At 62.5% G+C, this 461,373-nt stretch carries 385 protein-coding genes, 8 tRNA genes, 1 other RNA gene, 3 pseudogenes and 2 riboswitches (2 of these 399 cut by a window edge); of the genes and pseudogenes, 233 read left to right on the plus strand and 164 right to left on the minus strand.

What is annotated here, in order from left to right; all coding sequences use genetic code 11:
- From uvrA to BLS41_RS07010, 17 genes are all read left to right on the plus strand, one after another.
- On the plus strand, positions 1 to 3,759 hold the 3' portion of the coding sequence (gene uvrA / locus BLS41_RS06930) for an excinuclease ABC subunit UvrA (protein ID WP_074763625.1). 2,181 nt of this gene lie to the left of the window's left edge; only the last 3,759 of its 5,940 coding nucleotides appear in the window; the start codon falls outside the window, past its left edge; the stop codon is at positions 3,757 to 3,759.
- A 973-nt stretch (positions 3,760 to 4,732) separates the two neighbouring features.
- Positions 4,733 to 5,443, plus strand: a complete 711-nt coding sequence (locus BLS41_RS06935) for an energy transducer TonB (protein WP_074763626.1) — start codon at positions 4,733 to 4,735, stop codon at positions 5,441 to 5,443.
- 76 nt (positions 5,444 to 5,519) lie between these two features.
- Positions 5,520 to 6,422: a MotA/TolQ/ExbB proton channel family protein gene (locus BLS41_RS06940; protein WP_074763627.1), complete on the plus strand. Its 903-nt coding sequence runs from the start codon at positions 5,520 to 5,522 to the stop codon at positions 6,420 to 6,422.
- 12 nt (positions 6,423 to 6,434) lie between these two features.
- Positions 6,435 to 6,857, plus strand: a complete 423-nt coding sequence (locus tag BLS41_RS06945) for an ExbD/TolR family protein (RefSeq protein ID WP_074763628.1) — start codon at positions 6,435 to 6,437, stop codon at positions 6,855 to 6,857.
- Positions 6,858 to 6,916: 59 nt separating this feature from the next.
- Positions 6,917 to 7,345 (plus strand): ExbD/TolR family protein, encoded by a 429-nt coding sequence (locus BLS41_RS06950; protein WP_074763629.1) that lies wholly within the window; start codon positions 6,917 to 6,919, stop codon positions 7,343 to 7,345.
- 9 nt (positions 7,346 to 7,354) lie between these two features.
- On the plus strand, positions 7,355 to 8,560 hold the full coding sequence (locus BLS41_RS06955; protein ID WP_074763630.1) for a tetratricopeptide repeat protein: 1,206 nt from the start codon (positions 7,355 to 7,357) through the stop codon (positions 8,558 to 8,560).
- 260 nt (positions 8,561 to 8,820) lie between these two features.
- Entirely contained in the window at positions 8,821 to 9,396 is a 576-nt protein-coding gene (locus BLS41_RS06960; protein WP_074763631.1) for a helix-turn-helix domain-containing protein, read from the plus strand.
- A gap of 334 nt (positions 9,397 to 9,730) precedes the next feature.
- A complete protein-coding gene (locus tag BLS41_RS06965; RefSeq protein ID WP_074763632.1) occupies positions 9,731 to 12,475 on the plus strand; it encodes a TonB-dependent receptor in 2,745 nt (914 codons plus the stop codon).
- Between the two features lie 218 nt (positions 12,476 to 12,693).
- A complete protein-coding gene (locus tag BLS41_RS06970; protein ID WP_074766334.1) occupies positions 12,694 to 14,571 on the plus strand; it encodes an extracellular solute-binding protein in 1,878 nt (625 codons plus the stop codon).
- An 8-nt stretch (positions 14,572 to 14,579) separates the two neighbouring features.
- Complete coding sequence (locus BLS41_RS06975; RefSeq protein ID WP_074763633.1) at positions 14,580 to 15,632, plus strand: microcin C ABC transporter permease YejB; 1,053 nt, start codon at positions 14,580 to 14,582, stop codon at positions 15,630 to 15,632.
- Complete coding sequence (locus tag BLS41_RS06980) at positions 15,586 to 16,701, plus strand: ABC transporter permease (protein WP_074763634.1); 1,116 nt, start codon at positions 15,586 to 15,588, stop codon at positions 16,699 to 16,701. Before BLS41_RS06975 ends, BLS41_RS06980 begins: the two co-directional genes overlap by 47 nt.
- On the plus strand, positions 16,698 to 18,365 hold the full coding sequence (locus BLS41_RS06985) for an ABC transporter ATP-binding protein (protein WP_074763635.1): 1,668 nt from the start codon (positions 16,698 to 16,700) through the stop codon (positions 18,363 to 18,365). The genes BLS41_RS06980 and BLS41_RS06985 overlap by 4 nt, the downstream gene beginning before the upstream one ends.
- Positions 18,358 to 19,794 (plus strand): TldD/PmbA family protein, encoded by a 1,437-nt coding sequence (locus BLS41_RS06990; protein ID WP_074763636.1) that lies wholly within the window; start codon positions 18,358 to 18,360, stop codon positions 19,792 to 19,794. The genes BLS41_RS06985 and BLS41_RS06990 overlap by 8 nt, the downstream gene beginning before the upstream one ends.
- The gene (locus tag BLS41_RS06995; protein WP_074763637.1) at positions 19,794 to 21,155 is read left to right on the plus strand and encodes a TldD/PmbA family protein; all 1,362 of its coding nucleotides are present in this window, start codon (positions 19,794 to 19,796) and stop codon (positions 21,153 to 21,155) included. The genes BLS41_RS06990 and BLS41_RS06995 overlap by 1 nt, the downstream gene beginning before the upstream one ends.
- Before the next feature lie 58 nt (positions 21,156 to 21,213).
- Positions 21,214 to 21,744: a GNAT family N-acetyltransferase gene (locus BLS41_RS07000; RefSeq protein ID WP_074763638.1), complete on the plus strand. Its 531-nt coding sequence runs from the start codon at positions 21,214 to 21,216 to the stop codon at positions 21,742 to 21,744.
- Between the two features lie 3 nt (positions 21,745 to 21,747).
- Positions 21,748 to 22,296, plus strand: coding sequence for a GNAT family N-acetyltransferase (locus BLS41_RS07005; RefSeq protein WP_074763639.1), 549 nt, complete (start codon positions 21,748 to 21,750; stop codon positions 22,294 to 22,296).
- A gap of 13 nt (positions 22,297 to 22,309) precedes the next feature.
- The gene (locus BLS41_RS07010; RefSeq protein WP_074763640.1) at positions 22,310 to 25,516 is read left to right on the plus strand and encodes a multidrug efflux RND transporter permease subunit; all 3,207 of its coding nucleotides are present in this window, start codon (positions 22,310 to 22,312) and stop codon (positions 25,514 to 25,516) included.
- A 96-nt stretch (positions 25,517 to 25,612) separates the two neighbouring features.
- On the opposite strand, the gene BLS41_RS07015 is transcribed toward BLS41_RS07010, so the two are convergent.
- The gene (locus tag BLS41_RS07015; protein ID WP_074763641.1) at positions 25,613 to 25,969 is read right to left on the minus strand and encodes a DUF4148 domain-containing protein; all 357 of its coding nucleotides are present in this window, start codon (positions 25,967 to 25,969) and stop codon (positions 25,613 to 25,615) included.
- 383 nt (positions 25,970 to 26,352) lie between these two features.
- Here BLS41_RS07015 and BLS41_RS07020 point away from each other — a divergent pair, with 383 nt between their 5' ends.
- From BLS41_RS07020 to BLS41_RS38940, 5 genes are all read left to right on the plus strand, one after another.
- The gene (locus BLS41_RS07020; RefSeq protein WP_074766336.1) at positions 26,353 to 27,030 is read left to right on the plus strand and encodes a response regulator transcription factor; all 678 of its coding nucleotides are present in this window, start codon (positions 26,353 to 26,355) and stop codon (positions 27,028 to 27,030) included.
- Positions 27,031 to 27,041: 11 nt separating this feature from the next.
- Complete coding sequence (locus BLS41_RS07025; protein WP_074766338.1) at positions 27,042 to 28,439, plus strand: HAMP domain-containing sensor histidine kinase; 1,398 nt, start codon at positions 27,042 to 27,044, stop codon at positions 28,437 to 28,439.
- 38 nt (positions 28,440 to 28,477) lie between these two features.
- Positions 28,478 to 29,182, plus strand: coding sequence for a response regulator transcription factor (locus tag BLS41_RS07030; protein ID WP_074763642.1), 705 nt, complete (start codon positions 28,478 to 28,480; stop codon positions 29,180 to 29,182).
- 300 nt (positions 29,183 to 29,482) lie between these two features.
- Positions 29,483 to 30,598, plus strand: coding sequence for a porin (locus BLS41_RS07035; RefSeq protein WP_436971975.1), 1,116 nt, complete (start codon positions 29,483 to 29,485; stop codon positions 30,596 to 30,598).
- Positions 30,599 to 30,670: 72 nt separating this feature from the next.
- Positions 30,671 to 30,835 carry a hypothetical protein gene (locus tag BLS41_RS38940; protein ID WP_171910203.1) on the plus strand — a complete coding sequence of 55 codons (165 nt, stop codon included), beginning with the start codon at positions 30,671 to 30,673 and terminating at the stop codon, positions 30,833 to 30,835.
- Between the two features lie 20 nt (positions 30,836 to 30,855).
- Here BLS41_RS38940 and BLS41_RS07040 read toward each other — a convergent pair whose 3' ends face one another.
- The gene (locus tag BLS41_RS07040) at positions 30,856 to 31,134 is read right to left on the minus strand and encodes a DUF4148 domain-containing protein (RefSeq protein ID WP_074763643.1); all 279 of its coding nucleotides are present in this window, start codon (positions 31,132 to 31,134) and stop codon (positions 30,856 to 30,858) included.
- Between the two features lie 330 nt (positions 31,135 to 31,464).
- Between BLS41_RS07040 and BLS41_RS07045 the strand changes: the two genes are divergently transcribed.
- Positions 31,465 to 32,646: a porin gene (locus tag BLS41_RS07045; RefSeq protein ID WP_074763644.1), complete on the plus strand. Its 1,182-nt coding sequence runs from the start codon at positions 31,465 to 31,467 to the stop codon at positions 32,644 to 32,646.
- A gap of 127 nt (positions 32,647 to 32,773) precedes the next feature.
- Here BLS41_RS07045 and BLS41_RS07050 read toward each other — a convergent pair whose 3' ends face one another.
- The 6 genes from BLS41_RS07050 to BLS41_RS07075 form a co-directional block, all read right to left on the minus strand.
- Positions 32,774 to 34,285 (minus strand): efflux transporter outer membrane subunit, encoded by a 1,512-nt coding sequence (locus tag BLS41_RS07050; protein ID WP_074763645.1) that lies wholly within the window; start codon positions 34,283 to 34,285, stop codon positions 32,774 to 32,776.
- Positions 34,278 to 35,501: an efflux RND transporter periplasmic adaptor subunit gene (locus BLS41_RS07055; protein ID WP_074763646.1), complete on the minus strand. Its 1,224-nt coding sequence runs from the start codon at positions 35,499 to 35,501 to the stop codon at positions 34,278 to 34,280. Before BLS41_RS07055 ends, BLS41_RS07050 begins: the two co-directional genes overlap by 8 nt.
- Positions 35,491 to 38,769 carry an efflux RND transporter permease subunit gene (locus BLS41_RS07060; RefSeq protein WP_074763647.1) on the minus strand — a complete coding sequence of 1,093 codons (3,279 nt, stop codon included), beginning with the start codon at positions 38,767 to 38,769 and terminating at the stop codon, positions 35,491 to 35,493. The genes BLS41_RS07055 and BLS41_RS07060 overlap by 11 nt, the downstream gene beginning before the upstream one ends.
- A 264-nt stretch (positions 38,770 to 39,033) precedes the next feature.
- Positions 39,034 to 39,708: a response regulator transcription factor gene (locus BLS41_RS07065; protein ID WP_074763648.1), complete on the minus strand. Its 675-nt coding sequence runs from the start codon at positions 39,706 to 39,708 to the stop codon at positions 39,034 to 39,036.
- A gap of 16 nt (positions 39,709 to 39,724) precedes the next feature.
- Complete coding sequence (locus BLS41_RS07070; RefSeq protein WP_074763649.1) at positions 39,725 to 40,648, minus strand: LysR family transcriptional regulator; 924 nt, start codon at positions 40,646 to 40,648, stop codon at positions 39,725 to 39,727.
- Positions 40,649 to 41,029: 381 nt separating this feature from the next.
- Positions 41,030 to 41,404, minus strand: a complete 375-nt coding sequence (locus tag BLS41_RS07075; RefSeq protein WP_074763650.1) for a hypothetical protein — start codon at positions 41,402 to 41,404, stop codon at positions 41,030 to 41,032.
- A 762-nt stretch (positions 41,405 to 42,166) separates the two neighbouring features.
- On the opposite strand from BLS41_RS07075, the gene BLS41_RS07080 reads away from it, so the two are divergent.
- Positions 42,167 to 43,162, plus strand: coding sequence for a GlxA family transcriptional regulator (locus BLS41_RS07080; RefSeq protein ID WP_074763651.1), 996 nt, complete (start codon positions 42,167 to 42,169; stop codon positions 43,160 to 43,162).
- Positions 43,163 to 43,266: 104 nt separating this feature from the next.
- Entirely contained in the window at positions 43,267 to 43,818 is a 552-nt protein-coding gene (gene rfbC / locus BLS41_RS07085) for a dTDP-4-dehydrorhamnose 3,5-epimerase (protein WP_074763652.1), read from the plus strand.
- 136 nt (positions 43,819 to 43,954) lie between these two features.
- Here the strand turns inward: rfbC and BLS41_RS07090 are convergent, their stop codons facing one another.
- Positions 43,955 to 44,116 (minus strand): DUF1328 domain-containing protein, encoded by a 162-nt coding sequence (locus BLS41_RS07090; protein ID WP_074763653.1) that lies wholly within the window; start codon positions 44,114 to 44,116, stop codon positions 43,955 to 43,957.
- A 264-nt stretch (positions 44,117 to 44,380) separates the two neighbouring features.
- Here BLS41_RS07090 and BLS41_RS07095 point away from each other — a divergent pair, with 264 nt between their 5' ends.
- Positions 44,381 to 44,881 carry a 2-thiouracil desulfurase family protein gene (locus tag BLS41_RS07095; RefSeq protein WP_074763654.1) on the plus strand — a complete coding sequence of 167 codons (501 nt, stop codon included), beginning with the start codon at positions 44,381 to 44,383 and terminating at the stop codon, positions 44,879 to 44,881.
- A 125-nt stretch (positions 44,882 to 45,006) separates the two neighbouring features.
- On the opposite strand, the gene BLS41_RS07100 is transcribed toward BLS41_RS07095, so the two are convergent.
- Positions 45,007 to 45,438 carry a diacylglycerol kinase gene (locus BLS41_RS07100; RefSeq protein WP_074763655.1) on the minus strand — a complete coding sequence of 144 codons (432 nt, stop codon included), beginning with the start codon at positions 45,436 to 45,438 and terminating at the stop codon, positions 45,007 to 45,009.
- Positions 45,439 to 45,852: 414 nt separating this feature from the next.
- On the opposite strand from BLS41_RS07100, the gene BLS41_RS07105 reads away from it, so the two are divergent.
- The gene (locus tag BLS41_RS07105; RefSeq protein ID WP_074763656.1) at positions 45,853 to 46,845 is read left to right on the plus strand and encodes a DUF4434 domain-containing protein; all 993 of its coding nucleotides are present in this window, start codon (positions 45,853 to 45,855) and stop codon (positions 46,843 to 46,845) included.
- 15 nt (positions 46,846 to 46,860) lie between these two features.
- Here the strand turns inward: BLS41_RS07105 and BLS41_RS07110 are convergent, their stop codons facing one another.
- From BLS41_RS07110 to BLS41_RS07165, 12 genes are all read right to left on the minus strand, one after another.
- Positions 46,861 to 47,268 (minus strand): VOC family protein, encoded by a 408-nt coding sequence (locus tag BLS41_RS07110; protein WP_074763657.1) that lies wholly within the window; start codon positions 47,266 to 47,268, stop codon positions 46,861 to 46,863.
- Positions 47,269 to 47,287: 19 nt separating this feature from the next.
- The gene (locus BLS41_RS07115) at positions 47,288 to 48,877 is read right to left on the minus strand and encodes an MBOAT family O-acyltransferase (RefSeq protein ID WP_074763658.1); all 1,590 of its coding nucleotides are present in this window, start codon (positions 48,875 to 48,877) and stop codon (positions 47,288 to 47,290) included.
- 99 nt (positions 48,878 to 48,976) lie between these two features.
- The gene (locus tag BLS41_RS07120) at positions 48,977 to 49,228 is read right to left on the minus strand and encodes an acyl carrier protein (protein ID WP_074763659.1); all 252 of its coding nucleotides are present in this window, start codon (positions 49,226 to 49,228) and stop codon (positions 48,977 to 48,979) included.
- Positions 49,225 to 51,141, minus strand: coding sequence for an HAD-IIIC family phosphatase (locus BLS41_RS07125; RefSeq protein WP_074763660.1), 1,917 nt, complete (start codon positions 51,139 to 51,141; stop codon positions 49,225 to 49,227). The genes BLS41_RS07120 and BLS41_RS07125 overlap by 4 nt, the downstream gene beginning before the upstream one ends.
- Positions 51,142 to 51,178: 37 nt before the next feature.
- Positions 51,179 to 52,339 (minus strand): alginate O-acetyltransferase AlgX-related protein, encoded by a 1,161-nt coding sequence (locus tag BLS41_RS07130; protein ID WP_216350605.1) that lies wholly within the window; start codon positions 52,337 to 52,339, stop codon positions 51,179 to 51,181.
- Between the two features lie 5 nt (positions 52,340 to 52,344).
- Complete coding sequence (locus BLS41_RS07135; RefSeq protein ID WP_074763662.1) at positions 52,345 to 53,304, minus strand: alginate O-acetyltransferase AlgX-related protein; 960 nt, start codon at positions 53,302 to 53,304, stop codon at positions 52,345 to 52,347.
- Positions 53,305 to 53,437: 133 nt separating this feature from the next.
- On the minus strand, positions 53,438 to 54,223 hold the full coding sequence (locus BLS41_RS07140) for an alginate O-acetyltransferase AlgF (RefSeq protein ID WP_171910204.1): 786 nt from the start codon (positions 54,221 to 54,223) through the stop codon (positions 53,438 to 53,440).
- A 53-nt stretch (positions 54,224 to 54,276) separates the two neighbouring features.
- Entirely contained in the window at positions 54,277 to 56,556 is a 2,280-nt protein-coding gene (locus BLS41_RS07145) for an NfrA family protein (protein WP_074763663.1), read from the minus strand.
- A 344-nt stretch (positions 56,557 to 56,900) separates the two neighbouring features.
- Positions 56,901 to 58,601 carry a glycosyl transferase family protein gene (locus BLS41_RS07150; RefSeq protein WP_074763664.1) on the minus strand — a complete coding sequence of 567 codons (1,701 nt, stop codon included), beginning with the start codon at positions 58,599 to 58,601 and terminating at the stop codon, positions 56,901 to 56,903.
- 19 nt (positions 58,602 to 58,620) lie between these two features.
- A complete protein-coding gene (locus BLS41_RS07155; protein ID WP_074763665.1) occupies positions 58,621 to 60,834 on the minus strand; it encodes a hypothetical protein in 2,214 nt (737 codons plus the stop codon).
- A gap of 100 nt (positions 60,835 to 60,934) precedes the next feature.
- On the minus strand, positions 60,935 to 62,149 hold the full coding sequence (wecB, locus tag BLS41_RS07160; protein WP_074763666.1) for a non-hydrolyzing UDP-N-acetylglucosamine 2-epimerase: 1,215 nt from the start codon (positions 62,147 to 62,149) through the stop codon (positions 60,935 to 60,937).
- Between the two features lie 909 nt (positions 62,150 to 63,058).
- Entirely contained in the window at positions 63,059 to 63,700 is a 642-nt protein-coding gene (locus BLS41_RS07165; protein WP_074763667.1) for a LysE/ArgO family amino acid transporter, read from the minus strand.
- A gap of 97 nt (positions 63,701 to 63,797) precedes the next feature.
- Between BLS41_RS07165 and BLS41_RS07170 the strand changes: the two genes are divergently transcribed.
- The gene (locus BLS41_RS07170) at positions 63,798 to 64,691 is read left to right on the plus strand and encodes a LysR family transcriptional regulator ArgP (protein ID WP_074763668.1); all 894 of its coding nucleotides are present in this window, start codon (positions 63,798 to 63,800) and stop codon (positions 64,689 to 64,691) included.
- An 18-nt stretch (positions 64,692 to 64,709) separates the two neighbouring features.
- On the opposite strand, the gene BLS41_RS07175 is transcribed toward BLS41_RS07170, so the two are convergent.
- Positions 64,710 to 65,660 (minus strand): LysR family transcriptional regulator, encoded by a 951-nt coding sequence (locus BLS41_RS07175; protein ID WP_074766345.1) that lies wholly within the window; start codon positions 65,658 to 65,660, stop codon positions 64,710 to 64,712.
- Between the two features lie 119 nt (positions 65,661 to 65,779).
- On the opposite strand from BLS41_RS07175, the gene BLS41_RS07180 reads away from it, so the two are divergent.
- Together BLS41_RS07180 and BLS41_RS07185 are read left to right on the plus strand one after the other, a co-directional pair.
- Complete coding sequence (locus tag BLS41_RS07180; RefSeq protein ID WP_074763669.1) at positions 65,780 to 66,952, plus strand: M20 aminoacylase family protein; 1,173 nt, start codon at positions 65,780 to 65,782, stop codon at positions 66,950 to 66,952.
- 70 nt (positions 66,953 to 67,022) lie between these two features.
- Positions 67,023 to 68,426, plus strand: coding sequence for an MFS transporter (locus BLS41_RS07185; RefSeq protein WP_074763670.1), 1,404 nt, complete (start codon positions 67,023 to 67,025; stop codon positions 68,424 to 68,426).
- A gap of 100 nt (positions 68,427 to 68,526) precedes the next feature.
- Here BLS41_RS07185 and BLS41_RS07190 read toward each other — a convergent pair whose 3' ends face one another.
- Together BLS41_RS07190 and BLS41_RS07195 are read right to left on the minus strand one after the other, a co-directional pair.
- Positions 68,527 to 69,783, minus strand: coding sequence for an MFS transporter (locus BLS41_RS07190; RefSeq protein WP_074763671.1), 1,257 nt, complete (start codon positions 69,781 to 69,783; stop codon positions 68,527 to 68,529).
- Entirely contained in the window at positions 69,780 to 70,745 is a 966-nt protein-coding gene (locus BLS41_RS07195) for a PRC-barrel domain-containing protein (protein WP_074763672.1), read from the minus strand. The genes BLS41_RS07190 and BLS41_RS07195 overlap by 4 nt, the downstream gene beginning before the upstream one ends.
- A 548-nt stretch (positions 70,746 to 71,293) precedes the next feature.
- On the opposite strand from BLS41_RS07195, the gene BLS41_RS07200 reads away from it, so the two are divergent.
- The 4 genes from BLS41_RS07200 (at position 71,294) to BLS41_RS07215 (ending at position 74,537) form a co-directional block, all read left to right on the plus strand.
- Positions 71,294 to 72,676, plus strand: a complete 1,383-nt coding sequence (locus BLS41_RS07200) for an NCS2 family permease (protein ID WP_074763673.1) — start codon at positions 71,294 to 71,296, stop codon at positions 72,674 to 72,676.
- 232 nt (positions 72,677 to 72,908) lie between these two features.
- Entirely contained in the window at positions 72,909 to 73,361 is a 453-nt protein-coding gene (locus BLS41_RS07205) for an ArsR/SmtB family transcription factor (protein ID WP_074763674.1), read from the plus strand.
- Positions 73,358 to 73,696: an SRPBCC family protein gene (locus tag BLS41_RS07210; RefSeq protein WP_171910172.1), complete on the plus strand. Its 339-nt coding sequence runs from the start codon at positions 73,358 to 73,360 to the stop codon at positions 73,694 to 73,696. Before BLS41_RS07205 ends, BLS41_RS07210 begins: the two co-directional genes overlap by 4 nt.
- Before the next feature lie 82 nt (positions 73,697 to 73,778).
- Complete coding sequence (locus BLS41_RS07215) at positions 73,779 to 74,537, plus strand: DUF899 domain-containing protein (RefSeq protein WP_074763676.1); 759 nt, start codon at positions 73,779 to 73,781, stop codon at positions 74,535 to 74,537.
- A gap of 50 nt (positions 74,538 to 74,587) precedes the next feature.
- Here the strand turns inward: BLS41_RS07215 and BLS41_RS07220 are convergent, their stop codons facing one another.
- Positions 74,588 to 74,770: a hypothetical protein gene (locus BLS41_RS07220; RefSeq protein WP_074763677.1), complete on the minus strand. Its 183-nt coding sequence runs from the start codon at positions 74,768 to 74,770 to the stop codon at positions 74,588 to 74,590.
- A gap of 139 nt (positions 74,771 to 74,909) precedes the next feature.
- Positions 74,910 to 75,803, minus strand: a complete 894-nt coding sequence (locus BLS41_RS07225) for an NAD-dependent epimerase/dehydratase family protein (RefSeq protein ID WP_074763678.1) — start codon at positions 75,801 to 75,803, stop codon at positions 74,910 to 74,912.
- Positions 75,804 to 75,919: 116 nt separating this feature from the next.
- Here BLS41_RS07225 and BLS41_RS07230 point away from each other — a divergent pair, with 116 nt between their 5' ends.
- The 8 genes from BLS41_RS07230 (at position 75,920) to hutG (ending at position 85,487) form a co-directional block, all read left to right on the plus strand.
- Entirely contained in the window at positions 75,920 to 76,816 is an 897-nt protein-coding gene (locus BLS41_RS07230; protein ID WP_074763679.1) for a LysR family transcriptional regulator, read from the plus strand.
- A 434-nt stretch (positions 76,817 to 77,250) separates the two neighbouring features.
- Complete coding sequence (gene hutH, locus BLS41_RS07235; protein WP_074763680.1) at positions 77,251 to 78,771, plus strand: histidine ammonia-lyase; 1,521 nt, start codon at positions 77,251 to 77,253, stop codon at positions 78,769 to 78,771.
- 25 nt (positions 78,772 to 78,796) lie between these two features.
- Positions 78,797 to 79,492 (plus strand): histidine utilization repressor, encoded by a 696-nt coding sequence (gene hutC, locus BLS41_RS07240; protein ID WP_074763681.1) that lies wholly within the window; start codon positions 78,797 to 78,799, stop codon positions 79,490 to 79,492.
- Positions 79,493 to 79,559: 67 nt separating this feature from the next.
- A complete protein-coding gene (hutU, locus tag BLS41_RS07245) occupies positions 79,560 to 81,248 on the plus strand; it encodes a urocanate hydratase (RefSeq protein WP_074763682.1) in 1,689 nt (562 codons plus the stop codon).
- 20 nt (positions 81,249 to 81,268) lie between these two features.
- A complete protein-coding gene (locus BLS41_RS07250) occupies positions 81,269 to 81,868 on the plus strand; it encodes a HutD/Ves family protein (protein WP_074766347.1) in 600 nt (199 codons plus the stop codon).
- Between the two features lie 121 nt (positions 81,869 to 81,989).
- Positions 81,990 to 83,204 carry an imidazolonepropionase gene (gene hutI, locus BLS41_RS07255; protein WP_074763683.1) on the plus strand — a complete coding sequence of 405 codons (1,215 nt, stop codon included), beginning with the start codon at positions 81,990 to 81,992 and terminating at the stop codon, positions 83,202 to 83,204.
- Between the two features lie 3 nt (positions 83,205 to 83,207).
- The gene (locus BLS41_RS07260; RefSeq protein ID WP_074763684.1) at positions 83,208 to 84,593 is read left to right on the plus strand and encodes a formimidoylglutamate deiminase; all 1,386 of its coding nucleotides are present in this window, start codon (positions 83,208 to 83,210) and stop codon (positions 84,591 to 84,593) included.
- Between the two features lie 81 nt (positions 84,594 to 84,674).
- Positions 84,675 to 85,487: an N-formylglutamate deformylase gene (gene hutG / locus BLS41_RS07265; RefSeq protein ID WP_074763685.1), complete on the plus strand. Its 813-nt coding sequence runs from the start codon at positions 84,675 to 84,677 to the stop codon at positions 85,485 to 85,487.
- Between the two features lie 279 nt (positions 85,488 to 85,766).
- On the opposite strand, the gene BLS41_RS38945 is transcribed toward hutG, so the two are convergent.
- A complete protein-coding gene (locus BLS41_RS38945; RefSeq protein WP_171910205.1) occupies positions 85,767 to 85,907 on the minus strand; it encodes an invasion associated locus B family protein in 141 nt (46 codons plus the stop codon).
- 365 nt (positions 85,908 to 86,272) lie between these two features.
- On the opposite strand from BLS41_RS38945, the gene BLS41_RS07270 reads away from it, so the two are divergent.
- Entirely contained in the window at positions 86,273 to 86,950 is a 678-nt protein-coding gene (locus tag BLS41_RS07270) for a hypothetical protein (RefSeq protein WP_074763686.1), read from the plus strand.
- A 136-nt stretch (positions 86,951 to 87,086) separates the two neighbouring features.
- Positions 87,087 to 89,006, plus strand: a complete 1,920-nt coding sequence (locus BLS41_RS07275) for a DUF3857 domain-containing transglutaminase family protein (RefSeq protein ID WP_074763687.1) — start codon at positions 87,087 to 87,089, stop codon at positions 89,004 to 89,006.
- 76 nt (positions 89,007 to 89,082) lie between these two features.
- Here BLS41_RS07275 and BLS41_RS07280 read toward each other — a convergent pair whose 3' ends face one another.
- Together BLS41_RS07280 and BLS41_RS07285 are read right to left on the minus strand one after the other, a co-directional pair.
- Positions 89,083 to 90,234, minus strand: coding sequence for a branched-chain amino acid ABC transporter substrate-binding protein (locus tag BLS41_RS07280; protein ID WP_074763688.1), 1,152 nt, complete (start codon positions 90,232 to 90,234; stop codon positions 89,083 to 89,085).
- Positions 90,235 to 90,881: 647 nt separating this feature from the next.
- On the minus strand, positions 90,882 to 91,343 hold the full coding sequence (locus tag BLS41_RS07285) for a hypothetical protein (RefSeq protein ID WP_074763689.1): 462 nt from the start codon (positions 91,341 to 91,343) through the stop codon (positions 90,882 to 90,884).
- Positions 91,344 to 91,617: 274 nt separating this feature from the next.
- Between BLS41_RS07285 and BLS41_RS07290 the strand changes: the two genes are divergently transcribed.
- Positions 91,618 to 91,908, plus strand: a complete 291-nt coding sequence (locus BLS41_RS07290; RefSeq protein WP_074763690.1) for a DUF4148 domain-containing protein — start codon at positions 91,618 to 91,620, stop codon at positions 91,906 to 91,908.
- A gap of 40 nt (positions 91,909 to 91,948) precedes the next feature.
- On the opposite strand, the gene pdxY is transcribed toward BLS41_RS07290, so the two are convergent.
- The 3 genes from pdxY to glgC form a co-directional block, all read right to left on the minus strand.
- The gene (gene pdxY / locus BLS41_RS07295; protein ID WP_074763691.1) at positions 91,949 to 92,815 is read right to left on the minus strand and encodes a pyridoxal kinase PdxY; all 867 of its coding nucleotides are present in this window, start codon (positions 92,813 to 92,815) and stop codon (positions 91,949 to 91,951) included.
- A gap of 388 nt (positions 92,816 to 93,203) precedes the next feature.
- The gene (gene glgA, locus BLS41_RS07300) at positions 93,204 to 94,664 is read right to left on the minus strand and encodes a glycogen synthase GlgA (protein WP_074763692.1); all 1,461 of its coding nucleotides are present in this window, start codon (positions 94,662 to 94,664) and stop codon (positions 93,204 to 93,206) included.
- Between the two features lie 203 nt (positions 94,665 to 94,867).
- Complete coding sequence (gene glgC / locus BLS41_RS07305; RefSeq protein WP_074763693.1) at positions 94,868 to 96,133, minus strand: glucose-1-phosphate adenylyltransferase; 1,266 nt, start codon at positions 96,131 to 96,133, stop codon at positions 94,868 to 94,870.
- A gap of 528 nt (positions 96,134 to 96,661) precedes the next feature.
- On the opposite strand from glgC, the gene BLS41_RS07310 reads away from it, so the two are divergent.
- Together BLS41_RS07310 and BLS41_RS07315 are read left to right on the plus strand one after the other, a co-directional pair.
- Positions 96,662 to 97,795 (plus strand): alpha/beta fold hydrolase, encoded by a 1,134-nt coding sequence (locus BLS41_RS07310; RefSeq protein ID WP_429250385.1) that lies wholly within the window; start codon positions 96,662 to 96,664, stop codon positions 97,793 to 97,795.
- A gap of 428 nt (positions 97,796 to 98,223) precedes the next feature.
- On the plus strand, positions 98,224 to 99,897 hold the full coding sequence (locus BLS41_RS07315; RefSeq protein ID WP_074763695.1) for a hypothetical protein: 1,674 nt from the start codon (positions 98,224 to 98,226) through the stop codon (positions 99,895 to 99,897).
- 108 nt (positions 99,898 to 100,005) lie between these two features.
- On the opposite strand, the gene BLS41_RS07320 is transcribed toward BLS41_RS07315, so the two are convergent.
- Positions 100,006 to 100,833, minus strand: a complete 828-nt coding sequence (locus tag BLS41_RS07320) for an SDR family NAD(P)-dependent oxidoreductase (protein ID WP_074763696.1) — start codon at positions 100,831 to 100,833, stop codon at positions 100,006 to 100,008.
- A gap of 100 nt (positions 100,834 to 100,933) precedes the next feature.
- Here BLS41_RS07320 and BLS41_RS07325 point away from each other — a divergent pair, with 100 nt between their 5' ends.
- Entirely contained in the window at positions 100,934 to 101,311 is a 378-nt protein-coding gene (locus BLS41_RS07325; protein WP_074763697.1) for a heavy metal-responsive transcriptional regulator, read from the plus strand.
- A 207-nt stretch (positions 101,312 to 101,518) separates the two neighbouring features.
- Here the strand turns inward: BLS41_RS07325 and BLS41_RS07330 are convergent, their stop codons facing one another.
- Positions 101,519 to 102,514, minus strand: coding sequence for an LLM class flavin-dependent oxidoreductase (locus tag BLS41_RS07330; protein WP_074766349.1), 996 nt, complete (start codon positions 102,512 to 102,514; stop codon positions 101,519 to 101,521).
- A gap of 162 nt (positions 102,515 to 102,676) precedes the next feature.
- On the opposite strand from BLS41_RS07330, the gene BLS41_RS39940 reads away from it, so the two are divergent.
- From BLS41_RS39940 to BLS41_RS07400, 15 genes are all read left to right on the plus strand, one after another.
- Positions 102,677 to 102,811, plus strand: coding sequence for a hypothetical protein (locus BLS41_RS39940; RefSeq protein ID WP_290439518.1), 135 nt, complete (start codon positions 102,677 to 102,679; stop codon positions 102,809 to 102,811).
- Between the two features lie 160 nt (positions 102,812 to 102,971).
- Positions 102,972 to 104,576: a rhodanese-related sulfurtransferase gene (locus BLS41_RS07335; RefSeq protein ID WP_074763698.1), complete on the plus strand. Its 1,605-nt coding sequence runs from the start codon at positions 102,972 to 102,974 to the stop codon at positions 104,574 to 104,576.
- Positions 104,577 to 105,266: 690 nt separating this feature from the next.
- Positions 105,267 to 105,818 carry a hypothetical protein gene (locus BLS41_RS07340; RefSeq protein WP_074763699.1) on the plus strand — a complete coding sequence of 184 codons (552 nt, stop codon included), beginning with the start codon at positions 105,267 to 105,269 and terminating at the stop codon, positions 105,816 to 105,818.
- A 47-nt stretch (positions 105,819 to 105,865) separates the two neighbouring features.
- Complete coding sequence (locus BLS41_RS07345; RefSeq protein ID WP_074763700.1) at positions 105,866 to 106,819, plus strand: patatin-like phospholipase family protein; 954 nt, start codon at positions 105,866 to 105,868, stop codon at positions 106,817 to 106,819.
- Between the two features lie 339 nt (positions 106,820 to 107,158).
- Entirely contained in the window at positions 107,159 to 107,848 is a 690-nt protein-coding gene (locus tag BLS41_RS07350; RefSeq protein ID WP_074763701.1) for an ABC transporter permease, read from the plus strand.
- A 7-nt stretch (positions 107,849 to 107,855) separates the two neighbouring features.
- Positions 107,856 to 108,569 (plus strand): ABC transporter permease, encoded by a 714-nt coding sequence (locus BLS41_RS07355; RefSeq protein WP_074763702.1) that lies wholly within the window; start codon positions 107,856 to 107,858, stop codon positions 108,567 to 108,569.
- 81 nt (positions 108,570 to 108,650) lie between these two features.
- Positions 108,651 to 109,442, plus strand: coding sequence for an ABC transporter ATP-binding protein (locus BLS41_RS07360; protein ID WP_074763703.1), 792 nt, complete (start codon positions 108,651 to 108,653; stop codon positions 109,440 to 109,442).
- Positions 109,443 to 109,478: 36 nt separating this feature from the next.
- Positions 109,479 to 110,531 carry a GlxA family transcriptional regulator gene (locus BLS41_RS07365; RefSeq protein WP_074763704.1) on the plus strand — a complete coding sequence of 351 codons (1,053 nt, stop codon included), beginning with the start codon at positions 109,479 to 109,481 and terminating at the stop codon, positions 110,529 to 110,531.
- Positions 110,532 to 110,677: 146 nt separating this feature from the next.
- Complete coding sequence (locus tag BLS41_RS07370) at positions 110,678 to 111,913, plus strand: aspartate aminotransferase family protein (RefSeq protein WP_074763705.1); 1,236 nt, start codon at positions 110,678 to 110,680, stop codon at positions 111,911 to 111,913.
- A 55-nt stretch (positions 111,914 to 111,968) separates the two neighbouring features.
- Entirely contained in the window at positions 111,969 to 113,027 is a 1,059-nt protein-coding gene (aruF, locus tag BLS41_RS07375) for an arginine/ornithine succinyltransferase subunit alpha (protein WP_074766352.1), read from the plus strand.
- Entirely contained in the window at positions 113,024 to 114,061 is a 1,038-nt protein-coding gene (gene astA / locus BLS41_RS07380) for an arginine N-succinyltransferase (RefSeq protein ID WP_074763706.1), read from the plus strand. Before aruF ends, astA begins: the two co-directional genes overlap by 4 nt.
- 2 nt (positions 114,062 to 114,063) lie before the next feature.
- Positions 114,064 to 115,527 (plus strand): succinylglutamate-semialdehyde dehydrogenase, encoded by a 1,464-nt coding sequence (gene astD / locus BLS41_RS07385; protein ID WP_074766350.1) that lies wholly within the window; start codon positions 114,064 to 114,066, stop codon positions 115,525 to 115,527.
- A gap of 9 nt (positions 115,528 to 115,536) precedes the next feature.
- The gene (astB, locus tag BLS41_RS07390) at positions 115,537 to 116,877 is read left to right on the plus strand and encodes an N-succinylarginine dihydrolase (protein WP_074763707.1); all 1,341 of its coding nucleotides are present in this window, start codon (positions 115,537 to 115,539) and stop codon (positions 116,875 to 116,877) included.
- Positions 116,861 to 117,928: a succinylglutamate desuccinylase gene (gene astE, locus BLS41_RS07395; protein ID WP_171910206.1), complete on the plus strand. Its 1,068-nt coding sequence runs from the start codon at positions 116,861 to 116,863 to the stop codon at positions 117,926 to 117,928. The genes astB and astE overlap by 17 nt, the downstream gene beginning before the upstream one ends.
- Positions 117,929 to 118,195: 267 nt before the next feature.
- Positions 118,196 to 118,990 (plus strand): ABC transporter substrate-binding protein, encoded by a 795-nt coding sequence (locus BLS41_RS07400; protein ID WP_074763709.1) that lies wholly within the window; start codon positions 118,196 to 118,198, stop codon positions 118,988 to 118,990.
- Positions 118,991 to 119,123: 133 nt separating this feature from the next.
- On the opposite strand, the gene BLS41_RS07405 is transcribed toward BLS41_RS07400, so the two are convergent.
- Entirely contained in the window at positions 119,124 to 119,885 is a 762-nt protein-coding gene (locus BLS41_RS07405; protein ID WP_074763710.1) for an acetoacetate decarboxylase, read from the minus strand.
- A gap of 301 nt (positions 119,886 to 120,186) precedes the next feature.
- On the opposite strand from BLS41_RS07405, the gene BLS41_RS07410 reads away from it, so the two are divergent.
- Positions 120,187 to 121,545, plus strand: coding sequence for an EAL and HDOD domain-containing protein (locus tag BLS41_RS07410; protein ID WP_074763711.1), 1,359 nt, complete (start codon positions 120,187 to 120,189; stop codon positions 121,543 to 121,545).
- 176 nt (positions 121,546 to 121,721) lie between these two features.
- On the opposite strand, the gene BLS41_RS07415 is transcribed toward BLS41_RS07410, so the two are convergent.
- On the minus strand, positions 121,722 to 123,179 hold the full coding sequence (locus BLS41_RS07415) for an HDOD domain-containing protein (RefSeq protein WP_074763712.1): 1,458 nt from the start codon (positions 123,177 to 123,179) through the stop codon (positions 121,722 to 121,724).
- Positions 123,180 to 123,269: 90 nt separating this feature from the next.
- The gene (locus BLS41_RS07420) at positions 123,270 to 125,084 is read right to left on the minus strand and encodes a putative bifunctional diguanylate cyclase/phosphodiesterase (protein ID WP_074763713.1); all 1,815 of its coding nucleotides are present in this window, start codon (positions 125,082 to 125,084) and stop codon (positions 123,270 to 123,272) included.
- A 310-nt stretch (positions 125,085 to 125,394) separates the two neighbouring features.
- Here BLS41_RS07420 and BLS41_RS07425 point away from each other — a divergent pair, with 310 nt between their 5' ends.
- From BLS41_RS07425 to BLS41_RS07435, 3 genes are all read left to right on the plus strand, one after another.
- Complete coding sequence (locus BLS41_RS07425; protein WP_074763714.1) at positions 125,395 to 126,729, plus strand: EAL and HDOD domain-containing protein; 1,335 nt, start codon at positions 125,395 to 125,397, stop codon at positions 126,727 to 126,729.
- A gap of 269 nt (positions 126,730 to 126,998) precedes the next feature.
- Positions 126,999 to 127,559 carry a peroxiredoxin gene (locus tag BLS41_RS07430; protein ID WP_074763715.1) on the plus strand — a complete coding sequence of 187 codons (561 nt, stop codon included), beginning with the start codon at positions 126,999 to 127,001 and terminating at the stop codon, positions 127,557 to 127,559.
- 188 nt (positions 127,560 to 127,747) lie between these two features.
- Positions 127,748 to 128,212, plus strand: a complete 465-nt coding sequence (locus tag BLS41_RS07435; protein WP_074763716.1) for a hypothetical protein — start codon at positions 127,748 to 127,750, stop codon at positions 128,210 to 128,212.
- A 67-nt stretch (positions 128,213 to 128,279) separates the two neighbouring features.
- On the opposite strand, the gene BLS41_RS07440 is transcribed toward BLS41_RS07435, so the two are convergent.
- From BLS41_RS07440 to BLS41_RS07465, 6 genes are all read right to left on the minus strand, one after another.
- A complete protein-coding gene (locus BLS41_RS07440; protein WP_074763717.1) occupies positions 128,280 to 131,597 on the minus strand; it encodes an efflux RND transporter permease subunit in 3,318 nt (1,105 codons plus the stop codon).
- A gap of 3 nt (positions 131,598 to 131,600) precedes the next feature.
- On the minus strand, positions 131,601 to 134,750 hold the full coding sequence (locus BLS41_RS07445) for an MdtB/MuxB family multidrug efflux RND transporter permease subunit (protein WP_074763718.1): 3,150 nt from the start codon (positions 134,748 to 134,750) through the stop codon (positions 131,601 to 131,603).
- A gap of 17 nt (positions 134,751 to 134,767) precedes the next feature.
- Entirely contained in the window at positions 134,768 to 136,210 is a 1,443-nt protein-coding gene (locus BLS41_RS07450) for an MdtA/MuxA family multidrug efflux RND transporter periplasmic adaptor subunit (protein ID WP_074763719.1), read from the minus strand.
- Between the two features lie 405 nt (positions 136,211 to 136,615).
- Positions 136,616 to 137,452 (minus strand): IclR family transcriptional regulator, encoded by an 837-nt coding sequence (locus BLS41_RS07455; protein WP_074763720.1) that lies wholly within the window; start codon positions 137,450 to 137,452, stop codon positions 136,616 to 136,618.
- 503 nt (positions 137,453 to 137,955) lie between these two features.
- Entirely contained in the window at positions 137,956 to 138,336 is a 381-nt protein-coding gene (gene crcB, locus BLS41_RS07460; protein WP_074763721.1) for a fluoride efflux transporter CrcB, read from the minus strand.
- 76 nt (positions 138,337 to 138,412) lie between these two features.
- Positions 138,413 to 138,473, minus strand: a riboswitch (Fluoride riboswitch).
- A gap of 233 nt (positions 138,474 to 138,706) precedes the next feature.
- Entirely contained in the window at positions 138,707 to 139,894 is a 1,188-nt protein-coding gene (locus tag BLS41_RS07465; RefSeq protein WP_074763722.1) for an ammonium transporter, read from the minus strand.
- 431 nt (positions 139,895 to 140,325) lie between these two features.
- Between BLS41_RS07465 and BLS41_RS07470 the strand changes: the two genes are divergently transcribed.
- The gene (locus tag BLS41_RS07470; protein WP_083379941.1) at positions 140,326 to 142,107 is read left to right on the plus strand and encodes a sensor histidine kinase; all 1,782 of its coding nucleotides are present in this window, start codon (positions 140,326 to 140,328) and stop codon (positions 142,105 to 142,107) included.
- 74 nt (positions 142,108 to 142,181) lie between these two features.
- Here BLS41_RS07470 and BLS41_RS07475 read toward each other — a convergent pair.
- Positions 142,182 to 142,507, minus strand: a pseudogene (locus tag BLS41_RS07475) (hypothetical protein).
- A 190-nt stretch (positions 142,508 to 142,697) separates the two neighbouring features.
- Entirely contained in the window at positions 142,698 to 143,279 is a 582-nt protein-coding gene (locus BLS41_RS07480) for a DJ-1/PfpI family protein (RefSeq protein WP_074763723.1), read from the minus strand.
- A 316-nt stretch (positions 143,280 to 143,595) separates the two neighbouring features.
- Between BLS41_RS07480 and BLS41_RS07485 the strand changes: the two genes are divergently transcribed.
- The 4 genes from BLS41_RS07485 to BLS41_RS07500 all read left to right on the plus strand — a co-directional run bounded on the left by BLS41_RS07485 (position 143,596) and on the right by BLS41_RS07500 (position 148,268).
- Positions 143,596 to 144,075 (plus strand): BCAL1086 family glycoprotein, encoded by a 480-nt coding sequence (locus BLS41_RS07485; RefSeq protein ID WP_074763724.1) that lies wholly within the window; start codon positions 143,596 to 143,598, stop codon positions 144,073 to 144,075.
- A 132-nt stretch (positions 144,076 to 144,207) separates the two neighbouring features.
- Positions 144,208 to 144,657 carry an Rrf2 family transcriptional regulator gene (locus tag BLS41_RS07490; protein WP_074763725.1) on the plus strand — a complete coding sequence of 150 codons (450 nt, stop codon included), beginning with the start codon at positions 144,208 to 144,210 and terminating at the stop codon, positions 144,655 to 144,657.
- A 178-nt stretch (positions 144,658 to 144,835) separates the two neighbouring features.
- Positions 144,836 to 145,483, plus strand: a complete 648-nt coding sequence (locus BLS41_RS07495; RefSeq protein WP_074763726.1) for an NAD(P)-dependent oxidoreductase — start codon at positions 144,836 to 144,838, stop codon at positions 145,481 to 145,483.
- Between the two features lie 124 nt (positions 145,484 to 145,607).
- Positions 145,608 to 148,268, plus strand: coding sequence for a mechanosensitive ion channel family protein (locus BLS41_RS07500; RefSeq protein WP_074763727.1), 2,661 nt, complete (start codon positions 145,608 to 145,610; stop codon positions 148,266 to 148,268).
- A 48-nt stretch (positions 148,269 to 148,316) separates the two neighbouring features.
- Here BLS41_RS07500 and BLS41_RS07505 read toward each other — a convergent pair whose 3' ends face one another.
- A complete protein-coding gene (locus BLS41_RS07505) occupies positions 148,317 to 148,826 on the minus strand; it encodes a cysteine dioxygenase family protein (RefSeq protein ID WP_436971996.1) in 510 nt (169 codons plus the stop codon).
- 304 nt (positions 148,827 to 149,130) lie between these two features.
- Here BLS41_RS07505 and BLS41_RS07510 point away from each other — a divergent pair, with 304 nt between their 5' ends.
- Entirely contained in the window at positions 149,131 to 149,604 is a 474-nt protein-coding gene (locus tag BLS41_RS07510; RefSeq protein WP_074766354.1) for an Lrp/AsnC family transcriptional regulator, read from the plus strand.
- Between the two features lie 174 nt (positions 149,605 to 149,778).
- Positions 149,779 to 149,988 (plus strand): hypothetical protein, encoded by a 210-nt coding sequence (locus tag BLS41_RS07515; protein ID WP_074763729.1) that lies wholly within the window; start codon positions 149,779 to 149,781, stop codon positions 149,986 to 149,988.
- A gap of 42 nt (positions 149,989 to 150,030) precedes the next feature.
- Here the strand turns inward: BLS41_RS07515 and BLS41_RS07520 are convergent, their stop codons facing one another.
- Positions 150,031 to 152,574 (minus strand): FUSC family protein, encoded by a 2,544-nt coding sequence (locus BLS41_RS07520; RefSeq protein WP_074763730.1) that lies wholly within the window; start codon positions 152,572 to 152,574, stop codon positions 150,031 to 150,033.
- Between the two features lie 224 nt (positions 152,575 to 152,798).
- On the opposite strand from BLS41_RS07520, the gene recC reads away from it, so the two are divergent.
- From recC to BLS41_RS07535, 3 genes are read left to right on the plus strand one after another with little or no spacing between them, the layout of a single operon-like run.
- Complete coding sequence (gene recC, locus BLS41_RS07525) at positions 152,799 to 156,176, plus strand: exodeoxyribonuclease V subunit gamma (protein WP_074763731.1); 3,378 nt, start codon at positions 152,799 to 152,801, stop codon at positions 156,174 to 156,176.
- Positions 156,173 to 159,865 (plus strand): exodeoxyribonuclease V subunit beta, encoded by a 3,693-nt coding sequence (recB, locus tag BLS41_RS07530; RefSeq protein ID WP_074763732.1) that lies wholly within the window; start codon positions 156,173 to 156,175, stop codon positions 159,863 to 159,865. The genes recC and recB overlap by 4 nt, the downstream gene beginning before the upstream one ends.
- Complete coding sequence (locus BLS41_RS07535) at positions 159,862 to 162,045, plus strand: AAA family ATPase (RefSeq protein WP_074763733.1); 2,184 nt, start codon at positions 159,862 to 159,864, stop codon at positions 162,043 to 162,045. Before recB ends, BLS41_RS07535 begins: the two co-directional genes overlap by 4 nt.
- 286 nt (positions 162,046 to 162,331) lie before the next feature.
- Here the strand turns inward: BLS41_RS07535 and BLS41_RS07540 are convergent, their stop codons facing one another.
- Entirely contained in the window at positions 162,332 to 162,973 is a 642-nt protein-coding gene (locus tag BLS41_RS07540; protein ID WP_074763734.1) for a VC0807 family protein, read from the minus strand.
- Positions 162,974 to 163,170: 197 nt separating this feature from the next.
- On the opposite strand from BLS41_RS07540, the gene arfB reads away from it, so the two are divergent.
- Positions 163,171 to 163,575 carry an alternative ribosome rescue aminoacyl-tRNA hydrolase ArfB gene (gene arfB / locus BLS41_RS07545; protein ID WP_074763735.1) on the plus strand — a complete coding sequence of 135 codons (405 nt, stop codon included), beginning with the start codon at positions 163,171 to 163,173 and terminating at the stop codon, positions 163,573 to 163,575.
- 92 nt (positions 163,576 to 163,667) lie between these two features.
- Here the strand turns inward: arfB and BLS41_RS07550 are convergent, their stop codons facing one another.
- The gene (locus tag BLS41_RS07550) at positions 163,668 to 164,960 is read right to left on the minus strand and encodes an EAL domain-containing protein (RefSeq protein WP_074763736.1); all 1,293 of its coding nucleotides are present in this window, start codon (positions 164,958 to 164,960) and stop codon (positions 163,668 to 163,670) included.
- A 589-nt stretch (positions 164,961 to 165,549) separates the two neighbouring features.
- On the opposite strand from BLS41_RS07550, the gene BLS41_RS07555 reads away from it, so the two are divergent.
- Entirely contained in the window at positions 165,550 to 165,840 is a 291-nt protein-coding gene (locus BLS41_RS07555; RefSeq protein ID WP_074763737.1) for a putative quinol monooxygenase, read from the plus strand.
- 172 nt (positions 165,841 to 166,012) lie between these two features.
- On the opposite strand, the gene BLS41_RS07560 is transcribed toward BLS41_RS07555, so the two are convergent.
- Complete coding sequence (locus tag BLS41_RS07560) at positions 166,013 to 166,270, minus strand: hypothetical protein (protein ID WP_007182306.1); 258 nt, start codon at positions 166,268 to 166,270, stop codon at positions 166,013 to 166,015.
- A gap of 57 nt (positions 166,271 to 166,327) precedes the next feature.
- Between BLS41_RS07560 and BLS41_RS39360 the strand changes: the two genes are divergently transcribed.
- Positions 166,328 to 166,477, plus strand: coding sequence for a hypothetical protein (locus BLS41_RS39360; RefSeq protein WP_216350606.1), 150 nt, complete (start codon positions 166,328 to 166,330; stop codon positions 166,475 to 166,477).
- Positions 166,478 to 166,518: 41 nt separating this feature from the next.
- Here the strand turns inward: BLS41_RS39360 and BLS41_RS07565 are convergent, their stop codons facing one another.
- Entirely contained in the window at positions 166,519 to 166,743 is a 225-nt protein-coding gene (locus BLS41_RS07565; RefSeq protein ID WP_074763738.1) for a hypothetical protein, read from the minus strand.
- Positions 166,744 to 166,996: 253 nt separating this feature from the next.
- The gene (locus BLS41_RS07570; RefSeq protein ID WP_253189632.1) at positions 166,997 to 167,716 is read right to left on the minus strand and encodes a YdcF family protein; all 720 of its coding nucleotides are present in this window, start codon (positions 167,714 to 167,716) and stop codon (positions 166,997 to 166,999) included.
- A gap of 266 nt (positions 167,717 to 167,982) precedes the next feature.
- Between BLS41_RS07570 and BLS41_RS07575 the strand changes: the two genes are divergently transcribed.
- Positions 167,983 to 168,306, plus strand: coding sequence for a hypothetical protein (locus BLS41_RS07575; protein ID WP_074763739.1), 324 nt, complete (start codon positions 167,983 to 167,985; stop codon positions 168,304 to 168,306).
- Between the two features lie 363 nt (positions 168,307 to 168,669).
- On the opposite strand, the gene BLS41_RS39525 is transcribed toward BLS41_RS07575, so the two are convergent.
- Both BLS41_RS39525 and BLS41_RS07585 read right to left on the minus strand, forming a co-directional pair.
- Positions 168,670 to 168,924 (minus strand): hypothetical protein, encoded by a 255-nt coding sequence (locus tag BLS41_RS39525; RefSeq protein ID WP_074763740.1) that lies wholly within the window; start codon positions 168,922 to 168,924, stop codon positions 168,670 to 168,672.
- Positions 168,925 to 169,229: 305 nt separating this feature from the next.
- Positions 169,230 to 169,625 (minus strand): annotated as a pseudogene (locus tag BLS41_RS07585) (transposase); the annotation flags it as partial.
- A 406-nt stretch (positions 169,626 to 170,031) separates the two neighbouring features.
- Between BLS41_RS07585 and BLS41_RS07590 the strand changes: the two are divergent.
- From BLS41_RS07590 to truB, 9 genes are all read left to right on the plus strand, one after another.
- Positions 170,032 to 170,934: a LysR family transcriptional regulator gene (locus BLS41_RS07590; protein ID WP_074763741.1), complete on the plus strand. Its 903-nt coding sequence runs from the start codon at positions 170,032 to 170,034 to the stop codon at positions 170,932 to 170,934.
- Between the two features lie 298 nt (positions 170,935 to 171,232).
- Entirely contained in the window at positions 171,233 to 172,459 is a 1,227-nt protein-coding gene (locus BLS41_RS07595; RefSeq protein WP_074763742.1) for a pyridoxal phosphate-dependent aminotransferase, read from the plus strand.
- A 369-nt stretch (positions 172,460 to 172,828) separates the two neighbouring features.
- Complete coding sequence (gene scpB / locus BLS41_RS07600; protein ID WP_074763743.1) at positions 172,829 to 173,950, plus strand: SMC-Scp complex subunit ScpB; 1,122 nt, start codon at positions 172,829 to 172,831, stop codon at positions 173,948 to 173,950.
- Positions 173,951 to 174,014: 64 nt separating this feature from the next.
- Entirely contained in the window at positions 174,015 to 175,892 is a 1,878-nt protein-coding gene (rluB, locus tag BLS41_RS07605; RefSeq protein ID WP_074763744.1) for a 23S rRNA pseudouridine(2605) synthase RluB, read from the plus strand.
- A gap of 579 nt (positions 175,893 to 176,471) precedes the next feature.
- Complete coding sequence (rimP, locus tag BLS41_RS07610; protein WP_074763745.1) at positions 176,472 to 176,930, plus strand: ribosome maturation factor RimP; 459 nt, start codon at positions 176,472 to 176,474, stop codon at positions 176,928 to 176,930.
- On the plus strand, positions 176,927 to 178,402 hold the full coding sequence (nusA, locus tag BLS41_RS07615) for a transcription termination factor NusA (protein WP_074763746.1): 1,476 nt from the start codon (positions 176,927 to 176,929) through the stop codon (positions 178,400 to 178,402). The genes rimP and nusA overlap by 4 nt, the downstream gene beginning before the upstream one ends.
- A 94-nt stretch (positions 178,403 to 178,496) precedes the next feature.
- Complete coding sequence (infB, locus tag BLS41_RS07620) at positions 178,497 to 181,460, plus strand: translation initiation factor IF-2 (RefSeq protein ID WP_074763747.1); 2,964 nt, start codon at positions 178,497 to 178,499, stop codon at positions 181,458 to 181,460.
- 188 nt (positions 181,461 to 181,648) lie between these two features.
- Entirely contained in the window at positions 181,649 to 182,014 is a 366-nt protein-coding gene (gene rbfA, locus BLS41_RS07625; RefSeq protein WP_074763748.1) for a 30S ribosome-binding factor RbfA, read from the plus strand.
- 117 nt (positions 182,015 to 182,131) lie between these two features.
- Positions 182,132 to 183,067, plus strand: coding sequence for a tRNA pseudouridine(55) synthase TruB (gene truB, locus BLS41_RS07630; protein ID WP_074763749.1), 936 nt, complete (start codon positions 182,132 to 182,134; stop codon positions 183,065 to 183,067).
- A 120-nt stretch (positions 183,068 to 183,187) separates the two neighbouring features.
- Here the strand turns inward: truB and BLS41_RS07635 are convergent.
- From BLS41_RS07635 to BLS41_RS07650, 4 genes and pseudogenes are all read right to left on the minus strand, one after another.
- Positions 183,188 to 184,786 (minus strand): annotated as a pseudogene (locus BLS41_RS07635) (DHA2 family efflux MFS transporter permease subunit); the annotation flags it as partial.
- Positions 184,787 to 186,025: an HlyD/EmrA/EmrK family protein gene (locus BLS41_RS07640; RefSeq protein ID WP_074763751.1), complete on the minus strand. Its 1,239-nt coding sequence runs from the start codon at positions 186,023 to 186,025 to the stop codon at positions 184,787 to 184,789.
- Between the two features lie 73 nt (positions 186,026 to 186,098).
- Complete coding sequence (locus tag BLS41_RS07645) at positions 186,099 to 187,607, minus strand: efflux transporter outer membrane subunit (RefSeq protein WP_074763752.1); 1,509 nt, start codon at positions 187,605 to 187,607, stop codon at positions 186,099 to 186,101.
- 49 nt (positions 187,608 to 187,656) lie between these two features.
- The gene (locus BLS41_RS07650) at positions 187,657 to 188,172 is read right to left on the minus strand and encodes a MarR family winged helix-turn-helix transcriptional regulator (RefSeq protein ID WP_074763753.1); all 516 of its coding nucleotides are present in this window, start codon (positions 188,170 to 188,172) and stop codon (positions 187,657 to 187,659) included.
- A 367-nt stretch (positions 188,173 to 188,539) separates the two neighbouring features.
- Between BLS41_RS07650 and typA the strand changes: the two genes are divergently transcribed.
- The 6 genes from typA to BLS41_RS07680 all read left to right on the plus strand — a co-directional run bounded on the left by typA (position 188,540) and on the right by BLS41_RS07680 (position 198,466).
- A complete protein-coding gene (gene typA / locus BLS41_RS07655) occupies positions 188,540 to 190,366 on the plus strand; it encodes a translational GTPase TypA (RefSeq protein WP_074763754.1) in 1,827 nt (608 codons plus the stop codon).
- A 409-nt stretch (positions 190,367 to 190,775) separates the two neighbouring features.
- Complete coding sequence (locus BLS41_RS07660) at positions 190,776 to 193,637, plus strand: 2-oxoglutarate dehydrogenase E1 component (protein WP_074763755.1); 2,862 nt, start codon at positions 190,776 to 190,778, stop codon at positions 193,635 to 193,637.
- 151 nt (positions 193,638 to 193,788) lie between these two features.
- Positions 193,789 to 195,066 carry a 2-oxoglutarate dehydrogenase complex dihydrolipoyllysine-residue succinyltransferase gene (gene odhB / locus BLS41_RS07665; protein WP_074763756.1) on the plus strand — a complete coding sequence of 426 codons (1,278 nt, stop codon included), beginning with the start codon at positions 193,789 to 193,791 and terminating at the stop codon, positions 195,064 to 195,066.
- A gap of 138 nt (positions 195,067 to 195,204) precedes the next feature.
- Entirely contained in the window at positions 195,205 to 196,635 is a 1,431-nt protein-coding gene (gene lpdA / locus BLS41_RS07670; RefSeq protein WP_074766357.1) for a dihydrolipoyl dehydrogenase, read from the plus strand.
- Between the two features lie 89 nt (positions 196,636 to 196,724).
- A complete protein-coding gene (gene zapE, locus BLS41_RS07675; RefSeq protein WP_074763757.1) occupies positions 196,725 to 197,822 on the plus strand; it encodes a cell division protein ZapE in 1,098 nt (365 codons plus the stop codon).
- Positions 197,823 to 198,016: 194 nt separating this feature from the next.
- The gene (locus BLS41_RS07680) at positions 198,017 to 198,466 is read left to right on the plus strand and encodes a transposase (RefSeq protein WP_074763758.1); all 450 of its coding nucleotides are present in this window, start codon (positions 198,017 to 198,019) and stop codon (positions 198,464 to 198,466) included.
- Between the two features lie 195 nt (positions 198,467 to 198,661).
- Here the strand turns inward: BLS41_RS07680 and BLS41_RS07685 are convergent, their stop codons facing one another.
- Positions 198,662 to 199,144: a DUF2147 domain-containing protein gene (locus BLS41_RS07685; RefSeq protein ID WP_074763759.1), complete on the minus strand. Its 483-nt coding sequence runs from the start codon at positions 199,142 to 199,144 to the stop codon at positions 198,662 to 198,664.
- Between BLS41_RS07685 and BLS41_RS38950 the strand changes: the two genes are divergently transcribed.
- Positions 199,143 to 199,280 carry a hypothetical protein gene (locus BLS41_RS38950; RefSeq protein ID WP_171910207.1) on the plus strand — a complete coding sequence of 46 codons (138 nt, stop codon included), beginning with the start codon at positions 199,143 to 199,145 and terminating at the stop codon, positions 199,278 to 199,280. The genes BLS41_RS07685 and BLS41_RS38950 overlap by 2 nt on opposite strands.
- 135 nt (positions 199,281 to 199,415) lie before the next feature.
- Here BLS41_RS38950 and BLS41_RS07690 read toward each other — a convergent pair whose 3' ends face one another.
- The 3 genes from BLS41_RS07690 to BLS41_RS07700 form a co-directional block, all read right to left on the minus strand.
- Positions 199,416 to 201,125 (minus strand): ShlB/FhaC/HecB family hemolysin secretion/activation protein, encoded by a 1,710-nt coding sequence (locus tag BLS41_RS07690; RefSeq protein ID WP_074763760.1) that lies wholly within the window; start codon positions 201,123 to 201,125, stop codon positions 199,416 to 199,418.
- Positions 201,126 to 201,427: 302 nt separating this feature from the next.
- A complete protein-coding gene (locus tag BLS41_RS07695) occupies positions 201,428 to 202,855 on the minus strand; it encodes a collagen-like triple helix repeat-containing protein (protein ID WP_074763761.1) in 1,428 nt (475 codons plus the stop codon).
- Between the two features lie 188 nt (positions 202,856 to 203,043).
- Entirely contained in the window at positions 203,044 to 204,516 is a 1,473-nt protein-coding gene (locus BLS41_RS07700; protein WP_074763762.1) for a collagen-like triple helix repeat-containing protein, read from the minus strand.
- A gap of 655 nt (positions 204,517 to 205,171) precedes the next feature.
- On the opposite strand from BLS41_RS07700, the gene BLS41_RS07705 reads away from it, so the two are divergent.
- From BLS41_RS07705 to BLS41_RS07770, 14 genes are all read left to right on the plus strand, one after another.
- Positions 205,172 to 205,345 carry a Flp family type IVb pilin gene (locus BLS41_RS07705; protein WP_074763763.1) on the plus strand — a complete coding sequence of 58 codons (174 nt, stop codon included), beginning with the start codon at positions 205,172 to 205,174 and terminating at the stop codon, positions 205,343 to 205,345.
- Positions 205,346 to 205,497: 152 nt separating this feature from the next.
- Positions 205,498 to 206,016: an A24 family peptidase gene (locus BLS41_RS07710; RefSeq protein ID WP_074763764.1), complete on the plus strand. Its 519-nt coding sequence runs from the start codon at positions 205,498 to 205,500 to the stop codon at positions 206,014 to 206,016.
- Positions 206,013 to 206,522, plus strand: coding sequence for a TadE/TadG family type IV pilus assembly protein (locus BLS41_RS07715; RefSeq protein WP_074763765.1), 510 nt, complete (start codon positions 206,013 to 206,015; stop codon positions 206,520 to 206,522). Before BLS41_RS07710 ends, BLS41_RS07715 begins: the two co-directional genes overlap by 4 nt.
- A 127-nt stretch (positions 206,523 to 206,649) precedes the next feature.
- Positions 206,650 to 207,615: a Flp pilus assembly protein CpaB gene (cpaB, locus tag BLS41_RS07720; protein ID WP_074763766.1), complete on the plus strand. Its 966-nt coding sequence runs from the start codon at positions 206,650 to 206,652 to the stop codon at positions 207,613 to 207,615.
- 41 nt (positions 207,616 to 207,656) lie between these two features.
- Positions 207,657 to 209,078, plus strand: a complete 1,422-nt coding sequence (locus tag BLS41_RS07725; RefSeq protein WP_074763767.1) for a type II and III secretion system protein family protein — start codon at positions 207,657 to 207,659, stop codon at positions 209,076 to 209,078.
- Positions 209,079 to 209,210: 132 nt separating this feature from the next.
- Entirely contained in the window at positions 209,211 to 210,455 is a 1,245-nt protein-coding gene (locus BLS41_RS07730) for a fimbrial protein (RefSeq protein ID WP_074766359.1), read from the plus strand.
- 2 nt (positions 210,456 to 210,457) lie between these two features.
- On the plus strand, positions 210,458 to 211,867 hold the full coding sequence (locus BLS41_RS07735; RefSeq protein ID WP_074763768.1) for a TadA family conjugal transfer-associated ATPase: 1,410 nt from the start codon (positions 210,458 to 210,460) through the stop codon (positions 211,865 to 211,867).
- Positions 211,860 to 212,900, plus strand: a complete 1,041-nt coding sequence (locus BLS41_RS07740; protein WP_074763769.1) for a type II secretion system F family protein — start codon at positions 211,860 to 211,862, stop codon at positions 212,898 to 212,900. The genes BLS41_RS07735 and BLS41_RS07740 overlap by 8 nt, the downstream gene beginning before the upstream one ends.
- A 2-nt stretch (positions 212,901 to 212,902) precedes the next feature.
- The gene (locus tag BLS41_RS07745; RefSeq protein WP_074763770.1) at positions 212,903 to 213,916 is read left to right on the plus strand and encodes a type II secretion system F family protein; all 1,014 of its coding nucleotides are present in this window, start codon (positions 212,903 to 212,905) and stop codon (positions 213,914 to 213,916) included.
- Between the two features lie 112 nt (positions 213,917 to 214,028).
- On the plus strand, positions 214,029 to 214,865 hold the full coding sequence (locus BLS41_RS07750) for a tetratricopeptide repeat protein (protein ID WP_074766360.1): 837 nt from the start codon (positions 214,029 to 214,031) through the stop codon (positions 214,863 to 214,865).
- A gap of 73 nt (positions 214,866 to 214,938) precedes the next feature.
- The gene (locus BLS41_RS07755) at positions 214,939 to 215,385 is read left to right on the plus strand and encodes a DUF3613 domain-containing protein (RefSeq protein WP_253189634.1); all 447 of its coding nucleotides are present in this window, start codon (positions 214,939 to 214,941) and stop codon (positions 215,383 to 215,385) included.
- A gap of 1 nt (position 215,386) precedes the next feature.
- The gene (locus tag BLS41_RS07760) at positions 215,387 to 217,189 is read left to right on the plus strand and encodes a pilus assembly protein TadG-related protein (RefSeq protein WP_074763771.1); all 1,803 of its coding nucleotides are present in this window, start codon (positions 215,387 to 215,389) and stop codon (positions 217,187 to 217,189) included.
- 10 nt (positions 217,190 to 217,199) lie between these two features.
- Positions 217,200 to 218,591: a sigma 54-interacting transcriptional regulator gene (locus tag BLS41_RS07765; RefSeq protein ID WP_074763772.1), complete on the plus strand. Its 1,392-nt coding sequence runs from the start codon at positions 217,200 to 217,202 to the stop codon at positions 218,589 to 218,591.
- 46 nt (positions 218,592 to 218,637) lie between these two features.
- Entirely contained in the window at positions 218,638 to 219,357 is a 720-nt protein-coding gene (locus tag BLS41_RS07770; protein WP_074763773.1) for a DUF2968 domain-containing protein, read from the plus strand.
- Between the two features lie 396 nt (positions 219,358 to 219,753).
- Here the strand turns inward: BLS41_RS07770 and BLS41_RS07775 are convergent, their stop codons facing one another.
- Positions 219,754 to 219,942 (minus strand): hypothetical protein, encoded by a 189-nt coding sequence (locus BLS41_RS07775; RefSeq protein WP_074763774.1) that lies wholly within the window; start codon positions 219,940 to 219,942, stop codon positions 219,754 to 219,756.
- A 542-nt stretch (positions 219,943 to 220,484) separates the two neighbouring features.
- Complete coding sequence (gene hfq, locus BLS41_RS07785) at positions 220,485 to 220,982, minus strand: RNA chaperone Hfq (protein ID WP_074763775.1); 498 nt, start codon at positions 220,980 to 220,982, stop codon at positions 220,485 to 220,487.
- Positions 220,983 to 221,253: 271 nt separating this feature from the next.
- Between hfq and BLS41_RS07790 the strand changes: the two genes are divergently transcribed.
- From BLS41_RS07790 to BLS41_RS07810, 5 genes are all read left to right on the plus strand, one after another.
- Positions 221,254 to 221,502: a hypothetical protein gene (locus BLS41_RS07790; RefSeq protein ID WP_074763776.1), complete on the plus strand. Its 249-nt coding sequence runs from the start codon at positions 221,254 to 221,256 to the stop codon at positions 221,500 to 221,502.
- 14 nt (positions 221,503 to 221,516) lie between these two features.
- Positions 221,517 to 222,074, plus strand: coding sequence for an RNA polymerase sigma factor (locus BLS41_RS07795; protein WP_074763777.1), 558 nt, complete (start codon positions 221,517 to 221,519; stop codon positions 222,072 to 222,074).
- The gene (locus BLS41_RS07800) at positions 222,071 to 223,045 is read left to right on the plus strand and encodes an anti-sigma factor family protein (RefSeq protein ID WP_074763778.1); all 975 of its coding nucleotides are present in this window, start codon (positions 222,071 to 222,073) and stop codon (positions 223,043 to 223,045) included. Before BLS41_RS07795 ends, BLS41_RS07800 begins: the two co-directional genes overlap by 4 nt.
- Positions 223,046 to 223,128: 83 nt before the next feature.
- A complete protein-coding gene (locus BLS41_RS07805; protein WP_074763779.1) occupies positions 223,129 to 224,715 on the plus strand; it encodes an FAD-binding oxidoreductase in 1,587 nt (528 codons plus the stop codon).
- Between the two features lie 14 nt (positions 224,716 to 224,729).
- A complete protein-coding gene (locus BLS41_RS07810) occupies positions 224,730 to 225,143 on the plus strand; it encodes a hypothetical protein (protein ID WP_074763780.1) in 414 nt (137 codons plus the stop codon).
- Here BLS41_RS07810 and BLS41_RS07815 read toward each other — a convergent pair.
- The 8 genes from BLS41_RS07815 to BLS41_RS07850 all read right to left on the minus strand — a co-directional run bounded on the left by BLS41_RS07815 (position 225,140) and on the right by BLS41_RS07850 (position 237,746).
- Entirely contained in the window at positions 225,140 to 226,081 is a 942-nt protein-coding gene (locus tag BLS41_RS07815; protein ID WP_074766365.1) for a DUF1571 domain-containing protein, read from the minus strand. The genes BLS41_RS07810 and BLS41_RS07815 overlap by 4 nt on opposite strands.
- A gap of 176 nt (positions 226,082 to 226,257) precedes the next feature.
- Entirely contained in the window at positions 226,258 to 228,063 is a 1,806-nt protein-coding gene (locus BLS41_RS07820) for an AMP-binding protein (RefSeq protein ID WP_074763781.1), read from the minus strand.
- Positions 228,064 to 228,231: 168 nt separating this feature from the next.
- Positions 228,232 to 229,533, minus strand: coding sequence for an acetyl-CoA C-acetyltransferase (locus BLS41_RS07825; protein WP_074763782.1), 1,302 nt, complete (start codon positions 229,531 to 229,533; stop codon positions 228,232 to 228,234).
- Between the two features lie 182 nt (positions 229,534 to 229,715).
- Positions 229,716 to 230,657 (minus strand): MaoC/PaaZ C-terminal domain-containing protein, encoded by a 942-nt coding sequence (locus BLS41_RS07830; RefSeq protein WP_074763783.1) that lies wholly within the window; start codon positions 230,655 to 230,657, stop codon positions 229,716 to 229,718.
- 2 nt (positions 230,658 to 230,659) lie between these two features.
- Positions 230,660 to 232,069 carry a 3-oxoacyl-ACP reductase gene (locus tag BLS41_RS07835; protein ID WP_074763784.1) on the minus strand — a complete coding sequence of 470 codons (1,410 nt, stop codon included), beginning with the start codon at positions 232,067 to 232,069 and terminating at the stop codon, positions 230,660 to 230,662.
- Between the two features lie 165 nt (positions 232,070 to 232,234).
- A complete protein-coding gene (locus tag BLS41_RS07840; protein WP_074763785.1) occupies positions 232,235 to 234,733 on the minus strand; it encodes an acyl-CoA dehydrogenase in 2,499 nt (832 codons plus the stop codon).
- A 546-nt stretch (positions 234,734 to 235,279) separates the two neighbouring features.
- Complete coding sequence (locus BLS41_RS07845) at positions 235,280 to 236,152, minus strand: TetR/AcrR family transcriptional regulator (protein ID WP_074763786.1); 873 nt, start codon at positions 236,150 to 236,152, stop codon at positions 235,280 to 235,282.
- Positions 236,153 to 236,525: 373 nt separating this feature from the next.
- Positions 236,526 to 237,746, minus strand: a complete 1,221-nt coding sequence (locus BLS41_RS07850) for an MFS transporter (protein WP_074763787.1) — start codon at positions 237,744 to 237,746, stop codon at positions 236,526 to 236,528.
- 422 nt (positions 237,747 to 238,168) lie between these two features.
- Here BLS41_RS07850 and BLS41_RS07855 point away from each other — a divergent pair, with 422 nt between their 5' ends.
- Both BLS41_RS07855 and BLS41_RS07860 read left to right on the plus strand, forming a co-directional pair.
- On the plus strand, positions 238,169 to 238,555 hold the full coding sequence (locus BLS41_RS07855; protein WP_074763788.1) for an MAPEG family protein: 387 nt from the start codon (positions 238,169 to 238,171) through the stop codon (positions 238,553 to 238,555).
- A gap of 236 nt (positions 238,556 to 238,791) precedes the next feature.
- Positions 238,792 to 240,123 (plus strand): chloride channel protein, encoded by a 1,332-nt coding sequence (locus BLS41_RS07860; protein ID WP_074763789.1) that lies wholly within the window; start codon positions 238,792 to 238,794, stop codon positions 240,121 to 240,123.
- A gap of 260 nt (positions 240,124 to 240,383) precedes the next feature.
- On the opposite strand, the gene BLS41_RS07865 is transcribed toward BLS41_RS07860, so the two are convergent.
- Positions 240,384 to 240,470 (minus strand) — tRNA-Leu (locus BLS41_RS07865).
- A gap of 230 nt (positions 240,471 to 240,700) precedes the next feature.
- A tRNA-Leu gene (locus BLS41_RS07870) sits at positions 240,701 to 240,787 on the minus strand.
- A gap of 317 nt (positions 240,788 to 241,104) precedes the next feature.
- Here BLS41_RS07870 and rnr point away from each other — a divergent pair.
- The 5 genes from rnr (at position 241,105) to BLS41_RS07900 (ending at position 248,055) form a co-directional block, all read left to right on the plus strand.
- On the plus strand, positions 241,105 to 243,624 hold the full coding sequence (gene rnr, locus BLS41_RS07875; protein ID WP_074763790.1) for a ribonuclease R: 2,520 nt from the start codon (positions 241,105 to 241,107) through the stop codon (positions 243,622 to 243,624).
- Between the two features lie 218 nt (positions 243,625 to 243,842).
- On the plus strand, positions 243,843 to 244,586 hold the full coding sequence (rlmB, locus tag BLS41_RS07880; protein WP_074763791.1) for a 23S rRNA (guanosine(2251)-2'-O)-methyltransferase RlmB: 744 nt from the start codon (positions 243,843 to 243,845) through the stop codon (positions 244,584 to 244,586).
- A 64-nt stretch (positions 244,587 to 244,650) separates the two neighbouring features.
- Positions 244,651 to 245,346, plus strand: a complete 696-nt coding sequence (gene rpiA, locus BLS41_RS07885; RefSeq protein ID WP_074763792.1) for a ribose-5-phosphate isomerase RpiA — start codon at positions 244,651 to 244,653, stop codon at positions 245,344 to 245,346.
- Between the two features lie 543 nt (positions 245,347 to 245,889).
- The gene (locus BLS41_RS07890) at positions 245,890 to 247,107 is read left to right on the plus strand and encodes a glycosyltransferase family 4 protein (protein WP_074763793.1); all 1,218 of its coding nucleotides are present in this window, start codon (positions 245,890 to 245,892) and stop codon (positions 247,105 to 247,107) included.
- Positions 247,108 to 247,632: 525 nt separating this feature from the next.
- Positions 247,633 to 248,055, plus strand: coding sequence for a helix-turn-helix domain-containing protein (locus tag BLS41_RS07900; RefSeq protein WP_074763794.1), 423 nt, complete (start codon positions 247,633 to 247,635; stop codon positions 248,053 to 248,055).
- A 252-nt stretch (positions 248,056 to 248,307) separates the two neighbouring features.
- On the opposite strand, the gene BLS41_RS07905 is transcribed toward BLS41_RS07900, so the two are convergent.
- From BLS41_RS07905 to BLS41_RS07915, 3 genes are read right to left on the minus strand one after another with little or no spacing between them, the layout of a single operon-like run.
- Complete coding sequence (locus BLS41_RS07905; RefSeq protein ID WP_083379942.1) at positions 248,308 to 249,348, minus strand: glycosyltransferase family 2 protein; 1,041 nt, start codon at positions 249,346 to 249,348, stop codon at positions 248,308 to 248,310.
- Positions 249,349 to 249,350: 2 nt separating this feature from the next.
- Positions 249,351 to 250,736 (minus strand): undecaprenyl-phosphate glucose phosphotransferase, encoded by a 1,386-nt coding sequence (locus BLS41_RS07910; protein WP_074763795.1) that lies wholly within the window; start codon positions 250,734 to 250,736, stop codon positions 249,351 to 249,353.
- A gap of 35 nt (positions 250,737 to 250,771) precedes the next feature.
- The gene (locus BLS41_RS07915; RefSeq protein ID WP_074763796.1) at positions 250,772 to 251,506 is read right to left on the minus strand and encodes a Crp/Fnr family transcriptional regulator; all 735 of its coding nucleotides are present in this window, start codon (positions 251,504 to 251,506) and stop codon (positions 250,772 to 250,774) included.
- Between the two features lie 2,085 nt (positions 251,507 to 253,591).
- On the opposite strand from BLS41_RS07915, the gene BLS41_RS07920 reads away from it, so the two are divergent.
- The 5 genes from BLS41_RS07920 to lepB all read left to right on the plus strand — a co-directional run bounded on the left by BLS41_RS07920 (position 253,592) and on the right by lepB (position 259,556).
- Positions 253,592 to 254,125: a GNAT family N-acetyltransferase gene (locus BLS41_RS07920; RefSeq protein ID WP_074763797.1), complete on the plus strand. Its 534-nt coding sequence runs from the start codon at positions 253,592 to 253,594 to the stop codon at positions 254,123 to 254,125.
- Positions 254,126 to 254,739: 614 nt separating this feature from the next.
- Positions 254,740 to 256,338 carry a mannose-1-phosphate guanylyltransferase/mannose-6-phosphate isomerase gene (locus BLS41_RS07925; protein WP_074763798.1) on the plus strand — a complete coding sequence of 533 codons (1,599 nt, stop codon included), beginning with the start codon at positions 254,740 to 254,742 and terminating at the stop codon, positions 256,336 to 256,338.
- Positions 256,339 to 256,825: 487 nt separating this feature from the next.
- Positions 256,826 to 257,545 (plus strand): FadR/GntR family transcriptional regulator, encoded by a 720-nt coding sequence (locus BLS41_RS07930; RefSeq protein ID WP_074763799.1) that lies wholly within the window; start codon positions 256,826 to 256,828, stop codon positions 257,543 to 257,545.
- A 134-nt stretch (positions 257,546 to 257,679) separates the two neighbouring features.
- Entirely contained in the window at positions 257,680 to 258,687 is a 1,008-nt protein-coding gene (locus BLS41_RS07935) for a Gfo/Idh/MocA family protein (RefSeq protein WP_253189668.1), read from the plus strand.
- A 170-nt stretch (positions 258,688 to 258,857) separates the two neighbouring features.
- Positions 258,858 to 259,556, plus strand: a complete 699-nt coding sequence (gene lepB, locus BLS41_RS07940) for a signal peptidase I (RefSeq protein ID WP_074763801.1) — start codon at positions 258,858 to 258,860, stop codon at positions 259,554 to 259,556.
- Positions 259,557 to 259,608: 52 nt separating this feature from the next.
- Here the strand turns inward: lepB and BLS41_RS07945 are convergent, their stop codons facing one another.
- The 7 genes from BLS41_RS07945 to BLS41_RS07975 all read right to left on the minus strand — a co-directional run bounded on the left by BLS41_RS07945 (position 259,609) and on the right by BLS41_RS07975 (position 265,311).
- On the minus strand, positions 259,609 to 260,268 hold the full coding sequence (locus tag BLS41_RS07945) for an amino acid ABC transporter permease (RefSeq protein ID WP_074763802.1): 660 nt from the start codon (positions 260,266 to 260,268) through the stop codon (positions 259,609 to 259,611).
- Between the two features lie 157 nt (positions 260,269 to 260,425).
- Positions 260,426 to 261,220, minus strand: a complete 795-nt coding sequence (locus BLS41_RS07950; protein WP_074763803.1) for a cystine ABC transporter substrate-binding protein — start codon at positions 261,218 to 261,220, stop codon at positions 260,426 to 260,428.
- 141 nt (positions 261,221 to 261,361) lie between these two features.
- On the minus strand, positions 261,362 to 262,384 hold the full coding sequence (locus BLS41_RS07955; RefSeq protein ID WP_074766367.1) for a quinone-dependent dihydroorotate dehydrogenase: 1,023 nt from the start codon (positions 262,382 to 262,384) through the stop codon (positions 261,362 to 261,364).
- A gap of 211 nt (positions 262,385 to 262,595) precedes the next feature.
- Complete coding sequence (locus BLS41_RS07960; protein WP_074763804.1) at positions 262,596 to 263,417, minus strand: arginyltransferase; 822 nt, start codon at positions 263,415 to 263,417, stop codon at positions 262,596 to 262,598.
- Positions 263,418 to 263,533: 116 nt separating this feature from the next.
- Entirely contained in the window at positions 263,534 to 264,271 is a 738-nt protein-coding gene (gene aat / locus BLS41_RS07965) for a leucyl/phenylalanyl-tRNA--protein transferase (RefSeq protein ID WP_074763805.1), read from the minus strand.
- Between the two features lie 9 nt (positions 264,272 to 264,280).
- A complete protein-coding gene (locus BLS41_RS07970; protein WP_074763806.1) occupies positions 264,281 to 264,826 on the minus strand; it encodes an NUDIX hydrolase in 546 nt (181 codons plus the stop codon).
- Between the two features lie 408 nt (positions 264,827 to 265,234).
- A tRNA-Met gene (locus BLS41_RS07975) sits at positions 265,235 to 265,311 on the minus strand.
- A 283-nt stretch (positions 265,312 to 265,594) separates the two neighbouring features.
- On the opposite strand from BLS41_RS07975, the gene BLS41_RS07980 reads away from it, so the two are divergent.
- Positions 265,595 to 266,092, plus strand: coding sequence for a heme-degrading domain-containing protein (locus BLS41_RS07980; RefSeq protein ID WP_074763807.1), 498 nt, complete (start codon positions 265,595 to 265,597; stop codon positions 266,090 to 266,092).
- A 4-nt stretch (positions 266,093 to 266,096) separates the two neighbouring features.
- A complete protein-coding gene (locus BLS41_RS07985; protein WP_074763808.1) occupies positions 266,097 to 266,435 on the plus strand; it encodes a DMT family transporter in 339 nt (112 codons plus the stop codon).
- A 45-nt stretch (positions 266,436 to 266,480) separates the two neighbouring features.
- Here the strand turns inward: BLS41_RS07985 and BLS41_RS07990 are convergent, their stop codons facing one another.
- Complete coding sequence (locus tag BLS41_RS07990; protein WP_074763809.1) at positions 266,481 to 266,867, minus strand: hypothetical protein; 387 nt, start codon at positions 266,865 to 266,867, stop codon at positions 266,481 to 266,483.
- A 63-nt stretch (positions 266,868 to 266,930) separates the two neighbouring features.
- A complete protein-coding gene (locus tag BLS41_RS07995) occupies positions 266,931 to 267,122 on the minus strand; it encodes a hypothetical protein (protein ID WP_074763810.1) in 192 nt (63 codons plus the stop codon).
- Positions 267,123 to 267,445: 323 nt separating this feature from the next.
- Here BLS41_RS07995 and BLS41_RS08000 point away from each other — a divergent pair, with 323 nt between their 5' ends.
- Together BLS41_RS08000 and BLS41_RS39530 are read left to right on the plus strand one after the other, a co-directional pair.
- Positions 267,446 to 267,724 carry a hypothetical protein gene (locus tag BLS41_RS08000; protein ID WP_074763811.1) on the plus strand — a complete coding sequence of 93 codons (279 nt, stop codon included), beginning with the start codon at positions 267,446 to 267,448 and terminating at the stop codon, positions 267,722 to 267,724.
- A gap of 134 nt (positions 267,725 to 267,858) precedes the next feature.
- The gene (locus BLS41_RS39530; RefSeq protein ID WP_366486365.1) at positions 267,859 to 268,305 is read left to right on the plus strand and encodes a DUF1488 family protein; all 447 of its coding nucleotides are present in this window, start codon (positions 267,859 to 267,861) and stop codon (positions 268,303 to 268,305) included.
- Positions 268,306 to 268,437: 132 nt separating this feature from the next.
- On the opposite strand, the gene BLS41_RS08010 is transcribed toward BLS41_RS39530, so the two are convergent.
- The gene (locus BLS41_RS08010; protein ID WP_074763812.1) at positions 268,438 to 269,412 is read right to left on the minus strand and encodes an NAD-dependent epimerase/dehydratase family protein; all 975 of its coding nucleotides are present in this window, start codon (positions 269,410 to 269,412) and stop codon (positions 268,438 to 268,440) included.
- A gap of 132 nt (positions 269,413 to 269,544) precedes the next feature.
- Here BLS41_RS08010 and BLS41_RS08015 point away from each other — a divergent pair, with 132 nt between their 5' ends.
- Positions 269,545 to 270,294 carry a TetR/AcrR family transcriptional regulator gene (locus tag BLS41_RS08015; protein WP_083379943.1) on the plus strand — a complete coding sequence of 250 codons (750 nt, stop codon included), beginning with the start codon at positions 269,545 to 269,547 and terminating at the stop codon, positions 270,292 to 270,294.
- 143 nt (positions 270,295 to 270,437) lie between these two features.
- Entirely contained in the window at positions 270,438 to 271,574 is a 1,137-nt protein-coding gene (locus tag BLS41_RS08020; RefSeq protein WP_074763813.1) for an enoyl-CoA hydratase/isomerase family protein, read from the plus strand.
- Between the two features lie 105 nt (positions 271,575 to 271,679).
- Here the strand turns inward: BLS41_RS08020 and BLS41_RS08025 are convergent, their stop codons facing one another.
- Positions 271,680 to 272,105, minus strand: coding sequence for a hypothetical protein (locus BLS41_RS08025; protein WP_074763814.1), 426 nt, complete (start codon positions 272,103 to 272,105; stop codon positions 271,680 to 271,682).
- 562 nt (positions 272,106 to 272,667) lie between these two features.
- Here BLS41_RS08025 and ssuD point away from each other — a divergent pair.
- The 4 genes from ssuD to BLS41_RS08045 all read left to right on the plus strand — a co-directional run bounded on the left by ssuD (position 272,668) and on the right by BLS41_RS08045 (position 275,971).
- Entirely contained in the window at positions 272,668 to 273,825 is a 1,158-nt protein-coding gene (gene ssuD / locus BLS41_RS08030; protein ID WP_074763815.1) for an FMNH2-dependent alkanesulfonate monooxygenase, read from the plus strand.
- 74 nt (positions 273,826 to 273,899) lie between these two features.
- A complete protein-coding gene (ssuC, locus tag BLS41_RS08035; RefSeq protein ID WP_074763816.1) occupies positions 273,900 to 274,721 on the plus strand; it encodes an aliphatic sulfonate ABC transporter permease SsuC in 822 nt (273 codons plus the stop codon).
- Positions 274,721 to 275,716: an ATP-binding cassette domain-containing protein gene (locus BLS41_RS08040; RefSeq protein WP_074763817.1), complete on the plus strand. Its 996-nt coding sequence runs from the start codon at positions 274,721 to 274,723 to the stop codon at positions 275,714 to 275,716. The genes ssuC and BLS41_RS08040 overlap by 1 nt, the downstream gene beginning before the upstream one ends.
- 39 nt (positions 275,717 to 275,755) lie before the next feature.
- Complete coding sequence (locus BLS41_RS08045; RefSeq protein ID WP_074763818.1) at positions 275,756 to 275,971, plus strand: TOBE domain-containing protein; 216 nt, start codon at positions 275,756 to 275,758, stop codon at positions 275,969 to 275,971.
- 65 nt (positions 275,972 to 276,036) lie between these two features.
- Here BLS41_RS08045 and BLS41_RS08050 read toward each other — a convergent pair whose 3' ends face one another.
- Positions 276,037 to 276,393 carry a hypothetical protein gene (locus tag BLS41_RS08050; RefSeq protein WP_074766372.1) on the minus strand — a complete coding sequence of 119 codons (357 nt, stop codon included), beginning with the start codon at positions 276,391 to 276,393 and terminating at the stop codon, positions 276,037 to 276,039.
- Positions 276,394 to 276,696: 303 nt separating this feature from the next.
- Here BLS41_RS08050 and BLS41_RS08055 point away from each other — a divergent pair, with 303 nt between their 5' ends.
- Genes BLS41_RS08055 through BLS41_RS08065 form a run of 3 tightly spaced genes read left to right on the plus strand, consistent with a single transcriptional unit; the run spans position 276,697 to position 277,602 of the window.
- Positions 276,697 to 276,894 (plus strand): hypothetical protein, encoded by a 198-nt coding sequence (locus BLS41_RS08055; protein WP_074763819.1) that lies wholly within the window; start codon positions 276,697 to 276,699, stop codon positions 276,892 to 276,894.
- A gap of 36 nt (positions 276,895 to 276,930) precedes the next feature.
- Positions 276,931 to 277,173, plus strand: a complete 243-nt coding sequence (locus tag BLS41_RS08060) for a DUF6566 family protein (protein ID WP_074766374.1) — start codon at positions 276,931 to 276,933, stop codon at positions 277,171 to 277,173.
- Between the two features lie 60 nt (positions 277,174 to 277,233).
- Positions 277,234 to 277,602, plus strand: a complete 369-nt coding sequence (locus BLS41_RS08065; RefSeq protein ID WP_074763820.1) for a glyoxalase superfamily protein — start codon at positions 277,234 to 277,236, stop codon at positions 277,600 to 277,602.
- 147 nt (positions 277,603 to 277,749) lie between these two features.
- Here the strand turns inward: BLS41_RS08065 and BLS41_RS08070 are convergent, their stop codons facing one another.
- Positions 277,750 to 278,016 (minus strand): hypothetical protein, encoded by a 267-nt coding sequence (locus BLS41_RS08070; protein ID WP_074763821.1) that lies wholly within the window; start codon positions 278,014 to 278,016, stop codon positions 277,750 to 277,752.
- Positions 278,017 to 278,397: 381 nt separating this feature from the next.
- Positions 278,398 to 278,473, minus strand: a tRNA-His gene (locus BLS41_RS08075).
- An 84-nt stretch (positions 278,474 to 278,557) separates the two neighbouring features.
- On the opposite strand from BLS41_RS08075, the gene dusA reads away from it, so the two are divergent.
- A complete protein-coding gene (gene dusA, locus BLS41_RS08080) occupies positions 278,558 to 279,559 on the plus strand; it encodes a tRNA dihydrouridine(20/20a) synthase DusA (RefSeq protein ID WP_074763822.1) in 1,002 nt (333 codons plus the stop codon).
- Positions 279,560 to 279,661: 102 nt separating this feature from the next.
- Positions 279,662 to 279,737: transfer RNA gene (locus BLS41_RS08085), tRNA-His, on the plus strand.
- A 169-nt stretch (positions 279,738 to 279,906) separates the two neighbouring features.
- On the opposite strand, the gene BLS41_RS08090 is transcribed toward BLS41_RS08085, so the two are convergent.
- Positions 279,907 to 280,245 carry a hypothetical protein gene (locus BLS41_RS08090; protein ID WP_074766376.1) on the minus strand — a complete coding sequence of 113 codons (339 nt, stop codon included), beginning with the start codon at positions 280,243 to 280,245 and terminating at the stop codon, positions 279,907 to 279,909.
- Between the two features lie 408 nt (positions 280,246 to 280,653).
- Between BLS41_RS08090 and BLS41_RS08095 the strand changes: the two genes are divergently transcribed.
- Both BLS41_RS08095 and cysC read left to right on the plus strand, forming a co-directional pair.
- Complete coding sequence (locus BLS41_RS08095; protein WP_074763823.1) at positions 280,654 to 282,252, plus strand: tetratricopeptide repeat-containing sulfotransferase family protein; 1,599 nt, start codon at positions 280,654 to 280,656, stop codon at positions 282,250 to 282,252.
- Positions 282,249 to 282,785 carry an adenylyl-sulfate kinase gene (gene cysC / locus BLS41_RS08100; protein ID WP_074763824.1) on the plus strand — a complete coding sequence of 179 codons (537 nt, stop codon included), beginning with the start codon at positions 282,249 to 282,251 and terminating at the stop codon, positions 282,783 to 282,785. The genes BLS41_RS08095 and cysC overlap by 4 nt, the downstream gene beginning before the upstream one ends.
- A gap of 40 nt (positions 282,786 to 282,825) precedes the next feature.
- Here cysC and BLS41_RS08105 read toward each other — a convergent pair whose 3' ends face one another.
- Both BLS41_RS08105 and BLS41_RS08110 read right to left on the minus strand, forming a co-directional pair.
- Entirely contained in the window at positions 282,826 to 283,071 is a 246-nt protein-coding gene (locus BLS41_RS08105) for a hypothetical protein (RefSeq protein WP_074763825.1), read from the minus strand.
- Between the two features lie 225 nt (positions 283,072 to 283,296).
- Positions 283,297 to 283,509 carry a DUF3820 family protein gene (locus BLS41_RS08110; protein WP_074763826.1) on the minus strand — a complete coding sequence of 71 codons (213 nt, stop codon included), beginning with the start codon at positions 283,507 to 283,509 and terminating at the stop codon, positions 283,297 to 283,299.
- A gap of 201 nt (positions 283,510 to 283,710) precedes the next feature.
- On the opposite strand from BLS41_RS08110, the gene BLS41_RS08115 reads away from it, so the two are divergent.
- Positions 283,711 to 284,763 (plus strand): NADP(H)-dependent aldo-keto reductase, encoded by a 1,053-nt coding sequence (locus tag BLS41_RS08115; protein ID WP_074763827.1) that lies wholly within the window; start codon positions 283,711 to 283,713, stop codon positions 284,761 to 284,763.
- Positions 284,764 to 285,229: 466 nt separating this feature from the next.
- A complete protein-coding gene (locus BLS41_RS08120; protein ID WP_074763828.1) occupies positions 285,230 to 285,652 on the plus strand; it encodes a hypothetical protein in 423 nt (140 codons plus the stop codon).
- Between the two features lie 70 nt (positions 285,653 to 285,722).
- On the opposite strand, the gene BLS41_RS08125 is transcribed toward BLS41_RS08120, so the two are convergent.
- Both BLS41_RS08125 and nodI read right to left on the minus strand, forming a co-directional pair.
- The gene (locus BLS41_RS08125) at positions 285,723 to 286,550 is read right to left on the minus strand and encodes an ABC transporter permease (protein ID WP_074763829.1); all 828 of its coding nucleotides are present in this window, start codon (positions 286,548 to 286,550) and stop codon (positions 285,723 to 285,725) included.
- 79 nt (positions 286,551 to 286,629) lie between these two features.
- Positions 286,630 to 287,544, minus strand: coding sequence for a nodulation factor ABC transporter ATP-binding protein NodI (nodI, locus tag BLS41_RS08130; protein ID WP_074763830.1), 915 nt, complete (start codon positions 287,542 to 287,544; stop codon positions 286,630 to 286,632).
- 275 nt (positions 287,545 to 287,819) lie between these two features.
- Between nodI and BLS41_RS08135 the strand changes: the two genes are divergently transcribed.
- Positions 287,820 to 288,287 (plus strand): universal stress protein, encoded by a 468-nt coding sequence (locus BLS41_RS08135; RefSeq protein ID WP_074763831.1) that lies wholly within the window; start codon positions 287,820 to 287,822, stop codon positions 288,285 to 288,287.
- Between the two features lie 180 nt (positions 288,288 to 288,467).
- Here BLS41_RS08135 and BLS41_RS08140 read toward each other — a convergent pair whose 3' ends face one another.
- The 3 genes from BLS41_RS08140 to lexA form a co-directional block, all read right to left on the minus strand.
- Positions 288,468 to 289,100: a DUF2939 domain-containing protein gene (locus tag BLS41_RS08140; protein ID WP_074763832.1), complete on the minus strand. Its 633-nt coding sequence runs from the start codon at positions 289,098 to 289,100 to the stop codon at positions 288,468 to 288,470.
- A 248-nt stretch (positions 289,101 to 289,348) separates the two neighbouring features.
- Entirely contained in the window at positions 289,349 to 289,699 is a 351-nt protein-coding gene (locus BLS41_RS08145) for a hypothetical protein (protein WP_074763833.1), read from the minus strand.
- Positions 289,700 to 289,796: 97 nt separating this feature from the next.
- The gene (lexA, locus tag BLS41_RS08150) at positions 289,797 to 290,447 is read right to left on the minus strand and encodes a transcriptional repressor LexA (RefSeq protein WP_074763834.1); all 651 of its coding nucleotides are present in this window, start codon (positions 290,445 to 290,447) and stop codon (positions 289,797 to 289,799) included.
- A 313-nt stretch (positions 290,448 to 290,760) separates the two neighbouring features.
- Between lexA and BLS41_RS08155 the strand changes: the two genes are divergently transcribed.
- From BLS41_RS08155 to BLS41_RS08180, 6 genes are all read left to right on the plus strand, one after another.
- Positions 290,761 to 291,798 carry a sulfate ABC transporter substrate-binding protein gene (locus BLS41_RS08155; protein ID WP_074763835.1) on the plus strand — a complete coding sequence of 346 codons (1,038 nt, stop codon included), beginning with the start codon at positions 290,761 to 290,763 and terminating at the stop codon, positions 291,796 to 291,798.
- Positions 291,799 to 291,963: 165 nt separating this feature from the next.
- Positions 291,964 to 292,866 (plus strand): sulfate ABC transporter permease subunit CysT, encoded by a 903-nt coding sequence (gene cysT, locus BLS41_RS08160; protein ID WP_074763836.1) that lies wholly within the window; start codon positions 291,964 to 291,966, stop codon positions 292,864 to 292,866.
- Positions 292,863 to 293,903, plus strand: a complete 1,041-nt coding sequence (cysW, locus tag BLS41_RS08165) for a sulfate ABC transporter permease subunit CysW (protein WP_171910208.1) — start codon at positions 292,863 to 292,865, stop codon at positions 293,901 to 293,903. Before cysT ends, cysW begins: the two co-directional genes overlap by 4 nt.
- A complete protein-coding gene (locus tag BLS41_RS08170) occupies positions 293,903 to 294,961 on the plus strand; it encodes a sulfate/molybdate ABC transporter ATP-binding protein (protein ID WP_074763837.1) in 1,059 nt (352 codons plus the stop codon). Before cysW ends, BLS41_RS08170 begins: the two co-directional genes overlap by 1 nt.
- 107 nt (positions 294,962 to 295,068) lie before the next feature.
- Positions 295,069 to 295,995, plus strand: a complete 927-nt coding sequence (locus tag BLS41_RS08175; RefSeq protein ID WP_074763838.1) for a CysB family HTH-type transcriptional regulator — start codon at positions 295,069 to 295,071, stop codon at positions 295,993 to 295,995.
- A gap of 122 nt (positions 295,996 to 296,117) precedes the next feature.
- The gene (locus BLS41_RS08180; protein WP_074763839.1) at positions 296,118 to 297,140 is read left to right on the plus strand and encodes an asparaginase; all 1,023 of its coding nucleotides are present in this window, start codon (positions 296,118 to 296,120) and stop codon (positions 297,138 to 297,140) included.
- Positions 297,141 to 297,274: 134 nt separating this feature from the next.
- On the opposite strand, the gene lysM is transcribed toward BLS41_RS08180, so the two are convergent.
- The 4 genes from lysM to gcl all read right to left on the minus strand — a co-directional run bounded on the left by lysM (position 297,275) and on the right by gcl (position 302,191).
- On the minus strand, positions 297,275 to 297,769 hold the full coding sequence (gene lysM / locus BLS41_RS08185) for a peptidoglycan-binding protein LysM (RefSeq protein WP_074763840.1): 495 nt from the start codon (positions 297,767 to 297,769) through the stop codon (positions 297,275 to 297,277).
- A gap of 748 nt (positions 297,770 to 298,517) precedes the next feature.
- Positions 298,518 to 299,426 carry a 2-hydroxy-3-oxopropionate reductase gene (locus BLS41_RS08195; RefSeq protein WP_074763842.1) on the minus strand — a complete coding sequence of 303 codons (909 nt, stop codon included), beginning with the start codon at positions 299,424 to 299,426 and terminating at the stop codon, positions 298,518 to 298,520.
- 78 nt (positions 299,427 to 299,504) lie between these two features.
- Positions 299,505 to 300,314 (minus strand): hydroxypyruvate isomerase, encoded by an 810-nt coding sequence (gene hyi / locus BLS41_RS08200; RefSeq protein ID WP_074763843.1) that lies wholly within the window; start codon positions 300,312 to 300,314, stop codon positions 299,505 to 299,507.
- A 101-nt stretch (positions 300,315 to 300,415) separates the two neighbouring features.
- Positions 300,416 to 302,191, minus strand: a complete 1,776-nt coding sequence (gcl, locus tag BLS41_RS08205) for a glyoxylate carboligase (RefSeq protein WP_074763844.1) — start codon at positions 302,189 to 302,191, stop codon at positions 300,416 to 300,418.
- Positions 302,192 to 302,386: 195 nt separating this feature from the next.
- Between gcl and BLS41_RS08210 the strand changes: the two genes are divergently transcribed.
- From BLS41_RS08210 to BLS41_RS08255, 10 genes are all read left to right on the plus strand, one after another.
- Positions 302,387 to 303,301, plus strand: coding sequence for a LysR family transcriptional regulator (locus tag BLS41_RS08210; RefSeq protein ID WP_074763845.1), 915 nt, complete (start codon positions 302,387 to 302,389; stop codon positions 303,299 to 303,301).
- A 166-nt stretch (positions 303,302 to 303,467) separates the two neighbouring features.
- Positions 303,468 to 304,403 carry an RNA polymerase sigma factor gene (locus BLS41_RS08215; protein ID WP_074766380.1) on the plus strand — a complete coding sequence of 312 codons (936 nt, stop codon included), beginning with the start codon at positions 303,468 to 303,470 and terminating at the stop codon, positions 304,401 to 304,403.
- A complete protein-coding gene (locus BLS41_RS08220) occupies positions 304,393 to 305,424 on the plus strand; it encodes an anti-sigma factor family protein (RefSeq protein ID WP_074763846.1) in 1,032 nt (343 codons plus the stop codon). The genes BLS41_RS08215 and BLS41_RS08220 overlap by 11 nt, the downstream gene beginning before the upstream one ends.
- Before the next feature lie 391 nt (positions 305,425 to 305,815).
- Complete coding sequence (rpsF, locus tag BLS41_RS08225; protein WP_074763847.1) at positions 305,816 to 306,190, plus strand: 30S ribosomal protein S6; 375 nt, start codon at positions 305,816 to 305,818, stop codon at positions 306,188 to 306,190.
- A 50-nt stretch (positions 306,191 to 306,240) separates the two neighbouring features.
- Positions 306,241 to 306,540 (plus strand): primosomal replication protein N, encoded by a 300-nt coding sequence (gene priB / locus BLS41_RS08230; RefSeq protein ID WP_074763848.1) that lies wholly within the window; start codon positions 306,241 to 306,243, stop codon positions 306,538 to 306,540.
- 2 nt (positions 306,541 to 306,542) lie between these two features.
- Entirely contained in the window at positions 306,543 to 306,818 is a 276-nt protein-coding gene (gene rpsR / locus BLS41_RS08235; protein WP_007182109.1) for a 30S ribosomal protein S18, read from the plus strand.
- A 27-nt stretch (positions 306,819 to 306,845) separates the two neighbouring features.
- Entirely contained in the window at positions 306,846 to 307,298 is a 453-nt protein-coding gene (gene rplI / locus BLS41_RS08240) for a 50S ribosomal protein L9 (RefSeq protein WP_074763849.1), read from the plus strand.
- Between the two features lie 134 nt (positions 307,299 to 307,432).
- Positions 307,433 to 308,818, plus strand: coding sequence for a replicative DNA helicase (locus BLS41_RS08245; protein WP_074763850.1), 1,386 nt, complete (start codon positions 307,433 to 307,435; stop codon positions 308,816 to 308,818).
- A 127-nt stretch (positions 308,819 to 308,945) separates the two neighbouring features.
- Entirely contained in the window at positions 308,946 to 309,572 is a 627-nt protein-coding gene (locus tag BLS41_RS08250) for a DUF47 domain-containing protein (protein WP_074763851.1), read from the plus strand.
- Entirely contained in the window at positions 309,572 to 310,582 is a 1,011-nt protein-coding gene (locus BLS41_RS08255; protein ID WP_074763852.1) for an inorganic phosphate transporter, read from the plus strand. Before BLS41_RS08250 ends, BLS41_RS08255 begins: the two co-directional genes overlap by 1 nt.
- A 257-nt stretch (positions 310,583 to 310,839) precedes the next feature.
- On the opposite strand, the gene BLS41_RS08260 is transcribed toward BLS41_RS08255, so the two are convergent.
- The 12 genes from BLS41_RS08260 to BLS41_RS08325 form a co-directional block, all read right to left on the minus strand.
- A complete protein-coding gene (locus tag BLS41_RS08260; RefSeq protein WP_074763853.1) occupies positions 310,840 to 311,646 on the minus strand; it encodes an SDR family oxidoreductase in 807 nt (268 codons plus the stop codon).
- A 375-nt stretch (positions 311,647 to 312,021) separates the two neighbouring features.
- The gene (locus BLS41_RS08270) at positions 312,022 to 313,224 is read right to left on the minus strand and encodes a C40 family peptidase (RefSeq protein ID WP_074763855.1); all 1,203 of its coding nucleotides are present in this window, start codon (positions 313,222 to 313,224) and stop codon (positions 312,022 to 312,024) included.
- A 215-nt stretch (positions 313,225 to 313,439) separates the two neighbouring features.
- Positions 313,440 to 315,320, minus strand: coding sequence for a PhoH family protein (locus BLS41_RS08275; RefSeq protein WP_074763856.1), 1,881 nt, complete (start codon positions 315,318 to 315,320; stop codon positions 313,440 to 313,442).
- A 365-nt stretch (positions 315,321 to 315,685) separates the two neighbouring features.
- Positions 315,686 to 316,147: a peroxiredoxin gene (locus BLS41_RS08285; RefSeq protein ID WP_074763857.1), complete on the minus strand. Its 462-nt coding sequence runs from the start codon at positions 316,145 to 316,147 to the stop codon at positions 315,686 to 315,688.
- 143 nt (positions 316,148 to 316,290) lie between these two features.
- Complete coding sequence (locus BLS41_RS08290) at positions 316,291 to 317,184, minus strand: polysaccharide deacetylase family protein (RefSeq protein WP_074763858.1); 894 nt, start codon at positions 317,182 to 317,184, stop codon at positions 316,291 to 316,293.
- 10 nt (positions 317,185 to 317,194) lie between these two features.
- Positions 317,195 to 318,241 carry a bifunctional UDP-4-keto-pentose/UDP-xylose synthase gene (locus BLS41_RS08295; RefSeq protein ID WP_074763859.1) on the minus strand — a complete coding sequence of 349 codons (1,047 nt, stop codon included), beginning with the start codon at positions 318,239 to 318,241 and terminating at the stop codon, positions 317,195 to 317,197.
- Positions 318,238 to 319,185 (minus strand): formyltransferase, encoded by a 948-nt coding sequence (locus BLS41_RS08300; RefSeq protein WP_074763860.1) that lies wholly within the window; start codon positions 319,183 to 319,185, stop codon positions 318,238 to 318,240. Before BLS41_RS08300 ends, BLS41_RS08295 begins: the two co-directional genes overlap by 4 nt.
- Entirely contained in the window at positions 319,182 to 320,225 is a 1,044-nt protein-coding gene (locus BLS41_RS08305) for a glycosyltransferase (RefSeq protein WP_074763861.1), read from the minus strand. Before BLS41_RS08305 ends, BLS41_RS08300 begins: the two co-directional genes overlap by 4 nt.
- Positions 320,226 to 320,232: 7 nt before the next feature.
- Positions 320,233 to 321,393: a DegT/DnrJ/EryC1/StrS family aminotransferase gene (locus tag BLS41_RS08310; protein ID WP_074763862.1), complete on the minus strand. Its 1,161-nt coding sequence runs from the start codon at positions 321,391 to 321,393 to the stop codon at positions 320,233 to 320,235.
- Between the two features lie 303 nt (positions 321,394 to 321,696).
- The gene (locus tag BLS41_RS08315; protein WP_074763863.1) at positions 321,697 to 322,068 is read right to left on the minus strand and encodes an SMR family transporter; all 372 of its coding nucleotides are present in this window, start codon (positions 322,066 to 322,068) and stop codon (positions 321,697 to 321,699) included.
- 25 nt (positions 322,069 to 322,093) lie between these two features.
- Positions 322,094 to 323,857 carry an ArnT family glycosyltransferase gene (locus BLS41_RS08320; protein ID WP_074763864.1) on the minus strand — a complete coding sequence of 588 codons (1,764 nt, stop codon included), beginning with the start codon at positions 323,855 to 323,857 and terminating at the stop codon, positions 322,094 to 322,096.
- 507 nt (positions 323,858 to 324,364) lie between these two features.
- Positions 324,365 to 324,739: an Mth938-like domain-containing protein gene (locus BLS41_RS08325; RefSeq protein ID WP_074763865.1), complete on the minus strand. Its 375-nt coding sequence runs from the start codon at positions 324,737 to 324,739 to the stop codon at positions 324,365 to 324,367.
- A gap of 733 nt (positions 324,740 to 325,472) precedes the next feature.
- Between BLS41_RS08325 and BLS41_RS08330 the strand changes: the two genes are divergently transcribed.
- From BLS41_RS08330 to moaE, 6 genes are all read left to right on the plus strand, one after another.
- Complete coding sequence (locus BLS41_RS08330; RefSeq protein ID WP_074766382.1) at positions 325,473 to 326,720, plus strand: pyridoxal phosphate-dependent aminotransferase; 1,248 nt, start codon at positions 325,473 to 325,475, stop codon at positions 326,718 to 326,720.
- Positions 326,721 to 326,885: 165 nt separating this feature from the next.
- Positions 326,886 to 328,217: a homoserine dehydrogenase gene (locus BLS41_RS08335; protein ID WP_074763866.1), complete on the plus strand. Its 1,332-nt coding sequence runs from the start codon at positions 326,886 to 326,888 to the stop codon at positions 328,215 to 328,217.
- A gap of 8 nt (positions 328,218 to 328,225) precedes the next feature.
- Entirely contained in the window at positions 328,226 to 329,677 is a 1,452-nt protein-coding gene (gene thrC / locus BLS41_RS08340; protein ID WP_074763867.1) for a threonine synthase, read from the plus strand.
- A 245-nt stretch (positions 329,678 to 329,922) separates the two neighbouring features.
- On the plus strand, positions 329,923 to 331,161 hold the full coding sequence (locus tag BLS41_RS08345; RefSeq protein ID WP_074763868.1) for a molybdopterin molybdotransferase MoeA: 1,239 nt from the start codon (positions 329,923 to 329,925) through the stop codon (positions 331,159 to 331,161).
- An 11-nt stretch (positions 331,162 to 331,172) separates the two neighbouring features.
- Positions 331,173 to 331,430 (plus strand): molybdopterin converting factor subunit 1, encoded by a 258-nt coding sequence (gene moaD, locus BLS41_RS08350; protein ID WP_074763869.1) that lies wholly within the window; start codon positions 331,173 to 331,175, stop codon positions 331,428 to 331,430.
- Between the two features lie 59 nt (positions 331,431 to 331,489).
- On the plus strand, positions 331,490 to 331,957 hold the full coding sequence (moaE, locus tag BLS41_RS08355) for a molybdopterin synthase catalytic subunit MoaE (RefSeq protein WP_074763870.1): 468 nt from the start codon (positions 331,490 to 331,492) through the stop codon (positions 331,955 to 331,957).
- Positions 331,958 to 332,047: 90 nt separating this feature from the next.
- On the opposite strand, the gene BLS41_RS08360 is transcribed toward moaE, so the two are convergent.
- Entirely contained in the window at positions 332,048 to 332,590 is a 543-nt protein-coding gene (locus BLS41_RS08360; protein ID WP_074763871.1) for a group III truncated hemoglobin, read from the minus strand.
- Positions 332,591 to 332,955: 365 nt separating this feature from the next.
- On the opposite strand from BLS41_RS08360, the gene BLS41_RS08365 reads away from it, so the two are divergent.
- Both BLS41_RS08365 and clpB read left to right on the plus strand, forming a co-directional pair.
- Complete coding sequence (locus BLS41_RS08365) at positions 332,956 to 333,459, plus strand: Rrf2 family transcriptional regulator (protein WP_074763872.1); 504 nt, start codon at positions 332,956 to 332,958, stop codon at positions 333,457 to 333,459.
- A 120-nt stretch (positions 333,460 to 333,579) separates the two neighbouring features.
- A complete protein-coding gene (gene clpB / locus BLS41_RS08370) occupies positions 333,580 to 336,177 on the plus strand; it encodes an ATP-dependent chaperone ClpB (protein WP_074763873.1) in 2,598 nt (865 codons plus the stop codon).
- A 157-nt stretch (positions 336,178 to 336,334) separates the two neighbouring features.
- Here the strand turns inward: clpB and BLS41_RS08375 are convergent, their stop codons facing one another.
- Both BLS41_RS08375 and BLS41_RS08380 read right to left on the minus strand, forming a co-directional pair.
- Positions 336,335 to 336,766, minus strand: coding sequence for a YidB family protein (locus BLS41_RS08375; protein ID WP_074763874.1), 432 nt, complete (start codon positions 336,764 to 336,766; stop codon positions 336,335 to 336,337).
- A 192-nt stretch (positions 336,767 to 336,958) separates the two neighbouring features.
- Positions 336,959 to 337,537, minus strand: coding sequence for a ComEA family DNA-binding protein (locus BLS41_RS08380; protein WP_074763875.1), 579 nt, complete (start codon positions 337,535 to 337,537; stop codon positions 336,959 to 336,961).
- Between the two features lie 313 nt (positions 337,538 to 337,850).
- Between BLS41_RS08380 and BLS41_RS08385 the strand changes: the two genes are divergently transcribed.
- Positions 337,851 to 338,351, plus strand: a complete 501-nt coding sequence (locus BLS41_RS08385) for a MerR family transcriptional regulator (RefSeq protein WP_074763876.1) — start codon at positions 337,851 to 337,853, stop codon at positions 338,349 to 338,351.
- A complete protein-coding gene (locus BLS41_RS08390; RefSeq protein ID WP_074763877.1) occupies positions 338,303 to 338,731 on the plus strand; it encodes a carboxymuconolactone decarboxylase family protein in 429 nt (142 codons plus the stop codon). The genes BLS41_RS08385 and BLS41_RS08390 overlap by 49 nt, the downstream gene beginning before the upstream one ends.
- A gap of 242 nt (positions 338,732 to 338,973) precedes the next feature.
- Here BLS41_RS08390 and BLS41_RS08395 read toward each other — a convergent pair whose 3' ends face one another.
- The 8 genes from BLS41_RS08395 to trxA form a co-directional block, all read right to left on the minus strand.
- Positions 338,974 to 340,353, minus strand: a complete 1,380-nt coding sequence (locus BLS41_RS08395; protein ID WP_074763878.1) for an MATE family efflux transporter — start codon at positions 340,351 to 340,353, stop codon at positions 338,974 to 338,976.
- Positions 340,354 to 340,355: 2 nt separating this feature from the next.
- Positions 340,356 to 342,113 (minus strand): ArnT family glycosyltransferase, encoded by a 1,758-nt coding sequence (locus BLS41_RS08400; RefSeq protein WP_074763879.1) that lies wholly within the window; start codon positions 342,111 to 342,113, stop codon positions 340,356 to 340,358.
- 357 nt (positions 342,114 to 342,470) lie between these two features.
- Complete coding sequence (locus BLS41_RS08405) at positions 342,471 to 342,737, minus strand: type B 50S ribosomal protein L31 (RefSeq protein ID WP_074763880.1); 267 nt, start codon at positions 342,735 to 342,737, stop codon at positions 342,471 to 342,473.
- Positions 342,738 to 343,001: 264 nt separating this feature from the next.
- A complete protein-coding gene (locus BLS41_RS08410; protein ID WP_074763881.1) occupies positions 343,002 to 343,835 on the minus strand; it encodes a M90 family metallopeptidase in 834 nt (277 codons plus the stop codon).
- 15 nt (positions 343,836 to 343,850) lie between these two features.
- Positions 343,851 to 345,407 (minus strand): MFS transporter, encoded by a 1,557-nt coding sequence (locus BLS41_RS08415; protein ID WP_074763882.1) that lies wholly within the window; start codon positions 345,405 to 345,407, stop codon positions 343,851 to 343,853.
- Entirely contained in the window at positions 345,404 to 346,015 is a 612-nt protein-coding gene (locus BLS41_RS08420; RefSeq protein ID WP_074763883.1) for a MerR family transcriptional regulator, read from the minus strand. Before BLS41_RS08420 ends, BLS41_RS08415 begins: the two co-directional genes overlap by 4 nt.
- Positions 346,016 to 346,223: 208 nt before the next feature.
- Complete coding sequence (gene rho / locus BLS41_RS08425; protein WP_006048863.1) at positions 346,224 to 347,492, minus strand: transcription termination factor Rho; 1,269 nt, start codon at positions 347,490 to 347,492, stop codon at positions 346,224 to 346,226.
- Positions 347,493 to 347,731: 239 nt separating this feature from the next.
- Positions 347,732 to 348,058: a thioredoxin TrxA gene (gene trxA, locus BLS41_RS08430; RefSeq protein ID WP_006048864.1), complete on the minus strand. Its 327-nt coding sequence runs from the start codon at positions 348,056 to 348,058 to the stop codon at positions 347,732 to 347,734.
- A 441-nt stretch (positions 348,059 to 348,499) separates the two neighbouring features.
- Between trxA and ffs the strand changes: the two genes are divergently transcribed.
- The 8 genes from ffs to BLS41_RS08470 all read left to right on the plus strand — a co-directional run bounded on the left by ffs (position 348,500) and on the right by BLS41_RS08470 (position 357,306).
- An RNA gene (gene ffs, locus BLS41_RS08435) (signal recognition particle sRNA small type) lies at positions 348,500 to 348,598 on the plus strand.
- A 243-nt stretch (positions 348,599 to 348,841) separates the two neighbouring features.
- Positions 348,842 to 351,403, plus strand: coding sequence for a DNA polymerase III subunit gamma/tau (locus BLS41_RS08440; RefSeq protein ID WP_074763884.1), 2,562 nt, complete (start codon positions 348,842 to 348,844; stop codon positions 351,401 to 351,403).
- A gap of 70 nt (positions 351,404 to 351,473) precedes the next feature.
- Positions 351,474 to 351,800 (plus strand): YbaB/EbfC family nucleoid-associated protein, encoded by a 327-nt coding sequence (locus tag BLS41_RS08445; RefSeq protein ID WP_074763885.1) that lies wholly within the window; start codon positions 351,474 to 351,476, stop codon positions 351,798 to 351,800.
- Positions 351,801 to 352,222: 422 nt separating this feature from the next.
- A complete protein-coding gene (gene recR / locus BLS41_RS08450; RefSeq protein WP_074763886.1) occupies positions 352,223 to 352,819 on the plus strand; it encodes a recombination mediator RecR in 597 nt (198 codons plus the stop codon).
- 196 nt (positions 352,820 to 353,015) lie between these two features.
- Positions 353,016 to 354,257 (plus strand): CaiB/BaiF CoA transferase family protein, encoded by a 1,242-nt coding sequence (locus BLS41_RS08455; RefSeq protein ID WP_074763887.1) that lies wholly within the window; start codon positions 353,016 to 353,018, stop codon positions 354,255 to 354,257.
- Between the two features lie 183 nt (positions 354,258 to 354,440).
- Entirely contained in the window at positions 354,441 to 355,478 is a 1,038-nt protein-coding gene (locus BLS41_RS08460) for an ABC transporter substrate-binding protein (RefSeq protein ID WP_074763888.1), read from the plus strand.
- 121 nt (positions 355,479 to 355,599) lie between these two features.
- Entirely contained in the window at positions 355,600 to 356,412 is an 813-nt protein-coding gene (locus BLS41_RS08465; protein ID WP_074763889.1) for an ABC transporter ATP-binding protein, read from the plus strand.
- A gap of 69 nt (positions 356,413 to 356,481) precedes the next feature.
- Complete coding sequence (locus tag BLS41_RS08470) at positions 356,482 to 357,306, plus strand: ABC transporter permease (protein ID WP_074763890.1); 825 nt, start codon at positions 356,482 to 356,484, stop codon at positions 357,304 to 357,306.
- Positions 357,307 to 357,416: 110 nt separating this feature from the next.
- Here BLS41_RS08470 and BLS41_RS08475 read toward each other — a convergent pair whose 3' ends face one another.
- Positions 357,417 to 358,391, minus strand: coding sequence for an NADPH:quinone oxidoreductase family protein (locus BLS41_RS08475; protein WP_074763891.1), 975 nt, complete (start codon positions 358,389 to 358,391; stop codon positions 357,417 to 357,419).
- Positions 358,392 to 358,604: 213 nt separating this feature from the next.
- Between BLS41_RS08475 and surE the strand changes: the two genes are divergently transcribed.
- From surE to rlmD, 6 genes are all read left to right on the plus strand, one after another.
- On the plus strand, positions 358,605 to 359,363 hold the full coding sequence (gene surE, locus BLS41_RS08480) for a 5'/3'-nucleotidase SurE (RefSeq protein ID WP_074766384.1): 759 nt from the start codon (positions 358,605 to 358,607) through the stop codon (positions 359,361 to 359,363).
- Complete coding sequence (locus tag BLS41_RS08485) at positions 359,360 to 360,439, plus strand: protein-L-isoaspartate(D-aspartate) O-methyltransferase (RefSeq protein WP_074763892.1); 1,080 nt, start codon at positions 359,360 to 359,362, stop codon at positions 360,437 to 360,439. Before surE ends, BLS41_RS08485 begins: the two co-directional genes overlap by 4 nt.
- 5 nt (positions 360,440 to 360,444) lie before the next feature.
- Positions 360,445 to 361,371 carry a peptidoglycan DD-metalloendopeptidase family protein gene (locus BLS41_RS08490; RefSeq protein ID WP_074763893.1) on the plus strand — a complete coding sequence of 309 codons (927 nt, stop codon included), beginning with the start codon at positions 360,445 to 360,447 and terminating at the stop codon, positions 361,369 to 361,371.
- Between the two features lie 11 nt (positions 361,372 to 361,382).
- On the plus strand, positions 361,383 to 362,453 hold the full coding sequence (gene rpoS / locus BLS41_RS08495; protein WP_074763894.1) for an RNA polymerase sigma factor RpoS: 1,071 nt from the start codon (positions 361,383 to 361,385) through the stop codon (positions 362,451 to 362,453).
- Between the two features lie 4 nt (positions 362,454 to 362,457).
- A complete protein-coding gene (locus BLS41_RS08500) occupies positions 362,458 to 363,234 on the plus strand; it encodes a 3'-5' exonuclease (protein ID WP_074763895.1) in 777 nt (258 codons plus the stop codon).
- Between the two features lie 368 nt (positions 363,235 to 363,602).
- Positions 363,603 to 365,021, plus strand: coding sequence for a 23S rRNA (uracil(1939)-C(5))-methyltransferase RlmD (rlmD, locus tag BLS41_RS08510; protein WP_074763897.1), 1,419 nt, complete (start codon positions 363,603 to 363,605; stop codon positions 365,019 to 365,021).
- A 136-nt stretch (positions 365,022 to 365,157) separates the two neighbouring features.
- Here the strand turns inward: rlmD and BLS41_RS08515 are convergent, their stop codons facing one another.
- Positions 365,158 to 366,018, minus strand: coding sequence for an outer membrane protein assembly factor BamD (locus BLS41_RS08515; protein WP_074763898.1), 861 nt, complete (start codon positions 366,016 to 366,018; stop codon positions 365,158 to 365,160).
- A 38-nt stretch (positions 366,019 to 366,056) separates the two neighbouring features.
- Between BLS41_RS08515 and BLS41_RS08520 the strand changes: the two genes are divergently transcribed.
- The 13 genes from BLS41_RS08520 to BLS41_RS08580 all read left to right on the plus strand — a co-directional run bounded on the left by BLS41_RS08520 (position 366,057) and on the right by BLS41_RS08580 (position 382,198).
- Positions 366,057 to 367,325, plus strand: a complete 1,269-nt coding sequence (locus BLS41_RS08520; protein ID WP_074763899.1) for an RluA family pseudouridine synthase — start codon at positions 366,057 to 366,059, stop codon at positions 367,323 to 367,325.
- The gene (gene pgeF, locus BLS41_RS08525) at positions 367,322 to 368,179 is read left to right on the plus strand and encodes a peptidoglycan editing factor PgeF (protein ID WP_074763900.1); all 858 of its coding nucleotides are present in this window, start codon (positions 367,322 to 367,324) and stop codon (positions 368,177 to 368,179) included. Before BLS41_RS08520 ends, pgeF begins: the two co-directional genes overlap by 4 nt.
- Before the next feature lie 712 nt (positions 368,180 to 368,891).
- Positions 368,892 to 370,727, plus strand: a complete 1,836-nt coding sequence (gene phaC / locus BLS41_RS08530) for a class I poly(R)-hydroxyalkanoic acid synthase (RefSeq protein ID WP_074763901.1) — start codon at positions 368,892 to 368,894, stop codon at positions 370,725 to 370,727.
- A 154-nt stretch (positions 370,728 to 370,881) separates the two neighbouring features.
- On the plus strand, positions 370,882 to 372,063 hold the full coding sequence (locus tag BLS41_RS08535; RefSeq protein WP_074766386.1) for an acetyl-CoA C-acetyltransferase: 1,182 nt from the start codon (positions 370,882 to 370,884) through the stop codon (positions 372,061 to 372,063).
- A 287-nt stretch (positions 372,064 to 372,350) separates the two neighbouring features.
- A complete protein-coding gene (locus BLS41_RS08540; protein ID WP_074763902.1) occupies positions 372,351 to 373,091 on the plus strand; it encodes a 3-ketoacyl-ACP reductase in 741 nt (246 codons plus the stop codon).
- Positions 373,092 to 373,224: 133 nt separating this feature from the next.
- Complete coding sequence (phaR, locus tag BLS41_RS08545; protein WP_074763903.1) at positions 373,225 to 373,842, plus strand: polyhydroxyalkanoate synthesis repressor PhaR; 618 nt, start codon at positions 373,225 to 373,227, stop codon at positions 373,840 to 373,842.
- Between the two features lie 351 nt (positions 373,843 to 374,193).
- Positions 374,194 to 375,216, plus strand: a complete 1,023-nt coding sequence (locus BLS41_RS08550; protein ID WP_074763904.1) for a tRNA dihydrouridine synthase — start codon at positions 374,194 to 374,196, stop codon at positions 375,214 to 375,216.
- A gap of 82 nt (positions 375,217 to 375,298) precedes the next feature.
- Positions 375,299 to 376,693 carry a 30S ribosomal protein S12 methylthiotransferase RimO gene (gene rimO, locus BLS41_RS08555; protein WP_074763905.1) on the plus strand — a complete coding sequence of 465 codons (1,395 nt, stop codon included), beginning with the start codon at positions 375,299 to 375,301 and terminating at the stop codon, positions 376,691 to 376,693.
- A 3-nt stretch (positions 376,694 to 376,696) separates the two neighbouring features.
- The gene (locus tag BLS41_RS08560; protein WP_074763906.1) at positions 376,697 to 377,647 is read left to right on the plus strand and encodes a sugar kinase; all 951 of its coding nucleotides are present in this window, start codon (positions 376,697 to 376,699) and stop codon (positions 377,645 to 377,647) included.
- Between the two features lie 101 nt (positions 377,648 to 377,748).
- Positions 377,749 to 378,933, plus strand: coding sequence for a beta-ketothiolase BktB (gene bktB, locus BLS41_RS08565; protein WP_074763907.1), 1,185 nt, complete (start codon positions 377,749 to 377,751; stop codon positions 378,931 to 378,933).
- 77 nt (positions 378,934 to 379,010) lie between these two features.
- Entirely contained in the window at positions 379,011 to 379,685 is a 675-nt protein-coding gene (locus tag BLS41_RS08570; RefSeq protein ID WP_074763908.1) for a hypothetical protein, read from the plus strand.
- Between the two features lie 182 nt (positions 379,686 to 379,867).
- Positions 379,868 to 381,052 (plus strand): cystathionine beta-lyase, encoded by a 1,185-nt coding sequence (locus BLS41_RS08575; protein ID WP_074763909.1) that lies wholly within the window; start codon positions 379,868 to 379,870, stop codon positions 381,050 to 381,052.
- A 240-nt stretch (positions 381,053 to 381,292) separates the two neighbouring features.
- On the plus strand, positions 381,293 to 382,198 hold the full coding sequence (locus BLS41_RS08580; RefSeq protein ID WP_074763910.1) for a cation diffusion facilitator family transporter: 906 nt from the start codon (positions 381,293 to 381,295) through the stop codon (positions 382,196 to 382,198).
- A 45-nt stretch (positions 382,199 to 382,243) separates the two neighbouring features.
- Here the strand turns inward: BLS41_RS08580 and serB are convergent, their stop codons facing one another.
- Entirely contained in the window at positions 382,244 to 383,083 is an 840-nt protein-coding gene (gene serB / locus BLS41_RS08585) for a phosphoserine phosphatase SerB (protein WP_074763911.1), read from the minus strand.
- Between the two features lie 253 nt (positions 383,084 to 383,336).
- Between serB and BLS41_RS08590 the strand changes: the two genes are divergently transcribed.
- From BLS41_RS08590 to BLS41_RS08605, 4 genes are all read left to right on the plus strand, one after another.
- Positions 383,337 to 384,572, plus strand: a complete 1,236-nt coding sequence (locus BLS41_RS08590; RefSeq protein WP_074763912.1) for a cytochrome P450 — start codon at positions 383,337 to 383,339, stop codon at positions 384,570 to 384,572.
- 176 nt (positions 384,573 to 384,748) lie between these two features.
- Positions 384,749 to 385,783, plus strand: a complete 1,035-nt coding sequence (locus BLS41_RS08595) for a non-homologous end joining protein Ku (RefSeq protein ID WP_074763913.1) — start codon at positions 384,749 to 384,751, stop codon at positions 385,781 to 385,783.
- A gap of 84 nt (positions 385,784 to 385,867) precedes the next feature.
- The gene (gene ligD / locus BLS41_RS08600; protein WP_074763914.1) at positions 385,868 to 389,188 is read left to right on the plus strand and encodes a DNA ligase D; all 3,321 of its coding nucleotides are present in this window, start codon (positions 385,868 to 385,870) and stop codon (positions 389,186 to 389,188) included.
- Between the two features lie 44 nt (positions 389,189 to 389,232).
- Positions 389,233 to 389,574: a hypothetical protein gene (locus BLS41_RS08605; protein WP_074763915.1), complete on the plus strand. Its 342-nt coding sequence runs from the start codon at positions 389,233 to 389,235 to the stop codon at positions 389,572 to 389,574.
- A 110-nt stretch (positions 389,575 to 389,684) separates the two neighbouring features.
- On the opposite strand, the gene BLS41_RS08610 is transcribed toward BLS41_RS08605, so the two are convergent.
- A complete protein-coding gene (locus BLS41_RS08610; protein ID WP_074763916.1) occupies positions 389,685 to 390,656 on the minus strand; it encodes a LysR family transcriptional regulator in 972 nt (323 codons plus the stop codon).
- Between the two features lie 182 nt (positions 390,657 to 390,838).
- Between BLS41_RS08610 and BLS41_RS08615 the strand changes: the two genes are divergently transcribed.
- Both BLS41_RS08615 and BLS41_RS08620 read left to right on the plus strand, forming a co-directional pair.
- Positions 390,839 to 391,855, plus strand: coding sequence for a zinc-binding alcohol dehydrogenase family protein (locus BLS41_RS08615; RefSeq protein WP_074763917.1), 1,017 nt, complete (start codon positions 390,839 to 390,841; stop codon positions 391,853 to 391,855).
- A 416-nt stretch (positions 391,856 to 392,271) separates the two neighbouring features.
- Entirely contained in the window at positions 392,272 to 392,853 is a 582-nt protein-coding gene (locus BLS41_RS08620) for a DUF6013 family protein (protein WP_074763918.1), read from the plus strand.
- Between the two features lie 186 nt (positions 392,854 to 393,039).
- Here BLS41_RS08620 and BLS41_RS08625 read toward each other — a convergent pair whose 3' ends face one another.
- The 9 genes from BLS41_RS08625 to BLS41_RS08665 form a co-directional block, all read right to left on the minus strand.
- Positions 393,040 to 393,849 (minus strand): ABC transporter permease, encoded by an 810-nt coding sequence (locus tag BLS41_RS08625; protein WP_074763919.1) that lies wholly within the window; start codon positions 393,847 to 393,849, stop codon positions 393,040 to 393,042.
- Positions 393,846 to 394,559: an ABC transporter ATP-binding protein gene (locus BLS41_RS08630; protein ID WP_074763920.1), complete on the minus strand. Its 714-nt coding sequence runs from the start codon at positions 394,557 to 394,559 to the stop codon at positions 393,846 to 393,848. Before BLS41_RS08630 ends, BLS41_RS08625 begins: the two co-directional genes overlap by 4 nt.
- Positions 394,560 to 394,666: 107 nt before the next feature.
- Positions 394,667 to 395,236 (minus strand): manganese efflux pump MntP, encoded by a 570-nt coding sequence (gene mntP, locus BLS41_RS08635; protein ID WP_074763921.1) that lies wholly within the window; start codon positions 395,234 to 395,236, stop codon positions 394,667 to 394,669.
- 17 nt (positions 395,237 to 395,253) lie between these two features.
- Positions 395,254 to 395,420: riboswitch (yybP-ykoY riboswitch) on the minus strand.
- Between the two features lie 68 nt (positions 395,421 to 395,488).
- Positions 395,489 to 396,361, minus strand: coding sequence for a cation diffusion facilitator family transporter (locus tag BLS41_RS08640; RefSeq protein WP_083379985.1), 873 nt, complete (start codon positions 396,359 to 396,361; stop codon positions 395,489 to 395,491).
- 185 nt (positions 396,362 to 396,546) lie between these two features.
- Positions 396,547 to 398,346: a chloride channel protein gene (locus BLS41_RS08645; RefSeq protein ID WP_074763923.1), complete on the minus strand. Its 1,800-nt coding sequence runs from the start codon at positions 398,344 to 398,346 to the stop codon at positions 396,547 to 396,549.
- Positions 398,347 to 398,348: 2 nt separating this feature from the next.
- Complete coding sequence (locus BLS41_RS08650; protein ID WP_074763924.1) at positions 398,349 to 398,765, minus strand: MarR family winged helix-turn-helix transcriptional regulator; 417 nt, start codon at positions 398,763 to 398,765, stop codon at positions 398,349 to 398,351.
- Positions 398,766 to 398,856: 91 nt separating this feature from the next.
- Entirely contained in the window at positions 398,857 to 400,026 is a 1,170-nt protein-coding gene (locus tag BLS41_RS08655; protein WP_171910210.1) for an HPP family protein, read from the minus strand.
- A gap of 157 nt (positions 400,027 to 400,183) precedes the next feature.
- Complete coding sequence (locus BLS41_RS08660; RefSeq protein WP_074763925.1) at positions 400,184 to 400,444, minus strand: hypothetical protein; 261 nt, start codon at positions 400,442 to 400,444, stop codon at positions 400,184 to 400,186.
- Between the two features lie 305 nt (positions 400,445 to 400,749).
- Positions 400,750 to 401,031: a GCG_CRPN prefix-to-repeats domain-containing protein gene (locus BLS41_RS08665; protein WP_074763926.1), complete on the minus strand. Its 282-nt coding sequence runs from the start codon at positions 401,029 to 401,031 to the stop codon at positions 400,750 to 400,752.
- 259 nt (positions 401,032 to 401,290) lie between these two features.
- Here BLS41_RS08665 and BLS41_RS08670 point away from each other — a divergent pair, with 259 nt between their 5' ends.
- The gene (locus tag BLS41_RS08670) at positions 401,291 to 403,816 is read left to right on the plus strand and encodes an AsmA family protein (RefSeq protein ID WP_074763927.1); all 2,526 of its coding nucleotides are present in this window, start codon (positions 401,291 to 401,293) and stop codon (positions 403,814 to 403,816) included.
- A 325-nt stretch (positions 403,817 to 404,141) separates the two neighbouring features.
- Here BLS41_RS08670 and BLS41_RS08675 read toward each other — a convergent pair whose 3' ends face one another.
- Positions 404,142 to 404,636, minus strand: coding sequence for a hypothetical protein (locus BLS41_RS08675; RefSeq protein ID WP_074763928.1), 495 nt, complete (start codon positions 404,634 to 404,636; stop codon positions 404,142 to 404,144).
- A 427-nt stretch (positions 404,637 to 405,063) separates the two neighbouring features.
- Here BLS41_RS08675 and BLS41_RS08680 point away from each other — a divergent pair, with 427 nt between their 5' ends.
- The 3 genes from BLS41_RS08680 to BLS41_RS08690 all read left to right on the plus strand — a co-directional run bounded on the left by BLS41_RS08680 (position 405,064) and on the right by BLS41_RS08690 (position 409,370).
- Complete coding sequence (locus tag BLS41_RS08680) at positions 405,064 to 406,674, plus strand: sensor histidine kinase (protein WP_074763929.1); 1,611 nt, start codon at positions 405,064 to 405,066, stop codon at positions 406,672 to 406,674.
- Positions 406,675 to 406,763: 89 nt separating this feature from the next.
- Positions 406,764 to 407,285, plus strand: a complete 522-nt coding sequence (locus BLS41_RS08685) for a response regulator (RefSeq protein WP_074763930.1) — start codon at positions 406,764 to 406,766, stop codon at positions 407,283 to 407,285.
- A gap of 111 nt (positions 407,286 to 407,396) precedes the next feature.
- Positions 407,397 to 409,370, plus strand: coding sequence for a hybrid sensor histidine kinase/response regulator (locus BLS41_RS08690; RefSeq protein WP_074763931.1), 1,974 nt, complete (start codon positions 407,397 to 407,399; stop codon positions 409,368 to 409,370).
- Positions 409,371 to 409,490: 120 nt separating this feature from the next.
- Here the strand turns inward: BLS41_RS08690 and mscL are convergent, their stop codons facing one another.
- From mscL to mfd, 4 genes are all read right to left on the minus strand, one after another.
- On the minus strand, positions 409,491 to 409,937 hold the full coding sequence (gene mscL, locus BLS41_RS08695; RefSeq protein WP_074763932.1) for a large conductance mechanosensitive channel protein MscL: 447 nt from the start codon (positions 409,935 to 409,937) through the stop codon (positions 409,491 to 409,493).
- 89 nt (positions 409,938 to 410,026) lie between these two features.
- Entirely contained in the window at positions 410,027 to 411,061 is a 1,035-nt protein-coding gene (locus BLS41_RS08700; RefSeq protein ID WP_074763933.1) for a threonine/serine dehydratase family protein, read from the minus strand.
- A gap of 54 nt (positions 411,062 to 411,115) precedes the next feature.
- Positions 411,116 to 412,351, minus strand: coding sequence for an acetylornithine deacetylase (gene argE, locus BLS41_RS08705; protein ID WP_074763934.1), 1,236 nt, complete (start codon positions 412,349 to 412,351; stop codon positions 411,116 to 411,118).
- A gap of 169 nt (positions 412,352 to 412,520) precedes the next feature.
- The gene (mfd, locus tag BLS41_RS08710; RefSeq protein ID WP_074763935.1) at positions 412,521 to 416,003 is read right to left on the minus strand and encodes a transcription-repair coupling factor; all 3,483 of its coding nucleotides are present in this window, start codon (positions 416,001 to 416,003) and stop codon (positions 412,521 to 412,523) included.
- Positions 416,004 to 416,198: 195 nt separating this feature from the next.
- On the opposite strand from mfd, the gene ispD reads away from it, so the two are divergent.
- Together ispD and ispF are read left to right on the plus strand one after the other, a co-directional pair.
- The gene (gene ispD, locus BLS41_RS08715; protein WP_074763936.1) at positions 416,199 to 416,912 is read left to right on the plus strand and encodes a 2-C-methyl-D-erythritol 4-phosphate cytidylyltransferase; all 714 of its coding nucleotides are present in this window, start codon (positions 416,199 to 416,201) and stop codon (positions 416,910 to 416,912) included.
- Between the two features lie 42 nt (positions 416,913 to 416,954).
- Positions 416,955 to 417,434, plus strand: coding sequence for a 2-C-methyl-D-erythritol 2,4-cyclodiphosphate synthase (ispF, locus tag BLS41_RS08720; protein ID WP_074763937.1), 480 nt, complete (start codon positions 416,955 to 416,957; stop codon positions 417,432 to 417,434).
- Between the two features lie 50 nt (positions 417,435 to 417,484).
- Here the strand turns inward: ispF and BLS41_RS08725 are convergent, their stop codons facing one another.
- The 4 genes from BLS41_RS08725 to ompR all read right to left on the minus strand — a co-directional run bounded on the left by BLS41_RS08725 (position 417,485) and on the right by ompR (position 421,118).
- Entirely contained in the window at positions 417,485 to 418,009 is a 525-nt protein-coding gene (locus BLS41_RS08725; protein ID WP_074763938.1) for a carboxymuconolactone decarboxylase family protein, read from the minus strand.
- Between the two features lie 83 nt (positions 418,010 to 418,092).
- The gene (locus tag BLS41_RS08730) at positions 418,093 to 418,641 is read right to left on the minus strand and encodes a peroxiredoxin (RefSeq protein ID WP_074763939.1); all 549 of its coding nucleotides are present in this window, start codon (positions 418,639 to 418,641) and stop codon (positions 418,093 to 418,095) included.
- Positions 418,642 to 418,837: 196 nt separating this feature from the next.
- A complete protein-coding gene (locus BLS41_RS08735; protein ID WP_074763940.1) occupies positions 418,838 to 420,187 on the minus strand; it encodes an ATP-binding protein in 1,350 nt (449 codons plus the stop codon).
- A 196-nt stretch (positions 420,188 to 420,383) separates the two neighbouring features.
- Positions 420,384 to 421,118 carry an osmolarity response regulator transcription factor OmpR gene (gene ompR / locus BLS41_RS08740; RefSeq protein ID WP_006048917.1) on the minus strand — a complete coding sequence of 245 codons (735 nt, stop codon included), beginning with the start codon at positions 421,116 to 421,118 and terminating at the stop codon, positions 420,384 to 420,386.
- 229 nt (positions 421,119 to 421,347) lie between these two features.
- Between ompR and BLS41_RS39535 the strand changes: the two genes are divergently transcribed.
- The 3 genes from BLS41_RS39535 (at position 421,348) to BLS41_RS08755 (ending at position 424,761) form a co-directional block, all read left to right on the plus strand.
- Positions 421,348 to 421,677 carry a hypothetical protein gene (locus BLS41_RS39535; RefSeq protein ID WP_074763941.1) on the plus strand — a complete coding sequence of 110 codons (330 nt, stop codon included), beginning with the start codon at positions 421,348 to 421,350 and terminating at the stop codon, positions 421,675 to 421,677.
- A gap of 175 nt (positions 421,678 to 421,852) precedes the next feature.
- Positions 421,853 to 423,511: a DUF1800 domain-containing protein gene (locus tag BLS41_RS08750; RefSeq protein WP_253189638.1), complete on the plus strand. Its 1,659-nt coding sequence runs from the start codon at positions 421,853 to 421,855 to the stop codon at positions 423,509 to 423,511.
- Between the two features lie 32 nt (positions 423,512 to 423,543).
- Complete coding sequence (locus BLS41_RS08755; RefSeq protein WP_074763942.1) at positions 423,544 to 424,761, plus strand: DUF1501 domain-containing protein; 1,218 nt, start codon at positions 423,544 to 423,546, stop codon at positions 424,759 to 424,761.
- A 91-nt stretch (positions 424,762 to 424,852) separates the two neighbouring features.
- Here the strand turns inward: BLS41_RS08755 and BLS41_RS08760 are convergent, their stop codons facing one another.
- Positions 424,853 to 425,677, minus strand: coding sequence for a squalene/phytoene synthase family protein (locus tag BLS41_RS08760; RefSeq protein WP_074763943.1), 825 nt, complete (start codon positions 425,675 to 425,677; stop codon positions 424,853 to 424,855).
- Positions 425,678 to 425,898: 221 nt separating this feature from the next.
- Here BLS41_RS08760 and BLS41_RS08765 point away from each other — a divergent pair.
- Positions 425,899 to 425,985 (plus strand) — tRNA-Leu (locus tag BLS41_RS08765).
- 104 nt (positions 425,986 to 426,089) lie between these two features.
- Here the strand turns inward: BLS41_RS08765 and BLS41_RS08770 are convergent.
- Together BLS41_RS08770 and BLS41_RS38955 are read right to left on the minus strand one after the other, a co-directional pair.
- Positions 426,090 to 426,389 (minus strand): hypothetical protein, encoded by a 300-nt coding sequence (locus BLS41_RS08770; protein ID WP_074763944.1) that lies wholly within the window; start codon positions 426,387 to 426,389, stop codon positions 426,090 to 426,092.
- 133 nt (positions 426,390 to 426,522) lie between these two features.
- Positions 426,523 to 426,663: a hypothetical protein gene (locus BLS41_RS38955; protein WP_171910211.1), complete on the minus strand. Its 141-nt coding sequence runs from the start codon at positions 426,661 to 426,663 to the stop codon at positions 426,523 to 426,525.
- Positions 426,664 to 426,785: 122 nt separating this feature from the next.
- On the opposite strand from BLS41_RS38955, the gene BLS41_RS08775 reads away from it, so the two are divergent.
- Positions 426,786 to 428,264: a DUF3999 domain-containing protein gene (locus tag BLS41_RS08775; RefSeq protein ID WP_074763945.1), complete on the plus strand. Its 1,479-nt coding sequence runs from the start codon at positions 426,786 to 426,788 to the stop codon at positions 428,262 to 428,264.
- Between the two features lie 269 nt (positions 428,265 to 428,533).
- Here the strand turns inward: BLS41_RS08775 and BLS41_RS08780 are convergent, their stop codons facing one another.
- Together BLS41_RS08780 and BLS41_RS08785 are read right to left on the minus strand one after the other, a co-directional pair.
- Positions 428,534 to 428,986, minus strand: a complete 453-nt coding sequence (locus BLS41_RS08780) for a MarR family winged helix-turn-helix transcriptional regulator (protein WP_074766393.1) — start codon at positions 428,984 to 428,986, stop codon at positions 428,534 to 428,536.
- Between the two features lie 63 nt (positions 428,987 to 429,049).
- Positions 429,050 to 430,219 carry a glycerate kinase gene (locus BLS41_RS08785; protein WP_074763946.1) on the minus strand — a complete coding sequence of 390 codons (1,170 nt, stop codon included), beginning with the start codon at positions 430,217 to 430,219 and terminating at the stop codon, positions 429,050 to 429,052.
- Positions 430,220 to 430,839: 620 nt separating this feature from the next.
- On the opposite strand from BLS41_RS08785, the gene tig reads away from it, so the two are divergent.
- The 8 genes from tig to BLS41_RS08825 all read left to right on the plus strand — a co-directional run bounded on the left by tig (position 430,840) and on the right by BLS41_RS08825 (position 440,070).
- Positions 430,840 to 432,186, plus strand: a complete 1,347-nt coding sequence (gene tig / locus BLS41_RS08790) for a trigger factor (RefSeq protein ID WP_074763947.1) — start codon at positions 430,840 to 430,842, stop codon at positions 432,184 to 432,186.
- Between the two features lie 192 nt (positions 432,187 to 432,378).
- Positions 432,379 to 433,032, plus strand: coding sequence for an ATP-dependent Clp endopeptidase proteolytic subunit ClpP (gene clpP / locus BLS41_RS08795; RefSeq protein WP_074763948.1), 654 nt, complete (start codon positions 432,379 to 432,381; stop codon positions 433,030 to 433,032).
- Between the two features lie 180 nt (positions 433,033 to 433,212).
- Positions 433,213 to 434,484 (plus strand): ATP-dependent Clp protease ATP-binding subunit ClpX, encoded by a 1,272-nt coding sequence (gene clpX / locus BLS41_RS08800; protein ID WP_074763949.1) that lies wholly within the window; start codon positions 433,213 to 433,215, stop codon positions 434,482 to 434,484.
- Positions 434,485 to 434,688: 204 nt separating this feature from the next.
- A complete protein-coding gene (lon, locus tag BLS41_RS08805; protein WP_074763950.1) occupies positions 434,689 to 437,112 on the plus strand; it encodes an endopeptidase La in 2,424 nt (807 codons plus the stop codon).
- A gap of 329 nt (positions 437,113 to 437,441) precedes the next feature.
- Positions 437,442 to 437,714: an HU family DNA-binding protein gene (locus BLS41_RS08810; protein WP_007585907.1), complete on the plus strand. Its 273-nt coding sequence runs from the start codon at positions 437,442 to 437,444 to the stop codon at positions 437,712 to 437,714.
- A gap of 130 nt (positions 437,715 to 437,844) precedes the next feature.
- Positions 437,845 to 437,920 (plus strand) — tRNA-Val (locus tag BLS41_RS08815).
- Positions 437,921 to 437,965: 45 nt separating this feature from the next.
- Positions 437,966 to 438,042, plus strand: a tRNA-Asp gene (locus BLS41_RS08820).
- Positions 438,043 to 438,126: 84 nt separating this feature from the next.
- Positions 438,127 to 440,070 carry a SurA N-terminal domain-containing protein gene (locus BLS41_RS08825; RefSeq protein ID WP_074763951.1) on the plus strand — a complete coding sequence of 648 codons (1,944 nt, stop codon included), beginning with the start codon at positions 438,127 to 438,129 and terminating at the stop codon, positions 440,068 to 440,070.
- 147 nt (positions 440,071 to 440,217) lie between these two features.
- Here the strand turns inward: BLS41_RS08825 and BLS41_RS08830 are convergent, their stop codons facing one another.
- Positions 440,218 to 440,559: a hypothetical protein gene (locus tag BLS41_RS08830; RefSeq protein WP_074763952.1), complete on the minus strand. Its 342-nt coding sequence runs from the start codon at positions 440,557 to 440,559 to the stop codon at positions 440,218 to 440,220.
- 119 nt (positions 440,560 to 440,678) lie between these two features.
- Complete coding sequence (locus tag BLS41_RS08835; protein WP_074763953.1) at positions 440,679 to 441,383, minus strand: arylesterase; 705 nt, start codon at positions 441,381 to 441,383, stop codon at positions 440,679 to 440,681.
- On the opposite strand from BLS41_RS08835, the gene BLS41_RS08840 reads away from it, so the two are divergent.
- Positions 441,382 to 442,068 (plus strand): ABC transporter ATP-binding protein, encoded by a 687-nt coding sequence (locus BLS41_RS08840; RefSeq protein WP_074763954.1) that lies wholly within the window; start codon positions 441,382 to 441,384, stop codon positions 442,066 to 442,068. The two genes, BLS41_RS08835 and BLS41_RS08840, sit on opposite strands and share 2 nt — an antisense overlap.
- A 115-nt stretch (positions 442,069 to 442,183) precedes the next feature.
- Here BLS41_RS08840 and pgi read toward each other — a convergent pair whose 3' ends face one another.
- A complete protein-coding gene (gene pgi, locus BLS41_RS08845; protein ID WP_074763955.1) occupies positions 442,184 to 443,806 on the minus strand; it encodes a glucose-6-phosphate isomerase in 1,623 nt (540 codons plus the stop codon).
- Between the two features lie 298 nt (positions 443,807 to 444,104).
- Positions 444,105 to 445,694, minus strand: coding sequence for a bifunctional ADP-dependent NAD(P)H-hydrate dehydratase/NAD(P)H-hydrate epimerase (locus tag BLS41_RS08850; RefSeq protein WP_074763956.1), 1,590 nt, complete (start codon positions 445,692 to 445,694; stop codon positions 444,105 to 444,107).
- Here BLS41_RS08850 and BLS41_RS08855 point away from each other — a divergent pair.
- Positions 445,693 to 446,031 (plus strand): hypothetical protein, encoded by a 339-nt coding sequence (locus tag BLS41_RS08855; RefSeq protein WP_074763957.1) that lies wholly within the window; start codon positions 445,693 to 445,695, stop codon positions 446,029 to 446,031. The genes BLS41_RS08850 and BLS41_RS08855 overlap by 2 nt on opposite strands.
- Here BLS41_RS08855 and BLS41_RS08860 read toward each other — a convergent pair.
- Complete coding sequence (locus BLS41_RS08860; protein WP_074763958.1) at positions 445,966 to 447,264, minus strand: FAD-dependent oxidoreductase; 1,299 nt, start codon at positions 447,262 to 447,264, stop codon at positions 445,966 to 445,968. The genes BLS41_RS08855 and BLS41_RS08860 overlap by 66 nt on opposite strands.
- Positions 447,265 to 447,567: 303 nt before the next feature.
- On the opposite strand from BLS41_RS08860, the gene purL reads away from it, so the two are divergent.
- A complete protein-coding gene (gene purL, locus BLS41_RS08865) occupies positions 447,568 to 451,659 on the plus strand; it encodes a phosphoribosylformylglycinamidine synthase (protein WP_074763959.1) in 4,092 nt (1,363 codons plus the stop codon).
- Positions 451,617 to 451,874: a hypothetical protein gene (locus tag BLS41_RS38295; RefSeq protein WP_143026234.1), complete on the plus strand. Its 258-nt coding sequence runs from the start codon at positions 451,617 to 451,619 to the stop codon at positions 451,872 to 451,874. Before purL ends, BLS41_RS38295 begins: the two co-directional genes overlap by 43 nt.
- Positions 451,875 to 451,882: 8 nt before the next feature.
- On the opposite strand, the gene BLS41_RS08870 is transcribed toward BLS41_RS38295, so the two are convergent.
- The 5 genes from BLS41_RS08870 to BLS41_RS08890 form a co-directional block, all read right to left on the minus strand.
- Positions 451,883 to 452,662: a peptidylprolyl isomerase gene (locus tag BLS41_RS08870; protein WP_074763960.1), complete on the minus strand. Its 780-nt coding sequence runs from the start codon at positions 452,660 to 452,662 to the stop codon at positions 451,883 to 451,885.
- 9 nt (positions 452,663 to 452,671) lie between these two features.
- Entirely contained in the window at positions 452,672 to 452,986 is a 315-nt protein-coding gene (locus tag BLS41_RS08875; protein ID WP_074763961.1) for a BolA family protein, read from the minus strand.
- A 1-nt stretch (position 452,987) separates the two neighbouring features.
- Positions 452,988 to 453,518: a septation protein A gene (locus BLS41_RS08880; protein WP_074763962.1), complete on the minus strand. Its 531-nt coding sequence runs from the start codon at positions 453,516 to 453,518 to the stop codon at positions 452,988 to 452,990.
- Between the two features lie 350 nt (positions 453,519 to 453,868).
- A complete protein-coding gene (gene msrB / locus BLS41_RS08885) occupies positions 453,869 to 454,291 on the minus strand; it encodes a peptide-methionine (R)-S-oxide reductase MsrB (protein WP_074763963.1) in 423 nt (140 codons plus the stop codon).
- A 92-nt stretch (positions 454,292 to 454,383) separates the two neighbouring features.
- The gene (locus tag BLS41_RS08890; RefSeq protein WP_074763964.1) at positions 454,384 to 455,940 is read right to left on the minus strand and encodes a protein adenylyltransferase SelO; all 1,557 of its coding nucleotides are present in this window, start codon (positions 455,938 to 455,940) and stop codon (positions 454,384 to 454,386) included.
- 216 nt (positions 455,941 to 456,156) lie between these two features.
- Here BLS41_RS08890 and BLS41_RS08895 point away from each other — a divergent pair, with 216 nt between their 5' ends.
- The 3 genes from BLS41_RS08895 to BLS41_RS08905 all read left to right on the plus strand — a co-directional run.
- Positions 456,157 to 457,833 carry a 3-(methylthio)propionyl-CoA ligase gene (locus tag BLS41_RS08895; protein WP_074763965.1) on the plus strand — a complete coding sequence of 559 codons (1,677 nt, stop codon included), beginning with the start codon at positions 456,157 to 456,159 and terminating at the stop codon, positions 457,831 to 457,833.
- A gap of 167 nt (positions 457,834 to 458,000) precedes the next feature.
- Entirely contained in the window at positions 458,001 to 460,091 is a 2,091-nt protein-coding gene (locus BLS41_RS08900) for a 3-hydroxyacyl-CoA dehydrogenase NAD-binding domain-containing protein (protein ID WP_074763966.1), read from the plus strand.
- A 262-nt stretch (positions 460,092 to 460,353) separates the two neighbouring features.
- Positions 460,354 to 461,373: the 5' portion of an acetyl-CoA C-acyltransferase gene (locus BLS41_RS08905; protein ID WP_074763967.1), read on the plus strand. The gene runs 159 nt beyond the window's last position; only the first 1,020 of its 1,179 coding nucleotides appear in the window; the start codon lies at positions 460,354 to 460,356; its stop codon lies off the right edge, out of view.

Here is a 461,373-nt window from a genome sequence, read left to right on the forward strand (position 1 = left end):
CAGGTGACCGACGTCGTGTTCGTTGATCAGTCGCCGATCGGCAAAACGGCGCGTTCGAATCCGGCCAGCTATGTCGGCGCATTCGACGAAATTCGCAAGCTGTTTGCCAAGGCGCCGCTCGCGCAGCAACGCGGCTATGGCCCCGGTATGTTCAGCTTCAACTCGGGCGACGGCCGTTGCCCGACCTGCGGCGGCTCGGGTTTCGAGCATATCGAAATGCAGTTCCTGAGCGACGTGTATCTGCGTTGTCCTGATTGCGACGGGCGCCGTTATCGTGCAGAACTGCTCGAAGTGAAGATCGAGCGCAGCCAGCCGGCTCGCGCGCTCAGTATTGCCGACGTGCTCGAATTGACCGTCAGCGAGGCCACTGCGTACTTCGAAAAGGATGCCGAAGTATTGCGCGTGTTGCAGCCTATCGTCGACGTGGGTCTCGAATACGTGAAACTCGGTCAGCCGGTGCCCACGCTGTCGGGCGGCGAAGCGCAGCGGCTCAAACTCGCGGGCTTCCTCGCGGAATCGGCGCAGGCGCGCACCGCTAGAAGCGCGAAACAGGCGGTGCCAAAACGCCTGTTCATGTTCGACGAACCCACCACCGGCCTGCATTTCGACGACATCGCCAAGCTGATGCAGGCGTTCGGCAAATTGCTGGCGAGCGGTCATTCGCTGATCGTGATCGAGCACAATCTCGACGTGATTCGCGCGGCCGACTGGCTGATCGATCTCGGTCCAGAAGGTGGCGACGGCGGTGGTCGCGTGCTGTGCGCGGGCACGCCGGAAGACGTCAAACAGTGTGCCGAATCGCATACCGGCGAAGCGTTGTTGCAATACGACCGCGCGATGGGCGCGGCGGCTGAACCGCTGTCGCAAGGCATTCCGTTGCAGAAAGGGCTGAGCGCTGCGCGTGCCCGACGAGCGATCGAGGGCGAAGACGTGGTGCGCATCGTCAACGCGCGCGAGCACAACCTGAAAGCGCTGGACGTGGATATTCCGCATGGCAAATTCAACGTGATTACCGGCGTGTCGGGGTCGGGCAAATCCACGCTTGCCTTCGACATTCTGTTCCACGAAGGGCAGCGCCGTTACCTCGAGTCGTTGAACGCGTACGCGCGCTCCATCGTGCAACCGGCCGGGCGTCCGGAGGTCGACGCCGTGTACGGCATTCCGCCGACCGTCGCCATTGAACAGCGTCTCTCGCGCGGTGGCCGCAAGAGTACGGTCGCGACCACGTCGGAGGTCTGGCACTTTCTGCGTCTGCTGTATGTGAAGCTCGGTTTGCAGCATTGCATTCACGACGGCACGCCGGTGACATCGCAAAGTGTCGAGTCGATCGCGGCGCAATTGCTGCGCGATCACAAAGGCCAGCATGTCGGTTTCCTCGCACCGCTGGTCGTCAATCGCAAGGGCGTTTATACGGACCTCGCGAAGTGGGCGAAGGCGCGCGGCAATACGCATCTGCGGGTGGACGGCGAGTTTGTGCCGGTGGACCCGTGGCCGAAGCTCGACCGCTTCCGTGAGCACACGATCGAATTGCCGGTGGCGGACCTGGTCGTGTCGGCGGATCACGAAGCCGAATTGCGCGAGGCGCTCGACCAGACCCTCGAAATCGGCAAGGGCGTGATGCATCTGCTTGCGCCGCTCGACGGTCTGCACGACGCCATTAGCGGAGGTCGCGCCACGGCGAAGCTCGGCACTGTGAAGGTGCTGTCCACCAAGCGCGCGTGTCCGATGTGTGGCACGAGCTATCCCGAACTCGATCCGCGCATGTTCTCGTACAACAGCAAGCACGGCTGGTGTACGACCTGTGTCGGTACGGGGCTGTCGCTCACGCGGGAGCAACGCGCGGCTTATGACGACACGATCATCGTCGAAGACAATCGGGGCCGCGAGCAGAGCTTGCCATCGGAAGAACAGGAGCCCGAAGGTCTTGCCGACGAACCGTGTCCGGATTGCTCGGGCACGCGTCTGAATCTGACGGCGCGCGCCGTTACGTTCAACACACAATCGATTACCGATGTCGCGCAATGGACCGTGTCCGACACGCGCGCGTGGATCGACACGTTGGAAATGACCGGCCGCGACGCGGAAATCGCGCGTGACGTGATCAGCGAAATCGGCAGCCGCCTGCAATTTCTGGAAGAAGTTGGGCTCGGTTATCTGAGCCTCGATCGCGCGGCGCCCAGTTTGTCGGGTGGCGAGGCGCAGCGTATCCGGCTCGCCGCGCAACTCGGCAGCAATCTGCAAGGCGTGTGCTACGTGCTCGACGAACCGACAATCGGTTTGCATCCGCGCGACAACCAGATTCTCCTGAACGCGTTGCGCAAGCTGGGCGAAAAGGGCAATACGCTGGTGGTGGTCGAGCACGACGAAGACACGATTCGACGTGCTGATCACATCATCGACATCGGTCCGGGCGCGGGGAAGCGCGGCGGTACGCTGGTCGCGCAGGGCAGTGTGGCGGATCTGTCCGCACAGCCGGATTCGCTGACCGGACAGTTCCTCGCCAATCCTATCGTCCACCCGTTGCAGCCGCGTCGTGAAGTGGTCGCGGCCGGTAAACGCTCGGCCGCTGTGCCGGAAAACTGGCTGACCGTGCATGGCGGAAAGCTGCATAACCTGCGCAATGTCACGGTCGGCATTCCTTTGTCGCGGCTTGTCGCGGTGACAGGCGTCAGCGGTTCAGGCAAGTCGACGCTCGCGCGCGATGTGCTGATGACCAATCTGCTGGATGCGGTCGGGCGCTCGGTATTGTCGTCGCCGGCCACTCGGCGTGCGCGTGCGGCGGCTGAGGAAAAGCCCGCAGCCAACCGGCGGTCCAGCGTGCTCGCGCGATCCGCGCCGCGTGCGCCGCTGAACGTCACGCATGCTTGGCAAGGGTGCGATTCGATCACCGGGTGGGAAAGCATCGACCGCGTGCTTGAAGTCGATCAAACGCCGATCGGCAAAACGCCGCGTTCATGTCCGGCCACTTACATCGGCGTGTGGGATGCCATTCGCAAACTGTTCGCGGGCACGCTCGAAGCGCGTGCGCGTGGCTACACGGCGTCGCGTTTCTCGTTCAATACCGGCGACGGGCGTTGCCCGGCTTGTGAAGGGCAAGGCGTGCGCACTATCGGCATGAGCTTCCTGCCCGACGTGAAGGTGCCGTGCGATGTTTGCCACGGGCAGCGCTTCAATCCGGAGACGCTGGCAGTCACGTGGCGCGGCAAGAATATCGGCGACGTGTTGACGATGGAGATCGACGAGGCGGTCGAGTTCTTCTCGTCGATTACGAACATCGGCCACCCGTTGCAGTTGATGAAAGACGTCGGGCTCGGCTATCTGACGCTCGGCCAGCCGTCGCCTACGTTATCGGGCGGAGAGGCGCAGCGCATCAAGCTCGTCACCGAATTGAGCAAGGTGCGCGACGACATCACGCGGCGCGGTCAGAAGCCGCCGCATACTTTGTATGTGCTGGATGAACCGACAGTCGGCTTGCACATGGCCGACGTGGCGAAGCTGATCCGCGTGCTGCATCGTCTTGCAGATGGCGGCCATAGTGTCGTCGTGATCGAGCACGATCTCGATGTGATTGCCGAAGCCGACTGGGTTATCGACCTCGGTCCCGAAGGCGGCGTAGGCGGCGGGACGATCGTCGCCGCGACGGATCCTGAAGGATTGGCGCGGGTTGCGGCTAGTCATACCGGTGCCGCATTGCGTCCGGTACTCGCACGCGCGCAGAACAGCACGGCACGAGTCGCGGGCGAAGGCACGAACGGTTGAAGCAGGGCGGAGCGGCGCGCCTTGAGTGCGTCGCTCCGGTTAAGCCCAGCGGCTGCGCATGTAGTCGCAGTGTCACCGTCTTGCTAAATACCCGGGTGGCATAACAACACAGAAGACGCCCAGGGCCTTACTCGCCCAATACATCTCCGTATTCGTTGGCTATATGTAATTTATTGGAATTAATTTGTAATTACGCAGAATGGATAATTAAAGCGAGTATTAAAACTGTCGTAAATACGCTAAATAATTTATAAGCGCTATTTTTCTTCTGCTATCCTCCCGACGCCCAAAACCTGCTCCCTTGCTGCGCACAGTGCACTCTGCAAACGGGCTCGATGCGAGCGATGGAATTGCATTGAATGCACCGTAAAACCCCTGTCTGGTAAGGCTTTTCGGCTTCGTTGCCAGAGTTCTGTCTGCTGCTTCGGAGCACGTCACAACAGCGCAAGAGTGTGCTGACGTCTGTCCAGGTGAGTGGCAAGATGCGAGTTATTCTCTGCCCGATATTCGCTTTTTCTTTTAAAGCGATACGACTTCGGCGCCAATTAGAGTTATTCATCTAAACTTAGTATTCTGTCATCAAAAAAAGTTTGACCGTTTATTTTTTGTCCTGCTATTGTTGCCTCCCATGACGCGCATGTGACGTTCACGCCAAAAGTTCCATCGACTTCGGCTCGAGTCCCTTACGTTGTCTTTAGCGGTCATGCAAAGCGGAAATGAACGAGTCGACATTGATCCATTAGTACGCCTATCCGTACGTCTACCTGGTTCGATCATTCGCCGCGCGTGACGCGTTGCCGACGCTCGCCCTTACTTCAGCCACGATCATTCGATTCTGGTTGGGAAGGGGCTCGTCAATTTGGATTCCGAATCAAATAGTTAGTCCTAGCGAATCGGATGAAGTGGACGTTGTTCGCCGTAGGTAAGCGTATTCCAGTTTCAGAAATGAACGATTCACGCCGGAGGAGTCAAGGTGGGTACGAAAGTTGAAGGGCAATTTCCGGCAGCATCAGGCGGGATGGAAAGGCCGGGACGCCCGCGCGAGTTCGGGCGCAAGCAGCAAAACCCGGTTCGCCGCTTCGGCGGTATCGCCATTGTTTTGCTGCTGCACGTCGTGCTGATCTACGCACTTATCAATGGCCTCGCCACCAAAGTCGTGCAGGTGATCCAGCATCCGATCGAAACGAAAATCATCGAACCGGTAAAGCCGCCGCCTCCGCCGCCGTTGCCGACAGTGCAATTGCCGCCGCCGAAATTCGCGCCACCGCCGCCGCCGTTCGTGCCGCCGCCCGAGGTGCCGGTGCAGGCACCGCCGCAACCGACCATCGCACATCAGGCTGCGCCGGTCGTCTCCGCGCCTGCTGTGGCGCCGCCCGCACCGCCGGCCCCGCCCGCACCGACCAAACCGGTCAGCACGGAAGTCGGCGTCGTGTGCCCGAATTCGGATCAGATCCGTTCGTCGATCCGCTATCCGAAAGAGGCGCAGGAAAACAACGTGACGGGCGACGTCGTGATCGAGTTCGTTGTCGATCCGCAGGGCCATATTACGAATGAGCGGGTTGCGAAGTCCGCAGACGATTCGTCACTGGATCGCGCTGCCTTCAACGCAGTCAAGCAGTTCTCGTGCGTTTCCCAAGGCCAGGCTGTCCGTGTGCAAGTTCCGTTCTCGTTCAATTTGAACTGAATTCACCGGCTGTCCGGTTCCGGTAGCGATTTATCAGTCTGGGTTTTGACGTTGTACTAATGAACATGGAGCAGGCATGAAGAAGCGTACTCTCGCCGCACTGGCGGCAAGCATGTTGATCGCCGTCACCACGGTGGACTTTGTCGCGCCGCAAACGGCGCATGCACAGGCTAGCGACGCGACCGCGTCGGCTGCCGCACCGGCTACGGCCGCGCCGCAAACAGCGGGCTCCGCCGCCGACGAAGCCGCGCCGCCGCCGATGCCGGCCACGTCCGAAACCGTCAGTAACCCGTACGGTCTCGGCGCACTCTGGAAGAACGGCGACTTCGTGGCGCGCTTCGTTCTGATCCTGCTCGTGATCATGTCGATGGGTAGCTGGTACATCATGATCACCAAGTTCCTCGAGCAATTCCGCGCCAATCGTCGTGCGAAGAGTGCTGACGAACAGTTGTGGAGCGCGCCGTCGCTGGTCGAGGGTGCGAAGCTGCTCGACGAAGCATCGCCGTTCCGCTTCATCGCCGAGACGGCTATCGAGGCAGGCGAGCATCACGACGAAGCGTTGCTCGAAGCAGTGGACCGTAATACCTGGATCGATACATCGGTCGAGCGCGCCATCACCAACGTTTCCAATCGTCTTCAAGACGGCCTGGCTTTTCTTGGTACGGTCGGTTCGACTGCGCCGTTTGTCGGCCTGTTCGGCACGGTGTGGGGTATTTATCACGCGCTGACGGCAATCGGTATTGCCGGCCAGGCATCGATCGACAAGGTCGCGGGTCCGGTCGGCGAAGCGCTGATCATGACCGCAATCGGCCTCGCGGTGGCGGTGCCCGCCGTGCTCGGCTACAACTTCCTGGTTCGTCGCAACAAGTCGGTGATGGAGCGTGTGCGTGCGTTCGGCGCACAACTGCATACGGTTCTGCTGGCCGGCAGCCGCCGCTCCAAACGTGCCTCGACTCGCGAAGCGTCGCTCGCACAATAAGCGGAGTCCGTCATGGCTATGAGCGTTGGGCAGGACGATAACGACGAGGTCATCTCCAGTATCAACACCACGCCGCTCGTCGATGTGATGCTGGTTCTGCTGATCATCTTTCTGATCACGATTCCGGTGGTCACGCACACGGTACCGGTGCAGTTGCCGAAGGAGACGATCCAGCCGTTGCAGACCACGCCGAAAAGCATCGTCATTGCGGTCAATCGCGACGGCGACTTCTTCTGGGACGAGAAACAGGTCGACGCGCCGACGCTGCTGACACGCCTGAAAAGCGTGTCGGTCATGACGCCGCAACCGGAAGTCCACGTGCGCGGCGATCAAAGCACGCGCTATGAATTTATCGGCCGGGTCATTACCGCGTGCGAGCGCGCCGGTATCGCGAAGGTTTCGTTTATCACCGAGCCGCCCGCACGCGGCGGCTAACTTTGCACGTGACCGGACTCGCGCGTTGAACCGCGAGGTCCGGTCGACAGGAGGCGATCATGGGAATGAACGTATCGTCGGGCGGTGGTTCCGAGCCGGACGTAATGGTCGATATCAACACCACGCCGTTGATCGACGTGATGCTGGTGTTGCTGATCATGCTGATCATCACGATTCCGATCCAGACGCACGCGATCAAGATGAACTTGCCGGTGGGTAATCCGCCGCCGCCGATCACGCAGCCGGAAGTGGTGCAGATCGATATCGATTTCGATGGCACGACGACGTGGAACGGACAGCCTGTGCCGGATCGCGCGGCGCTCGAATCCAGGCTTGCGCAAGTCGCGGCGGAACCCGTGCAAGCCGAGATTCATTTGCGGCCGAACAAGCTGGCGCCATACAAGGACGTGGCTGCGGTCATGGCGTCCGCGCAACGAATCGGCGCGACGAAAATCGGGCTGATCGGCAACGAGCAGTACATGCAATAGGAAAGGGCAATGCAAACGATCCATCGACGATTCCGTCGCGCCGTCATGGCGGCCGCTCTGGGCAGTCTTTCCGCACTCGCCATGCTGCCGTCGCTGTCGCATGCGGCAGACACACTGCGCCCGGACGTGGCGAAGCCGCTGAACGATGCACAGAACCTGTACCGCGCGCACAACTACAAGGGCGCGTTGACGAAGATCGATCAGGCTGCGGCCGTGCCAGGCAAGACGCCGTACGAGAGCACCGTGATCGAGGAGATGCGTGGTGCGGCTGCGGCGGCTGCCGGTGACTCCGCTGTCGCTGCTCAGGCCTACGAAACATTATTGAGTTCGGGGCATCTCGCGGGCGCGGACGAACAGCGCACTGAGGCGGCACTCGCGGGCATCTATTTCCAGCAGAAAAACTACGCGCAAGCCGCTAAAACAGCGCAGCGTTATCTGAAGGCGGGTGGCAACGATCCTGATATGCACACGTTGCTGGTTCAGTCTTACTACTTGTCGAACGATTGCGCGAGTGTGGTGAGCCTGCTCAAACCCGCCGTCGATGCACAAGTTCACGCCGGTCGTGTGCCCGACGAATCGCAACTGCAATTGCTCGGCACTTGCGCACAGCGCGTGAAGGACGACGCGACGTATCGCAGCACACTCGAAAAGCTGGTCGCGTATCACCCGAAGCAGTCTTACTGGGACGATCTATTCTCGGCCATCCGCAACAAGCCGGGCTATGCATCGACACTCGATATCGACACGTATCGTCTGCGTCGCGCCACCGGTTCGCTGACTTCCGCCGACGACTACATGGAGATGACGCAACTCGCTATCGTCGCGGGCATCACGGCTGAAGGCAAACAGGTGATCGATCAGGGCTTTACGTCAGGTGCACTCGGACACGATCCGCAGGCCGAGCGTGAAAAGCGCCTGCAGGCGTTGGCAGCAAAACGCGCACAGGCACCCGCCGATCCGGCGAACCCGGTCGCGCCAGTTGATGTCGCTTTCAACGAAGTTTTTGCGGGACAGGCAAAGCAGGGTCTCGCGGGAATGGAGGCAGCAATTGCAAAGGGCGGTCTCGATCACCCGGACCAGGCGCAACTGCATCTCGGCGAAGCCTATTACCTCGCTGGTGAGAAGGCGCGGGCCGTCCAGGCGTTTCGTGCGGTTAAAGGCACTGACGGTTCGGCCGATCTCGCTCGTTTATGGGTACTGGTGGCATCGAAATAAGAACATTCATAGTCAGGCTCTTTCCTCTCTCCTGGTAAAGCGCGTGTTTAACGCGGTTGTACTCGCTATTGCAATTCGATTGCAAACGCGTCTTTACCCTGAGAGTCGGCGCTTGTCGTTTTTTCAGAATCACATTCATCACGTTATTCATGACGATTGGTCACTGCCTTAACGGTGGTGTCTCAGGGAGGATGTTGGTATTCGACTAAACATAATTAGCTTTTATCAAACTATTTTTGACTACAGGATTCTGTCTTGCTATGGTTTTGCCACTCGATAACAAGGCACACATTGCAGTCGCTATAGGAAGCAAGATTCGCGCGCTTCGCCAACGGCTCAAGCGAACGCTGGATGAAGTGGCAACGACTGCGGGGATTTCCAAACCCTTTCTGTCGCAGGTTGAACGGGGGCACGCAACACCTTCAATTACCTCACTGGTTGGTATTGCTCGCGCTTTAGGCGTTACGGTGCAGTACTTCGTCGACACACCGACCGAAGACAAATCGGTGCGCAGGGCGAGTGAGTTGAAGTACTTCGGATTCGACGGAACCGCTAATCGATTTGGGCGGCTCACGAATCTGTCGGTAGGCAGCAAGCTGGAAGTGATTCTCGTCAGGATGCCGGTGGGGCAGAACCCGTCGGAAGTCACGACGCATGCGGGTGAAGAGTTTCTGTATGTGATGAGCGGCCAGATATCGCTCACCCTGGAAGGTACGACGTTCGTATTGCAGGCAGGTGACACCGCGCATTACGAGTCCACCGTGCCGCACGCCTGGTCCAATACTGCCGGCGAAGAAGCAGTGCTTGTGTGGGTAGGTACTCCACGATTGTTCTAGTGCCGTATTACTGGTTTCGTTCCTTCTCGCAAAGGTAGTCGATCCACATTCATAAGTATGCCTTAAGGGTAAATCGATTTTGAAAACCCGGTATTGCGTACGACACATGCGTGATGCCGATTGAAACAAGAAGATAAGAAAACAGAAAGCGCTGCGCATTTCGTTTGTAAGAAATTAGTAGTCCGAGTTTGAATGATTTGAAGAACTCCGTCTTGATGGACGGAGCGGCTTTAAACGGAACGCGGCGCAAGATCGCCGTATATCGAGTGGAGAGGTCCACAAGATCTCTCATCACATATAGCTGTGGCCTTACTGACGAGCGAGAAGGGGAAAAATGAAACAACGGGCATTGGCGTTGGCCATCAAAAGAATAATCTGGGCTGAACTGGCGTTGTCGGCTGCAATTGCCGTTCCGGCATTTGCACAAAGCCAGCCGGCCGCAACCGGAACGGCGACGGCTTCAACGACGGCGGAAAGCACGCCGGCTGCGGCTGCGGCGGCGGTTCCTGGATCGGGTGCGGCTGCGACATCGTCTGCGGACAGCGGCGCGACGACGACGGGCAAGGGCAACGTTCAGCAACTGAAGAAGTTTGAAGTGACCGGTTCGCTGATCCGTCAATCAGACAAGACGGGCTTCAATTCGGTTCAGACCATCACCGCAAAAGACATTTCAAATAGCGGCTATACCAACGTATCAGACTATCTGCGCGGCACGTCGGCAAACTCGGCCAGTAGCTGGAGCGAGGGACAAAGCAGTAACTTCGCGGCGGGCGGCGCGGGTCTCGCACTGCGAGGCCTGAGCGAAAAATACACGCTGGTGCTGGTCGATGGTCAACGCGTGGCGCCGTATGCGTTCGCATCGAACGGAACGGATACGTTCTTCGATCTGAATACGTTGCCGCTGAACATTATTGATCGCGTGGAAATCGTGAAAACCGGCGCCGTGTCGCAATATGGCTCCGACGCGATTGCCGGCGTGGTCAACATCATTACGAAACACGACTACCAGGGATTGCAGCTCGACGGCAGCTATGGCGGTGCGACGCAGGGCGGCGAGGGCACGACCCAGTTTAGCGTTCTCGGCGGCTTCGGCGACCTGAATTCCGATCGCTTTAACGTGACGGCGGCAGCGAGTTATTACCACTCGAACGGCTTTACGCTGGCAGACCGCGACACCACGCAGAACCAGGACTTCACGAATAAGGCGGGTGGTCTGTCGTTGCTCGCACCTTCGTTCTGGCAAACGGCGAATGGTCCGCAGGCTCTGATCGGTGGTTGCCCAAGCGGCGGCTCGGTGCGCGACGCGTCGACGAACTACTACACGCAAACGGCCGGCACGGTCTGCGGCGCCAATACGGCGGAAAGCACATCGATCTCGCCGCTGGTGGATCGCCTCAGCGCAAAGGTCCACGCTGACTTCAAGATCGACGACCGGACAACGGCGTTCGCAGATCTTTGGGAAAGCAACAACACCACGACCATGAACAATGGCGTGCAGACCGTCGGCAATGCGCCTTCCACGCTGATCTGGAACCCGGCAACCAAGACGCTCAGCGACTTCAATATCAACGTCCCTGCGGGCGCGTTGTACAACCCGTTCGGGGCGGCTACTCCGCTGATCTACAGTTTCCCGTACGCGACGTCGGACACGACTTACTCGAACTTCTGGCGTGCGTCTACCGGCTTGAAGGGTTCGTTCACCGCGCCGAATGGCGACTGGGACTGGGCAGCGTCGTATAGCCATTCCCAAAGCACGGTCGACAACACGTATAACAACGTGCTGAACGCGGCTGCGCTCGCGAACATCTATCAAGGCAACGTTTATAACTTCGCCAATCCGTCGTCGACGCCGAACGGCCTGAACGGTCTGTTCATGCAGGCCACGAACGAAGGTATCTCGAAGCTCGATACGCTTGACGCGACGCTGTCGACCCCGACGCTCTTCAAGATTCCGACTGGCGACGTTGGCCTCGGTCTCGGCGCACAGTTCCTTCACGAGAGCGAGTTCATTGGCCAGGGCGCAGAGTTCACAAGCGGTGAAGTCGCGAACCCGCTGCTTCAATCGGTGAGCGGCGAGCGCAACGTCGCGGCGATCTATTACCAGATCGACATTCCTATTATCCGTAACCTGACGTTCAGTCAGTCGGGCCGCTACGACCACTATAGCGACTTCGGCGGTGCGTTCTCGCCGCGCTACGCGTTGCGCTATCAGCCGGTTTCGGCGTTGACGATGTACGGCTCTTTTAACCGCGGCTTCCGTGCACCGACGTTCGTGGAAAACACGGCGTCGACAAACGTGGGCTTGCAACAGAACGGCAATAACCTCGTCAATACGGTGTCGGAAGGCAACCCGAATCTGCAACCCGAACGTACGAAGAACTACAACCTCGGCTTCGAACTGTCGCCGACGCGTACGACCGATGTGGGCTTCGACTGGTACAAGATTCGCGTGACCAACGTGATCGGACAGGCCAACCTGCCGACTGTGATCGAACAGAATAATCCGTCGCAAGTGGTCCGCAATCCGGACGGCTCGATTGCTTACGTCAATCTGCCGTACGAGAATCTGGGTTACCTCGACACGGACGGTTTCGAAGGCACGCTGCGTCAGTCGTTGAAGACAACGGTGGGTACATTCACGCTGTCTGCGGACTGGGCTTATGTGAACCACTTCAAGATCGGCCTGCCGGGTCAATCGCCGATCAATTCAGCGGGTAATAACCTTGCGATCGAACAGCCTTTCGGCGGCAGCTTCCCGCGCTGGAAGGGCAACACCGAGTTGAGCTGGGCGTACAACAAGTGGACGACGTCATTGACGTGGCAATACACCGGCCCCTACTCGCAGGCGATTGTCGGCGACGGCTCGCAGAGCGTCGCGTCGTACAGCCAGTTCAACCTGTATGCAACTTACACGGGTATCAAGCACTGGACGATTTACGCCGGTATCAACAACATCTTCAACAAGGCGCCTCCGTTTGACGCCGTCTGGCAGAACGGTCTCGATCAGACCGGTTATGACCAGTCGCTGTACAACTACTATGGCCGTTATGCGCAGATCGGTGCAACGTACAAGTTCTGATGTTTAACGGCGGTGTCCGTTTGTTGGCAACAATTGGGTAATGATTTGCCGATGAACGGGCAATGCGCTCCGGTTCTTTTCATCCAGAGCCGGAGCGCATGAATTTTGGTGTTGCATAGTGTGTTTGAGTGGCGCGAGCGTGATCGCGAGCGCCATCCCGTCCACTGGACGAAGCGCTCCATATCTGATCTGGTGCGCGTTTCCAAGCAAAACTGATGATGAGACATGTGAAGTTCCGGTTGTCGCGCGCCGTGCCGTCTGTGGCGATAGCGTTGTGTGCGCTCGGCGCTGTCTCGATGCCCGCGCAGGCGAAGCCGTCGATCTCACAGTACGACCAGCCGAAGTACCCCGCGAATTTCACGCATTTCGATTACGCGAATCCGGATGCCCCCGCGAACGGTGCGCTGACGTTCCAGAACTACAACGACCTGCAAACTTACGATTCGCTGAATCCATTTCTCGTGCGGGGTGCACCTGCCCCGGATATTCTGAATCTGATGTTCGATACGCTCATGCAGCGTAGCTGGGACGAACTGGCCTCTGAATATCCATTGATTGCGAACGATGTAGACGTTGCTGACGATCTGACTTCGGCGACATTTCACATCAATCCTGCCGCGCGCTTTTCGAACGGTGATCCGATTACCGCCGCCGACGTAAAGTACTCATTCGACACGCTGACGAGCGCACAGGCATCGCCGCTATTCAACGCGCAATTCGCGGTGATCAAGAGCGCGACGGTGGTCGATAAAAGCACTATCCGCTTCGATTTCAAACATGCAGAGCGTGACGCGCCTCTCATTGCCGGTGACCTGCCGGTCTTCTCTCCGAAATGGGGCATGCAGGAAAACGGCAAGCGTCTTCCTTTCGATCAGATAGCGACGGCGCCGCCCATCAGCAGCGGCCCGTATCTGATAGAAGATCGCAAGAACGACAAGCAGATTTCTTACCGCCGCAACCCGGACTATTGGGCGGCTAATCTGCCGTCGCGGCGTGGCATGTACCACTTCGAGCGCATTACGTTCAAGCTCTATCGCGACCAGTACACGAAACTCGAAGCGTTCAAGGCTGGCAACGATGACATCGACGTGGAATATAGCGCGACTCAATGGGCACGCAAATATATCGGCAAGAACTTCGATAACGGCTTGTTGAAGAAAGGCGATTTCGCGGATGGTCCCGCGCAGATGCAGGGCTTTCTGATCAACATGCGCAAGCCGATGTTCCAGGACGTGCGCGTGCGTCACGCACTGAGCCTCGCCTTCGATTACGACTGGATGAACCGCATGATGTTCTACGGTCAATATCGGCGCACGCAAAGCTATTTCGACGCGAGTCCGTTCGCAGCGACCGGTATGCCCAGTACCAAAGAGTTGGCATTGCTCAATCCCTGGCGGGGCAGCATCCCGTCCGAAGCTTTCGGCCCGATGCTGAAGCAGCCCACCACGATCGCTCCCGATTCATTGCGCGGCAATTTGCGGGAAGCGCGTGATCTGCTCGCGCAAGCCGGTTGGCACTATCGCGACGGCGCATTGCGCGACGCGAACGGCACGCCGATGACTATCGAGGTGATGGATGACCAGCCTGGCATGGATCGCCTGATTCTGCCGTACATGCAGGCACTCGGCACGCTCGGCATTCAGGCGCATATGCGTGAACTCGACAGCGCGCTTTACCAGAAGCGGCTCGACAACTTCGAATACGACATGACCACCTATATTTACTCGCCCGTCACGATTCCGGGTGCGGAGTTGACACGCCGTTTCGGTAGCGCGGCGGCGTCGCAGGTCGGCTCGGAGAACTATCCTGGCATTCGTTCGAAGGCCGTGGATTCGCTGATTCATTCCGCGCTTGCTGCCGACAACCTCGACGATCTGGAAGCCGCGACCCGCGCGCTGGATCGCGTGATGATCAACTCGTACTATCTCGTTCCCCAATACTACGCACCCGGTGCGCGGATCGGCTACAAGTCGACACTCGCTCATCCGTCCACTGTGCCCGTGTCGTATCAATACGAGGACTGGGTAATCGACTACTGGTACGCGAAGCAGCCGCCCGCGCAAACCGCATCCTCTTCCACGACTACGGCCCACTGAGGCACCGCATGCTCGCCTACATTCTCAGACGATTGCTCCTGATGGTGCCGACACTGCTCGGCGTGGTGACGCTCACCTTTGTCGTTACGCAGTTCGTGCCGGGTGGGCCGGTCGAACAGGTGATGACGCAACTCCGCCACGGCACTGGCCGTGGTGGAGAGGCAGGGGCGGGCGGTGGTGGCTATCACGGCAGCCAGGGTGTCGATCCGCAGCAACTCGAACAGATCAAGAAACAGTTCGGCTTCGATAAACCGCCGCTAGAACGCTATTTTCTGATGCTCCGGCGTTACGCGACATTCGATCTCGGCCAGTCGTACTACCAGCATGACAGCGTATGGGCGGTGATTCGCTCGAAGCTGCCGGTGTCGATCACGTTGGGACTGTGGACGGTATTGCTGACCTATCTGGTGTCGGTGCCTTTAGGTATTGCTAAAGCGGTACGCAATGGCTCACGTTTCGATACGCTCACCAGTGTTCTGGTACTCGCGGGTTATGCGATTCCAGGCTTCGTACTCGGCGTTTTGTTGCTGATGCTGTTCGGCGGCGGCACCTTCTGGCAGGTGTTTCCCATGCGCGGTCTCACGTCGGATAACTTCAGCGACCTCAGTACTTTCGGGAAGCTACTCGACTATCTGTGGCATATCGTCTTGCCGGTGACTGCTTCGGTGGTGGGCAACTTCGCGATCGTCACGATCCTCACCAAGAATACTTTTCTCGAAGAAATCGGCCGGCAGTATGTATTGACAGCGCGCGCGAAAGGTTCGCCGGAGCGTGACGTGTTGTGGAAGCACGTATTGCGCAATGCGGCGATTCCCTTGCTGACCGGTTTGCCCGCGGCCTTCGTCGGCGCGTTTCTGAACGGCAATCTGCTGATCGAAACACTGTTCTCCCTCGACGGCATGGGCCAGCTTTCGTACGACTCGGTGATTCGCCGTGATTATCCCGTTGTGCTCGGCTCGCTGTTTCTGTTCACGCTGATCGCCCTCGTAACCAAACTCATTGCTGACGTCTGCTATGTCCTCGTCGACCCCCGCATCCAATTCAACCGCCTGGACCGCTGATTCGTCCGGCGCGGCGCACGCGGCGTCGCCGTCACCGTGGCGGCGTACGTGGCTTCGCTTTAAACAACAGCGCCTTGGCTACTGGAGTCTGGTGATCTTCGTGTCGCTGTTCGCCATCAGCCTGCTCGGCGAGGTGCTGTCGAACGATCGTCCGCTGATAGTCCGTTACGACGGGCACTATTATTTCCCGATCGTGAAGGATTACCCGGAGACGCTATTCGGCGGAGACTTTCCCGCGCGCGCGAATTATCTCGACCCGTATATCCGCTCGCGTCTCGAATCCAAAGGCAACTTTGCGGTCTATCCGCCGAATCATTTTCATTACGACACGATCGACTACTTCGCCGCACATCCTTATCCCGCTCCACCGACCACGACGAATTGGCTCGGCACGGATCAATTCGGACGCGATGTGCTGGCGAGACTTCTTTATGGCTTCAGACTGTCGGTACTGATGGCGCTTGCGCTCACGGTATCGGGCGTATTGATCGGCGTATTGACGGGGGCCATTCAGGGCTTTTATGGCGGCCGAACCGATCTTGTCGGTCAGCGGCTGATCGAAATATGGAGTTCGATGCCGGACCTCTACCTGCTGATTATCTTTGCGTCGATTTTCGAACCCACGCTGTGGTTGCTCTTCATTCTGCTGTCGATGTTCGGCTGGCTCGTGCTGTCCGACTATGTGCGCGCCGAGTTCCTGCGTAACCGCTCGCTCGACTACGTGAGAGCGGCGCGCACGATGGGTCTGAGCAACTGGCAGATCATGTGGCGCCATGTGTTGCCGAACAGTCTTACGCCCGTGATTACATTCCTGCCGTTTCGAATGAGCGCGGCCATTCTGTCGCTGACGAGTCTCGACTTTCTCGGACTTGGCGTGCCGCCGCCGACACCGAGCCTCGGCGAGTTGCTACAGGAAGGCAAAAACAATCTCGACGCATGGTGGATTTCGATGTCGGCATTTGCTGCACTGGTCATCACGTTGTTGCTATTGACCTTTATGGGCGACGCGCTGCGTAATGCACTCGACACGCGTTCGCGCGGTTCGGCCTTCGGTGGAGGTCCGCGATGACAGCAATGCAGATGCACGAGAACAGACCCTTGCTCGAAATCGACCGCTTTTCCGTGCGTTTCGGTGGGAAGGTGGCAGTGCATGAATTGAGCCTTTCAATTGCACGCGGCGAGCGCGTGGCGCTGGTCGGAGAATCGGGTTCCGGTAAGAGCGTGACGGCGTTATCCATTCTGCGACTCGTAGAACATGCGGAATTGAGTGGCCGGATGTTGCTCGACGGCGAGGACCTGTTGCAGAAAACCGAGCAACAGATGCGCGGCCTGCGTGGTGCAGACGTGGCAATGGTGTTTCAGGAACCGATGACCGCGCTCAATCCGCTCTTCACGATCGGCAAGCAGATTGCGGAAAGTCTGCGACTGCATGAGGGTTTGCGTCCCAACGCAGCGCGCCAGCGCGGCATCGAGTTGCTGCGCCGTACCGGCATTCCCGAGCCCGAACGCAGAATCGACAGCTTTCCGCACCAGTTGTCCGGTGGGCAACGACAGCGCGCAATGATCGCAATGGCACTTGCATGCCGTCCGCGTCTATTGCTCGCCGACGAGCCGACCACCGCGCTCGACGTCACCGTGCGTCAGCAGATTGTCGATCTGCTGATTTCGTTGCAGGAGCAGGAAGCAGCGGAACGCGGGATGGCGGTGCTGCTCATCACGCACGATCTGAATCTGGTGAAGCGTTTTGCGCAGCGTGTCGCAGTGATGGAGAAGGGCGTTCTCGTGGAAACCAACACCACGGAAGCACTATTTGCAAATCCGCAGCATCCATACACGCAGCGTCTGCTGGACAGCGAGCCGCAACGGGCAATCGAACCGGTCGACTCGAAAGCGCGCCGTCTGCTCGAAGTGCAAGGGCTGGCCGTCGATTACCGCACGTCCGCGAAAGGCTGGCGTTCGATGTTCGGCAGCTCCACTTTCCGTGCAGTTCATGACATCGATCTGAGCGTGCGGCGCGGGGAAACGCTCGGTATCGTCGGCGAATCGGGGTCGGGAAAATCGACGCTCGCGGCCGCGGTGCTCGGTCTTCAGCAACCTGCGGCGGGCTATATTCATATCGACGGCATGCCGCTTTCGACGCTGAAAACCGCGAAGTCGCGTCGCGCGTTGTATTCACGCATGCAAGTCGTGTTTCAGGACCCGTTCGGCTCACTATCGCCGCGCATGACCGTCGAACAGATCGTCGGCGAGGGTCTCGTCATGCATCGCCCGGAAATCGACGTCAAAGCGCGTCGCGCGCGTGTGGGCAGTTTGCTCGAAGAAGTCGGCATGCCCGCCGAATCGATGCTGCGCTATCCCCAGGAGTTCTCCGGTGGTCAGCGGCAACGCATTGCGATTGCGCGCGCCCTGGCGGTGCAGCCGGAATTGCTGGTACTCGATGAACCGACCAGCGCACTCGACGTATCGATCCAGAAGCAGGTGTTGAGTTTGCTCACCAATCTGCAAAAGAAATACGCGCTAAGCTATCTGTTCATTACGCACGATCTGGCGGTGATGCGGGCCATGGCGCATCGCGTGATTGTGATGAAATCGGGGCGTGTTGTCGAATCCGGTGACACGCTCGACGTATTGCATGCGCCATCGCATCCTTATACACGGTCGTTGCTGGCTTCGTCGCTTGCCGTGCCCGAGCAGGCCGTCAGCATGATTTCAACGGAAAATGCCAATGATTGACGAACGTTGGGCGCAAGCCGCCCGTGCGCTAAAAAGTGACGCGGCGTTCTGGTCGCTGCGCATTGTCGACGAACGGGTCGACGATCACGAAATCCGCAACGATATCGCGCAGCCGCTGCGCACCGTGCGCGATCGCGGCGCGATGTTGATCGCGTGGGTCGGCGCAGGCGCGGGTTATGCGGCTACCGCGAATCTGTCGGCAGCGGGTTTGCAGGCGGCACTCGATATCGCTACTGCACGCGCTGAAGCAAGCGCGTCGCTTTCGTTGATCGATCATCGCGAGGTTGTGCGGCCTGCTGCGAGCGGTGCCTATATATCGCCGAATGTGCAGAAGCCGTTGCCGGGCCGGGCAGAATGGCTCGACATTCTGGGCATGGAATGCGCCCGCGCGAATCTCGATACGCGCATTGTCGAGCGCGTTGCGGCGGTGCAGATTACGCATGCCGATCAGTTTTATATCACCAGCGAAGGTGTTCGAATCGATCAGCAATTCCAGTTCGTGATGCCGCAATTGAGCGTAGCGGCCCATGCGAATGGCGATACGCAGACACGCACGCTGGGCGGCAATTACGGCACGCTGGGACAAGGCGGAATGGAAGTGCTGGCGCGTTTCGGTTTCGAAGGATCAGGCGTGCGCGTCGCTAATGAAGCACTGCAATTGCTGGCTGCGCCGAATTGCCCGTCGGGTAAGCGTGATTTGCTGCTCATGCCCGATCAGATGATGTTGCAGATTCACGAATCGATTGGTCATCCGCTGGAGCTTGACCGGATTCTCGGTGACGAACGCAATTTTGCGGGCTGGAGTTTCGTCAAGCAGGAGATGTTCGGTTCGTATCGCTACGGCTCGGAATTGCTGAACGTCACGTTCGATCCCGATCTGCGAGAAGAAGCGGCTGCTTATGCATTCGACGACGACGGCACGGAAGCGCGCAAAGAGTATCTGATTCGTGACGGCATACTCGAACGTCCGTTAGGCGGCGCACTGTCACAGCAGCGCGCGGGAATGTCAGGCGTTGCCAACTCGCGCGCATCGAACTGGAACCGGCCGCCAATTGACAGAATGGCGAATCTGAATATCGAACCTGGCGAGAGTTCGCTGGAGCAGATGATCGGCAATATCGAACATGGCATTCTGATGCGCACGAATACGTCGTGGTCGATTGACGATCACCGGAACAAATTCCAGTTCGGCTGCGAATTCGGTCAGCTGATTGAAAACGGCAAACTCACTCAGGTTGTAAAACAGCCGAATTATCGCGGCATATCCGCGAATTTCTGGCGCAGTTTAAGTGCGGTGGGCAATGCGTCCACTCGCGAAGTGTATGGCACGTCGATGTGCGGCAAGGGCGAACCTGCGCAGATTATTCGTGTGGGACATGCGTCGCCCGCATGCGTGTTCAGCAATATCGACGTATTTGGAGGCGCGTGATGAGCCAGTTGATTTCTTCACGCGCGGCGGCGTCGGTGGACTGGCAAAGCTATTTCAATTCATTGGCCGATGCCATCGAGCGTTTGCAACAGAGCGGCGAGACCACACTCAGCTCGTTCGCGGGTGAGCAGTCCGACTTTATCCGCTTCAACGCGGGCAAAGTGAGGCAGACCGGCAGCGTGTCGCAAGGCAAGCTGACGCTGCGTCTGATCGACGGAGCACGTCAGGCGTATTCGACGCTGACGGTTTGCGGCGATCTGCAACAGGATCTCGACGACGTCAGCTCGGCGCTCGCCGCCTTGCGCGAAGGTCTGCGCGATGCCGCCGACGATCCGCATCTGCTGTTCGACACGACGAAATGGTCACGCGTCACGCAGCGTTCCGGCAAGCTACCCGATCCCGGTAATCTGTCCCGCGTGGTGGCGGAGTGTGCAAAGGGGCTCGATTTCGTCGGCTTCTACGCCGGCGGCACGATTGTGCGCGGCTTCGCGTCCACGAGCGGTAGTCGGGGCTGGTATGAGGTGGACAACTTCAATTTCAGCTGGTCGCTCTATGACCCGAGCGGCCGCGCGATCAAGACGACTTACGCTGGCGACGACTGGAGTGACGCTGTATTCGCCAATAAAGTCGAGCAGGCCGCGACTCGACTCACGGTGCTCGCCCGAGCGCCGCGTGCATTGTCGCCGGGGCGTTATCGTTCGTGGATTGCGCCTGCCGCGCTTGCCGAACTGTTGGGCGTTGCTTCGTGGGCCGGGTTTTCCGCACGGGCTCAGGCGAGTTCGCGTAGTGAGTTGTACAAGCTGCATACCGGTGAAGTGACGCTCGATCCGCGTGTGACGATCAGCGAAGATCTGACGCTCGGCATTACCCCGGGTTTCAACGACGACGGCTATTTGCGCGACAGCGTTGCGCTGATCGAAGCGGGCCGGAGTGTCGAGCGACTGACTAACGCCCGGAGCGCACGCGAGTATGGTTTGACACCGAATGGCGCATTGCCGAACGAATCGCCCGTCGCGCTTTCAATGGAAGCGGGTGATCTGCGCGAAGAAGATGTACTCGCAAAACTGGGTACAGGTCTCTACATCGGCAATCTCTGGTACGTGAATTTTTCAGACCGGATGAATTGCCGGCTCACCGGCATGACGCGCTTTGCGACCTTCTGGGTGGAAGACGGTGAAATCGTTGCGCCGCTCGAAGCCATGCGTTTCGACGATAGCCTGTACCGCCTGCTAGGCGGCGAACTCGAACAACTCGGTGCGGAAGCGGAACTGCAATTGAGCGATTCGACCTGGGGCGAGCGCGCCACGGGCGGCATGCAACTACCCGGCATTCTGGTGAGATCATTTGAACTGACGTTATGAGCCTATGGGCCAAAAAAATCTGGAAGAAAAAGTAGAATCTGGGAGATTGCCCGAGGGCATGACGTTGCGTGCATTGCGTGTTGCCGATGCCGGGCAATTCCACGCGATGCTGCAGCTGCCCGCGGTCGTTCATGGCAATCCGCATGTGCCATTCGAGTCGGTGACGGTCACGCGGGAGTACATCGAAAAGCTCGATCCGCGTGAAATAGCTATTGCGGCGATGGTAGGCGATACGTTTGTCGGTGAAGCGGAATTGACGCCATTCAAAGGTCGGCGTGCGCATGCCGGATCGCTCGCGATTGGTGTTCACGACGCGTGGCAGCGGCGCGGCATCGGCAACGTGTTGATGAGCGAATTACTCGATCTCGCCGACAATTGGCTCGGCCTGCGTCGCATCGAGTTGACCGTATTCGCCGACAACCATGCGGCGCTCGCGTTGTATCGCAAATTCGGTTTCGTGATCGAAGCGCGTCAACGCGGTGCTGTCTTGCGTCGTGGCGTGTTGATAGACTGCTATTTGATGGCACGTTTGCGCGAACCCGCGCCATTGATGCCGCCAGTCTCCGGTTCCAACCTCGCCGCGAACTAGACCATGAACGAAACAACGTTGCAGAGCGACGCGTCACTCAGGAATCGCGTAACGGTGAAGCGATGCGAGCCGGCCGATATGGAAGCGCTCGCCGAAATCATGAATCTGCCCGCCGTGCGGCGCGGCACACTGTCAACCGGCTATCGCCGGATCGAACAGATACGGGTATGGAGTGAGAGCAGGCGCGAGGGCAGTGTGATTGTGTGCGCGTGGCTCGACGACACGATAGTGGGCAATGCCAGCCTTGAAACGTATCGCCCCGGCCGTTCACATTGTGCGAGTCTCGGCCTGGCGGTGCACGATGCGTATCAGCGTCGCGGTGTTGGCTCGGCGCTGTTACACGCGCTAACCGATTACGCCGACAACTCGCTGGGGTTACGCCGGGTCGAACTGACCGTGTTTGCCGATAATGTGCCGGCAATCGCGCTATATCTCAGCGCCGGGTTCGTCGAAGAAGGGCGCTCGCGTGCTTATGCGATGCGCGACGGCGTCCTGGCCGACGTTATACATATGGCGCGCATTGTCGACGCGCCTCGTTTCGAGACAATCTGAACAGGGCTCTCGCGTGCCTTTCTTTTTCATCGACCGTCCGGTTTTCGCGTGGATCGTCGCGCTCGCTATTGTCGTGGCGGGTGCGCTCGCGATCCCGCAATTGCCGGTCGCGCAGTACCCACGGCTTGCGCCGCCGCGCGTCGTCATCACCGCCACCTATCCGGGTGCGTCGACAGAAGTCGTGGATGCGAATGTCGGCAGCATCATCGAGGAAAGTCTCGATGGCGCCGACAATATGCTCTATTACGAAACCACCAGCGACAACCTCGGCGATCTGGAAATCGACGCGACGTTCGCCCCTGGCACGAACCCCGATCTCGCGCTGGTCGACATTCAGAACCGGCTCAAGCAGGTCGAGCCGCGTTTGCCGCAGCAGGTCGTACAGCAGGGCATCAGCGTGTTCAAGGCGGCCAACACGTTCCTGATGCTGGTCGCACTGACATCGACCGACGGTACGCGTGATTCGGTGCAACTGAGCGACTATCTGAGCCGCTATGTGCTGCGCGAATTGAAGCGCGCGCCTGGCGTGGGGGCGGCGGAACTGTGGGACGCCGACGAAGCGCTGCGTATCTGGCTCGATCCGATGAAGCTGCGCGAATACGGACTAGGCGCAGCCGATGTCAACGCTGCGATTACCGCGCAGAATGCAGCGGTCACGGCGGGTACGTTGGGTGATGCGCCGTTCGTGCCAGGGCAGCAGATCACCGCGTCGGTGAGCGTGAAAGGGCAACTGGTCTCGCCGGACGAATTCGGACAGATCGTATTGAAGGCGTTGCCGGATGGCTCGGCCGTGCGTCTGCGCGATGTCGCGCGAGTCGAACTGGGGCGGGACAATTACTCGTACTGGTCGCGCCTGAACGGCAAAGCGGCGGCGACGGTCGGTATTCAACTGGGGCCGCGCGGCAATGCGCTCGAAACTTCCAATGCAATTCGTGCGAGGCTCGCGGAATTGTCTAAAGGATTGCCGTCCGGCGTCGCAGTCGAAATTCCTTTCGACAATGCGCATTTCGTGCAGATTGCCATTCGCGAAGTACTCGTCACGCTTGCCGAGGCAGTCGTGCTGGTGTTCTTCGTGATGTGGCTGTTTCTGCGCGATTTACGCTATACGCTGGTGCCCACTGTTGTGATTCCCGTCACGCTGATGGGCGCGTTTCTAGCGATGTACATATGCGATCTGTCGATCAATGTGTTCACGATGTTCGGACTCGTGCTGGCAATCGGCATTCTCGTCGATGACGCGATCGTGGTCGTGGAGAGCGTGCATCGTGTCATGGAAGAAGAGGGCCTGCCCCCGCGCGAAGCGACGCGCAAGGCGATGTCGCAGATCGGTGGTGCGATTGTCGGTGTGACGGCTGTGCTGACGGCCGTGTTCGTGCCGATGGCATTTTTTCCCGGCGGAGTCGGCGGAATTTATCGCCAGTTCGCGGTGTCGATGATCGCGTCGATGCTGGTGTCGTCGTTTCTGGCTTTGTCGTTGACGCCCGCGTTGTGCGCGAATCTGCTCAGGCCGCACACGCGCCCGGTCGGTCAGCGCGATGCGCGTCGCGGGTTGCCCGGTTTCGCCGCGCGCGCCGCAAGCCGTTTTACGGCGGGCTTCGACCGCACCGCACGCGGCTATCGCGAACTGACTGCGCGCACGCTGCGTCGCATCGGCCCTATGTTCGCCGTCTATGCGGTGCTGGTCGTCGTATGCGGGCTGCTCTACTGGCGCATGCCCGGCGGCTTTCTACCGAGCGAGGACGAAGGCCAGTTGCAGGTGATGGTGCAATTGCCCGCTGGCGCGACGCAGGCGCGCACGTTGGCGGTGGTGCAGCGGATGGAAAAGATCCTGCATGACGAGCCCGCCATCGCGAACGTCACGAGTGTGATCGGGTGGAGTTTTGCCGGCAGCGGTCAGAACGTCGCGATGGGCTTTGTCGAACTGAAAGACTGGAGCCAGCGCGATACCGACGCGCTCACGTTGCGCGACCGTCTCAACGACAGCTTCAGCAAAATTCTGGACGGCGACGTCGAGGCGCAATTGCCGCCATCAGTGCCCGGTATCGGGCATTCGGATGGCTTCGTGTTTCGTCTCGAAGATCGCGGCGGTGTCGGACTCGCTGCGCTGAAGGCCGCGCGTGAACAACTGTTTGCGCAAGCGAAGGCGAGTCCGGTATTGACCTCGGTGCATTCCGAAGATCTGCCGGACGCGCCGCGCGTCGAACTCTCGATAGACCGCGCTAAAGCGTACGCATTCGGCGTACCGTTCGACCGTATTGCGGAAATATTGAGCAGCACGTTCGGCTCGACCTATATCGACGATTTTCCGACCGGCGGCCGCATGCGCCGCGTGATGATCGCAGCCGATGCCGACACACGTATGACAGAAAACGACCTGCTGGCGCTCGCCGTGCCCAACGCGAGCGGCGGCATGGTGCCGTTATCGGCGATTGCAGCAAGCCATTGGTCGATCGGTCCGGTCATGCTGACGCGCTACAACGGCTATCCGTCACTCGACGTGAGCGGTCGCGCTGCGCCCGGCCACAGTTCCGGCGCGGCGATGGCGGAGATGGAGCGGCTCGCCGCTTCGTTGCCGGTCGGCGTGAGTTACGACTGGGTGGATGCCGCGCGCGAAGAAACCGCTGCTGCACGGCTTACGCCACTGTTGATCGGCTTGTCGCTGCTGGCCGTATTCATGGCGCTGGCTGCGCTATACGAGAGCTGGACGATCCCGTTTGCGGTGTTGACGGTTGTGCCGCTCGGCGTGATCGGCGCGGTCGTGGCGATGTTGTTGCGAGGCATGCCGAACGACGTGTACTTCAAGGTCGGCATGATTACCGTGATCGGCCTCGCGGCAAAGAACGCGATTCTGATCGTCCAATTCGCGCGCGATCTCTATCGGCGCGGCATGCCTTTATCGCGCGCTGTCACTGAAGCAGCGGGGGCGCGTTTCCGGCCGATCGTGATGACGTCAGCCGCTTTTCTGCTCGGCGTCGTGCCGCTGGTGGTATCCAGCGGAGCGGGCGCGGAAAGCCGTCGTTCGATTGGTACAGGCGTGGTCGGCGGGGTGCTCGCGGCAACGTTGTTCGGACTGGTGTTTGCACCGGCTGCGTTTTACACGGTCGCCTCGTTGACGCACGGCAGGCGACGGCTGGCGGAATTGCGCCGCAAGCGTGCACAACGGCATACGCGTCACAGTGAAACCCAATCCGGTTCGCTCGACAAATCATCACTGACGTAACGCGTTTTCTCGCGTTTATGTGCAATCGGGGCACGCAGGTATCGCGCTGTTCGCAGCGTCGGCGCACCGATAGCGCGCCGACCGTCAACACGAAGTTCAACCGGCCGGCTGAGTGGCGGCGGGAACCGGTGCGACGCCGCCTGAGGTAGGCGCGGCGCTGGCCGACACGTGAGCTTGCGCGGGCAAACAGTCCGCGCGATATTCGACCTGCAATTTCTGCTCAGCCTTTTCCAGATCGTTCGGATAATCGGCGTCATCGCCATTGCTGGGCTGATAGCCAACCGATTCGAGTTCTCCGAGTTCGCGCATCAACTGCTTGTGCGTAACTTCGCCTTTCATCTGTTTGAACGGGTAATCGTTGCATTGTTTTTGCGTGAGACCGGGCGCGGCCATCGCGGAAGCGCTGCCGATCAGAAGAAGAGTAGTGAGCAAGGTTTTCGTTGCGAGCTTCATTTTTTTCCATCCACGAGAAGGTTCGAATCGGACCGCGAATAAAACGGCGGGCTGAACGGAAGGCTAGTGGAGGTGGTCTACCGAACCAGCGTCGGCAGAATGAAATTTGTTTTATCGTTGCGCGAGTTCGTTTCGAAGGCCTTTCTGCTGACTTTCCGCGGCCGTTTTGCGAACTTAAATTATTCTTCATGAAACGGACGTTCATCCGCTACGAGGCCCGGCGTAGCCTGCATTCCAGCACTGTGGCAAAGCGTCGGCATCCGCCGAAACGCACGTCCGTGCACTGAACGCGCTAGCCGAATATGGCATCATGTCCTTCTACTGATAACCGGTCGCGTCCGTCGCTTGCATCGGTAGAGCGGGCCGCGGCGCATGCAATGATCATGTCGCGAGTATTGACGATCGAAGATGATGAAATTACCGCGAATGAAATTGTCGGTGAACTGAAAAGCCGCGGCTTCACCGTGGATTGGGTGGCGAACGGCCGCGACGGCATGGCTCGCGCAATCAGCGAAGACTACGACGTCATTACGCTCGACCGTATGCTGCCCGGCGTCGACGGCCTCACGATTCTAACCACCATGCGCAGCATCGGCATTCAAACGCCTGTGTTGATGCTCAGCGCGCTAGGCGATGTCGACGAACGCGTACGCGGTCTGCGAGCAGGCGGCGACGATTATCTGACCAAGCCGTTCGACCCCGAAGAAATGACCGCGCGGCTCGAAGTTCTGCTGCGCCGCAGCCAGACGCCGGCTGCGCAGCTCGAAACCCATTTGCGGGTCGGGCCTCTCGAACTCGATCTGATTTCGCGCAAGGTTCAGCGTGACGGCGAAGAGATCGTGCTGCTGCCCACCGAGTACCGCGTGCTCGAATTCATGATGCGTCATGCTGGGCAAACCATTACTCGCACCATGCTGTTCGAAGCGGTGTGGGGTTATCACTTCGATCCGGGCACCAATCTGATCGACGTGCATATGGGCCGCTTGCGCAAAAAGATCGACCCTGCCGGTGTGACGCCGATGATCCAGACCGTACGGGGTTCGGGCTATATCCTCGCATGAGCGATATTCTGATGGACACAACTTTGCCCGCTCAATCCGCGCTCGGGCAGCGCTGGCATTCGACCACGTTCCGGCTGCTCGCCATTTACGCGGTCATTTTTTCGCTTTCCGTGATGGTGCTGCTGGGCGTGATCGGCTGGGCCGTGACCGGCGACATGGAACGCGAATTCGATGTGGTGATGGACTGGCAACTGATCTACTTCGACTCGCTGCCCGACGCCGACCTCGCCGATGCGATTCACCGCCGCATCGAACACGAGCGGATGCACTCGAATTACTACGGTTTGTTCGGACCTGACGGCCGTTTGCTCGCAGGCGACGTGCTCGCCTATCCGCCGAAACTGCCGACCAATCGCACGGGCAAGACGCTCGATCTCACGCTGTCGATGGGGCACGACGAAGCGCCGCCACGGGTGCGCGCAATGGCCGAGCAGCGCAAGGACGGCTCGACCCTCGTGATCGCGCGCGACCTCACGCACGTGCTGCGGATTCGCGCGACCATCATCAAGGCGCTGGTGGGCGGCGGCATTCTGTGCCTGCTGGCGGGCGCGGCGGGCGGCCTCGCGCTGAGCGTGCGTCAGATGCGTCGGCTGAAGGCGATCCGGCATGTCACGCAGCGTATTGCGCAGGGCGATCTCGCGCAGCGCCTGCCGATTGGCGGGCGCGACGAAGTGGATATGCTCGCGCATCTGGTGAACCATATGCTGGCCGAAGTCGAACGTCTGATGAACGAAGTAAAGGGCGCATGCGACGGCATCGCGCACGATCTGCGCACGCCGTTGGCCCACGTTCGCACGTTGCTCGCGCACGCGGCGGAGCGCACCGAGTCGCATGACGACGCCGAGTTAGCCGGGCTGGTGGACCGCGCACGCACCGAAACCGACGCACTGCTCGACCGCTTTCGCGCGATGCTGCGCATTTCCGAAATTGGCACTTTGCAACGACGCGGCGGCTTCAGCGAAATGCAATTGCAAACGCTGGTTCAGGAGGTGGGCGAGCTTTACGAGCCGCTCGCGGAGAGCCGTTCTATCCAGCTTTCGGTGCACACTCAGGCGGTGGATGCAATTCATGGCGACCGTGCATTGCTATTCGAAGCACTGAGTAATCTCGTGGACAACGCGATCAAGTTCACGCCTGAAGGTGGAGTCGTACGCATGGAATTGCGTCAAACGCCGGCAGGTCCGCAAGTGGATATTGTCGACAATGGTCCGGGCATTGCCGCCGACGAACGTGATGCGGTATTGCAACGCTTTTATCGCGGCGAAACGACCCGACATCTGGCCGGCTCGGGACTGGGCCTCAGCATTGTTTCTGCAGTGATGCGAGTACACGATTTCACGATGAAGATCGGCAATGCGCAACCGGGCGCGAGAATTTCCATCGAATGCTGGTCGAGGACGCTTGCGTGACCCTTTGCTTATTTTTCCCTGTCATTGGCAGATGCTGAATGCGCGTTTTATTCGTAGGTCCTTCTCACCCGGAGGCCGCTTGGCTTTTCAAGGCGCTTCAGGAGAGCGCACATAGTTTGCAACGGGCCGACGATCTGCGTGACGGCGTTTTTCTCGCCACGCAGGAGGCCTTCGATGCAATCGTGCTGATGGTTCTCGACATTGGCCTTTATCCATCGTTGCTGACGTTTCTCGGCGAGTTTTCGTCGGCAGGTAATGGTGCATCGATCATTGCGGTGCTCGGCACCGCCACCGCCCAGGATCGCACCCGTGTTTTGCGGGCCGGCGCGGATGCCTGCTTCGGTCAGCCTTATTCGTTTATTGAAATGCATGAACGTCTGCAGGCTTTGAGGCGGACGAGCGGCGCTCGCGCGGTCGCGGCGAGTTCGGTTCCTGCATCGATTCCCGCCGCATTCGGCAGTCCCTCTCTCGACGCGGCTACCCGGGAACTGGTTTTTGGCATGCACCGGCTTGCGGTGACGCGGCGTGAATTTCTTTTGCTCGAATGCTTATTCCGGCAGGTGAACGCGCCAGTCGCACGAGATCAACTGATTCGCTATGCGTGGCCGGAAAAGGAAGATGTCGATCCATCCAGCGTCAATCTGGTGGTGTCACGGTTAAGAAGAAAGCTGACCGATGAAGTGCCTCAGGTCAGGATCGAAACAGTAAGCCGGTTTGGCTACCAGGTGTCCATCGATTCCTGAATTCTAGCTTCGCTCTCGCAGTACCCAATCCACCTTTCCTTATTTACTCCACTTGCAACCGTTCCGCGTCGCGAGTGGAGTGAATTCGTCCGTTCATTTCAATCTTCGTTTGCATGATGCAAAGGTGCTCATGCGGGTTGGGTCAATGATCGATTCATGAAAATGCAACGCGTCGATTGAAACTCAGTCTTGCAGATGCAGTGCTTTCTGACCTCGATATATTCGTCGCGTGGTCACATTCAATGAAATGAAAACGACCCTACTGTTATCAGTCATCCTTAATTAAACGAAAGGTATTGCATGAACCGGAAGATGAAATGGACGCACATGGTCGGGGCACTGCTGTGTGTCGGCGTTGCAGGCACGGCGCACGCGCAAAGCAGCGTCACGCTGTACGGGCTTCTCGATACGGGGATCGATTTCGCCAATAACGTGGACGGCGGCCATCTTTATCAAATGGCGAGCGGAGTGAGCGCAGGGAGCCGCTGGGGCGTGAGAGGCAAGGAAGATCTGGGCGGTGGTCTGTCGGCGATATTCGATCTCGAAAGCGGCTTCAATTCGACCAATGGCAGCCTCGGCAGCGGTCTCGCGTTCTCGCGTAACGCGTATGTGGGGCTGGCCAGTCAGACGGCCGGTACGCTGACGCTCGGGCGGCAATGGGACCCGCTTGTCGATCTGATCGAGCCGTTCTCGCTGAACGACAGCTACGGCGGCTGGTACTTCTCGCATCCGAATGACATGGATAACCTCGACAACGGCTTCGCGATCAGCAACGCGGTGAAGTACACGAGTCCGACGATTGGCGGCTTTACAGGCGAGGCGCTCTATTCATTCGGCGGACAGGCGGGGCAATTCTCGAACAACTCGGCTTATAGCGCGGCGGCGTCGTACACCAATGGTCCGTTCTCGATGGGTGCGGGCTATTTGCGCGTCAACGATCCTGAGGAATCGATCCAGAGTTATCAGAACGGCACGGGCTTTACTAATGCGGTATATGGCGACTATCTCGCCAATGCGCGAAGTCAGGGCATCTTCGCGGCGGGGGCGTCGTATTCGATCGGCAAGTTCAAGGTGATGGGCAATTTCACCAACGTGAACTTCCAGCAGGGCAATGACGGTCAGGACGTCAAGTTCCAGAACTACGAAATAGCCGGTACGTTCCAGGCAACCAGCCAGTTGAACCTGGCAGCGGGCTATACCTACACCGATGGCCGCAACCACGCGACAAATCAGGAGCCGAAGTATCAGCAGCTCAATCTGAGCGCGGAGTACGAGTTGTCCAAGCGGACCGCCGTCTATGCGCTAGCGGCATTGCAACGGGCCAGCGGTGGTGCTGTCGCGCAGATTGCGGGTTTCGATCCGTCGACCACGGGTGAGCAGGTGGTTGGCCGGGTCGGTATTCGCCACTCGTTCTAACGCGTCGGTACCAACAAAAAGAGCGCGTTACCCGATGGGTAACGCGCTCTTTTCTATTACGAGCCAAAGTAGGTGTTGCAGAAACTCACCGGGCCGACGCAACTGTTGGCGGCGGTACTGGAGGGTGTTGTCGCACAGCCGGATAACAGGAATCCGGCTGCGACAGCAACAACGGCGAAACGGGCGGATCGTTTGATCGCGGTGCGAAAAGTCATTGATATCGTGGTGAAAAAATAGCGGGCGGCCGCCCAAACACGTTAGTGCGCGTAGACAGTCGAATTCAGATAGGCAAGCTGACCGTCCTTCTCCGCATGCACCAGTTCCCGATAAACCTGGGCGCGCGTCTTTTCAACAACCGGTTGACCGTATGGAGCCACCCACGTTCCGGTAGCGCCGACCGAAGGCGTCGTATTCGCGGCAACCTGCATCGATGGCGCTGCGTTCTGCTGCATGGCGGGTGCCGTGGTCGATTGGGCAAAAGCGGAAGCAGTTGCGGTAACGCCGATAAATGCGATGGCAAGGGTCAGGGATTTCATATACGGATTCCTCACAAATTGGATTGGATGGAGGCCGAGGCGCGAAGCGAAGAATGGCATTCGTGGATCGGTTGATGAGAAGGATAGTCAAACCGCTTTAGCGGATTCGCCGTGTGTGCATGAAAAGAAATTTATCTGTTACAGCGTCGAAGAACCGGTAAGCAGGGCACTTCGCAAGACCATGTCATCAACATAAAAAACGTTTCATGAAACGGGTGGTTTTGATCACGGGTGTGTCATCGCGTCTATCTAAATTGCGGCTACCCGCACGGTTTGCGGGATCGGTCCGTGGATGCGCGGATCGGCGCCTTCTTTTACCCGGAATCAAACATGAAAAAAGCATTGGCAACCACACTCGTCGCGTTGGCTGGCACTGTCGCTGCGACGGCGCATGCACAAAGCAGCGTGACGCTCTACGGCACGCTCGATACCGGTCTCGACTACGTTAGCAATCAGAAGACGGCCTCGGGTGCGGGCAAGAGCAACTGGATGATGGAAAGCGGCAATCTGAGCACCAACCGCTGGGGGCTGCGCGGTAACGAAGATCTGGGCGGCGGTCTGAGCGCGGTGTTCGATCTGGAGAACGGCTTCAATATCGACAACGGCAAGATCTCCAATGGCGGCGATCTGTTCGGCCGTCAGGCGTGGGTCGGCCTCGCCAGCAAGCAATGGGGCACGGTGACGATGGGTCGCCAGTATGATTTCCTCGTCGATTTCGTCGCGCCGCTGTCGGCAACCGGCTCGGGTTTCGGCGGCAACATCGCGGATCATCCGTTCGATAACGACAATCTGAACAACGATCTGCGGATGAACAATTCGCTGAAATTCCGCAGCGCGACCTACGACGGTCTCACGGTCGGCGCCGCGTATGCGTTCAGCAATGCAGCGGGCGGCTTCAGCAACAACAACGCGTATAGCCTCGGCGCGCAATGGGCCGGCGGTCCGTTCAACCTGGCGGTCGCGTACCTGCAGATCAATCAGCCGGGCGGGGTCAACACGCCGACCAACACGAGCGGTGCCGTGAGTAGCAGCGATGGCGATGCCACCTTCACCGGCGCACGCCAGCGCATTCTCGGCGCGGCAGGGCGTTATACGTTCGGCAAGGCGACGGTGGGCCTCGTCTTCACGCGTACGATTCTCAACGACCCGAGCCAGATCACGCAGGGCGGTTCGTATTCGACACTCAATGGCGATCTGCTGACCTTCAACAACTACGAACTCAATGCACGTTATGCGTTGACGCCAGCGTTGTCGCTGGGTGGTTCGTACACGTTCACCGACGGCCATTTCAGCGACGACGGCAAGAGCGTTGCGCCGAAATGGAATCAGTTCATGCTGCAGGCGGACTATGCGTTGTCGCGCCGTACCGATGTGTATCTGGAAGGCGTGTATCAGCATGTGTCGGGCGCGGACGGCGTCTCGGTGTTGGGTAACGCGTCGATCTATTCGCTGGCGGCTTCGTCGAACAATCGGCAGGCGGTGGTGGCGCTGGGCATGCGGCACCGTTTCTGATTTATCTGTATGCGGAAGGGCGCTGGAAAACGCGCCCGAAAAAAAGTCGCCGGGGATAAACCGGCGACTTTTTTTGTCTGACTTTCGAATATCGGCAGGCGACTACTCCGCAAAAGCGGCGTGACGATCAACCCGCGTTCGCAAGGCTCTGCGGCCGTACAACCTGTGCCTGTGCCGCCTGAACATCAGGCGCGGCTTTGGAGCCGTCCGCAGACCAGCCACCACCCAGTGCCTCAATCAACCCCACCGAAGCCAGCAGACGCCTCGTATTGAGGTTTAACGCGGCAATCTGCGTGTCGAGTTCGGTGGTTTGCGCCGTGACCACGTCGAGATAGCTGACCACGCCGTCGCGGTAACGCGACATTGACAGCGTCAGCGTGCGTTGCGCGGCAACGAGCGCTTCATTCTGCCGCTGAGCTTCGTCGCCGAGATGGTGCAGTTGCGCGAGGTTGTCCTCGACCTGCTGGAAGGCGAGCAGTACGGCGGCCTTGTACTTTGCGCCGTTCTCCGCGAGTTTCGCGCGCGCCTGCTGCGTGATTGCGGCACGCCGGCCGCCGTCGAACAGCGTCATCACGAGACTGGGGCCGACCGACCACATTTCGTTAGGCGCCATCAGCCACGGCGACAGTGTCGTGCTTTGATAACCGCCGTCGAGGCCGAGCGAGATGTCCGGGAAAAATGCCGCTTTAGCGACGCCGATCTGCGCATTCGCCTGGACAACCCGCCGCTCGGCCGCGGCAATATCGGGGCGTCGTTGCAGCAACGCAGCGGGCACGCCGGTAGGTAACGATGGCAGATAGGCTTCGCCGGTGACGGCGTCCAGCGAGAAGTTCGATGCGGGCGTGCCGGTCAGACTCGCAATGGCGTGCTCGTAAAGCGCGCGACGTGCGGCGATATCGTCGGCGGAGGCGCGCGCGGTGTCGAGCTGCGTCTGCGCGCGCGACACGTCGAGGTCCGACGCAATGCCGCCCGCGTGACGGCTCAACGTGAGTTTGAGCGCGCGCTGATAGGTGTCGATCGTATCGTTGAGCAGTTGCTGTTGTGCATCGAGTCCGCGCAGATTGAAGTACGCGTGCGCGAGATTCGCCTGCAGGCTCAGGCGCACGGATTCGAGATCGGCGTCGCTCGCCTGCATCGCCGCACGGCCTGCGGACACTTCGTTGCGAACCTTGCCCCACAGGTCGAGGTCGTAGCTGATGCCGACATCGACGGTATTCGCGCCGTACACGGAAGGCTGATCGGTGCCGCGCAACGGCCGGTTATCCGATTGCCGCTGACGAATCACCGATGCATCCGCGCCGATGGTCGGGAACAACCCCGAGCGGGCTTGCGACAGATAGCTCGTTGCTTCGTCGTGACGCGCGATAGCAGCGGCTACGTCGGGGTTCGCCGCTGCCACCTGCACTTCGAGACGATCCAGCACGGGGTCGCGATAGACGGTCCACCATGCGTCGCGTGGCACGCGGTCGGCGGGGCGCGCGAGTTGCCACGCTCCGCCTTCCTTGAACGTGGTGGGAATACTTGTAGGCGGTACGTGATAGGTCGGCGCAAACGAGCAGCCACTCATTAACGCAGCAACCGCTAGTGCGATACCTAAGCGGCGCACGTTGCGCGTTTTGAGCGCGTTGCGTTTAGCCATGAGCGCTCTCCGCAGGGCGGCGTCCCGCTAACGAAGTATTGGATGTCGCGGCGGTGCTGGTTGCATTGCCTTGCAGGCGGACTTCGTCGCCGGAGGAAAGCGAGTCGGGCGGATTGTCGATCACGCGATCCGTTGCGTTCAGGCCCGATGCGATCTCGACATGTGTGCCGAGATCCGTCGCGATCGATACCGGCTTGAGCACCGCGCGATTGTCGTTGCCGACCACCGCGACCTGCAAACCGTCTTGCCGGAAAATCAGCGAACTCGCGGGAATCGACAACGAATGCGAGTTGGTCGGCAACGCGAAATGCACCTCGGTGTATTCGCCCGGAATCAGCAGGCCGTCGTGATTGTCGACGGCGAGTTGAACCAGCAAGGTGCCGGAAGACGGCGTGATCGCATCGTCCGTATCGACGAGTTTGGCGTTGAACTTCATGCCGGGCCGCTCGGGCACGGTGAGGGTCGCGTTCATGCCGGGCTGGATTGCGGCCGCTTCGTCCTGCGGCACGCTGACGTACACGCGCAACTGATGCGCGTCCGACACCGAGAACAACTCTGGCCCGTTACCGCCGCCTGCGTTGATCAGCGCGCCGATATCCGTGGTGCGGGCCGTGACGACGCCATCGAATGGCGCGGTAATACGCTTGAACGATTCGAGCGCTTCAAGGCGCCGCACGTTCGCTTCGGCTGCGTCGACGGTCGCCTGCTTCGCGACCAGATCGCTGGTCTTTTCGTCGGCGTCCTGTTGCGAGACCGAATCCTGCTGCAACATTTTGGTCCAGCGTTGCGCGGTGGACGCCGCGAGTTTTTCATTCGCCTGCGCATTCTGCAAATCGGCGCGAGCCTGTTGCAATTGCTGGTCCAGATCGGGCGTATCGATCACGCCGAGCAACTGCCCGGCTTTGACATGCGCGCCGATATCCGCGTACCACGCATGCAGATAGCCCGACACGCGTGCATAGATCGGCGCATTGACGAACGCGGACAGATGACCCGGCAGCACCAGCGACTGCGCGTCGAGGTCGTGCTTCGGCGTATAGGCGACCACGGTCGGAATGGCCTGTTGCGCGGACCAGGTGGTCAATTCCTGCTTTGCGTGCACGCGGCTGGCAATGCCGCTCGCCACGATACCCGCTGCCGCCAGCAGCGCAATCAGGCCGATGAGCTTCAGATGACGCAGCCGCTTCGGCGAATTGATCTCGATCTCAGTGGACATGTTGGACTCCGGGTTCGGATGATGAAGGTTCGTCAGAAGGGGCGTGCGCGTCGTGTGCGCCGTCGCGTGATGGAGGATGATCCGCTGCGTCGCGCCGGTGCACGATGCTGAACACGACCGGCACGAACAGCAGCGTCGCGAAGGTCGCGCAAATCAGGCCGCCGATCACCGCACGTCCGAGCGGCGCGTTCTGCTCGCCGCCGTCGCCGAGACCGAGCGCCATCGGCGCCATGCCGATGATCATCGCGAGCGCGGTCATCAACACCGGGCGAAAGCGTGTGAAACCCGCTTCCATGGCAGCGACCAGCGCGTTGCCCGTCACGGCGAGTCGTTCACGCGCGAAGCTCACCACGAGAATGCTGTTCGCGGTCGCAACGCCCATGCAGAGAATCGCGCCGGTCAACGCGGGCACCGATAGCGGCGTGTGCGTGGTGAACAGCATCCACACGATGCCCGCCAATGCCGCAGGCAACGCGGTGACGATCACGAACGCGTCGCTCCACGAATGGAAGTTCACGACGATCAGCAGGAAGATCAGCAGAATCGCGCCGACCAGTCCCAGCGAGAGACCGAGGAACGCACTGTTCATCGTCTGTACCTGGCCGCGTAGTGTCACGATCGATCCCTTCGGCAGGTCTTTTGCAGTGTCGTGCACGATGCTCTGGATTTTCGCGGACACCGCGCCGAGGTCCTGGCCCTGAGTCGTTGCGAACACGTCGTAGAGCGGTTCGATGTTGTAGTGCGAGACCACCGCATTGCCCACGCCGCGCTTGATCGTTGCAATGCCGCCGAGAATTTGCGCCTGACCGTTCTTGCCGGTCACGGGCAGATTGCTCAGATTCGATAGCGACGTCATCCGGTATTGCGGCGTTTGCGCGACGATCGGATACGACACGCCGTTCTTCGGATTGAGCCAGTAAGTGGGCGACACCTGGCTCGTGCCGGACAGGCTCGCCACCACCGAGTTGGTCACGTCCTGTTCGGTGATGCCGAGTTGATCGGCGCGCGAGCGGTCCACCGACACCGTGAATTGCGGGTATGTCGCCGCCTGCTGCATGCGCGTGTCGGCAATACCGGGGATCATCCGCATGCGGCGCAGCAGTTCATTCGCGTACCGATGATTCGCCGCCTGGTTCGGCCCTGCCACCTGCAAATCGATTGGCGCAGGCGCGCCGAAGTTCAGAATCTGGCTGACGATATCGGCGGGCAGGAACGCGAACGTCGTGCCCGGAAACTGACGCGGCAGGCTCTCACGCAGCTTGCGCACGAATCCCGCGGTCGGCTGATGATCTTCGTTCAGCGAGATCAGGATATCGCCGTCCTGCGGTCCGATCGTGCCGCTGTTGTTATACGTCAGGTTGATACCGCTATTCGGCAAGCCGATGTTGTCGACGATGCTGCGCAACTCGTCCGGCGGAATCGCGCGGCGCACCGCGTTTTCGATCCGGTCGAACTGGTCGGCGGTGTCTTCGACCCGCGTGCCGATCGGCGCACGGACGTGAATCGCGATTTCGCCGGAATCGATATCCGGGAAGAAATTGCGGCCGAGCCACGGCGCGAGCAGGAACGAAGCAGCGACAACGATGAGAAAGCCCGCAACGAAACGCTTGCGATGCGTCAGCGCGAGGCCGAGCACAATCCGGTAGACGGCGCGCACGCGTTCGAAGCGACGCTCGAATGCGCGCTGAAAGCGGACCAGCGGATTGCGCGAGGGAGCAGCATGCGAATGGCCGCCGTGCGGGTCCATCACTGCAGCCAGTTCGCCGGATGCGTGACCGCCCGATGCATGCGGACGCAGCAGGTATTGCGCCATCATCGGCACAAAAGTACGCGACAGAATGAACGATGCGATCATCGCGAAGATCACCGCTTCGGCCATCGGCACGAACAGGAAGCGCGCGATGCCGTCGAGCAGCAGCATCGGTACGAACACGATACAGATGCACAGCAGCGACACGAACGCGGGCCCGACGATCTGCGCGGCGCCTTCCAGAATCGCGCTCCTGACGTCCTTGCCCTGTTCGAGATGCCAGTTGATGTTCTCGATCGTGACGGTGGCGTCGTCCACCAGAATCCCCACCGCGAGCGCGAGGCCGCCGAGCGTCATCACGTTGAGCGTTTCGCCCATCGCCGCGAGTCCGGCAATCGCGGCGAGCACGGCGAGGGGAATCGACGCGGCGATGATCAGCGTGGAGCGCCAGCTTCCGAGGAACAGCAGAATCATCAGCGAGGTGAGGGCGGCCGCGATAATGCCCTCGCGCGCCACGCCGCTGACGGCGCCTTTCACGAAGGTCGACTGGTCGCCCATCGTGACCAGTTTGAGTCCGGGTGGCAACGTCGCTTCGATACGCGGCAATTGCGCTTTCACGCCCGAGATGATGTCGAGCGTCGACGCCGAGCCGTTCTTCAGAATGCTCATCAGCACCGCACGATGACCGTCCACGCGAACCACGTTGCCTTGTGGCGGATAGCCGTCGCGCACATGCGCGACATCGCGGATATAGATGGTCGCGCCGTCCACTGTTTTGATCGGCAGCGCATTCAGTTCATCGAGTGCGAGCGGACTGTTGTTCAGCTTGATGTTGTATTCGAAGCGGCCGATCTTCTCCGTACCCGCTGGAATGATCTGGTTCTGCTGCGCGAGCGCGGTGGCGACATCGTTCGCCGAGAGCTTTTTCGCCTGCAATGCCTGCGGGTCGAGATCGATCTGCACTTCGCGCGTCTTGCCGCCATACGGTGTCGGAATGGCGACGCCGGGCACGCTAAGCAATTGCGGACGAATGAAGTTGGCCGCGTAGTCGGCGAGCTTCTGTTCGTCGAGCGTGTTGCTGGTGAGGGCGAGTTGCAGCACCGGCACCGTCGACGCGTTGTAGTTCAGGATCTGTGGCGGCGTCGTGCCGGGCGGCATCTGCTTGAGCACGGTCTGCGAAACGGAGGTGACCTGTGCGGTAGCGGTGCGAATGTCGACGGTCGGCTGAAAGAAGATCTTGACGATGCCGTAGCCGCGAAACGATTGCGACTCGATATGCGCGACGTCGTTCACGGTCGTGCCGAGCGTGCGTTCATAGTAAGTGACGATGCGCCCGGACATATCGTCCGGTTGCAGACCCGCGTAATTCCACACCACGCTGATCACGGGGATGCGAATGTCGGGAAAGATATCCGTTGGCGTGCGCAACGCGGCAAGCGGGCCGATCAGCAGGATCAGCATCGCAAGCACGATGAACGTGTAGGGCCGGGTCAAAGCTAACCGGACTATTTTTAACATCGAAGGCTGCTCCGTTCAGAGGCGCGATTGAATCTGCGCGGGCGTGTGGCGATTGGGGCTAACGCGCATTGGCGCGACCCGGTAACGGCATTCTGGGGAGCGGGTCCTAACAGGTGCGGACAAAACAAATGAAACAAGTTTTAGGAACTCGCAATGCGTCGCGCGATTGCATTGAACTGTCTGCTGCGTACGCGAGATGCAGCGGCTATAGCGCTGTATCCAGCGCTATAGCTCGCGTGTCGGGTAGGAGCGTGTGGTGTGCCGTTAGCCGAACAGATAGCCTGAGCCGCGAATCGTGCGAATCAGCGGGCGCTCGCCGGGCATCTCGACTTTCTTGCGCAAACGGCCTACATGTACGTCGATCAGGTTCGTGCCGGGATCGAAGCGGCAACCCCACACGGCTTCGAAAATCATCGTGCGGGTGAGCACCTGGCCGGTGTGCCGCATCATGAATTCGAGTACGCGAAATTCAGTGGGTTGAAGATCGAGTTCGCGCTGCCGGTGTGTGACTTTACGCCGCACGAGGTCGAGTTCGAGCGCGCCGTTGCGCAACGTCGTTTCGGCTTTAGCGTGACGCGGACGGCGCCGCAATAGCACTTCGACGCGGGCGAACATTTCTTCGGAGGAGAACGGCTTCGTCAAGTAGTCGTCCCCACCGGCACGCAGTCCCTGAATGCGCTGATCGACATCGGACATCGCGCTCATCACCAGCACCGGCGTTTCCACGCCGACGCCGCGCATGGTCGCAACAATGGTGAGTCCGTCGAGGTCGGGCAGCATGCGGTCCAGCGTGACGACGTCGTAGTCGCCCGCCATTGCTTTAGCCATCCCTTCACGGCCGGTACGCGCCACATCGACGGAGAAACCGCTCGCGCTGAGCGTGCGCACGATGTCGCGCGCGATCAGCTCGTCATCTTCGATCGTCAATATCTTGGGCATGATGCGCGGGTCCGCGTCAGGCGACCGCGCGCAGCGTAACGGGGCGGTCAGGCGCGCGATACTGGCTGACAGCGAAGTCGATAAACGCGCGCACGCGCATCGACAGATAGTTGCGGCCGGAATACAGAATCGAAATCTGGCGCGGGCCGCCGTTGATCTCGAACTGTTCGAGCACAGGCACGAGTGCGCCGCGCGCGAGATCGTCGGCGATGATCGGCTTCGGCAGCAACGCGATGCCCATATGGTTGAGCGCAGCGACCCGCACCATCGCGCTGCTGGTCGCGGTGAGCGCGCTACCGGTATTCACGCGATAGACGCCGTCTGAATCTGCGAATTCCCACGCGCGCGACGTGCCGTCGGATACGGTCAGCAGGCCATGCCGGTTCAACGCGGCCGGGTCGCGCGGTGCGCCGTGGCGTGCGAGATAAGCGGGGGACGCTACTGTGATTTCGTCGACGCTGGTGAGCGTGCGGCTGACGAGCGACGAATTCGCGAGACGGCGGTCGTCGGAAAAGCACACGTCGAAACCGCCTTCCACGAGATCGATGTGCGTGTCGAATGTCGTCACGTCGAAATCCACCCGGGGATGCAACGTGCGATACGACGCGAGCAGTGCGCCGAGGCCGGACGTCGCGAATGTCATCGGCGTGGCGATGCGCAGCGTGCCTTGCGGATCGCGCGTGGTCTCCAGCAGGTTCGACTCCATTTCGTCGAGCTTTTCGATGATCGCGCGACAGCCGTTCAGATATTCGCGGCCTACGTCTGTCAACGAAAGACTGCGTGTGGTGCGATTCAGCAGGCGCATGTTCAGATGCGCTTCCAGCGTGCCGACGCTGCGCGTGACCGCAGCCGCGGACATACCTAACTGCCTCGCTGCAAGATTGAAGCTGGCGAGGTCGACTACTCGTGTGAAGACACGCATCGCTTGTAGCTGGTTCATGTTGGAACAGTAGAGAAGGGCGATGGATGCATCATCCGCGATCGAAGATAAATCCACGCAGCTACGTGGATTAAGTCTTTTTTAATTTTGTGCAATGTTCATGAACTGCACGCGCACGCTGGCAACGTGCCGGTCGTTGAGATCATCGGGATGGCTAAACGATGGGAAAAAAAAGAGCGCGGACAGAGCCGCGCTTGAGAAAGTCTTGATGAAAGTTGCCGCAGCTATGCGGCAAATGAAGTATAGGCGGATTGCAACGCGCGTTGCGCGTGGAATCTGAAACGCTGTGCTGCGGGAAACGGAACAAGCGGAACAAGCGGAACGAAGCGGTGCGGAAGACGTTGCAACACGCTTCTTGTCAGCGGGCTTTCAACGAGGCTTTCAGTTGAGCATGCCATGCACTTCGAGCGACGACTCCAGTTGCTGCGTCAGCGCATGGTGCAGTTTGGCGAGACTCTCGGTTGGTAAAGCGAAGCCGGCCCAGCCGAGACCGGAGTGGCGCAGGAACAGCACAGCGCCGTCGTGCAGCGGATGCTTTTCGGCGTGCCAGCACGGGTCGACTTCGATCACATATTGATGGGTACGCACGGGCGCCATCGGCAGCTCGGGGCGCATCGTCGCGCGTAGCGCGCCGAGGTGTTCGATCAGTGCGTCCAGATCGGCGACGTCGAGCAGCACCGCGCTGCCTTCAATGTCGATGCGAACGGCGTTCTGTCCATACTCGTTGACTTTCTCGATGCTCATGGGGCGCGACATCTTTCACTCCTTGCGACGATCACGATACGCAAAGTATGGCGCGCGCCAGATGTGCCAATCCTGAAACAGCGCAATCCCAGGATGAAACTTTATTTAAGGAACCGCTGAAGGACAATTGCTGCACTGCTTTTATATTGTCAGATGTTTCAACTCGACTTACGAAAAGCCGGTTTTAAAGTCAGACGATATAAATGGGGATGTTTCATTATCGGAACGTTTTCGGACGGCCCGGGAATCTGTCGCAAATTCATTAATTGGGTTTGCTTCACGCATTATGCGAATAGGCCCAATGCATTAGTCGATAAATTCCCAATTTGCGAATATAAATCCGAATAGACGGTCATTATCCGGGAGTATTGACGTTCAGGTTTGAAACACTTTCGGCTTCAATGACAAGGACAGCGCAGGCGCTCAGAAAGGCGATTCGCCGGTTGCGTAAATTAGCCGGATAAAGGCTTGAAAGCCAGATTCCATGCGGGTTAGCGTTGAACCGGCGGCAACTGTGGCTTGATCGTTGCAATCACGCCGCGCCGCAACGTGCGGGTGTCATATCAAACAGTCAATAATGGATTTCCTCATACATTCGATTTCGTGATTGAGATTTGTTTTTCAAATTTACTATAGCGAGCCATTCCGCTAACATCACGCATAATCCGTTAAACGGCGTGGCCAGCAAATTCTGCCGTAATAAATTCATTCGTTCGCTTACGCGAGCCGACGGGGCATCGGGGTCCACAACGTATGACCGTTTGGGGAAAGATCATGCCGCAAATGCACCTTGATACAGCGAGAATTACATGGCTACACACGCCGACTCTGAACGTGCGTACTGCAGCGCGGCGAATCGGCGTATTGCTATTTGATGGTTTCTGGCTGCTCGGGCCAGGCACGGTAGTCGAAATGTTCCAGACTGCCAACGAACTCTCCGACTCGCGCTCAGGCGAAGAGCCGCCCTATGAAGTGCAATTTCTGTCGATGGACGGCGGTAGCGTCGCCAGTTCGTCGTCGGCGCGAATCTGGACCGACCGCATCGACACACGCTTCGGCGCCGGCTTCGACGTGCTGTTTATCGCGGGCGGCTACGGTGCGCATGCGGCCGCGCGCGACGAACGCCTGCTCGGCTGGCTGCGTTCGGTGCAATCGCGCACGCGCGCAATCGAAACGATAGGCGAGGGCCGCGTCGTACTCGAAGCTGCCGGTCCGACCGACCACGACGGTTTGCAGATGAACCGCTATCTCGGCAACGTGGCGAGCCAGGCCGCGCTGAGCGCCGCCAACGATCGCCACGACTGTGCGCGCGCCGCGTTGATGTTCATCAAACGCGATCTTGGCGCTGAACTCGCGCGCAGTGTCGCCGATCGTGTGATGCCGGGCATGGCCGCGACGTGGGTTCCGTTGCCCGCCGAGGGCGGGACGCTCAGCGTGGCTGAAAAAATCCGCGCGGCTGCGCGCTGGATGGAGGCGAATTGCGATCGTCCGGTGTCGGTGGCCGACGCGGCGCAGGTGGCGGCCATGAGCGAGCGCAATTTCCTGCGCCGCTTCAAGCATGAAATGCACGTCACGCCGTCGGACTATCTGTTGCAGGTGCGCTTGCGCATTGCCTGCAATTTTCTGACTGAAACCGAACTGCCGGTCGACAAGATCGCGCGCCGCAGCGGCACGGGTAACGGTGATCGTCTGGCGAAAATTTTCCGCAAACGCATGGCGCTGTCTCCCACCGAATATCGCGCACGTAGCCGGGCGACCAGTGAGGTGTAGCATTGGGGAAGGCGCTCGTGCCGACGTGCGCCTGATGACCGTTGGACGCGGTCGCGCAGGCGGCCGGGTCTTTGTCGCGCGAGTTTCTTACGAGCACAGCAGCAATGGGCAACAAGGTAATTGCGACGGCATTGCCGGAGGTGAAACTCATCGAGCCCGACGTGTTCTGCGACGAATTCGGTTTCTGCTTTGAGAGCTTCAGCGCGGACGAATTTACAGACGACGTCTCGCAAGATTTCAATTTTGTGCAGGACCGTCACCTGCGCGCAGTGCGCGGCGTATTGCGCGGACTGCACTATCAGGTGCAACGTCCACAAGGGCGACTCGTGCGGGTCGTCAGGGGAGAAGTATTCGACGTTGCAGTAGACGTACGCGTCAATTCACCGAACTTCGGCAAATGGACGGGTACGTACCTGAGCGAAACGAATCAGCGGCAGATCTGGGTGCCCCCAGGTTTCGCACAGGGATTCGTCGTTTTATCAGACGTAGCGGAATGTTTGTGGAAGACCACCGAGTACTGGTTTCCCGAACTCGAGCGCTGCATCTTGTGGAGTGATCCCGACATCGGCATTGAATGGCCGATCGGATTCGAGCCGATTCTCGGCGCGAAAGACGCTGCGGGGCGGCGTCTTTATGAAGCGGAAAACATTGCTTGAAACGGGTCCCGGTGCAAGGCCGCCTGGGCGGCAACTATTGCAATACCGCGCGGCAAGTATTGCAACAGCATGCTGTTTTTTGCACCGGGACCTACTACGAAAACATTTAAAAACGCGTCATCGCACTCATGTGCGGTCAGCGTCGCATCACGCCCATCAGCAGGGTGACGAGAAAGATCACCACGAAGATGAAGAACAGCACTTTCGCGATTTCCGTCGCGCCCGCGGCGATGCCGCCAAAGCCGAACAAAGCGGCGATGATGGCGATCACGAAGAAAATTGCAGCGTATCGAAGCATGGGGCCTCCACCGGTGATTGCTGATTGAGTTGAAAGCGGCGACTCGTTGCGGGCGCTACGCGCCTTGACGGGTTATTTGCCGGCGAGCGGAATACAGCAATAGGTGTGCCCAACCGGTGGCGCGGGTGAAGAGGGTGGTCTGTTTTGTCGACACGGCGGTGGCTGAGGGTGGTCGACGCATGTCGGCCCGGATGGGCTTATTACAGGTGCCCGCTACAATCGCCTGTCCATAGCCGATCGCCCGCCAGGGCTTTTTCTCTCCCCATGTTGAAGATACTGGTCAGCGCCTGTCTCGCCGGTCATCCCGTGCGCTACAACGGCACCGCTAAATCCGCACGCAACGCATGGCTTGCAAGTTGGCGCGACGAGGGCCGTCTGGTGATCGTGTGCCCGGAAGTGGCGGCGGGTTTCCCCACGCCGCGTCCGCCCGCCGAAATCCAGTTGCGTCGCTCGGGCACGGATGTGCTGGATCATCAGGCGTCGATCGACGACAATACCGGCGCTGACGTCACGGCACTTTTCATCGCAGGCGCACGGCATGCGCTCGAACGCGCACAAGCGGAGGGTTGCCGCTTCGCATTGCTCGCCGACGGCAGCCCGTCATGCGGCAGCACTTTTATCTACGATGGCGGCTTCAGCGGCACGCGTCATGCAGCGGCGGGGGTCACCGCGACGTTGCTGCAACAGCACGGCATTCGCGTTTTCGCTGATTCGCAGATCGCCGATCTGGCTGAAGCGGTTGCAGCGCTCGAATCGGAACGATGAACGCGCGCGGGCATGTGCTGCCCATGCACTCAGGCCTCACGAAGCCAGCGCAAGCGCACATGGCAGTTCCCGCTAGAAACTCAACGCCGCCAGCGACGTGATGCGCTGCAACGCGAGCCAACGACTCAAAAAGAAACCGCCGCACGCAGCCAGCGATAAACGATCGGCCCGCAGAAAACGCCCCATGTCACCGCGCAAATCAGCAGCGCCATCGTGACCGCGGCGCTGCCGCAATCCTTCGCGCGTTTCGACAATTCGTGCCGCTCCAGCGAAATCCTGTCGATCGCGGCTTCGATGCTCGAATTGAGCAGTTCGACCATTAGCACCAGCAATACCGACACGATCAGCAGCACGCGCTCGATTGCGCCGACCGGCATCAGCAGCGCGGTGGGCAGCAGGATGACCGCGAGCGCGACCTCCTGACGGAAGGCGCTTTCCTCGCGCAGGGTTGTGACGACGCCATCGCACGAGTGCCGCAAGGCGAACAGCGCGCGCAGCGGCCCGCTGCGTTTTTTTGCGGGTGTGCCGGGTGGAGAGGAGTGGGTGGGATCGGTCATGATCGGGTTCGCTTCGATGAAGGCGGCAGCATGCCTCAAATGCCGTGCGATGTCACAGACGCGTGACCGGTCGGCTCTGGCTGGCAATGTGGGCACGTCTGACATTGGCGAATGGCCATGTTCACGGAACGTCGTGAGGGGCGGTGAAGTACTGAAATGCCATCGCATCGCGCTCTGAGCGGCCGTTTCACATCTGCAACATCGATTGGTGCTCAAGGTTTTTATCAAAACGTCTGTACAAGACGAACCGGGCCGACATGCAACACGAACAACACGTAGCCACTGGTGAGCTTTCCCAACAGGAACGCCGGCAAACAACGATATGCCGTCCCGCACTACAATGAGCGCCGCCCGCGTTCGTCCATCGTGATGCGTCACGCCAGGACTCCCTGCTCGATCACTCCGACCTCGCTCATGCCGACTTTTTTCCCGCGTCTCACGTTTTCGCGTCGCCGGTTCCTGCAGGCCGCAGCGCTGGCCGCCTGCCTGCCGTTGGTCGCGTGCGAATCTACCGTTACGACGGGCGGCACGTTTATCCAGCTATGGCGCGATCATCTCGACTGGACCCGCGAGCAATGGCAACGACGCCTCGCCACCACGCGTTCGCTCGGCTGCAAGACGGTGTTCGTGCAATGGGTGGGAATCGATGGCGAAGACGGACCCGCGTGGACCGCACCGGATGCGCTGCTGCAAGGCCTGCTCGACGATTGCGCGCAACTCGGCATGACGGTGCACCTCGGTTTGCCGTACGACGACCGGTGGTGGAAGGTCATCGGCGGCGCGGACACCGGCGTGCTCGACAGCTATCTGGCGAGCACCGCCACGCGCACCACGGCGTGGATGCGCGAGGCGCCGTGGCCGCGTCATCGCGCGTTCCAGGGCTGGTATCTACCGTATGAAATCGAGCAATACAGTTGGTCCGATCCCGCGCGCGTCGACCGGTTGGTGCGCTGGCTCAACACGCTGGCGGATGTCGCGGACGCCACGAGCGGCCACGCGCCGCGCGTATCGACCTTCCACAGCCGCCTGAAAACCGACGCCACGCTCGACGGCCTATGGAGCGTACTGCTCGACCGGACACAGGTGTATCCGATGATCCAGGACGGAGCGGGCGCGCAGGGCATGGCCGCCTACGAGCCCTTGCAGCCGCTGCACGACCTGTTCGTGTCGCGCGCGGTGCCGTTCGATCTGATCGTGGAACTGTTCGAGAATCTGCCGCCCACGCAGCCGGGGAGTGACGACTTCGCGGCGCGCTCGGCGAGCTATGCAAGAGTGAAGGCCCAATGGAACCTCGCGCGCAACTACGGCGCGACAGACATCGTCGCGTTCGCGGTCGATCCGTGGGTGATCGGCGACAAGCCGGGCGCAGAGGCGCTGCTCGATGCGTGGCGCCGCGCGCTCGGTTGAGCGCGGCGTGAAAGCTCAGGCAGCTTCGATCAGCTCGATGATGTTGCCGTTGAACAGCAGCACGAACACGATACGCTTGCCGCCGAACGCGACCGCAGGAGCGGGTTCGGCTGTGCGTCGCGCGCCCAGCGCCTCGATGGCTTCGAGCGCGCGGTCGAACGCGGGCGTCACGAACGCCTGGTGATAGAGCTTGGTGCGCCGCTTGATCACGCCTTCCACCGGCGAGTTCTCTGCCGTCGGCGCAAGCAGTTCGAGGCGCGGTCCGGCGCCCGTGAGGAAGCGGCCGCGCACCCGCTGAACCGGGTCTTCGAACTCCGGGCCTTCCTGCGTGTAGCCCAGCGCGGTCCAGCCGGCCTGCTCGGCGTCGAGGTCACGGCACGCAATGCCGATGTGATGGAACGTGCAATCGAATTCGGTCAGCATGAGTAGGGCGCAGTGAGCGTCAGAACTGGAAGTAAAGGAAGCGCGCGGTGTGTTGCAGGTTGAGCATCGCGTAGCCGAACAGGAGCACGCACACGCTGGTCCAGACAAGCGTCGGACGCCATTGCAGCCAGCCCGGCGCACCGCTTGCCGGTCCTTCGAGTGCGGGTGAATAGACGTTCGCGATCTGGTTCGAGTTCGGCGCACACCACACGAGCGCGAGCAGCACGATCAGCAGCAAGCCTTCGCCCCAGCGCTCGAACACGAGCCGCATGAAGTCGCCGGCACTCCACGCCACGCCCGAATGACCGGGCGCATGTAGCGGAAACGCGATTGGCGCGAGCGGTTCGAGTCCATGCAGACCGAGCATGCCGGCGCTGACGCGCAGTGCATCCGCTGTGCTGTGCGCGCGGAAAAACAGCAGCGCGAACACCACGCAGAGAAAGGTCAGCAACACGTAACCCGCGCGCGCCAGGCGGCTGGGCGCAGCGCGCTTCGGACCGAACTGGCGCCATGCGTGATTGACGCTCAGATACGCGCCGTGCAGCAGACCGAAGATCAGAAACTGCAGCCCCGCGCCGTGCCAGACACCGGCGAGTCCCATCGTGAACATCGTCGGAAACAGGATCATGCTGCCGAAGCCGCGTGCGGTGGCCGTCGCCTTGCGGCCGACCGGCAGTCCCTTGCGCGCGCGCGAACGCGCAATCGCCATCGCCACCGGGTTGTACAGATACGCGGTCAGATAGCGCGTGAGCGTCATGTGAAAGCGCGTCCAGAACTCGATGATGCCGGTGGACTTGTACGGCGAATTGAAGTTCAGCGGGAAGCGGATGCCGAACATCTTCGCGAGGCCCATCGCCATGTCGGAGTAACCCGAAAAGTCGAAGTAGAGTTGCAGCGCGTACGCGAGCGCCGTGCCCCACGAAGCGAGCAACTGAAGCCCGGCGGGATGGTCGAAACCCGCTTCGGCCCACGGCGCGATGGCGTCGGCGAGCAGCACTTTCTTGGCGAGCCCGATGATGAAAATCAGCGCGCCCACCGACAGGTTTTCCGCCTTGAAACGGTAGCTCGCGCGATCGGCGAACTGCGGCATCATTTCCTTGTGATGCAGGATCGGCCCTGCGATCAGGTGCGGGAAGAACGTCACGAACAGCACATAGCTCACGAAGCCGCGCTCGCGCACGACACCCGCGCGGCAATCGAGCAGGAAGCCCAACTGCGTGAACGTAAAGAACGAAATGCCGAGCGGCAGGATGGTGTCCTTCATGCCGTGCTCGACGACGCCGTGCGCGGCGAGAAAGCCGAGCAGCGTCGCGAGATACTTGTAGTAGAACAGCAGCGCCAGATTCGCGCCGATGCCGCCGGCCAGCAGCCACGCCTGCGCGCGCGGGCGCTCTTCGGTCGCGAGAATTGCGCGGCTCAATGCGTAGTTGAACGCAATCGAGCCGAGCAGCAACGTGACGAACACCGGGTTCCACCAGCTATAGAACACCAGCGAGACGACGCACAGCCATGCCGCTGCCGCCACCGGGCGCAGCGCGCCCGCGAGGTAGTAGCCGCCCAGAGAGATGGGCAGGAACAGCAGCAGGAAAGGTAGCGAATTGAACAGCATGGCGGTGCGATGTGGCCTGACGTGAACGTGCGTGAATGTGCGTGTCTATATGCGTCGAGGAGCGGGCGCGGCGTCGATGACGCGCCGCGCTGCGCTCGCTCAGCGCTTTGCCGCGAGCTGGCGCTGGATCAGCGCGATCAGTTCGCCGACGTTGTGCAGGCCTTCGACTTCCGACGCCTTGAAGCGCACGCCGAAGCGCATTTCCGAGGCGACCATGATGTTCACGTTGGACAGCGAATCCCACGCGTCGTATTCGGCCGCCGTCGAAGCGGGGGTGATCGTGACGCTGTCGTCGTCGAAGACGTCGCGGAAAATATCGGTCAGGGCGTCGAGAATGTCTGCGTCGGTCATTGCATGCTCCGGATTTGCATGGGTACGTGAGAAGGAGTGAAGCCGGCCAGATCGAGCACCCAGTGGGTGGCGTCCGGCGAGCTGGCCAGCGGCGCGAAGCCGAGGCCGGAATAGTGATCCTGAACCATGCCGTTTTTCGGCGTGGGCAAGTATTCGCCGATCAATCGACGCGCGCCCACTTGCCGTGCGGCATCGGCGAGCACCCCGAGCGTCGCGCGTTCGACTTCGCGGCCGAGCACGCGGCAGCTCATCAGCCACGTGTCGATACGCCAGTCGCCTTCGTTCGCGTCCCCACCCGTATCGGGCAGCGCGGCGACGATCGCGATGATGCCGTTGTCGCCGAAACGGTCCTTCAGGCGGAAATGCAGCGTGACGGCGCGCGGATCGCGCATCATCGCCTGCACTTCCGCTTCGCCGTGGCGGCGCGTCGTGAGATTGAACTGGTTGGTCTTGCCGATCAGTTGCACGATGCGCGGCAGGTCGGTCGAATTGAACGTGTTCCATTCGAGCACCATGCCGAGTCCCGCGAGATACGACGCGAGATCGCCACCGCTTTCGCGTTCGGTTTCACGTTGCGCTTCGCGCTGCTGGTTGGCCTGGTATTGGGCCGCGCGCTCGCGGTCCTCGCCGGTCAGCGCGACGCTTTCGAACCAGCCTGATTGCGCGAGCGTGACCGCGTAAAACGCAGGGTCTTCCGGCATTTCCGGCACGCGCACCATCGGCAGATGTTCGCGCACGAGGTTGCGCTCGAACGGGTTGTCGTCGGCGAAAACGAGCGCGTCGAGGCCGATGTTCAGACGTTGCGCGATGGTCCGAAGATTGCTCGCCTTGTCCTGCCAGTTGGCGACGAAACACGCGATGTCGGCACGCTTGAGCACCATCTCGGGATGCTGGTCGAACGGCAGCAACGCATTCGCTTCGTCGTTCTTCGAGCACACCGCGAGGATGATGCCGCGCCGCGTGAGATCGCGCGCGTAACGCTGAAATGCCGCATAAGCTTCGCCTTCGGCGCTGCCCTGGCCGAGCACGATACCCGCGAGACCGTCGTCGCCGATCACGCCACCCCACAACGTGTTGTCCAGATCGAGCACGAGGCACTTCGCGCTCGCGCCGCGCCGTGCGGCGACGAGGCGGGCGACGCGCTCGCCGTACATCGGCGCGGCGGCGGGCGACACGTCCTGCTTCGCGCGCAGCCACAGACGCGCGTCGTGCCACGCGGCGAGACCGTCGCGCGCGCAGGCGTCGTCGAGTGCGAGCAGATCGACGCCTGCTTCGTGCGCGGCTTCGCGCAGCGCCGCATTCACACGACGCAGCAGGTTCAGCGGCGCACCGGGCAGGCGCGCTTCGTTGTCGCCCATCAGCGGCAGCAGCGTGGGCATCAGCGTTTGCTGGATCAACTGCGCATCGGTGCGCTCGCGCACGCGCAGCCACAGCGCCCGCAAGTCACCGACGATGCGTTCGACGCGCGCGTCGGCTTGCGCCGCGCTCAGTCCGGCTGTGTCGTCGCCGATCAGGTAGGGCGCGTCGAACGCGAACAGCACGACGTTTGGCGCAAACGCGTACAGGCCCGAGGCCGGATCGAGCGATTCGCGCATCGCCTGGCCGTAGGCGGGCACGTAAAGCTGCGTCCACATCCGGTGACGCAGCGCACCGACGCGCAGTCCGGGCAGCAACTGATCGACCGTCGACGAACCGAGCACCGCGAGCCGCAGCGGCGGTGTCGCCAGCGCGTCGGGCGGTGTGGCGCCGAATGCCTTGACGAGCCGCTTGTCGAGCTTGCCCGTCTGCAGAAAATCGAGGTTATCGCCGGCAAGTTGCACGAGCGCGGACCAGTCCGGCGCGTGCTCGCGCGGCAGCGCGTCGAGGCGCTGCGTCCAGTCGGGAGTGCGGGGCAGCCAGGTTAGTTCGGGCATCGAAGTATTCCGCGTTGGCACATCGTCGGGTCCGCCATTAGAGGTCCGCATGCACGCCGTCGCGCAAGGCCGCTTTTTCCAGCGCGTTGAGCGGCTGCACGAGCGACATCTCCGACATCTCCCAGATCACGAGCTTGAGCGTGGACGGCCAGTGCGCGCGGTCTTCCATCGACTGCATCAGCGCGTCGGCGAACTTGCCGCCGTCGCGGCTCACGTTCCATACCGGCGCGCCGAGCGACTGGCCGAGCTGCTCGGCGAAGTTACTGCGGCGCGAATTCGAACTGCCCGCGAGCATCACCGTGACGGCCGGGCCGGTGTCGAGCAGGCCGGCCGCCGACGGCTGCGTGAAGGTTTCGGGCAGGTAGCTATCCGGCGCGGGACGCCAGCCTTGCGGTGCGTTCGCGAGACCCGCGAGCGTCAGCAGGTCGCCCACGCGGGGTGTGGCGACGGCGGCGCGCGTGATGTCGTATTGCAGCGTCCCGCGACCGCCGGCCAGCGGCAGTGCCGCCGTGGCGACGGCCTGCGCGGCGGCGGCCGCGCCGCGCTGGTTCAGGTGCACGTCGGTCCGGTAGAACGGCTTGGGCACGTTGTCGAGTACGCTCGACAGATCGACGCGCGCCACGCCCGCTTCGTCGAGCGCGCGTTGCCAGCGGGGCAATTGCGCGATGGTGCTGGCGGGGCGCGTGAGGCCGCACAGCGCATCGCTTTCGCGGCGCGATTTGTCGGGCACCGTGACGGCGAGCACGGCGACGTGCTGTTCGCGCAACTGCGCGACGAGGCGGCGCATCAGTGCGATGCGCGCGGCGACCACCGCGTCGGGATCGGCCACCGGCGCACGCAGGCCGTCGGTATAGAACAGCCAGCCCGGACAGCCCTGGCGAACCTGCGCGCCGAGCTGGCCGAACACGCGATAGCGCCACGCGGCGTCGGCGGTTTCGAGCGTGTCGTGGAACGGCACGCGCAAGGCGTTGTTGAGCTGCGTTCCAGCCGCGCCCCCGAGCCATTGCGACGGCGCGAGCGAGCCGAGACCGGCGTGCGTCGTCTGCTGGATGCCGAACAGCAGCCCGCCCGCCATCAGCAGGCCGAAGCACAGCGCAGTCATGCGATGCGAGCCGCGCGGCGCGTTGGCTTCTCCATCTGACGGAGCCGACGTAGTCCGGTCTGGCGTCGCGGGAATCGTGGAACGAGGCGAGTTCATGGCACTTACTTCGCGATCGCGGCCTGCACGCGGCTGCGCCAGTCGGCTTCCGTCATCAGCGAGGCGGCGTCCCACTGGCCGCTCGTGTTCGGGCCGTACATCATCTGCACTTCATTGAGCTGCCACACCACGACTTGCGGACGGGCCTGCTGGAACGCGGGCGATTCGAGGTATTGCAGGAACACGGCCCACGGACCGAAGTTGCCGTATTTCCAGGTCAGGCCGACGCGCCGGTCGAGCGCATGCGACAGCGCTTCGGGATAGCCCAGATAAGGCTGCACGAAGCTGTTGCCGATCACGTGCACCGGCGCGGCGGCGCTGTCGAGCAGGTCGCCGGATTCCGGTTTGCTCGCGCGTACGACGTAGATTTCCTGGCCGACTTCCTTGCGCTGCTGGGCGGTCATCAGTTCCGCGAAATCGGCGAAACGGCGTTCCTTGATCCAGTTGCCGAGCGGCGTGCCGGTGCCGGCATCGCCGCCGAGTTTCCAGTTCTGACGGATCACGTCGGCGGTCGCGGCGGCGGCGGCTTCGGCGCTCCACGCGGTCCAGTGCGAGTCTTTCTGGAAGAACGCGGTCTGGTCGTCGTGCTCGACGCTCTTCAGCACCGGCATCAGGTCGACGGTCTGGATACCGGCGCTGTGCAGGCTCGCGACGATGTTCGCGTAACGGTCGCGGGCGGCGGCTGAAATGCCCGTGCCGGCCGGCAGCTTGTCTTCGTAGAAACGCGCCTTGAGCGGCGCGACCAGCACGACGAGGCCGATGCCGCGCGCCTGCAACGCGTCTTTCGCGGCGCTCATCAACCGCACGGAGTTGTCGATGCCGGCCTTGCCCGCGTCGTTCACGTTGTCCTGCGCATAGAAAAGCCAGTCGTCCTTGCCGATCAGCACGGCTTGCGCTTGCGCGGCCGTCGCGGCGAGGCAGGTGCCGGTGATCAGCAGTCCGGCGAGAAGATGCTTGAGTTTCATGGAGCGATTAGGGCGATGGAGCGGGTGAAAGGGCGGCGATCCGGCGGTCCGGCTATCCAGCGAGACGATGGTTCACTTGAGCGTCACGTCGGCATTAGTTCGGCATCGATTCGGCGTCGCCTGAAGCGGCAGGTCAGCGCGCGTGCCACGGTTCGGTGCGGTTGAGCATGCCGACCAGCGTGGGCTGCTCCGCCGTGCCGACGAGGAACACGCTGTAGCGGTCGCCGGCCTTCAGCGCGGGCAGCGCCTGCGCTGCGGACACGTGCGCGCCGCACGCGCCGTCGAGCGAGGCCGAGACCGGATTGATCGCTCGCGCTGCGCGCGTGCCGGAAGCGAGGCTGCCGAACACGGTCGGGCCACCGGCGACGCGAATCGCGGCGGCGCACGAGGGCACGAGATTGTACGCGGAGAGTTCGGCCTTCATGCCGTCCGCAGCGGGGCTTTCGTCGACGACTACCTGTACGCTCGCGCCCGCCTTGCCGGCGATCAGCGTGACGAAGCCGCCGTGCGGCAGCGTGCCCGCGACGGTGGCGGGCTTGCCGTCGATCGCGAGCGTCAACGTGCCACCCGGCATCGCGCGATAGTCGGTGCCGATGCGGCCGGCCGCGCCGATCGTTTCGGGTTTCGCGCCCGCGCCGAGTTGCACCTTGACCGCCACCGCCGATGGATTGACCACGCGCACATAGACCGAACCGTCGGGCGGCAGCGCGTAGAGCTGCGCCATGTCGTCGGCGGCTGCGGCGTAGGCTGCGCCGTGGACGCCGCCGAGCAGGGCGACGGCGAGCGCAGCGTGTGCCGGGGCGCGGAACGGAGCGTGCAAGGCGGCCCGGAACGACGCGCGCAACGAAGCGGGAAACGTGACGCGAAACGTGACGCGAAACGTGGCGCGGAATCGCGCAACAAACGTGGCACCGGACAAGCCGCGAGACCGGGCGCAAAGCAACGAGCGGAAAAGCATGATGGGCTCAATCCTCAATACGAAAAATAAAGACCGGCGAACACGCCGTCCGAGCGATCGTCGCCGGCCACGCGCACGCGGTACTGGACGTTCAGTTCGACGAACGAGCGTGGCGCGTGATGAGCGTCCTCGCGGAACCACAGACGCATCGCGACGCCCGGCCCGATGCCCGCGGTCGCGTGGCGATCGAGCAGGCTGTCGTAAGCCGCGTTCAGCGCGAGGTACGGCATCGTCACGAGGTTGTGCGCGGTGGCGAACGCGCGTCCGTAGCGCGCTTCGAACGTGCCGAGCGTCTGCGGATGGTCGATGAAGTAGTCGCCTTCGGCATAGACCTGCCAGTACTGCCAGTTCGAGCGATCGACCCGCAAACTGCCGCCTTCGCCTTCGGACCACGCGCCGCGCAGCAGCCAGTCGGTACGGCTGTCGCTGCCGATCGGCACGAAACGCTCCACGGCGAACACGAAATTCTGCTGCGAGAACGGCTTCCAGCGCGCGCCGAACACGGCCTGATTGGTCGGCAGGCCGGTGGCGCCGCCGGTGCCGTCGTAGAGCGCCTGGTTCATCCGCGCGTAGACCTCGAACACGCTGCCGTTGACGTTGCCGATCACCGGCGGCCGCCAGTACAACTCCTGCGACGACTGCAGCGTGCGCCGCGCGCTCAGCGACGGCGCGAACTGCGAGTTCATCACGCCGACCGTGCCGTAACCGAGCGCGCCGGTGAAGCCCCACGTGCGGTCGAGGTCGGAGACGGCCTGGCGCACGTTCTGGCGCGACTGCGGCGCGAGTTCGATCTGGCCGGCGTCGGCTGCATCGACGGCGCTCGCAAACGCGTTGCGCGCCTGGCGGTTGTAGCCGAGCCGCTGGGCAGTGTAGGCGACGTCGAGCGATTCGTCCGGCGGCACGTCCTTGAGTCGGGTGACCGGTTTGAAGGCCGCGCGTGCCTGCTTGCGCTTGCCCGCGCGTTCGAGCGCGTTCACGAGCAGAAGACGGTAGGCGAGATTGTCCGGGGCGGCCTGCACGGCTTCGTTCGCCGCGCTCACGGCCGCGTTGAAATCGCGATGCGCGAAAGCCGCGTAGGCGCGCGTGGCGGCGTCGTAGCCGGGGCCGGCGCCAGCGAGGCTCGATCCGGCCGGCAGCAGGTTGCACAGCACATCCTGCGGGTCGGAGGTGCAGAAGACCACGGGCGCGGATTGCGCGGGGGAGCGGGCGGCGAGGGTTGTGGATGTGGTTGTGCTCAGGGGCGCTGCGGTCGTGGCGGCGGTTGTTGCCGTGGCGGCCGTTGTGGTGCCCGGGGTTATGGCAGCGGTGGTTGTGCCCGTGCCCGTGGCGGCACCCGCACCCGCACCCGCACCCGCATTCACGCGCAGCGTATCGGCGGCGATGCGTTTGACCGTCGCCATCTGCTGATCGGACAGCCAGTCCTGCTTGAGCGCCTTGTTCAGATCCGCGCGCGCCGCATCGGGTTGGCCGAGTTGCGCGCGCGCGAAGCCGCGCATCGCGAGCGACAGCGCATCGTCGCCGTCCTGAGCGAGGGCGTCGCTGGCGGCGGCGTCGGCTTGGGTGTACTCGCCTTCGCTCAGAAGCGCGCCCGTCAGCAGATAGCGATAGCTCTGCACGTCCGGCGCCTGGCGGATCGCTTCGCGCGCGAGCACGGCGGTCTGCGCGTAGTCGCCCGAACGATAAGCGTCCCAGGCCGCTTTGGCGGGCGTCGGCGCGAGCAGCCGATGCATCCGGTCGCGCAACGCTTGCAGCGCTTCGTCGTTGGGCGACAGGCGCAGGGCCGCGTCGGCTTCGCGCGCGGCCTCGTCGATCCGTTGCTGACGTTCGAGCGAGTAGACGAGCAGGCCTCGCAGCCCCGGGTTGTCGGGTTGCAGGCGCAACGAAGCGCGCGCGTGATCGGTCGCCTCGGCGTAGTGGCCCGCCGCATAGTCCTTGTACGCGGCGTCGCCGAATTTCCATGCGGGCGTTTGCGTGGTCGGCGTGACGGCACCCGAACCTGCGCCATGGCCGCCCGCGAGCGTCGCGCGCAGCGTATCGCGGGCGGCGGTGAGCGCCGGGTCGCGGTGGCCGTGCGCGAGCGCGGTCTGCGCGACATTCAGCGCGTCGGCGGGGCGGTTCTGGTTCTGCAGCGCGTAGACGCGCAGCAGCCACAGCCGCGTGACGTCGGGACGCAGCGCGAGCGCGCGGGCCGCCAGCGAATCGGCGGTGGCGTAGTCCTTGCGGTTATAGGCTTTGAACGCCGCGTCGCCGAACTTCCACGCGTCGCCGGTCAGCGGCGCTTCTTTCGCGGCCACTTTCGGCGCTTGAGTTGCCGCGTGCGTGGTTGTGGCGGGGCCAGCAACTGTCGCGGTTCCGGCGGTTGCAGTTGTTTCAGCAGCCGTAGCAATTCCAGCCGTTCCAACGGTTCCTGCAGCTGTAGCGGCCCCAGCAGTTCCAGCAATCACAGCAGTCCCAGCAGCCGTAGAGGCTCCAGTAGCTCCACTAGTCCCAACAGTCGCACCAGCCAGCACAGGTTCTGCCGCATCCGCACACGCGGTCCAGCCAGCGGCAAGCGCAGCCCAACAGACGGCCTGCGCAATACGCTTCACACGGCGCGCAGCCGGACCGGCGGCTCGCCGACGATAAGACGGAAATGACTTCATGCTGCGGCATCCGCCTGGGCGGCCTCGGGCGATGGCGGAGTGCTGAACGCATCCTGCTGGAAAGTGATGGCTTCGTGCAGCGTGGCTTCGTCGAGCCAGCCGCGTTCGACGAGAATCTGTCCGAGCGGCCGGCCTTCCCGCCGCTGGACGTCGAGCGCGTACGCGAGCTTGGTTTCGTCGATGGCCTGCCACGAGAGCAGCAATTCACCGAGTCGCTGCCGCTGCTGCGTAAGCTGATCGGCGGATGGGAAATCGTGCATCGTCTTGTCCCAGGCGAGCCGCTTGCCGGTAATCAGGTGTCCGATGAACAGACGCCACGCGCGCGCCGCCGCCATCGCGTTGATGAAGTTGCCGATCACCATGCGCGGCACGGCCAGCAGCGCATGCTCCCAGCCATACATGCGGTACACGAAGTAGCTGCGTTGCGACACGCGCAGCGCGAGCGCGAACGAGTTCAGGCTCATCAGCGTCGCGAGCCAGCCGTTGGGCGAGAACAGCGACGGATAGTAGACCGTCCACCAGCCCAGCCGCGCGGCGATCCAGAAGCCGATGAAGTTGAGCAGCAGCAGATACGCGAGGATCGCGACGAACGACGTGGCGAGCCCCTTGCGATCGCGAAACAGCAGGTACTTCACCGCCAGCGATCCTTTCCAGCCCACCTGCGCCCAGCCTTGCAGGCCGATGCCGAGAGTCCAGCGCGCCTTCTGCCGGTACGCGGTGCGAAACGTGTTGGGGAAGTATTCGCGAATCCCGAGCGGCATCGAGATCGTCGAGATTTTTTGGCGGCCGAGGCCGAACAGCGACGTGCGCCGTGTCACGTATTCCACCCGGAACTTGCCGAAAATCTGCCGCATGCCGCTGCGTGAGAGGCGCGCGCCGATGTCGTAGTCTTCGGTCAGCGTGTCGGTGTTAAACGGCTGGTTGTCCGTTTCTGCGGCAAGCACTTCGAGTGCGCGCCGCGAGAAGCAGGTGCCGACGCCCGCCGAAGGCACCATCTTCGACAGACTCTCGCGCACCACGAGATCCTTCGTGTGCCACTCCGCGAATTCGTCCATGTAGGTGCCCGCGACGAGTTCGTACCACTCGCGCTCCAGCGACGTGACCGGCAACTGGATGAAATCCATCCGCGGCAGCAGATAGTTGTAGTACTTGAGTTCGAGCGGGTGAAGCACGTCTTCGCTGTCGTGCAGCGTCACGCCCGCAAACGGTTCGGCCTGCCGTTCGTTCTGCTGGAAGATCGCCTGGACGATCCAGTTCAGACAGTCGGCCTTGCAGGTCGGACCGTCGTGCGGCACTTCCACGCGCACCAGTTGGCGGTAGCGGCGGCGCATCCGCTCGACTTCGTTGCGGGTCTTGTCGTCGTTGCGATAGGTGCCGACGAAGATCATGTAGTTTTTGTATTCGAGCGTGCCGACCATGCTTTCGAGCATCGGCGCGATCACGTCGTACTCGAGCCACGCGGGCACCATGATCGCGATCGGCTGCTCCGGCACGGCGCGCAACTGCGCCGCCTGCAACGGCGTGTGACGTCGCCAGACAGTCAGCGAGCGGTACAGCTGCCGGATCCAGTACCAGCCGTCGATGAACAGGTCATCGATGCTCGACAGCAGAATGATGACGCCTACCACCACGCTCACCAGCTGGAGAGCGTAGTAGTAGTCTGCGGCGAGATAAGGCCAGTAGAGCGAGGAGATCATGGCGCGCGGTGGCTCGACGTTACTTGTCTTCTTTCTTGCGGCGGGTGCGTCTTGCGACGACCAGCAGCGTCAGGAACACGAACAGCGTGATCGCGATCGCCGGCACGCCCCACGACACGTAACGGCGCCATTCGTAGAACGGCGTTTCGCCCGCGCCCGGCGGCATGCTCGCGTCGGGGTTGCCGCTGTCGATCCACGCGAGCGGGCCGTTGTCGCCGATGATCGCGAGATTGCCGCGGTTCAGCACGAACGGCTGCACGGCCTGCGTCCCGCCGATGCCCGGCCGGTCCGCGCCGATCGCGTACCACAGCAGGCCGTCTTCACCCTGGGCACGCACGACTTCAACGGTCGACAGATGTTTGAGGCCGGTCGCGTCGAGCCAGTCGACGGTCTTGCCGCGAATCTGCAGACGCTGGCCATCGGTCACGCGGGCGGACGGATTCGCTCCGTCCACGTTGACTTCCATCGCAAGGAACGGCTTGGCCGGCTTGACGGCGTCGTTGCCGTTGGCGACGGTCAGTTCCGTCTGCGTCGGCGAAAGCCCGCTGGCGAGCGCCATGGCGATCACGCTCGCGAGATGATCCGGCGCGTCGGCCAGATAACGCTGCGGCACGATCAGTTGCGGATGACCCGCCATCAGCGGCAGCAGGCCGATGAAGGTGCCGTCAGGATCGGCGTCGCCCGAAGTGATGAAGCTCGATGCGGGCAGCACATTGACCGGGTACGCCTGCGGCGTCTCGTTACAGTCGGCGGAATACGGCTGACGCTGCACCGACAGACGCAGATTGTTGTTCACGCCGAGCACGTAGCCCGGCACGCGCGCGTGCAGCTGTTCGGGCTGGCCGTCCGCGCGAAGCTGTTTGGCGGCGAGCAGGATGCCGTTCCAGTAGATCGTCGCCACCGGACGCGACGACGAAGGTCCCGGCGCCGCCGCCACATACAGCGTGATCTCGGACGGCATGCGCGAATCGGACGAGACGGCGGCAAGCGGGAAGCTCACGGTCCAGTCGCCGCGCGCGAGCACGTCGAACGCCTGCGCGGAGCCGCCGAGATTCGACAGGCGCATGAATTTGCCGTTGGCGCGCTGGTCGGGCTGGGCGATCGGCGAGACGACGCTGTCGGTCGTCAGCGCGCGGCGCAGCGTGTCGTCGAACAGACCGGCGGCCTGGGCGCCCGCGTCGGGCGAAACGGCTACGACCGTATGTTCGCCGAGCGTGGCCAGGCGGATCTGCTGCGCGCGGGAGTCGGTGTCCGCCAGCGTTGCGTGGCTCGTGCGCCAGGCTTTCAGCGCGGCTTGCGCGTCGGGGTCGCTGGCGAGTTGCGCCGTCAGCGCGTCGAACGCAGCAGCGAGCCGCGTGCGCAGCGCCGCGTCGGCGACGACCACGTCGCCGCTCACGCCTGGCGCGCCGAGCACGATCAGCGCACCGAGTTCGGCATCGCTTGCGAGCTTGTGAGCCGCCGAGTTGTCGCGTAGCGCGGCGAAGGCGGGCAGGCTGGCGAACGCATCGGGCACGTTCAGACCGCGCGTGTCGACGCTCTGGCCGACCGCCGGCAGCGCGTGCACGGAGACGCGCTTGCCGCCGCGTTCGAGCGCCACGCCGAGACGCCATGCGCTGTCGAAGGCGGCGGAGTCGAGGTGGGAACTGGAGACGAGCAGCACGGGTTCGCCCGGCAGCGTGCTCCAGGCGTCGTCGAGGCTCGTGACGGCGCTGGTTTCGACGCGGTAGGTGAGGCGCGTCTGCGGCGAGATCACGAGCGAGTTCGCGGCGGAATCCGGGGTTTCGCAATGACGGATGCCGGTGTTCGACAGCAGGCTGACGCCGAGGCGCACGAAGCCGCTGCCGTGGACGCGCGGGGTCACCGCGAGCGAGCGCTGGATCAGGCCGTCGCCGTCGGCGAGCGCCTGTGATACGACCGGCTGGCCGTCCACCGCGAGCACTGCCGACGCCGTGCCGGTTTGTCCCTTGAGGTAGTGACTGTCGAACGCGATCGATGCGTTGGCGAGCGTCAGGTTTCTCGGCACCGGCAGATAGAAGTCCTGGGTCGCGCCGCCCGTCAGCACCACGGCATCGCTGATGCCCAGGTCGGACAGCGTGACGTTGCGCGTCACCCCGGTGTTGGCCGTGAGCTGGCGCAGGCTGTCGGCAGCCGCGCTCGCGTGGCTGATCGCAGGCAGGGCGATGCCGGCACCGGCAAAGACCAGGGAAGCAAAAATACGTCGGGGCAGCGGCATGAACAGGCTCTGGGAATGTCGTAAAAGCTCGGATTGGCCGGACGGCGTAGTCAGGCGGGCTTGGGTCGAGTCGGGCGGATTCGGTCGGGCGAGGGCGGACTCAGGTGACCTGGGCGGCTTCGGTCGAGTCGGGCAACGCAACGCCGGTTCGCGTATCGCCGCTCCGGTCTGCGTGCTCCCCGGCGAACTCGTCGAACGGACGCCCCGTGAGACTGGCGACGATGCGCGCCGATGCACGTCCATCGCCGTACGGGTTGACGCGCCGTGCGAATTCGCCGTAAGCCTGCGGATCGTGCAGCAGCGCCCGCACTTCGTTCACGATCGACTCGCGCGCCGTGCCGACCAGCCGTACCGTGCCGGCCGCCACGGCTTCGGGCCGCTCGGTCACGTCACGCATCACCAGCACGGGCTTGCCGAGCGCGGGGGCTTCTTCCTGCACGCCGCCCGAATCGGTGAGGATGATCGACGTGCGCTGCATCAGCCAGACGAAGCCCACGTAGTCGAGCGGCTCGATCAGATGCACGTTGCGCACGTTGCCGAGCGTCGCCTGCACGGGGCCGCGCACGTTCGGATTCAGATGCACCGGATAGACGATCTGCAGGTCTTCGCTGTGCGCCAGTTCGGCCAGCGCGGCGCAGATGTTCTCGAAGCCGGGGCCGAAGCTTTCGCGGCGATGGCCCGTCACGAGCAGCAGCGGCCGCTTGCCGTCGACGAAACTCATGCGCGCTTCGAGCGACGCGCGCAACGCCGGATCGGCGTCGAGGCGGGCGGTGGTTTCATGCAGCGCGTCGATCACGGTGTTGCCGGTGACGATCACGCGCCCGGCCAGCGATTCGCGCGCGAGATTGGCCTTCGAACCGGCGGTCGGCGCGAACATCAGGTCGCTCACCACGTCGACGACGCGGCGGTTCATTTCTTCAGGCCAAGGCTGCTGCAGATTGCCGGTGCGCAGACCCGCCTCGATGTGACCGACGGGAATCCGGCGGTGGAACGCGGCGAGCGCGGCCATGCTGGCCGTGGTGGTGTCGCCGTGCACGAGCACGCGGTCCGGCTGGGCGCGTTCGAGCACATCGTCGAGCGACGCAAACAGACGTGACGCCAGGCCGTTGAGGGTCTGGTTCGCCGTCATCAGCGCGAGATCGTAGTGCGGCGTGATGCCAAAGAATTCCAGCACTTGCGTGAGCATCGAGCCGTGCTGGCCGGTCACGCAAACGATTGATTCAACTTCCCGGTCCGCTTCCAGCTGTTTGACGAGCGGCGCCATCTTGATGGCTTCCGGCCTCGTGCCGAACACCGACATGATTCGTACAGGCATTGTTATCGTCTTTATTTCGACTTTCCCACGCTGCACGCACCAGGGCTGGCCACCCCACAAAAACAACGCGGTATGCAGACTCGACCGGTCGGGCGTGATGAAAATCACTCCTGGCGGCTGGGTGTTTTTATTTGAATCCCGATTATCTGGGATGGTCCTCGTTGCCGGCCCCGTCGCCAGCTAATCGGCCCGGATTCTAACCGGCCTTAATCTCCTGAGCCGTGTAAGCAAGAGGAAGATTTCGCTCAATAATAGCGATTTCTAAAAAATACTTCACTTGTCGGCCCCCGTTAATGTTTCGATTCGCTTTCAGCAATCGTTTGGCGCTGCAAGCCGGTGCTGGAATCGCGCTGCCGGAAGTTCTCTGTTATGAGATTGCCGCCGGCCCTGCTTTAGCGCGGCGCGGATTATGGCACCACAGGCGAAGGAGCAGGCAACGTGCATAACTGGCGGCGATTATATCGACGCGGTATCAATTGAAATACCTCAAATGGCGCGATTTAACGATGGCTGAACATAGTTGACAGTTTCACCGCGATAGCAGGATTTCAGGCGCTGAACAACCTGATTAATTGGCGTTAAATCGGGGCATGACGAGGAATATTTCTCCCAAAAGAAATGCTTCAGGGTGGTGAAGTCGCTTTCGAGGAACGGAATGGAGACGGGATAGCAGGTCGTTCGGGGCGCGGCGCCGCGAAGTTGCCAGCGGGAGGGAAGGGGCTGGAGCGGCCGCCAGCGTGGGTTTCGCCTTTGCCGGCCGTGAGAATGAAGCCTTGAGCGGGTTAGGCGAAAGCTATTTGGTGGGCGCCCGAAGCGGATCGCGAGTGCTTCTCAAGTTCATGATTTTGCGAAGAAAACTGTGTTCTTTTTGCAACGCGGCGCGGGTCGGTCCGCGTTGCTTCAACCGGTTCACCGCAGCTGCGTCACCGCGAGCAGCAACACCATGCTGCCGATGGCACCATCGAGCACTCGCCACGCCGTCGCACGCTTGAACAGCGGAGCCAACGCGCGCGCACCGTATCCGAGGCCCACGAACCAGACGCCGCTAACCGCCATCGCGCCGAGCGCAAACGCAACTCTCGCGCCCTCCGGCTCGCGCGCGCCCGCCGTGCCGATCAGCAGGAATGTGTCGAGATAAACGTGCGGATTGAGCCACGTGAACGCGAGCGTCATCAGGACGATCGGCAGTGCGCGTTGGGCTGGCGCAGGGGGCGCACCACTCGCACCGGTTTCATCGTTCGAGCCTGCATCCAGAACCGCATGCCCCGGCCGCACCGCGCGACGCAGCGCGTTGATGCCGAACCACGCGAGGTACGCGAGCCCGACGTACAGCATCGCGTGAACGAACGCCGGGTAGCGCTCGACGAGCACCGACGCGCCGCCGACGCCCGCGCCGATCAGGATGAAGTCCGACAGCGCGCACAGCAGCACGATCTTGCCGACATGCGAGCGCATGATGCCCTGACGGAGGATGAAAGCGTTCTGCGCGCCGATGGTCACGATCAGCGATGCGCACAGCGCGGCTCCGTGGGAAAAAGACAGCCAGTTCATAGTCGATCCAGTAGACGGGGAGTACCAATGGCGCTAGTCTGCGGTTTCGCTTGCCGTAAGAGAAGCTAATTTAGTTAATGCCGATTAAGGAACGCTAATGCTCGACTATGCACTGCTCGATGCGCTGGCCGCCGTGGTCCGTCACGGTTCGTTCGACCGCGCGGCGAGCGTGCTGAATGTCACGCCGTCGGCGGTATCGCAGCGGGTCAAACTGCTGGAGGAGCGCGTCGGCAGCGTGCTGGTGAAGCGCGGCCAGCCGTGTGTCGCGACCACCTCCGGTGCGTTGCTGTGCCGCCATACCGAGCGTGTGCTGTTGCTGGAAGCCGAATTGAGCGGCCGTCTGCCGGCGCTGCCCGGCACGCTGGTCGAACCGTGGCCGGCGCTGCGTGTCGCGGTGAACGACGACAGCGTCGGCACCTGGTTTATCGATGCGGTCGCGCCGTTCTGCGTCGAACGGGAGATGCTGCTCGATCTGGTCGTCGACGATCAGGATCACACCGCGCAACGAATCCGCGACGGCAGCGTGCAGGGCGCGGTCACCACGCAGGCCGAGCCGGTGCAGGGCTGCCGGTCCACGCGGCTCGGCCGCATGCGCTATATGGCGGTTTGCTCGCCTGCATTCTTCGCCCGTCATTTCGCCGACGGCGTCACCCGCGAAAGTTTGAAGCGCACGCCGTGCGTCGATTTCAACCCGAAGGATCAGTTGCAGAAGCGCTTCATCCGGCGCGTGACGCGCGCGGAAATCGATCCGCCTTTGCACTGGATTCCGCACGTCGCCGGTTTTCTGCGCGCGTGCGTGACGGGGCTCGGCTGGGGCATGTGCCCCGAGCGGATGATCGCCGCGCATCTGGCGAACGGCGAGCTGGTAGAGATGGCACCCGGCAAGCATATCGACGTCGATCTGTACTGGCAGAGCTGGCGTCTGTCGATCGGCTGGCTCGACGATTTCAGCGCGGTGCTGCGCAAGCGCGCGGCGGAGTATCTCGACTGAGGACCCGCATCGACGCCACTACAGCAGCAACTCTATCGAGTGAAACAGGCGCCGCTGCTCGGGGTCCTGCGAGCGCGCGCCTTCATCGATCACCTCGCGCAGACACTCGAGAAAGCATGCTGCCGCCGGACTGGTCGGCGCACCCCGGCGCGACGTGATGCTGACGATGGTTTCATCCACCGTTTCGCGCAATGGCAGCGCCCACAGATTTTCTCTGGCCAGCGTCACCTCGACGAGAGGCCACGGAAAAATGCTGAGCATGTCCGTGTGCGCGAGCAGCCCCAATACGATCGCCAGCGAATGCGCGAGATGAATGGTGTGCGGCACGCGCATGCCGCGCTTGCGGAACAGGTTGTCCGAGATCGACTCGCGGCTCGCCGGGTCCCAGTTCAACACCCACTCCGCGTCTTCCAGTTCGAGCAGCGTGCGGCAACCTGCCTTCGGATGATCGCGCCGCGCGACCACCGCCGAATGCGTCGAAAACAGCGGCACGTTGTGAAACTCCGATTGCGGTGATGCAGGCGGCGGCCGGCCAATCGAAAAATCGAGACTGCCGTCGCGCAGTCGCGGTTGCACGACCGCCAGCAGGCCTTCGAAAAACTCCAGCTGGACTTCGGGCATCCGTTGCCGGAAACGCTGCACAGCGGCCGGCAAAAACGTCAGCGCGACCCACGGCGTGACGCCGATCGACAGCTTGCCCGCCGCCGCGCCGCGCAACGCTTCGATCTCCGCCTCGGCGCGCTGCAACTGACCGAGCACCACGCGCGCATGCACGACCAGCGCGCGGCCGAACTCGGTGAAGGCCACGCCGCTCGCGCTGCGCACCAGCAGCGGCGCGTGCAGATCGGCTTCCAGTTCGCGCATCGCCTTGGTCACGGCAGCCGGCGAAATGCCCAGCGAGCGCGACGCGGCCCGGATACTTCCAGTGTCGGCAATCGCCGCCAACGTACTGAGTTGATGGAGTTTCATCGGCATAGCGCTATAGAAGGGTGGCAACTGAAAGTTGCCGGTGTCACGATTCTACGTCTGCCGCCGGAAAATCGGCGCGGCTATGCTGGGTTCACGATTTTTATCGACGGAGACGACTCGTGAACACCATGGCTATCCCGGCGGGCATCGCCGAACTCGAAGAAGAAATGATCGCGCTGCGCCATCGCATCCACGCGAAGCCCGAACTGGCTTACGAGGAATTCGCGACCGGCGATCTGGTCGCCGAGCGTTTGCAGGCGTGGGGCTATACGGTGCATCGCGGGCTGGGTCAGACGGGCGTGGTCGGTCAGTTGAAAGTGGGTAACGGCACCCGCAAGCTCGGCATTCGCGCCGACATGGACGCGCTGCCGATTCACGAAACCACCGGCCTCCCGTACGCGAGCACGGTGCCCGGCAAGATGCACGCGTGCGGCCACGACGGCCATACGGCGATGCTGCTGGCCGCCGCCAAACATCTCGCGCAGGAAAAGGACTTCGACGGCACGTTGAACGTGATTTTTCAACCTGCCGAAGAAGGTCAGGCCGGCGCGCGAAAAATGCTCGAAGACGGCCTGTTCGAGAAATTCCCGTGCGATGCGGTCTTCGCGATGCACAACATGCCGGGCTTTCCTACCGGCAAATTCGGCTTTCTGCCGGGCTCGTTCATGGCGTCGTCGGATACGGTGATCATCACCGTGACCGGGCGCGGCGGTCATGGCGCGGTGCCGCAGAAGGCGGTCGATCCGGTCGTGATCTGCGCGCAGATCGTGCTTGCGTTGCAGTCCATCGTGTCGCGCAACGTCGCGCCGCTCGACATGGCGATCATCACCGTCGGCGCGATTCACGCGGGCGAAGCGCCGAACGTGATTCCCGAAACCGCCGAGATGCGTCTGTCGGTGCGCGCGCTGAAACCCGAGGTCCGCGACTATCTGCAGGAGCGTATTACGGCGGTGGTTTGCGGACAGGCGGCCGTGTTCGGCGGACGCGCCACGGTGGATTATCAGCGGCGCTATCCGGTGCTCGTCAACGATGCGGACATGACCGGGCTGGCGAAGCAGGTCGCGCTTGACTGGCTCGGCGAAGACGGCCTGATCGCCGACATGCAGCCGCTCACCGGCAGCGAGGATTTCGCGTTCCTGCTGGAACAGTGTCCGGGCAGCTATCTGATCATCGGCAATGGCGACGGCGAGGGCGGCTGCATGGTCCACAACCCCGGCTACGACTTCAACGACGATTGCCTCGCCACCGGCGCGGCGTACTGGGTGAAGCTCGCGCAGACGTTTCTGGTCTGACGCGAGCTTGTGTGGGACGGCGGCGGACCGCACCGGTCCGCGCTGGCAGCACATCATGGAGGAGACACCGATGGACTATTCCGCGTCACCGCAAGCAAGCGCCGCTCACGCTGCTGGTCAAGCCGCAGTACAACCCGCTGTGCAGCCCGCTGTGCAGCCCGTCAAGCGCGCGAGCCACGCCAAGGCGATTGCCGCGATCACGCTCGGCAACGGCCTCGAATTCTTCGATTTCACGATCTACAGTTTCTTCGCGACGATCATCGGCAAGCTGTATTTCCCCGTCGAGGGCCAGCTTGCGCAACTGATGCTCGCGGTCGGCACCTTCGGCGTGGGTTTCATCATGCGTCCGGTGGGCGGTGTGGTGCTCGGCGGCTATGCCGATCGCGCGGGCCGCAAGGCCGCCATGAGCCTGACGCTATGGCTGATGACGCTCGGCTCCGCGATCATCGCGTTCGCGCCGACTTATGCGGCCATCGGCGTGGCCGCGCCGTTGCTGGTGATTCTCGCGCGGCTTGTCCAGGGCTTTGCGCTAGGCGGCGAGATCGGTGCATCCACGTCGCTGCTGATGGAATACGGCAGCGACAAAACCCGTGGCTCCTATGGAAGCTGGCAGTTCGTGAGCCAGGGCTTGAACACGGTCTGCGGATCGCTGCTCGGAGTCGCGCTGGCGGCGACGCTGTCGAGCGCCGCGCTCGAAAGCTGGGGCTGGCGCGTGCCGTTCGTGATCGGCATGGCGATGGGGCCGATCGGGATTTATATCCGGCGTCATCTGGATGAGACGCTGCCGGGTGTCGAAGACAGCGCGGCAAGCGCGCAGCAGGCGGCTGAAATGCCGACATTGCAACCCGCTTCACAGCCCGCCTCACAGCCCGTCCGCAAGCTATTCCGCGACCATTCGCGCGTAATAACGATGGGCGTGCTGACCACCATCGGCGGAACGGCGGCGAACTATATCGTGCTGTTCTATCTGTCCACGTACGCGATCCGCATCCTGCATCTGCCGATGTCGTCCGCGCTGTGGGCTGCGTGGACCGCCGCGGTCGTGACCGTGATCTGCTCGCCGTTCGCGGGCGCGTTGTCCGATCGCGTCGGACGTAAACGTGTGCTGTGGGTCTCGCGCGTGCTGCTGATCGTCGCCGTGTATCCCGCGTTCATGATGATCAACGCGGTGCCCACGGTGCTGGTGTTGCTGTCGGTCGTCGCGGGGCTCGCGGTGCTGGTCGCGTTCACCGCCGTGCCGAATATCGTGATGCTGCCGGAACTGTTTCCGCGTGCGATTCGCGCGACCGGGATGTCGATTGTGTACTGCCTCGGCGTATCGATTTTCGGCGGATTCGCGCAGTTTTTCGCGACCTGGCTGATCCAGCTGACCGGCAACAATCTGGCGCCAGCCTGGTATCTGATCGGTTGCGGGCTGGTGTCGTTGCTGCCGTTGCCGTTCATGCGGGAAACGGCGGGCAGGGCGCTCGATTGATCGCTTGCTTGAGCCAGTTGGCCGGGTCGAAAAAAAAGAGGTGCGAATTGATTCGCACCTCTTTTTGCTTAGCCAGCTTGATAGCGGCGCGGTAGCCGTGTCACCTCGCCGCCGTCTTCTCTCCATTGCCGACCGGCGCATCGTCTCCCGCTGCCGACGCGTCGCGCGTCTCGGGCATCGCCGCCCACACCAGCAGCACGGCCAGCGCGCCCGCCGCCGCGAGGCCGAAGAAGCTGACCGCGTTGCCGAAATGATCGGCGACGAAGCCCGCCGCCGTCGTGCTCAGCGTCGCACCGATCCCCGCCGCGAGACCGAACAGGCCGATACACAGGTTGTAGCGTCCCTTGTCACCGGCGACGTCGGCGGCGATCAGCGGCAGCATCACGCCGAACACTGCCGCGCTCAGGCCGTCGAGCATCTGCACCGGCACGAGCAGATACGGGCTGCTGATACCGGCGAACAGCAACGCGCGAATCGGCAGCGCGGAGAAGCCGAGCAGCAGGATCGGCCTGCGTCCCCAGCGTTCAGCGGAGCGTCCGACCCACGGCGACATCATCGCCACGATGGCCTGCGGCACGATGATGCACGCCGCAATCACCAGTTGAACGTTGTCGCCCATGCCGGCGGTCACTTCGCCCGCCGCCAGGTTCAACATCGCCGCGTTCGACAGATGGAACAACACGATGCACGCCGCAAACAGCAGCATCCGCCTGTCGCGCAGCAACGCGCGCAGGCTTTCGCGGCGCTCGATCTGCTGCGGTGTCGGCGCGGCTTTCGGCAGCTCGACGGTATCGGTGCGCTGGATCATCGTCAGCGCGATCAGCGCGGGCACTGCCAGCCCGGCGGTCAGCCAGAACACCGCGCGCGGCGAATAGTATTCGCCAAACACGCCCATCAGCCCGGCCGCGACCGCGCTGCCGATCGACGCCCAGCGCGCGTTACGCCCGAGCCGGTCGCCGAGATTCGCGCGCCCCACCAGCGCGAACGAGATCGCGGCGAGCGCCGGTGTCAGCATGCAACTGGCGAAGCCGTGGAACACCTCGGCGGCGATCACCGGCAACACGGTCGGACTGGTGGCCAGCAGCACCGCGCTCAGGATGATCGCGACGATCGCCCAGGCGGCCGCGCCTTTCTTGTTGCGCAATGCGTCGACGGCGGCGCCGCCAGGCACCTGGCTCACCATTGCGCTGATCGTGCCGACCGACAGCGCCATGCCGATCTCGCCCTGGGTCCACTTGTGCGATGCGAGGTACGACGCGATGAACGGCCCGAAGCCGGTCTGCACATTCGCGACGAAAAAATTCAGCCAGTCGAGCGCCCGCAGACTGCGCGTCGTGACCTGAGTGCGGCCGATCATCGGGCCGCCCGTGCGTTAGACGCCACAGCAGAGGTTGCCGCCGCAGGCGCCGCCGCGGCCGATGCCGGAGCGGGCGGCGGCGCGGGCGACACCGCACGGATCGGTTTATCGCTCGCATACGGCGGGGTGGCGTTGATCTGCGCGTCGCTCAAATCGATTTGCGGATGCAGTTCCTTGTCTTTCGTGACGAAGTGCAGCGCCGACCAGTTCGCGGCAATCGTGCGCCGCTCCGTGCTGACCATTCCGTTGACATCGAGAACGACCGCCTGCGGCTGTGCGTTGGCGTCGACCAGCACGTCGATCACGCGGCCCACTTTCGCGCCGTTCGAGCGTTCGACGGTGGCGTCGATCAGCGGCAACTGCACCGGCGCGGGCTTGGCCGCCGTCGCGGGGACGGCGGTCGCGTTCAGCGTGATCGGCGCAGTTTTCGCGGCGGGCGTGAAGCGGAACGCGCTCCACGGGAAATTCACTTTGCGGTCGCCGACACCGAGAAAACCTTGCAGATTGACGACCATCTCGCGCGGCTTGCCGAGCGCGTCGGCGATCAGATCGACCGCGCGTCCGACGACCTTGCCGTCGGGTTTCTGCACTTCGCTATCGAGCAGCGCGCGCGCTTCGTTGCGCTCGATCGTGCGCAACACGATCAGCGGCGGCGGCGGGGGAGGCGGCGGCGCGGGCGCGGCGACCGGCGGTGGCGGCTCGACCTTGTGCGGCTTGACGACCGGTTTCCTCGGTTTTTTCGGCTGTTCGGGCTCGTTGGCCTCGGTTTCGACCGGCTCGGGCGCGGACGCCGCCACCGGGGCGCTGGCGGGCTCGACGGGCATCACCGTGGCGTCGACGATCGGCGCCTGCTGGTTGCCCCATAAGAGGCTCCCGCAACCGGACAGCGCGGACAGCATCAGCAGCGCGAAGACAGCAAAAATCGGCAAACGCCAGGCAGGACGCGAAAAACCGCCAGTCATCAAGAAAAACTCCAAGGGCCGGGGCGGACAGGCGCGAAAGGCCGCCGCTATTAGGACAGGTACGGGCCAGAGTGTAACCCGCGACGTCGGCCAGGCCCCGTTTTGCCGACGATCCGGCGCTGGGTTCCTAGCAGGCTTCGTGCCGCGCCGCGCGGCTGACGCGCGAGGCGTTGGACTATGCCGTGACCGGTTTCGGGCAACGCTCGGCAGACTGGGTGCGGCGGTAGGGAGTGTCTGGCTCCAGGACCCGATATCGCGAAATCCGCCGCGAAATCTGTCGCGAAAGCCGTCATCTCCCTTTCATCACGTGCTCGCGGACTGTAGGTGTAAACACGCGCCACGACGGCGCGCTTTGCCGTCCCTCAAGCCATATAAGCATCGCGACATGTCCGGCATGCCATTCATGCGATTGGACACATATTTGTGTTGCCCTACATTTCGAGACAGCAAAAAAGGACGAAGTCACCATTAAACCAAAGCAACGAGACGAACCTGATGACGGCCAGTTCGACGGCCGTTTCAGCATGCTGATAAAGGAGGCACTCATCATGATGGAACCCCACGCCCAACCGATTTCCGACGTCGCAACCGAATCATTCGACGGAAAGGGCTTTCTCGACCGCTATTTCGACATTACCGCGCGCGGCAGCACGCAACGCCAGGAGATCGTCGCGGGCATCACGACCTTCCTCGCGATGGTCTATTCCGTATTCGTCGTACCCGGCATGTTCGGCAAGGCGGGCTTCGACACCAGCGCGGTGTTCGTCGCCGTGTGTCTGACCACCGCGTTCGGCTCGCTGCTGATGGGCGTGTGGGCGCGTCTGCCGATCGCGATCGGTTGCGCGATTTCGCTGACGGCGTTCACCGCGTTCGGCCTCGTGCTGGGCAAAGGGCTGGCTCCGAATGTCGCGCTCGGCGCGGTGTTCCTGATGGGCGTCGTGTTCACCGCGATTTCGGTGACCGGCGTGCGCTCGTGGATTCTGCGCAATCTGCCGACCGGTATCGCGCACGGAACCGGCATCGGCATCGGCCTGTTCCTGCTACTGATCGCCGCGAACGACGTCGGTCTCGTCGTGAAGAATCCGGGCGCGGGTTTGCCGGTGTCGCTCGGACACATCACCGCGTTGCCCGCGCTGATGTCGGTGGCGGGTCTCGCGGCGATTTTCGGGCTGGTGCGGCGTCGCGTGCCGGGTTCGATCCTGATCGTGATCGTGGCGATTTCGGCGATTGCGCTCGCGATCGATCCGGCCGTGACGTTCCACGGCGTGTTCGCGGTGCCGTCGCTGAGCGCGCCGGGACACGCGTCGCTGATCGGTGCGATGGACATCAAGGGCGCGCTGTCGATGGCGGTCCTGCCGAGCGTGCTGGCCCTCGTGATGACGGCCGTGTTCGACGCGACCGGCACGATTCGCGCGGTCGCGGGACAAGCGGGGCAACTGGATGAAAACGGCCGCATCATCAACGGCGGCCGCGCACTGACCGCCGACTCGCTCAGCTCGATTTTCTCTGGCCTGCTTGGCGGCGCACCGGCGGCGGCTTATATCGAGTCGACGGTCGGCGTGGCAGCGGGCGCGAAAACGGGGATGACGGCGGCCGTGGTCGGTCTGCTGTTTCTCGTCGTGATGTTCTTCTCGCCGCTCGCGAGCCTCGTGCCTTCGTACGCGACCGCACCGGCGCTGATGTACGTCGGCCTGCTGATGCTGTCGAACGTCAGCAAGCTGCATATGGACGACATGGTCGATTCGATGTCGGGCCTCATGTGCGCCGTGTTTATCGTGCTGACCGCGAACATCGTGACCGGCATCATGCTCGGCTTCGCGACGCTGGTGATCGGCCGCGTGGTGAGCGGCGAATATCGCAAGCTGAACGTGGGGACGGTGGCGATCGCGGTCGTGCTGGTCGGCTTCTATCTCGGCGGATGGGCGATCTGATTTTCCGCCGGTCTTTTCCTTCCGTGCGACGTTACGAAGCGCCACAAGACTTCAGCGGATTTCGCGAGAGTAAGTAGTCGTTGGTCTCCCACCTTGACGCGGTGCATCGCAGAATTTTTCTGCGGCGCACCGCGTTTTTTTCTGCCGTATCACTGCCGCGCGCTTTTTGTGTGTCGACAGAAAACGCGTACCTGTACTTGACTTCCCGAGCTTCGTTTCTATACTTAACCTCATGGTTAAGTTTAATGATGCGTTACTCGATCGCACTTTCGCCGCGCTGTCGGACCCGACGCGGCGTGCGTTACTCGCGCGTCTGTCGGAGCACGATCTGTCGATCAGCGAACTCGCCGCACCGTTCGCGATGTCCTTGCCCGCGGTGATGAAGCACCTCGACGTGCTGTCCGACGCGGGGCTTATCACGCGCAACAAAACCGGCCGCACGGTGGCGTGCCGGTTAGCCGCCGGACCCATGGAAGAAGCGATGGAATGGCTCAACCGCTATCAGCGCTTCTGGTCCGAATCGCTCGACCGTCTTGCCGCTTTCGTCGAAGAGGAGCCCGCCTCATGTCCACCCGATCCGCCCAGCCCGCCCACGCCGTCCAGCCCAGCCTCACCCTCCGGCGGCGTCTCGACGCCACGCCCGCCAGGATCTTCCGCGCGTGGACGGAACCGGCGCAATTCATGACGTGGATGCATCCGGGCGGCTCCGACGTAATTCGCGCGGAATTCGACGTACGGGTCGGCGGACACTACACGATTGTGTTTCGCAAGCAGGACGGCGGCGAGGTTGAGGTGCGTGGCACCTATCTGGAAGTCGTGCCCGAGCACAAGCTGGTTTTCACGTGGACCCCGCGCGGCGGCGCCGAACACGAATCGCAGGTCACGATCCTGCTGGAGCCAGAGGGCGGCGCGACATGGCTCACGCTCACGCACGAACGTTTCGCCGACGAAGCACAGCGCGAAGATCATCGTCATGGCTGGACCGACGGTATCGATTCGCTGGAGCGCTACGTGCTGTGAGCGCGTGGCAAATCCAACGAACGCAATGAGTTCTTTTGAGTGTGCCTGATCGAATCTGCATGACGCAGAGAAGGAGACGCAGATGGAACCGCAACACCGCATTGGCACGAAACAGGAATGGCTGGACGCGAGCCGGGCGCTTCTCGTCGAAGAAAAAGCGCACATGCGCGCAGGCGATGAAATTGCCCGCAAACGCCGCGAATTACCGTGGGTGAAGGTCGACAAGACCTATACGTTCGACACGCCGCAAGGCCGCAAAACGCTTGCCGACCTGTTCGACGGACGCAGCCAGTTGATCGTCTATCACTTCATGCTGGGCAAGGATTGGGAAGAGGGCTGCGTCGGCTGCTCGTTCGTGTCGGATCATATGGCCGGCGCGTTGCCTCATCTGGAGCATCACGACGTGACCTATGTGACGGTGTCGCATGCGCCGCTCGCGAAGATCGAGGCCTTTAAAAAGCGGATGGAATGGACTTTCCCGTGGGTGTCGTCGGAGGGAAGCGACTTCAATTTCGACTATCACGTGTCGTTCACGCCGGAGCAACTGGCCAGCAAGAAGGCGTTCTACAACTTCAAGGAGCAGGATGTCGGCATCGACGAGCAACACGGCCACAGCGTGTTCTACAAGGACCGCAATGGCGACGTGTTTCACACGTATTCATGCTTCGGGCGCGGCGACGAACGTTTTCTGAACACATACGCGCATCTGGATATCACACCGAAAGGACGCAATGAAGAGCGCGGGCTGACCGACTGGGTCAGGCATCACGATAGATATGAAGAAGAGAAGAAGGCGGCTGAAAAGAACGGTGGTTGCGCGGGATGCGGAACCGGTTCGTGAGCGTGAGTGACTGAACCGCGTATGCCGGGGGTTACTTTGGCGCGCTGTATTCAGAGCGCCATATCGAACGCGGGTTTGAGGAAAAACTGCATCGCCATCACGGCGAGGCCCATCGCCGCAGCGGTCAGCGTCAACACGCCGTATTCGTCGTAGCGTGCATCGTAAAGGCACGCTACGACAAAAAGAATCGCCAGCAGGTTGGTCAGCCAGTCGAAATTCAGCGCGAAAGTCATCGATCAAAATCCGTACTCGTGTGCGACCCGGACAGTCGGGGCGCACGGAAGGTGAGCAGGATTTTATCGAGAACAGCTTACGAATTTGCAACGGCTGCGCTTACACGGCTTACAGCGTTCGCACGCGTCACATAGCGCCTCACATATCGCGTTCGATCCACTCGATCACCGACGTGCGCGCCGGCTTCCAGCCGAGCAGTTTGCGCGCGCGCTCGCCACGCACGCGGCTATTCGAACCGAGGCCGTACGAGGCCATTTCGTAGCCCCATTCTTTTTGCGCGTCGGCGAGCGGCCAGTCTTGCGGCTCGCCGAGTTTCATCTTGCGGGCAATCGCGGCGCTCATCTCGCGGAACGACGCTTCGCCGCTTTCGACGAAATAGAACGTGCCCGCAGGGGTTTTCTCCAACGCGAGGCGATACAGCTCGGCGACGTCGTCGATAAACACGTTCGACCAGATGTTGCCGCCGCTGCCCACGTGACGCACCACGCCGCTCTTTTGCGCCTGACGCACGAGACGCGGCAACTGCACGCTCGCGCTGCCGGCCACGGCGCCGTGACCGTAGATCAGCGTATTGCACAGCACCGCCGAGCGGATGTTCATCTGTGCGGCGTTGAGGACCAGCAGGTCGATTGCGACGCGCGCGACTTTGTCGGGCGTCGGCGTGGGCAGCGCGTCTTCGTGATAGATGCGCGCCTCGCCCGCTTCGCCGCCCGACGCATCGCCGACGATGCTCGAGCCGCTGGTATGCAGGAACGGTTTGCCCGAACCGGCGAGCCCGTCGATCAGCGCCTTGACCGCGCCTTCGTGATCGCTGCTCGCCGCGTTGATGACCGCGTCGGCGGCTTGCGCTTCGGCGATCAGCAGGTCGCGGTCGTCGAGCGTGCCGATGACCGGTTCGATGCCGAGCCGTTTCAGTTCGGCCGTGTGGTCGGCATTGCGGATCAGACCGCGTACTTGATGGCCGGCGCGCACCAGATGCGCAGCAATCGAGCCGCCGATAAAACCGCTTGCGCCCGTGATGAAAATCTTCAAGACGTTCTCCTTGAGTGGAAAGACGAAAAAGCCAGGTGACAGGCAAGCAGTATCCGCCGGACTGATTATCGCAAAAAGCGTGTTAGTCTCAAATCAATCTTGATTTGAAATCAACAATGAAAACTTCCACCGATGAACTGCTGGTGTTCGTCACCGTGATCGACAGCGGCTCGATCACGGCGGCAGCAGAAAAGCTGGGGCAGACCGTGTCCGGCGTGAGTCGCGCGCTCACGCGCCTCGAAAAGAAGCTCGACACCGCGCTGGTGCGCCGCACGACGCGCCGTCTTCATCTGACCGACGAGGGCGATGCGTTCCTGCAACGCGCGCGGGCGATTCTCGATGCGATGGAGGAGGCCGAGGAATCCGTCACCCGCGGTCGCGCGCGGCCATCGGGGCGCCTGCGCGTGGATGCCGCGTCGCCGTTCATGCTGCATTGCGTGGCGCCGCATATGAAGGCGTTTTCGGCGCTGTATCCGGAAATCAGGCTGGAGTTGACCAGCAACGAGCGCATCGTCGATCTGCTCGAACAGAAGGTGGATATCGCGATCCGGATTGGCGCGCTGCAGGATTCGACGCTGCACGCGCGCGCGTTGGGCAGCAGCAAACTCAGAGTGCTCGCGAGTCCGGCGTATCTGGCCGAATACGGCGAGCCGAAATCCGTGGATGCGTTGCGCGCGCATCGGCTGATCGGTTTTACGGCGCCGGAGCATCTGAATCGCTGGCCGCTGCGGGAAGGGCGCGCGGACACTTCCGGCTCGCTGAAGATCGAGCCTGCGATTACCGCGTCGAGCGGCGAAACCTTGCGCCAACTGGTGCTGTCAAGCTGGGGCGTCGCGTGTCTGGCCGACTTCATGACCGCCGCCGACGTGCGCGACGGACGCCTCGTGCCGATTCTCGGCAACGTGCTGGTCGACGAGCGGCAGCCAGTGAGCGCGGTGTATTACCAGAGCGCGTCGCTGTCGGGGCGCGTGCAGAGCTTTCTGGATTTCATTGCTGCTCGCGTGAAGCTCTAGTTTTAGCTGCGGCTTTGGCCGCGAGCCTTTCTTTTCCGGCATCGTTGCTTCAACCAGACCCGCTGCTGCTGCGCTAACTAACCGCCAGCACGCGGGCTTTTTTGCGTCGTCCTTGTTATGAGCGGGCGTCGTTCCCGGTGGGGAGCGCGGGCGTCTCCTATAACTATGGCTATGTGTCAGGTTCAGGGGGGCGCGGAATGTTTTTCGTTCGTGTGGCCTGGTGAAATTGGCGCGTGTATATACAAGTTGGGTGCTAACGCCGCTTCAGCCACATGACGCGCACGTCGGCCAGAAGCCCGCACAAGCAAACTCCGTAAGCCTTGTCAGCCAACCTTCTAATGGAAAATCCCTACCATCCGGGATTTAAAAACAAGTTGTATATACAAGAACGTCCCGCTAGACTTCTCTGAACTTGTATAGACAGGACAAACATCATGATTCTGAAGCCCGGTTTTCTGACTCTTCCGCAACTGCGCCAGATCGCGCGCGAACAGGTTTCGCTGCAACTCGACCCCGCCAGCCACGCCGCGATCGACGCGTGCGCGAAAGCCGTCGCCGATATCGCCGCGAAGGGCGAACCGGCCTACGGCATCAACACCGGCTTCGGCCGGCTCGCCAGCACGCATATTCCGCACGACCAGCTCGAACTGCTGCAACGCAATCTGGTGCTGTCGCATGCGGTCGGCGTGGGTCAGCCGATGTCGCCTCCGGTCGTGCGTCTGCTGATCGCGCTGAAGTTGTCGAGCCTGGGCCGTGGTCATTCGGGCATCCGCCGCGAAGTGATGGAAGCGCTGATCACGCTGTTCAACGCCGACGTGCTGCCGGTGATTCCGGTCAAGGGTTCGGTCGGCGCATCGGGTGACCTCGCGCCGCTCGCGCATATGTCGGCCACGCTGCTCGGCGTCGGCGAAGTGTTCGCGAAGGGTGAGCGCATGCCGGCCACCGAAGGTCTCGCGCTCGTCGGCCTCAAGCCGCTCACGCTGCAGGCCAAGGAAGGTCTCGCGCTGCTGAACGGCACGCAAGCCTCGACCGCACTCGCGCTGTACAACATGTTCGCCATCGAAGACCTGTACCGCACCGCGCTGGTGTCGGGCGCGTTGTGCGTGGACGCGGCGATGGGCTCGGTCAAGCCGTTCGACGCACGCATTCACGAACTGCGCGGCCACCAAGGCCAGATCGACGCGGCAGCGGCGTATCGCACATTGCTGGATGGCTCGAACATCAACGTGTCGCACGCCGATTGCGACAAGGTGCAGGACCCGTACAGCCTGCGCTGCCAGCCGCAGGTGATGGGTGCCTGTCTGGACCAGATGCGTCACGCAGCCAACGTGCTGCTGCTCGAAGCCAACGCCGTCTCCGACAATCCGCTGATTTTCCCGGACACCGGCGAAGTACTGTCGGGCGGCAACTTCCACGCTGAGCCCGTCGCGTTCGCAGCGGACAATCTGGCTCTCGCCGTCGCTGAAATCGGCGCGCTGGCCGAACGCCGCATCGCGTTGCTGATCGACGCGACGCTGTCGGGCTTGCCGCCGTTCCTCGTCCGCGATGGCGGCGTGAACTCCGGCTTCATGATTGCCCACGTGACGGCCGCCGCGCTCGCATCGGAAAACAAGACGCTCGCGCATCCGGCATCGGTCGATTCATTGCCGACGTCGGCGAACCAGGAAGACCATGTGTCGATGGCCACGTTCGCCGCGCGCAAGCTCGGCGACATCGCCGAAAACGTCGCCAACATTCTGTCCATCGAACTGCTCGCCGCTGCACAAGGCGTCGATCTGCGCGCACCGCACAAGACCAGCCCGAGCCTGCAAAAAGTGATGGATGTCGTGCGTAAAGACGTCGCCCATTACGAACTCGATCACTACTTCGCACCGGACATCGAAGCCGTCACGCGTCTCGTGCAGAACGGCACGATCGCGAAGCTGAGCCCGTTCGCGTTTGCGTCGGAACAGTGAGCCTGACGGCAAGCGGATCACGCCAATGAACGCACCGGCTTATCAGGGCATCAAGGACTTCATCCTCGCGCGCATCCATGCGGGCGAATGGGCTGAAGGCGACCAGGTGCCTTCCGAAAATGAGCTGGCGCGCGAGTTCAACGTCGCGCGTATGACGGTCAACCGCGCGTTGCGCGAGTTGACCTCGGAGCAGGTGCTGACGCGTGTGCAGGGTTCGGGCACTTTCGTGGCCCGTCCCAAGTACGAGTCGACGCTGGTGGCGATCCGCAGTATCTCCGATGAAATCGTCGCTCGTGGTCATCGTCATCAGGCGAAGGTGCTGCACATCGGCGCGAGTATCGCCGACGAAGCGCTCGCCGAAGAAATGCAGGTGAACGCGGGCAGTCCGGTGTTTCATTCGCGCGTGCTGCATGTCGAAAACGACGAGCCCGTGCAACTCGAAGAACGCTGGGTCAATCCGGCGGTCGCGCCCGACTACGCACTGCAGGACTTCACGAACACCACGCCGAACCAGTACCTCGTGCGTGTTGCACCGTTGCAGCGGGTCGAGTACCGGATCGAGGCACTGGCAGCGGACGCCGATACGCGCGAGCTGCTGACCATGGACGAACTCGAACCTTGCCTCGTGCTGCATCGGCGTACATGGTCGCAAAGCCAGGTGGCGTCGATTGCGAATCTATGGCACCCAGGCAGCCGTTATCGCTTCACCGGTCATTTCTGATTTCGCCGCTTTTACCGAAACTTCGTCGAACCTCTTTCGAACATCTTCAAGCATTCCGAGGGCCATCATGAACAATCCGAAACACATCGATCCGCGACTCGACCCGACCCGCACGATCCGCGCACCGCGCGGCGCGGAGAAGACCTGCAAGACCTGGATCGCGGAAGCCGCGTACCGGATGATCCAGAACAATCTGGACCCGGAAGTGGCCGAGCATCCGCATGCGCTGGTCGTGTACGGCGGGATTGGCCGTGCTGCGCGTAACTGGGATTGCTTCGATCAGATTCTCAAGTCGCTGAAGGACCTGAACGAAGACGAAACGCTGTTGATTCAATCGGGCAAGCCGGTGGGCGTGTTCCGCACGCATGCCGACGCGCCGCGCGTGCTGCTGGCGAACTCGAACCTGGTGCCGCATTGGGCGACGTGGGAGCATTTCCACGAACTCGACCGCAAGGGCCTGATGATGTACGGCCAGATGACGGCGGGTAGCTGGATCTACATCGGCAGCCAGGGGATCGTGCAGGGCACGTACGAGACGTTCTTCTCGGTCGCGAACCAGCATTTCAACGGCGATCCGAAGGGCCGCTGGATTCTGACCGGCGGTCTCGGCGGCATGGGCGGCGCGCAACCGCTCGCGGCCACGATGGCGGGCTTCTCGATGATCGCCGTCGAATGCGACGAAACGCGCATCGACTTCCGTCTGAAAACGCGTTATGTGGACAAGAAAGCGAAGACGCTCGACGAAGCGCTCGCGATGCTGGAAGAAGCAAAGCAGGCGGGCAAGCCGGTGTCGATCGGTTTGCTCGGCAATGCCGCCGACGTGTTCGCCGAGTGCGTGACGCGCGGCATCACGCCGGATTGCGTGACCGATCAGACCAGCGCGCACGATCCGATTCACGGTTATCTGCCGCAAGGCTGGACGGTGGAAGACTGGCGCGAACGTATGAAGACCGCGCCGGACAGCATCGTCAAACCGGCCAAGCAGTCGATGGCCAAACAGGTGCAGGCGATGTTGACGTTGCAGGAGCGCGGCGCGGCCACGCTCGACTACGGCAACAACATCCGTCAGATGGCGCTCGAAATGGGCGTGGAAAACGCATTCGATTTTCCGGGCTTTGTGCCCGCGTATATCCGCCCGCTGTTCTGCGAAGGCAAGGGACCGTTCCGCTGGGTCGCGCTGTCCGGCGATCCCGAAGACATCTACAAGACCGATGCAAAGGTCAAGGAACTGATTCCCGACGATCCGCATCTGCATAACTGGCTCGACATGGCGCGCGAACGCATCGCGTTCCAGGGTCTGCCCGCGCGGATCTGCTGGGTCGGCGTGAAGGATCGCTATCGTCTGGGCCAGGCGTTCAACGAGATGGTGAAGAACGGCGAACTGAAAGCGCCGATCGTGATCGGCCGCGATCACCTGGACACGGGGTCGGTGGCGAGCCCGAATCGCGAAACCGAATCGATGAAGGACGGCTCGGACGCGGTCAGCGACTGGCCGTTGCTCAACGCACTGCTGAACACCGCAGGCGGCGCGTCGTGGGTGTCGCTGCATCATGGCGGCGGAGTCGGCATGGGCTTCAGCCAGCACTCGGGCGTCGTGATCGTCGCCGACGGCACCGATGCCGCGAAGGAACGCCTCGGCCGCGTGCTGTTCAACGACCCGGCCACCGGCGTGATGCGTCACGCGGATGCAGGCTACGAACTCGCGCAGGAAACCGCGCGTGAGGCAGGCCTGAATCTGCCGATGCTGGGCCGCTGATCGTGACGATGGTCGGCAGCATGGCAACTGTCACGCTGATTCGCGGCGCCGGCCTCGTGGCGGCGCCGTGGAAGAACGGCGGCGGCGTGACGCGCGAAGTGGCCGCGTTTCCCGAACAGGCCGGCATGGATTCGTTCGTGTGGCGCGTGAGTATCGCGGACGTCGCGCAGGCCGGGCCGTTCTCGCGTTTCGAGGGTGTCGACCGGACGCTGGTGTTGCTGGCGGGTGCGGGGATGGCGCTCGACGAAACGGTTGGCGCGCAGGTGTTGAAGTCGTATGCGCTGGTTGAGCCGCTCGATATCGCGAGGTTCGACGGCGAGGTGCATATCGACGCGAGGCTGGTCGACGGTGCAACGCGCGACTTCAACCTGATGGTGCGGCGCGATGTGGCGCAGGGCGAACTCGACGTGTGGCGCGGTGATTCGACGTGCACGTTTTCAGCCGATGTCGTGCTGCTGTATTGCGCGAGTGGCGAAGTCACGATTGCCGCCGGTGATGCGCAACCGCAAACGCTTGAAACGGGCGACACGTTGCGCATCGACGCACCCGACGCACTTTCCTGCGCACTCAAAGGCACCGGCGCTGTGCTCGCGATCACGCTCCGCTACACGCAACGATGACCACGATCCGCACGCGTGTTGATTGTCGCCAGGAGCATGAGCACGGAGGCGAACACACAGCGCGCATGCGAAGCCACAAACAACAGACACGCAACCAGCTGCAACGAGCAACAGGCACGCGATGAAGCAAACCGTCTGGCATCACCTGAAACTTTGCCCGCAGGGCGACCCTCACCACACGCTCGCCGATGCCGCGATCGCAGTCGAAGACGGCCGTATCGCATGGCTCGGCGCAGCGCCCGACTTGCCCGCCCAATACGCCGCGTGGCCGCGCGAAGATCTGCTCGGCGCGTGGGTGACGCCGGGCCTCGTCGATTGCCATACGCATCTGGTGTATGGCGGGCAGCGCGCGGACGAATTCGCGCAGCGTCTCGCGGGCGTCAGCTATGAAGAAATCGCGCGACAGGGCGGTGGAATCGTGTCGACGGTGCGCGCCACGCGTGCCGCCGACGAAGCGTCGTTGTTCCGTCAATCGGCCGCGCGGCTCGAACCGTTGCTTGCCGAAGGCGTGACCGCCATCGAAATCAAATCCGGCTACGGCCTCGATCTCGCGAGCGAGCGCAAGATGCTGCGCGTCGCGCGGCAGTTGGGCGAGCGCTATCCGGTGACGGTCTATACGACTTTCCTCGGCGCGCACGCGTTGCCGCCCGAATTTGCCGGTCGTGCCGACGCGTATATCGACGAAGTCTGCAACACGATGCTGCCCGCGCTCGCCGACGAAGGCCTGGTCGATGCCGTCGATGTGTTTTGCGAACGCATCGGTTTTTCGCTGGAGCAAAGCGAGCGCGTGTTCAACGCCGCCGAACGCTACAGGCTGCCCGTGAAGATGCACGCCGAGCAGTTGTCGAACGGCGGCGGTACCGCGTTGGCCGCGCGTCATCGCGCGCTGTCCGCCGATCACCTCGAATTTCTCGACGAAGCGGGCGTCGCCGCGATGAAAGACGCTGGCACGGTCGCTGTCTTGTTGCCGGGCGCGTACTACTTCATCCGCGAGACGCAGTTGCCGCCGCTGGAATTGCTGCGGCGTTACGAGGTGCCGATTGCAATTTCGACGGACAGCAATCCGGGCACATCGCCCGCGACGTCGCTGCTGCTGATGATGAACATGGCGACCACGTTGTTCCGCATGACCGTGCCCGAAGTGCTGCAAGGCGTGACCACGCACGCGGCACGCGCGCTGGGTAAAGCGGACACGCACGGCGCGTTGGAAGTGGGGCGCGCGGCCGACTTCGCGGTATGGTCGGTCGATTCGCTCGCCGAGCTGGCTTACTGGATCGGCCGTCCGTTGTGCGCGCGCGTCGTGCGCGCGGGCGAGACCGTGTTGAGCAGGACCTGAGAGATGACACAAATAAAACCATCGCTGTTCGCCGCGCACGCCTACCTTCCGGACGGCTGGCGTCGCAACGTATTGCTGGAGTGGGACGCGGCTGGCACTTTAACGGGCGTCACGCCGGATGTAAAAGAAGCGCCTGCTGGCGTTGCCAAAGCAGCGGGTCCGATATTGCCAGGGATGCCGAATCTTCATTCGCATGCGTTCCAGCGCGCGATGGCCGGCCTCACCGAATATCGCGCCAACGCCACCGACAACTTCTGGAGCTGGCGCGACCTGATGTACCGCTTCGCCGCGCGCATCACGCCGGAAGGGCTGGCGAGCATCGCGCAATGGCTTTACATCGAGATGCTGAAAGCGGGCTACACGTCCGTGTGCGAATTCCACTACGTGCATCACACGCCCGGCGGAAGCCGGTACGCGAATCACGCGGAACTTGCACAACGTGTCGTGGATGCAGCTTCCGCGAGTGGTATCGGCATGACGATGCTGCCGGTGCTGTATCAGTACAGCGGCTTCGGTTCGCGCGCGCCGCGTGACGATCAGGCGCGCTTCATCAATACGCCTGAGAGTCTGCTCGATCTGCTCGGCACGTTGCGTACGGCGCGGCCTGAAAACGCGTCACTGCGTTATGGCGTGGCGCCACATTCGTTGCGCGCGGTGTCGGCGGATTCGTTGCGTGTGCTGCTCGGCGGCATCGACGAGAAGGCGCCCGTGCATATCCACATTGCCGAGCAGACCGCCGAAGTCGAAGCGTGTATTGAAACCGAAGGCGCGCGTCCGGTGCAATGGCTGCTGGATCGTTTCGACGTGGACAGCCGCTGGTGCCTTGTGCACGCGACGCATGTCGACCCGCACGAAACGCAGGCGCTCGCGAAAAGCGGCGCGGTCGCGGGTTTGTGCCTGACCACCGAGGCGAATCTCGGCGACGGCATTTTTCCGGCGCAGGAATATCTCGACGCGCAAGGGAGAATCGGTGTCGGCTCGGATAGTCACATCGGCGTCGATTGGCGCGCGGAGTTGCGTCTGCTCGAATACGGTCAGCGTTTGACGCGGAGGCAGCGCAACGTGCTTGCATCGGCGCAGGCCACGCACGTAGCGGACCGTCTGTTCGACGCCGCGCTCGATGGCGGCGCGCACGCAACGGGTCGCGCTGTCGGCGCGTTGCAGGCAGGAAGCCGCGCCGACTGGCTCGTACTCGACGCGAATCATTCGAGCATTGCCGAGCATTCGAGCGATGCGTGGCTGTCGGGCGTCGTATTCTGCGAGCATGGCGAGACGCCGATTCGCGATGTGTATGCGGGCGGCGACAAGGTCGTCGACAATCGCAGGCATCGCGACGAAGAGGGCGCTTATGCGCGCTATCGCATCGCGCTCGCAGAACTGCTCGACTGACGCGGCCGATAAAGACGGCGCAAAATGAAGCGCGCAAGACTTGTTGAATAGATCCTTCGATCCAACCGATTCCGGGCTGACATGACTGCTTCGACTACTCCGCCGGTTTTCTCGCTGCATCAGGGAAGCCTGCCTTTGCTGATTTCGATCCCGCACCTGGGCACGCAAATCCCCGCCGACATCGCGGCCACGATGACGCCCGTCGCTCATCGCACTGACGATTGCGACTGGCATCTCGACCGTCTCTATGGGTTCGCGAAGCGGCTGGGCGCATCGATTCTCGCGCCGACTTACGCACGCTATGTGATCGATCTGAACCGTCCGCCCGACGGCGCGAATCTGTATCCGGGCCAGGACACCACGGGTCTGTTGCCCGTCGATACCTTCGACAAGGAAGCGCTGTATCTCGACGGACATCTCCCTGACGAAGCCGAGGTTGCGCGCCGTCGCGATGCTTACTGGACGCCGTATCACCATGCTTTGCAGGGCGAGCTTGCCGCGTTGAAGGCGAAGCACGGCAAGGTGCTGCTGTGGGAAGCGCACTCGATCCGCTCGCACGTGCCGCGCTTTTTCGAAGGACGTCTGCCGGATTTCAACTTCGGCACGTCGAATGGCGCGAGTGCGGTGGCGGGTCTCGGCGAAGAACTGGCTGCGATCGTCGGGCGCGACGGCGGCTATACGGCAGTCGCGAATGGACGCTTCAAGGGCGGCTACATCACGCGGCAATACGGGCAACCGGCGCAGGGCGTACATGCGGTGCAACTCGAGTTGTCGCAGATCACGTATATGGAAGAGCAGATGCCTTATGCGTATGACGAAAAACTCGCGGCGAAAGTCGAGCCTGTATTGCAGGCATTGGTGACGGCCGCGATGGAGCGCATCAACGCGGCTTGATCCATTGAATCGGCGAATACGTGGTCCGATTCATTTTTCTCTTAAGCAGAACGGCGTCACGCAATTCACAAATTGCGTGACGCCGTTTTCGCGTCGGCTAGCACCGCAAAGGTGTAACAGCATGTGTCCGGCATTGCATGCGACCGTTTTCGCGTGGAACGTATAGAGCGTCGAAGATATTTGCCCGCGCCGGGTCAACGCTTTTCGCCATAAAAAAAGCCCCGCTAATTGGCGGGGCTTTGCGATGTGCGGAGCGCCCGGAAGGACACCGCATCACCATTAGTGGCAGCGCTTTTCCCAGTGACCGTGGACCTTCACCTTGTGGCAAACCGGGTGGTGGTGGTGTTCGTCGGCTTGTGCGGGAGCGACCGCGCTCAGGGTGACGATGGCTGCGGCAATGGCGAGAGCAAATTTCTTCATTACAAAACCCTTAAGTCGATGTTGTGGAGCTTCCGATCCAGCACGTCTCGTGCCGGATCGGTCCGAAAGCATGCCACATCGAGCGCGTCGCGCGTAGGAACGTGGCGCGAATACTTGTGTCAATGCAACAGAGTGAGCGCTCCGCCACGTCGAAACGGCCTAATGGCGCGCAGTATCGTGTAATTCCGACAAGCCGGACCGCGCGGGCAGGCGTCGATTGCATCGACATGTACGCCTGAAAACGCGTGTAAGCCGGGATTGCGCGACGTGCGGCGATGCGTTTAACCTTTCAAATCGATGACGCGCATGATGAGGTTTATCGAGCGTATCGTCATGACATCGGGCAAAAGATGGAAGACCCAGCGATGGAAGATTCCGACGAATTGCTGCTCCCGGTATGGCGGGCAAACCTGGTGCTGCTGACCCGCGAGGTCGGCGCCGCGACGCGTCTCGCGCGCATGATGACTTTCTCCGCGAGCTACCTCAAGTTGATGCTGGCTGGCCAGCGCGAATTCAGCGAGGAATTCGTGCGCGGGATCGAAGCGGTTACGGGCCTGCCGAACGGCTGGATGAACGCGCCGCATACCGGGCAGGACATCCCTGCCAACGCGCGCGAAGCAATCGACAACGAGCAGCCGCTCGCGCGTTTTCGCGGCACCGCGCATCCGGTGCGAAAGAAGACGGTGTTGCGGCCACCCGAGCCGATTTTCGGTCAGCCAGGGCCTGCCAAACGCGTCGAAGAAGAAGCGCTCGATGCCGAAACGCATCGACGTCAGGCGTATTTGCGCAAGGTTCGCGATCTGGCGATTCAGGACGTGCGGCGTTTCGAGCGGCATCTGAGTCACGCGCCGGTCGATTTCGCGACGATGCGCTCGAAGGTCGAGGAAGTGATCGCGTCCGCCGAGCTGGACGATCTGCTGCAGGCTGATCTCGCGGGACGTCTGGAACAGATCGAAAAGCATCGTCATTTGCTGCTGCGGCATGTGGAGAGTCTGCAGTCGCTGCTCGCGCAGCTTGGCGAAGCCGATGAGCGTGGCGGGTGACGTATCTGATGACGAAGAGCGTTGATATCGGATTCGATTGCGGTTGCAACGGCGTAGGGAATTTGAATCGCGCGCTCGGCGCGGGATTCGCCGCGAACCGGCGCGCCTCGAGCGCGCGGCGCAGCGCGCGCGGTTTATGACGCGGCGTGGCGGGTTCATCGGAGTGGTGACCGTCGCCTGGGCGCTCGCCGCGTTGTCGGCGCCGCCCGCCGCATTCGCCGCCGACAACACCGCAGCAGCAACTTCTTCCGACGACCTCGCGCCCTCCACGATGGAGCGCGACGTCCACCTCTTCACGATCCAGAAAGACGGCTCGATCGAGGAGCACGACGACACCATTCTGCGCGCCAACACCGCGAGCGGTATCGACGATATCGCGCAGCGCTATGTGTGGTTCAACAAGGACATCGAGCAGGTGCAACTGCTGCGCGCGGAAACGATCGACCCGAACGGCGTCGCGCATCCGGTCGGGCCCGAGGCGATTCGCGACGTGCAGGAGCCGCGTTCGGCTGGTGCGCCGAGTTTCGAGGACGGCGTGCTGCGCACAGTGATTTTCCCAGGTGTGGAGCCGGGCTCGCGTGTGCATCTCGCGTTTCGCAAGACACGCAGCAAGCCGTTGCAGGCGGGCACGTTTGCGTACCTCGTCGAGCCGACACGCGACCCGGTCGAGTTGCAACGCCTGATCTTCGATCTGCCCGCCGATATCCCGCTCTATGCCGACGCGCGTGGCTATGTCGCGGTGCCCCCGGTCACATCCAATGGACGTACCCGTTACGAGTTCGACTACCGCCACGGCCCCTACGCGCCGCTCGAAGCGGGCGCGGTCGGCTACGCGAACTGGGGCGACCGGCTGATGGTGTCGACGGTGCCGGACTTTGCGAGTTTCGCCGCGCGGTATCGCGAGCCCGCGATCGATCCGACCACGACCGATCCCGCGATTGTCCAGCTTGCACAGACACTGACAGCGAATGTCGCCGATCCGCGAGAGAAAGCCCGGTTGCTGTACGACTGGATGCGTCTGAATATCCGCTACGTCGCGCTGTTTCTCGGCGAGACGGCGGCGATTCCGCACCGGGCGGCCGATATCCTGCGCAACCGTTATGGCGATTGTAAGGACCACGTCGCGCTGTACGGCGCGTTGCTCGCGGCGGCCGGCATCCGCAGCGAGGCGGTGCTGCTCAACCTCGGCCCGTACTACAGCCTGCCCGACGTGCCGGGTTATGGGGCGAGCGCGATCAATCACGCAATCGTATGGATTCCAGAGCTTTCGTTATTCGCCGATACGACCGCGGGCGGAACCGCGTTCGGTTATTTGCCGGTGGCGGTGATGGACCGTCCGGTGCTGCTGGTGGACGACGGTGTGCTGTCTCGTACGCCCGCCACGCAATCTCGCGAACGCAGTGCGCGCGTGCAGATCGACGTCGATGAAAACGGCACGGCGGGTTACGCGTATCGCGTGGAAGATGCGGGTTTTACCGCGGAAATCGAGCGCAATACGTTTCGACGTTCGACGCGTCAGCGAGTCCAGCAGATTGCGGCCAACCGTCTATTGCAGACGGGTTTGCACGGCACCGCGCAATTGCGCACGGACGACGTAAGCGCAACGAGCGGTCCGTTCGCGACGTCGATGCAGGGAAGCGTCGCGCATTTCGTGTGGCAGGACGGCACGACGGCGGTGCCCGCGTTGACGAGTTTCTCTGGCGGGATGGCATCGCAGGTGCAGGGCTGGCTGGCGGAGCCCGCGCGGACCCAGCCGTGGGCCTGCATCGGCGGAGAGTTCGACGAGACGCTGGTGATGACGCTGCCGCGCTTTGTCCGCGTGACGGATTTACCGTCGGATACGACGGTGCAGGACCGCTTTCTGACGTTCTCGTCGCGCTATGTGTTCGATCCCGCGACGCGGGTGTTGCAGGTCGACCGGCATCTGAACGCGACGTTCGGCCATCAGATGTGCTCGCCCGATGAGTTCGCGGGGATGAAGGACGACCTTGTGCGGATCGAGCGGGATCTGGATGGGGAGGTGGTGGTGAAGGCGGTTGATTCGACATCGAAATAGAGCGGCCTTAAAAAGACTCTGGTCACGCACACCCGCCGCAACCAGAGCCTCCATCAACCGCAATCTAAACCCTCGCTCAGGTCCCGCTCTTCGTCACGATCGGCACCCACGCACCGTTCTTCACCTGATACAGCGTCGATGCGCCGCTCTTCAGCGCGCCGGTGTTGTCGAACGAAATCTTGCCGGTCACGCCGTCGTAATCGATCGATTTCAACACCGGCCGGTACACCGCCGGCGAACTCGATTTGGCCTGCTCCATCGCCTTGATCGCGACCCACGCGCCGTCATAACCGAACGGCGCGTACGACAGGATATCCACGCCGAAACGCTTCTTGAACTTCGACGAAAAATCCTTGCCGCCGGGCAGTTGCGCGAGCGGGCGGCCATATTCCCAGGCCATCGCGCCTTCTGCCGCGTCGCCCGCGAGCTTGATGAAGTCCGGGTCCATCACGCCGCCGCCGCCGACCAGTTGCGCGTTGAGTCCGAGCTGCTTCATCCGTCGTGCGAAGCCTGCGGCCTGATTGTCCAGTCCGCCGAAGAACACCAGGTCCGCATTGGCGCCCTTGATCTTGGTGATTTGCGTGCTGAAATCGACCGCGTGGTTGTCGGTGTATTCGTGCGCGACGATGGTGCCGCCGTGCGCTTTCACCGCTTTCTCGAACTCGTCGGCTTCGCCCTGGCCGAACGCGGTCCGGTCGTCGATGATCGCGATGCGCTTGGCCTTGGTGACGTCCACCGCATAAGCGCCCGCGTTGCCCGCGTTCTGAGCATCCGTGGAAATCACCATGAAGGTGTTAGCGAAGCCGCGTCCGGTAATGATCGGATTGGTCGCGGCCGGGTCGATCACCGGAATGCCGGACTGTTCGTACACTTGCGACGCGGGAATCGTCGTGCCCGAATTGAAGTGGCCGACCACCACGGCCACGCCCGAATCGACCAGCTTCTGCGCAGCCTGCACGCCGACGCGCGGGTCGGCCTGATCGTCCTGGGAGACGATTTCGAACACCGCGACCTTGTCGCCGATCTTGATCTTCTGCGCGTTGGCTTCTTCGATTGCGAGGCGCACGCCGTTTTCCAGATCTTTGCCGTAGCCGGCGTTCGCGCCTGTCAGCGGCGCGGCGAAACCGATCTTCACGGGCAGGTCGTCGGCGAAACTGGCCAGCGGCGCAACGGCGAAGAGGGCGCCAACGAACAGGGCAAGTGGTTTGAGCGTGTTGCGAAGACTCATGGTCTCTCCTTCCATCGACAGTTTCAGGGTGTGAAAGCGGCAAGGCGGTAACGCCGGGTCGAAGCGCGAATCGGCACGCGGTTGGCGGGCCGTCACGCACATCGGCAGACTACGGATGACCGGTCGCGATTAACAATGCTGGAATACGCGCGCTCGGGCCGGATGATTGAGTGGCGTCGGCGGGCATTCATGCGCGGGTCAATCTGGCGCGAATATAGAAAGCCAATTTGCGGTCGTCTTGGCAGTTCGAGGCGTTTTGAATGAGCATTTCGGCATAGCCCGCGCGGCGCGTGGGCGGGCAGGCCGCGAGCGCCGCGTGGAGAGTGCGGATTGCGGCATATGCTTAAGAGCGAAGGCGAAGGCTTTGAGATCGCCGCCGGGTTGGCGCGCGTGGGCAACCTGCGGTGGCGTAGACGCGTAGACGGTGGGGTGCGGCGGCCTGCGGACCGCTGGCGGGATAAATGACCTTACGCCGCCGATGGCGCGGGGCGACAACGGCGGCAATGCTTCTGGGGATCGCCGGAGCTATGCCGGTCTCAGGCCTAACACCGCCTTCAACGCACCCGCGACTAACAACCCGCGCAAGTGCGCCTCAAAAAGAAACTGCTGCTTCTATCGGCCAGCCCCGAAGCGCCGGCCCTTGCTTCTCAATGCTCGCCTTGCTGGCGCAACAACTCTTCCCGCAGACGCAGCAGCGGCGCTTTGGTTTCTTCGTCGGCCCAGGTGTCGAGGTCGTCGATTGCGCGCTGGCAGCCGTCGAGCACCAGGTCGAGATCGACCGGCACGTTGTTGTTCAGCGCGAATTCGATGGTCTCCGCGAACTGCTGGCACTCGTCCTCGCCGTACGAGATGTCGAGGTTGTCGGCGATCACTTCGGCGATATTGCTGCGCGCCTTGTCGTCAGCCGTCACCATGTCGACGATGCCGCGCGCCACCGCCGGCGAGTAATACAGCGCGATGTCGAGCCATTGCGCCGGGTCGAAATCGGCCTGATCGAACTGGTTCTCGAAATATTCGATCGCTTCCTGTTCGTGCGCTTCGTCGGCGTCGACGCTCATGCACAACTGCTCAAAAAATTCTTCCCGCTCACTGCGGATATAACCGTCCATCGATGCCTCGTCTGCTGAATTCTGCGTAAATGCCTGATGCCTGAAAAAATGCGATGTGGAGAGGCAGGCGCCTGATCCACGTGGCACGCGGCACGCATTATAGGATGCCCGGCTGACAGCGGCGGTTTGCGGCGGCCCCGGCCGGACCAGCGCGATGCTCGCGGATTGCCCGCCCACCAGGTAACAGTGCCTTCCTCGCCGGGGGGATTTTCCGCGCCGCATCGCTCGTTAGACTTCTGTTGACCGTTCGGGTCGAGTCAACAGGAGAATTGAAATGAAGGCAGTTTGGATGCGGTTGTGCGTCAGCGTGGCAGGATTAGTGGCGCTCGGCGCGGGGTTGGGCGTAACCCAGGCTCAGGCGGCAGGATTGACGCGGGCGCAGGTGCTCGCCGAGCTGGCCGACTATCAAAGCGTCGGCTACCAGTTCAGCGACGTGGACTACCCGCAAAATGCCATTGAGGCGACTCGCAAAGTCGTGGCGCTGCGCGCGGAACGCGCGGCGGCTGCGGCAGCGAGCACTGCGAAAGTCGCAGACCGCGACGCCGGGTGGCCGAAGCGCGACTGATCTTTAACGACTGCCGCCGACCATCGGTCACCCGCAACGGCTAGGCCGTCTCCGCAACCCACGCATCGAACCACTCGTGCGGCTGCGCGATCTCGCTCTGCGCGGCCACCAGTTCGAGTTCGTACCGTCCGGCCTGCCAGGTTGTCTTGACCACGGCATTCACCGCCGCCACCGTATGCTCGAACGCCGCGCGAATCGAATCGCCGAGCAGCGTGCGCGCGACAAACACCGCACTGGTCAGATCGCCGACACCGACCGGCTGCCGGGCGAACGGATAAAGCGGACGCTGCGCCATCCACGCTTCGCGCTCGGTGACGACCAGCATGTTGAACCGGTCGGCGGGACTGTTGCGATCCAGCAGATGCTTGACCAGCACGAGCTTCGGCCCTCGTGCGATCACTTCGCGGCAGGCGGTCACCGCTTCTTCCAGCGTCTCGATCTCGCGGCCCACGAGGCGTTGCAATTCGGTATGGTTCGGCGCCATCGCGTCGGCGACTTCGGGCATCGTGCGGACCAGAAATTCCTGAATGCCGGGCTCGACCTTGCAGCCGCTGGCCGCGCCCATCACCGGATCGCAGAAATACCACGCGCGCGGATTGGCCGCCTTCACCGCCTTGACGATCTCCACTACCGACTGCGCCTGCTCGGGCGTGCCCAGATAGCCGGACAGCACCGCGTCGCAGCGCGGCAACATGCCGATCGCGCCGATGCCCTCGACCAGTTCCTCCATCTGCGACGAGTCGATTGCGCTGCCGGTCCAATGGCCGTATTGCGTGTGATTCGAAAACTGCACGGTGTTGAGCGGCCAGACGTTGACGCCGAGCCGGCGCATGGGAAACACGGCCGCGCTATTGCCGGCGTGTCCGAAGACAACGTGAGACTGGATGCTCAGAACGCTTTTTGTCATGGTGTCGCTCGCGCAAACGGGGATGCGCGAATAGAGAGAACGGTAGGGTGCGCCGAGTCGACGAGCCGGGAACGACCGGCCGCCCCAAACGGCAGAGCTGCTTCAGATGATGGTGCAGGAAACGTCTACACGCTGCATCGTCAGGAAACAATACAGGAGTTTCGCGCGCGCGAGTCGATCCGTCCCCTGTGTTGTTGCGTCGAACCATCATACGGAAGGGGGGGCGGGCGGCCTGCTGAAGCTGCCGGGCGGCAAACGGCGGAGGTATCCGACGCGAGGGACAGCCGCATGAGAGCGGTATTTGAACCGTGTCTGATCCAGGCGCGAACCGTGTAGATGCGGCTTGAAACGCCGTCGGACAGGCGGCTCAAACCACCGCCACGCGCGCCTACGTCAGCTCGCGATACAACGCCAGATAGCGCTCCGCCGACGCGCCCCAGCCGAAATCCTGCTGCATCGCGCGCCGTTGCGTCGCTTTCCACTCGGTGCGCCGGTCGTAGAGCGCGAAGGCCCGGCGGATCGCGGCGGCGAGTCCGTGCGGCTCGAATCGTTCGAAGACGAAGCCGGTGGCGAGATCGTCGGCGAGATTTTCGAGCGACGCGTCCACCACGGTGTCAGCGAGACCGCCAACGCAATGCACCAGCGGCAGCGATCCATAAGCGAGCGCGTACAACTGCGTGAGCCCGCATGGCTCGAAACGCGACGGCACGGCGATCACGTCGCTGCCCGCGACGATCGTATGCGCGAGCGTTTCATCGAAACCGAGTTCGACCGCCACCGACTCGGGATGCGACTGCGCGACGCGTTTCAAACCGTTCTCGAGCGCTGGATCGCCGGTGCCGAACACCACCAGTTGACCGCCGCGTTTGACGATCTCGGGCACGCCGCCAAGCAGCAGATCGAGGCCTTTCTGCTCGGTCAGACGGCTCACCACGCCGAACAGCAGCGCGTCGCTTTTCTGCGCGAGGCCGAAGCGCTTTTGCAACGCTTCCTTGCAGGCCGCTTTGCCGGCGAGACGGGTGGCGCTGTAGTGAGTGTCGAGCAGCGCGTCGGTGGAGGGATTCCAGACGGCATAGTCGACGCCGTTCAGGATCCCGCTCAGATCGTGCGAACGATGCCGCAGCAGTCCGTCGAGCCCGCCGCCCTGCGAAAGCGTCTGGATTTCGCGCGCGTAGGTCGGGCTGACGGTCGTGATGCGGTCGCTATAGAAAAGGCCAGCTTTGAGAAACGACAGTTGTCCGTAGAACTCGACGCCGGCGATGTTGAAGAAGTCGTCCGGCAGCGCGAGTTGGCCGAACTGGTGCGCGGGAAACACGCCCTGATAGGCGAGGTTGTGCACGGTGAAGACACTGCGCGCGACCGGCCGGCCGTGCTGGCGCTCGGCCGCTTTCAGATAGGCGGGCGCTAGCCCGGCGTGCCAGTCGTGCGCGTGGACGATCTGCGCGGACCACGTCGGGTCCAGTTGCTGCGCGAGTTGTGCGGCGACCCAGCCGAGCAGCGCAAAACGCTGCGCGTTGTCGCCATAGGGCACGTGTTCGTTGTTCAGATACGGATTGCCCGGCCGGTTATACAGCGACTCGGCGCGGATCACGTAGACGATCAGCCCGTTCGCCCCCAGCGTGCCGCGCTCGAGCGTGATCCCCGGTGTGTCGAAGCGGCGCCCTAGCTGCGCGACCGGATGCAGGTCGGTCAGACCGGCCAGTACGGCTGGGAAGCCGGGCAGCAGCACCCGCACATCGGCGCCGCGCTCGATCAGCGCGGGCGGCAGTGCGCCCGCGACATCGGCGAGACCGCCCGTTTTGAGAAGGGGATACAGCTCGCTTGCGACGTGCAGGGCGCGAATCGTCATAGGCCAGTCTCACTCCGGGTTAGTCGATGTTGCTGGTTCAGGTGCGAGGGGTCCGGTAAGGTTCGTCGATTTCGACGGTCTGATGCAGCAGCGCGGTGACAGAGCCTCAGCACCATGCGTTCGGACACGTGAGGATCGCGCTGGCAGGCGGCGCCACCCCGCACGGGCGGGCAGTGCACCTCGCCCGCCCAACCCCCGCCACCTTACTTCGACTTCGGCCGCAGCGCCTCGGGCGTGACCAGCACGACACCGTCGTCCGTGCGATAAAACCGCTCGGCGTCCGCGACCGGATCCTCGCCGATCACCGTACCGTCCGGTATCGCACAGCCGCGGTCGATCACCACCTTCTGCAACCGGCAACTCGCGCCGACCGTGACCTGCGGCAACAAGACTGCCTCATTGATATTACAGAACGAACTCACCTTGACGTTCGACGACAACACCGAGCGCGAAATCTGCGACCCCGAGATCACACACCCGCCGCAGACGATCAGGTTGTTGCCCGAGCCCTGCAAACCTTTCATATCGCGGACGAACTTGGCGGGCGGCAACTGTTCCACGTAAGTCCAGATCGGCCAGTTGCGGTCGTACAGATCGAGCGTGGGGATCGTCGACGCGAGGTCGAGATTGGCCGCCCAGTAAGCGTCGATCGTGCCGACATCGCGCCAGTACGGCTCCACGCTCGGGTCCGACGATACGCACGACATGCTGAACGGATGCGCGATCGCCGTGCCCTGGGTAACGACGCGCGGCAGGATGTCCTTGCCGAAATCGTGGTCGGTATCGATCGACGAAATGTTCTCTTCGAGCAGCGAGTACAGATAGTCGGCGTTGAACACATAGATGCCCATGCTGGCCAGCGCGATGTCCGGGCGGCCTGGCATCGAGGGCGGGTCGGCGGGCTTTTCGACGAAACCGGTGACGCGGCGGTTTTCGTCCACCGCCATCACACCGAACGCGACCGCGTCCATGCGCGGCACCTCGATGCATCCCACCGTGCAATCCGCGCCGCTCTCCGCGTGGTCGGCGATCATCCGCGTGTAGTCCATCTTGTAGATGTGGTCGCCTGCCAGCACCACCACGTATTTCGGCCGGATCGAGCGGATGATGTCGAGGTTCTGGAACACCGCGTCGGCGGTGCCGCGATACCAGTGAGCGCCTTCCACGCGCTGCTGCGCCGGCCACAGGTCGATGAATTCGCCGAATTCGCCGCGCAGGAAACTCCAGCCGCGCTGCATATGGCGCAACAGCGAGTGCGCCTTGTACTGCGTGACCACGGCGATGCGCCGGATGCCGGAGTTCAGACAGTTGGACAACGCGAAGTCGATGATCCGGTATTTGCCGCCGAAGTGCACCGCGGGCTTCACGCGCTTGTTGGTGAGCGGGCCGAGCCGTGTGCCTCTGCCGCCTGCGAGGACGATGGCGAGGGTTGAGCGTTGCACATCGTTCAGCCGTGACGGAGTGTCCATGTCTGTCTCCATGATTAGTATGCCCCGGATGATCTGGTTGTCAGTTGCTGGTCTCGTGGATCGCCGGCTTCTTCGCTGCTGATTCGCGCTGCTGATTCGTTCTTCCAGGCGGTTCGTCTCCGCGAGCCCGTCAGGTAGTTCTAGCACCGAATGGTCCACAGCCAAAAGCCTGAATTTCGCGGATGCACGCCGAGGTGCCCCACCTGCGCACAATCGGCTGTTGCAGCGCGCGTATCCGTGCGGCACGACACATAGAGGGCAAGGTGGGCTGTCGCAATATGCGTGCCAAAGCGGAACGGCGCGGTTGTGGCCGATACGGACAGGCGGCGGGAGGTCGGAGAGGCCGCGGCTGACAGCGAGAATGGCGCGGTTCATGACGATCGCGCAGGTTGCCGCAGCGTTAAGCCTGCGCGATTGGCGGCACGGTCGGGCGGTGCGTCGTAGAATCGTGCGCTTCTATCGTGGCCGCCCGGTTGGCTGGTCCACGCGATTTCCCGCCTGTTCTTCGCAGTTTCTTTTTTGCAAAAAATCTCGATGAATTTTCGCCGTCATGCCCTGCTTGCCCTGTTGAGTGTCTGCGTGTGCGCGGTTGCGCCCGCCGTGTCTTCTGCTTCGGCCGCCACGCCGGCAAGCGTCGCAGCGGCTGCCGCGTTGAGCCAGGCGAGTCCGGTCGCGGCCAGCGCCGCGTCGGTGAGCGCCGCCGCGGATAACAGCGGCCCCGCTTATGGCCCGGAATTGCAGGGCTTTACCTATCCCGCGCCGGTCGGGCGTTTCGATTTCACGTCGCAAGGCGTCGCGCTGCAAATGGCCTACATGGACGTCAAGCCGGCGCATCCGAACGGCCGCACGGCGGTGCTGCTGCACGGCAAGAACTTCTGCGCGGCGACCTGGGACGCAACGATCCAGAAACTCAGCGATGCCGGATATCGCGTGATCGCGCCGGATCAGATCGGCTTCTGCAAGTCGAGCAAGCCCGAGCACTACCAGTACAGTTTTCAACAATTGGCACGCAATACCCACGCGCTGCTCGAATCGCTCGGCGTGACGGACGCGACGATGATCGGCCATTCGACCGGCGGTATGCTGGCGATCCGCTACGCGTTGATGTATCCGCGTGAGACGCAGCAACTGGTGCTGGTCAATCCGATCGGTCTGGAGGACTGGAAGGCGAAGGGCGTGCCGTCGTTGTCGGTGGATCAATGGTACGAGCGCGAACTGAAGACGACCGCCGACGGCATCCGCCGCTACGAGCAGTCCACTTATTACGCCGGTCAGTGGCGCGCCGACTATGAGCCGTGGGTGCAGATGCTCGCGGGCATGTATCGCGGACCGGGCAAGGACATCGTCGCGTGGAATTCCGCGCTGCTGTACGACATGATTTACACGCAGCCTGTTGTTTACGAGCTTGGTCAACTGAGCATGCCGACACTGCTGCTGATCGGCCAGAAGGACACCACGGCGATCGGCAAGGATGCCGCACCGCCCGAGGTGCGCGCGAAGATCGGCCATTACCCGGAGTTGGGCAAAGCGGCGGCGAAAGCGATTCCGCATGCGACGCTGGTCGAATTCGCCGCCGACGGCCACGCGCCGCAAATGCAGGACCCGCAGGCGTTTCATAAGGCGCTGCTGGATGGGCTGGCGGCGGTGCCGACGAATCGGTGAAAGGAAGAGAGGGCGAGAGGCTTTCGGAGTCTTTACGGTACTCCGAGGCCTCCCAACAGCGGGTGACGGACCCATCGCGTCACGGCCAGAGGCGGTGCGATCTTCCTGATGCTGGCCGGACCCGTGGGCCGGAACACCGGCATCACTCAATGAAACGTCGACACCTTGCGACGTATTCCAGCCCGCAGATTTATCTGCCGCGGCATCGAAAATAAATAAAAGACGATCGACTCTCAACCAGGCGCGGCCCAAAAAACAGCGATATTGGCCGATGTCGCAGAGAGTCGCGTGAGATCGTTGCGAAGACGCACGCCCAATCGGGCAATTCCCGTAGCAGCTTCCCGTTTTATTCCGCCGTCCAGATTCTCGACGCGACGTCCGCACGTCGTTTTCCCGATGTTTTATCCGTCAGCTTACTCAGGCCGCCTATGTCCGAGCACGTTACGCAAAGTATCGAGGAGAGAATTGGAGCCACCGGGTTCCTTTTCGTTGTCGCGTATGCAGTGCTTTCGTTGACGGCGATAGCGCTGGTCGGCCCTTACGGCTGGGACGACAGCGCCATCACCGTGGCCTACGCGCGTACGCTGGGGCAGCACGGGATATTCGCGTTGACACCGGTGTCGGTGCCGGTCGAAGGTACGTCCAGTCTGCTGCTGACGGGGATGCTGGCGATGGGGCAGTGGCTCGCCCATCCGGGTTTTCTGGAGTCGATCAGGACCGCGCAGCTGATTTCCTTTATCTCGCTTTGCGCCACTCTGGTGCTCGTGTGGCGCGCACTGCAACCGAGTCTCCCCAACCCGACGCACCGTCTCATCGTGGTGAGCGTGCTGGGGCTGCTGCCGACCTTCCAGGCCGAGATCATCAACGGCATGGAAATGACGATCTTTGCGCTGCTGCTGGTGGCGTTCGTCCTCTGCTGGCGCGCGCAATCGTCGCTCGTTTATGCACTGATTCCGCTGCTGATGCTGACCCGTTTCGAAGCGGTGGTCTATCTGGGTTTCGCGCTCGGGTGGATCGTCGTGTTTTACCGGGAGGATCGGCCGCGTGCCTTTCGGATGGGCGTCTGGGTCGTGTTCTGCTTTGTGCTGCTGACTATCTGGCGGTATTACGTCTTTGGCGTGCTGATCCCGAACACCATCCTCGCCAAGCTACAGGTGCCTTACACCAAAAAAGGCTGGGACAACGCATTCGAAAAGCTGCGCGGACTCAAGGATTTTCTGTTCATCAATGCCGCGCTGCTGATCGGCATGTGCCTGAGCGGGCGGGGCGGCCAGCAGCGCCGTCTGGATCCGATGCCCATGCTTCTCATCGTTTCGTTCGGCATATTCGCACTCGTGTCGGGCAGAAACTGGGGGTATATCGGGCGGATGTTCGTGGGGGTGCTTCCGCTGCTCGTTCTTTCTCTCGCGGAACGTCTTGCGAATATGCGTCGGCCGCGTGTATTGAGCGGACTGTTGCTGTGCCTGGCCGGAACGTTCCTGTTCAACTTTGCGTTGCTGCGCGAGAACATCGACACGGTGATCCTCGGTGCGTCGATGCATGGCGTGTTGCCGGCTGCAATGAATGTTGCGGAGAGCGGAGCCAGACAACGACGGTGGGGCGATTTCCCCGGCGACTGGCGCGGTATTACGCCAGAGAACTACGCGATGACGGGTACGTCGGTCGATCGTCTGCGCGAGTACCTGGGGCAGCCGACGCTGAAGTTCATGACGCCGGACGTCGGCGGTACGGCATTGTGCTGCGAGCGTCTGGAGATTCTCGATTCGGGGCTGTTGACCAGCCCGTCGCTGGCACGTAGCGGTTTCGCGGGTTTCGCGGATTATCTGCACAGCGAGCGCCCGGAAGTCATCGAAACGCACGGCGACTGGAGCCGCGACAGCGGGATATATTCCGTCGCTCAATTCAGGACGGACTATTTGCCCGCGGTCTATAACGGCACATTGTTCTGGTTGCGTCGCGACGTGCTGCAGGGTCTGGTCGATCGCGGCGTGACAGCCGAGCCTGTTCGCACAGCCGAACTGCTCGACGTTCGTTATATGGGCGACCGGCGGGATACCTGGTATCTGAAGCAGTTTCCTACGGTGACGGTGCTTGGGCGGTGAATCCCGATGTTCTGAACCTGGTGGTGCGGCGCCCGCACGGTCGCTAACGGCACAGCGCGGGCGCCGATGTTTTTTTGCTTTACGTCGCTGGATACGAATAGCCCGCGCCTAGCTGTTTGCGTGCCCTGTCGCCAGCGCGTGCGCTTGCCTCGGCCTGAGCATCCTCTCGACAAGTCGGGCCGCGCCCTGACGGTTCAACAGTCTCGGCAGACAGGAAAGCAGCCGGTTCGCCTTCCCGACAACCCGATGGCTTCTGTTGCGGTCCACCGCAAAAAAAGCATCGTCGATCACGCTTGCCACCGGCATCGGCGTGCCGACGGCGGCTTCCTGCGCGCCGACGACGTCGAAGAAACCGGTTTGCGTCGCGCCCGGACACACGGCGACCACCCGAACTCCCCGATGCCGGTTCTCGGCCCAGACGGCTTCGGAGAATGACAGAAGAAACGCCTTCGTGGCGCCGTAGACGGCCATGTACGGATCGGGCTGAAACGCCGCCGTCGACGCCACGTTGATGACGACGCCAGCGGATTTCGCCAGCATGCCCGGCAGCACGAGATGCGCCAGTTCGACCGCGGCCATGCAGTTCACCAGCACTTCATCGCGCTGACGCGACAGCGGAATGGACTCGAAGCGTCCATACGCCGCAAAGCCCGCATTGTTGACCAGAACATCGACGACTCTTTCCGCTGCCTTCAGGTGAGCGGCGATTGCGTGTACCGCTTCGGACGTGCTCAAGTCGGCAGTCAGGTAATCCGCGTCGCACGCGTAGTCGCGCCGTAGTTCCTCGGCGAGATCGCGCAGCTTGTCGTGCGAGCGCGCTACCAGCAGCAGTCGGGCTCCCCGTTTAGCCAGGGCGAAGGCAAACGCACGTCCGATACCGGACGATGCGCCGGTGACAAGAGCGGTCTTGCCGCGAAAATCGAAGGGGGTGGTCATGTCGTGCAGGGGGAAGTGAAAGACGGAGAGGACTGTAAACCGTTGACTGTAGGCAACGGTCAAGTCCTAATGTCGATTCACGACTCTGGATGGAGGCAGCATGCGCATTGGCGAGCTATGCAGACAGGCGGGCGTTTCCCGCGATACGGTTCGCTATTACGAGAGAATGGGTCTGCTGGATAAGGCCACGCAACCCAACGTATCGAATACCTACAAGTGTTATTCCGCGCTCGCGTTGCAACGGATTCGTCTGATCGTCCACGCGAAGGCGCTAGGTTTCACGCTCGCGGAAATTCGCGACGTCATCGATGTGTGGGATGGTCCGGGTTTTGGAGCGGAGCAAAAAGTGGCCTGTTTGCAGGCAAAGCTCAAGGAACTCGACGAAAAGAGTCATGCATTGAGCGCGTTGCGAGCAGGGCTGCTGAACGCGCTGGATAAGGTTGGCGGCGAGTGTGTCGAGGTTGAAGCGGTTTCGTGAGCGCGGGGGAGCGCGCGCGGCACTCGTTACGACACGGCGAACGTCGAAGATAAACGTCCGCCGCTAGTTGGCAAGTCACGACACGGGGGCGAAACGCCGGCTTTTTCTGTTAAACGGTTGCTGCCAGCGACGATCGCTCAAGCGGTTCGCCTAACGAAATTCGAACGGCAACGAGGCTTGAGTTCCAATCGTCGTGACGACATCAAATCACTTCGCGGCAGCCAACTCTTCCCGCACCTGCGCCCCAATCTCGAACGAGCGCAACCGCGCCTTGTGATCGTAAATCTGCGCGGTCAGCATCAACTCGTTCGCGCCGGTCTGATCGATGATCGACTTCAGTGCATCGCGCACCGTGTCGCGATCTCCCAACGCGGTGCACGCGAGCGAATGCGCAACGTTATTCAACTCCATCTCCGACGCTTCGAGCCGTTCCACCGGCGGCTGCAATTGCCCCGGCGTGCCCCGTCGCAAATTGATGAACTGCTGTTGCAGCGACGTGAACAGATGCTGCGCTTCGTCGTTGGAATCGGCGGCGAACAGATTCACGCCGACCATCGCATACGGCTTGTCGAGCGTCGCGGATGGCCTGAATTGCGAGCGATAAACCTGCAACGCGGTCAGCATGTAATCGGGTGCGAAGTGCGATGCGAACGCGAACGGCAGACCGAGCGCCGCCGCGAGTTGCGCGCTGAACAGCGACGAACCCAGCAGCCACAGCGGCACCTGCAAACCCGCACCCGGCACTGCGCGAATCCGCTGACCCGGCACCGGATCGGCGAAATAGCGCTGCAATTCGACGACGTCGTCGGGGAACGACTCCGCGCTGTTTTGCAGATCGCGCCGCAACGCGCGCGCGGTGCTCTGATCGGTGCCCGGCGCGCGGCCGAGGCCGAGGTCGATCCGGCCGGGATAGAGCGACGCGAGCGTTCCGAACTGCTCCGCGATCACGAGCGGCGCGTGGTTCGGCAGCATCACGCCGCCCGAGCCGACGCGAATGGTCTTCGTGCCGCCGGCCACATAACCGATCACCACCGAGGTCGCCGCGCTCGCGATACCTGTCATGTTGTGATGTTCGGCGAGCCAGAAGCGGCGGTAGTTCCAGCTTTCCGCGTGCTGCGCGAGATCGAGCGAATTCCTGAATGCGTCGGTGGGCGTCGCGCCCGCGTTGACCGGCGCCAGATCGAGGACTGAGAAGGGGATCATTGTCTGTTCACTTGCTGTTTCGGGCGCTTTCACGCGATGGCGCATTGTGGCAAAGGTTTCGCTTTTCTGCTGACGGTGCGCGGATGTCCACGTTTGCGGAAGGGGGTTTGTGGGCGCCCCACATTTTCTGGCCACCATTTCGTATGAAGGACACCGCTTTTCGTGGCGCGGAAATTGCACGTCGACCCCTATCCAGCCGGATCGCTCACGCGCGTCGATCAACTGCTCGACTGCGGGAATTACCGCGAAACGTCTTCTGGCGATCGTACGCAGATCCGCAATCGCGTGTACGGTTAAAGCATTGGTGCTTGCTGGTGCGCATTAGTACTCAGGGTTGCTGTTACACGTCCGCTCGATTCTCGCGGCACAGGCCGCGAGTTTTTCAAGAGCTGCCCGGATGACGTGTCGTTAAAGCATATGGACTGTCTGGAAGAACCTCGAAGGAGTCTGCTATCTCATGACTTTCGTTAAAGAGTTTCGTAACCGATCATTCGAAGATGTACGTGCGTCGTTGCTGGAGCGCGAGGAAATCGCGCTGCTCGACGTGCGGGAAGAGGAGCCGCACGCAGGCGGTCATCCGTTGTTTGCCGCGAATCTGCCGTTATCGCGGCTCGAACTGGACGCACCCGTGCGTTTGCCGCGTCTCGCGGTGCCGATCGTTCTGTTCGATGCCGGCGAAAATTACGCGCAACGCGCCGCCGAACGCCTGACCGAACTGGGCTATACCGATGTCGCGTTGCTCGAAGGCGGCCTGCAAGGCTGGCGCACGGCCGGCGGCGAACTGTTCCGCGACGTCAACGTGCCGGGCAAGGCGTTCGGCGAACTCGTGCAGCAGGTGCGTCATACGCCGACGTTGAGCGCGCAGCAGGTGCAGGATCTGATCGACAGCGAGGCCAACGTCGTCGTGTTCGACGCGCGCCGCTTCGACGAATATCAGACCATGAATATTCCCGGCAGCATCAGCGTGGCGGGCGCGGAATTGCTGCTGGGCGCGCGGCAACTCGCGCCGGACCCGGCCACGCGGATCATCGTCAATTGCGCGGGGCGCACGCGCAGCATCATCGGCGCGCAGTCGCTGATCAATGCGAGTGTGCCGAATCCGGTCGCGGCGCTGCGCAACGGCACGATCGGCTGGACGTTGTCGGGTCAGCCGCTCGCGCACGGCAGCTCACGCCGCTTCGACCCGGCCGCCACCGGCGACGCCGTGCGTCTCGCCGCCGCCGAATCCGCGCGTGCGCTCGCGGATCGCGCGCGGGTAGGCCGCACGTCACGCGACGAGGCTCGCCGCTGGGCCGGAGAAGCGGTGCGTACCGTGTATCGCTTCGACGTGCGGTCGCCGGAAGAATACGAAGCGGGGCACGTGCCCGGCTTTCGTAGCGCACCGGGCGGCCAGTTGGTGCAGGAGGCCGACGTGTTCGCGCCGGTGCGCGGCGCGCGCGTGATTCTCGCGGACAACGACGGCGTGCGCGCGAACATGACGGCGTCGTGGCTCGCGCAGATGAACATCGAGGCGTACGTCGTGGACGGCCTGATGCCCGCCGACTTCGCCGAGAAAGGCCCGGCGCCCGCAGCGCGATTTGCGCCCGCCGCACCCGCCGCCGACGAAATCACGGGAGCCGATCTCGTCACGTTGCTGCAATCGCGCGGCACAGTGGTGCTCGATTTCACGTCGAGCGAGAATTATGTGAAGCGTCATATTCCCGGCGCGTGGTTCGTAATCCGCTCGCAACTCGGCGATGTGCTGCGCCAGTTGCCCGATGCGCAACGCTATGTGCTGACATGCGGCAGCAGTCTGCTCGCGCGCTTTGCGGCGCCGGAAGTTGCTGCGTTGACCGGATGCCCCGTACAGGTGCTCACGGGCGGTACGGCGGCGTGGATCGACGCGGGTCTGCCGGTCGAAAGCGGGGAGACGCGCATGGCGTCGCCGCGTATCGACCGGTATCGCCGTCCTTACGAGGGCACCGATCACCCGCTCGACGCGATGAACGCGTATCTGGAGTGGGAGCAGGGGCTGGTCGCGCAACTGGAGCGGGACGGCACGCACCGCTTCCGGGTGATCTGATCCGCTTATCGCGAGGCGCCGTTTTGCGTGGGCCGCTGGTGGAAATCATCTGCCGATTCGGTGTAAACGCGCTCTCGTCTAAAGCCGCCGATCCGTTTAGATTATCGCCATCAGGAAGGCTTATCGAGGGACCAGGACGGCCAGCCAAGCAGCGGTTTGCCATTCCGTCGATGGCGCGAGGTGAGTCGCCAAGGTGGCTCACCGCTTCGCCGGAACCGGACCGCTGCGTGTCGTCCCCGTTGCTTCGAGCCAGGCGGCTTGCGCAAGCTCTCACCGAATCTGCAGGCCGCTTTCATTTCCGGTTGACCGTATCGACCGATCCGGCGACGCTTTGCACAGCGTCGCCTTTTTGCTTGTGGCGACGGTTTTTTTCAGCGCTCGAAAAGTGCGTTCGCCGCAACGCTCTACACAAGCGCCAAAAAACCGCGTTCGCCGCAACGTTCTGCACACATCATTCGTCACTCGTCCGCAGCAAAACCTGCATTTTTTGCGGGACGTCCTGTAGTTTTTTCCGTCTTCGCATTCTCAACCGGTAAGCCGCCGCGCACGGTGTTGCCTTTGTGCCCGCCTCGCTCGCCGTTTTCGTGATGCGCGGTTATCCTTGGACACGACCCGGCGACGCGCGCCGGGCAAGCGCGCCACAACACCAAACCGCGTGCCCTGGCGGGCACGCCCGAACAGGGACTCGCTGTGGGTTTCAAACTGCTTACTGCCGCCGTGCTGGCCGCGTGCATCGCACTGACCGGCTGTAACGAACAACAGAGCGACCAGGCCGTGCAAAAACTCAAGGAATTCTTCAACGCCGTCAAGCCGGACGCACTACTGCTCAAGGATATGACGCCGGGCGTGACCACCGAAGCGCAGGTCCGCGATCAGATGGGCAAGCCGGAAACCGAGCGCACTTTCACCGACGGCTCGAAACGTTTCGAGTATCCGCGTGGTCCACAAGGTTTGAATACGTACATGGTCGACATCGACCGTGACGGTAAATTGCAAGCTATCACCCAGGTGCTGACAGCCGCCAATTTCGGCAAGATCCGCGTGGGCATGACCGAGGACGAAGTGCGGCGTCTGCTTGGCAAGCCGGGTCAGGTGGCGGTGTATCCGCTCAAACCGGAGACTGTGTGGAGCTGGAAGTGGCGCGAAGGCGGCGTCACCGAAGAGGGCTTTTTCAACGTGCATTTCGACCGTAACGAGAAGGTGTATACGACATCGCGCTCAGACGTGATTCGCGGACGCTAGCAGGTAGTCAGTCAAAAAACGAAGCAGTGAACGAAGCGGGGTAAAAAATGATACGTCGACGTCGGTACAGCCGTATCGGGCTGGTGTTGGGAGGGGGCGCCGCGCGCGGCTGGGCGCATATCGGGGCAATTCGCGCGTTGCACGACGCGGGCATCAAGCCCGACGTGGTGTGCGGCACGTCGATCGGCGCGCTGGTCGGCGCCGTGTACGCGAACGGCGATCTCGACTGGCTCGAAGAGTGGGTATCGCGTCTTAGCTGGCAGACGGTGGTGCGCCTGCTCGACCTGCGCATCTCGGGCGGCCTGCTCGGCGGACGCAAGGTGATCCAGCTATTCGCGGAGAAATTCGCCGGTTGCTCGATCGCGCAACTGAAGATGCCGTTCGCGGCGGTCGCCACCGAACTCGATACCGGCCGCGAAATCTGGCTTCAGGACGGCAGCACGATCGACTCGGTGCGCGCATCGATTGCGATTCCGGGCATTTTCACGCCCGTGTGGCACAACGGCGTGTGGCTGGTGGACGGCGGGCTGAGCAATCCGGTGCCGGTGTCGGTTGCACGCGGTATGCGCGCGGATTGCGTGATCGCCATCGATCTGAATAACGACATTCTGAACGGCCGCGATTTCGGCGGCGCGGTGGTTGAAACACCCGCGCTCGATCCGGCCGCGCCGCCGCCGGTCTCGTTACGCCGCAACGGCAAGCCGTGGCCGCGCTGGCTCGCGCCCGCCGACACACCCGTCACCGACGACGTGCGGGTCGCGCCGCCGCGCAGCGCGCGCGTACCGTCGATGCTGAGTTCGGTCGCGCAAAGCATCGACATCATGCAGGTGCGGATCACGCGCAGCCGGCTCGCGGGAGAGCCGGCAGACATCCTGATCCAGCCGCGGCTCGGCGGCATGGGCATTTTCGATTTTCACCGCGCGGCGCCGGCAATCGAAGAAGGGCGCGCGGCGGTCGAATACATGCTGCCGGCGATCCGCGCGCGCCTGGGAATGGACTAAACGCTGGCGGGATCGCGGATTTCAGCTTCGTTCGGTCTCGTTCACGCCCAAACGATCTATCGAAAAAGCGACCCGAAACTTGCTAAATCGCGGCGGCGCGTGCCGCCCGCGAGGCAGCTTACAAAAACATATCCCCCGTAAAACCAAGCGCTGCGAGCGGCGAGAGCCGCTCAAGCGTCGAATGTTGCGTCGCAACAAACCGCACGCCCCATATTTGAGCATTTGATTTTCGCTTGCGAGACTCCGCGCCATGCCGGATGAGTCGGGGCAGGCGTGCAGCATCGCCGGGCCATGCCGACGCCATCCGTGACATCCTCAAAAACTTGGATGGAGACAAGCGTGTTCCTATACGGCTTTGGCCCAGTATTGCTGGCCGGCACGATCCAGACGATCGAGCTGTCCGTGCTGTCGCTCGCGACGGCCGTCCTGCTCGGACTCGCGGGCGCGGCCGCGAAGCTGTCGTTCAACCGTCCGTTGCGGGCCATCGCGACCGGCTATACGACGCTGATCCGCTCGGTGCCCGACCTCGTGCTGATGCTGCTGCTGTTCTACAGCATCCAGATCGGGGTCAACAATCTGACCGACGCGTTGAATCTGCCGCAGTTCGACATCGATCCGTTCGTGGCCGGTGTGCTGACGCTCGGCTTCATCTACGGTGCGTATTTCACCGAGACCTTTCGCGGCGCGTTCCTCTCCGTGCCGCGCGGCCAACTGGAAGCGGGCAGCGCGTACGGCATGAGCGGCGCGCGCGTGTTCACCCGCATCCTGTTTCCGCAGATGATGCGCTTCGCGCTGCCCGGCATCGGCAACAACTGGCAGGTGCTGGTCAAGGCGACGGCGCTGGTGTCGATCATCGGTCTCGCCGATATCGTCAAGGCCGCGCAGGACGCGGGCAAGAGCACCTTCAACATGTTCTTCTTCATTCTGGTCGCCGCGCTGATTTACCTGGCGATCACCTCGGTATCGAATCTCGTGCTGATCTGGCTGGGCCGGCGCTATTCGATCGGCGTGCGGCACGCGGAGCTTTGACAAGACCATGATCGACATCCTCAATCAATTCTGGCGCGCGTTCCTGTACTGGGACGGTCAGCGCGTATCGGGTCTCGCGGTCACACTGTGGCTGCTGGTGGCGTCGATCGGCATCGGCTTCGTGTGCTCGATTCCGCTGGCCGTGGCGCGCGTGTCGAAGAACCGCTGGCTCTCGACGCCGGTGCGAATCTACACGTACGTGTTTCGCGGTACGCCGCTTTACGTGCAATTGCTGCTGATCTATACCGGCATCTACAGCCTGAATGTCGTGCGCTCGCACAATCTGCTCGACGCGTTTTTTCGCAGCGGTTTTCACTGCGCGATTCTCGCGTTCGCGTTGAACACCTGCGCGTACACCACCGAGATCTTCGCGGGCGCGATCCGCTCGACGTCGCACGGCGAAGTGGAAGCGGCTCGCGCGTACGGCATGAGCTGGTTCACGATGTACCGGCGCATTGTGATACCGTCCGCGCTGCGGCGGGCATTGCCGTTGTACAGTAACGAAGTGATCCTGATGCTGCACGCCACCACGGTCGCTTTCACGGCCACAGTGCCCGACATCCTGAAGGTCGCGCGCGACGCGAATTCCGCCACGTATCAGTCGTTCAACGCGTTCGGGCTCGCGGCGCTGATTTACCTGGTGGTGTCGTTTGCGCTGGTGGCGCTGTTCCGCCGCGCAGAGCGTCACTGGCTGGCTTATCTGGCGGTGCGCACGCACTGACGCGTCGCATCTCCGCATCGCGGCGCCGCAACTGAAGACGCGCCGTCACAGATCGATCCGCATTTTCAAAGGGAGAGCATCTTGCTCCACACGACTCAAACCGAAGCTTGCAAGCTCGCCGTGCAGGACATCCACAAGCGCTATGGCGACAACGAAGTGCTCAAGGGCGTGTCGCTGAACGCGAACAAGGGCGACGTGATCAGCATCATCGGCGCGAGCGGGTCGGGCAAGAGCACATTCTTGCGCTGCATCAATTTTCTCGAACGGCCGAACGCCGGTCAGATCGTCGTCGACGGCGAAGCGGTGAAGACGAAGCCCGATCGCGCGGGCAATCTCGAAGTCGCCGATCACAAGCAGTTGCAGCGCATCCGCACGAAGCTCGCGATGGTGTTCCAGCACTTCAATTTGTGGGCGCACATGAACGTGATCGAGAACATCGTCGAAGCGCCGATTCATGTGCTCGGCGTGCCGCGCCGCGAAGCCGAAGAACGGGCGCGCGAGTATCTGGAGAAAGTCGGTCTCGCGCCGCGTCTGGAAAAGCAGTATCCGTCGCATCTGTCGGGTGGTCAGCAGCAACGTGTGGCGATTGCGCGCGCGCTGGCAATGAACCCCGACGTGATGCTGTTCGACGAACCCACTTCCGCGCTCGATCCCGAACTGGTCGGCGAAGTGCTGAAGGTGATGCAGAAGCTCGCCGAAGAAGGCCGCACGATGATCGTCGTCACGCACGAAATGGGTTTTGCGCGCAACGTGTCGAACCATGTGATGTTCCTGCATCAGGGCCGCACCGAAGAAGAGGGGCTGCCCGCCGAGGTGCTGACGTCGCCGCGCAGCGAGCGGCTCAAGCAGTTCTTGTCCGGCAGCCTGAAGTAACGCGCGGCTCTTCGCCTCCGCGCCTGTTCTTTAACGATGCCTCCTCGCACGTCCAGCCCGGCTCGCACCACGCAGGTCGTTATCGTCGCGTTGCCGCCCGTGTCGATGTCGGGCGTCGGACCGATTGTCGACGCGCTCAATCTCGCCAATGAAATCGACGGGCGCGCGCTGTATCGCGTGCAGGTGTGTTCGTGGGACGGTCGCGCGGTGCCGCTTTCCGGCGGCGCGCAATGGCCCGCCGACGCCGCGTTCGGCGACGCAATTTCATGCGACTGGCTGATTATCGTCAGCGAGCGGTTTCAGCAATTCGCCGACTACCGGCTGTTTCTCGCGAGTCTGTCGCGGGTCGGCCAGCGCACGCCGCTGGTCACCGGCATTCATCACGGCGTGTGGTGGCTCGCGATGGCGGGGCAGTTGTCCGGTTATCGCGTGAGCGTCAACTGGGAAACCTATCAGCAGTTTTCCGAGCAGTTCGAGCGCTCCATCGTTACCCAGCAGATTTTCGAAATCGACCGTGATCGCGCGACCTGCGCGGGCGGTCAGGCCACCGTCGACTTCATGCTCGCGATGATCGGCCGCGAACACGGCCCCGAACTGGCGGACCGTATCGCCGATACGCTCGGCGTCGGCGTATTGCGCGCGGGCGAGGAGCGTCAGCGCATTCCGTTCGTGACCGCGCCGGGCGAGCGGCATCCGCGTCTGAACGACGCGTTGCTGCTGATGGAAGCGAATATCGAAGACCCGCTCACCACCGATGAAATCGCCGGCCTCGTCGGCGTATCGCGTCGTCAGCTGGAGCGGTTGTTCCGTCAGTATCTCGGCTCGATGCCGTCCAAATACTACCTGGGCTTGCGGCTTTCGAAAGCGCGCACGCAATTGCAGCGCACCAGCAAATCGGTCGTGCAGATCAGTCTCGCTTGTGGTTTTTCGTCGGCGGCGCATTTTTCGAATGCGTATCGCGAACGTTTTGGTGTCACACCGCGAGAGGATCGTCGTAACTGGATCGACAAGCAGACCGGCGCGAGCGGCAGCGTGGCGAGCGAGCCTCGGCCGGGCGCGCTGATCGAGCGGCCGGATCAGGTGGATTGACGCGCTGTATGTAGCGAACCGCCGCGCGCACCGCAAGCTGTTCACGCGCGTGGAACCTCATAGAAAGCGTCGCGTATGCGCAAGACGTATCGCGTGCGGTTTCCTACACTACTCGTATTACCTCTCACCCGTAACGAGGATTTGCCATGAACGACCTGACTGTGACACGCCAGACCTTCGACGAAGTCATGGTGCCGGTGTTTTCGCCCGCCGCCTTCGTACCGGATCGCGGTCTCGGTTCGCGCGTCTGGGATACGCAGGGCCGCGACTATATCGACTTCGCCGGCGGCATCGCCGTCACCGCGCTCGGCCACTCGCACCCTGAACTGCTGAAGGTGCTGCACGAGCAGGGCGGCAAGCTATGGCACATCGGTAATGGCTACACCAACGAGCCGGTTTTGCGTCTTGCCAAACGTCTCGAAGACCTCACGTTTGCCGACCGCGCGTTCTTCGCGAACTCCGGCGCGGAAGCGAACGAGGCCGCGCTGAAGCTCGCGCGCCGCGTCGCATTCGACCGTTTCGGCGCAGACAAAGACGAAATCATCTCGTTCACGCAGTCGTTCCACGGGCGTACGTTCTTCACGGTGAGCGTCGGCGGTCAGCCCAAGTATTCGGAAGGCTTCGGCCCGGTGCCGGCCGGCATCAAACATCTGCCGTACAACGATATCGACGCGGCGAAGCAAGCGATCGGCGCGAAAACCTGTGCGGTGATCGTCGAGCCGATTCAGGGCGAAGGCGGCGTGATTCCCGCTGATCCGGCGTTCCTGAAGGCCTTGCGCGAAGCATGCGACGAGCACGGCGCACTGCTGATTTTTGACGAGGTACAAACGGGTGTGGGCCGCAGCGGCTACTTCTACGCGTACGAGGACACGGGCGTGACGCCGGACATCCTGACCACGGCGAAAGCACTCGGCAACGGCTTCCCGATCGGCGCGATGCTGACCACGAACGAACTGGCCGCGCATTTCAAGGTCGGCGTGCACGGCACGACGTATGGCGGCAATCCGCTCGGCACGGCGATCGCCGAGAAGGTTGTGGAACTGGTCAGCGACCCGAAGCTGCTCGAAGGCGTGCGCGCTCGCGGTGAAGCACTGAAGGGCCACCTTGCGAAACTGCACGAGCGCTTCGGTCTGTTCAAAGAAGTGCGCGGCAAGGGGCTGCTGATCGGTGCGGAATTGACCGATGCGTTCAAGGGCCGCGCGAAAGATTTCGTCACGGCTGCGGGTCAGCATGGCGTGATCATGCTGATGGCGGGGCCGGACGTGCTGCGTTTCGTGCCGTCGCTGATCATGCCGCTCGACGACATGAACGAAGGCTTCGAGCGCCTGACGAAGGCGTTCGGCGAAATCGTCGAGGCCAACGTGCAAGCGGCGGCGCGTTGATTCACAGCATGGAGCGGAAGCCGCGAACCATGCGTCACATTCAACAGGAACGATGATGCTCTTCGTACGCCCCAGCCGCCTCGCCGATCTCGATGCGCTCGAACATATGGCGCGCACCGCGCAGCCGGTGCTGCATTCCTTGCCGCACGACCGGCGCGCGCTCGAAGCGCGCATCGCGTTGTCGGAAGACTCGTTTCGCGCGGAGGTCGATTTTCCGGGCGAGGAGTTCTATCTGTTCGTCCTCGAAGATGGCGCGAGCGGCAAGCTGATGGGTACGGCAAGCATCGTTGCCGCAGCCGGTTATTCGGACCCGTTCTACGCGTTCCGCAACGACGCGCTGATTCATGCGTCGCGCGAATTGCACGTGAATCGCAAGATTCACGCGCTGACCATGTCGCATGAACTCACGGGAAAAAGCCGGCTTGCGGGCTACTACATCGACCCGTCGCTGCGTAACGACGCCGCCGCGCACCTGATGTCGCGCGCACGGATGATGTACATCGCCGCCAATCGCAAGCGCTTCACACCCGAGGTGTTCTCGCTGCTGCTAGGCGTCACCGATGAAAACGGCGTGTCGCCATTCTGGGAAGCGGTGGGGCGCAAGTTCTTCGGCCGCGATTTCGCCGACATCGAAATCGAATCGGGTGGACGTAGCCGCACGTTTATCGCCGAAGTGATGCCGACCTATCCCGTGTACGTGCCGTTGCTGCCGGAAGCGGCGCAGCGCGTGCTCGGCGAACCCGACTCGAAAGCGTGGCTCGCGTATGAGATTCACCAGGAAGAGGGCTTCGAGACCGACCGCTTCATCGACATTTTCGATGCGGGTCCGGTGCTGACCGCGCAGGTGGATCGCAGTGCGTGTGTGACGCGTAACGAAACGCGCGTCGTGCATGAGGCGAGAGAAGCGGATGCGATGAATGCATCGACGTATCTGATCGCGCATAACAATGACGATGGCGAATTCCGTTGCGTGCTGGGCGAATTGGCAGCAGGAAAAGACGCAACGCTTGCAGCGGAAACGCGCGCCGCGCTCGGTGTACAGGAAGGCGATGCAGTGCGTTGTGTGCCGTTGCATCGGCAGGATCAGGAAGAACATTCGGGAGAGGCGCAATGATCGTCGTTCGCGTTGTGCAACGAGGCGATGTGGATGCGCTAATGCGGCTCGCGCAGGAAACCGGCCCAGGCCTCACTACCTTCAAGCCGGATCGCGATGCACTCGCGGCGCGCGTGGAACGTGCGCGCCGCACGATGGAAGACAAGGCCGAGCCGCATGAAGCAGGCTATTTCTTCGTGATGGAAGACACGGAGACCGGCGACGTTGCCGGTGTTTGCGGGATCGAAACGGCGGTGGGTCTGCAACAGCCGTTCTACAACTACCGTGTGAGCACGGTGGTGCATGCAAGCCAGGATCTCGGCATCTGGACCCGCATGAGCGCGCTGAACATTTCGCACGATCTGACCGGTTACGCCGAAGTGTGCTCGCTGTTTCTGAGCCCGCGATATCGCACGAGCGGTGTCGGCGGTTTGCTGTCGCGTTCGCGCTTCATGTTTCTCGCGCAGTTTCGCGAGCGCTTTCCGCAACGGCTGTGCGCGGAATTGCGCGGCCATTTCGATGCAGAAGGCACGTCGCCGTTCTGGCGCGCGGTCGGCTCGCATTTCTATCAGATCGATTTCAACGCGGCGGATTATTTGAGTTCGCACGGCCGCAAGTCGTTTCTTGCGGAGCTGATGCCGCGCTATCCGGTGTATGTCGAACTGCTGCCGGACGAAGCGCAGAAGTGCGTTGGCCTCACGCATAACGACACGATTCCCGCGCGCCGCATGCTCGAAGCGGAAGGTTTGCGCTACGAGAATCACGTCGATATTTTCGATGCGGGTCCGGTGCTCGAATGTCATATCGCCGACTTGCGCACGGTTCGTGAAAGCGTGCTGGTGCCGGTCGAAATCGCGGATGTGCCCGCAGGCGCATCGCAGGATGCACCGCGTTCGATGGTGTCGAATACGTCGCTCGGCGATTTTCGCGTGGGCGTCGCGGCGGGCGTGCCGCACGACGGCGTGTTCCAGATGAACGCCGCCGAAGCCACCGCGCTCGACGTCAAGACCGGCGACCTGGTTCGGGTGCTGCCGCTGAAACACAAACAAGGATGATCATGAGCGAGCTTTTCATCGACGGCGAATGGGCCGCCGGCACAGGACCCGCATTCGCATCGCGCAACCCCGGTACGGGCGCGACGGTTTGGGAAGGCAACAGCGCGTCGGCGGACGACGTCGATCGCGCGGTGCGCAGCGCGCGCCGGGCGTTTGCGATGTGGTCGGCGTTGAGCCTCGACGAGCGTTGCGGCGTGGTGCGCCGCTTCGCTGCGCTGGTGACCGAGCGCAAGGAAGTGCTCGCCGAAGCGATTGGCCGCGAGACCGGCAAGCCGCTGTGGGAAGCACGCACCGAAGCGGCGTCGATGGCCGCGAAGGTCGAGATTTCGATTCAGTCCTACAACGAACGCACCGGCGAAAAGCGCTCGGCGATGGCAGACGGCACGGCCGTGTTGCGGCATCGTCCGCATGGCGTGGTGGCGGTGTTCGGGCCGTATAACTTTCCTGGCCATTTGCCGAACGGCCATATCGTGCCGGCGCTGATCGCGGGCAATGCGGTGGTGTTCAAGCCGTCCGAACTGGCACCGGGCGTGGCCGCCGTGACTGTGCAGATCTGGCGCGATGCGGGCTTGCCTGCGGGCGTGCTGAATCTCGTGCAAGGGGAGAAAGATACCGGCATTGCGCTTGCGAATCACCGGCAGATCGACGGTCTGTTCTTCACCGGTAGTTCGGATACCGGAACATTGCTGCACAAACAATTCGGCGGACGTCCGGAGATCGTGCTCGCACTGGAAATGGGCGGCAACAATCCGCTCGTGATCGGCCCGGTCGCGGATATCGATGCGGCCGTGCATCACACGATCCAGTCGGCGTTTCTGTCGGCGGGGCAGCGCTGCACGTGCGCGCGCCGCATCTTCGTGCCGAACGATGCGAACGGCGAGCGCTTCCTCGCGCGTCTGACGGAAGTCACGTCGCGTATCAGCGTCGGCGAATATAACGCCGATCCGCAGCCGTTCATGGGCGCGGTCGTGTCCGCGCGCGCCGCGTCGCGGCTCGTCGCCGCACAGGAGCGTTTGCTCGCCGACGGCGCGACTGCGCTGCTCAAGATGGAACAACGCGATCCGACGCTCGGCTTCGTCACGCCGGCCATTCTCGACGTGACCCATGTGAAGAACCTGCCCGACGAAGAGCACTTCGGCCCGCTCGCGCAGATCATCCGCTACGACAGCTTCGACGAAGCGATCGACCGCGCCAACGACACCGAGTTCGGTCTCTCCGCCGGACTCCTCGCCGACGACGAAGCGTTGTGGACGCATTTCCAGCGCATCATCCGCGCGGGCATCGTCAACTGGAACCGGCCGACCAACGGCGCGTCGTCGGGCGCACCGTTCGGCGGACCGGGCCGCTCGGGCAACCATCGGCCGAGCGCGTATTACGCCGCCGACTACTGCGCATACCCGATGGCTTCTGTCGAAAGCGCGCAACTGCAAATGCCCGCGAGCGTCTCGCCGGGCCTTCAATTCTAAGGATCGACGATGCAAGCCACTGAAGCCAATTTCGACGGCCTGGTCGGCCCGACCCATAACTACGCGGGGCTGTCGTTCGGCAACGTCGCGTCGCAGAACAACGAGAAGTCGGTCGCGAATCCGAAGGCGGCGGCGCGGCAGGGTCTGCGCAAGATGAAGCAGTTGGCCGACCTCGGCTTTCATCAGGGCGTGTTGCCGCCGCAGGAGCGTCCGTCGATGCGTCTGTTGCGCGAACTCGGTTTTTCCGGCGACGACGCGACCGTGATCGCGCGCGTGGCGCGGGACGCGCCCGAGTTGCTGGCCGCCGCGAGTTCGGCGTCGGCGATGTGGACCGCGAACGCGGCGACTGTGAGCCCGTCAGCCGACACCAGCGACGGCCGCGTGCATTTCACGCCCGCGAATCTGTGCAGCAAGCTGCATCGCGCGATCGAGCATCAATCCACGCGCCGCACGTTGAGCGCGATATTCAACGATAGCGATCGCTTCGTCGTCCACGAAGCGCTGCCCGGCACACCCGCGCTCGGCGATGAAGGCGCGGCGAATCACACGCGTTTTTGCGCGGACTACGCGGCGCGCGGCGTCGAATTTTTCGTGTACGGACGCAGCGAATATCGTCGTGGACCGGAGCCGAAACGCTTCCCCGCGCGCCAGACGTTCGAGGCGAGCCGCGCGGTCGCGCATCGTCATGGCTTGCAGGAAGCGGCCACCGTGTACGCGCAGCAGAACCCCGACGTGATCGACGCGGGCGTGTTTCACAACGACGTGATCGCGGTCGGCAATCGCAACACGCTGTTCTGCCATCAACTCGCGTTTGTCGAGCAGAAAGCGGTGTACGACGAATTGCGCTCGAAGCTCGAAGGCCTGAAAGCGGGCTTCAACGTGATCGAAGTGCCCGACGCTCAAGTCAGTGTCGCCGATGCAGTCACCTCGTATCTGTTCAACAGCCAGTTGCTGACGCGTCCGGACGGCAAACAGGTGCTGGTCGTGCCGCAGGAGTGCCGCGAAAATCCGCGCGTTGCCGCGTATCTGGACGAACTCGGTTCGCAAGCAGGTCCGATCGACGACGTGCTGGTGTTCGATCTGCGCGAAAGCATGAAAAACGGCGGCGGTCCGGCGTGTCTGCGGTTGCGTGTGGTGCTGGACGACGAAGAGCGCGCGGCGGTTTCGCCGGGCGTATGGATCGACGACACGCTGTTCGGCCGCCTCGATACGTGGATCGAAAAGCATTATCGCGATCGCCTCGCGCCGACCGATCTGACCGATCCGCAATTGCTGACGGAGTCGCGCACGGCCCTTGATGAACTGACGCAGATTCTCCGCCTGGGCTCGCTCTATGACTTCCAGCGCTGAGCAGGGGGTGCAGGTTTCGATGCTCGCCGATTTTCTCGCTTACACGCTGGCGGGAACGCGGCCGTCAGCTGATGAAGCGCAGGGCGTGTGCGCCGATAACGCAGTGCGCTGGTCGTGGCTGGACGACGGCGTGCTGTTGATGCAACCCGCCGCGCCCGAAGCATCACAGCGTGAAAGTGTTCACAGCGTGCTCGTCTCGGCAGGCGTACATGGCGATGAAACCGCGCCGATTGAACTGCTGTCGTTTCTGGTCCGCGATATTGCGCAGGGTCGCGCTGCATTGACGTGCCGACTGCTGGTGATTCTCGGCAACGTGGACGCGATGCGCAACGCGCATCGTTATCGCGATGACGATCTGAACCGCCTGTTCAGTGGCCGTCATCTGCAGGTGCCCGAGAGCCATGAGGCACCGCGTGCCGCGGCGCTGGAGCGGGCGGCTACGGAGTTCTTCGCGGCGGCGTCGAACGAACCCGGCGCGCGCTGGCATATCGATATGCACACGGCGATCCGCGCGTCCGCTTTCGAACAATTTGCGTTGCTGCCGCACACGGGCCGGCCGTTGTCGCGCGCGATGTTCGAGTGGCTTGGCAGCGCGCGGATCAGCGCGGTGCTGCTGCATACCACCAAGGCCAACACGTATTCGCATTTCACCGCGGAAGCCTGCGGTGCCGAAGCGTGCACGCTCGAATTGGGCAAGGTGCGCCCGTTCGGCGAGAACGATCTGACGCGCTTTGCAGGCGCGGATCAGGCGGTGCGTCATCTGCTGGCCGGAACGCGCGGCGACGCGGACGCGCTTCTGCCGCGTGTGTTCACCGTCATCGATCAGATCACCAAGCAGAGCGATGCGTTCGAACTGCTGCTGGCGAAAGACATCGCCAATTTCACGCCGTTCGCCAAGGACACCTTGCTCGCCCGCGACGGCGACTATCGCTACACCGTGCGTCACGCCGAGGAGCGCATCGTGTTTCCGAACGCGACGGTCAAGCCGGGTCTGCGTGCCGGTTTGCTGGTCATTGAGACCACTGACGACACGCTGGCGCAACTCGTCTGAACGGGCGCTACGCCGTTCCCTGCACGATCTCCTTGCCCCAACGCGACACAAAGTTACAGCTTCGCCACGCATCGGCCGGATGACGCGCTAGAACGGCGCCTCTGGCCGCCCGCCAGGCGTGCCCGGCGAAGCCTGTACAATCTCGCCCTCGCGGCTGTTGCGCTGCACCAAACCAGCCGCATGAGTTTGAATCGCATTTTTGGCGCGGCAATCATGCCTGCGCGGATTCGGCTCCGTTTTATTCAATACCGTATAGGAACACCCGTAATGAAGATGAATTGGCGACACATGGCTGCGCTCGCGCTGTTCGCAACGGCGACGGTGGCGGCTGGCACGGCATCGGCCGCGGATATCAAGGAAGTGCGCTTCGGCGTCGAGGCGTCGTATGCGCCGTTCGAATCGAAGTCGCCGTCCGGCGACCTGCAAGGTTTCGACATCGATGTCGGCAATGCCGTGTGCGCGAAGCTGAAAGCGAAGTGCGTATGGGTCGAGAACTCGTTCGACGGCCTGATTCCGGCGCTCGAAGCACGCAAGTTCAACGCGATCAATTCGGACATGACGATTACCGATCAGCGTCGCCAGGCGGTTGATTTCACCGATCCGATCTACACGATCCCGAATCAGATGATCGCGAAGAAGGGCAGCGGCCTGCTGCCGACGCCGGCCTCGCTGAAGGGCAAGCACGTCGGCGTGCTGCAGGGCACGATCCAGGAAACGTACGCGAAAGCGCGCTGGGCGCCGGCTGGCGTCGACGTCGTGCCGTATCAGACGCAGGACCAGATTTACTCGGACCTCGCGTCGGGTCGTCTGGATGCATCGTTCCAGGACGCGGAAGCGGCATCGAAGGGCTTTCTGAAGAAGCCGCAGGGCGCGGGCTTCGAGTTCGCGGGTCCGGCCGTCACCGACGAGAAGCTGCTCGGCGCGGGCGTCGGTTACGGTATCCGCAAGAACGACAAGGCACTGAAGGACGCGCTGAACGGCGCGCTGAAGGAGCTGAAGGCGGACGGCACGATCGATCGCCTCGCCGCGAAGTACTTCGACGTGAAGGTTGTGTTGCGTTAAGACGTTGCGTGATTGGCGCAATGCATTGCGCTTCAGGACAAACGGCCGCTGATCGCGGCCGTTTGTTTTTAGTGCAGCGTGAAAGCGGGTTCGAGGTTGATGGACACCTCGCCCGGAGCGACGCTCGCTCGAATCAGCGCGCGTTCTTCGCTTCCGGCTGATCGAGGTAATCGAACACGACTTCGCCGAGACCGAGCGTCAGATCGGCGATCAGATGCCGCGCCTCGACCACTTCCAGCACCGGCAATTCCGCCACCGGCGCGAGCGCATGATGCGCGAGTTCGAGCGCGGCCGGACCGGTCCATGCGCCTTTCAGATCGATGTCCTGCAAGTAGTAGCGCACCAGTTCGCAGATGCGCGGCGTGCCGTCCACATGCGGAATCACCTTGAGCAGGAAGTTCGGCGTTTCGAGCCGCTTCTTCTGCTGCGCGAGATCCAGTTGACGATGCTTGTAGCCCATCGTGCCCGTGGCGATGCGCACCGGGCCGTAGTCGAGCGTGCCGACCAGTGTGTCGGTATGCACGGCGAGTACCGGGTTCGCGAGCTTCTTCGGAAAACCCCACAACTCGCGTCCGCCGGCGATCGGCGGATGATCGTCCAGATACATCGCCAGCGTGTAGCCGCCCGCTACTCCGTTATACGACACCGGAATCACCTGGCCGCTTTCCGTGTAGTCGCCGAAACCGGTCGAATCCGGCATGCGGATGAACTCGTAATGCACCAGCGGCTCGCCGATCTGCAGCGGCTCCGGCACCACGGCGCGCAGTTTGTCCGGGTCGGTGCGGTAGGTGATGATCAGAAATTCGCGGTTGATGAAGCGATACGGGCCCATTGGAAATGCCGGACTGGTGATCGGCATCGCGAAGGCATTCGACAGCACGCTTTTGACGTCCATGGTTTTCCTTGGTGGCTAACTGGGTGGTTGCACGGGCAAACGAGGGAAGCAAGGTAAGGCGAGGGTGGAACGCTTTTGCACTGCATCAGAGTATCGTCGATTCCCCGATCGATTTCAGCGAGCCCGTGCGGCAATTATTTCGAGATATTGCGTCGCGGACATGTCGGCCAAGGATGGGCTGCGATAAAATCGCCGGGTTACACCGCAGGCGCGACGGGCCTCACAGCGAGAAACACGCTAACGGTGCAGCAAAATCAAATACAGCGGCACGCGCCAGGCGGCGCCCAAGCGGGGGACTGGAATGACCACCATCGCAATCGAGACTGTGACGCAGACCGGCCCCGCCGACGACGCGCAACTCATTGCCAGTTTTGCACGACAGCCGATTCTCAATCGGGACGGCATGTTGTGCGGTTACGAAATCAAGGTGCGGGCACCGGCATTGCCGGAGGCAGATGCCGAAGCAGAAGCATCGGCAGAAGAACAGGAGGGCTCGCCCCACGCGAAGCCCAGCCCGGCACAACGTGTGGCGAGGGCGGTCGTTCACGGCCTGACTCATGGCGACATGCGCGGTGCACTCACCGGTCATCCGGCGTACTTCGACGTCAGCCGCGAGATGCTGTTCGACGATGCCATTCTGCGATTGCCCGCCGATCGCTTCATGTTCGAATTGCCGCCGTCCATTCAGGTCGACGACGAATTGATCGCGCGCATCGTGCATCTGCACGGCCGCCGTTACCGCTTCGTGCTCGACGATGTCGCGCAGCCCAACGAGACCTTCGCCAAACTGCTGCCTTACGCGGAGGTCGTGAAGATCGATGTCGCGCGTGCGCCCGCGGCGCTGCTGCCGAAGTTGGCAAGCGTGCTGAAGTCGGCGGGCAAACTGCTGCTGGCATCGGGTGTCGATACACAGGATATTTTCGAAGCGGCGCGCGGACTCGGCTTCGACCGCTTCCAGGGCTACTACTTCGCGCGCGCGCAGAACCTGACGACGCGCCGTGTCAGCGCGCCGCGTCACGCGTTACTGAATCTGCTGCAATTGCTGGCCGGCGACCCGACCGTCGCGCAACTCGAAGCCGAACTCAAGCTGAATCCGGTGCTGGTGATGCATCTGATGAAGCTGGCGAACTCGAGCGGCCTGGCGCTCGGCCACCGCGTGACCACGTTGCGCGATGCGATCAATGCGACCGGCACCGCCCGTATTGCGCGCTGGACGCAATTGCTGCTCTACGCGGACGGCCGCAAGGTCGCGCTCGAAGACGACCCGCTGCTGCAACTCGCGGCGACCCGCGCGCGTTTCATGGAACTGGCGATCGAGCGCATGCCCGACGCCGGTCGAGACGAAGCGGACGCGGCGTTTCTGACTGGCGTGTTCTCCTTCGTCGACGCGGTGTTCGGCGGTTCGCTCGAAAGCACGTTGAACGTGCTGACGCTGTCGCGCCCGATCCAGGCCGCTATTCTGCATCGCGAGGGGACGCTGGGTTTGCTGTTGAGCGCGGTCGAAGCACTGGAGCGCGGCGCGTGGGATCAGATCGAAGCGGTATGCGCGCGCCTGCAAACGTTGTCGGTGGAGGAGGTCGCGCAGATGGGCCTGGCGGCAGGGGCGTGGGCCGGTGTCGCGGACCGCAGTGCGGAAGGGTTGGAAAGGATCGAGGACTGAAGGGACTGAGACGTCCGTAGTCCGGCTGGAAAGCGAGCCTTGAGAAACAAGGCTCGCAGAACAGCGCATCAGGCCGAAGGCCGTCGGTACAACTTCAAACCAGCATCAAACTCAGCTTAGGGCAAATGCAAATTCGGTGAGTGTGAAGCGCGGTGATCAACGATCACGCCACGTCTTCACATCATCTCCATTTCCCGCATCTGCCCCAAGCCGAAAAAACGTCCTAACTCCTTGGCCATTTCGTTCAGCACGCTCATTTCTTTCTGAGAGATGCGGCGTGGCTCCTGAGTGTGCGACCAGTCGCCGTATAACAGTGCCACCGTCTGATCGCTTTCATCGACAACCGGCAGTAGCACGAAAGCGCGGGCGTCGTCGAATGAACGGCGGAACCACTCCGGTAATCGCGCGACCATTTTCGGGTCGCGTGCGTTCTCGATGAAGATGCCCACCGAATTCGCTATCGCGAGATGAAACACGTCGGGCTCGAACGCGGTGTTGAAGGTCAGCCTGGGCAGCGCCGCGTCGATCTTCGGACCCAGGCCGAGACGCGCCTTGAACGTTCCGTTGCTATGTTTGACGAACACCACGGTGCGCGCAAAGCCGAGCCCGGCCAGCACGGTTTCCGCGGCCATCGCGAGCGCCGGTGCGAGCGGACTGCCGTCGGGCAGTTCGCGCAGATCCTTGACCCCCACCGCAATGCGCGCTTCGGGACTGAGCGCCTCGCGCGCGATCGCATCCGCATTCGCGCGCAACTCGACGATCTCGGCCATCACCCCGTCGCCGCCTTCTTCGCGGGCCAGCGCCACGCTCATTTCGAGCAGCACCTCGGGGTCGGTGTTCAACACGGCGCTATATTCCTGCGCCAGCGCGGCGATCTGCTGCTCGCGTTCCCATTCGGGCACGTTCTGCTGCGTGAGTACGTTGGCGACCGCCGTCGAGTAATTGGTGATCGCGCGCAGCCATTGCACCTGGCGCGGCTGCTCGGTGTCTTGCGGATCGTATTCGCCCATGCCCGAGCGGATCATGTCGGGCAGCCGCCAGCGTACCGCGGCTTCCGCGCCGATTTCGTCGAAGGTCACGCCGAGCACCAGCACGCACGCGTCGGCTTCGAGTGCGCCGCCTTCGATGTGACGGCGAATCTGGTCCCATTCGGCGTCGAGATAGAACACCACCAGCAGCTTGCCGATCTGCCGCATCAACGTGCAGACCACGGCTTCTTCACCGGCGCGCAGATCGCCGCGCTCGGTCAGCTTGCGGGCGACGCAACCCGACAGCAGCGTACGGTTCAATTCGAGTTTCGCGTCGATGCGGCGCGGCGCGCTGTGATGAAAGTGATCGACGATCTTCAGACCGACGACCAGATGGCCGACCGCGTCCATGCCGAGCACCATCAGCGCGCGCGACACGGTGGTGATGTTGCCGCCGAACGCCATGTACATCGCCGAGTTCGCGAGCCGCAGCACCTTCTGCGTGAGCGCGAAGTCCGACAGCACCACTTGCACGAGGCCGGTGAAGTCGAGGTCGTCGTTGTTCATCGCCGTCATGGTGGTGCGCAGCGACTGCGACAGCATGGGGAAATCGCCGCGCTCGCTCATTCGCGTCCAGAGCCGGTCGAGCACTGCCGCCTTTACCATGTGAGTCCCGCCAAAGCCATACATGTTCCAAAGAGTGCCACCGGCACGAGGCCGGCTTGTTCCGCTGCGAAAAGCGCTTTGCCTGCGTCGCTAGGCGGTATGCAGGTGAAGCGTGCGAGCTTCGAAACGCTGCGCGAGTTCGTCGGAAGGCAATGCCTTGCAGACGAGCCATCCCTGAATATGATCGCAGCCCATCTCAGTGAGAAGCGTGCGTTGTGCTTCTGTTTCAACACCTTCGGCAACCAGTTCGAGATCGAGTGTCTGCGCCAGCCCGACGACCGCGCTAACGATTGCCTGATCGTTTCGCGAGGTTAGCAGATTCTCGACAAAACTCCGGTCGATCTTCAGCTTCGCAAGCGGAAAGCGCTGCAGATAAGCCAGGCTCGAATAGCCGGTGCCGAAGTCGTCGACAGCAAAGCGTATGCCCATTGCCGTCAATTCTTCGAGCAGACCCTTCGCGTGCGCGGGGTCGTGCATCAGCAGGCTCTCGGTGATCTCGAATACGAGGCGGCGCGGGTCGATGCCGGTCAGCTCGATCGCCTCGCGCACCGAATCCTTGAAGCGCGGATCGCGGAACTGCTGCGGCGACACGTTCACGGCTACGTATTGCAGGGCGATACCTTTTGCATCCCATTGAATCAATTGCATGCACGCGACCTTCAACACCCAGTTGCCCAGGAAGTTGATCAGGCCGATCGACTCTGCAAGCGGAATGAACATCGAAGGCGGTACGAGCCCGTGCACCGGATGCGACCAGCGGATCAGCGCCTCGACGCCGACCACGCCATGCGTGCGGCTGCTCGTGATCGGCTGGAAGTGTAGCGAGAACTCGCCGTTACGCACACCGTCGTAGAGGTCCGCCTCGAGTTTTAAGCGTTCTGCATCGGCGGGGTTGTCGTCGGGCACGTAGAACGCGAGCGTGTTGCCGCCAGCCGCCTTGGCCTGCAGCAACGCGTGATCGGCCCAGCGCAGCAGGTGAGTGTCGTGCGCGGCGGTATCGTTTGCGTGACGCACGTCGGGATACAGCGCAATGCCGATACTCGCCGACAGATGCACCTGCTGGCCCTTGAACACATAGGGCTGCTGGATCGCGGTCAACAGGCGGCGCGCGAGCGCTTCGGCGGCGGCCGCCGCGTCGGTGCGGCTGGCGGCGGGCTTGACCAGGATCGCGAACTCGTCGCTGGCCACGCGTGCGATGGTCTCGCTGGGGCTCGTCATGTTCAGCAGACGCCGCGACGTATCGCGCAGCATCTCGTCACCGGCGTCGTAACCGAGCGCGCGGTTCACGCGCTGATAGTCGTCGATGTCGAGGAGCAGCAATGCGACAGGCGTGCCGTGCGCGTCGGCCTGACGCTGGGCGTCGAGCAGCGCGGGAATCAACGCGGACTGATTGGCGAGGTTGGTCAGGCGGTCCAGATGCAGCGCCTGGGTCAGGCGTTCTTCGGTAGCTCGCCAGGCCGACACGTCGAAGCCCGCGATCGCGTAGCCTTCGACGCCGTTGTGGCTGCTGCGCACCACGCGCAGTTCGACGGTGATCGGGTAGGTCAGCGACTTGATCAGCCCGAGCGTGGCCTTCTCGACGTTGCCCGATGTGGCGGCGAGCGTGAGCAGCGCGTCGAGGCGCGCTACGTCGGCAGGCGCGACGAGATCGTGCAGCGTAATCGTTTCGAGATATTCCCGGTGGTAACCCACGAAGCGCAGGCTCGCATCGGAGACATAAATGAAGCGCAATGCGTCGTCCACATGCGCCAGCAGATCGACGGCGCCGACCACCTGTTCAAGTTGCGCAGCGTGGCTTGCGGCCGTCTGCGGTATATCGTCCACACGCCGGCCGAACGCACGAAGCCGGTCCATGACCGTGCGCACGGGGCCCCGGCGAGGGGCGGTGATCCTGTTCGCTTCCATGTTTGTCGCTGGCAACCTGTATTCGTGTGCAGGCAGGCGGCTCGTGTTCCGCCGGTCGGGCGGGCGAGAGGTATCAAACCGCCCCATCAGAACGAGATAACGACCGGCTCCGAAAAATCTTTAGCGGATACTGCAAAAAACTGAAAAAAACAACTGGTAAGAAAGTCGGCTGGCAGCCACGCACCGTCTGTGGATCGATTCGGTTAAAGTGGCAACGCTTCACGTCCGTTAATACGTCAAACACTGTTGTGCAGTGCCGGCTGTCACGTCGCTGCTGCGTAGCTTTTCCGAACACTTGCACCGCTGATCCATGTCCGAACGTCATATTGCCAGGACCGCACCCCGGCGCATCGAGGTGCTTGAGTCTTTTGCTGAAGGCACCGAACCGGACTTCCCCGCGCAGTTCGTCTACCTGGGCCGCCAGCCGATTCTCGATCGCGACGGCGCGCTTAGCGCGTACGAGCTGCTGTTTCGAGCCGGTGCGCACAACTATGCCGAAATCAGTGACGACGCGCAGGCCACCGCGCAGGTCGTCGCGCGCACGATTGGCGGGATCGGCGTGCCGTCCGTACTCGGGCATCATCGCGGCTTCGTCAACATGAACCGGGCGCTGCTGTTCAACGACATCGTCCATCTGATGCCGCCCGATCGTTTCGTGCTCGAAGTGCTGGAGACCGTCAAGTTCGACGCGCACCTGGCCCGCCGGCTCGGCGAGCTGCGTCGCGCAGGGTTTCTGATTGCACTCGACGACGTCAGCGAAATGTCGGACGAACTGATCGGCGCGCTGCCTTACGTCGACATCGTCAAGATCGATTTTCTGCAAGTCGGCCGTGACGAACTGGCGAAGCTGGCGTCCATCGTGCGCAGTCACGGCAAGACGCTGCTCGCCGAGAAGGTCGAAACGCGCGAGGACTTCGCGCTCGCTCGCGATCTCGGCTTCGATCTGTTCCAGGGTTACTTTTTCGCGCGGCCGCAGGTGCTGGCCGCGCCGCGCAACCGCTCGTCGCGGCCCGGTTTGCTGCGCCTGCTGGCGCTGCTTTCACGCGACGCCGGCTTCGTCGAACTCGAAGCGGAACTCAAGCTGAACCCGAGCGTGGTGGTGCAACTGCTGCGGCTGGTCAATTCGAGCGCGTTCGGGCTGGGGCGCAATATCGCGTCGCTGCGCGAGGCGATCATCGCCACCGGTACGCGGCAGATCGCGCGCTGGGCGCAGCTGCTGCTTTACGCGGACAGCGGCGATCTGCCCTGGAGCGCCGATCCGCTGGTGCAACTGGCCGGTACGCGCTCGCGCTTCATGGAACTGACCGCGAACTGGCTGCGCCCTTCCGACGACGATTTCGGCGACGCCGCGTTCATGACCGGGATCTTTTCGCTGGTTCACGTGGTGCTGGGCAGTACGCCCGGCGAGGTGCTCGACAAGCTTGGCCTCGCGCCGCAGATCCGCGATGCGATCGTGCGTCGCGATGGTCCGCTCGGCGCGTTGCTGCGCCTGGCTGAAGCGGCCGAAGAGGGCAATGCGGTCTCGGTCGCACTCGGCGCCGATGCGCCTGCGGGCTTCGAGGCGCTGACTCCCGACGTGTTGTCCGAGCTGAATCTGTCGGCGGCGGCCTGGTTCGGCGCGCATATCGCCGAGGTGGCTGCGTGATAGGCGTGATATGGCTGATAGCCGCCGGCTTTCGTCTCGCTGACAGGTCGAAAGAAAAGCGGCGAGCCAGACGGTAGTCAACACAACGCAAACGGGGGACGCAAACATCGCGTCCCCCGTTTGCGTTGTGCGTTGCTGGCAGGCCGCTTGTACGCGACGCGTTCGTCCGTGTTCCAATAGCGTGCAGAGGTGGCCGGTTGTGTTGCCGAACGCCGCCTCCCGCCATTCATGGGACGACGCGCGAGCACTCGCGTACAGAGGAGCAACAGATGAAACGTAAGTTCAAATCGGCGGCGTTGGCTGCTGTGATGTCGGCCGGATTCGCGATGTTTTCGTTGACGGCCTCGGCCACGCTCAAGCCCGGCGACGCCGCGCCGGCCTTCACCACGCAGGCTTCGCTGGGCGGCAAGACGTACACGTATTCGCTCGCCGACGAGCTGAAGAAAGGGCCGGTGGTGGTGTATTTCTACCCGGCGGCTTTCACGAAGGGCTGCACGATCGAAGCGCATGAATTCGCCGATGCCGTCGACGAATACAAGAAATATGGCGCGACGGTAATTGGCGTGTCGCACGACAACATCGACACGCTGACGAAGTTTTCGGTCAGCGAATGCCGCAGCAAATTCCCGGTTGCCGCGGATGCCGATTCGAAAGTGATCGGCGCGTACGACGCGGGCATGCCGTTGCATAACTCGATGGCTAATCGCGTGTCGTATGTGATCGCGCCGGACGGCAAGATCATCTATGAATACACGAGTCTGTCGCCGGAGAAGCACGTCGAAAACACGTTGAAGGCCGTGAAGGATTGGGCCGAGGCGCACAAGCAGTAACGAGTCGTGACGAGCCGTTACGCTGACATGGGCTTGTGGCGCGGTCTTGACTGCCACGATTAGCGTGGCGCCAACGTCGTGCGCTGCCATTTCCGGCAATGGTTTTTTGCGCCGCGTTTGAGTGGCAGTTGGAAGTCGATCAGGCATCGCTCGTGCTAGGCTGAGTTTTTTTGCCTGGTGAGCTTGCGATGCCGATTATTGTTGCTTTGTTCGCGCTGATCGCGCTGGTGTATGGCGCCGTGCGGGCGTTCGATGCCCTTGAGACGTCTTTCGGTCTGGCCGTCGCGGTTGGCGTTGCGATCGTCGTCGCATTATTGGTGATTGCTGCGCTGGCCTACTGGTGGCGTCGCCGGAAAGAAGTCGCGCCGAACGTGCGCGACGGCGACTGGACTCACGAACTGAAGGGAAGCTGGGGCGCGGTGCGGCTGGCGTCGGGCAAGCGTCTGTGCGAGATCCGGCTCGGCGCGGAGCAGGGCGCTTATATCTTTGCCGATTTGCGTGGCGCCCAGGCCCGAAGCGCGGGCGGCGAATGGAAACTCGCGGTGCAGGTCAAGGATTCGCGCCAGGGCGAATGGCTGGTGCCGATGCAAAGTGAACGGCAGGCGCGGCAATGGCAGCGCATCTTCCTGCTGGCGATGGACCAGAAGCTTTAAGCGGAGGCGCGCTCGCGGGTTGTGCTCACTGAATCGCACAACCCCCGGCGCATCCCGTCACGTCACGTCACGCAGAAGGCGCAATGCCCGATCGGCGTGCTTTTCTCGACTCCCACCGCACGCGAATCCGGTCCATGTACAGATAGACGACCGGGGTCGTGTAAAGCGTGAGCATCTGGCTCACGATCAAACCACCCACGATTGCGATACCGAGCGGAGCACGCAGCTCCGCGCCTTCGCCGCGTCCGAACGCGAGCGGCAGCGCGCCGAGCAGAGCCGCGAAGGTGGTCATCATGATCGGGCGGAAGCGCAGCAGACACGCCTGAAAAATCGCATCGCGCGACGACATTCCCTGCCGCGACGCTTCGATCGCGAAGTCCACCATCATGATCGCGTTCTTCTTCACGATACCGATCAGCAGAATCACGCCGATCAGCGCGATGATGCTGAACTCGGTTCTGAACAGCAGCAACGCGAGCAATGCGCCGACCCCGGCCGATGGCAACGTGGACAGAATGGTCAGCGGGTGGATGTAGCTTTCGTACAGCATGCCCAGCACGATATACACGGCGGCGAGCGCGGCGAGGATCAGGATCGGCTGGTCGGACATCGACTGCTGGAACGCCTGCGCGGTGCCCTGGAAGCTGCCGTGAATCGTGCCCGGCATGCCGATCTGCGCCATCGTGTCGTAGATCGCGGCCGTTGCCGTGGACAACGACACGCCCGGCGGCAGGTTGAACGAGATCGTCGACGCGACGAACTGGCTCTGGTGATTCACCGACAACGGCGTCGTGCCCGGCCCGAAGCTCGCGATGGCCGACAACGGCACCATCGTTTCCTTCGATGTGGACACGGCCGCTCCCGACGACGCGCTCGACTTGCCGCTCGCCGCAATCGAGTTGATCGCCTGATTGCGTGCGGAGTCGGCGGCGATGCTGGCCGCGCTCGTGGCCGTGGTGCCCGCTGCGCCGCCCGCCGACGCGCTGGTCGTGGTCGAGGTGGTCGCCGTGGAGGTCACCGTGCCGGCCGGCGCGTTGGTGGTCTGCGCGCCGCTCGCGGTGCCGCCCGACGTGCTGACGTAAATCTGGTTCAGCATGTCCGGGCTTTGCCAGTACCTCGGCGCGACTTCCATCACGACGTGATACTGATTGAGCGGGTTGTAGATGGTCGACACCTGACGCTGGCCGAAGGCGTCGTACAGCGTGTTGTCGATCTGCGCGGGCTTGATGCCCAGACGCGCTGCGGTGGCGCGGTCGATCGTCACCATCGCTTCGAGGCCGCCTTGCTGCTGGTCGGAGTTGACGTCCGCGAGTTCGGGACGGGCCTGCAGCGCTTCGGTGAGCTTCGGCCCCCACAGGTAGAGATCGGGCGTCGAGTCGGCGAGCAGCGTGAACTGGTATTGCGCGTTCGATTGCCGTCCGCCGACGCGAATGTCCTGCACCGCTTGCAGGAACGTGCGCGCACCGGCCACGTCGCCGAGCGGCGCGCGCAGTTGCTGGATCACCTGATCGGCGGACAGGGTGCGCTCCGATTTCGATTTCAGCGACACGAACATGAAACCCGAGTTGGTCTGCCGCCCGCCGGTAAAGCCGACCACGCTCTCGACCGCCGGGTTCTTGCCGACGATATCCATCATCTGCGAGAACTTGCCTTTCATGGCCTGGAACGACGTGCTCTGGTCGGCCTGAATGCCGCCGACGAGCCGCCCGGTGTCCTGCTGCGGGAAAAAGCCCTTCGGGATGATGATGTACAGCCACACGTTCAGGCCGATGGTCAGCAGCAGAATCGTGACGATCAGCTTCGGATGCACTAGCGCCCAGCCGAGCGAGCGCTCGTAGCCGCGTTGCATCGACATGAAGCCGCGTTCGAGCCAGCGGCCGAAGCGGCCTTCTTCCTTTTTTTCGTGATGTTCGCGCAACAGGCGCGAGCACATCATCGGCGTGAGCGTGAGCGAGACGACCAATGACACCGCGATAGCCAGCGACAGCGTCAGCGCGAACTCGCGGAACAGCCGCCCGACAATGCCACCCATCAGCAGAATGGGCAGGAATACGGCGACCAGCGAAATGCTGATGGACAGCACCGTGAAGCCGACTTCGCGCGCGCCGATGAACGCGGCCTTCATGCGCGGCACGCCGTTCTCCATGTGCCGCGAGATGTTCTCCAGCACCACGATCGCGTCGTCGACCACGAAGCCGGTCGCGATGGTCAGCGCCATCAGCGACAGGTTGTCGATCGAGAAGCCCAGCAGATACATCGCGCCGAACGTGCCGATGATCGAGATCGGTACGGCCACGCTTGGGATCAGCGTGGCGCGCCAGTTGCGCAGGAACAGGAACACCACCATCACCACCAGCGCCACTGCGATGATCAGCGTGTGCTCGGTGTCGCGCAGCGATGCGCGGATCGTCGTGGAGCGGTCGGCGGTGGGGGCGATGTCGACGTCGGCGGGCAGCGACGCATGCAGTTGCGGCAGCATGGCCTTCACGCGGTCGATCGTGTCGATGATGTTCGCGCCCGGCTGGCGGTACAGGATCACCAGCACCGAGCGCTTGCCGTTGAAGAGGCCGAGGTTGCGCAGATCTTCGACCGAATCGACCACTTCGCCCATGTCGGACAGCTTCACCGCCGCGCCGTTGCGATAGGCGATGACCAGGTCCTTGTATTGCGACGCCTTGCTCGCCTGGTCGTTGGTGTAGATCTGCACGCGGTTCGCACCGAATTCGATCGACCCCTTCGGGCTGTTCGCATTCGCCGCGGCCAGCGCCGCGCGCACGTCTTCGAGACCGATGCCGTAGTGCGACAGCGCATTCGGCTCCAGTTCGACGCGCACGGCCGGGTTCGCCGAGCCGCTCACGTCCACTTCGCCGATCCCGTCCACCTGCGACAGCGACTGTTGCAGCACGGTGGCCGCCGAGTCGTACAACTGGCCGGCGGTCAGCGTTTTCGACGTAAGCGCCAGAATCATGATCGGCGCGTCGGCCGGATTGACCTTGTGATAGGTCGGGTTGCTGCGCAGGCTGGTTGGCAGATCGGCGCGCGCGGCGTTGATCGCGGCCTGCACGTCGCGTGCGGCGCCGTCGATATCGCGGTTCAGGCCGAATTGCATCGTGATGCGGGTCGAGCCGACCGAGCTTTGCGACGTCATTTCGGTGACGTCGGCAATCGAGCCGAGATGCCGTTCGAGCGGACTCGCGACACTCGTGGCCACCGTCTCCGGGCTTGCGCCCGGCAACGTGGCCTGAATCGAGATGGTCGGGAAGTCCACTTGCGGCAGCGGCGCGACCGGCAGCTTCGTGAACGCGAATACGCCGGCCAGCGCGATGCCGATCGCCAGCAGCGTGGTGGCGACCGGACGGGAAATAAACGGACGCGACAGGTTCATCGGTCAGTTCCCTGCATCGGTGGCGGGCGGGGTGGCGTCATTGGACGGACCGCCGTGCGACGGGCCGCCGCGATTGAAGCGCTCACGCAAGCGACGGCCGAGCGAGTCGAACGCGAGGTAGATCACCGGCGTGGTGAACAGCGTCAGCAACTGGCTGACGATCAGACCACCCGCAATCGCGATACCGAGCGGACGGCGCAGCTCCGACCCTGCGCCGGTGCCGAGCATCAGCGGCAATGCGCCGAGCAGCGCGGCGAGCGTGGTCATCAGAATCGGCCGGAAACGCAGCAGACACGCCTGGTAGATCGCTTCGCGCGGCGGCTTGCCTTCTTCACGCTCGGCATAGAGCGCGAAGTCGATCATCATGATCGCGTTCTTCTTCACGATACCGATCAGCAGCACGATGCCGATAATGCCGATGATGTCGAGATCGTGCCCGGTGATCAGCAGGGCGAGCAGCGCGCCGACGCCTGCCGATGGCAGTGTCGACAGAATCGTGATCGGATGGATGAAGCTTTCGTACAGCACGCCGAGCACGATGTACATCGTGACGATAGCCGCCAGAATCAGGAACAGTTCGTTCGACAGCGACGCCTGGAACGCCAGCGACGCGCCCTGATAGCGCGTCTGGAACGACGCCGGCAAACCGATGTCCTTCTCCGCCTGCCCGATCGCCTTGACCGCTGCGCCGAGCGACGAGCCGGGCGCGAGGTTGAACGACACGGTGGTGGCCGGGAACTGGCTCAGGTGCGTGACCAGCAGCGGCGCGGGCTTCTCGATGAACTTCGCGATCGACGACAGCGGCACCTGGCCGGTCGTGGAGGTGGAAGAGGGCAGATAGATCGACTTCAGCGATTCGGTGTAATGCTGCATCTCCGGTAATGCTTCCAGAATCACGCGGTACTGGTTCGACTGCGTGAAAATGGTCGAGATGATGCGCTGGCCGAACGCGTCGTACAGCGCGCTGTCGATCGTGGCCGGCGTAATGCCGAAACGCGATGCGGTTGCCCGGTCGATCTCGATGAACACCGACTGGCCGTTGTCCTGCAGGTCGGTGGCGACATCCGCGAGTTCGGGCGACTGTTGCAGCCGCTCGACGAGCTTCGGCACCCACGTCGTGAATTCGCTGATGTTCGGATCGGTCAGCATGAACTGGTACTGCGTCGGGCTGACCGTCGAGTCGATGGTCAGATCCTGCACCGGCTGCATGTACAGCGACGCGCCCGGAATATGCGCGACGTCACGCTGCAGTTGCCGGATCACTTCGCTCGCGGTGTGGCTGCGGTCGTCGCGCGGCTTCAGGTTGATCAGCATACGGCCGCTGTTCAGCGTGATATTGCTGCCGTCCACGCCGATGAACGACGTCAGGCTTTCCACGTCCGGGTTCTTCAGGATCTGCGCGGCGAGCGCCTGCTGCCGCTCGGCCATCGACGCATACGACACCGACTGCGGCGCCTGCGTGATCGCCTGGATCACGCCGGTGTCCTGCACCGGAAAGAAGCCCTTCGGAATGTAGATATAGAGCAGCGCGGTCAGCACCAGCGTGAGCAGGCCGACGAACAGCGTGGAGCGTTGCCGGTTCAGCACCCACGTGAGCGCGACCGCGTAACGCGCGATCACCCAGTCGATGGCGCGGTGCGCCTTCGCTTCGAAACGGTGGCTCTCGTGCGGCGGCGTGTGGCGCAGCAGTTTCGCGCACATCATCGGCACGAGCGTGAGCGACACGACCGCCGAAATCACGATGGTCACCGCCAGCGTAATCGCGAATTCATGGAACAGCCGGCCGACCACGTCGCCCATGAACAGCAGCGGGATCAGCACGGCGATCAGCGAGACGGTCAGCGAAATGATCGTGAAGCCGATCTGCTTCGAGCCCTTCAACGCGGCTTCAAGCGGATCTTCGCCTTCCTCGACGTAACGCGCGATGTTTTCGATCATCACGATCGCGTCGTCGACCACGAAGCCGGTCGCGATGGTCAGCGCCATCAGGGAGAGGTTGTCGAGCGAGAAGCCGCACAGGTACATCACGGCGAGCGTGCCGATCAGCGACAGCGGCACCGACAGACTCGGAATGATGGTCGCGTAGACGTTGGCGAGGAACAGGTACATCACCAGAACGACCAGCACGACCGACATCGCCAGTTCGAACTGCACGTCGCGCACGGACGCGCGGATCGTGGTGGTGCGGTCGGTGACGATGCGCACGTCGAGTGCGGCGGGCAGCGACTGCTGCAATTGCGGCAGCAAGGCCTTGATGCTGTCCACCACCTGGATCACGTTCGCGCCCGGCTGGCGCTGCACGTTCAGGATGATGGCGGGCGTGTTGTCGACCCACGCGCCGAGCTTGGTGTTCTCCGCGCCCTGCACGATATTGGCGACGTCGGTCAGCATCACCGGACGGCCGTTCTTGTACGCGATCACGGCGCTCTTGTACTGATCGGCGTCGGTCAGCTGGTCGTTCGAGTTGATCGTGTAGTTGCGCGTCGGACCGTCGAAGTTACCCTTCGGCGTGTTGACGTTCAGGTTCGAGATCGTGGTGCGCAAGTCGTCCAGATTCAGACCGTACGCGGCAAGCGCGCGCGGGTTCGCCTGAATCCGCACGGCGGGGCGCTGGCCACCCGACAGGCTCACCAGACCCACGCCCGCGACCTGCGAGATCTTCTGCGCGAGACGCGTGTCGGCCATGTCCTGCACCTGGGTCATCGGCAGCGTGGCCGACGTGAGGGCGAGCGTGAGGATCGGCGCGTCGGCCGGATTGACCTTCGCGTAGATCGGCGGCGCGGGCAGGTCGGACGGCAGCAGGTTGCCGGCTGCGTTGATCGCGGCCTGGACTTCCTGCTCGGCGATATCGAGCGGCAGGTCGAGGCTGAATTGCAGCGTGATGATCGACGAGCCGGCCGAGCTTTGCGACGACATCTGGTTGAGCGACGGCATCTGCCCGAACTGCCGTTCGAGCGGCGCGGTGACCGACGACGTCATCACGTCCGGGCTCGCGCCCGGATAGAAGGTCTGCACCTGGATCGTCGGATAGTCGACCTCGGGCAGCGCTGACAGCGGCAGGAAGCGCAGCGCGACGAGGCCGACCAGCATGATCGCCGCCATCAGCAGCGCGGTGCCGACGGGACGCAGAATAAAAGCGCGGGATGGATTCATGCGGTAGGTGCCGTGCCTTATTCCGAAGCTTGCGCGTCGCGTTTATGGCGATGTGCGTGCGCGCCCGAGGCGCCCGATGCACCTGCGGCCCAGGCACCGCTCGCTCCGCTTGCGCCGTGCGCGCCATGCGCACCCGACGCGCCGCGCGGACGATCCGCCGGAATCGTGATCTTCGCGCCTTCGCGCAGACGATCCGAACCGTCGATCACGACGCGCTCGCCCACCTGCAGGCCGGACTGGATGCTGGTGCGCTCGCCGTCCACCGGACCGGGCTTCACCTGACGCACGGTCACCGTGTTGTCCGGCTTCACGACATACACGAACTGGCCCATCGAGCCGTTCAGCACGGCCGTGGTCGGCACGATCACGGCGTTCCTGATGGTGTCGACCAACAGACGCGTGTTCACGAACTGATTCGGGAACAGCTTGCTGTCGGGGTTGTTGAAGATCGCGCGCAGCTTGACCGTGCCCGTGGTGGTGTCGATCTGGTTGTCCATCGTTTTCAGCGAGCCGACTTCGAGCGGCGTGGTGTTCGCGCGGTCGTAGGCGGTGGCCGACAACTGCTCGCCGTTCTGCGTGTGCTGGATGATCTGCTGCAGGTTGTCTTCGGAAGTCGTGAAGATCACGCTGATCGGCTGCAACTGCGTAATCACGACGATGCCGGTGGAGAGGCTCGACGTCACGTAGTTGCCCGGATCGACCTGGCGCAAACCGACGCGTCCCGACACCGGCGCCGTGATGCGTGCGTAGACGAGGTCGAGCTTGAAGCTGTCGATGTTCGCCTGATCGGACTTCACCGTGCCTTCGTACTGGCGCACGAGTGAAGCCTGCGTGTCGACCTGCTGGCTTGCGATCGAGTCCTGCGCGAGCAGCGTCTGATAACGCTTCAGGTCGAGGCGGGCGGTTTGCAGCAGCGCCTGGTCACGCACCAGCGTGCCTTGTGCATTTTCGAGCGAGATCTGATATGGACGCGGGTCGATCTGGGCGAGCACGTCGCCCTTCTTGACCATCTGGCCTTCCTTGAAATACACGTCCTGCAACACGCCGCTCAACTGCGGCAGCACGGTGACGGTGGCAAGCGGCGTGACCGTGCCGAGCGCGGTCAGCACGACCGGCATTTCACCTTGCGTGGCCGTCGCCACGTGAACCGGTTGCGGCATGTTGCCCATGCCGCCAGGACCACCGCGCCCGCCACGGCCGCCGGTGCGCGCACCGCTCGCGCCGCGTGCGTCGGACGCGCCGGTTGCTTCGCCGCCGGCCGCCCCCCACGGATGCCAGCGCCACACCACGACCCCGAGGATGACCAGCGCCGCGACGATCAACGCGACGTTGCGGCCGCGGTGCCGCTTCACAGGACCGCGCGGATCGCCTGGCTTGCCGCCCGGAGCGCCGTTCGGGCGCGATTGGGAAGCCGGGTCGGCGGGGCGTGAAGTTTCCGAATGCTTTTGTTGTTCGTCCATCGGTTCGGTCAGGTGGCAGGCTTTGATGTGAGCCGCTCGCGCGGCCCAGCCGGAACAGAAGTTCGGCGGACCGGCACGCGGGTGGCATGACAGGCAACTATTGATATCAGCGGAAGCAGCACGCGCTTTTTCAGCGCGATGCTACCCGAGGCGCGGGACGGAGATGTTAACGCAATGCGTTGTTCTCGCCGCTATGCCGGCAGTGTTGCTGCGGTTATTCGAGGCAACTCAGGGTAGCGGCAACCCGTCAGACACGCGCCCCGCGCGACGGAAACGCATGATCCTACGTTGCGTGGTCCGTAACAGTCCACCTGTGTATTTTTCTTTTGATTACAAAGGTTACAGGATGTACTGCCACGGACAGGACCACTGTTGGGGCTGCCGACCGGCAAGCCTTTGCGTGGCTCAATTGTCGAGCCGTCGTCCCGGCGTGCCGCCAATTTCGAGAACGATTTTGCTGATGCATTCGAGCAACGCCGGGGCGGCGCGCGAGATCAGCCAGTCACGCGGACACTGGTCGGCCGAGCCGCCGCAATTCACTGCATAGCGCTCGCCGGACGGTCCGACGAAACCCTGCGCGATGGCGTTCAGGCCGTTGTACCACTCGCCGGTGGCGATCGCGAAACCCTGTTCGATGGTTTCCCGCAACGCGCTTTCGAGCCGGCTGCCGACATGGCCCCAGTCATCGCCTTCTGCCGCCTGCAGGCCGATCAGCAATTTGTCGCGTTCGGGCTTGGCGAGCGCTGCGAGATAGGCGCGACCCACCGCTGTGCGGCTCAGGTTCATCCGTGAACCGATTTCCAGGCGCGACACCAGCACCGCCGAACGCGGACGGATTGCGTCGATCACGACCATGTCGAAGCGATCCCGCACGGCGAGGTGAACAGACAGCGACGTGCGTTCGGCAAGTTCGATCAGGAAAGGCCTCGCGCGGGCCCGGATGTCGAAGTTGCGCAGAAAGCCGTTGCTCAATTCCAGCACCGACGACGTCAGCACGAAGCGTTCGCTGTCAGGCAGTCTGAACAGGAAGCCGGCGCCAACCAGAGTCGCGGTGATGCGCGACACGGTCGGTTTGGGGATGCCGGTCAGTTCGGTCAGTTCGCGGTTGCTGAGCGGGGCGTCGGCGGCGGCGATCGAACGCAGCACCGTGAGGCCTCGCGCGAGGGCGGTGACTTCATCGCCCGAGCCGTCTTTTTCCTTGAACGTATCTGCTGGCACTGAGGGACGAGCGGGTGGGTTCATGTGATTTTTTTGGAACTGTATTTCAAATTATTCGTTTGCAATCTGCTGATAGGTAAAGTCAGCAGCCCGCCAGTCACCCCGGTCCAGGGGTGCTGATTCCGTTTTTCATCAGAAGATTCATTGTATCGGAATATTTTTCCGTGCCGTATTCCGCTTTTTAGATTTTGCTTGACTTAGTCAGCATAAGCATAAAAAATGGAATCTCATTTCGAAAGACGCTTTCAAACTCGGTTTTTCTGAAGAGTTTGAATTCACCGTGACTCACTTTGTGTCGATTGTCTCCACAATTTCACGTCACCGTCGGTTGTCAGGGGCGCATTGCGCTATGACTTTTCGAATACCGTCTCTCAGGTTCTAGCACGGCCCTCGGAATGGCTAGAACTTTTTAAGGCGTCACGGCAACGTGACGCCTTTTTTTTCGCCCGGAGTTTCAGCGCGTGCGCCGTCGCTCACCGGTGTTCGTGAGCCAGAGTGAGGGCAGGGGCGCTTCTGAAAGTGGGGCTTTAGCGCGACAGCAAGGACACCGTGGCGATGCCCAGAATCGTCATGACGAGCGATGCGCCGACGTGAATCGCGACTTCGCCCGCGGCCCAGCCGAGCCGGCCGTCCTGCAAGCGTTGCACGACTTCCGCCGAGAAGGTCGAGAAGGTGGACAGGCCACCCATCAGGCCGGTAATGACGAAAAGCCGCCATTCCGGCGAGATTTGCGGCGCGCGCGCGAAGCCCGCCACTGCTACGCCGATGATGTAACCGGCAATGACGTTGGCTGCGAGCGTGCCGAGCGGCAAGCCGCTGAACACGCCGTTCAGGCGGACACCGAGAAACCAGCGAAACAGCGAGCCGAGTGCGCCGCCGATGGCGACTGCGAGAAAGGACCAATACATGAGAAGGGCCTGGCGAAACCGGGTGTCGACGTATCGGACCGGGCGGGCAGCGCGACGCCGCATTCGCGAAGGCCCGGGCGAAGCAGGCATCATCGGCCACAGGGGCGGTTTGGGAAGATGCCATCTCCAGCGCGCGAGTCTAACATCGGCGGAGCTTGGGGGGACAGGTCGGCGCGGAGCCAGGGGAGCTATGCGGCGGGTCTTGGGGCCGCTTTTCAATCGCAGTCTTAACCGCGTTTTTCACCGTATTCGCAGCCGACCGTGCGACGGTCGAGCAGGGCCATGCTAATAAAGTCAGTCGGCTCGACGCGCGCCTGAGACTGCGCGCGTCGAGCCGGTTTCATCGCTCACGCAACCGGCGCGTGCCGGCTCACTCCGAAGTCGCCGAAATCTTGTGGATCGACAGATCCGCGCCGTTGTATTCGTCTTCCTGATCGAGCCGCAGACCGACCGTCAGGCGAATTACACCGTACACCGCCGTGCCGCCGACCGTCGCTATGACGATCCCGCCGAGCGTGCCGATCACCTGCGAGCCGAACGCGACGCCGCCCATCCCGCCGAGCGCGCGTGAGCCGAAAATGCCCGCGGCGATCCCGCCCCACGCGCCGCACAGCCCATGCAGCGGCCACACGCCGAGCACGTCGTCGATGCGCCAGCGGTTTTGCACGCACGTGAACATATAGACGAACAGCACGCCCGCGATGCCGCCCGTCACCAGCGCGCCCAGCGGATGCATCACGTCCGAGCCGGCGCACACGGCGACCAGCCCGGCCAGCGGGCCGTTATAGGTAAAGCCCGGGTCGTTGCGGCCCGCGAGCCAGGCTGTCAACGTGCCGCCGACCATCGCCATCAACGAATTGACGGCGACCAGGCCGCTGATCTTGTCGACCGTTTGCGCGCTCATCACGTTGAAGCCGAACCAGCCGACCGTGAGCACCCACGCGCCCAGCGCCAGGAACGGAATGTTCGACGGCGGGTGCGCGGCGATGCCGCCATCGCGGTGATAACGCCCGTGCCGTGCGCCGAGCAGCAGCACGGCCGGCAGCGCGACCCAGCCGCCGAAAGCATGGACCACCACCGAACCGGCGAAATCGTGGAACTGCGCGCCGAACGTCTGATGCAGCCAGTCCTGAACGCCGAAGCGGCCGTTCCACGCGATCCCTTCGAAGAACGGATAGATGAAACCGACCAGCACGAAGGTCGCGAACAACTGCGGGTTGAATTTCGAGCGCTCTGCAATGCCGCCGGACACGATCGCCGGAATCGCGGCGGCGAAGGTCAGCAGGAAGAAGAAGCGCACCAGCGCGTAGCCGTTGTGCGCGGCCAGCGACTCGGCGCTGCCGAAGAACTGCACGCCGTACGCGATCGTGTAGCCGATGAAGAAGTACGCGATGGTCGACACCGAAAAATCCACGAGGATCTTGACGAGCGCGTTGACCTGATTCTTTTTGCGGACCGTGCCGAGTTCGAGAAACGCGAATCCCGCATGCATGGCCAGCACCATGGCTGCGCCGAGCAGCAGGAAGAGCGTATCGGTGCCGGTTTTAAAGCTTTCCATCGATGTGTCCCGCTATGCCAAAAAAACGGGCAATGAATGCAAGAAGTGGGCCAAACTTGTGCGCGACTCGCGTCGGTGAGGTGCAAAACGGCACCGGGATGGGCTTCTTTATGCGTGCGAGTTAGGTCATGCACATATCTCGCGAATATCGACGCACCTGAATAAAGCATTAGAAAGCACAGTTATAGTGCATTAATTTATCGCCTCATTTTTTATGATCCAGTTAAGGGCGAAATATTCGATTTTAATTACATTTAATTCAAAATCCTGACGTTTTCAAACTTGGTTTCGGCGTTAATAGCCGTCGCACTCGCCAGGCGTAATTGGCCCGGACGGACTGCCACATAGCCCGCTTTGTTTCGTGGTGAAACGCCGACATAATGTGCCGTTCCCGTGCCTGATCCACGGATCATCGACCCTATGCGCATCGCATGAGACTGACCACTAAAGGCCTGCTGCTGATCGCCATTCCGGCGTTCTTCGAACTGGCGTTGCTGTCCGGACTGGTCAAGGCGCAGTCCGACGCGGCGCTGGCGGAGCGCTGGGCAATCCATAGCGAGGATGTGCTGCGTCAGACCGCCGCGATTCTCGATCCTGTGATGGGTGAATCCGTCGCGCTGCGCGGCGCGGTTCTCGCTGGAAACACGCGCTTTACGACGCCCGTGGCGTTATGGATGGACGTCGATCGCCGTATCGACCAACTGGCCGAACTGGTTGCCGACAATCCCGCGCAGGTTGAGCGCGTAGTGCAGATGCGCCAGGAAGTGCAGGCGTATCGCCAATGGTCGGACCGGATTCAGGACATGCTGCATTCGGGGCGCCGGCACGATGTGGTCGAACGCTTCCGCGATCTCGCGGAATCCGACGTGCTCGATCGCTTCCGTTTGCAGGCGGTCGCGTTCCAGACGGAAGAGCGGCGGCTCGACACGTTGCGCTCGAACGCCGCCGACGAGGCGCGCGAACGTCAGCAAACGCTGATCGTCGCGGCCGCGCTTGGCTCGTTGCTGTTCGTCGCGCTGGCTATCTGGCTGTTCACACGCGGCGTGCGGGGCCGGCTCGCGTTGCTGTCCGACAATGCCGGACGCCTCGCGGGCAATGAGCCGCTCGCACCCGTCACGACCGGCCACGACGAACTCGCGCGCCTCGATCAGACCTTGCACGAAACCAGCCGGCGCCTGCTCGAAGCCGAGCGTATCCAGGCGCGTTTTCAGGCGGATCTGGCGCGCCGCGCGGGCGAACTCGTGCGGATCAACGAGACCTTGCGGCAGCAGACTCAGGAAAACGAGATGTTCATTTACAGCGTGTCGCACGATCTGCGCGCGCCGCTCGTGAACCTGCAGGGCTTCTCGAAAGAACTGATCCGCGCGTGCGATGAACTGCGCGCGGCGGTTCGCGAGTCGTCGCTGGCGGCCGCGACGCGGCAACGCATCGAGCGGGTCATCGACGAGGACATCGGCGAGGCGCTGCATTATCTGCAGACCGCCGTGCTGCGGGCGTCGCACATCATCGACGCGTTGTTGCGGCTGTCGCGGGTCGGCCGGGTCGAGTACCGGCGGCAAAGGGTGGAGGTGCACGATATCGTGCAACGCGTGGTCGACGCCATGCAGGGGTCGATCCGGGCAAAGCGGGCTCAGGTGCGCGTCGACGACTTGCCGGCCGTGTGGGGCGATCCCACCGCGCTTGAACAGGTGTTCGCGAACCTGGTGGGCAACGCGGTGAATTATCTGGACCCCGCGCGCGATGGGCGAATCGAAATCGGCACGACACTAGCGCCGCCAGGCGTTCAGTCGCTACGGATTTTCTACGTGCGGGACAACGGCCAGGGCATCCCGGAAGTCGCGTTGCCGCGCCTGTTCAACGCGTTTCAGAGGCTGCACGGCAATTCCACGGCGGGCGAAGGGATTGGGCTTGCGCTGGTGCGCCGCGTGGTCGAACGGCATGGCGGCCGAGTCTGGGCGGAATCGAAAGAGGGCGTGGGCACGACTTTTTATCTGTCGCTGCCCGAAGCCGGCATGCGCAATGTCGATCCGGCTGCGGGGCCGTTCACGGTTGCAACGGCTACGACGGCCGCAACAGCCGACGCGGGCGATACGCGCGAAAAGTCCGATTTATTCGACTGGCGAGCCAATTCCGAGCATCGGGACATGAGCCGCACTACGGGTCATCCGACCGCGCATTCCGCCGATACGTCGCAGCGAATCGGAACACGGTGATCAGCGTATTGGAAGACCCAGCGCAGATTTGCCCGCTCAGGCGAAAAACACCAATCACCAATCCGCCCGCTCGCTCAATGCGTGGTAAATAGCTGCCGTGGTTTAAGCAGCTTGCTGCCGCGAATCGACAGTAGCACGCGCAGGCAATCAGCATCGTGACGAGCGTTAGCGCGTGAAGCGGCGTGGGACGCAACCCGGCCAGACCGTTGATCGTAAACAGGGCGCGCGCGACGATCAGCAGCGCGATCCACATGGCGCAAGCCGCCTGTACCAGCATACGCATGCCCGCGAGACGCCGCGTACGGTTCTCGCGCGACCAGTTGACGGGCTTACGCGCGCAGAAAAAAGCAATTGCCATCAGCATGACGGCGAGGATGACGATCCAGTCCACCAGTTCCATCGCAAGACACTCCCAAGTGAGCTTGCGACTATAGGAATGAGCTTCTGCAGGAACAATCGGACCAGTCTCAATTACGAAGCGATTGCTTCATTCGGGCGAGCGTCCTATGCCGAAATGGCATGGCGCTCGCCGATAAATCAGATGGACTCAGAGCAGATTAAGAACCGGCTCAAGCGCGGTTTAAAAACGCTCAAAGTTCAATGCGCGTGCCGAGCAGCACGAGGAATTGACGCAGCCATTCGGGATGCGCAGGCCACGCGGGAGCGGTCACGAAATTGCCGTCGGTGATAGCGGCGTCGACCGGAATGTCGGCATATTCGCCACCCGCCAGTTTCACTTCGGGCGCGCATGCCGGATAAGCCGAAATGCGTTTGCCGCGGATCACGTCGGCGGCGGCGAGCAGTTGCGCAGCGTGGCAGATCGCGGCGATCGGTTTGCCCGCTTCGGCGAACTGCCGCACGAGTTCAATTACCTTGTGATTGAGCCGCAGGTACTCGGGGGCGCGGCCGCCCGCAATCGCGAGTGCATCGTACTGGCGCGGATCGGCATCGTCGAACGAAGCGTTGAGCGTGAACAGATGGCCCGGCTTCTCGGTGTAGGTCTGGTCGCCCTCGAAATCGTGGATCGCCGTCTTGATGCGGTCGCCCGCGTGCTTGTTCGGACAGACGGCGTCGACGATATGGCCGACTGCCTGTAGTGCCTGGAACGGCACCATCGTTTCGTAATCCTCGGCGAAGTCGCCGGTGAGGAACAGAATCTTCTTTGCCGCCATCGTATGCCTCCAGTTGATCAACGGAACATTGCGAACGTCGCTTCACGTTCATGGACGTTTATGACGCTCAGGCAGTCTACTCCATCGCGTTTGACAGAACCGCGACGACTTGCGCGATCGTTCCAGGCCTTCGTTCCGGGTGCCAAAGTGCCTTTGAACTGGCCGCCGGAAGTGGGCCGGGGCCGTCTTTAACAAGCGCCTTCGGTTCGCATATGACCGTGCCGTGCGCGCTTCCTGACAAGGGCTTCCGTCGCAACGGCGTATCATGAGCGCGTTTTCGCCAAGCTGAAGCCGCCCACGCGGTTCACATCCAACCATGATTTCATCTATTCATTCATCTTTGCTGCGCCGTGTCGCGTGCGTGGTAGTCGTGTTCGGAGGACTGGCCGCGTGCCAGAAGAACGACGCGACCGCAGGGCAGGTTGCCGGCAAGCTCAACGACGTCGCGCAGGCCGCGGGTCAGAAGCTGGATCAGGCCGCCAGCTACGTCGGCCAGACCGTGGACACGACCAAAAACACCGCCGAACAGAACCTGCAGTCCGCCACGTCGGCGCCGTCGATCAACATCGACCCCAGCGCACTCGCTTCGACCGCGCAGGCCAATCTGCAGAACGCGGCCAGCGCGACCCAGGCGCAACTCGGCAAGGCCGCGTCGCTGACCGGGCAGAGCCTCGAAACCGCAGGGCGCAAGCTGCAGGAATGGTCGGCGCAGAATTCGGCGTCGTCGGCAAATGCGTCGGCTTCGTCGTCAGGCTCGGCCGATTCCGCCGACGCGCAAAAGCAGATGGACAAGTGATATGCAGGCCACGGTGTTGCACGATCAACCGGTCGGTTCGGCATTCGATTCGACGGCAGCCTTGAAGTCAGGTTTGACAGTCCCGTTAAATGTAATTACCATGGTTACACATTGTCGCCGGGCGGGTTCGCTGTGAATACGAGTAGCCGGTTTGCATTTGCGGTTCACGTGCTCGCGCTGCTGTCGTTGCAGAAGGGCGTGCCGCTTTCGTCGGACATGATCGCGGGCAGCGTGAATACGAATCCCGCGCTGATCCGGCGGCTGCTGACGATGCTGGCGGAGGCGGGTCTCACCACGTCTCAGCTCGGCGCGGGCGGCGGCGCGTTGCTCGCCAAAACGCCTGAGCAGATCACGTTGCTGGACGTGTATCGCGCGGTGGACGACGCGCAATTGTTCGCGCTGCATCGCGAGGAGCCGAATCCGGCGTGCATGGTGGGGCGCAATATTCAGGGCGTGCTGCGTGGAATCATCGACGACGCGCAGCGGGCCATGGAAGCCTCGCTCGGCGCACGTACGCTCGCCGACGCCACGGCGGACGTGGTGCGCTCGGAGAAGCAACGCGAGCGCAAGCGCCGCGCGTAGGCATTCAGGTAGCAGTGGCGGAGTAGCAAAGCATCATCAAGGACGTGCGTTCAGGGTTCGGAATAACACCTGAAACATGCGTCCGATCGTAGACGGGGGCCCACGCCCCCGTTTTTTGCACGACATATGTAATCAAGTTAGTTACATATAAATCAATCACAGGAACAGGAGTAGTGACATGAGCAAACAACTGAAGATCGCCTTGTTCGGCGCCACCGGTATGGTCGGTTCGCGAATCGCGGCAGAAGCGGCACGTCGCGGGCATCAGGTCACGGCGCTGGCGCGTGATCCGTCGCGCGTGCCGGCCGGTGTGGCGAATCTGACAGCGGCGCAAGCCGACCTGCTCGACGCAGCGAGCGTCGGCGCGGCAGTGCGCGGCCATGACGTGGTGGCAAGCGCTTACGCGCCGCCGCAAGACAATCTGGCGACGTTGACGAACGCGACGAAAGCGTTGGTCGAAGGCGTGCGTGCGGCTGGCCTGAAGCGCCTCGTGGTGGTGGGCGGCGCGGGCTCGCTCGAAGTTGCGCCGGGCAAGCAACTGGTCGATACGGACGGATTTCCCGACGCGTATAAGGCAATTGCGCTCGCGCATCGCGTCGTGCTGGACTACTACCGTACGGTCGCCGATATCGACTGGACGTTCTTCGCGCCGGCCGCGCTGATCGCGCCGGGCGAGCGCACCGGCACGTTCCGCACCGGCGCAAATACGCTGATCGCCGACGCTGAAGGCAATAGCAGCATTTCCGCGGAAGACTACGCCATCGCGTTCGTCGACGAACTCGAGCAGGGCCGTTTCGTGCGGCAGATCGCGACAGTGGCGTATTGAGACGCGGGCCGAATTCCCGGCCCCGCAGATCGCGCAAGCGTCCTAACATTCGGTTACGCATGTACGGTCTCGCCGGGTAAAACTGCGGCTACACTTGGCGTCTCCCGTTTTTCTACGGATTGCCATGCAGTCATGCCCATCGCGGCGTGAGTCCGAGGCTGCGCCGTCCATCGGCGGGCAGCCGGCGACTCGCGCCGTTCTTCATATTTCTTCAGATCGAAGCGCTCCCGGCGCGCGGCAACGCGCGCGCACGCCGTTCTGGGCAAGGCTCGGTGCGGGAACGGCTGCATGGGCCGCCGCAGCCTGCGTCGCGCTGATCCTCTGTTTGGGCTGGTTGCCCGCGGGCGCGCAAGCCGCCACGGCGGGCGCCGGCACCAGCACGCCGGTGATCCCGGCTTTGCAGAGCCTCATCAATAGCGCGACGGTGGCGCCCGCAGCGGCATCGGCGGCTTCGGGCGCGTCCGCCGCCGACGCCGCGTCGGCGCCGTCGCCCGCCAGCCAGGCGGAGCTGGCGCGCTCGCTCGACAGCGTGATCTCCACCCTCGACAACGACCGGCAACGCACCGCGCTCGTCGCCCAGCTCAAAAAATTGCGCGACGTCTCGAAAACGGTCACGCCGCCGCCGCCCGCGCAACCGAGTCCCGGCCTGCTCGGCGCGATTGCGTCGGGCATTGCGTCGTTCGAATCCGATGTGCATCAGGGCCGCACGCCGGTGCGTTATTGGGGCGGCCGCTTCAATGCGGCCGGCAACGAGCTTTACACAATCGTTTCAGGCCAGGGGCAGGAGAGCTTCAGCCGCATTCTGCTGTCGATGCTCGGGATGCTGCTCGGCTGGGGCGCATGCGCCGGCGCGCTGATCTATCTGCAACACCGGATCTACCGGCGCTTTGGCATCGTCATGGGACTGAACCCGAATCCGACCACGCGCGAGTTGCTGATCTTCGCGCTGCGCCGTGTCGGTCCGTGGATCATTGCGTTCGTCGCCGCGCTGCTGTTCGTGCGCGCGATGCCCGATGCGCTCGGCCGCACGCTCGGCATGGTGGTCGCCTACGCGATCGTCGCGGGCGCGGTGTTTTCGGCGATCTGTCTGATCATGTTTTCGCTGTTCGGCTCGGGGCACCGGCGCGTCGCAGTGCGCCTCCTGATCGATCATGCGCGGCGCGTGCTGTTCGTGGTCGGCGTGTGCGGCGCGCTCGGCGACGCGGCGGTCAATTACGACGTCGCGCATCAACTCGGCTCGAATCTCGCCGCACTGATTTCGACTGCCGCCAACATGACGGCCGCCGTGCTGACCGGCTATTTCGCGCTCGCGTTCCGCCGGCCGGTCGCGCATCTGATCCGCAACCGGCCGTACGAGCAGCGCAACGACCACAAGGCCGCCACCGACGCGTTCGACGTGCTTGCCGCGTTGTGGCACGTGCCGGTGCTGGTGCTGGCGACGGCCTCGGTGGTCGCAACATTGGGCGGCTCGGGTTCCAGCGAGAACGTGCTGCAGATTTCGATCGTCACGGCGGCCTTGCTGGTGCTGGCGTTCTTCCTGTCGGCGATCGTGCTGCGGATGACACGTCCGCGCAGTGCCCGCGCCCGTCGTCGTTCGCCTTATCTGACGCGGCTGCTGCGGTTTTCCGGCACGCTGCTGACGCTGTTCATCTGGCTGTTTTTCTTCGAACTGGCCGCCCGCTTGTGGGGCGTCTCGCTGGTGGCGATGGTCGAGGAAAACGTCGCCGCGCGCGGCATCGCGCATGCCGTGGTGGCGATCATCGCGACGGTATTCATCGCGTGGCTGCTGTGGATTCTGGTCGACACTGCGATCACCGAAGCGCTGAATCCCGGCGGTCCGCGCAACAAGGCGCGCGCGCCGAGCATGCGCGCACGTACGATGCTGCCGCTCGTGCGCAACGTGCTGCTGGTGACGATCATGACGATTGCCGGCATCGTGACGGCGGCCAATCTCGGCATCAACGTGACGCCGCTGCTGGCCGGCGCGGGCGTGATCGGTCTGGCGATCGGTTTCGGCGCGCAATCGCTGGTGACCGACCTGATTACGGGCCTGTTCATCATCATCGAAGACACGATTTCGGTGGGCGACTGGATCGACGTGGACGGCGGACACGCGGGCACGGTCGAGCATCTGTCGATCAGGACCGTGCGTTTGCGCGACGGCCAGGGCGCGATTCACGCGATTCCTTTCTCGCAGATCAAGATCGTCAAGAATCTGTCGCGCGATTTCGCGTACGCGGTGTTCGAAGTGCGCATGGCGTTTTCCACCGACGTCGATCAGATCACACAACTGATTCGTGAAGTCGGCGCCGACTTGATGGCCGACTTCCGTTACCGGCGCGAGATGCTGGGGCCGATCGAAGTGTGGGGGCTGGACCGTTTCGATCCGAACTGGATGGTCGTGAAAGGGCAGATCAAGACGCGGCCGCTGCAGCAATGGAGCGTGGCGCGCGCGTTCAATCTGCGGCTCAAGCGCAAGATGGACGAAGCGGGGATTGAGATTCCGGTGCCGCAGATGCGGGTCTACACGTCGTCGAAAGATAGCGAGGGGCAGCCTTTGCAGGACGACGACATGTCGGGGCTGATGGCGCAGCACGCGCATGAGGCCGGACATGGCGAAGTGCATGCCGGAGCGGGGGTGGGGGCAGCGGCGCGGCCTGCGCATGCGGCGCATGTGCCGCTCGCTGTGGCGCGCGACGTGTCGCATGAGCCGAGGCCCGCGCCGCCGCCGACCGGGCAGACCGACCCGGTGCCGCCGCAGATTCCTACGGCGGGGAAGACTTGAGATGCAATGCGGGTACGAGGGGCGGCGTGTGTGTGCTGTATGCCGGCTTCAGACAAGCACCGTCGAGTTAGCTGCTTGAACCACATCGTTCACATGCGTCGCGATTTGAGCACCCGGCACACCGTAAATATGCAGCGAAACAGCAGGCGTATCAGAGCGATTCCCCAACTGATGAATACCACCCCGGCCGCCACGCACGAACGACACCGCTCCGCGTTTGCGCGCCTGCGTGCGCGTCGCGCTGGCGCAATGCTGCGCGCCGTTCCATTCGAATACCGTCTCGCTTAGCGTGCCGTCCAGCACCGCGTACCCGCACCACGTGTGATGTCCGTGAACCGGGCTTGCCTGCTGCGGCTGCCAGACCAGTGCGGCGATCGCATAGCGCCCGTGTGGATCGGCGGCGAGCAGATGACGCCGGTAGTTCTCCACTGAACCTTCACGTTGATGCGGCGTGAGCAATGCCGGATCGGCGGCTGCCTGGGCCAGCGCAATGCGCATGCTGCGCGCGAAGAAGGTCGAGTCCGACGGCTCGGGAAAATGCGCGCAGGCTTCGAACATCGCATCCAGCGCGTCGCACAGGCGGGCCAGCGGCGAGTCGTGATTGATCGGCGGACGCTGTGGGGTGCCTGTGCCAGCGCGCGACGCCGTTTCACCCGCTGCGCCGGACTGCGGACGGTAGACCGGAAGACGGTCGAAAGAGGGGGCGCGGAAGTCTTCGCTCATGATTGTTTTGCAGCGTCGTCGCTGCTTTGTCGGCTATTTCTGGATAGCGATATTTATACCCGTTTGACCGGAGAAAGAGTTTCCATATAATTCCCCTCGGAATCTCAAAAGTAGAATAATTTCCTATAGGGGTGTGAAGATGGGAATGGATATCATCGACCGGAAGCTGCTCGAATTGTTGCAGGAAGACGCGACCATGCCGATCGCCGAATTGGCGCAGCGGGTGAATCTGTCGCAGACACCTTGCTGGAAGCGGCTCCAGCGGCTTAAAGAGGCCGGCGTGATTCGCGCGCAAGTGGCGCTTTGCGATGCGCGCAAACTCGGCGTGGGAACGACGGTATTCGTCGCGGTGCGGACCAATCAGCATACCGAGGACTGGGCCAGGACTTTTACGCTGGCGGTGCAGGCGATTCCCGAGGTGGTGGAGGTGTACCGGATGAGCGGCGAAACGGATTACCTGCTGCGCGTCGTGGTATCCGACATCGACGATTACGACCGCGTGTACAAGCAGTTGATTGCCGCCGTGCCGCTGTATGACGTTAGCTCGAGTTTTGCGATGGAACAGATCAAGTATTCGACGGCGTTGCCGGTGCGGCCATCGGCGGTGACTTAGTGAAGGCGTGAAAGTGCGGGGCGTGTCAGCAGGTGCGCCGTTTGCTGCGTACCTCTATGAGCCTGTATGAGGCGGATGGCAGCGCTGATTGCAAGCCGTGTGCAAGCTTGTCCAGCGTAGAATGCCGCGTTCCCCGCTGCCATCCACGACTGTTTCGCGAACCGAGCCCGCCTCATGAATAAACCGCCGCGCAAGAAGAACCCAACCCTTGGCGTTGCCATCTTCATCGTGGTTGCGATATTGCTGGTGATTGCGACGATTCTCTATAACGCAATCAAGGAAAAGCACGACTTCGACAGCCAGAATGCAGGGGCGCCGTCTATTTCGTCGGAAGCGGCAGCGGCTGCGTCGGTGATGAAGCCGGCGAGCGGCGCGGCTCAGTAAGACTGGGTTGGCTGGTGGCGAGCGTTCTTCGCCATCGCCATTTCACCCCGCCGGCAGGCGGATCACGCTCGCATCCTTGCGAATCAGCGCCGCCGCAGCCAGCATCTGCTTGCACTGATGGGCGAGCAATTTCATGTCATGCACGGCATCGGCCGAATAGTCCGGCGACTTTTCCGTTTCGACCACCATCGCATCGAGTTCGCGGCTTAGCAGCTTGATCTGCTCGGCTTGATCGGCGGGCGCTGCGGTGCCGGCTTCAGCTTCGGTGAGATTGTCGCGGACGGCGCTCAGCGCGCGTTGCAGCGGCTGCAAAGAGACGCTTTCGACCTGCTGTTGCTGCTGTGCGGAGGTGCGCAGCAACGGCGCAGCCGCCGTGATCTGCGATGCGAGTACGTGGCTGCGCACGAGCAGGCCGTTCAATTCCGGCACGAATCGCTGGGCGGACTTCGGCTCGAGCATCATCCGTTGAAACGCCTGGCCAAGATTGGCGAACGCCACGTGAACGTTCTTGCGCGCGAGGCGGTAGCGGTAATCGCGGTCGAGCGCCGTCGCCGCTGCGGCGGCAGCAGCGGATGCACCGGCGACCGGTCGCGCAGTCACATTGCTGACCGTGGTGGTGCCCGCGCTGGACTCGGCGTCTGCGATTGGTTTGAGGTCGGCCAGCGGCTTGACATCGGCGACAGCGGTGGACGTAGCGTCGGCATTCGTGCTCGCACCTGCGTTTGCAACCACGTTTGCACCCCCCGCGCTTGAAACCCCACCGGTATTAACCATTGCCGGCCTTGTGAATTCCGCGACCGGATCGGTCATCGCCGCAGCCGGGGCACGCGCACCGGCTTCGGTCACGGTCGCGACCACCGCGGCGGCCGGCTTGCCGCTCCACCACCAGCTCGCCTCCAGATACTGCCGGGTCGCGCTGATCATCGTGTTGACCAGCTTGCCCATCAGCCGGTACTCCCAATACGGGAACAGATGGCTTGCGGCAATCGCGATTGCGCAGCCCACCACCGTATCGATCGCGCGTTCGCCGATGATGCGCATGCTGCCCGGCGCGAGCAGATGGAACAGCAACAGCACATACGATGACGTGAACACCACGCTCGCCGCGTAGTTGAACAGCAGCAGGCTGTAGCTCATCACCATCGACGCGAACATCACCACCATCACGATGTGCGGATTCTTCACGAGGATGATCAGCGCAATACTCGCCGCGCAGCCGATCAGTGTGCCGACTATCCGCTGCCCATTGCGCTGTTTGGTCAGCGAATAACCGGGCTTCAAGATGATGACGGTCGTCATCACGATCCAGTACGCGTTCGTCAGCGGCAACAGACGGCCGAGCCAGAAACCGACGGCGACCGCGATCGTCACCCGCAACGCATGGCGAAAGCTCGGCGACGCCATCGTGAGATTCGAAAAAATCTGGCCGAAAGGCACGCGCCTGCTAGACACGAAGCGGCTTAGCGCCTTGTCGATACGCAGCTCGGTTTCGGTCGGGCTCGGGTCGCTCGACAGGCTCTTGCGCATCTTGTCGATCAGACGCGTCGCGCTCCAGATGCGTCTGAAATTCGACGACACCGCTGCATAAGCCTCGGGGCTTTTCGCGGGCAGGTCCTGCTTGCGCATCAGTTCGATTTCGAATTCGATCGCGCGCAATTCAGCCTTGACGTTCACGCTTTTACGCGGCGCATGATTCTGCAAAACCGCGAGCCCGATTTCTTCGAGGTCTTCAGCGGCCTTGCGAATCAGGTCGCGGTAGAACACCAGCAGATCGGAGCCGCCGAACGTGTTGCGCACGAGCGGGTAATCGGTGTGCGCACCGACAAACAGTTCGTGCAGATCAACGGTGTTGATGAACAGATTGAACAGCATCGCACGGCGCGGTTCGAGCTTGCCGCGCTTGAGCTTGGGCAGATTGCGCAACACGATGTCGCGCGCGGCGTCCTGGCGCTCCACGGCCGCGATCTGCTTGTCGACCAGGTTGCGATAGCACTCGTCCAGGTCGTTGTCGAGATCGTAGAACGCGGCGCGCGCGAGCAGGTAGTCGGCACACGCGAATACGCTCTCGGCGAGCGCCTGCTGTTCGATACGATGCATCATCCAGCGGCTGACGAAGGTCGACCAGTATGTGTACCAGAGGCCGCCCAGCAGAATCCACGATGCGTTGACGAGCGCCTGGACCGGCGTGAAGTGTTCCTCCAGCGTCATGATCATCATGAACAGCGTGGCGAAGCTGATCTGCGGCCAGCGGTTGCCGTAGACGACGATCAGCGAGAGCACGAACGTGAGCGGCACAACCGTACACCACAGTGCGACCGGATTGACGGTGGCGAGCCCCGTGGCGAGCGCCGACAGGAAACCGATCACGGTGCACGCCAGCATTTCGTTGTGCTTGTACTTGAGCGGCCCCGGCATGTCGACCACGCACGCGCCGAGTGCGCCGGTGGCGATCGTGAAACCGAGTTCGCGGTCATGAAACACGATCAGGCACAAGAGCGCCGGTAACGACACACCAACCGCGATGCGCAGGCCGCCATAAAAGTACTGGCTGTAAAGGAATTTTCTTATTTCAACCGAATAGCGCATCGACTGCCTGGATTCAATTCACTGAGAAAAGGCGGCTGAAGGGTAGACGCGAGTGCAGACCCAAACTGCCGTCGAGTCTAACTTATTTTGTGTCTGATCTGACCTCGCCCATCTGGCCAGGTTATGCCCTGGGAGCGCGTTTGTTATGCTGTCGCTTCAATGTCTGTGGCGGTCTGCACGTTGCGCCAAAGTTACTCCAGCACCGCCCGTCTGATCCGGAATCCATGCTCCAGCTCTTCTATTCAAACCGCTACGAAACCCTTGTCGGCGCGCTTCTCGACGACCTCGGCGAAGCGCCGTCCGATCCCTGGGCCGCGCAGCCCGTGATCGTTCCGAGCGCGGCGGTGCGTCGTCGGCTGGAACTCGATATCGCCACGCGCCAGGGCATTTGCGCGAATGTCAATTTTGGTTATCTCGCGCAATGGCTGTGGGCTCAGATCGGCGGGGTGATAAAAAACGTGCCGGCGCATTCGCCGTTCGCACCGGACCGGCTCGTGTGGCGCTGCTACCGCCTGCTGGGCGACGCGGACGAAACGCTGCCGTGGAACGCTTCGCCGCGTCTGCGAACCTATCTGGATGCAGCCGACGCGTCGATGCGTTACGAACTCGCGCGGCGTGTGGCGACGGTGCTCGACCACTATCTGACTTATCGGCCGGAGTGGTTGCAGCAATGGCAGAAGGGCGGTTCGATCTTCGCAAGCGGCGCGCTGGACGACACCGGCCCGCGTCTCACCGGCGCGAGCGATGCCGCCCGGGAAGACGAGCGCTGGCAAGCGGCGCTGTGGCGCTCGGTCCTCGCCGAAGTCGCGGGCGACGCGCAAACGCCTGCCGCCGCCTTGCCCCCCGCGTATCGCTTCCTGGAGGAAATCGGCACGCTTGATCTGGAGGCGATTTCCAACGCACAGTGGCCTGAGGCAGTTAGCGTATTCGCGCTGCCGACCATGCCGCCGTTGCACGTCGCGTTGCTGCGCGCGTTATCGCGTTGGGTCGACGTGCGGCTCTACGTGATGAACCCGTGCCGCGAGTTCTGGTTCGACGTGGTCAGCGAAGGACGCGTGCAGGCGCTCGATGCCGCCGGGCAACTCGACTACCAGGAAGTCGGGCATCCGCTGCTAGCCGAGTGGGGTCGTCAGACGCAGGCGCAGTTGCACATGCTGCACGAACTGACTGAAAGCGCGGCCTCGGGCGAGACCGGCGACTTCACCGAAAACCCGGAACCTAGCTGGCTTGCCGCCGTGCAGAACGGCATTCTCGAACTGCGCGCGGAAACCGATACGGACGAGTTGCCGATCGAGCGCGGCATCGAGGTTCATGTCTGTCACAGCCTGTCGCGGCAGCTCGAAGTGCTGCACGACCGGCTGCTTGGCTGGTTCGACGAATTCGACGATCTGCAGCCGTCGGACGTGCTGGTCGCCGTATCCGATCTCGCCGCAGCAGGCCCGTTGATCGATGCCGTTTTCGGCACTACGCCGCCTGGCGACACGCGCCGCATTCCGTACCGGATCACTGGTTTGCCGCCGTCGCAGGCGAATCCGGTGGCGCGTTTGCTGCTGGATTGGCTGGCGCTGCCCGACCGCAGTGTGGGCGCGCCCGATCTGATCGAATGGCTGCGCGTCGACGCGATTGCCGTGCGCTACGGCATCGATGCCAGTTCGCTCGAAGCCGCGCAGGAATGGCTCGCGGCAGCCGGTGCGCGGCGCGGTCTCGCGCCTGTCGAACCGACCGGCGAACACGTGCCGATTGCCCGTCACACTTTCGCGGATGCACTCACGCGTCTCTATCTCGGCTACGCGATGCCCGACGGCGGCGAGCCGGTCGACGCGTGGCTGCCGGTCGAAGGCGCCGACGGCTCCGACGCCGAGTTGCTCGGCCGCCTGTCGCGTTTCGTCGACGACATCGACAGCTTCGCAGCCGATTGTGCGGTCGAGCGAACTCCCGCCGCATGGTCGCAACTGCTGCTCGAAACGCTCGGGCAATCGTTCGACGGCGGCGTCGAGTTCGCCGATTCGCTTGCGGCCGTGCGCGACGCGATCAGCAAGATGAGCGATGCGATGCAGGCGGGCGCGCAGGACGTGCTGCTGCCGGCTGCAGTCGTGCGCGGCGCGCTGACCGAAGCGCTCGACGACCCGGCTCGCGGTGGCGTCCCTTGGGGCAGCGTGACTTTTTCATCGTTGACCAGTTTGCGCGGTTTGCCATTCAGGATCGTCTGTCTGCTGGGCATGGACGACGGCGTGCTGCCGAGTCTCGCGCGCGCCGACGAATTCGACCTGATGGCCGCGTTCGGCAAAGCGGGCGACCGGCAGCGCCGCGACGACGAGCGCAATCTGTTCCTCGATCTGCTGCTGGCCGCGCGCGAACGGCTTTTCATCGCGTACACAGGACGCAGCATTCGCGACAACGCGCCGTTGCCGCCAGCCGCGCTGGTCGATGAACTGCTCGATCATCTGGCGCAAGTGTCGGCGGGCGAAGATGCGAGTCCTGCTGAGGTCGACGAGGCGCGGCACGACTTCATCGTCGATCACCCGTTGCAGGCGTTTGCGTCGGACTATTTTTCATCGCAAGGCGAGTTGTTCACCTACAACGCCGATCGCGCAGAACTCGCGACGCTGCTGGCCGCGCCACAGCACGCGGACGTCGCACCATTCTTCGATCAGCCATTGCCCCCGGAAGACGATTCACCGGTTGCGTTCGACGAATTCGTGCGCTTCTGGCGTCATCCGGCGCGCGCGTTGTTGCGGGATCGGCTGGGCATCGTGTTGTCGGACGCGCAAGGCGAATTGCTCGACACGGAGCCGTTCGATCTCGATTACAGCGGTCGCGATGCGTTGGCGGATCGTCTGCTGCCCGTGCTGCTCGATGCCGATACCGAAGACGAGGTCATGTTCGATCGTGTGCGCCGGGTTGCCGCGGCGAGTCCCGAATTGCCCGGCGGCGCGACCGGTGCCGTTTGGCGCGCGAGAGAGTTGGGGGCGTTGCACCGGCTGGCAACGAGCGTGCGCCGTGAAGTGGCGTCAGGCGTCGAGCGATTGCCGTTCGTGCTCGATATCGCGCCGCGCTGGCCCGATGGTACGGATCTCGCAGGCGCGCTGTTTGGTCCGCACGACGCCATGCTTCGTGACGCGGCAAAAGCACCGCTGCAACTGCATGGCACCTTGAATCTGCTGACCGGAACAGGGCAAGTGATTTTCCGTTACGCCAAACCCACCGCGCGCGATTACCTGTCCGCGTGGCTTGCGCATCTGGTTTATTGCGCGGCCCGGCCCGATGGTCCGCGCCGTACCGTGTGGCATGGCAGCGGCGAGAGTTTCGAACTCGCGCCAGTCGCCGCGCCGCTCGACGAACTCGCGCCGCTTGCGGCGTTGTTCAGGGCGGGGCGCAGGTTGCCGCTGCGCTTTTTTCCAAAGAGCGCGTGGACGCGGGTCAGCGAAAGCGAATCGGCGTCGCAAGGTGTGTGGATCAACGACCGCGTGCGCGGCGAGTCGGATGATCCTGCATTGCGCATCGCATTGCGCGGCACGCCGCTCACGCTCGACGAGCCGTTCGGCAGTCTTGCGTCGATCGTGTTCAAGCCGTTGATCCAGCATCTGCGGAGCGCATCATGAGCGGCGCCGCACACAATTACGCGCTGGTCGCCGAAGAACTCGACGTCTTTGCGTGTTCGCTCGACGGCGTCAACCAGATCGAAGCGTCGGCCGGAACCGGCAAGACCTGGAACATTTGCGCGTTGTACGTGCGATTGCTGCTCGAAAAGAATCTGAACGCCGATCAGATCCTCGTCGTCACGTTCACGAAAGCGGCGACTGCCGAGTTGCACGAGCGTATTCGCGGACGCCTCGCGGAACTGCATCGCGCAATCGAGATGGATGACGATGGCGGTGATCCGTTCATTCAGCGCCTCTTTGAAACGACGTTGTCGCCGGAGCGCGGTATTGAACGTGACGACGCGCTGAAAGTGGTGCGCCGCGCGTTGCGTACTTTCGACCAGGCCGCGATTCACACGATTCACGCCTTCTGTCAGCGCGCGTTGCAGGAAGCGCCGTTTGCCGCCGCCATGCCGTTCGCGTTCGAGATGGAAGCCGACGACGCCGCATTGCGTTTCGAAATGGCCGCCGATTTCTGGCGTGAACAGGTCGAACCGGTTGCCTATGCGCACCCTGCGTTCGCCGCGTGGCTGGTGGCCAAACGCGCCGGTCCCGCTTCACTCGACGAGCAACTCGCGCGGCGTCTGAAAAAGCCGTTGGCATTGTTGCGCTGGGGCACGCTCGACGCGAGCGGCAGCGACGCCGATCCGCAAGCCGGTTTCGACGCCGCATGCGCGCTATGGCAAGCCGAACGCGACGCAATTGTGGGCCTGCTCGCGCAGGCGCAGGAGCGCTTGAGCAAGACCACGCACAAGCCCGATCACGTGAGCGCGGCCATCGCCGCATGGACCGACTATTTCGCGCAGGGCGATTGCCATGCGCCGCCGCCGAAGGCCGCGCTGAAATTGACGGTGTCCGCGTTGAAGAAGGCGACCAAGGTCAAGTTCGAACCGCCCGAGCATCCGTTCTTCGAACACGCCGAAGCGCTGGCGGCCGCCGTGGTGTCGGCCGAGGCCGCGCAACGCGCGCGCTGGCTCGAACTGGTGCAAAGCTGGCTTGGCTATGCACCCGCCGAGCTGGTCGCACGCAAGCGCACGCGCCGGGTCGTCTCGTTCGACGATCTGCTGTCCAACCTGTATCGCGCGTTGGCTGCCCATCCGTGGCTCGCCGATGCGTTGCGCGCACGTTATCCGGCCGCGCTGATCGACGAGTTTCAGGATACCGATCCGCTGCAGTTCGCCATTTTCAGCCGCATTTTCGCGCCGGCTGGACCGCTGTTCCTGGTCGGCGATCCGAAGCAGGCCATCTACAGCTTTCGCGCGGCTGATTTGCATACCTATCTGGCTGCGCGTGCGGCGGCTTCGGCGTGCTACACGCTGGCCGTCAATCAGCGCTCTACCGCACCGATCGTCGAAGCCTGCAACCGGTTGTTCGAGGCCAATCCGCAAGCATTCGTGCTCGACGGCCTCGACTACCAGCCAGTGCGCGCAGGAGAGCGGCGCAGGGCGCCGTTTGCCGATCCCGACGCAAGCGGCGGCGATTTCCGTATCTGGACCTTGCCGCAAGGCGACGCCGCGTTGACCAAACGCGAAGCCCAGCGCGAAGCGAGCGAAGCGTGTGCCGCCGAGATCGTGCGGTTGCTGCGCGGTGCCCGCGAAGGCACGGTGACGATCGGCGACAAACCGCTCGCGCCGGGCAACATCGCCGTGCTGGTGCAAACGCATAAGCAGGGCAGTCTGATCAAGCGCGTGCTGGCCGCGTGGGGTGTCGGCAGTGTGGAGCTGGCGCAGGCGTCGGTGTTTGCGACGCTCGACGCCGAGCAGATCGAGCGTGTACTTGCCGCCGTCGATACGCCCGGCGATCTGCGTCGTCTGCGTGCGGCGCTCGCCACCGACTGGCTCGGTCTCGACGCCGCCGCGCTATGGCGTCTGGAGCAGGTCGCCGACGCGCCAACATCGGCCGACGACCCCGCGCACGCGGCGGACGCGATGGGCTGGGTCGAACGTTTCTCACGCTACCGCACGCTGTGGCACGAGCGTGGTTTCGCGGTGATGTGGCGCACGCTGATGCGCGAACTGCGGGTGGCGCAACGGCTCGTTGCGGGCGTGGACGGCGAGCGCCGTCTGACGAACGTGAACCATCTGGCCGAACTCGTGCAAGCGCGTGCCGCCACGCAACCCGGCATCGCGCCGACCCTGCGCTGGCTCGCCGCGCAACGCGACCAGGGCGGCGGTGAAGACGCGCAATTGCGGCTCGAATCGGATCGCAATCTCGTGCAGATCGTCACGGTTCACAAATCGAAGGGGCTCGAGTACGCGGTGGTGTTCTGTCCGTTTCTGAACGACGGCGCGTTGCGCGAGCCGCCGTCGTCCGGCTTGCCCGATGCTCGCGAGTATCACGACGAGTCCGGCGACGCGGTGCTTCACTACGGTTGCGACGACGATGAGGCAGAGCGCGCGTCGCGTTACGCATCGCGTGAACAGGCAGCGGAGCGGGCACGGCTGGTGTACGTCGCGCTCACGCGTGCCGTCTACCGCTGCTATCTGGTGGCAGGAACGTATCTGTCGTCGAAGTCCACGAAAGAATCGCGCCGTAGCGTGTTGAACTGGCTGGTGGGCGGCAGCGGTCATGTTTTCGACGACTGGCTCACCGATCCACCCGACGAAGCCTCGCTGGCCGCTCGCTGGCAGGCGCTGGCAGGCGGTCCGGTGACGTTGCAGGCATTGCCTGCGGTTGCTCGCAGGACGCCGCTGGAGAGCCTCGAGGACCACGGCGCGCACATGCAGGCGCGAGCCAACCGGCGGATGTTGCGCGACCAGTGGCGCATGGCGAGCTTTAGCGGCTTGATCGCGGCTGGCAGCAAGGCTGAAGAGTTGCATGCACCGGCCGAAGACGTGCGGCCCGATCACGATGAAATCGCCGATTCGATTGCCGTCGTGCCCGTGCCTGTTCCGCAAGCGCCGTCCTATGCCGAGGACGACATTCTCGGCTTTCCGCGCGGCGCGGCGGCGGGCGACTGTTTGCATCGGATGTTCGAGCTTGCGCAGTTCAACAATCCGGGCACGTGGCCGAAGGCTATCGAGGGAGCGCTCCGCGAGCGGCCCGCCCCGGCCACGCCCGAACTCGGCGCGCGTTTGCCCGCGATGATGCACAACCTGCTCGCCGATGTCGTCAGCACCGAACTCATGCCCGGCATGACGCTGGCCAGGCTCGATCCGCGGCGGCGAATGAACGAAATGGAGTTTCTGTTCGCGGCGCCGTCGCTTGGGTTCCCCGCGTTACGCGAGTTGCTGATCGAGCACGGCTACCCCGACGTCGCACTGGAGCCGGGCGTGTTGCGCGGCTTCGTCAAAGGGTTTATCGACATGATCGTCGAGCACGATGGCCGCTTCTGGATCGTCGACTGGAAGTCGAATCATCTCGGCGATACCGCTGCCGACTATGCCGCCGCGCCGCTCGAAGCGGCGATGGCAAGTCACGCGTATCACCTGCAGGCGCTGCTCTACACGGTCGCGCTGCATCGGTATCTGAAAACGCGGGTGCGCGATTATTCGTACGACACGCACATCGGCGGCTATCTTTATCTGTTCGTGCGGGGCGTGCGTCCTGATTGGCGTGACGCCGGTGAGGCCGCCGGTGTGCATCGGCGGCGGCCTGCTTTTGAACTTGTGGCGCTGCTCGATGCGGCCATGATCGGGGGTGTCGCATGAGCACGATTGAGCAGAAAGGCTCGATGCCGCCGGAGATCGACGACATCGGCATCACGCTGCCCGCGCCGGCCGATTTCAGCATCGCGCTCGCCGAAGGGTTTGCACGCCGTATCGGTGCGCTGGCGCGTCGCGGGGGCGCCTCGATCGATGCGGTGAAGTGGGCCGCTCGGGGCGCTTTTGCAGCGAGCCGTGCGACGACAGAGGGTCACGTGTGCGTGCCGCTTGGCGTGTTGGCGCGGCGCTTCGACGCGTCGGTCGGCGAGGCGCGCGCGGGCTTGTTTGCAAGCGGCATGGCCAGCGATGGGACGCTGGGCGCGCCGGCTTTACGGCCGTTGGTGATCGACGCGCAGGGGCGTTTATATCTCGCGCGATATTACGATTACGAGCGGCGCCTGGCGCGCTCGCTGGTGGCGCATACGGGTGAAGGCGGCGCGCGGGGTGAGGCTGTTGAGCCACCCCTTGCGGAGTTGGCTGCGAACGCCATGGTGGGCGACACCCAATCCTTGTCCGACCGTCTACTGCGGTTTTTCGGGCCGCCCAAGGACGATGAAGTCGACTGGCAGCGCGTCGCGGCAGTGATGGCGCTATCGGGGCGGCTCACCATCGTCAGCGGTGGCCCTGGCACCGGCAAGACCACCACCGTGGTCGGCGTGCTTGCGTGTCTGCTCGATACCCGAGCCGATCTGCGGATCGCACTCGCTGCGCCGACGGGCAAAGCCGCCCAGCGCATGCAGGAAGCGTTGCTCGCACGTGCCGGCGATCTGCCGCCCGAACTCGCCGTGCGTTTGCCGCAGACTTCGTACACGTTGCATCGTCTGCTTGGCTCGGGGCCGGGCGGACGGTTCCGGGATCATCGAGATAACCCGCTGCCGTACGACGTTGTCGTGATCGACGAGGCGTCGATGATCGACGTCGCGATGGCCGCGCATCTGCTCGACGCTATCGCGCCGCACACCCGTCTCGTGATGCTCGGCGACAAGGATCAGCTCGCCGCCGTCGAAGCCGGTGCGGTGTTCGCCGAACTCAGCGCGCGGCCGGCCTTTACGCAAGGCGGCGTGCAACGGATCGCCGAAGCACTGGGGATAGACCGGAAGCGGTTCGCGCAGGCGTTGCCGGGTGTATCGCGTGACTTCGACGAGCCTCCTGCTGACTATTTCCCATCGGCGGAGTCTGATTCCTTTTCGGACGACAGCTTCGCTCCGCCGTCCGACGACCTGTTCGCGCGGACCGATCCGCGCGATGCATTCGATCCGCCATCCGCCGGCGATCTATTCGGCGACGACATATCGGCGGCAAGCGGGGGCGCGTCGTTCGCATCGCGCGACGACATATCGGCTCCGAGCCCGCAGAGTCCGCTCGCCGATTGTGTCGTGTGGCTCGAGCGGAACTATCGGTTCGGCCTCGATTCGCCGATCGGCCGTCTGTCGCTTGCCATTCGCAGCGGCTCTGCCAGCGAGGCGCTCGAGGTGTTGCGCATCGACCCGGCAGAAACCTGCGCGGCGGCTCTGCACGAAGATACCCACGCGACGCTGACCGAGCGCACCGTCACCCGGCTCGCCGCAGGCTTCACCCCTTACGCCGATGCATTGGCGTCGACGCTGGCCATGGACTCGCCCGATCCGCTGCCGCTTTTCGATGCGCTGAACCAGTTCCGCATTTTGTGCGCGACGCGTTCCGGGCCGCGCGGCGTCGATCAGGTGAACGCGGCGATGGCGGCTCAGGTGCGGCGTGCCGCAGGCGTGACGCTGGCGGTGGGCGCGCAATGGTTTGCGGGGCGCGCGATCATGGTCACGCGCAACGACTATGCGTTAGGTCTGTTCAACGGCGACATCGGCATCGCGCTGCCGGGCGCGGGCGGCGCGTTGCGGGTGTATTTCCGCACCGGCGACGGTGGCCTGCGAGCGGTGTCGCCCGCTGCGCTTCCACCACACGACACGGCCTTCGCGTTGACGGTCCACAAATCGCAAGGCTCGGAGTTCGAGCACGCGGTGTTGATGCTGCCGCCTGTTTTCAGCCGGGTGTTGTCGCGCGAGCTGGTGTACACGGCGATTACCCGCGCGCGCGTTCGAGTGGAAGTGGTGGGCGGGCGCGCGGTATTGGCGCAGGCAATTGCCACGCCGACGCAGCGCGACTCCGGGCTGGCCGCGCGAATTGCGGAGGCCTCGCGGCGAGGGGCTTAGGGTGAAACGGAAGCTGGGCTTGCAGGAGGGGCTGTAGCGGCGTGGAGCGGGGATAGGTTGCAACGCAAGCAGGGTCTTTCGCAGCGAGGTGGGGCGGCGCGAAGCGGGCTGCGAATAGCCAGAGGTGCTGGCGTGATGCCGGCGGTGTCTGGCCAAAGTGTGTCATGCCAACGTGCGCTAACGCGTCAGGGTATGAGGGCTGGGTGGCAGCCAAAAAGCTGAAAGCACGCGAGAACCCGCGTGCTGCGCGAGCGCTCCTCGCCAGCGTCAAACCGTTGCCAAAAGCTCACCCCGCCACCTCACCCGACTGCACTTTTGCAGCAGCCCGGCTACTCAAAGCCTTCCGATACCAAAGCGTCCACAGTGCAAGGCCACCGTAAATGCCGTAACCGATAAACGGCGAGACCACCAGAAACCGCTCGATCGGCCATGTCAGCGCCATCCACGAGCGCAGTGCGGTCTCGGTAGTCAAGCCGACGCCCCATACCAGCGTCATCATTCGCATCGCGGTAGCGAGTGCGGGTCGTTCGCGCCACAGCGCCTCGAAATGCGCAGCGCCGCCTTCCATCTCGCGAGCAACTGTGGCGCGCGCGAGATAAAAGATCAGCGGGCGGCGCATCGGCAGCGAAAGCAGAAACACCACGCCGACCGCGCCGGACACCAGCGACTCGCGCAACAGCAGCACACGTGGACTGCCGCCCATCGCCATGGCGGCGACCGAGAGCACGATCCCGGCGACCACCATCACGCTGAGCGCGTCGACCCGGCGAAAGCGCGCCAGTTCGATCAGACTCCAGACGATCGGCGGCACGGCCGACGCGATCAACGCGCCGGTCTCGCCGAGATGCGGCAGCGTGAAGCGGTAGGCGAGCCAGGGCAGCAGAAAGTTGACGGCCATCTCCACCACAAAACCGGGGCGCAGTTTCATATGACGTTATGCAGTAAGCGGGAAAACGCAGTATCGCGCAGTATCGACGTGCGGATTGTGCCGGTGCAAATGGTTTTTCACATCGGCAGTATCGGTCGATTCGACTTTGAAAATCGTAAGCGCTTAACGCGTGGCCCGCGAGGATCGCCTGGCACGCATCGCCGGTTACACTTACGTTTCCCAGCCAGAACAGCCTCATGACATCCCGTTATCCGATCCCGCTCAACGAAATCGAACTGACCGCAGTGCGCGCACAAGGGGCGGGCGGTCAGAACGTCAATAAAGTGTCGAGTGCCATTCATTTGCGTTTCGACGTGCAGGCCTCGTCGCTGCCGGAGGTGCTGAAAATGCGTCTGCTCGCGCTGTCCGATCATCGGCTCACGCGTGACGGCGTGGTGATCATCAAGGCCCAGGAACATCGCACTCAGGAGATGAATCGCGCGGCGGCGCTCGCACGGCTCGATGAACTGATAGAGAGCGTCAGCGTGACGCGCAAGCCGCGTGTCGCGACCCGGCCGACGCGCGCATCGAACCGGCGGCGTCTCGATAGCAAAGCGAAACACGGTGAGATCAAATCGGGGCGAGGCAGGGTGGTCGACTGACGGGAGAATGCACACACTGGCGAACCCGCGAACCCGCGAACCCGCGAACCCGCGAACCCGCGAACCCGCGAACCCGCGAACCCGCGAACCCGCTACCGCTTCCCTCGTCCCCGGGGACGAGTTTCAGAGTCAGCCGCAGCCGGCACGAAGTCCACGCACAGCACGTGCATCCCATCGCGCTCGAACGCCAGCGCCGCGGTGTAGCAGTCCTCGCCGTCGGCCAGCGAATAATGCGGACCCATCATCGCGACCCGTCCCGGCGCGGCAAGCGCGTGCTTGAAGTACGCACGCCGTGACCAGTTGCTGCGCGTTTCGGTGTAAAGCGGCGCGAGCCGCAGCGGCGGTGGTGGCACCGAAGCGGCCGTCACTGATGGCTGGGTTTGCTCGCCTTGACCGTCGGTGATGAAGACCCGGCGTGCTTCCCGCAGATGCCATACTTTTTGCGCGGCCTGGCGCAGATCGCCGGTTACCTTGTAGGTGTCCGCCGCCGCCAGCACCGCCTCCGCGAAGCCCTCGAAACCGAGCCGCTGATGACCCGCGACCTCGCGTTCGTACGCGGCGAACTTGTTCCAGATCGATTCGACCAGCGTCGGCACGCGGGCGCACGCCGCCTGTATCGAACCCTTCGGCTGACCGAGCCAGAAGCCCTGCACGAAATCGACGTCGGCCTGCATCAGGATCATCAATTCCTCTTCGGTCTCGACGCCTTCGGCCAGCACCAGCGTGCCGGACTGATGGAGCATCGCGATCAGATGATCGATCATCGAATCGTCGCCCTCGCGCTTGCCCGCGCGCGCCACCAGCGAGCGGTCGAGCTTGACGATGTCGGGACGGAAACGCCACACGCGGTCGAAGTTCGAAAAGCCTGTGCCGAAGTCGTCGATCGCGATCAGGAAATCGCGCGGCTGCGATGCGGCGAGCATGCTGGCGACGGCCGATTCATCGTCGGCGGGCTGCTCCAGCACCTCGATCACGATGCGTTCCTGCGGCAACCCGAAATGCGCGGACAACTCGTCGATGAACGCGCGCTGCGGCCAGCCGGTTTCGAATACTTGTGGACGCGTGTTCAGAAACAGCCAACCGGTGGTAATGCCTTGTTCCATGAAATTCGCGACGTGCAGACAGCGCGCGATGCGGTCGAGTTCGCGGGCATCCGCAGCCGACCGCGTGCCGGAAAAAAGGACTTCGGGCGAGACCGGCAAGCCGACCGGATCGAAGGCGCGCAACAAGCCTTCATAACCGACCACGCATTGGTGTGTCACCGAAATCACGGGCTGGAACACGCTATGCAGCGTCAACGCGCGCCACGTCGCGGTCCAGCCGGATTCATCCCGTACCAGATGCGGGAGCAGGCCGCTCAGGGTCAATTCGCTGACGGTTGGCATAGGGGCGGAAATGAGAGCACACAAGAGAGCTTCGCGACCGACGGACGGCGATTCGCGCAACCCGGCGCAGCGGGCAATGGAAGCACGGTCCACGCGAGAGCAGGGCGCAATCGATAAAGCCCGGGAACGCGGAGAACGATGCCAGCCATGCTGGACTCCGGCAGATTAGTCAAAACCAGTCTAGCAGTTTGCAATTCGCATGAATGTGCGGGTAATCACAGACGCGTGACCCCGAAATCTGCCATGCCAGAGAATGACGGAGGGCAGCCCGGACTGGATTTGAAGGCGTGCCGCACTGGTTCCGGCGCACTCATTTCGGACCACCCCGAAGCGCGGATTGCAATTGTTTGCCTGTACGAAATGAGCGTAACAGGGCGGCACGCGGCTACCCGCCAAACTCCAGGCAACGGCGGTGCCCAGACGTGACTCGCTCCATGCTCAGACACTTCTCGTATGTGTCGAGTTTTTTTCGAGTTGAATCCGGTGCCGTCCGCACGAGGCGTGCTGACGGTGTGCGGCGCCCGGCAGCAGATTTGGCGACCGGCAGGTATGCTGCTGTTTCTTAATTTTTCAGGCAAAGGAGCCAGGCATGTCGGAAATCGCGGTGGTCGCAATCTCGGTGGCAAAACCAGGCTATGAAGAGCAGGTGCGCGAGGCGCTCGAAGGTATCGTCGGGCCGACGCGCAAGGAGCAGGGTGCGCTTCAGTACGATCTGCACCGTGATCTGCAGGAGCCGCGCCGGTTTGTGTTCGTCGAGCGTTGGGAAAGCCAGGAAGCGCTGGCGGCGCATGCGAAGTCAGCGCATCTGGAGGCTTATCGTAAAGCCGCCGCAGACTGGCTCGAACACTCGGAAGTTCGCGTCGTGTCGAAGATCGTGTAACTCGGGTTGTTCACGCTGGCGTCGACGGCTGTTCAGCCCGTTGAAGCGTGCCAAAGCCCGCTTGGGCCCGCTTAGACCCGTAAACGCAGCAACGGCGAGCGAACCGCCAGGCCAATCAGCCTGTGCGGCTCGCTCGCCGTCATTTTTTCTGCAGATGCCAGGCGAGCGCGTTTTAGTGCGTCGCTTGCGGCACGTCCAGGATCAGGATGATGGTCCAGTCCGCATCGCCGTCATGGTGATACTGCCGTTCCGCGACGATAAACGGTTGCTGCTTGCCATCAGGGCCAAGAAACAGCACGTCGCCTTCCATCGGCAGGCATTCGACGGGGGGCAGCGCGAGAAACGCTTCCTGACCGCCGCGCGGCATCAGTTTTTCAATTTTGCGGGATGCTGCTTCGGTCCATTCGATATCAAGCTGGATGTTGCTCATGCTGTCCTCCGCACCAGGGTGCGTACGGGTTAGGGGATTCCGGCTGGGTGCCGGTCGGTGCGCGACTTTAGCATACTGAAAGCCGGGCGCGCCGGGCTTCGCGAGGCTACCCAGGCCGATGACGAAGATCCATTAAACAGCAAAAAAGCCGAAGCCGGCATGGCCGGCTTCGGCTTTTCACCTTCGTGGAACGAGGCCACGAAGTGAAGCTGATCGTTGTCCTCTAAAGAGGACGTCCAACCGCACGCTTACTGTGCATCGGGCTTCTTGTGATGATGCGGCTTGTGATGTTTATCCGACATGGCCGGCGCTGCACTCATCGATTGCTGGCGATTTTGCAAATCTTGCGCGCGTTGTTCGATGTCGGCGGCTTTCGCCGGGTCGTTACTCATCGTGATGCCGTTGTCCTGCGCATACGCCGCGCCCGCTACAGCACTGAGAGAAACCAGGATCGCCAGGGACACTTTCTTCATCGCTACCTCCGCAGAGTGGTTGTGGACCCGAGTATTGCCTGTCCTGTCGGAAAGACAATGCATTCTAGTCAGCAATATCCGCTCCCGCAGATGCTTTTGTAACTGCAATCACAATCTGTTACATCTCACAATGCAGCGTTCTTATTAGCTAAATTGATTAATCAATTTGCGCCGCATTCACATGTATGTCACGGCAATACACTTCTCTTCAGAATTCGGAGGGCTAAATAACGGCCCTCCCGTCATTCGAATATCAGAACCAGCCGAGTGCGCGATAGACGTGAAATTGCGCGATTCCAATCAGTTCATGCAACGCGATCTCCGCACTCTTCAGATTCTCATAGCGCGGCAATACGCCCAGTTGGACGCGCCGCGCGCTGGAGATCAACGGTTGCGGCGCAATGCCGAAGCGGTGAAAGTCGAGTAACGCCCGCGGCATGTGATACGCGGAGGTGACGAGGATCACCGTGTCGTAACGTGATTGACCGACAATGGCCGATACGTTGCGCGCGTTTTCATACGTCGTGAGACTGCTGTCTTCAAGCACGATGTCCGCGCGAGGAACCTTCTCACGCAATAGGTAAGGAAGATAAGTCTCGGCTTCGGTGGCGGGGTGCCGCTGCGGATTGCCGCCGCTCACGATCACCTGGCAACTGGCCGCGTTTCGTTTGCATTCCGTGTAATTCTCCGCGCTCACCGAAATGCGGGAGAGTACGTCGTGCGGTGGTACGAGCACGTGGTTGTGGTCGTAAATCGTGCCGCCACCCAGCAGGATGATTGCCGTGCGCGGCGCAAACGTGGTCGGCGTCACATTTTCCCGATGCGGCTGCGCCAGATCGAGTAAGGGCGCTGCCAGCCACCCGGCTGCAAGCAGCCAGAACAGGATGACAGTGACAAGGATGAGGGGGCGGCGGGCGCGCTTCCATCGCACGATTGCTGCAAAAAAAAGCGCTAATAAAGTGAATAGAATCAATTTAAATGGGGTAACGTATGTCTTTCGGGACAAATCTACGGGCTTGCTATCGCGCCGCAGCGGTTGCATCGTCGGCACGTAGGTAGAACGCTAACATGCCGTTCAAACGGGGGTTCCGAAACCGAGACCAGGCAACACCTGGTGGAACTCGGCTGCTTCGATAGGCAGCCAGCTTCCGGCCAAGGCGGGTGCTACGCGCGTCACTGGTGGCGCGGTGACGTGTTGGGCATAGATGTGTCATAGCTGCACTTTAAGAAAGAAGTGAGATGACCACGTATTCCAACGAAGCGGTACTTGAAGCGCTGCGGCGGGCGCAATATCGCCAGGTTCCATGGGCCAGACGGCCGGGCGTTTTCCAATATCTTCGCGCATTAGGCCTCATGGATACCGTTCGGCAGCGCACCGTCGCACCAGCGCCGGGCTTTCACGCACCGGTAGACATCGCTGTGCTTACGGATCGGGGCAGAGCCGAGTTCGCGCGGCTCGCTCATGATGAACGTTTGCTCAGCTGGACCGCGCAGCGAATGAACGACTACGTTCTGGACAAGGCCGAGGTGCGGGTGGCGGCAGTGCTCGAGGCGAGACCGTAAGGCGCTATCGCGCCGTTCGGCAGGCTCGTGCGGATTTTCCAGCCGCTTTTGCGGCTGGCGAAGATTCTTTTCTCCGACGATCAACGAATGGATACACACGCCGATGCCTGACGCATCGGCTGTTTTCGTTTGGGAGAAAAAAAGCCCGTATCACGACGATACGGGCGTACCGGAATTACTACTGCCACGCTGTGCTAATGGCAGTTAATGAGACTGGTGTCACGCCGGGTGGTTCCCTGATTATTCCAATCACCTGGCGAGGCATTTCTTTCGACGTTCTGGCAATAGAAGTGCTGCGGCAGCGTCTGGAATTCAAATAGCGGTTTAGTTTGTGGCATCCATTTGGAACCCAGAAAAGGCACCTCACCTCCGGCGCGTCGAATCTTCCCGCGGGGCTTCCGGACGCGTCCGAACATTACTGGCAATATCGCCGCGCAAATCTCCGCGCGGTGCCGGTGGCGTGAAGTCGCGGCTACGCGTCTGACTTTCCTGCCACGATTCAAGGCTGGCCGTGCGGTCCGGCCGCCAGTTCCAAGCCTGTTGACGCTCCTGTGCGAGCGTCGGTGCGGCCATTGATGAAATCACAATGCCGCACAGAAGCAGTGGCATTGGTTTCATGCTGAGCTCCCGTCAAGCCGATCAACTCAAGGCCTGTTTTGCATACGTATAAACATATGCCGAGTAGCGAAAGCACGCTGTAAGTAATAGTAAATGGATGTTTCATCAGCAATCAGCGCGCTGCTTCAGTTGCCTGAAGCAGCGAAAAAAGCGCTGACGTGACGGTGAGGTGAAAGCGACGACTGCGTTGGGCGCGCCGGTTGGCGGTGCCCACTATGGCTGCGGCGAGTGGTGGATTCGCAACAACACGGCAACTCGAAAGTACGCCGGTCGCCCTGGGCGACCGGCGGCAGTAATTCGTGTCAGGCCATCTTGACCGGCGCGCGCCACGATTCCGGATTGGTCCAGAATGCGCCGCGCAGGCGGTCGCGGCTCGGCGGTGCCGGCGGTTTCGCCGCGGTCGCACCAATCCGGCCGCGCAGCGAAATTTCACGGCCGCTCGTGCCGAGTCGCTTAACTATTTCGGCGAGCGTACCATCGGCTTGCCATTCGTCGAAGCGACGGCGGCAAGTCGGCGGCGACGGATAACGGCCCGGCAGTTTGGACCAGCCTTCGCCCGTCGACAGCACCCAAAGCACAGCGTTGACAACCGCGCGCGCTTCCACGCGAGGCCGGCCACGCCGTTCACTCCGTGCCGGCTCGGCACAGAACAAAGCCTCGACCAGCGCCCACTCGTTGTCTCTCAAATCGTCGAACAGCATCATGTTTCACCTCAGCGAAGCTAACTCCGGTGCGCTGCCCCGCGCCGCGCACTCTCCATGCACTCGATAGGCGAGTGCCAAGGGGATCGGGCTTGCCACGTCTCTCAAAAATCGGAAGTCATGGCGCCGACCCTGTGTGCATGTAAATGCATGAAGTGTGCCAAGTTGATTCCGACTCCCTGAAAGCCCCGTAGCGGCGGGCCAGCGCGGGCGCTAGCTAGGGGCGTATGAGAATCCAAAAAACCCATCCCGCAAATCGGGACAATCACCAATCTTGTGCAATCAGGCCCGACCAGCGTGCGCTTGCGCCTTATTGCTGCATTGCAGCGAAAGCACGAAGATGGCCCCCAGTAAGCTTTTTGACCCTACAATGCGCATCAAACAAAGCTATTAATGAGGTTGACAAATGAATGTGACGTTGCGTCAGCTAAGGGTTTTCATTGAGGTCGCGCGTCTGCAGAGTTTTAGCCGGGCGGGAGATGAGATTGGTCTGACGCAATCGGCGGTAAGTCGCTGCGTGCGCGAACTGGAGAGCGAGATCGGTCTCAAGCTGATCGACCGTACTACGCGCGAGGTGCAACTGACCGATGTTGGCGGCAATCTGGTGTCGAGCGTGTCGCGGCTGTTGACCGATCTGGACGACGCATTGCGCGAAATCCGCGAAATCGGCGAGCAGCGCCGTGGACGCGTGGTAGTGGCCGCCAGCCCCACCGTGGCTTACCGGCTGATGCCACGCGTGGTGGCGTCGTGCATGCAACAGTTTCCGTACATCACCTTGGGACTGCGCGACGACGTGCAGAGCGACGTGGTGCGCAAGGTCAAGTCGGGCGAGGTCGATTTCGGGGTGATCATCGGCCCTTTTTCCGCCGACGATCTCATCAGCGAGTCGCTGATGACCGACTCGTTCTGCGTGGTCTTTCGCGACGATCACCCGCTGGCAGCACAGGAGCAGGTCGCGTGGGCGGATCTGGAAGGTCAGCAGTTGGTGATGCTCGATTACGCGTCGGGTAGCCGGCCGATTATCGACGCCGTGATGCAGGCGCACGGCGTAAGCGCCACGGTGGTGCAGGAGTTAGGGCATTCCGCGACCGTTTTTGGGCTGGTGGAGGCCGGCGTCGGCGTCAGCGTGCTGCCGTGGCTGGCGTTGCCCTTGCCGGCGGGCGCGGCGCTGGTCGCGCGGCCGCTCGTGCCGCGAGCGGAGCGCACGGTCGAATTGGTGCGGCGGCGGGACCGGTCGCTATCACCGGCAGCGGAGGCTGTGTGGGGGTTGATCCGGCAACTGCCGGCGCGGGCGGAGGATTTGAATTAGGCGGGGCAGGGCTTGGTCGCTCATGAAGAAAGCCCAATTGTTGGGAAGCTGGGGCGGGGTGGCTTTACGTCTCATGGACTGAGTTCAGGCGCCACGCCACAACGGACTGTCGCCCGGTTGCTCGCTGCTACCAGGGCCTACGCCATCTGTTCATGTTTGTGATGACGCTTCGGACTTCTACGGCGACCTCCATTCGAACCGGAGATGGGCGACTTCGCCGCTCCGAAAATAGACGCCGCGATAAACTGACAGCTTCCTTAAGCGTCAACCCCTACCTCTAACCCGTCTGGAAGCCTCGATGAGCGTGTCGGACCTGCCTGTGCCCTTCATCCCGAATGCGCGCGACGCCGTGCGCGCGCTGCGTCCTTCGCAAATCCGCGAAGTCGCCAACGCCGGTTTTGGCGTCAGCGACGTGCTGCCGTTCTGGTTCGGCGAGTCCGATCGGGTCACGCCGGCCTTCATCCGCGAAGCCGCCAGCGCTGCTCTTGCAGGCGGCGCGACGTTCTACACGCATAACCTGGGCATTGCGCCATTGCGCGCGGCGCTGGCGGGTTATGTGACCGGACTGCACGGCGCGACGTCGGCGGATCACATCGCGGTGACCAGCGCGGGTGTCAACGCGCTGATGCTTGCTTCGCAACTGGTAGTGGGTGCAGGTGATCGTGTGGTTGCCGTCACCCCGTTGTGGCCGAATCTGGTCGAGATTCCGAAAATTCTTGGTGCCCATGTCGAAACGGTCGCGCTTAACTATGGCGAACATGGCTGGCAGCTTGACATCGAGCGACTGCTCGCGGCGCTGACACCCGACACCCGAATGCTGCTGATCAACTCGCCGAACAATCCGACCGGCTGGGTGATGAGCCGCGACGAGCAGCGCACCGTGCTGGCGCATTGCCGTCTCCACGGCATCTGGATCGTCGCTGACGAAGTCTACGAGCGCCTGTATTACGCCGACGCGGAAGCGGGCGCAGAAGGCTCATCGGCCCGCACAGCACCGTCGTTTCTCGATCTGGCCGGGCGCGACGAGCGTGTGATCTGCGTGAATTCGTTTTCAAAGGCGTGGCTGATGACCGGCTGGCGGCTAGGGTGGATCGTCGCACCTGCTGGTTTGATGGACGACCTGGGCAAGCTGGTCGAGTACAACACTTCGTGCGCGCCGTCTTTCGTGCAGCAGGCGGGGATCGCAGCCGTTCAGCAGGGCGAGCGCTATACGCAGGAACTGGTGCGCGACCTGAAAACCTCGCGAGACCACCTGGTGCGCGCGCTTTCCGAACTGCCGGGAGTTGACGTAAAGGCGCCGCCGGGTGCGATGTATCTGTTTTTCTCGATGCCGGGAGCCGAGCACAGCCTGGATTTGTGTAAAGCCATGGTGCGCGAAGTTGGGCTTGGCATAGCGCCTGGCAGCGCATTTGGTCCGCAGGGCGAAGGTTTTGTGCGCTGGTGTTATGCCTGCGATACGGCGCGACTCGACGCGGGCGTCGAGCGTCTGAAACGCTATCTGGCGCAATACGGAACAGTCTGGTGAATGCTGGCTGAGAGCCGGTTGGCGTGCTGGCTGAAAAGAGCGACTGAAAAGTCTGGTCGGAAAGAGCGGCGTTTCTCCTGGGGGCACCGGCTTTTCGGCTAAAGCACGCCGGCCACCGCCCGGCCAGAAAATGCGTCGGGGATTTCGTCTTTACGCACTGATTGTTTTTGCGTAATATGGCGCTCAGTCACGCGATTCCTTTCAGGAATATCGCTGCTCCGTCCGGCTGGGTTTGGCTCGATAGTCTGTTTCGCCTCCCCCCGGTGCGTGCTCCCATCAATATGACCGATCAGAATCGGGCGAGCGCGTCTTCAGTTCCACATCGTCTGTTTGATCCGGTTCTTTGACCACAGGGTCTGACCTAGCTGCATGAATACCCAAGAGGCGAAGATCGTCCTCGAGACTGCCTTGATCTGCGCGCAGGAGCCGTTAAAGCTCGGCGAGTTACGCAAGCTCTTTGCCGACGGCGTGTCGGCAGACACCGTTCGGACTTTGCTCGAAGACCTCAAGCAGGACTGGTCTGGGCGCGGTGTGGAGTTGGTCGGGCTGGCGTCGGGCTGGCGGTTTCAAAGCAAGCCCGCGATGCGTTCGTATCTGGATCGTTTGCATCCTGAAAAGCCGCCGAAATATTCGCGCGCGGTGCTCGAAACGCTCGCGATCATTGCGTACCGACAGCCGGTCACGCGAGGCGATATCGAAGAAATTCGTGGCGTCACGGTGAATACGCAGGTCGTCAAGCAACTCGAAGACCGTAACTGGATCGAAGTGATCGGTCATCGCGATGTGCCGGGCCGTCCGGCGCTGTACGCGACTACGAGGCAGTTTCTCGACGACCTCGGTCTGCGCGCGCTCGACGAGTTGCCGCCGCTGGCCGATCCGTCGGCTCAGTTGAATGCCGATCTGCTCGGTCAGCATGCGATCGAATTCGCCGATGCCGAGGTTGCGCAGACTCTCGTATCAGGTGAGGAAGGCGACGCCGGCGACTTGGCGGCTGAAGCTGCGGTGCGAGCCGTGAGTTTTGACTCTACGGCCACGGCGCTCGAAGAAGGCGGGAGCGAAGTCGAAGCGAAGGCTGAAGCAGCCAGCGCTACGACGATGGCAGCGGATACGAATATCGACGCAGCGACCACCGCGCCGGAAGCAGGAAGTAGCACCGTCGAAGCCGGGTCGGTCGATAACGTTACTGATCCCGCTGCACCGGCAACGACGCCGCATTTCGATGCCGCAGGCTCACCGGCCACGCCAGAACACGCCGAAAAGGCGCATGCAGAACCGCAGGCCGGCATCGCCGAGCCCGCACAGAATCACGATCCGGTCTCCCAGGCCGATCCGGCAATACCCGCGCACGACTCGGGCGTACTCCGCGATACGGAGCACGCCGCCGAGCCGAATCCGACCACGGCGGCGCACGGCGATCCTGAAGATCGCCGCGATGCCGCACAGGACGCAGGCGTTCTGACCGACGACGAACCCGAGTCGCGCAGCGCCTGACGTAACCGAACTTTTTTTGCCACGCCCGCAACGGGCGTGCGCGACCTGACATTTTGAGGTTGTTTTGACACATACCCACGACACCGATTCGTCCGAATCCGAGCGCGCCGTGCCGTCGGCACGGGCCGACGAAGCTCGCACCACGCAAGCGTCGGCCGGCGAGGGCGAGCGCCCGGCGCAGTCCGCGGAAGCTGACGGCGAAGACCGTCCGCGCCGCGGCTTGCGTCGCGGACCGCGCAGCCTGATCGCGCGCCGCCGCGCCGGAGCGAAGACGAAGGGCGCCGAAGGCGCACCCGCGCAAGGCGCGCCGGTCGTCACCGAAGCGCCGCCGGACGGCGAAGTGGTCGCGCAAGTACGCATGCCACGCAAGGACGCTGGCGCCAAGGGCCAAGGCCCGCGCCGCAATGCGGGCGGCGCGAAGCGCGAGGGTGGTCAGCGCGAGGGCGCTGCCCGTGAAGGCCAGCGCGAGCGTCAGCCGCGTGAGGGTGGTCAGCGTCAGAACAACCGCCGTGGCGGCGAAGCGTCGGCGGCACCCGCACCGGCGGAAGCGGGTCAGGACGACCTCTTTTCCTACGTCACGTCGCCTGCGTTCGACGCGGATAACAGCGCCACCGGCGGCGTGCGCGCGCCGATGCTGCGCCGTGGCAAGCCCGCCGCGCCGAAGCGCGTGCTGGCCGCCGACGACGACGCGCCGAAGCTGCACAAGGTGCTCGCCGAAGCAGGCATGGGCTCGCGTCGCGACATGGAAGAGTTGATCGTTGCCGGACGCGTTTCGGTGAACGGCGAGCCGGCTCACATCGGTCAGCGCATCATGCCGACCGACCAGGTTCGCATCAACGGCAAGCCGGTCAAGCGCAAGCTGGCCAACAAGCCGCCGCGCGTGCTGCTGTATCACAAACCGACTGGCGAAATCGTCAGCCATGCTGACCCGGAAGGCCGTCCGTCGGTGTTCGACAAGCTGCCGCCGATGAAAACGGCCAAGTGGCTCGCAGTCGGCCGTCTCGACTTCAATACCGAAGGTCTGCTGATGCTGACCACGTCGGGCGATCTTGCGAACCGTTTCATGCACCCGCGTTATAGCGTCGAGCGTGAATATGCGGTGCGCGTGGTCGGCGAGCTGGCTGAAGGCATGCGTCAGAAGCTGCTTCACGGTGTCGAACTGGAAGACGGTCCGGCGAACTTCCTGCGTATCCGCGACGGCGGCGGCGAGGGTACCAATCACTGGTATCACGTCGCGTTGGCCGAAGGGCGCAATCGCGAAGTGCGTCGTATGTTCGAAGCCGCCGGCTTGATGGTCAGCCGCCTGATCCGCACGCGTCACGGCGCGATTTCGCTGCCGAAGGGCTTGAAGCGCGGTCGTTACGAAGAGCTTGAGGACAACCAGGTGCGGGCGCTGATGGCGTCGGTGGGCCTGAAGGCGCCCACGGAAGAGCGTGGCAGCCGCAACTCGGCGCCCGAGCGTAAGCAGCCGGATCCGATGCAGACGTCGATGGGCTTTATCGGCCGTGAGCCGGTGTTGATGTCGCACAGCCGCTTTGAGCAACAGCCGCGTGGTCAAGGGCAAGGCCGTCGCGGTGCGGCGGGTGGTGGTTTTGGCGGCGGTACGGGCGGTAGTTTCGGTGGCGGCGCCGGTAGCGGTGGCGGCTATGGCAATCGCGGCACGGGCCGTGGAGCGAGCGGTTTTGGCGGCGGCTCCATGGGTGGCGCAACGGGTCCGCGTGGTGGCCGTGAGGTCGACGGCAATCGTGCGCCGTCGGGCAACGGCAACCGTAGTGGCGGCGGCAAGCGCGCTGCGGGCGGCGCAAATCCGGGCAACGGCGGCGGCAGCCGCGGTCCGGCAGGCAATCGTGGCGGCAACGCGAACCGCGCTGGCGGCAATGCCAACCCGGCTGGTGGCAATCGTAGCGGCGGCGCGCCGCGCGGCCGCTCGCGTGGCCGTTAAACCTCGCTGCGGAATCTGACTCTGTTTGAAGGTTGCCCGGCAGCTAAGCCGGGCGATCGGAGAATAAAGCTGCAATGTAAGACGGTTGGTCGCAAATCGCTTTTATCGATTTTCGCGAACCACCGTCAGATTCAATCGATGATCGCTATAGTTTCATCCAACGCATAAAACCGTGGTGCGGCCAAAAATAGGGGCGGGTCTGATTTGCTCCTGGTTGCACGATAGTGCTTCGGTACTGTCCGGGTCGCCTTGCAAAAGGCTCCGCGCGTCGCCGTATCGTCGAAAGATTCCCATGAAATCAAGCGGAAATGCGCTTTACGCAGCGTTCTGCGGTTTGCGTTTGTCCTGAAAAATGGCTACAATCGCGAAGTCGCTGGGCGTGCGGCTTTTCATGTGCGGCTCAGGTGCGACCACCGGTAATAAGATGATGGGCGTTTAGCCCATTTTTTTTTGCCGCTCAGTTAATCGTGGTTCGGCATCTCGGGTACGCACGAACGTGCGCCGGCTTGGCGCGCGGCCCGCATTGGTTGTTTGCAAAACAAGCGGCAGGCTCGCTGCGCGAACATCTAAGAGGGCAATGTGCAACTGACGGAACTGATTGAAACCACGGTCGTGGGACTCGGCTACGAGCTCGTCGATCTCGAGCGCACCGGGCGCGGCATGATGTGCATTTATATCGACCAGCCGGCCGGCATCGCGATCGAAGACTGCGAGAAAGTCACGCGTCAGCTCCAGCACGTTCTGACGGTCGAAAATATCGATTACGAGCGGCTTGAAGTGTCGTCGCCCGGTCTCGACCGCCCGCTGAAGAAACTGGCGGATTTCGAACGCTTCGCAGGCAGCGAAGCGGTAATCACATTGAAAAAGCCATTGGACGGACGGAAATCGTACCGGGGCATCCTGCATGCTCCGCAAGGCGAGACGATCGGTCTGGAATTTGAAGGGAAGGAAGGCGCCGCGATGCTCGATTTCACGCTCGCGGACATGGACAAAGCGCGCCTCGTTCCGCAAGTTGACTTTAGGAGCCGCAAACAATGAGTCGCGAAGTGTTGATGCTGGTGGATGCGCTGGCACGCGAGAAGAATGTCGACAAAGACGTGGTATTTGCCGCGCTCGAAGCGGCTCTCGCTTCGGCCTCCAAGAAACTCTTCGAAGAAGACGCGGACATCCGCGTCCACATCGACCGTGAAAGCGGCGAGCACGAAACGTTTCGCCGCTGGAAAGTGGTGCCGGATGAAGCCGGTTTGCAGGAGCCGGATCAGGAAATTCTGTTGTTCGAAGCACGTGAACAGCAACCCGAGATTCAACTCGACGAGTTCATCGAAGAACCGGTGCCGTCGATCGAATTCGGCCGTATCGGCGCGCAGGCCGCCAAGCAGGTCATCCTGCAGAAGGTGCGCGACGCCGAGCGCGAGCAGATCCTGAACGACTTCCTCGAGCGCGGCGAGCACATCATGACCGGCTCGGTGAAGCGCCTCGACAAGGGTAACTTCATCGTCGAAACCGGCCGTGTCGAAGCGCTGCTGCGCCGCGATCAGCTGATTCCGAAGGAAAACCTGCGCGTGGGCGACCGCGTGCGCGCCTATATCGCCAAGGTCGATCGCACCGCTCGCGGTCCGCAGATCGAACTGTCGCGTACGGCGCCCGAATTCCTGATGAAGCTGTTCGAAATGGAAGTGCCGGAAATCGAACAGGGCCTGCTGGAAATCAAGGCGGCGGCTCGTGATCCGGGCGTCCGCGCCAAGATCGGCGTGGTCGCTTACGACAAGCGCATCGATCCGATCGGCACCTGCGTCGGTATTCGCGGCTCGCGCGTGCAGGCTGTGCGCAACGAGCTCGGTGGCGAAAACGTCGACATCGTGCTATGGTCGGAAGATCCCGCACAGTTTGTGATCGGCGCGCTCGCGCCGGCAGCCGTCCAGTCGATCGTCGTCGATGAAGAAAAGCATTCGATGGACGTCGTCGTAGACGAAAACGAACTGGCGGTCGCGATCGGCCGCAGCGGCCAGAACGTGCGTCTTGCCAGCGAACTCACCGGCTGGCAGATCAACATCATGACGCCGGACGAATCTGCGCAAAAGCAGAATCAGGAACGCGGTGTACTGCGTGACCTGTTCATGGCGCGTCTCGATGTCGACGAAGAAGTTGCCGACATCCTGATCGACGAAGGCTTCACGAGCCTCGAAGAGATCGCTTATGTGCCGCTCAACGAAATGCTCGAAATCGAAGCATTCGACGAAGACACCGTTCACGAACTGCGTAACCGCTCGCGCGACGCGTTGCTCACGCAAGCTATCGCGAATGAAGAAAAGGTCGAAAATGTAGCACTCGACCTGAAGAGCCTGGACGGCATGGACGCCGACCTGCTCGCAAAGCTGGCTGAACATCAGGTGCAGACGCGCGACGAACTCGCCGAACTGGCCGTGGATGAACTGGTCGAGATGACCGGAATGGAAGAGGATGCCGCTAAGGCGTTGATCATGAAAGCACGTGAACACTGGTTCCAGTGAGAAATGACCATGGCGCACTAAATTGAACGCGGCCGTCAGGCCGCATGACCCGATGCTAACCGCAAGGAATCGGTCCTTGCATTAAGAGGAATGAATGGCGAGTAACAACGTAGCCCAATTTGCCGCGGAACTGAAAATGCCTGCAGGCGTGCTGCTCGAGCAGCTGCAGGCGGCGGGCGTCACAAAAGCGAGCGAAGACGACAGCTTGTCCGAAACGGACAAGGCGCGTCTGCTCGACCACTTGCGCAAGTCTCACGGCTCGACTGATGCGGACAAGCGCAAGATCACGCTGACGAAACGGCATACGTCGGAGATCAAACAATCCGACGCGACGGGCAAAGCTCGCACCATTCAGGTCGAGGTGCGTAAGAAGCGTACTTTCGTCCGCCGCGACGAAGCCTCGGCCGAAGGCGGGGATGCATCGAATCATGTGGCCGAAGCCGAGGTCGACGACCTCGAACTTCAACGTCGTGAAGAGGAAGCTCGTCACGAAGCTGAACTGCTCGAAAAGCAGGCTCAGGAGTTGAAGGCGCGTCAGGAACAACTCGAGCGCGAAGAAGCGGAGCGTCAGGCACGCGAGCTGGCTGCTGAAGCCGAGCGCAAGCGTGCGGAAGAAGACGCGGCGAAGAAGCGCGCGGCGGCTGCGGCCGAGGCGGCAGCTCGCGAGAAGGCGCAGCAGACTGCGCAAGCTGCGCAACCTGTTGCTGCAAAGGTCGAACCGGCAGTGGCAGCCAAGGCTGCGGAGCCGGCAGTCGCGAAAGAAAGCGAGCAGGACGACGAACGGGCAGCGGCCGAACGCGCTGCTCAACGCGAAGCCGCGAAGAAGGCTGAAGACGCTGCGCGTCAGGCAGCCGACAAAGCGCGTGCCGAGCAGGAACAGATCGCCAAGCGCCGTGCAGCGGCTGAAGCCGAAGCACGCGCTATCCGCGAAATGATGAATACGCCGCGCAAGGCACAGGTCAAGGCGCCGGAACCGGCACCGAAGCCCGCCGAGCCGGCCAAGGCCGCGGAAGCCAAGGGTACGCTGCACAAGCCGGCACGTCCGGCGGGTGAAGCAGCGGCGCGTCCGGCTGCGAAGAAGCCGGCTGCTGCGGCTCCGGCAGCCACCACCGCACCGTCCGCTGGCGACAAGAAGAAGCCTGGCGGCGGCAAGGGCGGCTGGCAGGACGACGCAGCGAAGCGTCGCGGCATCAAGACGCGTGGCGACACGAGCGGCGGTGTGGATCGCGGCTGGCGCGGTGGCCCGAAGGGTCGCGGCAAGCATCAGGATCAGAACACCACGTTCCAGGCGCCGACCGAACCGATCGTGCGTGAAGTGCATGTGCCGGAAACCATTACGGTTGCCGACCTGGCGCACAAGATGTCGGTGAAGGCATCGGAAGTCATCAAGTCGATGATGAAGCTCGGCCAGATGGTCACGATCAACCAGATGCTGGACCAGGAAACGGCGATGATCATCGTCGAAGAACTGGGCCACCACGCGGTTGCGGCCAAGCTGGACGATCCGGAAGCGATGCTGGTCGAAGGCGAAGTGTCGGATGCGGAAGCTCTGCCGCGTCCGCCGGTCGTCACGGTCATGGGTCACGTCGACCACGGCAAGACCTCGCTGCTCGACTACATCCGCCGTGCGAAGGTTGCAGCGGGTGAAGCAGGCGGCATTACGCAGCACATTGGCGCTTACCACGTCGAAACGCCGCGTGGCGTGATTACGTTCCTCGACACGCCGGGTCACGAAGCCTTTACGGCAATGCGTGCTCGCGGTGCGAAGGCAACCGACATCGTGATTCTGGTGGTCGCAGCCGACGACGGCGTGATGCCGCAGACGAAGGAAGCGATTGCCCACGCGAAGGCTGGCGGCGTGCCGCTCGTCGTTGCGATCAACAAGATCGACAAGCCGGATGCGAATCTGGAGCGCGTGAAGCAGGAACTCGTCGCGGAAGGCGTCGTGCCGGAAGAATACGGTGGCGAATCGCCGTTCGTTCCGGTGTCGGCAAAAACCGGCGCGGGCATCGACGATCTGCTCGAAAACGTGTTGCTGCAAGCCGAAGTGCTGGAACTGAAGGCACCGGTCGAAGCGCCGGCCAAGGGTCTGGTTATCGAAGCGAAGCTCGACAAGGGTAAGGGTCCGGTTGCAACGATCCTGGTCCAGTCGGGTACGTTGAACCGCGGCGACGTGGTGCTGGCAGGTAGCGCTTACGGTCGTGTGCGAGCCATGCTCGACGAAACCGGCAAGCCGACCAAGTCGGCAGGTCCGTCGATCCCGGTCGAAATTCAGGGTTTGTCGGAAGTCCCGCAGGCTGGCGAAGAAGTCATCGTCATGCCGGACGACCGCAAGGCGCGTGAAGTGGCGCTGTTCCGTCAAGGCAAGTTCCGCGACGTCAAGCTGGCCAAGCAACAGGCCGCGAAGCTCGAGAACATGCTGGAACAGATGGGCGAAGGCGAAGTGGCGTATATGCCGCTCATCGTGAAGGCCGACGTGCAGGGTTCGCAGGAAGCGTTGGTGCAGTCGCTGCTCAAGCTTTCGACCGACGAAGTGCGCGTGCAGATCGTGCACGGCGCGGTGGGCGGTATCAGCGAGTCGGACGTCAACCTGGCAACGGCATCGAAGGCGGTCATCATCGGCTTCAACACCCGTGCGGATGCGCAAGCTCGCAAGCTGGCGGAGTCGAACGGCGTCGATATTCGTTACTACAACATCATCTATGACGCAGTGGATGACGTGAAGGCAGCGATGTCGGGCATGCTGGCACCGGAGAAGCGCGAAATCGTGACGGGTACGGTCGAAGTGCGTCAGGTCTTCAAGGTACCGAAGATTGGTGCAGTGGCCGGTTGTATGGTCACGGACGGTTTCGTCAAGCGCTCGTCGTCGGTGCGCGTGTTGCGCAACAACGTCGTTATCTTCACGGGCGAGCTCGATTCGCTCAAGCGCTTCAAGGACGACGTCAAGGAAGTCCGCCAGGGCTTCGAGTGCGGTATGTCGATCAAGAACTTCAACGATATCGTCGAAGGCGATCAGTTCGAAGTCTTCGAGATCACCGAAGTCGCGCGTACGCTGTAATTCACGCGGCACGGCTCAACGGGCGGAGCGGGCTTTAACGCCCGCTCCGCCCGTTGTTTTTGGGGCCGCCGTTTCGCGCAGGCCGGTTTTGTCCACCGGGCCATTTGTCTATTGGCCGCCCGGTTAGTCGAAAACCATGGTCGCGCGAACAACTTTTTTGCATCCGTCAGATCGGATCACATAACACCATGCCTAAGAAACGTACTTCCCCTAATCGCAATGTGCAGATTGCCGATCAGATCCAGCGCGATCTGTCCGAGCTGCTGCGCGAGGTCAAGGACCCGCGCATCGGCATTGTCACGATTCAGAGCGTCGAACTGACGCCGGACTACGCGCACGCGAAAGTCTTCTTCACGACGTTGACGGGCGACCCGCAACAGACTCTCGAAGCGTTGGTCCACGCGGCCGGTCATCTGCACAATCAGCTGTTCAAACGCCTGCACATCCATACCGTGCCGACGCTGCATTTCCACTACGACAAGACGATCGAGCGTGCCGTCGAAATGTCGCGTCTGATCGACGAAGCCAACGCCTCGCGCGCCAAGGAAGACTGAGCGCGGCGTTAGCCGCAATCGCGGACGTGGCAGTGGTATTGGTTTCTACGCGCAACACGCAATGCGCCACTGTTTAGTGCTGTTTTCCGTATCCATCGAAGTCTCTGCTTTTTTGACATGACCGCACCTCAACGCCCCCGCGTGCCGCGTCGCGCGCTCGACGGCGTGCTGCTGCTCGACAAGCCGCTCGGCCTGTCGAGCAACGACGCGCTGATCCGCGCCAAGCGTCTCTATCTGGCGAAAAAAGCGGGCCACACCGGCACGCTCGATCCTCTCGCGACCGGTTTGCTGCCGCTGTGTTTCGGCGAAGCCACCAAGTTTTCGCAAGACCTGCTCGAAGCCGACAAGACCTACGAGGCCACCATGCGCCTCGGCATTCGTACGACCACCGGCGACGCCGAAGGCGAAGCGATCGATACGCGCGAAGTCACGTGCGACGAGGCGGCGGTGCAGGCGGTGCTTCCGCAATTCCTCGGCGAAATCACCCAGGTTCCGCCGATGTACTCCGCGCTCAAGCGAGACGGCAAGCCGTTGTACGAGTACGCGCGTGCCGGTCAGACTGTGGAGCGCGAAGGGCGTCAGGTCACGATCCTCAAGCTCGAATTGATCGCGTGTGCGTTGCCGGACGTGTCATTTCGCGTGACGTGCAGTAAGGGCACCTACGTGCGCACGCTGGCCGAAGACATTGGCGAAGCGCTGGGGTGCGGCGCGCATCTGGTTGCGCTGCGGCGTACCGGAGTCGGAGCGCTGACGCTCGAGAATTCGGTGACGCTCGATGCGTTGTCGGACGCGACGGAAGCCGAGCGCGACACGTGGCTGCAACCGGTGGACGCGTTGCTGTCGACCTTCCCGCGTATCGAGTTGAACGAGGATGAAACGCGGCGGTTTCTGCACGGCCAGCGTCTGAAACTGTCGGAGTTGACGATTTCCTCCGACGCCGTGAACGCACCGCGCGTGAGGGTGTATGCCGCGCAGGGCCGCTTGTTGGGGGTTGCGAAGCAAGGCGAGGGCGTGCTTGCGCCGGAGCGGCTGGTGGTGACGGCGGCTAGCTAGCGTTATCGCAAGCGATTACTCAGGCGACCTACGCCAGTACGAAAAAAGGCGGGACTGCTCGAAAGCAGTCCCGCCTTTTTCATACCGCCGTCAGATCAGGAAGACGGCGGCCTTTGAATCTCAATGCGCCGCTGCAGCCGCCGCACCCGCATCACCGCCGGCGCGTTCCGGTTTGGTAATCCAGATCAGCGCAATCAGCGCCACAAAAATACCGGCTGACATGAAGAACAGATCGTTCACGCCCAACTGTGCGGCTTGCTGCGTGGCCATCGTGTTGAACAGCCCGTACGCCTGCGACTGACTAAAACCCGCCGCACCCATTTGCCGGATCGACTGATCGAACACCGGGTTGTACACGTTAGCCTGCGCGGCCAGTTGCGCGTGATGCATGATCGTACGGTGATCCCACGCGGTCTGGAAAATCGACGTGCCGATACCGCCGCACATGATCCGCACGAAATTCGACAGACCCGACGCTGCGGGAATCCGGTTGCCCGGCAGACCCGACAGCGTGATCGACACCAGCGGGATAAAGAACCCCGCCATGCCGATGCCCTGAATCAACGTGGGGATCAACAGCGAGTTGGTGTCCACGCCGGTCGTATAACGCGAGCGCATCCAGAAACACAGCGCGAACACCAGAAACGACAGCGTCGCGATATAGCGCGGATCGGTGCGCGGCAAAATCTTGCCCGTAATCGGCGACAGCAGCACCGCGAACAGACCGACCGGCGCCATCACCAGCCCGGCTTCGGTCGCGGTGTAGCCGATGTCGGTTTGCAGCCACAGCGGCAGCAACACGAGATTGCCGAAGTAGAGCCCGTAGCCGATGGATAGCGCGATGGTCCCGCCGGTGAAGTTGCGCCGCGCGAACAGCGACAGGTCGACCACCGGATGCTTCGCCGTCAGTTCCCACACGATAAAGAACGCGAGCGCAATGACCGCGACCAGCGCCAGCACGACGACCGTCGTCGACGAAAACCAGTCGAGGTCCTTGCCCTTGTCGAGCATCACCTGAAGCGAGCCGACCCAGACGATCAGCAGACCGAGACCGACGCCGTCGATCGGCGCTTTGCGTATCACCGAATCGCGGTTGCGGAAGATCATCCACGTCGCGAGAGCCGCAATGATCCCGACCGGAATGTTGACGTAGAAAATCCACGGCCACGAGATGTTGTCGGAAATCCAGCCGCCGAGAATCGGGCCGGCCACCGGCGCGATTAGCGTGGTCATGGCCCACATCGATAACGCCATGGGCGCTTTTGCGCGTGGGTAGCTGGCGAGCAGCAGCGTTTGCGACAGCGGAATCATCGGTCCGGCGACCGCGCCCTGCAGCACGCGCGACGCCAGCAAAAACGGCAGGGTGGGCGCGAGGCCGCACATCCACGACGAGATCACGAACAGGATGATCGACGCCATGAACAGACGCACCTGACCAATACGGTCGGTGAGCCAGCCGGTTAGCGGCACCGAGATTGCGTTGGCGACCGCGAACGACGTAATGACCCACGTGCCCTGGTCGGACGAGACGCCGAGATCGCCCGAAATGGACGGGATCGACACGTTGGCAATCGACGTGTCGAGCACGTTCATAAAAACGGCAAGCGACACCGCGATGGTGCCGATTACCAGTTGCGCTCCCTCGAGCGGCGGGTGAGGGAGCTGCGCCTGAGCCTGAGCCATTAAAGAAGCCTTGTTTGAATCGTCACGCGGCTGGGATCAGCTCTTGGCCGGCTTGGCGGCCGGGACAGCAGCGTCGGCGCCGGTTTGCGCCGACTTCTTCGCGCCGCCATTCGGACCGGCGTTTTCCGCGATGATGCGGGCAACTTCGGCATCGGCTTCGTCGCCGAACTTCGCGAACACGTCGGTCTGGTAGACCGTGTTCGGCGCGTCGCCGAGGTGGCCGCCGTTGTCGTCCTTGATGCTCACGTCGACCTGCATCGACAGGCCGATGCGCAGCGGGTGCTTCTCGAGATCGGCCGGATCGAGCGAGATACGCACCGGCAGACGCTGCACCACCTTGATCCAGTTGCCGGTCGCGTTTTGCGCGGGCAGCAGCGAGAACGCCGAACCCGTGCCGGCCGAGAAGCCGATCACCTTGCCGTGATACACCACCGACGAACCGTACACGTCAGCCGTCATTTCAACCGGCTGGCCGATCCGCATATGACGCAGTTGCACTTCCTTGAAGTTTGCGTCGATCCACAAGCTGTTCAGCGGCACGATCGCCATCAGTGGGGTGCCCGGCGACACGCGCTGGCCGACCTGCACCGAGCGTTTCGCGACATAGCCGGTGACCGGTGCCGGCAGGTTGTTACGCGCGTTGTTCAGGTACGCGTCGCGGACCTTCGCGGCGGCGGCCTGGACGTTCGGATGGCTCGCGATCGTGGTGTTCGCGGTCAATGCGCGGTTCGACGCCAGTTGTTGCTGGGCGGCGTCGACAGAGGCTTGCGCGCTCTTCACGGCGTCGCGGGCGTGCGAGATTTCTTCCTGTGACACCGCGCCGGTTTGCGCGACCGTCAGACGGCGCTTCAGGTCGTCCTGAGCGCGCGACAGATCGGCCTGACGCTGCGCGACTTGCGCGGCGTACTGGTTGTCGTCGACGAAAATGCCGCGCACCTGACGCACGGTCTGCGCCAGTTGCGCTTCGGTCTGCTCGAGCGTGACGCGTGCGTCAGCCGGATCGAGCACGACGACCGGGTCGCCGGCCTTCACGGTTTGCGTGTCGTCTGCATTCACGCTGACCACGGTGCCGGTCACTTGCGGCGTGATCTGAACGACGTTGCCGTTCACGTACGCGTCGTCGGTGCTTTCGGTGAAGCGTGCGACGAGGAAGTAGTAAAGGCCGTACGCGATCGCGGCAATCAGGATCACGATGACGAGCAGCGTCATCATGCGCTTGCGTTTGCCGTTGTTCGCCGGCTGTTGCGGGGCGGCGGGCTGCTGGGGGGTGCTCATTGATGTGCTCCGGGTTCTCTCAAGCGTCGTCGTTTATTCGGATGTTCGTGCGTGTGTTCGGTGCGTTGCGCGCTCAGTTCGCTGCGGCGGTCGCGGCGGTGGCCGATGCCGGGGCATCGGTCGGCACCACGAGGCCGGTCTGCGTCGCGTCGAAACCGCCGCCGAGCGCCTTGATGAGGCCGATCTGCATATCGCGGCGCTTCATCTTCAGGCTCGTCACCGTCTGTTCGGCGGAGAGGCGGTTCTGGTCGGCGGTCAGCACCTGCAACTGCGGCGACAAACCGGCCTTGTAGCGGATCACGGCCAGCTGGTAGGCCTTCGTCGATGCGTCGAGCGCGCGTTGTGCGTCGCCCGATTGCTGGTCGATCGAACGGATCGACGAGACTTGCGTCGCGACGTCCTGCAATGCGCCGATGAGCGTCTGGTTGTAGTTCGCCACGTCGAGGTCGAAGTCGGCAAAGCGGCCCTTCAACTGCGAGCGCAAGGCGCCGGCGTCGAAAATCGGCAGATGGATCGCCGGGCCGAACTGGATCTGACGGCTCGATGCGGTCAGGAAACGGCCCCAGCCGAATGCATCGAAACCGAAACCGGCGGCGAGGTTCACGTCCGGGAAGAACTCGGCTTTCGCTTCCTTCACGTCGTGCATCGCCGCTTCGACCTGCCAGCGTGCGGCCACGATGTCCGCGCGACGGGCGACGAGATCGGCCGGAATGTTGTCGGGCAGCGCCACGACAGCGCCGTTGCCAAGCGTCGGCTTGGCGATTTGCAGGCCACGGTCGGGACCCTTGCCGAGCAGCGCGCCCAGTTGATAGCGCACGGTGGTGATCTGGCCGTCCAGTTCGGTCAAATTCGACTGGCTGGTCGCGATATTGCCGCTCGCCGTCTGCCTCTCGACGTTGGTGTCGAGGCCGGCGGCCACGCGGCCGTTGGTGATGCGGCCAATATCCTGACGATTGGCGATTTCGCGTGCGGCGATATCGCGGAACGCGTAAAGCTGCGCCAACTGGTTATAGGCGCTCGCCACCGATGCCGCGAGCGTCACGCGCGCCTGCTGCATGTCCGCTTCAGCCGCCTTTTCCTGCGACACGGCCTGGCCCAGACGCTGACGGTTCTTGCCCCACAGGTCCAGATCCCACGACGCGCTGGCCAGCACGTTGTTCTCGCTGTACCAGGTGCCGCCGTACGGGGGCGGGTAGAGCGAATTGGCTGAATAGAGTTCGCGGGTCCATGAATAGCTGCCGTTGACCTTCGGGAACAGCGCCGAGCGCGACGTCTCGATATACGAGGAGGCTTTGGCCAGACGGGCCTGCGCTTGCGCGATCGACGGGCTGCCGTCGAGCGCTTCCGAAATCAGCTGGGGCAGTTGCGGATCGCCGAACTGGTTGGCCCAGTCGAGCGACGGCCACTGGCCGCCCTGGCCGGGCAGGCTTTGGGTGGACTCATACTGAGCCGGCGACGACATCTGCTTGTCGCTTTTCATACCGAAGTAGTTCGCGCACCCCGTGAGGGCGAGCGCCGTCACCGCGGCGGCGACAGCGGCCCGGCTCGAAAGCGCGGGCGCGGACAGGGAAAGGGATTTCATCGCTCGACTCTTTGAGTGGAATGTAATGATGGACGCTGCAAGCAATTTCTTACGACTTGCTGTCAAAATTGCTTGCTGCATCACGGGTTAGTCCCGTTTGTTCGCCGGAATTGACGAGCACGCGACGTAGCATGCTCTTCAGAAAACCCACTTCTTCGGGGGTGAAGCCGCCCAGCAGATCGTCCAGCACGCCGTTGAAGATGCCCGGCATTCTGGCTGCGATAGCGTGACCTTCCGGTGTCAGCGCGAGGCGGACGACCCGCCGGTCTTCATTGCTGCGCACCCGGGTCAGCAGGCCGCGTTTCTCCAACCGGTCGACCAGCCGGGTGACGGCGCTGGCGTCGATGCCGTATTCACGGGCCAGTTCGGCGGCCAGCAGGCACTTGCCGCTCGCTACCATAAACAGGATGCTGCCTTGCTGGCTGGTGATGCCCAACTCGGCCATGCTGCGCTGCGTGACCAGGTTCGACATGGTCGACTTCACTCGCGACAGCAGATAGCCGACGCTTTCACCTAGCTGATACTCGCTGAGGTCCGGCGTGGGGGTGGGGGACGGCTCCGTCATGATTCTCGTGCGAATGCAATGGTTGACTAGGCAGGATTATAGTCAGCGGTTGATTGACGCGGCAAGCGTTATTACAGCTTAGGCAAGGATCTTTTTCTTCCAATCGCTTTAATTGGGGGCCAGGAGCGGGAAGCCTGCTGTAGGGCGCAGCCGATACCCTTGTAATCGTTGTTCCTACGCATCGCGACGTCGAAGTTGTCCGGGCTATCAGGGAATACCAGAAAGCTTCATTCTCCCGTGCTACAATATTGGGTTCCCAAAAGTGCGCTTTGGGCTTGTCGTCGTTTCGTGGTTGTTTAGAAGCAAGCAAGTAACCGTAAGCAACCGGCATAAGCAAGCGGCGCACTCAACTGTCTCCAGGTTTCCTATGACCCGCGCCCTACGCAACATCGCCATCATTGCCCACGTCGACCACGGCAAGACCACGCTCGTCGACCAGCTCCTCCGCCAGACCTCCACGTTCCGTGAAAACCAGCAGGTCACGGAACGCGTGATGGACTCGAACGACATCGAAAAAGAACGTGGCATCACGATTCTTTCGAAGAACTGCGCGGTCGAGTACGAAGGCACGCACATCAACATCGTCGACACCCCCGGTCACGCCGACTTCGGCGGTGAAGTGGAGCGTGTGCTGTCGATGGTCGACTCGGTGCTGCTGCTGGTCGACGCAGTCGAAGGTCCGATGCCGCAAACGCGCTTCGTGACCAAGAAGGCGTTGGCGCTCGGTCTGAAGCCGATCGTCGTGATCAATAAGGTGGACCGCCCGGGTGCGCGTATCGACTGGGTGATCAACCAGACGTTCGACCTGTTCGACAAGCTCGGCGCAACCGACGAGCAACTCGACTTCCCGATCGTTTATGCATCGGGTCTGAACGGCTACGCCGGCCTGACCCCTGACGTGCGCGAAGGCGACATGCGCCCGCTGTTCGAAGCCGTGCTGCAACACGTTCCGGTTCGCCCGGCCGATCCGAGCGCGCCGCTGCAACTGCAAATCACGTCGCTGGATTACTCGTCGTACGTCGGTCGTATCGGCGTGGGCCGCATCACGCGCGGCACGATCAAGCCGGGCATGGCGGTTGCCGTGCGTTCCGGTCCCGATGGCGCGATCCTGAACCGCAAGATCAACCAGGTGCTGTCGTTCAAGGGCCTCGAGCGCGTGCAGGTCGACTCCGCTGAAGCGGGCGACATCGTGCTGATCAACGGTATCGAAGAAATCGGCATTGGCGTGACCATCTGCGCACAGGAACAGCCGGAAGCGCTGCCGATGATCACCGTCGACGAGCCGACGCTGACCATGAACTTCCTGGTCAACTCGTCGCCGCTGGCTGGCCGCGAAGGCAAGTTCGTCACGAGCCGTCAGATCCGCGACCGCCTGATGAAAGAGCTGAACCACAACGTTGCGTTGCGCGTGAAGGAAACCGGCGACGAAACCACGTTTGAAGTGGCGGGCCGCGGTGAACTGCACCTGACCATTCTCGTGGAAAACATGCGTCGTGAAGGCTACGAGCTGGCCGTGTCGCGTCCGCGCGTGGTGATGCAGGAAATCGACGGCGTGAAGCACGAGCCGTACGAAAACCTGACCGTCGACATGGAAGACGGCCACCAGGGTGGCGTGATGGAAGAACTGGGTCGCCGTAAGGGCGAAATGCTCGACATGGCGTCGGACGGCCGTGGCCGTACGCGTCTCGAGTATCGTATTTCGGCACGTGGCCTGATCGGCTTCCAGTCGGAATTCCTGACGCTCACGCGCGGCACGGGCTTGATGAGCCACACGTTCGACTCGTATCAGCCGGTCAAGGAAGGCGCGGTGGGCGAGCGTCGTAACGGCGTGCTGATTTCACAGGACGACGGCGCAGCAGTCGCGTACGCACTGTGGAAGCTGCAGGATCGCGGCCGTATGTTCGTGTCGCCGGGCGAGCCGCTGTACGAGGGCATGATCATCGGTATTCACAGCCGTGATAACGACCTGGTCGTGAACCCGATCAAGGGCAAGCAGCTGACCAACGTGCGTTCGTCGGGTACCGACGAAGCAGTTCGCCTCGTGCCGCCGATCCAGATGTCGCTGGAATACGCAGTCGAATTCATCGACGACGACGAACTCGTTGAAGTCACGCCGCAATCGATCCGTCTGCGCAAGCGTTATCTGAAGGAACACGAGCGCCGCAGCGCAAGCCGTAAGGGCGCGGTGGACTAAGTAGTCCTCGTGTTGCCTGACGAGTTTTGCGATGCTTCGTAGCGAGCGCCGCTTAACGGATAAAAGCCACCTTCGGGTGGCTTTTATCGTTTTTGGAGGATGGAAAATGCGCGGGAGCAATTGTGGCTTCCCTGCAACGGTGTACGCGCATTCTTCCGTTTGTCCCCATTTCCCGCAGAAGACTATTGCGAACGGCGCAATCAGCCCGGAAATCCCGCTGCGACAGGCCTCAGCGGCAATCCGCCAGCTATCTGCGGTATTCGTTCTGTGCTATGCTCCCCGGGTGCAAAGTTTTAGGTCCTTCCAAGCAAGACTTGATTCGCGCAATCCGCTAAACGGTCAGGCCGTGTCGCGGAAGGTTCTGTAACCCGCTATTTCTCGAGAAACTCGAAGAAAGGTGAGCGTAAAAATGATGAAGCAATTCCAGTCGAACTCTTATCTGTTCGGCGGCAATGCTCCGTACGTCGAAGAAATGTACGAAGCGTATCTCGATAATCCGGCGTCAGTGCCCGAGAACTGGCGCAGCTATTTCGACGCGTTGCAGAACGTTCCGGCAACGGACGGTACCAATGCCAACGACGTGGCCCACGGCCCGATCGTCGAATCGTTTGCTCAACGGGCCAAGGCCAATGCCTTCATCCCGCGCACGGCAGCTGGTGGCGAAGATCTCGCTACGGCTCGCAAGCAGGTCTATGTGCAATCCCTCATCGGCGCATATCGCTTCCTCGGCTCGCAATGGGCCAATCTCGATCCTCTGAAGCGCCGCGAACGTCCCGCTATTCCCGAACTCGAACCCGCGTTCTACGACTTCACCGAAGCCGATATGGACCAGGAGTTCAGCGCAACGAATCTGTATTTCGGATTCGAAAAAGCGTCGCTGCGCGAGATCGTCAAGGCATTGCGTGACACGTACTGCGGCCAGATCGGCGCCGAGTACATGTATATCAGCGATCCGGAACAGAAGCGCTGGTGGAAGGAACGCCTGGAGTCGATCCGCTCCACGCCGAACTTCAGCAACGACAAGAAGAAGCACATCCTGAATCGCCTGACGGCTGCCGAAGGCCTCGAGCGCTTCCTGCACACCAAGTACGTCGGTCAGAAGCGCTTCTCGCTGGAAGGCGGCGAAAGCTTCATCGCGTCGATGGACGAAGTCGTTCGTCACGGCGGTGCGAAGGGCGTCCAGGAAATCGTTATCGCGATGGCTCACCGTGGCCGTCTGAACGTGCTGGTCAATACGCTCGGCAAGATGCCGGCTGACCTGTTCGCCGAATTCGAAGGCAAGCACGTCGACGATCTGCCGGCTGGCGACGTGAAGTACCACAAGGGCTTCTCGTCCGACGTCGCAACCGACGGCGGCCCGGTCCACCTGTCGCTCGCGTTCAACCCGTCGCACCTCGAAATCGTCAACCCGGTGGTCGAAGGTTCGGCGAAGGCCCGTATGGACCGTCGCGGCGACGACAGCGGCCTGCAAGTGCTGCCGGTGCAGATCCACGGCGACGCGGCTTTCGCAGGCCAGGGCGTCGTGATGGAAACGCTGAACCTCGCGCAAACGCGCGGTTACGGCACGCACGGCACGCTGCACATCGTCATCAACAACCAGATCGGCTTCACGACGTCGGACCCGCGCGACTCGCGCTCCACGTTGTACTGCTCGGACGTCGTCAAGATGATCGAAGCGCCGGTTCTGCACGTGAATGGTGACGATCCTGAAGCAGTCGTTCTGGCTACGCAAATGGCCATCGACTTCCGGATGCAGTTCCACAAGGACGTCGTCGTCGACATCGTCTGCTTCCGCAAGCTGGGTCACAACGAGCAGGACACGCCGGCTGTCACGCAGCCGCTGATGTACAAGACCATCGCGAAGCACCCGGGCACGCGCGCGCTGTACGCTGAAAAGCTGGTGCAGCAAGGCGTCATCACCGCCGAAGAAGGCGACGATTTCGTCAAGGCCTACCGCAAGGCGATGGACGAAGGTCATCACACGGTCGATCCGGTGCTCTCGAACTACAAGAGCAAGTACGCGGTGGACTGGGTTCCGTTCCTGAATCGCAAGTGGACCGACGCAGCCGATACGGCCGTGCCGCTCGCCGAACTGAAGCGCCTCGCTGAGCGCATCACCACGGTGCCGGAAAACTTCAAGGTTCACCCGCTGGTCGAGCGCGTGCTGAACGACCGTCGCGCGATGGGCCGTGGCGAAGCCAAGCTCGATTGGGGCATGGGCGAACACCTGGCATTCGCGTCGCTGGTCGCGTCGGGCTACGCAGTGCGCCTGACCGGTCAGGACTCGGGCCGTGGCACGTTCACGCACCGTCACGCTGTGCTGCACGATCAGAACCGCGAACGCTGGAACGACGGCACGTACGTGCCGCTGCAGAACGTCTCCGAAGGCCAGGCCAAGTTCAACGTGATCGACTCGGTGCTGTCGGAAGAGGCAGTGCTGGGCTTCGAATACGGTTACTCGACCGCTGAACCGAACACGTTCGTCGCGTGGGAAGCGCAGTTCGGCGACTTCGTGAACGGCGCGCAAGTCGTGATCGACCAGTTCATCTCGTCGGGCGAAGTGAAGTGGGGCCGCGTGTCGGGTCTCACGATGCTGCTGCCGCACGGTTACGAAGGTCAGGGTCCGGAGCACTCGTCGGCACGTATCGAACGTTTCCTGCAACTGTGCGCAGACCACAACATGCAGGTCGTTCAGCCGACCACGCCAGCGCAGATTTTCCACCTGTTGCGCCGTCAGATGATCCGCCTGTTCCGCAAGCCGCTGATCGTCGCTACGCCGAAGTCGCTGCTGCGCCACAAGGAAGCTGTGTCGGATCTGTCGGAACTCGCGAAGGGCGCGTTCCAGCCGATCCTCGGCGAAGTGGACGAAGCGATCGACGCGAAGAAGGTCAAGCGTCTCGTGGTCTGCTCGGGTCGCGTGTACTACGACCTGGTGGCGCATCGCCGCGAAACCAAGGCGAACGACGTCGCGATCATCCGTATCGAACAGCTCTATCCGTTCGCGCACAAGCAGTTCGAAGCGGAAATCAAGAAGTACGACAACGCGACGGAAGTGGTCTGGGTGCAGGACGAGCCGCAGAATCAGGGCCCGTGGTTCTACATCGAGCACCACCTGAAGGACGGCATGAAGGAAGGACAGAAGCTGGCATACAGCGGCCGTCCGGCTTCGGCCTCGCCGGCAGTCGGCTACTACGCGAAGCACTACGAGCAGCAGAAGGCGCTGATCGAAGGCGCTTTCGGCCGCCTCAAGAGCGCGTCGATCGCTAAATAAAAGAATCGCGAACCGGGAAGGCGCGTAGCGCTTTCCCGTGCCGCAACGGTGATCCACGAAGGCTCACACGCGGTATACACGGTTTGCAGACGGTTCGCAGGCGGTCGTCGTTCACCGCGCCGTCACCCGATACGTATTCAGGATATTCATAATGGCTATTGTTGAAGTCAAGGTTCCCCAGCTGTCCGAGTCGGTCTCGGAAGCCACGATGCTGCAGTGGAAGAAGAAGCCCGGCGACGCTATCTCTGTCGACGAAATTCTCATCGAAGTCGAGACCGACAAGGTCGTTCTCGAAGTGCCGGCACCCTCCGCCGGCGTGCTCGTGCAAGTGATCGCGAACGACGGCGACATCGTCGTGGCCGATCAGGTCATCGCGAAGATCGACACGGAAGGCACCGCTAGCGCCGCTGCTGTCGAAGCTGAAGTGAAGCCGGCTCCGGTTGCGACGCCCGCACCGGCAGCAGCTCCCGCTCAGGCTGCATCCGCAACGGGTGCGAACACCGCGGCTTCGCCGGCTGCCGGCAAGCTGATGGCTGAAGCGGGCCTGTCGTCCGCCGACGTCGCAGGCACGGGCCGCGACGGCCGCATCACCAAGGGTGACGTGCTGAACGCAGGCCAGGCCGCTCCGGCTGCGAAGGCTGCACCGGCACCGGCTGCCGCACCGAAGGCTGCGAAGCCGTCGCTGCCGGAAGTCAAGGGCCCGGCATCGGCCGACCAGTGGCTGAAGGACCGCCCGGAACAACGCGTGCCGATGTCGCGTCTGCGTGCGCGTATCGCCGAGCGTCTGCTCGAGTCGCAGCAAACCAACGCCATCCTGACCACGTTCAACGAAGTGAACATGGCTCCGGTAATGGACCTGCGCAACAAGTACAAGGACAAGTTCGAGAAGGAACATGGCGTGAAGCTCGGCTTCATGTCGTTCTTCGTGAAGGCGGCTGTTCACGCGCTGAAGAAGTTCCCGCTGGTGAACGCGTCGATCGACGGTAACGACATCGTTTATCACGGCTACTTCGACATCGGTATCGCTGTCGGTTCGCCGCGTGGTCTGGTGGTGCCGATCCTGCGTAACGCCGATCAGCTGAGCCTTGCTGAAATCGAGAAGAAGATTGCCGAGTTCGGCCAGAAGGCCAAGGACGGCAAGCTGTCGATCGAAGATATGACCGGCGGTACGTTCTCGATCTCGAACGGTGGTGTGTTCGGTTCGATGCTGTCGACCCCGATCATCAACCCGCCGCAATCCGCGATTCTCGGCGTGCACGCCACGAAGGAACGCGCTGTGGTCGAAAACGGCCAGATCGTGATCCGCCCGATGAACTATCTGGCGCTGTCGTACGACCACCGCATCATCGACGGCCGCGAAGCGGTTCTGTCGCTGGTCGCGATGAAGGACGCGCTGGAAGATCCGGCTCGTCTGCTGCTCGATCTGTAATTGCCATCAGCCAGGTGCCGGCTTGTCGTTGCACAAACCGGCACCATCTGAGCAGTACGTCTTTCGCATTCCGCAGTACAGGAACGGTGCGCGCCACTAACTGTGGCCGCGCGCCGTTCCGTCATCAAAAGGATTGTCATGTCCAAAGAATTTGACGTCGTCGTGATCGGCGCAGGCCCTGGCGGTTACATCGCCGCCATCCGTGCAGCGCAGCTCGGCAAGACCGTCGCATGTATCGAAAAGTGGAAGAACCCGGCCGGCGCGTTGAAGCTCGGCGGCACGTGTCTGAACGTGGGTTGCATTCCGTCGAAGGCGCTGCTCGCGTCGTCGGAAGAGTTTGAAAACGCATCGCATCACCTCGCCGACCACGGCATCTCCGTGGAAAACGTCAAGGTCGATATCGCGAAGATGCTGGCCCGCAAGGAAAGCATCGTCGAGAAGATGACGAAGGGCATCGAATTCCTGTTCCGCAAGAACAAGATCACGTGGCTCAAGGGCCACGGCAAGTTAACCGGCAAGACGGACGCCGGCGTGCAGATCGAAGTCAGCGGCGAAGGCGAAGCCGAAGTCGTGACGGCGAAGAACGTGATCATCGCCACGGGTTCGAAGGCACGTCATCTGCCGAACATTCCGGTCGACAACAAGATCGTCGCCGACAACGAAGGCGCACTGACGTTCGACTCCGTGCCGAAGAAGCTGGCCGTGATCGGCGCTGGCGTGATCGGTCTGGAACTCGGCTCGGTGTGGCGTCGTCTGGGCGCGGACGTGACCGTGCTCGAAGCGCTGCCGGAATTCCTCGGCGCGGCTGACCAGTCGCTGTCGAAAGAAGCGGCCAAGCAGTTCAAGAAGCAGGGTCTGGACATTCACGTCGGCGTGAAGGTCGGCGAAATCAAGACGACCGACAGCAGCGTGTCGATCGCCTACACGGACAAGGACGGCAACGCGCAGACGCTCGACGCGGACCGCCTGATCGTGTCGATCGGCCGCGTGCCGAACACCGACAACCTCGGCCTCGGAGCGATCGGCCTGAAGGCGAACGAACGCGGCTTCATCGACGTTGACGACCACTGCGCGACGGCTGTGCCGAACGTGTACGCAATCGGCGACGTGGTGCGCGGCCCGATGCTCGCGCACAAGGCGGAAGACGAAGGCGTGCTGGTCGCGGAAGTGATCGACGGCCAGAAGCCGCATATCGACTACAACTGCATTCCGTGGGTGATCTACACCGAACCGGAAATCGCGTGGGTCGGCAAGACGGAGCAGCAACTGAAGGCGGAAGGCCGCGAGATCAAGACGGGTCAGTTCCCGTTCATGGCAAACGGCCGCGCGCTGGGCATCAACAAGGCGGATGGTTTCGTCAAGATGATCGCCGACGCGAAGACCGACGAACTGCTCGGCGTGCACATCATCTCGGCCAACGCATCGGACCTGATCGCGGAAGCCGTGGTGGCGATGGAATTCAAGGCGGCGTCGGAAGACCTCGGCCGCATTTGCCATCCGCACCCGTCGCTGTCGGAAGTCATGCGCGAAGCCGCGCTGGCCGTCGACAAGCGCGCGCTGAACATGTAATCACGCGCACGCCTGACTGAAAGCACTCTGGCATCACCACAAAGGCGGGCGGGTTCACTCCCTCCCGCCTTTCTTTTTGCAGCAACACCATGAACGTCACCGAATACTACGAAAAAGAACTGCAGACTCGCGGCTATCAGTCGGACCCGGCGCAGCGCGCGGCGGTCGACCGTCTGCAGCGGTGCTACGAAGAGTGGACCGAGTACAAGTCGCGTCGTTCGAACGCGTTCAAGAAGTTGCTCATTCACCCGGACCTGCCGCGTGGCGTGTACATGTGGGGCGGCGTAGGGCGCGGCAAGAGCTTCCTGATGGACAGCTTCTACATGCTTGCACCGCTGAATCGCAAGACGCGTCTGCATTTTCACGAGTTCATGCGCGAAGTGCATCGCGAACTGGAAGACCTGAAAGGCCAGGCCGATCCGCTCGACGAACTCGCGCGTCGCATTGCGAAGCGATATCGCCTGATCTGTTTCGACGAATTCCACGTGTCGGATATTGCCGACGCGATGATTCTGTACCGTCTGCTCGACAAGCTGTTCGAGAACGGCGTGCAGTTCGTGATGACGTCCAATTACGATCCGGACACGCTGTACCCGGATGGCCTGCATCGCGACCGTATGTTGCCGGCCATCGAGCTGATCAAGTCGAAGCTCGACGTGCTCAACGTCGACGCGGGGATCGACTACAGGCAGCGTACGCTGGCGCAAGTCGAGGTGTACCACTCACCCCTCAACGCGGCCGCCGACAAGGCGCTGCGCGACGCTTTCGGGCGTCTTGCCGCGGTTCCCGACGAGAGTCCGATCCTGCATATCGAGAAACGTGAACTGAAGGCGCTGCGCAAGGCTGATGGCGTCGTGTGGTTCGATTTCGCCACGTTGTGCGGCGGCCCGCGTTCGCAGAACGACTATCTGGAACTGGCGAGCCGCTTTCACGCGGTGGTCCTCTCCAGCGTGCCGCAGATGTCTGCGCGCATGGCCTCGGAAGCGCGCCGTTTCACGTGGCTGATCGACGTGTTTTACGACCACAAGGTCAAGCTGCTGATGTCCGCCGCCGTGCCGCCCGAGCAACTCTATGTTGACGGCCCGATGGCTAACGAATTCACGCGGACGGTATCGCGCATCGTCGAGATGCAATCGAAGGAATATCTCGACACGCCGCGCCGGATCGTCGACACCTCGTTGACCTGATACGGGATGACGTAACCCGCACACGCGGGTTGCGTGACATTGCCGGGGGTGCTTTTTCCATGCGCCTGGTGTCGTCCAGGCGCTGAACCGGCCACGCCAAACACCTTAATTTCAAGATTCAGATTGGTCTTATTCTCCGTGCGCGGAGGACTGGCTATCTTTTGTCCTTCCTGTTTCTGACAAAGGAGTCAATCATGAATCTGCATCGCGATATCAACGACGAGGAATGGCAACGGGTCGTACCGCTGCTCCCTGAGTTGCGTCCGCGTTCCGAATTGCGTGGACGCCCACTTGCCAATACCCGTTCGGTACTTAACGGCGTGCTGTGGGTCATGTACAGCGGCGCGACCTGGTCGGCCATGCCGCGCAAGTACCCGTCGTATCAAACGTGTCATCGCCGCTTCAAGGCCTGGTATGAATCCGGCGTGCTCAAACGTGTCACCGAGCAACTGGCTGGTTCCGCAAGTGAAGAACTGTGCAATCTGATGGAAGCGCGCATGCGCACGCACGCGGGCACTGAGCAGAAGGGTATTTCGACAGCGAAGACCGCGAGCGTGGCGCCGTCGTTGTACACGCCGGCCAAAGCCAGGCCGCTGCCGCCGTCGCCGTTCACTTACGTGTCGCCGTTCAAGCACGCTGCATGACACGCACAATCCGGACACATCAAATAAAAAACGGCCGGACGATGATGATCGTCGGCCATTTTTTGTGAATCCTGACCGTGTCTACGGTCAGGCGTTAGCTCTGCCAGCATCCCCCGCATCGGGCTGTGAACCACAGTCCACTTTGGCCGGTACTTCGATGGGTAATTCCGGCAGCGGCTTCAGATCATCCGCGCATTACTGCTGACGCACCCAAGTCTGCGAACGGCCCAGCAGCGACACGCCGATATACCCGCGCACCACCAGCTTGTTTCCACCGTCTTCAAGATGCATCTTGCACTTGTAGATCTTGCCGTTTTCCGGGTCGAGAATCTGCCCGTGATCCCAGCCGTCGCCATCCTTTTTCATGTCGTTGATGATGGTCATGCCAAGAATCGGCTGATCCTTGCGTGCGTCGGTACATGCGGTGCAGCGGCGATCAGGTTGATCGTTGGCGCCGAGTCCCTTGATAACCTTGCCGTTGAGCGAACCACTGCCGTCCTGCGTGATCTGCACGAGCGCTTTCGGCTGCCCCGTGCTGTCGTCGATGGTTTGCCACGTGCCCGCGGGCGTATCGGTTTGCGCCATCGCGGTGACGGCGCTGGCGAGCAATACGCCAGCAAGTGCAGCGTGTCGGGCGGTACGAACGGCGAGGGTGCGAGCGCGTTGAGTGAATTGCATGTTGTCTTCCTCCTTGATGAAGAACTGCGCGATCGTGGTCGCGCAGCGTTATCGGCATCTCGGGCGGCTTCAGTTTCAGGTCACCGTGATGCCTGGTACTGCCTCTCAGGTCTGCTTCAGCTACAACGGTTGGTGATGTGCAAGCCGTGACGCGGGCCGGAACCCGCTGACCTTCGTGGTCGCTCGAGCGTAGTCTGCGCAGAATACGGGAAAGTGCGCGCGACGTTTGATAGTGGACCCTCTAATCAGGTCGCGGCACGTTTGCCAGTCGTCAATTCAGTTGGTACGAGAACGTTGCATTGATACGCGGGCTGCGCGACGGGCTTTCGACCGGCGCATCGCCGAGCGCCTTTGCAACCGACAGATCCAGCGTGTAGTACTTCGCGTCCGAAATCCGGAAACCGAACGCGATCGACGAGAGCCGCGACGGCGACGGCGTACCCGCATGCAGGTAAACGCGAGCCATGTCGAACGAGACGTAGGGTACTAGCGTGCGCAGATACGTGAACCCCGGCGTGAACGGACGATTGACTTCGAAAATCGCGCCCCAGCCCGAATCGCCCGATGCCTCGCCCGGTTGATAGCCCTGCGCGAACCGTTGCGCGCCGAACGAGATCTGCTCGGAAGTCGGCAGGGATACCGCGCTGTACTGCCCGGTCAGTGAAACGGAGGTGCCGATCTTCATCGGCCATTCGTTGGTTTGCGAGAAACTGGCGGCGCTCTTCACGAACGTGATCGACGCGGGATTGACCACAGGCGAGCCGGGCACGTTCGAGTCGCCGGATTTCGACGCGCCGAGAATGTCGAATGCCTTCGATACGGCGATGCTCGCGCGCCTCACCTGGCCGGTATCGACGGCGGTGTAGTCGGCTTGCAACTGCATCACGCGCACTTGCGAGCGAAAGCCGAGTTGCGCGCCGGTGACCTGGTTGTTGTAGCGATCTTCGTCGTGCGACGCATAAACCGAGGCCGTGCCGATCACGCTCCGTGAGTTGCTCAACAGCAGCGGATACGCAAGCGAGCCGCCTATCCTGTCGTTGATCACCGTGCGCTGAACGTAGCCGGGCAGGCCGGGATTGTCGACCGGATTGCCGCGATAGTGCGTGGCGTCGATCTTGCCGATCAGCCCGTTGCTGCCGATCGGCACGGCCGCGTGCGCGGCGAGATAGGTGACGTTGTCGCGTCCCTTCGGCAGCAGCGCCGACACGCTCAACTGTTCGCCGAGCGCGGTCAGCCCGTTCTCGGTGGCGGTCAGCAGACCCTGCACGCCCGGCTGGTTGAAGTTGACGCCGGCGCTGAAGTCGAACGGTTTGCGATCCACTTTCAGTTCGAGCGTGGTCGCGCCGTCGGTGTTCTGCGGCGGGGCCACGTTGGCGGCGACCTTGATCCCCGGCAACAGGCCGAGCACGTTGATGTAGCGCTCGAAGGTCGCGCGCCGCAACGGCCGGTCGGCGACGATGTGGTCGGCGATCGCACGAATCTTGTCTTCGACCGCGCCCGGTCTGCCGGTCACCTTGACGGCCGACACGTAGCCTTCGACCACCGTCACGCGTACGACGCCGTCCGCGAACGATTGCGCCGGAACGAACGCGAACGAGAGCGCATAGCCGCGCTCCTGGTACAGCTTGGTGACGCCGTTGGCGACTTCGATCAGCTCGCCGATCGTGATGTCCTTGCCGACGAGCGGGGTGAAGCGTTGCGCGACTTCATCGAACGGAATGGACTTGACGCCCTCGACCTGCACGCGCGTGGGCGTCAGATGGCGGGCGAGCAGTTCCTGAAGTTGTGGAGCTTGTTGCTCGACCTGCACGGTCACGCTTGGACCGCGATCGGGAGCCTTGACTTGCGGCAGCGAATCGAGCGGATTACCGCCGACTGCCGTACCGCCGGGACGGGACTGCGCATGTGCTTCCATTTGCAACGTACTCGCCGCGAGCGCCGCGAGCAAAAGGGTCCATTTGCTGCCGTACCCGAGTTTCATCGGATTTTCCTCGTATGCCGTTCTTGTGTCGCGGGCGCGCCGCCTGGCCGGGCTGGTCGCGATCGCTTATGTGAGGCTCGATGCTTACTGCCATGCTTGCCTGTATTACGTCACGCGCTCCGCGCAGCTTGAGCGTGTGAGGAAAAAAGCGGAATACGTGTTGAATCGAATCGTAAATGCGTGATGCATGTGCGCTGTTTGTGCACTGTCCGGCGAGATTCACTACGGTACATCTCGCCGGACAGTACGGGCATGCGCATCGCATCGTTACGATCGATGCTCAGGCTAACTACTTAGGCAAACTACTTATGACTCAACGGAACCAGGCTGCCGAGGAGGGTCGTCAAACCGTTCGTCGCGCTGCCGGAACCGCTCGCGCTACCTGTTGAACCTGCCGCCGAACTGAGCGTGCCGGTCAACGTGGCGACCAGCGATGTCACCGGTGACAACAGTTGTCCAGCGCCGCTGCCCGAGGCGCTACCCGATGCGCTGCCCGTCAGACCGGTGAGGGTGCTGGTGAGCGTCGTCAGCGGATTGGATGTACCGGTGGCGCCGGTCGTGACGCTCAGCACCGACGTCAGCGAGCTCAGCGGCGTGCCGTTCAGTGCAGACGTCAGCGAACTCAACGGCGTGCCGCTCAGCGCCGAACTCAGGCTGGACAGCGGCGATCCGCCAAGCAGCGACGACAGCGAGCCAAGCGGATTGTTGCCGAGTCCGAGGCTCGCGAGCGAGCTTTGCAGCGGGCTCAGCGGATTGACGCTGGTGGCCGTCCCGGGCGCAACGACCGCGGTCGTGCCGCCGACCAGGCTCACGATCAGACCCGGAATCGGATTCGCGCCGTTCGGCCCGTTCGGATTGACCAGGCCGCCTGCGTTCGTCACCGTGTTGCCGAGCGAGCTGACCAGCGTGCCGACATCGGTGCCGAGCGGGTTGCCGGTCGTCGAGCCGACCTTCGATCCCGCCGAACTCAACGCGCCGCCAACCTGCGCGAGCACGCCGCCGAGCGGAGCGCCGAGGCCGGTCTGCGTGCCGACGGTCTGCGTGACGAGGCCGGCGGTTTGCACGATCGGCGTGATCGCGGTGCTGATCGGCTGCGTGACCTGCTGCACCGGCGCGGACGCCAGCACGTTGCCGAGCGTTGCGCCACCTGCGTTCAGTGCGCCGGCGGTGGTCGACAGTACGCCGGCCAGCGGCGTGGTGACCGGCGACAGCGGCGCGAGATTGCCGGCGCCGAGCCCGCCGACGGCGGTGCTCAATCCCTGCACGACGCCGCTCGTCGAGCTGACCACCGAGCCGAGTCCGGCGACGGTCGTGCCGACCGGGTTCGCGGTGGTGCCGGTCTGGCCGACGCCGTTGCTGACCGCATCGGCGAGGGACGTCAGCGTGCCGCTCGTGCTCGACACCGCATTGCCCAGCCCTTGCGTGACCTGCGGGCTGAGGCCCGGAATGGTCTGCGAGGCGATGGTGCTGCCGAGATCGCTGGTGGTTTGCGCGGCGGCGGTGGCGAGACCGGTGGTGCCCTTGGTCGTGGTGGTGGTCGTGCCGGTGCTGGTCGAACCGCTGCCACTGCCGCTACCGGTGCCTGACGTGGTCGGCGGCGCGCTGACGGTGCTGCCGCCACACGCCGCGAGCAGGGCGGCGACCGCCACGGACACGGCGACCAGCGGTGCGCGCAACGACGACACGGTCGCGCATGCCGCAGGGAGAGTAAAAAAACGTTGAGTGGACATGTGTGCTCCTCTGTGTCTATCAGTTGTTGTGTGCGGGTGTTTTCAGTGCGCCGTTGCCACAGATGTCTGAGCGGCGCGGCCCAGGTCAGGCAGGAGCCCCGGCGGATCCGGGCGCGGCTGGCGGGCCGCGTACCGGAGCCGGGTCTCGGCAGCTTGTTCGCGAGGTCTTAGCGTCGCGACAGGGCCGCTTATTTCTTCGTCAGTCCGCCGAGCAGGCCAGTGACGAGCGAGGTCACCGGAGACAGCGGATTGCTCGCGGTTCCTTTGCCGCTGGTCGCCGACAGCGCGACGCCGGTGCCCGACGTGGTGGCGGAGGCGGTTGCCGACGATGTCGTCGCCGCTGCCGTGGTGGTGACGCCGCCGAGTGCGCCGGTCACGGAAGTGAGCAGGCCGGTGACGGGAGCCAGTGGGCTGCTGGTGCCGCCGGTTGCGCTGCTCAGACCGCTCGTCACAGTGGTGAGCAGGCCGGTGACCGGAGCAAGCGGGCTGCTGCTGGTGCCGGAGCCGCCGGTGACGCCGCCGAGTGCGCCGCTCAGACCGCTCGTCACGGTGGTGAGCAGGCCGGTGACCGGAGCAAGCGGGCCGCTGCCGGTGCTTCCGGTGGCGCCGCTGATGCCGCTAAGGCCGCCGGTCAGGCCGCCCAGCGTCGTGGTCAGTGCGGACAGCGGGTTGGTGCTGGTGCCGCCGGTCAGCAGGCCGCCCACCGAGGCAACGGTCGTGCCGGTTGCGGTGACGGTCTGGCCGAGCGCGGTCGTGACCGGGTTGTTGCCGGTCGAGGCGAGCAGCGTGCCGGCTTTGCCGAGTCCGCCGCCGACCGTGGAGAGCAGCGTGTTGACCGGTGCGCCGAGACCTGTCACGGTGCCGACTGTTTGCGTGGTCGCGGCGACCATCGACGTAATCGGGGTGATCGCGGTGCTGAGGGTTTGCGTGACCTGCTGGACCGGACCCGTCGAGAGGGCGGTCGTGAGCGTGCTGCCGCCGTTGGTGACCGCCGTGCCGAGCGTGCTGACGACTCCGCCGAGCGGCGTGGTCAGCGCGGCCAGCGGCGCGAGCGGGCCGCTGCCGAGGCTCGTCACGAGCGCGCCGGTATCCGTGACCGCGTTGCCGACCTTGCCGACCACACCGCCGACGCCTGCCACCGTCGTGCCGACTGCGTTGTTGCCGGTGCCGAGCTGTCCGAGTCCCTGCGACAGACCGGTGGCGAGCGTCGACACTGCCGAGCCCACGTCCTGCACGACCTGGCCGGTGGCCTGAGTGGTTTGCGTGCTGACGACGGGGAGGGTCTGCGAGCTGATCACCTGGCCGACGCCAGACACCGTCTTGCCGAGGCCGTCGACGATGCCGCTCGCGTCGTTGGTCGTGGTGCCGAGTGCGTTTGCGATCGGTGTCGTGGTGGTGGTGCCGGTACCCGAGGTGCCGCCCGTGTCGGTCGTGGTGGTGGTCGTCGTGGTGCTCGGATTGGAGCCGGAACCGCCCGAACCCGACGAGCCGCTGCCGCTGCCCGTGGTGGACAGCGTGCCGCTGCCGGATCCGCTGCCGTTGCTGCCGGTGCCAGTGCTGAGACTTCCGCCGCCGCCGCAGGCGCCGAGAGAAAGCGTCGCGGCGATGCTTGCCGCAATCAGGGTTGCCCGTACGGTGGTGCTGGTCGTTTGAATGTTCATGTCGCCCTCGGATCGCATGTGTTATTGGGTGTCGCTGCGAACCTATCTCTGCATGAGCCGTGCCATTTCGACAGACCAATCAGCAGGATTTTCTGGCGATAAAGCGCTCGGCCCGATGCGGCGAGGCTTTGCGTGAATTTGATGGAGTGGGCGCTAAACGGAAATCCGTTCTTTAATCGCGTTCTGGCGGCGCGTTATGTGGTCCGCGTAACGTAACGAGCCGCGCTCGCCGTTACGGTGTACGGCGTAACGCAAATGCCGGGGGAGGGTCTGCGTGCTTGAAACGTTCTGTTCAAACGGTTATTTAGGGTAGCGAATCTAACTAATGGTTATTCCTATGTAATGAAATCCGGAAATTGCCGTTAACCCGGGTAAGGATACAAAAAGCATACGGATTGCGGTTTCTGGCATAGGACAATTGCTTAAATAACATTGTTCGGCTATAAAACCCAAAAGCATCACGGATTGATCAGGGAGGTTCGTTATCGAACAGACTGCACCAAAACATCCGTTTTACTTAGCAACGCTGCAGGATGGACTACCGCAACGCAATCAGCAGCACCAGGAATGAGAGACCGGGTGCTGTAGCGTGAGCAGGGGTTCGATGGGTAGAGCAGCACAAAAGACACGAAATAAATCAAGTCCGAGGGTCAAAATGAAAAAGTTCACACAACGTTTCCTGAGAGATAACAAAGGCGTGACGGCCATTGAGTACGGGCTGATCGCGGGTCTGGTCGCGCTGGCTATCGCCGGAGCGGTGTCCACACTGAGCGGGAATCTCACCAATGCGTTCACCGCGATCGCCGCTCTAATCGCGCCGGCTAAATAGCGCAAGGCAACCGTTAAACGTCCGCTGAAACGGCTGAGGCGGTTGCGGTCATTGCAACCGCCTGCTTCTACGGCGTTTTAACGCATCGCTGTATTGATTAATGCGAATTGCATGGCAATTCGCATTGCGTTGCTTCGCCTGTCGAGCGCGAAATGAATAACTCCGCCGGTATTTTTTTATTTATTGCCTGGGCCACGGTTGTCGCAATTAGCGATTGCCGTGCCCGGCGTATTTCTAATTTAATCGTTTGCGCCGGTTTAGCGGCGGCATTCGGCTGCGCGTTATTTCAATGCGGGCCTTTTGGCATTTCTTTACTGCATTCCGGTATCGGTGCGTCGGTCGGACTGATTGCGCTGTTGCCGTTTTTCGCGCTGGGCGTGATGGGTGCCGCCGACGTGAAAGTCTTCGCCGTCCTCGGCGCATGGTGCGGCATGTCCGCATTGCCGGGCTTGTGGATCGCGGCGAGTCTCGCGGCCGGCGCGCACGCAGTGTGGCTCGTGGCGACGAACTGGATGACACGCACAAGCCGCCCGCGATTCGCCGGCGCAGGCCGTCTGACGGGCGCGACGTTCGAACTGGGCGGTAAGGCTTCGACGCCTTATGCCGCGTGTCTCACGCTTGCGTCACTCGTGTGGCTCGTATGGCATGCAACGGGCGGGGTGGCGCGATGACTCTTCGCGAAGCCCACGCAGGTTCAGCACGGCGCCCGCGCCAGCCGTCCAGGCGCGCGCAGTCACGCCGCACGCGCACGCAGCGCGGCGCCACTGCGATCGAATTTGCGATGGTGTTCCCGCTGTTCTTCGCGATCCTGTACGCCATTGTCACGTTCAGCGTGATTCTCGTGGCGCAGCAGAACCTGACGCTCGCAGCGTCGGAGGGTGCGCGGGCCGCGTTGAACTGGCAGGCCAATAGCAGCATGGCAGGCGCGCTCGCCGCGCGAGCTACCGCCGCCTGCGCCGCAGCGCAACTGATGACCACGCAACTGGTAGGCAAGGCGATGCAATGCACGTCCACTTACGCAGCCTGCGGAACCGGCATGCAATGCGTGAACGTGGTGCTGACCTACAACTACAGCGCCCATCCGCTGGTGCCGCCGCTGCCGGGGCTGCACCTGGTCACGCCGAACCAGTTGATCAGCAACGCCACCGTCCAACTCAACCCGGAGAACATTCAGTGATGTACGCGCCGGCTTCCAGCCTTTCTGTCCGTGAGCGCGTGTCCGCACGCGTGTCGTGCGCGGCCTCGGGCACTGTCGTGTCCAGCGTCGCGCTCACGGCCGCCATCAACCGACGCAGCCCATCGTCATGCCGAATCTGACCAAAATTCTGGCCGGCGTGCTGATCGCCGTCGCGCTCGTCCTCGGGCTGTTCGCGTGGACGCTGTCGCGGCGCCCGGCGACCGTGGCCGTCGCGCCCGCCACGCCCACGTCGTATCAGGTCGTGGTGGCGAGCAAGACCTTGCCGCCAGGCAAAGCCATCACCGCCGATCAACTGCGCGTGCAGTCGCTGCCGATCAACCCGAACGGCGCATTCACCGATCCGTCGCAACTCGTCGGCCGCGTACCGGGCGTCGAGATCGGCGCGGATTCGCCGGTGCTGGAGTCGCAGTTGTCGTCGGGTCTGGCCGAGCGCATCGAACCGGGCGAGCGCGCGATCGCCGTGCGGGTGGACGAGAGCAATGCCGTCAGCAACCGCTTGCGTCCCGGCAATTTCATCGACGTGTTTTTCACGCTCAAACGCGATGGCAACACCGGCATGGGCGGTGAAATCGACCGTACCCAGGCGCGTCTGCTGATGTCGAAAGTGCGCGTGCTGGCGTTCGGTAATGCGACCACCACCGGCGACACCGGCGGCGATCCGAGCGGCATGGTGCGCACGGCGGTGCTCGCGGTGCCGGTGGCCGACGTGGACCGTCTGACGCTCGCCGAGAGTGCGGGCCGTCTCGTCTTCGCGTTGCGTAATCCTAAAGATCCCGACGTCATCGACCCGAACGCGCTGCCGGTTCTGCCTGGCGTGCTGAAGACAGCCGCCCACGCGGGCGAGCCCACCGCGCAGCCGGACCTGACGCGCGCCGCAGCCGGCGTGGCGCTCGACTCGCTATCGGGCAGCACCGGCGCGACCGGCCCGGGGGCCGGTGCCGGAGTGGGTACGCGCCTGCCGCCGTTGCCGCAGATGCGGCTGCCGACGACGCGCGTCGCGGCGAACACGACAAGTACAAATGGCGGTATCGAAGTGATACGGGGTGGGCGCGCCGAAACGGTCGCCCGATAAGCAGTCTCAGGGAGCGGGCGGCCAATCGCCTCCATAACTACATGACAGAACGGATTTTTGGTTTCAGAAAGGCGGTGTGGCTTGGGTTGGCTTTGCTGGGCGTATCCGTTGCGACCGACGCAGCGGGCCCGGCGCAGCGTGCGCAGGCGGCCGGATCGGCCCAGAGCGCGCTTGCGACGCCTGCGCAGACCATCGAGATGATGGTCGGTGCGCAGCAGCAGGTGGCGATCGGCCATGCATTGCAGCGGGTGGCGATCGGCGATCCGGCGGTGGCGGATGTGCTGATCATCAAGGGCGACAAGCGCGGCGGCTTGCTGCTGGTCGGCAAGGCCGCGGGCACCACCAGCCTGATGGTCTGGACGCGCGACAGCGACGCGCCGCTGAACTACACGGTCGACGTCGTCACGCCGGCGGCCGCAGCGCTGCTCGGACCCGATACGTCGGCCGTGAAGGTGCTCGGCAAGACGGCGGTGGTCTCCGGTTCGTCGACCACGACCGAAGCTCACCAGCGTGCCGTGGTCGCGGCGGAAGGCGCGGTCGGCAAGGACGGCTCGGTGTTCGACAGCTCGACAGTGGCGAGCCGCGCGGTGGTGCAGGTGGACGTGCGGGTGGTCGAGTTCAGCCGCACGGTGCTCAAGCAGATCGGCTTCAACTTTTTCAGTCAGCGCAACGGCTTTTCATTCGGCTCCATCGGCCCGAACGGAGCGACATCCGTGACGGTGCCGCAGAAAACGTTCCCCTCGGATTCGAGTGCAACGGTGGGGCCGGCGATCGCGTCGCCGATGACCTCGGCCTTCAACCTTGTGTTTGGTTCCGCGACCAAGGGTCTGTTTGCCGACCTCAGTTTGATGGAGAGCAACAACCTCGCGCGCGTGCTGGCCGAGCCGACGCTGGTGGCGCTTTCCGGGCAGAGCGCGAGCTTCCTCGCGGGCGGGCAGATTCCGATTCCGGTGCCGCAGGCGCTCGGTTCGACGTCGATCGAATACAAGTCGTACGGCATCGGGCTCACGCTCACGCCGACGGTGCTGAGCCCGCAGCGCATCGCGCTGAAGGTGGCGCCCGAGGCGAGCCAGCTCGACTACACGAACGCGGTGACGATCAGCGGCGTGTCGGTGCCCGCGTTCACCACGCGCCGCGCCGACACCACCGTCGAACTCGGCGATGGCGAGAGCTTCGTGATCGGCGGGCTGATCGACCGCGAGACAGCGTCGAACGTGTCGAAGGTGCCGATGCTCGGCGATCTGCCGGTGATCGGCGCGTTCTTCAAGCAGTTGAGCTATACGCAGAACGAAAAAGAACTGGTGATCATCGTGACGCCGCATCTGGTGTCGCCGATCGCGAAGGGCGCGACGTTGCCGACGACGCCGGGCGAGCAGTCGGAGCAGCGCAACGCGTCGGTGTGGCGTTCGCTGATCGGCGGCGTGGCGGCGACGCGCGACACCGTACCGGGTTTTTCGAAGTGATGCCGATAGTCGCCCGTCGGGCGCTGCGGATGAATACAGGCTTGAGCCGGCGTGCGCGCGAACCGCGTGCGCGCGCCGGCAGGCAGTACGACGCGGCGGCCTTACGGCTCATGCTGCAAAAGGATGTCCAACATGAACGCGAGAACGCATTCATTGACTGAACGGGCGGTCACCGACCATTTCGTGTTCGCGTCGCTAGCCGACGGGCACCTGCATTGGCTCGCCGATACGCTGATGAGCGCGGGCGCGGTCGAAGCAGCCACGCTCGATCCGGTGATGCTGATGCAGCGCATCGCGACGCTCAACCCGTCGCTGGTGTTCGTCGACTTTTCCGGCGGTCACGCGGCGGCGGCAAGTGCGGCGGTCAGCGCGGTGCGAGCCGGCAATCCGGGCATGCAGATCGTCGCGCTGGGCTCGCTCACCGAGCCGGAAAGCGCGCTGGCCGCGCTGCGCGCCGGGGTACGCGATTTCATCGATCTGTCCGCGCCTGCCGAGGACGCGCTGCGCATCACGCGCCAGGTGCTGGAGAACATCGTCGAGCCGGTGAGCCGTCATGGCCAGGTCACGACGCTGCTCGGCGCGCGCGTCGGCATGGGCGTCAGCACGCTGGCCGCTAACCTCTCCGTGATGCTGCAGCGGCGCGACGTCGCGCAAGGGCGCAAGGCGGCGCTGCTCGATCTCGGCCTGCCAGCCTCCGACGGCTCGCTGCTGCTGAACACGCGCAGCGAATTCAATTTCGTCGAAGCCGTGCGCAATCTGCGCCGTTTCGATCAGACCTTCGTGCATACCGCGCTGTCGCATCATTCGAGCGGCCTCGCGCTGACCACGCTGCCGCCCAATCTCGCCGACATGCGCGAGGTGTCGTACTCGTCGTCGATCGGTCTGCTGAACCGTCTGCGCGCGTTCTTCGACCAGCAGGTGATCGACCTCGGCGGCTTCACGAACAGCGAGTTCATCGCGCACGTGGTGCAGGCGTCCGACGAAACCTGGTTGCTGTGCGACCAGGGCGTCGCGTCGATCGTGTCGGCGGTCAGCGTGCTCGATTCGTTGCGCGAAGAAGGCGTGGACACCGCCAACGTAAAGCTGATCGTCAACAAGTTCGACGCCGATCTCGGCCTCGCTGCCGCGCAGATCGCGCAGCGCCTCGAAATTCCGCTGCTCGCCACCTTGCCGGAGCGGCGCGTCGCGCTCGGCCAGGCGGTCAATCAGGGACATCTGCTGGTCGAAGTCGCCGCACGCGACGCCTATGTGCGCGCGCTGGAACCGCTGATCGAACGGCTCGGCGGCGCGCAGCGCGACAGCGCCCAGGCGCGTGGCGGCAAGTCGGCGTTCGGCGGCCTCAAGCGCTTTATTCCCACTACTCAAAAGCGGTCATAGAGATGGCAAAAGAAATCGAATTTGCCGACAACGCGCCTGCGTTCGCGCACAGCCAGCAGTTCCAGGACATCAAGAACGCTGCGCACGAACATCTGCTGACGCGCATCGAGGAACTCGGTTCGGAGTTCGGCCGCTGGTCGCGTAACGCGATCAACCAGTTCGTCGATCTGGAGATGGACAGCTTCGTGCGGCTGCGCCGGATTCCGATCAACGAGAGCGAAGTGCGCCTGATTGCCGAGGCGCTGACGAAGGAACTGGCGGGCTTCGGCCCGATCGAGGACCTGCTCGCCGATCCGGCCGTCGAAGACATTCTGATCAACGGCTACAACGACGTGTACGTGTCGCGCCACGGCATCCTGACGCGCATCCAGGTGCGTTTCGCCGACAACGCGCACCTGCTGCGGATCGTGCGGCGGATTCTCGCGCCGATCGGCCGGCGCCTGGACGAATCGAATCCGATGGTCGACGCGCGTCTGCCGAACGGCGGGCGGGTCAACGTGGTGATCGAGCCGCTGTCGATCGACGGCCCGATCGTGTCGATCCGCAAATTCCGCAAAGATCCGATGCGGCCCGACGATCTGCTCGCGAACGGTACCTACAGCCCCGAAATCGGCGCGCTGCTGAAGGCGGCGGTGGCGGCGCGCTGCAACGTGCTGGTGTCGGGCGGCACAAGTTCGGGCAAGACCTCGCTGCTGAATGCGCTCGCGTTTCACGTGCCCGACGGCGAGCGCGTGGTGACGATCGAAGACACCGCCGAGCTGTCGCTGAATCACCCGCATGTGGTGCGGCTCGAAACGCGTCCGGGCGGCTTTGACGGCGCGGGTGTGGTGACGATCCGCGACCTGCTGCGCAACACGCTGCGGATGCGGCCGGACCGGATCATCGTCGGCGAAGTGCGGGGCGGTGAAGTGCTCGAAATGCTGCAGGCGATGAACACCGGCCACGACGGCTCGATGGGCACCGTGCACGCGAGTTCGCCGCGCGAATGTCTGTACCGGCTCGAAATGCTGGCGGGTTTCGCGGGCTTTCAGGGCACTGAGTCGAGCCTGCGCCGGCAGATCGCGAACGCGGTCGATTTCATCGTGCAGATTGGCCGGCTCTCCAACGGCCGCCGCCGGATTCTGTCGATCACCGAAGTGACCGGTCTGTCGGACAACATCATTTCGAGTCAGGAGCTGTATCGCTATGAGCCGATTCTGAACGCGGACGGCGACGAACAGGACAACTGGGTATCGCTCGGCATTCATCCGCATTCGCCGAAACTGGCGCGCTTCCGTCAGGCGCTGGGCGGCGCCGAGCCGAACAACGCGTTCGGCAATGCGGGCTTCGGCAGCGGCGGCAGTGGTGGTGGTTTCGGCGGCGGATTCGGCGGCTCGGGCGGCAGCGGTTTCGGCGGAGGCTTCAATGTCTAGCGCGGCCCTGGTCCTGGTGGCGCTCGCGCTGCTGTGCGCGGCATGCGCGGTGCTGCTATGGCAGCGCGGCACGCAACGCAAAGGCCAGGCCATCGTCGAGCGTTATATCGACAGCCGCATGGCGTCGGCCGCACCGGCCGTCGCGGCAGGCGGAATGACGGGTGGCGCCGGTTCCGGAACAACAACTGCGCCGCGTGGCGCCCAGGCGCGCCAGACACCGGCCGGGCTGATCGCGCCGCAAGCGCCGCCCGACGACGCGGACTGGCTCGCACGCTTGCGTTACCTGCAGGCGCGCGCGAGCTTCATGCTGCATCACGTGATAGCGCGCGCGGGCATCGCGAAGCCGAAACGCGTGATCACGATCGTTGTCGTCAGCGTGCTGGCGCTGTGCGGCTGGGCCGGCCTGGTGGGCGGTCTGCTGGGCGCCTGCGTCACGTTGGTCACATGCAGCGCGTTTGTCTATTTTCTGCTGTCGATGCGCGTGAACAAGCGCCGTGAGTTGATCGTGCGGCAACTGCCGTTGTTCCTCGACGGCATCGTGCGGCTGATTACGCTCGGCAACAGCGTGCCCGCCGCGTTTCAGGCGGCCCTGCAAGCCACCGATGCGCCGCTGCGCGAATGTCTGGACTACGTGTCGAGAATGCTGCGCACCGGCGTCGAGATCGACCGCGCACTGTTCCAGGTCGCAACAATCTACGGCGTGCGCGAACTCGAACTGGTGGGCGCGGTGCTGAGGCTGTCGGTGAAATACGGCGGACGCGCCGACGTGATGCTCGACCGCATGTCGTCGTTCATGCGCGATCTCGAACAGGCCGAGCGTGAACTGGTCGCGATGTCGGCGGAAACGCGGCTGTCGTCGTGGGTGCTGGCGTTGCTGCCGGTCGGCATCGGCGGATTTCTGATCCTGTCCAATCCCAAATATTTCGCGTCGATGTGGTTCGATCCCATCGGCCGGGAACTCGTCTACCTGGCGTTTGGTTTGCAGATAACGGGTGCGTATCTGCTCTACCGTCTATCGAGCCTGAAGGACTGATCATGCAAGCGCATCAACTCGTCGCCCTCGCGCTCGCTCTGGCCGCGCTCGCCGTCCTGCTGCTTGCTGGGCTGGTGCTCGCGCGGGTGAATGCGGTGCGGCGCAGCGAACGCACGTTGCGGCACGCGCTCGACGAACGGGCGCAGCAAAGCGCCACGCTCGCAGCGGCCGCAGCGGTCGCACGCAGCGGCGACGCCGCGCAGGCCAACCCGAAAGCCGCGCGAACCGTGCAGCCGCAGGGCTTCAAAGGACTGCTCGAACGTTTCGCGCATACCGGGGTTCGCTGGCTCGACACGCCGTTCGGGCGTCAGGTGGTGGCGGAAGAAGAGCGCCGCCTGCTCGAACAGTGCGGTTTCGTGGACACCCGTACGCGCGGCCTGTTTCTGATCGTTCGGCTGCTTGGCGCGTTAGTGCTGCCGTTGCTGGCCGGCACGCTGGCCAGCGGCCACTTTGGCGGCTCCGGTTACGTCGCAATCGTGGTGATGGCCGCGATGGCCGGCTTCATGCTGCCGAAGATCGTCCTCGCCCGGCGGGCCCGGCGGCGCCGCAATGGCGTGGTCAACGAATTGCCGCTGCTGGTCGATCTATTGCGTTTGCTGCAGGGCGTGGGGTTGTCGCTCGATCAGGCGTTGCAGGTGGTGGTCAGCGATTTTCGCGGGATGTTGCCGGTGCTGTCGAGCGAACTCGAAATCGCGCAACGGCAGTTCGCCACCGGCCGGACCCGCGAGCAGTCGTTCAACCGGTTGTCGCAGAGCTACGACAACGAAGATTTGCGCGCGGTCGTGCGTCTGCTGGTTCAGGTGGACCGGCACGGCGGCGCGGTGCAGGAACCGCTCAGGCAGTTCGGCGACCGTCTGCGCGAAATGCGTCGGGCGATGCTACGTGAACGCATCGGGCGTCTCACCGTGAAGATGACCGGCGTGATGATCGTCACGCTGTTGCCCGCGCTGATGATCGTGACCGCGGGGCCGGGCGTGATGGCGGTCCAGCATTCGTTGAGCATGTCGAAGCATTGAGGACGGCACCATGATTTACCGCTTATTTACTGATGACCGGATGCGCGACGGCCGCCTCGTGACTCAGAGCGCGCGTGACGCGTGTGGTGCGCCTGGTGCTGCTGGTGACCGTATTACGCGCGTCACGCGAGCCGCCTGCTGCGCCGTGACGCTGGCTGCGCTTTCGCTGCTGGGTGCGTGCGGGTCCACGGGACCGTCGGGCTACGGCGTCGGCGCGCAGGCGGAGCGCGCGATGATGGCGCAGCAGTCCACTAAGGACGCCGCGCCGGACACCCCCGGCATGTACCTTGGGCTGATCGACCAGATGCAGTCGCAAGGGCTGTACTTCGCGTCGCTCGCGCATATCGACGCCTACGAAAAGCAATATGGCGCGAGCCCGGACACGATCGTGCTGCGTGCCGACGCGCTGCGTATGACGGATCAGCCGGATGCGGCAGCGCAGGCCTACGGGCAGCTTCTGAAGACGCCGCTGGCCGCACGCGGACATCGCGGGCTCGGTCTGGTCGCCGGTGCGGGCGGCGATTTCGCGCTGGCCGCGCAGGAGCTTCAGCAGGCCGCCCAGCTCGCGCCGACTGACCCGGTCGTTCTGTCGGATCTCGGCTACGCAAAACTGCGTGCAGGCGATGTCGACGGCGCGCGCGTCCCGCTGATGAAGGCCGCCGAACTCGATCAGAAGAGCCCGAAGATCATCAGCAACGTGGTGCTGTATCTGCTGGCCAACGGCGATCAGGCGCAGGCGCAGGCGATCATGAATCAGCAGAACCTTCCGCCCGACGTGCGCTCGGCGATTCGCGCCGATGCGGCGAAAGTGGCGGCAGCAGGCCGCGCGCAGGCACAAGGTGCGCAGACGCAGCAACCGGCGGGCGCGGCGGGCGGCGATGCGCGCACCGTGGCGAGCGCGCAGGGGCTCGAGCCGGCGCCGCGTCTGTTGCAACGCTTTGCGCAGTGAGGGGGAGCCGGTGTGCAGGCGGCGGTGAGGCAGTGAATACGCGGTGAGTCATCAGGCATTCAGGGAGTAAAAAATGACAAAGACAACAATGACACGGGGCTGGAACGTATCGGTGCTGTGCCTGGCGATGGCAGCGGCTGGGGTGCTCGGCGCTCCGGGCTGGGCCGTGGCGCAGACGGCCGCGGACGCCGGGCAGGGAGATACACAACGGGTGGCTCAGGCATCGGCTGAAACACCGGCGCCCGCGTCGGTTCAAATGGCGGCACAGGACCAGCCGCCCGCACCACGCGCCAGCGAAGTGGGGCATTCGGCTCGCGCGTGGCTGGATCTGCAGCGAAGCAATGCGCAAGCTGCGCCCGCACTGCCGACACTCGGTTCGGAAGCCGGATTGGCCTATCGGCGCTACATGGAATCGTTCAAGGGCAAGATTCCCGATCTATACGGCTCGGCGCTCGGCGGCGGTGGTAACGGCAACGGTGGCGGCAGCGGCGGTGGAGCCAGCGCCGGCGGCCTGAACTAGCATGAACGCGCAGCCATCGACTCCGGCGCATCACTCGGGGCACGCTCGTCCGGCGGATCCGCCTGGCTCCGTGCGCAGGCCGCGCTTGCGGCGCGTCGGCGGCGCGCGCCGTCAGCATGGCGCGGTTGCGATCGTCGCGGTGATGTTTCTGGTCGTCGCGTTGGCGGCGCTCGCTGCGATCGATGTCGGGAATGTCTTTTTCGTGCGCAGGCAGTTGCAGCGCACAGCCGATCTGGCGGCTCTGGCGGCGGTGCAGGTGGTCAGCACGCCCAACGGCTGCGCGACCACCGTCTCGACCACCGCGCGGGCGAACGCGACGGCCAACGGCTTTACTGCCGCCGGCACGACGAAAACGCTTCAGGCGGTCTGCGGACGCTGGACGCCGGGCGCTGCCGCCACGGCCTTCAACAAAAGCGGCACGCCGGCCAACGCGGTGAGTGTGAACGTCTCGCAGTACGTGCCGTATCTCTTCCTCGTCGGCAAAGGGCAGACGGTGACGGCGTCGTCTGTCGCGGTTGCGTCGAATGTCGCCGTGTTCTCGCTCGGCACCGGCATCGCGACCCTCAACACGCAGCAATCGGTGTTGCTGAACGCGATTCTGGGCGGCTTGCTGCATTCGAACGTGGCATTGAGTGTCGGTGACACGCAAAGCCTCGCGGCGGCGAATATCAATCTGGCCGGGTTGATGACGGCGCTGAACGCAGGGTCGATGCAAGGTTTGCTGGCGACCTCGGTGAGCTATCAGAAGCTGGTGGTTGCCATGGTCAAGGCGTTGCAGAGCGGCGGCGACACGATCGACGCGGCCATCCTGCAGACGCTGGCCGTCACCGTGCCCGGCGGCCAGAACATCAACCTCGGCTACAACAGCAGTACCTCAACCGGGCTGCTCGCGCTCGGACTCGCCAATCCGGATTCGGCGGCGACCGCGACCATCAACGTGCTCGACACGGTGCTGGCCGCCGCGCAGATCGCGCAGAGCAATTCGAGCGGCACCGCCCCGGTGATCAACGTCGCGGCGGGGCTGACCGGCGTCGCCGGCATGTCGATGCAGATGATCAATCCGCCCGTGCTGGCGGTCGGCGAGGCCGGTCTCACGCCGCCTGTTACCGCGCGCACCTCGGCGATCAAGGTGACGCTCACGCTGGCGGCATTGCCGAGCGTGAACCTCGGCCTGGCGTCGGTCGCGCTGCTCAACACGCCGCTGATGGTGACGCTCTATGTCGCGCCAGGGACGGCGCAGCTGTCCAATGTCGATTGCGAAAACACCAAGGCGGCCACGACGGTGACGTTCAAGGTGACGCCCGGTCTCGCAGGGCTATGCCTGGGCGGTGTGACAAATTGCACGCCGGGCAGCGTCGTGCCGCCTGTCAACGTGGCGTCCGTCACTCTGCTGGGCGCCAACGTGCTGAACGTCTCGCTGGCAGGCCTCGGCCCGGCGCAACTGTCGCCCGGATCGACCGACGTGTCGATCAACGGTTCGTCGGGCAGTTTCAACGTGGTGGCCCAGCCCGTGAACTCCAACGCGCTGGGCAGCGATCTTTCGTCGTTGACCTCGATCCTGCTCGGACAACTGTCGAATCCGAATGCCCTGACGCTTCAGGTGCTCGGCAGCAATCTTCTGGGCGATCTTCTTTCCAGCGTGATTTCGCTTGTCAGCACCACGCTGTCGCCGTTGCTCCAAAGCATTTTCGGCCTGCTCAACGCAGTGGTCGGTCCGGTGCTGACGCTGCTCGGCGTTCAGATCGGCACGGCTACCGTCCATAACATGTCGCTGACGTGCGGCGTCCCGCAACTGGTCCAATAGCGTGTCCAAGATGAGAACCACCACCAAAATCGAGGAACTCGATATCTACGTCTGGGAGGGCAAGGCCGACATCGTCGACCGGGTCGCGCGCTGCATGGCGAGCTTCGACGTCGAAGTGATCCGCGCGGACGATATCGCGATCTCGCCCGAACGGACCGCGCTGCGGCCGTCGCTCGCGATCATCAGCGTCTCGGTGATCGACAGCGGCGCGCTGATCCTGCGCGACTGGCAGGCGGCGCACGGCATTCCGGTGGTGTGGGTCGGCGCCGCGCCGCGCGAGCACGATCCGGCGGCGTATCCGTCCGAGTATTCGCACATTCTGCCGCTCGATTTCACCTGCGCGGAATTGCGCGGCATGGTGATGAAGCTGGTGCTGCAAATGCGGGCGCACAGTGCCAAAACGCATGAATCCGACGCGATGATCGCGAATTCGGAATGCATGCAGGCGTTGCTGCACGAAGTCGACACCTTCGCCGACTGCGACACGAGCGTGCTGGTGCATGGCGAAACCGGCGTCGGCAAGGAGCGCATCGCGCAACTGCTGCACGAAAAACACAGCCGCTACGGGCAGGGTCCGTTCGTCGCGGTGAACTGCGGAGCGATCCCGGACGGCCTGTTCGAATCGCTGTTTTTCGGTCACTCGAAGGGCTCGTTCACGGGCGCGGTGGTCGCGCATAAAGGCTACTTCGAGCAGGCCGACGGCGGCACGCTGTTTCTCGACGAAATCGGCGATCTGCCGCTTTATCAGCAGGTCAAGCTGCTGCGCGTGCTGGAGGACAGCGCGGTTACGCGGATCGGCTCGGCGTCGCCCGTCAAGCTCGATTTCCGGCTGGTGGCGGCGACCAACAAGCATTTGCCGCAACTGGTAAAGGAAGGCACTTTCCGTGCCGATATGTACTACAGGCTCGCGGTGATCGAGTTGAAGATTCCGTCGCTCGAAGAACGCGGCGCCGTCGACAAGATCGCAATCTTCAAGGCGTTCATTGCGCAGGTGGTCGGTCAGGAGAAGCTGTCCGCGTTGCCCGATCTGCCGTACTGGCTCGCGGATGCCGTCGCGGATACCTATTTCCCGGGTAACGTACGCGAATTGCGCAACCTGGCGGAGCGGATCGGCGTGACGGTGCGGCAGATCGGCGCGTGGGATGCGGCGCGTCTGCAACGCCTGCTGGCGCTGGCGCGCAGCAGTCAGCCGGTGCCCGTGGAAAGCGCCGCCGAGGTGTTGGTGGATCGCAGTAAATGGGACATGGCGGAGCGCAACCGCGTGCTTGCCGCGCTCGATGCAAACGGCTGGCGCCGGCAGGATACGGCGCTGTATCTGGGCATCAGCCGCAAGGTTTTGTGGGAGAAAATGCGCAAGTATCAAATTTTTGATGAAGAGCCCGAAACGCGCGAAAGTGAGTAATAATGGGCTGTTTGACTAAAACAAAAACTGTTCGAGCAGGAATTACATGGACCGAAAGTCGAGACTACGACAGATTGCGTTTGCCGCATTCATCTCGTTTGGGGCAGTGCAAGGCGTGAATGCTCAGGCGCTACAAAACAGCCCGGGCGCTGGCGTCGTTTCCCAGCCAGGCACCACTACGGCGTTGCCGGCAACACCCACATCGCAAGCCGCACAGGCCGACACCACGGCGCTTACGCCCGACGAAAACAAGCAGTCTGCCGCGGGCAATGTCGCGGAATTGCAGCAGATGATCCGCGGCTCGGATCTCAGCGAATTGCGCACTACCTATAACGGCAGCTACGGAGCGAGCCTGCTGTTCTACGGCAAGGAAATGACGTTTTACGTCGCGTTGTTCCAGCAGAAAAACTTCTGGCGCGTGATCAAGACGCAGGACGCCACGCGTGCCGATCTGATCTACAAGGACTTTGTGCGCCAGACCGTGCAGCTGTCCGATGTGGAGATTCGCCGCACTCAGCTCGAAGCACAGAAAGCGTTCACGCAGCGCATGATCGCGCTGTCGCAAGATCGCGCGAACCGGCTGCAGGCCGACCTCGACATTGCGCGTCAGCAGCAGAGCATTGTGGCGAGCCAGCAGCAACAAAGCCGTGCCGAAGCTACGGCATTGGCTCAGCAGAAGACGGTCGCGCAAGACCAGTTGCGTGCCGCACAGCGTCAGGTTCGCGAGTTGCAGCGCGAACTGGAAAGCGGCCTGCCTCCGCACTGAGTGCGATGGGCTGAGGCTGGTGAGACGGGCGGGCGACGCGGTGGCGATAGCGAAGTCCGCCTGGTTTTCATTGGCGTGATGATCCGGCTGTCATCCGTTCTTTTGCGATGGCGGTCGTTCTTCCGGAAATGCGCTTTATTTCGTGCCGGTTGCGAGACTGTTTAGCTTGTGCACCGGGCACCGATTCTCGTGGCACCCCAAGTTCATCTTTGTTTTGTTGCGCAGCCCCGTTCGTTTGACGGATGCTTCTGTCTACGCACGCAAATGCATTAACGCGGGCATTGCAAAACCACACCGCAAGCCTCGCACTAACGCAAACAGGCGGTGGCGCAAAAACAGCCCCACGCAAACCTGCGGCAAGAAACTCAGCCCGCAACCCAAACCGCGTCGCAAGTCCTAACGCTTTTTCTTTCCCTCCGAAGACGCTTCCGTTGCAGTCGTTTTACGCGGTTCGGCCGGATCGACGGCAATGGGATCGCTGGCAGGAAAGCTTTCCTCGAGCGCCTCGTCGAGACGGCTGTCCATCGACTCGGCAGGCGACGCACTGCTCGCTGGTTTAGGTTCTGGGTGCTTCTTGCTGGTCATGACGTGCTCCGTTAGAAGAGGGGCGACGAATTCAGCATAGCGCATAGTCAGCGTCGGCGAACATCGGCTGAACGGCATAGGACGCTACGCCGTAAGCGTTGTGTTCAGAGTGGGACGTTCAACGTGCTCGGGGGCACGCATGCAAACTTATCCGTTGCACTGTCGGGTGACAATTCGTTTTCCGTGTCTCCGCCGACGTCGCTCAAAAGCGAAGCATAAAAATACCGGCGAGCTATGAGCCCACCATCGGACGGCAAATCACATGAACCGGAAAAAAGCTACGGACGCGCAGCGCCTGAACGCTTTACACGTTGGCGAGACAAAACTGGAACAACTGGATTGGACGACGAAGTTGGGCGACAAATCAACCGGCGCCGCGCATGCTAAACGTCCTGTACTGGGGACGCCGCGTGCTGGCGGTCAAAGGCGGATTTGAGCTGACGAAGCAGGAGGTGAAACGACTGGAGAGGATTTTTGCAGCGGCTCGGCCATGTGTCGGAGTAACTGACTTGCAGGACATAACCGAGCGCTGTTGAAGCGGCTTATTCGTGGCTGCTGCTGCCGCCGCCATGATTGCCGCCACCATGGTTGCCGCCGTCGCCGCCACCCGTGCCGAACAGGCGTCGGCGACGCGTGACGACCACCGGGCCATCCGACGAACCGCTGCGCTCGGAAGACGAGCGCTCGGACGGCGAGCGGTCTGAAGACGGCGCGCCATACGACTCGCGAGGCTCACGCGGTTCACGATGCTCGCGCGGTTCACGCGAACCGTGCGGCCCGCGCGTGTTGTGCTCGCCGTGCGACGGGCGGCCCGCGCGCGGTGCCGGACGCGTGCCGGTGTCGAGCTGGATCGTCGAGATCGCGCGCTTGTAGATGCCTTGCAGGCCGACAGGCGTGCGCAGCATCACCAGGTACTGATCGAACGACTCGATACACCCGGTCAGGCGAATGCCGTTGACGAGGTAGATTTCGACGCGCTTACGCTCTTTGCGCGCAGCGTTCATGAAGTCGTTTTGCGGATGCGATTCTGCGGAAGCCATGGACAATTCGAGTTAGAAAGACAGTGGTTCGCCGCAATTCTACCCTGTGTGGGGGCAGAGCGCGTCGGTGGGCGAACTGGGTCCACTATACCGGCTTGGGGACACATAAGCATCCGATTACTATTGGCTGTAACGTTGAGTTACGAATCTGCGGACGAATGGCGTGTTCTGCCGACATACCCAGGTCATCGCCGCAAGGCTGGCGGAAAAAGAAGGCGAAAGGGTTTAAGCCTGGTGGAATAAATCACGCGCTGCCCGCGTTAAGTCATGCATGGCGGTGCTGCATGTCGAGCGTGGCCGTGCAGCCGGTGGCCGGGTGTCGGCCGAATGCCGCGCGGCACGCGAAGGCAGCGTCGGGACGTTGTTCATCAGGAGACTCATCATGACGATTTCGCGTATCTTTTCCGCAGTTTTCGTGCTGCTGGCCCTTGCGTTCGGTTCGCTGGCGACCAGCGGCTGCACGTCGACCGACAGCGGTGCGTCGAGTTCCAGTGGAAGCGGCAGCACCGGCGGCTACTGAATGTCCCTACGCGGGTGACTTTTGAAGCCGAAGTGATTGCGTGGCTCCCGCAGTTGCGCCGCTATGCGCGCGCACTGACGGGCGATCGCGCATGGGCCGACGATCTGGTTCAGGATACGGCGGAGCGTGCGCTTGCGCGCTGGTCCGCGTTCCGCCCCAACAGCAATTTGCGGGCATGGCTACTGACCATCCTGCGGCATCTTTACATCGACCAGTTGCGCGGCCGCCGCGAGATTGCCGTCGACGATGAAAGCGCGCCGTGGCGCAACCTTGAAGCGCCGCAGGGCGAAGTCGACGGACTGGTGTTGCGCGATCTGCAGCGGGCGCTGTATTGCCTGCCGGTCGAGCAGCGCGAAGTGCTACTGCTGGTTTGCGTGGAGGAACTGTCGTATCAGGAGGCGTCGAGCGCGCTCGGCGTGCCGATCGGCACGGTGATGTCGCGGCTGTCGCGCGCGCGTGAGCATATGCGCGTGCTGCTGACGGAAGGGCCGGCGCAGGGCGCGGCTCAGGACAGTACGCCGGGGACGGCGCGCAAGCCTCCGCCGTTGAAAGTAGTGAGAAATCCGCGATGAATAACGACGACTACGATCACAGCTTGCCCGAGGGGCTCGATCTGCGGGCGCTGTCGGCGTTCGTCGACGGCGAGTTGCCGGAAGCGCAGCGCGTCGAGGTCGAGGCGAAGCTCGCCCAGCATCCGCAGGCGGCGGCGAAGGTGGCGGCGTGGCGCGCGCAGAAGGCCGCGCTGCGCGCTTTGTGCGGGATTTCGCCGCGCGGTGACCGGGGCGCGCGCGCTTATGGCGTCGTGAACGACGACGACCCGGAGGAGGCGCGTGACCGCAACGACGGCAACGACGGCAGCGACCGCATCAACCGGGACGAAGAACATGCCGATTCCCGGCACGTCTATGCCAACGCGAATCCCGCTCCCCGCATCGACGCGGACGAACCCGCTTTCATCGTCATTCGCAGGCCGGTTCCGTGGTGGCAACGCGTCGGCGTCGCCGCATGCTGGCTGGCGGCGGGCGCGGGACTCGCACTCGCCGTCGGGCCGCTCGCGCCGCGTCTGACGGGCGGCGCATGGCGTGGTCTCGGTGGCCAGCCTCCCGGCTTTGCGCAGCGCGCGGATATCGCGTATGCGGTGTACTCGCCGGAGCGGCGTCATCCGGTGGAAGTCGCGGCGAGCGACGAGGAGCATCTGATCAACTGGCTCTCCAAGCGGCTAAACCGTCCGCTGTCGGTGCCGTCATTGCAGGAGTATGGCTACTCGCTGGTCGGCGGGCGGCTGCTGCCCGGCGAGGCGGGACCCGCAGCGCAGTTCATGTACGAAAACCACGAGGGCGCGCGTCTGACGCTGTATGTGACCGGCATCGCGCGCGACGAAACCGAGTTCCGTCTGTTCCGCGACGGCAACCGGCGCACCTTCTACTGGATCAGCGACGGCATGGGTTATGCGTTATCGGGAGCGATCGCGGAGGGCAAGCTGCGCTCGATGGCCATCGACGTGTGCAGCGCGTTGGGCGGGAAGCCGGAGGCCTGGCAGTAGGGCGGCCGCACAAGCGCGCAGCGACGCCTGCCCGCAGAACCCATCGCCACCTCTTGCGCCCATCGACCGCAAAGGAAACCTCCTTGCCCACACTCCTGCCGCCGACACTATCCGCTGCCCAGTTCGATCAGGCGCTCGCCAGCTGGCGGCAGGTCATTGGCGAGGCGCACGTCGTCACATCCGCTGCCGGTCTTGCCACTTATCTCGATCCATTCGCGCCCGGCGAGCGCGCGGCGTTTTCCGCCAGCGCCGCGCTGCTGCCCGCATCGGTCGATGAGATTCGCGCGGTGCTGCGCATCGCCAATCAATATCGCATTCCGCTCTGGACGGTCTCCACCGGACGCAATTTCGCGTACGGCGGCGCGGCGCCGCGTCTGTCCGGATCGGTCGTGCTCGATCTGCAGCGGATGAACCGCATCATCGAGGTCAACGAAACGCTCGCGTACGCGCTCGTCGAACCCGGCGTGAGCTACTTCGATCTGTACGCGCATCTGCGCGACAAGGGTTATCGGCTATGGGTCGATCCGCCCGCGGCCGGCTGGGGCAGCGTGGTCGGCAACACGCTAGAACGGGGCTTCGGCTACACCGCTTACGGCGATCACGCGGCGAAGCAATGCGGGATGGAAGTGGTGCTCGCCAACGGCGACGTGGTGCGCACAGGCATGGGCGGGATCGAAACCGGCACGGCGTGGCAGCTTTTTCAGCCTGGCTACGGCCCGTCGTTCGACGCCATGTTCATGCAGTCGAACTACGGCATCGTCACCAAACTCGGCGTCTGGCTGATGCCTGCACCGCCTGCGTATCTGCTCGGCGAAATCCAGTTTCGCCACGAGGCCGACCTCGAAACCATCGTCGATATCCTGCGGCCGTTGCGGCTCGACGAGACGATCCGCAACCATGTGGTGATCGAAGGCGGCTTGCGCCGGGCGGCGGGGTTGTCGTCGCGCAGGCAGTGGTACGAGGGCGCTGGCGCGATGCCCGAAAGCGCGGTGGCCGCGATGCTCGACAAGCTGGACGTAGGCCGCTGGAATCTGCATTTCGCGCTCTACGGCACCCCCGAACTGATCGACGCGCGTTACGCGATCGTGCAGCGCGCGTTCGCGCGTGTGCCCGGCGCGAGGCTGTCCGCCGCGCGCTATTCGGGCGCGGCGGATGACAGGCAGCCCACCGGCGGCGGCGACCGCAACCTCGCCGGCATTCCGTCGATGAGCGCCTTCCGCATGCTCGACTGGCGCGGCGGCGCGGGCGCGCACGTGGACTTCGCGCCGCTCTGTCCGGCGACTGGCCGCGACGCGTTGCGTCAGTACACGATGGTCAAGTCACGAGCCGCCGAATATGGCTTCGATTACTACGGCGGCTTTACGGCCGGCGAGCGTCATCTGCATCACATTTTTGCGGCGATTTTCGATCGCGGCGACGCGGACCAGGTCGAGCAGGCCGGTGCGCTATTGCGCTCGCTGATGAGCGATGCGCGCGCGGCGGGCTATGGCGAATATCGCTCGCATCTCGCGTATATGGATTTCGCGGCGGCCCAGTACAGCTTCAACGATGGTGCGTTGCTGCGGCTATCGGAAACGATCAAGGATGCACTGGACCCCAACGGTATTCTCGCGCCGGGCAAGCAGGGGATCTGGCCCGCTGCATGGCGCGACCGGCGGGGTTATACGTGACGTGGAATCGTTCGATGAACCGACGCACTTTCATGCTGACCGGCGCATGGCTATCGACCATCGCGGCCGGCGCGTGGCCTTCTCTTGCCGAGGCGGCGTCGCGCAGCAACACGCTGGCGATCGTCGATCGCTCGTTGACCTGCGGCCCGGCGTTCGCCAGCTATGCCGCGGATCTGAAATTGCCAGTCTTCGAAACCGGTGACGATATCGGCGCACTCTGGTACGCGACACTCGCAGCGCGGATGACGCCGACGTCTTCGCTAATCGGTGTCATCCGCGCATCCGACTACTTCGTTCTTCGCGAACTGGTCACCCGTGCGGGATGGCGAGCCGATGACCTTGTCACGCAGAACGTCCCCTCAGCTGAAGAGCACGTTCACACCGCTTTCACTTTCACGCCACGCGCGCTCCACCGCCACGAAGCCTAAAACTTATAAGCCTTGTTCTTCGGATCGAAAGTCGAATCGTCGAAAGTTTTCGGCGTGATGTTTTCGAACACGATTTTCTCGAACAGCTTGCCGTCGTTGTCGTAAGACTCGACCGTGCGAAAGTACGGATGCCGCAGATCGAGCCCCAGCGTTTCCTTCTTCGCGTAGAACTGCGGCTGACCGGTCGGCGTTTCGAAAGTGAAGGCCACCACGCGCACGCCGTCGACGGTTTTGACTTCCACCTGGGTCGAGCGCGGCAAGCCGGCCTCTGCGTATTTCTTGCCTTCGCTGAGGTACTGGTTCGCAATGTACTCGGTGCCGAGATCGCGCACTTGGTGATTCGATTGCGAGTGGGCGAGGGTGCCGGTCAGCGAAGTCCACAGCGGCATGACGTTCATGATGCCGCCGAGGTGACCGTACATTTCGTCGCTTCGTTTGGACTCGTCGTAAATGATTTCCTGACCCGCGTGCGCACCGTCAGGCAGCCAGTTCGCGTAGATGCGCAAGGGGTCGTGCGCAATGCGCACCAGCATGTGATCGGGTGTGCCGGGCCATTGCCCGTGAATGCGCTCCGAGCGCGACATCGTGAATTCATACGACGGGTAACCGTTCGGCCCTTCCTTGATATAACGCGGCAACGCGAGCGGATCGAGCGACTGGAATAGCGCGACCAGTTGATCGTCGCCGAGCTTTTCCATCGCGCCGCTTTGTTGCGCGGCGCGCAGCCATTTGACCTGCTGATCGAGCGTGAGCTTGCCGACCTGCGAAGGCGGCGTGGCCGGCGGCTTGACGGCCACGGCGGTGTCGAGCGGAGGCGGGGTGTCGTCGTTCTGCGCGAACGCCGAGGGGGAGGCGATTGCCGCGGCGCCGGCAATCAATGCGGCAATCAGCGTCGCGCGCGGGAAGCAGCTACGCGACGCATTTTGTTGCGCGCCCATAGTCGACGCGAAACAGCGCGCAATATTCGGCGCACCACGCGAATCTACCGCACACGCACCCGATACCACGCCACGGCCCGAGCGCATGAAGGCCAACCAGCGGCATGAGCGTGCAGACAGGCGGTGCTTCATGAATCTCTCCGTAAGGTCGAGGGCGACGCAAAGCGTCCTGCCTGTCAGGCAGACTTTTGCTTCGCGAGTTCCTCGTCGCGCAACGCACGGCGCAGAATCTTGCCGACGTTGGTCTGCGGCAGCTCGTCGCGAAACTCGACCAGCTTCGGCACCTTGTAGCCAGTCAGATTCTTGCGGCAATGGGCGATGACCTGCTCGGCGGTCAGCGACGCATTGCGTCGAACGATAAAGACCTTCACACGCTCGCCTTGCGCTGCATCGGGCACGCCGATTGCGGCCACTTCGCGCACGTCCGGATGCGCGGCGATCACGTCTTCGACCTCGTTTGGATAGACGTTGAAACCGGATACGAGAATCATGTCCTTCTTCCGGTCGATCAGGCGGATAAAGCCTCGCGAATCCATGACGCCGATATCGCCGGTAGCGAGCCAGCCGTCGTCGCCGATCACTTTTGCGGTTTCTTCCGGACGATTCCAGTAGCCTTTCATCACCTGCGGTCCCTTCACGCACAACTCACCCGCTTCGCCGATGTTCGCCCAACTGCCATCGTCTTTTCTGAAACGCACATGGGTGGACGGCGCGGGCAAGCCAATCGAGCCTTCGAAGTCGCGCATATTGCTGAGGTCGACGGGATTCATCGAGACGATCGGCGAGCATTCAGTCAGCCCGTAGCCTTCGATGATCGGCTTGCCCGTCACCGCCTTGAAGCGGTCGGCGACCGCTTTCTGCGTCGCCATGCCGCCCGCCATCGCGAGCTTCAGGTTCGAGAAGTCGCGCTTGCAGAATTCCTCGTTGTCGAGAAACGCGTTATAGAGCGTGTTGACGGCCGTCATGCCGGTGAATTTTTCGTGGCGGATGATCATCATCACGCGCTTCACGTCGCGCGGATTCGCAATCAGGATGTTGCGCCCGCCGAGTCCCATGAAGATCAGCGCGTTCACCGTCAGCGAATAGATGTGATAGAGCGGCAGCGGCGTGAGCACGGTTTCGATGTCGCCGTTCAGTTGCCCCTCGGCCCACGCCTTCGCCTGCAATAAATTGGCGATGATGTTCTTGTGCGTGAGCATCGCGCCTTTCGCGACGCCGGTGGTGCCGCCGGTGTATTGCAGGAACGCGATGTCGTCGTGACCACTGCGTACGGCGCTCACCGGCCGCGAATAGCCGATGGAAAGCGCTTCAAGCAACGGCACCGCTTGCGGCAGCTTGTAAGCGGGCACCATCTTCTTCACATGACGCAACACGAAATTCAGTAGACGTCCCTTCAGGTTCAGACCGTCGGCGAGCAGGTCGCCGAGACCCGTCACGATCACGTTTTTGATTTTGGTGCCGGGCAGCGCGTCTTCGACGGTCTTCGCGAAGTTCTCGAACACGATGATGGTTTGCGCGCCGCTGTCTTTCAGTTGATGCGCGAGTTCGCGCACCGTGTACAGCGGATTCACGTTGACCACCACCGCGCCGGCTTTCAGCACGCCGAACAGCGACACCGGATATTGAAACGTATTCGGCAGCATGATCGCGACGCGCTCGCCCGGCTTCACACCGATGCTTTGCAGATACGCCGCGAACGCCGCCGCCTTGCGCCCGAGTTCGCCATACGTCAGATTCGCGCCGACGCTCACATACGCGACCCGTTCGCGAAACTGCGCGACGCATTCGTCGAAAAACTGCGGAATCGATTCGTATTGCGTGACGTCGATATCGTGCGGGACGTCATGCGGATACGACGCGTACCAGATGCTGTCGGTGTTCGGGGCGCGCGCTGGCTTTTGCGCGGGAGCCTGGACGTCGGCTGCCGGGTTGAACGTAGACGGTGCTGCAGGTGAGAGCGGGGCTTGGGTGGGCTGGGTCATCGGTCGTCTCCTGAAGTCAGGACTTCATCTGTTTGTGTGCTGGTCTCGCGGCCAGTCATCGGCGCCATGCAGCGCGTGCGTGGCGGTAGCGTGTGGAACGGAACTGCGGCACAACTGAAGCGGAATGGTCGGCGAGCATTTGGGGCGCTCCCGACGTAGCCACGCAGCTCACCGTTCGAGAATCGCGACCACGCCCTGGCCGCCTGCCGCGCAGATCGAGATCAGGCCTCGTGCGGTGCCCGCTGGTTTGTCGAGTTGCGCGAGCATTTTCGCGAGTCCCGCGACAATGCGCCCGCCGGTTGCGGCAAACGGATGGCCGGTAGCAAGCGAACTCCCGTTCACATTCAGCTTCGTCCTGTCGATCTCGCCGAGCGGGCCGGGCAGGCCGAGTTGTGTGCGGCAATACTCGTCATCCTGCCACGCGGCGAGCGTGCACAACACCTGCGCCGCGAAGGCTTCGTGAATTTCGTACAGATCGAAATCCTGCAACGTGAGACCCGCTCGCGCCAACATGCGTGGCACGGCATAAGCGGGCGCCATCAGCAGACCTTCTTTCCTGTCGAAGAAATCGACGGCGGCGGTTTCCGACCAGCTCAGGTAAGCCAGCACCGGTAGACCATGCTGTGCGGCCCATGCTTCGCTCGCGAGCAGTACGGCGGATGCGCCGTCGGTGAGCGGCGTCGAGTTGCCCGCCGTTAGCGTACCGGCGTCGCGATCGAATACCGGCTTCAGATTCGCGAGCTTTTCCAGCGTCAGATCCGAGCGCAGATTGTTGTCGCGCGAGAGGCCGCGATACGGTGTCATCAGATCGTTGACGAAGCCGCGCGCATACGCGTCCGTGAGCTTGCGATGACTGTCATACGCGAGCACGTCCTGAGCCTCGCGCGAAATGTTCCAGCGCTTGGCCATCAGTTCGCAATGTTCGCCCATCGACAGCCCGGTACGCGGCTCACCGTTGCGCGGCAGCAGCGGCTTGAAAAACATCCCGGGCCGCAGCTTGGTCAACGCGCCGACGCGCTGCCCCGTGCTCTTGCCGCGATTCGCTTCGAGCAGAATCTTGCGCATCCGTTCGTTGACGCCGATCGGTGCATCGGACGTCGTATCGACGCCGCCCGCAATGCCCGCTTCGATCTGTCCCAGTGCGATCTTGTTGGCGACCAGAATCGCGGCTTCGAGTCCGGTGCCGCAGGCCTGCTGTACGTCGTACGCGGGCGTTTCTTTCGCGAGGGTCGTGGAGAGCACCGATTCGCGCGTCAGATTGAAGTCGCGCGAATGTTTGATGACCGCGCCCGCCGCGACTTCGCCGAGACGCTCGCCGTGCAGGTTGTATCGATCGATCAGACCTTGCAGCGTGAAGGTCAGCATGTCCTGATTCGACGCGGTGGCGTAGGCGGTATTCGAGCGGGCAAACGGAATCCGGTTGCCCCCGATAACGGCGACGCGGCGCACAGCGGGTTGCGGATTGGACATGCTCGGCTCCTTCGGGTCGTTCCCCGGTTATTGGAATTGGAATGGGATGATGCGAAAAGTGACGACAGTGCGCGTGATCTCAAAACGGCTCGTGGGTCCATGAGGCAACAACGATTGCTGCGCCACATTCATTCCAACGGACTTCAATGGGTTGCCCGTTGCAATAAAAATGCCCGCAAGTTTCATTGCAGCCTCCATTGAAAACGGCCGCGTAAATGCGGCTTTTCTCCGGCCTTGTCGCGCACCTCGATATCGCGTTCGATCAGCGAAGGCGACGCGCTCCACAGCGTCGCCTCGCCCGGCAGCAGCATCGGCAATTTGAATTCGGCGCTCAGCGTGGCTTCGGCGAGCGGCTTCGGCGGCTGCAATGCGGAGGCGGCGCGCGCTAGCGTCCACATGCCGTGTGCAATCGCGCGCGGAAAGCCGAATGCTTTCGCGGACAACGCGGCGAGGTGAATCGGGTTGTAGTCGCCCGACACACTCGCGTAATCGCGGCCCAACTGCGGCGCGAGTTGCCAGCGCGAAATGCGTTGTAGCGCCAGCGGCCCGAGTTGGAGCGGTTCGAGCGGAGTGCCGCCCAGCGGAGTGCCGCCCGCCTGCACATTGCGCTTCAGATAGACGCTGTCGCCGTCCCACACGGCCTCGCCGCGTCGATACATGCGCGTGTGCAGCACGAACGCCTGACCCTTGTCGTGGCGCAGCAGCGCACCGAATTCGACTTCGACACGCAGCGTGTCCTTGTACGACAGCGGCCGGCGCAGCCGCACATGATTGGCGAGATGCACGAGCCCAAGCGCGGGCCACGGAAACGCCGGGTCGGTCAGCATCAGCAGATGCAGCGGAAAGGCCAGCAAATGAGGATAAGTGAGCGGCACGCCATGCTCGGGGATAAACCCGCAAACGCGCGCGTAACGCCACGCGGGGCCGGGGTCGATGGCGACCGCCGGGCGCACCAGACGCAGCGCAGGCAACTGGATTTCGCGCCCGCGTTTGACGATGCCCGACAACGCGCGCGCATAGAGCCTGGACGGCGTGGGCAAGGTTTCGATGACGACGGTTTTAGGCCGCACTGCGTCGGGTCGCGTCAAACCCGACGCGTGACGATTGCCGAACGGATCACCCATGCTTACGCTCCAATCAGGCTTTGCCCGCACACGCGTACGACCTGGCCGCTCACGCCCGCCGATCCCGGATGCGCGAGCCACGCGATGGTCTGCGCGACGTCGACCGGCTGGCCGCCCTGGCTCATCGAATTCATCCGGCGGCCGGCTTCGCGAATGGTCAGCGGGATTTTCGCGGTCATCTGCGTTTCGATGAAACCGGGCGCCACGGCGTTGATCGTGATGCCGCGCGCGCGCAGATGCGGCGCCATGCTCTGCACCCGGCCGATCACGCCGGCTTTCGACGTCGCGTAATTGGTCTGGCCGAGATTGCCCGCAATCCCGCTGATCGACGACACGCCGACAATGCGTCCGCCGTCGCGGAGAATGCCGGCGGCGAGCAGTGCGTCGTCGATCCGTTCCTGCGCGCTCAGGTTGATGTCGATCACGTTTTGCCAGGCCGCTGCGGTCATCTTCGCGAGGGTTTTGTCCTTCGTGATGCCCGCGTTGTGTACGACGATATCGACACCCTGTTCGTCGAGCGCGGCGGCGATTTGCGCGGGCGCTTCGGGCGCGGCGATATCGAAGGCGAGGGCGGTGCCGTTCAGTTGACGCATCGTCGCGTCGAGCGCGTCGCGTGCCGACGGAATGTCGATGCCGATCACATGCGCGCCTTCGGCCGCGAGCACGCCCGCAATCGATGCGCCGATGCCGCGCGCCGCGCCGGTCACGACTGCGCGGCGTCCAGCGAGCGGTTGCTGCCAGTCGAAGCCGGACGGCAATTGAGCCGCGCCTGCTTCGATCCGCACGACCTGTCCCGACACATACGCGGAACGCGGCGACAAAAAGAATCGCAGCGTCGCTTCAACGCCGCTTTCCGCGCTTTCGCCGACATACACGAGATTCGCCGTGATACCGCGCCGCGCTTCCTTGCCGAGCGATCTCGTCAAACCTTCCAGCGCACGTTGCGCGGTCCACTGGCGCGGCGTCGCACAATTCTCCGGCGGTCGCCCGAGCACGACGATGCGCCCGCACTTGCCGAGCGAGCGCAGCGTGTCGTGGAAGAACGCGTGCAGCGGCTCCAGTTGGGTGCTGTCTTCGATCCCGCTCGCATCGAACAGCAGCGCGGCGAGTTTGCCAGACGAACCTCCCTCAGCCGGTTCGAAACGCCCGGTCATCAGGCCATGCCGATTGGCGAGCGGCACCCACAAGCCGGCGCTCCCGTGCGCGACGCTCGTCACGCCGATACTGGCGACCAGATTCGCCAATGCGTCGAGCAGACGAGGTTCGCGGCCCGCGCCGATGGCGACCAGACCGCCGAATTCGGGTTGGTCCGCGCGATATCGGTGCAGCACCTCGGGCTTCGGCAGACCGAGCGAGCGCGCGAGGCGCGCTCCGAACGGCGAGTTGACGAAGTTCAGATACGAGTCGTTCATAGAGTTGGCTGCTCCGCTGGTCACGCTCTTCGGGAAGTCCTTCGACGGACTTCGGACGTGTGTCAGTGTGCACTGAGTTGGGCGCCCCGGCGCGCCCGCTCAGGAGGTTTTTTTCGTGTGCGCTGCGTGTGATGTCCACGTACTCAGCAGTCACTGAGCGTGAATTCACGCGGCCAGTTCCAACGCCTTTTCGAGCGTCTCCTTGCGCTTCTGCAGGTTCGCGAGCATGTCGAAGTCGGCGGGGAAATCGTCGACCTTCACGACCTGCGCGCCGTAACGCGCGTAGTCGTCGAGCACGCGCCGCTCGTCCGCGTCGATCAGGCCTTTCTTCTGCGCCGAGTCGGTCCATGCGCCGAGTTGCGGCAGGCTCTGCGGCATCGGCTCGAGCAGCCCTTGCCGGACCGCATCGCGTAGCTTCTGATCGATCTGCGTGAAGCGCGGGTTCAGTTCGAACACCAGCTCGCCATAACCGAGCGCATCGACATCGGGATGCGGCACGTACGAATCCGACACCAGGCGATTGCGCGCCGCGCCCGGCGTTTGCATCAACTCGGCGATCTCTGTGCCGAGACGGTCCGACGGCTCGCGATGCGGCAGGCCGAACGGGAACGCGAGCGCCCGCACGAGACCGGCGGCGAAGCGGTTCGGATAGTTCGCGAGCACGCCGTCGAGCGCCTGTTGCGCCTTGTACAGCGAATCTTCGACGCCCCAGCGCACCAGCGGCAAATCTTCTTCCTGACGGCCTTCGTCCTCGAAACGCTTGAGCGTGGCCGAGATCAGGTACAACTGCGACAACACATCGCCCAGACGACCCGAGATGCGCTCACGCCGTTTCAGATCGCCGCCGAGCACGAACATCGACACGTCGGCGAGCAACGCGAATGCGGTCGAAATACGGGTTGCCGCGCGATAGTACTCGTGCAGCGGCGCATACGCCGCACCCGGCTTCGTGATGAAAGCGCCGCCCGTCAAGCCATAAACGAAACTGCGCGCAACATTCGAAAGCGTGAAACTGACGTGGCCGAAGAAGGCGTCGTCGAAGTCGCGCAGTGCCTTCGCGTGATCGGTCTCGCGCGTCGCAGCCATTTCCTTCAGCACATACGGATGACAGCGGATCGCGCCCTGGCCAAAGATGATCAGGCAGCGCGTCAGGATGTTCGCACCTTCGACGGTAATCGCGATCGGCACCTGCTGATACGCACGCGCGAGGAAGTTCGACGGCCCCATGCAGATGCCCTTGCCGGCGGCGATATCCATGCCGTCGTTGATGACCATGCGGGCGCGTTCGGTGATGTGATACTTCGCGATCGCCGAAATGACCGACGGTTTTTCGCCGAGATCCACCGCATGCGCGGACAGGCGGCGCGCGGCGTCCATCACATAGAGGTTGCCGCCCATCCGGCCGAGCGCTTCCTGCACGCCCTCGAACTTGCCGACGGCGGTGCGGAATTGCCGCCGGACCGCGGCATACGCGCCGGTGCCGCGCACGGCGATCTTCGCCATGCCCACATTCGACGACGGTAGCGAAATCGCGCGGCCTGCCGCGAGGCATTCCATCAGCATGCGCCAGCCGTTGCCGACCTGCGCGCGTCCGCCGATCACCCAGTCGAGCGGAATGAACACGTCCTTGCCCGAGTTCGGGCCGTTCTGGAACACCGCGTTCAGCGGCCAGTGACGGCGGCCGATGTTCACGCCGGGGTGGTCGGTCGGAATCAGCGCGCAGGTGATGCCGGGCTCGTCGCCGCCACCGAGCAGACGGTCGGGATCGAGCGCGCGGAAAGCGAGGCCAAGCACGGTCGCGATCGGGCCGAGCGTGATGTAGCGTTTGTCCCAGGTGACGCGAAAGCCGAGCGTCTCGCGGCCTTCAAACATGCCCTTGCAGACGATGCCGACGTCGGGAATCGCCGCCGCGTCGGATCCCGCGTAAGGGCTCGTCAACGCGAAGCAGGGGATTTCATCGCCGCGCGCGAGACGCGGCAGATAGTGGTTTTTCTGTTCCTCGGTGCCGTAGTGCATCAGCAGTTCGGCTGGGCCGAGCGAGTTCGGCACCATCACCGACACGGCCGCCGCCGAGCACCGCGTGGCGAGCTTCATGATGACCTGCGAATGCGCGTACGCGGAGAACTGCTTGCCGCCGTACTGCTTCGGAATGATCATGCCGAGAAAGCCGCTTTCCTTGATGTACTGCCAGGTTTGCGGCGACAGATCCTGCCAGACCATCGTGGTTTCCCAGTCGTTCGCGAGATCGCACAGACGCTCGCATTCGACATCGAGAAAGGACTGCTCTTCACGGGTGAGCGTGGCGGGGCCGTAGCCGAGCAGCTTGTCCCAATGCGGGCGTCCGGAGAACAGTTCGGCGTCCCACCAGACGGTGCCGGCTTCGATTGCATCGCGTTCGGTCGGCGACATCTCCGGCAGGATCTTGCGGAAGATGTCGAGCACCGGTTTCGTGAGCCAGGTGCGGCGCAACGGCTTCAATGCAAGCACGAGAGCAGGGAGGACGAACACGATCGCGAGCACAATGGTCAGCACCGGGCCGGCCGCTCCGCTGAGCTTCGCAGCCGCCACCCAGACGATCATGAAAGCCAGCCACCAGGACGCGCGCGCCTGAACATAGACGAGCGCAAAGGCGGCGATGACGAGCACTAGGATGAACCACGGCATGACGTTTCCTCCTGTTTCGATGGTGCGTGCGGACGCATCCACGGGGGCGCGGACGGCTCGCGTTCTGTCGATTATCTTTCTTCTTTTTTGCTGCTTCTGCTGTTGTTGCTGGCGGGTGAGGTGGTTGCCTGCTTCGCCATGCGCTTGCGAATCGGTATGGCGTCGTTGCCTGCGTCGTTTTTGCGTCGCTCCCGATTCGCGCTTGCTGCGGGTTTGATACGCGTTCCGTGTCGTGCTGATCGTTCGACAACGGAGCGGCGCTCAGGTGCGGAAGTTAGACGTGCCGCTCGGGACTGCGGGTTTCATGGTGTCCGGTTGCGTAACGTTGTTGCGTATGTTTGCGTGGTCGACACTTGATTGGCGGGTACTTGTTGCAGCTTCGATGCTTCGGTGTGCTGCCGGTGAAGCAGGGCGGTTTTATGCGCTGGCCTGCTTGCCGGCTGCGATGGGTTTGCAATGGACCGCCGCGTGTTCGAGTTTGACGCTGGACGGCCCGTCACGGCGCCGTCCGCGTCCGTATCGTGTTCGCAGCAACCCGTGTGGGCGTCAGGCCGAACCGTGATACGCATGCTGATACGAAGCCGCTTCGATCCTGCCGCCATGACGCTCGCCGCCGGACGAAACATCGGCCGCCGATTCCACCGATTCCTTCGTTTCCACCGGCTCGCCGCGCTCCTGTGTTTCCGACGACCTGTCTGCCGAGTCGCTGCCGCCCTCGGCTGCATCGCCCAGCACCGCCGCGAACGCCGCGAGTTGCGAGCTATCCGGCAACGGCGCCTTGAGAGCCGCGACCATCAACGACGCCAGACGCGCGATCAGTTGCAGGTCGTTCATCGACTTGCCCTGCGAAAACTCGGAGATCAGGCTATCGGTATCGGTGCCGGCCAGCACGCCTGACAGCGCGCCGATTGCAAAGTGCAGACGCCAGCCCAGTTCCTCGCGCGGCAGATGCGGCAACGCACGCTGGAACGCATCGAAAAAGCGCACGGCCACCGACGCGTAATGTCCATTCAAAAAGTCGCGGATGAACGACGACGGATCGGTATAAGCGCGCCCCAGCAGCCGCAAAAACGCTTTCCCTCCGACCCGCGGATCGCGCGACAGACGCAGCGCCGGAATGAACATCGCGCCGAGCACGTGCTCGCAGGTCAGGCGCTCGCCGAGCATTGCATCGAAGCGGTCGAGCAGCTTGAGCCGTTCCTGGTTGAGCTGGTCGAGACGACGCGACAGCATCGAATGAATCAGCGATTCCTTGCTGCCGAAGTGATAGTTGACCGCCGCCAGATTCACTTCGGCCCGCGAAGTAATCTGGCGCAACGACATTGCCTCATAACCGCATTCGATAAACAGCGTTTCGGCGGCGTCGAGGATGCGTGATTTTGTATCGCCGGCATGCCGGCCTGTTGTGCGAACTGCCATGTTGCGTCTCCCAGTTGCCGGGCGTCCGGCCCGCAAACAAGCGATTCAAATTGATATTTGAAACAGTTGTTTTTTTCAGGATAAGGAAAGAATGTGCTTACGATCAAGGGGTCGCAGTCGACTAACTCCTCTAGAAGACCTGACGCAGGTCGTCTTCCGTGATGCGCGATGCGTCAATTCGCGCGGAAAATAAAAAAGGCCGTTCCGATGGAAATCGGAACGGCCTCGTATTGCTTGTCTTGCTACCTGTTTGGCCCTGCTTCGTACTGTGGACGCGTGGCGTATGCGTGCTTGGCGTCGCAGCGGTTCTAGCCGCCTTTGCGCCTATTGTGCCTGATATCTCGCAAGCGCAATAGCTGTTTAGTTCGAACGCTTAAAGCTGTGCCGCCACCTCTTTGGCCGACTGCGTCATGTCGATGCCGCGACGCTCGCGGCTGAACGGAATCAGCACGGCAATCACTACCGCGACGATGCCGATCACGACCGCCATCACCAACGCGTAATTGTTGCCCATGCGTTCGGCCAGACCTGCCTGCAACGGTCCGTTCACCGATGCAATCAGATTGCCGAGTTGATACACGAGGCCGGGGAAGGTCGCGCGAATTTCATCGGGCGAGATTTCATTCAGGTGTACTGGAATAACGCCCCATGCACCTTGCACCGAGATCTGCATCAGGAACGCGCCGGCTGCGAGCAGCACCGGCGTGGTTGAGAACGCCCACAGCGGCAGCACCGGCAATGCGATCAGTGCGGCGATGAAGATCGCGCGCTTGCGGCCGATCTTTTCCGACAGCGAGCCGAAGAACAGTCCGCCGATAATCGCGCCGACGTTCAGCGTGATCGTGATCCACGACACGGTGTGTGCGTCGAACTGATGCTGAACGCGCAGGAAAGTCGGATACAGATCCTGCGAGCCGTGCGAGAAGAAGTTGAACGCGGTCATCAGAACGATCGCGTACAGCGACAGCTTGATGTTCTGTTTCAACGTGACGATCAAACCCGGGCGCTGCTTCTTTTCGAGTGTCCTGAAAGCCGGCGATTCCGGTACGTGTGCACGCACATACAGCACGAGCAGGGCAGGCAACACGCCGACAAAGAACATGCCGCGCCAGCCGATGTATTGATAGAACACCCCGAACACGATCGACGCCAGCAGATAGCCGCTCGGATAACCCGCCTGCAGCAGTCCCGACACGATGCCGCGCGATTTGGGCGGCACGGTTTCCATCGTCAATGCGCCGCCCACGCCCCATTCGCCGCCCATCGCAATGCCGAACAGCGCGCGCAGCACCAGCAGTGTCATCAGATTGGGCGAAAGGCCCGATAGCAATTCGAGTAACGAAAAGCACGCAATGTTGACCATCAGCGTGGGGCGGCGGCCGTATTTGTCGGCGAGCCAGCCGAAAATCAGTGCGCCGACCGGACGCATCATCAAGGTCAGCATAATCGCGAAAGCGACTGACGGGATTGTTGTATTGAATTCCGCCGCAATATCTTTCAATACGAATACCATCAGAAAGAAATCGAATGCGTCGAGGGTCCAGCCCAGATAGGCGGCGATCGTGACGTTTCTCTGTTCCCGTGTCCAGCTCATTGATTGTTCTCCTGAGTCCCCAACCACCCGTGTGTGTTTTCACGAGCATCTCTTTAGCCCCGTACGCCTTGTGGCATTGGCTTCGAGCGAGTGTACGCCGACCGTTAAACACCTGCATGGTTGAACGGGCGTTTATCCGTATTTATACCTGGAGCAAAATTCGTGCTGAATCCGTAATGCATGGATAATGTCGGTTAATTGTAATTATTGTATTAACCGTGTCTGTATTTATGTTTGTTTTTTGTAATGTACAAATTACATATTCGCGCGATGCCATGGCCGGCTTCTACTGATTTTTAATTCGCCTGACGGATTGCGCGAATAGAGGTTGCGCTCGTCGAATTAAGGTTGGCGGGCGCCAGAGCGCACGGGTATAAAAGCGGCTCGCGACAAATACGCCGCGCAACAAGGGAGACTAAATAATGACAATTCCGCATCTATGCCTGCTCATCGTTGCACTCTTGCCGTTTCCGTGGACCATGCTGGCGAAAGTGAGCAAGCGTTACGACAATCGCACGCCGCGCGCTTATCTGGCCGGTCTCGACGGATGGCGCGCGCGGGCGCATGCGGCACATCAGAACGCATGGGAGGCGCTGGCGATGTTCACGGCGGCGATTGTCGTAGCAGGGCAGGCGGGCGGTTCGCCGACATGGATCAATGTGCTGGCGATCACGTTTGTCGTCACGCGTGTGCTGCATGGCGTGTTGTATGTGATGAACCTGGCTTCGCTGCGCTCGCTGGTGTGGTTTGTCGGCGTGGCGTGTGTGGTGTCGATGTTCTTTGTGTCGGCGGGTTCGACGAGCGTGTGATTGAAACGCGGTGGGTTCGCTCTGCGCGTGAACCGTTGGCGTGCCCACCGAGGAAAATTGAGCGTGTTTCGCCGGCGGTAGGTTCTCCCGTCGGGCGAGCTTCTACGGATGTAAAAAGCTAGATCTGGCGCATATATGCGCTAATCGCATGAGTCGAACTGAAAAATCAATTTGATTCATGCTGCGTCGCGACATACCATGTTCGCTATCTCGTTATTTGCCTCCGCCGACGCAATATGTCAGTCAAATCAATCACTTCGTATCCGGTCCGCCGCGAGCACAGCCCGTTTCTGGTGGTCGCGCTGGTGACGCTGCTCACAGGTATTGGCGCCGGTTTCGGTGGTATGGGGCTCGCGTTGCTGCTGCACGGTATTCAGCATCTCGCTTACGGTTACAGCGCAACGCATCTGATTAGCGCTGAGAGTTTCCTGCAAGGCGTAAGCGGTGCGTCGCCCGAACGCCGCGTAGTCGTGCTGACGATTTGCGGACTCGTCGCGGGCCTCGGCTGGTGGGCGCTGTATCGCTACGGACGACCGCTCGTGAGTATTCGTCAGGCCGTCAAATCCGACGATCCGCAGATGCCGTTGCTGAGCACGACGATTCACGCGCTGCTGCAGATCGTCACCGTGGCGCTCGGTTCTCCGCTGGGCCGCGAAGTCGCGCCGCGTGAGATCGGCTCGGCGCTCGCCGGATGGCTGTCGAGACGCGCGGGGTTGTCGGTGGCGCAAAGCCGGATCATGGTGGCGTGCGGCGCCGGCGCGGGTCTCGCTGCGGTCTATAACGTGCCGCTCGGCGGCGCGGTGTTCGTGCTAGAAGTGTTGCTGGGCACGTTCGGTGTGCGTGCGTTGGTGCCGGCCATCGTGACCTCGGCGATCGCGGCACTGGTCGCGCAACTCGGACTCGGCGACGAGCATCAATACCTGGTGCCGGTGTTGGCAGTGAATGCGTCGTTGATCGTGTGGTCGCTCGTCTGCGGCCCAATTTTCGGCGTGGCCGCGTGGGGCTTTACCGAGCTGACGAAGCGTTCGCGCGCTGCCGCACCAAAGGACTGGCGCCTGCCCGTGTTGTCGGTGTTGAACTTTGCGATCATCGGCGTACTGGCGATGCATTTTCCGCAATTGCTCGGCAATGGCAAAGGTCCTGCGGGCCTCGCATTCGACGGCGGCTTGACGATCGGTCTTGCTGCGATGTTGCTGGTGCTGAAGGTGGTGATAACAGCCAGCAGTTTGCGAGCGGGCGCGGAGGGCGGCTTGCTGACGCCGGGTCTCGCAAACGGCGCTTTGCTCGCGATCGTACTTGGCGGCGCGTGGAGTCTGGTCTGGCCGGGTGCGTCGTCAGGCGGATTCGCGGTGATCGGCGCAACGGCATTTCTCGCCGCATCGATGCAGATGCCGATCACGGCGGTGGTGCTCATGTTTGAATTTACGCGCGTGGGCCAGGACTTTCTGATTCCTGTGCTGTTTGCGGTGGGCGGCTCGTTGCTCGCGTTTCAGGCTTGCGCGAAATGGGCGCCGAAGCTGCAATCGGCTTTGGGTTTCAACTGGAGTGGGGCGGACAAGGCGCGTTAAATTTGCTTGCGCTTGGTGGCGACATGGTGGCGACATTGCAATCGGCTCGATGTCGATGGCTTTAGCTTGATGCGATGTCGTCGCAGGAGAAGATATCGAGCGGGAGCGAAAGGCGCGACGCAATCGGAAGCGGAGCTGACTCGATATCAATCTGCTAACTGGCAAGTGAATCGAGCCAGCACAAAATCTGTCGATAGAAACAAAAAACCCCGCGAAGCACGAAGGCTCAACGGGGTGTTTCGTTTTTGCTTGAAGAGGCGTGGTGCCCAGGAGAGGACTCGAACCTCCACGGTGTTGCCACCGCTAGGACCTGAACCTAGTGCGTCTACCAATTCCGCCACCTGGGCACGTCTTCAAGCTAGACCGCTATTTTAGCGGGTTGATTCAGCTTGTCAATCCCTACTTCAGACAAACTTCGCTTTATCAACCGCTCGGTGAATTGTGCAACGAAGCGATGCTTCACTACTCAACTACCGTCCTGCTCACTACGCCAACCGATCACACTAAAAGCGTGAACCGGACAACGTAGGTTCTCACAAAAATTAGAGCCGCCCGGAGGCGGCTCTAATTTTGAATCTGGTGCCCAAGAGAGGACTCGAACCTCCACAGTGTTGCCACCGCTAGGACCTGAACCTAGTGCGTCTACCAATTTCGCCACCTGGGCAGGTGATGAACAGCAAAGACCGCCATTATAGCGACAGATTCGGACCTGTCAAGCGTTTCTCCAAACTTGCTTGAACATCCCGCCGACGAGGCCCAATGCCCCTCGCAGCGACTATTGACGGCCCGCTTGGCGCGCAAGACGGGTGTTAGAATGCCTCGCAGTAGTTCGTTGGCACGGTGCACATACGAGCGTCGACTCAGCCTTGAACGAGCCGGACCCGAGCAGTTTTTTTCTGTGCATTTGCAGGTGCATTTCAAGCGCAACTGAAGCACAACGCAAACGCTTCCCAAGCCGAGCCACATCGCCGACCGACGTCCATGCAACGAGAAAAAATCATCGACAAGCCCTTGAGCAAATTTCCTTATCCGATCCCAAGCCGCGAAGAAATCCTGGGCGTGCTGCGCACGAGTGAAGCGCCGCTTGCCGCGAACGACATCGCTGAAGCCTTGTCGATCAAGCGCCAGGAGCGCGAGGGATTTTTCAAGCGCCTCGGCGCCATGGAGCGCGACGGCCAGATCCGGCTCGATCAGCGCAATCTCTATCAACTCACGCATCCGTCGAACTTTGTCGCGGGCCGCGTGCAAGGTCATCGCGACGGCTACGGCTTCCTGATTCGCGACGACGGCCAGGACGATCTGTTCCTGCCCACCGGCGAGATGCAGAAGGTCATGCATAACGACCGCGTGCTCGCGCGCATCGTCGGCTATGACCGCCGTGGGCGTCCGGAAGGGCATATCGTCGAGGTCACGGATCGCGCGAACAAACGCGTGATCGGCCGTCTGCTCAACGAGAACGGCGCACTGATCGTCGCGCCCGAAGACAAGCGCATCGGCCACGACATCCTGATCGCGCAAAACACCAAGAAGGCCAAGGTCGGCCAGGTGGTGGTGGTCGAACTCACCGATTTCCCGAGCCGTCATTCGCAGCCGCTTGGCCGCGTGGTCGAAGTGCTCGGCGATATCGACGACCCCGGCATGGAAATCGAAATCGCGGTGCGCAAGTACGGCGTGCCGCACGAGTTCGGCCAGGCCGCGCTCGACGAAGCCGCGAAGCTGCCCGACGAAGTGCGTCCGGTCGACGCGCGTCATCGTATCGATCTGCGCGACGTGCCGCTTGTCACGATCGACGGCGAAGACGCACGCGACTTCGACGATGCAGTGTATTGCGAGCCGGTCCAGGTCGGTCGCGGCGAAGGCTTCCGCCTGATCGTCGCGATTGCCGACGTATCGCACTACGTGCATCCGAAGAGCGGACTCGACGCCGACGCGATCGAACGCAGCACGTCGGTGTATTTCCCGCGCCGCGTGATTCCGATGCTGCCGGAGAAGCTGTCGAACGGTCTGTGCTCGCTGAACCCGAACGTTGACCGTTGTGTGCTGGTGTGCGACATGATCGTCACCGCGCGTGGCGAAGTGAAGGCGTATCAGTTCTATCCCGGCGTGATGCATTCGGCCGCGCGTCTGACCTATACCGAAGTCGCCGCGGTGTTGAAGAACACCAAGGGACCGGAGGCCACGCGTCGCGCCGCATTGCTGCCGCAATTGCAGAATCTGTATGGCGTGTACAAGTCGCTGTTCGCAGCGCGTCAGAAGCGCGGCGCGATCGACTTCGACACGACCGAGACGTACATCGTCTGCAATGCGCAGGGCAAGATCGAGCAGATCGTGCCGCGCACCCGCAACGACGCGCACAAGCTGATCGAGGAGTGCATGCTGGCCGCGAACGTCTGCGCAGCCGACTTCCTCAAACGCAACAAGCATCCTGGCCTGTTCCGCGTGCACGCGGGGCCGACGGCGGAGAAGCTCGAAAATCTGCGTACGTTCCTGCGCGGCATGGGGCTGACGCTGCAAGGCGGCGACAAGCCGCACGCCAGCGACTACGCCGCGCTGATGGCGCAAATCCGCGAACGGCCCGACGCGCAGATGCTGCAAACCATGCTGCTGCGCTCGATGCAGCAGGCGGTTTACAGCCCGGACAACATCGGTCACTTCGGTCTCGCGTATGAAGCGTACGCGCACTTCACGAGCCCGATCCGCCGTTATCCCGATCTGCTCACGCACCGTGCGATCTACGCGATCCTGCAAGGCCGCAAGTATCAGCCCGAGCCGCCGCAAGGCGTCGAACTGAACACGGCGCTGTCGCCGCGTGCCCGCGCGATGCAGCAGTCCGACGAAGAAAAGCGCGGCCTTCAGCGCGCAAAGAACGTCGCGATCTGGGAAGAACTCGGCTTGCATTGCTCGGCCAACGAACGCCGCGCAGACGAAGCATCGCGTGACGTCGAGGCCTGGCTGAAGTGCTATTTCATGCGCGACAAGCTCGGCGAAGAGTACGGCGGCATGGTGAGCGGCGTCACGTCGTTCGGAATTTTCGTGCAGCTCGACTCGCTGTTTATCGAAGGCCTCGTGCACGTCACGGAACTCGGCTCGGACTACTTCCAGTACGACGAGATCAAGAACGAGTTGCGCGGCGAGCGTACGGGCATTCGTTATCGTCTGTCGGATCGGGTGCGGGTGCAGGTGAGCCGCGTCGATCTGGACGCACGCAAGATCGACTTCCGCCTCGTACGCGATACGCCGATCAAGCCGCCTGCGGCACGTGGCGCATTGGCCGACAAGGGCGCGAGTGACGGCGGCAGTGCGCGCGTGCGCTCGTTGCCTCCGGTAGACGGTGGCGCGGGTGGCGCGGGTGGTTCCGCTGCACCGGGCGCGCGTCGCAAGAAGGCGGCTCCGGCGCAATCGGTCGCGGTCAAGGAAGCACGCGTCGCGCGCGGTGCGGCGAAGAAGCATGGCGCCGTGGCCAAATCGGCAGCGAAACCGCAGGCACGCAAGAAGCGCTGAAGCGGCTTCATCGGTCGAACCGCGCGCATCGGGTACGTTCACGCGTACCGGTTGCGCGCGGTCTGCGTTTTATCGCAGGCATATTGCAGTCAAGGCAGTCTGGTACACGGCGCACGCAGGCAAGTGAGCTTGCAGACACAGCACTCCATTCACGTACTCAAGCTCGTATTCATCACAGCAACGCGCGTTGAGCGCGTTCAATCAAAGGTTGTTCAGTCATGTCACGTCTCAAGGTTTTATACGGTTTCCACGCAGTGACCGCACGTATGCGGCACGATGCATCGACGGTTGAAGAGGTTTATTACGACGCGACACGCAAGGACCGTCGTATGACCGAATTCCTGCATGCCGCGAAAGAAGCCGGCGTGCGTCTGATCGCCGCCGACGAAACGCGTCTGTGGGGCCTCTCGCATACCGAGCGTCACCAGGGCGTGGTGGCGCGTGCGGGCGACATGCCGCTCGCGCAGAATCTGGCCGAGTTGCTCGACGGCATCACCGGCTCGCCGCTGATCCTGGTGCTCGACGGCGTGACCGATCCGCACAATCTCGGCGCCTGCCTGCGCGTGGCCGATGCAGCCGGCGCGCACGCGGTCATCGCGCCGCGCGATCGCGCGGTGGGTCTGAATGCGACGGCGGCGAAGGTCGCGAGCGGCGCGGCGGATACCGTGCCGTACATCACCGTCACGAATCTGGCGCGCGCGCTGCGCGAGTTAAAGGACGCGGGGGTGTGGGTCGTCGGCACGGCCGGCGAGGCGTCCAAGAGCCTGTACGAGACGGAGCTGGACGGTCCGGTGGCGCTGGTGATGGGCGCGGAAGGCGAAGGCATGCGCCGTCTGACGCGCGATACCTGCGACGTGGTGATGCAGATTCCGATGGCGGGTACGGTCGAGAGCCTGAACGTGTCGGTGGCGTCCGGCGTGTGCCTGTTTGAAGCTGTTCGTCAGCGTTCGGTGAAGAAGTAATCCACCGGCACGCGCGCTCGACTCCGGTAAACTAGCCGTTTTTACTGCACGCCAAGCCTTTCCCATGACTCAAGACGAACTCAAGCAACTGGTCGGCCAGGCCGCCGCCGACTACGTGAACGCCAACGTGCCCGAAGGCGCGATCGTAGGCGTCGGCACCGGCTCCACCGCGAACTGTTTTATCGACGCGCTGGCCGCCAACAAGTCGCGCTATCGCGGCGCAGTGTCGAGCTCGCTCGCCACCACCGCGCGCCTGCAATCGCACGGCTTCAAGGTGCTCGATCTGAACGAAATCGACTCGCTGCCGGTGTACGTCGACGGCGCGGACGAAATCGACCACAGCGGCGCGATGATCAAGGGCGGCGGCGGTGCGCTGACGCGCGAGAAGATCGTCGCGTCGGTGTCGGACGTGTTCGTCTGTATCGCCGATGCGAGCAAGCTGGTCGACACGCTGGGCAACTTCCCGTTGCCGATCGAAGTGGTGCCGATGGCGCGTACCGCAATCGGTCGTCGCGTGACGGCGCTCGGTGGCGTACCGGTCGTTCGCGTGACGAAGGAAGGCGTGCCGTTCATTACCGATAACGGCAACGAAATCATCGACGTCAAGGGTCTGCGTATCAGCGACCCGCGCACGCTGGAAATGCATGTCAACGCATGGCCGGGCGTGGTGACGGTCGGGCTGTTCGCCGGCCGCGGCGCGAATCTGTGCCTGCTCGGCACGGATACCGGCGTCGAAACGATCGAGTACAGCAAGGGCTGAGCGGCTCGTTTTCAAGTTTTGCATGAGCCCGCGCACGCGGGTTCATGCAGGCAGCGGATGCACGGTTCGCATTAATCGACTGTGTTATCCGCTGCATACATTCATGCGGTGAAAAGTCTTTCCGCAGACGATCGTCACGCAATGTGACGAGCGCATTGTCCAATCGGGCCGTAATCGTCAGATTTACCGCGCCGCTTCCCGTCCAACTGCAATCGTCAAACCTGTGCTGTCAAACGCGCTGTCAAACGCGTCTTGCCACGTCGCACGGATTCTTTAACCCCGACTTGATCAATCGCCCGATCCCGACCGTTCGAACCCGCGAGTTCAAGTGCGCTCAAGCACAAGAAAAGTGCCTGAAACAGCGCATCTTGTAACGCGTCGTAATGAAGCGAAAGGCTTTGGCGCAGGAACCCCACGAAGGCCGATTATTCGCGCACTGTCGCTTGTCGAATGTGGGCACCCGCACGCACGGCAACTAATGCGGCACATACACTCGTTGCTATGCCAAGGCCCAAAGGCATTCTTCGACAGGCGGGAGAGTTCATGAAAGTGGCGATCGTGCACGACTGGCTCGTGGCGCCAGGAGGAGCAGAGAAAGTGCTCGAGCAGATTATCGAGTGCTTTCCCGACGCCGATCTTTTCAGTCTCGTCGATTTCCTCGAAGACCGCGCGATGCTGGGCGGCAGGGCGGTCACGACATCGTTTATCCAGCAGTTGCCGTTTGCACGAACTCGCCTCGGCGCGTATCTGCCGCTGATGCCGCGCGCGATCAGGCAGTTCGATCTGTCGGAGTACGACCTTGTTATCACGAGTTCTTCTGCGGTCGCGAAGGGTGTCGTGGTCGGCCAGAATCAGATTCATGTGAGTTACGTGCATTCGCCGCTGCGCTGCGCGTGGGATCTGCAACACCAGACTTTGCGTGAAAGGAATCTGACGCGTGGGCCGAAGTCGTGGGCGACGCGTGCATGGCTGCACCATATGCGCGGCTGGGATGCGCGATCCGCGAATAGCGTCGATCGGCTGATTACGAATTCGCATTTTATCGCCCGTCGCGTGATGAAGACGTACCGGCGCGATGCGGCGGTGATTCCGCCGCCCGTCGATTTACACAGGTTCGAAGTGCGCGCGCAGAAGGACGACTTTTATCTGACCGCGTCGCGGATGGTGTCTTACAAGCGTATCGATCTGATCGTGGATGCATTCAACGCGACGCCGCACCGCAAGCTGGTGGTGATCGGCGACGGCCCGCAGAGTGCGGCGCTCCGCGCGCGAGCGGGTCCGAATGTGACGGTGCTCGGTTATCAGCCGTTTGCGGTGCTCAAGGATTATTTGCAGCGCGCGCGAGCCTTCGTGTTCGCCGCCGAAGAAGACTTCGGCATCGTCCCGCTCGAAGCCCAGGCGTGCGGTACGCCGGTGATAGCGTTCGGCAAGGGCGGGGCGCTCGAAACGGTGGTGCCGGTTGGCGAGCCGCGTGCGACTGGCGTCTATTTCGCACGGCAAACCGTCGAGTCGATGCTCGGCGCGATCGAGCGCTTCGAACGGCTGCGCGAGCGCATTACGCCGACGGCCTGCCGGGCGAACGCCGAGCGGTTTTCGGCGGCGGTGTTCCGGCGCGCGTTCATGGCGGAAGTCACGCGCACGATCGCCGCGGCCGGCTGGCCTCAGCAGGTTGCCAGTGTGGAGACGGCTGAACGCGATCGGGCGACTGCGGACGTCGCGTGGCCACGCGAGGCATCGCCGAAGAGCGATTGGGGACGCTGAAGCTGATCGGCAAGCCGGGTTGGCGCGGTGTCGGCCGCCTCGTATCAGGAACGTCGCTTTGCGCGAATAAACGGGTTTTGTCTTACCGCAGTGGGTTGCGTAGTGGGTTGTAAAGCACGGTTGTAAAACAGCCGCCCGGACTCGCTGTCCGGCTGGCTATCGATGTCGATCCGCTTTGTCTGGTCTCTCAGGTAGTCATGCATTGTCGATGCGCGATTACACGCGGGCAAATACGCAGCGGGTTATTTCAAAGAAAGCGTTGCTGGACTTCATAAAGAGACATCCGGGTGCGTGCATTGCGCCATTGACGTCGTATTCACTGGCGCAGGCTTGCCTCGCGTATGGCTATAACGACCTGAAGCAGACGTTCGCTTGCGTGGATTCCTTACCGCCTGCACCGTGTTGGCGTAGGCGGCAACCGGTACCGGATAGTCGCGGCGATTACTACAACAGGCAGTCGTTATTCGTTCGTCACCTGGTGACGCATGCGGAGTACGACCTTTGGACGAGGAAGAATTTAAACTCATGAATGCCGATCGCCTTCCGGGAGACTTTCCCGACATCGCTCAAACCTGGGCCACGCTGCAAGCCGAGCTGCCGATCAAACCGATTCGTTCAGAAGAGGATTATCAGCAGATGGTGCGGGTCGCCAACTCGTTGTCCGATCATCTGAAAGGCAACGCAGAGGATCCGCTCGCCGATCTGTTCGCGATCGTGTCGGATCTGGTCGAAAGTTGGGAAATACAGCACGTGACGATTCCAAAGGGGGAGCCGCGCGAAGTGCTCCGGCACCTGCTGGAAACACACGGGCTCAAGCAGAAGGACCTGATAGGTATCGCATCGCCCACCGTGGTGAGCGACATCCTTGCAGGGCGGCGCGCCATCAGCAAGAAGGTGGCGAAGGCGCTGGCGCAGCGTTTTCATACCGACGTCAGCGCGTTTCTGTAGACAGCGCGCGGTGCGAGGTGTGAGATGTACCGGGCGTGCCTCGCGCTGTGCTGACCGTCATGGCTCACGCATTTCAACGACTCGTTCTATTCGTCCGACGCCGGCGGCTTGTGTTTCAGCTGCCGGCGCCGGCGTTTTTGTCCGTTCGCTGCATTCGTTGAAAGATCGCCGGGGCGATAAAAAAGGGCCGCGCTTTGGCTTGGCGCGGCCCTTGTTACCTAAGCTAAACGCGGTCGATGTCCGGTGCGGACCTTATGGTCGTCTCGATGGAAACGGTTCGCTACCCGCGCCGCGTGCGTCGCGCCATTGTCGACGCACGCGACCAGCCGTGCCGATGCGCGCTGCTTCCTGCTTCGCGGCACGCATCGCGTGCAAACTCAAATGCCATTTGCGCAGCGCAAGCGCGACGCCGCCGGGCGCGAAAACCTGCAGCAACGCGCGCAGCAACCCGGGCTCCGCACGTTCGCCGATCAACGCGCAATAGGCGGCAAAAGCTCGCCGTCCCGCAGGCGTCAGGTATTCGCACATGATGAGCCGCCGATTGAACGACGCGTGATAGAACGCCGTGTCGTCGAATGGCGAAGCGGGGTGTGAATCGTCGCGGCCGGGTCGGGTGCCGAAGTGGTCGACCAGCAGCGACGGGTCGTAGATCAAGGTCCAGCCGCGCCGCTGCACGTCGAGACTGAAGGCCATTTCGCAGTGAGCCTCGGCGCCGGTGCCGCGCAAGCGTCGGTCGAAACGCAGCGCGCCGATCGCTTCGCGCCGGAACGCCATGTTCACGCCGTCGAGCACTTGAACCGCGCGGGCTTCGCCGTCACTGGGATGATGATTGCCGGTCACGCGCCCATACCAGTTGACGAGACCGACCTGCGGCGGCTGTGCAGGCGCGCTACCGTTGCGTCGATGCGCGACGTCGCGGCCGCCGAGACCGCCCAGTTCCGGCACACATTCGAACGCGCGGGCGATTCGTGCAATCCAGTCCGGATGCGCGGCGTTGTCGTCATCGGTAAAGCAGAGCACGTCGCCGCTCGCGCTTTCGATGCCGAGGTTGTACGCGGCCACTACGCCCGGTTGGCGTACGAGCACGACGCAACGGCGCGGATCGGGGCGGTTGGCTTCGCGCGTGCGCAACCAGTCGAGCGTCGCGTAATCGTCATGGCGCGCGACCACGATCACTTCGTCCGCGCGGCGCTGCTGCGCGTCGAGCGCTGCGAGACATTGCGCGAGATCGACGGTGCGCCGCCACGTGGGCACGATCACGGAGACTCTCACGCCCGGCTCCCGTAGCGGCATGGTCAGAACGCGTTGCGTCCAATAAACCCTTTGAAGATCGTAATGAACACAATCTTCATATCGAACCAGAACGACCAGTTGTGAATGTAGAAGAGGTCGAACTTGACGCGCGCTTCCATTTTTTCGACCTTGGTGGTGGCGCCGCGATAGCCGTTCACCTGGGCCCAGCCGGTGATGCCTGGCTTGATCCGGTAGCGGTACATGTAGCCGTACACCTGGTCTTTATAGAGGTCGTCGTGTTCGACTGCATGCGGACGCGGACCGACCACCGACATCTGCCCGAGCAGCACGTTCAGAAACTGCGGCAGTTCGTCGAGACTGGTGCGCCGCATGAAGGCGCCGAGTTTCGTCACGCGCGAATCGTTGCGCGTGGCCTGCGTGATCTGGCCGTGTGCTTCGTGATGCACGCTCATCGAGCGGAATTTGTAGATGCCGAACGGCTGGCCGTCCACGCCTTTGCGTGTCTGCCGGAAAAACACGGGTCCCGGCGACGTGAGTTTGATACCGATAGCCAGCACGATGAACACGGGCGCGAGCGCAAGCAGCGCGAACGCCGCGAACAGGCGGTCGAACATCAGCTTCGGCCACATTTGCGGGGGCGAGAACGGCGTCGCGCTGAGGTTCAGCGTCGGCAAACCGACCACGTCGACCACCGTGTGATTGAACAGCGAGAGGCTGCGAATATCGGGGATAAAGCGCAGATTCACGAAGTCGTGCCGGAAGGTGCGCGTGAAGCGGTAAATCGTATGTTCTTCCGATAGCGGCAGCGCGAGCCACACTTCGTTCACGCGTTCGTTGCGTATCTTGTTCGCGAATGCATCGAGATCGGTCAGCACAGGCAACCGGTTCAGACGCGGACCGTAACTAGCTGCGCCTTCGATACTGGTGTCGAACACGCACACCGGTTTGAAGCCGGCTTGCGGCGCATGTTCGAGATGCGCGAGCAGCGTGCGCGAAAATCCCGGCGCGCCAACAATCGCGACGGTGCGTGAATTCATCCCGCGTCGACGGACGCTGCGCAGCGCCACATGGACGACGCACTTCGCGGCGACGATCAATGCACCGGAGATCAGCGTGGAGTAGCCGAACCACAGCCGCGACACGGCATCCATTCGATGCAGCGTGAACGCCAGCACCAACGCGGTAGCGACCACCACCATCCACGCGGCGGCGACGCGCGCCAGCATCGGGGCGAGCGCTTTGCCGCGCCATGTGTCATAGACGCCGAAGCCCGGAAACAGCAGCAACACGAGCACGCAGTTAAACGCAATCAGAAGTCGCTCGGTATCCGACAACGCGATGGGCGTCGAAAAACGCATCCAGTGAGCGATCAGGCCTCCCGCAATCACGAAGAGTGCGTCGAGGCATCGCGCAGTATTCCTGAACATAGCTGACTTTACCCAGTAGTCGGACGGACCTGTGCTTATTCGACGGTTTCAGCCTGACGCAGACGCGGCAGCAGGCGGTCGAATTCGCGCTTGACGAGGCCATAGCATTCGCATGCGCGCGCTTCGAGGCCCTTGCGGTCGAGTACCTTGATATGGCCGCGGCTATGGTGAATCAGGCCTTCGTCGTGCAGCTTGCCGGCGGCTTCGGTAATGCCTTCGCGGCGCACGCCGAGCATGTCGGCGATCAGTTGCTGGGTCACGGTCAGATCGTTCGATGCGACGCGATCCACTTCGATCAGCAGCCAGCGGCACAGCTGCTTGTTCAGCGCGTGGTGGCGATTGCAGGCAGCCGTTTGTGCGACCTGGGTGAGGAGAGCGTGCATGTACAGCAGCATCAGGCGGCGCAGGAAGTCGGAGCGGCCGAATTGCTGCTTGAGCGCCTGTGCGCTCATCCGGTACGCGAAGCCGGCGCATTGCACCTGGACGCGGTTCGGCATGGTTTCGCCGCCGGTGAGCACGGGTACGCCCGTCATGCCTTCACGGCCGACGGCGGCGATTTCGACCGAGCTGCCGTCTTCCATCGTCGACAGCATCGAGATAATGGCGGTAGTCGGGAAATAGACGTGGTGAATTCGTTGGCCGGAGTCGCACAGCAATTGCTCGGTGCGCAGATGAACCAGTTCGAGATGAGGAGCTAGCGCTTGCCATTCATGAGACGGCAAAGCGCCGAGCAAATGGTTACCGTGCAGATCTGATTGAAGTGTCAACATGATCGGTCCTCGCGTGAAAGTCGCGGTGTGCGTGACTTTCTGATTTTTTGATCCGATGCCTGCATCCGCTGATAACAGCACGCTGCCTGGCGAGCAGCTAAATGATGAACAGGACCGGCCCCGTATTGGCCTTGGTGCGCCGCCGCTTGTTTTGAGGATCCGGCTTGCGGTGACGCTGCGTTGCGCTTGGGTATTAGCGAGGAGTGTGCCAACGGCAGGGAAAACGAGCACTGGTGCGGCGCAGCGAACCAGGACCGGGCTCCGCGAGAAGCGAAATGACGCTTTTTGTTTCATATCTGTACAACGACCGTTTGAACAGTCCGCGTTTCGCGGGCCATTTTTATCCGGCTCAAGTCCTTGACGGGATTGGCTTTGCCGCTGCTGGACGGGGTCTTCGGGGGCTTGCGGGAGCGTTGCATGATGCCTTCAAAGCCCCTTTTCAAGCGATGTCCGGGATGTGCCGGAAATGATTCAGATGTGTTCAACCCCCTCTGTGCGATGCCGAACCGAACCTGTTTTTGCAGAGGAAAGCGTCGCGTCGAATCCAACAGTGATTCTGCAGACCAGACAGTTTGACCGTTGTGATGCGAGTTGAGGCCTGCGTTGACTATGCGGGTAGGTCGAAGCGGACGGCGGCCCCGAATAGTGGCGGATAAGGCAGCGGCGGTCGGTAGTTTATTCGTCATACCGCGTCTGTTTTATTGGCATTTAAATGTTGGAGTCGATGTGCGCGCAACGATTCGTTTGTGAGAAGTTGGGCGTTTGCCGTCAGATCAATCCTCGCAGGCACAGTTGAGCCGTGCTTACCCCGAAATATCAGTTGAGGCCGCTGGTAGTCGAAAACGGCCATACCTATCGAGAGTTGCATAGCGGACCTGGGTTCTCACGCCAATATGCGAGCGCAGCATTGCGAACGTCGCGTCTCGCGGAGATGGGTGCGTATCTCACGCAGCAGAAGGGGCCTGACGTGGGCAGGTATCTCGCTCGCCATTCATGTGCGCTTGCAAGATCGTGACGCGTCTGGTTGCCGGCGTGAACGGATCGGTAACTTGCTCATAGTCGAAATTCGCCATCGGGAAGTGTTGCTTCAGAGTGTGTGCCGAAGAAGGCTCCGCGCAGAAAATGTATCGGACTAGAACACCCTGATGCCGGTCGTGCGAAGTACGCTCGTCGCGGGTCGGGGTAATCGCGTGAGCACGTGATTCAACAGGGTTTCGACGATGATGGATCTCGACATAGCCACGTCATAAACGTGAGGTTCGAACTCACTCGGTGTGCGTGCCGTCATCGATTTCGATGCGGGAAAAGACGGCTGAAAACCCACAGATTGAGACGTCGCGCGTTCGCCATCGAATCGCAATGTCAGAGGATATAAAGTGAGCGCTGTTCTAAGGGTTGGTGAATAGCTTTGATGACGCGCTATTCCTGTTGCGCGTAGTTCGGTGTCCATGCATCGAGCCATTTGACGTACGAATAAACTCGCTGCAATTCAAGGTCCCACCGCGCGTTGCGAACGCATGCCGATACGCAAAATGTAGCGGGAATGAAACGACCGCTTCCGCATTTTCGAAGTGATTAGTGAAGCTCGGTCTACACGGTTATGCGCACGCCAACGATAAGAGCAATCGAAGCGAATAGTCTGCACATTGGCACTCGCAAAATGCACCGCTTGCAGCTACGAAAAATGTATAGCGTTTTATCGCCAATGTTGGCGGCTATGAGCGTCCGTCGAACAAAAGCCGCAACGCAATCTTCAGATGGACCCTCGCCGATAATGGCAGCCATCGAATCGACGTATTCTCTCGGCGAGCAACAGAAGTGTTTTATATAAATCACGAAAAGCCCTTCAAATAGCGGCGTTTTATAACAAACACGCTGCGGTTATCGATCGTGGAAATGAAACTTCCCTCGATAAATCACACGCGCGATTTATCAAACTCCAGCATCAGTGCGAAAGCGCACGGAAATACGCGCGTCACAGGACGTACCGTGTAGCCATCACAACGGCCGGCATGTTGAGCCAGGCCATCGAGGTTGGCGTGGGTCTGTCCGCCGTGCTGAACTAATTGACCGCTGGGGAATGCGATGAACTGGAAAACGCTGGAATTCGATCAGCTTTCGGCGCGCGAGCTGTATCTGATTTTGCGGGCGCGCAGTGCGGTGTTCGTGGTCGAACAATCGCATGTGTGCCTCGACGCGGATGGCCGCGATGAAAACGCGCTGCATGTGTTCGCTGTCGAGGACATGGCGCGTCCCATGCCGATTCTCGCGTACGCACGTGTGCAGCCCGGCGACGCCGAAGATCCCGAAATCACCATCGACAAAGTGTTGACGAGTCCGCTGCGGCGCGGCGACGGCACTGCCGAGTTGCTGGTCGAACGTGTGCTTGAGGCCATCGCTCAGCGTTGGCCCGGACATGCCGCGCGTGTCAGCGCGCCGCTCGGTTTGCGCACGTTCTACGAGCAATTCGGTTTTCGTAAGACGGAAGGGCCGTACCTCGAGCATGGCGTGCCGTTCATCGGACTCACGCGTCAGGTGCGCAGCAGTCAGCCGCGATTTGCCGCGTTGCGACGGGCGCGCGAAGGGGCGTCGCTCGTGAATACGTTCGAACTGCTGTGAGCGTGTGTACAGATTGGCGGTACTGATTGTTTTCAGCCAGGCCGGAGAATCACGTGATTCGCTGTGCCTGTCATCGTTGTAGTTGTTCTGCACGTTCCCTGGGATTGATCCAGATACACCCAGGCAAGCGGGTTGCGTGTTCGATTGCGACCCGCTGATTCGGCCTCGTCTGCGGGCCATTTTTTCCTGACGCCGTCAATGCGGCGCTTCGCAGATTTCGTCAACGGTTTGTGTAGCCGGCAAGCCCCGATCATCGATACATCGTCGCGCCATTTTCATGCGCGGCATCGACCAGGATCGGGACGGCGGCACGTAGCGGGCAACGACGAATCCTCCAACACTACTGCATTGTGTTTGTCCAGCGACGCTGCCAGAACAGCGCGGACAACCTGACACAGGCCGGCTGATGAAGCGGTGTGGCGTCCGGCTGTCACAAAGGCGAGTACATCGCCGCCAGGATGGGAGACAGCGACGCCAGGTGGTTCAATCCATCGCTCACCAATCGTTTGCCGTTTGCCGCCTTGACCGACCTTCGCGGATTGGAGGGTGGCGCACGCGCATCGCTCGCTTCACCCATACGACAAGATCAGACCAGATTGAACAGGGACTCACTCATGAATCGCATCGTGGAACCAGGCAATCCGCTCGCTTCGGGCGCGGGCATCAACGAAACGCCGACGCGTTTATCCGTGCAGCCGGCGATTCTCGCCGGCGGCGCGAGTTCGCGGTTGTGGCCGCTGTCGCGTGAACGCAATCCGAAACAGCTGATCGATCTGATGGGCGATGAAACGCTGCTCCAGGCGACCTTGCGTCGTCTCGATGCCGCGTTCGTGGTGGCGGCGCACAGTGCGGCGGCGCCTGGTGCCGCGCCCGCATCGATCGCGATGAACACGCCGCTGATCGTGTGCTGCGAGGACCTGCGCCTGCAAACGCTCGACTGTCTCGAGAAGTGCGGACGTTCCGCGCGGATGGTGCTCGAACCGGCGGCGCGCAACACCGCGCCCGCGTTGACGATTGCGGCGCTGGCGGCGCGGGCGTCGGCGGCGGAGGGCGACGACCCGCTCATCGTCGCGTTGCCGTCGGATCATCTGATCGTCGATCACGCGGCCTTCGGTGCGGCGCTCGCCGAGGCGCAGGTGCACGCGGCGCGCGGCGCGATCGTCACGCTCGGCGTGCCGCCGCATCGCGCGGCAACGGGGTATGGCTATATCCGCACGGGTACGGCGCTGGGCGCGCACGGTGCGCGAACCATCGAACGGTTCGTCGAGAAGCCCGATGCGGAACTTGCCGAGCGTTATGTCGCGTCCGGCGAGTACTGGTGGAATAGCGGCATGTTCGTGGTGCGCGCGTCCGTGTGGCTGGCGGCGATCGAGTTGTGCCGCCCGGTAATCGCGGCGACATGTGCGCAAGCGTTCGAGCACGCCACGGTGGACGGCGACGGTTCAGTGCATCTCGCGCGCGATCCATTCGCCGCGTGCCCGTCCGATTCGATCGACTATGCAGTGATGGAGCGCATCGGCGCCGACGCGCGCCTCGTCGGTGTCGCGGTGCCGCTCGTCGCCGGATGGTCGGATGTGGGCGCGTGGGACTCCGTATGGGACGCCTCGACCAAGGACGCCGACGGCAACGTCGCGCGAGGCCGCGTGGTGTTCACCGGATCGTCCGGCAGCTTCGCGCATTCGGAGGGACGGCTGGTCGCGTGTGTGGGCGTGAAGGGCGTGGTGGTGGTCGAGACCGCCGATGCAGTGCTGGTCGCTGCCAAGGACCGTGTGCAGGACGTCAAGGCGATCGTCGGCCGTCTGCGGGCGCAGCGCAGTGCCGAAGCACAGGAACAACGCAAGGTCTCGCGGCCGTGGGGTTATTACGATTCGCTCGAACACGGAGAGCGCTTCCAGGTGAAGCGGATCGTCGTCAAGCCGGGCGGACGTCTTTCGTTGCAGATGCATCATCATCGCGCCGAGCACTGGATTGTGGTGCGCGGCACGGCGCTCGTCACGCGCGGTGAAGAGCAGTTCCTGCTGTCGGAGAATCAGTCGGCGTTCATTCCGCTCGGCGTCACGCACCGGCTCGAAAACCCCGGCAAGACGCCGCTGGAATTGATCGAGGTGCAGTCGGGCACCTACCTCGGCGAGGACGACATCGTGCGCTTCGACGATCAGTATGGGCGTGGCGACCAGCCAGGCGGCGACGTGGGCAACAGCGCGTCGCACTGAAGTCGCGGGTTGACGCTGCAAGTCGACACTGTAAGTCGACACACCACCCAGGCCACATCACCCAGGCCCAACGTTTCTTGCGCCCTCAACGGAAATGGACTTCGGTCCGGCAACCTTGAGGGCGCTTCCACAATCGTGAGTCACGATGACTTCGCGCGAATCTTCCTCTTCGTTTTTTCCCCGGCCCACCACGACGAGAGCGACACGGATCAGACAATTCGTGTCGCTACGTGCGTATTCGCACAATGCAAATTTTGGAACGCAGGCACGCTTGAGACGCAAGCTTATGGCCCATCAGGACATGCGGCGTTACACAGAAGAAACAATTCTCCAGAGGGATAACCCTGTCAGGTCGTTTCCCACTGGCGCATCCGTTTTGAAGCTAGCAACGTATCGTAGAAGAACGCATCACGCATAAGAAAACGACACGCAAGGGCCGTTTCATCAACAGGCTACGCGGGGGAAACACCGCTTCGGGGAGAGTGTCATGGAACAGGCAAATAAAGATCGATCGTTGGTGAGCAAGGTGATGGATGGCTTGGTCACCGGGATCGTCGAAGAGAAGTACGGCGCCATACTGCCACCGCAGGATGTGTTGTCGAAGGAGTTCGATGTCAGCCGCACCGTCATGCGCGAGGCGCTGTCGATGCTGCTCGCGCGCGACATGCTCGACGTGCGGCCGAAGATCGGCACGCGCATCCGGCCCATGAGCGACTGGCGCATGATCGACGAGGACGTTGTGAACTGGCGTTTTCGCGCCAAGCCCGATCCGTTGTTCCTGCGCGACGTGATCGAGTTTCGCATCCTGATCGAACCGCGCGCGTCGGCCCAGGCGGCAGCCCGCGGCAGTGCGGCGGATATCGCGGCGATTCGCGACGCGTTCGAGGCGTTCCGCGCGATCCGCCCGGGCGACGCCGGCTATCAGGAAGCCGATGAGCTGTTCCATACGCGCATCGTCGTGGCGAGCGGCAATCAGTTTTTCAAGCAGATGGCGGCAATCATTCGCGGCGCGTTGTCGACCACCAATCCGATCGTCACCGATAAGGACGGCATGTGGGAAACCGCGGTGAATTCGCATCGGCGTGTGGTCGAAGCGATCGAACGGCGCGATCCGAAGGAAGCCGAAATCGCGTCGCTTGCAATGATCGACTACACGGCGGAAGAGGTGGGCGGCACGTTTTCCGCGGAGCCGCCCGCGCACGGTTGAGCGGCGCCTTTACCGCGACGGTGTGCGGTTGGCGAGACCAGGCAGGAAGGACGGCGTGAGCCTATGTCCACGCAGCGGCGTGCGGCATGCGCGACAATAGCGCCTGTTCTGAACTGCATGGACTCGAAGACACGATGACAATCGCACCGCAGGAAAACCCGTCGGATCGCGTGATCCGCTGGGGGATCGTCGGCACGGGCCGGATTGCCCGGCGCTTTGCACAAGGCCTCGCTCATGTGCCGCACGCGCGGATCACCGCGCTGTGGTCGCGTCGCGCGGAACCGGCCAAAGCGTTCGCCGAGGAGTTTGGCGGCGAGGCCTGCGAGGTCTGCGCCGATTTCGACGCGCTGCTCGCCAGCGGCATCGACGCGCTTTATATCGCCACCGTCCAGGACAGTCACGCCGCGTACGCCATCGCCGCGTTGCAGGCCGGTTTGCACGTGCTGTGCGAGAAACCCGCCACCATCAATCAGCCGCAACTCGAGCGTGTGCTCGACGCTGCGCGCGCATCGCAGCGGCTCTTCATGGAAGCGATGAAGCCGCCGTTTTATCCGCTCTACAGAAAGTTGCGCCAGCATCTGACCGACCAGCCGATCGGCGAGGTAGGACTCGTGCGCGCCGGTTGTTCGGTGCCGGGCGTGCCGGACGATCATCCTTCGTTGTCGTTCGAGCATGCGGGCGGCGCGCTGCTCGATATCGGCGTCTACGAAATGTTCCTCGCAGTGGACTGGCTCGGCGCACCGCTCGACGTGCAGACGCTCGGACGGCTCGGCGCGACCGGTGTCGACACGTTCGCGAGTCTGAACAGTCAGCATGAGCGGGGCATCGCGCAGCTTTTCTGCGGACTCGATCTGCACGGCAAGGGCGACGCACTGTTAATGGCGACGGACGGCCACGTGACGATTCACGAGCCGTGGTGGAATCCGTCACGCGCGACGATCCGTTATAAGGACGGACGCACGGTCGAACTCGACGAGCCGTTCGAAGGCGGCGGCCTCAACTACGAAACGGCGCACTTCTGCGAGCTGATTCGCGCGGGTGAGGTGGAAAGCCCGGTCATGCCGCATAGCAAGTCGCTGCAGATGATCGCGATGGCGGATGCGGCGCGTGCGGCGCTCGGACTCAGGTTCGCGGGGGAGTGAGCGGCGCTGCGCTGCCGCGCCTGCGTGCGCTTGTGTGCGTCCCCTGGAGCCCGCCCCGGAGCCGTAGCTAGACGCGCGGTGATACGATTTACGTGGGCATGCGAACGCGAAAACCGCGCAGCATGCCCGCCGCTTTTGAATACTTTTTACTGGAACGGGAGCCGCTTGCCATGCGCATAGCCGGGAAATTGTGGCGCGAGAATAAAAGCCTCGTCGCGTTTATCTTTCTGATGGTGCTGTTTCGCAGCGCCGTGGCCGACTGGAACGTCGTGCCGAGCGGCTCGATGTTGCCGACCATTCGCGAAGGCGACCGGATTCTGGTCGACAAGATGGCCTACGATCTGCGCGTGCCGCTCACGCACATCACGATCGCGCATTTACACGATCCGCAGCGCGGCGACATCGTCACGATCGATTCGTCGGCCGCGCACGAGTTGCTGGTCAAGCGATTGATTGGCTTGCCCGGCGATGTTGTCGCGATGCGCGACAACGTGCTGTACGTGAACGGCCTGCGCGCCGATTATCGACCGCTGAAACTGACGCCGCTGCCGGGCGACGCGGCGTCACCCGGCGAGTATCTGACCGAGCATTTCGGCGACGTTGCGCATACCGTGCGCCTGTCGGTCGTGGCGCCGAGTCCGCGCGATTCGTTCGGCCCGGTCACGGTGCCGCAAGGCGAGTATCTGATGCTCGGCGACAACCGCGATAACAGCGCGGATTCGCGCTATTTCGGCTTCTTTCCGCGGAACGAGTTGATGGGACGCACGCGTCACGTCGCTTTTTCGCTCGACCCGGATCACTACTACGAGCCGCGTTTCGAGCGTTTTGGTGCGTCTCTGGACGGGCAGTCGAAGGTGGCGAGCCGCTAGGTCGAAGCGGCCCGGTGCCGGTGAGTGACGGTGGGTACGCCGAAGAGTCTGCTCAGTGCCGCGACGGCAAAGCAAGCCGTCGCTCATACCAGCGCTGCACCCATTCCAGCACCTGGCACAGCACCCAGTACACGGCGGCGGCCGCCAGATAAAGCGGCAGCGGCTGATACGTCGACGCGATGATTTCCTGCGCGCTGCGCAGCAGTTCGGTCACGGTAATCACCGACACGAGCGAGGTGTCCTTGATCAGGCTGATCAGACTGTTCGACAGACTCGGCACTGCAATGCGCAACGCCTGCGGCGCGATCACATAGCGCAGCGTCTGACGGCGCGACAGGCCGAGGCTATACGCGGCCAGCCACTGGCCGTCGTGAATCCCGAGAATCGCGCCGCGCATGCTCTCCGACAGATACGCCGCGACATTCGCCGACAGCGCGATCACGCCGGCGGGCGTTGGGTCGAGCGAAATACCGAAACTCGGCAAGCCGTAATAAATCACGAAAATCTGCACCAGCAGCGGCGTGCCGCGCATCACGCTCACGTAGATACGCGAAAGCCAGTTCAGCGGACGGCTGTGGCTGACGCCCATCAACGCGAGCACGGCGCCGGCGATCAGGCCGAAGAACATCGACAGAACCGCGAACTTGACCGTCAGGAGAGCGCCCTGCGCGAGCACAGGGAGCGATTGGACGAGCAGGGAGGTGGTGGACATGAGCGGAGATCGAATTGGCGCGCAAAGCGCACATCATAAACTTTGGCGCGGATAAAGCGTGGGTTGGCGGGGTGGGGGCTTACCTGATATTCAAGCTTGCAAAAGCACAAAGGGCGGCATCGTTGACGATGCCGCCCTTTGCTTCATCCCACGAGTCTTACTTGATCGGCTTGCTGACGTCGATACCGAACCACTTGTCCGAGATCTTCGCGAACGTGCCATCGGCTTCCAGTTGGGTCATTGCGTCGTCGATTGCCTTGGCGAACTTCGGATTGCCCTTCTTGAACGGAATGCCCGACGGATTGCCCGGACCGACGTTCGAGCCGGTGCGCAACGGCAATTGCGAGTTCTTCAGCAGGTACGCGAGCATCAGGCGGTCGTTGAGCGCCGCATCCAGACGACCGGCGGCCAGATCGCGCAGATATTCAGGCGCGCCCGGATACGTCTTCACGTCGATGCCCGGCACCGACTTCGCCATATCCATGTAGTTCGTGCCCAGACCGACGCCGAGCTTCTTGCCCTTCAGGTCGTCGAGCGTCTTGAAGTCGCGCGTATCGTCCTTGCGCTGGATCAGTTGCGCGGCCGAATACGTGTAAGCCGGCGAGAAATCGAGCACCTGCTTGCGCGCGTCGGTAATGCCGACCTGGTTGACGATCACGTCGAACTTGCCCGCCTGCAGACCGGCGATGATGCCGCTCCACTCGGTCGTGACGAACTCCGGCTTCACGCCGAGCTTCGCCGCCACGGCCTTGGCGATGTCGACGTCGTAGCCGACCAGTTCGCCCGACGGCGCTTTCGAATTGAACGGCGGGAAGGTGCCTTCCAGGCCGATACGCAGCGTGCCGCGCTGCTTGACCTGATCGAGCAGGTCGTCGGCGTGCGCGGTGACGGCGGTGAACGACGCGCCGATCAGACCGGCGACGAGAATCTTTTTCAGCAGGCCAAATTTCATCGTGTTCCTTTGTTGTTCGTCTGGCGTTTTAACGGACGAGAGCATAACAAACGAGACTATCGAAACGTAAATACCGTTTGTTTATGTCTATATTCCTTGCAAGCCGCATAAGTCTCCCGACCTGGGCGGCTGTACCGCAGCCTAGCGCAGCGCCTGCGCGCATTCGGCGACCAGCGTCGGTCCGCGATAGATAAACCCAGTATAGAGCTGCACCAGCGCGGCGCCGGCCGCGAGCTTCGCGCGCGCGTCTTCGCCCGAAAAGATTCCGCCGACGCCGATGATCGGCACCGTGTCGCCGACTTCCGCGCGCAGCTTGCGGATCACCTCGTTCGACGCATCGAACACTGGCTTGCCCGACAGGCCGCCCGCTTCGTCGCCGTGTTGCATGCCGGTGACGGCCGTGCGCGACAGCGTGGTGTTGGTGGCGATCACGCCTTCGAATTTGTGACGCAGCAACGTGTCGGCAATCGACTTGATCTGCTCGTCGTCGAGATCCGGCGCGATTTTCAGCGCGAGCGGCACCAGCTTGCCGTGCATGTCGGCGAGGCGCTGCTGCTTGTCCTTGAGCGCGGCGAGCAGCGCATCCAGCTCGCCCGCGCCTTGCAACTGGCGCAGATTCTTCGTATTCGGCGACGAAATGTTGACCGTCACGTAGCTCGCGAACGGGTAAACGCGTTCGAGACAGTACAGATAGTCTTCGGCGGCGCGCTCGATCGGCGTGTCGGCGTTCTTGCCGATGTTCAGCCCGAGCGTGCCGCGATAGCGCGCGGCCTGGACGTTCTTCACGAACTGGTCGACGCCCGCGTTGTTAAACCCCATCCGGTTGATGATGCCGCCCGCCTCCGGCAGACGGAACATGCGCGGACGCGGGTTGCCCGGCTGTGCGCGCGGCGTGACGGTGCCGACTTCGATAAAGCCGAAGCCGAGCGCCGCCAGCCCGTCGATGCAGGCGCCGTCCTTATCGAGGCCCGCGGCGAGCCCGACCGGATTGCGGAACGTCAGCCCCATCACGGTACGCGGCGAATCCGGCACGCGCGGCGCGAACGCGCCTGCGAGGCCGGTACGGCCGGCGGCGCCGAGCATACGCAAGGTGAGGTGATGAGCGTCTTCCGCGTCCATGCGAAAGAGTTGGGCGCGTACGAGCGGGTAGAGGGAACTGAACACGGGACGAAGCCGGGCGGCCGAAAAATGGGAACCCGCCATTTTACCGGCTTTGGCGCGGTAATGAGACAGAGTGGATCGGAGGGGGGGATTTGGCGGGGGCGGTGGAGGCGGGCTGGCTGTCCGGAGCGACGAAAAGGGGCAGCTAGAACCTCGAGTAAGACGCTTTCTACCGGCAGCGACCGGAAACCATCGCTGCCCGAACCTACCGCCCCTAAGGCTTAAGCGGCCCCCGCCGTCCATGAATCGCCAGATCGACCGGAGGCAACTCCACTCCAGCCGGGTCCAGCACCTGCCAGTCGCCGTCGATCAAGCCCTCCAGCGGCCGGAAATTCGCCTTATAGGCCATCTTCGGACTCTCGCGAATCCAGTAGCCGAGATAGACGTACGGCAGCTTCAGGCTGCGCGCCTGCTCGATCTGCCAGTAGATGTTGTATGTGCCGAAGCTGGTATGGGCCAATCCAGGCTCGAAGAACGTGTACACCGACGACAAGCCGTCGCCGAGAATATCGATCATGCTGATCATGCGCAGAATGCCCGGCACATCCGGCCGGTCAGGCAGCGGCTCGCGGAATTCGACCAGCCGGGAATTGATCCGGCTTTGCAGCAGGAACTGCTCGTACTGATCGCGGCTGTCGCGGTCCATGCCGCCCCCCGCGTGCCGCGCCGACTGATAGCGCATATACAGCGCGTAATGTTCCTCGTCGTAATGAAGCGGCGCGACCGTGGCGATCATCTCGCCATGCTTTTTCCAGACCCGGCGCTGCGTACGGTTCGGCTCGAACTGGTCGACCGGCACGCGCACCGGCACGCACGCGCGACAGCCGTCGCAATACGGGCGGTACGTGAAGACACCCGAGCGCCGGAAGCCGGCCTTGACGAGATCGGTATAGACGTCGGAGTTGATCAGGTGACTGGGTGTGGCGACCTGCGAGCGCGCGATACGCCCGTCCAGATAACTGCAGGGATAAGGCGCCGTTGCATAAAATTGCAGCGCTGAAAGCGGGGAAAGAGGCAGCTCGTTAGGATGAGTCACGTTGGCAGCTCTCGAAGCGTCTCTGGTAATGCAAACCCGGCGCCTTGCGATCTGAAACTCGCGGCTCGTGACCCGCGGCCCGGTAGACGGCGGATCCGGATTCGGCCTGATTCTTCCTACGCCGCCCGCGTGACGACGTCGAGCAACGCGGTCTTGTCGAAGCGCCAGGGAATGGCCGGTGCGCCGACAGACGCGCGAACATGCGCGACGAACGTCTTGCGCGCTATCTCGCGACCGCCTAGCGATGCCAGATGCGACGTGTTCTGCTGGCAGTCTATCATTTCTATTTTGTGACGTCGCAAGTGTCCGACAAGCGCGGCCAGCGCCATTTTCGACGCATCGGTGACCTCCGCGAACATCGATTCGCCGAAGAACATCCGGCCGAACGACACCCCATATAAACCGCCCACCCGCCTGCCTTCGAACCAGGTTTCGATGCTGTGCGCATCGCCCACCCGATGCAGCGACGAATACGCTTCGATCACGTCGGCGGTGATCCACGTACCGCGCTGGCCACGACGCGGCGCCTGTGCGCACGCGCGCATCACGCCGGCAAAATCGTGGTCGACGCGGATTTCCCATGCGTCGTCGCGCAGCACGCGCTTGAGCGTCTTGCGCAGGGACGGCGACAGTTTGAAGTCGTCGGGGCGCAGGATCATGCGCGGATCGGGGCTCCACCACAACACGGGTTGGCCGTCCGAATACCAGGGGAAAATGCCGCGCCGGTAGGCGTCGATCAGGCGCGACGGCAGCAGGTCGGCGCTGGCCGCGAGCAGGCCGGGTGCGCCGCTGGCCGCGCCAAGTGCGCGTTCGACAGGGGGGAACGGATCGTCAGCGCCGAGCCAGGGAACCATGCGCGCCGCTCAACCTTCGCGCAGCGAGCGGAAGATGTCGCCCGTGTGCAGGCCGAAGCTGCCGGCGGAGCGGTCGGCGAAGAAGAAACGCAGGGTCTGGCCGACCGTTGGGAACGCGATTTCGTCCCACGGAATTTCGTGTTCCTCGAAGAGCTTCACTTCGAGGCTTTCCTCGCCGGCGGCAATGTCGAGATCGAGCAGTCGCGCCATATAAAACAGATGCACCTGATGCACGTGCGGCACGTTCAGCAGCGAAAACAGGCTCTGTACCTCGACGCGCGCGCCGGCTTCCTCCAGCGTTTCGCGCGAGGCTGCCTCTGCGGTCGTTTCACCCATCTCCATGAAGCCTGCGGGGAGCGTCCAGTAGCCATAGCGCGGTTCGATCGCGCGACGGCACAGCAGCACCTTGTCGTCCCACACCGGGACGGTACCGACCACGTTGCGCGGATTCTGGTAATGCACGGTGCCGCAACTGCCGCAGACGAAGCGCTCGCGGTTGTCGCCCGGTGGAATGCTCAGACTGACTCCGTGACCGCAGACAGAACAGAATTTCATAGGAGGGGGACTGGAAAGAGTGTTAGGAGTTTATCACCGGGCTGAGCTTTTTCTGAGCTTGGGTGTAAGATCCTGCGGGACATGCGAATTGGGAGTGCGCGGGCGCGAAAGTGCTTGAGTAGAAGGGTTTTCTATTCGTAGTCCGGATATTTTGCGTGCATGCGGATGACGCGAAAGGACGCGCGAGTTGATTCGAAAGCCCGAGTCCGACGATGCGCGTGGCCGCGCGAAGGAGGTGGTTTTGCGATTGCGGAGGAGGGGGGCGAGAGGCGCGTGAAGAACGGAACTGACTCGCGCATGGCAAATGCATTTAGCCATCATCGACTGACGACGGCGCAAACAAAAAAGGCCTGCCGAATTGGCAAGCCTTGAATGTTTTTTCGACGTCTCGAACCAGTGAGTGTTACTTGGTTGCGGGGGTAGGATTTGAACCTACGACCTTCGGGTTATGAGCCCGACGAGCTGCCAGACTGCTCCACCCCGCGTCCGTCGAAGAAAAGAGTATAGCGTACCGCGTATGCCAACGCAATAGCTATTTAAGAAATGGCTTCAATCGACTCGCCGGCCGACTGCCGCGCAGCGATTGCGTACCGTCACGATGTGACTCCGGAGAAGCCGCCGCTCTTATAGCACGTGTCGAGAGCGCACAGGGCCGTGCCATACGCTGCGCTAGAATCCAGATTCCCTTCGCGGCTCGCCACGCATGCAGGCATTCATGCTCACAGGCATGACGGCGAGCGCCTGAACTCCTACCTTGCTCTGAATTCCATGGATATCGCACACGATCTGCAGGTTATTGCCGCTCAGGAACGCACCCTGGTGTTCCCTCAATTCGACGCCGACCGCGCGTGGCAAATCGGCGCTTATCTGCACGAAGTCGCCAAGGCGCGCGGCGTCGCGGCGGCCATCGACGTGCGTACCTTCGGGCAGCCGCTGTTTTTCAGTTCGCTCGACGGCGCGACGCCCGACAACGTCGACTGGGCTCGCCGTAAAAGCAACACGGTTGCGCATTTCCGCCGCAGTTCGTACGCGATCGGTTTGAAGATGCAGCAAGCTGGCAGCACGCTCGCCGACAAGCATGGCCTGGCCGCTACGGAATACGCATCGCATGGCGGCGCGTTTCCGTTGACGGTTGCAAACGCGGGCGTGATCGGTTCGATCACCGTGTCGGGTCTGCCGCAACGCGCCGATCACGAACTGGTGGTCGAGGCGCTGTGCGCGCATCTCGGCCACGACTACAGCAAGCTCGCGCTCGCGAAGGCCTGACGCGATGCGGGTGCCTCCTTATGCGTTGCTCGGGATCGCCATCGTCGCCGAAGTGATCGCGACATCCGCGATGCGCGCCTCCGACGGGTTTTCGCGGCTGTGGCCGTCGACGGTCGTGGTGATCGGCTACGGCATCGCGTTTTACTGCCTGTCGCTCACACTCCGGAGTATTCCGGTCGGCATCGTGTATGCGGTGTGGTCCGGCGCGGGCATCGTGCTGATCACGCTGGTCGCGTTACTGCTGTACCGGCAGGTGCCGGACTTGCCCGCGATCATCGGGCTCGGACTCATCATTGCGGGCGTCGCCGTGCTGAACATCTTTTCGAAGATGCAGGCCCATTGACGCCTTCGAACAGGCGCAAGCTCACGGCTTGCGCTCGCCTTGCGCTTATTTGCAACGCACGATCATCGAGCGGTTTTTGACGTTGGCCGACACGACGTTGGTGATGCTGCCGCCCGTCACGCCGCTTTCGTCGTCTTTCGACACGATGTCGTAGCCGGTCGCGCCGCACACCTTGCCGGCCTGCACGTAACAGGACGCCCAGCTGGAATTGGCGTCTGCGCCGCTGCAATTCACCGCGAAACCGGTCTGGCCGTTCGGCAGATTGATCAGAGAAGTCGTGTTCGACGACGCACAGCCCGCCAAGCCCGCGCCCATCAGAATGACGGCGGGCAGTGCGGCCGACAGCGATGCACGACGAACGAGAGCAAGCGCGACGCCTGGCTGGATACGACGGAATAGGCCGGTGCGGCGCGGTTGCGTCATGAATTGCATTGTGATGTTCCTTTCAGATTGAAATTCGGGCTTGCCGCTTCTGCTCAGGACGTGAGCCCCGAGTCACGGCGTTTCGATCGTGATGCCCGCTGCGCTGACCAGCCGGCGGCTTTCAGCGCCGTCTTCGGAGGCCGCGTCTTCCCAGATGCTGATGGCTTTCGGAATGTCGATGCCGTGGCTTTCGGCGTACGCAAACCATTTGTTTGCCGCATCGGGCTCGGGCAATTCGCGGTTCTGCAGAAAATATTTTCCCATATTGCGCTCGCTAGTCTCGAAAAGGCGGGTTGCACTCAGCACGGATCGTGCCGCCGACCCTTCGACCGGCGCGGGCGCAACAAGTGCGATTCGATGGCCAGCGCTTGCCGGTTGCACCGAACTTATTGGTCGTCGGCGCGCCTTACTTATCGATATTTGTCGTTACTGGCTCATTGAGAGAAGAGGCGCGCGGGTGTGGCGTGCGCTTTGCAGGTTCGGATGCGGATGCCGTGTTGTCTGAGAGCGTAGGGCGAGAGTCGCACGCACTGCCGGGCGATGACCGACGCGGCATCCGTCCATCAATTGCAACGAGGAGAACGAATATGGCTGAACGGGTGAGTGGTCCCTATCGCGGCTATTACATCAGCGCCGCCGCGCGTCTCGTGCCGGCGGTCGGAACGCCGGCGGCGGGTGACAGCGCGAAAGCCGGCACGTATGTCGGATCGGTGAGCCTTGCCGAACAGGGCCCGGACGATCCGCACCGGATGGAGACGTTGCTCGAGCTGGGCGACGAGCAACGCTTCGGCAGCGAAGAGGAAGCGCTGGTTTTCGTCGAGCAGGCGGCGCGCGATTATGTCGACCGTCTGTTGGGAGGCGCTTGATGGCGGTACGCAATTCAGAGCAGGGTGGTGCTGGAAACGAAATTCACGACGTATTCGACGAAGGATCCGGTAGCGCAGTTCAGGAAACCGATGCCCGCGTGCGGGGGAACGTCCACGATAATTCCCGCGTGAAGATGGCTCTTTCCGTCGAAAAACGTGCTCTTCAAAACGCTGACAAAAGCCCGTCGGCAGGCTGGACCGCCGTCCGGGGCCGCGAGTACCATAGCGGGGTCGGCGGCGGCCGGCGGTTTGTCGCGGGCGCCGCTCTCCTGCCGGAACCTTCTGATGAGGCGACCATGGAAATTCGGTTTCCCGCGGACGCGCCTGCTTACCGCGGCGCCAATCTGACCGTTGTCTTTCCCGCGCTGGTGGACGGCGAACCGGTGCCGTGCGCGATCTCGGTCGAAGCACTCGAAGATCACTTCGGCGCCTATTCCGAAGACCTCGAAGGCTGGATGCGCGCCTTCGACGCCGGCCGTCCCCGCATCGAGGCGGTGGCGCGCGAACATCTTCAGATCAGCAACGGCACTCCGGTTCTGCTCAAGAGCGGCCACTTTCCGCCTGGAAACGTGGCGGATTAGCCCTGCGCACTCTCGCGAATTCTTACGTTGGCGGTGGTTTGCAGCGGTTATCGAACGATTCCTGACAGGCGGCCTGCCAGTGTGCCCTGATCGTTCATCGCACGTCCCGGCACAGCTTAACGAAGCGCTCCGCTACGCCGCGTGGCCCGCCGACGCGGCGGCGCGGGCGGCATCGAACGAACGCCGGATTCCCTCCTCGTACGAAGTCTTCGCGATCGGGCCGATCAGGCTCGTCAACGCCGAATCGTCCAGCACGAGCGGTTCGGTCATCAGATAGTTCATCTCCACCAGTTCACGCATGAGCGGATTGAAGAGGCCGAGCACGCGCAGCATGGTCTTGCCCGCGACCGTCAGCCTGGGTTCGCGGCCCGCCAGCGCGTACGCCTGCCGTGCGACTTCGCGCTGCGTAATCGTGCCCGTGCCCGCCAGATGCCACCAGCGCCCATAAGCCGTGGGCGTGCGCGTGAGCGTTTCGACCACCGGCCCGATATCCGGCAGATAGATGAACTCGTGCGGCATATCCACCGGGCCGAGCACCTGCGCGCGCTTGCCGGTCGCGGCGCCGTCGAACACGCCGTTCAGCAGGCTGCGCTCGATACCTGGGCCGTAAAAATCCGGCAGACGCAACACCAGAGTCGACAGCCCGTTCTGCCCGTGTGCGGCCAGCACCAGGTTCTCCTGCGCGAGCCGCATCTGCCCCTTGAACGTATGCGGTTCCCGTGGATGCCCCTCGCTCACCGGATTGGCGCGGGCCCGGCCATACGGATACACCGTGCCGATCAGAATGAAGCGTTCGACGCCCGCCGCCTTGACGCCGGCCAGCGTTCTCTCCATCAGCGGCGGATGTTTGGCGAACTGGTCGTACGGTACGCCTACGAGATAGATCACAGTCTGCAAACCGGCTGCGGCGGCGCGGATCGAAGCGGGGTCGTCGGGATTCCACGTGACGATCTCCGCGCGCGGGTCGTGGCCGAAGGCCGAATCGAGTGGCTCCCGCGAGCGGCCGACCACGCGGTAGTCGCGTCCCGCCGCACTCAGCGCCGCCGCGATACTTTGTCCCGCCGCGCCCGCTGCGCCGAATAAACCGATCTTTCCCGTGACTTGCATGACAACTCCTCAAGAAGGCGCCGTATCGCGCAGAAGCATTTGACTGTCGATTGAAAAGTTACTGAACACCGTTCAATAAACAGTGTTCAGTTTAATTTGACTTTTCAGTTTGTCAAATCGAAAATGGCTGCCATGGGAATCGCTGAAAGAAAAAACCGCCAGAAACAGGCACTGCGCGAACGCATCCTCGACGCCGCGCGGCGCATCGTCATGCGCGAGGGCTTTGCCGCGCTGTCCATGCGCAAGATTGCCGACGCCATCGAATATTCGCCCGCCACGCTGTATCTGCATTTCGCGAGCCGCGACGAGATCGCCCACGCGTTGTGCGAAGAGGGCTTTGCACAATTGCTGAAGACGTTTGAGCCGCTCGCGGCCATCGTCGATCCGGCGGAGCGGCTCAAGGCGTTCGGGCGGGCTTATGTCGCGTTCGGAGTCGCGCATCCCGAAACGTACCGGCTGATCTTCATGGAGGATCCGAGCTATACGGGCGCGGCGTTTGGTGGCGCGGCGAAGGCGAGGGCGGTTGACGTGTCCGGGAGCGGAGCGGGAGGCGTGCCGTCGGCGCAAACGGCTGACGGTGATTTACAGGATCAGACCGCCGACGCGTCGCACGCAAATAGTGACGATCCCGGCGCTGAAGCGCTTCACATCATGATCGCCGCGCTCGAAGAACTCAAAGCGACCGGGCGGCTGCCGGCGTCGACGGATGCCGCCGTGTGGGCCGAGGCGTTCTGGGCGACCATGCACGGGATCGTCGCGCTCAACCTCACGTGTCCGGTGTTTCCGGGCGCGCCGCTCGAGACGGTGGTGGACGTGGCACTGAACGCCTGGTTGGGAGCCGCACACAAGACGCCGCAGCCTGCGCTTCCTGTCACGGGATGAACCGCGAGAAAAACCAGCAGAAAACCCTCGAAAATTGCGCAGCTCTGCGGAAATAACCCCGGCGCCCGGCCCCAACCGCAAATCCGCCCCCGCGTGATAACGTTCAGTTCCACCTTATTTCGCGCCGTCGCGCCTAGCTCTCCATGTCCATTTCCGCCTCGCCCGCTGTCAGCGACGAAGTCGTGACGCACGTAGCCAACCGTATCGGTTTCATCGAACTGGAGAGGCCCAAGGCGCTCAACGCGCTGTCGACCGGCATGATCCGCGCGATTCACGCGGCGCTCGACGAGTGGCGCGAGAATCCCGACGTGCAGGCGGTCGTGATCCGCAGCCAGCACCCGCGCGCGTTCTGCGCAGGCGGCGATATCCGCTTTCTGTACGAGTCGGCGCAACGTGGCGAACATGACGCGCGCGATACGTTTTTCACCGAGGAATATCGCCTCAATCACGCGATCTTCACGTATCCGAAGCCGTATATCGCGCTGATGAACGGCGTGGTGATGGGCGGCGGCATGGGGATTTCGCAGGGCGCGCATCGAACCGGCGGCCTGCGCGTCGTGACCCAGTCCACGAAAATGGCGATGCCCGAAACGCGTATCGGCCTGTTTCCCGACGTCGGCGCGAGCTGGTTTCTGGCTCGGACGCCTGGCGCGATCGGCCGCTATCTGGCGGTGACCGGCGAGACGATCGGCGCGGCGGATGCGCTCTACGCCGGTCTCGCCGACGTCTATATCGATGAAGACGCGTTGCCTGCGCTAATCGAAACCTTGCGCAGCGAACCGTTCGAGCGGGGCGCGGACGTGGTGGCCTGTGTCGAGCGCGAGGCGCTCGTGTATCAGGTAACGCCGAGTCCCGAAACTTCGCCGCTCGCGAATGCGCGTGCGTTGATCGACCGGCATTTCTCGCTGCCGGATGTCGCGCGAATTCTTGCGTCGCTCGAAAAGGAGCGCGCCCGCGACGGCGATGCCGCCGGATGGGCCGAGCAGACCATCGGCGTGTTGCGCGAACGTTCGCCGCTGTCGATGGCGGTGTCGCTGGAAGTGGTGACGCGTGCCGAAGGCTCGATGGCCGAGGTGCTGCGCGGCGATCTCGATCTGACGCGTTCCAGTTTTCTCGCGGGCGATTCGGTCGAAGGCATTCGCGCGCGGATCATCGACAAGGACAATGCGCCGCGCTGGCGTTTCGCGCGCATCGAAGACGTGAGCGCCACCGATGTCGAGAAGATGTTCGAAAGCCCGTGGCCGGCCGCCGAACATCCGCTGCGCGATCTGCGGGGTTAAAAAAAAGCGGGCGGCAATTCAATTGCCGCCCGCTTTTACCTTGTGATCCGTCAGCCGCAGAACCGCCCGCCGCAACGCCTTCCTGCGGCGAATCATGGCACGGCGTTATTCCTCGTCCTCGCTCGCCATGAACGCGCGCATGAACACCAGCGCGCCCCAGCCCCACATCGCGTTTGCCGCGAAACCTACCGCGAGGCGCGGCAGCATATTGCCGCTCGGCCAGATACCGCGCAGCGGATCGACCACGAACACGCTCGCCGCCGTCAGCACGATCCCGCCGAACACGAAGGCCGGCACCCACGGCGCACGATGATGCGGCGCGACGCGCAGCAGCCACGCCATCAGCACCGCCCAGAACGCGCTCCAGATAGCATTGGCAATGAACTCGGGCAAGCCGAGCGGCAAAAACGGCGCAGTGGAAAATCCGGTTGGGTCGATCAGGCCGGCTGCGTGCATCAGCGCCAGCGTCGATTCATGGAAGAACAGCGAAGCCAGAAAACCGGCAACAAAAGGCAGAATGAGTTTTTGCATGCATTGCACCGCCAGGGCACAGGCGGCGTGGTTCGCGGCCTGTACCGGGTTATTGGAAAACGAGCGCCATTATATATAGGGGTCCCTTGTTTTCCGCGTGCTTAAAGCGCAACACCCGTATGCTTTAGCGTCGGGCTAATCACGAAAGTGGAAAACCTAAGCTAAAAAAAATCGTTCAAAAGCCGCGGCACGATCCATAGACTGCTTCTTCATACAGACGGCAATTGTTGCCGTCGTTCGTTGAGTCGAGCGCGTGACGCGCACGTTTGGTCGAGGGAAGCCGTTGTGATGTCCTGCCTGATGCCGATCTTCATCCGCCATACCTGCCTCATTGGCCGTAGCGGCCGCACGCGTTGTACCCCGCGTACGGAACATGAGCGCCGCGGCTCGCACAGTCGCCGGTAAGCCGGTTCCACACCGCTCAGATTCTTGTCCTTTTTTGCGCAGCATCGCCCGGCCAGGGCTTGAAGCAGGCCGGCTGGATGCGCGCGGCCGGCGTGTGCGAGAGGCGCTTCGCGCACCGTCTCCATTCAATCCAGTTTCGAATCAGCAGGAGCAGCAAATGAATGTGTTCTGGTTCATTCCGACTCACGGCGACAGCCGCTATCTCGGCACGTCCCGCGGCGCACGCGCAGCCGATAGCGACTACTTCAACCAGATCGCCGTCGCCGCCGATACGCTCGGCTACGACGGCGTTCTGCTGCCCACCGGCCGTTCGTGCGAAGACGCATGGGTGGTCGCGTCGAGTCTGATTGCCGCGACCAAACGTCTGAAGTTCCTGGTGGCGGTTCGGCCGGGTCTGTCGTCGCCGGGGCTGGCCGCACGGATGGCGTCGACCTTCGACCGTCTGTCGAATGGACGTCTGTTGATCAACGTGGTGACGGGCGGCGATACGGTCGAACTGGAAGGCGACGGTCTGTTCGTCGATCACGACACGCGCTACGAAATCACCGACGAATTCCTGCACATCTGGCGCAAGCTGCTGACCGCCTCGCACAAGAAGGAGTCGATCGACTTCGAAGGCAAGCATCTGGTGTCGAAGGGCGGCAAGGTGCTGTACCCGCCGGTGCAGGACCCGCATCCGCCGCTGTGGTTCGGCGGGTCGTCGCCGGCTGCGCACGACCTGGCGGGCGAGCATATCGACACGTATCTGACGTGGGGCGAGCCGCCTGAAGCGGTCGCGGCAAAGATCGCCGACGTTCGCGCCCGCGCGGCCGCCCATGGCCGCGAGATCAAGTTCGGCATCCGCTTTCACGTGATCGTCCGCGAAACGGAAGAAGAAGCGTGGGCTGCGGCCGACAAGCTGATCAGCCGTCTCACCGACGAAACCGTCGCGCGGGCGCAAACCTCGTTCTCGAAGATGGACTCCGAAGGACAGCGCCGCATGGCCGCGCTGCACGGCGGCAAGATCGGCAGCCGCGAGGAACTCGAGGTCTATCCGAACGTGTGGGCGGGCGTGGGTCTCGTGCGCGGCGGCGCGGGCACGGCGCTGGTCGGCAGCCCCGAGCAGGTCGTGGCGCGGATGAACGAATACGCGGCGCTCGGCGTAGATACCTTCATTCTGTCCGGCTACCCGCATCTCGAAGAGTCGTATCGCTTCGCCGAACTCGTGTTCCCGTTGCTCGACCGCAAGGTCAAGGTGTCGAACGGACCGCTGTCGGGGCCGTTCGGCGAGATCATCGGCAATCATCATGTGCCGGAAGCAGTCAGCGCGAGCTGAACGCATAGCGCTGAAAATCTCCGCGAGTCCGAACGGGCTCCGCTGATTGTCGGCAAGCAATGAGGAACGCAATCATGGCTTCATCGAGTGTGACCGCGCAGCGGGTTTCGGGCGCCAGTGCGCTGCGCCGTTTCGGCGCACATCTGGCGCCGTGGCTCGCGCCGCTCGCCATTCTGCTGGCGTGGGAGTTCGCCGCGCGCAGCGGCGTGCTGTCCACCCGCGTGCTGCCCGAACCGCTCGCGGTCGTGAAGGCCGCATGGTCGCTGATCCAGTCCGGCGAGATGTGGGCGGACGTGAAGGTCAGCACGTGGCGCGCGGTGTCGGGCTTCGTGATCGGCGGCGGGATCGGGCTCGTGCTCGGACTCGCGACGGGCCTGTTCAAGCCGATCGAAATCGCGCTCGACTCGACCGTGCAGATGGTCCGCAACATCCCCGCGCTGGCGATGATTCCCCTCGTGATCCTGTGGTTCGGCATCGAGGAAGAAGCGAAGGTGCTGCTCGTCGCGCTGGGCGTGTTTTTCCCGATCTACGTGAACACGTTTCACGGAATCCGTTCGGTCGACGCCAACCTGATCGAGATGGCGCGCAGTTACGGCGTGAAGGGTTTCGCGCTTTACCGGCATGTGATTCTGCCCGGCGCGTTGCCGTCGATTCTGGTCGGCGTGCGCTTCGCGTTCGGACTGATGTGGGTCACGCTGATCGTCGCCGAAACCATTTCCGCGCAATCGGGCATCGGCTACATGACGATGAACGCGCGCGAATTCCTGCAAACCGATGTGGTGGTGGTCGGCATTCTGCTGTACGCGGCGCTCGGCAAACTCGCCGACGTGCTCGCGAAGGGGCTCGAGCGCGTGTCGCTGCGCTGGCATCCGGCCTATCAAACAGGAGCGAAATGATGAACGCGACAACATGGTCGACGTCGTTCGGCGGGATCGCGGGCCGCGACCTCGAAGCCGAGTTGGCGCAACCTCGCATCGCCGATCAGACGCATGCACAAACGCTTTCGCAGACGGAGGAGCGCCCGCAGGCTGGGCCTCATCGACCGGCTGTCGCATTGGCCCGTGAAGACGCTCGCAACAATGCCCGCAGCCCCGCCGACTACGCGGTCCAACTGCGCGGAGTCGGCAAGCGCTATGGCGAGCGTTCGGTGCTGGAGGATTTCGATCTGTCGATCGAGCGGGGCAGTTTCGTGGCGATCGTGGGCCGCAGCGGTTGCGGCAAATCGACGTTGCTGCGACTGGTGGCGGAGCTTGAAAAGAGCACGTCCGGTGTACTCGAAAAGCGCGCCGCCGATGGTGGTCCGCTCGACACCCGCATCATGTTTCAGGACGCGCGTCTGCTGCCGTGGAAGAGCGTGCTGCAGAACGTGATGCTCGGCCTCGGCCGCGGTGCGCGCGAAGATGCGCGCGCCGTACTCGCCGAAGTCGGCCTGCTCGAACGCGCGAACGACTGGCCCGCACAACTGTCCGGCGGGCAGCGTCAACGGGTGGCGCTGGCGCGGGCGCTGGTGCATCGTCCGCAGTTGCTGTTGCTCGACGAGCCGCTCGGCGCGCTCGACGCGTTGACGCGGATCGAAATGCACGCGCTGATAGAACGCCTATGGCGCACTCACCAGTTCACCGCCTTGCTGGTCACGCACGACGTGCATGAAGCCGTCGCGCTCGGCGACCGGATTCTGCTGATCGAAGAAGGGCGTATCGCGCTCGATCAGCCGGTGGCGCTGGCGCGTCCGCGCGCACGGGCGTCGGCGGGATTTGCCGCGCTCGAAGAACACGTGCTGCAACGTGTGCTGAAAACCGCGCCGAACGACGATGCGTCGTCACAACGCATCTACGACGCGCGTGACGAAGGCCGCTCCATCAAGCCAACCGACGTCCGCTGGGCCGTCTGACTTTCGCTGTCATTAATCGCTTTACTGGAGCCACTCGCTATGAGCATTTCCGCTATCAACGTACGTAATCAGTTCAAAGGCAAGATCAAGGAAATCATCCGGGGATCGGTGGTGTCCGAGGTCGATGTGGAAACGCCGTTCGGCATCGTCACGTCGGTGATCACTACGCGCTCGGTCGACGAACTCGAACTGAAGGTCGGTTCGGAAGTCGTCGCGCTGGTGAAGTCGACCGAGGTGTCGATCGCGCGGCTTTGACTGGCAGATGACGGCGCATCGGTGCGCATTGGTGCCCGTCGGCCCGCCGCGCCGTAAAGCCCGTGTTATTTCGCATTCGCGCCGCTCGCGGGCGGCTGACGGCTCATCTTGTCGTTGGTCGGCTTGTCGGGGCGCTTGATCGGCATGTTGTCGGGGTTGGTGGCGCTGGGCGCGCTATCGGCGCCATTCTGGCCATTGACGCCGGATGCCGCGTCGGGCGGTTTGACCATCGGCGACTGGGTGCCACGCGGCGCGGCCGGGGGATTGGACTGGGCGATTTTGTCGACCTGAATTTTATCCACCTGAGCCGCCTGGGCGGCGCGTACGACGTCGATCGTCTGTGCAAGCGCCGGCGCACTGACGGTGCCGATCCAGGTTAGCGCGACGCCTGCGGTCAGCAGGGTCCATTTGCTTCGCTTCATTTCGCCCTCCGTTCGCGATGCGGCACGCCGGGTATTGAGCATGGCGGGATCGCTTTTTCCGATGGACATCTGGCAGCGGCCGCACGTTGCACGTGTCGCGCTCGTGTCGCGCTTGTGTCGCTTTACGCCGATGCAATCGCGCATCTGCGATTCGTCGCCTCAAGCCAGGTTTCCTCTCGCTACGACGCAATGCGCGTGCCTCGACGCGCCCGTGCGCACGCGCATGCAACGCGCATGCAACGCGCATATACAACCGTCCCCGAAACTTGCTAGGATAAATTGATCATCCCGACGGAGACGGCCATGTCGAAGTCATTGAGTCCCGAAGCGGTCGAAGCCTTGCGGCGTCTGAACGACATTGGCGTCGGCCTGCGGGCGCCGGAACTGGCGCCGTCCGTGAAAGCGGAGTTGCTGGCGAGCGGCCTCGCGGCCGAAGCGGGTAGCGGCGAGATCGAGATAACCTGCAACGGCCGGCAATATCTTTCCGGCGATTGCGATTGACCGGCGAGATTGATCGGCGAAACCACGGAGGCGAACATGAAGCCGAAAGGTATCGACATGGGCGACTACGAAGAGCGCTATCAGGACTACGACATCGAAGTCGCGGTCGAACAGGTGCTGACCGGCGTCAAGGCGCATTTTCGGGTGCTGCGCGACGGCGCCCCGGTGGTCGACTGGCGGCTTGTGCACATCGACAGCCTGTGGCCCACCGAGCATACGGCGGCCGAGGCGGCGCTACGGGCCGCGCGCGAATTGATCGACGCGGGCTTGCCGACGTAACCGCGATTACACGCTGATTCTTTTTCTGATTTCCCCATTTCCCACTGGCTGGAGACCTTTGTGCATCTTGCACGCGCGATCCCGATCATCCGTATTTTTTCCGAAGACAAAGCGCGGGAGTTTTACGTCGACTTTTTAGGCTTTACCGTCGAATGGGAGCACCGTTTCGAGGACAATTTCCCGCTCTACATGCAGGTGCGGCGCTCCGATCTGATCCTGCACCTGAGCGAGCATCACGGCGACGCAACGCCGGGCTCGGCGATTTTCGTCCCGATGCAGGACATCGACGCGTTCCACGACGAGCTGCATGCGAAAGACTACAAATATGGAAAGCCCGGAATCGACGTATTGCCGTGGGGCAAGGTGCTGGAGACGACCGATCCGTTCGGCAACCGTATCCGCTTCTGCGAGCCGCCGAAAGAGGAGTAACGCCGAGGCGGCAAGTGACCAGACTGCTCACGCGGGCTGTTGTGAAGCCGCGTAAACGCAACTGGGCGCCGGCATCAATACTGCATGCGCGGCGCCCAGTTGATCCGCCGCCCTGAACTGCCAGGCGGCGGGATCGGCTACGAGTGCTTAGTGGCCGAAGAAAACCGATTGCGGGCCCGAAGCCGGAGCACGCGTACCCGATTGCGACGACACGTTGTTCACGCCGCCGTATGCATTCGATTCAGCGTTAGCGCGTTCAGCAGCAACGGTTTGCGAATTCTGGCCTTGTTGCGAAGCCGGTGCGCCAACCGCAGGACGGTAGAACGGTGCCGGGCCGTAGCCGCTAGCGAATGCGGGAGCAGCGATCGAGGCGGAAACAGCAACCAGCAGGGCGGCGATGAACTTGGTCTTCATGGTAAGACTCCGATAACGTTTCGACTTCATGTGTCAGGAAGGCGTCGCAGGGCCTGGAAGGTTTTGTCTGCAACGTCGATGGAAGGCAGTGTATACCCCTACTATCGAAACTTTGTGCCGATAATACGAATTTACTGTTCTCCATCCTGAAATAATCCGTCAGACGTAGAGACGACAAGGCTGAGCCGTGGTCCGACCCCGTAGACCAAGCGTTTTTGACGGGAGAGACCTGACTGCCAGAGAGGGTATCGGAGCGCTGGAAGTGGCGAAATTGACTGCTGGGAGCCACTGCGGGGTGATTCCAACCGCTTGGCCAAAACAAAAACGGCGTTGTGATTTCTCACAACGCCGTTTGCCAAACACGTTACTACCTGAATTCTTTGGGGTGGCTGATGGGGCTCGAACCCACGACAACAGGAATCACAATCCTGGACTCTACCAACTGAGCTACAGCCACCACTGACATCTGCCAACCTTCAGCAGCCGGGCATTGTACACAATGCGGTAAAATCTGTGTTTTGAATTTTGCAGTCTGCCCCCCATGTCTTCATCGCACACTCCCAGCCCGCGCCGCGTCTCCGTTGCGCCCATGATGGACTGGACCGATCGCCACTGCCGTTCCTTGCATCGCGTTATTTCTCGCCATACCTGGCTTTACACGGAAATGGTGACGACTGGCGCGCTGCTGCACGGCGACGTCCCGCGTCATCTCGCGTTTACGCCCGACGAAGCGCCGGTCGCGTTGCAACTCGGCGGCAGCGAGCCCGCCGATCTCGCGCGATCGGCGAAACTTGGCGAGCAGTGGGGCTATGACGAGATCAATCTCAACTGTGGTTGTCCGTCGGAGCGTGTGCAGCGCGGCGCATTCGGCGCGTGTCTGATGAACGAGCCGCAGCTCGTCGCCGATTGCGTCAAGGCGATGCGCGATGTTGTTTCGGTGCCGGTCACCGTCAAGCACCGTATCGGCGTCGACGCGGTTGAAGAATACGGCTTCGTGCGCGATTTCGTCGGCACGGTCGCGGATGCTGGCTGCAACGTGTTCATCGTCCACGCGCGCAATGCAATTCTCAAAGGTTTGAGCCCGAAGGAGAATCGCGAGATTCCGCCGCTGAAATATGAATACGCCTATCAGTTGAAGCGCGAATTTCCGGAGTTGGAGATCATCATCAATGGCGGCATCAAGACGCTCGATGAAGTTGAAACCCATCTTCAACATGTCGACGGTGTGATGCTCGGGCGTGAGGCTTATCACAATCCCTATGTGCTGGCCGACGTCGACGCGCGCTTTTACGGTTCGACGGAAACGCCGCTGACCCGCGAGCAGGTCGAAGCGAAGCTGATCGAATATTGCGCGGCAGAAATGGCGCGCGGCACGTATCTTGGTGCCATCACGCGTCACGCGCTGGGTTTGTATCGCGGGGAAGCGGGTGCTCGTGGATGGCGTCGCGTGTTGTCCGATAGCAAGCGCCTTGCTGCGCGCGATCTGACCATTTTCGACGAAGCAAGACAGCATCTGCGCGAGCCGGTCGAAATTTTTGAATAAAGGGCTAGGCAAACGGATTTCTAGTTGGCATAATCTCGTTTCTTCACTGACTTGCAGGGTTTCTCGGCAACGAGATGCAAGCAAGTTAAGCAGATGTCAGTGGTGGCTGTAGCTCAGTTGGTAGAGTCCAGGATTGTGATTCCTGTTGTCGTGGGTTCGAGCCCCATCAGCCACCCCAAAGAATTCAGGTAGTAACGTGTTTGGCAAACGGCGTTGTGAGAAATCACAACGCCGTTTTTGTTTTGGCGCGGGTTCTTTGTGCGATTTCAATGAGGTTCAAGGCGAACCTGCAATTCGTCAGCTAATCAGGTTCGTGCACCTCACGCGCACTCTTCGCCGCCGACGACTCAATGTCCGTGGCCGCCGCCATGACTGCCACCGCTGCTCCATGAACTGCCGCCGTGCGAGCCGCCATATCCTCCGTATCCGCCGCCGTGCCATCCACCGTGGCCGCCGCCCCGGCCATGCCAGTAACCAGGGCCGCCATGGTAGTAACAGCAGCCGCCACCCCAGCCGCCGTAAATACCCACCGCGCCATACACCGGCCCATACGGATAGCCGTAGCCATAACCGGGGTAATAAGGATACGGCTGCCCGTACGCATAGTCATAACCTGGTGCGACCGCGCATCCGGTGAGTACGGCCGCCGCCGTCAACAACGCGATTGATGCAATGAGCCTGCTCACGATTTTCTCCTTCACGTAAGAGTCAGAAAAATCGCCTGCGATGGAGTTCAGCGGCATTTGTGTCCGCGCATTACTACTGGTACGCGCCAATCCACGTCGCGGATTCATCCGCGCGAATCGAACGCCATGACAGCGAGGCATCGCGCCAGTCTTCCGGTCTCTTACTAAATCAGCCTGCTGTAACAGTTAGTTAAATATTCGAAAAGGAACTGTAGGGCGGCGCTGCTAACTTCCGGTCAGACAATTGGCTTTGAATCCGGCTCGATACGCGTGTTGTACGTCGCGAAGAATATCGGTGCCCCTTATGTTGCACGCAGGTGCATTCAGGCGCGCTGAGGCCGGACGAAAAGATCGCCCCCGCCACATTCAGGACCGCTTCACGCGACGCCTGCAAACCACCAGCCGTCAATGACGAAAGATCCACAGCCGGCTACCGCATCCGAATGGCGCAGCGAAGGTGACGCACACGTTGCACGCAACGAACTCGATGCCGCGCTGCACTGTTTCGACACAGCCCGCACGCTCGATCCCGCCGATGCAGTCCACTACGAGCGGCTCGCCACCACACTCACCGCGCTAAGCCGCCATGCCGAAGCGGCCGACCAGTATCGCGAGGCGATCGCGCGCAATCCAGACAACGCGGATCTGCATCACGGGCTCGGTTGGGCGCTCGAACTCACGCATCGACTTGAAGAAGCAATCGACGCATATCGCGAGGCGGTACGTCACAATCCGCGCGCGGACGGCTCGAGCAACAACATGGGCAACTGCCTGCAGGCGCTCGGCCGTTTCGACGAAGCGCACGAAGCGTATCGCCGCGCGATAACCGGCGCGCCACGGGTGCCGCTGTATTACCGCAATTTCGTGCAGACCAAGCGTCTCACGGTCGACGATCCCGTGTTCGAGTCGCTGCGGCAACTGATTGCCGATAGCGCCTCGCTGAGCGTCGCCGATCAGGCCGAAGCTCACTTCGCCTATGGCCAGGCGCTCGCGGACGTGGGCCGCAATGACGATTCGTTCGATCATCAACTGAAAGGCAACGCACTGCATCGCGCCGGCGTGCGCTATAACGAAGCGGATTCGCTAGGCCTGTTCGCCCATATGCCGGCCATGATGAACGCGGACGTGCTCGCCGCCGCGCGCGGTCTGGGCGATTCGTCGGCCGCGCCGGTTTTTATCATCGGCATGCCGCGCTCCGGTTCGACGCTGATCGAGCAGATTCTGGCGAGTCACCCGCAGGTGTTCGGCGCGGGCGAGCGTACCGAATTCGGCGAGGCGCTGGTGAAGAGCATCTGTCGTCCGGTTGGCGATCCGTTGAGGATCGGCATCGAGTCGATGCAGGGAGTCGGCGCCGCGCAATTGCGTACGCTAGGCGGCGACTATCTGCGTCTCATGCAGCGGGCGCTGCCCGACATGCAACGCGAAAGCAGCGGCGATACACCTCGCTACACGCGCTTCACCGACAAATATCCGTTCAATTTCATCAACGTCGGGCTGATTCACCTGGCGCTACCGAACGCGCGCTTTATCCATAGCAGCAGGTCGCCGTTGCAAACCTGTCTGTCGATTTTTTCGCGGATCTTCCACGACGTGCCGTTCGGTTATGACCTCGGCGAACTCGGCCGCTACTATCGTGCGTATGATAGGTTGATGTCGTACTGGCACAGCGTGCTGCCCGAGGGCGTGATGATCGAAGTGAAATACGAAAATCTGGTCGAGGATTTTGAAGGCAATGTGCGGCGGATGCTCGCGCATTGCGGGCTCGACTGGGATGAGCGCTGCCTCGCGTTCCATCAGACAACCAGGCAGGTGAACACAGCCAGCTCGGCTCAGGTGCGTCAGCCGATCTACAAGACTTCGGTGCGGCGCTGGCAGCCACGGGCCGAGTTGCTTGAGCCGCTGTTCGACGGCTTGGGTGCGGAGCTGGCGTCGGCTGACGGCATTGTCCGAAGGGATTCTGCCGTCGCGGATCGGCAGGCGGCCGTAAGCGCGGGGCAAACATCATGAGCGGGCAGCGTGGTGCTGTTATCTGGATGACGGGCTTGTCCGGCGCGGGCAAGTCGACGCTGGCCGACGCGCTGCACCGGCGTCTCACGGAACAGGGATGCGCGTCGATCGTGCTCGACGGCGACGTACTGCGACGCGGGCTGAACGCCGACCTCGGTTTTTCCACCGAAGATCGCAGCGAGAATCTGCGCCGCGTCGCGCACGTCGCGGCGCTTTTCATGCAGCAGGGTTTCGTTGCGATTGCCGCGGTGATTTCGCCGGAGCATCTGCATCGACGCACGGCACGTGAAATCGTCGGTAACGGTTTCGTCGAGGTGTTCGTGAATGCGCCTCTGCAAGTGTGCGAAGCGCGCGATGTCAAAGGGCTTTACGCACGCGCGAGGCGCGGCGAGATTCCACTTTTCACCGGTATTTCAGGTGTGTTCGATGTGCCAGTCGCGCCGGATGTCGTGATCGACACCGCTCATGTGTCGGTCGATCAGGCGGTGGACCGGTTGCTTGACCAATTGATGCGGATGGAGCGTTTGCAATAACTTCCGGGGGCGCTAGCGAGATAACGCGAAACGTCGCCGATCAATGCATCAACACAGCCGAATGATGCAACGCAGGGTACACGCCGACGATAAACGCCGCATAAATCGCGGCCATCGTCACACCGGCGGCAGTGCCCCAGATATCGCGCGACGCTGCACCCTGGCGGAAATGCACGGGTAGCCCTACAACCAGATAACCGATCAGAAAAAACGCGATGACCGCGCGCACGGGCGACAGATCGTGACCGATAAATTCGAGCAGGGCGGGCAGGTTAAAAGCGGGCATGGACCAGCGGCAAGATGACTGACGAATGGTTGCGCGGTGAGTGTTTCGTTGCGCAACGACCTATGCCGATTTAAGTCCACTCACGCGTGTCGCGCAAGAAAAAGTCTGTATGAATTTGTACAAGCCTACATTGCTTGCACGCGGCCTTCGCTGCAACTTTCAAGTGGCTTCGTTGCGCTTCGGCAGGCTTTCATTTTGCGGTTTTTTATTCGCGTTTCAGTAAGATCAACGCTTGCGCAAAGGTTCGAGCAACGGCTTCAAACCGTTGTGATCGATCTCCTGCATCAACGCGAGTAGCCGGCCAATTTCGCCGGGCGGAAAGCCCTGGCTCGCGAACCAGTTCAGATAGTGGCCGGGCAGGTCCGCAATCACGCGACCCTTGTATTTGCCGTAGGGCATTTCGCGTGTGACCAGCAGTTCGAGATGTTCGGGATTCATGGCAGGTGAGGGCGAGAAGGGCGACGCAAAGCAGTTGAGCGCGACATAGCGGGCGAGGTTTCGATACAAGGCTGAACCGTGGTCCGGCGGAAAGCGAGCCGAAGCGAACCTCATCGTTCCGGCATTCTAGCGTCGCTGCAGGCATGGCGCGGGCGTGGTAAGTTCAGCGTTTCCAGTTCACACATTCAACAGGACGAATAGATGGAATACCGCAGACTTGGCGACTCCGATGTGCAGGTTAGCCTGATCGGTCTCGGCACCATGACTTGGGGCGAGCAGAACAGCGAACAGGAAGCGCACGCGCAGATCGATTACGCGCTCGATCACGGTGTCAACCTGATCGATACCGCAGAAATGTACCCGGTGCCCCCGCGCGCCGAGACGCAGGGTTCGACCGAGCGTTACATCGGCACGTGGCTCGCGCAGCATCGCAGCGCGCGCGAAAAAATCGTGCTTGCCACCAAGATCGCGGGTCCGGCGCGTCAGCCGCACAATCCGCGCCATATTCGCGGCGAAGGCAACCAGTTCGACCGCAAGAATCTCGAAGAGGCGCTCAACGACAGCCTCAAGCGTCTGCAAACGGATTACGTCGATCTGTATCAACTGCACTGGCCGGATCGCAGCACGATGACGTTCGGCCGTCCGTCGTATCCGTGGGTCGACGACGCTTATACGGTGCCGATCGAAGAAACGTTGTCGGTGCTCGCCGAGTTCGTCAAGGCGGGCAAGGTGCGTCACATCGGGGTGTCGAACGAAACGCCGTGGGGTGTCGCGCAGTTTCTGCGCGCAGCCGAAAAGCTCGGCTTGCCGCGTATCGTCAGCATTCAGAACCCGTATAGCCTGCTGAACCGCACGTACGAAGTGGGTCTGTCCGAGTACGCGCATCGTGACAATATCGGTTTGCTCGCGTATTCGCCGCTGGCGTTCGGCTGGCTGTCGGGCAAGTACGAAGGCGGCGCGCGGCCGGCCGGTGCGCGCATCTCGCTGTTCGAGCGCTTTGCCCGTTACAGCAAGCCGCAAGCCATCGAGGCGACTACCCGTTACGTGGAACTGGCGAAGCGTCACGGCATGTCGCCCGCGCAATTCGCGCTCGCGTTCGTCAATAGCCGTCCGTTCGTGACGAGCAATCTGATCGGCGCGACATCGCTCGACCAGCTGAAGGAAAACATTGCCAGCGCGGACGTGAAGCTGTCGGCGGACGTGCTCGCGGAAATCGACAAGCTGCACGAGTTGCAGCCGAATCCGGCGCCTTGATGCGTTAGTGTTCCGGATTGCCGCCCCGGCGTGGTGCCGGGGCGACTTGCTTTCGATGTTGCTGTTTCAGTCTTGCTTTCTCTTCGGGTTCTCGACCTTTTTTCGGCGCGCACAACACGCGCGGGCTGATCGCCCAGCAGCCGAGCCGAACATCAAATAAATGTAGAGGCGCAAGCCTGCTCCCATCGCGCTCGATGTATCGCCGCGCACCAGTCCCGCACGCCGCCAACACGCAATCAGCCACGGCACCCTCGTGCCGATGCCGTCACTCCGCACGGCGCAAATGTCCCTGCTGGAACGCGAATCACGACCTACACTGTGGTGGACGGTCGGCCTGGCGAGGCGGCCTGAGCGGCTGGCCATGCTGCAACGCACACCAGTGGTAGGATTCAGCCCGAAAAATGGAGCGCGGCGCAGTCTACGCCGCGTGACGTGCACAACAGAGCGATAGGACTCAGGACATCGAATGGCGCAACAAAAAACAAACCCAAAACTTGAGCAGGCGCTGACGCGCGGGGATCTTGCAATCCGTCAGGCGAACTCGGCACGCGCCACCGCGCTGCTGCGCGCGTTGGGCAAGATGATCGTGGATGCGTCGGCGACCATCGGCGTGGAAGCCTTCACGCTGATTCCCGATGGCGACAAGATTTACGATCCCGCCGATGGCCTGTGGCCGCAAGAATTGCAGATTTCGCTCGACGGTCCTGTCGAAGATTCCGATCCGGACGAGGTTCGCACGGTACGCCTGATTTCCGACGATCCAGGCACGGTGTTCCGGGTTGAATGGCAGCGCGCCGACGGCAAGATCGGTCGTCAGGACGGCGGCCCGTTCGCGACGGTCGCGTTCATCTCCGACGTCGATATTCCGTGGACGGACGACGAGGACTGATCCCGTTCGATCATCGTGAACCTGCCGCAGGCGACGCATTTCGATGCCTGCGGCTCGCGGCGATTCAAGCCTATTTCATCATCCTGCGACGGAACAGAATCGCGGAAACGATGAACCCGCCGACAGCATAAGCGGCCAGCACGGCCAGATGCAAAACCGCGTTGTCGACCGGCCGCCCGAGCATCGCGGGCCGGATCAGATCGACCGCGTGCGCCAGCGGCAACACGCTGGTCGCGATCTGCGCGGCGGCGGGCAACTGTGAAGACGGAAAGAACACGCCGGAAAGCAACAGCATCGGCGTTAATACCAGCGTCTGATAAAACATAAAGAAGTCGTAGGACGGCGCGAGTGCCGTCACCACCATCGCGACCGACGCAAACGCGAGACCGGTCAACACGATAACCGGCAAAGCCAGCAGCATCGACGGAAAATTCGCGTAGCCGAGCGAGCCTGCGACCAGCATGATCGCCGCGCCGGACAGCATCGACTTGCTGCCCGCCCACACGACCTCGCCGAGCACGATGTCGCCGAGCGTGAGGGGCGTATGCATGATCGCCTCCCACGTGCGCTGCACGTGCATCCGCGAAAAGCCCGAATACATCGACTCGAAACTCGCCGACATCATCACGCTCGACGCCACCGTGCCCGCCGCCAGGAACGAGATGTACGACACGCCGTCGACGTGCCCGACCATCAGGCCAAGCCCGAAACCGAGGCCGAACAGGTAGATCATCGGGTCTGCGAGGTTGCCGAACATCGACGCAAGCGCGAGCTTTTTCCACACAAGATAGTTGCGGCGCCATACCGCGATCCAGTTCACGGCATTGGCAGGGAAGGCCGCGAAGGATTCCTGTTTCGACGGCGTATCGCCCGGTGGTTCGTAGATGCGTGCGTCCATTGCTCGGTGTCTCGTGCTGTGTCGTTATAGCTTTAGCGGATCGCGGCCGATGTGGGTTCCAAGTCGCGATTGGTGCATCTCAATCCTGCATTTCGCGGCCCGTAAGCCGCAAAAACACGTCTTCCAGATTGGCCGGCCGATGCAGATAGCGCAGGTCAGCGCGCTGCTTAAGCCGCGCATGCACCGGCTGAGCATCGTGCACGTAACAGAACAGCGTTTCTCCGCTGATCTCGGTGCGCTCGACCAGCGGCGCGAGTTCGTCGCGCAAAGCAAGCGGATCGGGACCGAAAATCTCGATCACATCACAGCCGATCTCGTTGGCAATCAATTCACGCGGCGCACCTTCGGCGATCTTGCGGCCTTCTTCAATCACGCATAGCCGATGACACAGGCGCTCGGCTTCTTCCATGAAGTGGGTGGTAAGCAGAATGGTCTTGCCGCGCGCCAGCAACGAGCGCAGCCGTTCCCAGATCAGATGCCGAGCCTGCGGATCGAGTCCGGTGGTCGGCTCGTCCATGATCAACACGTCGGGATCGTTGACGAGCGCACGCGCCAGCGTAAGCCGCCGCTTCATGCCGCCGGATAGTTCGCTCACGCGTGCATCCGCCTTGCTTTCGAGCCGCGCGAATTCAAGCAGCGACGGCACGACCGCGCGGCATTGCGCGGCGCTCAGGCCGAAGTAGCGGCCGAACACCAGCAGGTTCTCACGCACCGTGAAGTCGGGGTCGAGATTGTCGAACTGCGGCACCACGCCGACGCGCGCCCGCGCCACTCGCGCGCGGCCGGGAATCGGCTCGCCGCACAGATGGATCGCGCCCGAGTCGGGTGACGCGATGCCGAGCAGCATGCGCAACGTGGTGGTCTTGCCCGCACCGTTGGGGCCGAGCAGGCCGAAACATTCGCCCGCGTTGACGTGGAACGACAGACCGTCGACGACGGTTTTTTCGCCGTAGCTTTTCTTGACCTGGTGAAACTCGATGGCGGCTTCAGACATAAATCGGTCGATGCTCCGGGAAGAACGCGAATGGCCGGGGAAGCCGCTTATTCTAGGGCATCGGCGGCCGGAAGTTCGGCGTAGACAATGGGCCTGATGCTGCGTATTGCGGTGCCGCAATTGGGCCGCGAATCCCCGTGATGGTGCGCCAACCTGCCTCCCGCAGACCTATAGGCGGAATTGGCCGCTAGTTAGCGTTTTCCATCCCTTGCAACCTGAATTGCGGCGCACCATGATTCATTCACACCGTGCGTTCCGCGCGAGGGGAGAAAATCATGGCGAGCTACCAGAAAATCCTGTTGTGCTACGACGGCTCGCGAGAAGGCCGCAAGGCACTGCGCTGCGGCGCCGATCTGGCGTTGGATCTGAAGGCGGAAACGCATTTGCTGTCGGTCGTGGATATGCGATCGAGCATTGCGCAGAGCGCCGGCCTGCTCACCGACGTGGCCTGCGGCAGTTTCGAAAAGACCGCTCGCGATATTCTTCAGGAAGGGGTGAACTGGCTCACGGAGCGCGGCGTCAGCGCGCAGGGGCATTTCGCGTTCGGCCATCCCATTGACGAAATCGCGAATCTCGCCAATGAGTTGAATGTCGACCTTGTGGTGGTGGGGCACCGCTGCCGGACGGGCTTGTCCAGATGGTGGATGGGCGCAGGTAATACGCCGCTGCTCGACCGGGTTTCGTGCAGCATTCTGGTGGCCTGCTCGTCCGCGCAGGAGCAGCAGCAAGCCGCTGCGGCTTGATGTCTGGGAAAGGGGCGGCGTGACGGTTTCGCTTTGATAAAAGGCGAAACCGTCTGATGCGGCTGCGATGTTCTGTGCAACGTTGAAGCATGTCGACGCGGTTGATGGCGTCGGCATGCGCTAACCCGCGCACGTCCCTGACAATGAAACGGAGGCTGGCCTGAGTTTCAGGCCAGCGGATCACTCGTTCAGATTGATCGCCGTGAGCTTCCAGGTGAACAAACCTTCGCGCTGAAAGATTGCCGAATAATTTGCGTCACCTTCGCCACGCCGGTAGGTCACGACAAACTCGTTGATGCCGCGATAACCCGCCGTAGTCTCCCGCGCTGGCGGTTGCGTAGCGCTGGCTGTGTCTCCAGTCGGAGCGGAGGTTGCCGCATCTGCTGCGGGTGCATTGCTGGCATCAGGCGGCGCGGGTGGCCGCTCGCCCGGATTGCCACGCGGCGGCATGCCATTCAGCAATGCCGCGACGCCGTCTGGGGTTGCATAGGAATCCACCAGCGGTCCGATCAACGTGACGCCGATCATCGCGCCGATGGTGGCCATTTTGCTGTTGGCATCGGCGTCCAGCCGACGTGTCAGCATGCCCGTTATCTGCTGCTTCAGGCTGTCGCGTAGAGCGGGAAAATCGACGTATTGATTGACGGTTTGCGCGTCACGCGCATCGGCTGCACGTTTGAGGTTTCTCAGCGCGATATACGGTGATGCGTAGGCAAATCCCAGCGCGGCGATTACCACGATCACGATCAACGTGATGATCAGCGGACGGGTTGCGCTACCCTCGCTGCCCTTCATGCGTGTCGGAACTGTCATCGAATGGGACTCCGATCAGGTTGGATGTCAATGTGGACCACTGCCCCGCAAGAACAATCCCATTCTATGCAAATATCTTAGTGGCAGCCCCGAAAAGCGCATGCAGCAATTGGCTGGGTATGTGCAATGTGCGGTGTGATCGCGTGGCGCAATCACATGCATAACTGCGTAAGACAGCTGTCTTACAAAGCCACTTGCTAACCCAAGGCTGGTTCACGGTTCGCACGGGAAACCCACACGCGCTCCGCTTACCCCTCGAACACCACGCCATGAACATTGGCTTCTTCTGCAATGCAGTGATCGATCATCCGGCATACCGCATCGACCGTGCCGACCATGATGAGTCGCGACGGCCCGTGATAAACACGCACCGGCGCGCGCCGTGCAGGCTCCGTCATATTCAGGCTTGAATTCAACGACACGCGAGCAAAAGCCGGCAACGACGAGGGCAAGCTGGATGCGCTTTCCGATGAGTCGAACAGCGATGGAGTGCTCGCCCCCGGCGCCTCAATTGACGAACTTGAGCAAGGCACAAGCTTGCGCAGATGGCGCAGACGACCGAACTGGCGAAAAGGCAGCAGGCGGGCAAGGCGTTCCATGAGTCTCTCCAGGCGATGCAGCAATGATGCAGCGTTGGTTAGGCGAACCGGCGCAAGCGAAACAACGGTGACGCGTGCACGAACTAAGCGCGAGCGCTTAGAACTCGCCAGGACGAATCAACCCGACGGCGATTCCTTCCAGCGCGAATTCCGCACTGCCGGTCTCGACGAAGATGTTTTCGTAATCAGGGTTTTCCGCGATCAGCTCGAGGCCGTTCGGTCGGCGCTTCAGGCGCTTGACCGTAACGTCGTCGCCGAGTCGCGCGATGATGATCTGGCCGTCTTTGGCCTCGCTCTTCTTTTGCACCGCAAGCAGGTCGCCGTCGAAGATGCCTGCGTCGCGCATGGACAGCCCGCGCACTTTCAGCAGGTAGTCGGGCTTGCTCGAGAACAGCGCCGGGTCGCATGCGAAATGCTGCGAAATATGTTCCTGCGCGAGGATCGGACTACCGGCAGCCACGCGGCCGATGAGCGGCAGCGACAGCTGCATGATGCTCGGATGCGGCAGGGTGAACTGATGCGGTGCGTCGTCCGGACCCGGCAACAGGCGGATGCCGCGCGATGCGCCGGCCGCGAGTTCGATCACGCCCTTGCGAGCAAGCGCGCGCAGATGCTCTTCTGCCGAATTGGCTGAGCTGAAGCCCAGCTCGGCGGCGATTTCTGCGCGGGTGGGCGGAAAACCGGAGCGTTCGATCGCCCGGCGGATCAGATCGAAAACCTGCTGCTGTCGTGCGGTGAGTTTTGTCATGGCCACTGTATGTATGAACAGGTAGCTGTATTTTTATACAGTATTCGGCGCATTTCAAGCTTTACTTTAAGTTCGTCACGAACGGGGCCGCTCCAGCGTCGACATAGGACGCTGAAACACCCGTTTTCGTGCCGCAACGCCTTATCCCGCTGTCGTTACCACTTTTACGTATTAAAGAATGAATAAACATTATTTTTAATGATGAAAGCCCTTCGATAGACTGGCCTCCGAGTTGGCGCTCATGTGCACGTGACCGCGACGCAAAACAACATCACACGCTGTTTTCAGCGGACCACACGCGGAGAAAGTTGGCATGAACCATCGGAACACGGGACTGGCGGGTAAAACGAAGCAACTGATCGCGGCGCTTGCGTTCGGCGCGGCGAGCGTCGTCGGCGGAATCACGCAGGCGCATGCCGACACGACGCTGCTGAACGTTTCCTACGATCCGACGCGCGAGCTGTATCAGGACGTCAATCAGGCATTCGGCAAGGAATGGAAGGCGAAGACCGGCGAGACCATCACCTTCAAGCAGTCGCACGGCGGCTCGGGTGCGCAGGCTCGCTCGGTGCTCGACGGCCTGCAGGCCGACGTCGTCACGCTTGCGCTGGCTTATGACATCGATGCGCTCGCCAACAAGGGCATCGTCGACAAGGGCTGGCAGAAGCGCCTGCCGGACAACGCGTCGCCGTACACGTCGACCATCGTGTTCCTGGTGCGTAAGGGCAACCCGAAGCACATCAAGGACTGGGACGATCTGATCAAGCCGGGTGTGTCGATCGTCACGCCGAATCCAAAGACCTCGGGCGGCGCGCGCTGGAACTACCTCGCAGCATGGGCGTATGCCGAACATCAGCCGGGCGGCAACGACCAGAAGGCGAAGGAATTCGTCGGCAAGCTCTACAAGAATGCCGGCGTGCTGGATTCGGGCGCGCGTGGCGCGACCACCAGCTTCGTGCAGCGCGGTATCGGCGACGTGCTGATCGCGTGGGAAAACGAGGCCTTCCTGTCGCTGAAGGAATTCGGTCCGGACAAGTTTGAAATCGTCGTGCCGTCGGTCAGCATTCTGGCCGAGCCGCCGGTGGCAGTGGTGGACAAGGTGGTCGACAGGCACGGCACGCGCAAGCTAGCCGAGGCTTATCTGAACTTCCTGTATAGCGAGGAAGGCCAGGAGATCGCGGCGAAGAACTTCTACCGTCCGCGTTCGAACAAGGTGCCGGCCGAGCTGACCGCCAAGTTTCCGAAGCTGAAGCTGTACACGGTGGACGACTCGTTCGGCGGCTGGACCAATGCGCAGAAAACGCACTTTGCCGATGGCGGCGTGTTCGATTCGATCTACCAGCCTCAGTAATTCCGCCGATGCCTGGCAAGGCAGAGGTAAAAAGCGGCGCGGCAACGCGCCACTTCCGAGCGCGCCCAGTGGGCGCGCTTTTGGCTAACCGGCGTACGGTGGCCGCAAACGTCGAGCGAAGCCAGTGATCAAAAACGCAAGCATCAACCTGAAAGAGTATCCAGCATGACGACGTTCACCTTCCGGAAGCCGAGCGCGTTGCCCGGCTTTGGCCTGACTCTCGGCATCACGGTGGCTTATCTGAGCCTCGTGGTGCTGATTCCGCTTGCGGCGACCTTCCTGAAAACCGCCACGCTCGACTGGAGCCAGTTCGTGCGCGCGGTTACTTCGCCACGCGTGCTCGCGTCGTACCGGCTGACGTTTTTTTCCGCGCTCGGCGGCGCGCTGATCAACGCCGTGTTCGGCTTTCTGGTCGCGTGGGTGCTGGTGCGTTACACCTTCCCGTTCAAGCGCATTGTCGATGCCGTGGTCGATCTGCCGTTCGCGCTGCCTACTTCCGTGGCCGGTATTTCGCTGGCGGCGGTCTATTCGGGCAACGGCTGGATCGGGCAGTTTCTCGAACCGCTCGGCATCAAGATTGCGTTTACGCCCGCGGGCGTGCTGGTTGCGCTGACCTTCATCGGCTTGCCGTTCGTCGTTCGTACGGTGCAGCCGGTGCTCGAAGAGTTCGAGCGCGAACAGGAAGAGGCCGCCGCGTGCCTGGGCGCGACGCGCTGGCTGACGTTTCGTCGGGTGGTGTTGCCGGCGGTTTTCCCGGCTTTGTTGACGGGTTTCGCGCTCGCGTTCGCGCGTGCGCTCGGCGAATACGGCTCGGTAATTTTCATTGCCGGCAATGTGCCGATGAAGTCGGAAATCACGTCGCTGCTGATCATCACGAAGCTCGAGCAGTACGACTACGCGGGCGCGACCGCGCTGGCCGTGGTGATGCTGGTGGTGTCGTTCCTGATGCTGTTGCTGATCAACACGTTGCAATGGTTTTTGCAGCGCCGGACGAAGCGCGGTAGCGCGGGGCCGGCGCCGGGTTCGAGCGTGCCGAGTGTCGCGGCAATCGGCGGAGGTGTGCAATGAGCCGCCGTTCCGTGAATGAAGCGCAGGGCGCGCATGACGCAAGCGCAGCCGCCATAGCGCCGCGTGCGCCGCTGAACGTCGCGCGCCGGCCCGATCCCGTCACCGAGCGTCCTGTCGTGCGCTGGATTCTGATTGGCGTCGCGCTGCTGTTCCTCGCGCTGTTCCTCGTCGTGCCGCTGGTTTCCGTGTTCTATCAGGCGTTCAGCAAGGGCATCGGCTTCTATTTCGAATCGCTCGCCGATCCGGACGCGCTGTCCGCGATCAAGCTGACCGTGATTACTGCCGCGATTGCGGTGCCGCTGAACCTCGTGTTCGGTCTGGTGGCGTCGTGGTGTATCGCCAAGTTCGAATTCCGTGGCAAGGCGCTGCTCACGACGCTGATCGATCTGCCGTTCTCGGTGTCGCCGGTTATCTCGGGCTTGATCTACGTGCTGATGTTCGGCGCGCAAGGCTGGTTCGGCCCGTGGCTCGAAGACCACAACGTGCAGATCATCTTCGCGGTGCCGGGCATCGTGCTCGCGACGATCTTCGTCACGTTCCCGTTCGTCGCCCGCGAACTGATTCCGTTGATGCAGGCGCAAGGCAACGACGAAGAAGAAGCCGCGCACGTGCTCGGCGCGTCGGGCTGGCAGATTTTCCGCCGCGTCACGCTGCCCAATATCAAATGGGGCCTGCTGTACGGCGTGATTCTGTGTAACGCGCGTGCAATGGGCGAGTTCGGCGCGGTCTCGGTGGTGTCCGGCCACATTCGCGGACAGACCGACACGATGCCGCTGCACGTCGAAATTCTCTACAACGAATACAACTTCTCGGCGGCGTTCGCCGTGGCGTCGGTGCTGGCTCTGCTCGCACTCGTGACGCTCGGCCTGAAGCTGCTGGCCGAGCGTCATATGTCGGCGGAACTGTCGGACGCGCGCGACGTGCCCGCGTACGCAGGTCCGATCGCGCAGGCCGCGCAAACGTCGCCGCGCGCTTCCGCCTCTATCAACACCACGCATGCACCGCAGCAACACCCGCTCAAGCAAGGAGAGCTGTAATGGGTATCACCGTTCGTAACCTGCAAAAGCGCTTCGGCGATTTCGTCGCGCTCGATAATGTCTCACTCGACTTTCCGCCGGGTGAACTGGTTGCGCTGCTCGGGCCGTCGGGTTGTGGCAAGACCACGTTGTTGCGCGTGATCGCCGGTCTCGAATACGCGGACGGCGGCCAGGTCGTGCTGCAAGGGCAGGACGTCGCGACGGTCGGCGCGCGTGAGCGTGAAGTGGGCTTCGTGTTCCAGCATTACGCGCTGTTCCGTCATATGACGGTGTTCGAGAACGTCGCGTTCGGACTGCGTGTGAAGCCGCGCAAGGAGCGTCCGTCGGAAGCGGTGATCCGCGAGAAAGTGCATGAACTGCTGAAGCTCGTGCAACTCGACTGGCTGGCGCAGCGCTATCCGTCGGAATTGTCGGGCGGTCAGCGGCAACGGATTGCGCTGGCGCGCGCGCTGGCGGTCGAGCCGAAGGTGCTGCTGCTCGACGAACCGTTCGGCGCGCTCGATGCGAAGGTGCGCAAGGAGCTGCGTAGCTGGCTGCGTCGTCTGCATGACGATCTGCATATCTCGACGATTTTCGTCACGCACGATCAGGAAGAAGCGCTCGAAGTGGCCGACCGTATCGTCGTGCTGAATCGCGGGCATGTGGAGCAGGTGGGTAGTCCGCAGGACGTGTACGACCATCCGCAAACCTCGTTTGTCTACGAGTTTCTCGGCGCGGCGAACCGTCTGCACGGCAACGTTGATGCAAGCGGTTTCGTCGTCGACGGCGCGGCGCTGCCGGTGTCGGTCACGGCCGGCTTCAGCGGCCCGGCATTCGCGTATGTGCGGCCGCACGACCTGCAGTTGTATCCGCAGGCAGCGGGGCACCGCGAAGGCATCGTTGTCGATGTGCGGCGCGTGGTCACGCTCGGCGGCTCGGTGCGGGTCGAACTCGCGGGCCGCGAGGGCAATCTGCTCGAAGCCGAACTCGACCGCGAATCGTGGCGCGAACTGCAACTGTCGGTTGGCGACGGCGTGACGGCAGTGCCGCGTGCGCTGCGCGTTTTTCCTGCGCAGTGAGCGTGACGATCGCGCAAGCACAAAGACGGTAATGCAACAGAAACTGGCGTTTTAGCCGAATCCAAGAACTCAAATAACTTAACTCTGGCTGAACCGGAGAGACAACGATGAATTTCCAGCAATTGCGCTTCGTGCGCGAAGCCGTGCGTCAGAACATGAATCTGACCGAAGTGGCGAACGTGTTGTACACGTCGCAGTCGGGCGTGTCGAAACAGATCAAGGATCTGGAGGACGAACTCGGCGTCGACATTTTCATTCGACGCGGCAAACGTCTGACGGGCCTGACCGAGCCGGGCAAGGCGGTGCATCAACTGATCGAGCGGATGCTGCTCGACGCGGAAAATCTGCGCCGCGTCGCGCGTCAGTTCGCCGATCAGGATAGCGGTCACCTCGTCGTGGCGACCACCCACACGCAGGCGCGTTACGCGCTGCCGAAGGTGATCCGCCAGTTCACCGAGGTGTTCCCGAAGGTGCATCTGGCGCTGCGCCAGGGCAGCCCGCAACAGATCGCGCAGATGATCATCAACGGTGAAGCGGATATCGGCATCTCGACCGAAGCGCTCGACCGTTTCCCGGACATCGTCACGTTCGCGTGCTATTCGTGGCATCACATCGTGGTCGTGCCGAAGGGACACCCGCTGGTGGGCCGCGAAAACCTGACGCTCGACGAGATCGCCGAATTCCCGATCGTCACGTACGACCAGGACTTCACGGGCCGCTCGCACATCGACCAGGCGTTCGCCAAAGCGGGCGCGTTGCCCGACGTCGTGCTGACCGCAATCGATGCCGACGTGATCAAGACGTACGTCGAACTCGGCATGGGGATCGGCGTGGTCGCAGCCATGGCCTACGATCCGAAGCGCGACACCGAACTCGTCGCGCTCGACACGCAGCATCTGTTCGAAGCGAGCACCACGCGGATCGGTCTGCGCAAAGGCGCGTTCCTGCGCGCGTACGCGTACCGGCTGATCGAGATGTTTGCGCCGCAGTTGAAAGAGGCGGAGATCGCCGCGCAATTGCGCGAAGCGGTTTAACGCACGATAGCGCGCGTGCCAGGCGTTCGACGTCTGGCACGCATGTCGAGCCGCTCCGAATCGAACGGCCATCCGTTTTTTCTCGCGGGGCGGCGGGCGGCGCATCGCTTACAATCGCCGCCATGAATACTTTGACCTCTTCTTCCGCGACCTCATCGCTGCCGCGCATCGCCGTCGTGGCGACCGGCGGCACGATTGCCGGGGCGGCCGCGGACGCCACCAACACGTCCGGCTATCAGGCCGGTGTGGTCGGCGTCGATCAGTTGCTGGCCGTGGTGCCGGCTTTGTCCACGGTGGCGCGAATCGCGCCCGAGCAGATTGCCAGCGTCGACAGTAAAGACATGGCGATGCCGCTGTGGACCACGCTCGCGCAACGCATCAACACACTGCTGGCTTCCGACGATATCGATGGCGTGGTCGTCACGCATGGCACCGACACGCTCGAAGAAACCGCCTACCTGCTGCATCTGACGATCAAATCGGCCAAGCCGGTCGTGCTGACGGCGGCAATGCGCCCGGCGTCAGCGCTGTCCGCCGATGGTCCGCTGAATCTGCTGAACGCGGTGACGGTGGCGGCGCACGCGGGTTCGCGCGGGCAGGGCGTGCTGGTTGCGTTCAACAACAAGATTCACAGCGCACGCGACGTGGTCAAGACGAGCACGTATGCGGTGGATGCATTCCAGTCGCCGGAAATCGGTGCACTCGGTTGGGTGCAGGACGGCCGGGTCGAATTCCAGCGCAGCGTGGTTCGGCCGCATACGCTCGCGACCGAATTCGTGATCGGCACGACCTGGCCGCACGTGGAAGTCGTGGCGAGCTACGCGGGCGTGTCGCGCATCGCCGTGGATGCACTGGTTGCAGCGGGCGTGCGCGGTATCGTCGTCGCGGGCACGGGCAACGGCTCGATTCACGTATCGATGCAGCAGGCGCTCGCTGATGCCGCGTCGCAAGGCGTGGCGGTAGTGCGCGCGTCGCGGGTGGGTTCGGGGCATGTGATGCGCAATGGCGCAGCCGCTGACGACGCGCTCGGCTTTATCAGTGCAGGTTCGCTGAATCCGTTCAAGGCGCGCGTGCTGTTGATGCTGGCGCTGGCCGCAGGCGGCACGGGACCGGTTGCGTTGCAGAAGGCATTCGACACGTATTGATCTGCATTGACGATTAGCGTTTCAACAAGGTCGCTCAATGAAAAAACGCGGCTTCGGGATGATCAGTCCCGAAGCCGCGTTGTTGTTTCTGCCTGCACTTTAATGCTTGCTGCAAGACATTAAACTGTCAAACCTCACACCGGCGGAATAACCAGCACCTGACCCGGATAAATCTTGTCCGGGCTTTTCAGCATCGGCGTATTCGCCTGAAAAATCACGTCGTTCTTTGCGCCGCTGCCATAGTATTTTTCCGCGATCTTCCACAGATTGTCACCGGCCACGACTGTGTGAAACTGCGTCGGCGCGGCGGCGGGCGTGGTGACGGTAAGTTGATCGTCGACCTTGTCGACGTTCTGCACGTTGCCGGCAGCGACCAGGATCTTGTCTTTGGTCGGCTGATCGGCAGCTTCGCCCGATACCGTGACTGCATGGCTCGTGCCGTCGTACGCGACTTGCAGATTGGTGGCGTCCAGACCCTGGCTGCGGATATAGGTAGCGATGGCGTCGCCAGCGGTTTTATTGAGCGCGGCAAGGTCGGGCGCGGCGGGAGCGGCTGCGGCTTGAGCGGGCGCGGAACCGGCGCTGAACAGTTTTTCGCCGGCTTCCTTGATAAAACTGAGAATACCCATCGATCACACTCCTGACATTGGGGGCGCAAAAACAGATTGCGCACGTGGTTGGGGCACTGATTGCCATGCAAACGGATGACGTGGAAAACGCGTTGCAGTACGCGCGATGCGAGGTGCTGGAATACGCGAATGATGTGCTCATGAGCGCAACACCTGGCGCAAATAACGTCTTGCAAACGCAGGCAACCAGACTCAACGAGTGTAGGAGAAAAGCGCGGGACGATGTGTCAAAAAAAGTGAGCCGCCAGGCGCGGAGTTGCAAGCAAATGCAAACGCGCGTGCACGCCGGCGGCGTGCATGCTTGCATCGTGTTGCGAGAGATTGGCGGATAAAGCAGAACGATGAATCCGACAGCCGGACACCCGACGACGACGTCTGACCGACCAAGGCTTCCCCGGCGTCGCCGGGTGCCGCTGCGGACCCCACTTGCCGCTCTCAGCCCAGAGCGGCACGATTTGCCCGTTCCACCGCGCAAGCTGCACGCGATGAACGGACGCCCCACCTGCGATTGCGATGACGTTCAATAACGTCTGACGGTCAGCGCAATCTGTATGACTGTGTGATGTATTTTTTATGTCTCGTGAAACAGGCTCGCCGCGCGCTGCCTGCTTATCTGAGTGCACGCGCTGTCGAGCGTTTCTCGCGTTCAACTACGTTCGGTGAGGCTGCCGCGCGCGGTGCGCGAGTTTCATGCGCGTCATAAATATCGCGCGGCAGCATCGACAACGGCCCTCTCAATCGATTTTTTTTAAGCTGCCTTCGCTTCGCTATCCGGTGCTTGTGCGACTTCGTGGTTCGCCATGATTTCCAGCGCGCGCACCATCGCCGAGTGGTCCCATGCCTTGCCGCCATTCGCCGCGCACACGCTGAACAGTTGCTGCGCACTAGCCGTATGCGGCAGGGCGATGCCCAGCTTGCGCGCGCCATCGAGTGCGAGGTTTAGGTCCTTCTGATGCAGTTCGATACGGAAGCCCGGATTGAACGTGCGCTTCGTCATGCGCTCGCCATGCACTTCGAGAATCCGCGACGACGCGAAGCCGCCCATCAATGCCTTGCGCACGCGCTCGGGATCGGCGCCGGAGCGCGAAGCGAACAGCAGCGCTTCTGCCACGGCTTCAATATTCAGCGCAACGATGATCTGGTTCGCGACCTTGCACGTTTGACCCGCGCCGTTGTCGCCGATCAGCGAGATGTTCTTGCCCATCAACTCGAACAGCGGCTTCGCCTGCGCGAAGGCTTTTTCCGGGCCACCGACCATGATCGTCAGCGATGCTTCACGCGCACCGACTTCGCCGCCGGACACCGGTGCATCGAGATAGTCAACGCCGAGCGCGTTGATCTTTTTCGCGAACGCCTGGGTGTCGAGCGGCGAGATCGAGCTCATGTCGATCACCAGCTTGCCCTTTGTGAGACCGGCGGCGACGCCGTCGTCGGCGAACAGGACGTTGGCGACGTCTGGCGTATCCGGCACCATGATGACGACGATATCGGCGGCCTGCGCGACGGCGGCCGAACTGGCGACCACGCTGGTGGTTTTTGCGAGGTCTTCCGGTACCGGGTACGCGCCGTTCACGAACAGCGAGTGACCGCCCTTGATGAGGTTGCGCGCCATATGCGCGCCCATGATGCCGAGGCCGATGAAACCGATCTTTGCCATGTGTCTGAATCTCCAGTGTTGTTTGATGCGTCCCGCGTGCGGATCGACTTCGGGACGTAATGCGTTTGGGTGGATCGCTCAGGCCGCTGCGTGCGCCGCGCCGCGCGTTTGTCCTGCGACGCTCTGGACCCAGCCGAGGCCTGCGGCCGTCGTCGTGCGCGGTTTGTATTCGCAACCGACGTAGCCGTCGTAACCGAGCGAGTCGAGCAGCGAGAACAGATACGGATAGTTGATTTCGCCCGTACCCGGCTCGTTGCGGCCGGGGTTGTCGGCGAGTTGAATGTGCGCGATCTGCGGCAGATTCTTTTTGATCGTTGCCGCGAGTTCGCCCTCCATCCGCTGCATGTGATAGATGTCGTATTGCAGGAACAGGTTGTCCGAACCGACCGCGCGAATCACATCGAGACCTTCGCCCGAACGGTTCAGCGCGAAGCCGGGGATGTCGTACGAATTGCACGGTTCGACCAGTAGTTTTATGCCGGCCTTTTTCAGTTCGCCCGCTGCAAAACGCAGGTTGTCGACGATGGTCGAGCGTGCCTTGTCAGCATCGACGTCCGCTGTCGGAATGCCGACGAGGCAGTTCAATTGCGGCACTTTCAGTGCGCGTGCATATTCGATCGCACGGCCCACACCTTCCTGGAATTCGCCTACGCGGTCGGGCAGGCACGCGATGCCGCGTTCACCTGCTTCCCAGTTGCCCGCAGGCAGGTTGTGCAGCACGAGCTTCAAACGATTCTGCTGCAGACGTTCGCTCAGTTCCGCGATCTGGTACGGATACGGAAACAGGAATTCGACGGCGTGAAAGCCCGCATCCGCTACAGCTGAAAAGCGCTCGAGGAAAGGGACTTCGTTGAACAGCATGGTGAGATTCGCTGCGAATTTCGGCATGGTGCGTGTGTCTCTCTGGTCGGTCAGTGGATGTCTTTGCGAAGGCGACGCGTAGCTTGCAGATGCCACGTCGCGCGCCGCCTTCACATGATTGATGCAGTTCAGTCGAGCATGCTGATCGCGGTCGGCGCATCTTCACGCTTCACGGCCAGTTCCTCGAACTCGTTGATCGCGTCGATCTCGGTGCCCATCGAAATGTTCGTCACGCGTTCGAGAATCACTTCGACGATCACCGGCACGTTGAACTCGGCGAGCATCGACTGCGCTTTTTGCAGCGCGGGCTTCAGCTCTTCGGGCTTGAATACGCGGATCGCCTTGCATCCCAAACCTTCGGCGACGGCCACGTGATCTACGCCGTAACCGTTCATCTCCGGCGCGTTGATGTTCTCGAAACCGAGTTGCACGCAGAAGTCCATATCGAACGCGCGCTGTGCCTGGCGGATCAAGCCGAGGTACGAGTTGTTCACGACCACATGCACGTACGGCAGCTTGAATTGCGCACCGGCCGCGAGTTCTTCGATCATGAACTGGAAGTCGTAGTCGCCGGAGAGCGCGACGATCGGACGTTGCGGATCGGCTGCGCGCACGCCGAGCGCTGCCGGAATCGTCCAGCCGAGCGGGCCGGCCTGACCGCAGTTGATCCAGTTGCGCGCCTTGTACACGTGCAGGAATTGCGCACCCGCAATCTGCGACAGACCGATCGTGCTCACGTAGCAGGTATCGCGGCCGAACACCTGGTTCATCTCTTCGTACACGCGCTGCGGCTTCATCGGCACGTTGTCGAAGTGCGTCTTGCGCTGCAGGGTCTGCTTGCGCTGCTGGCAATCGGCGACCCAGGCGCTGCGGTCCTTCAGCTTGCCCGCCGCCTTCCATTCCTTCGCGACTTCGACGAACAGTTCGAGCGCCGCCTTCGCGTCCGACACGATGCCGAGGTCGGGACCGAACACGCGGCCGATCTGGGTCGGTTCGATGTCGATGTGAACGAACTTGCGGCCCTTCGTATAGACCTCGACGCTGCCCGTGTGACGGTTCGCCCAGCGATTGCCGATGCCGAGCACGAAGTCGGATGCGAGCATCGTCGCGTTGCCGTAGCGGTGCGAGGTTTGCAGGCCGACCATGCCGGCCATCAGCGGATGGTCATCGGGAATCGCGCCCCACGACATCAGCGTCGGGATGACCGGCACACCGACGGTTTCGGCGAATTCCACCAGCAGGTCTTCAGCGGCTGCGTTCAGCACGCCGCCGCCCGACACGATCAGCGGCCTGTCGGCGTCGTTCAGCAGATTCAGCGCGGCTTCGATCTGCTTGCGCGTCGCTTTCGGCTTGTAGACCGGCAGCGGTTCGTACGTGTCGATATCGAACTCGATCTCGGCGAGTTGCACGTCGATCGGCAGGTCGACCAGCACCGGACCCGGACGGCCCGAGCGCATCAGGTGAAAAGCCTGCTGGAACACGCGCGGCACCAGCGCCGGTTCGCGCACGGTCACGGCCCACTTGGTGACGGGTTTGGCGATCGATTCGATGTCGACGGCCTGGAAGTCTTCCTTGTACAGACGCGCGCGGGGTGCCTGTCCTGTGATAGCCAGAATAGGAATCGAGTCGGCCTGAGCGGAGTACAAACCGGTGATCATGTCGGTGCCGGCGGGGCCCGACGTGCCGATGCACACGCCGATATTGCCCGGCTGCGCCCGCGTATAGCCTTCGGCCATGTGCGATGCGCCCTCGACGTGACGCGCCAGCACGTGGCTGATGTTGCCAGCCTTGCGCATCGCCGAATAGAACGGGTTGATCGCGGCGCCCGGCACGCCGAACGCGGTATCGATGCCTTCTTTTTCGAGCACCAGAACGGCTGCGTCGACGGCTCTCATCTTGGCCATGAATGTCTCCTGAATGTCTTTGAAATCGGGCGAATCAAGGGGGTTGAGAGCACTTTAGGGCTGACCCAAAGGTTTGATAAGATCAGTTGGGGTCGCTTATTTCGAGACAAAAAGTATGGAATGGCGCGCGGCTGGACTTCCGGCCCGGCCTGAGCCGACGCTAAGCCGACGTGATGCGGCCCGCAGGAGACAACAATGGATCGCTTCAAACAGATCGAAACTTTCGTACGCGTCGCGGACGCGGGCAGCCTCGCGTCCGCCGCGCTGGAAGAGGGTGTGTCGCCGGTGATTCTCGGCCGGCGCATCGACGCGCTGGAAAAGCGCCTCGGCGTGAAACTCATGTATCGCTCGACCCGGCGGCTGGTGGTGAGCGAAGAGGGCGCCGCGTTTCTGGAGCGCTGCCGGGGTTTGCTGACCGACTGGGATCAGGCGGAAAACGAACTGAGCGCCGGGCGGCGCGCGGTGAACGGTCACCTGATCGTGTCGGCGCCCGCTGCGTTCGGGCGCAAGCACGTTGCGCCGCTCGCCCCCGCTTTCCTCGCCGACAAGCCCGAGTTGCAACTGTCGTTCAACCTGACCGACCGGGTGGTCGACCTGGTGCGCGAAGGGTACGACCTGTCGATCAGGATCGGCGGCGCGGTCGATCCGAACTTTGTCGCAGTGAAACTGGCGACCAACCGGCGCGTGGTGTGCGGCACGCCCGATTATTTCCGTCGGCACGGCAAGCCGAAAACGCTCGAGGATCTGCCGCAGCACAACTGTCTCGCGTTCAATCTGCAAGGCGGGCAGAACCGCGGCTGGTATTTCCGCCGCAACGGCAAGCTGGCGACCGTGCGGGTGGGCGGCTCGCTCGATTGCAACGACGGCGAGCTGCTGCATCGGTGGGTATCGGAGGGTTTGGGGCTGGGCTGGCGTTCTACGTGGGAAATCCAGCAGCAACTGGCGCGCGGCGAGCTGGAAACCGTGCTCGACGAGTTTGCGTTGCCCGATTACGACATCCTCGCCGTGTATCCGCAGCAGCGTTATGTGCCGGCAAGGGTGCGGTATTTCATCGATTATCTGAAAGAGGTGTATGCGAGCGACGGGTATTGGAATCGGCCGGCGTATTGATGGGCGGTGTTGGGAACGGGCGGAGGAGGGAATTGGCCGCCTGCCGCCCATCTTTTTGGCCAATCCTCCACACCAGCGGGAATAAACTCGGCAGATGACCGGTTATGCGATGAAAGGCAGTCACGACGAGCCGCACCGCATAGCCGCAATGCCCTGGAGGGCCGAGGTGGTCCAGACCGAAACAGACGCCCGCGAGCGAGGCGATACCGATGCAGCGAGGAGCCGCCGTTTCCAGCAGCTCGCGCTGCCGCATCTCGACGCCGCGTACAACCTCGCACGCTGGTTATGCGGCAACGCGAACGATGCCGATGACGTTGTCCAGGAAGCGTTCATGCGCGCTTTCCGCTTCTTCGACACGTTTCGCGGCGACACTGCGCGGCCGTGGCTGCTGGCGATCGTGCGTCGTACCTGGTACACGGAGTGGCGTCGGCGCGGGCCGTCGCACGACATGCTCGAATTCGACGACACGATGGACGATGCGACGTTCGACGGATGGAGCGCGGGCGGCGACGATCCTCAGACGCTGCTGATCCGCGACGAAGATACGAAGCTCATACACGAAGCGCTCGCGCAGTTGCCGGTGGAGTACAGGGAGGTGCTGATCCTGCGCGAACTGGAAGAGATGGGGTATCGGGAGATCGCCGTGGTGGCGGATTTGCCGATCGGCACGGTGATGTCGAGGCTTGCGCGAGGGCGCCGGAAGCTGGCGGCAGTGCTGATGGAGAAACAGGGCTCGAAGCCTCCGCGCACGGGGGCTTCGGGCTGCAACACGCGGATGCCGGCAGACGGAACGTCGACCCAGCCAGGGCGCCAGCAGGGTTCCGGCTCGCAGGAGGCGGCGAAGCGTTCGGCTGCTCGTGCGGAACACACAACGCCTTCGCCGGATTCGTCCGCCAGTGCTCGTACAGATGCCGGTAACCGGCCGACGCCGGATGGTAATGAAGGGTATCCCCCGGAAGCGCATCCCCCGGAAACGCCCGCCGCCGGCAAGTTTGGCACGGCAACAGTTACACCGCTCCGGGCGTCCGCAAACGGCCGGCCACTCAACCCACCCGGCGCAGGCGCGCCGGGCTCCGCTCAGGAGACGCCAGATGGACTGTAAAGAAGCCCGGCCGCTCCTCGATGCGAACGCCGATCATGAGTTGCCCGCACCGGAAGCCCGGCGCATCCAGCAACATATCGAGAGTTGCGACGCGTGCCGTCGCGAGAGCGACAACTTGCGGACATTGAGTGGTGCGCTGCGGACGACGCCTTATCATCGCGCGCCGCAGTCGCTGAGGGCGCGGATCATCGCCGGTTTGCCGGCGATTGAAGAAGGGCTGGCTGCGACAGCGGCGGATATCCGTTCTGACACTGACGCTTATGCAACCGGAGAATCCGCGACGAATAACGGGCGGAGCGGCGTCAATCAACCGGGCGGCGCGCAAGGTACACCCGGCGACGCAGCACCAGAGTCGCGCCCGCGTCAGCGGCGCCGGTCCTTCCTGGCTGGATTACTCGATGGCTTGCGCGGTCAGTCAGGCGGCTTTGGCGGGCCGGTCGCCACGGGCGGCGCAAACCGGCTGTTTGCTTCGGGGTGGCTCGCTGCGCTGGTTATCGCGCTGGGCGCTGGAGCGGCGGGCGTGGCGTTGACCCTGCACCGTTCCGCAGATATTTCCCCATTCGCCGACGAACTGGTTGAGAGCCACGTGAGGGCGCAGGTGTCGGGCCGCGACATCGACGTGATTTCGACCGACCGGCACACGGTCAAGCCCTGGTTCAACGGCCGGCTGGACTATTCGCCGCCGGTCGAGGATCTTGCCGCCAGCGGTTTCCCGTTGCAGGGTGGACGGCTCGACTACCTCGCGCATCAGCGGGTGGGGGTGCTGGTGTACCGGTACGGCAAGCACGTAATCGACGTGTACGTCTTTCCGCAGGCGGCATCGGGCGGCGCAGGCCGGAACGTGGGGAGCGCCGCGCCGTCGATAGTGGGGCGGGAGGGCTACTCGATCGCCCACTGGGATGCTGAAGGCATGACCTGGTGGGCGATTTCGGACGCCGCGCCCGATGCGCTGACAGGGCTGGAGGCCGCGCTGAAGGCGCGTCTGCAAAGCGGCAGCGAGCGTACCGAAGGCGGCTCCTAGCTTCAAAGTCTTGCTTATGCGGCAAGGTTCTGAGCGGGCTGAGGCCGCGTTGCCTTGATGATCTGCAGGCAAATAGCGGCCGGCAGCATTCATGTTTCTACAGCGTCCTCGGCGGCCGTAAAGCGACGCCCAGACTGCGCGAGCGACCCCGGGGAGTGGTCGCGGAAATTGACCAGAGCTTGCCGTTCCGATATGTCTGCGCCCAAAACGTCTTGCGGCGATCGGGCCAGCCTGTCCCTAAACCTTTGAAAACACTCCCGATTCACGCGTTGAATCGACGGGATATCTTGCAACCCGGCCCTATTCGGGTTACACTCTTTGGCTTCTCACTTGCCACACCGGTTCCGACGCCCGGGTGGCTTTTATCCATAAGTCAGCACAAGGAGTGAATATGCGTCATTACGAAATCGTATTTATCGTGCACCCGGATCAAAGCGAGCAAGTGCCCGCAATGATCGAGCGTTACAAGTCCACGATCACCTCGCACGGTGGCCAGATCCACCGTATCGAAGACTGGGGCCGTCGCCAACTGGCCTACATGATCGAGAAACTCGCCAAGGCTCACTACGTCTGCATGAACATCGAATGCGACCAAACCACGCTCGACGAGCTGGAACACGCATTCAAGTTCAACGACGCTGTTCTGCGTCACCTCATCGTCAAGCTGAAGAAGGCCGAAACGGCCCCGTCGCCGATGATGAAGGAAGTGCAGCGCGAAGAAGCCAAGAAGTCGGCTGCTACGCAACCGTCCGAAGCGCAGGCTTAAGACACACTATTTAAGCTACCAGAACAGGCGTTGTTCTCGCCCAAGGCTACATGAACCGGTTGCAACTTACGGCCAGCGTCGTCGAACGCGAACCGGTGCGGTACACCCCCGCCGGCGTTCCGATTGCAGGTTGCACGTTGCACCACCGCACGGAAGTCGTCGAAGCCGGCATTGCCCGGCAAGTCGAACTGACCATGCAGGCGGTAGCGGCAGGCGAGGCGAGCGGTAGGCTGGAAAGCTGTCCGATGGGCGTGGAAACGCTCTTCACAGGCTTCCTGGCAAAAAAGCACCGCAACGCACGAACTCTGGTATTTCACATCACAGAATTGCAGGACATTGGAAAGGACTGAACATGCCCCGCCCGACTGGTAAGAAATTCGACAAGCGTCGTCAGCAACAAAATCCGCTCTTCAAGCGCAAGAAGTTCTGCCGTTTCACGGCCGCTGGCGTCGATCACATCGACTACAAGGACCTCGAAACGCTGAAGGACTTCATCGGCGAAAACGGCAAGATCACGCCGGCGCGTCTCACGGGTACGAAGTCGCACTATCAACGCCAGCTGGATACGGCAATCAAGCGCGCACGTTTCCTCGCGCTGGTGCCGTACACCGACCAGCACAAGGCCTAACCCGACGACGCGATAAGGAGCATCTGAATGCAAATCATTCTTCTGGAAAAAGTCGTCAATCTGGGCAACCTGGGCGATATCGTTAAGGTCAAGGACGGCTACGCACGTAACTTCCTGATCCCGAACAAGCAAGCTCGCCGTGCAACGAAGGACGCTTTGGCTGAATTCGAAGTCCGCCGTGCAGAACTCGAAAAGATCGCAGCTGAAAAGCTGGCAGCCGCTACGGCCCAAGGCGAAAAGCTGGCAGGCTCGACGGTTCAGATCGGTCAGAAAGCTGGCGTCGACGGCCGTCTGTTCGGCTCGGTGACCAACGCTGACATCGCTGAAGCGATCACGAAGCAAGGCTTCGCAGTGGAAAAGGCGCAAGTGCGTCTGCCGGAAGGCCCGCTGAAGATCGTCGGCGATCACGCTGTTCAAGTGTCGCTGCACACCGACGTCGTCGTCGAAGTGACGGTGGCTGTGATCGGCGAACACGTCTAAGCATCACGTAGTATTTGCCAGGATTTAGCTGGCGAAAGGCAGGGGCCGGGTAACCGGCCCCTGCTTTTTTTATGCCTGTTTTTTTTAGTTTTTGCGCTCGCCGCCGCCGCCCGATTACCCGATAATTCTTCCCCATGAACGCACCGTCCAAAGATCCCCAACTCGAGTCGCTGAAAGTCCCGCCGCATTCGATCGAGGCCGAGCAATCGGTGCTGGGCGGCTTGCTGCTCGACAACGCGGCCTGGGACCGCATCGCCGACTTCCTGTCGCAGAGCGATTTTTACCGCTACGACCACCGTATCATCTTCGAACACATCGGCAAGCTGATCGCGGCCACGCGTCCGGCCGACGTGATTACCGTGTACGAGGCGCTCGGCACCTCGGGCAAGGCGGAAGAGGTCGGCGGTCTCGCGTATCTGAATGCGCTTGCGCAGAACACACCGAGCGCAGCCAATATTCGTCGTTATGCGGAAATCGTGCGCGATCGCGCGGTGCTGCGTCGTCTGGTTTCCGTGGCCGACGAAATTTCGGCTGACGCGTTCAATCCGCAAGGCAAGGAAGTACGGCAGTTGCTGGACGAAGCGGAATCGAAAGTGTTTTCGATCGCGGAAGACGGCGCGCGAGGTACCCAAGGCTTCCTGGAAATCGGGCCATTGCTGACTCAGGTGGTCGAGCGGATCGACACGCTGTACCACACCGCCAATCCGAGTGACGTGACGGGCACGCCAACCGGCTTCGTCGACCTGGACCGCATGACCTCGGGCATGCACGGCGGCGAATTGATCATCGTCGCGGGACGTCCGTCGATGGGTAAAACGGCGTTCTCGATGAATATCGGCGAATACGTGGCGGTCGAGTATGGGTTGCCGGTGGCCGTGTTCTCGATGGAAATGCCGGGTTCGCAACTCACCATGCGTATGCTTGGCTCCGTTGGCCGACTCGATCAGCACCGTATGCGTACCGGCCGCCTGACCGACGAAGACTGGCCGAAGCTCACGCACGCAGTGCAGAAAATGAGCGAGGCGCAGATTTTCATCGATGAAACCGGCGGTTTGAACCCGATGGAACTGCGTTCGCGGGCACGACGCCTGTCGCGCCAGTGCGGCAAGCTCGGTTTGATCATCATCGATTATTTGCAGCTGATGAGCGGTTCGTCATCGGGCGAAAACCGTGCGACTGAAATTTCCGAAATTTCTCGCTCGCTAAAGAGTTTGGCGAAAGAACTCGATGTGCCGGTGATCGCGCTGTCGCAGCTTAACCGTGGCCTCGAACAACGCCCCAACAAGCGGCCGATCATGTCGGATCTGCGTGAATCGGGTGCTATCGAGCAGGATGCCGACGTGATCCTGTTCATTTACCGTGACGAAGTCTACAACCCGGACAGCCCGGATAAAGGCACGGCGGAGATCATCATCGGCAAGCAGCGGAATGGTCCGATCGGACCTGTTCGGCTCACGTTCCATGGGCAATTCACGAAGTTCGACAATTTTGCCGGCGCGCAGAATTTCTACAGCGACTAAGTGGATAAGTGAAGCGATAACTGGGGCGCCGTTGTAACGGCGCTTTCGAAAGTGCGATATCTATCTCGCAACGGTACAATGTGGCGGTTTTATGTCAGCCATAATGTGACCAATTTTCGGGATCCCAATGTTCGGTCGTTTCATGCCCACCGAGGGCAAGTTTTTTGAAATTTTCAATGCACACGCCACGTGCATCGTCTCGGCGAGCCGCGAACTCGAGCTGCTGATCGACAATCTGCAAGACGCGGAAACCCACAAGCAAAACGTGCAAAAGGCCGAGAAGGCCGCTGACAAGCTCACGCACGAAACCATCGACCTGCTGCACAAGACGTTCATCACGCCGCTCGACCGTGACGAAATCCACAAGCTGATCACGACGATGGACGACATCCTCGACCTGATGGAAGACGTCGCCACCGCCATTTCGCTGTACGACGTGCAGGCCGTGACGTCGGAAGCGAGCCAGCTCGCGCACATTTGCACGGCGACCTCCGAGCGCGTGCAGTTCGCTGTGAGCCTGCTGTCGGACATGAAGCAGGCCGGCCAGATCCTGAAGGCCTGCGAGGAAATCGACCGTCTGGAGTCAGAAGCCGACCGCGTGCTGCGTTCGGCCATGTCGAAGCTGTTCCGCGAAGAAGACAACGTCAAGACCCTGATCAAGCTGAAGGCAATTTACGAATTGCTCGAAACGATCACGGACAAGTGTGAGGATGTAGCGAACATCATCGAAGGCATCGTGCTGGAAAACGCATAATGCAATCGATACAACTCGCTATCTGGGTCGTCGCCGGCCTGGTCGCCGTCGCGCTGATTTTCGACTTCATGAACGGCTTTCACGACGCGGCGAACTCCATCGCCACCGTCGTTTCCACGGGCGTTCTGAAGCCGCAGCAGGCGGTGGCCTTTGCGGCGGCGTTCAACGTCATCGCGTATTTCGTGTTTCACCTGAAGGTCGCGGCGACGGTCGGTAAGGGCACGATCGACCCCGACATCGTCGACCATTACGTGATTTTTGGTGCGCTGGTCGGCGCGATCGGCTGGAACATCATCACCTGGCACTACGGTATTCCATCCAGCTCGTCGCACGCGCTGATCGGCGGCCTGGTCGGCGCGGCGCTCGCCAAATCGGGCTGGGGCTCGCTGAACATGGACGGCCTGCTGAAAACGGTCGCCTTCATCTTTATTTCGCCGCTGCTCGGCTTCGTGCTCGGTTCGTTCTTCATGCTCGCGGTGTCGTGGATCTACTTCCGTACGCCGCCCAGCAAGGTCGACCGGCGGTTCCGGCGGTTGCAGCTGGTTTCGGCGGGGCTGTATAGCCTTGGGCACGGCGGTAATGACGCGCAGAAAACCATCGGCATTATCTGGATGCTGCTGATCGCGACCGGCTATGCGTCGTCGTTCGCCGATGCGCCGCCGCTGTGGGTGATCGGCGGCTGCTATCTGTCAATGGGATTGGGTACCTTGTTCGGCGGCTGGCGCATCGTCCGAACGATGGGGCAGAAGATCACCAAGCTGAAGCCGGTTGGCGGTTTTTGTGCGGAGTCGGGCGGGGCGATTACATTGTTCACCGCTTCGGCGCTCGGCATTCCGGTGTCCACCACGCACACGATTACCGGCGCGATCGTCGGTGTCGGCGCGACGCAAAAGCTGAGCGCGGTGCGTTGGGGAGTGGCCGGCAATATCGTCTGGGCGTGGATTTTGACGATTCCGGCGTCGGCCGTGCTCTCGGCGGCGGGCTGGTGGTTTGGCCATCGCTTTTTGTGAGCGCGACGGTCGCGTGCTTTGGCACAGGGCGGCACGGTAATTCGGCAATTTCAGGCTGAATACACGTGCCGCTGACCAGAAGGCTTTAGCGAAGGGTTTATTGCCGTAGCAGTTTCAGTGTCGAATAAGCCCGCGCGCGGAAGATTCTTAAATCAACGGGTCGTCGCGCAGGCACCTTCCGCAGGACTTTGAGCTTTCTTCCTATAGCGTCATGGCGCCTGGCATCAGTCCTCCGATAACGCCAGCAACCGCGCCGCTCAGATCAACGGCGCGCTGCCTCCATCCATCGGGACAATCGCTCCCGTTACGTAACTCGCGCGGCGGCTCGCCAGAAATAGCGCGACGTCAGCGATTTCCTCCGGCTTTGCATAGCGTCCGAGCGGCACTTTCGCCTGCCCGCGCGCCAATGCGTCCGCGCTATCGATTCCTTGCTGCGCCGCTTCCAGCTTGACCGCTTCCTCGACGCGCTCCGTCAACGTCGAGCCGGGATTGATGGCGTTGATGCGAATGCCATAGCGCGCGTAATAGTGGGCGAGGCCAACGGTGGCGAGCATCAGCGCGGCATTGGCGGCGCCCCCCGCGATGTGGATGTCGCTGGCGACCTTGCCACCCATCCCGATGATATTGACGATCGCGCCGGGCGCGGCCCCGTTGCCGGCTTTCGCCCGGTCAGCCATGCGCCGCAACACTTCCTGCTGCGGATAGATGTAGGGGAAATATTTCGCTTCCATCGTTGCCCGGAATGCGTCGGCGTCGAGCGTTTCCGGATCGTAGCGGCGAGCCGCACCTGCGCTGTTGATCAAAACATCGATCGGGCCGACGGCGGTGCTGACCTCTTCGACGATATCGGCGGCGCTGTGCGGTTCATGCAGATCGGCGCGCGTCCGGTGCACATGCAGACCTTCCTGTTTCAACTGCTCGTAAGCGCGCGCGAGATTGGCGGGGTCGCGCGAAACGATCGCGACTTTCGCGCCTTCGAGTGCAAACGCCCGTGCACAGGCGAGCCCGATTCCTTTGCTGCCACCGGTGATCAGTACCACCTTGTCTTTCAGCCCGAGATCCATTGTCACCACCCGCTGTCGGAAGAATATCGATGACGATAGCAGATCGTCGGCGTCGCCGGGATGAGCGACCTTTGACGCGGCACGGGAAGCGGAGTGGTTAGGCGGTGTTCTGGAACCGCGCGCAGGAAGCGCTGCCGGAGAATAGGGCCGATGACGAATGTTTTGTCACGGCTGAGGGCGTTTACGTGTCAGGCAGAAGGCTTGCCGTGGTCTGCGGAGGGCAGCACGCGGTTATCGTTAGCGAAATTCTGATGACGCTGTGCAGCGTTACGGCCGCTTTGCGCGACACGACCTGGAAGTGATCGCAGAGCAACGTTCGACTGCTAAAACGTTCAGTTTCCGTCGACCTTTCCGGCTGTTACCCGCAGCGGAAAATCAAAAGTTGCCGTTGGCGAAGCGCGCAATCGGATCGTCGTTGGTTTGTGTCGGCGCGGGCATGCTGCGTGAGCCCGTCGACGCGCGCATGATCTGCACACTGCCGTTTTCTTCAACTTGCTGAGCCTGCTGTGCCTGCCGGACGGCCACTGAAGCGGGGGGCGGCGGTTCAAAGGCATCAGCGGCGGCATCGATTGCGTCCGGTTCGCGACCCGCTGAAGCTTGTGGGACGGAACGTGCGGTTATCGTTGGTTGTGTAGAAGCGCCGTTAGCGGCGTCATACGCGCGAGCTTGAGCGGTCGAAGCCGTTGCGGGAGATACCGCACCTGCGGCGCGCGCCTGCATTTGCGCGGCACTCAAGCCTGGCGGCGGGGGCTCGAACTGATCCGCCGGAGCCGCCCGAGCTGTAGTCGTCGTCTGATCGGGAGCCGCAACTAAAGGCGCATGAGCCTCAGTGACGCGAGCTTGTTGGATCTGTCGATTCTGTGACGACTGTGGCTCCGCAACATAAACCGGCGATTGCGCTGCCGCCCTTGTCGCCGACGGTGCGACATTACCTGCCGTCCCCGCCGCGGCGCCCGCTCCTGCAACCTGTGCATCACGCTCCGACTGCGGCGCGGCGGCCTGATAACTCGGCGTATCAAACGGCGCTGGCGTCGCAGCCGGCCCAGCCACGCGCCTGATCCCATCGAAACGCTTGGCCCAGTACGGATTGGTCAGGTAGTCGAGCCGCACGGTGCCGCCGGTCGACGGCGCGTTGACGAAGCGCAGCTTGCCGACATAAATCCCGACGTGCGAATGCGCGCGCCCGGTCGTGTTGAAGAAAATCAGATCCCCAGGCGCGACCTGGTCGGGTTCGATGGATTCACCGCGTCCGCTCATATCGGCGGTCGTTCGCGGCAGATTCACCGACGCCGCGCGCAATACGACATAGCGAACCAGGCCGCTGCAATCGAAGCCGCTGTCGGGCGTATTGCCGCCCCAACGGTACGGAACGCCGACGAGACTCATCGCCTGAATCGAGATTTCTTCGCGGCCGATGCTGTGATCGACAAAATTCGGGAAGCCCGGCGGCGGCGCGTGATAAGCGCCGTTTGCCACGATCACGGAACTGCCGGACCCGCCGCGTGACGTTTTCTGCGGCGCGCCGGCACACGCGGCGAGCAACAGGACGGTCAGCAGGGAAAACGCGAGTCGGCGCATGAAAACGGGGCGAGCGTTAAACGCTCGTTTACTGACGGACGATTTCGGGATGGTAGCCCGCAGAACGCGGCTGCGGCAAGAATTCTTGATAAATTACTTGAAGTTTGTGCGCTAAGTGTTGCCCGAATGACGTTTTCAGTTACATGAAGGCGATAAAAAAGCCGCGTCTGGAGCAACTCCAGACGCGGCTTTGTAAAAGTCTAACTAGTTGAAACTTAAAGGATTTCCGATGCGTAGTCTGCCAGGCGCGAACGCTCGCCGCGCGCCAGCGTCACGTGCCCGCTGTGCGCCCAACCCTTGAAGCGGTCGACCACATACGTCAGCCCCGAACTGCCTTCGGTCAGGTACGGCGTATCGATCTGCGCGATATTGCCCAGACAGATGATCTTCGTGCCCGGACCTGCGCGCGTGACCAGCGTTTTCATCTGTTTCGGCGTCAGGTTCTGCGCTTCGTCGATGATCAGGTATTTGTCTACGAACGTGCGGCCACGCATGAAGTTCATGCTCTTGACCTTCAGACGCGAGCGGATCAACTCCTGAGTCGCAGCGCGGCCCCATTCACCGGCGGCGTCGTCGGTTTTCTGCAGGACTTCGAGGTTGTCGTCGAATGCACCCATCCACGGCTGCATTTTTTCCTCTTCGGTACCCGGCAGGAAGCCGATGTCTTCGCCGACCGGCACGGTGGCCCGCGTGACGATGATCTCGTTGTAGCGCTTGTCGTCGAGCACCTGCGCGAGGCCGGCCGCGAGCGCGACCAGCGTCTTGCCCGTACCTGCCTGACCCAGCAGCGTGACGAAGTCGATCTCCGGGTTCATCAGCAGATTCAGCGCGAAGTTCTGCTCGCGATTGCGCGCCGTGATGCCCCACACGTTGTTCTTGTGGTGGCCGTAGTCGCGCAGCGTCTGCAACAACGCCGTCTTGCCGTTCAACTCGCGCACCAGCGCATGAAACGCCGGCTCGCCGTTTTGCGGCTCGAGATAAACGAACTCGTTGACCAGCATCGACGGACACAGCGGACCGGTCACACGGTAATACGTGGTGCCGGTTTTGGTGTCCTGCCAGCTCTCCATGCCCTTCGCGTGCTTGGTCCAGAAGTCTTGCGGCAGCGCGCGGATGCCGGAGTACAGCAGATCGCTGTCTTCGAGCACCTGGTCATTAAAGTAGTCTTCGGCGGGCAGGCCGAGCGCATGCGCCTTGATGCGCATGTTGATGTCTTTCGACACCAGCACGACCTGGCGGTCCGCCCGGTCACGCTGCAATGCGCGTACGACGCCGAGAATCTGGTTGTCGGCCTTGCCTTCCGGCAGACCTTCGACCGGTTCGATCGCGGTCAGCTTGGTCTGGAAGTACAGACGCCCGGACGCCTCGCGGCTGCCCAGACGCGCCAGCGAAATGCCGTCGGACATGTTGCCGGCGTTCGCGACCAGCGCGTCGAGCGTGCGGCTCACCTGGCGAGCGTTACGCGCGACTTCCGACATGCCTTTCTTGTGGTTGTCGAGTTCTTCCAACGTCATCATCGGCAGATAGACGTCGTGTTCCTCGAAACGGAACAGGCAGCTCGGATCGTGCATCAGCACGTTCGTGTCGAGCACGAACAGTTTCTGCATTTCGACCGGTTCAGTGGCTGCGCCGCGTTTCTTGCTGGTGCCGCGTGTAGCCGGCGCGGCAGCCGCGGGCGTGCTCGCCGCAGGCTGTTTCGCGCTCGGCGTGCGGGCGACGACCGGTTGCGGCTCAGCTACCGGCGCAGCGGGTTCGGCCTGCGGACGTGCAGCCGGAACCGGTTGCAACAACGCAGCGGTTTGCTTCGATTTGCGGCCGGGCGCCGATGCGCTGCGCGCCGGGGCGGCTTGCCCAGTGGCTTCGGACGCAGCGGTAGATGCCGACGCAGCCGGCACAGTGCGCAGCGTGGTCGCTGCATTGGCGGCGTGCGCCATTGGCGTGGCGACGTTCGCGCGGCCGTAGTCGGCCGATTCAGTGGACTCCCCAACGCCAGCCTGTTTCTTCGCGGCGGAGCGCGCCGGGGTGGCGGCTTTGGCCTTGTATTCGTCAGGCGGCAGGAGATTGCCGAGCTTGCTGGGGGGGGTAGGCAAAGGCATGGTTTCCCTCGAATTTATCGGGTCACATATCGTGCGCCGCCTGTCGCATTCTGCCGGTGCCAGTGGATGCGCACGCAGTTTGCGCCCGGAGGCGCGCATTCGGTCTAGAGATGCCGGTTCGCCTGGTCTTCGATCGGCTCCTTAACGGAAGCGCGCGACCGTGTGAACGAACGGCGGCGCGCAATTAAAAAAGCCGCCGCCCCAGCGTGTGGAGCAAGCGGCTCGCCTACAGTGCTCGCGTTGCACCTCACGACTCCGACGGTACCGGCATAAGCAACAAAACCGGTAAAACGACCGTCGAGTCTGGCGCAGCTGCGGGAAATTTGGGATGGACAGGCACTCATTGGAACCCAATATATCGCGCCTCAAAGCGCTTGTACAGCCTCCAGAATATCGTCGACGTGGCCTGGTACTTTTACGCCACGCCACTCCTGGCGCAGTACTCCTTCGGCGTCGATGAGGAACGTGGAGCGTTCAATTCCCCGTACTTCTTTGCCATACATTTTCTTCATTTTGATGACGCTGAAGAGCGCGCACAAATTTTCTTCCGGGTCGGAAATCAGCGGGAAGGGCAATTCGAGCTTCGCCTTGAAATTGTCATGCGAACGCAGGCTATCGCGCGACACGCCGAGAATTTCCGCGCCGGCCTTCTTGAACTTCGGATACAGGTCGCGGAATTGCAGACCTTCGGTCGTGCAGCCCGGCGTGTTGTCCTTCGGGTAGAAATACAGCACCACCTTCTTGCCCCGCAGTTTGGACAGCGTGATCTCGCCGCCGGTAGCGGGGGCGGTGAAGTCAGGGATGGGTTGGTCGACTGCGATGGACACGAGGTTCTCCGGTTGTTATGGCCGGCGCCGCCCGGTGTTGCTGCGGTGGCGTCGGCCTGGCATCGAGGCTTGGGGGAGGTCGGCCTGGCGCGGCATACTCTCGCGCGAGACCGGGTCGTCAGGGTGTGCGGCAGGTTGGCCCGTCAGGGCTGGACAATCAGTTCGCCGGAGCGCCCTGGAATTTCGCCCCACGTAACAGGGTACGATGGCAGCGAGCTGCGGTCTAGCGTGGCGTAGTAATCGCCCATGGTCGCGAACGTGTGACCTTGCGCGCGCCAGCCTTCAAGCAGCTGTTCGAAAATGGGCGCGAGCTTTTGCCCTTCGAGTTCCGCGTGCAGCGTGAACACCTGGTCGTGCGGGTTGTTCTCGGTACGCTTCAACATCCAGTCGGCGACGTTGTGCAGATCGACACCGTCCACGCCGAGCACTTCGTCGAGCGTGGGCAGCGTGGTCGGCATTTGCACATGCGCGAGCGTCTTGCCGTCTACAACCGGAAGATACGGCGAATGGCCCCGGCCGTCGGACGCGTAGTGCATGCCCCACGCGTCGATCTGCTCGAACGCATAGCCGTTCATCTGCCAGCCGGCCGCACCGTGCGTCACCGGCGGGCCGCCGAAAATGTCGGCGAAACGGTCGTGGCTTTTCTGCATTTGCGCAGCCGTCCACGCACGATCTTTGGAGCGCACGTTGTCCTGCCAGTACACATGATCCCACGTATGAATGCCGCATTCGAAGCCGGCTTCATGAATCGCGCGCATTTCAGCCGATGTCTTCGCGCCGATGTCCGGCCCCGGCAGCAGCACGCCGTACATCAACTGCTTGATGCCGTAGTGTTCGACCACCGAAGTACGCGACACCTTCTTCAGAAACCCCGGCCGTAAAACGCGGCGCATCGCCCAACCGGTGTGGTCGGGCCCAAGGCTGAAGAGGAAAGTGGCGCGCGCCTTGAAACGGTCGAAGATGCGCGCGAGATTCGGCACGCCTTCGCGGGTGCCGCGCAGCGTGTCGACGTCGATCTTCAGGACGATACGGGCCAAGGATCAGCCCTTATTGCTGTTCGACGAGCGCGCGCGCTTCGCCGACATGGCCGCGATACGCTTCGAAAATCTTGCGCAGCGCTTCGTCGAAGGTCGACTTCGGCGCCCAGCCGAGTTCCTGCATCGTGTTGTCGATCTTCGGCACGCGGTTCTGCACGTCCTGGTAGCCCGAGCCGTAGTAAGCGCCCGACGACGTTTCGACCAGCTGAACCTGCTTGGCCATGTCCGCGTATTCGGGGAATTCGGCGGCCAGCGTCAGCATCTTGTGCGCGAGTTCACGCACCGAGAAATTGTTGGTCGGGTTGCCGATGTTGTAGATCTTGCCCGTCGCGACACCGTCCTTGTTCTCGATGATCTTCATCAGCGCGCCGATGCCGTCGTCGATATCCGTGAACGCACGCTTTTGCGCGCCGCCGTCGACGAGGCTGATGTTCTCGCCGCGCACGATGTGGCCGAGGAACTGCGTGACCACACGCGAGCTGCCTTCCTTCGGCGTGTAGATCGAATCGAGGCCCGGGCCGATCCAGTTGAACGGACGGAACAGCGTGAAGTTCAGGCCTTCCATGCCGTAGCCCCAGATCACGCGGTCCATCAACTGCTTCGAGCACGCGTAGATCCAGCGCGGCTTGTTGATCGGGCCGTACGACAGTTGCGATTCTTCCGGATCGAACTGCTCGTCGGTGCACATGCCGTAGACCTCGGAGGTCGACGGAAACACGAGGTGCTTGCCGTACTTGACGGCCGAGCGGACGATCGGCAGGTTCGCCTCGAAGTCGAGTTCGAACACGCGCAACGGCTGCTTGACGTACGTGGCGGGCGTCGCGATCGCGACGAGCGGCAGGATCACGTCGCACTTCTTGACGTGATATTCGACCCACTCCTTATTGATCGTGATGTCGCCTTCGAAGAAGTGCATCCGCTCATGATTGATGAGGTCGCCCAGACGTTCAGTCTGCATGTCCATCCCGAAGACTTCCCAATCGGTCGTTTCGAGAATGCGTTTGGACAGGTGATGGCCGATGAAGCCGTTCACACCCAGAATCAGGACTTTTTTCATGAGTAACGGGGACTTTGGAGGGGAGTTCGAATGAGCTGGGCGAATTCGGCCGGGGTGACGACAGTTTCGCTGCCGTCGCGCTGGTGCCGCAATTCGTGGATGGCAATCGTGCGACCGTCGCCGCAAATCGCGAAAACGGCATTATCGCTTACGTGCAGGCCGGGCGGCAAATCTGAGCGAAGCGCGCCAGGCGCGGCCAGGCGTGCACGTGCGACGATAAATCGCTGATCGCCGATGTCGGTGAAAGCGCCGGGATAGGGTGGAGCGACCGCGCGGATCAGGTTGTACACCTGCTGCGCGGGTTGGCTCCAGTCGATCCGGCCGTCTTCGGGCTTGCGGCCGCCGTAGTAGCTGCCGTGCGTGAGATCGTTCGGCAGATGCGGCGCTTCGCCCGCGAGCAAGGCGGGCAGCACGCGCCACAGCGTCTGTTCGGCGGCGACCGTCACCTTGTCGAACACTTGCGCGGCGGTGTCGTCGGGCAGAATCGGCACCGGCGTCTGCGCGATGATCGCGCCCGCGTCGGGCTTCGCGGCCATTTCGTGCAGCGTCGCGCCGGTTTCGGTTTCGCCGTAAATCACTGCCCAGTTGGTCGGCACGCGGCCGCGGTATTTCGGCAGCAGCGAGCCGTGCATGTTGTAAGCGCCCCGTGCAGCGAGAGCCAGCAGGTCGACCGGCAACATGTGGCGGTAGTAGAACGAGAAGATGAAGTCCGGGCGCGCGGCGCTGATGGCGGCGCGCAATTCCGGGCTCTTCGGATCGGCGGGCGTGACGACCGGAATACCGTGTTCAGCCGCGACCGACGCGACGCTGCCGAACCAGATGTTCTCGCTCGGGTTGTCTTCATGCGTGACGACCAGCGCCACGTCCACGCCGAGCGCGAGCAGCACCTGCAGGCAGCGCACGCCGACGTTGTGATAAGCGAATACGACTGCGCGCGGCTTCATGGATTCGGGCCCTGATCGACAAGCGGAGCGGCCTGCACAGCCTGCACCACGGCTTGACGCGGCGTTTCGGTCACGGTCGTGCCGTCGCGCTGTTCAAGAATGGTCTGCACCAGATAACGCGGACGCGCGCGCACCTGCTGATAGATCCGGCCGATATATTCGCCGAGCAGCCCGAGCGCGAAGATGATCACGCCAAGCAGGAAGAACATCACGGCGAACAGCGTGAATACACCTTGCACTTCCGCGCCGATGATGAAGCGTCGAATCAGCAGAAGCACGAACAGTGCGGCGGACCCGAGCGACAGGATCACGCCGATGAACGACAGCCATTGCAGCGGCACCACCGAAAAACCGGTGACGAGGTCGAAATTCAGCCGGATCAGCGAATACAGCGAGTACTTCGATTCGCCGGCAAAGCGCTCTTCGTGCGCGACTTCGATCTCGACCGGATTCTGCGCGAACGTGTAAGCGAGCGCCGGAATGAACGTGTTGATTTCGCCGCAACGATTGATCGTGTCGATGATGTGCCGGCTGTACGCGCGCAGCATGCAGCCCTGGTCGGTCATCTTGATGCGCGTGATGCGCTCGCGCAGCCGGTTCATCGCGCGCGAGGCCTTGCGGCGCCACAGGCTGTCCTGGCGCTGCAGGCGGATCGTGCCGACGTAGTCGTAGCCTTCGCGCATTTTCGACACGAGCTTGCCGATCTCTTCCGGCGGATTCTGCAGGTCGGCGTCGAGCGTGATGACGATCTCGCCGCGCGACTGCTCGAAGCCCGCCAGAATCGCCATGTGCTGGCCGTAGTTGCCGTTCAGCAGGATCACGCGAGACGTGTCGGGCCGCGCGCGGAACTGCTCGGCGAGCAGAGCGGCGGATTTGTCGCGGCTGCCGTCGTTGATGAAGATCACTTCATAACCGGTGCCGAGCGCGTCGAGCGCCGGATAAAGGCGCGCGAACAGCGCGGCCAGCCCGGCTTCCTCGTTGTACACCGGAATGATGATCGACACTTCCGGTGCGACGGCGCGATGTTCCGAATAAGTCATTTCCGCTTTACTTTCCGTATTGTTCGCAAATTTCATTGACCGCGCGACAGACCCGCTCCACGTCGCCTTCGTTCATCAGCGTGAACAGCGGCAGCGTGACGGTGGTTTCGCCGAAGCGCTCCGCGTGCGGGAACATGCCTTCCTTGAAACCACGCTCGCGGTACAGCGTGAACAGGTGCAGCGCCGGGTAATGCACGCCCGAGCCGATGCCGCGCTCTTTCAGTTGACCCATGAAACCGGCGCGGTCGATCGACAGTTTCTCGAGCGGCAGCGTGATCTGGAACATGTGCCAGTTGCTGTTGTCGAGGTCGGCGAACGGCAGGCCGACTCCCAGTTCCGCCGCCGGGCCTTTGCCCAGGCCGGCGAAATAGAGGCGCACCAGCTTCTTGCGCTGCTCGATGAACCGCGCCATGTGCGGCAGTTGACCGAGCCCGACGCGCGCGGCGACGTCCGTCAGATTGTATTTGCCGCCGAGCACGTCGCAGTCCATGCCGTCGAAGCCCGTGCGGGTAATGCCTTGCAGCCGGTACTTCTGGGCCAGCAACGCTTCTTCCTCGTTGTTCAGCACCAGCGCGCCGCCTTCGATCGAAGTCAGATTCTTGTTCGCGTGGAAGCTGAACGACACGATGTCGCCGAGCTTGCCGATGCGCTCGCCGTTCCACGTCGAGCCGAACGCCTGCGCGGCATCTTCGATCACGCGCAGCTTGTGCTCGCGGGCGATCGCGTACAGGCGGTCCATATCGACCGGCAGGCCCGACAGATAAACCGGCAGCAGCGCCTTGGTGCGCGGCGTGATGGCCTTTTCCAGCAGATTCAGGTCGATGTTGCGGCTGACCGGATCGATGTCGACGAACACCGGCGTCGCGCCGACCTGCAGGATTACGTTGCAGGTGGACACCCAGGTGGCCGGGGTGGTGATGACTTCGTCACCGGGACCTACGCCCGCGATGCGCAGGCCGATTTCCATCGTCGCCGTGCCGGAATTGAACGTGCGCACCGGACGTCCGCCGCAGAACTCGGACAGCGCCGCTTCGAACTTCTGGTTCTGCGGACCGGTGGTGATCCAGCCGGAGCGCAGCACGTCGGCGACGCCCTGGATCGTTTCTTCATCGATCTCGGGTTTGACGAACGGCAAAAACGGCAAAACTGGAACTGTTGACTGGCTCATGAATGCTTCGCTCGATTGAGAGGGGCGCTACCCGAAGGGCGCGAAGTAAACCACAAACTACGCGCAAACCCAAGGCCGCGGCAAAAAAGGCGAAACCGTAAAGCTTACCGTGGCGGACCTTAAGTGTCGCTTAGCCAGACGGCGGGTCTGCTTACGGTATCTTGTACCGGCTGCGCCGGGCTAGCCGGCTTCGACAATAATCGGTAATAAATCGTTTCAGGCTGCGGGTTTCGGGCCGCGCGTGAACATCCGTTTCAAACCGCGCAGGTCGGGCTGACCAACCGTCTGGCCGCCACCATGCTCCTAGCTGCGCGCCAGCACCACCACGCCGATCAGGATGATGCCGATCCCGACCAGCTTCTGCACCGACATCACCTCGCCGAACAGATACCAGGCCGCAAACGCGTTGACGACGTAGCCGAGCGACAGCATCGGATACGCGATCGACACGTCGACCCGCGACAGTCCGACGATCCACACGACCACGCTGATCACATAGCATGCCAGGCCGCCGATCACCGGCGCCTGGGTCGCGAGCCGCCAGCCGATGGGCAGGATGTTCGCACGGGTGAATTCGAAGTGTCCAACGGCATTGGTGCCGGCTTTCAGCAGCAACTGCGCGCCGGCGTTCAGCGTCACGCCCGCGAGGATGCAAATGAGGGAAATCGGGTTCATCGAACGGTCAGATCCTGAGATGGGGTCATTGTTGTGGTTTTTCCACCGGCGACGGCGCGGACACAGCGGGGGCGGCGGGCGCGGCTTGCGGCGTCTGCGGCTGAAGCGGCTCCAGCGGCTTCATCACCACCACGCGACGCGAATCGCGCGCGATCACCTGCATCGGCAGACCTTGCGCGACGAAACGGTCGTAAGTCGACGGCGGGATCAGCGCGAGCGCGTAGCGGTCGGCCTTCCAGCGCTCGATCCACTGGTCGATCGACGGCACCCACTTCTGCGGTTCGACGGTCACGCCGAAGGTCAGTTCGTCGGCATGTTCGACCATGATCGTCGTATGGCCGACGTAGAACGGCAGTGTGTGATCGAGCACGCCGACCGAGTAGAACGGCGTATCGGGCGGCAGCTTCGCGAGTTCGGCCTTGATCGCGGGCGCGAGCAGGGCGCCGGAACTCTGGCGTCCGAACACGTCGTGACCCGTGCCGGCGATCGTGCCGAGCAGCAGCCACGCCGCCCCGAAACTGGCGACCGCGCCGAGAATCCCCGCCTTGCTGCTACGGTTCAGCCACAGCGCGGCCAGGGTCAGCACGAAAGCGACGCCGAGCGCAGCGAGCACCCAGCTCCGGTATTCGATGTACAGCTCGGCCGGATTGCGTCCGCTGCCGAGGCGCCCGAGGAACAGCGCCGCGAACGCCGCCACCACGAAGAACAGCGCATAGCCCGCCAGATGACGGCGCAGCTGGTCGCGCGTGACGAGCGGCAGGTACATGCCGATCAGCATCGCGATGGGCGGCGCAATCGGCAGCGTGTAGGACAGCAGCTTCGAGTGCGACGCGCTGAAGAACAGGAAGATGAAGACGGTCCACGTCATCATCAGCGTGACAGGAGCGAAGCCGTTCGGCTGACGCGGCTGGCGCCATGCGTGGCGCATGCTTTGCACCGTGATCGACAGCCACGGCAGGAAGCCCACCAGCAGCACCGGCACGAAGTAATAGAACGCGCCCGGACGGTTCTGCTCGGGCGTCAGATAGCGCTTGAACTGCTGGACGATGAAGAAGAAGTTCAGGAATTCGGGGTTGCGTTGCTGCACCAGCACGAACCACGGCGTGACGATCGCGAAGAACACGATCAGGCCGCCGATCAGATGCAGGCGCTTCCACAGCGCCCAGTCGCGCGCGATCAGCGTGTACAGCACCAGCACCGCGCCCGGCAGGATCACGCCGACCAGACCCTTCGACAGCACCGCGAGCGCCATCGACGCCCAGCAGATCCACATCCAGCCGCGTACGCAGCCGGTCGACAGGTTGGGGCGCTGCGCGAGCATCAGCGAGCACAGCGTCAGCGCCATCCAGAACGACAGGCCCATGTCGAGCGTGTTGAAATGGCCCATCAGGTTCCAGTACGGCGAACAGGCCAGCACGATCGCCGCGAATACGCCGGTCGCCGCGTTGAACACGCGCGCGCCGGTGAAGCCGATCAGCAGCACGCCGGCAAAGCCGGTCAGCGCGGTATAAAGCCGCGCCTGCCACTCGCCGATGCCGAACCACGCGAAGGTCAGCGCGTTCGCCCACGTTTGCAGCGGCGGTTTTTCGAAATACTTGTAGCCGTTGTAGCGCGGCGTGATCCAGTCGCCGGTGACGAACATCTCGCGCGCCATTTCGGCATAGCGGCCTTCGTCACTCGGCAGAAGGTGGCGCCAGCCGAGCGGCACGAACCAGATCACGGCGAGGGCCAGCACCAGCAGCAGGATCGTGGTGCGATTGAGCGGTAGCCTCGACGGCGTATCGTTCATGGATTTCAACCTGTTGGGCGACGCCGCGTACGCAGCGAAGCGATGTTGTCTGGAATCGGCAGCCGGCGATGCCAGGCGGCCTTTGGCGGGCGTCTGGGCATGAGGGCCACTGTACTGCTCGCCGTATGCTTTTCGGATTGCCGCCAGTTATCGACCGCCGGCCGCCGGCTACAGTCGCCTGGCCCAGACCCAAAGGCGCCCGAAGCCCGGCGACCAGCGCGAAGTGAGATCGATTCCGATGAATCGTCAGCGCACCGATGGCGCGCAGTGTACGTTATCGGCCTGGTCGCGGCGAGGGTGTGTGGGTCATCGCTGCGGCGGGCAGGCTGATCGTTCGATACGCAATGCATGGAGCGCGGACTTCCGTCCTGCCGGTCTACGCGCTTTCGGGCCGGGCCAGCAACGTAGGGAAGGCCATCAGGGGCTCAGCGAATCCACCCGGCAGGCTCTAAATGGCCTGCTAGCCGCCGAAGACCATGGCGAGGCCGCCCCCAACGTCCGCCGCCGCTACGCTTCGATCAGCAACGCGGCCGCGACCTTGCGGCCCTCGGCCATCAGAATGTTGTACGTGCGGCAGGCGGCCTTGAAATCCATCGTTTCGACGCCGATGCGCTTCGCGGTGAGCGCGGCGGTGAGTCGCGGATGCGGAAAGCGCAGCTTGTCGCCGCTGCCGAACACGACCACTTCCGGCGCGGAATCGACGAGCATTGCGAAATGCTCGGCGCTCAGTTGTTCGAACGACGCGACGGGCCACGGGACGACCGGTGCCTGCGGCAGTACGAGAATGCTGCCCGAATGGCGCACCAGATTGATTTCGACATAGTCGGCGCCGTAGCCGGTGACGGTGTTCAGGGCGGCGCTGGAATCCTGATGTAATTTCAAATTGATTTTCCGAAGTCGTCGAGAGACGTCGTGCGCGCCGGCGGGCCTGACCGGATGGAACGAAAGCAGGGCGGCGCGACGCGCGAGGAATACGAAAGGGCCGAAAAGGCTTGCCGTTGCGGGTGGTGCATTGCGGAAGTCGGCCAAAATCCGCTAAATTATAACTTTTTAGCCGCCTTGCGGCGCCCCTCGCCCAATCGCCGCCACAAGCCGCGCTGGGTGCATCGGCGCGGCCCACCGGCTACCTGCGCTGGTTTTGTACGCTTTCGGCCGCTTTTCGTCTGTTTTTTGTCCGCTGTTTTGCCCGTTTGTTTGTATCCCGGGTGGACTTCTGGTCTCGCTCCCAGGTTTTGTCTCGGGTGTTGGCTGGATCGGGTTAGCCGCCATCCGCCCGCATCGCGAGCCGAGAGGTTTCGATGCTGACGGACCGCCAGGCGGGTCCACCGAGCCGCCCAGTAAGCGGCGGGAAGATCGAAAAACGGCGATTCGCGCGGCAACTGAAGCGCGGCTAATCAACCCGTCGCTACCTGACAATGCCGGAAACAGCGTCGAAAAAGGAAGTCGAAAGCGGCGGTCCGAGGGCAGTCCCAATCGCGTCTGGCGGCCGTCGCCGGTCTGCCGCGCGCCCGAATCCACGACTCGGCGAACTTGCCCGTCCCGGCGTCCAGTGTCGTTACCCCGGCCGGCCGGTTCGCTCAAGCCGTCAAGCCATCAAGTCATTAACCAGGATGAAGTGCCCGCCGTGAAACCGATTCTCAAATCCAACAAGTTGTTGAATGTCTGCTATGACATTCGCGGGCCCGTCCTCGAACATGCGAAGCGGCTCGAAGAAGAAGGGCACCGCATCATCAAGCTGAACATCGGCAATCTCGCGCCGTTCGGCTTCGATGCGCCCGACGAAATCATTCAGGACATGATCCTGAATCTGCCGGGATCGTCCGGCTATTCCGACTCCAAAGGTGTGTTCGCCGCGCGCAAGGCGATCATGCATTACACGCAGCAAAAGGGCGTGCACGGCGTCGAACTGGACGACATCTACATCGGCAACGGCGCGTCCGAGCTGATCGTGATGGCGCTGCAGGGCCTGCTGAACGACGGCGACGAAGTGCTGCTGCCCGCGCCCGATTACCCGCTGTGGACCGCTGGCGTGAGCCTGTCGGGCGGCACGCCGGTGCACTACATCTGCGATGAGTCGAATCGCTGGATGCCCGATCTGGACGACATTCGCGCGAAAATCACGCCGAATACGCGCGCGCTCGTCGTGATCAACCCGAACAACCCGACCGGCGCGCTGTATTCCGACGAACTGCTGCTCGGCCTGATCGAAATCGCGCGCCAGCACGGCCTCGTGATCTTCGCCGACGAGGTCTACGACAAGATCGTCTACGACGGCAAGAAGCACACGGCGATGGCCGCGCTGTCCGACGACGTGCTCACCGTCACGTTCAACAGCCTGTCGAAGAGCTACCGTGCGTGCGGCTATCGCGCGGGCTGGATGTTCATTTCGGGCCTGACCGGCGAGAACCGCCGTAACGGTAAGGACTATTTCGAAGGCCTCGGCATTCTGGCGTCGATGCGCCTGTGCCCGAACGTGCCGGGCCAGTATGCGATCCAGACGGCGCTGGGCGGCTACCAGAGCATCAACGATCTGATCGTGCCGAGCGGCCGCCTGTACAAACAGCGCGAACTCGCGTATGACATGCTGACGGCGATCCCCGGCGTGAGCTGCGTGAAGCCGGAAGCGGCGCTGTACATGTTCCCGCGCCTCGACCCGAAAATTTATCCGATCAAGGACGACCAGCAGTTCATCCTCGATCTTCTGCTCGAAGAGCGCGTGCTGCTCGTGCAAGGCTCCGGTTTCAACTGGAAAACGCCGGATCACTTCCGCGTCGTGTTCCTGCCGAACGTCGACGATCTCGCCGATTCGATCAACCGGATCGCGCGTTTCCTCGACGGTTACCGCAAGCGTCACACGGCCTGACGCACAATGTGGCGCATGGCGCGCCACCTGATACCCGTTTCCTCGTGAGAAAACGCCGGGCCGCCTGAAGCGGCCGCCCAGGTTTTCTCATCCCCCTCGGGGGACTGGCGCAAAACGCCAGAGTTGGGGGCACTTTTTAATCACCTACTCGAAAACACACGCTGCATGGAACCGATCAAAGTTGGACTGCTGGGCTTCGGCACGGTAGGCAGCGGCACCTTCACGGTACTGCGTCGCAATCAGGAAGAAATCAAACGTCGCGCGGGCCGCGGCATCGAGGTTGCGCGCATCGCCGTGCGCAATCCCGCCAAGGCCACAGCAGCGCTCGGCACGGAAGCCGGCAGCGTCGCGCTGACCGATGACTTCAACGCGGTGGTCGACGATCCGTCGATCGACATCGTGGCCGAAATGATCGGCGGCACGGGCCTCGCTCGCGACCTCGTGCTGCGCGCGATCAAGAATCGCAAGCATGTCGTGACGGCCAACAAGGCGCTGCTCGCGGTGCACGGCACCGAAATTTTCGAGGCGGCGCGCGCCAATGGCGTGATGGTGTCGTTCGAAGCGGCGGTGGCTGGCGGCATTCCGATCATCAAGGCGCTGCGCGAAGGGCTGACGGCCAATCGCATCCAGTACATCGCGGGCATCATCAACGGCACGACGAATTACATCCTGTCGGAAATGCGTGACCGTGGGCTCGACTTCGCGACCGCGCTGAAGGCCGCGCAGGAACTGGGCTATGCCGAAGCCGATCCGACTTTCGATATCGAAGGCGTGGACGCCGCGCACAAGGCGACGATCATGAGCGCGATCGCGTTCGGCGTGCCGGTGCAGTTCGACAAGGCGTACGTCGAAGGCATCAGCAAGCTCGCCGCAATCGACATCAAATACGCGGAAGAACTCGGCTACCGCATCAAGCTGCTGGGCATTGCGCGCCGCGCTGAAAAGGGCATCGAGTTGCGCGTGCATCCCACGCTGATCCCGGAAAAGCGTCTGCTGGCGAACGTGGAAGGCGCGATGAACGCGGTCGTCGTGCACGGCGACGCAGTGGGCACCACGCTGTACTACGGCAAGGGCGCGGGCGCTGAGCCGACGGCTTCCGCCGTGGTCGCCGATCTGGTCGACGTGACGCGTCTGCATACGGCTGACCCGGAGCATCGCGTGCCGCATCTGGCGTTCCAGCCGGACAGCCTGTCGAACACGCCGATCCTGCCGATCGACGAAGTGACGAGCGGTTATTACCTGCGTCTGCGGGTGGCCGATGTGACCGGCGTGCTCGCCGACATCACGCGCATTCTCGCCGACACCGGTATCTCGATCGACGCGCTGTTGCAGAAGGAATCGGAGCAGGTCGACGCGAACGGCAAGGGCGAAACCGACATCATCCTGATTACGCACGAAACGGTTGAAAAGCACGTCAACGCGGCGATCAAGACGATCGAAGCGCTGAAGACCGTTGTCTCGCAAGTCACGAAGCTGCGCATGGAAGCGCTGAACTAGGCCGAACTATGAACTATCTCTCCACGCGCGGCGCCGGAGCCGGCGAGCATCACACCTTCTCGGACATCCTGCTGGGCGGTCTCGCGAAAGACGGCGGCCTGTATCTGCCCGCTGTCTACCCGCGCGTCACACCGGATGAACTCGCGCGCTGGCGCACGCTGCCGTACGCGGACCTCGCGTTCGAAGTGCTGTCGAAATTCGTCGACGATATCCCCGCCGACGACCTGCGCGCACTCACGCGCAAGACCTACACGGCCGAGACCTACTGCAACGTGCGCGACGACGAAAGCGCCGCGCAGATCACGCCGCTGAAAACGCTGGGCGTCGAGAGCGGCGCGACGCTGTCGCTGCTGGAACTGTCGAACGGTCCGACGCTCGCGTTCAAGGACATGGCGATGCAGTTGATCGGCAACCTGTTCGAATATGCGCTGGCCAAGCATGGTGAAACGCTGAACATTCTCGGCGCAACCTCGGGCGACACCGGCAGCGCTGCCGAATACGCGATGCGCGGCAAGAAGGGCATCCGCGTGTTCATGCTGTCGCCGCACAAGAAGATGAGCGCGTTCCAGACCGCGCAGATGTACAGCCTGCAAGACCCGAACATCTTCAACCTCGCGGTCGAAGGCGTGTTCGACCACGCGCAGGACATCGTCAAGGCCGTGTCGAACGATCACGCGTTCAAGGCGAAGTACAAGATCGGCACGGTCAACTCGATCAACTGGGCGCGGGTCGTCGCGCAGGTCGTCTACTACTTCAAGGGCTATTTCGCCGCCACGAAGAGCAATGACGAGCGCGTGTCGTTCACGGTGCCGTCGGGCAATTTCGGCAACGTCTGCGCGGGTCACATCGCGCGGATGATGGGTCTGCCGATCGAGAAGCTGGTGGTCGCCACGAACGAAAACGACGTGCTCGACGAGTTCTTCCGCACCGGTATTTATCGCGTGCGCAAAGCGGCTGAGACGTATCACACGACCAGCCCGAGCATGGACATTTCGAAGGCGTCGAACTTCGAGCGTTTCGTGTTCGATCTGCTCGATCGCGATCCGGCGCGTGTGTTGCAACTGTTCCGCGACGTCGAAGAAAAGGGCGGTTTCGATCTCGCGGCGAGCGGCGATTTTGCCCGCGTGAAAGAGTTCGGTTTCGTGTCGGGTCGCAGCAGCCACGACACGCGCGTGGAGACGATCCGCGACGTGTTCGAGCGTTACGACACGATGATCGACACGCACACCGCCGACGGTCTGAAGGTGGCGCGCGAGCATCTGCAAGCGGGCATTCCGATGATCGTGCTGGAGACTGCACAGCCGATCAAGTTCGGCGAGACGATCCGCGAGGCGCTGTTGCGCGAACCGGAGCGGCCCGCTGCGTTTTCGGGCCTGGAGTCGCTGCCGCAGCGCTTTGAAGTGTTGCCGGCCGACGCACAGCGCGTGAAGGACTTTATCGTCGCGAACACCGGCGAATAAGCGGGCGAGTAAAAGTAGGACTACGAGTAGGACCAGGATTGGGCAGGCCTTGCAGCCTGCCCAGCCTTGATTGCAGCATGAAATAGGCAGATACCGCTTGCCATGCATTTCCCCAGGCAAGCGTTCCCGAACAGAAATTCCTCCATAACGCCGTGCTGCCCAGGCTGACGGCATCGACCGCTACAATGTTCTTTTAACCAGCGGCTTCGAAATTCCCGATGTCCACACCGACGCCCCGCGCCCCGATGCTCGCCACTGCCGACGCGTTGGCGACCTTGCTCAGCGCCGCCAGCCCGATCGCCGGCACCGAATCGATTCCCACGTTGCAGGCGCTGAACCGCGTGCTTTCCGCGGATGTCATCTCGCCGCTAGACGTCCCGCCGATGAACACCAGCGCGATGGACGGCTACGCGATCCGCACGGCCGACCTCACGCAACCGGGCAGCACCCGTTTGCCCGTCTCGCAGCGCATCCCGGCAGGTCACGCACCCACGCCGCTCGCGCCCGGCAGCGCGGCGCGCATCTTCACCGGCGCGACGGTGCCGCCCGGCGCGGACGCGATCGTGATGCAGGAGCAAGCCGAATCCACGAGCGATGAAGTCACGATTCTGCATACCCCGCAAGCCGGCGAATGGATCACGGCTCAAGGCGCGGATATCCGCAACGGCTCGGTCATTCTGCCCGCGGGCACACGGCTGACGCCGCAGGCGCTTGGATTGGCGGCGTCAGTGGGCTGTGCTCAGCTGGAGGTGCGCCGCCGCGTCAAGGTCGCCGTTTTCTTTACCGGCGACGAACTGACCATGCCCGGCGAGCCGCTGAAACCCGGCGCAATCTACAACTCGAATCGCTTTACGTTGCGCGCGCTGCTGGACAGGCTCGGCTGCGAAGTCACCGACTACGGCATCGTCGCCGACAAGCTCGATGCGACCCGCGCCACGTTGCGCGAAGCCGCTCAGGCGCACGATCTGATTCTGACCTGTGGCGGCGTGTCCGTCGGCGAGGAAGATCATGTGAAACCGGCGGTGGAGGCCGAAGGGCGCCTGGCGATGTGGCAGATTGCAATGAAGCCCGGCAAGCCGCTCGCGTTCGGTGCGGTGCGCCGTGATGACGCGGCGGGGCCGGGATCAATGTCGGCGTCTGCGGAAACCTTTTTTATCGGCTTGCCGGGCAATCCGGTTTCCAGTTTCGCGACCTTCCTGCTGTTCGTGCGGCCGTTCCTGCTGCGCCTCGCAGGCGTCGAGGCCGTCGCGCCTCGCGCGCTGTCGCTGCGCGCCGACTTCACCCAGAAAAAAGCCGATCGACGCAATGAGTTCCTGCGTGCGCGTATCAACGCCGAGGGTGGGCTCGATCTGTTCGCCAATCAGAGTTCCGCCGTGCTGACGTCGACGGTTTGGGGCGACGGCCTGATCGACAATCCGCCGAATCACGCGATCAGCGCGGGCGAAACCGTGCGCTTCATTCCATTTTCCGAATTGCTGAACTGAAAGCCGTCCCGATGAAGATTCAACTTCGATATTTTGCAAGCGTGCGCGAAGCGCTCGATCTGGCCAACGAGTCGGTCGAACTGCCTGACGGCATCGCGACCGTCGGCGATGTGCGCGCGTGGCTGCGCGTGCGCGGCGGAGTCTGGGCCGACACCCTCGCCGAAGGCCGCGCGCTGCGCATGGCCTGCAATCACGTAATGACCGACCCCGGCACGCGCGTGACCGAAGGTTGCGAAGTCGCGTTCTTTCCCCCCGTCACGGGCGGTTGAGCGGCGCTGCTTCGACCGGATCCAACCTCAAACCACGCCCAATCGCCCAGGAGTTCTCCATGCCCGTTCGCGTCCAGACGGAAGATTTCGACCTCACCGCCGAGGTCGCCGCGTTGCGCGCGCGTAATCCGAAGATCGGAGCGGTCGCGTGCTTCGTCGGCACCGTGCGCGATCTGAACGACGGCAGCACCGTCGAGACGATGGAGCTCGAACACTATCCGGGTATGACGGAGAAGTCGCTCGAAGCGATCGTCGTGAGTGCGCGGGAGCGTTGGCCGGGCATCGACGTTTTGATCGTGCACCGGGTCGGCAAGCTTTATCCGCTCGACCAGATCGTGCTGGTGGCGACGACGGCCGCGCATCGCGGGGAGGCGTTTGCGTCGTGTGAATTTGTGATGGACTATCTGAAAACCCAGGCGCCGTTCTGGAAGAAGGAGAAAACCGAAGCCGGCGAGCGCTGGGTCGACGCCCGTGTCACCGATGATGCTGCGCTGGCGCGCTGGGGTGTCGAATCGGGCAATCGGTAAGGCGCGGCTTAAGCCAGCGCCTGCATTTGCCCAATCACAACGACGCGTGGCCTGAAAAACGCACGCTGCCCGCGCCCGGCCGAACCCGTCTCAGTCATCTCGCCCGCGCCCGATGATCCGCGTTGGAAACGGCTCTCCAGCCGGACGCTTTGTGTGATGCGCGTCGTCATCGTCGCGCGGACGGCGTGGTGCAATCCGCTCCAGCAATTCCTGCTGCTCCACCGGAATCTTGTAGTCCCAACCGAACTTGCTCAACTGCAAGCTCTGCGCGATCCGCAGCGCCGGCTCCATGAACCTGACCGCCGCCGCAGGCTGGTAGCGCGACTCGACCGTATCCAGAAACAGATACAGCCAGCGGCTGAAATGTTGCGGCTCGACGCCCTCGATCGGCTGATGCGCCTGCTGCACGTTGCCGCGATACTGCTTTGCCCCAAGCACGAGGCTGCCCCAGAACGTACACATTTTCGGCAGATGATCGTCCCAGCGCCCAGCCAGCGTGGCGTCGAAAACAGGGCCGAGCAACGGATCGGCGCGCACCCGGTCGTAGAAGCCGTACACGAGGTCGCGAATATTCGCCTCGGTCGGCTCGGCGGCGCGTTCGACCACCGGCGCGGCGGGAAAAGAGGGGTTCATGCGAATTCCAGAAAAAAACGGCTTCCAATGGCGCAGGCGCGGCTCGCAACGCTGGTTCGCGAGTACCTGGAAGGGTTCGCGCCAGGTTCCGGCAAATATTGCCAGAGGTCGTCGGATGCGGCGTCGACCCATGCGTTAACGAAATGAGAAGGGCAGCGATTACCCCGCTTTTCGCACGAATGGTTTATGCGGGAAACGCTACCATTAGTCACGAGAGAACAAGAAAGAACCCCGTCTGACGTAGCGCAGAAAAATCAAACATGCGTAACGCCTGCATCTTAGGGCGAAGCAGCGGCCCCCGGCAACCCTTGCATCGACGCGGTTATCCTCGAATCGCGGCCTGCGCGCATCGTGATATCTGCCCTATGAGACTCACCGACTATACGGATTACTCACTACGCGTCCTGCTATATCTCGCCGTGCGAGGTGCAGGATTGTCGACCATTCAGGATATTTCGAATGCGTACGGAATTTCCAAGAATCATCTGATGAAAGTCGTGCAGCAACTCGGCGAACGCGGTTGGGTCGAGACGGTGCGCGGCCGCAATGGCGGCCTCCGTATTGCGGAGCGAACCCGCCTGCTGACCGTAGGCGAGGTCGTCCGTGCGACGGAAAGCGACTTCGCGGTGGTCGCGTGTCTGCCCGATCAGCAGGGGGTGCAGCGCTCCTCCTGTGTAATCACGTCGCAGTGCCGGCTACGCGGCGCGCTTCAGGCCGCGAGCAATGCGTTCCTCGCCGAACTCGACCGCTACACGATCGACCAGGTCGCGCAGCCGCAGGCACCGCTGGCCGCGCTGCTCGGCTTGAGCAGCGTCATCCCCATCGTGCCGCTCGCGCCGGTCGCGGGTAGCCCCGCACCGGCTCCCTGATCCGGGGCAGGTGGTTCCTTCGCGTCAAATGTTAAATAGTTGCCTTTGAGCGCAAAAAAGCGCTTGAAACCTGAAGAAAACGCCTCAATTTGGTGGTAATCGAAAATTGGAGGTCTCTTGATGAGAATCGACAAGCTCACCACTAAGTTCCAGGAAGCGCTCTCGGATGCGCAGAGTCTGGCCGTCGGCCATGACAATCAATATATCGAACCGGTTCACGTGTTGTCGGCGCTGGTCGCCCAGCAGGATGGCTCGGCTCGCTCGCTGCTCTCGCGTGCCGGCGTGCACGTGCAGGCGCTGCAAACCGCGCTGAACGACGCGATGACGCGTCTGCCGCAAGTTCAGGGCACGGACGGCAATGTCCAGATCGGCCGCGAATTGACCGGCCTGCTGAACCAGGCGGACAAGGAAGCGCAAAAGCTCAACGACACGTTCATCGCAAGCGAAATGTTCCTGCTCGCGGTCGCGGACGACAAAGGCGAAGCCGGCCGCGTCGCGCGCCAGCACGGCTTGTCGCGGAAGTCGCTCGAAAGCGCGATTGCGGCGGTGCGCGGCGGCTCGCAGGTACATAGCCAGGACGCCGAAAGCCAGCGCGAAGCGCTGAAGAAGTACACGGTGGACCTGACCGAGCGGGCGCGGGCCGGCAAGCTCGACCCGGTGATCGGCCGCGACGACGAAATCCGTCGCTCGATCCAGATCCTGCAACGCCGTACCAAGAACAATCCGGTGCTGATCGGCGAACCGGGCGTGGGTAAGACCGCGATCGTCGAAGGACTGGCGCAACGGATCGTCAACGGTGAAGTGCCAGAAACGCTGAAGGGCAAGCGCGTATTGTCGCTCGACATGGCCGCGCTGCTGGCCGGCGCGAAATATCGCGGCGAGTTCGAAGAACGGCTGAAGGCCGTGCTCAGCGACATCGCCAAGGACGAAGGTCAAACCATCGTCTTCATCGACGAAATTCATACGATGGTCGGTGCAGGCAAGGCCGAAGGCGCGATGGACGCGGGCAACATGCTGAAGCCGGCGCTTTCGCGCGGCGAGCTGCATTGCGTCGGCGCGACCACGCTCGACGAGTACCGCAAGTACATCGAGAAGGATGCGGCGCTCGAACGCCGGTTCCAGAAGGTGCTGGTCGACGAGCCGTCGGTGGAAGCGACCATCGCGATCCTGCGCGGCTTGCAGGAAAAGTACGAACTGCATCACGGCGTGGACATCACGGACCCGGCGATCGTCGCGGCGGCGGAACTGTCGCATCGCTACATCACCGACCGTTTCCTGCCGGACAAGGCAATCGATCTGATCGACGAAGCCGCGTCGAAGATCAAGATGGAAATCGACTCGAAGCCTGAAGAGATGGACCGGCTCGACCGTCGTCTGATCCAGTTGAAGATCGAGCGCGAAGCCGTCAAGAAGGAAAAAGACGAAGCGTCGCAAAAACGTCTGCAACTGATCGAAGAAGAAATCGAGCGTCTGAATCGCGAATATTCGGACCTCGAAGAAATCTGGACCGCGGAAAAGGCGGCAGTGCAGGGCAGCGCGCAACTGAAGGAAGACATCGAGAAAACGCGCGCGGAAATCACGCGTTTGCAGCGTGAGGGCAAACTCGAAAAGGTTGCGGAGTTGCAGTACGGCAAATTGCCGGAACTGGAAGCGCAGTTGAAGGCGGTGACCCAGGCCGAGGCTGTCGAGCAGACCAATCCGCAGCGTCCGCGTCTGTTGCGCACGCGGGTCGGCGCGGAGGAAATCGCGGAAGTCGTGTCGCGTTCCACTGGTATTCCTGTCTCGCGGATGATGCAGGGCGAGCGCGAAAAGCTGTTGCAGATCGAAGAAAAACTGCACAACCGCGTGGTCGGTCAGGACGAGGCGATCAGCGCCGTGGCCGATGCGATCCGCCGCTCGCGTGCGGGTCTGTCGGATCCGAATCGTCCGTATGGTTCGTTCCTGTTCCTCGGGCCAACCGGGGTGGGCAAGACCGAGCTGTGCAAGGCGCTGGCGTCGTTCCTGTTCGATTCGGAGGATCACCTGATCCGCATCGACATGAGCGAGTTCATGGAGAAGCACAGCGTCGCGCGCCTGATCGGTGCGCCGCCGGGATACGTCGGCTATGAAGAGGGCGGTTACCTGACCGAAGCCGTGCGCCGCAAGCCGTATAGCGTGATCCTGCTCGACGAAATCGAGAAGGCGCATCCGGACGTGTTCAACGTGCTGCTGCAGGTGCTCGACGACGGCCGCATGACCGATGGCCAGGGCCGTACGGTGGACTTCAAGAACACGGTCATCGTGATGACGTCGAACCTCGGTTCGCAGGTGATCCAGGCGATGGTCGGCGAGCCGCAGGAAGCGGTCAAGGACGCGGTCTGGGAAGAAGTAAAGCTGCATTTCCGGCCCGAGTTCCTGAACCGGATCGACGACGTTGTGGTGTTCCATGCGCTTGACCGCTCGAACATCCAGTCGATCGCGCGGATCCAGTTGGAGCGTCTGCACGAACGGCTCGCGAAGCTCGACATGCAGCTGCTGGTGTCGGACGAGGCGTTGGAGCACATCGGCAAGGTCGGCTACGATCCGCTGTTCGGCGCGCGGCCATTGAAGCGCGCAATCCAGCAGGAGATCGAGAATCCGGTCGCCAAGCTGATTCTGGCCGGCAAGTTCGGTCCGAAAGATGTGATCCCGGTCGAAGTCGACGAGGGCAAACTGGTGTTCGAACGCGTCGTGCATTAAGCGCGGCCCATGCGTGGAGCGGTGTTTGATCGAGCCGCTCCACGCATGTCAAAAAGCGGCAACGAAGGTAACTTCGTTGCCGCTTTTTTTTCGCCAATGCGCTGTGTGCTCTACCGCTTGTCACATCAGGCGGCAAGCGGAGTAAGACGCCTGCTTATCAGGCGTTGTTTTTATTGCCAAACAGCGCCGACAACCCGCCGAGCGCGCCCAGCACGGTCGTCGCGTTCAGCTTGCCTTCAGCCGGCACTTCGCCTTCGGGCGTCGCCGCGTTGACCACGTGCGGCAGGATTTGCGACAGCAGGCCCGTGACCTGATCCGGCTCTACGCCGGCCTTCGCCGCGAGGTTCGTGACGGTGTCGGAGCCGAGCACGCTGTGCAGCGCATCCGGCGCGATCGGCTGGTTTTCGCCGTTGCTGACCCACGACGACACCACGTCGCCGAGACCTTTTTCCTTGAAACGTTCGATCAGCCCATTCAGGCCGCCCGGCTGGTTATTGACGAATTCGAGTGCGGCTGAAACCAGTTGTTGCTGGCCACCGCCTTCAGGGGATTTCCCAATCAGGGAACCGATAGTGTCGAGTAGGCTCATGACGGTCTCTCTTGAGTGCCGACGCGTGATTGACGAGTCAGCGGGTGAAAACGCCGCGCGGTTGCGCGGCGCGGTGGGATGGTGGACGGCAGCGGGGCGGTGTCGAGGTTTGCATCACCTGTATCGTGGATCATGTGCCGCTCCTCTCTCGGCCCGCCGCCAGCCCTTATCTCTTTGCGAAGGCCGTTACGCTCAGCTCGAAGCCGCCGCAGCCGATGCAGCCTTGCTCTTCCTGGCCTTCTTTTTCGATGCCTTGGTGCCCGATGCATCGGCGGGGGCTGCCGCAGCCGGTGCTGCCGGCGCGGATGCCGCCGCTGCATCGGATGCCGCGGCCTTGCTCTTCTTCTTCGACTTTTTGCTGCTGGACGCCGGTTCCGCTGGCGCTGCCAGTGTCGTAGCCGCTGTCGTGGTGGCGGGTGCGGCAGTGGTCGCGGCCGGGGCTGCCTTGCTGCTTGCCGTGCTGCTGGACTTCGGCGCGGCCTTGACGCCCGCTGGCGGCGCCGACGAACCGTTGATCGTCAAGCCGGCCGCCTCGAGGTTGGTGACGGATTTGGTGCCGATACCCTTGACGCGAGTGGCGAGATCGTCGGCGTCTTTGAACGGGCCATTCTTCGTGCGTTCGTCGATGATCGCCTTTGCGTGGACCGGGCCGATACCTTTGACCGATTCGAGCGCCGCCTGATCGGCGGAATTGACTTCAACCGCCGCCGCGAATCCGGCCGACAGCGACAAAGCCAAAGCAACGCAAAGCATTAAAAGCTTCTTCAGCATGGCAAGCACTCCATTGAGGGCAAAAAGTAGTTAGCCGGGAACGGACGACGCATTCTGTCAGCGGGCGCTGCGCTTAAGCATAGGACAAATCGCAGGCCCTTATTCGCGAACGCGGACGATTTATACCGATCGATTCATGACAAGTAAATCAGGCCAGACAATATTTAAACCTTTTGCCTAGCATTAGGCTGGTCTGGGTTTATCGATTAATGCCGTCAGTCATAAAAAATGACAATGCAGACAAATGACATCGACGAAGACATTCACAGGCGCTTGACTTAGAGTGCACTCGAAGTCCTAACCTGAGTCTGTCATGTCGAAAATCTCCACCGCACTCACCATCGGGCAGGTCGCCGAAACGATTGGCGTGTCCACGCATACGCTGCGCTATTACGAGCAGGCCGGGCTGATCCGGCCGGTCGGGCGCACGCAGGCGGGGCATCGGCTGTATTCGCCCGCCGACCTCGACTGGTTGCGTTTCGTGATGCGTCTGAAAGCGACCGGCATGCCGATCGCCGGAATGCAGGCTTTCGCGGCATTGCGCACGCAGGGGCAGCCGACGCTGCCCGCGCGTCGCGACCTGCTGGTGGCGCATCGGGATGCGGTTTTGGCGCGGATTGCCGAACTGCAACTGAACCTCGACGCGATCGTCGACAAGATCGCGTATTACGAGGACGAGGTGGCCGCACAGCAGGCCGCAAACGGTGATGCGGCCCGGCAGATTGACGACAATCCATCGATCTCACATTCGGAAAAGGACTCACCATGGACCACCAGCACAACGACCGCTACGCCCGAGGCTGGGACAAGCTGAAGGAAATCGACGGCTCGACCGGCGAGCAGGTGATTGCGGCACTCGCGCCGATTGCGCCGGACTTCGGCCGTCTTCTGATCGAATTCGGTTTCGGCGATATCTACAGCCGCCCGCAACTCGATTTGCGATCGCGTGAAATCGCGACGATTGCGTCGCTGGCGACGCTGGGTTGCGCGCAACCGCAGTTGAAGGTGCATATCGAGGCGGCGTTGAACGTCGGCTGCACGCGTGACGAGATTGTCGAGGTGTTTATGCAGATGGCGTTGTACGCGGGTTTTCCGGCGGCGTTGAATGCGTTATTTGCGGCGAGGGAGGTTTTCGAGCGTCATGACGCGAGGAGCGGAGAGGCTGCGAACACGGCGACCGTAGAGGTGGTGTGATGTCGAGGTAGGCGGCAGAGGGCGGCTACGTTTTTGACGGGAGCCGCTTTTTGTTAGGCCTTAAACGCAACTAACCGTAAATTTTAGAGTGATACTGCGAAGTGGAGCTAGGGGTGATATCCAGGACGCCTGTTTATCAGCAGGGCGGCATGTTTTGATGCCGGGGCAGTGGAGGCTCGTGTAACTAACGCAGACAACCTCTCAGATCACCCAATGCGCGAAACGCGAGCTGCCAGACCCCCTCAAGCCACCGAATCCGCTGCCCGCGCTGCATCAACCCGCAAATACCGTTTGCTCACCACTCGCCAGTAAGCCAGCAAACCTACTCCAGCAATTGCCAGGCTGGCCGTATTCGCAACCCAGAAGCCCCGCGCGCCGGTCAGCCACTCGGGTATGACACCGCCGACATCGAACCCCAGCAGATACCCGCCGCCCAATCCAACGCCCCACAGCGCGATCGCATAGATCACCGTCGGCACGACCGCCACCTTGTAGGCACGCAGCACGAACGCCGTGGTGATCTGCAATGCATCGAACAGGTGATAGCAGACGACGATCAGCACGAGCGGCATGGCGGCTGCCATAACCTGCACGTCCGGCGTATAGCCTTTGATGATGTAAGGCCGCAGCACCAGCACGATCGCCCCATAACAGCACGCGATCGCCACCGCCATCGCGATGCCGTGCCGCGACAGCGTGCGCGCCGCTTCCGGCCGTCCTGCGCCGAGCGCCTGAGCGACCAGCGTCGACGCAGCGATGCCGATCGACAGCGGCGTCATGTAAAGCACCGCGCCGATGTTGCCGGCGATCTGGTGGCCCGCAAGCGTCGTCGTCCCGAAGCGCGCGATGAACAGCGCCATGAAGGTGTACGACGTCACCTCGATCAGATACGACAGACCCATCGGAATGCCCAGCCGCAACTGGGCGGCTTGCCGTCGCCAGATCGGCCAGCAGAAGTGCGAAAAGATCGCGAATGGTTTGAACACATCGACCCGCGTCAGCAGCACCATGCCGACGCTGGCCAGCGCCCAGTTGATTGCCGTGCTGGCGAGTGCGCAACCCGGTCCGCCGAGCGGCGGAATGCCCCATCCGCCGAAGATAAACCACGTGTTGAGCGGAAACTTCAGCAGGAGCGCGCCGACTTGCAGAATCATCACGAGCCGCGGCTTGCCCACGGCATTGCTGATCGAACTGTAGATCCGGAAAATCAGCCCGGCCGGCAAGCCGAACGCCAGAATCCGCAGATACGAGAGCGTGCGATCGTGCAGCGCTTCGGGCACGCGGGCCAGGTGAAGGATCGGTTCGGGAAAAAACAGGATCAGGAAGCCGATCACATTCAGCGCGAGCGCCAGCCACAGCGACTGGCGAACTTCCTCGCCGATTTCGGCCTCGCGGCGCGCGCCGTAAAGTTGCGCGGTGATCGGCTGAAGCGCGGTCAGAATGCCGGTCAGGCCGATGTAGACGGAAATATAGATCGATGAACCGAGGCCGAGCGCGGCCAGATCGACCGCGGAGTAACGGCCGACCATGGCCGTATCGATCACGCCGAACGCGATGATCGCCAACTGGCCGATCAGCACCGGCCAGGCAAGCGCGGCGATTTTTCGCGCATCGGCGAGCATGGTCAGCTGGCCGGCTTGTGGTAAGTGCGGCGCTTGACAGCCGGCGGCTTCGGCCGGTCGATGCGCACGTACAGCCGGAAACGTTCGTCGCGGTCGGCCACGCGACGGCCTTCCCATACCAGCTTCCAGATGTAGTCGGGCATGGCGCTCGGATCGCCGTATTCGGTCGCGTCCTGACGCAGGATCACGTCGCAATCCTGGTCGAACGAGAAGTGCATGTCGCCGAAATACGCGAAGGTCGCGAGTTGCGCGTTACCGAGCCGCACGGGCGAAATGCACGTGTAGTCTTCCGGCAGATGGCTGGCGATCTGCTCGGCGACATCCTTATAAGTCCGGCTGTAGTTGACGACGGGCAGCCAGAGCGTCATCAGCAGCACCCACATCAGTGTCGTGCCGGCGCTCGAGAGCACCACGCTGCGCCACAAGACCTTCGGATGACGCGCGAGACGCCAGCGCACCAGCACGAACCAGCACGCCGTCACGGCAACCGCGCACACGAACGACAGAATCTTGAACTGCGGCGCGAATCCCGGCGCGAGACGCGCGAGGTTGCGCGCGAGCGGATGCGGAAAACCGGTCAGCCCTGCCACGTAGACCAGCCACACGAAGCTGCCGAGAATCGTGAAGCTCAACAGCGCGAACCAGTCGATCGCGTTAATCGCGCCGCGCTTGAGCGTGGGCAGCGCGAACGTGGCGAGCACCGCTAGCGGCGGCAGCAACAGCATGTAAAGCCGGTTCGACTGATGGCTTTGCAGGATCACCAGCACCAGCAGCGGCCCGATCACCGACAGCGGAATCGCCACGTGCGGCGCGCGTCGCAGGCCCTTCCAGCTAAACCACGCCCACACGGCCAACGGCCATGCCGGCCACGTGAACAGCGGCAGATTTTTCAGCGCGTACGCTGCGACCGATCCGGGGGGGCCTGCGAACGAACTCAGGCTGACGTGCAGCCACTGGTTCAGATACCAGACGGCGTCGTCGGGATAAGCGGAGAGGGCGGCGATCGGCCAGGCGACGGACACCACGAGCGCAACCGGCAAGCCGGCCAGCAGCAGCCAGCGGGAGCGCCCTTCGCGCACGATCAGGCTCATCGCCAAGGTGCCGAGCAGCAGCGCGCCCACCAGCACCGGGCTGCTCGCCAGCGTGACGAGCCCGAGCGCGAGGCCCCAGATCGCCGCGCCTTGCACCGGCTTGTCGATCATCCGCACCAGGCCGTACACGAGCATCGCAATGCCGACGAACTGTGCGAGTTGCGGAGTGGTTTCGTGGCCGCGCTCGGCCAGGCCGAAGCAGGCGAGCAGGATCAGCAGCGCGCCGTCGGCAAGCGTGCGGCCGTAGTCGCGCGGTTCCGGCTCTCCGCCGAACGCGTATTTGAACGGTTGCACCTCGGCGCGGCGGCCGAGCAGGTAGGCGGCATACCAGACGAACGCACAGCCCGCGCAGAACAGCAGGCCGGTGAACACGCGCGACGCGTTACTCGCATCGACCCACGGCGCGAGCGCGCGGATCGCACTGGCGCCGAGCCAGTAGCCGAGCGGGCCGTCTTCGGTCATGTACTTGCCGAGCAGATTCGGCAGTAGCCAGTCGTGCGCGTTGCCGTTCGCCATGGTCCACATGACACCGAAACCGGCCGCGTCCTCGTTTTTCCAGGGATCGCGCCCGAATAGCCCGAACGCCGCGTAGACGATACAGATGGTCAGCAGCAGCCAGCGCGGGAGCGCACTGGTCGCGGAGGCAGTCAGACGAACGACAGGTCTCATGCGGTATGTTGAAATTGGGTAAGCGATGCTGCCGGGACCGGACGCATGTCCGGCTGGAATGGCCCCTCTGGAGCATCCGGCATTGTAGTCGGGCGATGCAATGCACGTCACGGCTGGTAACGGCCCGCAACGTGGTTGTGAAAGCTGTTACACGGTGCCGGACGTTTCAGGCAACGGTGATTGCCTTCGCCGTTGCTGAGCCGCGAGGCCGCGCAGCGATAGGCAACCTGCTAATCGGGTTGGGTGCGCGGCATGAATAAGCGGCCGGATACGCGAGGCCAGGCGACAAAAAAGGGCAGCTCGCGCTGCCCTTTTTTGCTGCTTCGTTGCCGGCATAAACCGGCGACGAGGCGGGTATTACTTCGCTGCTGCCTTGCCGGTAGCGCGCGAACCGAACTTCTTGTTGAACTTCTCGACGCGGCCTGCCGTGTCCATGATCTTTTGCTGGCCGGTGTAGAACGGATGCGATTCCGACGACACTTCGATCTTGGCGAGCGGGTAGGTCTTGCCGTTGAATTCGGCGGTTTCACGCGTCAGGATGGTCGAGCGCGTAACAAACTTGAAGTCGATCGACATGTCGACGAACAGGACTTCGCGGTAATCCGGGTGAATGCCTTCTTTCATGGTCTTTCCTTTAATCTGGCGGTAGCCAACCCGCGAGCAGCCGCGTTTGAGCGGACAGCATCTAGGCGCGAGCCACTTGCCTGTGGTCGAAAAACGGCGATTATGCCAGAAAATCAGTCCCTTGGCGACTTTTGTGCCAGCTGTTCGCGAGCAGTTCGGGGTGTTTCGATTTTTGTCGAGCGTGATTCGAGGCTGCCGGCGCAGGGCGGGGCGGAATCCTTGTGCAGCGGGCGTTTGCCCGCTGCGTAGCAGCCTTTCGCGGAACTAGCCTTGGGTGAACGTGACCCCCACCCGTGCCGGATCCTGCCGGTAATAGCGCGCCAACAACCGATAAAGCTCCGGATATTCCGCCTCGAACGCCTGCGGTTTCACGAACAGCGCCTCGCTGCAAACGGCAAAAAATTCCGATGGATGATCGGCCGCGTACGGATCGATCAGCGATTCACGCTCGAAACGCGCCCAGCGACGCTCCGGCACCGCATCGACTTTCGCGCAAAAATGATCGTACGCGTGGTCGAACACGTCGCTCCACGCCTGCGAATCGAGCGGCGCGTGCCAGCGGCGCATCAACGGCGGGTGGCCGTCCGCTTCGCCGTTCAGCATGTCGATCTTGTGCGCGAATTCGTGGATCACGACGTTGTACGCCTCCGCGCCGTCCGTCATTTGCGCGTCTTCCCACGACAGGACCACCGGGCCGCCTTCCCACGCTTCGCCGCTCGCATCCTGTTCGACTTCGTGAACGACGCCGTCTTCGTCCTCGACGGTCTTGCGGATCACGAACTCGCCCGGATAGACGATCACGCCGACCCAGCCGCGGTACAGGTCAAGATCCAGATTCAGCACCGGCAAACACGCCTGCGCGGCAATCGCCACGGTCATCGCGTCGGTCAACTCGAGTTCGTGCGCAGTCGAAAATTCCTTTCGCGCGATGAACAGGCTCGCCAGTTCTCGCAGACGCGCGAGATCCGGCGCGTCGAGATAGGCGAGGAACGGCAGGCCGTCGAGTGTCGCTTGCCATAACGTGTCGTCGATGGCGTAGTCGCGCAGCGCACGGTCGCGGCGGCGCGTGCCCAGCCATTGAGTGAGTTTCGAGAGCATGGTCCGATGAAACTCCTAGTCGATCTGTTTCTGCCACGCGGCAAAAATACCGCCGGCAATCGCGACGCCAATCAGAAAATAGAAGCCGTCGAGCGAGGTCAGAAAGCTGGCCTGCTGCGTGACCATCCGGCTGATTTCGACGATCGCCAGCGAGTGCGCCTGCGATGCCGGATGACCGCTGGCGGCAAAGCCGTTTGTCAGCGTGGCAAGCGTGTTCTGGAACAGCGGATTGTACGGATTCACGAACTCCGCGAGGCGCGTTTGATGCAATGCCTGCCGATGCTGTTCGACGATGATCACCGAGGCCGTCGCGAACGAGATCGTCAATTGCCGCACGATATTTTTCAGCCGGTAACCGTGCGTGAATTCTTCGATCGCGAAGATTCTGAACGTCAGATTCGCGACCGGCAACACGATGAACAGCAACAGCAGTCCGCGCAGCAGCAGCGGTACGATCAACGCTTGTTCGCCGACACCCGGCGACATGCGCGTCATCCACGCCGCGGCGAAGGCGGCGACCGCGAAGCCCGGCACGATGATCCACTTTTTGCGCGGCAACAGCTTCGCATAACGCAGATAGACGAACAGCGCGCTCGCGGAAATCAGCGACGTCACGCCGACCAGTTGCCCCGCATTCTCGACCGGATAGCCGAGGCCGCTTTCGAGAAAGCGTGAGATCTGGTAACTGAACACCGTCGAGATGTAGTAATAGAACATGTACAGCACGAGGCCAACCTGGAAGACTTTTTCGCGCAGCGCGTGCAACCGCATCAGCGGCGATGGATGGTGCCACTGCTGATACACGAACCAGGCGAGCGCGCCGATGCCGGCCACCGTCAGCAGGATCAGTCCCGGCGAAGCGCTGAACAACTGGAAGCGCACCTGCTGCATGACAATCTGCAGCGCGCCTTGCGCGAATGCGAAGATCAGATACGGCCAGAAATGCGCGGTTCCGCGTTCTTCCGGCAGACGGTTGCCGGAATCGGGCAACGCGAGCAAAGCCAGCACCGCGAACAGCACGCCAACGGGCGCCGTGCAAGCGAACAGCGCGCGCCAGTCGAAATGCGCGACCAGTTGACCGCCGATCAGCGGCGCGAGCGCGCTGCACAGAACGATCAGCAGCAGAAACGCGCGCGTGGCGGCGGGCCGCTGCTGCGGCGTGAAACTCATCTGGATCAGGATGCGGCAGGTGCCCATCATCGGGCCGATAAAGTAGCCCTGAAAGCCGCGTGCGAGCGCCAGTTCAATCGACGATTCGCAGAGTGCGGCGGCGACCGCGCCGGCGGAATAGAGCAGCATGCAGCCGGCGACGTAGCGCCGGTAACCGAAACGGTCCACCCACCATTGCTGCTGAAGGATGCCGAGCACTGCCGCGACCGCGTAGGAACTCGAGGCCCACACCAGTTCATCGGGCGATGCATTGATGCCGCCGGCGATGTAGCTGGTGAAAAACGAAAAGATCGAGTTGTCGAAATAGTCGAGGCCGGTGACAACTGCCAGCACCCACGGGAAGAAATCGCCGCGTAGTTTTTCGACGCTGAATAGCGCCACGCGGGATGACGCCGTGGTCATGACGATTCGCCCGGTATAGATGCGTCCGGCGTGATGTCGTCCGGTTCGGATTTGCGGGTGTTTTTGGCGCGTTTTGGGGACGGTGCGCTAGCCGCTTTGGCCGATTTCGCGCTGTTGGATGCTTTCGTGGCCTTTGCTACTTTCGCCGCCGCGTTGCGCCGCTGTTCAAGCAGCGTGTCCGCATTTTCACCGGCGAGGCGTCGTTCGAGATAGTCGAGGTCGGGACTCAGTTCGGCGCGCAATTTTTGCGCTTCCTTCAACTCGCGACGCATCGTTTCGATACGCGCGTCGAGCGCTTCGACCTGCTCGGCGATGGCGTCGCGGATCTGCTGCAACGACTCGGTGGAAAAGCGATGCCCGCCGTCGACAGGTTCGAGCGGACGTTTGAGCATTTCAGTTACGCCATGCAGCGAAAAGCCCAGCGACCGCAAACGCAAAATGCGACCGAAGCGCTTCAGGTCCTCCTCGTCGTACAGTCGGTAACGACCTTCGCTGCGGGTGGGCGATACGAGGCCGCGTTCCTCGTAGTACTTCAGCGTACGCGGCGTCACACCGAGGCGTTCAGCGGCGTCGCGTACGGTGAGCAGGGCGGACGAGTCCTTCGGCATAGAGAATTGCAGGCGTGGCGGATTGGTCGCATTGTACTCCAACGTGTACGTTCACGTTCAGGTTGTCCGGCACGGGCGGGTTGGTCGGGCGTGCTTCGTAAGACCGGAAGCAACAAAGCGGGCAGACGTAAAAAAGCCGCTCGTTTGCAGCGAGCGGCTTTCTATGCGACGAGGCTAATTCAGCTACTTAGACCGGGTTACGGTCTGCTTAGCTGCCGCCACCACGGCGCATCATGTCGAAGAACTCGGAATTGCTCTTCGTTTGACGAATCTTGTCGAGCAGGAATTCCATCGATTCGACTTCGTCCATGTCGTGAATGAACTTGCGCAGCACCCAGATCTTTTGCAGCACTTCGGGCTTGATCAGCAGTTCTTCGCGGCGCGTGCCGGACTTGTTCAGGTTGATCGACGGATAGACGCGCTTTTCAGCCAGGCGACGTTCCAGGTGCACTTCCATGTTGCCGGTGCCCTTGAACTCTTCGTAGATCACGTCGTCCATGCGGCTGCCGGTTTCGATCAGCGCCGTACCGATGATGGTCAGCGAACCGCCTTCCTCGATATTGCGCGCCGCGCCGAAGAAGCGCTTCGGACGTTGCAGCGCGTTGGCGTCGACACCACCCGTCAGCACCTTGCCCGAGGCCGGCACAACGGTGTTGTAAGCGCGTGCGAGACGCGTGATCGAGTCGAGCAGAATGACCACGTCGTTCTTCATTTCGACGAGGCGCTTGGCTTTTTCGATCACCATTTCGGCGACCTGCACGTGACGCGCAGCCGGTTCGTCGAACGTGGAGGCGATCACTTCGCCGGCCACCGAACGCTGCATTTCGGTCACTTCTTCAGGGCGTTCGTCGATCAGCAGCACGAACAGCACGACATCGGGATGGTTCTGTTTGATCGCATGCGCGATGTGCTGAAGCATCACGGTCTTACCGGACTTCGGCGATGCCACCAGCAGACCCCGCTGGCCTTTGCCGATCGGCGCGATCATGTCGATGATGCGGCCCGTGACGTTTTCTTCGCCACGCATTTCACGTTCGAGCAGCAGCACCTTGTTCGGGTGCAGCGGCGTCAGGTTTTCGAACATGATCTTGTGCTTCGAGGCTTCCGGCGGCTGGCCGTTGACCTTGTCCACCTTGACCAGCGCGAAATAGCGCTCGCCGTCTTTCGGCGTACGCACTTCACCTTCGATCGTGTCACCCGTATGCAGGTTGAAACGGCGGATTTGCGACGGGCTGATATAAATATCGTCCGTGCTGGCGAGGTACGAGGTTTCCGGCGAACGCAGGAAGCCGAAACCGTCCGGCAGCACTTCGAGCGTGCCGTCGCCGAATATCGTGTCGCCCGTTTTGGCTCGTTTTTTTAGAATGGCGAACATCAGTTCCTGCTTGCGCAGGCGGTTCGCACTTTCGATCTCGAGGCCATTGGCCATCTCGATCAATTCGGACACGTGCAGAGTCTTAAGCTCGGATAAATGCATACGGAGAACCCGCAGGAGAAGGTGCGACGAAATGAAATCTGGGAGGAGAGTGAGCGGAACCGCTCAAGGACTTACACGTCTTTTCGACGTTTTGCGGATTCTAGCATAGCACACGCCAATTTCCGCCAGTACGACGGCATGGCATCTTTCTTGTCAGGCGTGTTGCCGGTTGACAACACGCCCCGAATCAGTGCGCTCGCGGGTCTCGAGGGACGCCGGGCGCGCCGATGCACACCGTTTTACAGATTGCCGTCGAGGAACGCAGTGAGTTGCGACTTCGACAACGCGCCGACCTTCTGCGCGGCGACTGCGCCGTTCTTGAAAAGGATCAGCGTGGGGATGCCGCGCACGCCGAACTTGACCGGCGTCGATTGATGTTCGTCGACGTTGATCTTGGCGATTTGCAGACGATCGGCATAATCCTTCGCGACTTCGTCGAGGATCGGCGCGATCATCTTGCACGGACCGCACCATTCAGCCCAGAAATCGAGCAGCACGGGTTTATCGGATTTAACGACGTCCTGTTCGAACGATGCGTCGCTAATATGCTTGATTTGTTCGCTCATTGTATGAATACCTCTATCGGTTCGAGGCCCGCCTGAATTGCTCGCCACGATACGTCAAAACCTAAGGAAACTTCCGTTCGCTTTGCCGCAAACTGGAGCATTGCCTGCCCATGCATGACCCGTTGAAAATGGCTCACGATGTGCGGGAAGCTCGCGCTTGCGGGTCATCCGTACGGCAGTTTAGCTTAATTCGCTATGCGTTGCCGGGGGCGATAGTACTCATCAGGGGCAGTGGGGCCAACGGCTGCCGGTGAAGTGACATCTTGTTTCTATACCCGCCACGCAGCTTATCTGGAGGCGGGTAAGGCGAACTCAAGTGGCTTCGGTGCGCGCGTCGTCGATAGCGACTATAAGAAGGGGAAAGCCTGATTCGACGCGTCGATGTCGGTTTGCTCGTATTAACAGTCGCACGATCGGCCAAGCGGTGATAGAATGTTTCGTGACGGGCCTCCTCGCATGGAGGGATGGTCAACCTGGTCAGGTCGGGAACGAAGCAGCCACAGCCGTTTTCCACCAGTGCCGAGGGTCAGGCTCGTCACCTTTCCTTTTTCAGTTTTTCCGTTGCGGTGTTCTTCCGCAATCTCTTTCTTCCCCGGTATTACCCTTGGCGTCGCCATGCCCCGTGCATGCATTCGCGTTGCATTGCGTATTCTTCATGTCTGATCCACATTTCATCTATTTTTTTCTATTGGTCCGTTAGCCTGTTTCAATGAAGCGGTGACGCGCGTTCCTATGCCTTCTGGTTTCGGTTTTGAGCGGCATTGTTGCTGATACAATTTCGCGATGACCTATCAAGTTCTCGCACGCAAATGGCGGCCTAAGGATTTCGCGTCGCTCGTCGGACAGGAGCACGTGGTGCGCGCGCTCACGCACGCGCTCGACGGCGGCAGGCTGCATCACGCCTATTTGTTTACCGGCACACGCGGCGTCGGTAAAACCACGCTGTCGCGCATCTTCGCCAAGGCGCTGAATTGCGAAACCGGCGTGACTTCCACGCCGTGCGGCGTATGCCGCGCGTGTCGTGAGATCGACGAAGGTCGCTTTGTCGATTACGTGGAAATGGATGCGGCGAGTAATCGCGGCGTCGACGAGATGGCGGCGCTGCTCGAACGTGCGGTGTATGCGCCGGTCGACGCGCGCTTCAAGGTCTACATGATCGACGAAGTGCACATGCTGACCAACCACGCTTTCAACGCGATGTTGAAGACGCTGGAAGAGCCGCCGCCGCACGTCAAGTTCATTCTCGCCACGACCGATCCGCAGAAAATTCCGGTTACTGTGCTGTCGCGGTGTCTGCAGTTCAATCTGAAGCAGATGCCCGCCGGGCATATCGTGTCGCATCTCGAGCACGTTCTTGGTGAAGAGAAGGTGCCGTATGACGTGCAGGCGTTGCGTCTGCTCGCGCGCGCGGCTGACGGCTCGATGCGCGACGCGTTGTCGCTGACCGATCAGGCCATTGCCTACTCGGCCAATCAGGTCAATGAAGAAGCGGTGCGCGGCATGCTCGGCGCGCTCGATCAAAGCTATCTGATTCGTCTGCTCGATGCGCTTGCCGACGGTGATGGCGCTGCGGTACTTGCCGTAGCCGACGAGATGGCATTGCGCAGTCTGTCGTTCTCGACGGCGTTGCAGGATCTGGCGAGCTTGCTGCATCGAATCGCCTGGGCACAGTTCGCACCTTCCTCCGTGCTCGACGAATGGCCGGAGGCGGGCGATCTGCGGCGCTTTGCCGAAGCGCTGAGCGCCGAGCGCGTGCAGTTGTTCTATCAGATCGCAACGATTGGTCGAAGCGAGCTGGGCCTCGCGCCGGATGAATACGCCGGCTTCACGATGACATTGCTGCGCATGCTGGCGTTCGAGCCGGCGCCTACGGGCGGTGGTGGTGCGATTGGCGGCGGCGCGCGTTCGGCTGGGCCAGCGGGAGCTGTCGGCGGAGCGGGTGCAAAGCGTGCGGGTTCGGCGACTGTTGCTGCATCGGCGGCGAGCGCTGCTGTGCCGGTTCGCGACACGCAAGTCGTCGGCAATGCGCCTGCCGTCAATGTAGTGAGCAGGAGCGTTGTATCTGGCGAATCCGCTGGCGGTGCGCGAACCGCCACAGCGCTTTCTGGGCCAGACTCGATAGCGTCACATTCTTCGAGTGACGCAGCGCACGCACCAGTTGCCGATGCGGGCAGTGCACCGAGCGCGGCGGCTGTCGATGCACCGTCCGTGGCTTCAACCACACACGCATTGGCTCCGTGGGACGATGAGCCCGCCGACTCCATTAAGAACGCGTCTTCGAACAGTCCAGCGATAAACGATACCTCCGCGGAGTCGGTCGCCAACCACACGTCGCCAGCCTCTTCGTTGACCGCGCCTGCCGCTGCGGCGCTCACGCGCACAGCGCAGGCCGCGTCGGTCGCAGTGGAACAGGAGCCGCAATCGGCAGCCGTCAACGCGCCACGTCGCGCGGGCGGCGCAAGCGCCGCACTCGACGTGTTGCGCAGCGCAGGTCTGAAAGTATCGTCGGACCGTGGCCGCGTGAGCGCCGCTGTATCCGCCGCAAAGCCCGCCGCACCGGTTGCGCCTGCTGCGCCGAAGCCCACCGCGCCGCGCGTGGCCGTCGCCGTGCCGACACCCGGCGCCGAGCGCCGCGCGCCGCAGCAGGACGCCGCACCGGCAGCGCGCGCGCCGTCGTCGCCGGTTCAGCGCAACAGCAATGGCAATGCAGAGCAGAACGGCTCGTCGGTTCCTCCGTGGGACGACATTCCGCTTGACGACTACGTGCCGCTTTCGGCGTCGGACGATGGCTATTTCGGTCCGCCCGACGACAACTACGTGCCGGTGTTCGACCGCGGTCCCGACGACGTTCGAGTGAACGCAGCGCCTGCGTCCTCGCCCGCGCCGGTGGTGGACTCGCGTCCGCTGCCCGCTGCCGTGCCGCTCGATCAGCTAGGCTTTAATGGCGACTGGCCGGCGCTTGCCGTCGATCTGCCGCTCAAGGGCATTTCGTATCAGCTCGCGTTCAACAGCGAACTGATGGCGCTCGAAGGCAACACGCTGAAACTCAACGTGCCGGTTCCGCAGTACGCGGAGGCATCGCAGGTCGCCAAGCTGAAAGTCGCGCTCGCCGAAAGACTCGGCCGGACCGTCGAGGTGCTGGTCGAAGTCGGTGCCGCCCGTCGGACCGCCTCCGCACACGACGCCGCGACGCGCGCACAGCGTCAGCGGGAAGCGGAGCGCGAGATCGGCGCCGATCCGTTCGTACAGTCGCTGATTCGCGAATTCGGCGCCAGCATCGTGCCTGGTTCGATTCGCCCCATTTCCCCGGACGCCGCCTCGAACGGTGCGTCGCCGGTCCATTGATTCGCCGCGCCGCTATTGACCTTAGCGCGCCCGATTTGCAGATCCCAAGCTATCAAGAAGGAGCATGTCCATGATGAAAGGCCAACTCGCTGGGCTGATGAAACAAGCCCAGCAAATGCAGGAAAACATGAAGAAGATGCAGGACCAACTCGCACTGATCGAAGTCGAGGGGCAGTCGGGTGCCGGTCTCGTGAAGGTGACGATGACCTGCAAGAACGACGTGCGCCGCGTGTCGATTGATCCGAGCCTGCTTGCCGACGACAAGGACATGCTGGAAGACCTCGTCGCCGCTGCGTTCAATGACGCCGTGCGCAAGGCCGAAGCCACCGCCGCAGAAAAAATGGGTGGCATGACTTCGGGCTTGCCGCTGCCGCCGGGCTTCAAGATGCCGTTCTGATTCTGAACGACGCCGCGGCAAAGTTTGCCGCGGCGTGAATCGCAAATGTGGGGCACAGGCATGCTACACACGCGAGCGCAACGCGAATAGCGTGCGTTACAGGCAGAATTGAACGTAGTCGCGGGCACCTGATTGAAAGGCTCGATCCGGCGCTCGAACGGAACGCACTAGTTGATGCATACCGGCCGACGCGCGAGCGAGGTGCTCGACAACGCCGGGTTTGCAAGTTTTACCCCGTTTCAGATTGATCGAATAGTTTCAAACCGCGTCGGTTTCCTGATGCAGCCCATCAATCAGGTTTTGTCTATCTGATGCTCGATGATCCGCAGTCAGCCTGCCGGGCGCAAACCGAACCAACGCGAACCATCCATCGCATCGCGACCCGCATCCACGGGCACTACCCACTTCGACGCCGATCCCGCATGAAACAACCTTCCGCCTTGTCGGCGCTCGTCGAAGCGCTGCGCGTATTGCCCGGAGTCGGGCCGAAGTCGGCGCAACGCATGGCCTATCACCTGATGCAGCACGATCGCGATGGCGCCGAAAAACTCGGCCGTTCGTTGCTGTTCGCGACCGAGCATCTGCAGCACTGTGAAAAGTGCAATACCTTCACCGAAGCGCAGATCTGCGAGGTCTGCCTCGACGAGGAACGTGACCCGGCGTTGCTGTGCGTCGTCGAAACACCGGCCGATCAGATCATGCTCGAACAGACCATGACCTATCACGGCCTGTACTTCGTGCTGATGGGGCGGCTGAGTCCGCTCGACGGCATCGGTCCGAAAGAGATTCATTTCGACCGTCTGGTCAAACGCGCGTCGGACGGCGTGGTCAAGGAAGTCGTGCTCGCCACCAATTTCACCAATGAAGGCGAGGCCACCGCGCATTACCTCGGGCAGACGCTTAAGGCGCGCGGCCTCGCTGTCACGCGTCTGGCGCGTGGTGTGCCGGTGGGTGGCGAACTCGAGTATGTTGACGCCGGCACGATTGCGCGCGCGATGCTCGACCGCCGTTCGATGTAGTCGTCTGCACGATGACACCCGGAGGATCGCGAGCGAGCGGTTCCGGTAAATGTCGCGCCTTGAAGCAGGCCGTGCCGCGCGGTGAAGGCGCGACTCGATACACGCACTCGAAAAAAGCGCACACACGCCGTGCGCGTCAGCCATCTCAAGAACGTCAAGATCGTCAAATACGTCAGGACCAGAACAAAGGAGACACATGAGCGCCACCTCTGAATCAGACGCGAGCGCCGCGCCTCAACCCGCTCAAGGCCCGCTCGCCGGCGTCAAGGTGCTGGAACTCGGCACGCTGATCGCCGGCCCGTTCGCCGCGCGCTTTCTCGGCGAGTTCGGTGCCGACGTCATCAAGATCGAAGATCCCAAAGGCGGTGACCCGCTGCGCAAATGGCGCAAGCTCTACCCGGAAGTCGGCGGCACGTCGCTTTGGTGGGCGGTGCAGGCGCGCAACAAGAAATCGGTCACGATCAATCTGAAGGCCGAAGAGGGCAAGGAGATCGTGCGGCGTCTCGCGAAAGAAGCGGATATCGTCGTCGAGAATTTCCGGCCGGGTTTGCTGGAGAAACTCGGACTCGGCTATGACGTGCTGTCCGCCGAAAACCCCGGGCTCGTGATGGTGCGTCTGTCCGGCTACGGCCAGACCGGGCCGTATCGCGACCGGCCCGGATTCGGGGCGATCGCCGAATCGATGGGCGGCTTGCGCCATATCACCGGCTATCCGGATTTGCCGCCGCCGCGCATCGGTATTTCGATCGGCGATTCGATCGCTGCGCTGCACGGCGTGATCGGCGCGTTGATGGCGCTGCATCACAAACAGGTGAACGGCGGCAAGGGGCAGGTCGTCGATGTGGCGCTGTACGAGGCCGTTTTCAACATGATGGAAAGCGTCGTGCCCGAATACGGCGTGTACGGGATGGTGCGCGAGCGCACCGGCGCGTCGCTGCCGGGTATCGTGCCGTCGAACACCTATCCGTGCCGCGACGGCAGCATCGTGATCGGCGGCAATAGCGATCCGATTTTCAAGCGGCTGATGGTGGCGATCGAGCGTGAAGACCTCGCGAATGATCCGGCGCTGGAACATAACGACGGCCGCGTGCCGCGTACCCAGGAAATCGACGGCGCGATTGCCGGGTGGCTCTCCACGCGCACGATCGAAGAAGCGCTCGCGGTGCTGAATGCAGCCGATGTGCCGGTTGGCCGCATCTTCAGCGTTGCGGATATGTTCACCGATCCGCAGTTCATGGCGCGGCAGATGATTCAGCGTTTCAAGTGGCAGGACGGTCAGGAAATCACATTGCCGGCGGTCACGCCAAAGCTCTCCGCGACGCCTGGCGAGACGCGCTGGCTCGGCCCCGAACTGGGTGAACATACCGATGAAGTCCTGCAATCGCTAGGTTATGATGCAGACGACATTGCAAGGTTGCACGCGCAACAGATCGTGTGAAGCGAAGCGCGGCATCCTCGGGTGCCGCGAGTAAAACATGAGGCAGCGACCGGGTCGCCGCCTCAGAAAGGCTGGCACTCGTTCGAAAGAAACACGCCGGAGCAGCACCCAGAAAAGTTGCCGGTAAAGAGCGACGCAGAGCGGCAAATAAAAGCCGCACGACAAAAGTTTGGAGACGACACCATGCAACGCAGAACCTTCCTCGCCGGAAGCGCCGCGCTCGCCGGCGCCACGCTTGCCGCCACGCCGCTTTCGTATGCCCAGGGCAAACCTGAAACCAGCAAAGTCGCGATTGCCGTCGGCGGGAAAAATCTGTTCTATTACCTGCCGCTCACGATTGCCGAGCGTCGCAATTACTTCAGGGACGAAGGGCTCGACGTCGAGATATCCGATTTCGCGGGCGGCTCGCAAGCGTTGAAGGCGGCTGTCGGCGGCAGCGCGGATGTCGTCTCTGGCGCGTTCGAACACACGTTGCTGTTGCAGGCGCAAAAGCAGTATTTCCGCGAATTCGTATTGCAGGGGCGCGCGCCGCAGATCGTGCTCGCGGTGTCGAAGAAAGCGATGCCAAACTACAAGTCGATCGCCGATCTCAAAGGCAAGAAAATCGGCGTGACCGCGCCGGGTTCGTCGACGTCGATCATGGCGAGTTTCGTGCTGGCAAAAGCCGGGTTGAGCGCAAAAGACGTGTCGTTCATCGGCGTGGGTGCGGGTGCCGGGGCTATTGCCGCGCTGCAGTCGGGGCAGATCGATGCCATCGCGAATCTCGACCCGGTGATGACCCGGCTCGAACGTACCGGCGATATCCGCGTCGTGTCGGACACGCGCACGCTGGCCGACACGCGAACCGTGTTTGGCGGCGACATGCCGGCGGGATGCCTGTATGCATCGCAGAGTTTCATCACGAAGAATCCGAATACAACGCAGGCGTTGACCAACGCGATGGTGCGCGCGCTCAAATGGCTGCAGACGGCAACCGGCAGCGAATTGATCAGCACGGTGCCGGAAGGCTATCTGCTCGGCGATCGCGCGGTGTATCTGGATGCGTGGCAGCACGTGAAGGAAGCGATGTCGCCCGATGGTCTGATGCCTGCCGACGGTCCCGCGACGTCGCTGAAAACTTTGCAGGCGTTCGATCCGAACGTGCAGGGCAAGCCGATCGATCTGTCGAAGGCGTGGACCAACGACTTCGTGAAGAAGGCGTTGACGACGGTCAAGGCGTAAAGCGCCAGGGTGCAAGGACGGAGACGAGGGCGATGAATGCCGCGCGTTCGCGGCGCCCATCTCCGTATAAAAGCGACCACTTCCAGAACCCAACCCCGATCCCGAAGAAGCGAGCCAAACGATGACCGTCGCCGCCCTGTCGCTCGACAACATCACCTGCACGTTCGCCGCGCGCGATAAGCGCACGCAGCGCTATACCGCCGTCAGGGATACGACGCTGCGCATTGCGCCTGGCGAATTCGTGTCGGTGGTCGGGCCGACAGGGTGCGGCAAGTCCACGCTGCTAAACATCGGTGCAGGTTTGCTGGCGCCGTCGTCGGGGACCGTCAGCGTGTTCGGCGAGCCGCTCACCGGGATCAACCGGCGCGCGGGCTACATGTTCCAGGCGGATGCGCTGATGCCGTGGCGCGCGGCAATCGACAACGTGATGGCCGGTCTTTCGTTTCGTGGCGTGCCGGCCGCCGAAGCGCGCGCGAAGGCCGACGAATGGCTAAAGCGCGTGGGTCTCGGCGGTTTCGGCGATCGTTATCCGCATCAGTTGTCGGGCGGTATGCGCAAGCGCGTCGCGATGGCGCAGACGCTGATTCTCGATCCCGACATCATCCTGATGGACGAGCCGTTTTCCGCGCTCGATATCCAGACGCGTCAGTTGATGGAAAACGAATTGCTCGATCTGTGGGCCGCGAAACGCAAGGCGGTGCTGTTCATCACACACGATCTCGACGAAGCGATCGCGATGTCCGACCGTGTGGTGGTGCTGTCGGCGGGACCGGGCACGCATCCGATCGGCGAATTCACGATTGATCTGCCGCGTCCGCGAGACGTGGCCGAGATTCGTGCGCACCCGCGTTTCGTCGAACTTCACGCGCAGATCTGGAGCGTGTTGCGCGACGAGGTTCTCAAGGGTTATCAGCAGCAATTGACCGCCGTCTAGCGAACCTCCGAACTCGCAGACTAACGAACCCACCCACGCTTGTCTCAACCGTCCAAGGCAAATCGAGTCATGTGGAAGACGTTGCGCCCGAGCCGGGCGAATCTGGTGATCTGGCAATGGTTGTTGCTGGTGCTGTGCTTCGTGCTCTGGTACGCGCTGACCAGCCCGACGCTGCTGCCGCCGTTCTATTTCGACGATCCGAACAAAGCCGCGTTTTTCTTCGGCGAGCCGCAGAAGGTTCTGCAACGGATCTGGGAATGGTTCGCGGGCGGCGAGATTTATCTGCATCTATGGATCACGCTGGTCGAGACCGTGCTTGCATTTGTGCTGGGCACCGCGCTCGGACTCGGCGTCGGTTTGTGGCTCGCGCTCGCGCCGATTGCGAGTGCGTTGTTCGATCCGTATGTGAAAGCCGCCAACTCGATGCCGCGTGTGATCCTCGCGCCGATCTTCGGCGTGTGGTTCGGTTTGGGGATCTGGTCGAAGGTCGCGTTGGGCGTCACGCTGGTATTTTTTATCGTGTTCTTCAACGTCTATCAGGGTGTGAAGGAAGTCAGCCCGGTCGTGCTCGCGAACGCGCGGATGCTCGGCGCGAATCGCAAGCAATTGCTGCGCAACGTCTATTTGCCTAGCGCGATGAGTTGGGTGTTTTCGAGCCTGCATACGTCGGTCGGGCTGGCTTTTGTCGGCTCGGTGGTGGGCGAGTACCTTGGCTCGGCGCGCGGCGTCGGCTATCTGATTCTGCAGGCCGAAGGCACGTTCGATATCAACACCGTATTCGCCGGGATTCTGGTGTTAACCGCGTTCGCGCTGATTCTCGATGCGATAGTCGGGATCGGCGAGCGTCGCTTGATGAAGTGGCAGCCTAAGACCGGGGATGCAGAGAAGTTATGACGATGCAGGCTTCGAGTTAAATAAAAACGGCGGCAGGTTTTTAACCAGCCGCCGTTTCAGTTTCATGATCAACCTCGTGCTGTCGAGGCAGCGTCGACTAAAGCCCAGGACTACGGCGTAATCACCACCTTGCCGATCACGCGACGTTCGGCCATATCGCGCAATGCGTGCCCGGTATCGTCGAGCGAATAGCGTGCGGAGACGTAGGGATTGAGCTTGCCTTCGGCGATCCATCCGGTCATCTGCTGGAATGCGGCCTGGTTGTGTTTCGGCTCACGTTTGGCGAAATCGCCCCAGAACACGCCGACCAGACTCGCGCCTTTGAGCAGTGTCAGATTGAGCGGCAGCTTCGGAATCTCCCCGTTTGCAAAGCCGACCACCAGATAACGCCCGCGCCAGCCGATGCTACGAAACGCCGGCTCCGCATAAATGCCGCCGACCGGATCGTAGATGACGTCCGGACCTTTGCCGTCGGTGAGCGCCTTGATGCGCTCGCGCAGATCTTCGGTGCTGTAATTGATGGTCGCGTCCGCACCATGCTTGACGCAGGTCGCCAGTTTTTCATCGCTCGATGCCGCCGCGATCACGCGCGCGCCGAGCGCCTTGCCGATCTCCACCGCCGCGAGCCCGACGCCGCCTGCCGCGCCGAGCACCAGCATCGTCTCGCCGGGCTGCAACTGGCCGCGATCGACCACCGCGTGATGCGACGTGCCATACGCAAGCGTGAAGGCCGCCGCTACGTCGAAGTCGACGCCGTCGGCGAGCGGCACGCATGCTGCGGCGGGGGCGATCGCCTGCTCGGCAAAGCCGCCCGATCCGGTGAACGCGACCACGCGCGAGCCCGGTTTGAACTGCGTGACATCGGCGCCGACCGCGCGCACGACGCCCGCGACTTCCGAACCCGGCGTGAAGGGCAGAGGCGGTTTGAACTGGTATTTGTTTTCGATGATCAGCACGTCGGGGAAGTTGACGGCTGCCGCCTTGACGTCGATTACGACGTGGCCGGGAGGTGCTTCGAGATCAGGCAGATTTTCGACGACCAGGCTCTCAGGTGGCCCATATTGATTACAGCGAATCGCGCGCATCGTGTCTCCATGTCGATAGGGGGTCCGCAATCATTCTGAGTGTAAAGCAATGCGTACGATCGTGCTTTTTATTTGCGCTGCGTGCGTGAGATGCGACGCTTGCAAATCACATGCACCTGGCTTGCGGCAAGCAAAGACGCAGGCGCGTTGCGCGGTATACGCATGGGCCGCCGTGTCGTTCGCGCGCCATCTTTCCTCGGTTACAATCGCCGCATGCGAATCCTACTCAGCAATGACGACGGTTATCTGGCGCCGGGCCTTGCCGCGCTTTACGAAGCGCTCAAGCCGATCGCGGACGTCACCGTGATGGCCCCCGAACAGAATTGCAGCGGCGCGTCGAATTCACTCACGCTATCGCGGCCGCTGTCGGTTCTGCGCTCGGCCAACGGCTTCTATTACGTGAACGGCACGCCCACCGACTCGGTGCATATCGCGCTGACGGGCATGCTCGACCACACGCCGGATCTGGTCGTATCGGGCATCAACAACGGTCAGAACATGGGCGAGGACACGCTGTACTCGGGCACGGTCGCGGCCGCGACCGAGGGCATCATGTTCGGCGTGCCGGCCATCGCGTTCTCGCTGGTCGACAAAGACTGGGTGCATCTCGAAGACGCAGCCCGTGTCGCCGCCGAGATCGTCGCGCATTATCTCGAGCAGCCGCTGCCTGGGCATCCGCTGCTGAACGTGAATATTCCGAACCTGCCGTACGAGCAACTCGACGGCTGGCATATCACGCGTCTTGGTAAGCGGCATCCGTCGCAACCGGTGATCCGGCAGACCAATCCGCGGGGCGAACCGATCTACTGGATCGGGCCGTCCGGCAGTGCGCGCGACGCGAGCGAAGGCACCGACTTTCATGCGGTTGCGAATGGCCGCGTGTCGATCACGCCGCTTCAGCTCGACCTGACCCACACGCAAATGCTGCCCGCAGCGCGCGACTGGGCGCGCGCCGGCAGCGGCGCTTCATGACAAACGAGCGCGCAAAGCGCTTTCCGCTCGGCCTCGAGGATCTGGTGCGCGAACCGCGCCGTCCCGAAGGGCGTCCAGGCGAAGTGCGCGCGGCGGCCCTGGCCGCGAGCGCCGCGCTGAACGCACGACAGCAGCCAGCGAGGAATTCGCCGGCGGGCGCGGCGGTCAAGTCAAAGCCTCAAAGTCAGGCGCATGCCCGGTCGCAAGCTGCGGCAGTCCAGGCGCGGCCACAAGCGAAACCCCAAACCGCGTCGCAATCCATCGCGCCACCCAAACCGCAGGCCGCCCCGTCGGTTAAATCGCAGGCGAAGCCGGTCGTCCATGTTCAGGGCGTGATCGCGCGCACGGCGTCTTCGTCCCCGTCCGCTAAACCCGCTGCCCGATCCGGCGAGCGCACCGCCGCGCCCAATGTCGCGCTGAACGGCGCACTTGCATTGACTTCGGAACGGGTTCGCGAACGGATGGTCGAACGCCTGCGTGCGAACGGCGTGACCGACCAGCGCGTGTTGAACGCGATGGCGGTGGTGCCGCGCCACATGTTCGTCGACCCGGGCCTCGCCGCCCAGGCTTACGAAGATGCGGCGTTGCCCATCGGTCATCACCAGACGATCTCCAAGCCCTCGGTAGTCGCGCGGATGATCGAACTGGCGGCGGCCGGCCGCGCGCTCGATACCGTGCTCGAAATCGGCACCGGCTGCGGTTATCAGGCGGCGGTGCTGAGCCAGGTGGCTCGCGAGGTGTATTCGATCGAACGCATCAAGCCGTTGTCCGAACGCGCGAAGACGAATCTGCGTCCGCTGCGCATTCCGAACATCCGGCTGCATTACGGCGACGGGCGCCTCGGGCTGCCGTCCACGGCGCCGTTCGACGCGATCGTCATCGCGGCTGCGGGGCTCGATGTACCGCAAGCCTTACTTGAACAACTCGCGATCGGCGGCCGTCTGGTCGCGCCGGTCGGCTCGCAGGACGGCCAGAACCAGGTGCTGACGCTGGTCGAGCGTCTCGGGCCGGCGCAGTGGCGCGAGTCGCGCCTTGATCGCGTTTTCTTTGTACCCTTAAAATCCGGAGTGATTTGACACCGATGAGTATGTTGCGCGCGATGCAAAGAACCAGCCTGAATGTCCCCATGACCGTAACCCAGCGTAGCGTGTGCGTGCTCGCCTTGTCCCTGTTGATGACGGCCTGTGCTTCCCGGCTCGATCAGGCGCCGGTCGTCGACCGCTCCGGCGGTGCGCCGCTCAGTACGCAGGCAGCGCCGCCGCCCGTGCCGCTCGGGCCGCCGCCGCCGGGCTACTACCGCGTGAAACCGGGCGATACGCTGTATCGGATCGCACTGGAGAACGGCCAGAACTATCGCGACATTTCGGCGTGGAATAATTTGACCAACCCGAACCAGATCGAAGTCGATCAGTTGCTGCGTGTCGTGCCGCCGGGCGCGAATGCCGCCGCGATGACGCCGGGTGTGGCGACCGCGCCGATCATCGGCGGTGCTGCGGTGCAGAGCGCGCCGCTCGGCAGCGTGCCGCCGGCTGCGAACGGCGTCGCTGCGCCGCCGCTGTATGGTTCGGCCGCGAACAACGCGTCGATGGCGCCGCAGGCTGCGCCGGGCGCTGCCAGCGACTCGAGTCCCGCTGCATCGGGCAATGTCGCGTTTGCGTGGCCGGTGCGTGGCCCACTGCTCGGCACGTTTAACGATTCGACCAACAAGGGCGTCAATATTGGCGGTGCCTCGGGCGATCCGGTCAAAGCCTCCGCCGATGGCCGCGTCGTGTACGCCGGAAATGGGCTGCGTGGTTACGGCAACCTCATTATCATCAAACATGACGCAACTTATCTCACCGCGTATGCACACAACCGCGCTTTGATGGTAAAAGAGGGGGACGCGGTAACGAAGGGGCAGAAGATCGCTGAGATGGGCAATAGCGATTCCGACCGTGTTATGTTGCATTTCGAAGTTCGCCGGCAGGGTAAACCTGTCGACCCACTGAAGTATTTGCCGCCGCAATAAGCGATACGACCATGCCGAAACCGAAGCGCCGCCAGCCGCAAGCCGAATCTGAAACGATCAGCCAAGCTACGTCCGCTTCGGTGGACGACAGCGGTGCTTCGGAAGCCGAAGAAGAGATCGCAGAAGAACGCGATCTCGACGAGTCGTCCAGTGGCGCAGAAGAGGGTCGCGAGCCGCGCGAAGCCGCGCCGGACGCAGACGACTTTCGCGCGTTGCTGCAAGCCGAGCTGACGGCCGACACAATCCAGCATTATCTGAACCGCATTAGCGTCAAGCCGCTTCTCACCGTCGACGAGGAGCAGAAATATTCGCGTCTTGCCAAGGCGGGCGAGTTCGAAGCGCGGCAGGTGATGATCGAGCGCAATCTGCGGCTTGTGGTCAGCATTGCGAAGGGTTATCTGAATCGCGGCGTGCCGTTGCTCGATCTGATCGAAGAGGGCAACCTCGGCCTGATGCACGCGATCGAGAAATTCGATCCGACGCGCGGCTTCCGGTTTTCGACTTACGCCACCTGGTGGATTCGCCAGAGCATCGAGCGCGCGATCATGAACCAGGCGCGCACCGTGCGTTTGCCGGTGCACGTGATTCGCGAGTTGAACCAGGTGTTGCGTGCCAAGCGTCATCTGGAAAAAAATTCGATGAATTCGGGTGAGGCTGCCGAGCGGCGTGATGCCAGCATCGACGACATTGCCTATCTGACCGGCAAGACCACCGACGAAGTCACCGACATTCTCGCGCTGAACGAGCACACAGCGTCGCTCGACGCGCCGCTGGATCTCGATCCGGCGAGCAGCCTGCTCGATCTGCTGTCCGACGACCAGAGCCAGTCGCCGGACGCCGAAGTGCAGCATCGCGAACTGGAAACGCTGACGCGGGCCTGGCTCGCGCGCTTGTCTGACAAGCATCGTCATGTGATTGAGCGCCGCTTTGGGCTTAATCACATCGAACCCGCCACGCTCGAAGAGCTGGCTGACGAAATGGGCCTCACGCGCGAGCGTGTGCGCCAGATCCAACAGGAAGCGCTTGTCCGACTGAAGCGCTTCTTTGCCTCCAACGGTGTTCGGAAGGACGCCGTTTTATAAGCTGATGACACCGATTCTTGTATTCGACATCGAGACGATTCCCGATGTCGCCGGCATTCGCCGCCTCGACGATTTGCCTTCCACGATGAGCGACGCCGAAGTCGCCGAACACGCGTTCGCCGCGCGGCGCGAAAAAACCGGCAGCGATTTCCTGCCGCATCACCTGCAACGGATCGCCGCGATTTCCTGCGTGTTCCGCGACGACCACGGTTTCCGCGTACGCTCGCTCGGCACGCTCGAAGACGGCGAGGCCGCGCTCGTGCAGTCGTTTTATCGCGTGATCGAGAAGTACACGCCGCAACTCGTGTCGTGGAACGGCGGCGGTTTCGACCTGCCGGTGCTGAACTACCGGGCGCTGGTCAACGGCATTCCCGCCAGCCGCTTCTGGGATCTCGGCGAGGACGACCGCGACTTCAAGTGGAACAACTACATCAGCCGATACCACGCGCGTCACACTGATCTGATGGACGTGCTCGCGATGTACTCGGGCCGCGCCAACGCGCCGCTCGACGCGCTCGCCAAGATGTGCGGCTTCCCCGGCAAGATGGGGATGGACGGCAGTCAGGTCTGGAACGCGTTTCAGGCAGGGCAACTTGACGAAATCCGCAATTATTGCGAGACCGACGTCGTCAATACGTATCTGCTGTATTGCCGTTTTCAGTTGATTCGCGGCGGCTTTTCGGCAGAGGAGTACTCCGACGAAATCAATCTGGTCAAGAGGGCGCTCGCGCAGGAAGCGGCGCCGCAATGGGCTGAGTATCTGGCCGCGTTTGATCAGTGATCTGGCGCGAGCTTATTGTGGTGGCGAGGCAGTGCAATAAGCCTTTCGCCAGGATGCACGCCGGGCAGTCGGCGGCAGTAAGGTTGCGCGACAACCCCGGCGTGCAAAGAAACCAGGAAAGCCGTAGCAAGGTAGTAAAGCAGCTTTTGAATGATTGCCGACAGGCCCGGCAGATGGATAGCTCCCTTCTGCCCGGCAACTTGCGCTGCAATAACTGATGTGTAGGCCGGCGGCGGGACGACGTCCAAACGCGAGCGCGAACAACCCATAGGTCCGCGCTCACACCCCGACCCGCCGCCTCAACTCGTGGGCAACATCCCCGCTTCGTCTACAATCTCGCCTTTCCCCAAGTTGTCAGGAAGTCGCAGGTGTCCCGAACTGCCCCCCATCGTCGCTCGCCGAAGCGCCATAAGACGCCGCCGCCCGCGCCCGCGCTCGTTATCACCGGCAATGAGCCGGTCATCGAAATCACTTCGCTCGATATGGAAGCGCGCGGCGTCGGCCGCACCGAAACTGAAGACGGCACACCCGGCAAGGTGATTTTCGTCGAGGGTGCGCTACCCGGCGAGCGCGTCAGTTATTCGACGCATCGCAGCAAGGCTAAATTCGAGCAGGCCGAAGTCGTTCAGGTATTCCGCGAAAGCGTGATCCGCACGAAGCCGAAGTGCAATTATTTCGATGTTTGCGGCGGCTGTTCGATGCAGCATCTGGATGTTCGCGCGCAGGTCGCCGTCAAACAGCGCGTGCTCGAAGACAACCTGCAGCATCTGGCGAAGCTACGCCCCGAAACGGTGTTCCGGCCGATCCACGGGCCGGCCTGGGGTTATCGCTATCGCGCGCGGCTGGCTGTTCGGTATCTGCCGGAAAAAGGCGGTATGCGGATCGGCTTTCACGAAAAGAAAAGCGGCAACATCGCCGATATGAAAACCTGCGAAGTGTTGCCGCCGCATGTGTCGGCGATGCTGATGCCTTTGCGTTTCATGGTGCGTAAGTTGTCAATCCACGATCGTATTCCGCAATTGGAACTGGCGGTGGGTTCGTCGGTGACGGCGCTGGTGGTGCGCAATCTGGCGCCGCTGACCGAAGCGGACGAGCAGGTTCTGCGCGATTTCGCCGATCAGCACAAGCTGCAGTTCTGGCTGCAGCCGGGTGGCCCGGAAACGGTTGCGCCGTTTTATCCGCTCGAGCCGGAACTCGACTACACGCTGCCGGAATATGACATCCGGATGCCGTTCAAGCCGACCGACTTCACCCAGGTGAATCACGCGATCAACCGTGTGCTGGTGAGCCGCGCGTTGCGCCTGCTGGCGCCGGCGCGCACGGATCGTGTGCTTGATCTGTTTTGCGGAATTGGCAACTTCACGCTGCCGCTCGCGCGGATTTCGAAGGAAGTGGTCGGGATCGAGGGCAGCGAAGCGCTGACCTCGCGCGCGTTGGCCAACGCGGAGTTGAACGGCGTGGCGGGGCATACGTCGTTCACGTGCCGCAATCTGTTCGAAGTCACCGCCGACGACATGCGCGCGCTCGGTCACTTCGACAAATTCCTGATCGACCCGCCGCGCGAAGGCGCACAGGCCGTTGCCAAAGCGCTGGCAGAGATCGCGCAAAGCGGCGATGGGCCGCTGCCGAAGCGGATCGTCTATGTGTCGTGCAACCCGGCGACGCTGGCTCGCGATTCGGGGCTGCTGGTGCACGAGGCCGGCTACCGGCTGGTGGGCGCGGGCGTCGTGAACATGTTCCCGCATACGTCGCACGTGGAGTCGATCGCGTTGTTCGAACGGGATTGACTGTCGCCGACGCAGTGAAAGGCGGCGGTTAGCCGCCTTCGCATAGCGTCAAAGCTGCTGCGCTTCGCGCAAATAAAAAAGCCACGACCGAAGTCGTGGCTTTTTTTCAGATGTGCGGCTTAACCCGCTGCGCGGCTTAAAACTGCCACCACGACTTCACCGTACCCGGGCGAGCATGGCCCGTGATGTACGGGCTGTCCGGGAACGTACCGGCCAGCACGCGTTTGGTGTCGTCGGCCAGTTGCGGCTGGTTCAGCTTCTGATACGACAGCATCATGATGTGCAGTGCGTCTTCGATAGCCGGTGCGTTCTTGTATTCACGCAACGCCAGTTGAGCGCGGTTGATCGCAGCCACATAAGCGCCACGGCGGTAGTAGTAGTCGGCCGCGTGGACTTCGTGCGATGCCAGCGCGTTCACGATGTAGCGCATGCGTTGCGCCGCGTCCGGTGCGAACTTGCTGTTCGGGTATTTGTCGACCACGACCTTGAACGCGTCATACGACTCGCGCAGCGACTTCGGATCGCGCTCGCTCATGTCCTGGCCGGAGAAGCGGCCGAACAGACCGAGGTCGTCGTTGAAGTGGATCATGCCCTTCAGGTAGTACGCGTAAGCGATGTCCGGATGATCCGGGTGCAGCTGGATGAAGCGGTCGACGGCCTGGTCGGCGGCCGCGTTTTCGCTGTCTTTCCAGTTGCAGTAAGCGACGTTGATCTGCGCCTGCTGGGCGAAGTGGCCGAACGGGTCGCGGCCTTCAAGCATTTCGAAGTACTTTGCGCACTTGCCGAAATCACCGCCGGTCAGAGCGTCGTTCGCCTCCGTATATAATTTGTTGTTGTTCCACGTTGCCGTTTCGTCGGTTTTTTCCGGCAGGCCGTGGCAAGCCGCAATAACAGTGACGGCAGCGGCACACGCAATGTATCCGGCCACTTTACGGGCCGCCTTCTTGATGGCCGCCAAATTGATCGCCGCTTTAGTGATGGTGTTCAAGGCTCGCATTTTCCAGTCTAGCTTTACGTCCAGGTGACCCAGACTCAATGACCCGCTCAAATACTCCAGGCGCCGCAACCGGTGCCGGGAATAGCAACAAAGATTATAGCGTAAGCGCTGACCCCTCCGACGCGTTGGGCGTCGATTCCCTCGACGACGATCTCGGCAGCGACGCGCTCACAGCCCCGCCAGCCATGGTTCCGACCGTGGCGAGTCCGGTCGCCGACGAGAGCCCGCGCAGCGTCGTCGTGCCCGACGAACTGGCCGGGGAGCGCCTCGACAAGGTGCTCGCGCGCGTTTTCCCCGAGTTCTCGCGCAACCGTCTGCAGAGCTGGATCGAGGCCGAACGCGTGCGGATCGACGGTAAGGCGGCGAAAGTTCGTCAGCCGGTGCCGCTTGGCGCGACCATCGAACTGGTGCCCGATCTGCTGCCCGAACAGCTTGCGTTCACGCCCGAACCGGTGCCGCTCGAGATCGTCTACGAAGACGATACGCTGGTGGTCATCAACAAACCGGCCGGCATGGTCGTGCATCCGGCAGCCGGCAACTGGAGCGGCACCGTGCTGAACGGCCTGCTGTATCGCTATGGCGACGCTGCGGCGGGCCTGCCGCGTGCGGGCATCGTGCATCGGCTGGACAAGGAAACGTCGGGGCTGATGGTGGTCGCGCGAACGCTCGAAGCGCAGACTGATCTCGTGCGCCAGTTGCAGGCACGTACGGTGAAGCGTCGCTATCTCGCGCTGGTGTGGGGCAACATGCCCGAGGAGGGCACGATCGATGCGCCGATCGGCCGCGACCCGCGCGAGCGCACGCGTATGGCGGTGGTGACGAGCGCGTCGGGCAAGGCCGCACGCACGCACTTCCGGCGCGTCGATTCGGCGATCTGGCAGCGTCAGCCGGTCACCGCGATTCATTGCGATCTGGAAACCGGGCGGACTCACCAGATTCGCGTGCATTGCGCGCACATCGGCCATCCGCTGCTCGGCGACCCGGTGTATGGGCGTGCACGCGGCAAGCGCTCGGTGACGCCGCTGCCCGACGGCTTCGCGCGCCAGGCGTTGCACGCGTGGCGGCTCGGGCTGATTCATCCGAAAACCGGTCGCACGATGCAATGGCGTGCCGATGCGCCGGAAGATATGGAAGCGCTGTCGGCGGCGCTCGGTCTTGGGCGAGACGACGCGGGCGAGTTCGACGAGACGTATTACGAAGAAGACGGCTACGACGAGTCGCTCGACGATGACATCGAAGACGGCGATCCCGAAGATCACGACGCCGAAGAACATGACGACGACCACGACGAGGACGATCGCGCATGACTCTCCCCGAGCTGGGTTTTGCCGATGTGGTGCAGCCTGCGTGGAACGTGTCGCCGCGCGTGCGCGCGCTCGTCACTACGCGGAACGGCGGCGTCAGCGAGCCGCCGTTCGGGCGTTGGCAGAATGGCGCGGATCAGCCCGGTGGCCTGAATCTGGGAATGAAAGCCGGTGACGATCCGGCGGCGGTCGCCATCAACCGCGAGCGGCTGTTGTCACTTGCGGGCGTTACCGACGTCGCGTGGCTCGAGCAGATTCACGGCGCGGGCATCGTGCGCGCCGAAGACGCTCTTGCGCAAACGCGCGCGGGCAGCGGCCCGACGCAAGCCGATGCGAGCGTCACCGATCGTCCCGGCACCGTATGCGTCGTGATGGTCGCCGATTGCATGCCGGTGCTGCTGTGCGACGAAGCCGGCCGCGCGGTCGGTGCTGCCCATGCGGGCTGGCGCGGACTGGCGGCGGGCATCGTCGAGCAGACCGCGCAGCGCGTCGCGGAACTCGCGGGCGTCGACCCGGGGGCGCTGCATGCGTATCTCGGGCCGTCGATCGGTCCCGACGCGTTCGAAGTCGGCCCTGACGTGCGTGACGCCTTCATGAAGGGCGTCGGCGGCGCACAACGCGATGCGACGGCGAATGCGTTCATCGCGCATCCGCAAAATCCTGGCAAATATCTCGCCGATCTTCCTGCGTTGGCGCGTTTGCGTTTGCAGGCGCTCGGCGTGACCAGAATCGTCGGCGGCGATCTTTGCACGGTCGCGCAACGCGAGCGTTTCTATTCCTATCGGCGCGACCGCGAAACCGGCCGCATGGCTGCGCTGATCTGGCTCGACGATCACGCGCAAGCACTCGCCGATTGAAGCAGACGAGGGCGTCGCTCGCTGCATCGATTGCAGTCGGGCGATGTCGCAACGTGGTCCGCGTTGTCACGTCTTTCAGCTTTTTCGCCCGGCTTCACACTCAAGCAATCTCACGCCCGCATGATGACGCGACAGCTCGCTGCTTCATCATGCGGGCGTGGTCGTTTTCGAGGCGGTTTCCGGCGACAAGGCGCGATTTACCAGGCATCCGTACGAACCCCTGTATGAGGGTTAATTCGGAGGTGCCGGCCGAATTTTGCTGCACTGCCAGAATTTTTTCCGCTGACGTAAAACCGCCGCGAAAAATGTCTGATCGCGAACGGATAAATCCACATAAGCCTATGCAAGATGGGAGCTTTTTCGTCCGCGATCATCCTTTTTCAAAGAGGTCTCAAAAGCGCTATCTGCTACACAGGGAAAACGATAATTAAAAAACTATCGCACTGCGGCAAAATCGGGAACAAGCATTGACATGCCTTGCGATGGGGAGCAAGAATGTTCCTCACGAGCTCCTCGTACATGGGACAGGGCGTGACGAGGTCGCGAGCAGTCGCTCACGTGCGCACGAACCTGCCTCTCCAACCCGTCCGCAAGGACTTACCGGTCAAAAGCAGGTATGGCAGCATCACATTCCTCAGCTTCTCCCAGCACGGACTCCTCCACGGAGCATACGCAGCAGGCCGGTACGAGCAGTGCCGCCCCGGCCGCAGGCATGCAGCAATTACTCGACGTATGGATGAACGCGTGGCGTTCGCTCGGCACTCCGCCGGGCGCGGGCGGCCTGCCGTTCGCGATGCCGCAGATGCCCCAGGTTCCGGGTATGCCGGCGGGTTTTCCGCAGGGTTTCCCCCAGATGCCCACCGCGTTTCCCGGCATGCCCGACTTCAGCAAATTGATGGCGGGCTCGATGCCGTCCATGCCGTCGTTCGCGAACCTGAACATTCCAAGCGCCGCGATTCCCGCGGAGCGTCTGCAGAAACTCCAGTCCGATTATTCGCGTGAGGCGCTGGAACTGATCCAGCAGGCTACCGCGTCGGCCAGCAAGGCACCTGAACTGAAGGACCGCCGCTTCAGCTCAGAAGCGTGGAGCGCTACGCCCGCTTATGCGTTCACTGCCGCGTGGTATCTGCTGAACGCGCGTTATCTGCAGGAAATGGTCGACGCACTCGACACTGATCCGAAGGTGCGTGAGCGCATCCGTTTCGCGGTTCAGCAGTGGACTGCGGCGGCGTCGCCGAGCAACTTCTTCGCGTTGAATCCGGAAGCGCAAAAAACCCTGCTCGACAGCAAGGGCGAGAGCTTGCGCCAGGGCGTGATGAATCTTCTCGGCGACATGCAGCGCGGCAAGATTTCTCAAACCGACGAATCGCGTTTCGTGGTCGGCGAGAATCTCGCGAACACCGAAGGCTCGGTGGTATTCGAAAACGATCTGCTGCAGCTGATTCAGTACAAACCGCGCACGGCAACCGTGCGTGAACGGCCTTTGCTAATCGTGCCGCCGTGCATCAACAAGTTCTACATTCTCGATCTGCAACCGGAGAATTCGCTGGTCGCTCACGGTCTCGATTCGGGACACCAGGTGTTCCTGATTTCGTGGCGCAATGCGGATCAATCCATCGCGCATAAAACGTGGGACGACTACATCGGCGAAGGCGTGCTCACCGCGATCGATACTGTCAGCAAGATCAGCGGCCGTGAGCAGATCAACACGCTCGGGTTTTGCGTCGGCGGCACCATGCTCGCCACGGCGCTCGCGGTGGCCGCGGCCCGCGGCCAACATCCGGCGGCGTCGATGACGCTGCTGACCGCCATGCTCGATTTCTCCGACACTGGCGTGCTCGACGTGTTCGTCGACGAAGCGCATGTGCAGATGCGCGAGCAGACCATCGGCGGCAAGAAGGGCGCGCCGGCGGGGCTGATGCGCGGCCTCGAATTCGCGAACACGTTCTCGTTCCTGCGGCCGAACGATCTGGTGTGGAACTACGTCGTCGACAACTACCTCAAAGGACGCACTCCGGTGCCGTTCGACCTGTTGTACTGGAATAGCGACTCGACCAGTCTGCCGGGACCGATGTACGTCTGGTATCTGCGCAACACGTATCTCGAGAACAAGCTGCGTGAACCCGGCGCATTGACCACGTGCGGCGAGCCGGTCGACCTGTCGAAGATCGACGTGCCGACCTTCATCTACGGTTCACGCGAAGACCATATCGTGCCGTGGCAAACCGCGTATGCATCGGTGCCGTTGCTGAGCGGCCCGCTGAAATTCGTGCTCGGTGCGTCGGGGCATATCGCCGGTGTGATCAATCCGCCCGCGAAGAAAAAGCGCAATTTCTGGACGCTCGAAGGTGACGTTAAAACGCTGCCGGAAAGCGCGGACGACTGGCTCGGCGCAGCCACCGAAGTGCCAGGCAGCTGGTGGCCCGAATGGACCACGTGGCTCGATCAGTACGGCGGCAAGAAGGTGAAGCCGCGTGCCACGGCCGGCTCGGCGGAATACCCGGTGATCGAGCCCGCGCCGGGACGTTATGTGCGGCAACGCGAGTAAGGTTTTGTTTTATGACGCGCTTCACGCGTGCGATGTCTGGATGTGAATGATGCGATGTGAATGAGCGTCTGATTCAGTAAGGGCGTAAGAGCAACAAGATTTTTAACTTGACGGGCAGCGGCGCTTTCGGCCGGCATGCCCGGAGGATATGGAAATGACTGATGTTGTGATCGTATCGGCCGCCCGTACGGCAGTAGGCAAATTCGGTGGTTCGCTGGCGAAGACTGCCGCGCCTGATCTCGGCGCCGTGGTGATTCGCGCCGTGCTCGAACGGGCCGGTCTGAAACCCGAACAGGTAAGCGAAGTCATTCTCGGCCAGGTGCTGACGGCAGGCTCGGGGCAGAACCCGGCGCGTCAGGCGGTCATCAAGGCGGGCTTGCCCAACGCAGTGCCCGGCATGACGATCAACGTAGTGTGCGGCTCCGGTCTGAAGGCCGTGATGCTCGCGGCCAACGCCATCATCGCGGGTGACGCGGACATCGTGGTGGCCGGCGGCCAGGAAAACATGAGCGCCGCGCCGCACGTGCTGCCGGGTTCGCGCGACGGTTTCCGCATGGGCGACGCGAAGCTGGTCGACTCGATGATCGTCGACGGCCTGTGGGACGTGTACAACCAGTACCACATGGGCGTGACGGCGGAAAACGTCGCGAAGGAATACGGCATCACGCGCGAGCAGCAGGACGCGTTCGCGGCGCTGTCGCAGAACAAGGCGGAAGCCGCGCAAAAGGCCGGCCGTTTCGACGACGAAATCGTCCCGGTCGAGATTCCGCAGCGCAAGGGCGAACCGCTGCGTTTCGCTACTGACGAATTCGTCCGTCATGGCGTGACGGCGGAATCGCTGGCAGGTCTGAAGCCGGCTTTCTCGAAAGAAGGCTCGGTTACGGCGGCTAACGCGTCGGGTCTGAACGACGGCGCGGCGGCCGTGCTGGTGATGTCGGCGAAAAAGGCTGAGGCGCTCGGCCTCAAGCCGCTCGCGCGCATCAAGGCTTACGCGACCTCGGGTCTCGATCCGAAGGTGATGGGTATGGGCCCGGTGCCCGCTTCGCGCCGCTGCCTGGAACGCGCAGGCTGGACGCCGGCCGATCTGGACCTGATGGAAATCAACGAAGCGTTTGCCGCGCAGGCTTGCGCAGTGAATCAGCAAATGGGCTGGGACACGTCGAAGATCAACGTGAACGGCGGCGCGATTGCAATCGGCCATCCGATCGGCGCGTCCGGTTGCCGGATTCTCGTCACGCTGCTGCACGAAATGCAGAAGCGCGACGCGAAGAAGGGGTTGGCGTCGCTGTGTATCGGCGGCGGCATGGGTGTGGCGCTGGCGGTCGAGCGCGCTTAAGGTCGAGGCGCAGGGCGCTGATAGTCAGTCAGATATCAGACGCCGGTAAGAATCGGCATCAGGCAGGCAATAACCCGGTATGAGCCGTGCCTGGTAGCATCACTGTGTTATCAGGCGGTTTCACGCAACCTCAGGCCGGGTTGCCGCGCGCCGCACGCGAAGCAGGTGGCGCGCATTCAGCAGTGGCCTCGTCAGCGCCGGTCGCCCGGCGGCAGCGGAGATGAAGCATCAAGGCGAGGGAAGAGGCAGCCGGTCGGCGCCTCGAAAACGATAACGGAGTGTAGTTTATGACACAGCGAATTGCGTATGTAACGGGCGGGATGGGTGGCATCGGCACGAGCATTTGCCAGCGGCTGCACAAAGAGGGCTTCAAGGTGATCGCAGGTTGCGGCCCGAATTCGCCGCGTCGCGTGAAGTGGCTCGAAGAGCAGAAGGCGCTTGGCTTCGATTTCATCGCATCCGAAGGCAACGTCGGCGATTGGGAATCGACCAAGTCCGCGTTCGACAAGGTCAAGGCCGAAGTCGGCGAGATCGACGTGCTGGTGAACAATGCCGGCATCACGCGCGACGTCGTGTTCCGCAAGATGACGCACGAAGACTGGACGGCGGTGATCGATACCAACCTGACCAGCCTCTTCAACGTCACCAAGCAGGTGATCGACGGTATGGTGGAGCGCGGCTTCGGCCGTGTGATCAACATCTCGTCGGTGAACGGTCAGAAAGGCCAGTTCGGCCAGACCAATTACTCGACGGCGAAGGCCGGCATTCACGGCTTCACGATGTCGCTTGCGCAGGAAGTGGCCACCAAGGGCGTGACGGTCAACACCGTGTCGCCGGGCTACATCGGCACCGACATGGTCAAGTCGATCCGTCCGGACGTGCTGGAAAAAATCGTGGCAACGATCCCGGTGCGCCGCCTGGGTCAACCGGACGAAATCGGTTCGATCGTCGCGTGGCTCGCGTCGGACGAATCGGGCTTCTCCACGGGTGCTGATTTTTCGCTTAACGGCGGTTTGCATATGGGCTGAGTCACCGGCGCGCCGCTCACAAGGCGGCGTGCTTCGGCTCAGATGGTTACGGCGGCGTCCCTGCTACGCAATGGCACCCATTGCGTAGCAGGTAGACGCCGTTCCGCGCTCAACTCGCGCTCAAAGGCGTTACATGACCACTACTACAAAGAAAACAGCCGAACGACTGATCAAGAAATATCCGAATCGTCGGCTCTACGATACCGAGACCAGCACGTACATCACGTTGACGGATGTGAAGCAGCTCGTGCTCGATCAGGAGGATTTCAAGGTCATCGATGCGAAGAGCAACGAGGACCTGACGCGCGCCATCCTGTTGCAGATCATTCTCGAAGAAGAGAGCGGCGGCTTGCCGATGTTCTCGTCGTCGATGCTGTCGCAGATCATCCGTTTTTACGGTCATGCGATGCAGGGCATGATGGGCACGTACCTGGAAAAGAACATTCAGGCTTTCATCGACATTCAGGCAAAACTCGCCGACCAGTCGAAGAATCTGTACGAAGGCAAGGCGATGAACCCGGAGGTCTGGTCGCAATTCATGAACATGCAGGCGCCGATGATGCAGGGCATGATGACCAGCTACATCGAGCAGTCGAAGAACATGTTCGTGCAGATGCAGGAGCAGATGCAGACCCAGGCGAAATCGATGTTCGCCACGTTCCCGTTCACGCCGGGCGGTGCGGTGAATGCGGCCGGTGCCGGCAGTGTGCCGGGCACGCCGCAGACGAATCCGGAGCCGGAGAAGAAGTAGGGCGGTTTGAAGGAGGCTGGTGGCGCGCGGTTACCTGGACGGGAAGCCGCGGCCGCGACGTGGTCCCGCCACCCTTGAACAACTGGCACAACTGGCGAGCCGAAATGTTCCGGCGAAATTGTCAGTGGGTCCAGCCACAGCGCATCTCCGTGCGCCGCGCGCAAGTCAGGGGTAGCCGGCACGGTACAATTGTGTATTAAACGTACGGGGCGCCGTCGCCACAGGACCCGGGTTTCAACGCCCCGCCGCATCGTTCCCTCAATTGTCTCTATCCGCCACCCGCTGGACTCCCTTGCACGTCTCAAATCCCTTTTGCCATTGCGCCGGCGCTTCGTCTGAAGAGACGCCCGCATGAGCCGGCTGTTTCTCGCCCCGATGGAAGGGCTTGCAGACTACGTGTTGCGCGACGTGCTGACCCGCACCGGCGGATTCGACGGTTGCGTGTCCGAGTTCATCCGCGTGACGGGGTCGGTGCTGCCTGCGCGCGTCTACGAGCGGGAAGCGCCCGAGGTGCGGCACGCCAGCCGTACGGCAGCCGGCACGCCGATGGTGATCCAGTTGCTCGGCAGCGATCCCGAATGGATGGCCCGCAATGCGGCTCACGCGGCGCGCCTGTCACCTTACGGGGTCGACCTGAATTTCGGCTGTCCCGCCAAAGTGGTCAATCAGCACGGCGGAGGGGCCATGTTGCTGGCCGATCCCCGGCAACTCAACCGGATTGTGTCGGCGGTTCGCGCAGCGGTGCCCGCCGAGGTCCCGGTGACGGCAAAAATGCGTCTCGGCGTATCGGACACGGCGCTGGCTCTGGAGTGCGCGGTGGCGCTGGCCGAAGGCGGGGCGGCGTCGCTCGTCGTCCATGCGCGGACCCGCGATCACGGCTATCGGCCGCCCGCGCACTGGGAGTGGATCGCGCGCATCGACGCGGCCGTCGACGTGCCGGTCATCGCCAATGGCGAAGTCTGGACGGTGGCGGACTGGGAGCGATGCCGGGCGGTCAGCGGCTGTGCGGACGTGATGTTAGGGCGCGGCGCGGTTTCGGACCCATTTCTGGCGCTGAGAATACGTGGTCAGATGGACCCGCTTCCGTCCGCCGAAGACTGGCGCGTGGTGCTTCATGACATCGCGGGTTATCTGAAGAAAATACAGGCGCTCGGCGTTGCCCGCCATGAGCACGGGCGTGTCAAAAAGTGGCTCAGCTATCTTCAGCGGACGTGGCCGCAGGCCGCCGAATTGCATGCGGCGATCCGGCGGGTACAGGATTCACACGAAATTCTGCGCGTCATCGAACAGGCGCTGGAATCCACCGGCCCACGCTCGTCTCGCGAAACCCTGCTCGCGGATCAACCCGATCTCGCCGACGCCATTGCCGGTTGAAGGCGAAAATTCAAAGACTTACGAGCGGTCGCCCTGGCGAACCGCTACAATTCAAGGTTTAACGTATTCAAGCGGTCCCCCCATGTCCACCCCCACGATTACTCCGACGGCCGCCCCTACGGCCGCACCGAAAGTCGGCTTTGTTTCGCTCGGCTGCCCGAAAGCTCTGGTCGATTCCGAGCAGATCATCACGCAGCTCCGTGCCGAGGGTTACGAAATTTCCGGTACGTACGATGGCGCCGACCTCGTGGTCGTCAACACCTGCGGTTTCATCGACGAAGCCGTGCAGGAAAGCCTCGACGCGATCGGCGAAGCGCTCAACGAAAACGGCAAGGTGATCGTCACCGGCTGCCTGGGTGCGAAGAAGAGCGGCAGCGGTTCGGGGCTGATCGAAGAAGTACATCCGAAGGTGCTGGCGGTGACTGGCCCGCACGCAGTCGGCGAAGTGATGCAGCACGTGCACACCCATCTGCCGAAACCGCACGACCCGTTCGTCGACCTGGTGCCCGCCGCCGGCGTGAAGCTCACGCCGCGCCACTACGCGTATCTGAAAATTTCCGAAGGCTGTAACCACCGCTGCACGTTCTGCATCATCCCGTCGATGCGCGGCGACCTCGTGTCGCGCCCCGTCGCCGAAGTGATGCTCGAGGCGGAAAACCTGTTCAAGGCAGGCGTGAAGGAACTGCTGGTGATTTCGCAGGACACCAGCGCGTACGGCGTCGACGTCAAGTACCGCACGGGCTTCTGGAACGGCAAGCCGATCAAGACGCGCATGACCGACCTGGTCGGTGCACTCGGCGAACTTGCCGCGCAATACGGCGCGTGGGTGCGCCTGCACTACGTGTACCCGTACCCGAGCGTCGACGAAGTGATCCCGATGATGGCCGCTGGTCCGTACAAGGGCCACGTGCTGCCGTACCTCGACGTGCCGTTCCAGCATGCGCATCCCGAAGTGCTGAAGCGCATGAAGCGCCCGGCCAACGCCGAAAAGGTGATGGAGCGCGTGAAGGCGTGGCGCGAGATGTGCCCGGATCTGACGATCCGCAGCACGTTTATCGCCGGCTTCCCGGGTGAGACCGAAGAGCAGTTCCAGACGCTGCTCGATTTCATCCGCGAAGCTGAACTGGATCGGGTCGGCTGCTTTGCGTACTCGCCGGTCGAAGGCGCGACGGCCAACGAACTCGACGGCGCGTTGCCCGACGAAGTGCGTGAAGAGCGTCGCGCGCGCTTCATGGAAGTGGCCGAGGAAGTGTCGGCGAAACGGATCGCGAAGAAGGTCGGCAAGACGCTGAAGGTGCTGGTCGACGAGATCAATGCCGACGGCGGCGTCGGCCGTACTGCGGCAGACGCGCCGGAGATCGACGGCGTCGTGTATATCGCGCCGTCCACGAAGGCGTCCAGGCGATACAAGGTCGGCGATTTCGTATCGGTGAAAATCACCGGCGCCGACGGTCATGACCTGTGGGGCGAGGTCTAAACAATGACGGTGAGTACGACCGCTCAGCCAAACAGCAGCACGCCGGAAATCCTCGCGCTCGGCGAGGCGATGATCGAATTCAACCAGTCGGCGAAAGACCAGCCGAACTATCTGCAGGGCTTCGGCGGCGATACGTCGAACTTCTGTATCGCCGCCGCTCGGCAAGGCGCGAAGACCGGCTTCGTGTCGGCGGTCGGTGAAGATCATTTCGGGCGTCTGCTGATCGATTTGTGGGAACGCGAACAGGTGGACACGTCGCTCGTCCGCGTCGATCCGCGCGCGCCCACCGGCGTTTATTTCGTGTCGCACGGCCCGAACGGCCACGCGTTCGATTACCTCCGCGCCGGCTCGGCGGCAAGCTGCTACGCGCCGCACGATCTGCCGCGCGACGCGATTGCGGCAGCCAAAGTCATTCACCTGTCCGGGATCAGTCTCGCGATCAGCGTCAGCGCTTGCGACGCCGCGCTCGAAGCCATCGCGCATGCGCGCGCAAGCGGTGTGCGCGTGAGCTTCGACACCAATCTGCGTCTGAAGCTGTGGCCGCTGGCCCGCGCTCGCGCCGTGATGCTCGAAGCGATCCGCCAGACGGACATCTGTCTGCCGAGCTGGGACGACGTCACCGAACTCACCGGTTTGACCGGCCGTGACGAGATCGTCGATTTTCTGCTGTCGCACGGTCCGCGCGTTGTCGCATTGAAACTCGGCAAGGAAGGCTCGTATATCGCGACGCCGGACGAACGGCGCGTCGTGCCGGGCCACGTCGTCAACGCGGTCGATGCCACCGGTGCGGGCGACTGCTTCGGCGGCGCGTTCATCGCGCGCATCGTCGCCGGTGACGATCCTTTTGCGGCGGCGCGTTATGCGAACGTCGCGGCGGCGCTGTCCACGCAAGGTTACGGCGCGGTTGCGCCGATTCCGTCGCGCGAGACAGTGCAACGCCTGCTGGCAGGCTGAAAGCGGGGCCAACCGCGACACGCCGCTGCGGCGATGTCGCGGCCTGCGGCCCGCGGGCAAGATCACAAGATCATCTTGAGGGACTAAAAGAGGAGCGAGCGATGCAACGGGACGTAGTGGTGGTCAGCGCGGTACGTACGGCAATCGGCGGTTTCGGCGGCAGTCTGAAGGATTTTCCGCCGACCGACCTCGGCGCACGCGTCGTGCGTGAGGCCCTTGTGCGTGCCAGCGTATCGGGCGACGAAGTCGGCCATGTGGTGTTCGGCAACGTCGTGCATACCGAACCGAAAGACATGTATCTCGCCCGCGTGGCCGCGATCAACGGCGGCGTCGCGCAGCACACGCCCGCGCTAACCGTGAACCGCCTGTGCGGATCGGGCTTGCAGGCCATCGTTTCGGCCGCGCAGAGCGTGCTGCTCGGCGACGCCGACATCGCGATCGGCGGCGGTGCGGAAAACATGAGCCGCGCTCCTTACTCGATGCCCGCCGCGCGCTTCGGTCAACGCATGGGCGACGCGCGCCTCGTCGACATGATGGTCGGCGCGCTGAACGACCCGTTCCAGTCGATCCATATGGGCGTCACCGCTGAAAACGTCGCGCGTAAATACGATATTTCGCGTGAAGCGCAAGACGCGCTTGCGCTCGAATCGCATCGCCGCGCGGCTAACGCCATCGCCAGCGGCTACTTCAAGGAACAGATCCTGCCGATCACGATCCCGTCGAAAAAGGGCGATGTCGTGTTCGACACGGACGAACACACGCGAATGAACGCGTCGGCGGAAGATTTTTCGAAGCTGAAACCGGTGTTCGCGAAAGAAAACGGCACGGTGACGGCCGGCAATGCGTCGGGCATCAACGATGCGGCGGCCGCGGTCGTGCTGATGGAGCGCAGCGTCGCCGAAAAGCGCGGCGTCAAGCCGCTCGCGCGGCTGGTGTCGTATGCGCATGCGGGTGTCGATCCGGCTTACATGGGTATCGGACCGGTGCCGGCGTCGCGCAAGGCGTTGGAGCGCGCGGGCCTGACGGTCGCCGACCTCGACGTGATCGAGTCCAACGAGGCCTTTGCCGCGCAGGCTTGCGCGGTCAGCAAGGAGCTTGGGTTCGATCCGGCCAAGGTCAATCCGAACGGGTCGGGCATTTCGCTCGGTCACCCGATCGGCGCGACCGGTGCGTTGATCACCGTCAAGGCGCTGTATGAATTGCAGCGCGTCGGCGGCCGCTACGCGCTCGTCACGATGTGTATCGGCGGCGGGCAGGGCATTGCTGCGATCTTCGAGCGGATCTGACGCGGGCTGGACATAGGTTTAAGCGGTGCCGGCTGGGGTTCGGGGGCACCGCGCAGTATTGGCAGGAGGAAGAACGGATGCAGGAATCAAAAGCGATGAAGAGTTTGCCGGGCGGCGTGCGAAACGGCGCAGTGCGGCGGCGTGGCTGGGCGGTGGTTAGCGTGGCCGCGCTACTGTGTGCCGGTGCGGGAGCGTTGATGCCCGCGCAAGCCTGGGCCGAAAGCGACGCGGTCAAGGAACTGGCGGCGCCTCCGCCGATCCAGTTGCCGCTCAGGCCGAGCCCCGAGTTCGCAAAATTTCCGCGCTATGCAGGCATGCTCGGCTCGCGTCAGATCGTGTTGCGGCTGGGCCCGAAAACCGACGACCCATCGGGCGTGCACGGCGAATACCAGTACACGGACACCGGCGAAGTTATTCTGATTGCGGGCGACCGCGACGGCGATACGCTCGAAGTCGAGGAGTCGAACGACGGCACCCGTATCACCGGCAATTGGGTCGGCAAGTTCGCGGCCGACGGCACGGTCTCGGGCGACCGGATGAACGTCGACGATTCCGATCCGCAACCGTTCGATCTGAAGCCGCTGGCCGCAGGCCAGGCGATTCCGGCTCCGGGCGCGCCGGCCGTGGCTCATGCGGCTCCTGAGGCGGCGCCTGCTCCCGCGCCCGCGCCTCAAGCAGGCGGTAACGGGACTGCACCGGCCCCTGGTGGGCACCCGGTCGGCGGCGTCAGCAATCTGCAAACCGGCGACTGATCTGCCACTGTCCAACGACTAACCGGCCACTAGTCAGCCACGAATCTGCAACACAAAACAGAACCCCGTGCGGACCTCTCAAAGATCCTCGCGCGGGTTTTCTATCAGGCGCAATTCCGCCAACTCGTCTACTCTTTTTCAGGCGGCGCAAGTCCCCGCGCCGTCTTTCAACGAATCTCACCATGACCCAATCCAAACTCAAACGCGATCTGCAAACCCGCATCGTGCGCGCCGAAGACCAGATCACGCCGGGCTTCGAATCGTTTTCGACGCCGGTCGCGCGAGCCTCGACGGTCGTGTTTCCCGATCTCGCCACCATGCGCGCGCTCGACTGGAAAAACGACGCGCAATGGCGCTACGGACTGCATGCAACGCCCACGTCGCTCGCGCTGGCCCAGCGTCTTGCCGCCATCGAGGGCGGCAATCATGCGCTATTGCAGCCGTCGGGGCTGTCGTCGATTTCGAATGTGTACTTCGGCCTCGTCAAGGCAGGCGACGACGTGCTGATTCCCGACAACGTCTACTCGCCGAATCGCGAACATGGCGACTGGCTGGCGCGCGATTTCGGTGTGACGGTGCGTTATTACGATCCGCTGATCGGCGCGGGCATCGCCGATCTGATCCAGCCGAACACACGGCTGATCTGGATCGAAGCGCCCGGTTCAGTGACGATGGAAGTCGCCGATGTTCCGGCGATCACCGCAGCGGCACGTGCGCGCGGCGTGATCACGGCAATCGACAATACGTGGTCGGCGGGTCTCGCGTTCCGTCCGTTCGATCATGGCGTCGACATTTCGGTGCAGGCGCTGACCAAGTACCAGTCGGGCGGCGGCGACGTGCTGATGGGCGCGACGATCACCGTCGACCGCGACTTGCACGTGAAGCTGAAGGCGGCCCGCATGCGCATGGGGATCGGCGTATCGGCGGATGACTGCTCGCTGATTCTGCGCAGCCTGCCGAGCATGCAACTGCGTTTCGAGCAGCACGACCGTGCTGCACTGGCCCTCGCGCAGTGGCTGAAAACGCGCCCTGAAATCGCGTCGGTTCTGCATCCGGCGATTGCCGACTGTCCGGGCCACGAGTTTTTCAAGCGTGACTTTACGGGCGCAGGCGGGTTGTTTTCGGTCGTCTTCGACGGCCGTTACAGCGCAGCGCAGATCGACACGTTCTGCGAATCGCTCGAACTCTTTTCGATCGGCTGGAGCTGGGGCGGCGCACACAGCCTCGTGATGCCCTACGACGTCGCGTCGATGCGCACCGCCGGCGACTGGCCGCACAAGGGCACGCTGGTGCGCTTCTATGTCGGTCTGGAAGCCGAGGTGGACCTGCGCGCGGACATCGAGCAGAGTCTGTCGGCGCTGGCGTGAGCGTTTGAGCATCTATGCGAGTGCCAGGGCTCGCGACAGCCTTTTTGCCGCCGTGATGCAATGAATCGACCCACCGGGACCCGTTTCCGGTGGGTTTTTTTATATCCGGCGACGGTCATCAGTGTGTCTGGAAGTCCATCGCGACATCGCACTGCACGCCACGCCGCAGCCCACTCGCCGCCGATATACTGCAACGGTCACTTCCTCGTTGGATCCTCGAACACCAGGAGGCGCTGGATCATGTCGGCCACCGAACTCGAGCAGCGAACCCTCAGGCGATCGTTGCTCTGCACGTTGATGATCGCGGGTGTCGGAATCGTCGTGGGTGTGGTCAGCGGTTCGCTGTCGATCATCTTCGACGGCATGTTTTCCGCGCTCGACGCCGCGATGTGCAGCCTGTCGCTGCTGGTCGCCCGCCTGTTGAGTCAGCCAGGCAGCCGACGCTTCCAGCACGGCTTCTGGCACATCGAGCCGCTTGTGCTGGTGTTCAACGGCAGCCTGCTGTCGGTGCTGTGTCTGTACGCGTTCGTCAACGCGGTGAAGGGAATCATCGACGGCGGCCGGGAGCTGGAGTTCGGCATCGCGATGATCTACGCGGTCGTGGTCAGCATCTTCTGCTTTTTCATGTACTTCCGGCAGCGGCGGCTCAACCGCGTGATCGAATCGGAACTGATCGGACTCGACACCAAAAGCTGGCTGATGTCGGCATGCATCAGCTCGGCGCTGCTGGTCGCGTTTTCTGTCGCGTGGATCCTGGAGCAGACCCGCTACAGCCACCTGAGCTGGTATGTCGACCCTGGCGTGCTAGCCGTGCTGACGCTGGTGTTGATTCCGATGCCGATCGGCACGGTGGTCGGTGCCGTCAAGGAAGTGCTGCTGATGACGCCGGACAGCCTCGACACGACCGTGCGCGAACTGATGCACAGCCTGACCGCCGAATATGGTTTCGTGACGTACTCGCATTACGCGACGCGCGTGGGGCGCGGGCTGTTCGTCGAGGTGCACATCGTGTTGCCCGATGCGATGGAGCATGTCGGCATCCGCCAGCTCGATCTGATTCGCGACAAGATATCGCGTGCGATTGGCGAATCGGGCCCGGATCGCTGGCTGACGGTGGCCTTTACGCGAGACCCGCGCTGGCTGTAATTCGCCGATGCCGGCGGGTCGCAATGTATTTGCGCGAGGCTGCGCTCAGAACAGCCGCAGCAACCCGTCCAGTCCGACATGATTGAAGGCCACGGTGGCCGCTTCGCGCACCACCGGTTTCGCGCGGAACGCGACCGACAAACCGGCCTCGGCCATCATCTTCAGATCGTTCGAACCGTCGCCCATTGCAATAGCGCGCGTCGGTTCAATGCCGAGTTTCGCGCAGGTTTCGCGCAGCGTGCGTGCTTTCACCTCGGCATTGACGATCTCGCCGGTCACCTGGCCCGTCAGTTTTCCGTCGACGATCTCGAGCGTGTTCGCGTTCGTGAAATCGAGGCCCAAACGCGCCTTCAGTTTTTCGGTGAAGAACGTGAATCCGCCCGACACCAGCAAGGTTTTCAGTCCCGCCGCCTTCGCGCCCGCGAGCATGCGCTCCGCGCCGGGCGACAGTTGCAGACGTTCTTCGTAGACCCGTTCGAGCGCGCTGGCGTCGAGGCCTTTGAGCAGCGCGACGCGACGCGTCAGGCTCTCGTTGAAGTCCTTGATCTCGCCGCGCATCGACGCTTCGGTGATCTCGGCCACTTCCGCTTTCAGTCCGCAGAAATCGGCGATTTCGTCGATACATTCGATCGTGATCAGCGTCGAGTCCATGTCCATCGCGACCAGCCCGAAGTCGCGCAACTGACGGCCCGCTTCGACAAACGCGTAGTCAAGCTGATGGGTGCCGCAATACACGTCGATGTCCGCGCGCTGGTCGATGTTTGCGTCGGCGATACGCAGCGCATTCGCGTCGATCGCGGTGGCGTGCGAACCGCGCGCGAGCGCGACGAGCGTTTTGTGGTGATCGGCGGAAAGAGGCGCGGAGCTTTGAATGACGAGGTTCATGGACGACGCAAGGGAAGCAGGAAGTAGGAGAGCGCGGAAATCCCGCTATTGTATCGGTTCCCGCAGATGCGCCGTCCTGGGCGGCGGTTCTGCGGTTGCGGCGGTTGCGTGCGGGCGGAGAATCACGCTGTGCAAACGGATTGCGCGCGAGCCATACTCGACTGTCGAATCGAACGACGCTGCGAACGATCCCTCGCGGTCATTTGCATCGACCCGGCAACAACGCACACAAACACAAAGACGGAGACACAGCATGACCCCGGCGACTGCCAGCGACCCATCCCTCCTCGCGCGCGATTTCGATCTGCGCCACCTGAGTCCCGCTTTCTACGCCGACCCGTATCCGGTTTATCACGCACTGCGCGTCCACGAGCCGATCCGGCGGATGCCCGACGGCTCGCTCTTCCTGACGCGATTTCGTGACGTGCAGGCGGTCTATCGCGATCCGAAGACGTTCAGCTCCGACAAGACCGTCGAGTTCAGGCCGAAATACGGCGACTCGCCGCTCTACGCGCATCACACCACCAGCCTTGTGTTCAACGATCCGCCACGGCATACGCGGGTGCGCAGACTGATCGCCGGAGCGCTCACGGCGCGTGCGATCGCGGCCATGGAGCCGGGCCTCGTGCGTCTCGTCGATGGCCTGCTCGATCGGGCGGCCGCGTGCGGCTCGATCGATCTGATCGGCGAATTCGCATCGGCGATTCCGGTCGAGATCATCGGCAATCTGCTGGACGTGCCGCACGCCGAGCGCGAGCCGTTGCGCGACTGGTCGCTCGCGATACTCGGCGCGCTCGAGCCGTCGCTGAACGCCGCGCAACTCGAACGCGGCAACCGCGCGGTGACCGAATTCGTCGATTATCTGCGCGATCTGGTCGCGCGCCGGCGGCGCGAACCGGGCGATCCGCAGCACGATGTGCTGACCCGGCTGATCGAGGGCGAGGCGGGTGGTGAGCAACTGTCCGAAGCGGAATTGCTACAGAACTGCATTTTCATCCTGAATGCCGGACATGAAACGACCACCAACCTGATCGGCAACGGTCTCGTTACGCTGACCGAATGGCCCGAGCAACGCGATGCGTTGTTGCGCGAGCCGTCGTTGATCGAATCGGCGGTCGAGGAATGTTTGCGTTTCGAGAGTTCGAATCAGTTGGGCAACCGGATGGCGACCGTCGATACCACGATCGGCGGCGTCGAGGTTGCGCGCGGTACGCCGGTCACTTTGTGCATCGGCGCGGCCAATCGCGACCCGGAGCAGTTTGCCGAGCCGGATCGTTTCGACATTCGCCGCGATCCGAACCGGCATCTCGCGTTCGGCTTCGGGATTCACCAGTGCGCGGGTTTGTCGCTCGCGCGGCTCGAGGCGCGAATTGCGATTGGGCGCTTCGTGCAGCGGTTTCCGACGTATCGGCTGAATGGGACGCCGACGCGAGGCGGCCGCGTCCGGTTTCGCGGATTCGCGGCGGTGCCGGTCGAGGTGAACGGCTGAAAAACCGCTAAAGCCTGCTGAAAACGGCGGGAATCCGCTCCGCATCTTTTGCCGGGCTGACGCAAGTCTTACAGCCTCGCCACAGCGTAATCCGCGTCCCGTCATGCGCTGTGGCGTCTGGACCCGTGGCACGCAAGCTGCTTCACATCAGGTCTTCGGCTCACAGGAGCGTGACGATGCCACACATGATCTGGAAAGGCGCAATCAGCTTCGGCCTCGTCCACGTGCCGGTGCAGCTGTATCCGGCGACGCAGTCGGAGAAAGTCGGCTTCAATCTGCTGGACAAACGCACGATCGATCCGGTCGGCTACAAGCAGATCAACAAGCGGACCGGCAAGGACGTGACGCGCGACAACATCGTGCGCGGCTTCGAGTACGAGAAGGACAAATACGTTGTGCTGTCCGACGACGAGATTCGCGCGGCGAATCCCGAATCGACACAGACGGTGGACATTCTCGCTTTCGTCGATGCCGCCGACATCTCGTTTCTCTATCTCGACACGCCGTATTTCCTGACGCCCGACCGCAAGGGCGAAAAGGTCTACGCGTTGTTGCGCGAGGCGATGAAGTCATCGGGCAAGATCGGCGTGGCGAGCGTCGTGCTGCACAACAAGCAGCATCTCGCGGCGCTGATTCCGCTGGGTCCGGTGCTGGCGCTGAACACGCTGCGCTGGGCCGCCGAAGTGCGCGATCTCGATGAATTCAAGCTGCCCGCCGACGGCACGAAGGCCGCAGGTGTTTCCACTCGCGAACTCGATATGGCGAAGAAGCTGATCGACGACATGAGCGACAAGTGGGACCCGTCGCAATATCACGACACGTTCCGCGACGACATCATGGCGTTAGTCGACAAGAAGGTGCGGGCGGGCAAGACCGAGGAAATCACCGAGATCGAGACGCCGCACGAGTCGCGTCAATCCGCCGATATTCTCGATTTGTCCGATTTGTTGAAGCGCAGTTTGGGGCGCGGTAAGGACAAAGACAAAGGAAAGGCGGCGGGTGGTCGAAAGCGGGCTTCCGCAGCCGGGGACGACGAAGACGACGAAGCGGAAACCGGCGAGAGCGAAGCGCCAGCCCGCAAGAAGCCTCGCGCGACGAAGGCGGCGAGCGCGCCACGCGGGCGAAGCGGCGGCAGTAGTTCCAGCGGCGGTCGCGCGGCGGCGAAGACGGCAGCTGCGTCCCCGGTTCGTAAGCGCAGGGCGGCGGCCTGAGTGCAGCGCTGACCGGGCCGCGCCTGTCGTCGTGATTCCGCTTGCCAGGCGCTATTTCACCCCTCTCTCGATGATGTCATCGCCATGAACGACAGACTCGATCTCTATCAACGCAAACGTCGCTTCGACAAAACGCCGGAGCCTTCAGGCGCGACTACGGCACGTAAGCGGGCGGGGCGCGCGGGCCGTCAAGCGGTGCATGCCGACGCGGACCAAACGCTCTCATACGTGATCCAGGAGCATGACGCGCGGCGTCTGCATTACGACTTCCGGCTCGAATTGAACGGGACGCTGCTTTCATGGGCCGTGCCGAAAGGGCCGAGCCTCGATCCGTCGGTGAAGCGGCTGGCGGTCCATGTCGAAGATCATCCGGTCGAGTATGGCTCGTTCGAAGGCGAAATCCCGGCCGGCAACTACGGCGCGGGCAGCGTGATCGTGTGGGATCGCGGCACGTGGGAGCCGGCCGGCGGATCGGCCGAGGCGGCTCGCACTTACGCTGCAGGCAAGCTCAAATTCAGGCTCCATGGAGAAAAGCTGCGCGGCGGCTGGACGCTGGTGCGCAGTCACATGCGTGGCAGCGGCGACAAGGAGCAATGGCTGCTGATCAAGGAGCGCGACGACGAAGCACGTGGGGAAGCCGAGTACGACATCCTGAAAGAGCGGCCCGGGAGTGTGCTGGGCGACGCCGGAGCGTCGGCTGGGAAAACGGGACGCGGTGCGGGCAAGGGCGGCGGAGATAGCAGGCGCGCGAACTCGCAAACGGACGATGGCGAGGATGGCGATGGGCGTCGCACGCGAAGCAAAGGCGTGGGCAAAGCCGTGCCTAAGACTACCGCCAACGCGACCAGTCGAACCGCGCCCGTGCCGGCCACGAAGTCCGCGACTAGAAGCGCTGCCAGAACCGCAGCCTCAACGGCCGCAACAAAAACGGCATCGATAAAGCCTGCTGTCCGCAAAAAAACCAGCGAGTCCCCGAGCAAGCCCACCGCCTCGGCGAAGACCACCAGGAGCAGCGATACAAAACCCGCGTCATCCAAAGCCGATCCCAGGCGACCCGACATCGTCGCCACGCGCACCAACGAATCGCTGCGCGAGCTTGCCGCGTCGCCCGCGATCGAAGGGGCGGTCAAGGCACGCCTGCCCGCGACCTTCAAACCGCAACTGGCGACACTCGTCGACAGCGCGCCCGCAGGCGACGACTGGTCGTACGAGATCAAGTTCGACGGCTACCGCGTACTGGTCCGCATCGACCGTGTGTCGAAACGCGGAGTCACGCAGATATTCACGCGCGCCGGTAACGACTGGACCGCGAAATTCGGCAAGCAGGTCGAGGCCGTCGATCAGCTCGAACTCGACAGCGCGTGGCTCGACGGCGAAGCCGTGGTACTCGACGATAACGACGTCCCAAGCTTCCAGGCGCTGCAAAACGCGTTCGACGCAAACCGTCCGCAGGACATCGTCATCTACCTGTTCGATGTTCCTTATCTGAACGGCTACGACCTGCGCGACGTGCCGCTCGAACAGCGCCGCGCGATCCTGCGCGCCTTGCTCGAGAACATCGACGACAGCGTGCTCCGGTTCTCAAACGACTTCGGATTCAGCGCCGACGAACTGCTCAGGAGCGCCTGCGATATGTCGCTCGAAGGGATCATCGGCAAGCGTCGCGATAGCGGCTACCTGTCCGGCCGTTCGTCGTCGTGGATCAAACTGAAGTGCCGCCGACGCCAGGAATTCGTGATCGGCGGCTATTCGGAACCGTCCGGCAGCCGCGCGTCGTTCGGTGCGCTGCTGCTCGGCGTCTACGACAGCAAAGGCAGACTGAATTACGCAGGCCGAGTCGGCACCGGCTTCGACGCCGCGTTGCTGCGCTCGGTCAAGACGGCGCTCGATGCGCACGCAAGCAAGGAGATGCCGTTCGCCGCCGCGCCGCGCGAGCGCAGCCGCACAGCGGTGCATTGGGTCGAACCGGTGCTCGTCGCCGAATGCAATTTCGCCGAATGGACCAGCGACGGCATCGTGCGCCAGGCGTCGTTCGTCAGCTTGCGCGACGACAAACCGGCACGCCAGATCGTCAAGGAAGCATCCCGTCAAGGAGTCGATGTGCAACAGGAAACCGATATCCGTCACGAAGGTGCCGCTGAAGCTGAAGGCGAGGCTGCGCCGAAGAAACGCGCGTCGCCGAAGAGTGGGGTGGGTAAGGCGGTTTCAGCGAAGACGGTTTCAGCGAAAACTACTGCTGCGAAGACGGCGACTGCGAAGGCTGCTATTGCAAAAACGCCTACTGCAAAGACGGCTACTGCGAAGACGGCTACTGCGAAGACGGCTACTGCGAAGACGGCGACTGCGAAGACGGCTATTGCGAAGACGGCGACTGCAAAGACGGCTACTGCAAAGACGGCTACTGCAAAGACGGCTACTGCAAAGACGGCTACTGCAAAGACGGCTACTGCAAAGACGCCTACTGCAAAAACACCAGCTACAAAAACCTCCGCCACAAAAAAATCCAACGCCACAGAACAAATCGCCGGCGTACGCGTATCCCACCCCGACCGCGTGATCGATAGCAGCACCGGCGCACGCAAGATCGATCTCGTCCGGTATTACGAAGCGGTGGCCGACTGGATGCTGCCGCATCTCAAGGACCGGCCGGTGTCGCTGGTGCGCGCGCCCGAGGACATCGGCGGAGAACTGTTTTTTCAGAAGCACAGCCAGAAACTGTCGATTCCGAATGTCACCCAGCATCCCGGCCTCGACGCCGGCCATCCGCCGCTGATCACCGTCGACGTACTCAACGCGCTGGTCGGTGCCGCGCAAATGGGCACCGTCGAATTTCACACGTGGAATGCGCTGGTATCGAACATCGAAAAACCCGACCGGATGGTGTTCGATCTCGACCCCGATGCGTCGCTCGGCTGGGAACGCATGATCGAAGCCGCGCAACTCACGCGCTCACTGCTCGAAGAACTCGGTCTCGAATCGTTTTGCAAGACGAGCGGCGGCAAAGGGCTGCATGTCGTTGTGCCGCTCGCAAAACAGGCCGGCTGGGACGAGGTGAAGGACTTTTCGCAAGCCGTCGCGCAGCACATGGCCGCCACGCTGCCGAAGTATTTCAGCGCAAAGATGGGCGCGCAGAACCGCAAGCAGAAAATCTTCGTCGATTACCTGCGCAATAACCGTGGATCGAGCACGGTCGCCGCATTCTCGGCGCGCGCGCGGCCTGGTCTCGGTGTATCGGTGCCGCTATCGTGGGACGAAGTCGCCGCGACCACGGCGGGCGATCAATGGACCATCCAGAACCTGCACGAACGGCTCGCCGATCTGAAGAAAGATCCTTGGGCTGCTTACGCGAAGACACGGCAGCGGATTACCGCGGCCATGAGAAAACGCCTCGACGAAGCGCAGTAAGCGCCGGTCGGCGGAATTTATTCAACGAGAAAAGGGAGCACGTCATGAAGACTTCACCGCAATCATCGGATGGCGACAAGCTGGCGGGTACGCAGAGCAGCAAGCCTGGCGACAAGCAGGCTGATCCGCATGCCGACAAGCAGCCTCGCTCGATGCAGGACGCCGCCGCGCCGTTGCCGCACGAGACCGACCAGAATCCCGAATCGCAACACGAGGACGAGCCGCGCCACGTGGGTAAACAGGCGCATCGCGATGTCGAGCGCGGGCTGAAGGATACGGACCGGCGCGGCGGCGACGAGTATCAGCAGAAGACGCAGAACGACGCGCATACCGATGTCAATTCCGATGGGAAGCAGGCGGGGGCGGCAGGGCATCGCAAGCATTGAGTGGTTCGGGCCGTGGTTCGCAGAGGCGGTTCCGTCGAAGGTTCGCCAAAACGCCGCAATTCTCGATGCCCGGTCGCGCGCGTCCTCGCGTCTATTGCCAGGGTGACTTGTCACACGCCAAACGACTCGGCGCCGGATGCGGCGCTCACCTCCGGCGCCACATCCCAATACGGCGGATCACCGAAATGCGCAGCGAGGAACTCGATGAAAGCGAGCGTTTTGGGCGGCACGAACGCGCGGCTCGGATAAACCGCCCAGATCGCGACGTTATCGACCAGCGGGTAAGCATCGAGCACGCTGACCAGTTCGCCGCTGCGCAAATAGGGCGCCACGTCCCACGTCGATTTCAGCGCGATGCCGAATCCGGCGAGCAGCGCGTCGCGGATCACCTCGCCGTTGTCGGTGACGAGGCGCCCGCTCACGCGTACCTCAAGTGGGCCTGCCGGCGTCACGAACGCCCAGTCGCGCTGGTCCGACAGAATCACGCACTCGTGTCGGGTCAAATCCGATGGATGATGCGGCATGCCGCGCGCGGCGAGATACGCGGGCGATGCGCACAGCACGCGCCGGTTGACAGCGAGCCGCCGCGCAATCAGCGACGAATCCTTCAGCGCGCCGATCCGGATCGCCACGTCGATTCCGGCATCGACGAGATCGACCAGTTGATCGGTCAGGCGCAGATCGACGCTTACGCCCGGATAACGTCTCAAGAACTCGCTGATCACCGGCGACACATGCTGGCGTCCGAACGACGATGTCATCGACACCCGCAAGCGGCCCTGCGGTTCGGCCTGCGCGCGGCCGACCGACGCGCGTGCGGCGGCCGCCGCGTCGAGGAGCGCCGCGGCGCGCGTCATGAAGACTTCACCGTCCTGCGTGAGGCTGATACGGCGTGTGGTCCGGTGCAACAGCCGCGCGCCGAGCAGCTTTTCGAGCTGCGCGATGCGCGAACTCGCGACCGCCGCGGATAAACCGAATTCGCGTCCCGCCGCCGATACATTGGCAAGCAGCGCGGCGCGTACGAACAACGCGACATCGAGTAGATCGAGCCGCTCGCGCTCAGCGGACGGGGAAAGCGTCATTATCTGGAAAATCCAAAAGATGTTTCAGTCATTATGATGGTTTTGCGAGAAGAAGAGGCATCGTACGATTACGCCTATGGATCGACGGCATCAAGAGGGCGTTGCGCTCGCGAAACATGCCAGCCAACCGGACCAGCCGCCGATCTTCGTCAAAACTCAAATCCGAACAAACAGGAGTTGCCATGAAAGCCATCGGTCTCTATCGCTATCTGCCAATCGATCACGCCGAATCGCTGGTCGATGTCGACATCCCGACGCCCGAAGCCAGCGGCCGCGACCTGCTGGTGAAAGTCGAGGCGATTTCCGTCAATCCGGTCGACACCAAGGTGCGTGCACCGAAAGATACCGTCGAAAAGACGCCGCGCGTGCTCGGCTGGGACGCCGCCGGCACAGTTGTCGCGGTCGGCCCGGATGTCACGTTGTTCAAGGTCGGCGATCCGGTGTTTTATGCGGGCAGCATCACCCGTCCGGGCGCGAACAGCGAGTTTCATCTGGTCGACGAGCGGATCGTCGGCCGCAAACCGGCATCGCTCGATTTCACGCACGCGGCCGCGTTGCCGTTGACCGCGATTACCGCGTGGGAAGCGCTGTTCGACCGCCTCGGCGTATCGCCGCAAGGCGCGCATGAAGGCCGCAGCGTGCTGATTTTCGGCGGCGCGGGCGGGGTCGGCTCGATCGGCATCCAACTCGCGAAGCAACTGGCGAAGCTGAAGGTGATCGCGACCGCTTCGCGCCCCGAATCGGCGAAGTGGGCGAAGGAACTGGGTGCGGACCACATCGTCGATCATTTCGGCGATCTGCCCGCGCAGTTGAAGGAACTCGGTATCGACCAGGTCGATTACGTACTGATTTTCAACGACACCGACAAGAATTTCCCGGCTGCGGCCGAAGTGATCGCGCCGCAGGGCAGCATCGCGACGATCGTCGAAAACAGCAAGCCGGTACCGGTCGAGTTGCTGAAGGCGAAAAGCGCCGCGTTTCACTGGGAGTTCATGTTCACGCGTTCGATGTTCGGCACGCCCGACATGATCGAACAGCACAAGCTGCTGACCGAGGTCGCACGTCTGGTCGATGCGGGCACGTTGCGCACCACGGTCGGACAGGATTTCGGCAAGATCAACGCGGAGAATCTGCGTGGTGCGCATCGGCTGCTTGAAGAAGGGCGCGCAATCGGCAAGGTCGTCCTGACGGGATTCTGATCGCCCGCTGAGCGTGTTTCGCCGATAAAACATGGCCAGTGCCGCAGCGATGCGCACTGGCCATGCTTATTTGCGCGTACGTTTGGGCGCGTTAACCGGAAGGCATTGGAGTGCGCCGGTTTGTGCAATGCAACGCGCGGCGACATCGTTTTAAAACGTGTTGTGCAGACACACTGATCACTCGGCTCACGCACGGAAAACTCGTTCCGCAAGCGGGTTAACTCCCAAGCTTGCGCCCCGCACGAAGGGTCGCGCTTGGGATTAGACTGGTAAAGCATCACGCTAAAACAGTTGCGTGTCTCGTGATCCAGCTGGCCGCAGAACGGTGTCAATCATGACCCGTTGCGTCGGCAGTACACAGGCAATGGCAGTAGCGCCGTTACGGGCGCGCAGCGGCACAACAACGAGGTGACAGTATGAGCTCCAGCTTCAAACTCTCCGCCGTTTCCGCTGTTTCCACTGTCTCAGTGATTGCTTCTCTCGCTTGCGCATTCGCGCCCGCCCTGGTCGTGCAGCAGGCCCACGCGGCCACGCCGATCACGGTGACCTCGCAGGCCGCTCTCGATGGTCCGATTCGCTACACGGTCCGCGTCACGTCGAAACAGTTCGGCAATTCCCAGGAAACCCGCACGATCCGCTCCGGCGAGTCGGACGATTTCACCTGGAAGACCGTGCCTCCGGGCGGCCCCGTAGCCGGCACGGACGACTGCCCGAACTATTCGTCGCTGCCGGTCGATACCAACGGCGCGATGATCCGTCAGACGCAGATCCGCTTTGCGCCGGTTGTCGCCGGCGACGGCACGGCGACTGTGCAGATGAACTTCCAGGCGCAAACTCCGCACGGCGTGAAGACGGTGACGAACGGCGGCAAGACGCTCAAGTGTCCGAACGACGTAACCGTCAGCCAGATTCTGCGTTTTACGATGCCGGTCAACGGCAGCACGAAAACGCTGACGCTCAATGACGGCACGGAAGTGGCGATCAGCGCGAAGCGGTGACCGTCGTGTTGTGCGAAGCGTGCAATGCGGTGAGGGCAGTTTGCGTGTCGGTCGCGCGTTGATGGCTGGCGAGCGGACCGAAGCAGAGGTCCGCTACGTGTCGTGTCACGACCGCGTTGCATAGCGCAAACGCGCATGCCGCTCAGCGCCACTGAACATGGCCCGAGCGGCATCCGCAGAGCGACGTTAGCCGCGCTTCGCCGCCGCCCGTTCCACCAGCCGCGCCGACAAAAACCGGTGCTCGGCCGAAAACAGCCGCCGGTACGTCAGCAGCACCGCGCCCACTGTCCCCAACGCGGACGACGCCGCAATCAGAAACATGATCACGATCTGATACCGGACCGCCTGCAACGGCGACTGACCCGCCAGCACCTGACCGGTCATCATGCCGGGCAGGCTGACCACGCCGACCACCGCCATCTGGTTCAGCGTCGGCATCATCCCCGCTCGCACCGCCTGACGCGCCGGCGCCTGCGCCGCTTCCCAGCGGGTCGCACCGAGCGCCAGCGCCATGTCGACACGATCGCGCCGCGCGGTCAGCTCCTCGGTCATCCGTTCGATTCCGAGCGACACGCCCGTCAGCGTATTGCCGAGAATCATTCCGAGGATCGGAATCGCGTATTGCGGCTCGTACCACGGGTGAATGCGGATCACGACGAACAGCCCGACCGCCGCCACCAGCCACGAACTGACCCAGATCGACAGCACACTGTCCGCGCGCTGCCCGGCGTAAGTGCGGCTGCCGCGATTCGCACCCGCGAACCCGGCGATCAGCGTCATCAGGATCATCAGCGGCAGCACGACGAACCAGTGGTCGTAGCGGAACACCCAGCCGAGCACATAGCCGATGGCCAGCAACTGGACCACGGTGCGCACCGCCGCCCACGCAAGCTTGCGCTCCAGATCGAGCTTCAGCGCCACCGACACCACGCCGTTCACGACGATCAGCAGCGCGGCAATCGCGACGTCCCAGAGACTCAGGTTTTGCAGGGTCATCGTGTGGCCTCCTCGTGCGCGGGCGAGGGCGCCGCGCTTTCGTCCAGCACGCCTGCACGCATGGTCAGATGGCGCTCGCTCATGCGCGCGGCCTGGGCCGGATCGTGCGAGACCCACATCGACGCGTGACGTGACGGATCGGCGTCAAACCACGCCTTCACCAGACCTTCGATCGCCTGCGACGACTCGGGATCGAGCGACGCGGTCGGCTCGTCGAGCAGCAGCACTTCGGGCGTCAGTTGCAGCACGCGGATCAGCGCGGCGATCTGCGCTTCACCGCCGGAGAGTTCGCTCGCGCGCTGGTCGAGAAAGTTTGCGCTGCGGCCGGCCTGCACCGCGAGGCTCGCCGCCCGCGCGCGATCGAAGCGCACGTCGCGATAAGTGCGCAACTCGAACGGATAGCGAAGGTTGTCTTCGACCGTGCCGTCGAGCAATGCGGGCCGCTGCCGGATATACGCGACGTTGCGCCGATAGCGTGGAATCGCCGCGCGCTCGACCGGCGCGCCGTGCCACAGCACGCGCCCGGCATCGAGCGGATCGAGCAGCGCGAGCGCGCGCAGAAACACGCTCTTGCCCGAGCCGGACGGCCCGGTGATGGCGACGCGATCACCCGCGCGCAACGCGAAGGTAGTGGGCTGCAACAGCGTCTGGTCGCGCTGTGGATCGCGCCGGACGATGCCGTCGGCGAGAACAAGGGGGACGTCGGTCATGAGTGGGATCGTAGCGGCGTAGTGGGGGCACTGCGCCATCTATCTAACCGCTCGGCGAGCCGCCGTCAATAGACGTGCGGCCGATGAGCCCTCAGCGGACCGGAAACTCAGCCGATGATCTGAAGGTGTTCCGCCAGAATCGTGCAGCCGATCGCGATCAGCACGACGCCGCCCGCCATCTCCGCGCGCCTGCCGGCCACGTGACCGATGACCCGTCCGAGCAGCACGCCGATGGTCACCATCAGCGTGGTGGCGAGTCCGATTGCAGCGGCCGTGGAGTAAATGTTGACGTCGACGAACGCGAGGCCCGCGCCGACCGCCATCGCGTCGATGCTCGTTGCGAAGCCGGTGACGGCCAGCAGCCAGAACGAATGGGTCACGGGTTTTTCCTCTTCAGCCTGCGGCGTGCGGAAGCCGTTGCGCACCATGCGCGCGCCGAGCACGAGCAGCAGCGCGAACGCGATCCAGTGATCCCACGCGGATACGTATTGCGCCGCCGCCTTGCCGAGGAACCAGCCGATCAGCGGCGTGAGCGCCTCGATGGCACCGAAGATAAGCCCGGTGCGCAGCGCTTCGCGCCAGTGCGGACGATGCAGCGTCGCGCCTTTGCCGATGGCGGCTGCGAAGGCGTCGGTGGACATGGCGAAAGCGAGGAACAGTGTGGCGACAGGATTCATGACAGGAGTGGCTCGAGGTCCATGGTCGGGCGGAAAACCGCGACACACCGCCGCGCCCGACCGGTCGCGTGATGTGTCGATGGTCTTGCCAACCTGACGGCTACCTGCACCACGGTCTGCGCGACCGAGAATGTTGATGCAGGCGCTTCTGGGTAGAAGCCGGCTACTCCCCAAAGACAGGGCGCAAGCTTAACACGTCAGAAAGCATTCTGTAATAAATAGCCTGTGTTGACGGGGGGTTTGCGTGAAGGGCTATTTGACGAGATCGTCCAGACGTTCGTCGTCGATACCGGCGGGTTCGAGGTGCGCGGTGACATCGGCGGACTGGAACAGTTGCTGGACCGCTTTTTCCGCGTTGTCGCTGATCGTGTGGCCCTCGTTGACCGTGAGCGAGCCTTCCACTTCGACGTGGAACTCGACGAACACGCGGTCGCCGCCGTCGCGCGTGCGGATATCGTGCACGTTCTGCACGCCGTCGCAGCCTCGCACTGCCGCCTCGATACGCTCGCGGTCGGGCATGTCCAGCTCACGGTCGAGCAACTGCACCAACGCCTGCGCGGCCATGCCTCGCGCGTTCCACAGCATGTACAACGAGATGACGATGGCGCCGGTCGCATCGGCGCGCGACCAGTCGAGAAAATGGTCGAGCAGCAGCGCGGCCAGCACCGTCAGGTTGACGGCGACATCGGTCGCATAGTGCGCGCGATCGGCGGCAATGGCGGTGGAGCCGGTGCGCCTGACCACCAGCGTCTGCATGCCGACAAGTCCGGCTGCGGCCAGCGAGCTGCCCACGATCACCGCAATGCCGAAGCCGGTCTGATTCAGCGGCTGCGGATCGAAGAAGCGGCGTGTCGATTCGATGCCGAGTCCGACCGCCGCGCCAGCCAGCAGCAGCGCCTGAACGAAGGCCGCGATCGCTTCGGCTTTGCCGTGTCCATAGCGATGACCTTGATCGACCGGACGCGCCGCATAGCGGACGCCTGCAAAGGTCACCGACGAAGCGAGGACATCGACGAGGCCATCGGCGGCGGAGGTCAGCAGCGAGATGGAGCCCGTGGCGAGCCACGCCCATACCTTGACGACGACGAGAATCAGCGCGACCGCCAGAGCAACGATGGAGGCCATGCGGCGGAGTGCTTCATCGGACATGCGTTCGGACATCGTTGCGGGCTTCGGTCGTGGCGATAGGCGAATGAGACCACGCTTTGCGGGTCAATGGATAGGCCTGTGAAGGAGTGCAGGTCACGCTTGTAGAAACAAAAAAGGTTGAAGCAGTCAGCCGCTTCAACCTTTGTCTGGGCATGCCGTAATCAGCCAGCCTTGCGGATCGGCGCAAAGCGCCGCTTGCCGAGCACCGGCGTCAAACGCCGGAAACGCTCCCGCTTATGTTCTTCTTCGAAATGGCTCAGCGACGGTTTGACCAGATCGCTGCGCGACACGATTCCCACGAGGCGCATGCTCTTGCGATCTTCGACCACCGGCAGCCGTTCGAGATTGTGGACGGCCAGTCTTGTTGCAACGAGACGGCAGGTTTCGGAAGGCAACGCGTAGGTGGGGCTCATCTGCGCGAAGACGTCGGCGAGAAGTGCGGCGCGTTTGACTTCTGCGTTTTCCCGGCAGAATTGCTCGAGCAGCGCCCGATCGGCCACGCCGATCACCGCGTCATCACGCAAGACGGGATACGCGCGGCGCGTCTGATTTGCGCCGAAAAACTTCTGCAAGGTTTCGCCGACCGTCGCGCCTGCGTCGATCGAATCGACGGTGGGCGTCATCACTTCGTCGACGAAGTGACGCTCGAGCGGATCGACCCCGTACTCGCGATAGATGTGATAACCACGGCGCGCGATTTTCTCCGTCATGATCGAGCGGCGCATCACGACGGCCGAAAAGCCGTGTGCGATCAGCGTGGCGGTCAGCAGCGGCAGCAGCGCGTTGGCGTCGTGAGTCAGGCCGAAGGTGAACACGATCGCGGTCAGCGGTGCGCCAAGCGTTGCGCCGAGCGTCGCGGCCATGCACACGAGCGGCCACAACGCCGGCTGATTGCCCGGCAGCCAGTGCGACAGCACCGTGCCCAAACCCGCGCCGAGCATCAACAGCGGGGCGAGAACGCCGCCCGACGTGCCGGACCCGAGCGCCACGACCCACATCACGGCCTTCACGGCGAGCAGTGCGAGCGCGATCTGCAAGGCGATGTGCTGATGCAGAAGATCGCCGATCACGTCGTAACCGACGCCGAGCGCGCGCGGCTCCAGCCATCCGCCGATGCCGACGACGATCCCGCCGAGCGCGGGCCACCACATCCAGTGAATCGGCAGCTTGCCGAACAGGTCCTCGGTCTTGTACAGCGCGGCGGAAAGTCCGGACGCCAGCGCACCCGACAACAATCCGGCGATCACGCACGACAACAGCGCCCAGCTGTCCGGCGCGGCAGTTTCAAGCGGGAACAGCGGACCTGTGCCGAAGAAAAGCGCGCGGGCAAAACCGGCGACCGCGCACGCGATTGCGACCGGCAGGAAACTGCGCGGCCGCCATTCGAACAGCAGCAGTTCGACCGCCAGCAGCACGGCGGCCACCGGCGTGCCGAACACCGCCGTCATACCGGCGGCCGCGCCCGCGACCAGCAGCGTCTTGCGTTCGGCGGCGGTGACTTTCACGCATTGCGCGATCAGCGAGCCGAGTGCGCCGCCGGTCATGATGATCGGACCTTCCGCGCCGAACGGGCCGCCGCTGCCGATCACGATGCCCGACGACAGCGGCTTGAGCACCGCCACTTTCGGCGACATGCGGCTCTTGCCGAACAGGATCGCTTCGATGGCTTCGGGAATGCCGTGTCCGCGAATTTTTTCGGAGCCGAAGCGCGCCATCAAGCCGACGATCAGACCGCCCGCCACCGGCACGCCGATCACCCAGAGGCCGAGCGTGTTGCCCGCCGGCGAGCGTTCGGCGAACGACAGCGTGCCGAAGAAAAACAGATTGGTGAACAGATGAATCAGGTTCAGCAAGACGAAGGCGGCGAGCGTGCTGACCGCGCCGATGCAGGCCGCCAGAACGAAGATGCCGGGCAGCCGCGCGTTGGCCGCGAAATCGCGCTTATGGGAGTCCATGCTCATGATCAGTCGAGGTCGATCTGTGGAATCTGGAACGCACCTTCAAGCGATTTCAACTCTGCCCGGTGCAGTTCGGCGAGCCGTGCGAGCACGCGTTCACCGGCTTTTTCAAGGTGGACTTCCACCTGACGGCGATCGTTGTCGCTGACCTGGCGGCGCACGAGTTCGAGCGCTTCGCAACGCGATACCAGCGCGACGACGCCGTGATGTTGCGACTGAAGCCGCTCCGCCAGTTCGCCGACGGTTGCCCAGTCGCGGTCGGGATAGCCCTTGATATGCAGCAGCAACAGATACTGCAACGGCGTGATGCCTTCGCTCTGCGCGGCCTGTTCCGAAAACCGTTCGAAGCGGCGCATCTGATAGCGAAACTCGGACAGTTGCTCGAAGTCGGCTTTATTCAGCCCGCGAGTGCGTGTTTTCATGGGAGACCTGCCGGTGCGGAGAAACGACGAATATATCACATGATGATGTATTTTATTTTCGTGCGATTCGCGCAGATTCGCCTTCGCCGTGTCATGCAGCCTGACGCAGTGTGTCCCCTGTCTGCCGGTACAGGCCTGCGATCAGATCCACTTGCGTAATCATTCCCGCCACGTGTCCCGATGCATCGAGTACCGGAATATGGTGATGGCCGTGAGTGGCAAAAATCGGCACGAGGTCGGTGATCGGCGCGTTCGTGCGGATCGTGCAGACCTCGGTGGTCATCACGTTGCCGACGGTCGGCGTGCGTAGCCCGTCGCCGCGAAGCCATCCTTCGAGATAGCGCGTGAATGGCGCCGGTTTATCGACTCCGCGCCTGTCGGCGAGATCGGCGCGCGTCACGATGCCGATCAGATTCCGGTCGGTGTCCGTTACCGGAAGTGCCTTCACGTTGTTGCGTTTCAGCAGATCCCACGCGGCTGTCGTGTGCGTGTCCGCCGATATCGACACCACGTGACGCGACATGATGTCTTCGCAAGTCAGTTCGTTGAAGCTGCGCGAAAACGCCTGAAGCTGTGTTTCCCGCAGCAGCGATTCGAGGTCATCGGGATCGATGTCGAGCATTTCGCTGCGGCGTTTCAGAACAGCATCGAGGTCGGCGCGCGTGAAGCTGTCGCGCGTCGGGTTTGCAGCGTTAGTTGGCGTGACGGCAACGCGAGCCTGCCGCCCCGAATGCGGATAGCGATGACCTGTAGCCGCGTGATAAGCGATTGCCGCGACGAGCAGTGCGGCCGACTGGATCGCAATCGGTTCGAGTACGAAGCGATATCCCAGTGCGTGAATGGCCGGTCCGCCGAGCACCGCCGTCAAAGCGACCGCGCCCGATGGCGGATGAACGCAGCGCAGCGCGAACATTCCGCAGATCGACAACGCGACGGCAAGCGCGGCCGCGAGCACGGGTTCGCCGATTGCGTATGCACAGGTCACGCCGATCGTCGCGGACACCAGGTTGCCGCCGACGATCGACCACGGCTGCGCCAGCGGACTCGCGGGCACGGCGAACAGCAACACCGCGGAGGCGCCCATCGGCGCGACGAGCAGCGGAATGTTCGCAGTGGGCCCGAGCAGCAGGAACATCGTGCCGCCGGTGAAGGCGATGCCGAGCAGCGCGCCGAGGCACGAGCGCGCGCGCTCCTGCCATCTCACGGTGACGGGTGCAGGAATAAAGCTGGCGAGCCAGCGGAGGGCGATGGAGCGGAACAAGATAGATGCGGGACAAGGAGTGAAGGCGCGACGCCGAGCCGTGATTATATGTCAACGTGATATAAATGCGCTCGCGTGGCTCCGCTCATGCGCCACGGCGAAATTATCACGTTGTGATGTGAAATGAAAACGGACGAATTTTTGGGCAGCAGACGGACTAGCTAAAGTCATTCACGCTGAGCAGAACCATCGCCAGACGCGGATTAAAACGCCGCGACTTGTAGGCCGCCGAACGAATCTTCGACTGGTTTGCGGTGAATACTTCAGTGGGAGAGTAGCCGGAATCGTCGGCGAGAATGCGCATGGCGGCACTGGATATGCGGCCTGGAATTGTCGCTGTGCCGTCTTGGATCGTGAAATTCAGATCGCCGCCGCGCGCGTCGTCGCGAGGGTCTGTTACCGCGAAGAGGTTTTCCATGGTCGCATGTCCAATCCAGAGATTGCCGGGCAAGTCCCGCGAGCATGTGATGACTGGAGGCGGGGTCGAAAACGGTATTCCTGAAACCGGTCAGTGGTTTGGAGCGATGCGAAGCGGCTGACCCATTTGGCATGGACGCAAAAAATGTTCCGCGAATAGCTGGTTGCTCTGAGGATTTAATTGCGTGCACGCATTGAGCAAGGCGTGCCTCGGCAGCGCGTCGTGCCTCTATGCGCAGTCATAACGCATAGAGGCAACGTCAACAACTTCGCATGACACACCGGCTGCGGGCCAACCTCTCCATCTCATTGATACATCCCGTTTGGCAGACGACCGTGATAAGGCGTATTCCGGCAGTGTCCCCACGGGCCAAGCCACGATCCCGGAGGGCACGCATAGCTCGCAGCGGCGGGCGCGGCATAAACCACCGGCGCCGGTTCGACGATCACGGGTGCTGCGTAACGGCATTGGCCCCACACGTTACGCCATCCGCCCGGACCACAACCTTGCGCGGCTTCTGCGGTACCAATGGAAAGCGCCAATGCGGTGGCGGCGACTACAACGGCTGCAAGATGTTTGCGGTTCATGATCGACTCCTGTCGGTTTGCGTCAGGGTTGTTCTGACTGACGGGAGTCATTGTGCGCGGCGACAATTAGCAGAAAATGAGCGCGCATGCTGTTCATCTGCTGCGAGGTTTGCGCACTTCGTAAGCGAAACGGCGCGGCATGCCAAAGGCATCTAAACGCATCTATCACCTTGGTGAAGGCCTGGAGAAAAGCGAACCCACATCGGGCACATAACGTGCTGCTCGTTGCGCAACGTACAAAAAACCGCGGAGCCTCCCAATGGCAGTGTCAAGCACCATCGGAAAACGGACCGGAAAAATCATTGCATGGCTGTTGGGTACTCTCGTTGTCCTGATTGTCGCGCTGGTCATTTTCATTCTCGCGTTCGACTGGAATCGCGCCCGGCCTTACATCAACGATAAGGTCACGCAGGCCATCGGCCGGCCTTTCGCAATTAATGGCGATCTGAAGGTGGGGTGGAAGCACCCCGTGGGCGAAACCGGCTGGCGTGGCTGGGTGCCCTGGCCGCGTTTTTCGGCCGCCAATATCACGGTGGGCAATCCCGACTGGACCAAACACCCGCAGTTCGCGACGCTCGATGAAATCGACTTCGAGGTCAAGGTGCTGCCGCTGCTCGCGCACGACATCGTGATTCCGGAGATCAACCTCGTGAATCCTTCGGTCGATCTCGAGCGCATGCTTGACGGCCGTAATAACTGGACTTTCAAAATGGCGTCGTCGAGCGGGCCTTCCGAATGGAAGCTCGAATTGAACGATATCGCCTTTGCGAAGGGCAATATCGCGCTCTCCGATCAGCAGAAGAAGGTCGATCTGCAAATGGTCGTCGATACGCTCGGCCAGCCGATTCCGATCGGCGAGGCGATGAAGCAGCAGGAAGCGGCGTCGCGTAGCGCGTCGGCGCAAGCCATCGGTAAGGCGGGCGCGAGCAAGCTGACGGCCCAGGCCAATGCGCAGGCAGCGTCGGAAGCGGCGGCTGCATCGGCGGCGGCTGCGTCAGGTGCTTCGTCGACGGATATCACGGCGTCGGGAACGACTGCGGCTACGGGCGCTTCGGGCGCGCTGGTCGCGGGTGGGGCGGCCGGGGCAAGCGCGGGTGCAAGCGAAGCCGGAGTCGCGAGCCAAACGCCCGAAACCGCCAGCGGCGCGATGACCGCCTCGGGCGCAAGCGGTACGGTGACGACGGCCGGAGCGAAGCCGGAAATTCCGCCGTACGCGATCGGCTGGACGGTCAAGGGCACCTACAACAAGACACCGGTGGCGGGCAGCGGCAAGGTCGGGGGCGTGCTGGCGTTGCAGGACGCGAATCGTCCGTTCCCGGTGCAGGCCGATGTGAAGGCAGGCGATCTGCATGTCGGCCTGGTCGGCACGATCACCGACCCGGCTCATCTGGCCGCCGTCGATCTGCGGCTCTGGCTGCAAGGCAACAGCATGGCGCGTCTCTACTCGCTGACCGGCGTGACCTTGCCCGACACGCCGCCATACGCGACGGAAGGCCGTTTGATCGGCCAGTTCAAATCCACCGGCAATGTCTTCAAGTATGAAAATTTTACAGGCCGGGTAGGCGGCAGCGATCTGAACGGCTCGTTGACCTATACCGCGCGTGAGCCGCGTCCATTGCTGCAGGGCGAACTGATCTCGCATCTGCTGCAATTCGCCGATCTCGCCCCGGTGATCGGCGCGGATTCGAACGCCAGCAAGGCCAGGCGCGGCGACGCGACCGCGCAGCCAAGCAATAAGGTGCTGCCGGTCGAAGAGTTCCGCACCGACCGCTGGAAGGCAATCGATGCCGACGTGAAATTCACCGGCCGGCGCATCGTCAAAAGCTCCGATCTGCCGATCACCGACCTGTACACCCACGTCGTGATGACCGATGGCGTGTTGTCCCTGGAACCGTTGAAATTCGGCGTGGCAGGCGGCTCGCTTGCGTCGAACATTCATCTCGACGGCAGCACCACGCCACTCAAGGGACGCTTCTCGACCTCGGCGCGGCATCTGAAGCTCAAGCAGTTGTTCCCGAACTTCAAGACGATGCAGAGCGCGTTGGGCGAAATCAACGGCGATGCCGCTTTGACCGCCACGGGCAATTCGCCGGCCGCGTTGGCGGCCACTTCCAACGGCGAGGTGAAAGCGCTGGTGACCGACGGCACGGTGAGCCGTCTGCTGATGGAAGCGGCCGGTCTGAACGTCGCGAACGTGGTGTACGAAAAGCTGTTCGGCAATCGGGACGTGAAGATCAACTGTGCGGCCGCCGATTTCGTCGCGACCGACGGCGTGCTCGAACCACGCGTGTTCGCACTCGATACCGACGACGCGGTGATCAACATCGACGGCACCGTTAATCTGCGTGACGAGACGCTGGACCTTGGCGTGCATCCGCATACGAAGGGTTTCCGGGTGTTTTCGCTGCGCTCGCCGCTCTATGTGAAGGGCACGTTCAAGGACCCGCATGTTGGCGTGAACGCGGCCGCGCTGGCGTTGCGTGGCGGCGCGGCGGTGGGGTTGGGGCTGATCAACCCGTTCGCTGCGCTGATTCCGTTGCTGGCTCCGAGCAACAACAAGCCGTTGCCGTGTGCGCAGTTGCTCTCGCAAGTGAGGCAGGCTCCGACGGCGCCGCCGCCGGGCGTCAAGCAGCAACCAAAAGCGGCGCTTTCGCTTGATGGCGCGCCGGTCAACAAGTCGGTTGGCGGGGCTTCGTCACCCGCCGCAGCCAGCGACGCGAAAGACACCAGGAAGAAGCCCGCTGCGATGTCGCCGGCAAGCGCTTCTTTGTACAAGGGGAGCTGATGTTTTCGACGTTACCTGCAGACTGGCTGAGCTGGAGTCTGGGCGGCGGCCTTTCATTCGTCTTTCTATGGCTGATCAGCGTACCCTCGGTGCGCGGTCATAGTGAAGACGCGATAACGGAATGAGTGGGCGAGGGACGGCCGTCATCACCTGCGCGCGCGCGATCAAACCGGGTCGCGATCGAAGCGTGACCCGACTGAGCGCACTCGGCGCATCAAGGCAACAGGGAAAGAGAAGAGGGACTCTGGCAACGCCGCCGTCAAGAAAGTGGCGCTACCAGCGACTCAAAAGAGAACAACCTGAGAAGAAACCGGCGCGACTGCGCTTACCTCAACGACCTTGGAGCGGTATCGCCGGCCGCATCCTGCCGACGCACCCCGCGACGCGAACCGCCCACACGGGTCGCACCGAATTCCGCGAGAATCTTGCTGCGCGCGCGACTGGCGAAAACGAGAAAGCCGAAACCGTCTGCCTCATACCAGTAACCGCCGTTCTCGAGACCATCGAGCGGCTGCTCCAACGCATTCGTAATGGATTCGATGCAGCGCCGGCGCAATTCCGCCGGTGCCGGATACGGAGGTTGCGCGCCCCGCACGCTGCATAAGAGCACGTCGAGCCCAGGCAACACATGCGCGTAAAGGACCGGCTCGTCTTGCGCACGGGCGCGCGCAATTTTGGTGTCGAGCTGACCGAAGGGCTTGAAATGCCGCAGTACCGCGAGGAACGACTCATCGCCGTCCACCTTCGCGCGTCTACGCTTTTTCGGGAAGGACATAAAAATTCGCCTGAAAAAGAATTGCAAAAAACGCTGCGTCCTCATGCGACAACTCCCGGCTTCGCGCGCCGCACGTCGATCTTTTATAGCATACGACAAGGCCGGATTCACGATGATTCGACGACTGCGCCGCCTCACCGCTTCCCGCACGAATCATGCCGAACCGCCTCGCCGCGCGCTTTCGCATCCCAGCACATCTGTCTCCATCATAGACGCACGAGCCGCCGAAAAAACACCTCGTACCAATAAAAAAGTCATTTTTGTGTGGGCCAGCGCATCTTGCCGCTACATTGAAATATCTCGAATTCACGTCGATAATGGCCCGTCCGGCTGCACTGCACCGTGCGTTCCGGCTGGTATGCCGGTCGCGTGAACAAGACGATGCGTCACACGTATCTGCGTGGTTCGGGATTCGCTTTGGTCACGACCGGACCGATCCCTGAGCGACTGCTTTGCGACCCTTCGGGCGAACATGAAACTATTCACCAGGGGGCTGCTGCTGATTGCCGTGCCGAGCGCGGTCGAGCTGGCGCTCCTTGGCGTCGTCTTCGACACCCAGGAGCAGACGGCGCAGGCCGCGCAGTGGGTCACCAACAGCAAGCAGATCCTCTATCAGTCGTCGGCGATCATCGACCCGCTGCTGCGTCAGGCAGCACGGGTCCGTACCGCCATGGTCACCGGCGACGTCTCGCTGATCGACCGCCATACGGTGTGGGTCGACGTCGGCGACCGTCTGTCGAAGCTCGACGCCCTGGTTGCGGGAACGCCTCAACAGGTCGCGCGCGTGCACAACATGCAGCGCGCCATCGACGAATATCGCGAGCAAACCGCCGAAATCTCCCGGGCCTTGCACGACGGACACAGCACGAAGCCATTCATCGCACGGGAAACGGGCGCGTTGCCGCAGCAGGTCGCGCTGTTTCGCGACGAACTTGCCGGATTCGGCCAGGAGGCGTCGCGGCTCGACGCCGAGCGCTCGGCTGCGCTTGCCAGGCGGCGGGACCGGCAGCAATACGCATTGATTGCGGCGGTGATAGGCTCGATGCTGATCTGGGCCGGCACGGCGGTGGTGTTCGCGCGAAGCATCGGCCGGCGGCTGGAAGTGCTGACCGGAAACGCCGAGCGCCTGGGCAGCGGGCGCCCGCTCGCGGCACCCCTGTCGGGCAGCGACGAAATCGCCGCGCTCGACGCAGTGCTGCATCAAACCGGCACGCGGCTGCGCGCAGCGGACAGCGAGCAGGCCAGCCTGAAAACGCGGCTCGAAGCGCGCGCGCGGGAACTGGCGGCCCTCAACGAAGAGTTGCGGCAGGAAACACAAGACAACGAAATGTTCATCTACAGCGTGTCGCACGATTTGCGCTCGCCGCTGGTGAATCTGCAAGGATTCTCCAAAGAATTGCAGGTGTCCTGCGACGAACTGGGTGGCATCGTCGCGCAGGCGGGATTGCCGGAGGCGGAGCATCGTCGTATGGCGCATATTCTCGACGGTGATGTGCGCGAATCGCTGTACTACCTGCGCACCGCGGTAACGCGGGCGGCGGCGATCATCGAGGCGCTGTTGCGGATTTCGCGCGCGGGGCGGCTCGAATATCAGTGGCAGCGGGTGAGCGTAGGGCGGGTGGTGAGCCGCGTGGTCGACGCGTTGCAGGGCCCGATCGCTCAGCGCTCGGCAACGGTGACCGTGCGCGAGTTGCCGCCGGCATGGGGCGATCCGGCTGCGGTCGAGCAGATTTTCAGCAATCTGATTGGCAACGCGCTGAATTTTCTGGATCCTGCGCGTCATGGTCGGATCGAAGTCGGTGCGTTGGAGGCCGAAGCGGTCGACGAAACCGAGCCGCGCGCGGTGCGCATGCGTACGTATTACGTTCGCGATAACGGCCTGGGCATTCCAGCCGCTTATCTGTCGAAGGTGTTCCGCGCGTTTCAACGCCTGCATGGCGAGGTCGCGAGCGGCGACGGTATCGGCCTCGCGGTGGTGCGGCGTACCGTCGAGCGGCATGGCGGGCGTGTGTGGGTCGAGTCGGCCGTCGGCGCCGGGTCGACCTTTTTCGTGGTGCTGCCCGAGCAGCCGTTGCGCGGTTGAGGCGCAGCTGAGCGGCACGGCCTTCGTCAGGGCCAGCAACAAAAATGACAGGTAACTTGCATAGACGAATCTGTTAGCACGGAGAGCATATGAGTCACGGGGATACGGTCAGCATCGTACTGATCGAAGATGACGACGGACATGCCACGCTTGTCGAGCGCAATTTGCGCCGTGCGGGCATTTCGAATCGCTTCGTGCGCCTTCACGACGGGCAGCAGGCGCTCGATTATTTCTTCGGTCCAGCTCCGGCGGACACCGCCGGCACGCTGGCCCCAACGGCGACTGCGACCTCCAGTCAGGCGTCGAATCCGTATCCGCCGCTCGAAGATCTGAGCCATTTCGTCGTGCTGCTCGATCTGAAGATGCCGCGCGTGGACGGCTTCGAAGTGCTGCGTCGTCTGAAAGAATCCCCGAAAACGTCCGCCGTGCCCGTGATCGTGCTGACCACCACCGACGACCCGCGCGAAATCGCCCGTTGCTATGAACTCGGCTGCAACGTCTACATCTGCAAGCCGGTCGAATACGATGCATTCATCGAGGCGGTGCGCCGGCTCGGCTTTTTCCTGCAGGTCGTCAAGCTGCCGCCCGGCCACCGGCTCGCCGCGCCGTGAGCGTTTTTCGGACGACGCCGTAAAAGCCGCCCGAAAGCCGCGCGTGACAAGATAGGCAAGACCGGCCACATCGACCGCATCGACCACCTGACCTAGCCAGAGAAACTCCGCATGACCGAAGAAGTGTCCACGCAGCCCGCCGCGTATGTGCTAGTCGTCGATGACGACGAAGGCATCCTCCGGCTCGCGCGCAAGTCGCTCGAACGCGCCGGTTGCCGGGTGGCGATCTGCGCCGGCGTCGACGCGGCGCGCGAACGCCTCGCCGGCGGCGGCCCCGACCTGCTGGTCCTCGACTATCAACTGAGCGGACCGGAAACCGGACTCGACTTTTTCCGCCGTCTGCGTGCTGAAGGCGTGCGGATTCCGGCGATCCTCGTGACGGGTTTTACCGACGAGTCGCGCGTGATCGAAGCGCTGCGTGCGGGCGTGTCCGACGTCGTGCCGAAATCGGGTGACTATCTCGACTATCTTCCGGAAGCCGTGGAACGCGTGTTGTCGCAGGTGCGCCTGCAACGGGCGTCGGACGAAGCGCTGTTGCTGCGCGATCGCGAACAGCATTACCGGACCCTGTCGGAAGCCTTGCCTCACCTCGTGATGACCTGCAACGCGGCGGGCGATTGCGATTTTCTGTCGAAACAGTGGTACGACTACACGGGTCTCGCCGAAGACAGTTCGTATGGCCTCGCGTGGCTCGATGCGGTTCACGCGGACGATCGCGAGCAGATCCGCCGCAGCTGGCTAAAAGCGGTGGCGAGCCAGGCGGGCGACTATCGGCATGAGTTGCGGATTCGGCGGCACGACGGCGAATATCGCTGGTTCGACGCGCGCGTGGTGGCGATGCGCGATGCCGAGCGCAACGTCAACAAGTGGTTCGGCAGTTTCACGGATATTCATTCGCAGCGCGAGGCGAGCGAGGAGCGCGAACGGCTGCTCGCGTCAGAGCAGGCCGCGCGTCAAACGGCCGAAGAGGCGAATCGCGCAAAAGACCGCTTTCTGGCGATGCTGTCGCACGAATTGCGCACGCCGCTCACGCCGGTGCTGGCCGGGGCGAGTGTGCTGGAGATGATCCCCGATTTGCCGGACCAGGCGCGCAGCAGTGTGCGCATGATTCGGCGCAATGTCGAACTCGAAGCACGGCTGATCGACGATCTGCTCGATCTGACGCGGGTGGCGAACGGCAAGCTGCGCCTGTCGCTTGAAACCGTCGACGTGCATGACGTGATGGACAGCGTGCTCGAACTTTTCCGCAGCGAGATTCAGGTCAAGCAGCAGGACGTGCACGTGCAAAAGCACGCTGCGCATCACTATGTGCTGGCCGATCGCGCCCGCCTGCAACAGATGCTGTGGAACCTGATCCGCAACGCCGCCAAGTTCACGCCCGACGGCGGCCATATTTACGTACGTACACGCGATGAGCGAATGCACGTGCAGATATCGGTCGAAGATACGGGTATCGGCATCGAGCCGGAACAGATCGGCAAGCTGTTCAACGCTTTCGAGCAGGGCAACCAGAACATGACGCGGCAATTCGGCGGCCTCGGCCTGGGGCTGGCGATTACCAAGGCGCTCACCGATGTTCACGGCGGCACCGTCATTGCACAAAGCCCTGGCGCGCACTGCGGCGCGACTTTCACGATTACGCTGCCCACCGCCGCCGCCCCCGATATCGTGCAGCCAGTGGTCGCGCCGGCCCAGGTGCATCCGGAGGGATTGCTGACTATTCTGCTGATCGAAGATCACGAAGATACCGCCGAGGTGATGGCGCAACTGATACGCAGCCTCAGTCACGACGTGACGGTGGTGGGGCGCGTCGACGATGCGCTGGCCGCCACGCAATTGCAAAATTTCGATCTGATTGTCAGCGATGTCGGATTGCCGGACGGCACCGGCCTCGATTTCATCAAGGCATTCCGCGAGCACTCGGATGCGCCGGCAGTTGCGTTAACCGGTTTCGGTACCGATGAAGATGTGCGTCGTTGTCTGAGTGCCGGCTTTACATCGCATTTAACGAAGCCAGTCAATTTCGGCCAGCTTGAAACGATGATTGAAGGCGCGGTGAATCTGAAAGCGCAGAAAGAAGCCTGACGTGTCGGGTTATCTGCGCGATGGGGGCAATAAAAAGCGACTCGACAAATTGAAAGGCCTGTTGCGACAGATATCGCAACAGGCCTTTTTTATTGGTTTCGGCTCAATAATCGCGCGTGCTTAACGCGGCGAGTTCTTCAGCGAATCGCGGATTTCACGCAACAGCAAAACGTCTTCCGGCGTGGGTGCCGGTTCTGCCGGCGCGGCCGGAGCCGGCTTGCGCAGATTGTTGATGAACTTGACCATCAGGAAAATGATGAACGCGAGAATGATGAAGTTGATCAGCACCGTAATGAACGAGCCGTAACCGAATACCGCGACCCCCGCCGTTTGCAGATCTTTATATGACTCCGGGTTGCCTTTGTAGGACGCCGGAAGATCGCCGAGCCGAACGAACTTGTTGGAGAAGTCGAGGCCGCCGAGTGCGAGCCCGACAACCGGCATGATCAGGTCTTTCACAACTGAATTGACGATGGTGGAAAATGCGCCGCCGATGATCACACCAACCGCGAGGTCCATCACGTTGCCCTTGAGGGCGAATTCCTTGAATTCCTTGATCATGCTCATAGAGATTCCTCCCAAGTATCGATAAGCGAATGATACCAACCTGAGAAGGATAGGCTAGTGCTTTGCCACAATATGCAAGGATTGTTTGCTTACTGCGGAAACTGTGACTCGCCGTGCCGCGCGCGCTCTATATGCTCAGCAAAACTGACCGGATCGGTATTCGTGCCGCACAGCAGTACACCCACGCGTTTGCCTTGCAACTGATCGCGCAGCGGACCGAGCAAAGCGGCAGTAGCAGCAGCGCAAGCGGGCTCCACCGCCAGCTTCAGTTGTCCGAATAAGATCAGCATGGCGGCGCGAAGCTGGTCGTCCGAAACCGTCACCAACTGGTCGATATGACGGCGGCACAACTCGTAGCTGTATTCCTCCGTATGCGGCGACATTAGCGAGTCGGCAATGCTGTGCATGTGGCCCATCTTGACCGTGTGATTGGCCGCAAAACTCTTGCCCATTACATCAGCGCCTTCGGGTTCGACGCCATAAACATGCACTTGCGGATTCGCGAGACGCATGGCCGTCGCCACGCCGGCAGCGAGTCCGCCACCGCCCACCGGCACGATCACCGCTTCGAGATCGGGCGATTGCGTGGCCCATTCATAGCCAAGTGTGGCCGATCCCAGCACCGTGCGATAGCCGTTAAACGGATGCACGAAGTAGCGGCCTTCCTCAGCCTCGACATGGCGCACCAGTTCAAACGCTTCAGCTATATCTTCTGCGTAGACGATGTCGGCGCGATACTGCCGGCACAGCGCAACGCGTGCCGGATTCGCTGAACGGAACAGCACGACCTTCGCGCTGATGCCCAGACGCATGGCCGCATACGCGACGGCCACGGCATGATTGCCGCCCGACACGCAGGTCACGCCCGCGCTACGCTGCGATTCGTCGAGGGCAAGCAGGTTCGTGAACGCGCCACGCGCCTTGAAACTGCCGCCCGCCTGCAACAGTTCGAACTTGAAATTCACCACTGTGCCTTCCAGCGATGAAAAATCGAGCCGGTCGAACACCGGCGTTCGCATGACCCACGGCGCCAGTGCAAAGTGCTGCGCGGCGATGTCGTCCAGTGTGGGGATCGGCTCGCCGTCGATCGTGTGGTCCGTATGTTGCGGCGTGGCGGTTGACATGGCGTGGGCGTGGGATTGTCGGTAATCGTAAGACCCGTTTCGCGGCGCTCAGTTTCAGCGCGCGTGAGCCGGGTGCGCGTCCACCGACATGCTGTGAATGAATTTCTGCAGGAAGCGTTCGCACGCGACCAACTGATCCAGCGCGACGAATTCATTCGCTTTGTGCGCCTGCTGAATATCGCCAGGACCGCACACGATGCTCGGAATACCCGCCAGCGAAAAGAGCCCCGCTTCGGTGCCGTACGCAACCTTGCGTTTGTCCTGATCGGCGGTCAGCGCGCGCACCAGCTGCGTGATCGCGGCTTGTTCAGACGAATCGAGGCCGGGCGCCGCTGCAATCTTCGTAATCTCGATCGCTGCCGACGGATGTTCGCGCAACATCTTCGGCAACAGCGTCTCGCGCGCGTACTGATCGATGCGCGCGAAAATCGGCTCGGGATCGAGCGTGGGCAGATTGCGGAATTCGAACTGGAATTTGCACTCGGCCGGCACGGTATTGATCGCATTGCCGCCGATGATCGTGCTGGTCTGCGCGGTCGTGAAGGGCACGTCGTACAGTTCGTCGAACGGACCCTGCTCGCGGAACTGGTCGGCCATGTCGCGGATATAGCAGATCAGCCGTGCTGCGTATTCGATTGCGTTCAAGCCCTTGGGCGTCAGCGACGAATGCGCGGCCTGGCCGCGCACGCAGCACTGATACGCATTGATGCCCTTGTGAGCCACGATGGGGCGCATGCTGGTCGGCTCACCGACAATGCAGCCGTCCGGCTTCACGCCGCGCTTCATCAGATCGGCGATCAGCAGCGGCGCGCCTGCACAGCCGACTTCTTCGTCGAACGACAACGCGAAATGGATCGGCTTCGCCAGTTTCGTGCGCTGCATGTCCGGCACCAGCGCGAGCGCCGCACCGATAAAACCCTTCATGTCGCAGGTGCCGCGGCCATAGAGTTTGCCGTCGCGAATCTCGGGCTTGAACGGGTCGCTGTCCCATTGCTGGCCGTCAACCGGCACCACGTCCGTATGACCCGACAGCACCACGCCGCCGTTCGTTTCGCCGTCGTGCGCGGGGAGGGTGGCGAACAGGTTCGCCCATTTGCCGCTTGGGTCGTGTGTCAACGTGGCTGCGACACCGACTGCGCGCAGTTCGTCACGCACGGTTTCGATCAGGCCGAGATTCGGATTGCGGCTGACTGTGTCCATCGACACGAGACGGGTGACCCACGGCAGCGAGGCAGGCGATGCAGCAGATGAGGAAGAGGTGGACTGCGCTGATTCAGCGACGTGAGACATGACAGGACTCCAGCATTTGAGTCTTTCGATCATACCCAAAAAAAACACGCCCGTAAGCGGCGGCGGCCATGGCGCAGCGCAGCATGAAACGAAAAAACGCTATACGTCCCCGGGTTTCTTCTCCGGCATCGCTAATGCAGCGTTAGCAATGCCGGAGCAGGCAGGGTGCTTATCGTGCCGCGGCGGCAGGCGCCGTGCCGCGACTCGGCGATCCCAGTGCGCGCAAGGTTTCCTTGACCGTGGCGACACGCACCGCAAGATCCGGGCTGCGTGTTTCGATCCGCAGCTTGTCCTGGCCCGCGAGTTTGATGTGCTTATGCTTTTGCACCATCTCGATGATCCGCATCGCGTCGATCGGCGGATTGGGGATGAACTGCAAGCCGATCACCGTCTCACCCGCGTCGATCTTCGAAATGCCCAGCGGCTTCGCGGCGAGCCGCAAACGATGCGTTTCCACCAGCGCATGCGCCTGCGGCGGCAACTTGCCGAAGCGGTCGATCAGCTCTTCCTGAATGCCGTCGATCGAATCGTTGTGCTCGCAGTTGGCGAGGCGCTTGTACAGCGACAGACGCTCCTGCACGTCGCCGCAATAGTCGGCGGGCAGAATCGCGGGCGCGTGCAGATTGATCTCGGTCGTCGCGGCGAGCGGCGCGGTGAGGTCCGGCTCCTTGCCTTCCTTCAGCGCCTTCACGGCGTCGTTCAGCATGTCGGTATAAAGCTGGAAACCGATCTCGTGAATTTCGCCCGACTGCTTGTCGCCGAGCACTTCGCCCGTGCCGCGAATTTCGAGGTCGTGCATCGCCAGATAGAAGCCGGAGCCGAGTTCCTCCATCTGCTGGATTGCTTCGAGACGGCGTTGCGCCTGCTTGGTCAGCCCTTGCGGATCGTGCACCAGCAAATACGAATACGCCTGGTGATGCGAGCGGCCGACACGTCCGCGCAACTGGTGCAATTGGGCGAGACCGAATTTGTCCGCGCGATGAATCAGGATCGTGTTGGCGCTCGGCACGTCGATACCGGTTTCGATAATCGTCGTACACAGCAACACGTTGGCGCGTTGAGCGACGAAATCGCGCATCACGCGTTCGAGTTCGCGTTCGTGCATCTGGCCGTGTGCGACCGCGATACGTGCCTCAGGCACGAGCGCTTCGAGCATCTGCCGGCGATTTTCGATCGTCTCGACTTCGTTGTGCAGGAAGTACACCTGGCCGCCGCGCTTCAGTTCGCGCAGCATCGCTTCGCGAATCACGCTGTCTTCTTCGCGACGCACGAAGGTCTTGATCGCTAGCCGCTTTTGCGGCGCGGTGGCGATTACCGAGAAATCGCGCAGACCTTCGAGCGCCATGCCGAGCGTACGCGGGATCGGCGTCGCGGTCAGCGTGAGCACGTCGACCTCGGCGCGCAAGGCCTTCAGCGCCTCTTTCTGACGCACGCCGAAACGATGTTCCTCGTCGATGATCACAAGCCCCAGCCGCTTGAACTGCACGTCGGACGACAGCAGCTTGTGCGTGCCGATCACGATATCGACGGTGCCTTCGTTGATCTGCCCGATGGCCGCGTTGACTTCCTTGGTCGACTTGAAGCGCGACAGTTCGGCGATCCGCACCGGCCAGTCGGAGAAGCGGTCGGTGAAGGTTTGCGTGTGCTGTTCGGCGAGCAGCGTGGTGGGCGAGAGCAGTGCAACCTGCTTGCCGCCCATCACCGCAATGAATGCCGCGCGCAACGCCACCTCGGTCTTGCCGAAGCCGACGTCGCCGCACACGAGACGGTCCATCGGCTTGCCGCTCGTCATGTCGCCGATCACGGCCGCGATGGCGGCGGCCTGGTCGGGCGTTTCCTCGAAGCCGAAGCTCTCGGCGAACTTCACGTAGTCCTTTGGTTCGAGCGGGAACGCGTGGCCGGAACGCGCGGCACGGCGCGCGTACAGGTTCAGCAACTCGGCGGCCGTGTCGCGAATCTGCTGCGCGGCCTTGCGTTTGGCCTTTTCCCACTGGCCCGATCCGAGCGAGTGCAAAGGCGCGCTTTCCGGATCGGCGCCGCTGTAGCGCGAGATCACGTGAAGTTGCGCGACCGGCACGTAGAGCTTGCTGTCGCCGGAGTATTCGAGGTGCAGGAACTCGGTTTCGCCTTCGCCGAGGTCCATCGTGACGAGGCCCATGTAGCGGCCAATGCCGTGCTGCGAATGCACGACCGGATCGCCGACTTTCAGCTCGGACAGATCGCGCACCATCGAATCGACGTTGCTCGCCTGTTCCTGGCGGCGACGCCCCGCGCGTCGCGCGAGCGGCCCGTAAAGCTCGGTCTCGGTGATGATCGCGATGCCGTCGACCGGCACCGCGAAGCCGTTCGCGAGCGGCGCGACGCCTAATGAGAAGCGCGAGTCGCCTGTGAGCCAGTCCTGGAAGCTGTCGCTCGATGCCGGTTTCAGATGGTTGTCGGCGAGCAGTTGCAACAGCGTTTCGCGCCGTCCGGCCGACTCCGCGGCGAACAGCACGCGGTTTGGCGTACTGGCGAGAAACGCGCGCAACGCGAGCACGGGGTCGTCGGCATGACGGTCGATGGCGAGATTCGGCAGAGGCGTCGACCAGCCGCCGCCTGCGTTCGCGGGCAACGCGAGCCGCGCGAACGGCTTGGCGAACGTAAAGAAATCCGTGTCCGACAGAAACAGCCGCGCCGGTTCCAGAATCGGCCGGTCGCGATCATGCGACAGGAAGTTGTAGCGCTGCTTCGTGTCGTTGGTGAAGCGGCGGATCGCAGCGTCCAGATCGCCGACGAACGCGAGTTGCGCGCCTTCCGGCAGGTAGTGGAACAGCGTTGCCGTCTCTTCGAAAAACAGCGGCAAATAATATTCGATGCCCGCCGACGGCACACCGTTGCCGATGTCCTTATAGATCGCCGCGCGGCTCGGATCGCCCTCGAAGGTCTCGCGCCAGCGGCTACGGAAAGCGGTGCGCGCGGCTTCATCGAACGGGAATTCGCGGCCGGGCAGCAGGCGCACGTCTTTCACGGGATAGAGGCTGCGCTGCGTGTCGGGATCGAATGCGCGGATCGAGTCGACCTGGTCGTCGAACAGGTCGATCCGGTAAGGCAGCGGCGAGCCCATCGGGAACAGGTCGAGCAGCGAGCCGCGTACACAATATTCACCAGGCCGCACGACCTGGCTGACGTGTTCATAGCCGGCGAGCGTGAGCTGGGCCTTGAACTTCGCCTCGTCGAGCCGTTCGCCCTGCGCGAATGAAAACGTGTAGGCCGCCAGAAACGACGCGGGCGGCATCCTGTAGAGCGCCGTGGTGGCGGGCACCAGCAGGATGTCGCAACGGCCTTCGCCCAAGTCGTGCAGCGTGGCGAGGCGCTCCGAGACCAGATCCTGGTGCGGCGAAAAGGTATCGTAAGGGAGCGTTTCCCAGTCGGGCAGCAGGCGCACCCGCGCGTCGGGCGCGAAGAAGCCGATTTCCTGCGACAGACGCTGCGCATCGACCGCGCTTTCGCAGACGACCGCCAGCAGCGGCACCTTGTCGCGGTAGGCGAGGTGATAGCGGGCGATCAGCAGCGCGTCGGACGAACCATGCGTGCCGTCGAAAGCAAAGCGCTGGCCGGCCTTGACGAGCGCGACGGGCGGAGAGAACTGCGAAGATGCGGCGATGTCTGGCATAGATGAGAAAAGGCGGCCTCTGGCTCACGCGTGATCGGCAAGCCGCATTGGCGAGCGAATCGACAGGCAAATTGGCAAGCGGCTGAGCAAGCGAATGGACAAGCGAATTGGGGAAGTTTAAGCGTCTCGGGCCGTGAATGCGAAAGACCTATTATAAAATCCGTCCTTTACTTTGACTTCGCGGCATCCGCACTCGTGACTTCCCGTCTTTTTGCCCTGATTCCGTGCGCTGGCACCGGCAGCCGTTCCGGCGCCGCGATGCCCAAACAATATCGCACTGTCGCCGGCCGCGACATGTTGCATTACTCGCTCGCCGCGTTCGACGCGTGCAGCGAATTTGCGCAAACGCTGGTCGTGATCGCGCCCGACGACACTCACTTCGATGCCCGCCGCTTTGGTGGCTTGCGCTTTGCGGTCAGCCGCTCCGGCGGCGCGTCGCGGCAGGCGTCGGTGCTCAACGGACTGCATGCGCTCGCCGGCTTCGGCGCGCACGACGACGACTGGGTGCTGGTGCACGACGCCGCGCGTCCCGGCATCACGCCCGCGCTGATCCGCACGCTGACCGGCGCGCTGAAAGACGATCCGGTGGGCGGCATCATGGCGTTGCCGGTCGCCGACACGCTGAAGCGGATCGACGCGACGTCGCACGACGGCCGCATCGCCCGTACCGAAGCACGCGACGGCTTGTGGCAGGCGCAGACGCCGCAGATGTTCCGCATCGGCATGTTGCGTGAAGCGATTCTGCGCGCCCAGGCCGACGGTCACGATCTGACCGACGAGGCGAGCGCAATCGAATGGCTGGGCCACGCGCCTAAGCTCGTGCAGGGCGCATTGCGCAACTTCAAGGTGACGTATCCGGAAGACTTCGATCTGGCCGAGGCGATTCTGTCGCGGCCATCGGCTGCGTGACGCATTTCAATTTTAGCTAGCGGACTTAAGGACTTGACGCATATGGATTTCAGAATTGGGCAAGGGTATGACGTGCATGCGTTGGTGCCGGGACGTCCGTTGATTATCGGCGGGGTGACGATTCCTTATGAGCGCGGCCTGCTCGGCCATTCGGATGCCGACGTGCTGCTGCACGCGATCACCGACGCGCTGTTCGGCGCGGCCGCGATGGGCGACATCGGCCGTCATTTCTCGGACACCGACGCAAAATTCGCGGGCGCCGACAGCCGCGTGCTGCTGCGCGAATGCGTCGCACGCGTGACGGCGGCGGGCTTCTCGATTGCCAACGTGGACAGCAGCGTGGTCGCGCAGGCGCCGAAGCTCGCGCCGCATATCGAAGGCATGCGCGCGAATATCGCTGCGGATCTTGGGCTGCCGGTCGATCGGGTGAATGTGAAAGCCAAGACGAACGAGAAGCTCGGCTATCTGGGCAGAGGCGAGGGGATCGAAGCGCAGGCTGCGGTGTTGCTCGTTAAGAATTGATCTTCGGGCTTTGTTTCCTTCGGGCACCCGAAGGAAACAAAACCGATGAGTTATTTTCCTTCTGCAGCAATGCATTGCGCGGTCGCGTTGATCACCGCTGCAATGCGTCCGACGTCACGCAACTGCGTCGAACTCATGCCTTCGGCAACCAGCGTAGCGAAGTGCGATTTCACGCAGAAATGGCACTTGCCGATAATCGACGCCGCCAGCGCGTACATCTCGAAGCGCCGCTTGTCCACGCCGCCGTGCGACGCGTAAGCATTCATCCGTAGCTGCGCCGGTTGGGATTTCAGATCGGCATTGCCCGTCATTTCGACGTACGGATACCAGACGTTGTTCATCCCCATCAATGCCGCCGCCGTCAGCGCGCCATTGGTTTCTTCCGGCGACAATACGCCCGCGTTGCGAATCGCGTCGACGATAACCGTGCTCTTCGCGGCGAACGCGGCCGCCAGCGCCACGCCCACCGAGTCGTTTCCTTCGAGCGATGAGCGCGCAATCGTCCCGTCCAGGTTCAACCGGATGTCCTTCGCATAGTCCGGCACGAGCGCCTTAATCGAAGCCAGGAATTCCATTAGCATCTCCTATCGGATGGTCGACAAAAAAGCCCGCGGCTTTTGCAAGCGAGGCGGGCTTTCGGGCGTCTGAGCGCACGGCGTTACAGCGTTGCGCCGCCGACTGCGCGGTTGCAAGGACAGAGTTCGTCCGTTTGCAGGCCGTCCAGAATACGCAGGACTTCCTCGGGATTGCGGCCCACGTTCAGGTTATTCACCGACACGTGCTGGATCGTATTGTCAGGGTCGACGATGAAAGTGGCGCGCAGCGCGACGCCGGCTTCCTTGTCGCGCACGCCCAGCTGGTCGATCAGCTCGCCTTTCACGTCGCCGAACGAGTAGTGGTTCAGCTTGTCGAGATCCTTGTGTTCGCGGCGCCAGGCCAGCTTCACGAATTCATTGTCGACGCTGCCGCCCAGCAGGATCGCATCGCGTTCTTCGAAGTCTTTAGCAAGCTTGCCGAATTCGACGATTTCCGTCGGGCACACGAAGGTGAAATCCTTCGGGTAGAAGTAGATGATCTTCCACTTGCCAGGGAACGACTGCTCGGTGATTTCTTCGAACGCCGACGAGCCGTTTTCTTCATGATTGTTGAAGCCCGGCTTGGCAGCGGTAACGGTGAACGCTTCGACTTTATCGCCAACGGTTTTCATGCGAATGCTCCTTCGTGTGTTGGAAAAAACAGCATGTTGAGGCTACCTGCCCGTGATAACGAGCGCGTTACACCGAACCACTATAGTTCTATTGGACTATCCGACCAATAGTTTTTTTCTAACAACCCGGATAGTTATTATTCAACGCGAAGCGGCTGATTTGGAACGCGAACGGGCATAGGGATGCCCGTCCCGGTCACGTGCCCTTGGCGAGTGGAAACTCGATGGTGACTTCGAGTCCCGGTCCTGGCGTGCGATTGCGCAGGCGCAATGCACCGCGATAGCGACCTACCAGCCTCTGTACAATCGCCATGCCAAGGCCCGTGCCGTTGGCTTGCGTACGCGCCGAATTCACACGATAGAACGGCCGTGTGACAAGCGCTAGCTGGTCTTCTGGAATGCCAGGACCCTCATCGACCACCGACAGTTCGACACGGGAATGCGACACGCGCGTTTCCAGAATCACATGCGGAATGCCGTCGCCATCGCTCAGCCCATATTTGCGCGCATTTTCCAGCAGATTGCCGACCACGCGGCGCATGTCGGTTTCATCTGCCTCGATGACCGCCGACGGCGCGAGCCGGGTAATCAGCCGCATGCTGTCCTCGCTTTGCATACGCGCGGCCAGTTCGCCCGCGATCACCGACAGATCGACCGGCTCCGGCACACGCTGCACCGGGCGAGCGTAGTCGAGGAAGCGGCCGATGATCATATCCATCTGCTCGATGTCGTCGACCATCGCGTCTTTGGTGCTCTGATCGGACGGACTCATTTCGGTTTCGAGCCGCAGACGCGCGAGCGGAGTGCGCAGATCGTGCGAAATACCTGCGAGCATCAGAGCGCGGTCGGCCTCGAGTTGTTCGAGGTCCTGCACCATCTGGTTGAAGCTTCGGTTGGTCTCAGCGGCCACGCCCATGCCCCGTTCGGGCAGCAGTTCCGGCGATTGACCCGAGCCGACCTTGCGTGCGGCCATCGCTAGCCGCGCAAACGGACGGTTCACGAGACTCGTGATAAACGCCGCCCCGAATAGCGACAGCGCCAAAGCGAACACGCCCCAGCCGGCCCATTGCAGACCGGTCGCGTTGTCGAGCTGATCGCGATCGAGCGCGACCCAGTAATCGTCGTCGTCGATCTTGAAGCTGATCCAGACACCGTTGATGTCGTTCACGCTCTGCGCGATGACGGTGTCGTCGCCGAGGCGCCCACGAATGTCGTGTTCGATCAGGCGATTCAGCGACTCGTCGGGCTGGAGCTTGTATTTGTCGTTAGCTTCACGCGGATACACCCGCACGCCTTCGTTACTCTCCAGATCCTGCAGCAGCGCGCGCCGCAGATCCGGGTCGGAATAAAGGAGCGCGGTGCGCGTAAGCTTGACGATGGCGACGAGCTGAAGCGCCACGCGCTGTGCGCGCGGCTCGCGTTCGATCACGCGAAAGCTCTGGAACCAGGCGGCGAGACTGACTGCGATCAGCAATGCGATCAACAGAAAGGTCCGCCAGAAAAGGCCGCCGAACGCGAGCGTCAGGAGGCGCCGGTCGATCCGCATGGGCCCTTCTTATTTGAGATCAAAGACAGCAACTATTTTGCACGAGGCCAGAGCGGGTGCCGAAGCGCTGGCTCTGGCCGACGCGATGCGTGATACCCGGGTAAGGGGAAAGCGCCAACTCGGGTCGACGCTTTGCATGGGACCCGAGTAAGCGCTAAAGCGCCAACTCGGGTCGACACATGAGGTGAGTGCAAACTCAGGCCGCACCGTCGGGGATGAAGACGTAGCCCAGACCCCACACGGTCTGAATGAAGCGCGGGCTGCCCGGGTCCGGTTCGATCAGCTTGCGCAGACGCGAGATCTGCACATCGAGACTGCGGTCGAACACTTCGTACTCACGGCCGCGCGCAAGCTCCATCAGCTTTTCGCGCGACAGCGGCTGACGCGGATGACGCGCGAAGACCTTGAGCACGGAAAACTCGCCCGTGGTCAGCGGAATTTCCTGGCCGGCCTTGGTGAGCGTGCGGGTAGCGAGATTGAGCGCGAATTCGCCGAACTCGAACACCTCGGTGGTTTCAGACGGTGCACCCGGCAATTCGGACGGCGACTGGCGGCGCAGCACCGCGTGAATTCGCGCGACCAGTTCGCGCGGATTGAATGGCTTGGGCAGATAGTCGTCGGCACCCATTTCGAGCCCGACAATACGATCGACATCTTCACCCTTGGCCGTCAGCATGATGATCGGCGTGCGGTCGTTGCTGCCGCGCAGACGGCGGCAGATCGACAGGCCGTCTTCGCCTGGCAGCATCAGATCGAGCACCAGCAGGTCGAAGCGCTCACGCACCCACAGCTTGTTCATGGACGGCGCGTTTTCGGCAACGTAGACATTGAAGCCCTGTTCGCCGAGGTAACGGCGCAGCAGATCGCGCAGGCGCGGATCGTCGTCGACGACGAGGATTTTCGAAGGGTTTTTGGTTTCCATGGTCGGCATCTTAGCGCGATTAGAAAGTGGTGCGCGGTCGCATCATTTCTGGGGTTACAGTCAGTTACAAAATTTACCCGGACTGTGGCACGACGTAAAGCAGGGGCAGGTAGACTCCTTTACTGAATGCGGCTGTTCGGTGGATACTTCACTCGACTAACACTCTCGCACCCGGCTCGTTACCGGGGTCTGTATACGCATTTGAGGTAGCCGGTTGCCGCGCCACGAAGGGAACAACATGAAGGGAGGGGTTTGGCCAAATGTGCGCCTGAGCGTCATTGCACTGGCAGTAGCCGGTACGCTCGCAGGCTCACTGGTACCCACGCTCGCCCATGCCCAGCCTTCCGCCGACAGAGCTGCGAGTGAGCGCGCGCCTAGATCAGGCAACCCGCGTTCAAGCCGCCACAATCTGAATAGCGACGAACGTCCTGCATCAGACGCAATGTTGCGCACGGCAGTTCCCCCCGATCTTGATCAACGTCGTCGTGATGGTCATATGACGCCCGACGAACGACGTCTATTGCGGCAGCATATCGAAGATGCTGTCCGTGAGCTCTACAAGCGGTAGCTATTTCCGTGCCTGACACCGGGCACATCACTCGCGCACCTTCTTCGCGTGAGACATCCTGTTTCAACTCCATAGTCAACTTTCCCGCGCAGCCTGCCGTTGAGGCGTTAGAGCAATACTTGTATTGCCGCGTCAACGCGTCTTTGCGTGGCGTCATGCTGCGAGGAGGTAGTCGATGAAACTGCGGGCGCACGGTAATCGCGGGCGATGGTTTGTAGTCTCTGCCATGGTGTCGAATGTCGCCTTGGGCGCAGCGTTGCCTCGCGATTCGTCGGTTTCAGCCGCGCAGCAAGGGGCAACTTCAACTGCGCATGTGAGGCATCGACCGGTAGCGAGGACGGCCGCCACGTCGTCAGCTACGGCCAGCGAGCAGACCATCCTCGATGCCGATGATGCGCGCTTTTTCCTCACGCGAATCGGCTTTGAGCCAGATCGCACCGAGGCTGCGCAATACGTCGGACTTACCCGGCAGCAGGCCGTCGACAAGGTGTTCGCGACAGCGCGAACCGAAGCCGTCACGCCATCTCCCGACTGGGTGTTCGAACCCATCCCGACACGAGAAGCGCGCCAGACGTGGACTGTCGATCAGCGTCGCGACGAGCAAAGTCTGCGTAGACAGCGTTACGAACTATTACGCGCGTGGTGGGTTCGCGAGATGTTGGCGACGCCTTCGCCGCTCACCGAGCGTATGACGCTGTTCTGGCATAACCACTTCACGTCCGCGCAGGACAAGGTTCCGTATCCGCAGCAGATGGCGCAGCAAAACATGCTGTTGCGCCGCGACGCGCTGGGAAATTTCGCAGACTTGCTGCACGAAGTCGCGAAAGATCCGGCAATGCTGCATTACCTCGACGGAGCAAGCAATCGCAAGGGCCGGCCCAACGAGAATTTCGCGCGCGAAGTGATGGAACTGTTCACGCTGGGCGAAGGCCCTTACACGCAGCGCGATGTGTCAGAGGCGGCGCGCGCTTATACGGGCTGGAGCCTCGATCCCGACACGCAGGCTTACGTGTGGCGCGCGAATCAGCACGACGACGGCGATAAAACCGTGCTCGGCCAAACCGGTCGGTTCGATGGCGATCAGGTGCTGGACATCCTGCTCGCACGTCCGGAAACGGCCACTTTCGTGACCACGAAGCTATGGCGCGAATTCGTCTCCGAAACGCCTGACCCCGCTCGCATCGCGCCGATCGCCGAGCAGTTTCGCGCCAGCCATTACGAGATCGCGGTCGCACTGCGCGGACTATTTCTGAGCGACGCATTCTGGGACGACAGCAATCGCGGCGTCCTCGTGAAATCGCCGGCGGAGTTCGTGGTCGGGACCTTGCGGGCGTTCGATGTTGGCTACGACAGTACCGGCGCCTTCGCCGCGCAGATGCGCGTGCTCGGCGAGAACCTGTTCGCTGCGCCGAACGTCAAAGGATGGCCGGGCGGCACGACCTGGATCAATAGCTCGACGCTGCTTGCACGCAAGCAATTCGTCGAGCAACTGTTTCGCGCGACCGAAGCCGCGCCGATGCGCACGGGGCAGCCGGGTCGCCCTGCGAACGCGACATTCGCGGCGAGCGGCGCAGCCGCCGCCATGCAGACGAGTCCGCCGATGCAACGCGTCATGGCAACAGCAAAAAGCGCGCGAGGTGGCGTACGCTTTGACGTCGACACATGGCTCGCGCCGTACAACACTGCGCCTGCTGCGAGGCCCGGGTTGTCGGCCGAGCTTCAGTTGCAGCATGCAGTCCTGCCGTTCACGCCGGTGGACGCAATCGAAACGGATTCGACCGCGAGCGCCTACCTGGAAGCATTGCTGATGGACCCGGCTTATCAGTTGAAATAATCCCGGTCGTTACAAGAAAAACGAGGTACAGGATGAATCGACGTAGCTTTCTTTCGACGAGCGCAGCTGCCGGCGCAACGCTATGGTTGCCCCGGGCGTTCGGCGCGCAGACGGCGTTGGCGGATGGGGCTTCGGCCAACGGCTACGACAACCTGCTGATCCTCGTCGAACTGAAAGGCGGCAACGACGGCTTGAACACTGTGATCCCGTTTGCCGATCCCGCGTATTACGAATTGCGCCGGAACATCGGCATCAAACGCGGGCAGGCGATTCAACTCGACGAGCGCACCGCGCTGCATCCGTCGCTGCTGCCGCTGATGCCGCTATGGCAAAGCGGGCAACTGGCGATCGTGCAGGGCGTCAGCTACGCGCAGCCGAACCTGTCGCACTTTCGTTCGATCGAGATATGGGACACCGCGTCGCGCTCCGACCAATATTTACGTGAGGGCTGGCTGACGCGAACGTTTGCGCAGGCGCCCGTGCCCACCGGTTTTGCCGCAGACGGCGTGGTGATCGGCAGCGCTGAAATGGGGCCGTTCGCGAATGGCGCGCGCGCGATCGCGCTGGTCAACCCAACCCAGTTCATCAAGTCGTCGAGACTTGCCACGCCCGTGTCTCTGCATGAACGCAACCCCGAGTTGGCCCATATTCTCGACGTCGAAAACGACATCGTGAAAGCGGCCGACCGGCTGCGTCCCACGCAAAATAATGTGCAGTTAAAAACCGTGTTTCCCGGTGGAGCGTTCGGCAATTCGATCAAAACGGCGATGCAGGTGCTGGCTGCCGGTGACACCCCGCAAGCGCAACCGCGAAGCGGGCAGGGCGTCGCCGTGATCCGTCTGACGCTGAATGGCTTCGACACGCATCAGAATCAGCCGGGGCAGCAGGCCGCGTTGCTCAAGCAGTTTGCGGACGGATTCGCGGCGATGAAGTCGGCGCTCGTCGAGCTTGGCCGCTGGAACGAGACGCTGGTGATGACATACGCAGAGTTCGGGCGACGTCCGCGTGAGAATCAGAGTCAAGGCACCGATCACGGTACCGTCGCGCCGCAATTCGTCATGGGCGGGCGCGTGCGAGGCGGTTTGCACGGCGTCGCGCCGGTACTCGCGCGGCTCGACGGGAACGGTAATTTGCCGGTCGGGGTGGATTTTCGGCAGCTCTATGCGACGGTGCTTGGGCCCTGGTGGGGGCTGGATGCGTCGGAGATTTTGCAGCAGAGGTTTGAGCCGTTGCCGTTGTTGCGGGTGTGACGAGGTGAGGGGCGGCACTGGTTGTCGTGTGCGAGTTGCAGCAAAACATTCTCGACGCGCAGCGGCCGTTATCCCACCGTTGCGAACGCGTCTATTTCGCCCGCCACGCAATCCATAGTTTGCGGATCGGCGTCAACGCAATCCGCTGATGCAAAACCTTATAGCCGTCGCGCTCGATTTCATCCAGCAGCGCCAACGCCAACGCGGCCAGCGCAAGCAGCGTCCGCTGCGAACGACGCTCGCCACGGGGTATTGCGTCAAGCGCCGTATGCAACGCCGTGCGCGCTCGAGTGGTCTCGAAGCGCATTAGCTCGGTGAACGCGTCGGAATATTTTCGGTTGATCAGATCGGCGGCAGTGACGTTATAGCGCTGCATTTCGTCGATCGGAATATAGATGCGCCCGTGCCGCGCATCATTTCCGGTTTCGGCGACGCATTGCGCAAGCAGCAGCGCATCGCCCAGCGGCGCGGCCCAGTCGGACGAATGCTCGGCGTCTTTCGCCGTGACGCGCGCGACCAGCGCCGCGAACGTGCCTCCAACGCTTGCCACATAGCGCTTCAGATTCGGATAGTCGAGGTAGCGCGCCTGGTCGAGGTCCATTTCGAAGCCGGAAAGCAACGCCTGCAACTCCGGATATTCCGCTTTCGCGTCGGGCAGATAGGCCTCCAGCGCCTTGGCAACCGGATGCGATGGCGAGCCCGAAGCCAGCGCGGCGATCTCGTTTTGCCACCACGCGAGCTTGGTGCGACCGATGGTCGGATCGCTGGTTTCCTTGACCGTTTCCTCGAACTCGCGGCGCAATGCGAACAGCGCGGTCAGAAGTGGCTGACTTTTCGCGGGCGCCTGCCGAAGCGCGTAGTAAGTGCTCGATCCTGGGGGCGCCGCTTTCTGCTGGCAATATTCGTCGAAATTCACTGGATTGGCGTCGTGGGGAAAGGCAGGCGAAGAAGGCTGACACGGAAGGCCGTGCGTCGAGCCAAAAATTGTAGCATCGGCGATGGATTGAAGGACGCCGCAGATGCAGACAAGTGCGAATCAATCGGTTAGAATCTCGCGCTTACGCTTTCGGACGCAGGTTTTTGACGCGGCTGGAAGCAGGCAGGACATCGGGTGAACGCACTTCGGCTCACCCGGCTGCGAGGGTGGCGAAATTGGTAGACGCACCAGGTTTAGGTCCTGACGCCCGCAAGGGTGTAGGGGTTCGAGTCCCCTCCCTCGCACCATTATTTAAAGCGAAAAACCCCGTTAAGTCTTTGGACTGACGGGGTTTTTTGTTTTCGTCTATTTTTGCTTCGTACGCCGGGCCCATGGTCGCCCGGGGCCTGGTTCATGCGGCCGGCGCGTCGGGCTGGGCCGCAGACGCAGAGGGCGAACCCGGCAGTTCCGCTTGGGCTGCCCCTTCGAGAAAACGGCGGGTCGACTCGAAGGCCTGGAGCATCGGCTCCGGCCACGGCGTTTGCAGCATGACCGCCTGGTGGTTTTCAAATGCCGACGACAAAAGCTTCACCAGTTCGGGCGAGCGGAGGTGGCGCAGCAGCACGCTAACGGCAATCGCCGTCGCCTGGCTTGCGCCGGCGGTCTGGAGTTCCGAAGCGGTGAGCGCTGCAACCTGTTTGTTGATGTCCACAGAAGCTTCCTTGAATGAAAAGTGGAGAGTGAAGGCTCGGTGGCCAATCCCGAATTTTGACATGGTTGGCAACGCATCGCGATACGAGGCACTTTGCCTTGTCCGGCAAACATGGCATTGCGGTTCAGGCGGGTCAGTCGCGCGGATTCAAAAACGCATGTGCGCAATACTCCGGAATCTCCCAGTTTCGGTATTCTGGATAACCTGCAGGGCATACGCTGGGCACGATGATCCGGACGTTCAGGGTGATCGGCAGCACGCGGCTCTTATCCATTTTTGTTCGACTTGTCATAACCGGCTGGTATGACACGGATCGCGCCTTTTTTCGGCGCGGGATGTTTCCGCTCACTGGCGGCATCTCGTGCCGCTCAACAATGTGGTTCTGGAAACCTGGCAATGAAGCATGTTTTGAAATTCACCGGCTGGTGTTTTGCCATTGCGTCCGTGGGGCTTGCTCTGCCCGCGGTCGCGGCCGACAGCTTTGCGCAGCGCGATTTCGCGAAGCATTTCACGCTTCAACTCGATGACGCCGCCGCGTCGTCCTACAGCATGACGTTGCCGGCGATCGTCTACGCCGCCAGCCAGCGCAGCGATCTCGGCGACATCCGCATATTCAATAGCACCGGCGATACAGTGCCGTACTCGCTCGACGCGCCGCGCGCGGTCGCACGCACCCCGTCCAGAACGCGTTCGGTAGGGTGGTTCCCGCTTGCGCCGGCCCCGGCCGGCAGCAGCGGCATGCCGGCCGGAGTGGCGATCGCGGCGGACGGATCGTTGCGGGCGACCGCCGCTCCGCCGCCCCGCGCTCAACACGAACTGGACCTGATCGACCTCGGACGCGTATCGCGGACAACCCAGGTCGACGCGTTGGTTGTCCATCTGCGCGACGACAACTTCCAGGGGCGCGTCACCGTCGAAGTCAGCGACGATCTGCGTCACTGGCAGCCTGCCGGCGATGCGCAATTGCTCAAGGTCAACTACAACGGCAGCACGCTGAGCCAGGACCGTATCGAACTGAGTGGAGCGCACGCGCGATATCTGCGTCTTCACTGGCTCGACGGCGCACCGTATGTCGATTCGATGGACATGGAAATCCAGCCTGTCGGCGCCGGGTCCGCCCAGACCGCTGGCACACAGCGGGAGTGGAAAGAAGGAATCGTCGCCCACACGAGCCTGAAGCCGGGCGAGTACTTCTTCGCGACGGGCGGCTCGTATCCCGTCGACCGCCTGCGGCTGACTTTGCCGCAGCCTAATACGGTGGTGTCCGCCATCATTTATTCGCGAACCGGGCTGGACAAGCCGTGGCGCGAGGTGTCCAGCGCGACGCTGTTCCGTCTGCACAATGGGACGGTCGAGCAAAGCAATGCGCCGCTCGAACTGAAGACCGACACCGACCGTCAATGGCGCGTGGTCGTCGATACCCGTAATGGCGGCCTTGGCAGTGGGGCGCTGACTGTCGCGGCGGGCTGGCGTCCGGCGACGCTGACTTTTGTCGCACAAGGGAGTCCGCCTTATACGTTGGCGGTGGGGCGCGTGGAGGCGCTGCCAGCGGTTGTCAGTCGCAGCACTTTGCCTGTGAGCGCGTCGTCGGTACCAGGCGTTGCGCGACTGAATGACGAAACGTCTGTGGCGCATCCGGCGAGCGCGCAGTTGATCGCTAGCGCTCCGGACGCGTCGCGTGGTTATTTATTGTGGGCGGCATTGCTGCTGGCCGTTGGTTCACTTGGGGCGATCGGATGGCGGATTGCGCGTGGAGCGCACATTCGGGCGGCCGACGCGCAGGGAGGTCTGGCCAACGGCGCAGGAACAATGAGCGCGACGGCCAGCGATAGCGCCGCGACCGCCGCCGATGAAGCCGGTGATGTGAAGGGCTGATTCGTGTTTGCGGAACGGGAGTGCCGCCGTATTAGGGGTTACCTGGCGGCGCGAGCGCTGCGTGCGCGTCGGCACGTCGTGCGCGCGAAGTTGAACTTCGGCTCGTGCTACACAGTGCGGATTGAGTGGGCTGCGGGTGGCTGCGCGTGATGGCAACCAGGTGACTAATAACGGGCGATTGCCTCACAAAAGCAATGCTCGGCTGGTCCGCGAAAAGTGCTGAATACTAGCGCGAGGAGAGTCGTTGTCACTAGCGTGAGACACGATCCTCACTCCTGCCGCGCCGACATCGCCGCTATGATCCTGTCGAGCGCGTTCCCGAACGCGGCCCTTTCCTGTTCGTCGAGGCAATCGAACATATCGCCGTTCCATTTTCGCGCAATCGGCATGACCTTCCGATAAAGCGCCCGGCCTTCCGCTGTGAGCGAGACCAGCACCACCCGTCCGTCTTCCTCACTCTGCTGACGCTGAACCAGTCCTTGCTGGATCAGCGCTTCCGCCGCGCGGCTCGCCTGACTTTTGTCGAGATTAGCGTGTCTCGCCAACTCCATGATCGAGAACGGTCCGAACGATCCTACCGACGCAATCACCCGCGCCTCGGGCAAGGTCACGCCGAGTTTCCCTTGATAGCGCTCACTGATGCCACGCTCCGCAAGTTTGTTCAGCACGTGCAGACGGTAGGTGAGGAGCTGCTCAAGCCCAGCTTTAACGGAGTCCTTCATGGTCATCCCGTGATGAGTGGAGCGGTCGTGGCGCTGTGATTGTTGCCGCAACCGCCCTGCGGGTCAACGCGCGCCGGGGGCGGAGTCTGGTGTCGCCCCATACCTGAGGCGCGTCAGTTGTTCCGCCTCGTTGGCAAGCAGACGTGCCGCGTCGCGAATCGCGACATCGAGCGTAATCGGGCCCGGCGCGGGCGAAAAGCATCCGCTGAAATATTCGGAAAGACGCGGCAATGCGGCTGAATCCACTGCGCCGGAAAGTAACGTGGCCGGCACACCGGCTGCCTGCGCGTGACGGCAAGCGATGAACGGCGCCTTGCCGTGCAGCGTTTGCACGTCCGAGCGGCCTTCACCCGTGATCAGCCAGTTCGCGCCTTCGAGCGCCGCGTCGAGGCCGATCTGCCGGGCGACTGTTTCCGCGCCGGGTTCGAATTTCGCGCCGAGCATATGCAGCGCAAATCCGAGGCCGCCCGCCGCGCCCGCACCGGCCTCGTCGCGCGCCTTGCGCCCGAGTGCTGCTTCGAGCAGATCGGCAAAGCGGGCGAGGGCTGCGTCGATCGACGCGATCTGTTCCGGCTTGACTCCCTTTTGCGGACCAAATACCGCGGTTGCGCCGTGATCGCCGGTCAGCGGGTTATCCACGTCGGACATGCCGATAAATTGTGTGTCCGCGAGGCGGGCGTCCAGTTGGGAAACATCGAGACGCGCGACGCGCGCAAGCTGCTCAGGCGTGCCGTCGAGTTCGTTACCCTGCGCGTCGAACAGTTTCAGGCCGAGGCCGGCCAGTAAGCCGGCGCCGCCGTCATTAGTGCTGCTGCCGCCCAGCGCGACGAAAAACCGCCGCACGCCGGCGTCCAGCAGCGCGCGTATCGCTTCGCCCATGCCGCGAGTGCTGCGTGCTTCGACCGGCACGCCCATGCCCACCGCGTCCGTAATGCCAACGATTTCCGCTGTTTCGATAATCGCACTGCCGTCGGCGAGCAGCGCAGTCTGGGCTTCGCGCAATGGGCCGGCCGCGCCGCGCACGCTCAGCTTGCGTCGCTCGCCGCCGCTCGTGAGCATCGCGTCGAGCGTGCCTTCGCCGCCGTCGGCCATCGGGCAAATGCGCACGCTGGCATCGGGCCGCGCGCGCTGAATGCCAGACGCGATCGCCTGCGCGACCTGTTCCGCGCTGAGCGAGCCTTTGAAGGAGTCGGGAGCAATGACGACGACAGGCGAGGACGACGAATTCGGCATGGTGTCTCTGGATAGTTGGAATTGTTTCGCGGGATGCTGGGGCAGTCGGAACAGATCAGAAAGCGATGCAGCCCAAGCTCGTTCATTAGCTTATCAGCATGGGCGCGCGGACTGAATATGTCGAACGGCATAGCCGGAATCGTCCGCTGGAGCGTGCTAGCCGACAGGCGCTGTTCTGTGGCGGCGGTAAACGGGGATCTAGCGCAACGTGAAGGCGGACGGGGCTGGAGGCGCGGCCGTAATGGATATCGTCGCGAACGGTGGTTGCGATTGCTGTGGCTCCGGGTGCTGGGTCAACGTCGCCGCAGACAGGCGGAGACCAGGCGCAGGAGCGGCACTGGAATCAGGTGGAAACCGTGCCGAAACGGCCCGGAAAGCTACCGGAATCTCGAGAAAAACGTCCTCATTCATCGAATCCCGGTTGGGCGCGCAAATAGTTTGCTAAAATATTCGGCTCTTTGGACCCAACCGTGCTGCCGGCGGCCTGCAAGCCCGCGGCGCAGGCGCGCAATCGATGCAAAACGACGTTAGCGAATGTAAAGAACGTTTGCACGCGACATCGACAAGCGGCACGGAGAAGATAACTGATTCGCTCGAATAATTTTAGGACGATTGAAGCCATGGCTAACGTTGTTGAAAACCTCGGCAAGCTCGAACGCCGCGTCACGATTTCCCTGCCGAAGGATGCCGTGCAGAAGGAAGTGGATTCGCGTATCCGTCAACTCGCGAAGAACGTGCGTATGCCGGGTTTCCGGCCGGGCAAGGTGCCGCTCAAGATGGTGACGCAACAGTATTCGGGCCAGGTGGAAGCCGAAGTGCTGAGCGACAAGGTCGGCAAGGAATTTTTCGACATCAGCCGTACCGAAAACCTGCGCGTTGCAGGCCAGCCGAGCTTTGCGCCGAAGGCCGACGTCGCTGAAGGCGACTACGCATTCGACGCAACTTTCGAGGTGTACCCGGAAGTGAAGCTGGGCGATGTCGCTACGGCTGAAATCGAACGCACCACGACCACGATCAGCGAAGCGGAAATCGACCGCACGCTGGAAATCCTGCGCAAGCAACGCGTGCACTTCCACGCTCGTGGCGAAGCTGGCGATCATGGCGACGGCGGTGCCGATACGGCAGCCAAAGACGGCGATCGCGTGACGGTCGACTTCGTCGGCAAGATCGAAGGCGAAGTGTTCCAGGGCGGTAGCGCCGACGACTTCGCATTCGTGCTGGGCGAAGGCCGCATGCTGCCGGAATTCGAAAAGGCAGCGCTGGGCCTGAAGGTCGGCGAGGCTAAGGAATTCGACCTGGCGTTCCCTGAGGACTACCACGGCAAGGACGTCGCAGGTAAGACGGCGCAATTCACGATCACGATGAAGAAGATCGAGTGGCCGCACCTGCCGGAAATCGACGCTGACTTCGCGAAGTCGCTCGGTATCGAAGACGGCGATCTGACCAAGATGCGCGCCGAGATCAAAGACAATCTCGAACGCGAAGCAAAGCGCCGCACGCAAGCCATCGTCAAGAACCAGGTGATGGACGCGCTGCTGAAAATTTCCGAACTCGACGTGCCGAACGCACTGATCGAACAGGATCAGGAGCGCCTCGTCGGAATGGCGCGTCAGGATCTGGAGCAACGCGGCGTGCCCAACGCTAAAGATGCGCCGATCCCGGCTGCCATGTTCAAGGAACAGGCTGAGCGCCGCGTCAAGCTGGGCCTCGTGCTGGCTGAGCTGGTCAAGGCTAACGAACTGCAAGCCAAGCCGGAACAGATCCGTGCTGAAGTCGACGAGTTCGCAAAAAGCTACGAAGACCCGAAGGAAGTCGTCCGCTGGTATTATTCGAACCAGCAACGTCTTGCTGAAATGGAAGCGTACGTCGTTGAAGCCAACGTCGTCGATTTCGTTTTGGGTAAGGCGAAGGTGACGGACAAGGAAGTGAGCTTCGAAGAACTGGCAAGCGCAACGGCGCAAGCGTAAGCGTCGCTGCAACGGCGTGCCGGCTGTCGGAGCGACGGCCCGCACGCCGTTTTTTTGTGCTGTGAATGTGCGTTGCATTTTGCATGGCATTGCGCGTCCAGTTCGTACTGATCGCGCACTTGAATGCGGGCTCGTCGACCACACCTGTCTAGCATCGAATATTTAGAATATTTCCAGACAAGGATCCATTGCATGACCTTTCGCGCTCAAATGCTGGACACGTTGACCTCCCAATCGTCGCGGGATCTCGAAGCGCAGGCGCTCGGACTGGTGCCGATCGTCGTGGAAACGAGCGGCCGGGGCGAGCGCTCGTATGACATCTACTCGCGTCTGCTGAAGGAACGTATCGTGTTCCTCGTGGGCGAGGTGAACGATCAGACGGCTAATCTGGTTGTCGCGCAGATGCTGTTCCTGGAAAGCGAGAATCCGGACAAGGACATCAGCTTCTATATCAACAGCCCCGGCGGTTCGGTGTCGGCCGGCATGGCGATCTACGATACGATGCAGTTCATCAAGCCGGACGTTTCCACGCTGTGCATGGGTCTTGCAGCTAGCATGGGCGCGTTCCTGCTGGCGGCGGGAGCGAAGGGCAAGCGTTTTGCATTGCCGAATTCGCGAGTGATGATTCACCAACCGCTGGGCGGCGCGCGTGGTCAGGCCTCGGATATCGAAATTCAGGCTCGGGAAATTCTGTACCTGAAGGAGCGCCTGAATAGTCTGCTCGCCCACCACACCGGCCAGCCGGTCGAGCGTATTGCCCGCGACACCGACCGCGACAATTTCATGTCCGGCGACGACGCGCAAGCTTACGGTCTGGTCGACCAGGTCGCGCACAAGCGTCCTTGATCTGGTGCGGTTTTGCCCTTAGTTGGGGCAAGGCCGCCAGATCCGTTGTGAAATAATCAAGAATCGTCCGAGCGCCTGCGGCAAACGCCGTCACCTTGGCTCAAACCCCGCCACGCCCAAACCGCGAGGCGGGGGCAAACGGCGTATCATGTAATTGAGTGTCCGGAGGCTCACACATCTATGGCGGACAAGAAAGGTTCTAACAGCGAAAAGCTGTTGTATTGCTCGTTTTGCGGCAAGAGCCAGCATGAGGTCAAAAAGCTGATTGCTGGCCCGTCGGTGTTCATTTGCGATGAATGTATCGACCTGTGCAACGAAATCATCCGTGACGAGGCGGCGGGTGCGGGCATCGAGGCGGGCTTGTCCAAGTCCGATCTGCCAAGCCCGCAGGAAATTCGTGAAATTCTCGACCAGTACGTGATCGGTCAGGAACGCGCGAAGAAGATTCTTGCAGTAGCGGTGTACAACCACTACAAACGCCTCAAGCATCTCGACAAGAAGGATGAAATCGAGCTGTCAAAGAGCAACATTCTGCTGATCGGCCCGACCGGTTCCGGCAAGACTTTGCTCGCGCAGACGCTCGCACGCCTCCTGAACGTCCCGTTTGTGATTGCTGACGCAACCACGTTGACGGAAGCCGGCTATGTCGGCGAAGACGTCGAGAACATCATTCAGAAGTTGCTGCAGAACTGCAACTACGAAGTGGACAAGGCCCAGCGCGGTATTGTCTACATCGATGAAATCGACAAGATCAGCCGCAAGTCCGACAACCCGTCTATCACACGTGATGTGTCGGGTGAAGGCGTGCAGCAGGCTCTGCTGAAGCTCGTCGAAGGCACGATGGCGTCAGTGCCTCCGCAGGGCGGCCGCAAGCATCCGAATCAGGACTTCATCCAGGTCGACACCACCAATATTCTGTTCATCTGCGGTGGTGCGTTCGACGGTCTGGAGAAGGTCATCGTCGACCGCACCGAAAAGACGGGTATTGGTTTCGGCGCGAGCGTGAAGAGCAAGCAGGAGCGGGACGCGGGCGAGGTGCTTCGCGAAGTGGAGCCGGAAGATCTGATCAAGTTCGGTTTGATTCCCGAACTGATCGGCCGTCTGCCGGTGGTCGCCACGCTCGGCAAGCTCGACGAAACTGCGTTGATGAAGATCCTCGTTGAACCGAAGAACGCATTGGTGAAGCAGTACCACAAGCTGTTCAACATGGAACGCGTCGAACTGGAGATTCGTCCGGCTGCGTTGCAGGCTGTGGCGCGTAAAGCGATCCGTCGCAAGACGGGTGCGCGTGGTTTGCGCTCCATCCTGGAACAGGCGTTGCTTGAAGTGATGTACGACCTGCCGCAAATGAAAGGCGTCAGCAAGGTCATCATCGACGACAACGTTATCGACGGCGACGGCAAACCGCTACTGATCTACGAAGACGCGCCCAAGGTCGCGGGTTCGAACTGATCGGCTTTCGAGTTCTGCAAAAAAAGCCGTTCATGGCAACGTGAACGGCTTTTTTCGTTTATCGTGTGGTCAATGAAGCTTGTTTTCACAATGGAGTCACTGAACCTTCGGAGTCACTGAACTTTTCCCACACGCGGAGGCCTTGCAATAGTTTCTGCTGGCCTCACCTATCGAACGAACTGATTCCACTCATGGGGAAATGAAATGTCAGGAACCCAACTCCTCCCGCCGGAACGCATTACGCTCCCGCTGCTCCCGCTGCGTGACGTAGTCGTCTTCCCGCACATGGTGATTCCGCTCTTCGTAGGCCGCCCGAAGTCGATCAAGGCTCTCGAAGCAGCGATGGAAGGCGGCAAGCACATCATGCTCGTCGCCCAGAAAACGGCTGCGAAAGATGAGCCGACCGAAAAGGACATGTACGAAGTAGGGTGTGTCGCCAACATCCTGCAAATGCTCAAGCTGCCCGATGGCACCGTCAAGGTGCTCGTCGAAGGCTTGCAGCGCGCGAAGACGCTTTCCATCGAAGAACAGGAAACGCAGTTCTCGTGCGAAGTCATGCCGCTCGAACCCGACCACGCCGACAGCGCTGAAACCGAAGCGTTGCGCCGCGCGATCGTGTCGCAGTTCGATCAGTATGTGAAGCTGAACAAGAAGATTCCGCCTGAGATCCTGACGTCGCTGTCGGGTATCGACGAAGCGGGTCGTCTGGCCGATACGATCGCGGCGCATCTGCCGCTCAAGCTCGACCAGAAGCAGCACATCCTCGAAATGTTCCCGGTCATCGAGCGTCTCGAGCATCTGCTCGCGCAACTCGAAGCCGAGATCGACATCCTGCAGGTCGAAAAGCGTATCCGTGGGCGTGTCAAACGCCAGATGGAGAAGAGCCAGCGCGAGTACTACCTGAACGAACAGGTCAAGGCGATCCAGAAGGAACTCGGCGAAGGCGAAGAAGGTGCGGATCTCGAAGAACTCGAGAAGCGCATCACGGCTGCCCGCATGCCGAAGGAAGCCAAGAAGAAGGCCGACGCTGAGCTCAAAAAGCTCAAGCTGATGTCGCCGATGTCGGCTGAAGCGACGGTCGTGCGTAACTATATCGACACGCTGATCGGCTTGCCGTGGCGCAAGAAGAGCAAGGTCAACAACGACCTCTCGAATGCGGAGCGCGTGCTCGATGAGGACCACTTCGGTCTCGAGAAGGTGAAGGAACGCATTCTCGAGTATCTCGCGGTCCAACAACGTGTCGACAAGGTCAAAGCGCCGATCCTGTGCCTCGTTGGGCCTCCCGGTGTCGGTAAGACGTCGCTGGGTCAGTCGATCGCTCGCGCTACGAACCGCAAGTTCGTGCGTATGGCGCTCGGCGGCGTGCGTGACGAAGCTGAGATTCGCGGCCATCGTCGTACGTACATTGGCTCGATGCCCGGCAAGATTCTGCAAAGCCTGACCAAGGTCGGTGTGCGCAATCCGCTCTTCCTGCTCGACGAAGTCGACAAGATGGGCCAGGATTTCCGCGGCGATCCGTCATCGGCTCTGCTCGAAGTGCTCGATCCGGAACAGAACCATACGTTCGCCGATCACTACGTCGAAGTCGACTTCGATCTGTCGGACGTGATGTTCGTGGCGACGTCGAACTCGCTGAACATTCCGCCGCCGCTGCTCGACCGGATGGAAGTGATCCGTCTGTCGGGTTACACGGAAGACGAGAAGGTCAGCATCGCGCAACGTTATCTTTTGCCCAAGCAAAAGAAGAACAACGGCCTCAAGGAAGGCGAGGTCGATGTAACGGAAACCGCGATCCGCGACATCATTCGTTACTACACGCGTGAAGCGGGTGTTCGTTCGCTCGAGCGTGAAATTTCGAAGATTTGCCGCAAGGTCGTGAAGATGCTTCTGCTGAAGAAGGCAGAAGGCGCGGTGAAGGTCGACGGCAGTAATCTCGACACGTTCCTCGGCGTGCGCAAGTACGACTTCGGTCTGGCTGCGAAGGAAAATCAGGTTGGCCAGGTCACGGGTCTCGCGTGGACGGAAGTGGGCGGCGATCTGCTGACCATCGAAGCCGCGGTGATGCCGGGTAAGGGCAATGTGATCCGCACGGGTTCGCTCGGCGACGTGATGAAGGAATCCGTCGAAGCTGCGCGCTCGGTTGTGCGTTCGCGTTCGCGTCGTCTCGGTATCAAGGACGAAGCGTTCGAGAAGCAGGACATTCACATCCACGTGCCGGAAGGCGCGACGCCGAAGGACGGTCCTTCGGCCGGTATCGCGATGACGACCGCGCTGGTGTCGGTGTTGACCGGTATTCCGGTTCGTGCCGACGTCGCGATGACGGGCGAAATCACGCTGCGTGGTGAAGTCTTGCCGATCGGCGGCCTGAAGGAAAAGCTGCTGGCTGCGCATCGCGGTGGTATCAAGCTGGTGCTGATTCCGGAAGAAAACGTCAAGGACTTGACGGAGATTCCGGATAACGTGAAGAACGCGATCGAAATCGTGCCGGTCCGCTGGATCGACAAGGTGCTCGAACTTGCGCTCGAACGTGTACCGCAAGCATTGCCGGAAGAAGAGGCAAAGCCTGCAACGCCCGTTGCAGCCGAGCCGGGTAAAGACGCTGGCGCAACAGAAGTTGTGAAGCACTAAAGCAGCTGGCAACCTGGTTGCTTGCTGGACAAAAAACCCGCGGTTACGGCCGCGGGTTTTTTATTGTCTGGACGCATCGCGTGATGAACGCGCGTACTGTCATTCCCACCTTATGGGCAAAGTGCGGAGTGCCCGCGCACGCATGGAATTGTTGCAATCTTCGGTTATAAAAAAGCGGTTTAAAAAGCCGCTGAATCAGGCTCAACCCCGCTTGACACAAGGGTTTCGGCCAATTCTAATGAGGCGGCTCGGCGTTACCGCCAGCCGCGTGATGATCCAGGTGCGTTAAAGCACCGTCACGATTGCCATAAACATTCTCGGGGGTAGGAATGAACAAGACGGAATTGATCGATCACATTGCACAGCAAGCCGACATTTCGAAGGCGGCGGCAGGTCGTGCACTCGATGCTGTGATCGGTGGCGTCAAGGGTACGTTGAAGAAAGGCGGTTCGGTGACGTTGGTCGGTTTTGGCACGTTCGCGGTCGGCAAGCGGACGGCTCGTACGGGGCGCAATCCGCGCACCGGCGCAGCGATCAAAATCAAGGCCGCAAAAGTTCCTAAATTTAGGCCTGGCAAAGCTCTGAAGGATGCGCTAAACTAATGGGCTTGCTGCTTGAGGAATAGCAGGTTCGCCAGAAAGAAGTGCGGCGGCCAGGTGCTAACTGAGGCGTCGAAATGTTCGGCCCGAAGCGATCAGGCAGCAATAGCAGAAGCACATGAATCGTGAAGCTGGGTGCTTAGCTCAGTTGGTAGAGCGGCGCCCTTACAAGGCGTAGGTCGGGAGTTCGAGCCTCTCAGCACCCACCAGTTTCAGATTCGGTTCGAGTGTTTCAGCGCAGTGACGCAGTATAAGGAGTGGTAGTTCAGTCGGTTAGAATACCGGCCTGTCACGCCGGGGGTCGCGGGTTCGAGTCCCGTCCACTCCGCCAGCATCCATGAAAGGCGAACTCCGGTTCGCCTTTTTTTTTGCCCGCTGTTGTAAGATCGGGCGTTCTGTTTTTGGCACTCCACGCATGCTCGATTTTTTCCGTAATCACAAACGCCTGATGATGTTCATGCTCATCCTCGTCATTGTGCCGGGGTTGGGTTTTGTGGGTATTCAAGGGTTCCGCGGCTTTTTCGACGAGAGCGCAAACGTCGCAAGCGTCAACGGTCACAAGATCACTCGCGCAGAGTACGACGACGCCATGCGTCAGCAACTCGACCGTGCTCGTCAAATGCTTGGCGCGCAGTTCGACATGAAGTCGTTCGATACGCCGGATCGTCGCCGCGACATGCTCGACGGTTTGATCGAACAGCGCGTGCTGGCCGATGAAACGCAGCGTCTGCATCTGACTGCATCCGACGACGCCGTGCGTCGCGTTCTGCTCAACGATCCGGTTATCTCGTCGCTGAAGAATCCCGACGGCTCGATCGACCTCGACCGCTACAAGCAATTGCTTGCGATGCAGGGCATGACGCCCGACCAGTACGACGAGCGCGTGCGCTATAGCATTGCCACGCAGCAACTGCCGGCAAGCATTCAAGGCAGTGCTTTCACGTCGAAAACCCTCGCACAGCAACTGACCGCACTGGCAGAACAGCAGCGTGAAGTGCAGGGCATCGCGTTCCATCCGCGTGACTATGCGGCGAAAGTCCAGCCGACCGACGCGCAATTGCAGGCGTATTACGACGCGCACAAGAGCGACTTCGCCACGCCCGCCACGGCTACGATTCAGTACCTCGTGATGTCGCCGGCAACGTTGAGCGCGGCAACGCAGCCGAGCGACGCCGATCTGAAGAAGTACTACGACGACAACATCACGCACTTCCGCACGGACGGCGAGGTGCGTGCAAGCCACATTCTGATTTCGGCGCCGAAAGACGCGAGCCCGGCTGACAAAGCCAAGGCGAAGCAGAAGGCCGAAGAGTTGCTCGCGCAGATCAAGGCGCACCCGGATCAGTTTGCGCAGATCGCTCAGCAGAATTCGCAGGATCCGGGTTCGGCATCGAAGGGCGGTGACCTCGGTTACTTCGGTCGCGGCATGATCGCGGGCGGTCAGGCATTCGACGACGCTGTGTTCGCGCTGAAGAAAGACGAAGTCAGCGGCATCGTGCAAACCGATTTCGGTTTCCACATCGTCAAGGTGACGGATGTGAAGCCTGCCGTCACGAAGCCGTTCGACGAAGTGAAAGATCAGATCGCGAAAGATCTGAAGACGCAACTGGCCAGCAAGGCATTCACCGACGATTCGGAAGGCTTCACGTCGATCGTCTACGAAAAGGCGAAGAGCCTGCAACCGGCCGCCGACAAGTACAAGCTCCAGTTGCAAACCGCGACGGTCACGCCGCAGCCGGATCCGAAGCTGCCGCCTGACAGCCCGTTGAACAATGCGAAGTTCCTCGCGGCCGTGTTTGCCAATGACGCGGTGCAGGCTCGCAATAACACGCAAGCTATCGACGTTGGCGGCAACGCGCTGATCGCTGCACGCGTGACCGACTACAAGGCTGCGGCCGTGCCGGCGCTCGACGCGATCAAAGATGCCGTGCGTCAGAAGGTCGTTGCGGTTCAATCGGACGAGGCAGCGCATAAGGACGGTATCGCGAAGCTGGCCGAGTTTGAAAAGTCGAAGGCAACGACCGGTTTTTCGTCTCCGCTGAAGGTTTCGCGCAATGACGCGCAGGGCGTGCCGCCTGCCGCATTGAGTGCAATCTACAAAGCCGATGCGCAAAAATTGCCGGCTTACGTGGGTGTGGACCTCGGTGCTGATGGTTACGCGATCTATCGGGTGAACTCGGTGGTCGCGGGTGCGCCGATCGACCCGCAGCGTCTGACTGCTGCGCAGCAACAGATCGCACAAGTTGCCTCGCAGTCGGAAGTCGAAGCCTATGTGCAGGCGCTGCGCGAGCGTTCGAAAGTGAAGTTCTACGGCTCGCTCGACAGCAGCAGCAATAACGCGCAAGGCAACGACGACTAACTGTCGTCAGCGCTTTCAGGCCGCGTGCGGAACACAGTACGCAGGCAAAAAAGCCCCGCATTTGCGGGGCTTTTTCATTTGACGATCGCGGTGCGACCGGCAAATGGTTTGCTGCTACGCAACGAGCGTTGCGTCAGACATTAAAGCTTAAAGGCAGCCGCTGATCGCGCCAGCCGCTTCACCGCCAGCGCCGCCGCCTGCGCGGAAACCGACCCACGTGCCCGGGCCGCTGTAGGACGGACGCACCACAGCTGCAGCGCCGTTAGGCGGTTGCTGACCCGGCACATACACGTCCATGGCCTGGTCGTTGGCCAGGGTATTTTGCGTGACAACCTGCTGTTGCGAACCGTCGGCCCATTTCTGCGCGATGCAGGTGGCCACGGCCTTCGGCGGTTGCTGGCTTTGTCCGACGGATTGAACGCCAGCAGGCGGTTGAGCGGCGCAGGCAGAAATTGCCACGGTCAAAGCGATTAACGGTAGGTATTTCACGTTATCTCCTCGGAAGTCGCTCTAGCGAAACGAGCGGGGTGACACGGGATAGGAAAGTGTCAGAACAAACTTGCCGATCCGCGTTCCCAAAGTTCTGGAAACAAGTTGTTAGCAGCTTTTCAGTGCGACGAACTTGTACGAAGGAGTGGCTTTACTGCAGGCCACACGTTGTTGAGTAGCACTGGCTGTGCCTGCTGGGTCGGGTGCATCTGATCGGCCTGGAACATGTCCGGTTTGTCGGCGATGCCGGCGAGCAGGAACGGCACTAACGGCACGCGCAATTCCTTCGACAGATCGCCATACAGGCCGTGGAACTTTTGCGTGTAGTCGGGGCCGTAATTGGGCGGGACGTACATGCCCACCAGCACGACCTTTGCATGTCCCTGTTGAGCCTGCTCGATGATCGTGCGCAGGTTGTCTTCGGTGGTGGAAAGCGGCACGCCTCGCAATGCGTCGTTGGCGCCGAGTTCGACGATCACGATGCTCGGCTTCAGGCGTTGCATGAGCGCCGGCAAGCGGGCCCGTCCGCCGCTGGTGGTGTCGCCGCTGATGCTGGCATTGGCGACGCTATAATCGATTCGCTCGTCGGACAGACGCTGGCGCATCAGCGCAACCCAGCCAGTGTCGCGAGGCAGGCCGTATTCGGCGGAGATGCTGTCGCCGAGTACGACGATCACCGGCCGGGCAGGTTCGGGCGCATTGGCGGCCTGGGCCGCGAAGGGCATCGAAAAAAGGGCGGCGGCCATCACGGTCGAGCCGAATGCTGTAGACAGCGCTGCGGCGCGCGGGGCTATGGCGAGCACTTTCAACCTACGCTTCACCATGCTAAACAAAACTGATCCAGTCATTGAAGTGCGGGGTTTGTGCAAGAAGGTTAAGGATGCAGCGGGCGAACTGACGATTCTCGACGATATCGATCTTGCTATCGATGCCGGCAGCAGTGTGGCAATCGTCGGTGCATCCGGGTCGGGCAAGTCTACGCTGCTTGGCTTGCTCGCGGGATTGGACAGCGCGAGTTCGGGCTCGGTTCGGTTGCTGGGCCGGGAACTCGGCGAACTCGACGAAGACGGGCGGGCTGCGTTGCGCAGCGGATCGGTCGGCTTCGTGTTCCAGTCGTTCCAACTGATGCCGCACCTGACCGCGCTCGAGAACGTCACGTTGCCGCTCGAGTTGCAAGGCGGCGTCGGCACGCGCGAGGCGGCGCAACGGGCGCGTGGTCTGCTGGAGCAGGTCGGCCTTGGGCAGCGTACCGGGCACTATCCGAAGTTGCTGTCCGGTGGCGAACAGCAGCGTGTGGCGTTGGCGCGGGCCTTCGTCACGCATCCGGCTATCCTGTTCGCCGACGAACCCACCGGCAGTCTCGATGCCGCGACCGGTCACGCTGTGATCGATCTGATGTTCGAGATGAATCGCGCGAACGGCGCCACGCTGATTCTCGTTACGCATGACATCGAACTGGCGCGTCGTTGCGACAAGACGGTGACGATCGAAGCGGGGCGGCTGGCCTGATCCAGCGCTATCGACAAAAGTCGTTGCTATAAAAAAAGCGGGCCACGAAGGCCCGCTTTTTCATTTCCGCTATTCATTCCTGCTAGAAGCAGCGGGATTCAACCCGAAGCATCGCTCATTTCTTCAACGCGGCCCGCGCGCGCGCGATCAGCGCCGAGGTCGACGAGTCATGCTTCTTCTCGTCCACGCTTGCGGCGGTCAGATCGGCCTCCACCACCTTGCCGAGAATCTTGCCGAGTTCGACGCCCCATTGATCGAACGGGTTGATGTTCCACACCGACGCCTGCACCAGCACCTTGTGTTCGTACAACGCGATCAACGCGCCGAGCGAACGCGCAGTGAGCGCATCGAGTATCAGCGTGGCGGTCGGCCGGTTGCCCGGGAAGGTCAGATGCGGCGCGAGTTCCGGCTTGTCCGGGCCCGCCACTTTCTTCGCTTCTTCAAGCGTGCGGCCGAGCATCAACGCCTCGCTTTGCGCGAAGCAGTTAGCCAGCAGCTTCGGATGATGGCTCGCCAGCGGATGCTCCGGCGTCAGCACAGCAACGAAGTCGATCGGGACGATGGTCGGCCCTTGATGCAGCATCTGGAAGAACGCATGCTGGCCGTTCGTGCCAGGCTCGCCCCACGTCACCGCCGACGTCGGATAGTCGACGAACGCGCCGTCGAGCCGTGCCGACTTGCCGTTGCTCTCCATCTCCAGCTGTTGCAGATACGACGGCAGGAAATGCAGCGCTTCCGAATACGGCGCGACCAGGTAGCTTTGCGAGCCGAAGAAGTTGCGATACCAGATGCCGATCATGCCGAGCAGCACCGGCAAATTCTTTTCGAGCGGCGCATCGCGGAAATGCTGATCCATCTCGTTCGCGCCGGCGAGCAGTTCATCGAACTGCTGCGGGCCGACCGCGATCATGATCGACAGACCGACCGCCGACCACAGCGAATAGCGGCCGCCGACCCAGTCCCACATCTCGAACACGTTCTCTTTCGCGATGCCGAACTTGACCACTTCCGCCGGGTTCGCCGACACGCCGACGAAATGCTTCGCCAGTGCGCTTTCCGGGCAGCCCTTTTCGACGAACCAGTCGCGCAGCGAGCGCGCGTTGGTCATCGTTTCGAGCGTCGTGAAGGTCTTGGACACGATGATCGCGAGCGTTTCCTCGGGATCGATCTGCTGCATCACGTTGTACAGGTCGGCGCCGTCGACGTTCGACACGAAGTGCGTGGTGATCTCCGGCGTAGCCAGATGATGCAGCGCGTGCACGACCATCTTCGGCCCGAGATCCGAGCCGCCGATGCCGATGTTCACCACGTAGCGAATCCGCTTGCCGGTGTAGCCGGTCCATGCGCCGCTGCGCACCTGGTCGGCGAACGCGGCCATCTTCGCGCGTTCGGCCTTGATCTCGGCGTGGAACGGCGCTTTCGGATCGGTCGCGCGCAACGCGGTATGCAGCGCGGCGCGGCCTTCGGTCGGGTTGACGACCTCGCCCGCGAACATCGCGTCGCGGCGTTTTTCGACGCCGGCTTCGCGCGCGAGTTGCACGAGCAGCTTCAGGGTTTCATCGGTGATACGGTGCTTCGAGAAATCGGCCGCGAGTCCGCCGCCCGCGAACGCGAAGCGCTCGGCACGGGTAGGGGCGGGGTCGTTCTCGGGGGCGAACCAGTCGCGCATGTGCGCATCGCGAATCTTCTCGTAATGCGTTTGCAGCGAGGACCAGGAGGGGAGCGAGTTCTGGGTCATAGCGTCCGTCTAACCAGGGGGCACGAAGAAAGGCCGCGCGTGAAGCGCTGCCGAGGATGATGCAACGATGCTGTTAGAACGATGCCGCGCAGCCGGGTTCGCGACGCGGGCGGCAGTGAAGTTTCAACCGGCTCTTGACGAGCCGCAGAGCCTTCGGGCTCCGGTTGAAACTTCGCTGCTGCCCGCGATCGACCCGACACGCGGCGCAGTTGTCCAGTATAGCGGCGATGCGTGACAGCCTGCATGGGTTTGGGCATCGCGCGCAAAAGTTGGGACGACGGTGCGCGTCAGGCCGGCGTTATGCGGCCGTCGGCGGATAGAACATACGGTTCAGCAGGGTGCGCACCATCGGTGCGAGTTCGCCTGCTGTCAGGCCGGCCGGCCCATGGCCTTGCGCGGTGAGGGTGTCGGCGGCGAGGCCGTGCAGGAACACGCCCGCGAGAGCCGCCTCGTAGCGTGGCAAATGTTGCGCGAGCAATGCGCCGATGATCCCGCCGAGCACGTCGCCGGTGCCGCCCGTGGCGAGCGCCGCGTTGCCGGTCGGGTTGATCGCGAGGCGGCCGTCCGGCGCCGCGACGATCGTGCCTGTCCCTTTCAGAACCACGACGCTCGCAAAGCGCGCGGCCAGCGCGCGGGCCGCGCCGACGCGGTCGCGCTGCACGGCGGCGGCGTCGCTGCCGAGCAGGCGCGCGGCTTCGAGCGGATGCGGCGTCAGGATGCAAGGGTCGCCTTGCACGCCGCGCGCGGTCACTTCGTCGGCCAGAGCGGGATCTTTGGCGATCAGGTTCAGTGCATCGGCATCGAACAGTTTGGGCACGTCGAGCGGCAGCACGTCGTGCATGACGCGCGTCGCGCGCTCGCGGTGCCCCATGCCGCAGCCGACCGCCAGCGCATCCATCGAATCGAGCGGCAGATCGTCGATGGGATGCAGCATCAGTTCGGGATGCGGCGGATCGTAAGGCGGAGCGCCGTCGCCCAGCAGCGCGACGTGCACTTTGCCCGCGCCGGTGTAGAGCGCCGCGCGCGACGCGAGGATCGGCGCGCCGCACATCCCCGTATCGCCGCCGACCACCGCGAGGCTGCCGAACGTGCCCTTGTTGGTCGCGAAATCGCGCGGCGGCAGGAACGCGCTGAAAAGCTCGGGCGCGTTCAATTGCACGACCGTGCGCGCGCCAATGTCGACGCCGATCGGCGCGACAGTCACCTGGCCGGCGAGGTCGCGCCCCTGCGCGGTGAACAGACCCGGCTTCGCGCCGATGAAGGTGATCGTGTGAGTCGCGCAGACCGCGACGCCGTCGCCATTGCCGACGACCGTGCCGGTGTCGCTGTCGAGTCCGCTTGGAACGTCGAGCGCGAGAACGCCGCCTTTTCTGGGCCGCGCTTTTGCCCGCTGCGACAACTGCCGCGCGACATTCGCGAACACGCCTTCGAGCGGACGCGTCAGGCCGATGCCGAACATGCCGTCCACGAGCCAGCGGAAGCCGTCCAGCGATGCAGGCGGTTCCGGTGTGATCGGCACGCCCGCGGCGCGGGCCGTGTCGAGTGCCCAGCGGGCGTCGTCCGGTTTCACGTCGACGGGCATACACAACTCGACGGCGATTCCCACCTTGTGCAATTCGGCCGCGAGAATCAACGCGTCGCCGCCGTTATTGCCGGGGCCGGCGATCAGCCACACGCGCTGCTTCGATTTTTCGACCGACGTGTCGCGGGTGATCTGCTCATGCAGAAAGCTCGCCGCCGATTGCCCGGCGCGGCCCATCAGCGTGTGCGGGGGCAGTGCGGCTTGAGCTTGCGATTCGGCGATCCGCAGATCCGTCAGCGTCAGCAGGGGCAGCGCCCGATGATGCGGGTTGATGAGGGTAGGCGGCGTGTGTTCGGCGTCTGTCATGGCGGACCTGGCGTTTCGCGTGCTCGTTGCAGCACGCGCAAGCAAAGGAAATCGCTATGTTAGTGCCGATGCGGGCGCGATGCGCGGCTCTTTCCGGCCCGCGTTGGTACGTGCGCGCCATTTGCAGCGGGAATTGCGGGAGCGGTCGTCGCGTGTGCTCGCAAACAGACGCGACCGGACGCAAAAGAACGCAACCGGCGATCATGAAAACCTTGTGGTTCTCATGATCGCCAATACGTTTTCAAGTGGATTTGATGCAGAAGCGACAGGCTTATTGAAACCGTTCTGCCCGCAGTGCGGCCAGCGTATCGGCCGGCAAATCGGACGTCTGGCCTGAAATCAGATCGGCGACCAGCTTGCCCGCTCCGCAAGCGAGGCCCCAGCCCGCCGGACCATGTCCGACATTGACGAACAGACGCGGATGCAGCGCATTGCCGATCACCGGCAAGCCATCCGGCGACAGCAGCTTGACGCCTTCCCACGGCAGCGCCGCCGAAATCCGCGCGGCGCCCGGAATCCAGTCATGCGTGGCCTGGCCGAGCAGCGCCAGCGCTTCTTTCGTGACTGCTTCGCCCAACGGCTTGTCGATCTGGCCGGCGCTTTGCAGCACCGCACCGCCCGCAATCCGCAACCGGTGATTCATCCGGCTGATGCCGATCCGCTTCACTGCGTCGACGATCGCCACATGCGGCGCGCATTCCTCGTGCGCGATCGGCGCGACCAGCGTATGCAGCCGCAGCGGATGCAGCGGCAGCTTCAAACCCAGCGGTTCGAGCAACGACAGGCTGCCATGACCGGCCGCCACGACAACCGCGTCGGCGTGAATCACGTCGACTTCGCGTGAACGGGCGTCCGAACCTGGACGCGGCGCCAGTTCCACCGACGCGCGTTGTCCTTCGAGACGGATCGCCGACACTTCGCAGCCGAGCATGAATTGCACGCCGCCTTGCGCGTCGAGCGTCTGCTTGATGAGTTTGGCGAACAGCGGGCAGTTGGCCGTGCGGTCCTGGTCGAACAGCACGCCGCCGGCGAACTCCGGTTCGGTGCGCACCGAATGCTCGAACGCCGCGCATTCGGCCGGCGTCAGCACGTGATGCGGGACTTCGTACTGGCGCAGCAATTCGAGCGCGGCTTGAGTCTGCTCCCATTCCTGCTGCGAGCGCACCAGATAAAGCACGCCGTTCGACTGTTCGAATTCGAGACCGAAGCGCGATTCGACATCGATCAACGCGTCGCGCGACGCTTCGATCAGCGGACGCAGCAGGCCGAACTGGCGGCTGAACGCGTCCGGTTCCTGCAGCGCGGACAATTGCTTGACGAACTGACGCGCCTGCCCATTGAAGCCGACCTTGCTGATCACGCCGTTGCGGGCGTTCTGGCGGCTCGCCATGAAGGTCGGGCCGAACCAGACGTCGAGCGGCGTGGGCAGGACCGTGCCGCCGTGGCCATAGGTGGCGCCCTGCGCGACGGTGGCGTGGCGCTCGACGACGCAGACCCGGTGACCGGCCGCGCGCAGGTGATAAGCGGTGGCGGCGCCTGCAATTCCGCCGCCAATGACGATGACATCCATGTTCTGATTCGAGTTGCCGGCGGGACGCCGAAGTGGCGTATCCGTTCTGGCGTGACATGCGGCGCTGCCTGGCATGAGCCGGGCTGCTTGCGCCGATCTGGTGAAAGGCCGAATGATAGCAGTCAAACGCAAGGCGCGGCCACGCGGGCGGCGCATCGACGCAGCATCGGCGGATGGACCGAAACCGCACCGTCAGGCCCGCTGGAAGCCTGTTCCCGGGGTATAATCCCGGACTTCCTTTCCGCCTCACGTCGCCTGTATGTTCGAGTCTGCGGCATCGCAGAGCGACGCAACGTCAAGTCCATGGCCCACTTCTCGTGTTTCCCCGGCGCTTCGGCCCTCTCCGATTTCCGTCAAACCCGCCTGCTCGACACGCTCACGCGCATCGATCCGAACATTACGGGCGTGCGCGGTCAATTCCTGCACTTCGTCAACGCTCAAACCCCGCTCTCCGCTGAAGACAACGCGAAGATCGAAGCGCTGATGCACTACGGCGATCCGCTCGAAGAAAGTAAAGAGCGCGGTTCGGTCGAAACTTTCCTCGTGGTGCCGCGTTTCGGCACGGTGTCGCCGTGGGCCAGCAAGGCAACCGACATCGCCCATCTGTGCAACCTCACGCAGGTGCGCCGCATCGAGCGCGGCGTCGAATACACGGTCACGCTGAAAAGCGGGCTGCTGGGCGGCAAGAAGGCGTTGTCGGACGAAGCGCGCGCGGCAGTCGCCGCCGCGCTGCACGACCGCATGACCGAAAGCGTCGCGCCGTCGCGCGAGCACGCGCTGCATCTGTTCGACGAACTGCCGGCCAAGCCGCTGCAAACCGTCGACGTGCTCGGCAACGGCCGTGGCGCGCTGGAAGCGGCGAACACCGAACTGGGCCTCGCGCTCGCGGACGACGAAATCGACTATCTGGTCGATGCGTTCACGAAGCTCGGCCGCAATCCGACCGACGTCGAACTGATGATGTTCGCGCAGGCCAACAGCGAGCACTGCCGCCACAAGATTTTCAACGCCGACTGGACCATCGACGGCGAGAAGCAGGACATCTCGCTGTTCAACATGATCCGCAATACCGAGAAGCTGAATCCGCAAGGCACGATCGTCGCGTATTCGGACAACTCGGCGATCATGGCGGGGGGCATGGCCGAGCGCTGGTTCCCGCGCACGCCGGAGCAACTTGGTGCGAGCGAATTGCCGGAGCACTATCGCCGCAACGTCGAGCTGACGCACACGTTGATGAAGGTCGAAACGCACAATCACCCGACCGCGATCTCGCCGTTCCCGGGCGCCGCAACCGGTGCGGGCGGTGAAATCCGCGACGAAGGCGCGACCGGCCGCGGCGCGCGTCCGAAGGCGGGTCTCGCGGGCTTCACGGTGTCGAATCTGGAATTGCCCGACGGCGTCGAAGCATGGGAAAACGCGCGCGACGCTGCACAGCCGCTCGCCCATCGCAATCCGGACGACAAGTTCGAAGCGTATGGCCGTCCCGACCGCATCGCGTCGCCGTTGCAGATCATGATCGACGGCCCGCTCGGCGGCGCCGCGTTCAACAACGAATTCGGCCGGCCGAATCTGGGTGGCTATTTCCGCGCTTACGAGCAGAACGTCGCGGGCCTGGTGCGCGGGTATCACAAGCCGATCATGATCGCCGGTGGTATCGGCAATATTTCGGACCAGCACACGCACAAGCACGATCTGCCGGAAGGCTCGCTGCTGATCCAGATCGGCGGTCCCGGCATGCGCATCGGCATGGGCGGCGGTGCGGCCAGCTCGATGGCAACCGGCACGAACACCGCTGAACTCGACTTCGATTCGGTGCAGCGTGGCAATCCGGAAATCGAACGCCGTGCGCAGGAAGTCATCAATGCGTGCTGGCAACTCGGCGACAAGAACCCGATCCTGAGCATTCACGACGTCGGCGCGGGCGGTTTGTCGAACGCGTTCCCGGAAGTGGTGGACGGTGCTAGCAAAGGCGCAGTGTTCAATCTGCGCAATATTCAACTCGAAGAAAGCGGCTTGTCGCCGCGCGAAATCTGGTCGAACGAAGCGCAGGAACGTTATGTTCTGGCGATCGATCCGGCCGATCTGCCGGCCTTCGAAGCGATGTGCAAACGCGAGCGCTGCCCGTTCGCGGTGATCGGCACGGCAACCGCCGAGCGTCAACTGAAGCTGATCGACTCCGAGCAGAAAGACAACGCTCACGAGCCGGTCGACATGCCGATGGAAGTGCTGCTCGGCAAGGCGCCGCGCATGCATCGCGACGTGAAGCGCGTCGAGCAGAAGCTCGAACCGGTCGACGTCACCCATATCGCTTTGCCGGACGTGGCAGCGAGCGTGCTGCGTCATCCGACGGTGGCGAGCAAGTCGTTCCTGATCACGATCGGCGACCGTTCGGTGGGCGGCACGACCGCGCGCGACCAGATGGTCGGTCCGTGGCAGGTGCCGGTGGCCGACGTCGCGATCACGACGATGGACTACGCGGGTTTCACCGGCGAAGCGATGACAATGGCCGAGCGCGCGCCGCTCGCCGTCATCAACGCACCGGCGTCGGGCCGCATGGCGGTTGGCGAGGCGATCACGAACATTGCAGCGGCGCCGATCGCGTCGCTCGACAAGCTGAAGTTGTCGGCGAACTGGATGGCTGCTTGCGGCGCACCGGGCGAAGACGCGGCGCTGTACGACACGGTCAAGGCGATCGGCATGGAACTGTGCCCGGCGCTGGGCATCAGCATTCCGGTCGGCAAAGACTCGTTGTCGATGCGCACCAAGTGGGAAGACCGTGGCGTCGCGAAGGAAGTCGTCGCGCCGGTCTCGCTGGTCATCTCGGCGTTCGCGCCGGTCGAAGACGTGCGCAAGCACCTCACGCCGCAACTGCGCCGTACGAACGGCACGGACGGCGTGGGCGACACCGTGCTGATCGCGATCGACCTTGGCCGCGGCAAGCATCGTCTGGGCGGCAGTATCCTCGCGCAGGTGACGCAGCAGGTCGGCGACACCGTTCCCGACGTCGACGACCCGGAAGACGTGAAGCGCTTCTTCAACGCGATCCAGTCGCTGAACAACGACGGCAAGCTGCTCGCTTACCACGACCGCTCGGACGGCGGCCTGTGGGCGACGGTCTGCGAAATGGCGTTTGCGGGCCACGTCGGCGTGTCGCTGAATGTCGACATGCTGGTGCTCGATCCGCATCACGAATCCGATTACGGCGACGCGAAAGACTGGGCGAAGCAGACCAGCGGCCGTCGCGAAGACCGCACGATCCGCGCGCTCTTCAACGAAGAACTTGGTGGCGTGATTCAGGTGCGTGCAGCCGATCGCGACGTGGTGCTCGCCGCGTTGCGCGAACATGGCCTGTCGGCGTGCTCGCACGTGATCGGCAAGATCAACGAGCGTGACACGATCGAAATCTATCGCGACGCGAAAAAGATTTATGAAGCGCCGCGCGCCGAATTGCATCGCACGTGGAGCGAGGTGAGCTGGCGTATCGCGCGTCTGCGCGACAACCCTGCTTGTGCCGATGCCGAATACGACACGCTGCTCGACGCGGCAGATCCGGGCATCACGCCGGTCCTGAGCTTCGATCCGGCTGAAGACGTGGCTGCGCCGTTCGTCGGCAAAAGCGCGCGTCCGCGTGTCGCGATTTTGCGCGAACAGGGCGTGAACTCGCACCTCGAAACGGCGTATGCATTCGACCGCGCCGGCTTCGACGCGCACGACGTGCACATGAGCGATCTGCTCTCGGGTCGCGCGAGTCTCGCTGACTTCGCCGGCGCGGTGGCCTGCGGCGGTTTCTCGTACGGCGACACGCTAGGTGCAGGCGAAGGCTGGGCGAAAACCATCCGCTTCAATTCGCAACTCGCCGACATGTTCGCCGAATTCTTTGGTCGCGACGACACGTTCGCGCTCGGCATCTGCAACGGCTGCCAGATGATGAGCAGCCTCGCGTCGATGATCCCGGGTGCCGAAGCCTGGCCGAAGTTCACGCGCAACAAGTCGGAGAAATTCGAAGCGCGTTTCTCGCTGGTCGAAGTGCAGGCGTCGCCGTCGATCTTCTTCGCCGGCATGGAAGGCTCGCGCATTCCGGTGGCGATCGCGCACGGCGAAGGTTTCGCAGACTTCTCGCAGCAGGGCGATGCGTCGAAGGTCGCGGTGGCAATGCGTTATATCGATCACCGTGGTCAGGCGACCGAGCAGTATCCGTTCAACCCGAACGGTTCGCCGAACGGCATCACGTCGGTCACGACGGGCGACGGCCGCTTCACGGTGCTGATGCCGCACACCGAGCGCGTGCATCGTGCAGTGCAGATGAGCTGGCACCCGGAAGGCTGGGGCGAGGGCAGCACGGACGCAAGCCCGTGGTTGCGCGTGTTCCAGAACGCACGTCGCTGGCTGGGTTGATTTGTGTGGGGCTGCCGCTTCGGGCGGTGGCCTTTATCGCATCAAAAAAGCTGCCTTTGGGCAGCTTTTTTATTTCTGAGCTAATGCCAAAGCTCGAACTGCGATGCACCTGCTTTCGCACCTTCAAGCCCATCAAATTCACGGCAACAAAAAAGCCGCCCAAGGGCGGCTTCTCTGCATTTCAATCTTCATCAACCAAAGCGGTCTCTGAATAATCAGCCGCTTATTGAATCTTCGCGTTCTTACGCAGACCTTCTTCGAACGCTTGCAGCTTTTCCTGCTGGATCTGCTGAACGATCTGTGCACGAACCTGTTCCAGCGGCGGCGGCGTGACAGCACGCACGTCGTCGACACGGATGATGTGCCAGCCGAATTGCGTATGCACCGGCGCGTCGGTCATCTGGCCTTTCTGCAGCTTCTCGGCCGCAGCCGCGAATTCAGGCACATAAGCCTTCGGGTCCGACCAGTCGAGGTCGCCGCCGTTCTTGCCCGATCCCGGGTCCTTCGAGTATTGCTTCGCGAGGTCTTCGAAGCTTGCGCCGGCCTTGATCTTCGCGATCAGGTCCTTAGCCTGCTGCTCGTTGTCGACCAGGATGTGGTGCAGGTGATATTCCTTGCCGCCCGCGTCCTTGATCAGCGAGTTGTAGCGCGCGGTGACTTCGGCGTCGCTCGGCTGGTTGTTCTTCACGAAGTCTTCGATCAGCGCGCGCAGCACGACGGTTTGTTGTGCGACGGCGATTTGCGCCTTGATGTCCGGACGATTCGGCAGGCCGCGGCGCAGCGCTTCCTGCATCAGGATCTGGCGGTTCACCAGTTCTTCGCGCACTGCCATTTGCAGTTGCGGCGTGTTTTGCTGGCCTTGATGGACCAGTTGATCGATCAGTGCATCGGCTTGTGCTTTCGGAATCGGCGTGCCGTTCACGACAGCGATGTTCTGTGCAAATGCAGGTGCGGCCGCAAATGCAGCCAGCAATACCCAAAGGCGGGTTTTCTTCAAGGTCATCGGAAGTTCCTAGCGGGGCAACAAAGCAAATTCTTCGGGCGTGTACGCCGTGATGGCAAGGGCATGAATGCCGCGCTGCATGGCATCGGCCAGCGCATCATACACCATGCGATGCCGTGCTACGCGGGGCTTTCCGGCAAATGCGGCGGCCACGATCGTGACGGTAAAGTGACCGCCCGCCGATGCGCCGGCGTGTCCCGCGTGCTGCGCGCTGTCGTCCGTGATCTGGATCGACGCGACCGGCGCGAGTGCGGCGGCGAGGCGCGCTTCGATCAACGCGGCGCGCTCGGCGGTGGTGGCGTGCATGAAAACATCGGTCGTCATGTCATTCTTCCTTCATGTACTTCGACAGCCACAAACTCTGTCCGACGATGAACACCAGCAGGCATCCGGTCGCGCCGAACAGCTTGAAATTGACCCACTGATCGGTCGTGTAGTGATACGCGACAAACAGATTGACCAGCCCGAGCAGCACGAAAAACGCTGCCCAGATCAGGCTGAGCTTGCTCCAGATCGCGTGCGGCAGCGTGATCTGCTTGCCCATCATCGCTTCGATCAGGTTCTTGTTGAAGGCCAGTTGCGACACCACCAGCGCGACGGAAAACGCCCAGTACAGCACGGTCGGCTTCCACTTGATGAAGGTGTCGTTGTGCAGCACGAGCGTGGCGCCGCCGAACACGGTGACGACGCCCAGGCTCACCCACAGCATCGGGTCGACCTTGCGGTGGCGGAAGGCCACCCACGCGATCTGCACCAGCGTGGCGACGATCGCCACTGCCGTCGCCGTGAAAATGCCCCAGATCTTGAAGGCGACGAAGAACAGGATGATCGGGAACAGATCGAACAGGAATTTCATTATCTGGTCGGGAATTCGGAGAGTGAGTCGGAGAATTGGGCGCGTTTCAAAGCGCCCGGTAGTGTACGCCGCGTGAGACCCGATGCGGCAGCGACCAGCGATAAATGGTGCCAGGTGCTGCATGCCGTCTGCTGTCTGCCGCCGAAGGTCGGTGCGGTTGCACCAGCCGACGCGGGTTCAGCGGGCCAGTGCCAGCGGCGTTGCGGACCAGACTGGTAAGACACCAGCCCGAATCCGCGTAACCCGCTTGTGAACGGTGTGCAAACTTTTCGCAAGCCGCCCGAAAACGACCCGCAGGCCGCCGCAAGCAAGATGAAGTTTTCGTGGCGACCGGCCAGCCACGCGCCGCGTTACTTGGGCTCGAATTGTAACGCAGCCGAATTGATGCAGTAGCGCAGGCCGGTCGGCGCGGGACCGTCTTCAAACACGTGGCCCAGATGCGCGCCGCAGTTCTTGCATTGCACCTCGATGCGCAGCATGCCGTGCGAGCGGTCGGTTTTCTCGGCGATCACTTCGCCGTCGATCGGCTTGAAGTAGCTCGGCCAGCCGCAACCGGCGTCGAACTTGGTGTCGGATTCGAACAGCGGCGTGCCGCAGCACACGCAATCGTAAATGCCGCGGTCCCAGTGATCGTGATAGCGGCCCGTGAACGGGCGTTCGGTGGCCGCATGGCGCGTCACCTGATATTCGACGTCGGACAGCTGTTTGCGCCATTCGGCGTCGTCTTTCTGCACGGCGGGTGCGTCGGTGTTGAGATCGTCGGGCTTGTTCATGGTCGGGTTCCTGTCTCGGGCTTGTTTTGGGGACGGCTCAATGGCTCAGGCTTCTTTCACATCAGATTCAGGCGTCGGGCGGATTGCGCGCATCACGACGAGCAACTGACTTCCAGCGAACTCGCCCAGTCCGGCGGCAACCCCGCATACGCTTCATTTTCAGGCTGTTCGTCGAACGGACGGCGCAGTACGGCCGCCAGGCGCTCCACTTCGGAAAAATCCTTCTCTTTCGCGCGACGGATCGCCGTTTCCGCCAGGTGATTGCGAAGTACGAATTTGGGGTTCACCGCGTTCATTGCAATGGCGCGCGCGGCGTCGTCACGCGTTTCGTGGGACAGGCGCGCGCGATAGTCGTTCGCCCAGGTGTCGAACGCGGCACGGTCGAGGAACAGGTCGCGCACCGGCGCGTCGCCGCTGGCATCGTGTTTCGACATGCGCGCAAGGTGGCGGAAGGTCAGCGTGAAATCGGCGCGATTCGCGTGCATCACTTCGAAAAGGCGATTGACCAGCGTGTCGTCGCCGTCGCGCGCGGTTTCGAGCCCGAGCTTCGCGCGCATCCGGCGTTCGAGCGCGGGCGCAAAACGGTCCTTGAAGCCGCCGAGCACACGCTGTGCGTCTTCGATCGACTTGTCGCCACGCACGCTTTCTTCGTGCTGTTCGCCGAGCAGCGGCAACAAGCCTTGCGCGAGGCAGAACAGATTCCAGTACGCAATTTGCGGCTGCATCTTGTACGAATAGCGGCCTTGCGAATCGGAGTGATTGCAGATGTAGCCGGCGTCGAAGCCGTCCATGAAACCGAACGGGCCGTAGTCGATCGTCAGACCGAGGATCGACATGTTGTCGGTGTTCATCACGCCGTGGCAGAAGCCGACCGCCTGCCACTCGACCATCAGGTCGGCGGTGGAATCGACGGCTTCGCCGAGCAGAGCGAGATAGGGGTCTTCAGCGTTGCGGCAATGCGGATAGAAACGATCGATCACGTGATCGGCGAGCGCGCGCAACGCGTCGGTCCGGTCGTTCGAATAGAAGTGCTCGAAGTGGCCGAAGCGCACGAAACTCGGTGACACCCGCGTGACCACGGCAGCCGTTTCGAGCGTCTCGCGCCGCACCGGCTGATCGGAGCCGATCACGCACAGCGCGCGCGTGGTCGGAATACCGAGGTGGTGCATCGCCTCCGAACACAGATATTCGCGGATCGACGAGCGCAACACCGCGCGGCCGTCGCCCATCCGCGAATAGGGGGTGCGGCCCGCGCCTTTGAGCTGTAACTCGAAGCGCCGGCCGTCATGTTCGATTTCGCCGAGGCCGAGCGCTCGGCCGTCGCCGAGTTGACCGGCCCACACGCCGAACTGATGACCCGAATACACCGACGCATAAGGCAGCGCGTCGGCGGCCCATTCACGCGTGGCGTTACCGGAAAACAGCTCGGCAAAGCCCGGATCGTTCTGAATGTCCGTGTTCAGACCGAGCAACGCGGCGGTCTCGGCGGAAAAACCGACCATGTACGGCGCGGGTAACGGCGCTGCCGGCAGGCGCGTCAGAAACGTGCTGCCGAGCCGCGCAAATGCGCTGTCGGACGATGTGGTCAACGCGTTGGAAAGATCCGTTACCGCTTCGGATAACCCTGCAATGCTTGGGGAAAACGACATATTGAGCGCCTCTGGATTAACCGATATTGTAAGTCCGCGCCCGCGGAGCTGCTGGCCAGCCTGCCGACGCTGTCGCAACGCGCTGTTGCAACGATCTCTCGCCGGTCTCGAAGCATAGCCCGGCGGCGCATCCCGACACGTCCGCCCAAGTCCTCGCGGCTCCCGGCCCGAATTCCAATCCGATCGAACAGAACACAAGCCAGGAGACCCCGTTTTATGACGACGCCGCTGCTGGGCCAGATGATGGACGTGCCGCTCACCGTGTCCTCGTTGCTCGCGCATGCCGCGCGGCATTTCGGCAGTAGCGAAATCGTGTCGCGGCGCATCGAAGGCGATCTGCATCGTTATACCTACCGCGACTGCGAAAAGCGCGCGAAGCAGCTCGCGCAGGCGCTGATCGCGCTGGGCGTCGAACCGGGCGAACGGGTCGCGACGCTCGCGTGGAACGGCTACCGTCATCTGGAAGCGTATTACGGCACGGCCGGTTTCGGCTCCGTGTGCCATACGATCAATCCGCGTCTCTTCCCCGATCAGATCGCGTACATCGTCAATCATGCGGACGACGCGTACGTGCTGTTCGACGTCACGTTCGCGCCGCTGGTCGATTGCATCGCGCCGCAGTGTCCGAAAGTGCGCGGCTGGATCGCGCTCGCCGACGAAGCGCATCTGCCCGCGATGCAAACGCCGGTGCTCTGCTACGAAAAGCTGCTCGACGCGCAGGACGGCCATTTCGACTGGCCGTCCATCGACGAACGTCAGGCGTCGTACCTTTGCTATACGTCCGGCACCACCGGCAATCCGAAAGGCGCGTTGTACTCGCATCGCTCGACGGTGCTGCACGCGTTCGGCGCCGCATTGCCCGATGCGATGTGCCTGTCCGCGCGCGACGCGATCCTGCCGGTCGTGCCGATGTTCCATGTGAATGCATGGGGCGCTCCGCACGCCGCGCCGCTGACCGGCGCGAAACTGGTGCTGCCCGGCAAGGATCTCGACGGCAAGTCGCTCTACGAATTGATGGAAAGCGAACGCGTGACTTTTTCGGCAGGCGTGCCGACGGTGTGGCTCGGGCTGCTGAACTACATGCGCGAAGCGGGCGTGAAATTTTCGTCGCTCAATCGCACGGTGATCGGCGGCTCCGCGTGTCCGCCGACCATGCTGCGCACGTTCGAAGACGACTACGGCGTGCAGGTGATCCATGCATGGGGCATGACCGAAATGTCGCCGCTCGGCACGCTGTCCAAACTGACGTGGGAGCAGAGCCAGCGTCCGCTCGCCGAGCAACGCAAATCGCTCGAAAAGCAGGGCCATGTGATCTATGGCGTCGACATGAAAATCGTCGGCGACGATGGGCGCGAATTACCGTGGGACGGGGTCGCGTTCGGCGATCTGCATGTGCGCGGGCCGTGGGTGATCGACCGTTATTTCCGCAAGGACGAATCGCCGCTAGTGGACGGCTGGTTTCCGACCGGCGATGTCGCGACCATCGACGCCGACAGTTTCCTGCACATCACCGACCGCTCGAAAGACGTCATCAAATCCGGCGGCGAATGGATCAGCTCGATCGACATCGAGAACGTCGCCGTCGCGCATCCGGCCGTGGCCGAGGCGGCGTGCATTGCATGCGCGCATCCGAAGTGGACCGAGCGTCCGCTGCTGGTGGTGGTCAAGCGTCCGGGCGTCGACGTGACGCGTGAAGAACTGCTCGCGTTCTACGACGGCAAGGTCGCCAAATGGTGGATTCCCGACGACGTCGCGTTCGTCGACGAACTGCCGCACACGGCCACCGGCAAGTTGCAAAAACTGAAGCTGCGCGACATCTTCCGCAATCACGTGTTGCCGTCCGCGCTCGAGGACGAAAAGAACTGTCCGCTTGCCAGGGGAAACCCCGCCTAACGATAAATTGAACGAGCGTGCTTTTTTGTGTATTCTGCCTGCTGACCCCGGACAATCGGAAAGATGGACAATGAGTTGGGCCGCATGAGTCATGCGCCAACTCGATGAACCGGACAGGCGGCACGCAACGTGCCGCCTCATTGCATGGATCGCATGGAGGCAGGCAGATGGCAGTGGACTACACAACTCACGACGGCGTGGCCGTCATCACGCTGAACAATCCTCCCGTGAACGGCCTGGGCCTTTCGACACGCGCGGGCATCGTCGACGGGATCGAGCGCGCGCAGAACGACCAGGCCATCAAGGCCATCGTGCTGACGGGCGCGGGCAAGGCCTTTTCGGGCGGCGCCGACATCACCGAATTCAATACGCCTAAAGCGACACAGGAGCCGACGCTCGCCACGGTCATCAGGATCGTCGAGGGCAGCGCGAAGCCGGTTGTCGCGGCGATTCACAGCGTGGCGATGGGCGGCGGGCTGGAACTGGCGCTCGGCGCGCACTATCGGATCGCGGCACCCGGCGCGCAGATCGCGCTGCCGGAAGTGAAGCTCGGCATCCTGCCGGGCGCGGGCGGCACGCAGCGTCTGCCGCGTGCAATCGGCCTCGAAGCTTCGTTGAACATGATCGTCTCGGGTGCGCCGGTGTTGTCGGAAAAGCTCGCCGATTCCGGTCTCTTCGATGAAGTCGTGCAGGGCGATCTGGCCGAAGCGGCGCTCGCGTTTGCACGCAAGGTCGGCGCCAAAACGGGCTCGCATCCGCGAGTGCGCGATCGCAAGATCGAACATCCGAATGCCGCTGGTTTTATCCAGTTCGCACGCAACAGCGTCGCGGCGATCGCGAAGAATTTCCCGGCTCCGCAAAAGTGTATCGACGCGGTCGAAGCGGGCGTGCAGAACGGTTTCGACAAGGGCTTGGCATTCGAGCGCGAATGCTTCATGGCGCTCGTGCAGACGCCGGAAAGCCATGCGCTGCGTCACGCTTTCTTCGGTGAACGTGCGGCGAGCAAGATTCCCGATGTGCCGGCTGATACGCCGGTGCGCGAGATTGCCAGGGTCGCCGTGATCGGCGCGGGCACGATGGGCGGCGGCATCGCGATGAACTTCATCAACGCGGGCATTCCGGTCACGCTGCTGGAGACGAAACAGGAAGCGCTCGACCGCGGTCTCGCGACCATCCGCAAGAACTACGATGCCACGGTGAAGAAGGGCAAGCTCAAGCCCGAAGCGCTCGAACAGCGCATGGCCTTGCTTACGCCCACGCTGTCCTACGACGACCTCAAGCAGGCCGATCTGATCGTCGAAGCCGTGTTCGAAGAACTTGGTGTGAAGGAGCAGGTGTTCAGGAAGCTGGACGAGGTGGCGAAAGCCGGAGCGATCCTCGCGTCGAATACGTCGACGCTCGATGTCGACAAGATCGCGGCATTCACGAAGCGTCCGCAGGACGTGGTCGGCATGCACTTCTTCAGCCCGGCCAACGTGATGAAGCTGCTTGAAGTGGTGCGCGGCAAAGAGACGTCGAAAGACGTGCTCGCCACCGTGATGAAGCTCGCGAAGAAGATCAAGAAGACGGCCGTGGTGTCGGGCGTTTGCGACGGCTTTATCGGCAACCGGATGATCGAGCAGTACATCCGCCAGGCGCTGTTCATGCTCGAAGAAGGCGCGTTGCCCGCGCAGATCGACAAGGCCATCGAGAAGTTCGGCTTTGCGATGGGCCCGTTCCGCATGAGCGACCTGGCCGGCAACGACATCGGCTGGGCGATCCGCAAGCGCCGCTATCAGGAACATCCTGACATGCACTATTCGAAGGTCGCCGACCGTCTGTGCGAGATGGGCCGCTTCGGTCAGAAAACCGGCGGCGGCTGGTACGACTACAAGGCCGGCGACCGTACCGCGTATCCGTCGAAAGTGGTCGACGAGATGATCGGCGAGTTCTCGAAAGATGCCAACGCCGAGCGCCGCAAGATCGGCGACGACGAGATTGTCGAGCGACTCGTGTTCGCGCTCGTCAACGAAGGCGCGAAGATTCTCGAAGAGGGCATTGCGTCGAAGGCGTCGGACATCGACATGGTCTATCTGACCGGCTACGGCTTCCCGCTCTATCGCGGCGGTCCGATGCTGTACGCGGACACGGTGGGCCTCTACAACGTCGAGCGCGCGATTCGCCGCTATGCATCGCGGGCCAATGGCGACGCGTGGAAGCTCGCGCCGAGCATCGCGGAGCTGGCCGCGAAGGGCCGTGGTTTTAACGACCACGGTTGAGCGGGCGAAAGACCTCCCGATTGGACTAACTGAGGTAGCGCGCGTTGCTGCGTTTCTGCTGCATGGCGAATCGCCGGCGCGCTGCTCGATTCGTATGGGACTGGAGTGGACGTTAAAGCGCTAACTCGAACTCACTCGTATGGGACGTGAGTAAGAGCTTTGCATGGGACCAGAGTAGGCGCTAAAGCGCCAAATCGAAACTACTCGTATGGGACCGGAGTCAGCGCTAGAGCGCCAACTCCGATCGACAAAGGAGATATGCATGACTGATGCCGTAATCGTATCGACCGCCCGGACGGGACTCGCCAAATCATGGCGCGGCGGTTTCAACATGACGCACGGCGCGACACTCGGCGGCCACGTGACGCAGGCCGCCGTCGAGCGCGCGAAGATCGACCCGGCTCGCGTCGAAGACGTGATCATGGGTTGCGCGAATCCGGAAGGCGCGACAGGCATGAACATCGCACGGCAAATCGCGCTGCGCGCAGGCTTGCCGGTCAGCGTGCCGGGCATGACGGTGAACCGCTTCTGTTCATCGGGCTTGCAGACTATCGCGCTCGCCGCACAACGCGTGATCGCCGGTGAAGGCGACGTGTTCGTCGCGGGCGGCGTGGAGTCGATCTCGTGCGTGCAGAACGAAATGAATCGCCACATGATGACCGAAGGCTGGCTGAGCCAGAACAAGCCGGAAATCTACTGGTCGATGTTGCAGACCGCCGAAAACGTCGCGAAGCGTTATTCGATCTCGAAGGAGCGTCAGGACGAATACGGCGCACGCTCGCAGCAGCGCGCGGCCGCCGCGCTCGAAGCCGGCAGGTTCAAGGACGAAATCGTTCCGCTGACGGTGCTGGCAGGTGTCGCCGACAAAGCGACCGGCCGTCTGTTCACGAAGGAAGTGACGGTCAGCGGCGACGAAGGCATTCGCGCCGACACGACGCTCGAAGGCGTATCGAAGATCCGTACGGCGATGCCCGGCGGCGTGATCACCGCGGGCAATGCGAGCCAGTTTTCGGATGGCGCGTCGGCATGCGTCGTGATGAACGCGAAGGTCGCCGAGCAGGAAGGACTGCAACCGCTCGGCATTTTTCGCGGCTTCGCGGTGGCTGGTTGCGAGCCGGACGAAATGGGCATCGGCCCAGTGTTCGCGGTGCCGAAGCTGCTGAAGCAGGCGGGTCTGAAGGTCGAAGACATCGACCTGTGGGAACTGAACGAAGCGTTTGCCGTGCAGGTGCTGTATTGCGCTGACAAGCTCGGCATTCCGCACGACCGGCTCAACGTGAAC

The organism is Paraburkholderia fungorum (assembly GCF_900099835.1).
Taxonomy (GTDB): domain Bacteria; phylum Pseudomonadota; class Gammaproteobacteria; order Burkholderiales; family Burkholderiaceae; genus Paraburkholderia; species Paraburkholderia fungorum_A.

What these genes read in the sequence shown, in the direction of transcription:
- BLS41_RS06940 (WP_074763627.1), top strand. Translation starts at nt 5,520, where the DNA reads ATGAAGAAGCGTACTCTCGCCGCACTGGCGGCAAGCATGTTGATCGCC.
- BLS41_RS06945 (WP_074763628.1), top strand. Translation starts at nt 6,435, where the DNA reads ATGGCTATGAGCGTTGGGCAGGACGATAACGACGAGGTCATCTCCAGT.
- BLS41_RS06950 (WP_074763629.1), top strand. Translation starts at nt 6,917, where the DNA reads ATGGGAATGAACGTATCGTCGGGCGGTGGTTCCGAGCCGGACGTAATG.
- BLS41_RS06955 (WP_074763630.1), top strand. Translation starts at nt 7,355, where the DNA reads ATGCAAACGATCCATCGACGATTCCGTCGCGCCGTCATGGCGGCCGCT.
- BLS41_RS06960 (WP_074763631.1), top strand. Translation starts at nt 8,821, where the DNA reads ATGGTTTTGCCACTCGATAACAAGGCACACATTGCAGTCGCTATAGGA.
- BLS41_RS06965 (WP_074763632.1), top strand. Translation starts at nt 9,731, where the DNA reads ATGAAACAACGGGCATTGGCGTTGGCCATCAAAAGAATAATCTGGGCT.
- BLS41_RS06970 (WP_074766334.1), top strand. Translation starts at nt 12,694, where the DNA reads ATGAGACATGTGAAGTTCCGGTTGTCGCGCGCCGTGCCGTCTGTGGCG.
- BLS41_RS06975 (WP_074763633.1), top strand. Translation starts at nt 14,580, where the DNA reads ATGCTCGCCTACATTCTCAGACGATTGCTCCTGATGGTGCCGACACTG.
- BLS41_RS06980 (WP_074763634.1), top strand. Translation starts at nt 15,586, where the DNA reads ATGTCCTCGTCGACCCCCGCATCCAATTCAACCGCCTGGACCGCTGAT.
- BLS41_RS06985 (WP_074763635.1), top strand. Translation starts at nt 16,698, where the DNA reads ATGACAGCAATGCAGATGCACGAGAACAGACCCTTGCTCGAAATCGAC.
- BLS41_RS06990 (WP_074763636.1), top strand. Translation starts at nt 18,358, where the DNA reads ATGATTGACGAACGTTGGGCGCAAGCCGCCCGTGCGCTAAAAAGTGAC.
- BLS41_RS06995 (WP_074763637.1), top strand. Translation starts at nt 19,794, where the DNA reads ATGAGCCAGTTGATTTCTTCACGCGCGGCGGCGTCGGTGGACTGGCAA.
- BLS41_RS07000 (WP_074763638.1), top strand. Translation starts at nt 21,214, where the DNA reads ATGACGTTGCGTGCATTGCGTGTTGCCGATGCCGGGCAATTCCACGCG.
- BLS41_RS07005 (WP_074763639.1), top strand. Translation starts at nt 21,748, where the DNA reads ATGAACGAAACAACGTTGCAGAGCGACGCGTCACTCAGGAATCGCGTA.
- BLS41_RS07015 (WP_074763641.1), bottom strand. Translation starts at nt 25,969, where the DNA reads ATGAAGCTCGCAACGAAAACCTTGCTCACTACTCTTCTTCTGATCGGC.
- BLS41_RS07020 (WP_074766336.1), top strand. Translation starts at nt 26,353, where the DNA reads ATGTCGCGAGTATTGACGATCGAAGATGATGAAATTACCGCGAATGAA.
- BLS41_RS07025 (WP_074766338.1), top strand. Translation starts at nt 27,042, where the DNA reads ATGGACACAACTTTGCCCGCTCAATCCGCGCTCGGGCAGCGCTGGCAT.
- BLS41_RS07030 (WP_074763642.1), top strand. Translation starts at nt 28,478, where the DNA reads ATGCGCGTTTTATTCGTAGGTCCTTCTCACCCGGAGGCCGCTTGGCTT.
- BLS41_RS07035 (WP_436971975.1), top strand. Translation starts at nt 29,483, where the DNA reads ATGAACCGGAAGATGAAATGGACGCACATGGTCGGGGCACTGCTGTGT.
- BLS41_RS07040 (WP_074763643.1), bottom strand. Translation starts at nt 31,134, where the DNA reads ATGAAATCCCTGACCCTTGCCATCGCATTTATCGGCGTTACCGCAACT.
- BLS41_RS07045 (WP_074763644.1), top strand. Translation starts at nt 31,465, where the DNA reads ATGAAAAAAGCATTGGCAACCACACTCGTCGCGTTGGCTGGCACTGTC.
- BLS41_RS07050 (WP_074763645.1), bottom strand. Translation starts at nt 34,285, where the DNA reads ATGGCTAAACGCAACGCGCTCAAAACGCGCAACGTGCGCCGCTTAGGT.
- BLS41_RS07055 (WP_074763646.1), bottom strand. Translation starts at nt 35,501, where the DNA reads ATGTCCACTGAGATCGAGATCAATTCGCCGAAGCGGCTGCGTCATCTG.
- BLS41_RS07060 (WP_074763647.1), bottom strand. Translation starts at nt 38,769, where the DNA reads ATGTTAAAAATAGTCCGGTTAGCTTTGACCCGGCCCTACACGTTCATC.
- BLS41_RS07065 (WP_074763648.1), bottom strand. Translation starts at nt 39,708, where the DNA reads ATGCCCAAGATATTGACGATCGAAGATGACGAGCTGATCGCGCGCGAC.
- BLS41_RS07070 (WP_074763649.1), bottom strand. Translation starts at nt 40,648, where the DNA reads ATGAACCAGCTACAAGCGATGCGTGTCTTCACACGAGTAGTCGACCTC.
- BLS41_RS07075 (WP_074763650.1), bottom strand. Translation starts at nt 41,404, where the DNA reads ATGTCGCGCCCCATGAGCATCGAGAAAGTCAACGAGTATGGACAGAAC.
- BLS41_RS07080 (WP_074763651.1), top strand. Translation starts at nt 42,167, where the DNA reads ATGCCGCAAATGCACCTTGATACAGCGAGAATTACATGGCTACACACG.
- rfbC (WP_074763652.1), top strand. Translation starts at nt 43,267, where the DNA reads ATGGGCAACAAGGTAATTGCGACGGCATTGCCGGAGGTGAAACTCATC.
- BLS41_RS07090 (WP_074763653.1), bottom strand. Translation starts at nt 44,116, where the DNA reads ATGCTTCGATACGCTGCAATTTTCTTCGTGATCGCCATCATCGCCGCT.
- BLS41_RS07095 (WP_074763654.1), top strand. Translation starts at nt 44,381, where the DNA reads ATGTTGAAGATACTGGTCAGCGCCTGTCTCGCCGGTCATCCCGTGCGC.
- BLS41_RS07100 (WP_074763655.1), bottom strand. Translation starts at nt 45,438, where the DNA reads ATGACCGATCCCACCCACTCCTCTCCACCCGGCACACCCGCAAAAAAA.
- BLS41_RS07105 (WP_074763656.1), top strand. Translation starts at nt 45,853, where the DNA reads ATGCCGACTTTTTTCCCGCGTCTCACGTTTTCGCGTCGCCGGTTCCTG.
- BLS41_RS07110 (WP_074763657.1), bottom strand. Translation starts at nt 47,268, where the DNA reads ATGCTGACCGAATTCGATTGCACGTTCCATCACATCGGCATTGCGTGC.
- BLS41_RS07115 (WP_074763658.1), bottom strand. Translation starts at nt 48,877, where the DNA reads ATGCTGTTCAATTCGCTACCTTTCCTGCTGCTGTTCCTGCCCATCTCT.
- BLS41_RS07120 (WP_074763659.1), bottom strand. Translation starts at nt 49,228, where the DNA reads ATGACCGACGCAGACATTCTCGACGCCCTGACCGATATTTTCCGCGAC.
- BLS41_RS07125 (WP_074763660.1), bottom strand. Translation starts at nt 51,141, where the DNA reads ATGCCCGAACTAACCTGGCTGCCCCGCACTCCCGACTGGACGCAGCGC.
- BLS41_RS07130 (WP_216350605.1), bottom strand. Translation starts at nt 52,339, where the DNA reads ATGAACTCGCCTCGTTCCACGATTCCCGCGACGCCAGACCGGACTACG.
- BLS41_RS07135 (WP_074763662.1), bottom strand. Translation starts at nt 53,304, where the DNA reads ATGAAACTCAAGCATCTTCTCGCCGGACTGCTGATCACCGGCACCTGC.
- BLS41_RS07150 (WP_074763664.1), bottom strand. Translation starts at nt 58,601, where the DNA reads ATGATCTCCTCGCTCTACTGGCCTTATCTCGCCGCAGACTACTACTAC.
- BLS41_RS07155 (WP_074763665.1), bottom strand. Translation starts at nt 60,834, where the DNA reads ATGCCGCTGCCCCGACGTATTTTTGCTTCCCTGGTCTTTGCCGGTGCC.
- wecB (WP_074763666.1), bottom strand. Translation starts at nt 62,149, where the DNA reads ATGCCTGTACGAATCATGTCGGTGTTCGGCACGAGGCCGGAAGCCATC.
- BLS41_RS07165 (WP_074763667.1), bottom strand. Translation starts at nt 63,700, where the DNA reads ATGAACTGGCTGTCTTTTTCCCACGGAGCCGCGCTGTGCGCATCGCTG.
- BLS41_RS07170 (WP_074763668.1), top strand. Translation starts at nt 63,798, where the DNA reads ATGCTCGACTATGCACTGCTCGATGCGCTGGCCGCCGTGGTCCGTCAC.
- BLS41_RS07175 (WP_074766345.1), bottom strand. Translation starts at nt 65,660, where the DNA reads ATGAAACTCCATCAACTCAGTACGTTGGCGGCGATTGCCGACACTGGA.
- BLS41_RS07185 (WP_074763670.1), top strand. Translation starts at nt 67,023, where the DNA reads ATGGACTATTCCGCGTCACCGCAAGCAAGCGCCGCTCACGCTGCTGGT.
- BLS41_RS07190 (WP_074763671.1), bottom strand. Translation starts at nt 69,783, where the DNA reads ATGATCGGCCGCACTCAGGTCACGACGCGCAGTCTGCGGGCGCTCGAC.
- BLS41_RS07195 (WP_074763672.1), bottom strand. Translation starts at nt 70,745, where the DNA reads ATGACTGGCGGTTTTTCGCGTCCTGCCTGGCGTTTGCCGATTTTTGCT.
- BLS41_RS07200 (WP_074763673.1), top strand. Translation starts at nt 71,294, where the DNA reads ATGATGGAACCCCACGCCCAACCGATTTCCGACGTCGCAACCGAATCA.
- BLS41_RS07205 (WP_074763674.1), top strand. Translation starts at nt 72,909, where the DNA reads ATGGTTAAGTTTAATGATGCGTTACTCGATCGCACTTTCGCCGCGCTG.
- BLS41_RS07210 (WP_171910172.1), top strand. Translation starts at nt 73,358, where the DNA reads ATGACGTGGATGCATCCGGGCGGCTCCGACGTAATTCGCGCGGAATTC.
- BLS41_RS07215 (WP_074763676.1), top strand. Translation starts at nt 73,779, where the DNA reads ATGGAACCGCAACACCGCATTGGCACGAAACAGGAATGGCTGGACGCG.
- BLS41_RS07220 (WP_074763677.1), bottom strand. Translation starts at nt 74,770, where the DNA reads ATGACTTTCGCGCTGAATTTCGACTGGCTGACCAACCTGCTGGCGATT.
- BLS41_RS07230 (WP_074763679.1), top strand. Translation starts at nt 75,920, where the DNA reads ATGAAAACTTCCACCGATGAACTGCTGGTGTTCGTCACCGTGATCGAC.
- hutH (WP_074763680.1), top strand. Translation starts at nt 77,251, where the DNA reads ATGATTCTGAAGCCCGGTTTTCTGACTCTTCCGCAACTGCGCCAGATC.
- hutC (WP_074763681.1), top strand. Translation starts at nt 78,797, where the DNA reads ATGAACGCACCGGCTTATCAGGGCATCAAGGACTTCATCCTCGCGCGC.
- hutU (WP_074763682.1), top strand. Translation starts at nt 79,560, where the DNA reads ATGAACAATCCGAAACACATCGATCCGCGACTCGACCCGACCCGCACG.
- BLS41_RS07250 (WP_074766347.1), top strand. Translation starts at nt 81,269, where the DNA reads ATGGCAACTGTCACGCTGATTCGCGGCGCCGGCCTCGTGGCGGCGCCG.
- hutI (WP_074763683.1), top strand. Translation starts at nt 81,990, where the DNA reads ATGAAGCAAACCGTCTGGCATCACCTGAAACTTTGCCCGCAGGGCGAC.
- BLS41_RS07260 (WP_074763684.1), top strand. Translation starts at nt 83,208, where the DNA reads ATGACACAAATAAAACCATCGCTGTTCGCCGCGCACGCCTACCTTCCG.
- hutG (WP_074763685.1), top strand. Translation starts at nt 84,675, where the DNA reads ATGACTGCTTCGACTACTCCGCCGGTTTTCTCGCTGCATCAGGGAAGC.
- BLS41_RS38945 (WP_171910205.1), bottom strand. Translation starts at nt 85,907, where the DNA reads ATGAAGAAATTTGCTCTCGCCATTGCCGCAGCCATCGTCACCCTGAGC.
- BLS41_RS07270 (WP_074763686.1), top strand. Translation starts at nt 86,273, where the DNA reads ATGGAAGATTCCGACGAATTGCTGCTCCCGGTATGGCGGGCAAACCTG.
- BLS41_RS07275 (WP_074763687.1), top strand. Translation starts at nt 87,087, where the DNA reads ATGACGCGGCGTGGCGGGTTCATCGGAGTGGTGACCGTCGCCTGGGCG.
- BLS41_RS07280 (WP_074763688.1), bottom strand. Translation starts at nt 90,234, where the DNA reads ATGAGTCTTCGCAACACGCTCAAACCACTTGCCCTGTTCGTTGGCGCC.
- BLS41_RS07285 (WP_074763689.1), bottom strand. Translation starts at nt 91,343, where the DNA reads ATGGACGGTTATATCCGCAGTGAGCGGGAAGAATTTTTTGAGCAGTTG.
- BLS41_RS07290 (WP_074763690.1), top strand. Translation starts at nt 91,618, where the DNA reads ATGAAGGCAGTTTGGATGCGGTTGTGCGTCAGCGTGGCAGGATTAGTG.
- pdxY (WP_074763691.1), bottom strand. Translation starts at nt 92,815, where the DNA reads ATGACAAAAAGCGTTCTGAGCATCCAGTCTCACGTTGTCTTCGGACAC.
- glgA (WP_074763692.1), bottom strand. Translation starts at nt 94,664, where the DNA reads ATGACGATTCGCGCCCTGCACGTCGCAAGCGAGCTGTATCCCCTTCTC.
- glgC (WP_074763693.1), bottom strand. Translation starts at nt 96,133, where the DNA reads ATGGACACTCCGTCACGGCTGAACGATGTGCAACGCTCAACCCTCGCC.
- BLS41_RS07315 (WP_074763695.1), top strand. Translation starts at nt 98,224, where the DNA reads ATGTCCGAGCACGTTACGCAAAGTATCGAGGAGAGAATTGGAGCCACC.
- BLS41_RS07320 (WP_074763696.1), bottom strand. Translation starts at nt 100,833, where the DNA reads ATGACCACCCCCTTCGATTTTCGCGGCAAGACCGCTCTTGTCACCGGC.
- BLS41_RS07325 (WP_074763697.1), top strand. Translation starts at nt 100,934, where the DNA reads ATGCGCATTGGCGAGCTATGCAGACAGGCGGGCGTTTCCCGCGATACG.
- BLS41_RS07330 (WP_074766349.1), bottom strand. Translation starts at nt 102,514, where the DNA reads ATGATCCCCTTCTCAGTCCTCGATCTGGCGCCGGTCAACGCGGGCGCG.
- BLS41_RS07335 (WP_074763698.1), top strand. Translation starts at nt 102,972, where the DNA reads ATGACTTTCGTTAAAGAGTTTCGTAACCGATCATTCGAAGATGTACGT.
- BLS41_RS07345 (WP_074763700.1), top strand. Translation starts at nt 105,866, where the DNA reads ATGATACGTCGACGTCGGTACAGCCGTATCGGGCTGGTGTTGGGAGGG.
- BLS41_RS07355 (WP_074763702.1), top strand. Translation starts at nt 107,856, where the DNA reads ATGATCGACATCCTCAATCAATTCTGGCGCGCGTTCCTGTACTGGGAC.
- BLS41_RS07365 (WP_074763704.1), top strand. Translation starts at nt 109,479, where the DNA reads ATGCCTCCTCGCACGTCCAGCCCGGCTCGCACCACGCAGGTCGTTATC.
- BLS41_RS07370 (WP_074763705.1), top strand. Translation starts at nt 110,678, where the DNA reads ATGAACGACCTGACTGTGACACGCCAGACCTTCGACGAAGTCATGGTG.
- aruF (WP_074766352.1), top strand. Translation starts at nt 111,969, where the DNA reads ATGCTCTTCGTACGCCCCAGCCGCCTCGCCGATCTCGATGCGCTCGAA.
- astA (WP_074763706.1), top strand. Translation starts at nt 113,024, where the DNA reads ATGATCGTCGTTCGCGTTGTGCAACGAGGCGATGTGGATGCGCTAATG.
- astD (WP_074766350.1), top strand. Translation starts at nt 114,064, where the DNA reads ATGAGCGAGCTTTTCATCGACGGCGAATGGGCCGCCGGCACAGGACCC.
- astB (WP_074763707.1), top strand. Translation starts at nt 115,537, where the DNA reads ATGCAAGCCACTGAAGCCAATTTCGACGGCCTGGTCGGCCCGACCCAT.
- astE (WP_171910206.1), top strand. Translation starts at nt 116,861, where the DNA reads ATGACTTCCAGCGCTGAGCAGGGGGTGCAGGTTTCGATGCTCGCCGAT.
- BLS41_RS07400 (WP_074763709.1), top strand. Translation starts at nt 118,196, where the DNA reads ATGAAGATGAATTGGCGACACATGGCTGCGCTCGCGCTGTTCGCAACG.
- BLS41_RS07405 (WP_074763710.1), bottom strand. Translation starts at nt 119,885, where the DNA reads ATGGACGTCAAAAGCGTGCTGTCGAATGCCTTCGCGATGCCGATCACC.
- BLS41_RS07410 (WP_074763711.1), top strand. Translation starts at nt 120,187, where the DNA reads ATGACCACCATCGCAATCGAGACTGTGACGCAGACCGGCCCCGCCGAC.
- BLS41_RS07415 (WP_074763712.1), bottom strand. Translation starts at nt 123,179, where the DNA reads ATGGTAAAGGCGGCAGTGCTCGACCGGCTCTGGACGCGAATGAGCGAG.
- BLS41_RS07420 (WP_074763713.1), bottom strand. Translation starts at nt 125,084, where the DNA reads ATGGAAGCGAACAGGATCACCGCCCCTCGCCGGGGCCCCGTGCGCACG.
- BLS41_RS07425 (WP_074763714.1), top strand. Translation starts at nt 125,395, where the DNA reads ATGTCCGAACGTCATATTGCCAGGACCGCACCCCGGCGCATCGAGGTG.
- BLS41_RS07430 (WP_074763715.1), top strand. Translation starts at nt 126,999, where the DNA reads ATGAAACGTAAGTTCAAATCGGCGGCGTTGGCTGCTGTGATGTCGGCC.
- BLS41_RS07435 (WP_074763716.1), top strand. Translation starts at nt 127,748, where the DNA reads ATGCCGATTATTGTTGCTTTGTTCGCGCTGATCGCGCTGGTGTATGGC.
- BLS41_RS07440 (WP_074763717.1), bottom strand. Translation starts at nt 131,597, where the DNA reads ATGAACCTGTCGCGTCCGTTTATTTCCCGTCCGGTCGCCACCACGCTG.
- BLS41_RS07445 (WP_074763718.1), bottom strand. Translation starts at nt 134,750, where the DNA reads ATGAATCCATCCCGCGCTTTTATTCTGCGTCCCGTCGGCACCGCGCTG.
- BLS41_RS07450 (WP_074763719.1), bottom strand. Translation starts at nt 136,210, where the DNA reads ATGGACGAACAACAAAAGCATTCGGAAACTTCACGCCCCGCCGACCCG.
- BLS41_RS07455 (WP_074763720.1), bottom strand. Translation starts at nt 137,452, where the DNA reads ATGAACCCACCCGCTCGTCCCTCAGTGCCAGCAGATACGTTCAAGGAA.
- crcB (WP_074763721.1), bottom strand. Translation starts at nt 138,336, where the DNA reads ATGTATTGGTCCTTTCTCGCAGTCGCCATCGGCGGCGCACTCGGCTCG.
- BLS41_RS07465 (WP_074763722.1), bottom strand. Translation starts at nt 139,894, where the DNA reads ATGGAAAGCTTTAAAACCGGCACCGATACGCTCTTCCTGCTGCTCGGC.
- BLS41_RS07470 (WP_083379941.1), top strand. Translation starts at nt 140,326, where the DNA reads ATGAGACTGACCACTAAAGGCCTGCTGCTGATCGCCATTCCGGCGTTC.
- BLS41_RS07480 (WP_074763723.1), bottom strand. Translation starts at nt 143,279, where the DNA reads ATGGCGGCAAAGAAGATTCTGTTCCTCACCGGCGACTTCGCCGAGGAT.
- BLS41_RS07485 (WP_074763724.1), top strand. Translation starts at nt 143,596, where the DNA reads ATGATTTCATCTATTCATTCATCTTTGCTGCGCCGTGTCGCGTGCGTG.
- BLS41_RS07495 (WP_074763726.1), top strand. Translation starts at nt 144,836, where the DNA reads ATGAGCAAACAACTGAAGATCGCCTTGTTCGGCGCCACCGGTATGGTC.
- BLS41_RS07500 (WP_074763727.1), top strand. Translation starts at nt 145,608, where the DNA reads ATGCAGTCATGCCCATCGCGGCGTGAGTCCGAGGCTGCGCCGTCCATC.
- BLS41_RS07505 (WP_436971996.1), bottom strand. Translation starts at nt 148,826, where the DNA reads ATGTTCGAAGCCTGCGCGCATTTTCCCGAGCCGTCGGACTCGACCTTC.
- BLS41_RS07510 (WP_074766354.1), top strand. Translation starts at nt 149,131, where the DNA reads ATGGGAATGGATATCATCGACCGGAAGCTGCTCGAATTGTTGCAGGAA.
- BLS41_RS07515 (WP_074763729.1), top strand. Translation starts at nt 149,779, where the DNA reads ATGAATAAACCGCCGCGCAAGAAGAACCCAACCCTTGGCGTTGCCATC.
- BLS41_RS07520 (WP_074763730.1), bottom strand. Translation starts at nt 152,574, where the DNA reads ATGCGCTATTCGGTTGAAATAAGAAAATTCCTTTACAGCCAGTACTTT.
- recC (WP_074763731.1), top strand. Translation starts at nt 152,799, where the DNA reads ATGCTCCAGCTCTTCTATTCAAACCGCTACGAAACCCTTGTCGGCGCG.
- recB (WP_074763732.1), top strand. Translation starts at nt 156,173, where the DNA reads ATGAGCGGCGCCGCACACAATTACGCGCTGGTCGCCGAAGAACTCGAC.
- BLS41_RS07535 (WP_074763733.1), top strand. Translation starts at nt 159,862, where the DNA reads ATGAGCACGATTGAGCAGAAAGGCTCGATGCCGCCGGAGATCGACGAC.
- BLS41_RS07540 (WP_074763734.1), bottom strand. Translation starts at nt 162,973, where the DNA reads ATGAAACTGCGCCCCGGTTTTGTGGTGGAGATGGCCGTCAACTTTCTG.
- arfB (WP_074763735.1), top strand. Translation starts at nt 163,171, where the DNA reads ATGACATCCCGTTATCCGATCCCGCTCAACGAAATCGAACTGACCGCA.
- BLS41_RS07550 (WP_074763736.1), bottom strand. Translation starts at nt 164,960, where the DNA reads ATGCCAACCGTCAGCGAATTGACCCTGAGCGGCCTGCTCCCGCATCTG.
- BLS41_RS07555 (WP_074763737.1), top strand. Translation starts at nt 165,550, where the DNA reads ATGTCGGAAATCGCGGTGGTCGCAATCTCGGTGGCAAAACCAGGCTAT.
- BLS41_RS07560 (WP_007182306.1), bottom strand. Translation starts at nt 166,270, where the DNA reads ATGAGCAACATCCAGCTTGATATCGAATGGACCGAAGCAGCATCCCGC.
- BLS41_RS07565 (WP_074763738.1), bottom strand. Translation starts at nt 166,743, where the DNA reads ATGAAGAAAGTGTCCCTGGCGATCCTGGTTTCTCTCAGTGCTGTAGCG.
- BLS41_RS07575 (WP_074763739.1), top strand. Translation starts at nt 167,983, where the DNA reads ATGACCACGTATTCCAACGAAGCGGTACTTGAAGCGCTGCGGCGGGCG.
- BLS41_RS39525 (WP_074763740.1), bottom strand. Translation starts at nt 168,924, where the DNA reads ATGAAACCAATGCCACTGCTTCTGTGCGGCATTGTGATTTCATCAATG.
- BLS41_RS07590 (WP_074763741.1), top strand. Translation starts at nt 170,032, where the DNA reads ATGAATGTGACGTTGCGTCAGCTAAGGGTTTTCATTGAGGTCGCGCGT.
- BLS41_RS07595 (WP_074763742.1), top strand. Translation starts at nt 171,233, where the DNA reads ATGAGCGTGTCGGACCTGCCTGTGCCCTTCATCCCGAATGCGCGCGAC.
- scpB (WP_074763743.1), top strand. Translation starts at nt 172,829, where the DNA reads ATGAATACCCAAGAGGCGAAGATCGTCCTCGAGACTGCCTTGATCTGC.
- nusA (WP_074763746.1), top strand. Translation starts at nt 176,927, where the DNA reads ATGAGTCGCGAAGTGTTGATGCTGGTGGATGCGCTGGCACGCGAGAAG.
- infB (WP_074763747.1), top strand. Translation starts at nt 178,497, where the DNA reads ATGGCGAGTAACAACGTAGCCCAATTTGCCGCGGAACTGAAAATGCCT.
- rbfA (WP_074763748.1), top strand. Translation starts at nt 181,649, where the DNA reads ATGCCTAAGAAACGTACTTCCCCTAATCGCAATGTGCAGATTGCCGAT.
- truB (WP_074763749.1), top strand. Translation starts at nt 182,132, where the DNA reads ATGACCGCACCTCAACGCCCCCGCGTGCCGCGTCGCGCGCTCGACGGC.
- BLS41_RS07640 (WP_074763751.1), bottom strand. Translation starts at nt 186,025, where the DNA reads ATGAGCACCCCCCAGCAGCCCGCCGCCCCGCAACAGCCGGCGAACAAC.
- BLS41_RS07645 (WP_074763752.1), bottom strand. Translation starts at nt 187,607, where the DNA reads ATGAAATCCCTTTCCCTGTCCGCGCCCGCGCTTTCGAGCCGGGCCGCT.
- BLS41_RS07650 (WP_074763753.1), bottom strand. Translation starts at nt 188,172, where the DNA reads ATGACGGAGCCGTCCCCCACCCCCACGCCGGACCTCAGCGAGTATCAG.
- typA (WP_074763754.1), top strand. Translation starts at nt 188,540, where the DNA reads ATGACCCGCGCCCTACGCAACATCGCCATCATTGCCCACGTCGACCAC.
- BLS41_RS07660 (WP_074763755.1), top strand. Translation starts at nt 190,776, where the DNA reads ATGATGAAGCAATTCCAGTCGAACTCTTATCTGTTCGGCGGCAATGCT.
- odhB (WP_074763756.1), top strand. Translation starts at nt 193,789, where the DNA reads ATGGCTATTGTTGAAGTCAAGGTTCCCCAGCTGTCCGAGTCGGTCTCG.
- lpdA (WP_074766357.1), top strand. Translation starts at nt 195,205, where the DNA reads ATGTCCAAAGAATTTGACGTCGTCGTGATCGGCGCAGGCCCTGGCGGT.
- zapE (WP_074763757.1), top strand. Translation starts at nt 196,725, where the DNA reads ATGAACGTCACCGAATACTACGAAAAAGAACTGCAGACTCGCGGCTAT.
- BLS41_RS07680 (WP_074763758.1), top strand. Translation starts at nt 198,017, where the DNA reads ATGAATCTGCATCGCGATATCAACGACGAGGAATGGCAACGGGTCGTA.
- BLS41_RS38950 (WP_171910207.1), top strand. Translation starts at nt 199,143, where the DNA reads ATGTTGTCTTCCTCCTTGATGAAGAACTGCGCGATCGTGGTCGCGCAG.
- BLS41_RS07685 (WP_074763759.1), bottom strand. Translation starts at nt 199,144, where the DNA reads ATGCAATTCACTCAACGCGCTCGCACCCTCGCCGTTCGTACCGCCCGA.
- BLS41_RS07690 (WP_074763760.1), bottom strand. Translation starts at nt 201,125, where the DNA reads ATGAAACTCGGGTACGGCAGCAAATGGACCCTTTTGCTCGCGGCGCTC.
- BLS41_RS07695 (WP_074763761.1), bottom strand. Translation starts at nt 202,855, where the DNA reads ATGTCCACTCAACGTTTTTTTACTCTCCCTGCGGCATGCGCGACCGTG.
- BLS41_RS07700 (WP_074763762.1), bottom strand. Translation starts at nt 204,516, where the DNA reads ATGAACATTCAAACGACCAGCACCACCGTACGGGCAACCCTGATTGCG.
- BLS41_RS07705 (WP_074763763.1), top strand. Translation starts at nt 205,172, where the DNA reads ATGAAAAAGTTCACACAACGTTTCCTGAGAGATAACAAAGGCGTGACG.
- BLS41_RS07710 (WP_074763764.1), top strand. Translation starts at nt 205,498, where the DNA reads ATGAATAACTCCGCCGGTATTTTTTTATTTATTGCCTGGGCCACGGTT.
- BLS41_RS07715 (WP_074763765.1), top strand. Translation starts at nt 206,013, where the DNA reads ATGACTCTTCGCGAAGCCCACGCAGGTTCAGCACGGCGCCCGCGCCAG.
- cpaB (WP_074763766.1), top strand. Translation starts at nt 206,650, where the DNA reads ATGCCGAATCTGACCAAAATTCTGGCCGGCGTGCTGATCGCCGTCGCG.
- BLS41_RS07725 (WP_074763767.1), top strand. Translation starts at nt 207,657, where the DNA reads ATGACAGAACGGATTTTTGGTTTCAGAAAGGCGGTGTGGCTTGGGTTG.
- BLS41_RS07730 (WP_074766359.1), top strand. Translation starts at nt 209,211, where the DNA reads ATGAACGCGAGAACGCATTCATTGACTGAACGGGCGGTCACCGACCAT.
- BLS41_RS07735 (WP_074763768.1), top strand. Translation starts at nt 210,458, where the DNA reads ATGGCAAAAGAAATCGAATTTGCCGACAACGCGCCTGCGTTCGCGCAC.
- BLS41_RS07740 (WP_074763769.1), top strand. Translation starts at nt 211,860, where the DNA reads ATGTCTAGCGCGGCCCTGGTCCTGGTGGCGCTCGCGCTGCTGTGCGCG.
- BLS41_RS07745 (WP_074763770.1), top strand. Translation starts at nt 212,903, where the DNA reads ATGCAAGCGCATCAACTCGTCGCCCTCGCGCTCGCTCTGGCCGCGCTC.
- BLS41_RS07755 (WP_253189634.1), top strand. Translation starts at nt 214,939, where the DNA reads ATGACAAAGACAACAATGACACGGGGCTGGAACGTATCGGTGCTGTGC.
- BLS41_RS07760 (WP_074763771.1), top strand. Translation starts at nt 215,387, where the DNA reads ATGAACGCGCAGCCATCGACTCCGGCGCATCACTCGGGGCACGCTCGT.
- BLS41_RS07765 (WP_074763772.1), top strand. Translation starts at nt 217,200, where the DNA reads ATGAGAACCACCACCAAAATCGAGGAACTCGATATCTACGTCTGGGAG.
- BLS41_RS07770 (WP_074763773.1), top strand. Translation starts at nt 218,638, where the DNA reads ATGGACCGAAAGTCGAGACTACGACAGATTGCGTTTGCCGCATTCATC.
- BLS41_RS07775 (WP_074763774.1), bottom strand. Translation starts at nt 219,942, where the DNA reads ATGACCAGCAAGAAGCACCCAGAACCTAAACCAGCGAGCAGTGCGTCG.
- hfq (WP_074763775.1), bottom strand. Translation starts at nt 220,982, where the DNA reads ATGGCTTCCGCAGAATCGCATCCGCAAAACGACTTCATGAACGCTGCG.
- BLS41_RS07790 (WP_074763776.1), top strand. Translation starts at nt 221,254, where the DNA reads ATGGCGGTGCTGCATGTCGAGCGTGGCCGTGCAGCCGGTGGCCGGGTG.
- BLS41_RS07800 (WP_074763778.1), top strand. Translation starts at nt 222,071, where the DNA reads ATGAATAACGACGACTACGATCACAGCTTGCCCGAGGGGCTCGATCTG.
- BLS41_RS07810 (WP_074763780.1), top strand. Translation starts at nt 224,730, where the DNA reads ATGAACCGACGCACTTTCATGCTGACCGGCGCATGGCTATCGACCATC.
- BLS41_RS07815 (WP_074766365.1), bottom strand. Translation starts at nt 226,081, where the DNA reads ATGGGCGCGCAACAAAATGCGTCGCGTAGCTGCTTCCCGCGCGCGACG.
- BLS41_RS07820 (WP_074763781.1), bottom strand. Translation starts at nt 228,063, where the DNA reads ATGACCCAGCCCACCCAAGCCCCGCTCTCACCTGCAGCACCGTCTACG.
- BLS41_RS07825 (WP_074763782.1), bottom strand. Translation starts at nt 229,533, where the DNA reads ATGTCCAATCCGCAACCCGCTGTGCGCCGCGTCGCCGTTATCGGGGGC.
- BLS41_RS07830 (WP_074763783.1), bottom strand. Translation starts at nt 230,657, where the DNA reads ATGGGTGATCCGTTCGGCAATCGTCACGCGTCGGGTTTGACGCGACCC.
- BLS41_RS07835 (WP_074763784.1), bottom strand. Translation starts at nt 232,069, where the DNA reads ATGAACGACTCGTATCTGAACTTCGTCAACTCGCCGTTCGGAGCGCGC.
- BLS41_RS07840 (WP_074763785.1), bottom strand. Translation starts at nt 234,733, where the DNA reads ATGCCGTGGTTCATCCTAGTGCTCGTCATCGCCGCCTTTGCGCTCGTC.
- BLS41_RS07845 (WP_074763786.1), bottom strand. Translation starts at nt 236,152, where the DNA reads ATGGCAGTTCGCACAACAGGCCGGCATGCCGGCGATACAAAATCACGC.
- BLS41_RS07850 (WP_074763787.1), bottom strand. Translation starts at nt 237,746, where the DNA reads ATGAGCTGGACACGGGAACAGAGAAACGTCACGATCGCCGCCTATCTG.
- BLS41_RS07855 (WP_074763788.1), top strand. Translation starts at nt 238,169, where the DNA reads ATGACAATTCCGCATCTATGCCTGCTCATCGTTGCACTCTTGCCGTTT.
- BLS41_RS07860 (WP_074763789.1), top strand. Translation starts at nt 238,792, where the DNA reads ATGTCAGTCAAATCAATCACTTCGTATCCGGTCCGCCGCGAGCACAGC.
- rnr (WP_074763790.1), top strand. Translation starts at nt 241,105, where the DNA reads ATGCAACGAGAAAAAATCATCGACAAGCCCTTGAGCAAATTTCCTTAT.
- rlmB (WP_074763791.1), top strand. Translation starts at nt 243,843, where the DNA reads ATGTCACGTCTCAAGGTTTTATACGGTTTCCACGCAGTGACCGCACGT.
- rpiA (WP_074763792.1), top strand. Translation starts at nt 244,651, where the DNA reads ATGACTCAAGACGAACTCAAGCAACTGGTCGGCCAGGCCGCCGCCGAC.
- BLS41_RS07890 (WP_074763793.1), top strand. Translation starts at nt 245,890, where the DNA reads ATGAAAGTGGCGATCGTGCACGACTGGCTCGTGGCGCCAGGAGGAGCA.
- BLS41_RS07900 (WP_074763794.1), top strand. Translation starts at nt 247,633, where the DNA reads ATGAATGCCGATCGCCTTCCGGGAGACTTTCCCGACATCGCTCAAACC.
- BLS41_RS07905 (WP_083379942.1), bottom strand. Translation starts at nt 249,348, where the DNA reads ATGCCGCTACGGGAGCCGGGCGTGAGAGTCTCCGTGATCGTGCCCACG.
- BLS41_RS07910 (WP_074763795.1), bottom strand. Translation starts at nt 250,736, where the DNA reads ATGTTCAGGAATACTGCGCGATGCCTCGACGCACTCTTCGTGATTGCG.
- BLS41_RS07915 (WP_074763796.1), bottom strand. Translation starts at nt 251,506, where the DNA reads ATGTTGACACTTCAATCAGATCTGCACGGTAACCATTTGCTCGGCGCT.
- BLS41_RS07920 (WP_074763797.1), top strand. Translation starts at nt 253,592, where the DNA reads ATGAACTGGAAAACGCTGGAATTCGATCAGCTTTCGGCGCGCGAGCTG.
- BLS41_RS07925 (WP_074763798.1), top strand. Translation starts at nt 254,740, where the DNA reads ATGAATCGCATCGTGGAACCAGGCAATCCGCTCGCTTCGGGCGCGGGC.
- BLS41_RS07930 (WP_074763799.1), top strand. Translation starts at nt 256,826, where the DNA reads ATGGAACAGGCAAATAAAGATCGATCGTTGGTGAGCAAGGTGATGGAT.
- BLS41_RS07935 (WP_253189668.1), top strand. Translation starts at nt 257,680, where the DNA reads ATGACAATCGCACCGCAGGAAAACCCGTCGGATCGCGTGATCCGCTGG.
- lepB (WP_074763801.1), top strand. Translation starts at nt 258,858, where the DNA reads ATGCGCATAGCCGGGAAATTGTGGCGCGAGAATAAAAGCCTCGTCGCG.
- BLS41_RS07945 (WP_074763802.1), bottom strand. Translation starts at nt 260,268, where the DNA reads ATGTCCACCACCTCCCTGCTCGTCCAATCGCTCCCTGTGCTCGCGCAG.
- BLS41_RS07950 (WP_074763803.1), bottom strand. Translation starts at nt 261,220, where the DNA reads ATGAAATTTGGCCTGCTGAAAAAGATTCTCGTCGCCGGTCTGATCGGC.
- aat (WP_074763805.1), bottom strand. Translation starts at nt 264,271, where the DNA reads ATGGTTCCCTGGCTCGGCGCTGACGATCCGTTCCCCCCTGTCGAACGC.
- BLS41_RS07970 (WP_074763806.1), bottom strand. Translation starts at nt 264,826, where the DNA reads ATGAAATTCTGTTCTGTCTGCGGTCACGGAGTCAGTCTGAGCATTCCA.
- BLS41_RS07980 (WP_074763807.1), top strand. Translation starts at nt 265,595, where the DNA reads ATGGATATCGCACACGATCTGCAGGTTATTGCCGCTCAGGAACGCACC.
- BLS41_RS07985 (WP_074763808.1), top strand. Translation starts at nt 266,097, where the DNA reads ATGCGGGTGCCTCCTTATGCGTTGCTCGGGATCGCCATCGTCGCCGAA.
- BLS41_RS07990 (WP_074763809.1), bottom strand. Translation starts at nt 266,867, where the DNA reads ATGCAATTCATGACGCAACCGCGCCGCACCGGCCTATTCCGTCGTATC.
- BLS41_RS07995 (WP_074763810.1), bottom strand. Translation starts at nt 267,122, where the DNA reads ATGGGAAAATATTTTCTGCAGAACCGCGAATTGCCCGAGCCCGATGCG.
- BLS41_RS08000 (WP_074763811.1), top strand. Translation starts at nt 267,446, where the DNA reads ATGGCTGAACGGGTGAGTGGTCCCTATCGCGGCTATTACATCAGCGCC.
- BLS41_RS39530 (WP_366486365.1), top strand. Translation starts at nt 267,859, where the DNA reads ATGGCTCTTTCCGTCGAAAAACGTGCTCTTCAAAACGCTGACAAAAGC.
- BLS41_RS08010 (WP_074763812.1), bottom strand. Translation starts at nt 269,412, where the DNA reads ATGCAAGTCACGGGAAAGATCGGTTTATTCGGCGCAGCGGGCGCGGCG.
- BLS41_RS08015 (WP_083379943.1), top strand. Translation starts at nt 269,545, where the DNA reads ATGGGAATCGCTGAAAGAAAAAACCGCCAGAAACAGGCACTGCGCGAA.
- BLS41_RS08020 (WP_074763813.1), top strand. Translation starts at nt 270,438, where the DNA reads ATGTCCATTTCCGCCTCGCCCGCTGTCAGCGACGAAGTCGTGACGCAC.
- BLS41_RS08025 (WP_074763814.1), bottom strand. Translation starts at nt 272,105, where the DNA reads ATGCAAAAACTCATTCTGCCTTTTGTTGCCGGTTTTCTGGCTTCGCTG.
- ssuD (WP_074763815.1), top strand. Translation starts at nt 272,668, where the DNA reads ATGAATGTGTTCTGGTTCATTCCGACTCACGGCGACAGCCGCTATCTC.
- ssuC (WP_074763816.1), top strand. Translation starts at nt 273,900, where the DNA reads ATGGCTTCATCGAGTGTGACCGCGCAGCGGGTTTCGGGCGCCAGTGCG.
- BLS41_RS08040 (WP_074763817.1), top strand. Translation starts at nt 274,721, where the DNA reads ATGAACGCGACAACATGGTCGACGTCGTTCGGCGGGATCGCGGGCCGC.
- BLS41_RS08045 (WP_074763818.1), top strand. Translation starts at nt 275,756, where the DNA reads ATGAGCATTTCCGCTATCAACGTACGTAATCAGTTCAAAGGCAAGATC.
- BLS41_RS08050 (WP_074766372.1), bottom strand. Translation starts at nt 276,393, where the DNA reads ATGAAGCGAAGCAAATGGACCCTGCTGACCGCAGGCGTCGCGCTAACC.
- BLS41_RS08055 (WP_074763819.1), top strand. Translation starts at nt 276,697, where the DNA reads ATGTCGAAGTCATTGAGTCCCGAAGCGGTCGAAGCCTTGCGGCGTCTG.
- BLS41_RS08060 (WP_074766374.1), top strand. Translation starts at nt 276,931, where the DNA reads ATGAAGCCGAAAGGTATCGACATGGGCGACTACGAAGAGCGCTATCAG.
- BLS41_RS08070 (WP_074763821.1), bottom strand. Translation starts at nt 278,016, where the DNA reads ATGAAGACCAAGTTCATCGCCGCCCTGCTGGTTGCTGTTTCCGCCTCG.
- dusA (WP_074763822.1), top strand. Translation starts at nt 278,558, where the DNA reads ATGTCTTCATCGCACACTCCCAGCCCGCGCCGCGTCTCCGTTGCGCCC.
- BLS41_RS08095 (WP_074763823.1), top strand. Translation starts at nt 280,654, where the DNA reads ATGACGAAAGATCCACAGCCGGCTACCGCATCCGAATGGCGCAGCGAA.
- cysC (WP_074763824.1), top strand. Translation starts at nt 282,249, where the DNA reads ATGAGCGGGCAGCGTGGTGCTGTTATCTGGATGACGGGCTTGTCCGGC.
- BLS41_RS08105 (WP_074763825.1), bottom strand. Translation starts at nt 283,071, where the DNA reads ATGCCCGCTTTTAACCTGCCCGCCCTGCTCGAATTTATCGGTCACGAT.
- BLS41_RS08110 (WP_074763826.1), bottom strand. Translation starts at nt 283,509, where the DNA reads ATGAATCCCGAACATCTCGAACTGCTGGTCACACGCGAAATGCCCTAC.
- BLS41_RS08115 (WP_074763827.1), top strand. Translation starts at nt 283,711, where the DNA reads ATGGAATACCGCAGACTTGGCGACTCCGATGTGCAGGTTAGCCTGATC.
- BLS41_RS08120 (WP_074763828.1), top strand. Translation starts at nt 285,230, where the DNA reads ATGGCGCAACAAAAAACAAACCCAAAACTTGAGCAGGCGCTGACGCGC.
- BLS41_RS08125 (WP_074763829.1), bottom strand. Translation starts at nt 286,550, where the DNA reads ATGGACGCACGCATCTACGAACCACCGGGCGATACGCCGTCGAAACAG.
- nodI (WP_074763830.1), bottom strand. Translation starts at nt 287,544, where the DNA reads ATGTCTGAAGCCGCCATCGAGTTTCACCAGGTCAAGAAAAGCTACGGC.
- BLS41_RS08135 (WP_074763831.1), top strand. Translation starts at nt 287,820, where the DNA reads ATGGCGAGCTACCAGAAAATCCTGTTGTGCTACGACGGCTCGCGAGAA.
- BLS41_RS08140 (WP_074763832.1), bottom strand. Translation starts at nt 289,100, where the DNA reads ATGACAGTTCCGACACGCATGAAGGGCAGCGAGGGTAGCGCAACCCGT.
- BLS41_RS08145 (WP_074763833.1), bottom strand. Translation starts at nt 289,699, where the DNA reads ATGGAACGCCTTGCCCGCCTGCTGCCTTTTCGCCAGTTCGGTCGTCTG.
- lexA (WP_074763834.1), bottom strand. Translation starts at nt 290,447, where the DNA reads ATGACAAAACTCACCGCACGACAGCAGCAGGTTTTCGATCTGATCCGC.
- BLS41_RS08155 (WP_074763835.1), top strand. Translation starts at nt 290,761, where the DNA reads ATGAACCATCGGAACACGGGACTGGCGGGTAAAACGAAGCAACTGATC.
- cysT (WP_074763836.1), top strand. Translation starts at nt 291,964, where the DNA reads ATGACGACGTTCACCTTCCGGAAGCCGAGCGCGTTGCCCGGCTTTGGC.
- cysW (WP_171910208.1), top strand. Translation starts at nt 292,863, where the DNA reads ATGAGCCGCCGTTCCGTGAATGAAGCGCAGGGCGCGCATGACGCAAGC.
- BLS41_RS08170 (WP_074763837.1), top strand. Translation starts at nt 293,903, where the DNA reads ATGGGTATCACCGTTCGTAACCTGCAAAAGCGCTTCGGCGATTTCGTC.
- BLS41_RS08175 (WP_074763838.1), top strand. Translation starts at nt 295,069, where the DNA reads ATGAATTTCCAGCAATTGCGCTTCGTGCGCGAAGCCGTGCGTCAGAAC.
- BLS41_RS08180 (WP_074763839.1), top strand. Translation starts at nt 296,118, where the DNA reads ATGAATACTTTGACCTCTTCTTCCGCGACCTCATCGCTGCCGCGCATC.
- lysM (WP_074763840.1), bottom strand. Translation starts at nt 297,769, where the DNA reads ATGGGTATTCTCAGTTTTATCAAGGAAGCCGGCGAAAAACTGTTCAGC.
- BLS41_RS08195 (WP_074763842.1), bottom strand. Translation starts at nt 299,426, where the DNA reads ATGGCAAAGATCGGTTTCATCGGCCTCGGCATCATGGGCGCGCATATG.
- hyi (WP_074763843.1), bottom strand. Translation starts at nt 300,314, where the DNA reads ATGCCGAAATTCGCAGCGAATCTCACCATGCTGTTCAACGAAGTCCCT.
- gcl (WP_074763844.1), bottom strand. Translation starts at nt 302,191, where the DNA reads ATGGCCAAGATGAGAGCCGTCGACGCAGCCGTTCTGGTGCTCGAAAAA.
- BLS41_RS08210 (WP_074763845.1), top strand. Translation starts at nt 302,387, where the DNA reads ATGGATCGCTTCAAACAGATCGAAACTTTCGTACGCGTCGCGGACGCG.
- BLS41_RS08220 (WP_074763846.1), top strand. Translation starts at nt 304,393, where the DNA reads ATGGACTGTAAAGAAGCCCGGCCGCTCCTCGATGCGAACGCCGATCAT.
- rpsF (WP_074763847.1), top strand. Translation starts at nt 305,816, where the DNA reads ATGCGTCATTACGAAATCGTATTTATCGTGCACCCGGATCAAAGCGAG.
- priB (WP_074763848.1), top strand. Translation starts at nt 306,241, where the DNA reads ATGAACCGGTTGCAACTTACGGCCAGCGTCGTCGAACGCGAACCGGTG.
- rpsR (WP_007182109.1), top strand. Translation starts at nt 306,543, where the DNA reads ATGCCCCGCCCGACTGGTAAGAAATTCGACAAGCGTCGTCAGCAACAA.
- rplI (WP_074763849.1), top strand. Translation starts at nt 306,846, where the DNA reads ATGCAAATCATTCTTCTGGAAAAAGTCGTCAATCTGGGCAACCTGGGC.
- BLS41_RS08245 (WP_074763850.1), top strand. Translation starts at nt 307,433, where the DNA reads ATGAACGCACCGTCCAAAGATCCCCAACTCGAGTCGCTGAAAGTCCCG.
- BLS41_RS08250 (WP_074763851.1), top strand. Translation starts at nt 308,946, where the DNA reads ATGTTCGGTCGTTTCATGCCCACCGAGGGCAAGTTTTTTGAAATTTTC.
- BLS41_RS08255 (WP_074763852.1), top strand. Translation starts at nt 309,572, where the DNA reads ATGCAATCGATACAACTCGCTATCTGGGTCGTCGCCGGCCTGGTCGCC.
- BLS41_RS08260 (WP_074763853.1), bottom strand. Translation starts at nt 311,646, where the DNA reads ATGGATCTCGGGCTGAAAGACAAGGTGGTACTGATCACCGGTGGCAGC.
- BLS41_RS08270 (WP_074763855.1), bottom strand. Translation starts at nt 313,224, where the DNA reads ATGCGCCGACTCGCGTTTTCCCTGCTGACCGTCCTGTTGCTCGCCGCG.
- BLS41_RS08275 (WP_074763856.1), bottom strand. Translation starts at nt 315,320, where the DNA reads ATGCCTTTGCCTACCCCCCCCAGCAAGCTCGGCAATCTCCTGCCGCCT.
- BLS41_RS08295 (WP_074763859.1), bottom strand. Translation starts at nt 318,241, where the DNA reads ATGAAAAAAGTCCTGATTCTGGGTGTGAACGGCTTCATCGGCCATCAC.
- BLS41_RS08300 (WP_074763860.1), bottom strand. Translation starts at nt 319,185, where the DNA reads ATGAAGCCGCGCGCAGTCGTATTCGCTTATCACAACGTCGGCGTGCGC.
- BLS41_RS08305 (WP_074763861.1), bottom strand. Translation starts at nt 320,225, where the DNA reads ATGACTTATTCGGAACATCGCGCCGTCGCACCGGAAGTGTCGATCATC.
- BLS41_RS08310 (WP_074763862.1), bottom strand. Translation starts at nt 321,393, where the DNA reads ATGAGCCAGTCAACAGTTCCAGTTTTGCCGTTTTTGCCGTTCGTCAAA.
- BLS41_RS08315 (WP_074763863.1), bottom strand. Translation starts at nt 322,068, where the DNA reads ATGAACCCGATTTCCCTCATTTGCATCCTCGCGGGCGTGACGCTGAAC.
- BLS41_RS08320 (WP_074763864.1), bottom strand. Translation starts at nt 323,857, where the DNA reads ATGAACGATACGCCGTCGAGGCTACCGCTCAATCGCACCACGATCCTG.
- BLS41_RS08335 (WP_074763866.1), top strand. Translation starts at nt 326,886, where the DNA reads ATGGAACCGATCAAAGTTGGACTGCTGGGCTTCGGCACGGTAGGCAGC.
- thrC (WP_074763867.1), top strand. Translation starts at nt 328,226, where the DNA reads ATGAACTATCTCTCCACGCGCGGCGCCGGAGCCGGCGAGCATCACACC.
- BLS41_RS08345 (WP_074763868.1), top strand. Translation starts at nt 329,923, where the DNA reads ATGCTCGCCACTGCCGACGCGTTGGCGACCTTGCTCAGCGCCGCCAGC.
- moaD (WP_074763869.1), top strand. Translation starts at nt 331,173, where the DNA reads ATGAAGATTCAACTTCGATATTTTGCAAGCGTGCGCGAAGCGCTCGAT.
- moaE (WP_074763870.1), top strand. Translation starts at nt 331,490, where the DNA reads ATGCCCGTTCGCGTCCAGACGGAAGATTTCGACCTCACCGCCGAGGTC.
- BLS41_RS08360 (WP_074763871.1), bottom strand. Translation starts at nt 332,590, where the DNA reads ATGAACCCCTCTTTTCCCGCCGCGCCGGTGGTCGAACGCGCCGCCGAG.
- BLS41_RS08365 (WP_074763872.1), top strand. Translation starts at nt 332,956, where the DNA reads ATGAGACTCACCGACTATACGGATTACTCACTACGCGTCCTGCTATAT.
- clpB (WP_074763873.1), top strand. Translation starts at nt 333,580, where the DNA reads ATGAGAATCGACAAGCTCACCACTAAGTTCCAGGAAGCGCTCTCGGAT.
- BLS41_RS08375 (WP_074763874.1), bottom strand. Translation starts at nt 336,766, where the DNA reads ATGAGCCTACTCGACACTATCGGTTCCCTGATTGGGAAATCCCCTGAA.
- BLS41_RS08380 (WP_074763875.1), bottom strand. Translation starts at nt 337,537, where the DNA reads ATGCTGAAGAAGCTTTTAATGCTTTGCGTTGCTTTGGCTTTGTCGCTG.
- BLS41_RS08385 (WP_074763876.1), top strand. Translation starts at nt 337,851, where the DNA reads ATGTCGAAAATCTCCACCGCACTCACCATCGGGCAGGTCGCCGAAACG.
- BLS41_RS08390 (WP_074763877.1), top strand. Translation starts at nt 338,303, where the DNA reads ATGGACCACCAGCACAACGACCGCTACGCCCGAGGCTGGGACAAGCTG.
- BLS41_RS08395 (WP_074763878.1), bottom strand. Translation starts at nt 340,353, where the DNA reads ATGCTCGCCGATGCGCGAAAAATCGCCGCGCTTGCCTGGCCGGTGCTG.
- BLS41_RS08400 (WP_074763879.1), bottom strand. Translation starts at nt 342,113, where the DNA reads ATGAGACCTGTCGTTCGTCTGACTGCCTCCGCGACCAGTGCGCTCCCG.
- BLS41_RS08405 (WP_074763880.1), bottom strand. Translation starts at nt 342,737, where the DNA reads ATGAAAGAAGGCATTCACCCGGATTACCGCGAAGTCCTGTTCGTCGAC.
- BLS41_RS08410 (WP_074763881.1), bottom strand. Translation starts at nt 343,835, where the DNA reads ATGCTCTCGAAACTCACTCAATGGCTGGGCACGCGCCGCCGCGACCGT.
- BLS41_RS08415 (WP_074763882.1), bottom strand. Translation starts at nt 345,407, where the DNA reads ATGACCACGGCGTCATCCCGCGTGGCGCTATTCAGCGTCGAAAAACTA.
- BLS41_RS08420 (WP_074763883.1), bottom strand. Translation starts at nt 346,015, where the DNA reads ATGCCGAAGGACTCGTCCGCCCTGCTCACCGTACGCGACGCCGCTGAA.
- rho (WP_006048863.1), bottom strand. Translation starts at nt 347,492, where the DNA reads ATGCATTTATCCGAGCTTAAGACTCTGCACGTGTCCGAATTGATCGAG.
- trxA (WP_006048864.1), bottom strand. Translation starts at nt 348,058, where the DNA reads ATGAGCGAACAAATCAAGCATATTAGCGACGCATCGTTCGAACAGGAC.
- BLS41_RS08440 (WP_074763884.1), top strand. Translation starts at nt 348,842, where the DNA reads ATGACCTATCAAGTTCTCGCACGCAAATGGCGGCCTAAGGATTTCGCG.
- BLS41_RS08445 (WP_074763885.1), top strand. Translation starts at nt 351,474, where the DNA reads ATGATGAAAGGCCAACTCGCTGGGCTGATGAAACAAGCCCAGCAAATG.
- recR (WP_074763886.1), top strand. Translation starts at nt 352,223, where the DNA reads ATGAAACAACCTTCCGCCTTGTCGGCGCTCGTCGAAGCGCTGCGCGTA.
- BLS41_RS08455 (WP_074763887.1), top strand. Translation starts at nt 353,016, where the DNA reads ATGAGCGCCACCTCTGAATCAGACGCGAGCGCCGCGCCTCAACCCGCT.
- BLS41_RS08460 (WP_074763888.1), top strand. Translation starts at nt 354,441, where the DNA reads ATGCAACGCAGAACCTTCCTCGCCGGAAGCGCCGCGCTCGCCGGCGCC.
- BLS41_RS08465 (WP_074763889.1), top strand. Translation starts at nt 355,600, where the DNA reads ATGACCGTCGCCGCCCTGTCGCTCGACAACATCACCTGCACGTTCGCC.
- BLS41_RS08470 (WP_074763890.1), top strand. Translation starts at nt 356,482, where the DNA reads ATGTGGAAGACGTTGCGCCCGAGCCGGGCGAATCTGGTGATCTGGCAA.
- BLS41_RS08475 (WP_074763891.1), bottom strand. Translation starts at nt 358,391, where the DNA reads ATGCGCGCGATTCGCTGTAATCAATATGGGCCACCTGAGAGCCTGGTC.
- surE (WP_074766384.1), top strand. Translation starts at nt 358,605, where the DNA reads ATGCGAATCCTACTCAGCAATGACGACGGTTATCTGGCGCCGGGCCTT.
- BLS41_RS08485 (WP_074763892.1), top strand. Translation starts at nt 359,360, where the DNA reads ATGACAAACGAGCGCGCAAAGCGCTTTCCGCTCGGCCTCGAGGATCTG.
- BLS41_RS08490 (WP_074763893.1), top strand. Translation starts at nt 360,445, where the DNA reads ATGAGTATGTTGCGCGCGATGCAAAGAACCAGCCTGAATGTCCCCATG.
- rpoS (WP_074763894.1), top strand. Translation starts at nt 361,383, where the DNA reads ATGCCGAAACCGAAGCGCCGCCAGCCGCAAGCCGAATCTGAAACGATC.
- BLS41_RS08500 (WP_074763895.1), top strand. Translation starts at nt 362,458, where the DNA reads ATGACACCGATTCTTGTATTCGACATCGAGACGATTCCCGATGTCGCC.
- BLS41_RS08515 (WP_074763898.1), bottom strand. Translation starts at nt 366,018, where the DNA reads ATGCGAGCCTTGAACACCATCACTAAAGCGGCGATCAATTTGGCGGCC.
- BLS41_RS08520 (WP_074763899.1), top strand. Translation starts at nt 366,057, where the DNA reads ATGACCCGCTCAAATACTCCAGGCGCCGCAACCGGTGCCGGGAATAGC.
- pgeF (WP_074763900.1), top strand. Translation starts at nt 367,322, where the DNA reads ATGACTCTCCCCGAGCTGGGTTTTGCCGATGTGGTGCAGCCTGCGTGG.
- phaC (WP_074763901.1), top strand. Translation starts at nt 368,892, where the DNA reads ATGCAGCAATTACTCGACGTATGGATGAACGCGTGGCGTTCGCTCGGC.
- BLS41_RS08535 (WP_074766386.1), top strand. Translation starts at nt 370,882, where the DNA reads ATGACTGATGTTGTGATCGTATCGGCCGCCCGTACGGCAGTAGGCAAA.
- BLS41_RS08540 (WP_074763902.1), top strand. Translation starts at nt 372,351, where the DNA reads ATGACACAGCGAATTGCGTATGTAACGGGCGGGATGGGTGGCATCGGC.
- phaR (WP_074763903.1), top strand. Translation starts at nt 373,225, where the DNA reads ATGACCACTACTACAAAGAAAACAGCCGAACGACTGATCAAGAAATAT.
- BLS41_RS08550 (WP_074763904.1), top strand. Translation starts at nt 374,194, where the DNA reads ATGAGCCGGCTGTTTCTCGCCCCGATGGAAGGGCTTGCAGACTACGTG.
- rimO (WP_074763905.1), top strand. Translation starts at nt 375,299, where the DNA reads ATGTCCACCCCCACGATTACTCCGACGGCCGCCCCTACGGCCGCACCG.
- BLS41_RS08560 (WP_074763906.1), top strand. Translation starts at nt 376,697, where the DNA reads ATGACGGTGAGTACGACCGCTCAGCCAAACAGCAGCACGCCGGAAATC.
- bktB (WP_074763907.1), top strand. Translation starts at nt 377,749, where the DNA reads ATGCAACGGGACGTAGTGGTGGTCAGCGCGGTACGTACGGCAATCGGC.
- BLS41_RS08570 (WP_074763908.1), top strand. Translation starts at nt 379,011, where the DNA reads ATGCAGGAATCAAAAGCGATGAAGAGTTTGCCGGGCGGCGTGCGAAAC.
- BLS41_RS08575 (WP_074763909.1), top strand. Translation starts at nt 379,868, where the DNA reads ATGACCCAATCCAAACTCAAACGCGATCTGCAAACCCGCATCGTGCGC.
- BLS41_RS08580 (WP_074763910.1), top strand. Translation starts at nt 381,293, where the DNA reads ATGTCGGCCACCGAACTCGAGCAGCGAACCCTCAGGCGATCGTTGCTC.
- serB (WP_074763911.1), bottom strand. Translation starts at nt 383,083, where the DNA reads ATGAACCTCGTCATTCAAAGCTCCGCGCCTCTTTCCGCCGATCACCAC.
- BLS41_RS08590 (WP_074763912.1), top strand. Translation starts at nt 383,337, where the DNA reads ATGACCCCGGCGACTGCCAGCGACCCATCCCTCCTCGCGCGCGATTTC.
- BLS41_RS08595 (WP_074763913.1), top strand. Translation starts at nt 384,749, where the DNA reads ATGCCACACATGATCTGGAAAGGCGCAATCAGCTTCGGCCTCGTCCAC.
- ligD (WP_074763914.1), top strand. Translation starts at nt 385,868, where the DNA reads ATGAACGACAGACTCGATCTCTATCAACGCAAACGTCGCTTCGACAAA.
- BLS41_RS08605 (WP_074763915.1), top strand. Translation starts at nt 389,233, where the DNA reads ATGAAGACTTCACCGCAATCATCGGATGGCGACAAGCTGGCGGGTACG.
- BLS41_RS08610 (WP_074763916.1), bottom strand. Translation starts at nt 390,656, where the DNA reads ATGACGCTTTCCCCGTCCGCTGAGCGCGAGCGGCTCGATCTACTCGAT.
- BLS41_RS08615 (WP_074763917.1), top strand. Translation starts at nt 390,839, where the DNA reads ATGAAAGCCATCGGTCTCTATCGCTATCTGCCAATCGATCACGCCGAA.
- BLS41_RS08620 (WP_074763918.1), top strand. Translation starts at nt 392,272, where the DNA reads ATGAGCTCCAGCTTCAAACTCTCCGCCGTTTCCGCTGTTTCCACTGTC.
- BLS41_RS08625 (WP_074763919.1), bottom strand. Translation starts at nt 393,849, where the DNA reads ATGACCCTGCAAAACCTGAGTCTCTGGGACGTCGCGATTGCCGCGCTG.
- BLS41_RS08630 (WP_074763920.1), bottom strand. Translation starts at nt 394,559, where the DNA reads ATGACCGACGTCCCCCTTGTTCTCGCCGACGGCATCGTCCGGCGCGAT.
- mntP (WP_074763921.1), bottom strand. Translation starts at nt 395,236, where the DNA reads ATGAATCCTGTCGCCACACTGTTCCTCGCTTTCGCCATGTCCACCGAC.
- BLS41_RS08640 (WP_083379985.1), bottom strand. Translation starts at nt 396,361, where the DNA reads ATGGCCTCCATCGTTGCTCTGGCGGTCGCGCTGATTCTCGTCGTCGTC.
- BLS41_RS08645 (WP_074763923.1), bottom strand. Translation starts at nt 398,346, where the DNA reads ATGAGCATGGACTCCCATAAGCGCGATTTCGCGGCCAACGCGCGGCTG.
- BLS41_RS08650 (WP_074763924.1), bottom strand. Translation starts at nt 398,765, where the DNA reads ATGAAAACACGCACTCGCGGGCTGAATAAAGCCGACTTCGAGCAACTG.
- BLS41_RS08660 (WP_074763925.1), bottom strand. Translation starts at nt 400,444, where the DNA reads ATGGAAAACCTCTTCGCGGTAACAGACCCTCGCGACGACGCGCGCGGC.
- BLS41_RS08665 (WP_074763926.1), bottom strand. Translation starts at nt 401,031, where the DNA reads ATGAACCGCAAACATCTTGCAGCCGTTGTAGTCGCCGCCACCGCATTG.
- BLS41_RS08670 (WP_074763927.1), top strand. Translation starts at nt 401,291, where the DNA reads ATGGCAGTGTCAAGCACCATCGGAAAACGGACCGGAAAAATCATTGCA.
- BLS41_RS08675 (WP_074763928.1), bottom strand. Translation starts at nt 404,636, where the DNA reads ATGAGGACGCAGCGTTTTTTGCAATTCTTTTTCAGGCGAATTTTTATG.
- BLS41_RS08680 (WP_074763929.1), top strand. Translation starts at nt 405,064, where the DNA reads ATGAAACTATTCACCAGGGGGCTGCTGCTGATTGCCGTGCCGAGCGCG.
- BLS41_RS08685 (WP_074763930.1), top strand. Translation starts at nt 406,764, where the DNA reads ATGAGTCACGGGGATACGGTCAGCATCGTACTGATCGAAGATGACGAC.
- BLS41_RS08690 (WP_074763931.1), top strand. Translation starts at nt 407,397, where the DNA reads ATGACCGAAGAAGTGTCCACGCAGCCCGCCGCGTATGTGCTAGTCGTC.
- mscL (WP_074763932.1), bottom strand. Translation starts at nt 409,937, where the DNA reads ATGAGCATGATCAAGGAATTCAAGGAATTCGCCCTCAAGGGCAACGTG.
- BLS41_RS08700 (WP_074763933.1), bottom strand. Translation starts at nt 411,061, where the DNA reads ATGTCAACCGCCACGCCGCAACATACGGACCACACGATCGACGGCGAG.
- argE (WP_074763934.1), bottom strand. Translation starts at nt 412,351, where the DNA reads ATGTCTCACGTCGCTGAATCAGCGCAGTCCACCTCTTCCTCATCTGCT.
- mfd (WP_074763935.1), bottom strand. Translation starts at nt 416,003, where the DNA reads ATGCCAGACATCGCCGCATCTTCGCAGTTCTCTCCGCCCGTCGCGCTC.
- ispF (WP_074763937.1), top strand. Translation starts at nt 416,955, where the DNA reads ATGGATTTCAGAATTGGGCAAGGGTATGACGTGCATGCGTTGGTGCCG.
- BLS41_RS08725 (WP_074763938.1), bottom strand. Translation starts at nt 418,009, where the DNA reads ATGGAATTCCTGGCTTCGATTAAGGCGCTCGTGCCGGACTATGCGAAG.
- BLS41_RS08730 (WP_074763939.1), bottom strand. Translation starts at nt 418,641, where the DNA reads ATGAAAACCGTTGGCGATAAAGTCGAAGCGTTCACCGTTACCGCTGCC.
- BLS41_RS08735 (WP_074763940.1), bottom strand. Translation starts at nt 420,187, where the DNA reads ATGCGGATCGACCGGCGCCTCCTGACGCTCGCGTTCGGCGGCCTTTTC.
- ompR (WP_006048917.1), bottom strand. Translation starts at nt 421,118, where the DNA reads ATGCCGACCATGGAAACCAAAAACCCTTCGAAAATCCTCGTCGTCGAC.
- BLS41_RS39535 (WP_074763941.1), top strand. Translation starts at nt 421,348, where the DNA reads ATGAAGGGAGGGGTTTGGCCAAATGTGCGCCTGAGCGTCATTGCACTG.
- BLS41_RS08750 (WP_253189638.1), top strand. Translation starts at nt 421,853, where the DNA reads ATGAAACTGCGGGCGCACGGTAATCGCGGGCGATGGTTTGTAGTCTCT.
- BLS41_RS08755 (WP_074763942.1), top strand. Translation starts at nt 423,544, where the DNA reads ATGAATCGACGTAGCTTTCTTTCGACGAGCGCAGCTGCCGGCGCAACG.
- BLS41_RS38955 (WP_171910211.1), bottom strand. Translation starts at nt 426,663, where the DNA reads ATGGATAAGAGCCGCGTGCTGCCGATCACCCTGAACGTCCGGATCATC.
- BLS41_RS08775 (WP_074763945.1), top strand. Translation starts at nt 426,786, where the DNA reads ATGAAGCATGTTTTGAAATTCACCGGCTGGTGTTTTGCCATTGCGTCC.
- BLS41_RS08780 (WP_074766393.1), bottom strand. Translation starts at nt 428,986, where the DNA reads ATGAAGGACTCCGTTAAAGCTGGGCTTGAGCAGCTCCTCACCTACCGT.
- BLS41_RS08785 (WP_074763946.1), bottom strand. Translation starts at nt 430,219, where the DNA reads ATGCCGAATTCGTCGTCCTCGCCTGTCGTCGTCATTGCTCCCGACTCC.
- tig (WP_074763947.1), top strand. Translation starts at nt 430,840, where the DNA reads ATGGCTAACGTTGTTGAAAACCTCGGCAAGCTCGAACGCCGCGTCACG.
- clpP (WP_074763948.1), top strand. Translation starts at nt 432,379, where the DNA reads ATGACCTTTCGCGCTCAAATGCTGGACACGTTGACCTCCCAATCGTCG.
- clpX (WP_074763949.1), top strand. Translation starts at nt 433,213, where the DNA reads ATGGCGGACAAGAAAGGTTCTAACAGCGAAAAGCTGTTGTATTGCTCG.
- lon (WP_074763950.1), top strand. Translation starts at nt 434,689, where the DNA reads ATGTCAGGAACCCAACTCCTCCCGCCGGAACGCATTACGCTCCCGCTG.
- BLS41_RS08810 (WP_007585907.1), top strand. Translation starts at nt 437,442, where the DNA reads ATGAACAAGACGGAATTGATCGATCACATTGCACAGCAAGCCGACATT.
- BLS41_RS08825 (WP_074763951.1), top strand. Translation starts at nt 438,127, where the DNA reads ATGCTCGATTTTTTCCGTAATCACAAACGCCTGATGATGTTCATGCTC.
- BLS41_RS08840 (WP_074763954.1), top strand. Translation starts at nt 441,382, where the DNA reads ATGCTAAACAAAACTGATCCAGTCATTGAAGTGCGGGGTTTGTGCAAG.
- BLS41_RS08835 (WP_074763953.1), bottom strand. Translation starts at nt 441,383, where the DNA reads ATGGTGAAGCGTAGGTTGAAAGTGCTCGCCATAGCCCCGCGCGCCGCA.
- pgi (WP_074763955.1), bottom strand. Translation starts at nt 443,806, where the DNA reads ATGACCCAGAACTCGCTCCCCTCCTGGTCCTCGCTGCAAACGCATTAC.
- BLS41_RS08855 (WP_074763957.1), top strand. Translation starts at nt 445,693, where the DNA reads ATGGCGGACCTGGCGTTTCGCGTGCTCGTTGCAGCACGCGCAAGCAAA.
- BLS41_RS08850 (WP_074763956.1), bottom strand. Translation starts at nt 445,694, where the DNA reads ATGACAGACGCCGAACACACGCCGCCTACCCTCATCAACCCGCATCAT.
- BLS41_RS08860 (WP_074763958.1), bottom strand. Translation starts at nt 447,264, where the DNA reads ATGGATGTCATCGTCATTGGCGGCGGAATTGCAGGCGCCGCCACCGCT.
- purL (WP_074763959.1), top strand. Translation starts at nt 447,568, where the DNA reads ATGGCCCACTTCTCGTGTTTCCCCGGCGCTTCGGCCCTCTCCGATTTC.
- BLS41_RS08870 (WP_074763960.1), bottom strand. Translation starts at nt 452,662, where the DNA reads ATGACCTTGAAGAAAACCCGCCTTTGGGTATTGCTGGCTGCATTTGCG.
- BLS41_RS08875 (WP_074763961.1), bottom strand. Translation starts at nt 452,986, where the DNA reads ATGACGACCGATGTTTTCATGCACGCCACCACCGCCGAGCGCGCCGCG.
- BLS41_RS08880 (WP_074763962.1), bottom strand. Translation starts at nt 453,518, where the DNA reads ATGAAATTCCTGTTCGATCTGTTCCCGATCATCCTGTTCTTCGTCGCC.
- msrB (WP_074763963.1), bottom strand. Translation starts at nt 454,291, where the DNA reads ATGAACAAGCCCGACGATCTCAACACCGACGCACCCGCCGTGCAGAAA.
- BLS41_RS08890 (WP_074763964.1), bottom strand. Translation starts at nt 455,940, where the DNA reads ATGTCGTTTTCCCCAAGCATTGCAGGGTTATCCGAAGCGGTAACGGAT.
- BLS41_RS08895 (WP_074763965.1), top strand. Translation starts at nt 456,157, where the DNA reads ATGACGACGCCGCTGCTGGGCCAGATGATGGACGTGCCGCTCACCGTG.
- BLS41_RS08900 (WP_074763966.1), top strand. Translation starts at nt 458,001, where the DNA reads ATGGCAGTGGACTACACAACTCACGACGGCGTGGCCGTCATCACGCTG.